A 451940-nucleotide genomic window follows, 5' to 3' on the forward strand; every position below is an offset into this window, starting at 1 on the left:
GTCATGTCGAGATCAGTGCCGAGAGGTTCGATCACGTCACCGGTGAGCTCAAGGCGACCTATCGCACGCTGGGGGAGAAGTCCGGTGGCGAGAGCCAGGAGCTGGTCGCCTTCATCGTGGGCTCGGCGCTGCGGTTCCGGCTCGGCGACGAGATGCGATCCCGGCCGCGGTTCGCACCGGTCTTCCTCGACGAGGGCTTCGTGAAGGCCGACTCCGAGTTCGCCGGCCGGGCCGTCCTGGCCTGGCGGGGCCTGGGCTTCCAGCTGATCGTCGGTGTGCCGCTGGACAAGGTGACCGGACTCGAGCCGCACATGGACGAGCTGCTCGCGATCACGAAGAACAGCCGTACCCACCAGTCCTGGATCACGCCGATCAGCAGTGCGCCTGTGGAGCCGAACGCAGACTAGCCAGGCGGTCGCGGATCAGCCGAGTGGCCGACGGGGGAGACGTGCCAGCTCAGCCCTGCTGAACCACGTTGAGCAACGGCAGGCCCGCGGCGAAGCGCGCCAGCTGTGCCTCGACGAGCCGATCGATCCGCGGCTGCATCGCAGAGCTGCCACCGGCTGCGTGCGGGGTGATCAGCACCGCGGGGCAACGCCACAACGGGTGGTCCGAGGGCAGGGGCTCAGGGTCGGTGACGTCGAGGGCGGCGTGGAGCCGGCCGGACTGCACCTCGGCCAGCAGTGCCTCGGTGTCCACGACCGCGCCGCGAGCGAGGTTGACCAGCAGTGCCGAGTCACGCATCGCGGCCAGGAAGGGCGCATCCACGAGGTGCCGCGTCTCGTCGGTCAGAGGCGTCAGGATCACCACCACGTCCGCGGTGGGCAACAGGGTCGGCAGCTCCGTGGTCGGTCGCGAGCCGTCCCGACCGCTGCGGGTCACCCCGATCACCTCGCACTCGAACCCCTCGAGGCGGCGAGCAAGGGCTTGGCCGATGCTGCCGAAGCCGACGATGACCACGGTCTTGTCCGCCAGGGACTCGGCGCTGTTGTTGGCTGCCCAGCGCTGTTCGGCCTGGGCGAGCACGAAGTCGGGCAGCTGTCGCAGCGAGGCCAGGATCAGGGTCATCCCCATCTCGGCGGTGGCCGCGTCGTGCACCCCGCGTGCGTTGCACAACGTGGCGCCGTCAGGCATCCACTCGGCCAGGTGGTCGACACCGGCGAACTGGGCCTGCACCACCTGCAGCCGGCTCAGGCCAGCAAGGATCGAGGGATAGTCGAGCTTCACGTCGTACGGCGGCACCCAGAAGTCCGTCTCCGCCAGCACCGCCGGGTCCTCGTCGCCGGCGAACAACCGGTAGTCCAGGCTCGCCGGAACCTGCTGCAACCTGCTGACAGGAAACGGCAGCGTCACCACGCGGGGTGCGGGTTGGGTGGCTGGCATGCGCTCTCCTTGCGGGCCGACGGCCGGTCGCTCCACGCTAACGCTGGGTGGGCACGCGATTCGCCACGGCCTCGATGGCGAGGTCGACGGTGAACGAGAACTCCTGCTCCCGGTCGAATCGGGCCAGGTCGGCAGCGGCCGCAGCGACGGACGGAAGGCCACTGGACCCCAACACTGCTTGACGATCCGCGACCACCGCTTCATCCGCGGAGCCGTACGTCGGGCCGGCCGAGACCTCGCGGAGCAGCGTGCCGACCACTGTCGCGAGCAGTGAGCGCAGCAGGTGTACCGACTCCGGTGCGGCGAAACCTGCCCGGTGCAGCACACCGAGCACCGCCTCCACCGGGGCGAGCGCCTCGAGCGAGCCGAGCGGTCGGGTCAGCACCAGGTAGGCCGCCTCGGGGTGGAGCAGCGCGCGTTCGCGGAAACCATGTGCGATGGCACGCAGGTCGGTGGCGAGGTCACCGGTTGCGGGCGGGAAGTCGAGCCCACCGAGGACGTGCTCGGCGATCGCGTCGAGCAGGTCCTCCTTGTCGTGGACGTGGTTGTAGAGGCTCTTCGGATCCACACCGAGCTCGCGCGCCACCGAGCGCATGCTGACTGCCGCGATCCCGTCGGCGTCGCTGACCCTCAACGTCGCCTCCACCACTGCGGTGCGGGACAGCGTGCTGGTGCCACGCGGTGGCCGCCCACGGCGTACGACGGGAGTGGGGGAGGCGTCCATGGCTCCATCATGCCGGAACTCGTGGTCAAAACCCACAGTGTGGGTATATTGTCATGGCATGTCTGAGACCGGTTCCCGTTTCGTCCTGCCCTCCGAAGAGGTCCTCCGTGCCCGCGAGAAGCTGGTGCTGGACCACTTCCATGACGAGGTCGCCCATGACTGGGACGCGACCCTGTCGACGTTCCCGCACCCGCACTACGAGCTGATCCCGTTGATGAAGGTGCACGACGGTGACAGTGCTGTGCGCGACTACTACCGCGACACCCGAGTCGCGTTCCCTGATCAGGACCACGAGATCATCGCGTTCCGGCACAGCGTCGACGCCGTGATCGTGGAGTTCTGGCTGCTCGGCACGCACCTGGGACCCCTCGGGAAGATCCCGCCGACCGGGTCGAAGCACCGCACCCGGATGAATGCCTACTTCGTCTTCGACGAGGAAGAGAACCTCGTCGCCGAGCGGATCTACTTCGACCAGCTCACCATCCTCAAGCAGCTGATCGCCGTTCTGGACAAGAAGAACCCCCGAGACTTGCTCACCCTCGGTCGCGCGGTCCTTGGCCTGCTGGCGATGGCCGGCGAGGAGCCGGACGCGCGCCTAATGGAAACCACCGAGCCGGAGTTCCTGCGCAGCTGAACGCTCCGCCGTTGAACCCTGCTCAGCGGAAACCTGCTCAGTTGAACCCTGCGCATTGCACAAGCGTCGACGTTGAGCGCCCTGCGAAACCAAGTCGCCCGCCCCTCACCGGCTCTGACATGCTCGGCCAATGCAGTTCACCGTGACCCGTGGCGGAGCCGACTCCGAGCTCGATGAGCGCCTCGATGCGGGGCTGACCAACTTCAACCGCGCGACCACGCCGGGGATCGCCGATGCCGAGGAGTTCACCGTCAAGGTGACCGACGCCGAGGGGGAGCTGGCTGCCGGCGTCAGCGGCTGGACCTGGGGGACCGCAGCCGGGATCGGGCTGACCTGGGTGCGCGACGACGTACGGCGTGACGGCTGGGGCGCCCGACTGTTGGATGCCGCCGAGGAGATCGCTCGCGAGCGTGGCTGTGTGCAGATGCTGGTTTCCTCGTTCACGTTCCAGGCGCCCGGGTTCTATGAGGTGCATGGGTACGTCGAGTTCGCGCGTACCGAGGGCATCCCCACCGAGGGCTCGGCAGACGTGCACTTCCGCAAGAGCCTGTAGCGCGCGTAGCGCTCGCCAGTCCCGTCGCTCACCCGCGGGATGGCGTCGATGAAGTGACCCGGTGTTGATCAGGTGCCGCGTTGATCAGGTGAGGCGACGGAACGTCACCGTGTTGTCCGGTTCGATGCTGTGCCGATAACCCTGATGGTGGATCAACCGATGATGGTGCGGACAGAGCAATCGGCCCCGGGCCAGATCTGTCGGCCCGCCATGGCTCCACGGATCGTCGTGGTGCGCGTGGCACACGCTGGGCGGCATGCCGCATCCCTTCGCGGTGCAGCCCTTGTCACGCAAGGCCAGCGCACGGAACTGAGCGGTGCTGAAGAGTCGTCGTTGCCGGCCGAAGTCGAGGATCTCGCTCCGTCCGTCGAGCACTGCGGGCAACAGGCCGCTGCGGCAGGCCAGTCGGCGGGCCTCGCCGGCACTGATCCGCTGGCCGTTGGCCAAGGTGGCGAAGCCGTGCTCCTTGAGGAGCTGGGAGATGTCGATGGTGATCATCAGGGCCACGCTGCTCGCGGCATGGCTCGGAAGCTTGTCGGCGGGGAACATCTCGATCAGCTCCATGAAGGCGTGACCCATCCGCTCGGGAGTGATCGAGGAGCCGTCGCGCGGCGCGGCGGAATCGTCTCCCGAGGGAGCGCCGGGGAGCGTGCGCCGCGGGTCGGCCAGGGCCAGGAGCTGGTTGCGGAGCAGCTCGCCCTGGACGGCGGGAAGGCTGAAGCGTCCGAGAACCCGGCCGTGCCCGTCGTTGGTCAGCGTGATCCGGGCCCTGGCGTTGGCCTCGTCCTCCTCACGCTTGAGCCGCTTGGCCTCGTCCGCCTCGAACCGCTCGGGGTCGATCGTCTCGAGGATGTGCTTGCCCAGGATGCGGAGCTCGTCGGCGTTGTGTCGCTGGGCCTCGTCGAGAAGGATGTCGCGAGCCTTGTCGACCAGGGCGGGCTCGAGATCGCTGGGCAGGTCGTCGACCACATCGACGATCACGCCTGCCTGGTCGACATGGAGCTCTCCACTGGCAAGGGCATCGGCCACCGGCTCGTGGACCGTCCGCGCGAGGGAGCGGGCCAATCTCAGGCGACGGTTGGCGTCCCGGGGTGTGAGCCGCGTCAGGCTGGCCCACCAGTTGGCCGCGTGTCGGGCGCCGACCTTGTCACTCAGCTCGCGCGTGGTGGCCTCGGTGGCAACCCTGCCGGTGGCGTGCGTGAGCCGGTTTCCGAAGGTGGTTGTCCGGGTGAGCAACGCCTCGAGGTCGTCGTCGGACAGGATCGGCAGTGACATCTCGCAGAAGTCAGCGAGCACCTCGTCCAGACGAGTCAGCAACTCGTCTGCGAAGGATGTGGTTGTCATGAGCCTGGGCTCCTCTCGACCAGCGACGCAAAAGCGCGCAGTGAATTGGATGCCCTCGAGTCCCCGTCACAGCTGACGTACCCCCGGAGGGTCGTGCGCGCCACCCGATCCAACTAGGTGGAGCCCGACACTTGCTCGCCCTCCACGACTCTCATCGCCTCAGGCAGCCCGTCGGAACGGACCGAGCTCGTCGTCCTCAGCGCCGGACTATTGACTCGAGCTCTGGCTCGATTTTACGCCGGTCAAGGACCACGTGCAAGTGTTTTTCAACAGGAATGGCGCTAGAATGCATGCATGGCCACTGTTCAGATTCGCAACCTCGACGACGACGCATATGCGGTGCTCAAACGACGGGCATCCGCCTCCGGACGCTCGCTGCAGGAGTACCTCCGGATCACCCTCGAGCGACAGGCCGCAGAGCCCACTGTCGAGGAGGCGATCACCCGCGCACGCGTCGACTTCGCCTGGTCCGACAAGCCCACCATGGGCGACATCGTCACCAGCCAGCAGACCGGCCGGGGCCGATGATCGTCCTCGACACCTCGGTGCTCGTTGCCGCCTTGCTCGGCCCCGCGCACCTCAGTGACGCGATCGCGCGTCGACTGGGCACCGAGCGCGTGGTGGCGCCCGAGCTGGTCGACATCGAGGCCACGGGGCTGCTCGACGTACTCGCGCGCGAGGGCACTGTGAGCCCCGAGGCGGCCGAGCATGCGCTCAGGGCGCTGGCCACCTTCCCGCTCGAGCGCGTCTCGCCTGCGCCGTTGGTGGCACGCGTCTGGGAGCTGCGAGCCGAGCTCACCGCCCACGACGCGACCTTCGTGGCGCTCGCGGAGTCGCTGGGCGCCACGCTGGTCACCGGGGACGAGAGCCTGGCCAAGACCGCCAAGACCGCCGCGGCGCGGTGCGCGGTCGAGGTGATCGGCTAGATCCCACCAGTTGGGTACCGGCTCCGGGACGTCGAGCGAAGGAGTCACCGTGGGTTCAGTGGCCGACCAACTGCTGGAACGCCTCCGCGAGTGGGGCGTGCGACAGGTCTTCGGATATCCCGGGGACGGCATCAACGGCATCCTCGGGGCGTTCTCCCGCGCCGAGGATGATCCGCGCTTCATCCAGTCACGCCACGAGGAGATGAGCGCCTTCCAGGCGGTCGGCTTCGCCAAGATGAGCGGCCAGGTGGGCGTCTGCCTGGCGACGTCCGGACCAGGCGGCATCCACCTGCTCAACGGGCTGTACGACGCGAAGCTCGACCACGTGCCCGTCGTTGCGATCGTGGGCCAGACGAACCGCTCGGCGATGGGCGGCTCCTATCAGCAAGAAGTCGACCTGCATGCACTCTTCAAGGATGTGGCCGGTGACTTCGTCCAGTCGGTCACGGTGCCCGAGCAGCTGCCCAACGTGCTGGACCGGGCCTTCCGTGCGGCGCTCACCAGGCGTGCACCGGCAGTGGTCATCGTCCCCAACGACGTGCAGGAGCTGGACTACTCCGCACCCACTCACGACTTCAAGATGGTGCCGTCGAGCCTCGACCTGAGCCCGACCTCGCGGGCGCTCCCGGACGAGCAGGCGTTGGCCCGGGCAGCCGATGTGCTCAATGCCGGAACGAAGGTCGCGCTCCTGATCGGGCAGGGTGCCCGGGGCGCGGTGCGAGAGGTCACCGAGGTCGCCGACCTGCTCGGCGCCGGCGTCGCCAAGGCGCTGCTGGGCAAAGACGTGCTGCCAGACGACCTCCCTTGGGTGACGGGCTCGATCGGCCTGCTCGGGACCCGGCCCAGCTATGAGCTGATGCGTGACTGCGACACTCTGCTCACCGTTGGCTCGAGCTTTCCCTACAGCCAGTTCCTGCCCGACTTCGATCAGGCCCGCGCGGTTCAGATCGACCTCGACGGATCGATGATCGGGATGCGCTATCCCTATGAGGTCAACCTGGTGGGAGATGCCGCGAGCACGCTGTCCGCGCTCGCCCCGCTGCTGACGCGCAAGGAGGATCGCAGCTGGCGCGAGGGCATCGAGCACGACGTACGACGCTGGTGGGACACGATGGACGCCGAGGCGATGGTCGAGGCCGATCCGGTCAACCCGATGCGCATCTTCAGCGAGTTCTCCGCGCGTGCTCCCGAGGACTCGATGATCTTCGCCGACAGCGGATCCGCCGCCGACTGGTATGCCCGCCACATCCGCATGCGCGGCTCCATGCGCGGAACCCTGTCCGGGACCTTGGCCAGCATGGGACCGGCGGTGCCCTATGCGATCGGGGCGAAGTTCGCGCATCCCGGACGCCCGGCGATCGCGTTCGAGGGCGACGGCGCGATGCAGATGAACGGGTTGATGGAGCTGATCACGATCAAGCGCTACTGGCCCGAGTGGGAGGACCCGAGGCTGGTCGTCGCCGTGCTGCACAACAACGACCTCAGCCAGGTGACCTGGGAGCTGCGCGCCCTCGGTGGCACGCCGGCATTCGTCGAGTCGCAGCGCCTGCCCGACATCTCCTATGCCGACGTCGCACACGGGCTCGGGCTGGGGGCGATCACCGTGACCGACCCCAACGCGCTCGGCGACGCCTGGGACCAGGCGCTCTGTGGTGACCGGCCCTACCTGATCGACGTGCACTGCGATGCCGACGTACCCCCGGTGCCGCCGCACGCCACCCTCGAGCAGATGACCGCGATGACCCAAGCACTGATCAAGGGGGACCCGAGTCGGTGGGGCGTGATGAAGGAGGGCCTCAAGGTGAAGGCCCAGGAACTCCTGCCGCACCGGGGCGACCAGTGACGAGCGGCGGTTACTGACCAGCGCGTGTCTGGGTACCGCAACGTCATGGCAACCAAGGAAGAACGCGAGATCGGAGACCTGCGGTTGGCGACGGTCGTCGTCAACGTGCGGGACATGGAGCGCGCAACCGAGTTCTGGAGGCGAGCGATCGGCTATCACCCGGCCGACGACCAGCAGGACGGCCACTTCAGGACGCTCGTCCATGCCAACCGGACGCCGATCGTCCTCCAGCTGACCGACCGCGCGCCGAGCGGACCCGTTCGGGTGCACCTCGACCTCTACACCCAGGAGCAGCAGCGCCACGTGGAGCGGCTCATCGAGCTGGGTGCCGAACGCGTGGATGACTGGCCTGATCGCGAGGAGTCGGAGGGGCCAGAGGTCGTCGTACTGCGGGATCCGGACGGCAACGAGTTCTGCGTTGTCGACACGGCCTCCGGCAGCTCGGAGAGCCAGGTGTCGGAGGTGACCAACATGCGCGGCGAGCCCGAGGAGATCTCGCCCGGCGACGCCACTGCGGGCTATCCGACCGGCGAGAGCGGGTCCGCGCAGGAGGGCACGGCCGGGCCGCTCGCTCCACCGCGACACAACCCTCCCGAGCCGGGCAACAAGTCGGCTCGTTAGCCTCCGCGAGCTGCTCGCCGGCTCCACCAGATCGCCACACCCCGCGCCGCCAGCACGATCGCATCGCCTGAGCAGGGCTGGCAGGAGGAGAGCACTCAGGGTTGGGCGTGGCGCAACGGACGTCCCGCGAACGCGAGCCACGCTGCCCCCACCCAGCCGAGTACGGCGATGCTCGCCCAGCCGGTCCTGAGGGTCGACGTCCAGGCCTCGAGGGGATAGGGCGAGCGCAGCTCGACCAGCATGGCGAGCACCAACGGCGTGAGTCCCGCCAGCACCAGTGCCGAGGCGATCCAGCTGCCCGGGCGGGCCACCTGGTGCCGTCCGAGGAACACGGCGACAACTGCCGTCCCGCCCCCCAGGGCCAGCGCCAACAGCGCCCAGTCCGACCGGTCCAGCACCGCTTCGTCGGCCGCAGCCACCGCGAGGCCGGCCCCGCCGAGGGCGAGGACCAGAGCCGCGAGCAAGCGGGCCAGCGGGGCCCAGCGGGTCCCGCGCACGGTCACCGAGGTCACCCGCACCGCGGCCTCGTCGAACGCGAAGCCTGCTGCCGCGCCGGTGAGCAGCACCATCGCCGGCAGTCCGGTCCCGACCAGCCGTGGCCACTCGGTGATGACCGCGATCAAGGCCAGTGCCACGGCCAGGCAGCTCAGCGATCCGGCCCACGGGACGGCACGGCGGAGGTACCAGATGGCGAGCACGGGTCAGGTCACCGGATCGGGCCGGAGATGATCATCTCGGTGATGCCGGTCGTCGCGGTGATCAGGAACAGCGCCACCGCGGTCACGATCAGCCCCCAGTTGATCATCCGCAGCCGAGGGGTCCGGGCCGACCGGTCGTGCCACACCGCACCACCCACGGCCAGTGCGCAGAGCGTCAGGACGTAGAGCAGGTAGGTGGCCGGGTTGCCGGTGAGGATCGCCTGCGCATGGCCGGGGACGCCGTTCCACTCGTTGCCGTCCGACATCGTGCCGGTGTGGAACATCGACCAGGGCACCCAGTTCCGGAAACCACCCGCGTCGCCGGTCGCATAGGAGAGCGAGCCCGCCATGTCGACGACGGTCACCACCACCACAGCGATCGCCGCGGCACCACGGAACCGCAGCCACCGCCCGACCAGCACGCCGAGCAGCCCTCCGCCCAGGCACGCGACCGGGCCGAGCGCGAGCAGGATGCTCCACACCCAGAGGTCGTTGACGTTGGTGAACCAGAGCTCGTCGGGGTGCGGCTCGATGATCCGCGTCAGCACCAGCATCATCACCAACCAGCCGAGACCAGCAGCGAACGGCACCACACAGGCGCCGGCGACGGCGAGGGTACGTCGGGACTCCGTTCCCGGCGCGGTGCCCATCGCCTCGGCCGCGGCCTCCGTGGACCGGGTCAGGTGAGCCGCCACGACCAGACTGGGCAACCCGATGAAGAACGCCGGGACAATCGGCTGGGAGAGCAGATCGTGGGAGTGGTTCACCCCGTCGACGCTCGACACGGCCGCGGTCGCCAGATAGACCCAGACGTGTACGGCGTACGCCACGACGACGCCGATCAGGAAGAGCGGATGCCGGGCGAAGCGGCGCGCCTCGATGCCGATCATCGACGTGAGGCCGGCAAGTCCGCTGTCCGGAAGGGTGGTGGCCATGGGTGTCTCCTCGGGGGAATGGTTCAGAACTGACGGATCAGTGGTCAGCGCCCTGGGATCGGGGCGCCGCCAGTGGACTGGCAGCCTGCGGCCCGAGCATCAGCAGGTAGGCGTCCTCAAGAGTTGGTTCGGCAGCATCCGCCTGCGGAGGGCGGCTCCCGCCGACGACGCGGTGCCGTCCGGTCCCGGTGCGCCAGGTGACGACCGCGTCGGGGACTTCGGTGTCGGTGAGCCAGACCTGGCCATTGGCGGTGCCGACCAGGTCGACCACCGTGCCGTCGAAGCGCACCTGCCCCTCGGCGAGCACGACCACGCGTTCGCAGAGGGCGGCGACGTCCTCGGTCTGATGCGTGGAGATGAGCACGGTTGCGTCGTGTGCGACGACGGAGAGGGTGCGCCGTAGCTGTGCCCGCTGGGCGGGGTCGAGTCCGGTGGTGGGTTCGTCGAGGACCAGGAGTCTCGGGTTGCCGATCAGGGCCTGGGCGAGGCCGACACGTCGTCGTTGGCCGCCGCTCAGCTTGGCCACGCGTTTGCCGGCCAGGGTGGCCAGGTCGACCAGTTCCAGGACCCGGCGCACTTCGCGGTGCCGGGCCCGTTTGTCGTTCCACTCCTTGAGCACCGCGACGTATTCGACGAATCCGAACGTGGTCATGTCGGTGGGATAGCCGAGCTCCTGGGGGAGGTAGCCCAACCCCCGACGTACCTCGGTGAGCGCGGCGTGACCGGAGTGGGGGTCGAGGCCCAGCAGGCGTACGTCGCCTCGGTCGGCGGCGATGCCCGTGGCCACGATCCGCAACAGGGTGGTCTTGCCTGCCCCGTTGGGACCGAGCAGGCCGGTCACACCGGTGCCGAAGGTGAGGTCCACGTCGCGGAGCGCAGGGGTGCCGCCATAGGACTTGCCGACACCGACCAGTGCGACGCTCACAGGACTGCTCCGATGCTTCGGGTCCGCATGGAGCGGACGGCCAGGACCACCAGGGCGACCAGGGCCAGGCCGAGGTAGACGAGTTGTTGACTGGCCGCCACCGGCCAGGTCTGGGGCAGCTCGCGCGAGGCGCCAAGGACGAGGCCGATCCAGAGCATGGCCACGATCGGGGCGGCCAGGCGTGGGCCGGTGAAGCTGGCCAGGGCGAGCAGGATCGGGATCATGGCGAGCGCCGGGCCGAGCCAGCTGGCAGCCAACCAGACGGGTCCGGGCAGGGTGAGGCCGAGCAGCCCGGCCACCGGAACCGTGACGGCCAACACCGCGAGCGTCCGCGCCAGGATCAGCCTGGTGCGACCGTAGGGCGTGGTGACCGCGAGTGCCTCGAAGGGCTCCTCGGATGAGCCGTACGACGCGGCGACACCGATCACGGGGATCAGCGGCGCCACCGCCAGGAACGGCCACAGCACGGCGTTGTGCGCGAACTGGGTGGCCAGGGCGGCGAACGCCAGGGCGATGACGCCACCGATCAGCCAGGTCCGCCGCAGGCTGGCGGTCGCGGCCAGCAGGATCGCGGTGGGTTCACCGAGCCCGAGTCGGCGGGCGAGCCGGAACGGGCGTGGGAGCGCTGGACTCTCCACGCCCGCTCGCACCCCGGCCCATGCCCTGTCGAGCATGCTTGGGTCGACCAGCGAGCTCAACGATTCCCGGCATTGCGCGCAGCGGTCCACATGGCGTTCCAGGGAGGCGCCCAGGACTGCGTCCAGTCGTCCCTCCACATAGGCCTGCAACAACTCCGGGCCGGCGTGCCAGGTGGTCGTGCTCATTGCCATCCCTCCAGCCTCATGTCGGCAAGCGATCCGCGCAGTTGGGCCTTGGCCCGGTGCAGGCGGGTCTTCACGGTGTTGACCCGGACGCCCAGCAATCGGCTGGCCTCCCGGGTGGTGAGGCCATCCAGGACACAGGCCTGGACGACCGCACGGAATTCGGGGGAGAGCCGGCGCAGGGCCGCGCCGAGGTCGCCGTACTCGATGTCGAGCAGCACCTCGTCCTCCGCGGCGGGCAGAAGCCCGTTGGTGCCGGTGTCCCAGTCGGGCAGCAGCACGTGCTGCTTGCGTTGCCGCAGTCGCGAGACCATCCGGCGAAACGCGATGCCCCACAGCCAGCCGGCAACGTCGCCGTCGTTGCGCCACTTCCGCGCGTCCTGCCACATGGCCAGGAAGGTGTCCTGGACGACGTCGAGGACCACCTCGCGGTCATTGCAGCGGCGCATCAGTCGCGCGGTGAGCCACGGGGCGTGCCGGTCGTAGAGCTCGCGGACCGCGCCGAGATCACCGTCGGCTGCCTGGTGCAGCAGGACGGCGTCTTCGAGGAACGCGCCGTTTGTCTCCACGATCTCACTGTCGCAGCGAGAGGCCGGAAAGGTTCCCCGAACGGGCAAGGAATCCTGGGCGTCCCTGGCGTCTCCTTCGGCCGGTCAGGCCCCGGGCGGGGCCGCGTCGAACACCGGATGGTGGGTGGACACCTTCCGCGCCGCGGCGAGGTGTCCACCCAGATAGCCACCTGCTCCGGCGACGGCTGCTCCGAGCAGGGCCAGTCGGGCGCCGGTGTCGTGGTGGCCGCGTCGTCGAGCAATCCACGATCCTGCGTAGGTTCCGATCGCCACGGCGTTCGTCACCGCGTGCACGAGTCCCACTCGTTTCTCTCGCGGGCCAGCAGTCGACCACTCGGCCCAGCCCGCCCAGGCGGTGGGTCCGACAGTCAGGAGGCCGGTGCCGACAAGGCTCTGCGCGGGTTCGGCCCACTTGCCCCGTCCGATGAGGTCGAGCACGGAGGCCGAGGTCCAGCTCCCCAGGACCACGGTCGCGAGCACCGGATGGACCGCATGACCGAGCCAGTCCCCGCGGAGCACGGAGCCACGGATCCCGGACCCGAAGAGCTTGAGGATGTGTGGCTCGATGGCCTGTACGGCGCCGTCGAGGGCGGTGGCTTCCTCGAGCTTCAGGGTCAGACGCACGAGCGGGGCCGGGGGTTCGAGGGCGTTCATCGATTCCTCCTCTTGTGGGCGTGCTGACCAGCCTCCTCCCGGGGCGGAGCGAGGTCAACGGCGTACACCCTCGGGGAGTAGACCCCGGCTGCAGCGACGACACAATTGCCTCCCGGGGGCGGACGCGCCAGGAGTTGTTCGCGGGTGAGGCTCAACGCATGAGATCACCAGTGCGCTCAGGGCTCGTCGAAGGCCGATGCAGCTGCTCACGAAAGACGATGAATCCCCCGACCGCTCCGACGCGGGGGACGTCAGTCCCTGGCCTGGCCAACCGCACCCTGCGCACAGTGACAACTTGGATGCGCACTCCAGACGAAGATCGTCACTCAAGGCGGGACCGATCCGGACGTGAGTCGTTGGGCAGGGCATGGTCACCCACCAGCCGTTCAGCAGGCGAAACCTCCTCGCCGCTGGCGCTGCCCTCACGCTCGGTACGGCCACCGCTGGAAGCGCCTCGGCGGACCCACGTCTTGGGGCCAGCACCATCGCTGCGCGACGGAAGTTCTTCGGTTCTGCGAACGTGCACGCGCGCACGGGACAGGTGCGCAGCGATCGGGTGATCCTGTCGTGGTTCGGCGTCACCAGCTTCGCGATGGCAATCGGCGGACAAGTCGTCCTCCTGGACGCCTGGGTTCCTCGAGGCCCCTATTCCGATGTGGTCCCGACAACCCCGGAGGAGCTCGTCGACCTCCGGCCGAGCCATGTCTTCATCGGGCACGGTCACTTCGATCACGCCGCGGACGCGGGGCTCATCGCTGCAGAGAGCGGTGCTGTCGTGGTCGGAACTGCGGTCCATTGCGCCCAGATCGCCAAGCAGACGGACACCTCGATCCGAACGAAGGTGCTGCCGATCACCGCCGTGGGTGGACAGGCCAACTTCAGGTTCGGACCACGCATCGCCGTCACGGCCATCGGTCATCCGCACTCGACGGCGAAGGCCCCCACCGGCGACTTCCCGCCACTGCTTCTCCCGCCGGACCTGACCCCGGTGCTGACCAACCCACCCCACCTTGAGGACCTTCTCGGGTTCGCCTCGCACGTGCCCGACAAGGAGGGCGGCAACCTGCTCTACCGGTTCCAGATCGGGAAGTTCTCGCTGCTCTGGAACGACAGTGCTGGGCCGATCCGGGAGTTCCCGGACGCAGTGGAACGCCTGCGACGGCTGGGCCGCCCCACCGTGCACCTGGGCGCCATCCAGGGTTTCGGTCAGTACACCAACGGGCTGCGCGACCCGATCGACTACATCCGTGCCGCTCGTCCGCACCTCTTCGTGCCGACCCATCACGACAACTGGGCACCCCCGATCAGCAGTCCCGCCGCTGGCTACGAACGTCCGTTGCGCAAGGCCCTGGCGACGCTCCCCGCGGGCTCCCGTCCGTCCCTGCGATTCATTGCAGATCCCGCGGACTACATCCGGCCCAGCCGGCTGACCTTCGTGATCTGACCCGTCCAACCACCAGCAATCAGAGGCACCCACCATGCGACGTACCGCTTCTCTGACCACTGCCGCCCTCCTCACCGTGGTGGTCACGCTCGGCCTGGGCGCCTCCACTCAGCAGGCCGCCCAGGGCGATGACGAGTCCATGCGCGAGGTGATGCTGGTGGGCAACAACTGGGCTGGCACGGCAACCATCGTGGACGCGACCACGCGGGAGGTGCTGAAGACAGGCATCGACTTCGTCCCGGACAAGGCTCAAGAGATCGCCGACATCAAGAAGAAGCCTGACCAGCTGGCGTTCTACTACCTGATCCAGCAGGGCCCGGGCGAGGGCCACGACCAGTACGTCGACGACATGTTCACCACCAAGGACGGGAAGTACGTCGCGGTGTCGCGACCGAGCTTCGCTGACGTGGTGTGGATCGACCTTGCGAAGGCTGCAGCCGGGAGTCCGGACAGCATCGTCCGCGAGCAGCAGATGGACGGATACCGCACCGACCACATGGGCCTCTCGCCGGACGGGCGACGACTGTTGGTCAGCGACTCGACCGAGGCGCAGGTGATCGAATACTCGATGGTGGACGAGGTCATCGACGGCGTACAGGTCAAGATGGGTGACCGGCTGCGTGCCTTCCCCACGGGAGAGACCCCGCACGAGAACAACTATTCGCCCGATGCTTCCCGGATCTACCACGCCTCGATCGGCAAGGTCTACCTCCCCGGTGACCAGCACTCGCTCGGCCCGATCAAGATCGGTCCGTTGCACGATGCGATCAAGGGCGACCGCTGGTTCCAGATCGTTGACAACGCGAACTTCGAAATCACTCATCGCTGGGACATGGGCAAGGAACTTGCCGAGGCAGGCCATGAGGGGATGAGCGCCGCGGTCCGACCGATGGCAGTGGCTCCGGACCAGCGTTGGATCTACTTCCAGGTGTCCTACTTCCACGGCATCGTCGAGTTCGACACCCAGGCGCCCGACATCAACGGCAAGGTGGACTACACCGCCGGCGGCATCGCCGAACCCCGGGAAGGACGGGTCACCCGACTGATCGAGCTGCCCAACCGGGTGCCGAACATGCCGTTGGAGGAATACGTCAACGACTCCGCGCACCACGGATTGGCGATGGACACTGCCGGGACGACGCTGTGCGCGGCCGGGACGATGGACGACTACGCCGCACTGGTGGATCGGGAGACGGGGGAACACCGGATCTACGACGAGCAGACCACCGGTCACGCCTACAAGAAGCCGTATTGGACCACTGAGGGCCACGGCAACACCTGCTGGATCTCGCTCAGCGACTCCGACGCTGTGGCGGTCATCGACTTCGCCACCGGCGAGGAACTCGCCTACCTCTCCGTGGGGGACCACCCACAGCGTGTGCGAAGCGCCCACGTCCCGGAGTCGGTGGTGGCCACCTGGACCGAGGTCGGGACCAACACCGGGCCGAGCCACTCCGGGAGCGGCGGGCTGATCCCGTTCATCTCGAGCCTCCTCGGGCGAGCGCTGTTCCTGCTCGATCCCGTGTTGCCGTTGCGCTGATTCCGTTGGCAGACGGCGGTCGGCGCACCATCGGCCCTACTGTGATCCCGTGAACGACGCCCAGAAGCCGAAGGTCCTGGCTGCCGACGCCGCTGCGCGCGGGTCGCGTCGCCGGGAGCGCACCCGCGGGCTCGTGCTCGATGCCGCCGAGCAGTTGCTGTCGCAGCATGCGCCGGAGGAGATCAGGGTCGAGGACGTGGCCGCGCGGGCGGGGATCTCGCCGGCCTCGGTCTACGTGCACTTCGGCACCAAGGACGGATTGCTGGCGGCGGTGACCGAGCGGGTGCTGGCCGTGGCGACCGAGACCCTGCGATCGGCGTACGCCGCCGAGACGACTCCTCTCGAGCGTTTCGCCGGCGTCGGGTCGGCCTACCTGCGACTGCTCCTCGACCACCCCACTGTCGTGAGATATCTGACGGTCACCGGTGAACGCGGTCCCCGGACGGCTGTCGAGGACGAGGTCGTGGAGCGGTTCAGCCAGCTGCGGGGGGAGTTCGAGCAGAGCATCCGCGATGCCGTGGACTCCGGCGCGATCCGGCAGGTGGATCCGGAGTTGCTGTCCTACTTCCTGTTCGGTGCGTGGAACGGTGTCGCCGCGCTGGCGCTGCGCCGCGACGCACTGGCGGTGGCGCCGGAGCGGGTCGAGCAGGCTGTGATCGAAGCGGGTCTGGCGCTGCTCGAGGGCCTGATCCCGGACTCACCTCCCGCCTGACGGAGCGTCGCCCTTGGCGCAACGCACCGAAAGCGAGTTAACTGGAGTCCAACTCCAGATAACCCCGCCCTGCGAAAGCGACCGTGATGACCCAGACTGCGACACCACCGACTCCGGCCAGCGAAGCCGACAACGGGACCTGGGACGTCGTGGTGGTGGGTGCCGGTCCCGGTGGTCTCACGTGTGGTGCCTACCTCGCGGCCAACGGCAAGCGGGTGCTGGTGCTGGAGGCCAACCAGGTGGTCGGTGGCAGCACTCAGGTCTTCCGTCGTGCCGGCAACAAGTTCGAGTTCGACGTCGGCACCCACTACGTCGGCGAGTGCGGCCCCGGCGGTCGGATGCAGACCGCGCTCTCCGGGCTCGCCCTGACCGAACGGATCAAGTGGCTGCGCCAGCGGCCCGAGGGTCACTGCCAGATCATGATCCCGGGCACCACCTTCCACACGCCGACCGGATGGGACACCTACCTCGACCGCTTGATCGCGGCCTTCCCCGAGGAGGAGGCCGGTCTGCGGCGCTGCGTCAGGATCATGCGCATCGTCGCCGCAGGCGAGAGCCCGCGCCTGCGTCCCTACATGCTGCTGCGGTGGGGCGTGCGACCGATCACGAAGCTGATGGACGCCTGCCGCCTCAGCGCCGACGCGCAGGCAGTGATCCTCGCGGAGAACGGTGACTACACCTGGCCGCCGCACCGCACGCCCACGGCCATGCACGCGGGCTTCCTGCACCACTACCTGCAGGCCGGCGCCTACTATCCGCGCGGTGGCGGCCAGGTCATCGGCGCCCACCTCACCGACGTGATCCAGACGCACGGCGGCCGGGTGCGCACCAAGGCCACGGTCGACCAGATCCTGATCGAGGACGGCCGCGCGGTCGGCGTACGCCTTCGTGACGGCGAGGAGATCCGCGCCGAGGTCGTCGTCTCCGCAGCCGACTTCAAGAAGACCTGGGCGGAGCTCGTCGGGGACGCGCACCTGACCCGGCGGCTGCGGCGGCGCCTGAAGGACCTGGAGATGACGCTGCCGATGTTTGCGGTCTATGTCGCGCTCGACGTCGACCTGCGCGAGCGGGGCACGCCGCCGCTCGCCTGGGTGTGGCCCAACAACGACATCGATGGCTACTACCGCGAGGTCGAGGCGGGCCGTTGCCCCGAGCAGATGCCCGTGGGGATCAGTTGCCCCACGGCCAAGGACCCGGAAGGAACGCACTCAGCGCCACCGGGATATTCCACGCTCGAACTGGTCAGCTGGGCGCCGAAGGACCACGAGTTCTGGAACGTCGCGAGTGATCCCACCGCCGGCGCCACCTATGGCCGCGACGAACGCTATCTCCAGCTCAAGGAAGAACTCACCCAACGCGTCCTGGACACTGCAGAGTTGATGATCCCGGACATCCGGGAGCGGATGGTCTTCTGTGAGGCGTCCACCCCGATCACCCAAGAGCGCTTCACCCTCAGCAGCGACGGCTCCTGCTATGGCATCGCGCCGCTGATCAAGAACCTCGGCCCGTTCCGCCCTCGGGTGACCACGCACATCCCGGGGCTGTTCCTTGCCGGCGGAAGCACCGAGCACATGTTCGGCATCAACGCCACGATCTGGGGCGGCATGGGCACCGCCGGTGCCGTGCTCGGCCGCGACCTCGTCGAGGAGGTGCGCGACGGTGCCGTCTTCGTGGACGAGGCAGACCTGACCCCGATCACCGACGACTTCGACCCGCTCCTGGCGTCCAAGCCCGGCTCGGTCATTCGGCGGGCTGTGCGTCGGCGTCCTGGTTCTACCCGGGTGGGCCAGCAGTAGTTTCTGTGGTGGCCCAGCGATCAGTGAGCGTCCAGCCATGCGATCACGTCGGCGGTCACCTCGTCGCGGTTCGTCTCGTTGAAGATCTCGTGCCTGGCCTGGTCATAGAGCTTGACCGTGACGTCGGTGAGCCCGGCCTCGCGGTAGCGCTGACCGAGCAGCTCGATGAGTTGACCGCCACCTGCCAGCGGGTCGGCGTTGCCTGAGGTGACCAGGACGGGCAGGTCGTTGCGGACGGTCGCCGGGTCGGCAACGCGTGCGGCGGGGCTGAAGATCGCGGGCACGGTGGCGTCGGGAAGCTCGAAGCCACACAGGGGATCGGCGACATAGACGTCGACCTCGGCCTCGTCGCGGGAGAGCCACTCATAGCCGGTGCGGTTCTCGAACCCGGCGTTGAAGGCCTCCAGGCCGGCGGGCTCCTCGGACTCGGCCATCCCGGCGGCGAGCACGTCCAGTGTGGTCGAGCCGGAGAGGACGACGCCGGCGTATTGCTCACTGTGCTCGAGCATGACGGCCTGGGCGGCGAAGGAGCCCATGGAGTGGGCGATCAGGAACAGCGGCAGCTCGGGAAGTTCGGCGCGCACGTGGGCGCCGTACGCCGCGACGTCGCTGATCAGCCCGTCGAAGCCGGCGGGGCCGAAGTCGCCGGGTACGTCGGTGATCGACTCACCGTGTCCGCGGTGGTCGGTGGCGCGGACCAGGTAGCCCGCGGCGTTGAGTGCGGTGGCGAGGCGGTCATAGCGTGCGGAGTGCTCGGCGAGACCGTGCGCAATCTGTACGACGCCGCGCGGCTCGGCGGCCCCGTTCCAGGCGTAGGTGGTGAGGGCGATGTCGTCGACGGGGGAGCGGAAGGAGGAGTTCTCGAAGGCCATGGTTGATCGTGGCACAGGCTGGCAGTGAAGTTGCGCCTTCGGCACGACCAGCGAATCGGATTCTGTGAATCCGACATCGGAGAGGCTCAGGGCCGCCTACGGTTCGGTTCATGAGCGATGGGTCCAGGCCGTCGGATGCGGCGGCTGAGAAGAGAATGAAGCTTCGGTACGCCGGTAGATGTCGCCTCTGCGAAGCCGAACTGCCGGCCCAGACCACTGCGGTCTATGAGAAGTCGACGAAGACGGTTCGCTGCGTGGAGTGCCAGGATCACTCGCCCAGCGAACAGTCGACGCACGTGGCGATTGCCCGGTCCGAGGAAGCACCGTCGCAGAGCCGGGCAGGTGCATCTGCGCGGCGTGAGTATGAGCGACGCAAGGAGAAGGACGAAGCGCGAACGCGCGCCAAATGGGGTCGCCTCGGGGGAGTAGCCGTTGCGTTGTCTGATGAGCGCCAGAGCACGCGGGCCTGGGAACGTGGCGCCATCGGCGAGGAACGGCTCGGCGCACGCCTCGATGCTTTGGCTCCTGATATCGCGGTGCTCCACGATCGTCGGATCCCCGGCACTCGAGCGAACATCGACCACATCGCCGTCACGTCGGCCGGCGTGTGGGTGATCGATGCCAAGCGCTACAAGGGGCGCCCGACGCTCCGCATCGACGGCGGCATCATCCGCCCCCGGACCGAGCGGCTGTTCGTCGGCGGCCGGGACTGCTCCAAGCTCGTCGATGGAGTCGAACGGCAAGTTTCGTTGGTCCGCGAGGTTGTGGGCGAAGTGCAGGTAACCGGCGCACTGTGCTTCGTTGAGGCGGACTGGCCGTTGATCGGCGGTGCCTTCTCCCTTCGGGATCTCCACGTGCTGTGGCCGAAGCGCTTGACCAAGGTGTTGGTCGAGCAGGAGGACGGCGGTGTTGACGTCGAGGCGATCAGCGAACTTCTTGCTACGTCATTTCCTCCAGCCTGAGATGCGGCGCTCACAGCACGGATACAGTGCCCGCATGAGTGCCAGCCGTGTCCAGGACACACTCCGCGACTTCGTGGCCGAACGAGAATGGGACCAGTTCCACTCACCCGAGAACCTCGCGAAGAGTGTCGTGATCGAGTCTGCCGAACTCCTGGAGTGCTTTCAGTGGAACGGCGACCACGAGATCGACCGAGTGCGCGACGAGCTCGCCGATGTGCTGACCTACTGCCATCTCCTGGCGGCCAAGCTCGACCTCGACGTCGATCAGATAGTCCTGGACAAACTCGGCAAGACGCGGGCGAAGTATCCAGTTGAAACAGCTCGGGGGAGCAGCGAGAAGTATGACCGCCTTCCGGATTGAGGAGTTCGCGTTCGACGCGACGTCCTTGGCGGTCCAGGCCGCGACGAACCCCAAGCTGAGCAACTGGCCAGTGGTCTACACCCTCGACACCGCGGGAAAGATCTATGTGGGGGAGTCGATCAACGCAGCGGGACGTCTGCGCAATCACCTCGACTCTCCGGCCAAGCGCGTGCACCGCTTGCAGGGCGCTCGCGTCGTGATCGGGGACCGGTTCAACAAGTCGGCGTGCCTCGACCTTGAGTCCTACCTCATCCGGCTGCTCGCCGGCGATGGAAAATATGAAGTGCTGAACCGTAATGAGGGAATCACCAGAGCCGACTACTACGACCGCGAGACCTACCAACAGACCTTCACGGAGATCTTCGAGGAGCTCCGAAGGAAGGGCGTCTTCACGCGCAGCATCGTGGAGATTGAGAACTCAGACCTCTTCAAGTTGTCGCCCTTCAAGGCGTTGTCGGTCGGTCAGTCGGCCGTGGTGGAGAGCATCCTTGACGGGCTCTTTGCTGATCTGGCGCAGGGCACTTCTAGTCGAACCGTGATCCAAGGTGATCCCGGCACGGGCAAGACCGTTGTAGCCATCTATCTGATGAAGCTCTTGAGCGACATTCAGGCGGCGGACTCCACCCTGATGCCCGAGGGTGACTCGGTGCTCTCGGAGTTCTTCGTCAAGGGCTACCCGGAGTTGCTCCAGGACTTCAAGATCGGGCTGGTCGTGCCACAGCAGTCTCTGCGGCGCTCCGTCGAGCGTGTGTTCCGCAAGACCCCGGGACTGAGCCCGAAGCAGGTGATCAGCCCGTTCCAGGTGGTGTCTGCAGGACAACAGTTCGATCTATTGATCGTGGATGAGTCGCACCGCCTGAACCAGCGGGCGGCGCAAGCAGCTGGGCCGCTGAACCGGATGTTCGCCGACCACAACAAGACGCTCTTCGGTGACGACGACCCGAAGTACACCCAGCTCGACTGGATCAACAAGGTGAGCGATCACCAGATCTATCTCGTTGACGGGGCTCAGGCCATCAGGCCAGCGGACCTCTCGCCTCGGACCCTCAAGGATCTGGTGTCGACGGCGAGGCACGAGAACAGGCACTACATGCTGCAGTCGCAGATGAGAGTGCAGGCCGGGCAGAACTACGTGCGATACGTCCGCGGAGTTCTGAATGGCAGCGTGGCTGAACGTGAAGGCTTCCCCGGCTATGACCTCCGGTTCTTTGATCACCTCGGCGACATGCGCCACGCGCTGGATCAACGTGAGGGCGAGACCGGCTTGGCGAGGCTTCTAGCCGGGTTCGCATGGCCGTGGCTGACAAAGAGAAACCCCGAGGCATACGACATCGAGATCGACGGCCAGAAACTTCGATGGAACTCCACTGACATCGACTGGGTCAGCTCACCCACCTCGGCGCAGGAAGTTGGGTCGATCCACACGATCCAGGGCTACGACCTCAACTATGCCGGCGTGATCATCGGTCCCGACCTGCGGTACGACGCAGCACGCGGGCGGGTCACGTTCGACCGCGCGAACTACAAGGACCCTCGCGGTACGACGAACAACCGTCTCCTCGGGGTTACGTACAGCGACGCAGACATCCTGCAGTTCGTGCGAAACATCTACGCGGTCCTGCTGACCCGCGGAATGTTGGGGACGTACGTGTATGTCTGTGATCCCGGTCTGCGGGAGCACCTGCGGAAGCTCTTCTGAGTCGGCTTCGACGAGCATGGGGCTGCGAGCGCGTACGTGAGCCGTTCCCTTTGCGAGCTTGTTGGATTCGCCCCGCAACGGCATTGCGTTCGCTACCGTGGCGAGAACGCCGGCCTTGTCGGCCGTGTGCAGCAAAGTCAACGCGGACACGGGGGAACCACCAATGGCTGAAGAAGTTTGGCACGAGGCACGTTTGATCCCTACCTCGGGAATCAACGGCGCCGAGGAGCAGGAGCGGCGTGCGACGTCCGCACTGCTAGCGGTGCTGTCGGCCGTGCGGGAGTTCGGACGCGGCTTCGTCAAACCCTTCGGCGGGCCCAGTGGCACCATCGAGTGCTTCATAGAGGTGCCGTTCATGCTGGGTGAGCGGCGGCTCTATCCAGACGGGCTCATCCGTGTCTCCCGGGGCGCGAGAACGTGGACTGCACTGGTGGAGGTGAAGACCGGTCCGAACCAGTTGGCTGCCGAGCAATTGGAGAACTACCTGGACATCGCCCGTGAGCACGGCTATGACGCCGTCATCACCATCTCCAACGAGATCCCGGCAGTGGCTGGCCAGCACCCGACCAAGGTCGACAAACGCAAACTCAAGAAGGTGAGCCTGCACCACATTTCTTGGTCCCAGGTCCTTGCCGAGGCTGTCATGCAGAAGGAGTTCCGAGGTGTCGCAGACCCGGACCAGGCATGGATCCTGGGTGAGCTGATCCGCTACCTCGAGCATCGCAAGTCCGGAGCGCTGGAGTTCGATGACATGGGAGAGGCCTGGGTCGGGATCCGCGACCAGGTCGCTGCCGGCACCCTGCGTGCTTCGGACAAGGGCATCGCCGAAGTCGTCGCTCGCTTCGATGCGCTGCTGCGGTTCGCTAGCCTGCAGCTGGGTCGTCAGCTCGGCACGGAAGTAGTGCCCGTCTTGTCCCGCAAAGAAGCTGCGGACCCTGTGGTTCGAGCCCAAGCCCTGGCGCAGACGTTGTGCGATTCCGGAGAACTGTCGGGTGCGATTCGGATCCCGGGCACCGTGGGACAGCTCGTCGTGACCGCAGACCTGCGCGCCGGGAGGGTCGTGTGCCACGTCGATGTCGACGCTCCGAAAGAAGGACGTGCCACGACGCGGGTGAACTGGCTGCTTCGGCAACTCAAGAGCGCTCCGGACACAACCCGGGTGGAGGCGTTCGTCGCGCACGCTCGCGGCTCACAAGCCGCCGAGCTCCTGAGCACAGTACGAGAGAACCCAGCCGCCCTTGTACTCGATCCCGCCAAAGAGATTCGGTCTTTTCGCCTGGCGGTGACAGCGACTCTGGGCACCAAGCGTGGACGAGGCCGCGGCTCGTTCATCGACTCAGTTCTGTCTGCGGTCGACGGCTTTTATGGCGAGGTCCTCGGAGCGCTGCGCGCCTGGGCGGCCGCACCACCGAAACTTCGCCCCGTGCACGTCGAACCGCCCGAGCTGGACGACAGTGTGCCTGCCGCTCTCAGTTCGACGGACTACTCATCCCAGGATGGAACAGAGGAGCGCCACGTGGATCCGGGTCAGTCGTCGCACCGCTCAGGCCTTGAAAAGGCCGCGGCTTCCGAGCCTCAGGTCGCGAGTGCTTTCCATGGCGACGCGTTGGCCGTGAGCACGACTCAGTCCGGGGGCGCGGAGGTTGAGACGGTCACGCCGGTAGGGCCTGCGCAGTAGTTCTCGATCCAAGTCAATCGCGGCGGAATGGGGCACGCGTCCAGCGCTCCGGGGCGCGCGCGGCTGGACCGAACTCGAGGTAGGACGACACGACAAGGCCGGGTGAGTGGAGCGAGAAGAACTAGTCCCAGCCTGACTCCAGAAGCCGCCTTGGCTCTCGCGATGGGATCGGTCGATAGGGATCCAATAGGTGCGAAGTGGGGCTCCACTCACGCCACCCATATGGTCCAGTTCGGTGCTTGAATGCACCGTTGGCGAGATTCGACCAACTGGACGACCGAGGGAGGTCGCACGTGCCTCACGTGCCATAGGACAAACCGGAGCGGATACACGCCGCCCTACGGGTTCACTTCAATCTCGATCCCGGCGAGGCTTTGGAGATTCAGTCCCAGGGGGACCCGTCTTTGCTGGTGGTTAAGTGGTCCGGCGGCGAAGGCACGCTCACTCAGAAGCAGTTCCAAGACCTGTTCGAGTAACGCCTCGGCTCTCGGACAACTTCGACGTCAAGCAAGCTCCTGCCGGCTGTGTGCTGGCGGTATGTTCCGGTGACCGGGAGCGCAGTGCTTCCGAGGCGGCTAGACGCAGTCGCTTCGGAAGCACTCCGTTTTGTACGGGCAGAGGGAACTCTGTCGCGCGTTGGGCAGGACCACTGAAACAGGGCTTGCCCATGTCCCGCTACTCGCGCGAATGCCGGCAGGTTCGCCAGCCACTACACATTGTGTTGATCGGCGAGGGGAGATCTGCGAGTGGCACGTCTTGCGTCGATGTCACCGACTGTGGGGCGTGTAACGCGGGGCCGTGTCCGTGGATCTAGGCAATGCCCGCTGCCTCGATAGCGGCATGTCGAACATCCAGCACCCGGTGGCATCGTCGTAGCTCGCGGTTTACCAAACTCGCGCCCGAGCCGACTGTAGATCCCGACGTCGGGGCGTTTAGGGTCACGGTGTGACGAGTGCTGACCCGATTCAGTGGACGCTGGTGCGCGGTGCATTGCTTGTCGTCGGCGAGCCACCAGAGTCGTTCAACCTCAGCCTGACGCTGGGCGATGTGACCGTCGATGTCCTTGGGCCGGTCCAAAAGAATGACAAACTGCTCGGGATGTTGGCGGTGGCGCACGTCGACCTGGAGGCGGGTCCAGTCGCCGGAAAGACGGTCATCCTCCCGCATGAGTTGCGCGAGAAGGCGGAGTTCGCGCTCGAGATTGTGACTCGGTTGGTCGGGTTGGATCGCGGTGTTGTGCATCGGACGGTGTCGACCATTCCGTGTCTGGGGTTTGTGCCGAGTGACCTGTCGATGCTCGAGGCGCTCGATGGGACAGATGTGGACCATTCGCGGCCGCCCGCGCCGATGGTTGGGCATGGTGCAAAGGGGATCCTGGACGAAGAGAAGGATGTTGCCCTGTTGCAAGACCGTTTGGACGGGGTGGTGTTGTTGAGCGAGGCATTCAACACCTCGGGCCCGGTGGGTCAGTTTACGCAGTTTTGGCGGTTCTTCGAGCGCGCGTTCAAACTCGGTCACACTGAGTTGACTCCGAAACTGAAGGAGTTCCTTGCAGGCTCGAAGCACGGGTTCGCCGACGCCGAAGTTCAGGAGTGGGTTGACGCCCGGAACCCCGCGGTTCACGCGAATCGCGGGACGACATTCACGCTGGACTCCGATGTTCTGCAGCACGTTCGCCGGATGACGGAGGCGGCGTACGACGTGCTGATGAACAAAGTGAATTGGTGGAGCAAGGACGCTGAGCGGCGGGACGCTTGGAGTGCTGCGTCGGGGTCTTCCGGTCCGAACTCGGACATGTTCCTGACAAAGGGCAAGGGCGCGGGCTTTCAGCTGCTTCTCACCGATGAGTTCGGATCATTCGTGTGCTCGATGGACGGGTCGTTTGAGCGCTACCTGCCGGAGGGCTTGTGGCTGCACTCGGAGGCAGATGGCGGCACCTTGAAGTGGAACGCCGTGCCGTTGGATGCGCTCACCGATGAGCCCCAGTAGCGCGACGCACATCATCCGGGCGTCGCCTCAGCAGGCCTTGAGACCGAACGACGGGAGCGATCTGTAGCCGTCGCGCCGAGTACTCGTGTTCAGACATGAGCAGAGAATAGGAGGCCGCAAAAGATTGTTCGATGCAGCGGGTGAGCAATCCGCTCTTCGGGCGATCCGGATGCCGTCCCGCGCCGACAGGCGGGGGATAGACGCACGTCCAGTGGCCGCCGTTGCTGAGGCGTAGGCGCTTGGTAAGGCAGCCACTCGGTTGGCAACCTGCGTCTTAGGCGATACTTCAGCGTGCACATTTCGGTCCCGCAGCGTCTCCGGGTGTCACCGAGGCTAGTCCCGGCGCTGACTCTGGTTTTCGCCGGCGTCATTGCCGTGAGTCTGATCTTCGCTACGACCGACGTGACATGGAGATCTGTTTGGATCGGTCTCGGCGCGACATGTCTATCTGCGGGCTTAGTCGACCTGAGTGCCGTTCTGGAGCGGCGACGTCAGATGCTTCCCGTTGAGCGTCTCGCAGCCAACCGCATCGGCAGGCTGGGCCAGCTCGTGTTTGCGCTGATCGACGTCATGTTTGAGGGCTACCGCAAGGAGGAGTCGGAGGGGCATATCGAGTCACTGCGAGCGCTTCCCGACGGGCCCGTGGATTGGACTACCGCGGCCGCGATACACCCCCCGAGGAGCAGGGCGCAGAGAGCCGTCGAGCTCACCGAGGAAATCCGGAATCTCCAATCGGAGTGCATAGCGTTCGCGGCCGCTGGAGTGCTCGGACGGGAGTTTGAGGCGTTGGACCAGGCAATCAATTCGTCAACGGCGTTCGGCATCGCCAAAGTCGCCAGGGTGGCGCCTCGGCAGCGGTCCAGCAAGGTGCTCAGCGACTCCGCCGCCGATCTGATCGCCGATCTGCAGCCTCATCTCATCCGCGCAAGCGAGATCGCTGGCCCGACCTGGAAGTTCGGCACGCCGAACTTCTAAGGCGGGCGGAGGACTGCTTGGGACTGCAGCACGAATGCTCGCGGTGGAATGACGTAGCCAACCGCAGTCGAGCGTGGACGGCGCGCAGGACAGGCACAGCAGCCCGCGACCGGGGAGCGCGGGCTCTGGTGAGTCAGTCGGCCACGGGAACGCCGTACTTGTCCGCCAGGCCAAGGACATGAGGGCACGGCTGAAGATTTCCGCACGACGCGGTCTGCGGCGGATTATCCGTAGCGAGGCCGGCTACACCGGGTGTGATGCGCCAGTGGGTCTTGAGCAATTCACGATCCGCACAAAGAGACTCCAAGGCCTCTTCGACCTCTGCAGTGCTCCAAGCGCTTCCATTGGGATGACGGAGCGGAGTGCCGCCCTCCAAGGTCGTGATCTGGGAGGTCAATTCGTCATAGATGCGTTCGTGTATGTCGGCCACATAGGGAGTCTGCCTTAGTCGCACGGTCCGACAACGTTGAGCCCGCGAAGTGCTCCACCCGGCACGTGGAATGCATTTTGGGATTCGTACCGATGGTGCGCACTGAAGTCGCCACCTGAGCGCAGATGCGCCAGACAATCACCACGTCACCTACGCCGACCTCGTCCGTGTGGGCGGAGGTCGCTACCGCCTCGCGTAGCGGACAAGCGGCGAAGTGACGCAGTCCTTGGCGACGTTCGCCTAGCCCGAACGCGACGGCGGATGGGTATGACAGAACTCGCGCACGGCCCGGTTCACCTGCTCGGGCCGTTCCAGATGGCTCAGGTGCCCTGCGTCGTTGATCACGACGAGCGTCGAGTTCGGGATCGCCTCGTGGAACTGGTGCGCGACGCTCAGGGGCGAGCGAACGTCCTGCCGTCCCCAGATCAGCAGGGTGGGGACGGCGATCTGAGGTAGCAGGTCGCTGAGATCGGTCTGGGCCATGATCGACAACGCGCTGCGAAGGGTGTCCGGCCGGACGTCGGCAGCGATGGCCGCGAGCAGGGGTAAGAACTCTTCCGGCGGGTCGTTGGCGAAGACCCCGGGAAGGGTGAGGTCGAAGACCTCGCCCTGGACGGAGAGCATTTCCGCGTGCTCGTAGCCCGCGCCTTTACCTCATCTGCGGGCAGTGACCCCTTCCACCCGGCGTAGGTGCCGATCAGGATCAGGGTCGCGACGTGCTCAGGATGACGGCGGTAGAACTCGAGCAGCACCGTGCCACCCCAGGAAATGCCTGCGATGTGCGCTGGCCCGAGATCGAGGGTCTCGAGCCATGCGGCGAGTCCATCCGCGATGTCCGCCAGGTCGAAGTCGTCGGGAAGGTCCGAAGAACTGCCAGCGCCCGGTTCATCCCAGGCGAGGACGGTGAACTCGTCGGTCAGGTCCGCGAACTGCGGTGCCCAGATGCGGCTGTCCTCGGCCGCGCCGTGGACGAACACCAAGGGCGGTCCCTCGCCGTCGCGTTGGTAGGCGATCGTGAGACCGCCCGTCTCGACAAGTTGCACCTCTCCAAAGTACTCGGGCCGAGCACGGTTGGGCTCCAGAGGCACAGGCGGTGGAAAGACGCACGTCGAGTGCGACTGCGTCTGCCCTCGCGGTGGCATGGGGCAGACGGACCTGACACTGCCTCGATGCACCACACCCCGGCTCCAAAGACGATTAGAGTTCGGACCCATGGACGTGTCCACCGCACTCGCTACGGCTGGCATTAGTGCGACAGTGAGCGCGCTTGTTTCCCTGGCAGCGGTCTCCTCAGTCACTATCCGACAGGAACGAGCCAAGCGCCGCGAGAACGCCCGTGAGACGCTTCGCGAAACGGTTCAGCCGCTCCAGCACACGCTGTCCCGGTACATCTTCGGGGCCGGTCGCGCGAAAGCCCCCCGCGATCTAGGTGGCGCGATGGCGCTGGACGACCTGGCAGACGCCATCCGCGTGACTCAGGCAGCCGAGCCTCTCCCCAGATGGCGGCGGGGTCTGGTCCGACGACGGCTGGGGCGCATCTACGGCAAAGGCGTCATGACTCTGATCCGCGACTACCCAATCAGCCCGGGAGCGGCCCCAGAGGGAGCGGTGACCATGTGGCTGACAGCCGCTCTGCTCCAGATTGACTTGCCGGACCACCCCAACCGGTCGCTCCTGCATCGCACATACTCCAACCTGACGTCGACTGACAGCGGAAGAACTCTGGCGCGGGAACTCCGGTTGCTACGCGAGGCTCGTTAGCCGCAGCGGAGCTGCGCGGGAGACCCATCCTGCAACCGAGTACAGAGACCTCGTAGCGGCCGCGAGAGACGGTCTAACCCGCATCAAGCAGCTACGGCCAACGGCGGATGTGTGCGCGCAATCATGGCGGACTGACGTACATTCGCTGGCCCTGATCGGCTTGTCTGAAACAATCAGCTGTGCCGCTGGGGCCCATAAGCAACTGAAGTCGAGTCGTCTGTCGGTCATAACGGGCACCATGACCACATGAGCAGACGATTGACAAACGAGATGACCGGGGAGACGACCCACCGAATCCGTGACGACGGCCGCATCACGGACGAGCAGACCGGCGAGACAACCCACCGGCTACGCCCAGATGGCCGCGTCACCGACGAGCGGACAGGCGAGACCACCCATCGGGTCCGTGACGAACGTCGTCTGACAGACCAAAGGGCCGGTCAGACGACTCATCGAATCCGCGACTGAACGAGTGCCAACTAGTTGGCCGGGTCGCACTGCCGGGCCGGGTTCGTATGCAGCGCATCGCGGCGGCCCAGCTCGCGGTGTTATGACGCACATTCGCAGGACTACGGCACAGGGGCCATCGCACCGGATACCGTCAGGGACTGTGACCTTCTCCGCGAACGTGCTCCGTGTCCTGATCGCTTCACCGTCCGACACCGCCGAGCTGCGCGACGCCGTCGAACACGCGCTTCATGGGTGGAACGGCGACAGGTCGGCCGCCTCGTCCGTGGTGCTGTTGCCGCGCAGGTGGGAGACCAACGCGGTTCCAGAACTGACCGGCGAAGACGGCCAGACTGTCATCAATCGGCAGTTGGTCGACGAGGCCGACGTTGTCATCGGGATCTTCCATTCGAAGCTCGGCCAAGAGACGCCACGGTACGCGTCAGGGACTGCGGAGGAACTCCATGAGGCGAAGGACGCCGGCAAGCGGGTCCACGTCTACTTCTCGTCGATGCCGATCGACCGTGCACACGTTAACCCGCAGGCGCTCGCGACGCTCGAAGCATTCAAGAACGAGATCGAGAAGCTAGGTCTATACGGGTCGTTCGACACCCCTGGGTCGTTGAAGGACCAGGTGAGGCGAGCGATCGAGGCTGACATCGTGGCGCTCAAGCTGGGTGCACCGATCGACACGCGAAACCCCGTCAGAGAAGGCGCCGCGCTCCAGGCTCGTGCGGTGAAGGCGGGAACCTCATATCAACTGAACCTTCGGAACACTGGAGACACTGACGCGGAGGACATCTCGTTCGAGCTCACGCCGACTGGAGATGACCCCGACTCCGAGGCGCCGATGATTCTGACCGATCCCGGCCCGTTTACTCTTCCACGGCACGGTGGGGAGATTTCGGTCCCGGTCATCTTGTCGTGGGGGACGGCTTCGCATGTGACGATCTCGTTCGAGTGGTCCGAAGCTGGCGTCGCGAAAGCGTCGTCCCACACGGTGTCGTTCTTCTGAGATCGGAGTCGCCCGCACGGCCCGATTTTCTCAAGCACAGCCGCAGCTCCGCCTGGGAGCGACTACGACCGGTACCTGCGCCAGAAGTACGGGTAAGGGACCGGCTCAGTGGCCCTGACGACCATGTGGCCACATGGGGTGACGTAGCAGTTGAGAGAATGATGGGGCCAGGGCTCGCCCATTTTCAGATTGCATTCCGGGCACGCGCCCCACGGTCCTGCTTCGTCCTCCCGCATGACGCATGCCTAACCAGCAAGCCCTCAGAGGGCTACAGCGGACATGGCCACCGTCGGCGCCAACTACCCTCGTGAGACGCAGTGCCTGCGTGCTGTGGTTCGACCCACAACTGCTCGTGGTCCGCAAGCGGTGGTATGACGCATTCCGGACCCGCCTGCCGGCTGTGCAACAACTGCGAGTGGAGTCCAGGGGTTGGGCGCGGCATGCTGTGCTGCCAAGCTGATGGGGGAGCACGACCGAGTCGCCGCATCAAGGTTCTCACCCCCGAGGCAGTCACGCATCATCACGGGTAGCCTGATTCCGCCTCGGACCAGGCTCATCTTCGATACCGTTAAACGTGCGCTTGAATCTTGCGCGGAGCCTTACTTCTCTAAGGATCATCTATTGGCCGCGCCGTATGTGTCTCACCCGAAGCTGATCGAGAATTCCTTCGCAGCGATGCTGTCGGCAATCGAGGTCTACAACAAGCCTCAGATGACATACCGTGACGAAGTCACCGTCATGCTGGTGGTCAACGCCTGGGAGCTGGCGCTGAAGGCTGCGCTTCGTAAGAAAGGTTTCTCCGTCTTCTACCGCAAGGAGCGAGGCGAGACGTATCGGTCACTCACGCTCGACGATGCCTTAGGGCGGGTGAATGCGAAAGGGCTTTGGCCAAAGACAGTCGCTGGCCCTGCGCTGGTCGCCAACATCAAGGCTCTGTCGGAGTACCGGAACCGGGCGACCCACCTCTACAACAACCCGGGCTTGAGCGCAGTGATTTACCGGTTTATGCAACAGAATGTACTCAATTACCGGGACTTCATGCTCGCCCAGTTTGATAAAGATTTCGCAGATTCCATCACCTGGCAACTTTTGCCTTTGGGTGCAACTGCTCCGGCAGACAGTGTGAAGTTTATGCGCAAAACTAATACGGCCGGCTCGTCCGCAGAGCTCCATGATTTTATCGACGAACTGCGTGCCTACATGAGTACGGCTGAGGCCGCAGGCGGTGACATGGCTCGCGTTGCGACCGTGTACGACATCAACCTGCAATCGGTACGCAACATGAAGGCTGCCGACCTAGTGGTTGCCGTCGACCCGAAAGGCGCGGAGACGGTGGTCGTGAAGAAGACTGACCCAAACACCACTCACCCGTACAGCTTGAAGGATCTGCTCAAACTCGTGAACAAGCGGAGGAGCGGGCGCGATCTTACGACTTACGATCACACGGCCCTGTGTTGGGACGAAAAGTTGAGGGAGAACCCGAAGTACTCGTGGAAGCACAGCAACGCGCCAGCTCCTATGTGGTCGAACGACGCAGCTACGCATCTCGCGGGCCTGACAGATGACTACGTGGACGACGTCAAGGCCCGCTACACGGAAAGTCGAAAGAAGTAGTCGCCGGTGCCCCGGAGCAGGCACAATGCATCGTCGGGTGTTGCCTCACGGCTTTGCTCTGGAAGGGTCGCCCAACCCCGGGGTGGCAACGTGTGCGTCATTCTGGGCGCAAAGGACGCATGACGTTCAGGCTCCCGCGACGTAGGCAGTGAGGAAATGGACGCCGTGACGGTCGAGGTTGCCGCGAGCACGGTCATAGTGCTCGGTTGTGCGGGGGTCCGCGTGGCGGGGCCAGGATCTGGGCGTCGCGTAGCGGGACTCCGGCATCGAGAGCGTTGGTGATGGCGGCGTGGCGCAGTGAGTGCGGGCTGATGTGTCGCGGGATGCCGGCAACCCTTGTGATCCTGGCAACCATGCGATAGGCGTCACGGCGGTCGATCGGACGACCTGTGGTGGGTCGCAGGACGAGTGGCCCACTTGTTCGCTGACCTCGCCATGCCTCCACGACGCGGAGGACAGGGACGGTGAATGGCATGGTGGCGGGCTTGTTCCCTTTGCTGACCAGGTGCAGTACCCGGTGCCCGCGCAGGATCTCGGCGTAATCCTCGATGCGTACTGCGACGGCCTCGGATGCGCGCAGGGTGTTGATGCCGAGGAGAAACGCCAGCGCCCCGTGGTGGACAGTCAGGGTCTGGGCGACCTGGAGGAAGCGGATCAGTTCGAGGCGGTCGAGCCCTTGGGTGCGGGACTCGTCGTGCTGGACCTTGGGAAGGCGCGCGTAGACCGCTGGGTCGGCCGCAATCAGCCCGTCGATGTGTGCGAACCGGAAGAATCCGCGGACCCCGTGCATCATTGTCACGATCGAGGAGTCCATCAGACCGGTGTCGCCGAGCTGATGGATGTACAGCTCGACGTGTGCCCGCTGGATTCCGAGGAGGGGATCCAATCCGTGGTCCTCGCCCCAAGTGAACCAGCGTCCGAGCTGGTAGGCGTACAGCTTGTGCGTGCGTCCCGAGTAGCGAGCGAGGTAGGAGACCGCAGCCTACTGCGCTGTGGTCATCGTGGTGGGCTGGAACGGGAAGACGGTCGACTCGGACATGGAACACTCCGTGCCGCGGCTGGCTTGGCCCAGCCCGCCCACCGCCAACGCACCGAGCACCTGAACTCGCGACGCTAGTCCGGCACCGGACTCAGCGCGTCCGCAGGCGGCGGCAAGACCTTCACACTATTGACGGCGCGCGGCATTGTCGGTGGTTCAGTGCACACTTTCGGTCGTGGACGATCTCTCTGCTCTTATCTCATCAATTACCGCTGTTTTGGCAACGGGCGTGTCTCTGTTTTTGCTGCGCCAGGGGCAGCTCGACCGCCGCGCGCTGCGGCAGGACAAGGACCGCGAGCAGGCCCGACAGATCACGTCGTGGTCGGATTGGCATTCTGATGAGGTCGCCACTTTCGCCAGGCCACGGCTACCGGCGGTGTTCGTGAGCAACTCTTCTGATGCGGCGGTGTACGACGTGTTTGTGGACTTTCGTTCGCCCGTGAGCGGCGACCTGTTCCGGGCATCCATCGGCCCGGTTCCCCCGGGAGAATCGCGCAAGAAGGTGATCGACTATGACGGGTCTTTGGGCGATGGCTGGGAGCCGGCGGCACTGCACGCCAAGGTGAACTTCCGGGACTCAGATGGGAAGCGATGGCTTCGTGATCCGCTCGGACAGCTCCGCCACGACCCGGGTGCTGGTCAGGACGGCTTCTTCGAAGATGGCGGGGTGCTTCTGCCTGACTGAGGTCACCAAACAACGCGAACTCGCGGTGGAATGACGCGCGACTACGGAAGCGCGATGCGATCATGGAGGTATGGCTGAGGTTAAGTTCCCGCCCGCGAGTGCGACCCCGCGGGCGTTCTTCGTCCCGGGTGCCGCTGACTCGGTCATGGCGGAGGATGCTTGGCAGGGGTTGCGCCGGACCGCAGGCTTTGCCTGCACGGACCGACGAGTGCAGCGTCTCCAATACAACAACCGTCGCGGCGTCTTCACGAGCGAGGTTGGATACCTCGAGAACGATGACGAGTACGACTGGGTAACTACTGCGATCTTTGAGCCTGCGGACTCTGCGGCTCCCTGGATGATCTCGATCATGAGGATTTCCAGTGGTCAGCTTGTCTGGCGCGACCCACCCATATTGGTCGGCCGACCCGACGTCCTTGAGGTGACTGACTTCCTCGCGGCAGATTGACGGTTGGTCCCGAGTGTCACAACCCAAGGTGGAGGAACAACTCATGGACCTGACGGGCGCGGCAAAGCCAGAGGATGGTGGAGACATGGGCGCCGAGCCCGCCAGCGAAGTGGAGCCTCAAGGCGCCAGCGACGAAACGACCGAGTGCACGCCCGTCGAGCAATGGGTGCGTAGCATCCTCGGTGCTTTGCTAGATGACCTAGTCATCGCCATGCGCGACCACATCGCTCCTCCTCTGACCCTGCCGCCCAGCGAACATGTGGCGACCCGAGCACCAGAGCTGGCAGCCGCGTACGACGCCTGCGCGAAGCTGCTCGACCAGCGGTTTGTTGAGAACCCGGCCGAAGCGGCCGAGGTACGAGGAATTCTCCCGTGGCACCTTACTGACCCCAAAGAAGAACACTTCATCGCCACTTTGCTGGAGGCAGCGACCTTCATGGAGTACTACGCGTTCGACGAAGCAGTCTTCGCCGCGAAGGATCCGACAGCTCGGCTATACGCAGCGCATCCAGAACTCCTAGACGACACAGATGACGACGGCCTGCTTCGAATTTCGGGGCGCGAAGTGACTCCACAAGTCCTGTTCCACCGCGGCTCAGCGATCCCGTACCACCGATTCCTGCGCCGCAACTTCGGCGGCCACGTCAACGACACCCTGACCCAGACCCTGCTGGAGGCGAGCGATGGCGCGGCGGCAGAACTGAGACTTGCATTGAATGAGCAGAACATCATGGCGAAGTCTGCGTTCACCCCGTACTTCGAGCACGACTACTGGTTTGGGCCACCGCTGTCGCCCAGCGTGCTCGACGATCCATACAAGGTCGGCACCACGGTTCATGCCGACCCGCGATCGGGGCTAATGCATGAGTATCCGCGCCTGTACGTGCACTGGGCGATGGATAAGGAGGGCCGAAAAGTCGTACAGATCGAGGAACTGTCCGACGACTCTGGCTCGAACCAAGGTGGCTACAGAATCTTGCGCTACCTGCACGCCATCCGTGACATCGAGCGCGGCACGTTCATTCACTGCGACGGGGCCGTCCGCGCGTATACGTCCGAACAGTACGCCCTTCGGTGCAGAAAAGAGTTCGTCACCGGGCGCGAATCGGCCTCCCGCTATCGCAAGGTATTCCGCCTTGACGGGAGTATCGCTACCGACGCTTGGAGCAACATCGCGGCAGGTTGGTTCCGCGGAAACAGACTGATGACCGAGTACCTCCAGAGCTTGAGTTCGGCATGAGATCGCGCTCAGCGAAAGTAGCGGCAAGTGGCGGCCGTCAATGGTTGGCGCGCAATCGCCACGTCGTCCGCGGTGGAGTGACGCAGGACCGGCATGCGAGACACTGAATGCCCTCCTCGAACCCGAAGACGAGTTGGCGGACAAGGACCGCCTGGTGACCACCGGCCGGTGTCCTGGTAGGTAACAGCGGCAGGCTGACCCGGCTGCCTCTACGCGACCGCTCCTGAGAGGGCCGCACGATCGGACCTGAGGTTCGATCCGGCTTCCGACCCTCGGGGGCCGTCGATAGGGACGCGCTGCTGCAGGCGCGGCCTGCCACAGGCCGGGATATAGAGCCAGTCCACGTCCACCCTGGTCAGGGTCTCAGCCGGACACTGACAGGACCGCGATGTCGCCACTTCATCAGTACTGAAATCAGTACCGATCTGGACTTGCACAGTAGGTATTCACGTGCTGTACTCAGTACATGCACACAAGGTGCTGGTGAATCTACAGGAGGACAGCATGACTAACTCCAACTACGGCAGCAGCGACCTCATCGCGAAGGCTTTGCGCGCCGGCGCTGAGGCGATTCTGGCCGTGCTGAACGGCACCGAAGGCGGCGCCGCCAAAACGGTCGCAGGCGTCGCGCCCGACAACGGCGGGCCGATCGAGTACGACCCTCTGCACGACGACCCGCCCTTCACCCCGGTTCCGAACGGCGGCACCGAGGCCGAGGGCTGGATGACATCGGTCACTTACCTCGGCGCCATCGCCCGGATCAACGCCGAGGAGAACCGCGGCGCCACCCGCGAGGAGATCCCTGTGCTCGCCAAACGCGCGGGCTACGTCGACGGGCGTGTCGTGAACGGGTGGAACTCGCGCCCCACCAGCGTGCGGTCAATCGAGAACAAGGACGGCGCTCGCTTCCTGAATCAGGCCGGGCTCGACTACGTCAAGAAGTGTGCGGATAAGCTGGGCATCACCCTCGTTGGGGAGATGTCGGCTGTGCCCACGCCCGAGGCATGAGCCGGTTAGGTGGGTCAAGCGTGCGCGCGTCTCGCCCCTCCTTACCGCGGCGGTGACGTGGCGACCGGTCCTTCGGTGGGTGCCAACCAAGGCCGCGTCTAACGAACTACAGCTGGGTTGTTGCCCGGACCTCCTCGACCTCACGAACATCGACGCAGTTGGTGCCTCGGAGGCGCGTCCTTCTGGGTGGAAGGACGCGCATGTCTCTAACGGTGACCTCACCTGCGGACGCGCTTGCAGATCCAGTGAGCTGGGCGGCGTTGCCAGCCGAGGGGATTGCAGGTTCCCGAGTCCCCAGCGCTACGACCGACGGCTGGCTCAGTCCAGTGGGGTGTCGACCCAGCCGACGAACCGGCTGCCGATGCCCACGATTTCCTCACGCTGTTCGCCGGGGAGTTGACGCGGCAGATCGTAGGGCTGGTGGGAGTCGCAACTGACGAAGGTGAACGTTGGCCACCACTTCTTCGGCCTGGCCTTCTCGGCAAACCCGCAGACATCGCACACCAGATCGACCCACACCGGCCGCTTGCCGGTCCGGTTGGCGCGGGACTGAGCCAGCCACGGTGGCGGGCTGTCCTCGATCTCGCCCAACTGGCCTTCAGTGAGCATCGCGGGTAGCCCGTGCCGGGTGGCCATCTCCAAGGGGATACCCAAGCGTTGGGCGGCGTCGCGGCGGGTGATCATCGCGTCAATGATAGTCAGTGCCGCTCTCGGGCACTTGCGCCCGGGCTTCTCTGCGGGCGCCGGTCGCGGAGTGCGAAAGTGTGCCCATGACCCGCATCTCGCTCTCGCGCCAGCCCGACGAGCGGGTGCTCGTGCTCGAGGGCGCAGATGAGCGAGTGATCGCGGCGGCCGACCTGACGGCGTACGTGCGCGAGCGTGAGGCCGACCGACCCCGCTGGGTGTGGGACGACACTGCCCGGTGGCTCCCGCCGCTGCTGGCCGCTGGAGTGCGGGTCGAGCGCTGCCACGACCTGAGGCTTGGCCACCACCTGCTCCGGCGTGCGCCCGCGATCGACGTCGCCCTGCTGGTCGGGCCGCAGTCGACGCACTGGGACCGGCTCGGTCCCAGCGTGGCGTCCGAGCCGACACTCTTCTCGTTCGACGGCGACGCCGAGCACCTGCGGGCCGACCTGGAGGACGCCCGTCAACTCGCAGCTGTCGCGTCATCCACCGAGCCCGCCCAGCTGGGTCTGCTGCTCGCGGCGGAGTCGGCCGGTGCGTTGGTCGCCGCGGAGATGACGTATGCCGGTGTGCCGTGGCGAACCGACCTCCACCAGCGCATGCTCACCGAGCTGCTCGGTCCGAGGCCGCCGATGGGCGTCCGTCCACAGGGGCTCGAGGCACTGGCCGACGACGTACGACGTCTGCTGAACGTTCCGGGACTCAACCCTGACTCACATTCCGAGCTGCTGGCCGCACTGCGGCGGGCCGATCTCGAGGTCCCCGACACCCGGGCCTCGACACTGCGTCAACTCGATCATCCGGTCGTCGAACCACTGCTGCGCTTCAAGCAGCTCGCGCATCTGTTCCAGACCAACGGCTGGGCCTGGAGCGATGAGTGGGTGAGTGAGGGCAGGTTCAGGCCGTCCTACCAGCCGGCGGGATCCGCCACGGGCCGGTGGTCCTCCAACGGCGGGGGAGCACTGTCCTTCCCTGCTCAGATCCGGCACGCCGTGGTGGCCGACGAGGGCTGGACCTTCGTGGTCGCCGACGTGGCACAGCTGGAGCCCCGGGTGCTGGCCGGCATGAGTGGTGACCGCGTTCTGGCCAAGTCGGCAAGGGGCGCCGACCTCTACCAGGGGATGGTCGATGACGGCGCTGTTGCCACCCGCAACGACGCCAAGCTCGGACTGCTCGGTGCGATGTACGGCGCCACCAGCGGCGAGAGCGGTCGCATGGTCGCCGGCCTCACCCGGCGCTACCCCGCCGCTTTCGGTCTGGTCGAGGAAGCGGCACGAGCCGGTGAGCGAGGCGAGGCCGTGCGCACGCTCCTGGGACGCGGGTCCCCGACACTGGGGGAGTCATGGGACCGGGACCCGAATGGGCCGCCGCTCGACCCAGAGGTGCAGTCCCGTCACCGCCGTACTTTCGGCCGCTTCACCCGCAACTTCGTGGTGCAGGGCACCGGCGCCGAGTGGGCGTTGTGCTGGATCGCGGACCTGCGCAACCGGCTCTGGAGCATGGGCGACGAGGGGCCATTCATGACCCGCCCGCACCTGGTCTTCTTCCTCCACGACGAGGTCGTCGTGCACACCCCGATCGCGCTTGCCGACGAGGTCGCAGCGCAGGCGACCGAGGCTGCCGCAACCGCCTCCGGCCTGCTGTTCCGCACCCTCGGCATCGACTTCCCGCTCACCATCTCGATCGTGCGGTCCTACGCCGACGCAGGCAAGCCCGGGGTCGCTGTCGTCCCCTGACGGGGAATGCCGGGGCACGGACATCGAGTTGAGTACGACGGCTCATGCGAGCCGCCGCCTGACGGGCGAGGATGGGGACAACGCCACCAGCCCTCCACCCGAGGATGCAGTCCACATGGAGCTCCCGCAGAACACGAACCGCGCAGAGGCCCCACGGCCGACCTGGATCCGCGCCCTGATCCTGATCATCGGTGTGGTGGTCAGCGCAGCCATTGGCTATGCGACGGCACTGGCCGTCGCCATCTTCGCCGTCCTTGTCGGCGCTGCCCCCTTGCTTGCCGGGGAGAGCACGCCGCAACAGCCTTGGGTCACTCCCGTCGCTGTCTGCGCCGGGCTGCTCGTGTTCGGCCTCGGCGTCTGGCTCACCGTGCGGGCGTTCCGTCGGCGTTGACGGAGCCCTGGCGCGCCAACGTCGTGCTCGCCAGAACAGGGGTGGACGGTGGCGACGTGCTCAGTCCGGGGCACGGGCGTGGACGCAGGGTCCACTCGTGGCGGAAGGTCGCACCGTCGGGGAGCCCCCATCGGGACGGACCCGCGTCCACGCGAACCCGGCCAGCCCGACCAGCACCGGCCACAGGGCAAGACGTTCGAGGGCACCCGATGCGGGGCCGTCACCGGAAAGCACGAACGACACGGCCGCGATGCTGGTCAGGACCCCCGCGCCGAGGAGCGCCCCCGCTAGACGTGGGTGGTCATTCCGCAACCGCGCGCCGAGAACGATCAGCGCGATCGGCTGCGCGGCGAACAAGGGTGTCGCCGCGATCGCATGCAGGGTGGCGTCCTGGTCGAGAGGCGCGAGGCCCGTGGCAACTGAGCTCAGACCGGAGACCACCAGCAATCCCGTGACCCACGGCCCCACGTGCCGCGAGAGCAGCACGGCACCGACGGCCAGCAAGGCACCGAAGCCGATGAACGAGCCGTTCATGAGCTCGTGCCGCGGCGAGCAGTATGCCGAGGAGCAACCGATCTCACCGAGTCGACTGACCGAATCGGAGACGAAGCTGTAGCCGCCGGTCGTCGCCGTCGCAACGACGAACTCGGTCGCGATGTAGGCCGGTCGCACCAGGAGTGCCAGTGCTCCCCAGCGCGCAGCCCGGACCCCGGTGATGTTCAGGAGGCGCCGTCCTCGGTCAGGGCCGCGGGCGACAGCCAGTCGGCGCCGAGGAGCTGGGCGAGGTCCGTGAGGCCGGTGGTGTCGCTTCCCACCGTGTCGGAGGCTGCGGCGATGCGCTCCACCATCACCCTTCCGACCTGCTCCTCGACGGTGCCCTCGGCATAGGCGATGTGCCATGGCGAGACCTGGTGGTCGCGGTGGGTGCGGCCGGTCACCTGTCGTGCGGCGATGCCGGAGAAGCGGGCCTGGTGGAAGACGCCGACCCGCGGTTCGGTGCTCGCCTGGTGCCCATCGGCGAGGGTCTCGCCGGCGTGCAGGCTGATCGAGGCGACCGTGGTGAAAACGCAGACCTTCGCCTGCCCTGTCTGGAACCTGAGCCGTTCGGCCTCGGGGTCGAACCGGTCACGGCCATAGATCGTGGCCACCTCGAGACCGGAGTCGCGCAGCCGGTCGGCGATCGGGTCCGCAGCCGTGGTGACGAACTCGACCGAGCACGCCACCTGTCGCTCGGCCTGGACCTGCTGGGCGATCCAGGCGACCGTCGAGTCGACGCGGATCAGCCCGGCCTTCTGTCGGAACCGCAACAACGCCGCCCTGCCCCGGGCGACGTTGCGCCCGCGCCTTGCGATGTCCATCTCCTGGCAGAACTCTCCCCACTCGGCCTCGTACGCCGTCCGCTCCTCGGGCGTGAGAGTCACCGGCATGCCAGAGATCGGCACGGGTCCCCACGGCGCAGCGCGGTGCAGCATCGCGGGAGGGTCCTGATCGGCCAGCCAACCGCGCACCAGCTCGAGATCCGTCGCGCGTCGTACCGGATCGGTGGTCCAGGTCGCGCCATGACGTCCCGGTTCCACGCCGAGGCCGTGGCGCTCGAGTGCGGTCGCGAAGGCGGCCCCGGGTTGTGTCGCCGAGGTCCAGTCCTGCATCGGCTCACCGAGCACCTGGGCGTAGGCCGGGGCGAGGTAGGGCAGTTCGAGGGGCGTGTGTCCGGGCGTTGCTGTGGTGGCGATGACGAACGGCGCCTTGTCGTGCGGCTTTCCGTGTCCCGAGATCCGTGCCCACAGCTTCCACCGTTTTGTCGTCGTACGACGCAGGGCGTGGGCCTCATCGGCAATGATCACCTCCCACGTGTGGTCCTTGACCTTGTCGAGGCGGTCCCACGTGATCACGACCCACTCGAGATCGCCGTGACCCAGCGCCATGATCGTGCGGCACCAGTGACCGATCGTGATCGCGGCAGGTCGGTCGGCGATGACGAGCACGCGTCGCGCGCCGCGGAGATCACTCACCGCGCTTGCTCCGAGGACCGCGGAGATTGTCTTGCCCACGCCGGGCTCGTCGGCCAGCAGGAACTGACGTCCGCCTGCTGCGGCACGCGCCGCGATCGCATCGGCCGCTTCGTATTGGATCATCCGGGGTTCGAGTGCCTCGGTCGCCTCGGGGTTGGGCGTCGGGTCGTCGGGGTTGAGGGTGTTCTCGATGAACCGACCGAGCGTGTAGGGGCCCGGAACGTAGGGCGCGAGGTGCTCGGGGACAGCCCGGCCGACGTACAGGTGGGTCTTGACGCTCGTGTGCCAAGTGGCGTCGTCGACCTGTGTGCCATAGGGGACGTCGAGCACCCACAGTCGCTCGCCCGGCCCGGCTGTCGGCAGTGGTCGCTGTGCCCGTCGATGTGATTGTCGCGCGCCGCTCCGCCGCGGGGACGCACTGCGCCGACGGGCGCTGGATCGGCGAGAACTGGCCACCCCCGGACACTATCGGGGGCGCCCTCGCGAACAGAGCCGGCTCGCAGGCTCAGCACTGCAAACCCGTGTCGTCATATGGCGACAAGTGCTAGTGTCGTCGTATGGCGACAATGATTGAGGTGACTCGACCTGACGACATCGGCCCCGCGCTACGCGAAGAGCGACTGGCTGACGGTCTGACGCAGGCTGCGTTGGCCGAACTCGCCAACGTGGGCCGCCAGTGGCTCAACTCCTTCGAGATGGGGGAGAAGGTTTCCGCTCCGCTCAACATGGTCATGCGTGTGATTGCGGCACTCGACGTTGCCGTCGTCCTCACGCGGCCGTCGCTGGCCGCGACCGGGGCGAAGCCGGAGGCCGCGGAAGTGTTCGACCTCGACGAGCACCTGAGGGAGTACGACCAGTGAACTCGGCCAGCCAGGTGTCCGACGAGCACACCCTGTATGTGGTGATGAACGGTCGCGTCGTCGGCGACATCGCCCTGCGCGATTTGCTTCGCGTCGAGGTTGACGTCGTGGCTGCCGATTCGCTGCGCGGAGAGTTCCGCGACCGGGTCCTGCGTGAAGCGGTGGCAGTGTGAGCGAGTCACCTTGCCGGGCAGTCCTTCGGGGCACCCCGCAGGTGCTCGAAGGAACCTAACTCGACTCGGGCAGCGACGAGATGCGCGCAAAGTGCGCCTGGTCGGACGGCACCCCACGCAGGCCGCGCCCTGGCGTACGCATCATGATCTGAGTGCGGTCCGAACGGAACAGGTCGTGGGAGAACTCGATCGGCACGCCGTCCTTGTCGTAGGTCGTGCGCGTGATGCCGAGCAGCGCGTCGCCGGCGGTGACAGAGAGGAGCGCTGCTTCCTCTTCGGTAGCGTTCACGACCTCGATGATCTCCTCGGCATCGGCAGGAACGACATCGAACTCGGACTCCAAGAGCTCGTATATCGAGCCGCCGAGCGACATCTCGAGCAGGCCCGGGAACCGTTCGGCGGGCATGCGCGCGTGGTCTAGCGAGAAGGGCTTTCCATCGGCAAGGCGCAGGCGGCGTACATCGAGCACCAGGCTGCCAGCCGGAAGTTGCAGGGCACGTTGGGTCATGGTGTCGGCAACTCCCATGCGGGTGGAGACCACACGGGTGCCGGCGGCGTAACCCTGTCGGGCGAGGTAGGCGGGGACTCCTACGACCTTGGTGAGGTCGTGCTCCACCTTGCCGTGAGTAATGAAGGTGCCGCCGGTGCGGCCAGCGACCCGTCGAACCAGGCCAGCCTCTTCGAGCTGCGACAGCACCTGACGCAACGTTCCGCGGCTCACCCCGTAGTGCTCAGCCAGCTCGCGTTCGCTGCCCAGCCGGGCACCCGGGGGCAGCGTGCCGGAACCGATGTCAGTCAGCATGCGCCGGCGCAGTTGCTCTGCGACGGCGTGCTCCGTTGCCATAGGTTTCCCTTCGGGTGTCAGTGTGCTGCGGGGGGGGGGGTGACTGGAAACCTATCCGACTTCACATCTCCTGCAGCGCCATCAGCGACTCGGGCAGCACCTGACCTCCGTCGACGATCAGACTCTGCCCCGTGATGTAGCCGGCTTCTTCAGTGGCGAAGAAGAGAGCCGCGTGCCCAATGTCGGCCACATTTCCAAGGCGGTTCTGTGGAACGGTCGCGGCCATCGAGTCGAGATACTCCTGGCCCAGACCGTCGAGCCCTTCGGTGGCGATGTTGCCGGGGAGCACCGCATTGATGGTGATCTTCTTCGGTGCAAGCTCCATCGCGGCGGTGCGCACAAAGCCGAGTTGGGCGGCCTTGCTGGCGCCGTAGTGCGACCAGCCCGGGAACCCTGTGTGCGGTCCGGTGATTGACGAGGTGACGACGATGCGGCCGCTGCCACTGGTGGTCAGTGCCGGCAGGCAGGCCTGCACCGCATAGACAGTTCCCTTGAAGTTGGTGGCCATCACCAGCTCGAGATCGTCGGGCGTCATCACGTCCAGTCGCGCCGACGGGAAGATCCCGGCGTTCGCGCAGAGCACGTCGATCCCGCCGTGGCGTTCAACCGCGACTGCGGCCAATTGCTCGCACTGGTCCCGGTCGGTGACGTCAGTGACGACGTACGACGCCCGTGCGCCCAGGCCTTCGGCGGCGGCGCGCAGGGATGCTTCGTCGCGCCCGGTGATGAGCACCTTTGCTCCTGCGTCGGCGAACACCTGGGCTATGCCGCGCCCGATGCCCTTGCTTCCGCCGGTGACGATCACAGAGCGGTCGGCAACTGAGGTGAACATGTGCATCTCATTCCACTAGTGAGGGTTCAGACGATTGAGGAGCCGCCGGAGGCGACGTAGCGTCGGGCGAGGTCGAGTGAGGAGGCCGTGTAGCCGGGTCCGACGTCCTGGCATTCGCGTGAGTGCGAGTGGGAGCCCATCCATGCGACCAGCAGGAGTCGCCGCAACATCACGAAGGTTGCCAGCATCTCCTCGTGTTCGGCGCTGAGTTCTTCGACGGATCGATAGCCACGCAGCCACGCTTCTTGCCACTCGGGCAGTCGCGGGTCGTGCTCGATGAACGAGACCGCAGTTCCGAAGTCATACATGAACCACGAGAACCCGCAGTCGTCGAAGTCGATGACATTGACCTGGTCGTCGTCCACGAGCAGGTTGGCCAGCCGAAGGTCTGCGTGCACCAACCCGAAACGGTCGCCTCCCTGGCCATACTCCGCAAGGCGTTGCTGCACGAGCGAGGCCGCGGCACCGAGCACGGCCGACTCCCCGGGCCCCACGCCGATGCCGTCGTGCCAGCGTCCCCAACGAGGCTGCTCACCCAGCGAGTGCTCCCAGTCCCAGCTGAAGCGCGCGAAGCCCGGCGGCCTCTTCCACGTGCGGGCATGTCGGTGCATGCGGGCAGTGATCGCACCGAGTGTCTCGAAGCTGGCCGTGTCGAGGGCGACTTCGTCGGGTTCGATTCCGGGCACCACCTCGAAGAGCACAGCGTGCCGGTCGTGGCCCTCCACCTCGAGGCTGACGACACGGTCGCCGTCCGTGGTGTGGATGACCCGTGGGGTGGACACCCCCGCCTCCTTGCCAAGGGCGGTCAACCAGTCGAGCTCGCTCTCGATGGACGCACGATCGTGGTAGTCCACCCGGTGCACCCGCAGGATGCCCTCACGGCCGGTGCCCGGATCGGCCATCAGGTAGGTCGCGTTCTCTGACAGGTTGATCATCCGCAGCGTGCGCTGTTCGGACAGGCCGTAGCGGTCCAGGGCCAGCCGGGCGACGTCGTCGTCGACGGGGCTGAAGAGTGACTCGCTCATCAGTGATCCCGGCCCTCGATCGCCTGAAGCACGACAGTGATCCGGTCTCGCGCGGTGCGCACATCATCGAGCGCGCCGCTGAGATAGATCCGGCCGGCAGCACCGATCATCTGTACGTCGACCACAGTGATGCCGGGTGCTGCGCGCTCCGCCTCGTTGGCGGCGACAGCCGCGAACAGGGCCGGCGTCATCTCATAGACGAGAAGCGACTCACCAGGCATCACCATCGATCCCTGCCTGTTCCGGTTGATGATCACCGCGTGCTGGTCGGTGATGTCCTCAATGATGTCGTGGTAAAGGACCCGGGGCCGCAGTTGATCACTGGCCGAACTGCCGGTGCCGGCGAGCACTGCCTCGCCGGCGGCGACCACGTCGTCGAGGGAACGCCCGTGCAGCTCGAGAACGCCGAACTGTCGTTCGACGAACAGGATGCCCGGCTCCACCGAGGGAACCTCGCGCAGGGCGAGGTCGATCACCCGCTCGATCGCCAGGGCCGGGGCCACCTCGATGATCAGGGCGTGGTCACCCACGAACGGCGGATAGCCGCGGGCGCGGGTGGGCGTGCCCAGATAGGCCGCGAACTGTTGCTGCAGGTCCTCCACCATCAGGTAGACCCGGAGCTCGGTGCGCGACATGGTGTCGTCGGCCATGAGGCCTCCTCGATGTCAGTGTTGCTCAGGCGGACAGCTTGATGGGCTACTTGGCGGCGAGGTCGAAGTGCTTGCCGAGCTCGTTGTGCGGGCGCGGGATGACGTGCACGCTGACGAGTTCGCCGACCAGGGACGCAGTCTCTGCTCCGGCTTCGGTGGCGGCCTTGACGGCGCCCACTTCACCACTGATGATCACGGCCACGAGGCCGTCGCCGACTTCCTGTCGGTCGGTGATGGTGACGTTGGCGGCCTTGACCATGGCGTCGGCCGCGGCGAGTGCTGCGACGAAGCCCTTCGTCTCGATCATGCCGATCGCGTTGGACATTTCTGCTCCTTGGTTGTGCTCCGCTCACACCTCTTGTGTGAGACGACTGGGTGGGACTACTCGGGGTTGGTCTTGGCCTTCGCCGTGGAGGGAGCGACCGACTTTGCCGCACGGGTCGGCTTGGCGGCCGGCGGCTGGTCGATCGATCCGATGACCAGGGCATCGACGGGTGGCGGTGTTCCGGGGAACCAGGCGGCGGCCACGGACCCTTGGGCGACGAGAACGTGCTCGCCGATGCCCGTGCCGAGGACGTCGAAGGCGACCAGGTGGGCGCCGCCGTTCTCGGTGACGAGCTCCAGGAAGGCGCCGTTGGGGAGGCCCTCGATCCGTTTGGTGGACCAGACGTTGCCGGTCACGACTGCTCTCAGCATCAGCGCTCCTTCTCGATGTGGACGTTCAGGGCGCGGGCCTTCTCGCGTCCCAGTGGGGTCAGGACGGCACGTCGTCCGAGAATGATGCGGTGCCCGCACTCGGCAGCGGTCTTGACCTGCCGTTCGGTGACCGCGCCGCGCTCGATGCGTGTGGCCGGTCCGGTCGGCGTTGCCGACGATGAAGCCTTGGCCAGTCGGAACGTCAGGCGTCCGGCCCGCAGGTCCTGGCGGTTCTTGGGGTTCTCGAAGAGGGCCAGCAACTGCCGGGCGAACTGGTCGAGCTCGGCGTCGTTGGTGATCCGCACTGCCTCCGTGCGCACACGGTGCTCACGCACAGTCACGGACTCGCCGCCGATGTTCGAGGGCGCGGTCGGAGTTGGAGGCGCAGCAGGCGCGCCCGGGCGCATCTGGTCGCGGACGGCGTCCTTGACCAGGTCACCGACCATCTCCTTGACCACGCTCGCGACCAGGTCGCGCAGGTCCGGGCCTGATGAGGTCACGTCAGGCTCCGCAGCGCTTCCTCGGCTGCCTCGGCCGCCTGCCGAACGTCGGCCTCCTTGCCGGCGAGGTAGACCCGGCCGGTGGCGCCGATCATGCGATAGTCGACGACCTTGATGTCGGCGGCCTTCTCGGCCTCGTTGGTGGCCACGATCGCGTACGACGCCGGCTGGACCTCCAGCACATAGAGGGATTCGCCGGGCAGGACCATCGACCCGATCTTGTTGCGGTTGATCAGGAAGGCGTGCTGCTGGTCGATGCTGGAGATGATCTTGCTGGCCAAGATCGTCGGGCGCACCGCGTCACTCGGACTGGCTCCCAGCGCATCGAGGACTCCGTCGGCGGCGGCCTGGACGGAGCCGGTCTCGCCGTGGAATTCGAGGTAGCCGAACTGACGCTCGACAACGAGCACGCCGGCAGCGACGTCGGCGTGCTTGAGGGCGACGTCGGTGATCGGCTCGATGTCGAGTCCGGGCGCGACCTCGATGATCTGGGCGGCCATGTGTGCCCGGGGGAGGGAGCCCTTGATCCAGGTGCCCAGATAGCACATCGTCTGCGGCTGCAGCCGGTCGATGAAGATGAAGGAACGCAGTTCAGCCATGGGTCAGCCCTTGATCAGTTGGGAGAGCTCTTCCACCACGAGGCGGCGGATCTCTTCACGGAAGGTGTCGTCGTTCCCGGAGCGGCCGGGAGCGCTCGAAGTGCCGGCGCGAGGGCCCAGTTGGTTGGCCACGCGGGTGGCCAAGGCATCGACGCTTGCGGACGGTGTGTTGCCACGGATCGACGTACGCACCGAGTCGTTGGAGGCGTGCGGATAGCTGGGCACGGGCCCGCTGTGGTCGACCCAGGGAGAGACGCCAGTGAAGTCGGGCATCACCTCGGCGGGGTCGTTGTTGTAGGCGATGCGCGCCCAGTTCACGAGGTGCTTGGGCTGCAGGTTCTCGCCGAGGGAACTGCGTCCCACGAATCCGGTGCCGATCGTCATGGTGGGGGCCAGGTTGGTGCCCAGCCCTGAGCTGCCGGTGCTGTTGCCGACGTTCACGGCCACGCGTAGCACTGGCACCTCCGCGGCGTACTGCATCACGGTTTCGGAGTTGGTCGAGTGGATGGCGGCGCTGTGCCCGGCGCCGGCGATGCGTACGACGGCCCGCGCGGTGGCGATGCCGGTGGCGACGCTGGGCACGCGGATCATTCCGAGCACGGGGGAAAGCTTCTCGTGGGTGAACGGTTCTTCGGGCACGGCCTCGGCGAAGGGCGCGATCAGCACCTGCGTCTTCGGTCCGACCCGGAACCCGGCCTGCTGGGCGATCCAGGAGGCGTCCTTGCCGACGACGTCGACGTTGAGCTTGCCGTAGGGGAACATATAGGTGCGCAACAGTTCAGCTGCGTCCTCGTCGAGGATGAAGGCGCCGACGCGTTCCAGCTCGCGAGTGAACTTGTCGGCAATGGAGTCCTCGACAATGAGCACTGACTCGTTGGTGCACAGCACTGAGTTGTCGAAGGCCTTGCTGTCGACGAGGCGCTTTGCGGCCAGTCGCAGGTCTGCAGTGGCATCCACGAGCACGGGCACGTTGCCGGGGCCGACACCGATCGCCGGGTTACCTGAGCTGTACGCCGAACGCACCACACCCGTCCCGCCGGTGGCCAGGATGACGTTGGTGCGCTCATCACCCATCAGGGCTTCGACGAGCGGAATCGTCGGCTCGGCGACGCACTGCACAATGCCGTCCGGGGCGCCGGCTTCGACCGCCGCGCGGGCGAGCAGCTCGGCAGCGTCGGTGCAGCATTCCTTGGCCATCGGATGTGGACTGATGACCACGGCGTTACGGGTCATCAGAGCAAGCAGCACCTTGAAGAACACGGAGGCGACCGGGTTGGTCGACGGGGTGATCGCAAGGATCACGCCGGCAGGGCGAGGGACCTCGACGATCTTGTCCTCGGCGTTGATGCGCGGGGTGACGAAGTCGTGACCGGCGTAGGTCTCGAGGATTCCGCGGGAGCAGGCGACGTTCTTGATCACCTTGTGCTCGACGACACCGAAGGTGGTCTCGCGCACGGCCCACTCGGCGTACTTCTCCGCGTTGGCCTGGGCGACGTCGGCAACGGCTCGGACGATGCGGTCCACGTCGGCGGCCGAGTAGGCGCCATAGGAGCGCGCGGCCCATCCAGCTCTCTCGAGCATGTGGCCTGCGGCCGCGATTGCGGTCTGTTGCCGTGCTTCGGTCATCAGCTGGCCCTCCGTCCGGTGGCTGCGGCTTTCCCGGCGGCGCGACCAATGGCGAGTGCGGTCCGGTCGAGCAGTTCTTCGGTGAGCGCCGGGGTCATGAGGATGCCCGGCTTGTACTGCAGAACCCTCGGGTCGAGTGTCGAGAAGATTGCCCACACGCCGAGTTGGTAGAGCTCACGCATGACATATTTGGCGCCCTCAGGATGGGCGAACTCGAGACCGAGGACCACGCCGTTCTGGCGGACGCCGGTGAACCAGTCGGGGTTGTCGGCTTGCACCGATCGCAGTCCCTGACTGATCACGTCGCTGATGTAGTGGACCATGGAGCGCACTTCGGGGCGTTGAGTGATCTCGAGTGTCTTCAGAGCGGCCACGCAACCGATCTCGGCCCCGCCAAAGGTGGACATGTGGGCGAAGCCGTCCTGACGAAGCCAGGCACCGGCCTTCTCGCTGAGGAGTGCGGCGGCGATCGGGTAGATGCCTCCGGACAGGCCCTTCCCGGTGACCATGATGTCCGGCTCGATGCCATGCTTGGTGATCGCCCAGAGCTCGCCGGTGCGCATGAGTCCGGTTTGGACCTCGTCGGCGATGTAGAGGGCGCCGTACTTCTGGGTGAGCGCCTTGACCTGCTCGAGGTAGCCCGGTTCCGGGAGGGGGAATCCGTACGTCGCGGGGATGGTCTCCATGATCACCGCGGCGACGTCGCGTCCCTTGAGGGCCTGCTCCATCGCGGCGATGTCGTTGAACGGCACCTGCGGGAAATCGTCGGGCTGATCGGAGAGGAACATCTTGGAGAACCGATCGTCACCGGTGGCGACCGCCAGGCCGGTGTGACCGTGGTAGGCCTTCACGATCGAGACGATCTTGCGCTTCTGGGTGGCATGGCGAGCGCTCTTGAGTGCGATGTCGATCGCCTCGCCACCTCCTGAGGCAAAGGCCACCTTGGTCAGCGTCGCGGGGGCGCTGGCGAGCAGGGCCTCGGCCAGCGCGGTGCGCCCCAGGGAGGGGAAGTGGTGGTTGCCCATGTCGAAGCGGTCCATCGCGCTCTTGACTGCGCCGACCACCTCTGGGTTGCGGTGGCCGAGGTTGTAAGTGCCGCCGTTGAGGTGCACGTCGATGAGGCGGCGACCGTTCATGTCCCAGAGGAAGTAGCCCTCGCGCCGGTCGATGACCAGGTCGACGCCGCTGTCGGACCAGAACTGTGTCTTGTCCGGATTCCAGAACTCTTTCGACTTCTCGAGCATCTCTGCCTTCGAGTCGAAGCTGAAGAGGTCGTAGTCGTGCATCGCCCATTCCCTGGTGGTGGAGGCTCGGCCGGCGGTCGAGCTCGGGTGCTGCTGACCCACATCATTATTGGTTCAACCGAAAGAGTCAATGGTTCACGAACCAAAAAAGAAAGGTGAACCAAAGTCTTGATTTGGTTCAGGTGGGCTGCCAAGATCACGGCGCATGGTGTGGTCCACGCCACATTCGATCGGCACCTCACGGAGTGCACCCCGAGCACTGGAGAGAATCCAAATGTCAGCTGACGAAAGAGTCACCAAGCCCGCCACTGAGCGCGGGAAACCGCGAGTCCAACGCCTCAAGCCCAACGCGGTCGGGCTGTGGGGCGTCATGTTCATGGCGGTTGCCACCGCCGCCCCCATCACGGCCATGGTCGGCAACGTGCCGATCGCAATCGGCTCCGGAAACGGAGCCAACGCGCCCGCGGGCTACCTGGTGGCGACCATTGTGCTGAGCCTCTTCGCGCTGGGCTATTCCGCGATGGCCAAGCACATCACCTCTACCGGTGCGTTCTACGGCTACATCTCCCACGGGCTCGGGCGTGTGGTGGGTATGGCCGCAGGGGCGCTGACCACCTTGGCGTACGTCGTCTTCGAGGCCGCCTTGGTCGGCATCTTCGCGTTCTTCGCAAGCACGTTCGTCTCCGCGCACCTGGGACCCGACGTCAACTGGATCTGGTTCGCCGTCCTCATGCTCGGTGTCAACGCGTTGCTGACCTACTTCGACATCAACATCACCGCGAAGATCCTCGGGATCTTCCTGATCACCGAGATCCTCATGCTCGCCCTCATGACCGGGTCGATCCTCTTCACCGGTGGTGGACCCGAGGGTTGGTCCCTGGGTTCACTGAACCCTCTGAACGCCTTCCAGAACCTTGACGAGACCGTGACCGACCCGTCCAACGCCGGGGCCACCCTGGCGGTCGCCGGCAGCGCGGGCATCGGTCTGTTCTTCGCCTTCTGGTCGTGGGTCGGGTTCGAGTCGACAGCGATGTATGGCGAAGAGTCGCGCGAGCCGAAGAAGATCATTCCTCGCGCCACGATGCTCTCAGTGGTCTGCATCGGCCTGTTCTATGTCTTGGTCTCGTGGTCGGCAATCGTCGGCACGGGGCCCAGCCAAGCCGTGGCCCTGGCTCAGGACGGTGGCACCGCGGGCCAGATCTTCTTCGGTCCTGTTGAGGAGCACCTCGGTCACTGGTCGGTCATCCTGTTCGAGTTCTTGTTGATGACCGGCTCCTACGCCTGCGGTATGGCCTTCCACAACTGCGCTTCTCGCTACATCTACGCGATCGGGCGCGAGGACCTCATCCCCGGTTTCGGTCGAACCTTGGGTGCCTCGCATGAGAAGCACGGGTCGCCGTACATCGCTGGCTTCGTGCAGACCGCCATCGCCACCCTGATCGTGTTCTGGTTCTTCTTCACCGACCGTGACCCCTACGGCCAGCTCTATGCACTGATGGCGATCATGGGCACGACCGCGATCATGATCGTGCAGGCGTTGGCAGCCTTCGCTTGCATCGCCTACTTCCACGTGCACAAGAAGCATCAGGAGACGGCGCACTGGTTCCGCACGTTCCTGGCTCCCCTGATCGGTGGGGTCGGCATGCTCTACGTGATCTGGCTGCTGATCGAGAACGCCAGCTTCGCGGCGGGTGCGGCGGCCAGCGACATCGTGTTCAAGTCCTCTCCATGGGTCGTGGCCGCAGTCGGACTGAGTGGTCTGTTGTTCGCGCTCTATGCGAAGAGGTTCTCCCCGGAGCGCTACGAAATCATCGGCCGGGTCGTGCTCGAGGACACCCAGGAACGCGACTGACGATGCTGCGTCCGTTGATGCTGCACGAGATCGACGAGGAGGCTCGGGCCTCCTCGTTGGTCTACACGTTCGGCGGTGTGGAGCCGGTTGCCACACTGCTGCGAGGCACCGATCTCCGTACGTCGACGTTGGACTGCTTCGCTGGTCTGGTGCGGCGGGCAGAGGACCTCCCCTCGGTCGTGTGTGACCCGCGTTATCTGAACCCGCAGACGGGGCCCTTCTATGTCGAGGGCGCTCGGCCGGGGGACACCCTTGCGGTTCACTTCGCCAGTATTGAACCGCGCCATGACTGGGGTGTCAGCTCCACGGTGCCGTTCTTCGGAGCGCTCACCGCGAGCCGTGACACCGCCCTGCTGCACGAGGCACTGCCTGAGCGCACCTGGATCTATGACCTCGACTCCGCGGAGGGGCAAGTGCACTTCAGGGCGCTTGACAGCGGGCTCACGGTTCCGCTGCCGCTGGATCCGATGCACGGCACCGTCGGGGTTGCCCCACCCCTGGGTGAAGTGCGTTCCTCGCTGACACCGGGCAGTTGGGGCGGCAACATGGACACCCCGGAGATGCGTGCCGGAGCCACGTGCTATCTCGGTGTGAATGTCGAGGGTGCGCTGCTGAGTTTCGGCGACGGACATGCCCGGCAGGGCGAGGGCGAATCGTGCGGTGTGGCGGTTGAATGCGCCATGGACACGACGCTGCGCGTGGATGTCGTGTCGGGTGTGGTGACACCTTGGCCGCGGATCGAGACTGACGACCACTGGATGACGACCGGCTCGGCCAAGCCGCTGGAGGACGCCTTCCGCATTGCCCACACCCAGATGGTGCGCTGGCTCGAAGACCTGCTGGACCTGAGCACGATGGATGCCTACCAGCTGGTGGCTCAGGTGGCTCTCACCCCGGTCGCCAACGTGTGCGACACCGTCTACACGGTCGTGTGCAAGGTGCCCAAGGCGTTCTTCCCAGGGGTCGTCGCCATGCACGGCGTCCACGACGCGCTTCGTCGTCCTTAGGCGAGGTGAATTCGGCCGTCGGGCCGCGAAGGTCACCTCTCCCCAGAGCGGCGAGCTGGGAGTAGGTTGAATTCGCGCAGTCGGTTGGGAGCTCGACTCGCACACGGGGCGAGGGAATCGAGCCGCTGTGACCTCATCCAACACACCTGGACCCGACACGGGCCGCATCCCGGCGCGGGAAGAGTCCCCGCCGGGCATGTCGCCCAGCGCACTGCGCAGGTGGAGCCGAGCGGGACTGGCGCGACCGGACATCGTCGGCGTGCTGGTGGCTGCATGGTTCTTCAGTCAGTCGCTGGCACCGTCCCTGTTGTTGAGGTCCTGGCTCTTCCAAGGCGTCCTCACCGGGGTGAGCACTGCCGTCGGCTATTGGCTGGGCACGGGCCTGGCCCGGATGTTTCGCTGGGTCCTCGCCAAGACGAGGTGGGCACAGGTCCGGCCACCGGGGCAGCCGGCCGCCTGGCGTCTGGGGGCCGGGGTGGTGGCGATGCTGATCGTCGTCTGGTCGGTGGTGAAAGCGGCGCCCGAGCACGAGTGGACCTGGCAGCGCCTCGGCCATGAGGCCAGCTCGTTCTGGTTCCTGTATGTCGGCACGGCCGCCGTCGCACTGCTCGGCGCCGCAGTCATGTTCGCGGTGGGTGCACTGCTTCGGTTCCTGTGGTCGCGTCTCACTGGTGTCGGCAACTGGCTGTTGCCCAGGTGGATTGCCGGGGGACTGGCCCTGGTGCTTCTCACGTGGGCACTGCTGGCCGCGCTGAACAACGTGGTTCTCCAGCGCACCCTGGACGGTTTCAACGCCACCTTCGCCGCCGGCGACAGGGACCTTGACGGTGCGCCCGAGCAGCCGGAGTCGATGTTTCGTTCCGGTGGTCCGCGATCGTCGCTGGACTGGGCGTCGACCGGCCGCGAAGGACGCCGCTTCCTCACCCGAGGACCCGGCACGGAGGAGCTGACCGACTTCACCGCGGGGGACGTGGTCGAGCCGGTGCGGGTCTTCGTGGGTCGTGCCGAGGCTTCGAGCATCGCTGAGCGCGTGGAGCTGGCCATCCAGGAGCTGGAGACCTTCGGCGCCTTTGAGCGGGCTGCATTGCTGGTGGTGATCCCCACCGGGACCGGCTGGATCAACGAGCAGATCGTGCAGCCGATGGAATATCTCCACAACGGCAACATCGCCACCGTGGCCGTGCAATATTCCCACCTGCCCAGCCCGTTGGCGTTCATGGCCGAGCTGGACGCGGCGGGTGACACCGGAACGAGACTGGTCGCCGAGGTCGAGAAGCGACTGGCGGAGCTGGATGACCCGCCTCACCTGTACGTCGCGGGGGAGAGCCTCGGATCCTTCGGTGGTGCACGGGCGTTTGACTCGTTGGCCGACAGCGCCCGGCGTACGGCTGGGGCGCTCTGGGTCGGGCCACCCGCAAGCATGCACCTGCGTCGAGAGGCCGAGCGCATCAGACGTTCCGGGTCGACGCAGGTGCGACCAGTGGTCGGTGACGGGGAGGACTTCCTCTTCGTCAACCGCACCAGTGACTTCGACCGGGTGGAGGCGGACAGTCGGCCCCACTCGGTGTTCCTGCAACAGGCCGACGACGGAGTCGTGTGGTGGGACTGGGACACCGCCTACTCCCGGCCGGACTGGCTGGAGGAACCACTCGACGCCGAGGTCAACCCCGACATGCGCTGGACGCCGCTCACCACGTTCCTCCAGCTGGCCGTCGACATGGCGGTGAGCAACGACTTCGACGAAGGGCAGGGCCACCTCTACGGCACAATGCCGCTGACCGCCTGGCACGCGATCCTGGCTCCGGCCGGCTGGGATGAGCAGAAGGTGGAGCGCCTGCGCGAACGCCTGGAGTCGGTGCAAAGGTGAGGCCGCTGCGTCTCAAGGGCAGGTTTGATCGGGAACGACGGGTCAGCGCTGCCCGAACGGAGCGGCGTACACCAGCCAGGTGAGCGCCGCACAGTTGGCGACGACGGTGACCCAGAAGACCTGGCGGAACGGCTGCTTCCTGGTCTTGTGCCGGAACAGGTGTCGTGCGACCAGGGCGCCGGGCCAGCCACCGATCAGGCCGACAAGGTGCAGGGCGTTCTCGGAGATGCGCTGCGCGCGTTGTCTCGAGGCGGCCTTGTCGAGGCCATACATCGCGAAGGCGACGAGGCTGAAGAGTCCATAGGGGACCAGGACCAGCGTCGGGATGTGGTCGAAAGCCCACAGACCGATCAGGAGTGCGAAGAGCGAGACCACCACGGTGATGGCCATCAGTGCGCGTGCGCCACTCCGGTTCATGCTCGCTCCTTTATCCAAGGTGAGCCCAACGTAGGTCGGAAAGGGTTCCGTGTCCGACGATTTCCAGCAATCGCATGGGTGGCAAGATCGAGCACATGCAGCGATTCGCCGACGACACCGCACCGCGCCGACCCGATGTCACTGACGTCGAGATCGTGGGCGGGATCGAGAAGCGTGCGCTGGTGATCGTCGATCCGGACCCGACCTGGCCCGGCCAGTTCCGCACCCACGAGAGGCGCATCCGCGCCGCTCTCGACGCCACGGCCAGGCAGGTCGAGCACATCGGGTCCACCTCCGTGCCGGGTCTGGCCGCCAAGCCGATCATTGACATCCTCATCTGCGTCGACGACATCACCGCCGAGGAGGACTACCTCGACCCACTCCTGGGCGCAGGCTATGAACTGCGGGTGCGCGAGCCCGGACACCGGATGGTGCGCACACCCGAGCGCGACGTACACGTCCACATCCTCACCAGTGGCGCACCTGAAGCCGACGACTATCTGTTGCTGCGCAACCACCTGCGCCAGGACGCCGGGGATCGCGACCTCTATGAGCAGACCAAGCGGTCGTTGGTGACGCAGGAGTGGTCGGACATGAACGCCTATGCCGACGCCAAGACCGAGGTGATCACTGCGATCAAGGACCGGGCCCGGAAGGCGCGTTGAGCGCGACTCGGAACCACCGCTCCACACCTCGGTCGGTATCTTCGACAGGGTGACGACGACCCCGGTGACGTTCCACCTTTCCCACCACTTCGCCTCGGAGCTGCCCGAGCTCTCGCTCCCGTGGCAGGGCGAGGAAACCCCCGATCCGCAACTGTTGGTGCTCAACGAGCCCCTGGCCGACGAGCTCGGCCTGGACGCGAGTGCGCTGCGTAGCTCGGATGGCATCGGCCTGCTCACCGGAACAGTCGTGCCACTCGACGCCAAGCCTGTCGCGCAGGCATACGCAGGCCACCAGTTCGGTGGCTATTCGCCGCGGCTCGGTGACGGCCGGGCCCTGCTGATGGGCGAGCTGACCGATCGGGAAGGACGCGTGCGCGATCTGCACCTGAAGGGATCAGGACGTACGTCGTTCTCGCGCGGCGCCGACGGCCGCGCCGCGGTCGGCCCGATGCTGCGCGAATACGTCATGAGCGAGGCCATGCATGCCCTCGGCGTGCCCACGACCCGGTCACTCGCAGTCATCGGCACTGGTCGGCAGGTGCAACGCGAAAGCGGCGCCCTGCCCGGGGCCGTCCTTGCCCGGGTCGCGAGCAGTCATCTCCGCGTCGGTTCGTTCCAGTTCGTGGCCGGGACCGGCGACCTGGAGCTGCTACGGCGCCTCGCCGATCACGCGATCATGCGGCACCACCCCGACGCGGCATCCGAGGAGAATCCGTATCGGGCACTGTTCGAGGCCGTCGTCGCGAGGCAAGCAGACCTCATCGCGCGGTGGATGCTCATCGGCTTCGTCCATGGCGTGATGAACACCGACAACATGACGATCTCCGGGGAGACCATCGACTACGGACCATGCGCGTTCATGGAGGCCTATGACCCCGCGGCCGTGTTCAGCTCGATCGACACCGACGGCCGCTATGCCTACGGCAACCAGGCCGCCATCGCGCAGTGGAATCTCGCCCGATTCGCCGAGGCACTGCTTCCCCTGTTCGGCGACGACCGCGACAGTGCGGTGACCGCCGCAACCGAGTCCCTGGACACCTTCCGGACGAAGTTCTTGTCAAGCTATTCCGCCGGGCTGCGCGCGAAGTTGGGGTTACCCGATGGAGTGGAAGACGCCGTCGCGGCTGAACTGAGTGAGAGCCTGCTTCAGCTGTTCCACACCAACCGAGTCGACTGGACCTCCGGCTTTCACGCCCTCGGTGCGGCAGCCCGCGGCGATGCCGAACCACTCCGGGGACAGTTCATCGACCTGCCAGGCATCGACAACTGGCTCAATCGCTGGCGTGCTCTCGACCCCGACTCGGCTGCCATGGACCGCGTCAATCCTGTCTACGTCCCGCGCAACCACTTGGTGGAGGAGGCGCTCGACGCGGCAACCACCGGTGACCTCGGGCCGGTCCACCAGCTTCTCGACGTCGTCCAGCATCCGTTCGACCAGCGTTCGGGTCTCGAGCGTTTTGAAGCGCCGGCGCCTGAGGAGTTCGGTCGCTACACCACGTATTGCGGCACCTGAGTTGATCTGCGAGGTCTCAGGCTCTGATGACCGGGACTCAGCCGTCCCGATGGAACCATCGGGCCCGCACTGACGTCGTACCCACCATGATCACTCGACGCGACCTGACCCGGCTCACCATCCTCAGCCTGGCGGCCCTCGGCGGAGCCGGGACACTGACAGGCTGCTCTGACGAGAAGAGCCCCAACGGAAAGGGCGGTGGAGGAGTCATGGACGACGGTGGCATCCAGCTGGTCTCCTCCGATGTGAAGCGCGCCGCGGGGGATCCGACGATCCTGCCGGACGTCGTCACCGGATTGCAGGCGCTCACCCACGGGCTCTATGACGGAGTCGCGGCAGGAACAGACAACGTCGTGATCTCGCCATACTCCGTGCTGATCGCACTCGGCATGACCCTGGTCGGCGCCGACGGCAAGACCGCTGACGAGATGCGCGAGGTGCTCGGCACCGGGAGTCTCGGCGACCGGTGGCACAAGGGCGTCAATGCGCTCACCGTCCACATCGACGGGTTGGCCGGCACCCAGAAGCGCGTCGACGGATCGAAGGCCGAGCTGGAGCTGGCCACGGCCAACCAACTCTTCGGACAGCGCGATGTCGGCTGGGAGCAGGACTTCGTGGATCTGCTCGCCAAGGAGTACGGCGCTTCGGTGCGCGCCGTCGACTTCGTGCAGGCCACCGAAGAGGCGCGCACCCTGATCAACGGCTGGGTCGAGGAGCAGACCAACGACCGCATCGTCGATCTTGTCCCCGAGGCAGTGCTCGACGCGCTCACCCGTCTGGTGCTGGTCAACGCGATCTATCTCAAGGCACCGTGGGAGCAGCCCTTCGAGAAGCCCCTCACCGCCGCCGGCGCATTCCACCGAGCCGACGGGTCGAGCATCGACGTCGACCTGATGCACAAGCCGGACCTGGCCGCCGCGATGGCAACGGGCGACGGATGGCAGGCAGTGGTCCTGCCGTATGCCGGCAAGAAGGTGGCGATGACCATCGTGCTGCCCGACGCCGATGCGTTCGACGAGGTCGAGCGCGCTGTGGCCAGCAAGGGATTCACCCATATTGCCCGACAGGCGACACCCACGTCCGTCGACCTCAAGCTGCCGAAGTGGAAGTTCCGCACCGAGGTGCTGCTCAATGAGGTGTTGGCGGCGCTCGGGATGCCGACGGCCTTCAGTGACGACGCGGACTTCACGCCGATGACCGACGAGGACCTGACGCTGAGAATCTCCGCCGTCCTGCACCAGGGCTTCATCGCCGTCGACGAGGAGGGCACTGAGGCGGCTGCCGCCACGGCGGTGGTCATGAAGACCCTCAGCGCACCAGCACCGGGAAAGACGCTCGTGATCGACCGCCCGTTCCTCTTCGCCATCCACGACGTCGAGCACCACGCCCCCCTCTTCGTCGGCCGGGTCTCCGACCCCACGGCCTGACGGAACGAGGGTCCAGCAGGTCAGGCCCGGTTCAACGCCACTGCCTCACGAATCAACTCGACGAAGGCCTCTTCGTCGAGCTCGTCATCGGCGAAGATGTCGAGGCCGCGCCGCGTGCCGGCGTCGAGACTCGCGTTGAAGAGACTGTCCGGGTCCTCGAGCGAAGCACCCTTGGCGAAGGTGAGCTTCACCTTGTCCTTGTAGGTCTCCACCGTGCAGATCAGACCGTCGCAGGAGAACGTCGGGACGCCATCAGGGTTGGAAGCCTTGCGCCACTTGGCCTCCTCGACGATGTCGGGATCCGCACCCAGGATCAGCTGACGCACTCGGTCGACAGTCTCGGAACGCCAGTCCTCAGCCATGCGGAAAGCCTAACGTCGGACGCGTTCGGTGTGGAAGACCGTGAGATGGTGCGAAGCATGAAGGCAATCGGAGCACATCGATATGGCGGTCCCGAGGTCCTCGAAGTTGTCGAGCTTCCCGACCCCGAACCGGGTGAGGGTGAGGTGCTGGTCCGGGTGAGGGCCGCAGCGGTCAACCCGACCGACACCTATGTCCGAAACGGCGACCGCGAACGCGCCCAGCGCAAGCAGTCCCCACCTCCCTATGTGCCGGGCATGGACGTGGCCGGCGTGCTCGAGGCGATCGGCCCCGGCGTCGACACCGCCCTGTCCGTCGGGGACCGGGTGATGGCGGTCGTGGTCCCCAACGGCCACCACGGTGCCTATTCGGAGATGCTCGCGCTGCCCGTCGGATCGGTGGCCGCCGCACCCGCGGGCACCAGCCACGTCGAGGCCTCCACCCTGCCGATGAACGGACTCACCGCCCGTCTCGCCCTTGATCTGCTGGCTCTCGAGCCCGGCCAGGTCCTGGGCGTGACCGGATCCGCCGGGGCGCTCGGCGGTTATGTGATCGAGCTGGCCAAGGCCGACGGCCTCACCGTCATCGCCGACGCCTCCGAGAAGGACGAGGCACTGGTCCGCAAGCTGGGTGCCGACATCGTCGTACGTCGTGGTGACGACGTCGCCGACGGGTTCCTCGCCGAGGTGCCCGACGGCGTACACGGCCTCGTGGACGGTTCGGTCCAGGACGAGGCACTGTTCCCCGCCATCCGCGACGGCGGAGGCTTTGCCGCCGTGCGCGGCTTCCGGGGCGAGGCGCCGCGCGGCATCCAGAACCACCAGGTCTGGATCACCGCCTACGCCGAGGAGCAGGCCAAACTCGACAGGCTGCGAGAGCAGGCCGAGGCCGGGCAGCTCACCCTCCGGGTCGCCGAGACCATCCCGGCGGCGCAGGCCGCTGAGGCACACCGACGCCTCGAGGCCGGCGGAACCCGGGGACGGTTCGTGCTCGAGTTCTGACCCGCAGCTCCCCGTCGGACCCTAGGCTGCGCGCATGGAGAACCCTGCAGCCCTGTCCAAGGGCGCCTCGCTGGTGCGCGTCGCGATCGCCTATCTCATTGCGATCGGGGCCGGAGCCGCGTGGCTGTTCCTGGGTCCCGACACCGACCACCTGTGGCTCGACGGTCTGATCGCCGACCTGATCGCGACGCTGGTGATCTTCGCGGCGAGCCGGCTGCACGGGAACTCGAGCTTCTACGACGCGTTCTGGAGTGTGCTGCCTCCGCTGCTCGCGTTCTACTGGTTCTGCGCCGGTCCCGGCACCGAGGACGTGCGCTGGTGGCTGATGGCGGCGGTGCTCCTGCTCTGGGCGATCCGCCTGACCGGCAACTGGATCCACGGTTTCCCGGGCCTGCACCACGAGGACTGGCGCTATTCGATGATCCGCGAGCGGGCCGGCCGCCTCGGGGTGCTGGCCGACCTGTTCGCGATCCACGTCATCCCCACCCTGCAGGTCTTCGCCGGCCTGATCCCGGTCTACCTCGTCGCCACCCGCGCCGGTGAGCCGCTCGGCTGGCTCGACGGCGTCGCCTTCGCGGTCGGCATCGGTGCCGTGGCCCTCGAGGGGGTGGCCGACCTGCAGATGCACCGTTTCGTGGCCAGCAAGCAGCCCGGAGAGGTGATGGACCGCGGGTTGTGGGGCTGGTCGAGACACCCGAACTACTTCGGCGAGTTCGCCTTCTGGTTCTCGCTGGCGCTCTTCGGCCTGGCCGCCGCACCCGGTTCCTGGTGGGTCTTCGCCGGCGCCGCCGTCATGCTCGCGATGTTCCATGGCGCCAGCATCCCGTGGATGGAGCAGCGCTCGCTTGAGCGCCGACCCGCATACGCAGACGTCGTACGCCGTGTCCCGCGGTTCGTGCCGCGCCCACCGCGCCGGTGATCCGGCAGTGGGTCCGAACATGGTGACGAACACCCGACCACGGGTTCTGGTCGTCGGGATGGGGGACACCGGCGTGCTCACCGCGATCCGGCTCGGCCCGCACGCCGACGTCGTGGGGATCAGCACCAAGGCGGAGTTCGTCAGCGGCCAGGAGCTCGGGTTGCGCCTGGCCCGCCCCGAGGCATGGATGCGCGACTACCGCGTCGGTTTCGACCGGTTCCGCGGCCTCGACGACGTACGCATCGTCCACGGCACCGCCAGCAGCCTCGACCCCGAGTCCCGCCGGGTCAGGGTCACCCTCGCCGACGGCACCACCGCCAGTGAGGAGTACGACGTCCTGGTCATCGCCACCGGTGTGACCAACGGCTTCTGGCGTGAGCCCTCATTGCAGACCTCCGAAGGAGTCTCCGACGCGCTGGCCCGCGCCCATGCCCGGTTGTCCGACGCCGCCAAGGTGGTGGTGATCGGGGGTGGGGCCGCAGCGATGAGCAGCGCCGCGCAGGTCGCCGAGTGCTGGCCCGACAAGCAGGTGCACCTCTACTTCCCCGGCGAGCGTGGGCTCCCGCAGCACGCCCCACGGACCTGGAACCGGGTCGCGCGTCGACTGACCGGGCTCGGGGTCGCCCTGCACCCGGGCCACCGCGCGGTGCTTCCTGCCGACGGCACGAACGACCTGAGCGCGGGGCCCGTCCGCTGGCAGACCGGACAACCGCCCACCGAGGCCGACGTGGTGCTCTGGGCGATCGGGCAGGTGCAACCCAACACCGGCTGGCTGCCTGATCACCTGCTCGACGACCGCGGCTTCGTCCTGGTCGAGCCCACTCTGGCCGTGTCCGGACAGGACCACATCTTCGCCGTCGGTGACATCGCCGCCGTCGACGCGTTGCGCACCTCGGCCCGCAACCAGGGGCACAAGCTGGTCGGCCGGAACGTGCGCGCGCACGTGGCCGGACGGTCACTGGGGACCTATCGCACTCCGGGGCGGCGGTGGGGCTCCGTGCTCGGTCCGCTGCGCGACGGTCTCGTGGTCTTTGCGCCGAACGGCAGGGGATTCCGGTTCCCGGCGTGGAGCATCGACGCATTGCTGCAGCGGTTCGTCGTACGACGGGGCATCTATGGGGGAGTGCGCAGGGACTGATCGACCCGCGGCCGTCGCAGGGCGCCGCGGGCAAACTCGCATCTTCCCGGTTGCACCTGTGTAGGAAGGCGACTCGCGGGTACGGGTGTGCAGGGTTCGTTGCGAGCCCTCCCCAACGTGAAGGTGGTGTGATCATGAAGGCAGTGACTTGGCAGGGCGTCCACAACATGCAGGTCACCGAGGTTCCCGATCCCCGCATCGAGGAGCCGACGGACATCGTCATCCGTGTCACCTCTACCGGACTCTGCGGGTCTGACCTGCACCTCTACGAGACGCTCGGCGCGTTCATGGAGCCGGGCGACATCGTCGGCCACGAAGCGATGGGCATCGTGGAAGAGGTCGGCTCCGAGGTGACGAAGGTGTCCGTCGGCGACCGGGTCGTCGTTCCCTTCAACGTCTCCTGCGGCTCCTGCTGGATGTGCGACCAGCACCTCTACAGCCAGTGCGAGACCACGCAGAACCCTGAGCACGGCACCGGTGCCAGCTTCTTCGGCTACTCCAAGCTCTACGGTCAGGTCCCCGGCGGCCAGGCCGAGCTGCTGCGCGTCCCCTTCGGCAACTTCCTGCCCGTCAAGGTGCCGCACGAACATGAGGACGACCGCTTCCTCTTCCTCTCCGACGTGCTCCCGACCGCCTGGCAGGGGCTCAAGTATGCGGACGTGCCCGACGGCGGCACGCTGCTGGTGATGGGCGCCGGCCCGATCGGTGACATGGCCGCACGCATGGGCGTGCGTGCCGGGCACCGCGTGATCAGCGTCGACCGCGTCCCCGAGCGCCTGGCCCGGGTCAACGCGTTCGGCGCCGAGACCATCAACCTCGACGAGGTCAAGGGCAACGGCGGCGTTGCCGAGATGGTCCGCGAGCTCACCAACGGCCGCGGAGCCGACTCCGTCATCGACGCGGTGGGCATGGAGGCGCACGGCTCGCCGGTGGCCCAGGGCGTACAGAAGTTCGTCGGTCTGCTGCCCGACGCGATCGCCGAGCCGATGATGAAGAAGGCCGGCATCGACCGTCTGGCGGCGTTGCACACGGCCCTCGACGCCGTACGTCGTGGGGGCACCGTCTCGCTCTCTGGTGTCTATGGCGGCGCGGTTGACCCGATGCCGCTGTTCCAGATGTTCGACAAGCAGATCCAGCTGCGGATGGGCCAGGCCAACGTGCGCGCCCACACCGACGAGCTGCTCGCGATGCTGATCGAGGACGACCCGTTCGGTGTCGACGCGTTCGCCACCCATCACCTGCCGCTCGACGAGGCCCCGCAGGCCTACAAGCACTTCCAGAAGAAGGAAGAGGGCATGGTGAAGGTGGTCTTCAAGCCCTGACGCAGGGATTGATCCGCTGACCGACTGATGGCGGTCGCAGGGGCCGATCAGGCCTCGGCGATCGCCTCGTCGGCGGTCTCACCGGTGACGTCGTGTGCCGACTCGTCGTCGAGGTCGTGACCGCCGAGCGGTTCGTGATGCCAGGTGGTGAGCTCCCACCCGTCGCTCGGGTCGCCCTCCAGGACGGCCATGCCGGTGTTCATGATGTGGAGGTCCTTCGCCTGCGCCGGGTCGAGCTCGCTCGCCAGTGCGGCAAAGGCCCGGATCGCGGCGCCGTGGCTGAACAGCGCCACGGTGTCGTTCGGTCCGTGTGCCTGGATGATCGACCGGACCGCCGTGTCGTAGCCGGCGAAGAACTCGTGGCCCGAGGTGCCTCCCGGCATCCGGTGATCGAGATCGCCGACCAGCCAGTTGCTGATGCACTTGACGTAGGTGCGCACCGCATCGCGGTCCGAGCGCATCTCGACGTGGCCGGCGGAGATCTCCTCCAGTCCGGGCTGTACGACGACCTCGAGGCCACGCGATTGGGCGAGGGGAGTGCCGGTGAGCTGCGTGCGGACGAGGCGAGAGGCATAGACGCCGGCGATCTCCTCACCGTCGAGCGCATTCGGCACTGCCCGGGCCTGGGCCTGCCCGAGCGCGGTGAGACCAGCACCGGGGAAGCCCGTGTCGAGGGCTCCCAGGACGTTGTTGGGGGTCTGGCCATGACGGATGAGAAGCAGGCGCACCACTCGATCGTATGTGGGCGCACCCGATACCAGCGCGTCCGCATGACGGGCGGAGCAGGTGCGGGGTTCGGCACGCGAGGGTGAATCGGGTCTATGGTGCTGCGCATGAACCTTCGCCCCGTCACCGCTGCACTGGCCATCGCTGCACTGGCCTTCACCGCCACGTCCTGCGCCAAGGACACCAGCACCTCGACCACGGAGTCGGGTGCCAAGGTCGTCGAGGAAGGCGTCCTGACCATCTGCACGCACCTTCCCTATGAGCCGTTCGAGTTCACCAAGGACGGCGAGGTTGTCGGCTTCGACATCGACGTCCTCAAGCTCGTCGCGAAGGCCGAGGGCCTGGACACCAAGATCCAGGACACCCCGTGGGAGACCATCGTCTCGGGCGAGTCCCTGAACAGTGGCGATTGCGACGTGGCCACCGGTGCGATGTCGATCAAGCCGGAGCGCGAGAAGGTGATGGACTTCAGTGACCCCTACTTCACCGCCACCCAGGCGCTGCTGGTGAAGAAGGGGTCCGGCTACAGCAGCCTCGAGGACCTCGCCGGCAAGCGGATCGCCGTGCAGGAGGGCACCACCGGCGAGACCTATGTCGAGGAGAACCTCCCCAAGGGTGCCGAGAAGGTCTCCTATGAGGACTCGGTCCTGATGATGGAGGCCGTCAACAACGGGAAGGCCCAGGCAGGCGTCAACGACAACGGCCTGGTCAACTACTACGTCGACCAGAACCCCGGGGTCGCGGTCAGCACCGAGTTCCAGACCGGTGAGGAATATGGCTTCTCGGTGAAGAAGGACGGCAACCCCAAGCTCCTCGACGCCATCAACGAGGCGATCGCCGACAAGGACGCGATGGACGAGCTGAAGGTCAAGTGGTTCGGCACGGCCAAGTGAGCCAGCCACACGTGTCGACCAGCACCCCGGTGCTGGACCCGACGTGTCGTGAGGAAGGTGCCGGATGGCGCTGAGCAAGCGCAAGCGCGCAGCCCTGCTGCGCTATGCGCAATATGCGCTGATCATCCTCATCGCGGCCGTCGTAGGCCTTGCGGCCGACTGGGGGTCGCTGCGCGACTCGTTCTTCAAGCCGGACCTGGTCAGGCAGCAGTTCCCGGACATCTTGACGACGGCCCTGAAGAACACCGTCCTCTACACCGCGTGCGGCTTCACCTTCGGCCTGTTGCTCGGGTTGCTGCTGGCGCTGATGCGGCTCTCGAGCATCGGCCCGTGGCGCTGGCTCTCGACCGGAGTCATCGAGCTGTTCCGCGGGTTGCCCGCCCTGGTGGTCTTCCTGGCACTGGGCCCCGGCTTCTCGCGGGCGTTCCCCGAATATGAGATCCCGTTCGGCAGCCTCGGCATCGCCACTCTCGCCCTGGGCCTGGTCGGCGGTGCCTACATGGCCGAGACCATCCGCGCCGGCATCCAGGCGGTGCCCAAGGGCCAGATGGAGGCGGCACGCTCCTTGGGTATGTCGCACACCCGCGCGATGATCTCGATCGTGGTTCCGCAGGCGTTCCGGATCATCCTGCCGCCGCTGACCAACGAGCTCATCCTGCTGACCAAGGACTCCTCGCTGATCTACATCCTCGGTCTCTCCCTCGCCGAATATGACCTCACCAAGTGGGGCCGCGAGGGGATGAACAGTGAAGCGAACCTGACCCCGATCATCGTGGTCGGTCTCTGCTACCTGATCATCACCGTGCCGCTGTCGATCGCTGTCCGCCGTCTTGAGGCCAAGGCTGAGAGGGCCCGCTGATGACCATCCAGAGCAACGGTCCGGGCAACGTCCCGGCCCCCGCATTCAGCGACCGCAGTGCGGCCGCGATCGACGTACAGCAGCTGCACAAATATTTCGGCAAGAACGAGGTCCTCAAGGGGATCGACTTCCACGTGCCCGTGGGCGAAGTGGTGTGCGTGATCGGCCCTTCGGGGTCGGGCAAGTCGACGCTGCTGCGTTGCGTCAACCTGTTGGAGACGCCGACCAGCGGCAAGATCTTCGTGGAGGGGGACGAGATCACCGATCCCGACGCCGACGTCGATGCCCTGCGGGCGCGGATCGGGATGGTCTTCCAGTCCTTCAACCTGTTCCCGCACATGACGGTGCTCAAGAACCTGTGCATCGCCCAGCAGCGGGTCAAGGGACGCTCCAAGTCCGAGGCCGTGGCGATCGCCCGGACCAACCTGGACAAGGTCGGTCTGTCCGGCAAGGAGAGCGCCTATCCGGCACACCTCTCCGGTGGCCAACAGCAGCGCGTGGCCATTGCCCGGGCCCTGTCGATGGAGCCCGACATGATGCTCTTCGACGAGCCCACCTCGGCCCTCGACCCGGAGCTGGTCGGTGACGTTCTGCAGGTGATGAAGGACCTCGCCTCGGAGGGCATGACGATGATGGTGGTCACCCACGAGATGGGCTTCGCCCGCGAGGTCGGCGACAAGCTGGTCTTCATGGACGACGGCGTGATCCTCGAGGAGGGCGACCCGACCGAGGTGCTCGCCGACCCGCAGCACGAGCGCACCCGAGGCTTCCTGTCCAAGGTGCTCTGAGGTCGGAGGGCAGCGTGCGCTGAGGGGCGCTGTTGGCTGCCTCGGGAACGTTCAGATGGATACCGTGGCGGCATGCAGCGTCTCGAGCCCGGAAGCGACGTCCCGGATGCCTTGATTCCCTATCTGGGCGTCGACAGGACGCGAGGACCCCACGAGTGCTGGGTCACCGCGCACATGGTGGCCGGACTGGATGGGACCGCGGCCGTCAACGGACGGGTTGGCGCCCTGTCGACCGCACCGGACCAGGAGCTCTTCCGCCGGATGCGCCAGATCGCGGATGTGGTGCTGGTCGGCGCCGAGACGGTACGTCGTGAGGGCTACGGCCCGGTCCGATTGACCGAGCAGGCACAGGCCGACCGCGTGGCCCAGCGGCGTACGCCGATCCCGCCGGTCGCCGTGGTGAGCAGGAGCCTGGACCTCGACTGGGGCACCAAGGTGTTCACCGAGCCGACCGCCGAGGCCCGCACGCTGGTGATCACGTGCGCGTCGGCAGACCCCGAGCGGCGCGCTGTCGCCGAGGCACACGCGACGGTGCTCGTCGCCGGCGAGGACAGGGTGGATCCCGTGCAGGCGTTGGCGGCGCTGGCCGACCTCGGCCACCGCGTCGTGCTCTGCGAGGGCGGACCCAGGTGGCTCGGCGAGCTGGTCGCAGCCGATCGGGTCGATGAGTTGTGCCTGTCGATCTCGCCGATGATGGGCGGGGATCCGTTGCCGGTCAGCGTCACTCCGCCCGGTTCACCGCCCGCGGCCTTCGAGTTGCGCGACACGATGATCGAGGCGAACACCCTGTTCCTGCGATATGAGAGGCCGGGAGGTCGCAGCAATGGCTGAGGACGCATTCGACGAGTTGATGGCGGCGATCGACCCGCCGCTGATCGTCGTCACCACCGCCGCGGACGACGTACGGGCAGGCTGCCTGGTCGGCTTCCACTCCCAGTCGAGCATCTCCCCGGGCAACTACTGCCTGTGGCTCTCCAAGGCCAACCACACCTATCGGGTGGGCCTGCGGGCGACGCACTTCGGGGTGCAATTCCTCGACCGCTCCGACATGGCGCTGGCCGAGAGGTTCGGGACGCTCAGCGGTGAGGACACCGACAAGTTCGACGGCCTGGACGTCGAGGTGGGGGAGCACGGCACCCCGCTGCTCCGGGCCTGCGCCAACCGGATGGTGCTCAAGCGGACCGCCCTCCTCGACGACGGTGGTGACCACGTCTGCATCACCACCAAGGTGCTCTCCGCGCAGGCGGGTGGCGACCTGGAGCCGCTTCGCGTCTCGTCGGCCGCGCATCTCGAGCCGGGCCACGCGAGCGAGGAACGGGCGATCAGCCCCTGACCGCGGCAGCGACGCCGGCCGACCGGTGTCGTCGGCGCGCTCGGTCTTCGCGACGGTGCGCTTGGCTGGCACGAACCGACCGGCGCAGGGTCAGCACCACACGCACTGAACGGCGTTGGTTTGTCCCACCAAGTAGTGGGTAGTAACCGCCCGACGGCGTGCATCGCATGACGCGCCCGGACCCCCAACAGAGGACACACCAGACATGAATGCACGCATTCCGGCCCTTCTTCTGGCCGTGACCATCGGATTCGCCGGACTGACGGCCTGCGGCAGCGACGACGGCGACAAGTCCGACGAGGGCACCAAGACCTCGCAGGCCCCCGAGACGACCGAGACCGAGACCGAGCCGGCCGAGACCGAGGCGGCAGAGCCCGAAGAGGCTGACGACGCTGCCGGCAAGCCCTCCCGCGAGGACGTCGTCGCCGGTTACTCCAAGATCGTGACCGAGGGCAGCGAGCAGTCGGGCGTCGACATGCCTGACGACATCGTCAACAAGGTCGTCACCTGCTTCATCGATGAGGTCTACGACGACGCGTCGGCGCAGACCCTGCAGGCGCTGGCCGACTCGAACGCCGCTGGCATCGACCCCAACGACGCCTCGCTGTTCACCGAAGCGCAGACCACCTGCACGAAGGCAGCAATGGGCTGATCCAGGCCTCGCACAACGTCCGGCGTGCCCCGCGTCATCAGTTCCACTGACGACGCGGGGCACGCCGCTTCGTTTCCGCGGCAATGCACTACCCTTCGAACATGTGTTCGGAGTCTGTGGGTCGCAGTGGGCAGGAGTGCCTGCCGTTCGACCCACCCCCGGGCACATCCCCGCGTACATCCCCGCCCTCCCCGGCAGCCCCGTCTGCAACCCCACTCCGCGGCAATGACGACGGCGCGATCCGGCACCGGATGGTCGATGACGCGCTCGCCTCGCTCGGCTGGCCGGCGGGCACCGAGCTGGTGCTGGAGCCGTGCCGTACGCCGCAACGCGGCCAGGTCGTCCTGGCCCGCGACGGGGCGCAGGAACGGATCGGGATCTTCGAGGTGCAGCTGGGCCGGGCCGCGTTGCGCACCGACCACGGGTCGGTGTGGATCGGTCGCGCCTCGCAGGTGATCGGGGCGGTGACGGTCGCGGGCGCGCCGTTGACCGGCATGCCGCAGCGTTGAGCGTCCCCGCAGCCGCAGCCGCAGCCGCAGCCGCAGCCGCAGCCGCAGCCGCAGCCATGGTCTCCGGCTCGACATGCATCTGGCCGGGTTCCTCTATAGATTCCTAGGGTGAGTGCTCAAGCCCCCTCTGCAGTCGTCCTGATCCGCGCCAAGCGGTTCACCCCCAACCCCGCCACCGCGGCCGACAACGCCTTCCAGGCCAATGCGCCACAGGGCCAGTCGCACCACGCCACCGCAGCCAAGGCGGTCGCGGAGATGGACGCGGTGGCCGAGGCATTGCGCGAGGCGGGTGTCCGCGTGCACGTCTTCGAGGACGAGGACCACACCCGGCCCGACAGTGTCTTTCCCAACAACTGGCTCTCCACGCATGCCGGCGGCACCGTCGCGATCTATCCGATGTACGCCTCCAACCGCCGCCACGAGCGTCGGGCCGACGTTCTCGAGATGCTCAAGTCGGAATATCGCGTGCAGACGATCGTGGACTACTCCGGGCTCGAGCCCGATGGCATCTTCCTCGAGGGCACAGGCGCGATGGTGCTCGACCACGTCTCGCGGGTCGCGTATGCAGCTCGCAGCCACCGCGCGGACACCCACGTCCTCGAGCGCTTCTGCACCGACTTCGGCTATGAACCGATGGCCTTCGACGCGGTCGACTCCGGCGGGGTGCCCGTCTACCACACCAACGTGATCGCCTGTGTGGGCACGGAGGTCGCGATGATCGCGCTCGAGATGATCCCCGACGAGGCCCGTCGCAAGCAGGTCCGCGAGCGGCTCTCGGTCAACGGCCGCACCGTCATCGAGCTCACCGAGGAGCAGGTCCGCGAGTTCGCCGGCAACGCGGTGGAGCTGTGCGGTCGTACGCCGCAGGGGAAGCGCCGCTACATCATGGCGATGTCGGCACGGGCTCGTCAGAGTCTCCGCCCGGACCAGATCGCGGCGATCGAGGAGTCCTGCGAGATCGTCGCTGTCAACATCCCGACCATCGAGCTGGCCGGCGGATCAGTGCGTTGCATGATCGCCGGCGTGCACCTGGACCGGCGCCCGGTCGATGGGCCCCGCGAGCTCTCCGATGCCGTCGAGGCAATCAACGAGGACCACCCGGTGACTCCCGACGGGCGATTCGTGGCGCTGGCTGATTGAGCGGGGCCGGGCGAACCCGGTCGACCGAGCAGCCCTTCGGCGACAAGTGATCCCCGTTCGTGACCCTTTGATTTCCCCAAAAGTGGGGGACCTGTCGTGCCCTGCACGCATGGTTGTCCGATTGGGGCTGGTCTGGTTGCAGGCCTCGGCCTAGCGTGGACCGGGCGTCGGTGCCACGACGCAGAACCAGCAAGGAAAGCCCGTGAAGATTCGGTCAACGATTAATTGCCGCAGGAGCCTGGCCGCGGCCGCGGCGAGTGTGCTGCTCCTTGTCCTGCTGCCAGCAAGCACGTTGGCCGACGCACGCCCTGCCTCGGTGCCTGCGGCCCTCCACGGTGAGATGCAGGTGGCGTGGCCCGATCCGCTGCCCGCCGTTGTGGTCGGCGACCAGACCGGGTCCCGAGTCGTCGTCCATGCGTTCAGCGCCACAGGCACAGAGATCCCCGCCCGGGCACGTGCTGCCTATCAGCGCGCGACACTGGTGATGGCGGATGCAAGCTCGACCTGCCGAATGAGTTGGCCGTTGCTGGCCGCTGTCGGCCGGGTTGAGTCCGACCATGGACGCCACGGCGAGAGCCGGTTCGACGCCGAGGGTGTAGCGAGTCCGGGTGTCTATGGCGGCGTCTTGGACGGCTCAGGGGGCACCCGCAGGATCGCCGACACCGACGCCGGTGCGCTCGATGACGACACGAGGTTCGACCGCGCGGTCGGCCCGATGCAGCTTCTGCCGGGCACATGGTCGGTGGTCGCGGTGGACGGTGACGGTGACGGCCAGCGCAACCCCCAGGACATCGACGATGCGGCTCTCGCGGCCGCTGTCTACTTGTGCCGTTCCGGGGACGACCTGTCCACTGCCGAGGGACAGCGCGCTGCACTGCTGCGCTACAACCGCTCCTCGAGCTATGCCGAAGCGGTGATGCAGGTGATGCGCAGCTATGCCACCGAGGGCTCCGGAACCACCCTGCGTACGTCGTCGCCCGAGGTCGACGCGAACCTCGCCGCTGGTCCCACCGCGGTTGTGCCGGCCAGGATTGCGCTCTCACCTGCCCCAGAACGCGGTCGGGTGCGCCAGGCGGGCATGGCCGAAATGGCCGAGATGGTCGAGCCTGCGCCGTGGATCCCGGCGAACGCAGATGGGGGGCACGTCGGCGATCATGCCGCCACCTTCCGCGCACCGTTCTTCGGTCCCTTGGAGAGCAACGATCCGGTCCGGCCGGACCAGGACGAGGTGCCCTCGGGGGCGACGGAGATCGACGAGTCGCAGCCTCTGGCGCCCGCGGACGGAGATCCGGGCGAGCAGCACGTGGGCGACTCCTCGGTCGAACCGCACGTGGGCGACTCGTCGGTCGAGCCGCTCCCCAGTGGGGTCGAGGATCCGGCCCCGGGTCAGGCGGGCGAGCAGACGGGCAACCAGTCCGAGACCAGCGATCTGGCGCCGGAGCAACCGAAGCCGAAGCCGGAGCCGGTCGAGGAAGTCGAGGCCTCACTGCGCGAACTGGGCATCGACCCCGCGGCCGCGCGACAGCTGATCGCCGATCCCAGCACGATGGAGCTGGCACTGCGGACCTGTCTCGGCCACGACCCGGATGTCCCGCAGGACGCAACCGATGCCGGACAGCTCGACGTACTCCGCCGCCTCATTGCCTGCTCGTCCTGAGGTGAATCCAGCAGGAACGAGCCCACGGTTCCGACCGCTGATGCGGTCGAGCCCTGGGTGTTCTGGGACCTCCAATCCTTCGTTCCACGCTGACCCGGTCCCGTTCGCGGGAGGGTGTGCCGGGGAGGAGTGGGTACCGCTCAGGTGAGAGATCGAGCGTGACTGCTCGACCGTGACCGCACCACCATTTGGGAGGACATGATGGGTGAAACCGACATGACCCACGTTGAACCGACCACCGCGCAGCTCCTGCACCAGCTCTCCGAGGACACCCGAAGACTGGTCAGGGACGAGCTGCAGCTGGCGCAGGTCGAGATGAAGTCGAAGGTGAAGCACACCGGCATCGGTGCCGGTCTCTTCGGTGGCGCGGGCATCTTCGCGCTGTTCGGTCTCGGCGCCCTGATCGCCACCGCGATCCTCGCGCTGGCCCTCGTCGTCGACGCTTGGTTGGCCGCGCTGATCGTTGCCGTGGTCCTCTTCGTCATCGCCGCTCTGACCGGCCTGTTCGGCAAGAAGCAGATCGATGAGGGTGTGCCGCCGGTGCCGGAACGCACGGTCGAGAACGTGAAGAAGGACGTCGAGCAAGTGAAGGGAGCCGGACATGGCCACGCCTGAGCACAAGTTGGACCAGGCCGGGTTGCAGAGGGACATCGAAGACACCCGGGAACGACTGGGTGACACCCTCGACCAGCTCAGCGACAAGCTCAACGCCAAGAAGCAGGCCCGCGCGCACGCAAAGACGCTCGCCTTGGCCGGCTCGGTGGTCGTGGTGCTGACCGCGCTCGTCGTGTGGCGGCGCCGGAGTCGGTGAGGACCAATGCCTCGCGCCCGTCGCTCAGCAGGCGGCACGGCCGGGTGGCCCCCTGCTGTGGGCGGGCGCTCAGGTGCTGCGCTGCTCCAAGGTGATGACGGGGTCCAGCCGGGTGACCTCCCGGGTTGCCAGATCGACCATCACCGCGGTGTCGGCCGGCACTGCCGTCCAGCCCGGCTGGTCGAGACCGCTCGAGACGACTTCGATGCTGTCGGGACCCACCCGGTAGTCCATCGCGAAATATTCCGTGGTGTGCCGGGCCGGGATCTCGTCCTCGTCGTCGAACATCGCCCGCAGGGCGCGCAGCGGGGAGTCGGCGCGCGCGTTGATGTGGATCGCGAACATCCGCTCGGGGGTGAGCATCAGGGCATTGAGGCTGGACTCGGGGAACTTCTTGATCAACGTGGCCAAGGCCTGGGTGACCCCTTCGGCCTCTTCGCCATGCTCCTCGATGCTCTGACGAACGAAGCGGAAGTAGCGCTCGCTGTCGGTGTCGCCCAGCAGCGCTGCGCAGCTTGCCGGCGACAACAGCTCCTCGAGCTCACCGATGGGGGAGACATGGCCGTTGTGGGCGAACGCGAAGTCGTCGGCGAAGAACGGATGGGTGTTCTCAGGACGCACGTCGAGGCCGCCGGTCGCCCAGCGCAGGTGGACCATGCCGGCGCACGAGAGCGGCTCTCGCACGAGGTCGGCATACTCCTTGTCCACGGCGGCCGAGCGCGGCGACGTCGTGGTGCGGGTCGCGCCGTCCGCGGTGTGCCAGGCCATTCCCCAACCGTCGGAGTGCACCGCGGTCAACGACGTGAACGCCTCGAGGCCCTCGTCACCGAGCAGGTCCGCGACAGAGCGCTCGGATTCGGTCACATAGCCGAACAGTCGACACATCGCAGTGGGTCACCTCTTTCCTCTGATCCCACGCCCGGAATGCAGCGCAACACCGGACGAAGGTGGATTGCATGAATCAGCATTCCTCGGGCAGTACCCCGAAGGCGGTGCGGACAGTCGGCGTCGAGGAGGAGCTCCTCCTGGTCGACAGTCAGAGCGGCGTGGCCCGATCGGTGGCCCACCAGGTCCTGCGTGTGGCAGAACGTCGCGGTGACACCGAGCCCGACAAGGGCCAACTGGGCGGTTCGTTGGGTCCCGAGCTGCAGGAGCAGCAGGTCGAGACCGACACCCCGCCGGAGCGTGACCTGGACGAGCTCGGTTTCGAGCTGGTCCGGTGGCGGGAGAAGGCCCGGGCCGCCGCGGAGGAGTCCGGCGCGCTGGTGCTGGCCAGCGGGACGACGCCGTTGCCGGTGCAACCGAGGGCCTTCGACGACCCCCGCTATGTCGAGATCACCGAGCGCTTCGGCCTCACCGCGAGCGAGCAGCTCTCCTGCGGATGCCATGTGCACGTCTCGGTGGAGTCCGAGGACGAGGCAGTCGGGGCGATGGACCGGATCCGCGCTTGGCTGCCGGTGCTGCTGGCGCTGAGCTCCAACTCGCCGTTCTGGCAGGGTCGCGACTCGGGCTACGCGAGCTATCGGTCCCAGGTGCTCACCCGCTGGCCGACCAGCGGTCCCACCCAGCTGCACGGGGACGCCCGCGGGTATGCCGATCACCTGCGCCAGCTGGTCGACACCGGCGTTCCTCTCGATGAGGGGATGGCCTACTTCGACGCGAGGCCCTCCCAGCACTACCCGACCTTGGAGATCCGGGTCGCGGACGTCTGCCTGGACCCGCAGGACGCTGTCCTGGTTGCTGCCCTGTGCCGAGCGCTGGTGGACACCGCGTCGCGCGAGTGGCGAAACGACGTACCGCCCGACCCGGCCTCGGTGGCGTTGCTCCGCCTGGCCACCTGGCAGGCAGGTCGCCACGGCCTCTCGGGGACCCTGCTCGACCCGGCGACGCATCGTCCGCGTCCGGCTCGCGAGGTGGTGGATGCCTTGGTGGCGCACGTTGCGCCGGCCCTGCAGCGCTCGGGTGACCTGGCTTGGGTCGAGCAGCGGGTGGGCCATCTCTTCACCGAGGGGACCGGGGCCGACACCCAGCGCGAGATCCTGGAGAAGCAGGGTCGGCTCGACCGTGCCGTCGTGGAGCTGGCCCGGATCTCGGCCGGACCCGCCGACTGATCACAAGGATCAACGGACGACTCCGACAGCCCGCTGAGGGTTTTTGGTCAGCTCGACTCGGGGATCGGTTCCAGTGAGGGATGAACCTCGGGGTTCGCGTCCGGATCGGGTTCCGGCACATCGGGGGACTGGGGCTCGATGCTCGGATCGGGGCTGGGTAGCGGGTCTGTGCCCGGGCTCTGGGTCATCCACTCCGATACCCGCTTGCCGCAACGGCATTCTGGCCGGACATGGATCGCGGAACCCCTCACGGCGTACGGAGGGGTTCCGCGGTCCCAGCGCCGGGACGGATCGGTCGGCCGCGAGTGCGCGGGTCGCTGCCGAATCCGTTCAGTTCCCGTTGCCCGGAGAGTGGTTCTGTTGTAGCTGCGGGGCCAGTGCCGCCGCGATTCGCAGTACCCAACTTCATTGCTGTCAACGCACATCCGGCGCAGACTCGTGGGATTCCTCGTCGGGGGTCAACGAGACCAGGACCTTGCGCAGGGTGTTGACCAACGCGCCGGCTGCGAAGGCGTCGACCTGCTCCTCGGCCCGTTGTCGGCGAATGGCTTCGGCGAATCCTTCGGCTGCCTGCATGGCCGCGTCCAGCGACGACTCGTCCACCTCGGAATCCTCCACCGAGCGCAGCGCCTCGGCCGCGCAGTGCAGGGCCCGAGCCGCCGATGGCCTCAGGGCCGGTCCGAGTGCCACCCGTTCGAGCTCGGCGTGCTCGTCGTGGGCCAGGACGGACTTCATCTCCTCGACGAGGATGGTCAGGTCACGCAGCGCCTGGCCCCGTTGACGCTGGTGCTCCGCGGGACCTTGCCAACGGCGGGCGCGCCAGTTGATCCGCGGGACGTCCACCAGCTGGCCGATCAGCTCCTGGGCACGCTCCGACTGTGACCGGAGGACCGCTTCACCCTCGCGCCACTCCTCGGGCGTCGGCAGGGGACTGCGCTCGAGCCCATCCGCCATGCCGTCCAGCTGGTCGGCAAGGACGTTGCGCAGCGAGTTCTGCACGTTGTCCGTGGCGATCAATGGCATCGGTGGCACCGCGAGGTTGACCAGGACGCCGACAACGGCCCCCAGAGCGGTCAGTCCCAGATAGGCCAGGACATAGCGGGTGGGGTCCGCGCCGCCGACGATCAGGATGAACAGCCCGGAGATGGGCACCCAGCTGGCCATCGAGCCGACCCGCTTCCAGGCCCCGAGCACTGTGCCGAGTCCGACCACGATCGCGATCGAGAGGACTTCTGGTGTGGGGGCTGCGCGCACGCCCATTGCAAGCAGGGCGCCCAGGCCGATGGCGAGGACCGCCTCGACGGTCAGGCGCATCGAGTGGGCCAGGCGCGAGGAGACTGCGACCACCGCACCCAGGGGTGCGTAGTAGGCGTAGTCATCGGCGGAACCCCGGAGCGGCTGGACGACCAGCCAGGCCAGTGCTGCGGCGACGGCGGCCTTGGCCGCCAGCGGAAGCAACGGATGGCGTCTGGGCGCCTCACGCAGCCTTCGTGCGACGGACTCTTCCTGCATGGACATGCCACCTCCCCAACCCGCCGGAGGGGTACCCAACGTCCGCCTTCGTCATGCCTTCACCACCGGGTGGACACCGCCTGATCCGGGCGGTTTCGCGAGTGGTGGCCGGGTGAACGGGCGGCCGGTGGGTACCGGTGCTCCGAACGCGGCACGAGTCAAGATCGTGTCGCCGGACATATGGAGGCTCACATGGCACTCATCCTGTGGATCATCGCCGTCGTGCTGGTGGTCAGTGGAATCGTTTCCCTTTTCCGTGGCGAGGTGCTCTGGGGAGCCGTGCTGATCATCGTCGGACTCCTCGTGGGTCCCGGTGGCGTCAGCCTCTTCACCTGAGGAAGGCTCGATGACTGAGACGAAGTCGAGCACGTCCGCGAAGTTGCTCTACCGGCCCTTCGGTCTGGTCACCTCGATGCTGGCCGGACTATTGGCGAGCACGATCTTCAAGGCGGTGTGGAAGCGCGCCGCGCACGGCGAGGACGCAGATCCGCCCCGTCCCTTGGAGAGCGAGTACGGACTCAAGGAGATCGTGGCCGCCGCCGTCGTGCAGGGCGCCATCTTCGCCGTGGTGCGAGCGCTCACCGATCGTGGTGGCGCACGCGCCTTCGAGAGAGTGACTGGGGACTGGCCCGGCAACTGAGAACTCAATGACGCCGACCCGTCGGGAAGTGCATTCTTGGGGAATGCACATTCACGACGGGTCGGCGTCGTTGTTGTCCGAGCCAGCGTTGCCCGAGTGAGTGTTGCCCGAGTGAGTGCTGCGCGGGGTCAGTACTTACGAGGTGGGGATGAACTTGTGGGTTCCGTCGCACCACGGCTGCCGCTGGGACTTGTCGCAGCGGCAGACCGCCACCACCGGGCGGGTGATCGGGTGCTCCACCCCGTCGTCGTCGGTCCAGGTCTCGGCCCCGCGAACCAGGAGCGGCCCGTCGGGGCACTCCTGGAGTCGCGGCTCGCCACTGCGCAGCGTCATGCGTTCGCCCCAATCCGCTGTTCCCGGACGACCCGCGGACGGGCCTGCTCGACGTCCCAGCGCTGCGTCAACGCGGCTCCGGCGATCTGGTCCATCTTCAGGCAGCTGGCGGCGCCGAGGAGTACGTCGTCCTCGAGCCGCGGGTCCTGCTCGACGAGGGTGGCGCAGATGTTGCGGATCGCGAGCTGCTCATGGACCGCGTCCGCCTCGACGTGCTCGTCAAAGTAGTGCGCGGCCGCGTGCGGCAGACCCAGTCGTTCGGCACCGCCGACGATGCGCCGGCACGGTGCCGAGCTGGTCGCCTCGAAGGCTGCCAGGTGGCCCAGTGACGCACCGCGCAGTCGACGGCGCAGCGCGAACATCGACATCACGTTGTTGACCGCGAGCGTGCTGGCGCTGGCCTCGTCGATGTAGGCGCCATAGGTGCTGTCGAGCCCCAACGAGTCGAGGGCGCGCGCGAAGAGACCGGCATGTAACCGGTCGGGATCACCCGCGCCATATTCGTCGTACTGCACCTCGGCCAGCGCGGCCTTGGCCGGACCGTCGATGCGTGCGAGCACGAAGCTCTGCGGGTCGGACTCCTTGAGGTGATAGATGCTCCGCTGCCGCATGAAGTCCGAGAACTGCTCCTTGCTCGCCCGGCGTTGCAGGAACGTGGCGAGCGAGCCGCGGTCGAGCTCGTCGATCAGGGTGATCAGGCGGGTCGCGAAGTCGCCACCGGTCTCCTTGGCACGACGTACGTCGTCCCTGGTGAGGTCGCGCAGCAACTCTTCGAGGCACGCCTCCAGGCGCCCCCTCGAATGGATCAGCAGCGGGTCCCACTCGAGGTCGGGATCGACACCGTCGAAGCCGCGGTAGTGCAGTTCGAAGAGCATCCACAACGCCAGCTGGAAGTCGTCATCGTCGATGAGCTGGTCGACCGGGCGGGGAAGCGACGCCACCGACGGCTGGTCGCTGCTCCGGCCCGCGAGGATCTCGCACACCTGTTGGCTCAGGGGACCGCGAGGAGCGGGAAGTTGCATGAATTGTCTCCTTGGACTCAGGGCCGGTGCGGTACCCCGCTGGGCGTGAATCAGTCGGGGCGGCGCAACAGGGCGAGCACGCCGCGCTCGCCGTGGGAGCGCACCTCGGCAACGACCAGGTCGACCCGACCTGCCATCCAGTCACCCAGGCCGTCGGCCTGGGCGAGGCTGCCGATCTGCAGCACCGCGGCACCCTGTGGGTGCAGGCAGTCGTCGATCGTCTGCACGCAGGCCCGGGCGAGCGCCAGGCCGTCGTCCCCGCCGTCGATCGCGAGCAGCGGGTCCTCGGGAAAACGACCGGTCCGTGCCGAGGGCACCCAGGGTGGGTCGGCGACCACCAGTGGGAACGTCTCGCCCGTCTCGAGGCAGTCGGCCACCGGACGACGGCGTACCTCAACACGTTCGGCGAGCCCGGCACTCGAGGCGTTGGCGAGGGCGAAGTCACAGGCGACCGGGTCGAGGTCGACCAGCACGCCGTCGCGACCGCAGTGCGCGATCGCGAGCAGACCGATGTGCCCGGCGCCGGTGCAGAGCTCGAGGATCGGACCGTCGGGAACCACCAGCGAGAGCTCGGTGACCCAGGCCGACTGGGCCGTGGTCCACGCACGCGGCGTGAGCACGCGCTCGTCGTAGGCGATGGTCAGGTCGCCGAAGACCGCCTGCTGGGTCATCGTCGGGGAGGGCTCAGGGGTGCGCATGGCGGAGCAGTACCCACCGCGACGGCTTCTATGGTGGACGTTGGGTACTGGTCGGGTCCCGCGAACAATTGGAGGTCAAGATGCCCACGATCAACGACGAGCTGCTGCACGGGCAGCTGCAGCACCACTGGGCCGGCGCCTCGGCAGGGGTGCACTTCTTCGAGCGGGCGGCCGACACGCACGGCGACCCCCGGGTGGCCGCGGAGATCGGCCGGTTGGCCACCGAGGTCCGCGAGGACCGCGAGTCCTTGCGCAACATCATGCTCTCGGTCGGGGCCACCCCGTCCCTGGTCGCCAGTGTCGGTGCCCGCGCGGGAGAGCTGGTGTCCCGACTCAAGCCGAACGGGCGGATCGTACGTCGCTCTCCGCTCACCGATGTTCTCGAGCTGGAGGCCCTGCGCACGGCGGTCAACGGCAAGCAGAGCGGCTGGGAGCTGCTCCGTGCCGTGGCGGACCACGACGGCCGGCTTGACCCGAACCATCTCGACGAGCTGCTCCGTCGCGGCAAGAGCCAGCTGTCCCGACTCCAGGAGCTGCACCTGGGTGTGGCGCTCGACCTCATCGCCGGCGACGGAAGCTCGACCCGCACGGAGATGTGAGAGTGCGGTGATCAGCCTGTGCTGGCCAGCCTGTGCTGACTAGTGCAGGCTGATCACTCTGTGCTGATCACTCCTGGTCGGGCAGGTCCTGGTCCCGTCCGCGAGTGACCCGCAGTCGGCGGCCCCGGGCGATGTCCTCGGCCTCCTTCTTGGAGGCCTTGTCGCTCTTGCGGGTGTCCCTGGGCGGGAGCTGGATGGTCTGCTCGGCAGGCATCCCGGCCTGCAACTCACGGCCACGCTCCAGCTCTGCGTCCAACTCGGCGCCGAAGAGCAGCGCCAGGTTGGTGATCCACAGCCAGAGCAGGAAGACGACCACACCGGCCAGCGAGCCATAGGTCTTGTTGTAGCTGGAGAAGTTCGCGACATAGAAGCCGAAGCCCGCCGAGGCGATGATCCAGACCAGGATCGCGACGACGGCTCCGGTGCTGATCCAGCGGAACTTCGGCTGCTTCACGTTCGGCGTGGAGTAGTAGAGAAGAGCCACGATGCCGATCACCACCGCCAGCATCACCGGCCACTTGGCGATGTTCCAGACGGTGACCGCCACGGAGCCGAGCCCGATCGCGTCACCGACCGCCTGCGCGGCCGGCCCGGTGAGCACCAGGCTGAGCGCGACAAGGGCGGTGAGCAGGACGGTGACCACGGTGACCAGCAGCATCGCGGGACGAAGCTTCCAGATCGGTCGACCTTCGTCGATCTCATAGATCCGGTTCATGCCGCGGGCGAAGGCACCGACATAGCCGGACGCGGTCCACAGCGCCGCGGCGAGACCGACGATCAGGCCGAGCCCCGCGTTGGGCGTCGCACTCAGCTCGACCAGGGTCGGTTCGATCGTCTCCGCCGCGCCTCCTGCACCGACGTCGCGCAGGATCTGAAGCAACGTGTCGACCGTGTCGCGTCCCTGCCCGACCAATCCGACCAGCGACAGAATCGCGATGGTGGCCGGGAACAGCGCGAGGACCGAGTAGTAGGTGAGCGCGGCGGCGAGGTCGGTGCACTCGTCGTCGATGAACTCGCGGGCGGTCTTGCGAGCGATGTAGAACCACGAGGGCTTGGTCAGGTCGGTGGGGGAGTCCGGCTTGTCCGCGGCGTCGTGGGTCGCCTCGTCCGAGTGACGGCCATGATCCCGGGGATCCGCGGTGTTCCCGCGGTGTCGTGTGCTGCTCGTCATCTGGATCTAGTCCGAGCTCTCCGAGGGCTGGTCCAAGGAGGTCTCGGCGTTCTCCTGCTGATATCCCTCGGGCAGGGGGTCGAGCGGAGGCTGCACCTCGGGATGGCCGTCCGGATCCAGCTCCGGGGTCTCCGGGTCGTCGGGCTCGATGACCGGCTCGGGCTCGGGCGCGGTCTGGGGAGGGGCAGCGTTATGTGTCATTTCCTGGGTCGTGTCTTGGGTCATGCCGTAGTGGTACCCGACACCTTGGGCGTCATACGGCCCAACCGGTGGTCGTACCCGTGTCGTGCCGGTCGTGCCCTGTCTCTCGCACCGTCGCGCTCTTGCGGAGCGGGACACAATGACCGGATGGATGCAGCACTCGATCGCCTCGAGGCCGAGCGGCAGGAAACGCTCGACCGGCTGGCCAACCTCGTCCACGACCATGACGAGGTGGTGGCCGCCTCGCGCGACACCAACGCCGACGACGAGCACGATCCCGAGGGCGCGACGATCGCCTTCGAGCGTTCCCAGGTGGCGTCGTTGATGCGCCAGGCCAGGCGACACCTCGACGAGATCGCCGCGGCCGTGCAACGGGTGCAGGCCGGGACCTATGGCACCTGCGAGGTGTGCGGGGAACCGATCGGCGAGGGCCGCCTCGAGGCCCGTCCGGTCGCCCGCACCTGCATCCGCTGCGCCTCCGTGCCTCGCTGATCGAGGAGGCCCAGCCAGCGCGTGTCGTGTGCGCGATCGGTCATCTGGGTACCTGCCGGGTCCGCAAGGATCATCTGTGAAGGGAAGGCCCTCGTGTCCGCTCGCGACCAGCACGCCGTACTCCACCTGGCCGGAGCCCGTCTGGTGATGGTCACCGGCCTGGCCCAACCCGGTTCCAGTCGCCTGCCCGCGCTGGGCACCATCGCCGTCGGCGCGGCCGCGAGGATCGGCGGCGCGGCCCTTGCCGGGGCGACCTCGGCGATCGCGCATCTGCGTCCGGCCGCCAAGCCACTGCACCCGCGCGGCCAGGTGTGGACCGCCAAGCTGACCCGCCACGGCCTGACCGAGCCGATGGGAGTGCCTTGGCTCGACGAGTCCGGTATCGACCAGGCGCTCGTCCGGCTCTCCGCCGCCGTCGGACTGCCCGACGGCTGGCCGGACTTCAAGGGCATCGCGATCCGGACCCGGGTCCCGGACGGGCAGGCCGACCTGCTGCTGGCCACCACCGGGGCGGGTGCGATGACGCGGTTCATGCTCGCCCCGGCCCGATCGGCGACCGGCCACGTGCACACCTGCCTGCTTCCCTACCGCGGGCCCGACGGCCCGGTGATGCTGGCCGCCGTGCCCGCCGACGAGGGTCGCTTCACGCTGCTCTGTGCCACGCTGACCGGCCCCTGGCAGACGTTCGGCGACCTGGAGCTCTTCGAGCCCCAGCCCGGGAATCCGTCGTTCGACCCGATCGAGCAGGCCTCGCTCCCCGGCCTGGACCACTACAACTGGGTGCGCAGGCTGCGTGCACCGGCCTATCGGACGGCTCGCGAGGAGCGTGACGCGCACGACCTACCCGGCGAGGCCGGGTATCGATGAGCCGATCACTTGCCGGGGGTGAGCCCGTCGATCAGCAGCGTCAGCCCAGCGCCGACGAGCCAGATGTCCTTGGCGATCGCGGTCCCGTCCTGGGTGGGACGAACACCGCTGTCATCGGTCATGCCGGGGGTGCTGAGATACATCTTCACCAGTCCACCGCCGAAGGCGGTCAGCGCGGCGCCGGCGACCGCCGAGGGCACGAACGGCGCGAGCAGTGCGACGCCGAGGGCGATCTCGCCGGTCGAGAGGGCCTTGCCAAACGCTTCGGGCTGCATGCCCTTGACCTGGGGCACGGCATTGGCGGCCATGCCCTGCATGCCTTCCGCAGCCTCGGGTGGCAGTCCACGCTTGGCCAATCCGCTGTTGAGGATGAATGCGCCGGTCGCGAGTCGCAACGGGACGTGACTGAGTTTCATCATGGGGTTCCTCTCGTCGGCTGGAACTGCAAAGTGACCGGTACCCAGCCATCGCCCCGGCACCACTTCAGCCCTGCCGCGCAGTTTGTCGGGGTGCCATGATGAACACCGTGAACGTTTCTTCTGTGAAGACCGTTGCCCACAGTGCGCTGGCCAGATATGACCAGGTTCGCGCCCACACCGAGCGCCTCGCCGCCCCGCTCACGCCCGAGGACCAGACGGTCCAGTCGATGCCGGACGTCTCGCCCACCAAATGGCACCGCGCTCACGTCACCTGGTTCTTCGAGACCTTCGTGCTCGCCGACCAGGAGCCCGACTTCGCGCCGTTCCAGGACAAGTACTGGTTCCTCTTCAACAGCTACTACGAGGCGATCGGGCCACGCTATTCACGACCCATGCGTGGTGTGATCAGCAGGCCCGGCGCCCACGACGTGGCCGACTATCGCAGCAACGTCGACGACCGCATGCGTGACCTGCTGGACCGCGTCGACGACGGCACGTTCACCAAGTTGGCGCCGATCGTCGAGCTGGGTTTCCACCATGAGCAGCAGCACCAAGAGCTCTTGTTGATGGACATCAAGCACGTGCTCTCGCTCAACCCGCTGCAGCCGGTCTATGCCGGCCGACCGGCGCCTCCAGGTGATCCCGGACCGATGGGTTGGGTGGACGTCGCCGGCGGCCTGGTCGAGATCGGGCACAGCGGCGACACCTCTGAGCCCGGCTTCTGCTTCGACAACGAGCTGCCGCGCCACCAGCAGTGGCTCGAGCCCTACCGGCTCGCCGACCGACTGGTCACCAACGGGGAATGGCTGGAGTTCATCGCGGACGGCGGCTACCAGCGCCCCGCGCTCTGGCTCTCGGACGGCTGGGGCAAGGTGCAGGCCGAGGAGTGGACGGCTCCGGCCTATTGGTCACAGGTCGACGGCCAGTGGTTCGAGCACACGCTGCACGGCACGTGGCCGGTCGACCCGTCGTTGCCGGCCTGCCACGTCAGCCACTACGAGGCCGACGCCTTCGCGACCTGGGCCGGCAAGCGCCTTCCCACCGAGGCCGAGTGGGAGCACGCGGCTCGCGACCACGAGGTCGAGGGCAACCTCGCCGACCTCGAGTCCTTCCACCCCAGGGTTGCCGGTGCACCAGACGGCCGACTGCGACAGCTCTTCGGCGACTGCTGGGAGTGGACCTCGTCGGCCTACCTGCCCTATCCCGGTTTCCAGGTCCCCGACGGTGCGATCGGCGAGTACAACGGGAAGTTCATGTCCGGCCAGATGGTGTTGCGCGGTGGCTGCGCACTCACGCCGCCCGGCCACGCGCGCTCGTCCTATCGCAACTTCTTCCCGGCCGGGGCCCGCTGGCCCGTGACCGGTGTCCGCCTGGCCGACGGAGGGGCCCCCGCATGAACGAAGAACACATCGACATCGACGTCCTCCTCCAGCCCGGAGACCTGCGCGAAGGCCTGGAGCACGACGCCCGGGTTGGTCTCACTTCGACGCCGAAGACGCTGCCACCGAAGTATTTCTATGACGCGACCGGCAGTGAGCTGTTCGAGCAGATCACCCGGCTCCCGGAGTACTACCAGACCCGCACCGAGCACGCCCTGCTCACCGAGCATGCCGGCGCAATCGCCAAGCGGGCCGGGGCTGACGTGCTGCTCGAGCTCGGCTCCGGCTCATCGGAGAAGACCCGGCTGCTGCTCGACGCGCTCCGCGACACCGGTGGCCTGGCCGGCTACGTCCCGGTGGACGTGAGCGCCTCGGCGCTGCGAGAGGCCGTCGAGGCCCTGCGCCGGGACTATCCCGGCCTGGCCGTGCACGGCGCGGTGGCCGACTACGACCACCACCTCGACCGGCTCCCGCACCTGGGCACCCGGCTGGTCGCCTTCCTCGGAGGCACCCTGGGCAACTTCCCTCCGCCGGCCCGGGCGACGTTCCTGGCCGACCTGGCCCGCGGGATGGAACCGGGGGAGAGCCTGCTGCTGGGAGTGGACCTGGTCAAGGACCCCGCGCGACTCGTGGCGGCGTACGACGACTCGGCCGGCGTCACCGCAGCCTTCAACCGCAACGTGCTCACCGTGCTCAACCGCGAGCTCGGCGCAGACTTCGACCCGGCGGCCTTCGGGCACGTCGCGGTGTGGGACGCCGAGAACGAATGGATCGAGATGCGGTTGCGCGCGACTCGCTCCATGCTCGTGCAGGTGCCGGCCCTGGATCTGCACGTGGCCTTCGCCGAGGGCGAGGAGATGCGCACCGAGATCTCCGCGAAGTTCCGCTCCGAGGGCATCGAGGCAGAGCTGGTCGAGGCCGGGTTCGAGCTGGAGGAGCTGTGGACCGACGCGTCGGGTGACTATGCGCTCGTGCTGGCGAGCACGAGCTCAACTGCCTGAGGCGATCCAGATCGTCAGCACCACGAACATCACGGTGGCGAAGATGCCGAGCCCGAGTGCCATCACGGCGACTCCGCGCATGCCGGACGTGTGGTCGACCTGCCCGGAGCGATAGGCCATCATCCGCCAGATCCCGATCGGCAGGAGCCAGCCGGCGGCGATCAGGCTCGCGGCCCAGAAGACGTGGATGGTTTCCATGTCCACTTGGTGCCCAATGAGGCGGCCGAGCATGCGTGCGTCATACGCCTCAGGACTCGTAGATCCCCGAGTGATCGCTGCGCAGCGTCTTCTTGTCGACCTTGCCCACCCCGGTGCGTGGCAGCTGCTCGACCACCAGGATCCGGTCCGGGAGCTGCCACTTGGCGAACCGCTCCGCCAGGTGTGCGCGCAGGTCCTCCTCGTCGACGCCCGCCGGGTCCGTGGCAACCACGAGCGCGACCGGGCGCTCCTGCCACTGCGGGTGCGGCGCGCTGATCACGGCTGCCTCCCGGACGGCGTCGTGCTCGACGAGCGCGTTCTCGAGGTCGATCGAGGAGATCCACTCACCACCGCTCTTGATCACGTCCTTGAGCCGGTCGGTGATCTTCAGATAACCCTCGGGGCTGATCACGCCGAGGTCTCCGCTGCGCCAGTAGCCGCGGTGGAACTTCTCGTCGTTGTCCTCGGCCCGCCAATAGCTCTCGGTCACCCACGGGCCGCGGACGCAGATCTCGCCGACCGAGGTGCCGTCGTGGGGAAGGAAGGTCGAATCGGGTCCGAGCAGACGGATGTCGACGCCAGCGACGGGCAGGCCCTGGGAGCGCTTGAGGTCCCACTGCTCGTCGGCACTGAGCACCTCATCGAGTGACGGCTTCACCCGGTTGCTGGTGATCAGCGGCGTGGTCTCGGTCGCGCCGTACCCGTGGATGATGCGTGCCCCGGTCAGCTCCTGGTAGCCGCGCATCAGGCTCAGCGGTGGCTCCGTGCTTCCGGAGATCATCCGCGCCCGGGACAGGTCGGGCGCCGGGTCGAGGGTGCGCAGGTGCTCCAGCATCGGGGTGAAGATGGCCGGGGCGCCGTTGGTGACGGTCACCTCGAAACGGACCATGGCGTCGGCCAGGATGTGGATCTGCTCGGCGCTGTAGCGCCCGGGCAGCACGACCCGGCTGCGTGCCTGGACGGCGACCTGGGGGAGTCCCCAGCACTGGGCGTGGAACATCGGCGTGGTCATCAGCACGCAGTCCCGATCGGTCACCGCCTGGTCGGCAGCCCACATCATCGTGTGCAGCACGATGCCCCGGTGCGAATAGAACACGCCCTTGGGACGACCCGTGGTGCCGGTCGTGTAGCAGGCACTGTAGGCCGACGTCTCGTCGATGACCGGCCAGTCGTACGTCGTGGCCTGGCGCTCCAGCAGCGTCTCGTGGTGGACCGGGTCGGGCAACGTCGTGCTGATCTCGTCGGGCCCCTTGTCACTCATCACCACCCACCGGCGCACGCCCGGGCAGCGACTGGCCAGCTCCTCGGCCTGGGGGAGAAGGCTCTCGTCCACGCAGACCACGGTGGCGCCGCTGTGCTCGACCACGTAGGCCAGGTCGTCGGGAGCCAGACGCAGGTTCATCTGCAGCATCACCGCTCCGGTGCCCGGGATCGCCCAGTAGAGCTCGAAGTGGCGCAGGTGGTTCCAGTCCAGGACACCCACCACGTCGCCGGGCCGCACCCCGAGGTCGTCGAGTGCGTGGGCGGTGCGTGCGATGCGTTCCCAGGTGGCGGCGTACGTCGTCGTGCGCCACTGTCCGTCGCCGTCGCGGTGGTGGATCTCCTGCTCAGGGTGCGTCACCACCGCTTGGCGGAACAGGTTCGTCGTGTTCAGCTGATAGCTGTCACCGTGGGTCGAGGGGTGACCCTTCAGGGGGCTGTTCATTGATCGTCCTTCGTCTGGCACTGGATCGGTGTGCTGGGTCGAGGCGGTTCAGCGCGACGACATCCGCATGGCGGCATCCAGCCGGATGGTCTCGCCGTTCAGCATCGGGTTCTCGATGATGTGCTGCACCAGTGCGGCGAACTCGTCGGGCTCCCCGGCGCGGGCCGGGTGCGGCACCTGGGAGATCAATGACTCCTGGACCTCGGCGGGCTGCAGGTCGACCAACGGGGTCCGGAAGAACCCGGGTGCGATCGTGTTCACCCGGATCCTGTGCGAGGCCAGGTCGCGAGCCAGGGGCAGCGTCATCCCGGCGACCCCGGCCTTGGAGGCGGAGTACGCCGCCTGGCCGATCTGTCCGTCGAAGGCCGCGGCGGAGGCGGTGTTGACCACCACGCCGCGCTCCTCGCCGTCCATCGGTTGGGCGACCATCGCCTCGGCCGCCAACCGCAGCACGTTGAACGAACCGACGAGGTTCACCTGCAGCACGTGGTCGAAGTCGTGCAGCGGGAAGGCCCCGTTGCGACCCACCACGCGTCGGGCGACGCCGATGCCGGCGCAGTTGACGACCATGGTCAGGGTGCCGGCTCCGGTTGCTGTGTTGACCGCGTCCTGCACCTGGTCGGCATCGGTGACGTCGGCGGCCACGAAGTGACCGCGCGCTCCCAGCTCGCGGGCGACGTCGGCGCCCGGAGAGGTGGGCAGGTCGAGGACGACGACGGTCGCTCCGGCGCCGCCAAGGCGCAGTGCGGTTGCCCGGCCGAGACCGGATCCGCCGCCCGCGACCAACGCGACATTGTCTGAGATCTGCACGTGGAGGCTCTTCTTCCGCAGGGTTGGGTCAGGGACGGGGACGCTCGTCGACGACGCGCCGGGCCTTGAAGACGGTCGCAGGCAGCGACCCGGGCTCGATCACCTCGATCGGCACCCGGATGCCGGTCATCCGCTTCAGCATCACCTCACCCTGCGCCTTGAGCTCGTCGTGCGAGCCGGCGGTGGCCGAAACCGCGGGGTCGTGTTCGGCGCGGACCAAGATCTCGTCGAGGGCGCCGCGCTTGGTCACCCGGATCTCGAACTCCGGGCCGAAGCCACCGACGCTGCGCAGTGCGGTCTCGATGGCACTGGGGAAGATGTTGGCGCCGCGGATCACCAGCATGTCGTCGAGCCGGCCCAGCACGCCCTCGGGGAGGCGGGGGTAGGTCCGGCCGCAGCCGCACGGCTCGTGGGAGATGTAGGACTCGTCGCCCGGGGCGAACCTGATCATCGGCTGCGACTCGCGCCACAGGTGGGTGTAGATGATCGCGCCACGCTCGCCGTCGTCCACCGCCACGTTGAGGTCGTCCTTGTCCACGATCTCGGTGAAGACCTCGTCCGTGATCAGGTGGGTGCCGGACTTGGACGGACAGCCGACGTTGGTCTGGAACGGGTACATCTCCGAGGTCGAGCCGGCGTCGATCAGGGTCGCGCCCCAGGCCTCCTCGAGGATCTGGCGGGTCCCGGGCAGGCTGCCACCGGGCTCACCACCGACCAGGAGGACCTCGACCGAGGAGTCGCGCAGGTTGATCCCCATCTTCTGTGCCACGGAGATCAGGTGCATGCAGTAGGAAGGCGTCCCGCTGAAGACCCGCGGCTGCAGGCGCTGGATGAACTCCAGGTGCTTCTCGGACTCGGCGACACCGAGCGGGAAGAGCGCTGCGCCGATCCGCTCCACGCCCTGGACGGTGCCCCAGCCGCCGAAGAACAGGCCGAACGGGAAGCCGACCTGGACCAGGTCGTCGGGTCGGATGCCGCCACACCACTGGGCCATGGCGTGCACGTCCGCAGCGCGGTCCCAGTCCTTCTGGCTGACGGCATAGAGAGTGGGCACGCCGGAGGTGCCGGACGAGCCGTGGATCCGGGCGATGTCGGCCATCGAGGTGGTCGCGGTGTAGCTGCCGAACGGCGGGTGCTCCAGCTGGTCGGCGACGAGCATCTTCTTGGTGATGACGGGAACCTTGTTGGTGAAGTCCGCCAGGCTCTTCACGTCGTCGGGGTGGAACCCGTGGGCGTCGTAGTGGCGACGGTAGAACGGCAGCTGCTCATAGACGTAGTGGAGCTGGTGCTGCATCCGGGCCAGGACCAGCTCGTCGCGTTGGTCACGCGGCATGGTCTCCCGCTCCTCGTCCCAGAAGCGGGGAAAGCCCCGGTCATCGAGAGCAGTTGACTGCGGACCCTGCTTGGTCGCCATGTGCGCGCCTCCTTCTCGGGTGGTCCGGCCACGCCGAGGTGTCGGACCGAATCTGATCGCGTAGCCGACCGATCGGCTGGTTATACTGTGCATCACTGTGACCGGCAGCACAAGAGCTGTCGGTGGAATCGGTCGTCGAAGGCTGGCGGGAAGGAGTGGCGTGATGAACGAGCTCGACAACGAGGTCCACGTCGACGTGGACACCAACGCCTGTGTGGGATCGGGGACCTGCGCGATGATCGATCCCGAGCACTTCAGCGTGGTCGACGGCAAGGCGCAGGTGGTCGCGGAGCGGGTCCCGGCCACCGAGGACCTGGAGGATGCGGTGGCCGACTGCCCGGTGCAGGCCCTGAGCGTGAAGCGCTGAGCGAGAAGGCGTGAGTGCGCAGGACTCCTGAGACGCTCAGGAGTCCATGATCGCCGCACCCGATTGCCGGGCTCGGCGGTATGAGCCCAGAACCGAGGGCCCAGTGGCTGGGTCAGCCCCGCCGGCGCGCGAGCAGCCCGCCGAGGAAGATGCCGGCGAGCTGTCCGGCCACAGCCCTTGCTTGGGCAGGGCCTCCGGGCTGGTACCAGCGGGTGGCCCAGTTCAGTGCACCGATCAGGGCGCGGGCCGACATCCGGGCGTCGGTGGACTCGGCGAAGTCACCCTCTTCGATGCCCTCGGCGATCACGTCGGCGACCAGGGTCAGATATTCGCGGTCCATCGCGGTCCACTCGGGGGAGAGGCCCTTGCCGGCGATCTCCTGGACATAGACGGTGACGTAGGGGAGCTGGCGATCGATGATCTCGAAGTGGATCTCTGCGATCTGGCGCAGCTTCTCCGAGGCCGGCAGGTCGGCCTCCTTGAGCTTGCGGGTCCGGTCGAGCAGCTCCTCCGCGTTGGGTCGCACGATCGCGAAGAGCAGGTCCTCCTTGCTCTTGATGTAGTTGTAGAGGCTGCCCTTGAGCATCCCGACCTCGTTCGCGACATCCTCGAGGGAAGCACCTCCGAACCCCTTCTCGCTGAACACGCGTGCGGCGGCTGAGACGACGTCGTCCCACCTGCTCGGTCGGGGCACTGGACACTCCTGTGGCTCTGGGATCGCCGACGGCGATTTGTCGAGGGACAAGGTAGCGCAAGAGGCATTTTATTCCTACCATTCGTTTGGTAACGTGTTTCGGCAACGACTTCCAAACCCGCTAGGAGCAGGTGTGCCCACCGTCAGCTACATGGACCCGCAGGGGACAGAGCACGTCATCGACGCGGAGGACGGGCGTTCTGTCATGGAGACCGCAGTGGCGCACGGCGTCCCGGGAGTGGTCGGCCAGTGCGGTGGCTCGCTGGCCTGCGCCAGCTGCCACGTCTATGTCCGGGAGCCGTGGATCGATCGCCTCGGCGAGGTCTCGGAGCTGGAGGACGACATGCTGGACGGTGCGATGGCCGAGCGGCGACCGGAGAGTCGCCTCTCCTGCCAGATCAAGATGTCTGCCGAGCTCGACGGCCTGTCGGTCGAAGTGGCACCGGAGCAGCTGTGAGCGCGCGGATCCTCATCGTCGGGGCCAGCCATGCCGGGGTGCAGCTGGCGGCCGCGCTCCGCGACGGTGGGCACGACGGTCCGATCACTGTGGTCGGTGCCGAGCCGCACCTGCCCTATCACCGCCCGCCCCTGTCCAAGGCCTATCTGGACGGTGCGGCCACGGTGGCCTCGCTGGCACTGCGTCCCGCCTCGTTCTATGAGGCCAAGGGGATCGAGCTCCTCCTCGGCACGCGGATCGAGAAGATCGACGCGTTCGCCGGGGTGGCGCTGACCGAGGACGGTGCCGAGCTGCACTTCGACAGGTTGGCACTCGCCACCGGCTCTCGGGTCCGGCGCCTGGCGGTCCCCGGCGCCGACCTGGCGGGCGTCGTCTACCTGCGTGATCTCGAGGACGCCGAGCAGCTCAAGCAGCGGCTCCCCGGCGTACGCCGTGCCGTGGTGGTCGGTGGCGGGTTCATCGGGCTCGAAGCGGCCGCCGTCCTGGCGCAGCGCGGTGTCGAGGTCAGTGTCGTGGAAGCGGGACCCCGCCTGATGGGTCGAGCCACCACGCCGACCCTCTCCGGCTGGTTCGCCGAGCTGCACCAACGCCGTGGGGTCTCGGTCCACCTCGGCGCCGGGGTGGTCGCGCTTCGCGGCGAAAGTGCTGTCGACTCGGTGGTCCTCGATGACGGCGCGGTCCTGCCCGCGGACCTGGTCGTGGTCGGCATCGGCGTCGAACCCCGGGTAGAGCTGGCCGAACAGCTCGGGCTGGCCGTCGACGGCGGGATCGTGGTCGATGAGCGCGCCCGTACCAGTGACCCCGAGATTGTCGCAGTCGGCGATGCGACCGTGATGCCGCACCCGCTGGACCGCACGTCGGGGGTGAGGTTGGAGTCGGTGCAGAACGCCACGGACCAGGCCGCCGTCGGCGCGGCCACGCTGTTGGGCACGGAACGTCTCCACCAGGCCGTGCCGTGGTTCTGGTCCGACCAGTTCGACGTCAAGCTGCAGATGGCGGGCGCACCGCGCGGCCACGACCAGGTCGTGCTGCGCGGTTCGCTCGAAGGTGATTCCTTCACCCTCCTGCTCTATCGGCAGGGTCAACTCGTTGGTTGCGAGTGCGTCAACGCGGCTGCCGACTTCGTCGCCGTACGCCGTGCGCTGGCCGCGGGTGTCACTCTCGACCCCGACCTGGCCCGAGACCCGGACGTGCGCCTGAAGACCCTGCTCTGAACGCTCGAACAGTCAGCGTGGCCGTGCGCGAGGCGGGACGCCCGTGCCCGGCCCCCACGTCCGGCGCCCGCGCTCGACGCGCACGTCCGGCACACATGGTGTGCCGCTCATTGGTAACCAAACAATCGACTGGCAACGTGTGCTGACAGCGACGCGGCGCTCCCGCGCCCACTGGGTGATCCGGTGACCGGAGGCTCCAGCGACTGCATGGATCAGGGCTCGACGACGTGCGCCCGGACCAGCTTGGTGTCTCCATCGGTGCGCACCCAGCCGGCGCCGTCCGCATAGGCGATCATCTTGTCGAACTGGCTGATCCACTTCGGGTCGCTCGGTCGTCCCATCCGACTGAGCGCCCCCACTGGGACCCAGACGTGCTCGCCGTCGCGAGTGGCGCCGAGCCCGTCGAGCCAGTCCTGGACGTCGGCTGGGGGAGTGGATCGGGGAATCCGGGCGTCGAGCTCGCGGAAGTTGTCGACGTCGGCGAGTGTGCCGCCGGTGGCGGAATGGTCGAGATGCACTTGTGGACCTTTCTCTCCTGTGTGACCCTTGACACACGGTAGTTAACCTACCTTATGGTTGCTTACGACATCAGTCCTCACGACATCGGAGTGAACATGGACGGAATGATCCAGATGCCCTCGGGTGAGGTCGGCCCCGCAGAGCTCCGGGCCGCCTTCGGTTGCTTTCCGAGTGGCATCACCGCGGTGTGCGCGCTGATCGACGGCGAGCCGGTCGGCATGGCAGCCAGCTCGTTCACGTGCGTGTCCCTGGACCCGCCACTGGTCTCGGTCTGCATCCAGAACCGCTCGAAGACCTGGCGGCAGCTCCGCTCCGTGCTCCGGATGGGCGTGAGCGTGATGGCCAGTGGCCAGGACCTCGAGTGCCGTCAGCTGGCCCGCCCGGAGGGAGACCGCTTCGAGGGCGTGGCGTGGGAGCACGACGAGAGCGGCTCGATCTTCCTCGACGGCGCCGCCGCGTGGCTGAACTGCGGCATCCACACCGTCGTGCCGGCGGGGGACCACGCCATCGTCCTGCTGCGCGTCCATGAGCTCGGCTTCGACGCGAACGTCGAGCCACTGGTCTTCCACGGGAGCCGCTTCCGCACCCTCGCCGGCGTCTAGCACTCGATCTTCACACCAAGGTTTTTCAGCCCGACCCCGACCCAGAAGAACGTAGAGAGGCACACCATGAAGTTCGGAATCTTCACCATGCCCGAGCACCCGCCGCGGGAGAACTGGACCCTGTCCTATGACCGCGACATCGCCGACATCGTCCTGGCCGAGTCCCTGGGCTTCGACGAGTACTGGATCGGTGAGCACCACACCGGGGGCTACGAGAACGTCCCGATGCCCGAGCTGATGATCGCCAAGGCCTCTGCGGTCACCAGCCGGATCCGGCTCGGGACCGGAGTGGTGAACCTGCCCTACCAGGACCCGTTCCTGGTCGCTGAGCGGATGGCCTTCCTCGACCACCTGACCCACGGCCGGCTGATCTATGGCTTCGGTGGCGGCGGGCTGCCCACCGACAAGGCGCTCTTCCAGATGGCGCCCGAGGAGGCAACGCCGCGCACCAACGAGTCCCTGGAGATCATCTGGCGCCTGCTCACCGAGACGGAGCCGGTCACCCACGAGGGCGTCTTCTGGCACTACGAGGAGCGGCAACTGCAGGTCGGGCCCTACCAGGTCGTTCCGCCGATGGCCGTCGCCGGCCTGACCGGCACGCACAACTTCGAGCGCTGCGGCAACCGAGGGTGGATCCCGCTCAGCGTCTACTTCGCGCCGCTGCTCGCCGAGAAGAACCCGATGCCGGACCTGGCGGACCACAAGAACGCCATCCTCAAGGGGGCCGCCGACGCCTCGCTCGATGCCGACCAGGCGATGGCGAACTGGCGGATCAGCCGCGAGGTCTACGTGGCAAGCGACAAGAACACCGCCATGAACGAGATCCGCGCGGGCGTGAAGATGTCGTATGACTACCTGCTCGGACTCGGCCTCGGTGCGCTGATGAAGCTGGATGCCGAGATGGCCGACCCGGAGCTGACCTTCGAGTGGATGGTGGAGAACGTCCCGTGGATCATCGGTAGCCCCGAGGACTGTGTCGAGCAGATCCACCACATCCGTGAGGACGTCGGCGACTTCGGGACGTTCCTGATCAACGGGCGCGACTGGGTGACCACCGACCGCTGGAACCGCTCGCTGGAGCTCTTCGCCCGCTATGTGATGCCGCAGTTCCAGGACCACCAGCACATGCCGCGCCGTGAACGCCTTGCCCGCAAGGCGCTCGGCCTGGACTGACCGGACTGGGACGACAACGGGTCCTTCGCCCATCATGGGCGAAGGACCCGCGTGTCATTTCTAGCCTGTGGTGCGTCCTGATCCGGTGGCGTTCGCCCCGTGACTGCACTGCCTCAGTGCAGGGTCCAGCCTCCGTCGACGGCCAGGGTGACTCCGGTGATGTAGGAGCCGGCGTCCGAGGCCAACAGCAACAGCGCGCCGGACAGCTCATCGGACTCGCCGAGGCGGCCCAGCGCCGTACGCCCGGTGATCTCTGCGGCCGCGTCGGGGTTGTCCAGCAACGGCCGGGTCAGCTCCGACTCGAAGTAGCCGGGAGCCAGGGCGTTGACCCGGATCTGCTTGCGCCCCGACCACTGCAGGGCCAGGTCACGGGTGAGGCCCAACAACCCGGCCTTCGAGGCCGAATAGCCGGCCTGCGGGGTCGTGGTGCCACTGATCGCGAGCACGGAGGAGATGTTGACGATGCTGCCGCCGTGGCCGGCAGCCATGCAGTGGCGGGCGAACGCCTGGGCCATGTAGTAGGCGCCGCTGAGGTTGACGTCGAGCACCGAGGTGAAGTCCTCGGGCGCCTCGTGGTGCGCCGGATTGGTCCGACTGATGCCCGCGTTGTTCACCAGGACGTGTACGTCGCCGAGCTCGTCGACCGCCTGCGACACCAGTGCTTCGCAGTCCCCGGGACGGGAGACGTCGGTGGCCACGGTCAGGCAACGGCGCCCGGTGCTGGTCTCGACAGCGGTCGCCACCTCGCGGAGCTTGTCGACACGTCGAGCAGCGAGGACGACGTCGGCGCCCGCGGCGGCCAGGGTGTGCGCGAACTGCACACCCAGGCCGGACGAGCCGCCGGTGACGATGGCGACTCGACCCTGCAGACCGAAGATCTCCGCCGGGGTGCGGCCCACGGGGTTATTCAGCATTGAGCCGGACCGGCAGGCTGGTGAGCCCGCGGGTCAGGATGACGGCATTCCATGACAGCTCCTCGTCGGCCAGCGCGATGTCTGGGAAGCGCTCGATGATCCGGGAGATGACGATACTCGCCTCGAGCCGGGCCAGGACGGCGCCGAGGCAGTAGTGCACGCCGGTGCCGAAGCTGAGGTGCGAGCCCCGTTCACGAAGGATGTTCAGCTGGTCCGGGTCGTCGAAGACCTCGGGGTCGTGGTTGGCCCCCGAGAGCATCAGGAAGACCCGGTCGCCGGCCTTGATGGTCTTGCCGCCCATCTCGATGTCCTCGGCCGCGATCCGGACGACCGCCTTGGCCGGGCCGTCATAGCGGAGCAGCTCCTCGATCGCCTGGTTGATCAGGTCGGGCTGCTCGCGCAGCAGTGCCGCCTGGTCCGGGTGCCGAGTCAGGGCCAGGACGCTGTTGCCGATCAGGTTGGTCGTCGTCTCGTGGCCACCGAAGAGCAGGTTGACGCAGATCGCAACCAGCTCGGCGTCGCTCAGCGCCTCGTCGCCGCTGCGTGCCTGGACCAGTGCGCTGGCCAGGTCGTCGCCGGGTTCGGCGCGGACTCGCTCGAGCAATGCCTCGATGTAGGAGACCAGCTCCTTCATCCCGGACTGGGCCCGGGCGTGGCGGTCCGGGTCCTCGAGGGCGCCGAAGACCAGCGCGGAGATGTCGTCCGACCAGTCCTTGAACCTGACCCGGTCCTCGGGCGGCACGCCGAGCATGCTCGCGATCACGATCGCGGGCAGGGGATAGGCGACCTCGTGGATCAGGTCGATCACGCCCTCCTGGCCGGCCTTGACCCGCGCCTCGTCCAGCAGCTCGTCGGCGATCTGCTCGACCTCCGAGCGCATTGCCGAGATGATTCGCGGAGAGAACGCCTTGTGCACCAGGCGTCGGAACCGGGTGTGCTCGGGCTGGTCGCGGAAGACCAGCCAGCCGTTGAGGAGCTCGAGTGTCTCGACGAGTCCGAGGTTGGGCCGCTCCTTGCGTCGCTCACGGGCAATGACGGGGGAGATCCGGTCGGAGGAGAACCGCTGGTCCGACATCGCCGCACCGACGTCGTCGTGCCGGGTCAGCACCCACGAGCGATAGCGGGCGTTCCAGTGGATCGGGTCGGTCTCGCGCAGCATGCCCAGGAACGCGTAGGGGTCGCTGACGGCCTCCGGTGCCAGGATCTCGTCCAGGAGTGCCTGGGTGGTCGGCTCGTTGGCCATGATCAGTTTCCCTTCGCGTTGTCGAACTTCATCAGCGCCACGACGCAGGCGTTGCCGTCCACTCCGGACACGCCGCCACCCATCGTCTCGACGAGGCCAACTCGGGCACCGTCGACCTGGCGTTGGCCGGCATCGCCGCGGAGCTGCCAGACGATCTCCACCACTTGGGCGACGCCGGTGGCGCCGAGCGGATGACCGCGGGAGAGCAGGCCGCCGGACGGGTTGATCGGAAGGTCTCCGCCGAGCGCGGTGGCTCCCGAGGCAGCCTTGGCGCCGGCCTGGCCCTGGGGGACCAACCCGAGTGCCTCGGTGGTGGTCAGCTCACCGATCGTGAACGCGTCGTGCACCTCGGCGACATCGACGTCCTCGGGTCCGAGCCCGGCAACGTCGTACGCCGCTCGGGCGGTGTCGTGGATCAGCCGGTAGCCCCACACGTCGGTGCTGCGGTGGTCCCACGGTCCGCCGGAGCGCTGCGCCGTGGCCAGCAGCTCCACGTCGCGTGCCGAGGTGCGCGTGCTGGAGAGGACCACTGCGGCCGCGCCGTCGGAGATGGGGCTGCACTGCAGCAGGGTGATCGGGTCGGAGATCATCGGCGAGGCAAGCACCTGCTCGATGGTGTACTCGCCTCGATATTGCGCTCGCGAGTTGTGCATGGCGTGGCGGTGGTTCTTCACCGAGACCGCCGCGAGCTGCTCGAGCGTGGTGCGTCCCTCGTGGAGCCACCTGCTGGCCTCCATCGCATACATGCTCGGCATGGCCAGTCCGGTGCGGCCCTCCGTGTCCGACTGCTGGGGGATGATCGGCCCCTTGAACAAGGGCGTCATCTGCTCCACGCCGAGCACGAGGACGCGTTGGTAGCGACCGCTCTGCAGGGCGACAGCAGCCTCGTGCAGGGCGGAGGTGCCGCTGGCGCAGGCATTCTCGACCGTCACGATGGGGACACCGGTGATCGCGAAGCCCTGCAACACGCGCATGGCCACGCCGGGCTCACCGAAGACGCTGCCCACGAAGACCGCGTCGAACGGATGCGTCGAGTCAGCGCCTTCATCATCGAGGGCCTCGCCGATCGCCTGCCACGCCAGCTCGGCCACGGACAGGTCTGGCTGCTTGCCGAAGTGCGAGGTGCCTGCACCAGTGATCCACACGCTCATGACTCGACCTCCACGACGACATCGCCTTCGACCGGTTCGACCAGGCGGATCCGACTGCCGACCGCTGGGGCCGTGTCCGAGCCGCGCACGTGGGCCAGCACTCGTGGGCCCTCGTCGAGGTCGACGTAGGCCAGGGCATAGGGAGGGGTTCGGTCACCGACGGCGATCCGGACCACGGTCGAGGACCAGACCACTCCGGCGGGCCCGAACCGGGCCTCGACGACCCGGCCGCCGCAATCGGCGCATCGTGGCCGGGGCGTGGGCATTGGGTGACCGCAGTCGGTGCAGGCCACACCGATCACCTGTGGCGGGTCGGTTCCTTCGACCCGTGGTCGTGGATCGCTCATCAATCTCACTCCTCAAGGTGCCCGAGAGCACTGCAACGGATAAACAAACAATAGGTTGGTTAACTGGGGCATGCAAGCACCATGCGCCCCCACCGGCTATCGGTCGCTGACCAGTGTGGGGTCGAAGGGGAAGGGCGCGATGCTCCGTGCGCGACCGGAGAACAGGGTGTCGAAGGTCTGGTCGAGATTCTCCTGGGTGAACCCACCGGGCTGCTGCACGGTGGACTGCGGCTGCCAACCCTGCATCAGTTGCACGGTGTCGCCGAAGACGGTGAACACCTGTCCGGTGACATCGCCCGCGCTCTCGCCAGCCAGCCACCCGACGACGGTGGAAACCTGCTCGGGTCGGTAGTTCCCGAAGGCCTGGGTCGACTCGTCGGTGCTCGTGCCCCAGGTGTGATCCACCATCCGGGTGCGGGCCCGCGGGGCCACGGCATTGACCGTCACGCCATACTGCTCCAGCTCCCGGGCTGCAGCCTGGGTCAGGGCCGCGATGCCGGCCTTCGCCGCGGAATAGTTCGTCTGACCGGCGTTTCCGTAGAGACCGGACTCGCTGACCGTGTTGATCACCCGTCCACCGGCCGGGCTCCCGGTCTCGGCGGAGGTACGACGCCAGTGGCGCGCGGCGGCTCGAAGGGGCGCGGCATGGCCGCGCAGGTGGGTCCGGACGACCTCGTCCCACTCGTCGGCGTCCATGTTGAAGATCATCCGGTCACGCAGGATCCCGGCGTTGTTCACCACGATGTCCAGGCTTCCGAACGTGGCCACGCTTTTGGCAACCATGCGTTCGGCTTCCTCGAAGCTTGCGCAGTCACCGCGGAACGCGATCGCTCGTCCGCCCGAGGCAAGGATCGTGGCGACCACCTCGTCGGCGGCATCACCGTCGATGGGCTCACCGGTGGTGCTCACCTCGCGGTCGTTGACCACCACCGAGGCGCCGAGGTCCGCCAGGTGCAGGGCATGGGCACGGCCCAGGCCACGGCCGGACCCGGTGACGAGCGCCGTCCGCCCTGCAAGGGGACCAGCACGAGGACCGGCAAGGGGACTGGACCGGGTCACGGCGTCGCGGGGTCGGCGGGATCGGCGGGGGAGACCGGCGTGCTGGTGTCGCCGAGATAGGCGCGCTGCACCGCGCTCGACTGCGCCACCTCGGTCGCCGTGCCGGACATGACCACGCGGCCGCGCTCGATGACATAGGCGCGATCGGCGAGCTCCAGCGCCCGGTCGACCATCTGCTCGACGAGCAGGATGCCCACCGGCAGGTTCTCCCTGATCTTGGCGATCGTCTCGAAGAGCTGGGTGGTCAGCGCCGGGCTCAGCCCGAGCGAGGGCTCGTCGAGCAGCAGGTAGCGGGGTCGACCTGCCAGGGCACGGGCCAGGGCGACCTGCTGCTGCTCGCCGCCGGAGAGCAACCCGGCCCGCTGGTTCTCACGCTCGGCGATGATCGGGAAGATCTCGCCCAGGACCTCCATCGGGTCCGGGTCGGAGCGCCTTCGCCCGAGCGCGGAACGACCGAGGTCGATGTTCTCGCGCACCGTGAGTCCCGCGAAGAGCTTGCGGCCCTCCGGGACCATGATCAGGCCCTGCTTCGCCCTCGAGTGCGCCGAGGCGGAGCCGATGGACGCGTCGTCGAGGGTGATCCGTCCGGCGCGGAGCGGGAGCAGTCCCGACAGGGTCCGCACCAGCGTGCTCTTCCCGGCCCCGTTGGCGCCGACGACGGCGACGACCTCCTCCTGGGCGAGACGCATGCTGACCTTGTGGAGCACGCTCACCGGGCCGTAGCCGCTCGCGATCTCGTGTGCCTCAAGCATTGCTGCTCCCCTTCGAGTCGATGGTGACGTGGCCCTCGCCGAGATAGGCGGTGAGCACGCGCTCGTCCTGTTGCAGCCCTGCTGCGTCACCGTGATAGATCCGAGCGCCTCGTTCCATGCAGGTCACCTCGTCCGCGACCCGGATGACCAGGCTCATGTCGTGCTCCACCAGGAGGATGGCCACGCCAGTGGCCGCGATCGCCTCGAGCGTCGTACCGAGCTGATAGGTCTCCGAGGGATTCAGGCCTGCTGCCGGCTCGTCCAGGATCAGGATCTTGGGGTCGCTGGCGAGGGCTCGGGCCAGCTCCACGGAGCGTTGGAGTCCGTAGGGGAGCTCTCCGGCCGGAGTGTTGGCGTGCTCCTCGATGCCCAGTCGACGAAGGAGCTCCATGGCGCGGTCCCTGCCCTCGGCCTCCTTGCGGCGGATGCCGGGGAGCCTGAGGAGGGTGGCCAGGAACGACTCGCCGAGCTTGGCGTCGAGCCCGGCCATCACGTTGACCAGTGCACTCTCGCCCTGGAAGAGCTGTGGTGTCTGGAACGTACGTGCCACGCCGACCTGATAGATCGCGTGCGGAGCCAGTCCCGTCGCGTCGGCGTCCAGGATCGTGCAGCTGGCGCCGGCCTGCAGCGGATAGACCCCGGTGGTCAGGTTGACCAGCGTGGTCTTGCCAGCGCCGTTCGGTCCGACCAGGGCGTGGATGGTGCCCTCGCGAAGGCTCAGCTGCATGTCGTCGACTGCCTTGAGGCCGGCGAAGCTGTGGGTCACGTCCTGCAGTCGCATCACTTCCGCGCGGGTGGCCAGGTCGACGTGGACCTGCTCCTGACGCACGGCCGACTTCACGATCGACTCGTCGACCTCGAACGCCGAGGCCTCGTCGAGCTCCGCGGAGGAGTTCTCGCGGCGTGCCCGCAGCCGGTGCGACAGCTGCTGGGCCCCGCCCACGATCCCCGACGGGAGGAAGACCAGGGTCAGGATGAGCAGCAGTCCGGTCAGTCCCTCGTCGGAGAGGAACCAGGTGTCGCTCAGGTTCTGCTGCTGGAACTCCACCAGGCTCGCCATGGCGTGGGAGTGCTCGAGCGTCATCAGCACGAGCACGCCGACGACCGGGCCGTAGAGGCGTCCCGCACCGCCAAGGATCACCATGATGATCAGGCTCAGGCTGAGCGTGAAGGTGAAGGACTCGGGCTGCAGGTGGGCCTGCAGCTGGGTCTGCATGGTGCCGGCCACGCCACCGAAGGCCGCGGCGACGGTGAAGACGGCCGTCTTGCGACGGCGCGGGTTGATGCCGATGTGCGAGGCGACGATCTCGTTGGTGGAGAGCGCGCGCAGGCTCCGGCCCCACGCCGACTGGGCGAGGTTGCGGTAGGCCAGGAACGACAGCACCGCGATGATGCCGACCAGCACCATCGCCAGCGGTGCGGTGCCGGCGAACAGTGGGGGCTCAAGGACGAAACCGCCCACCTCGATCGGTTCGAGCAACGAGGTCTCGTGGTTGGAGACGTTGGGGTAGCCCGCCAGGCGACCGAACGTCTCGAGCTCGACGAAGAGCCTGTGCAGCATCACGGCGAAGGCGAGCGTGATCATCGCGACCTGGGGCCCGGACAGACGGGCGGCGGCGAGGGACAGAACCGCGCCCGCGCCGGCCGAGACGACCACGGCACTGAGCATCGCCAGGGGCCAGGGGAGCCCGACGCCCAGCAGCATCCATGCGCTGACGTAGGCGCCGATGGCGACGAAGGCGCCTTGGCCCAGCGAGACCAGTCCGGAATATCCGGCCAACAGGTTGAGGCCGCAGGCGGCGACCAGGGCGACCGCGATCGACCCCATCGACTGGCTGCGGGAGATGGTCAGTGGATCCCCGCCCAGGCCGGGGACGATCGCGATGGCGGCGACGGCCACGACGACGATCAGGACGAACAGGTCCTTGCGGAACAGGTCCCTGCGAATGGTGGCGACTGCCTCGGACATCAGACCTTCTCCATGACGACACGGCCCATCAGGCCTTGGGGACGGACAGCGAGAACCACGACGGTGACGACGAGACCGATCACGCCGCCGATGGCGGTGCCGAGCAGGTCGGTGGCCACCACGGTGGTGATGCCATAGATGAGCCCACCGACCAGCGCGCCCGGGATGCTGTCGAGCCCACCGAGGATGGCGGTGGCGAAGCCCGCCACGAGCAGGGACTGACCGGTGCTGATCGAGAGCCCGACCTCGGCGCTGTACATGATGCCGGCCAGGGCAGCGATGCCCATCGCGATGGCATATGCACCGAGCGCCACGAGTCCGGGATTGAGACCCATCAGGGATGAGGTCTCACGATCCTCGGCCACTGCCCGGAAGATCGTTCCGAGACGAGTGCGTTGGGTGAACCAGGTGAGGGCGAGGGTGACCCCGATCGCCAGGACCAGGATCAGCAGGAACTGCGAGCTGACCCGGGTCCCGGCGACCGAGGTGAAGCCCTCGAAGCCGATCCCGTTGAGTGCCTTGGTCCCTGCTCCCTGCGAGTTGCGCAGGAGGTCGAGCATGATCAGGGAGAGTCCGGCAGTGGTGAGCAACCATCGGATGTCGTGCGGTCCGGAGTTGAACGGGCGTACGACGAAGCGCTCGACGAGCGTGCCCAGGATTCCGATCAACACGACACTGACTGCCACGGCCAACCAGGCCGGCAGGTCGAGGGCGACTATCGCGATGAACGCGAAGCCTCCCGCGGTGATGAATTCGCCGAGGGCGAAGTTCAGTGTTCGGGTGGTCTGGAAGGTCAGGACGAACGCGAGTGCGACCAGTCCGTAGAGTCCGCCGAGCGTGATGCCGACGAGGACGGAGTCCATGAATGCTCCTCGATTGGGATCGGGCTGAGAATGGGGCTGAGAGCGTCAGTCGGCCTTGACGACTTCTCCGGCCTTGTCGTAGCCGTAGGTGATCCAGTCCTCCGGGGTGAAGAGCTCGTGGTCCTTCTCGGAGAACGGCTTGTCGAACTTCTGCCCGAGCACCTCAACGGTGTCCAGGGTCTCCATCGCCTCGCGCACGGCGGGGTAGTCGCTGGAGTCACCGGACTCGGCCACGGCCGCGGCGTAGGTCAACGTCGCCGCATAGAGCGACCACACGGCGGTCAGGACGAGCGGCTCCTCGCCGTACTCCTTCTTGTAGCGCTCGGTGAGGTCCTTGAGCTCGGGCGACTCGAAGTCGATCGGGGCCGCGAAGGTGGTGTTGTCCCACTCGGCTGCCTTGGACAGCTCGGTGAAGGCCGGGTCCAGGATGGTCGCGGTCGCGACGATCTCGGGGTCATAGCTGACCTGGGCCATGCTGCGCATCATCGTGGCGTGGTCGGCGCCCGTGGTGAACCAGACGATGACGGTGTCCACGCCGGCGCTCTTGAGGGCGTTGACCTGGGAGGTCATCGACGTGGCGCCGGGGTCGACACCCTCGGCCTTGACCAGGTCGAGGCTGTTCTTCTTGGCATAGGAGCTGACCGCGTCATAACCGGCCTGGCCGAACCCGTCGGTGCCATAGATCATGCCGACGGTCTTGCCCTCACCGAAGGCCATGTTGGCGACCGCTTCGATGTTCTGGGCGTTGTTGTAGTTGGTGCGGAAGCCCCAGTTGGGCTGGGCGGAGTAGTCGATGATCTCGTCGGCGGTCGGGATGCCGGTCATCCACGGTCGTCCGGACCGCTGGATCACCGGTGCCACCTGGAGGGCCACGCCGGACAGGGACGGTCCGAAGACCACGTCGACCTGCTCCTGGTTGAGGAGCTCCTGGATCAATCGCGCACCGGTCTCGGGCTCACCCTTGTCGTCGCGCTTGACGAGGTCGAAGGTGACGCCGTACTTCTCCTTGGCCTCGTCCTGGGCCAGCTCGATGCCGCGTTCCAGTTCGATCCAGTACTGCGAGGCAGGGCTCGTCTTGGGGCCGATGACGCCGGCCTTCACGGTCAGGCCGCCTTCGCCGCCCTCGCTGGAACTACCGCACGCGGTCAGCCCACCAGCAAGCAACACAGCACTGGTGAGGGCCGCGAGCATCCTTTTGGTTGCCACGATGTTTCTCCCGTTCCGTCGGTTAACCAAACGATGGTTTGGATTGGGATACATCGAATAGCGGAAATCACGAAGTGTCAAGGGTCACAGTCGATGACCGGTTGATTTTCGTCGGTGACCGGTGCGTTCTGCGGTGCCCTCAGAGCGAGAGACCCCCGTCAACCATCAACGTCTGGCCCTGGACCATGGCCGCGCTCGGCGAGGTCAGCAGCTCCACGGCGGCGACCACGTCCGCGAATTCGAGGCCACGGCCGCTCGGGTTGGCCGCCGCTGCCGCGTCCAGTCGGCGCTCGGCGCGGTCCTTGAACATGGTGCGGAACGCCGGGGTGTCCAGTGGCCCCGCGGAGACGGTGTTGGCGCGCACCCCGAGTGGTGCCAGCTCGACGGCGAGATAGCGGATCAACGCCTCACCGAGGGACTTCGAGGGACCCAGTGCCACGTAGGACCGCACCACGCTCTGGGCGCCGCGGCTGCTCACATAGATCACGTTGCTGCCCGGGCGCAGCACCGGGAGAAGGCCCTGCGTCAGCGGGATCAGCGAGGTCGCGTTGACCGCGATCGCCTGGCCCAGCCTGGCCGGGTCGATGTCCAGCGCGCCACCTGTCACCGCGAGCGCAGCGCAGTGGACATAGAGGCTGAGCGAGTCGGTCTCGGCACGCGTCGCCGCGACCAGCGTGTCCACACCCTCCTGGATGCCGACGTCCGCCTTCACCAGGATCGCTCGTTGACCCGCTGCCTCGATCGCCTCACGCACCTCGTGGGCGGCCTGGTCGTTGGAGTGGTAGTTCACGATCACGTCGTGCCCGGACCTGGCCCAGTGCTCGGCGATCGCGCGCCCTATCCCGGACGAGCCGCCGGTGACGAGAACCGTCATCGCACACCCCGTTCCGAGGCGCAGGCGCGCCCGCTCGTCCTGCCGTGGGATCGGTCCGCGCCTTGCACATCTCGCCGACCCGGCACTTGTTGACGCCACACTTCGGTGTCCATAGGGGTGCTCCTCGTGGTTGGCGCATCGCCGAGTGCGAGCGCGATAACCAAACACTAGTCAGGATAAGACTGTGTGGGGAGTGCCTACCTTCACCGATCTGTGGAGACCCGCCGAAGTGTCGTCGTGACGCGGCACCGAACCGCTCTGACTCGCACCGGCAGCGACGGGTACTGCCTCGACATGGCCGACCTGTCCCCGCCGTTGCCCCCAACGTTGCCCGAGCCGTTGCCTGACGACGCGCTCGAGGCGCTGGTGCAACTGGACAATCAGGGCACCTGGGAGGTTTTCGGCCGCGAGCTGAAGGTCACCAACCTCGACAAGGTGCTCTTCCCGGCGACCGATGCGACGAGCGAACCGGTGACCAAGCGCGAGTTCCTGGCCTACGTGGCACGGATCGCGCCGGTCGCGCTGCCCTACGTCCAGGGCCGCGCACTCAACCTGCGCCGCCATCCCGATGGCGCCGACAAGAAGGGCTTCTGGCACAAGCAGCGTCCCGACCACGCGCCCGAGTGGCTGGGTGCCTGGGACAACCCGGACGCAGACCCGGGGGAGACAACGACGTACGTCGTGGCCGACGAACCGGCTGCCCTGGTGTGGGCTGCCAACTTCGGTGCCCTGGAGTGGAACCCCTGGACCTCGCGCACCGACGCCCCGCACGAGCCGACGTACGCCCTGATCGACCTGGACCCGGGGGAGAGCACCACCTGGGAGGAGCTGTTGGTGCTGGCCCGGTTGCACCGCACGGCCCTGGAGCACCTGGGCGTCACCTCACGGGCCAAGGTGACCGGCAAGCGGGGCATCCAGATCTGGGTGCCGATCGTGGCGGGCTACACCTTCGACGACACCCGCAACTGGGTGAAGGGCGTCGCGCGGACGGTGGGCAAGGTGGTGCCCGAGCTGGTGAGCTGGGAGTGGGAGGTCAAGAAACGCAAGGGTTTGGCGCGACTCGACTACACCCAGAACGCGATCAACAAGACCCTGGTCGCGCCGTGGTCGACCCGGCCCACTCCCGGGGCGACGGTGTCGGTGCCGATCACCTGGGACGAGCTCGACGACCCCGACCTGCGACCGGACCGCTGGACGATCCGGACGGCGCTGGATCGTCTCGAGGAGAAGGGTGATCCGTTCCGCGCGGCGCTGGGATCGGCGCAGGAGCTGCCCGCCTTCGAGTGATCCGAAGTCAGGCTGCGATGAGTGCCACACCCGGGAATGAATCGGTGCCGGGTGTGGGTTGACCTGTCGTGCACCTACTTCCGACGGCTCGGGTCGACACGACCCGGGGCAACACAGCCAGAGGCGACCTGCTCACGCGTCGCCTCGTCGTCGACCTCGTGCGCCTGCAGCTGCACTCCTGTCGCCGCTGACCTCGGCGCGTCCGGCCTGCCGGCTGGCGACGCGCCCTCAGCTCCCCTCCCCACATCCCGGAGGCGACGACGCGCGCGATCGCGCGACGCGCCAGCGAAAGGCACCCCATGAGCTCCACTGCCCAGAGCGCAGCGCCCACCAAGCGGCGCTGGCTTCCCTCCTTCGGCGTCCAGGTCCTGATCGGTCTGGTGCTCGGCGTCGTGGTCGGGCTGATCGCCCGCTCGATGGGCGCCGACGGCGTCGACTCCGCCACCGGCGAGGTCGACCCCAACTGGTTGACCGAGACCCTGACCATCGTCGGCAGCACCTTCGTGACCCTGCTGCGCGCGATCGTCCCGCCGCTGGTCTTCCTGGCCATCGTCGCCTCGATCGCCAACCTGCGTGAGGTCACCGGCGCGGCCCGCCTGGCCTGGAAGACGCTCGCCTGGTTCGCGATCACGGCTCTGATCGCCGTCGGCATCGGCATCGTGCTGGGCCTGGTCCTGCAGCCGGGCAACCACACGAGTGTCTCCTCGGATGCGGCCGCCGCACCCGGCAAGACCGGCTCGTGGCTGGACTTCCTCACCGGCCTCGTCCCGGAGAACGTGATGGGCCTCCAGGCCAGCGCCGGTGGCGACGGCTCGGTCGGCCTCTCCTTCAACGTGCTCCAGATCCTGGTCGTCGCCATCGCCATCGGCGTCGCGGCACTCAAGGTGGGCGAGGCGGCGGAGCCGTTCCTGGGCGTGGTCCGCTCGGCGCTCGCCGTCGTGCAGAAGGTGCTGTGGTGGATCATCCTGCTCGCCCCGATCGCCACCGTCGGCTTGCTGGGCAACGCGGTCGCCTCCTACGGCTGGGACGCCCTGGGCTCGCTCGGCACCTTCGCGATCGCCGTGTACGTCGGCCTGGCGCTGGTGCTGCTGGTCGTCTACCCGACCCTGCTGCGACTCAACGGCCTCTCGATCCGCCAGTTCTTCTCGGGCGCCTGGCCCGCGATCCAGCTGGCCTTCGTGTCGCGTTCCTCGATCGGCACAATGCCGGTGACCCAGTCGGTGACCGAGCGCAACCTCGGTGTCCCGCGCGCCTATGCCTCGTTCGCGGTTCCGCTGGGTGCGACCACCAAGATGGACGGCTGCGCCTCCATCTACCCGGCCATCTCGGCGATCTTCGTGGCGCAGTTCTTCGGCCTCGAGCTGTCGGTCTTCGACTATGTGCTGATCGCCTTCGTCTCCGTGATCGGCTCGGCCGCGACCGCCGGTGTCACCGGCGCCGTGGTGATGCTGACCCTGACCCTGTCCACGCTGGGTCTTCCGCTGGCCGGCGTCGGCCTGCTGCTGGCGATCGACCCGATCCTCGACATGGGTCGCACGGCGGTCAACGTGGCCGGCCAGGCGCTGGTGCCGACGATCGTGGCGAAGCGCGAAGGCATCCTGGACGAGACGGCGTACGACGCCCCACGTCGCGGCGCCGCCTGGCGCGAGGACGAGGAGCTCGTCACCGCCTGAGCCTCGGGGTCGAGTCCCCAACCAAAGGGTGGGTCCGCAGTCGCAACTGGACTGCGGACCCACCCGTTTCGCGTTCCGTTGCGCCAGGAGGGGCCAGTCGCGACACGCCGATTGGTCGCGCCGCCGCGCGGTCTGTGGTTGGTTTGTTTTCGGCCGAACGGACTATGACGGGGTGATCCGGACATGTGGGAGTTCATCAGGGACCGCTGGGATCTCATTGCCTACAACGCCCTGCAGCATGCGAACCTGGTCTTCCAGGCCGTGTTCGTCGCCACCCTGGTCGCGGTCGCGCTGGCCGTCGTGGTCAACCGCTTCCGGTTCCTGGACCCGATCGCCAACACGCTCTCGGCCATCGGACTGACCATCCCGTCCTTCGCGCTCGTCGGCCTGCTGTTGCCGCTGACCAAGATCGGTGCGGTCACCGCCTTCACCTGTGTCGCCTTCTATGCGGCGCTTCCGATCCTGCGCAACGCCGTCGTCGGGTTCGGCCAGGTCGACAAGGACCTGGTGGAGTCGGCCAAGGGGATGGGGATGACCGAAGCCGGCATCCTGCTCCGGGTCCGGTTGCCGCTGGCCTGGCCGGTCATCCACGCCGGAGTGCGGACCTCGGTGCAGATGTCGATGGGCATCGCCGCCATCGCTGCCTATGTCCTCGGTCCCGGGCTCGGTGGCTACATCTTCACCGGGCTCTCGCAGGCCGGGGGAGCCAACGCCATCAACTACGCCGTCGTCGGCACGGTCGGCATCGTGATCGTGGCGCTGATTGCCGACCTGCTGATGCTCCTGCTGGGGCGAGTCACCATCTCGAAGGGAATCCGCGCATGACCGAGACGAACGCATCCACCAGCGAGGTCGGGGACGACAGCGGGCGGAAGATCAGCGGTGCCGAGCTCCGGCTCGAGGCAGTGAGCAAGCGCTACCCGGGCCAGAAGGTCTCTGCGGTCGAGTCGCTCTCGTTGACCATCCCGGCAGGGGAGATCGTCGCGTTCGTCGGCCCCTCGGGCTGCGGCAAGACCACCTCGCTGAAGATGATCAACCGGCTGATCGAACCCACCTCGGGCACGATCCTGCTCGACGGCGAGGACATCCGGAAGGAGAGCGCGACCAGCCTGCGACGCAAGATCGGCTATGTGATCCAGGGCGGCAGCCTCTTCCCGCACATGAGCGTGGCCACCAACGTCGGCGTGGTGCCCAAGATGCTGGGCTGGAAGGCCGATCGGATCAGTGCTCGCGTCGACGAGTTGCTCGACCTGGTCGGCCTGGACCCGGACCGCTATCGCGACCGCTATCCCCGTGAGCTCTCCGGCGGACAGCAGCAGCGAGTCGGCGTCGCCCGCGGGCTCGCCGCCGATCCGCCAGTGATCCTGATGGACGAACCGTTCGGCGCGGTCGACCCGATCACCCGCCAGCGACTGCAGGACGAGCTGATCTCCATCCAGCGTGAGCTCGGCAAGACCATCGTGTGCGTCACCCATGACATCGACGAGGCGATCAAGCTGGGCGATCGGATCCTGATCCTCCAGGAGGGCGCGAAGATCGCGCAGTACGACACCCCCGAGAACATCCTCGCCGCCCCCGCCAACGACTTCGTCGCGGACTTCGTCGGTGCCGGCTCGACGCTCAAGCAGCTCTCGCTGACCCGGGTCCGGTCCCTCGAGCTGGGCAAGCCGACGATGGCGCACGTCGGCGACGACACCGGGCCGGTGCTGGCCCGGGCCGAGGAGGCCGGCGACGCGGCCATCGTGGTCCTCGACGACCGCGAGCGCCCGGTGGCCTGGCCGTGGCTGCGGCAGGTCCGCGGTCACGACAAGGTCAGGGGAATGCCCCGCGAGAACCTGGTCACCCTGGACGAGGCGGCGACGCTCAACGACGCCTTGGACACCATGCTGACCGCGACCCACTCCAAGGCGATCGTCACCGGCGACCGGGACCGATATCTCGGTGTCATCGACTTCGAGTCCGTCACCGAGCACATGCGGCAGACCGAGCGGGACGCGGCCGAGCGGGTCGAGCAGGCCGGCCACGAGCAGCCCGAGGACTCCGCAGCACCGGCTGGGGTGGAGAGCGATGGCTGAGCTCACCACCGCGCCGGTGGAGGACGTCCCCGGCGAGAAGCGCTCGGCCCGGGTGATCACCCGCGAGATGGTGCTGATGCTCACCGTCCCGCCGATCCTGGTGGCCGCGGTCTTCGGTGGCTTCGTGTGGTGGCGACAGACCGCAGAGCTGGACACCGTGGAGGCCAACCAGCTGCGCTGGTCCGAACTCCGCTCCCTGATGTGGGAGCACGTGCAGCTGACCGTCGTGGCCGCCATCATCGTGGTGCTGATCGCAGTGCCGTTGGGGATCATGCTCACCCGGCCCGCGTTCCGGCTCGCGGTCCCGTTCGTGATCGCGATCGCCAACGCCGGACAGGCCGCACCGTCGGTGGGCCTCATCGTGCTGCTCTTCCTGTGGCTCGACGGCGGCTTCTGGACCGCCATCTGGGCGCTCAGCCTCTATGGGCTGCTGCCGGTCCTGCGCAACACCATCGTCGGCATCGAGGGGATCGATCCGACCCTGGTCGAGGCCGGCAGGGGCATCGGGATGACCAACTCGATGACGCTGTTCAAGATCGAGCTGCCGCTCGCGGTGCCGGTGATCATGGCCGGGGTCCGGACCTCGCTGGTGCTGATCGCGGGCACGGCCTCCTTGGCCTGCTTCATCAACGCCGGTGGGCTCGGCGAGATCCTGCAGACCGGGATCAGCCTCTTCCGGTTCTCGTTGATGGTGACCGGAGCGGTGCTGATCGCCCTGCTGGCACTGCTGATCGAGTGGTTGGGCCGTGTTCTCGAGCTGGTCACCCGACCGAAGGGGATCTGAGTGATGTCACGACGTCGACACACGTCCGTCTCGGTGACCGCCGTCCTCGCCTGCCTGGGGTTGTTGCTCTCCGGCTGCGGCTTGGGCACGGCGGCCGGGCCGGTCCGCACAGGTGAGCTCGCGGGTCCGCTGTCGGACATCAAGTCATTGGACGGACTCAAGATCTCGATCGGCTCGAAGAACTTCTCCGAGAACATCATCCTCGGCAAGATGGCGGTCACCCTGTTGTCTTCGGCCGGTGCCGACGTGATCGACCTGACCAACATCCCCGGCAGCTCTGCCGCGCGACAGGCGCACCTCGAGGGCCAGGTCGACGCGATGTGGGAATACACCGGCACCGGGTGGATCACTTATCTCGGCCACGACAAGCCGATCCCGGACGAGAAGGAGCAATATCTCGCCGTACGCGACGAGGACCTGGCCAAGAACGGCCTGGCCTGGCTCCCCGCGGCGCCGATGAACAACACCTACGGGTTCGCGATGACGCAGTCCACGGCGAAGAAGTTCGGCATCACCAAGCTGTCCGAGATCAAGGACATCCCGGTCGCCGAGCGGACCTTCTGTGTCGAGTCGGAGTTCACCAACAGGCCCGACGGCCTGCCGGGGATGCTGAAGACCTACGGCATCGAGCAGGGCAAGGCCGACGGTGTGCCCGAGAAGAACCTGAAGACCTACCAGACCGGCGCCGTCTACAGCGCCACGGCCAAGGGCGAGTGCAACTTCGGCGAGGTCTTCACCACCGACGGCCGGATCGAGGCGCTGGACCTGGTGGTGCTCGAGGACGACAAGTCCTACTTCCCGAAGTACAACGTCTCGCTCGTGATCGCCGAGGACATCCTCGAGGACTATCCGCAGATCGCTGACCTGCTCGCCCCGGTGACCGAGAAGCTGACCGACGAGGCGCTGCTCAAGCTCAACGCGAAGGTCGATGTGGACGGTCAGGAGCCGGTGGACGTGGCCTACGAGTGGTTGACCGAAGAGGGCTTCATCTCCTGAGGGCCCGCGGGGCGCTCAGGACTCGTTCGGCTCGACGGCTGCGGCCGGGCTCTGGTCGTTGGCGACGTTGCGCGCACTCGTGGAGCGCCCGAGCGCGGCGACCTCGGCGTCCATCCGGGGGAGGATCTCCGGGACGAACTTCAGCACCGGCTTGTTGCCGGTCGCGGAGTTGACCAGGTTGCGGTTCAGTCCGATGCCGCGGACCCAGCCGGGGCAGTAGACGTGGCGTTGCCGCTTCTCGATGCCCTTGGCGAACGCCTTGACGCAGGCATCCACCGAGGTGGTCCGGTTCAGCGGGAAGGGCAGCCTGGAGAGCATCTCGCGGAACGAGGGCAGGTCCTTCTTGACGTCCTGGACCAGCGGGGTGTCGATCCACGACATGTGCGCGCTGCCGACGTCGACGCCCTGGTGGGCGAGCTCGAGGCGCAGCGCGTTCGCGAAGTGCTCGGCACCGGCCTTGCTCGCGTTGTAGGCCGCAAGCCCGGGCGCGGCGGTGAACGCGGCCAACGACGACACGACCAGGAAGTAGCCACCGGAGTCGACGAGTGCGGGGATCGTGGCGCGCGCGGTGTGGAAGACGCCGAGGACGTTGATGTCCATCACCCGCTTGAACGTGGCCGGGTCCACGCCCATCACCGAGCCATAGCTGGCGATCCCGGCGTTGGCGACGACGGTGTCGATGCGGCCGAACCGCTCGACCACCTGGTCTGCGGCGGCCTGCATCGCGCTCAGGTCGCAGACGTCGGCGACGAGGGGGAGCACGGCGTCGGAGCCGATCACCGCGGCGGTCTCGTGCAGAGCCGTCTCGTCGAGGTCGGTGATGGCGACCTTGTGGCCACGCCCGACGAGTTCCTTGGCGAGCTCGGCCCCGATCCCGCGAGCACCGCCAGTGATGAGGACGACCTGCTCCGACGAGTGACCCATGTGAACTCCCAAGTTGTGACGGTCAGCTGTGACGACCTGTGCACTGACACGCTAGGGGATCTGGGTCGACGTCGGTCAAGGTCTCAGGCGCGCACCCGCAGGCTGCCGAGTCCCTCGATGACCAGGTCGTACGTCGTGCCAGCGGCCATCGGCGTTGCGTCGGTGAGTGCACCGGCGAGCACGAGTGAGCCCGCAGGCAGCACCTCGCTCTGTGCGGCCACGTGTTCGGTGAGCAACGCGAGTGCCTGCAACGGCTGGCCGAGGACAGCGGCCCCGGTGGCCTCGTGGACCACCTCGCCGTCGACAGCTACGGTGCAACCGAGTGCGGCCAGGTCACCCACGTCGGCCAGCCGGTGACGCTCGGGAGCGAGCACTACACCGGCAGCGCTGGTGTTGTCGGCGAGCACGTCGGCCAGGCGGAACCGATAGCCGGTGAACCGGGAGTCGATGATCTCGGCGGCCAGCAGCACCGAGTCGACGTACTGGCCGATCTCGTCGATGCCGACCGGCTCGCTGATGTCACGCGAGGTGACGAAGGCGATCTCCGGCTCGATCCTGGGTTGGGCCCACTCGTCGAGGCGAGCGGCGACCTCGTCGGCCGAGACCACCATCGCGTCGGTGAGGAACCCGACGATCGGGCGCGCGACTCCCATCCGCTCCTGCTTGGCGTGGCTGGTCAGTCCGAGCTTGGCGCCGATCACCTTCTCTCCGCGGGCGATTCGCGCGGACCGGTCGTGCAGTTGGGCCGCATAGCCCCACAGCTCATCGAGGTCGGGGTGGGTGTCGGTGAACCGCTCGACGGGGGTGCGGGTCGAGCGTGCGGTGGCCAGGATGGTGTGGGCGTCCTCGGGGGCAAGGCTCATGACTCGACCGTAGCGTCCGATCCGATCAGCTGCCCGAGCCAGACGACCAGCTCGTCGAGTGCGGCTCGGGTGATGCCGTGCCCGCCGCCGTCGCGGTGCCCGGTGACGGTGGCACCGGAGACCTCGTGCAGGTGCTGCCAGGTGTTGTCGAGCAGCTCGCGGGGGATGACGTGGTCGGCGTCGCCCTGGGCGACGAAGACCGGCACTCCACTCAGCGCGCCCTGCTCCACCGGGACTCCGCCGTCGAAGGGGAGGGTTCCGTAGAGGATGGCCGCGCCGGCCAGGCGTTTCGGGTCGTCGAGCAGGAGGCCGCCGGCGAAGGCGGCGCCGCCGCTGAAGCCGACCAGCACGACCGGACGGCCGGCAGGTGCGACGTCGTCGAGCCAGCCACGGAACCACGCCATGGTCTCGGCGAGCGACTCGGGCACCGGGCGGCCGATGCCGCGGTTGGCGAACCACGCATAGCCGCCGCCCTCGGCGATCGGCGCACGCACGGCGGCGTACGACACCCCCTTCGGCAGGTGCGCGGCGAGCGAGATGATCTCCTGCTCGTGCGACCCCCGGCCGTGCAGCAGTACGACGAGTGGCTGGGTCGGGTCGTCGGCTTCGTGGAAGGCGGCGATGGGGGTGTCGAACGTGGTCATGGTTCAGGCCTCCAGGGGGATGAGCTCGGACGCGGTGCGGACGCCGGCCCAGCGGTCGACCTCGGAGCCGAGGTCGAGACGCTCGACGGGAGCAGCGTTCTCGTAGTCACCCCAGTGCTCCTTGGGGAGCATCCACATCACCTCGAACTCGTTGCCGTCGGGGTCCTTGGCATAGACGCTCTTGGTGGCGCCGTGGCTGGACTCGCCGGAATAGGCGCCCAGCTCGGCCAGGGTCATCCGGGCCTGCTCGAGGTCTTCGATGGTGTCGACCTGCCAGGCCAGGTGATAGAGGCCGATGGCGCCCGGTCGACGCGGCGCCTGGGCGCCGACGCCGAAGAGGCCGAGGTCGTGGTGGTTGCCCGAGCGGGGCATCCGGAGGAAGGCGGCGTTCGCGCGGGGCTCCCGGGCCACGATCTCGGCACCGAAGGCCGCTTGGTAGAAGGCGATGCTGCGCTCGACGTCGGCGACGAAGAGGACGGCGTGGTTGAGTCGGACGGCCTGGATGGTCATCTCGGGTTCCTTTCGCGAGTTGGGGTGGGCGGGTGCTGCGTCAGTTGATGACGCCGAAGCCCTCGCTCCAGCCGAACTGCTCGCGGGCGGCGAGGGTGATCTGCAGGAAGCCGATCGCCTCGAGTTCGCGGGCCCGAACCAGTGCGCCGGCGTCGATGACCTTGAGGCCACCGGCGGTGAGCACGTCGGTGAGGGACTGCTTGGCGTCGGCATCGTCGCCGGCGATCAGGGCGGTCGTCTGCAGCGGACCGACGGTGCCCTCGGCCAGGGTGCCGGCGAAGTTGGTGTTGAACGCCTTGAGGACCTTCGCGGTCGGGACGGCGGCGGCGATCTCGGCGGCCTTGGACGAGTCGGCGGGGATCACGAGCGAGTCCATGGTGGAGAAGTCGACGGGGTTGGTGAGGTCGACGATGACCTTGCCGGCGAGCTGGTCGGCGCGGGTCTCGATGATCTCGCCGACCGCGGTGTGGGGGACAGCCAGGACGACGATGTCGCCGGTGAGTGCGACGTCGCCGTCGCTGTGGCCGAGCACCTGGACCTCGGTGTTCGCGCGCTGCGCGACAGCCGTGATCGCCTGGCCCATGTTGCCGTTGCCGATGATGGAGAGGGTGGTCATGAGGGAATCCTGAATAGTTGTTGTTTTAACCTTTCGATGACCTAACACTCTCAGATGAATGGTTGTTCCGTCAACTAAATCGCTATCATGTGTTCCATGAGCACCCGACGTACGACCACGGGGGACGCGTCCTCCAGTGCAGCCGCGAGCCCAGCAGGGGAGCGCGGGCAGCCTCGATGGCTGACGGCCGACGAGCGCACCGCTTGGGTGCGGTTGCTCGCCGTCACCGAGCTGCTCCCTGGCGTTCTCGACTCCCAGCTCCGGCGTGATGCGCAGTTGACGCACTTCGAATATTTCGTGCTGGCGATGCTCTCCGAGGCGCCCGAGCGCACGCTGCGGATGAACTCGCTCGCCGGGTTGACCAGTGCCACCCTGCCGCGTCTCTCCCACGTCGTACGCCGCCTCGAGGAGAGGGGACTCGTCGAGCGGGTCCCGTGTCCTCAGGACAAGCGGGTCACCAACGCGGTGCTCACAGCGGCCGGCCTGTCGGCCGTGGAGCAGGCCGCGCCGGGCCACGTGACGACCGTGCGCGAGAAGGTGCTGGATGCGCTCACCTCCGAGCAGGTCGAGCAGCTGCGCGCGATCACCGACGCACTGTTGCCGCGGTTGGACCCGAATCGTCGACTCTCCAAGCTCTATGACCCCGGGCACGAGCGGCCTGCGGCGGGTCGAGACTCCTAGACTCGTTGGCATGAGGATCTTCCGCGCCCCCTTCGCCTCGGTGCATCCGCTCTATGTCGCCAAGGCGGAGCGAAAGGGCCGCACCCGTGCCGAGGTCGACGAGGTGATCCGGTGGCTGACCGGTTTCTCCCAGGCGGAGCTGGAGCAGCACCTCGCCGAGGAGACGACGTTCGAGGAGTTCTTCGGTGCTGCGCGCCTCAACCCTGCTGCCTCGCTGATCACCGGCTCGGTGTGCGGGGTCAGGGTTCAGGATGTCGAGGACCCGTTGATGCAGCAGATCCGCTGGCTGGACAAGCTGGTCGACGAACTGGCTCGAGGCAAGGCGATGGAGAAGGTGTTGAGACGCCCCGGGCCGACCGAGCCGGGGAGCGCCGCGGGTTCGACCTCGATCACGACCGACCGCGGACCCGACTTCGACGGCGTGCGGATCGGTCGCCCGGCGACCGGGGCGCTCATCGACGCGGGACATCGCACGCTCGCGGACCTGCCCGCCGACCTTGACGAGCTGCTCACCTTGCACGGTGTCGGACCGGCAGCGGTGAAACGGCTCGCCGCGGCCCGCTGAGTCGTCGAACCGCGAACCTTCTCATATGTGGGGGCGCGCTCGCCATCCGCTGTCCGACCCCGTGCGACCGACCCATCGGCAGAGACGACCTGGGTCTGGCCGGCGAAGCTCACCCGCACCTCGATGTCTTTGGGGTGGCCCTCGACTGCCACCCAGTAGTTGTCGTCCTCGTTCGGCTGGTTGGGGTCGAGGAGCGGCCTGTCAGATCCGGAGAGCGGGTAGTCCTTGCCGTCGGCACGGAGCACGACGTCGACCTTCGTGGACAAAGTCGCCGCGACGGCGGTGAGGGGGCGCGGGGTGTGAAACTTGGTCCCGACCTGCACAAAGCTGCCCCCTTCGGGGGCCTGCAGGTTGGCTTGCGCGTTCCAGAGACCGGGCAACTCCTCTTCCGGGGCACCGACAGCCACGTCGAGGTCAGACCAGGGCAGGAAGACCTGCCCGACATGAGCCGGAGCCTTCACGCTGTGCGGCTGGGTGTACACGTTGCCGACCTTCGCGTGCGGCCGGTCGTCCTCAGGGTGTTGCACGACGTACAGCGTCACTGCCAGCGCGAGGACGAGGACCGCCAGGGCCGCGGGGAGGAAACGGTTCAGGTGCTTCCCGACGGTGGCGAGCCTCGCTCGCGCTGCTGTGTTCACGGAGGGGATGTTCCCCCACGAACTGCTCGTGCAAACTGGGTGGCGGTCGTTCCTATGAGACGAGACGGGTGGTCGGGCATGACGAGGCGGACGAGCAGCGCGAGCAATGAGTTCGGTCGGTCGGGACGGGAGACCGATCGAGTCCGGGTCGGCCTGTTGGGCGTGGGCGTGCTGGCAGTGCTCTTCGTCGTCGGGCTGGCCTGGGCCAAGTGGCTGCCCTACGTCGACAAGTCCCTCGCTCTGTCCGACTCCGGTGCCTGGGACGGCTCCGCGATCTTCCTCTCCTCCGGGGATCCGGGAGCGACGCCGTCACTGGCGGGCGCGTGGCAGTTCACGAGTGACTACTTCCTCGCCGTCTGGAAGGCGGCGCTGGTTGCGTTGCTGATCGCGGCCGGCATCGACGCCTTGGTTCCGCGCGCATGGCTGCTGCGCCTGATGGATCGCCCCGGTCGACTCTCGCAGTCCTTGACCGGTGGGTCGCTGTCGCTGCCGAGCATGATGTGCACCTGCTGCACGGCGCCCGTCGCAGTGGGCCTGCGCCGCAGCGGTGTGCCGACCAGCGCCGGATTGGCCTACTGGATAGGCAACCCACTGCTCAACCCGGCGGTGCTGGTCTTCCTCTTCCTGGTGCTGCCGTGGCAGATCGGCACCGTACGGCTGCTGGTCGGGGTGCTGCTCGTCTTCGGGGCGACGGCCTTGGTCGCCCGGTGGCTGGACCCGGTGACCGAGCCGTCGTCATCTTCGCCCGACGTCCCGGAGACTCCCGCGCTGCGAGAGCTGCCCGGGCGTTATCTCCGCTCCTTGGTGCGGTTCGCAGTGGTGCTGATTCCCGAGTACGTCGTGATCGTCTTCCTCACCGGGCTGCTCTCCGGCTGGCTGTCCGACTTCGCCGGCCTGGACCAGTCACTGGGCGCAGCAGCGGTGCTGCTGGTCGCCCTGGTCGGCACGGCGCTGGTGATCCCCACCGGCGGCGAGATCCCGGTGCTGGCCGCCCTGCTCGCGGTCGGTGCGGCGATGGGCACGATCGGCGCGCTACTGATCACGCTTCCGGCGTTGAGCGTCCCGTCGATGGTGATGGTCGCGAAGGCGTTCAGCTGGCGGACGACGCTGGCGATGTCCGGCGCGGTCGTCGGCGGCGGCCTGGTCGCCGGAGGAGCGCTCGCTCTGATGCTCTGATCCGGGCTTGGCCACCGGTGCCAAGGACTCCGCCCGCGAACACGTCGTCGAGGTGCTTGCCCAGCAGCCGGAGAACCCTCTTGCGATCCGGGTCAACCAGATCGGCACGGCGTGCTGCCACCGCGACGTGCTCGACATCGTCCGCGCGGCCACCAACGAGGTGACGTTGGTGGTCCCCAAGGTCGAGTCCGCCGCCGACGTCGGGTTCATCGATCGGCTGATCCGCGGGGCAGGTGCCGAGCTCCCGAGCACCACGGACAACGTGCCCGCGGTGCGCATCGACGTACTCCTCGAGTCCGCGGCCGCGCTGCGTGACCTCGACGCCATCCTTGGTGCCAGCCCTCTCTTGCGCGCCGCAGTGATCGGGTATGCCGACCTCTCGGCCGACCTCGCCATGCCTTCGGTGGGGGAGACCTCGCTGTGGGACGCCGTACGCTCCCAGGTCGCCACCGCCGCCCGCGCCCACGGCCGCGCGCTGATCGATGGCCCCTGGCTCTCGACCGCAGCCGACGAGGCGTTCACTCACGACCGCTCCCGCGCGCGGTCGCTCGGCTTCGACGGGACCTGGGTGATCCACCCGGCCCAGCTGGACGAAGCCACCCGGATCTTCACGCCCTCAGCCGAGGAAGTGGCCTGGGCCTCCCGAATCGTCGAGACCCTCGCCGACGCCGTTGCCCAGGGAGCGGGAGCGGTGGCGCTGGACGGTCAGATGCTCGACGAGGCCGTCGCCGTGCGGGCGCGGTCCGTGCTGGTCCGCGCAGGCGTGGAGTGGGCCGAGGTCACCCGATGATCCTTAACGACACCGCGGGATCAGGCCTGGCCGCTCGTGGCCCCTACTTCGACGAGCTCGAGCACGGCATGGTCTTCGACGGCGCTCCGGGCGTCACGCTGACCGAGGGCGGTGCGGCCATGCACCAGGCCGTCGTCGGTGACCGACTCCCCGCCGCCACCGACCACGAGCTCGGCCGCCGCCTCACCGGTAGAGGGCCGCTGGCACACCCGGCATACGTCTGGGACGTGTCGATCGGCCAGTCCACCACGGCGACCCACTTCGTGAAGGCCAACCTCTTCTACCGCGGGATCAGAGCGCAGACCGCGATGACGCAGATGATGAAAACTTCCCTCACGCCGCCCCCTCGGTGTCTGCGCCAACGATATGACGCACCGAGCGTGGCCGCTCGGGAATGGCTGATGACGATGCGGACGCCACATTGTGCGAATAGGACGCTGTCCTGGGGAGCGGTGGGGCTCAGCCGAGTCGAGCTTGATCAGACGCCGTGTCGACCAGTGTCGCGGAGGGCAGCCAGTCGGCGCCGAGGAGTTGCGCGAGGTCGGTGAGCCCGGTGGTGTCGCCGCCCACCGTGTCGGAGGCCGCGGCGATGCGCTCCACCATCACCTTGCCGACCTGCTCCTCGACGGTGCCCTCGGCATAGGCGATGTGCCATGGCGAGACCTGGTGGTCGCGGTGGGTGCGGCCGGTCACCTGTCGTGCGGCGATGCCGGAGAAGCGGGCCTGGTGGAAGATGCCGACCCGCGGCTCGGTGCTCGCCTGGCGGCCGTCGGGGAGGGCTTCGCCGGCGTGCAGGCTGATTGAGGCGACCGTGGTGAAGACGCAGACTTTTGCCTGTCCGGTCTGGAACCTGAGCCGCTCGGCCTCGGGGTCGAAGCGGTCGCGGCCATAGATGGTGGCGACCTCGAGGCCGAAGTCCCGTAGCCGGTCGGCGATCGGGTCGGCGGCGGTCGTGACGAACTCGACCGAGCACGCCACCTGTCGCTCGGCCTGGACCTGCTGGGCGATCCAGGCGACCGTCGAGTCGACGCGGATCAGCCCGGCCTTCTGTCGGAACCGCAACAACGCCGCCCTGCCCCGGGCGACGTTGCGCCCGCGCCTTGCGATGTCCATCTCGCGGCAGAACTCTCCCCACTCGGCCTCGTACGCCGTCCGCTCCTCGGGCGTGAGAGTCACCGGCATGCCAGAGATCGGCACGGGTCCCCACGGCGCAGCGCGGTGCAGCATCGCGGGAGGGTCCTGATCGGCCAGCCAACCGCGCACCAGCTCGAGATCCGTAGCGCGTCGTACCGGATCGGTGGTTCAGGTCGCGCCATGACGTCCCGGTTCCACACCGAGGCCGTGGCGCTCGAGTGCGGTCGCGAAGGCGGCTCCGGGTTGTGTCGCCGAGGTCCAGTCCTGCATCGGCTCACCGAGCACCTGGGCGTAGGCCGGGGCGAGGTAGGGCAGTTCGAGGGGCGTGTGTCCGGGCGTTGCTGTGGTGGCGATGACGAACGGCGCCTTGTCGTGCGGCTTTCCGTGTCCCGAGATCCGTGCCCACAGCTTCCACCGTTTTGTCGTCGTACGACGCAGGGCGTGGGCCTCGTCGGCAATGATCACCTCCCACGTGTGGTCCTTGACCTTGTCGAGGCGGTCCCACGTGATCACGACCCATTCGAGATCGCCGTGACCCAGCGCCGTGATCGTGCGGCACCAGTGACCGATGGTGATGGCGGCAGGACGGTCGGCGATGACCAGCACACGGCGCGCGCCGCGCAGGTCGCCCACCGCCGTCGCTCCGAGGACTGCGGAGATCGTCTTGCCCACTCCGGGCTCATCAGCCAGCAGGAACTGTCGCCCGCCCGCCGCGGCACGGGCCGCGATCGCATCGGCGGCCTCGTACTGGATCATCCGGGGCTCGAGGGCCTCGCTCGGTTCCGGGTTGGGCATCGGGGTGTCGGGATTGAGCGTGTTCTCGATGAATCGACCGAGGGTGTAGGGACCCGGAATGAAGGGCTCGAGGTGTGCGGGCACGGTCCGGCCGACATACAGATGGGTCTTGACCGCCGGGTGCCAGGTGGCGTCGTCGACCTGTGTCCCATAGGGAACGTCGAGCACCCACACTCGCTCGCCAGGACCGGGGACCGGCAGGGCCGGGGGCGGTCGGCGCTTCGCGCCACGACGCGGGGACGGACTGCTGCGCCGACGGGCACTGGATCGGCGAGAAGTGGCCACCGACGAACATTATCGGCGTGACCGCCATGGCCGGCACCGGCTCGCCCGTCAGCGCACGCTTCGTCGATCGTCCTCATGTCGCACCGTCAGCCCGCGCCGATCCAGGTGGGCCAGCAGTGGCAGCACCACCCGGCGGCTCGTCCCCAAACGCACCCGCGCCTGGCTGGTGGTGAATGGTTGCGACAGCTCGCCGAGCCAACCCACAGCCAGAGCATCCGCACCGGGCAAGAGCACTATGCCCTCGCCCAGGTCGAGCAGACGATCGGCGCGGGAGGCCACCGCGATCGCCTTGCGGTGCAGGCCGAGCTCACGCATGCGGTCCGCGGTCGGGGCGACGAACGGCGCCTCGGCGAGATCGACCTCGACTGCGGCCAAGGCCCGTTCGATGTCGTCGGGCAACCCCACGCGGGCCGGCGCGGAGAGCACCTTGCCGCCTTCGAGCCGCAGCGGCGAGGACACCAAGGCGGGCACCAGGTCGGGTGAGGGCAGGCCCAGCGCGCGGGCCACAGCTGGCACGGGCATGCCGGGAGCCAGCGGATGTTGTTCGTCGTACGTGCGCACCACCGAGGCCATCCGCTCCTGCACCAACGCCGCCGCACGCTCACCGATCAGCCACGGTCCGGCATCCGGTGGCACGGGCACACCGAGACGGCGCAGCAGGTCGGTCGAGGCGATCCCGCGTCGGTCCAGCTCTTCGGCGAGCGTCGCCTCGCCGCTGGCCTTCGCCAGCTCCAGGCCGCGACGGGTTCCGGCGCCGCGTCGTCGAAGCCGCGGTGGGGAGGGATCCAGCACGGTGAGCCCCCACACCTGGCGACTGCCGGGATCGCGCAGCAGTGCGCGGTCGCCGATGCGCAGGGGCAGTGGTCGCTCCAGCGTCAGCCGGGCGTGGGTGGCGTCGAAGCTGCGCACCCGCACCGGCACCGCCAGCGCGCCGATGTGCAGCGCCGGCTTTTCCGGCGGCTCCTCATCACCGACCAGTCGCACGTCGACCGTGTCCGTGACGTGCCAGCGATCCGGGGTGAACAGCACGCTGTCGCGGGCCAGCTCGACACGGTCGTCGGCGGCGAGGTTGAGAGCCACCCGGGCCACGCCGGACACCGACTGCCGGTCCTGGTCCAAGGCCTGCACGCCGCGCACCCGCACGGTGCCACCAGTGGTGGCGAGCCGGTCGCCGACCGTGATCGTGCCGGCAGACAGGGTCCCGGTCAGCACCGTGCCCGACCCGCGAATGTGGAACATCCGATCGGCCCAGAGCCGCACGTCGGCATCGGGCGGGGGAGCCGGCAGCCCGGTGACCAGATCCTCGAGTGCCTGTCGCAGCTCATCGATCCCGAGCCCGGTCGCGCCGCTGACTGCGAGCACCGGGGCGCCGCGCAGCGACGTACGGTCGACTTCGGCGCGGGCTCGTGCCATCATCGGGGCCGGGTCGGCCAGGTCGGCGCGGGTCACCGCGACCACGCCGTGCGCCACGCCCAAGGCGTCCAGGGCCGCGAGGTGCTCGGCGGCCTGCGGCATCCACGGGTCATCGGCGGCGACCACGAAGAGCACTGCCGGCACCGGGCCGATGCCCGACAACATCGTGCGCAGGAACTTCTCGTGGCCGGGTACGTCGACGAACGCCACCTCCCCGACGCCGGGCAGCGAGGTCCACACATAGCCCAGCTCGATCGACAGCCCGCGCCGCCGTTCCTCGGCGAGCCGGTCCGGCTCGGCACCGGTGAGCGCCTTCACCAGTGTGGACTTGCCGTGGTCGACGTGACCGGCGGTGGCGATCACGTGCACGGGGACTCCAACACGCGTCGTACGGCCGCGGTCATGGCCTCGTCGTCGTCGGGGAAGACGGCGAGCAGGTCGAGCCGCAGGCGGCCGTCCTTGACGTGACCCACCACGGGCGGGGCCCCCAACCGCAACGGCTCGGCGAGCTCGGCGGGCAGCGAGACCGCTGCGCTGGGCAGTTCGACGCCGGGTGCGCCACCACCACCGACCGCGCCGGCGGAGGGTATGGCGTGCGCGTCGGTGACCTCGGCCAGCGACGCCGCGATCTTCTCGGCGCGCACCATCAGCTCGGGCTGCGTCGCCGCGAGCGAGACCGCGACCGGCGACGGCGGACCGGTCAGGGTCGCCTCGAGCGCAGCCAGGGTGAGCTTGTCGACGCGTACGGCGCGGGCGAACGGGTGCCGACGGAGCCGATCCACCAGTGCCTCGTCGCCGAGCAACAGCCCGGCCTGCGGACCACCCAGCAACTTGTCGCCGGAGGCGGTGACCAGGGTGGCACCGTCGCGCAGCGCGGTGGTGGCGTCGGGCTCGTGCGGTAGTCGTGGGTGTGCTCGCAGCAGGCCGGAGCCGATGTCGACCACGACCGGAACGGGCAACCCGGCCAGGTCGCGGACTGCCACCGAGGAGGTGAAGCCCGCGACCACGAAGTTGGACGGGTGCACCTTGAGCACGAACGCGGTGCGTTCGGTGATCGCTGCCGCATAGTCGGCCAGGCGCACGCGGTTGGTGGTGCCGACCTCGACCAGCCGGGCACCCACCGACTCCAACAGCTCGGGGATCCGGAACCCGTCGCCGATCTCGACCATCTCGCCGCGGGGGACCACGACTTCGCGACCCGCAGCCAGGGCGAGGGTGACCAGGCCCAGGGCGGCCGCGCCGTTGTTCACCACGTGCACGCCACCGGCCGCGGGGACGGCCGCGGCGAGCGCGGCGAGGGTGTCGCGACCACGGCGTTCGCGGCGCCCGGTCTGCAAGGAGAGCTCGACGTCGGTGGCGCCGGCGGCGACCACGAGCGCCTCGACGGCGGCGGACGACAGGGGAGCACGGCCCAGGTTGGTGTGCACCACCACCCCGGTCGCGTTGATCACCGGCCGCAGCGACGTCGCCGTCGAGGGCAGATTGGCGACGGCGTGGTTGGCGACCTCGCTGGGAGCCACCAGGCCCTCACGGCACAGGGCCAGGGTGGCGACCACGGACCTCTTCACCAGGCCGGTGCCGATCCGGGCCGCTGCCTGCACGAGTCGCGGATCGGCGAGCACGTCGTCGGTGCGGGGCACATTGCGTCGGGGATCCTCCACCCCAGTGATCGTAGGTGGTGGAGTCGAGTTTCGGGTCGAGGCAGGCGGATGGCGCCTGCCCCGACCGGTGATGAAGTTGGCGGAGGCGGACGGGAATCGAACCCGCCTGACCGAGATGCTCGGCCACAACGGTTTTGAGGACCGCGCCCATCACCAGACGAGGTACGCCTCCGAGATCACCATAGCGGTGCGTGCCGAGCGGAGCGGGCGCTCAATCGGTGCGTGCGATCGACAGCAGTTCGTGGCGCGGGATCGGGTTGTCCCGGCTGGCACGACAGGTCAGCTGGAGCAGGTCCTCGCCCGGTGACGTGCGCACCCGGACCGTCCACTGCGCACCGCCGACCTCGAACACCACCTCACTGATCGCGCCGTCGACCTGGCGCGACACCACTCGCAGCGCGTCGCCACGGGTCTCGGCAAGCTGGCGACGCAGTGCGATCTCCGCGAACTGCACCGGCATCGGGTGCGACGAGCGTCCACGCAGGTGGTCCAGGTCGAGCTGCCCGGCGAGGTGACCGTCGGCGATCGCGAGCGCCGAGACCGGCTCGACGCGGCCGTAGTACAGGCCCTCGGGCAGCACCAGCAGGTTGCCCGCGAACCGGTCACCGCCGATGTGCGAGACCTCCCAGGTGGCCTGCGGGTGGGCCGCGGCCAGTGCTGCGACCACCGGTCGACCGGCTTCGGCGCAGCAGGCGTCGTGACGACCATGGGTGCACACGCACAGCAACGTCTCCTCGCACGGGCTGAGCCCGGGGGAACGGCCGGCTCCCAGAGCCGCCAGGTCGAGGTCGAGCAACTGGTGCGGGTCGTCGAGCACGGTCGTCTCCAGCCACGATCTCGACGGGTGGGCGAACGCGGCAAAGACCCGAGTCCCCTCCGAACGCGCACCACGCTTCGTTCGTCTGATCAGCAGCGGCCGGACCTTGGCAGTCTTCGCCGCTCTGGTCACCGCCTCACCCAGTCCATCGGGCAGTCGGGCATCGCGCAGCGCGTCGACGCCCCACGGGCCGGAGTGCTCGATCAGCAGGAACGCCCGCACGGTCGATGCGGTGCCCGCCGCCGGCTCGTCGCGCAACCGACTGGCGGACGCGCAGCGGAAGGCGGGGTCGCGTGCGGTCACGGAGCGACCTCGAGCAGGCCCTCTCGGACGAGGCGGCGACAGAGCACGAGTCGGCTCTGCGGGTCGAGGTGCTCGGCCAGGTCGCCCGGGCAGAGCTCTGGGCGGGCGCGCACGTCGTCCATCGCGGGCCGCAGCCAGCCGGGCACGTCGATGCAGCGGTCCCCGAGGAGTACGTCGAGCCGCTCGCCGCGGGTGTGCAGCACGCACGGATGACCGGGGCGACGGCGCAGGCGGGTGCCGTCGTCGATCGCGTCAGCCGCGAGCACGTCATGCAGGCCGCCGGCCAGGCGAGGGCTTCGGGTGGTGAGGAACCGGCGTACCTCCGCCTCGACCGCGGCAGTGGTGTCGAGGCCACGGATCTGCTCGGCCAGGGAGCCCAGCCGGTCCGCGAGCTCCCCGGCGAGGCCACTCGGGTCCTCGAGATAGCCGGCGGGCAGGTGCTCGTCGGGCACCGCCTGGGCCACCTCGGCGAGCGTGCGCTGGACCAGGCCACGCCAAGTGAGCTGGTTGATGCCGAGGGTGACGTGCAGGGAGACGGTGTCCTGGGCGCGGGCGGCGTGCGGAGTGCCGGTGGGCAGATACATCGACAGTCCCGGCTCGAGTCGCACCTCGTCGGGGCCGTCGGGACCGTGCACCTCCCACAACTTGGAGCCGGCGGTCTGGAAGACGAACACGTCGTGGGAGTCCGAGTGCACCGCGAAGCCTTGCGAGCCGGGCGGGGTCAGATAGGCGTTGGCCTGGCACGGGTGGCCCAGCTCGAGCTCGAGCTCGGCGACCAACCGGGTGATCGGCGGCCAATACCGGTGCAGGCCCTGGAAGACGATCGTCGCGCCGTCGGCGAAGAGGGCAAGGGCCTTGCGGGAGTCGACCAGCCCGGTGAGCTGCTTGCCGGCGAGCGTGGCGCCGCGGGTGAAGGAGGACTCGGGAAGCACGCCGCCGTCCTTGGCGATCCGGATGGACGGCGTGCGGATCGCGGACGACGTGAGCAGGGTGTCGGCGTCGTCGAGGGACAGCAGGTCGACCAGCCGTTCGGGGTCGGCCTGGTGCAGGTGGACGCGTGACGCCCAGACCTTCGTGAGGAAGGCCTGGGCGTCACCGCTGAGCAGGTCGAGCGCGGAGCCGGGCACGCTCAGGACGCGTCGCCGTCGGTGGTGTCGGTGGCGTCCCCATCTGTCCCGTCGGAGTCAGTGCCATCCGAGTCGGTGCCGTCGGAGTCCGTGCCGTCCGAGTCGGTGGTGTCGCCGTCCGTGGTGTCGGTGGCGTCCCCGTCGGTGCCGTCGGCATCCCCGCCGAGTGCGGGACCGCCGGCCGGGACGGTGGCCATGTCGTCGTCGCTGAGCGGCTCTTCCGGAGTGCTGGTCATGAGTTCCTCCTGTGTGTGCGGTGGCCGCCGCCCCGAGTGGGCGAGGCTGGTGCTGGGCCCGCGGTACCCGTTGTCGCGGCTTCAACTCAGGCTCGTGCGGCGGGCGGATGGGTACCTTGGCCACATGACGACCAGCGAGCGGATCCGGTTGACCCAATTTGCCGCGGGCGGGGGGTGTGCCTGCAAGGTGCCGCCCGGTGAGCTCGAGGCGGTGCTGGCCGGACTGCCCAATGCGGTCGCCGACGGCGCGGCAGGGTCCCAGAATGCGGGCATGAACGCCGGCGAGCTGCTGGTCGGGCTCGAGCACGGCGACGACGCCGCAGCGGTGCGGATCTCCGGCAACCAGGCGATCATCGCCACCGCCGACTTCTTCACCCCCGTCGTGGACGACCCCTACGAGTGGGGCCGGATCGCCGCGGCCAACGCTCTCTCCGACGTCTATGCGATGGGCGGCACGCCGATCGTCGGGGTCAACCTGCTCGGCTGGCCCAGGGCCACGCTGCCGTTCGAGCTCGCCGCCGAGGTGCTGCGCGGCGGGGGAGAGGTGTGCCAACAGGCCGGTGCCTACCTCGCCGGCGGCCACAGCATCGACGACCCCGAGCCGAAGTATGGCGTTGCGGTCACCGGCCTCGCCGATCCCGAGCACCTGCTCCGCAATGACGCCGCCGTGCCGGGCACTCCACTGACCCTGACCAAGCCGATCGGCCTGGGCGTCCTCAACAACCGGCACAAGGCGACCGGCGAATGGTTCGAGGAGGCGGTCGCGGTGATGACGACGCTCAACCGCGACGCCAGCCAGGCGGCGCTGGCCGCGGGTGTTCGGGCGGCCACCGACGTCACCGGCTTCGGCCTGCTCGGCCACCTGATGAAGATGATGCGCGCCTCCGGCACCACCGCAGTGATCGACGCTGCCGCGGTGCCGTACGTCGACGGCGCCCGCACCTCGCTGGCCGAGGGATTCGTGCCCGGTGGGAGCCGCCGCAACCTCGACTGGGTCCGCCCGCACCTGGAGAGCGATCTCGGCGAGGACGAGCTGGTCCTGCTCGCCGATGCGCAGACCTCGGGCGGGTTGCTGATCGCCGGCGAGATCCCCGGCCACCCGGTCGTGGGTGAGGTCGTCGAGCGCCGCGAGCACCTGCTGGTGGTGCGCTGACGCATGGACTCCGAGCGACGGGGTACCGCGCTCGGCACGGCCCCGACTCGGTGAGGAGAACGGCATGGTTGGCGAGCAGAGGAAACCAAGCGGATTCCGGTGGCTGCTTGTCGCCGCCGCACTGTTGCTGCAGTTCTCGATCGGCGCGGTCTATGCGTGGTCCGTCTTCGGCGGCTCCTTGGAGAACGCCGAGGCGTGGAACCTGAGCAAGGTCAAGGCCTCGATGCCGTTCACGGTCACCATCGGGATGATCTTCATCGGCAGCTATCTCGGCGGCCGTCTCCAGGACCGGCACGGCCCGCGGATCGTGGCGCTGGGCGGCGGCATCATCTATGCAGTCGGGATCGTCCTCGCCTCGTTCACCAACGGCGCCGAGGACTACTGGCTGGTGATCGTCGGCTATGGCGTGATCAGCGGCTTCGGTCTTGGCTTCGCCTACATCGTGCCGATCGCGATGCTGCAGAAGTGGTTCCCCGACAAGACCGGGCTGATCACCGGTCTCGCGGTCGGCGGCTTCGGCTTCGGTGCGGTGCTCACCTCACCGGTCGCGCAGTGGTTGATCGACCGTGACCCCGAGGATCCCACCAGCGCCTTCCTGCCGCTGGGGATCGCCTATCTGGTGATGTCGCTGATCGGTGCCTCCTTCTTCCGCAACCCGCCCGAGGGCTACACCGTGCCCGGCTTCGAGCCGGCCCACGACGGTGGCGGCTCCGAGGTCGGCAAGGACTACACCCAGGGCGAGGCGCTGCGTACGCCGCAGTGGTACCTGCTGACCGCGATCCTCACCCTCAGCGTCAGCGCGGGCATCTCGCTGATCTCCCAGGCCAAGCTCACCGCGACCGACGTGGCCGGCTTCAGCCTCACCGGGGCGGCCACCCTGGTCGGCGTACTCGCTGTCTTCAACGGAGGCGGCCGGATCCTGTGGGCCGCGGTCTCGGACAAGATCGGCCGGATGCGCACCTTCGCCGCGATGCTCGTGCTGCAGGGCGTGTGCCTGATCGTGCTGCCGCACGCCAGCAACGTGGTGCTCTTCTTCGTCCTCGCCGCCGTGATCTACCTCTGCTACGGCGGCGCCTTCGGCACCATGCCGGCCACCGCCGGTGACTTCTTCGGCGTCCGCTATGCCGGTGCCATCTATGGCCTGATGCTGATCGGGTGGAGCCTCGGCGGCATCATCGGCCCGGTCGTGGCCTCGGCACTGATCGGCGAGGACAAGGCCTACACGCTGGCCTACACCGTCATCGGGATCATCGCGCTCGCGTCCGTGGCACTGACCTTCATCACCCGGGTGCCAGCCGGGCGAGAACCGGCTAGTGTCGGTTCCACCGAACCTGGAGGTGGTCGATGAACGGGCGCTCGTTCCTTCCGTGGCCGGCACTGCGCCAACTGACCGGCAAGGACATCCTCGGCCGCGGCCACGCCGCGCGTTCGGTGAAGACCGAGGAGATCGAGCCGCGCACCACCACCGCCGACCGGGTCGCTCGCAGCGTGTGCCCCTACTGCGCCGTGGGTTGTGCCCAGAAGGTCTTCGTCAAGGACGAGAAGGTCGTCCAGATCGAGGGCGACGAGGACAGCCCGGTCAACCGCGGGCGGCTGTGCCCCAAGGGATCGGCCAGCAAGAACCTCGTCACCAGCCCGCTGCGGCTCAACAAGGTGCGCTACCGCCCGGCCCACGGCACCGAGTGGCAGGAGCTCGAGCTCGGCACCGCGATGGAGATGATCGCCGACCGCGTCGTGAAGACCCGGCGTGACACCTGGCAGGAGCTCGACGAGAAGGGCCGTCGGGTACGTCGCACGATGGGCATTGCGAGTCTCGGCGGGGCGACGCTGGACAACGAAGAGAACTACCTGATCAAGAAGCTCTTCACCGCCATGGGCGCGATCCAGATCGAGAACCAGGCGCGCATATGACACTCCGCCACTGTCCCCGGTCTGGGGACCAGCTTCGGACGCGGCGGCGCCACCGGCTTCACGGCTGACCTGGCCAACGCGGACTGCGTGATCATCCAGGGTTCCAACATGGCTGAGGCGCATCCCGTGGGCTTCCAATGGGTTGTCGAGGCCAAGAAACGTGGTGCCCGGGTGATCCACGTCGACCCGCGGTTCACCCGCACCAGTGCGGTCGCGGACAAGCACGTCCCGATCCGGGTGGGCAGCGACATCGCCTTCCTCGGCGGGATCATCAACCACGTCCTGAGCAACGAACTCGACTTCCGTGACTACGTCGTCAACTACACCAACGCGGCGACGATCCTGAGCGAGGACTTCCAGGACACCGACGACCTGGACGGTCTGTTCTCCGGCTTCGACCCGGAGAAGCGCACCTACGATCCCTCGAGCTGGCAGTACGAGGAGGAGGACGACCCGAGCGAGCAGGACCAGGCCCAGGCGAACGACTCCGGGGACCACGCCAAGCACCGGGCGACCGCGGCAGGACTGCAGAACGAGTCGCACGGCATGCAGGTGGCCAGCCACCCGGCTCGCGACGAGACCCTGCAGCACCCGCGCTGCGTCTACCAGGTGCTCAAGCGGCACTTCTCGCGCTACACCCCCGAGGTGGTCGAGCAGGTGTGCGGCATCTCGGAGGCCGACTTCCTCGAGGTCTGCCGCGCATGGACGGAGAACTCCGGTCGTGAGCGCACCACCGCGCTGGTCTACAGCGTGGGCTGGACCCAGCACAGCGTGGGCGTGCAGTACATCCGCACCGGCGCGATCCTCCAGCTGCTGCTGGGCAACATGGGCCGCCCCGGCGGCGGGATCATGGCCCTGCGCGGGCACGCCAGCATCCAGGGATCGACCGACATCCCGACGCTGTTCAACATCCTGCCCGGCTATCTGCCGATGCCGAACCCGGAGCAGCACCCCACCCTCGACGACTGGGTGGACAGCGTCCGCAAGCCGGGCAGCAAGGGGTTCTGGTCCAAGGCCGACGCCTATGCGGTCAACCTGCTCAAGGCCTATTGGGGCGACACTGCGAACCAGGACAACGACTTCTGCTTCGACTACCTGCCCAAGATCACCGGTGACCACGGCACCTATCGCACGGTCCTGGACATGATCGACGGCAAGGTGAAGGGCTACTTCCTGCTCGGGCAGAATCCCGCCGTCGGCTCGGCCCACGGCCGTCTGCAGCGCCTCGGGATGGCGCAGCTCGACTGGCTGGTGGTGCGCGACCTGTTCGAGATCGAGAGCGCCTCGTTCTGGAAGAACTCACCCGAGATCGAGACCGGCGAGATCGTGCCCGAGGAGTGCGGCACCGAGGTGTTCCTGCTGCCCGCTGCCTCGCACGTGGAGAAGGAGGGCACCTTCACCCAGACCCAGCGGATGCTGCAGTGGCGCGAGAAGGCGGTCAACCCGTCCGGCGACGCGCGTTCGGAGCTGTGGTTCTTCTACCACCTGGGCCGGATGGTCAAGGAGCGGCTGGCCGACTCCGCGGACGAGCGCGACCGACCGGTACTGGACCTGGAGTGGGACTACCCGCTGCACACCGAGCGCAACGACGAGGCCGAGTGGGAGGAGCCCAGCGCCGACGCGGTGCTGCGCGAGATCAACGGTTATGAGGTCGACTCCGGTCGCCTGTTGTCCTCGTTCACCGAGATGAAGGCCGACGGCTCGACTCTCGGTGGTTGCTGGATCTACACCGGTGTCTATGCCGACGGCGTCAACCAGGCGGCTCGCAAGAAGTCGCGTCACGAGCAGTCGTTCGTGGCTCCCGAGTGGGGCTGGGCGTGGCCGATGAACCGGCGGATCCTCTACAACCGCGCCTCCGCAGATCCCGAGGGCAAGCCGTGGAGCAAGCGCAAGGCCTACGTCTGGTGGGACGAGGAGAAGGGCGAGTGGACCGGCGACGACGTACCGGACTTCGAGAAGACCAAGTCGCCCTCCTACCGCTCGCCCGAGGGCGCCGACGGCGTGGCCGCGATCGAGGGCATCGACCCGTTCATCATGCAGGGCGACGGGAAGGGCGCGCTCTACGTGGCGCAGGGTCTGGTCGACGGACCGATGCCGACCCACTATGAACCGGTCGAGTCCCCGTTCCGCAACCAGCTCTACGGGCAGCAGTCCAACCCGACCCGGCTGGAATATGTCCGCGACGACAACCCGATGAACCCGGCACCGCCGCAGCAGCACGCGGACGTGTTCCCGTTCGTGTTCACCACCAGCCGACTCACCGAGCACCACACCGCAGGTGGGATGAGCCGCTATCTCGAGCACCTCGCCGAGCTGCAGCCGGAGATGTTCGTCGAGGTCTCCCCGGCGCTGGCCGCCGAGCGCGGGCTCGACCACATGGGCTGGTGCCACGTGGTCACCGCACGCTCCGCGATCGAGGGCCGGGTGCTGGTCACCGAACGGCTGCGGCCGCTGAAGGTGGAGGGCCGCATCGTCCACCAGGTGTGGATGCCCTATCACTGGGGCAGCGGCGGCCTGGTCACCGGCGACTCGGCCAACGACCTGTTCGGCATCACCCTCGACCCCAACGTCCAGATCCAGGAGACCAAGGTGGGCACCTGCGACGTGCAGCCCGGCAAGCGTCCGCGCGGACCCGAGCTGCGTGCCCTGATCGACGGCTATCGGGAACGGTCCGGCACCGTCGGGTCCGAGCGTGGCCCGGTCGTCACCGTGCGCACCGAGAGGGAGGATGACGAATGAGTCTGCGTGACAGCCTCTTCAACTGGGACGGGATGGCGAACAGCCTCTTCGGACCTCTCGATCCCGCCCCGAACGCGGGGTACGACGATCCGCCCGCGCGCAAGGGCTTCTTCACCGACACCTCGATCTGCATCGGCTGCAAGGCCTGTGAGGTGGCCTGCAAGGAGTGGAACGACGTTCCGGAGAACGTCTTCGCCATGCTCGGCACCTCCTACGACAACAGCCATTCGCTCAACGCCAACCAGTGGCGGCACGTGGCCTTCATCGAGAAGCCGGCCAAGGCCACGCCACCGGTCGACCTCGGCATGCCCACCCTGGGCGCCGCGCCCAACGACGTACCCGAGGAGGAGAAGCCCGACTTCCAGTGGCTGATGTCCTCCGACGTCTGCAAGCACTGCACCCACGCCGCCTGCCTCGACGTGTGCCCGACCGGCTCGCTGTTCCGCTCGGAGTTCGGCACCGTCGTGGTCCAGGACGACATCTGCAACGGCTGCGGCTACTGCGTCGCGGCCTGCCCGTACGGCGTGATCGACCGGCGCCGCGGGCCCGACGGTGACCCGAGTGTGGGGATCGCCCAGAAGTGCACGCTCTGCTACGACCGGCTCACCGACGGCCAGCGGCCAGCGTGTGCCCAGGCCTGCCCGACCGAGTCGATCCTGTTCGGCGACGTCGAGGAGCTGCGCCGCACGGCCAACGACCGGGTCGCCCGCCTGCACGAGCAGGGCGTGATGGATGCCCGGCTCTATGGCAACGACCCCGACGACGGGGTCGGTGGCACCGGGGCGTTCTTCCTGCTGCTCGACGAGCCCGAGGTCTATGGCCTGCCGCCGGACCCGGTGGTCACCACCAAGGACCTGCCGACGATGTACCGCCGCGCAGGTGCGGCCGCGCTCGCCCTCCTTGCGGGGGCAGCCGTCTCGTTCGTGGGTCGGCGGCCATGACTGGCCCCGAGCAACGCACCGACACCGACCGGGCCACCGACGCACCGCAGCAGAGCGGAGCGCGGCATCGGGGATCGCCCGCGCGTGACTCGATCGTGCCGGAGGCCGACTTCGAGTCCTACTACGGCCGACCGATCGTCAAGCCGGCCCCGTGGGAGCACGACATCGCCTACTACATGTTCACCGGGGGAGTCGCCGCGGGCAGTGCCATCCTCGGCGCCGGGGCCGACCTGACCGAGCGCCCCGGCCTTCGGCGTACGTCGCGGCTCGGGTCCGCGGTCGCACTCGTGCTGAGCATGTTCTTCTTGATCAAGGACCTCGGCAAGCCGTCCCGGTTCCTCAACATGCTGCGGGTGGCCAAGCCGACCTCGCCGATGTCGGTCGGGACCTGGCTGCTCTCGCTGCACGGTCCGTTCTCCGCACTTGCCTCCGCCGCAGAGGTGGCCGGCCTGCTGCCTTCGCGGTGGCAGCGTGGGCCGATCGGACTGGCACTGCGCCTGGGCCGACCGGCCGGGATCGCGGCGGCGGTGACCGCCCCGCCGGTCGCGGCCTACACCGCTGTGCTGCTCTCCGACACCGCCACTCCTGCCTGGCACTCGGCCCACGAGGAGCTGCCGTTCGTCTTCTGCGGCTCCGCCGCGGCTGCCTCCGGTGGCCTCGGGTTGATCGGGGCACCGCTGGGGGAGTCCGGCCCGGCGCGAGCATTCGCGATCGGAGGAGCGGTCGTCGACCTGGTCGCCGAGCACCGGATGGAGCAGTCGATGGGGATCTCCGCGGAGACCTTGCACCAGGGCTCGGCCGGCCGGTGGATGCAGGCCAGCAAGGGATTGATGGTGCTCGGCGCGACCGGAGCGCTGCTGGGTCGCCGCTCCCGGGCCGTCTCGATCGCGTCGGGCGCGGCCCTGATGGCCGGATCACTGTGCACCCGGATCGGGGTCTTCGAGGCCGGGATCGCCTCAGCCAACGACCCGAAGTATGTCGTCGTCCCGCAGCGCGAGCGCGTCGCGCGGGGTGAAGCCGTCCGGCACTCGGGCTGACGCCCGGGCTGGGCCGCTCGCCCTATCCTCGGTCCATGAGCGACGAGGACGGTTCCGCGATCAGCCGCCTGCTTGCCGAGAGCCGCGCCGGACTGGACCGGGTCGAACCAGCCGAACTGGAGGCCGTGCGTGCCGCCGGAGCCTTGGTCGTCGACACCAGGCCGATCGAGCAGCGCCAGCGTGACGGCGAACTGCCCGGCGCAGTCGTGATCGACCGCAACGTGCTGGAGTGGCGCCTGGACCCGACCAGTCCGCACCGGCTTGAGATCGCCGATGATCCCAGTCGTCGGGTGGTGCTGGTCTGCAACGAGGGCTACAGCTCCAGCCTGGCCGCGCACACCCTGCAACGACTCGGTCTGGTCAACGCCACCGATCTGCGCGGTGGCTTCCAGGCATGGCGTGGCCTGGGGAACAGTCAGGGCTGACCGATCAGGGCTGACCGGTCAGGATCAGTCGCTGCTCGGGGGCTCGGTCCGCTCGCGCAGCCACGACGTACTGCCCGGTGCCATCCCGCGCGACTTCGGGGTGTGCGGCACCAGGGACACGATCAGGGCTGCGTCCTGGGGCAGGGCCCACTTCAGGGCGTGGTAGACGACCGAGAGCGACTCGGAGCTCTCCAGGAGCAACAGCCCCGGCGCGATCGGGCGCGCCTCCTGCCATGGACCTTCGAGATCCTCGGGAGGCTCGGAGGTCCAGGCAAGGAAGACGGTCACACGTTTTCGCCGTCGGGCTGCTCGACATCCTGCTCGCTGGCGGACAGGTCCTTGTCAGCGACCTTCGCGACGTCGGCCGGGGTCGCGCTGACCTGGCTGGTGTCAGCCGCCGCGTCGATCTTGGTGGCGGGCTTCTTCGCCGGCGCCTTCTTGCGCTTCGGCTTCGCGATCGGGGAGGGGTCGAGGCCCAGCTCCTCGGTGACGTTCACCGGCTCGTCCGGGTTGATCTCCAACTCGTCGGCGACAGAGTCACCCGAATCAGAGTTGGCCGCACCGGATTTGGTCGTCTTGTCCTCGGGCTCGCTCTTCCGCGCCGCGGAGGGTGCCGACGGTGCCTTGTCGGCCGGCGTCTGCGGCTCGACATCGGTGGGGCTCGGCTGCGCATCGTTGCCGGTGTCCTGCCGTGCACCCGGGGCGACTGCGCCCAGGGCCGTCCCGGTCACTGCCTTCAGGACGTGACCGCCTGCGGCCAGGCCGGCGGACGCGGCGTCCTTGGCCATGCCCACCGCGGATCCCGCCATTCCGACAGCGGACCCGGCCACACTCGCTGGGGCCTTGGCCGTGCCGACAACGAGGTTCTTGATCCGGTCGACGTGGCTCTTCTCGGGCTCTTCGTTCGTCTGGTTGCTCATGATTGTCCTGTACCCGCGCGTCGCGGTGGCAGTCGTCGCGCATTCAGAATGCGGGCGTGATGACCGCCACCCGACGGCGTACGGCGTCTCAGCGTGCGGTGTCGTTCGGGGTCACTGGAGCGGTGCCCAGCGCGCCGAGGTCCTCGGTGGTCTCCTTGTCGGTGCCGGGCATGCCGGCGCCGAGCCCGGTGGTGGGGGTGTCGCCGCCGCGCTTCTCCTGCACCTTCTCCTTCGCAGCGTCCACGGCTTCGCCTGCCTTCTCCGCGGCGGTGTCGCGAGCCCCGGCCGCCTTCTCGGCGGCGAAGTCCTTGGCCTGCCCGGCCTTGTCCTGGACGCGCGGGTCGTGCATGAACCGTTGGGCCTGGTTGGCGATCTGCTCATAGCGTCCACGTCCGGCGCGGGCGCCGAGGACATAGCCGACTCCGAGTCCGATCAGCATCTTCAACTTGCCAGTCATCTCAAGCCTCCTTGGTCGTGGCTGTCGTGCGGTGCCATCCGGTGCCCAGAAGGCGCCAGGTCATGCATCGTCGGCAGCGCGATCCCACACCAGCAGCCCGTCCGGCCGCCGCCTGACGCCCTCGCTGACCGGGTGCTCGAGGAGTCGACCGTCGTGCATCAGGTGCTCCACGGTGAGCCCGTGGGCCACCACCGCGACGTCGCTGACGACACGTCGATGGCAGCGCCACCACACGGCCTCCGAGCACATGATCGCCGTACGCCGCTCCCGGTCGTCTCCGATCAGCTCGGCAAGGCCCTCGCCGAACTCCTCTGTGCGCGTCCAGTCGGCATAGGCCCGGAACGCGGCCACGCGCCACCATGGGTCGAGGGTGGCCGCGTCCTCGTCCTTGTTGAGCCGGCGCCGTCCGCCGAGTCGGGGATCGTGGCGATAGCCGATGCCGTTCTCCTCGAGCAGCGCCTCCACCTGACCGGCCGCGGCTGCCGGGTTGTTGCGGCTGCCGGGGAAGCGGCGGATGTCGACCACCAGCTCCACGTCGGCATCACCCAGCAGCGCCGCGAGCTGGTCGCGGTCAAGGCGTCCGTGACCGAAGGTGAGCATCGCCTTCGATCATGCCGCATCGTCGTGAGGCGACCGAAGGACTCAGCGGATCCGGGTCAGCGTCACCGTGAGCGAGCCGCGGTTGTCGCCGTGCGTGTAGGGATCCCAGGTCCGCACCGTCGCGGTGCCGGAGACGGGTGCGGTGAAGGTGGCCTTGTAGGAGTGCCGGTTGCGTGTGGTGCAGGTCGCTCGCGAGTTGTGGCTGGCCCGCAGGTCGAGCTGGACGCCGGCGACGTACACGCCGAAGTGGTCGGCCGAGGGGGTCCGGGGGTTGACCGTGTGCCGCGCCTGCAGGGTGCCTCGGTGGCGATAGCAGGAGGCGTCGAACTCGTTGCCGGCGTCGGTTGCGTTGCCGGTGACCGTGACCCGATAGCGGGCGTTGCGCCACAGCTGGCGCTTGGTGCGCGTTCCCCAACGACTCCGGGTGTCGAGGACGACCGACTCCTTGGTCAGGGTTGCCGAGCGGGGGCCCGGCCGGGTGGCGCGAGCTGGCTGCGCCAGGGGAGAGGTGCGGAAGCGGGTGGCGAGTGAGGACGCGGTGATGTCCGCACGGGCGAAGTGGAGGGTGAGTGACTCGCCCGGGTTGCGCACGCCGTCGGCGTCACGCGCGCGCAGGGTGATCGAAGCAGTCCGGGTCGGGGTGTACGTCGCGGTGTAGGTGTGGCTGCTCGAGCACCGATCCGCGCGGTCCCACCGGACCCGGCCCGCGACGAGCAGTGCCGTCGTGGAGGAGAGGACAGTGGCTGACGGTGTGCTCTCACCGGGCTCGTCGCGCACCGTGCCGCGTGCGGCCGGAACCCACCCGTCGGCGGACCAGACGCAGTTCGGGTCCGCGATCCTGCTTCCGGCGCCGGTGCGTGCCAACCCGGTGCCGACGATCCGGTAGGTGACGCCCTGCTCGAGCTGGAAGGGAGTGCGGTAGGTGGCACCGCTGGCCGGGATCTTGATCGAGGTGACCGCGGTGCGCTCGGGGTCCAGGCTCTTCGTGCCGTGGAAGAACACCGGCAGGCTCCGGGTGTTGCGCGCCCTGAACCACGAGGTCTGCGCCGCTCCGCCAGCATGTGAGAGCGAGATGTGGACGTGGTCGAGGTGGCGCAGGGTGCGGCTGCACTTGGCGATCGAGGAGAGCTTGCGGCAGTCGGAGTGCACGTAGTCGACCGGAGCGAAGCCTCGGTAGGCCGAATAGATCTTGTCGTCGTAGATGACATACATGATGCCCATCCGGCGGGCCAGCGCATGGGTGACGCCCTTGCCGTCGGTGGCGAATGCGCGGGCCAGGAAGTCGTAGGCGGACTTCTTCTGGGCCTTGTTCTTCACGTCCGCTGTCCAGTCGAAGGCGCGCCCGTCCTTGTGCTCGCTCTGTCCACCGCTGGTGCACGCCCTGACGGTTCCCGAGGAACCCGTGCCGGGGTAGTTGCGTACGAGCCAGCTGGCGAGCTCGGCCGTTCCGGGTTGTGCCGTCGAGCGACACGGGCCTTGGGGCTCGTAGTCGGCGTAGTCGTCGGCGACCTGGTTGCCCAGTGCCTGCACCGGGGAGGGTGCGGCAGGGAGCAGCAGGGCTGCGATGAGCGAGACGAGAAGTGGGGCGGTGCGCACTGTCAGGTGGTCCTTCGATGCCGAGAACGGTGGCGGGCGGGCTCGCTCACCGTGGGTCTGTGTTGGGTGCAGGGGCTGCACACCCAAGGTGTTCATCGGCAGGACCGGGGGAGCACTGTAGGGAACGCGGGTGTGAGTTTCGGTCGCCGCGTTTGGGGCTTGGTGATCGGGGCGGCCGGTCCGGGCTGGCTGGTCGTGCCTGATCATGACTGGCTGATCATGACTGGATGGGGGCTGGGTACCAGTGATGATGAGCACTCAGACCTGCCTCGTCCTGAACTGCACCCTCAAGCCCTCTCCCGCGGAGTCGAGCTCGGAACTGCTCGGCTCCCAGGTGCTCTCCGCGCTCGAGGAGCACGGCGTGAGCGGGGAGATCGTGCGCGTGGTGGATCACGACGTACGGTTCGGGGTCTCCACCGACGAGGGCGACGGCGATGAGTGGCCGCAGTTGCGTGAGCGGATGCTGGCCGCCGACATCCTCGTCATCGTCACCCCGATCTGGCTCGGCCAACCCTCGGCGGTGTGCAAGATGGTGCTGGAGCGGCTCGATGCCGAGCTCTCCGAGACCGACGACGACGGCCGGATGCTCACCTACGACAAGGTGGCCGCCATCGGAGTGGTCGGCAACGAGGACGGTGCCCACCACGTGACCGCCGAGCTGGCCCAAGCGCTCAGCGACGTCGGCTTCACGCTGCCGGCCAACGCCTCCACCTACTGGGTGGGCGAGGCGATGCAGGGCGTCGACTACAAGGACAAGCAGCCGACGCCCGAGAAGACCGCTGGGACCACGAAGACCTTGGCTCGCAACGCCGCGCACCTTGCCGGTCTGCTGGCGGGATCGCCATACCCTGCCGGCGACTGAAGCTGACGCCCGCCGGGCGGTCGCTGAGTGAACTGGCGAGGGGTCAGCGCCCGTCGGGGCGTCAATTCACGACGGGTCATCGGGGGCCAGAGCGTGAACTCACGACGGCTCAGCGCCCGTCAGAGCGTCAATTCACGACGGGTCGTCGCGGGTCAGAACGTGAACTGACGACGGGTCGACGATCTGGTCGGTCGGCACCGCGGCGAAGCGGTACTCGTCCTCCAGCAACGCGAGCACGTCCTCGTGCAGCTCGGGGCGCTCGGTGAAGATCGCGTCCTTGGCCAGTACGACGTGCAGGTTCGCCGCATAGGCGTGCGTGGCCGTGGCCGCGATGCATGACTGCGTGGAGACGCCGACCATCACCAGGGTGCGGATCCCGTGCGCCCGGAGCAGGTCCTCCAACTGGGTGCCCAGGAAGGCGTCATCGCGGGTCTTCACCACCTCGGTGACGCCGTCGAGATCCAGCTCCGCCAGTGGCTGGGACTTGTGGTCGCCCTCCATGGCGAAGCCCTGGTCGTCCTCGAGCATGTTCAGCGTCCACGTGCTGCGATCGGCACGGTGCTCGGTGCGCACGTTCACCACCAGCAGGTGTCGCTCACGCGCCCACTCCAGGAGGGTGTGCGTCCTGGAGACCAAGTCCGAGCGGCGCTCGTGGAGCGGACCCGCCTCGAAGAAGGCGTTCTGCATGTCGATCAGCACGAGCGCTGTGTTTCGCAGGCCTGTGTCCTGCGGTCCTGCGTTCTGTGGGCCTGGATCCTGTGGGCCTGTGTCTGCTGGGGCGGGCACCGCCGTACCTCCTCGGTGTGGGTGCGAGGCAGTACCCCGAGCGTGCTGGGGTCATGCAGCGCGGCGGGAAGCCGGCGAGTGGGTGAGTCGCGACGATCGGGGTACTGGACGGCCGACGAATCTCCCGGAGCGAAGGAATGCTGATGTCACAAGATGTGATCGACCTGATCATGCGCGACCACCGTGAGATGGAGCGGATGTTCGAGCAGCTGAAGTCCGACCCGGACTCGCGCCCCGCACTGGTGCCGGTGCTGACCACCCTGCTCACGGCGCACAGTCGCGCCGAGGAGTCCGAGGTCTATCCGGCCGCGCGCGAGGAAGCCGGGGGTGCCGAGGACGTCGAGCACAGCCAGGAGGAACACCTGCTGGCCGACAAGCTCGCGCTCGAGCTCGGTGAGCTGGACCCGGGAACATCGGAGTTCGACTCGAAGCTCGCCGAGCTGATCGACGCCGTCTCGCACCACGTCGAGGAGGAGGAGGAGACCGTGCTGCCCACGATGCGTGAAGGGCTGAGCGCGGATCGCCGGGCCGAGCTCGGAGAGGCCTTCCTCTCCACCAGGCAGGAGCACCTGGGCGACCAGGCCGAGGACATCACCAAGGACCAGCTGCGTCAGCAGGCCGAGAACCTCGACATGCCCGTCGGTGACCGCACCAAGGACCAGTTGCAGGACGACCTCCTTGAGAAGGGCGACAAGTAGGAGGCCGCTGGCATGAACACGCTGCGAGGGCTGTTGATCATCCTCGTGCTCGCACTGTGTGCAACCGGCTGTCGACCCTCGGAGCCCTCGCCGGCCGACTGGCGGCAGAAGGCCGGCCAGTCGCTCGAGGACGTGGCCAGCGAGCTGGCGACGGCACAGCTGACCCTGGAAGCACAGGGCGACGCGAAGCTGCTCGCCAAGACGGGTGTGGTGCTCCTCGTCGATGCCGAGGAGTCGGCCGGCACGACGGTGGAGTCGTTCACCGCCCTGCAGCCACCCAAGGGCTTCGAGCGTCGTCATACCGAGGTGTCGGACGTCCTCGAGCACGCCTCCGGCCTGCTCGCGGACGTTCGCGCCGCGCGGGTCCGTGAGGACGAGGCCAGCTATGGAGCGCTCTCGCGGCGCCTGGCCCGCGAGCGGAGCACGCTGACCAAGCTCGAGGAGGAGGTCAGGTGAAGAAGTTCCTCGGCATCGCCTTGGGCATCCTGACCGCGATCGGCGGCTTCGTCGACATCGGTGACCTGGTCACCAACGCCCAGGTCGGCGCGCGGTTCGGCCTCTCCCTGGGCTGGGTCGTGATCGTGGGTGTGATCGGCATCTGTGTCTTCGCCGAGATGTCGGGGCGGGTGGCCGCGATCAGCGGCCGGGCCACCTTCGACCTGATCCGTGAGCGGCTCGGCCCGCGGATGGCGATGATGAACCTGATCGGCTCGCTCGGGGTCACCCTGCTCACCTTCATCGCCGAGGTCGGCGGTGTCGCGCTCGCGCTCGAGCTGGTCAGCTCGGTCAACGAGGTGCTGATCGTGCCGTTCATCGGCGCGCTCGTGTGGGCCGTTCTCTGGCGTGCCAAGTTCTCCCTCCTCGAGAACGTCCTCGGGCTGCTGGGCCTGTGCCTGATCGTCTTCGCCGTCGCGCTCTGGCAGCTCGGTCCCGACTGGGGATCCCTGGGGCACCAGCTGCTCACCGCCGACAAGCCCGGGGACGAGAAGTGGGTCACTGCCGCCTTCTATGCGGTGGCCCTCTTCGGCGCCGCGATGACGCCGTACGAGGTCTTCTTCTTCTCCTCCGGCGGCGTCGAGGACGGTTGGTCCGAGAAGGACCTCGGCACGATGCGGGCCAACGTGCTGATCGGATTCCCCCTAGGCGGCCTGCTGTCCCTCTCGATCGCCGGCGCGGCCTGGGTGGCCCTGGGGCCCCTCGAGGTCTCGGTCGGCACCCTCGGCCAGGTCGGGCTCCCGGTCGCCATCGCGCTGGGCAAGATCGGGCTGGCGATCGCGGTGATCGGCTTCGTCGCGGCAACCTTCGGTGCCGCGTGCGAGACGGGGTTGTCGGCGGCCTACTCGATCTCGCAGTACTTCGGCTGGCAGTGGGGCAAGTTCGTCAAGAACAAGGAGGCCGCACACTTCCACCTCGTGCTGGTGGTGGTCACGCTCCTGGCCGTCGGGGTGCTGGTCACCAGGGTGGACCCGATCATGGTCACCGAGGTCTCGGTGGTGTTCTCGGCCGTGGCCCTGCCGTTGACCTACTTCCCGATCCTGGTGGTGGCCAACGACCGCGACTACATGGGCGAGCACACCAACGGACGGCTCGCCAACGCCATGGGGCTCACCTACCTGGTGTTGGTGATCGTCGCCGCAGTGGCGGCCATCCCGCTGATGATCATCACCAAGATGGGCACGATCTGACCCGTCGCGGCCACAGACTCGCGGCCTCAGACTCGCGGCCTCAGGGTCACGGCATCGACGCTAGGCGTGGGTGAGCTCCTTGAGGTCGCTGCGGACCTCGAGCTGCCCGGCGGACCAGTCCCACCCGACGACGTCGTCGATGGCGACCTGGCCGGTGTGGCGGTGCATCCACCGGATCAGGTGGCTCACCACCGCTGGCCCCATGTGACGGCTGCGGTCGTAGCCCAGCATCGTGCCGGGCCGCCCTCGCCCCACGATCAGGTGGCGGCACTCCAGGTCGCCACCGCGGTTGCCGATGCGGACGTCCAGCACGCGCCCGAGGTCCTCTCCGTCACGGTGCACCCTCATCCCGAGGAGATGGTCCAGGCGTCGGTACGTCGTACCCGTCTCGTCGTCGGTGGGCTTGCGGAGCAGGCCGTCGCGCAGGACCGAGAGCCGCACCGCGTAGTCCACCTTGGCGACCAGGGCCATGTCGATGCGCCAAGGAGTCGTCCGGTCCGCCTGCTGGGTACCGAGCCTGCGCCACTGCTCGAGCAGGCTCCCACCGAGCCGGCCGGAGAAGCGTGGCAACAGCGCCGCCGGGCCGGCCAGGAGGCCGGTGACCCGCAGCGAGCCGATGTCGTCCTGGGCCAGCTCGAGATCGTCGACCTTGCAGACCATGTAGCCGTCGGCATCGATCACCTGGCGGTCGAGCAGGTTCAGTACGGCGTCGAACTCGCCGCCCTCCCTCAAGTGGTTCGGCATCGGGTCCTCCTGACTGCGGGTGTGCGTCTCGGTACCCCGGGCGTCGGCGGACATTCAGCCGCCTGTTCAGCACTGGCCAGCCGCCTGCTCAACCATCCGCGCAGCCATCTGCCCAGCCATCTGCCCAGCCATCTGCTGGCCCCCGTGTGGCGAGTTGGTGGGTGGGTACCGAGTCCGAACATCTGACCGAGAGACCGACGCAACGAAGAGGATGGCGATCGTCATGGCGAAGAAGGAAGATCCCGGCCCCAGCGTGAAGGACAAGGAGCTCTACGAGGAGATCCGCGACGACGGGGCGAGCAAGGAGAAGGCGGCACGGATCGCCAACGCAGCGGCCAACAGCTCGCGCTCCGAGGTGGGTCGCAAGGGCGGCAAGTCCGGCGACTACGAGGACTGGACCGTGGACGAGCTCCACGACAGGGCCGCGGAGATCGGCATCGAGGGCCGCTCGTCGATGAACAAGGACGAGCTGATCACCGCGCTGCGCAATCACTGAATGGGCAACCACTGAATCGGCAACCGCTGATTGGGCTGGCACTGAGAGGGCAACCACCGGGAGGCAGAGGATGACCGCGTTCGGCTACACCTTGATGACTGAGCAGGCAGGCCCGCGGGAGCTGGTCGAGCATGCGGTGGCAGCCGAGGAGGCGGGCTTCGACTTCCTCGTGATGAGTGACCACTACTCGCCCTGGCTGGTCGAGCAGGGCCACGCTCCCTATGCCTGGAGCGTGCTGGGCGCGGTTGCTCAGGCCACGTCCCGGATCCCGATGATGACCTATGTGACGTGTCCGACGATGCGCTATCACCCTGCCGTGGTGGCACAGAAGGCCGCCACGGTGCAGTTGTTGTCCGAGGGCAGATTCACTCTCGGCCTCGGCAGCGGCGAGAACCTCAACGAGCACGTGATCGGTCAGGGCTGGCCGATGGTGGACACCCGCCACGAGATGCTGGCCGAGGCGATGTCGATCATCTCGGCCCTCCTCGAGGGCGGTCTGGTCGACTTCCACGGCGACCACTTCGACGTGGACGCTGCCCGGCTGTGGGACGTGCCCGAGGAACCGGTTCGGCTCGCGCTGGCTTCGGGTGGGCCGAAGGCGGTCGCTCGCTGCGCGCCCCTGGCCGACGACCTGATCGCCACGGCCCCGGACGGCGACCTGCTGGACGTCTGGGACGCCACCGAGGGTGCGCCCAAGATCGGTACGGGCGGAGCCCGGGCGATCGGTCAGCTCCCGATCAGCTGGGACACCTCGGACGCCCAGGCCGCCACCGAGCGAGCGCACGCGCAGTTCCGCTGGTTCGCCGGTGGATGGCGAGTCAACAGCGACCTGCCGACCACGGCGGGATTCGCCGGCGCCTCCCAGTTCGTCCGGCCCGAGGATGTGGCCGAATCCATCCCGTGCGGGCCCGACCTGGGCCACATCGTCGACTCGGTGCGGCCCTGGTGGGAGGCGGGATTCAGCGACATCGCCCTGGTGCAGGTCGACGGCTCGACGAACCCGCAGTTCTTGGCCGAGGCGGCTCGGCCGCTGCTGGCCGAGTTGCGTGCTGCCTCGGCCTGACTCGTCCGTCACGACGCGCGCTGCTCCGGATGATCTGGTAGCGCCGCACCGGATGTTTTGCCGCATGTCTGGGCGCATGTCTGGGCGCATGTCCTGCGCGCGATTGGGCACCGAGGGTCCATGACTGAGATGAACAACCAGGACAGTGCCCGGCGCGAAGCGCTCCACCGTGTGGTCGAGCGGGTGAACGCCTGGCAGGAGACCGCCACCGAGGGAACCATTCACGACGAGCTCGACAAGGGTCTGCGCGAGGCAGGGGTGACCCTCACCCCCGAGCAGCGCGACCACGTCGTGGAGGAGATCTCCGAGGGCCGCGATGTCGACGTCGATGCCTTGGCCGCCGACGGCACCGGCGACGGTCCGGCCTGACTGGCCCCGCCGACCACTGGGTACAGGCCGCTCATGTCTGCCGTGGAAACAGGTCGCGTCACCACTGACATTCCCGCTCGCCTCGATCGTCTGCCGTGGGCGAGGTGGCACTGGCTGGTCGTGATCGGCCTGGGAACCGTCTGGATCCTGGACGGGCTCGAGGTGACCATCGTCGGCTCGATGTCCGCCGCGCTCAAACCGGAGGGGCCGGGCCTGGGCCTGAGCAACTTCGACGTGGGCCTGGCCGGCGCGATGTACGTCGCCGGCGCCTGTGTGGGCGCGCTCTTCTTCGGTCAACTCACCGACAGGTTCGGGCGCAAGAAGCTCTTCCTGCTCACCCTGGGCGTCTACACCGTCGCCACGGTGCTGACCGCGTTCTCGATGAGCCCCTGGTGGTACTTCGGCGCCCGGTTCCTCACCGGGGCCGGAATCGGCGGCGAATATGCGGCGATCAACTCGGCGATCGATGAGCTGATCCCGGCGAAATATCGCGGCCGTGTCGACGTGGCGATCAACGGCTCGTTCTGGATCGGCGCCGCTGGTGGTGCCCTGCTGACCATTCCGTTGCTCGACCCGACCGTCATCGACCCCGCGTGGGGTTGGCGTCTGGCGTTCGGGCTGGGCGCGATCCTGGCCGTCGGCATCCTCGTCGTACGCCGCAACGTGCCCGAGAGCCCGCGCTGGCTCTTCATCCACGGCCGTCAGGACGAGGCCGAGGAGATCGTCCGCGACATCGAGCGCCGCGTGCGCGAGGAGGACGGGCTGGAGCTCACCGACGTCTCCGACTCGATCACGATCCGTCAGCGCAGGAGCATCGGGATGGGCGAGATCGCGCACACGGTCTTCACCCTCTATCCGAAGCGGACCATCCTCTGCTTCTCGCTCTTCGTGGGGCAGGCATTCCTCTACAACGCCTTCTTCTTCACCTATGGCGACACCCTGACCACGTTCCTGGACGTCAAGCAGACCGGATGGTTCCTGGCCATCTTCGCGGCCAGCAACTTCATCGGTGCGCTCTCGCTGAGTCCGCTCTTCGACCGCATCGGCCGGGTCAAGATGATCGCGGGGACCTACATCCTCTCCGGGGTGCTCCTGGGCGCCACCGGCATGTTCCTCGGCTCGGTCACTGCGGTGACCCTGACCCTGATGGGCGCGATCATCTTCTTCTTCGCCTCTGCGGGAGCCAGCGCGGCCTACTTGACCGCCAGCGAGGTCTTCCCGATGGAGACACGAGCGATGTGCATCGCGTTCTTCTATGCCATCGGCACCGCGGCTGGCGGCATCAGCGGCCCGTTGCTCTTCGGGGCATTGATCGAGAACGCTGCCGACAGTGGCGACATCACGAAGATCGCGATCGGCTACTTCATCGGTGCGGCGCTGATGATCGCGGGCGGGATCGTCGAGATCTTCCTCGGGGTGCGTGCCGAGGGCCAGTCCTTGGAGAGCATCGCCCAGCCGCTGACGGCCGAGGACGTCGATGACACGGGTCGGCCGGGCCCGGGCCATTCCACACCTGCACCGGCCTGAGCTGAGGAGAGATCATGCCCATGCCACCGCCCAAGCCCAGCACCGAGGGCATCCGCGACCGGCAGGTCGCCAACGAGGAGCAACAACTTGTTCGCGCTGTGCAGGCCACCGGGCCACAGCTGCCGGAGGACCTGGCCGTCCTGGTCGGTGCGCCCTACTGGGAACAGGGACGTTTCGACCGGGCCCTGGCGTTCGCGATCGCGGACGGGCTGCTGCACCGCACGTCCTCCGGCACGCTGGCCACCGCCTGAACGCTCGAACCGTCTGAACGCTCTGGTCGCCGACCCGGCAGTTGTTGACGCCTCTGGTCGTCGAGCCGTCAGTTGTTGACGCCGCTCGGCCGCGCCATGGCTCAGCCCGCAGAGGTGCCGGTTGCCCCGTCGGGATCGCCCGGGTAGGGGAACTCCCACTCGCGCACCTCCGCCATGTCCTCACCGTGGGTGTGCACGTGGTTGCGGTGCTCCACGAGCTTGTCGAGCAGGCGCTCGCGAACGGCGCCGGCCCTCGAGCGCAACTGCGGCACCTTGTCGATGACGGCAATGGCGAGATGGAACCTGTCGATCCCGTTGAGCACGGTCATGTCGAACGGGGTCGTGGTGGTGCCTTCCTCCACATAGCCACGGACATGGAAGTTGCGGTGGTTCGTGCGGTTGTGGGTCAGTCGATGCACCAGCCACGGGTAGCCGTGATAGGCGAACACCACTGGTCGGTCGGTGGTGAACAGTGCGTCGAAGTCGGCATCGCTGAGGCCGTGCGGATGCTCCTGCTCGTGCTGCAGACGCATCAGGTCGACCACGTTCACGAACCTGATCCGGAGGTCGTCGAACTCGCGCCGCAAGATGTCGACGGCGGCCAGCGCCTCCATCGTCGGCACGTCCCCGGCACAACCGATCACCACGTCCGGCTCGGCACCCTGCTCCGGCTCGGTGCCGGCCCATTCCCAGATTCCGATGCCCTTGGCGGCATGGACCAGGGCCTGGTCCATCGAGAGATATTGCAGCGCTGGCTGCTTGCCGGCCACGATGACGTTGACGTACTGCCGCGACCGCAGGCAGTGATCGGCCACCGACAGCAGGGTGTTGGCGTCCGGTGGGAGATAGACCCGGATCACGTCGGCCTTCTTGTTCACCACATGGTCGATGAAGCCAGGGTCCTGGTGGGAGAAGCCGTTGTGGTCCTGACGCCACACGTGCGAAGTGAGCAGATAGTTCAGCGAGGGGATCGGTCGACGCCACTCGATCGCATTGCTGGTCTTGAGCCACTTGGCGTGCTGGTTGAACATCGAGTCGACGATGTGGACGAACGCCTCATAACAGGAGAACAGCCCGTGCCGCCCGGTGAGGAGATAACCCTCGAGCCAGCCCTGGCACATGTGCTCCGAGAGCGTCTCCATCACCCGGCCGTCGGTCGCGAGGTGGTCATCACCCGGCAGGGTTGTGGCGTTCCACGTCCGGTCGGTCACCTCGAGCACGTCCTGGAGCCGGTTGGAGTTGTGCTCGTCCGGCGACATCATCCTGAACGTCTCCGGGTTGCGGGCCATCACGTCGCGCAGGAAGCCACCGAGCACTCGCGTGGCCTCCACCTGACCGGACCCGGGGCGTGGCACTGGTACGGCGTACTCGCGGAAGTCGGGCAGCGAGAGCGGCCGGGTCAACAGACCGCCGTTGGTGTGCGGGTTGGCGCCCATCCGACGGGTGCCGAGCGGATGCAGGTCGGCGATCTGGGCCACCGGCGCCCCGTCGTCGCCGAAGAGCTCCTCGGGCCGATAACTGCGCAGCCACTCCTCGAGGACCTTACGGTGGTCGTCGTCGTCGCGTGCGTTGGAGAACGGCACCTGGTGGGAGCGCCACGAGCCCTCGACCTGCTGGCCGTCGACCTTCTCGGGCCCGGTCCACCCCTTCGGGCTGCGCAGCACGATCATCGGCCAAGCCCGGCGCTCGGCCGGGCGTCGGCCAGAGGCGCGCGCCTCCGCCTGGATCTCACGAATCTCGTCGAGGCAGTGGTCCAAGGTCGCTGCGAAGGCTTGGTGCATCGCGTCCGGGTCGTCGCCGGCGACGACATACGGAGTGTGGCCATAGCCGCGCAGCAGCGAGAGCAACTCCTCCTCCGGGATGCGGGCCAGGACGGTGGGGCTGGCGATCTTGTAGCCGTTGAGGTGGAGGATCGGGAGTACGGCGCCGTCGCGCCGGGGGTCGACGAACTTGGTCGAGTGCCAGCTCGCGGCCAGGGGACCGGACTCGGCCTCCCCGTCGCCTACGACCGCGGCCACCAGCAGGTCGGGGTTGTCGAAGGTAGCGCCATAGGCGTGCGCCAGCGAATAGCCGAGCTCGCCACCCTCATGGATCGAGCCGGGCGTCTCGGGTGCGACGTGGCTCGGGACTCCGCCCGGGAACGAGAACTGCTTGAACAGGCGGTGCATCCCGTCGACGTCCCGGCTGACCTCGGGATAGGTCTGCGTGTAGGTCCCGTCGAGCCAGGAGGTTGCCAGCGCAGCGGGGCCGCCATGACCCGGGCCGGTGACGGTGAACAGGTCGAGATCGCGAGCCATGATCGCCCGGTTCAGGTGCGCATGGATGAAGGTCAGTCCCGGGGTGGTGCCCCAGTGCCCGAGCAGTCGAGGCTTCACGTGGTGCGGCTCCAACGGGACGCGAAGCAGCGGGTTGTCCATCAGATAGATCTGGCCGACGCAGAGATAGTTCGCAGCACGCCACCACGCGTCGATCGCTCGCAGCTCCTTGCGCCCCAACGGTTTGCCGGGAACGGTGCTGCGGGCCTTGGTGCTCACGCTGATCGATGCCTCACTGGCCTGCGCTGGCGAGCGGGCTGCGCCGCAAGGAGGAAACCAGATCCCTGGGTCCGTCATAGACCCACTCGGCCCCGGCTTCGCTGAGCGTGTCGGCGCAGATGCCGCCGGTACGCAGGCCGATGCACGGGAACCCGGCAGCCTGCGCGGCCCGGGCGTCCCACACGGCGTCGCCGATGACGATGGGGCGTTCGGCACCCACGCGCTGTGCCGCGGCGAGCAGGAGGTCGGGGGAGGGCTTGCTGGCCTGCACGTCCGAACCGCTCACGATCTCGGACAGGTGGTGCGCGCCGGAGATGTGGGTGAGGAGCTCTTGGGTGACCTCCTCCTCCCCGGAGCTGGCCAGGACGAGCCGGTGGCTGGACGAGAGTCGCTCGAGGAGCTCGCTGGCACCGTCGATCTCGTCGAGCGTGGGCAGGAACGCGCGGAAGTGCTGGTCGTGTGCCTCCCGCACCTGGTCGCCGACCGCCCACTCGGCTGAGTCGCCCGCCACGTGCGCGACGAGCTTGTCCCCGCCCATCCCGATCGCTGCGTGCAGATCGACCGCGCGGACCCTCAGTCCCACGTCGCGAAAGGCCTGCTGCCAGGCCAGGACGTGCTGATAGACCGAGTCAACCAGCGTGCCGTCCAGGTCGAGGATGACCGTGTCGTGCTTCATTCCACCTCACTCTCGGGATCGACATCGTCAACGTGTGCAGGCGTCTCCGTGTCGAGGTCGTCGTCATGCGCCTCGGTCTCGACGTCGTCGGGATCGAGGGTCTCGGTCTCGTGCTCCATCGGCTCGTCATCGCGCGGAGTGGGGCCCAGGTCGTGCTCTGTGTCGCTCATGGTCAGTTGCCTTTCTGTGTTCGTCTCACCCTGCGGGGTACGCCGGGCAGGTGGCGTGCGGATCCGTGCCAGGGCCCGACCGGAGGATCAGCCGACGAGCGATCCGATCAGCAGCATCAGGCCGAGCACGACCAAGATCCCTACGACCACCATGAGCAGCACCATGGCGCGGCTCTTCTCGGCAGGTCGGGTTCCCTCGTCCTGTGGGCTGTGGTTCATCGGTGCCTCCATCTGTTTGGGATTGGTGTGCCAGGTCGCGCAGTGCCGGAAGGACCTCGCGACCGAACGCGTGGATCATGTCTGCGTAGTTCGGGCCCATGTTGGAGATGTAGAGCTCCTCGAAACCGGCTTCCACATAGGGGCGCAGGCTCTCGATGTGCTGATCGGTGTCGTTGCCACACGACACCGAGGAACGGGTCTGCTCCTTGGTCACCAGCTCGGCCGCCTGCTCGAAGTGACGGGGGGAGGGCAGGACCTGGGCGAGCTCGCCGGGGAGCCCCGAGGTGCCCCAGAGCCGGTGCGCGATCTCGACACCCTCGTCCTGCGTCGGAGCCCAGGCCACCTTGCTCCCGGCCTGGGCGGGCTTGCCACCCGAGGCGTCGCGGAAGCGGGAGAGGAGCTCGGTGTCGGGCGAGGTGGTGATGTAGCCGTCGCCGATCCGAGCCGCCAGGTCCGTGGCCTTGGGGCCGAACCCCGAGAGATAGATCGGGGGCGGAGTGTCGGGGATGGTGTAGATGCGTGCCGTGTCGACTGTGTAGAAACGCCCACGGTGGTTGACGAAGTCGCCCTGCCACAGTTCGCGGATCAGCCCGACGGCCTCTTCCAACATCTCCAGACGGACGTCCAGACTCGGCCACGCTTCACCGAGGATGTGTTCGTTGAGCGCCTCGCCCGTGCCCAGCCCGAGGGTGAAACCTCCCTTGAGCATGGTGGCGCTGGTGGCCGCTGCCTGCGCCACGACGACCGGGTTCACCCGCATGGTGGGGCAGGTGACGGCCGTGGTGACCGGCAGGGAGCAGGCTTGGGACAGAGCACCGATCACCGACCAGACGAAGGGGCTCTGACCCTGCTCGTCGTTCCACGGGTGGAAGTGATCGCTGATCCAGAGGCTCTCGAAGCCAGCCTGCTCGGCCATCACCGCCTGCTCGACCAACTGGGCGGGAGTGAACTCCTCGCAGGAGAGGAAGTAGCCCAGACGCATGGCGCTCCTTGGGTCGACATCGGTGTGCCCGCGCGGTACCCGGAGCAAGGAGTGTCATGCGCGGCGGCCGGCGCCCTCAACTGTCGAACGCTGCCCTGAGGGTCGACCCCACGTCCACGCCGAGCAGTTGGCCCCCGACGACGTCCCCGAAGTAGTGAGCGCCCTGGTGCACCCGGGCGTGGCCTGCTCCCACGGTCAACAGCGCGGTCAGCAAGCGGAGTCTCGGCGAGAGGTGCGGCCACAGCAGGGTGGCTGCGGTGGTTGCGATGGCAGCGTGCCCCGACGGATAGGAAGGGCCGTCGGGCGGGGCGTCGTCGAGCAGGCGTACGTCCGGATCGACCCGCGCCGGTCGGAGCCGGGGGAGGAGGCGCTTGATGGCCACCTCGGATGGCTTCTCGATCGGAAGCGCGAGCGCTGCGCTCATTGCGAGACGGGGGTGGTTGGTTCGCCATGCGACCACTGCCAGGAGCGGCGGGATCCCCGGTGTGCCGAGCTGCTGCACAGGCCACCACCACGCGTGGTGGACCCGATCCCGGTTGGTCGCACGCATCGCGGACAGCTCCCCGGGCCCCGGTCTGCCGGCCAGATGGCTGCCCAGCAGCACGCATCCGAGTGCCGCCAAGACCGCGAGCGCTGCCTGGTTGCGTCGCGTGGTTGCAGTCATGGCCGGTGGTACCCGTGGCCAGGGTTCGCATGCTGCGACACGTGTGTCCACGGACCCGACGATGCGCTCGATCCTGCCGCGGACCTTGGCCCTTGCTCTGTGCTTGGCCCTGGTCTGGCGAAACATTGGGCGCAGATGCCTTGGCGTGCCACTGAGCCCGCAGTCGTATCTCACTGGCAAGATCGGGTACCAGCCCGCATCCACACGCCATGCACCACACCATCGGGGGTGAACCGTGCCGTCCACTGCTACAGATGTCCAGATCCCAACTGGGTTGCCGGTGCTACCCGGCGCCTCACTCGGTGCGCGCTACGTGATGAGTGGCGTGGAGCCGTTGAACAAGGGAGACACGCTGGATGCGCTCCCCTTGTCAGGGGATCGGGTCGCGCTGTTGGTCGCCGATGTGGTCGGGAACGGATTCGCCGCGGCCATCGCGGTCTCGCAGATCAAGGCCGTGATCCGTGAGCGCCTGGCAGCAGGTGTCGACCTGCGCGAAGTGATGATGAGCGCCGACCGCTATGCCTTCGACCATCCCGAGGTCTGCGCCACCAGCGCGTGCGTGGCCATCCTGAGCTTGGCGGATGGTGAGCTCGAATGGTGCACGGCTGGGCATCCATCGCCTGTCCGGATGACACCGGGTGCTCCGGCAGAGCTGTTGTCCTCCCGTCCCAGCAGGCCGCTCGGCGCTGGCGGTAGCGCCACGGTTCATCGCAGCCGTCTGCAGATGGGCGAGACGCTCGGCCTCTACACCAATGGCCTCGTGCATTCCCCCGGCCACACGATTGCCGAGGGATATGACCGGCTCCTCGCCGCCTGCGCGACGGCGACCAGCGCACAGAGGCCGGCGGCAGGCCAGGGGATCGGCGAGTCCCTGTGTGACGACATCCTGCGCGAGACCCTCACCGTCGGCGGCAGTGACGACGCGACGCTGCTGATCGCGACCCGGACCACCGCACCCGAGTCCTTTCGACTGCACATGTCGGCGGTTCCGGAGAACCTCCCGCTCATCCGCCACCGGATCAACGGTTGGCTGGACAACCTCGGTGCCGGGTTGATGGACCACGTCGGCCTGGGGCACGCCGTCGTCGAGCTCGCCGCCAATGTGGTGGCCCACGCCTACGTCGATTCCGGTTCCGATGCCGAGCCGGTGGTGAACATCTCTGCCGGTCTGGGTGCGGACGGAGTCGTAGCGATCACCGTTTCGGATCGGGGCAGGTGGCGCACCAGGCCCTCGTCCGGACGCGGGTTGATGATGGCAGCCGGGCTCGCCGACAGCCTGAAGGTGGATCGGTCCCACGAGGGGACGACGGTCACCCTCACCCAGCGCCTGACACGTCCCGTTCCGCTCCTGCAGGAGGTCGCGCCCGAGTCGGAGAACACGCTCGACGTGCCGGAGGAGCTCGAGACGTATGCCGAGCCCGGCCTGATGGCAGCCATCGGCCCGGTCGACGAGCTGTCGGTGGACCTGTTCGACGCAGCGTTGACCCGGGCGACGCGTGCGGGCACTGCCGATGCGGTCATCGACCTCACCGGGATCACCCATCTGGCCAGCCCCGGGATCCAGACGCTGTTCGACTACATCGCGCGCAGCAAGCGGACCGGCACCACCCTGAGCCTGCGAGCTCCCGCGACCTCGCCGGCGGGACAGATCCTCAAGCTGGTCGACCTCTCGACCACCTCTGCGCTGAATTGAATCGAGCAGGTTCGGGTACCACCGCCACGTCCGATTGTTCCGTAATCACAGGAGGTGGCCCCATGGGTGCCGATGACAAGTTCGAGAACAAGACGCAGGATCTCGCTGGACGCGGCAAGGAAGCCGCTGGAGCAGCGATGGGTGATGACGACCTGAAGGCCGAGGGAAAGGCCGACCAGGGCAAGGCCAAGGCGAAGGACAAGCTCGAGCACGCCAAGGACAAGGTCGCCGGCAAGATCGACGACGTGCTCTGACTCCACGTCGACCGGCAAGCGACTACGAGTCGCCAGCAGACGACGTACGAGGAGGAACGCATCATGAGCGAGGACCAGCTTCAACCACAGGACTCCCTGGACGATCGGGGAGTCGATGACGTGCTCGACGAGGGGTTCTCGCCTCCTGAGCGTCCCCGCGGGGTCACTGCCAAGGGCGTGACCCCGCTGGAGGAGCTCGAGGGCGAGACGCTCGATGAGCGTCTGGCCCAAGAAGAGCCGGACGTCTTCGAGGAGGTGGACTCCGAGCGCGACGCCGAGGTGCTCGACGGGCCCGTGTCCGGAGAGGTCGGAGATGAACGCTCGGGCCGTCTGGTCGCCCCCGACCAAGGCTTGGGTGAGGACGTCACGTCCGAACTCATCGCCGAGGACGCAGGCATCGATGGCGCCGGCGCCTCCGCGGAGGAGGCGGCCATGCACGAGGTCGACGAGGCCGAGGGCGATCAGCCCTGAACGGCGCTGGCCAAGGACAACGGAACGGAGTTCATGACAGTGGAACAACAAGCATCGCCACGCAAGATCGCCTTTCTCGTCGCCGCTGAAGGCATCGAGCAGGTGGAGCTCACCCAACCGTGGGAGGCGTTGAAGGCCGCAGGCTGGCAGCCCGAACTGCTCTCCCCGGAGTCCGGTGAGGTCCAGGCCTACAACCACTTGGACAAGGGCGACACCTTCCCGGTCGACCAGACGGTCGGCCAAGCACGACCCGAGGACTACAGCGCCTTGGTGCTGCCCGGAGGGGTGGCCAACCCGGACGCCCTGCGCATGGACAAGGACGCGGTCGCCTTCGTGCGTGACTACATGGCGAGCGAGCGGCCGGTGGCTGCGATCTGCCACGCGATCTGGACCTTGGTGGAGGCCGAGTGCGTGAAGGGCCGGACACTCACGTCCTGGCCCAGTCTGGAGACCGACGTGAGGAACGCCGGCGGCGACTGGGTCGATCGTGAGGTCGCGATTGATGGCAACCTCATCACGAGCCGCAATCCGGACGACATTCCCGCGTTCAACAAAGCCCTGTTGGACGCCTTGGACCAGTGAGTCCCAGTGCGTGTCCTGAGCAGCACGCGCAGGAGGATAGGCTCCGACCCATGCAGACCGGAGCACCCGGCGGCGACACGGGTCCGTGGTTCGCCGCACTCAGCCAGGAACTGATGAAGCAGGCCGACGTGAAGGCCACGCTGGACAAGATCTGCCAGCGGTCGCTGGACGTCGTGCCGTCCGGAGATTTCGCCGGGATCACGGTGCGGCGCCGTCGTGCGCGGTTGGAGACCCTGGCGCACAGCCACGAGATGGCACTGCGCTGTGACGAGCTTCAGTACGACCTCGGCGAGGGGCCGTGCGCCGAGGCCGCGATCGAGGACGAGTCGTTCCTGGTCCGCTCCACCGCAGATGATCCGCGCTGGCCTCGCTGGGGCCCGGCAGTGGCGCGGCTCGGAGTGCACTCGCTGATCAGTGTCCAGCTGCCGGGCACGGCGATGGACGCGGACCGGGACCCCCTTGGCGCGATCAACATCTATGCCCGCAAGGTGGACGCCTTCACCACCTCCGACCTGGCTCGCGCGAAGCTCTTCGCGATCCATGCGGCCAACGCGCTGACGACGGCCCAGCAGGTGTCCACGCTCAGCGACGCCGTGGAGGCTCGTCACCAGATCGGGGTCGCGCAAGGCGTGTTGACCCAGCGCTACGGGATCGATGTGGAACGCGCCTTCGGGATCATGCAGCGCTATTCCAGCCACGCCAACATCAAGCTCCGCGATGTCGCGGTCAGCGTGGTGGAGCTGGGCGAGCTGCCCGCGGCGTACGACGACCTGTCTCGCCCGGAGAAGCCCACCGGCTGAGGCCACGGGGCCGAGTCCCTGACGGTCGGACCCATGTAGTCGAACCCCATGCGGTGGACCCCCTGAGCAGGCGGGTCCTGGAGAGAAAGAGGCATCGTCGTGGTGCGACTGCGTCAGGTGTCGCCAGAGGAGCCGGGGTGGACGCGACGGCGTGCAGGTCGAGGGTTCGTCCTGCTGGATGCTTCCGGGGAGCGGCTGTGTGACGAGGACGCAGAACGAGTGCGTGCGCTGGCGATCCCGCCGGCGTGGCAGGACGTGTGGATCTGTTCGCGCGCCAACGGTCACCTGCAGGCGGTGGGGACCGACGCGGCCGGGCGCAAGCAATACCTCTACCACCCGCAGTGGCGACTGCAGCGCGACGCCGAGAAGTTCGACCGTGTGCTGGAGCTGGGGAGGGTGATGCCTCGTGTGCGCAAACGGATCGATCGTGATCTCGCCGTTGACGGGATGCCCGCGTCGCGCGCCACTGCACTGGCAGTCCGGTTGCTGGACCGCGGATACTTCAGGATCGGCAGTGACGCCTATGCCGACGAGCACGGCAGCATCGGGCTGACAACGCTCGAGAGGGAGCACGTTCGTCGACAGGGCAAGGAGCTGGTCTTCGCCTTCATCGGCAAGTCCGGTGTTGAGCACGACGTCAGGCTCGACGATCCGAGCTGTCTGGAAGCGATCGCGGACCTGCGTCGACGTCGCGGGGGATTCGCGCAACTGCTTGCGGTCAAGGAAGGGCGCCGCTGGCGGCGCCTGACCCCGGAAGAGGTCAATGCCTACATCCGCGAGATCTCCGGACTGGAATCCACGGCCAAGGACTTCCGTACCTGGCACGCCACGGTCCTCGCCGCCGCAGCACTGGCCGACGGGGAGATTCCGAGCAGCCGCACCGCGCGCCGGCGACGTCGCAACGAGGCGATTGCCGAGGTGGCCGGATATCTGGGGAACACCCCGGCGATCGCACGCAAGTCCTACGTGGACCCACGGGTCCTGGACCTCTATGACGAGGGATGCACCATCGACGTCGCTGGGGCCTCGTTGCCCGAGGATCAAGGGGTCGTCGAGCGGGCCGTGCTCCGGCTCCTCGAGGGCTGACCTCCGAGGGGTCGACCCTCGAGGAGTCGTTGAGCGAGAATCGCGCTGAGTGGGAGTCCGGTCAGTCGGAGTCGTCGTGAGTGGCTGGTGCAGGCCCCATGGCGAGGGGGGCCACCAGAAGTGCCGTGGTCACCAGGGCCAGCATCACGCCACCCACTACCAGTGCCTCTGCCCGGGCCAGGACGACGTCGAAGATGAAGAACGTGGTCCCTGCCAGCAGGGCACCTGTGAGGCCGAGCACCACGCGGACCAGGCGATGTCCGAACTGGACCAGCCTCTCCTTGCGTCGCTGCCGGAAGATCCGCCGGTGCACCGAGATGGGGGCGAGCACGCAGGCCGTCGTGGTGGCGGCCAACAGGACCAGTGCCAGGTAGGTGTTCCGCTGGAATCCGTCCAAGTCGCCGAACGAGTTGTGGAAGGGGAGGGTGAGCAGGAACCCGCTGAGCAGCTGGACTCCCGTCTGCAGCACCCGGAACTCCTGGAGCAGGTCCGTCCAGTTGCGGTCCGCACGCTCATCCGGGGTTTCGTCCCGAGTGTCGTCGGCAATGTCGTGGCGAGGCTGTTCCATGGGCGTTTCCCTCTCTGGGGATCGTTGTCCGCTCGCTTTCCACCACCGGTCGCCGGGCGATGTGGCAGAGCTGCTCCGGACCAGCCTATGGTCCCGGTGCTGGTCGGCGGGGGGATACCTCGCTATGCTCAGACACGGCCCACCCTGCAGCTCGGGTCGCAAGGACCTCGAATCCAGCTGAAGACACCGGCTCGGATCAGCGCAATTCCTCTCGGGAGGCGCAATGGCAGACCTTGGCGTTAGTGCGAATCCATATGGAGACTTGCCTCGTGAGCGGCGGCAACGACTCACGCGTTCACTGCTGCAACGAGCCGCACAGGCATCCGGGGATGAGCGCAAGGAACTTCTTGACCAAGTGGTGATGGTCAACATGTGCGTGGCGAAGAGCATCGCCTCGCGCTACCGCAAGCGCGGCATCGCCCAGGACGACCTCGAGCAGGTAGCGTACGCCGCACTGGTGCGGGTCGTGCACAACTTCGACGTCGAGCGGAGGCAGGACCTGCTCTCCTACGCAGTGCCGAGCATCCGCGGCGAGCTGCGTCGTTACTTCCGTGACCACGGCTGGACCGTGCGACCCCCTCGACGCATCCAAGAGCTCCAGTCCCGGGTGATCGAGATGCGTGACCAGATGGCGGCCGAGGACGGAACCCCTTCGCCGCGTCGGATCGCCGAGGCGCTCGACGTACCCGAGGAGGACGTGAGCGAGGCGCTCGCCGCCGAAGGCTGCTTCTCGCCGACCTCGCTCGACGCCACTGTGGGCCCGGACGGCGGCTCCAGTCTCGGCGACCTGTTGCCTGATGGCGACGGGGAGGCGGCAGGCCAGGCAGCCGAGGCTCGAGTCATGCTGCAGCCGGTGTTGCGCAATCTGCCGGCTCGGGACCGGAAGCTGCTGCAGATGCGGTTCGTGGATGACCTGACCCAGCAGGAGATCGCCGAGCGCAACGGGGTCACCCAGACCCAGGTCTCGCGCCTGCTGAGCCGGATCCTCACGGACCTTCGCCGCGGGCTCGGCGAGACAGCCGGCATCGACGAACTGGCGCCGACGGAGGTCACGCACTCCACCACCGCGAGCTGACTCGCAGCGCCACGCGTGGCGCTGCGAGCTGGTTCGGGGCATCTGGGGAAGCGCGTGTCCGAGGTGGTCGTCTAGGCTGCAAAAATGGACTTCGAGTTCACGGGACAGGTCGTCGAGTGGCGCGGGCCCGCGCCGTACATCTTCATCGAGATCCCCGCGGACCAGAGCGAGGACATCAAGTTCGCCGCCAAGGGACTGGAATATTGGGGACAGGTTCCTGTGGCGGTGAACGTGGCCGATCGTGAGTTCACGACGGCGCTGTTCCCGAAGGACGGGCGCTACCTGCTGCCCCTGAAGCTCGCCGTTCGCACGCCTCTCGACCTGGAGGTCGGTCAGCTCGTGGACGTGGCGCTCGACGTCGGGCGACCCTGATCCGAGGCCAACGGTTCGCCACGCACGCCGCATGCGATCACCGTGTTCGGTGAGCGCATGCGGCATCGCTTCATCGGAACGCGCACCCGCTGCTGAGCCCGAACCGGCGGAAGACGACGGCCGCCGGGCAGAAGCCGGTGATGCTCGACTGGAGCAGGTTGAGCCCGACAAAGGCAGTCAGCAAGAGCCACCACGGTGACACCAGGGCCACGAGCAGGGCGCTCAGCAGTGTCATGGTGCCGGCGAGGAGGAGTACTGCGCGGCCGAGGTTCATGACTTGCCTCCGAAGAGACGGCTGAAGAACCCGGAGCCGGGCTCGTCGGGGTGACCGGCGCACCGATCGGCGCGCGGCACGCGGGCAAGGACCTGGTCGACGTGCTGGCCGCAGCCGGCCCAGGTGGTCTTCCCGCACTTCTTGCAGGTGACTGCTCGGCACATGGTGGAACTCCTTCGGTTCGAGGTGATGCTGGAGGTGAACAGGTGGTGAGGTGTGGTCCGAGGACCCTCAGCCGTGCGAGAAGGTGATGGCCGGCAGCACGCGTCGCAGCCAAGCCGGCGACCACCAGGCCGCCTTCCCGGTGAGGCGCAGCATCACGGGCAGCAGCACGAGTCGGATCAGGAAGGCGTCGAGGAGCACGGCGACTCCGAGCACGATGCCCATCTCCTTGGGAGGCAGCGGGCCGGAGAGCGCGAAGGTGAAGAACACCGCGACCATGACCGCGCCCGCGGCGAAGATGACCCGGCCGGAGTGGGCCAACGAGCCGACCATGGCGTCCTTCGGGTCGCCCGAGCGCTCGTAGTGTTCCTTGGCCGAGGCCAACAGGAAGACGGTGTAGTCCATCGCGATCGCGAAGATCATGGCGAAGAAGAACACCGGCGCCCATGCGTCGAGGAAGCCTTGGCTCTCGAAGCCGAGGAGGTCGGCGCCGATGCCTTCCTGGAAGACGAGGCGGGCCACGCCGAAGGCGGCTGCGGTCGAGAGCAGGCTGGCCAGGGTGCCGAGCAACGAGATCAGCGGTGCCTGCAGCGCGATGAGCAGCAGAAGGAAGCCGAGCACGAGTACGACCCCGATCACCAGGGGCGTGGAGTCGTCGAGCTGGGACTTGAGGTCGAGGTTCTCCACCGCCGCGCCACCGACCAGCGCACTGTCGGGCAGATCGGCGCGCAACCGGTCCACCGTGTCACTGAGGGCGGGATCGGACGGGTCGAGGGTCGGGACGGCTTGGATGAGGACCAACCCGGTGTCGTCAGCCGCCGGCATGGCGGGCATCACCTGGGCGATGCCTGAGTCGGAGTTGAGCACTGCACTCGCGGGGTCGGCCTCGGTGGCCTTCACCACGACCTGGAGGGTTCCGGGCGCACCATCACCGAAAGACTCCTGGACCAGGTCGTAGCCGACCCGGGCGCTGGCGTCTTCGGGCAGGACCTTGATCGAGGGCATGGCGGTCTTGAGACCGATGACGGGTGCGGCGAGCGCGAGCAGCACGATCAGCGCACCCAGGCCCCACACGACGGGACGCTTCCAGAGGCGCTCGCCCCAGGCGGCGAACTTGGGGGAGCGGTGCTCGCCGGTCTTCGCCCAGGGCAGCGACAGCTTGTTGATCTTGTGGTCGAGCTTGAACAGCACCAGCGGCAGCAGGGTCAGCGTGGCGGCCAGCACGAAGACGACCGAGAGCATGATCCCGCCGGCCATCGAGCGGAAGGAGGGCGAGGGCACGAGCATCACGGCCGACAGTGAGACCAGCACGGTCGCGCCGGAGAGGAGCACGGCCTTGCCGGCGGTGTCCATGGTCTCGGTGACGGCTTGGCGTGCGGAGTTGCCCGAGCCCATCCGGGAGGCGCGGTAGCGCACGACGAGGAAGAGTGCGTAGTCGATGCCGAGGGCCAGGGCGAACATCATCGCGAAGTTCATCGCCCAGATGGAGACCGGGACGAGCTCGTTGATCAGGACCAGCGAGCCGGCAGATGCGACCAGACCAGCGAGGGTCAGGATCAGCGGCAGGCCAGCGGCGACCAGGGCGCCGAAGGCGAGCACGAGGATCGCCAGGGTGACCGGCCAGGAGACCATCTCGGACTTCAGCATCGCCTCGAGGTTGGCCTCGTTGAAGTCCGACCAGAGCAGCGAGGCGCCGGTCGGGTTGACCTGCACGCCGTCGACCGAGAGGCCCTCGAGATCGCCCTTGAGATCGGTGGCGACACGGACCATCTCGTTGGTGTCGGCGCCCGCGCCGGCAAGGATGATCGCGGTGTCGCCATCCTGGCTGAGGCTCGCGCCCGGCATCGGTGCGATCACGTCGGCGATCCGCGGCTCGGCCTCGAGCATCCGAGTCACCTGGGCGATGACCTCGGCGCCGCGGCCCTCGGTGACCGGTCCGTCGGTGGAGTGCACGACGACCTGGATGGCCGAGGACGCGTTGCCACCGAAGCTGTTCTGGGCGAGCTCGCGTACGGCGACGGACTCCGAGCTGTCGGCCTGCCATCCGGCGCCGGACAGGTTCTGCTCGACCTGGGGAGCGAAGGCGCCCAGGCCGATGATGAGCAGCAGCCAGACGCCGATGACGAGCTTGGCGTGGTTGGTGACCCAGAGGCCGAGGCGGCCGAGAGGTCCGGGGCGGAACCCGGGAGTGAAGTCGGGGGAGGCGCCCTTCGATCGGGCGGTAGTCGAGCGCATGATGTTCCGTTCAGTGAGGGGTGAGCGATCGGTGATGGTCAGAGGAGGGCGGGGACAGCGTGGGCGGCGGTGTAGACGGCGACGCCGAGGACCAGGACGGCGAAGGCGGCCTGGAGGCGGTGGGTGTCGACACGGTCGGCGAGGCGGGCCCCTGCGACGGCTGCTGCCGCTGACGTGGCAGTGAGGACGGCGACGGACGTCCAGTCCGGTGGGTCGCCAGAACCCGCGCGGACGACGAGCGCTGCGGCGCTGGTGATGGTGATGACCACCAGGGACGTGCCGGCGGCGTACTCCATCGGCAGCGCGAGGGCGAGCAGGAGGGCGGGTACGACGAGGAAGCCGCCGCCGACGCCCAGGAAGCCGGTCAGCGCGCCGACGACGGTGGCGGTCAGCAGCACCTTGAGGGCCCGGGGGCACTGGCAGGCGAACGTCGGGCTGAACGTGATGATCGGGTCGTCAAGGGTGGGCCGCGCGACGTGCCGAGCGCCGTCTCCGCGATGGTGGCGTAGCTGGCGCCAGGCCAGCATCCCGCCGACCAGCAGCATCAGGACCGCGAAGGCGGCCAACAGGACCTCCTCGGAGACCCGATCGGACGCCTCCGCTCCCGCCACCGCCCCGCCGATCGCGACCAGGCCGAAGACCAGGCCGCGGCCGACCAGCACGTTGCCCGCGCGGTGTGCGGCGATCGCCCCGATCAGGGAGGTGACGCCGACGACCACCAGCGACCCGGTCGTCGCCTGGGAGGCGGACTGGTCGAGCAGGTACACCAGCACCGGCACGGCCATGATCGAGCCGCCGCCACCGAGTGCCCCCAGGGACAGGCCGATGAGCGCGCCGGCGGCGACGGCGAGGAGCAGTGTCATCTCAGACGTCGGGCCCGTCGGCACCGTCGGTGGGGTCAGTGGTGTCGCCCTCGGGGCGCACCAGGTGCAGGCCGACCTTCTCGGCGTTCTCGAAGGAGTCGTCGACTGCGACGGGGGTCCGGCCGGCAGCGGCGACGAACGAGGCAGCAACCGAGGCGCGGTAACCACTGGCGCAGTGCACCCACACCTCACCGGCGGGCACCTCGCCGACGCGGCGGGGCAGTTCGTGGATCGGGATGTTGACCGCTCCGGCGATCGCTGCGCCCTCGTACTCGTCGGCGCGGCGGACGTCGAGGACGACGACGTCGCGGTGGTGACGCACCTGTGCCAGGTCGGCGAAGGTGGCGGTGGGGAAGGTCCCGAGGTCGCCGTCGCTCCAGTTTTGTGGTCCGCCGGTGGCCTGGGCTGCAGGCCGGTCGATGCCGATCCGGACCAGTTCGCGCTGGGCGGTGGCCACGTCCTCTGGCGTCTCGCCGAGCAGGGTGACGGCGGTGCCCCACTCGATCAGCCAGCCCAGGTAGGTGGAGAAAGCACCGTCGAGGCCGAAGTTGAATGTTCCGGGGGCATGCCCGGAGGCGAAGGCCTTGCGGTTGCGCAGGTCGACCACCCACTCACCTGCCTCGATCCGACGTCGCAACTCGGTTGCGTCGGCCTCCTGCACCGGCGAGAGGTCGGGTGCGGAGGGACCGGCGGCGTTGGCGGGTCCCATGTGCACGTAGTACGCCGGCCAGGCACCGAGACCATCCAGCAGCTCGCGGACGTAGGTTTCCTCGTCCTGGGTCAGGACCGGGTTCGAGCGCTTCTCGTCACCGATGGTGGAGGCGGTGGCGTCGGACTGGGTGGCGGAGCAGAAGGACCCGAACCCGTGGGTCGGGTAGACCCCGGCCTCGTCGGGGAGCTGCTCGGCGAGCCTGTGCGCGGAGGCGTGCTGGTGGCGCACCAGGGCGTCGGTGTGCTCCTCGCCGAGCAGGTCGGGTCGGCCGGTGGCGCCGTAGAGCAGCGAGCCGCCGGTGAACACGGCGTACGGCTCCTCGCCGTCGGGCCCATCGACCGAGAGCGCGTAGGACAGGTGGGTGAAGGTGTGACCGGGGGTGGCGATCGCGCGAACCTGCATCCGGTCACCGACCTCGACGACCTCGCGGTCGGCGATCGGGGTGCGGTCGAAGGACACCTCGTCCTCGCCGTTGACCAGGTAGGCCGCTCCGGTCGCCTGCGCAAGGGCCAGACCGCCCGTGACGTAGTCGTTGTGGAGATGGGTTTCGAAGACGTGGGTCAGTCGGACCCCGTCGGCCTCGAGCACTTCCAGCACCCGGTCGATGTCGCGCTGAGGGTCGACCACTAGGGCGAACTCGCCGTCGTGGACCACGTAGGTGCGGTCTCCGAGCGAGGGGGTCTCGATGGTGCGGACGGTCAGCCCCTCGCACGGCTGCTGCTGAGCCTCCTCGGTAGCCGAGGCCGGTGCCGGGGTCTTGGTGGTGGTGTCGTCAGTCATGTTCGCCTCACTTCTCGATCGGTCGCCCGGAGCGGACCCAGGCGCTGGTGCCGCCGGCAACGTTGATCGCGTCGAAGCCGTTGGCGGTCAGGACGTCGGCCATCGCGCTGCTGCGGTTGCCTGAGGCGCACACCACGTGTACCGGTCGGTCGCGGTCGATCTCGCTCAGTCGGGCGCTCAACTGACCCATCGGGATGTTGGTAGCACCGGGCACGTGGCCCTCGCGGAACTCCGCGGGCTCGCGGACATCGACGACAGGCGAGCCCTGATCGAGCGCCGCAGCGAGCTGGTCGATGGTGGTCTCACGCATAGAGAGGACTCCTTTGCTGGCTTGTCGAGCTGCACAACACAACCCCCGGGGGGGTTATGCCCAAAACGGTAACACATCCCCCAGGGGGGTTGTATAGTTGTGGGCGCAGCCCGGCCACGGACCTCGTGATCGGTACCGAGAGGAAGAGACCCATGACGCAGTACACGCTCGAAACGACGGTGCGCCGCCCCTACGACGAGACCGTCGAGGCGGTGCGCGCTGAGCTCGCGACTGCGGGGTTCGGCATCCTCAGCGAGATCGACCTGAAGGCCACGCTGAAGGCCAAGCTCGATGTCGATGTCGGACCCCAGGTCATCCTGGGTGCCTGCCGCCCCCAGCTAGCGCACCAGGCATTACAGGCCGATCCCTCCATCGCCGCACTGCTGCCCTGCAACGTCGTGGTCCGCGCCCTCGACGACACCACCACGGTCGTCGAGGCCTTCGATCCCGACGCCATGATGTCCCTCGCCGGTCACGCCGGTCACGCCGGTCACGCCGGTCACGCCGGTCACGCCGGTGACGCCCTCCGCGCCGTTGCGACCGACGCACGACAGCGGCTGACCGCGGCCATGGCCGCACTGGAGAACAACTGATGGACCTCGAACCCACCGAGGTCAAAGCGATCATCACCCGCATGAAGCGCGCCAACGGCCACCTCGCCAGCGTGATCCGGATGATGGAAGAGGGATCGGACTGCGAATCCGTCCTCACCCAACTGGCTGCCGTCAACAAGGCGCTCTCCCGGGCCGGTTACGCCATCGTCGCCACCGGCCTGCAGCAGTGCCTCACCGAGTCCGACGAGGGTATCGACGGCGTGGACGTCAAGAAGATGGAGAAACTGTTTCTCGCACTGGCCTGAAAGACGGTGGCTCCGCGGGCAGCGAGGTCGACATCTTTGGTGGTCCGTGACCGTGGGGCTCGGGCCAGCACGCTCAGACCGCCTTTGAGCATCCACTCGGTGGACTCGCCCATCACCAGTGCTGCCACCTCGACCGTGGAAACGGTGGGGGCAGCCTCCTCGACGCGGCGTACCGTGGCGCGCAGGGCCGCAATCAGCTCGTTCATCGCGAAATGGCTGGTGACGTAGTCGTCGGCCCCGAGGTCGATGGCCTCGACCTTGTCCTCGCCGTGCTGACGCGCCGACAGCACCACTATCGGGACCCGCTGTCGCGCTTCGCGGACGTGGCAGCGGCGCTGCGGGGCTACCTTGCCGGCGTCTCGTGTGCGCTGATCGCCTCGGCCACGAACCTGGCGGCCCGCGCGAAGTTCTGGCGGAGGTCGTAGTCGGGCTGCTGGCGCCAGTACCGGATCGTCGAGACGTACACCGCTCCGATCATCTCGGCGAGGAAACGGAGGGGGAGGTCCTCGCGCACCTCGCCGCGCTCGGCACCCGGACCGAGGATGCGCAGCACCTGCGTGGTGAAGAGCGCGGTGTGTTCCGCCACGAGGTCCGGGGCCGAGAAGGTGCGCTCGAACTCCGCGGTCACGGCCCGCAGGTAAGGGTCTGTCTGGAATTTTGTGTAAGTGACATGGCGTGATGTCCCCGGCGTTGGTTCGGGGCGGATTGAGAATCACGCACATGAACGAGTACCAGGACGAGAGCGAGTCGGATCGGTCGGGGAATCTGCCGGCGGTCAACGGCCCCGATATGACGGATTTGGCTGAGCAACGAAGCGATTGACGATCTGCTCACTGACGAAGGCGCGCAGGGTGACTTGTTCGACGACATCGAAGGGTCCGAGCAGGGGAGCCGCGCCGACGTTGCAGAAGAGACCCAAAGATTGGAAGACGAGGAGTGAGAGCTCTCGCTGTGTAAGCCGCTACGGTCTTTCCAACGGACTCCGCCGACCTTGCTGGACCCGGCTGGGAGGTGTCGATTGCGGGCGTTGCACACCAATCAGCGGCGAGGTCGGTGCAACTCCGTTGTTCGATGCCAAACGCCTCGGCCGCACGGTCGTCGACAGCCGGTCGCGCTACGCAGTCGCGGGCGGCTGTCTGCCTGGAGCCCCATGTAGCCGGTGACGAGGTCAGCCCAGTGGGTCTGTCGGTCCGGAGCAGGTGATGGATGTCGGATCTGATGGTGTCGAGGCGTGCGGCGAACTCGTGGCCGTAGCGAGACATTCCCTCGCGGATGGCTCGCCACGCCAAGTCCTGGGCTCTTGGAGTGGTCGGGAGATCGATGTGGGCGGTAGGTGGTCCAGAGCGCATCGGGGCGAGGGCGACCGACTCCTTGGGCTTGAAGTCGAGCATGTTCGGGATGGCGTCGATCATCTCGTCGGGAACGTGGATGGAGAAGTTCGTGCCCGTTAGGTGCGCGGGTCCCTCGCTGGGTAGTTGAAACGGAAAACGGCGTCTGACGCTGGAAGACGTCGAGAGACGTTTCCGCAGGTCAGACGCCACTTTCGGCAACTACTGACAGAGGGTGAAAACCCTCGGATCAGATGTCGTAATAGTGACTAACTGACCCACGATGACCTGCGCAAACGTCGAGATTCCCCGGACATTTGTACCGGGCTTGTAACAGCGTAGCTCTTCTTGGCAGCGATCCCGGGAGCGAACAGACCGCCTAGATTGACCTAGAGAGCGACGGTCCTCTAGGTAGCCGGCTGCGATCCGGTGACGGGGGAGAGGGCACAGAAGCCGACGGGTCGAGTGTCCGCTGTTGCAGAAACCGGTGCCCGTGCACACGGACGTACCTAAGCTAAGTGGGTCGCCGGCCGGTTTCGCCCGCTCAGCGCTGGCGCAGCTTCTGGGTGAGGTCCGTCCGTGCTCGCCGAGGTGACCGCCATTGCCGCGAGGAATCGGCTTCGGCATGGTGCACATTCTTCCAGCGCCGACACGCATCGACGCAGATCAGACGTCACCGATCCGTGAAGCAGACCCCTGATCGAGTTCGCGCCGGCCGAGGCCGCTCGCGCTGCCCAGGACTACCAGGCTGCGCTGGCAGCTCTCGACCGTGGCGCCGTGCGGGACATTCGCATCGTGCCCGCTATGGAGAGATGGTCGGACGCCGACGCGCGGAAGCCGCTGTTCACCCCGCCCAGTGGGAGCGGCATACGACGCTCGGTCGGAACCGCACAACTGCGACGGCCAGTACTGTCAGGACGGTCGACAGTTGAATCAGGGGCACAACGACTGGAGCATGCCGGACCTGTAGGGCGCCGGCGGCCGCGCCTCAACCAGATGACCACCGTGGTGAGCGTGTCCGTGTTGTAGGTCGTCTTCTGCGCGGAGATCGACCGCGGCGATCACCGCTCTGCGGCGGGCGACCTCGAGGGCGAGCTCGCGGCCAAAGCCTCCGCGGCTCCGCGATGACGGCATCGCGATGGTGCAAGGTGCGCATGCAGGAATCCTTCGTTGGTCCGTTCATGAGCTGGTCCAGCGAGGCCGCACTCGGAGTCGTGCGCGCGTGAGGCGAAGTCGACTTCAGTCGATCTGGAGCACCTCGACGCATCGGGTGCGGTTGTCACCGATCTTGTCGGAGGTAGCGGCAGCCTTGGTCATGCAGAGGTTGCAGTGGCTACAGGATCCGCGGTTTGTCTCTCCGGTCTGCATCCGGTTGATCAGGTCGGGTTCGCGCAGGAGTGCGCGAGCCATGGCCACGAACTCGAACCCCTCGGCCATGGCGCGATCCATCGTGGCCTTGTCGTTGATGCCACCCAGCATGATCAGTGGCATCGAGATGGCCTCACGGAAGGCCAGGGCCTTGTCGCGGAGGAAGGCTTCCTCGAACGGGTAGGACTTGAAGAACCGCTTGCCGACCGGGGACTTTAGACCCACCCGCATGACGGGCGGCATCGTTGCCGCGAACTCCTTGAGTGGTACGTTCCCGCGGAACAGATACATCGGGTTCAGCAGCGAGCTACCGGCGCTGAGCTCGAGGGCGTCCAGGGTGCCGTCGGACTCGAGCATCTGCGCGAACTCGATGCTTTCGGGCATTGAGAACCCGAGCGGTGAGCCGTCGCTCATCCCGATCTTGGCGGTGACCGCGACTGTGTCGCCGACCTCTTCGCGGACCGCTCGGGCAACCTGGCGGGCGAACCGCGCTCGGTTCTGCAACGAGCCGTTCCACTGGTCCTTGCGTCGGTTCTGGCCCTTGGCGAGGAAAGACGACAGCAGGTAGCTGTGGGCCATGTGGATCTCGAGGACGTCGAACCCGGCGGCCGTCATGATCCGCGCGGTGCGGGTGTAGTCCTTCGTGATCCGCGTGATGTCGGCCTCGCTGCACGAACGGATCATCTGCATGCTCAGTGGGGACGGCATCCGCGAGGCGGCCAGGGCGTGTGCACCATTGGAGCGGCCGTTGGCGACGGGTCCGGCGTGGCCGAGCTGGCCGGAGATCTTCGCCCCGGTCTCGTGGATCGCTTCAGTCAGCCGTGCCAGGCCCGGAGCCGACTCGTCATTGACAAGGATGACCTCGCGGTGGGTTCGCCCCTCGGGCGCCACGGCCAGGTACGCCACGGTGACCAGACCGACGCCCCCGCGGGCGGGAGCCAGGTGATAGTCGATGAGCTCGTCGGTCACCAGGCCACGAGGGGTGCGACCCTCGAATGTTGCGGCCTTGATCGTACGGTTGCGAAGCTGCACGGGCCCGAGCGTCGCGGGAGCGAAGACGTCAGGAATCATGCGCAGACCTTAGCATTAAGCGAGACGGTCCGTCTCGTCTCGTCAGCGGTATTGTGCTTCCCGTGAACACAGCCGCAGCCTTTCCCGAGGACGCCCGTCCGCGCCGGCGAAGCGAGCGGGCCCGACTGGCCATCTTGCGGGCCGCCAACGAGCTGCTCCACGAGAAAGGGCTCGACCAGTTCAGCATCGAAGGCGTTGCCGCCCGCGCCGGCGTTGGTAAGCAGACGATCTACCGCTGGTGGCCCACCCGCGCGGTCCTGGTCGCTGATGCCCTGCTCGACCGAGATGACCTGATGCCGACGTCGCCGTCCCAAACGGGCGACGTCACCGCGGACGTCAGCGCATGGGCGGGCGACCTTGCTGCCGCGCTTGGCTCGGCCCGGGGTGCAGCCACCCTGCGCATGCTCACGGCCGCCGCAACGGACAATCCAGAGATCTCGCGCAAGCTGCACGAAAAGTTCAGCGGACCCATCCAGGACGCGGCGTTAGCTCGACTGGCCGATGCTCCCGGTCTGACGCTGGAGCCGGCCGAACGACGCATCACGATCGACGCAATCATAGGTTTCATCGTGTTCCGCGTCCTGGCCCACCAGGAGGTGCAAAGCTCTGACGCCGTTGCCTTGGCGCGCGGGCTCCTCACGGGTCTGTCCTTGGAAGGCCCTTTGCGCGCAAAACGTGGCTGAGCTGAGCCGCGCGAGTCGGCCTCGTCCGGGGCACCGGACGCGAACTAGTGGCGCGTGGCGTGAGTTCGTGAACAGTTGAGTGTCTGAAATTCTGAGGTCATGGCTAACCGTCCTGATGGGCGTGCTCCGGGTGATGTGCAAGCGCGAGCTGCCGGCGATGTCCGCCTCGACTTCGTGCTGGCGAGGGCGAGCAACTGAGACGCAGTCATCAGCCACGCTGAGATGCACACCCTCCCGAGACGAGGCGCGCTCGCCACGACAAAGTCGAGGGCGTCGAGTCCAACGACCGAGCGCATCCCCCATTACCCGGGCGCCGGAGCGGTTTGTCACGCACCGGTGCTGGGTAACCGAAATTGATCTCACTGTCGTGTGCCGCAGAAGCCGAAACACGAAGTCGTTGATCTGGTGCCCGGACGGCCTACGTCACGGCCCGGTCTCGACCACTAACTGGCCGTGCGGATCGAATCGCTCGCCAGGTGTGGTGCGTGAAGTCTCGGCGTGCGCGAACATTCCGCGGCGACGCGCCACGAGGTCGAACACCGCGGTCATGCACGGCGGTATCGAGGCGGCCAGTGCGAGCAGGGTGGTCCACACGATCGGCCAACGTTGGCGTCGTGCGACGAGCAGGGTCAGGATCACGTAGGCGATGAAGGCGGCGCCGTGGAGGCTGCCGAAGATGCGTACCCCGAGCTCGGTGGTCTGCGTGACGTACTTCAGGTACATCCCAAACAGGAGGGCCACCCACGTGCACGCCTCGATGATCGCTACCCACGAGAAGGCACGAAGCAGGGTGGGTGTCGCCATGCGCTTGGTCAGTGTCTGGTTCACGAAGACTTCCCTGAGGTAGCGGTCGAGGTCGAGCTCGAGGTGGTAGCGACTGGGAGGCCGGCCGCGGCGGCAGTCTCGGGGTGGGGCACCTTGGTCGGCCAGAGCGCGCGGTTGCCGAGGAGGCGGACGATGGCGGGCACGAGGAGCGGTCGGATCAAGAAGGTGTCGAGCAGGATTCCGAACGCCATGGCGAAGCCGAATTGGAACAGCTCACGGATCGGCTGGGTCATGAGCACCGAGAACGTCGCGGCGAGGATCAGGCCGGCAGAGGAGACCACTCCGCCGGTTCGAAGCAGCGCCGTGCGCAACGCGGTCGATGGCATGGCATCACGAACCTCGCGCCGGAACCTGCTCATGATGAAGATGTTGTAGTCGACCCCCAAGGCTACCAGGAAGATGAAGACATACGCCGTCACCCGGTTTCCGATGCCCTCATCGCCGAGCACCGTGACGGTGAAGAAGACGGTTGCTCCCATCGTGGCCAGGAAGGACAGCACCAGCGTCGCCACGAGGTAGAGCGGCGCCAGCAGTGAGCGCAGGAGCAGGATCAGGACGGCGGTAACGATGAGGAGGACCAGGAGAACGATGTAGATCGTGTCCCGGTTGAGTGCGTCGCGGATGTCGGCTGTCTCGGCTGTCTCCCCGCCTACCAGCACGGTTGCGTCCTTGATTCCCGCGTCGGCGGCTGCTGTGCGTGCGGTGTTCTCGAGGGGCTCCACAGCATCGAGAGCAGCGGCGCTATAAGGGTCCTTGTCGAGGACGACGTCGAATATCGCGGTCTGTCCGTCCTTGCTGAAGGTCGGGGGACCGGCGAGGTGATCTACGTCAGTCTCGTTGGCCAGTGCGCTTTGGATCTTTGTGGTTGCCGGTTCGTCGCGAAGGTCTTTGTCAGTCCGTACGACGACCGTTGCGGGGGCGAGTCGCCCGGGACCGAACTGGTCAGCGATCAACGCCTGACCTCGGGCCGACTCGGTGTCGGTGCGGAATCCGCTGAGGGAGTTGAACGTCTCCTGGTAGTTGAGCAGTCCGGCGCTCATCACCACCAGCAGGATGAGCAACCCGGCGGCGACCTTGGCCGGTGCCTGGTGGACCAGCGAGGCGACGCGTTGCCAGATCACACCACCTTGGCTGCGTTCGGCGACCTTACGCTCGCTGCTGGGCCAAAAGACCGCACGGCCGAAGATGAGGACCAGGGCCGGGATAAACGTGAAGGCGACCAGCGCCATCACTGCTACGCCGAGGGCCAGGTAGGGGCCGAAGCCGCGCAGCGAGGGCGACACCGCCACCAACAGCGCCATCATGGCGAGCACGACAGTGGAGGCGCTGGCCACGATCGTCTCGCCTACCTCGCGCAGTGCGGTCTGCATGGCGCGTGGCCGGTCAGGCTCCTCGCGGAGGGCTTCGCGGTAGCGGGCGGTGATGATCAGCGCGTAGTCGGTGCCCACCCCGAACAGCAGAACCGTCATGATCGACGCCGTTTGGGAGCTGACGGTGATCAGGCCCGCGTCGGCCAGCATGGCACCGAGTGCCTCTGCGACCCGCATGGCGATCCCCGCGGCCAGCAGGGGGACCAGCGCCATCAACGGCGAGCGGTAGATCAGCAGCAGCAGCACCAGGACGAGAAGCACGGTGGCCAGCAGCAGAGTCATGTCGCCGCTGCTGAACACCTTGACGGTATCGGTGGCGATGCCGGCAGGTCCGGTGACGGCGACCTTCGTCTGCCCGGCTTGGTCGGCCGCAAGCCGGCGCACGTCATCCACTGCGGCCCGGAAGCTCTTGTCCGACGGGCTTCCAGTGACGGGCACGATGATCAGCTGCGTGCTGCCATCGGACGAGACCAGCTGGTCCGCAGCCTGCGGCACGGTCGCTGTCGACACGATGCCCTCAGCGGACACCTGGGAGGGACGGTCAGGACCGGCGAGCGTCTCGGTGATGCGCGAGACCGCCGAGATGATCTCCGTCTGCGGAGTGTCATCCTGTCCGTGGACCACGACGATCGCCGGGAGGGCTCCCGGCGTGGGCGACGCCTGGCGGATCAGGTCGCGTGCCCGCATCGAGTCCGACGCCGCCGGTGGCAGGTTGGCCGACTCGTTGTCCTCCACCGACTCCAGCGTCGGCGCGAGCTGGGTCAGCACCCCCACGATCAGCAGCCACAGGACGACGATCCCGACGGCGCGTTTCTTCGACTGGAAAAGGAAGTGGATGATGCGAGTCGTCACGGAAGCCTCACTGGATAGCGACAGGGCTGTCTCCAACTGGGCCAGAAGGTAGCACCGGCACGTCCTGGGGTTCGCGTCGGGCTAGATTGACGGCCCTAGTCGCGCGGCTGTGGAGGCGGATCGATGCCCAAGATTGAGGCGGCCACCGTGCGCGCCCATCGCGCCAAACGCCTGGAAAGCTTGATAGACGCCGCGGAGTCGATCCTGGCCGAGCAGGGTGTGGAGTCACTGACCGCAGGCGCTGTCGCGGCCCGTGCCGGAATCGCGCGCAACAGCATCTACCGCTACTTCAGCTCCATCGACGACCTGTTGGAGCTGGTCGTCACCCGCGAGTTCCCCTCTTGGGTCGCTGGCGTGGAAGCCGCGATCGCCGCCGAGCCCGTCCCCGAGGAGCGGGTCGTCGCCTATGTCCGGGCCAACCTGGAGCAAGCGGCCTCGAGCACGCACGGGTGGCGGACGTCGCTGTCCCGCGGATCTCTGTCCGAGTCGGCCAGAGAACGTGTGCGCGCGCTGCACGTGTCTCTCAACGAGGCGCTCGTCCATGCGGTTGCCGATCTCGGGGTTGAACAGCCGGAGCTCACCGTCTCGGTGATCCAAGCGCTGGTGGACTCCTCGATCCGCCAGATCGACTCCGGGGCGTCGGCCGGGGAAGTGTCGAGGTTCGCTGTGAATGCCACCCGGCGCCTGGTGCACACCGAGACGACCTGAGCCCGGCTGGGCGACTCGCTACCCCGGAGAAACATCGGCCAAACGATTGATCTTTGCCAGCCTCAATCCCGATGATTCGAGGCGCCCCGCTTGGTGGAGTGGGTGACATGGCAGATCCTCTCGTTCACTCGCGCTTCTCAGACAAGTTGACCTCCCGCCGTGGAGCCTGGGTTGGCATCGGCGTGGCCTTGGTCGCCCTCGTCGGGCTGTTCGGCCTCTTCAGCGGTGCCGAGGCGCCACCGCGCACCGGCCAAGCGCCGGTCAGCTCGGAGTCGAACCAGGTCGACGAGCTGCTGGGCCAGTTCCCCAACGCCGACGTCCAATCGGTCGTGGTCGTCGCCTCGCGCGCAGACGGCGGGAGGCTCACCGAAGCAGACACCTCGTCGCTCAAGGGTCTGCTGCCGAGGCTGGACAGCGCGGCTACCTCGGCGACCACCGGACCGCTGGTGAGTGACGATGGTGGCGCAGCGGTCATCAACGTGCCGATCAAGATGGGGGAGGACGGCACTAAGACTGCGCAGACCGTGGAAGAGTTGCGCTCCGACATTGCTGCCGAGGCGCCGCAGGGCCTGGATGTGCACGTGACCGGTGGGCCGGCCTTCGGCGCCGACGTGGCTTCAGCCTTCGACGGAGCGGACTCCACCTTGCTGTTGGTCACGGTCGCGATCGTGGCGATCCTGCTGATCGTCACCTACCGCTCGCCGATCCTCTGGCTGCTGCCACTGATCGTGGTGGCCCTCGCCGACGGACTCGTCGGTCGGGTGACCGCAGCGGCTGGTGCCGCGTGGAACCTGGAGTTCGACGCCGGCATCATCAGCGTGCTGGTGTTGGGCGCGGGCACCAACTACGCCCTGCTGCTGATCTCCCGATACCGCGAGGAGCTGCAGTGGGCCGAGGACCATCGGCTGGCGCTGAGCCGGGCGTGGCGCAAGACCATGCCCGCGATCCTCGCCTCGAACGTCACGGTGGTGCTCGCGTTGCTGACGCTGCTGCTCGCGGCGATCCCGATGACCCGTGGACTCGGCGTCCCAGCTGCCATCGGACTGCTGATCGCCTTGGCCGCCGTACTGCTGGTGCTTCCGCCCGTGCTCGCCGTGTGTGGCCGGCGGATGTTCTGGCCGTTCGTTCCACGCCCCGGAATGATCCGTGGACAGGGCCGCGCCTGGCGGGCGGTGGCGTCCAGAGTGGTGAAGCGTCCGGTCACCAGCCTGGTCGGCGGGCTGGCGCTCCTCGCGATGATGGCGTCGGGCCTGTTCGGCACCTCGATCGGGCTCGACCAGGTCGAGAAATTCCGCGTCCAGTCTGAGTCGGCAACAGGTCTGGAGGTCCTCTCGGCGCACTTCCCGCCCGGTGAGGCACAGCCGATCTTCATCGTCACCGAAAGTGCTGCGACCGAGAGAGTGATGTCCGCGGCGAGCCACGTCGAGGGCGTGGTCCGCACACAACCGGTCGAGTCGACGTCCGATGACGCACTGACGAAGATCATGGTGACCAGCGCGTATGCGCCGAGCAGCGAACAGAGCCTGACCCAGGTCGAGCAGCTGCGAGCCGCGGTTCACTCGGTTCCCGGAGCTGATGCACTGGTCGGTGGGGCCGTGGCCACGGATCTGGATGCGCGGGCTGGCAATGCGCAGGACCTCTTGGTGGTCGCACCGCTGGTCCTGAGCGTCAGCTTCCTCGTCCTGCTGCTGCTCCTGCGCTCGGTCGTCGCGCCGGTGCTGCTGTTCCTGGTGAACCTCACCAGTGCGGTCGCCGCGATCGACGCGGGTGCCTGGCTGAGCCGGGTGCTGCTCGACCAGCCGGGGCTGGACCCGCAGGTGCCGCTCCTCGCCTTCGTGTTCCTGGTCGCGCTGGGGATCGACTACACCATCTTCTTGGTACACCGGGCCCGAGCCGAGAGCGAGAACCTGGGCACTCGCGCCGGGACGGTGGAAGCAGTGGCCCACACCGGCAGCGTCATCACCAGCGCGGGCATCGTCCTCGCGGCGGTGTTCGCCGCGTTGGGTGTGCTGCCCCTGGTCACCTTGGGACAGCTGGGTCTGATCGTCGGCATCGGTGTGCTCGTCGACACCCTGGTCGTCCGTACGGTAATCGTGCCGGCGATCTTCAGTCTTATCGGCGACCGGATCTGGTGGCCCGGCACGGTGAAGCCGCAGGAAGGAGAATCGACCCATGAGCCTCGTGAACACCCCGCTTACTCGCACTGACCTCCATGGGGAGTCACCGGTGGGCGCCACCGTGCGGGCCATGGAGATCGGGCGGCACCTGATCGCGGTGCTGCTGACCGTGATCGGCGTTGTCCGCGCGGTCGGCGACGGTTCGTCGCTGCCTGCGGTGATCATCTCGGGTCTGGCCATCCTCGGCTGGCACGCCGTCGGCACGCTCCTGCCATCGCGAGCTCTCCCGCAGCGGCTGGTTGTCGGGTGGCTGGTCGGGTTCGCGGTCATCTGGGGCGCGGCGGTGGCCGTGTCGGCCGAGTTCGTGTGGCTGGCGTTCCTGCTGTGGCTCCTGGCCGGACACCTGCTCCCGCTGAGGTGGGGGCTGGTGCTCTCCGCCGTCGTCCTCGCCGTCGTCGTCGTCGCTCCGATCCTCCACCAAAACACCACGACCTACGCGAACGTCTTCGGGCCGCTCATCGGCGGGATCTTCGCCTTCGGCATCTCCCGCGGCTACCTCCAGCTGCTGCGGGATGCCGTGGAACGGGAACTGCTCGTGGCCTCGCTCACCCGTGCCCAGCAGGAGATGGCCGAGCTGCAGGACGAGCTAGCCCTGGCCCAACGGCAATCCGGAGCGATCGCGGAGCGCACTCGCATCTCAAGGGACATCCACGACACCGTCGCGCAGTCGCTGTCTTCGATCCGGCTGCTCTCCCACGCCGAGGCCAGCCGCACCGACGACCCTTCCGCCATTCGGACCCTCAACCAAGTCGAGACGCTGGCCAGCGACAGCCTCGCCGACGTGCGCAGGATCGTGGCGGCTCTGGTGCCCGCGGAGCTGGAGAACGGCGCTCTGCCTGCCGCGCTGCAGCGCATGCTCGACCGCTCGCACGAGGAGACCGGGGTGCAGACCGATCTCCGGGTCGACGACTCCTTGCCCCTGCTGCCCACCGAGGTCGAGGTCGCCCTGCTGCGCACGGCACAGTCCGCGCTGGCGAACGTGCGCCTGCACGCCCGCGCGTCTCGGGTCGTGATGAGCCTCATCGACGCCGACGACTCCGTACGCCTGGACATCATCGACGACGGGAACGGGTTCGACGTCGCTGCCTGGGAACAGGCCGCCGGGTCCGAGACGTCCAGCTTCGGGCTGTTCTTCATGCGGGCACGGCTCCGCGAGCTTGGGGGCGGCCTGGACATCGAGAGCTCCCCTGGTGCGGGTGCAGCGATCTCGGCACACCTGCCCATTCACGTCGCTACCGAGGAGACCGCATGACGACTACGGTCCTGCTCGTCGACGACCACCCCGTCGTACGCAGCGGCCTGCGCGCGGTGATCGACGCCGGCGAGGCGGTGCAGGTCATCGGTGAGGCTGCGACGGGGGAGGAGGCGATCGCGCTCGCCGCACACCTCCAGCCCGACGTCGTGCTCTGCGACCTGCGGCTCGGGGCCGGGATCGACGGCATCGAGACCACCGCAGCGCTGCGCGCGCTCGACCCGGCGCCGGTGGTCCTCATCCTGACGACCTTCGACCGCGATGCCGAGATCCTCGGCACCATCGAAGCGGGCGCGGCCGGCTACCTCCTCAAGGACGTCGCGCCCGAGGTGATCATCGAGGGCATCAAGCGCGCTGCCGCCGGTGACATGGTCCTGGCGCCAGACCTGGCCTCACGAGTCCTGCGCGGCATCCGAAGTCCGCTGCCGAAACTCACCAACCGCGAGATCGAGGTGCTCCGGCTCCTAGCTACCGGATCCACGAACAAGGAGATCGCGCGCGTCCTGTTCGTCACCGAAGCCACCGTGAAGAGCCACCTGGCGGACATCTTCACCAAGCTCGACGTCGACAGCCGTTCTCGGGCCATCCACGTCGTGCAGGCGACCGGCCTGATCTGACCACGACCTACGCCGTACCACCCCCGAACCGAAAAGGAATCACCATGAAAGCCACGTCGTTGCGTTCCCTGTACTACGCCGCCTTCGCGACCTGACGAGCACTTGCTGCAGTCCGTCGTCCGAGAGTGCTGGAGTGGTTGTTGCTCAAGGCGCTCGCTGTCGCTCAGAGTTCCTGCCCCCTGCAGTCTTGCGTGCTTTTCTCAAGCGGCGAGAAGCGAGCAGAACGGACAGCATACAAATTGCAAGCAGCAGGAAGAGGCTGGCTGGGTTGTCCGCAGCGCCAACGACGAGAAGGGCCGCGACTACAAGAGTGGTGGCCCCGAAAACGACGAGGGAGATCCAGTCCATGCTGTGGGCTATCCGACGCGTCAGATCCGCAGCCGGATCAAGTTAGGGCGACATACCGAGAAGATGCCCGGGAGGTGTCACTTCGCAAACATCTCCAGGCTCACAGCGCTCGCGCTGAGCGGTCGTTCCACGTTGGCCTAGTGAAACGCACTCTTCTGCCGCGAGTAGTGCGCTGTCGTGCCGATGTGCGGGCGTTGTCAAGCTTCGAGTAGTAGCGGCAGTCGTGCAACGCCACGTTGACCGGTTCGGCACCTACGCCGTCCGCTGACTCTTGACGCCAGACCGCCGCTTGCATGCGCCCTACGCCGCGGACTGAGCACGCTGAGCTGGCGGCGGCCAGGGCCGCCGGGGCAAGAGCTGGGTGAGGGTCGTCAGCAGGAGCACAGCGTCTCTACGACATCGGCGTAGGTCACGTCCGAGCGGACCTCGACGGCGTAGAGCGGGCCACCGGCCCAGACCACGAGGAGCTGCACCACCAGCACCCAGGTGCGGCGCCGGAATAGCGACAACGCCCAGACACCGATCAGCAGGCCCGTAGCGACGGTCGCGATGCCGGCGATGCCAGCGAGGTCACCCGCCGCGGACGACCGGTCGCCCAGCCGACCGGGTCCCGGACGAGCGCGGTCGCCATCAACGCCACAACCGGTGCCGCGAGGAGGTAGATCCAGAGGCTCGGCCACCGGCCGCGCGGAGCCCTCGACGCGCGTGGCTCCGCCCACAACTCCGGAACCCCGGAGACCTCGGCTGGGTCACCGGCGGCGAGGACGTCGAGGCGGCGCTCGAGGCGGCGCTTTGACGTCAGGTGCAGGACCACCAGCACCGCGGCCAGCACGAGCAATATCCACCCGAACTGCGGGCGAGCGGCTGCCTGCCCGGCGGCGAGGACGGCGTAGCCGGCGAGGACGGCCGTGCGCCACCGCCAGTCGCGCTCGACCAGCCGGCGTGCGTGCACGACATGGCGCAGCGCGGCCTGCCTCACGGCCGGGTCATCGGGAGCAGGGCCGCGGCTGATGGCGCGGATGGCGTCGCCTTGCTGCGCCCGGGTCAGGCACGACAGGTCCGACCGGGCCGCGGTCATCTCCCCAGCCGCCATCAGGGCCATCGCCGCCGCGAAGAACAGCCCCGCGCTGACGCCGACGAGGAGCCCGCGCTCCCATCCGCCACGCGTACCCGGCCCCCAGGCCACAAACAGACCCATCAGAAAGCCGAAGAACACACCCGAGACCGCCGAGGTCACCCCGGTAGGCGCCGTCACCAACCAGACTCGGACGTGTCCCCCTCGCACCTAACGCCCCCGTGTGAGCGCTGACCCAACCAGACGCCGGCCACTCCCGCCGCTCGCGCCCCGAACGCCCTGCCCGAACCTGTCACCGGTTCGTGCAGCAGACACTAGCTGTCCCCACGGTCCCAGTCCGAAGGAACCGGGGACGATCTCGGATAGCCATTCCGCGTCCCACAGGCTCGCGTGTTGCGGCGGCGGCCTTCTCAGATTCGGCTGATCGAGACGGTGTCAACGATCCGTCAGGATCTGTGGCCCGGCCGTCAGGAAGTTGTCAGAAATTCGTCAGGACGGACCGCGCAGCGCGCCGCTTGTACCAGCATCGGTCCCGTGACCATCACGCCTGATTTCGACCGGGCCCTGTTCAGCACTGCCGACGCCTTCTGCGACACATTGCATGCCGTCTTGGACGAGGATCTCCATCGAGCGCGCGAGGTGCTCAAGGGGTCCGCTGTTCGGCGCCGCCTGGTCCGCGCGGCGGTGGATTCCGTCCGCGATCAAGCGTGGGTGCCTGCGCGACAGCTCAACGAGCGGCTGCAGTTCGTGGACGACGTTTCCCGCGCCAATGCGCTCATCGACCAGCTTGCGCGCCGCGTGGTGTCCAGAGACGACCCGGTCTCCCTGACCCCAGCGCGTCGCATGGAGGTCGCGGTTCTGTTGGACGCTGGCGGGCGGCGACTACGCCAGCTCGCCGACGGCCCAGTCGGCCCGGCCTTGGACCCGGCCTACCGTGGTTGCGGCGCGGCCCTCTTCGAGGTCGCCGACCACGGCGAACGCGACGCGTCCCTCACGATCGCTCTGTGCGGTGCCCTGGCGGTCGTGCTGCTCCAGGCATCACGTCACGCCACTCGCGCTGCGTGAGCCCAGTCGGTAGCGAGGCGATGGTCGGCATCGCGACGCAGTCATCCTCGAGAGGTCACCTCGTGACGATGAAGGTTCGTCCCTGGGGCCACCGCTGGGGCTCCCTGAAAGGCGGGCGGCTTCCCGGTGGAGGCACATGCATTACCGGCTCGTCGTATTCCCGCCGGGGACCAGCAGCCGGGAAGCGACCTGGCTACGTGCCTGGCTCGGCTGGCCCTTCGCCGGGACCATGCTGGCCGTGCTGTTCACCCTGGTCCTTCCTGGCATGGTCCCTGTGCTTGTCGCGGTTCCTATTGCGGTGGCTCTGCTCTTCTGTGGTCACTTGGGGCTGCTCCATGTGGTGCGGCGACAGCGGCGGGGCGTGTGCGTCGTGCGCGCCGAGTACGTTGCCGGCGCGGGCGTGCGCGATGAGCTCGAGAGGTGTCGGCACTTGGAAGCTGTCGGCGCGATTCTGCTGGGGGCCGAGCGTGCCGTTGAGTGCGGTGACCTGACGCCGGTGGACTTCGAGCTGCTGTGGGCCTCGCTGCATGCTCAGGTGGGCGCGCTGGCGGCCTCTGAACCGCCGACGAGCTCGGGGACCTGACCACGGCCGGCTTCCTCCGAACGGTCGTCCGACCTCAGAACTTCGGCCCGCATTGGACGTGCTCGACTCATCAGCACACCTGCACCCCGCGCCCTTGTCGTGGACGGCGACCCCGCCCTTGCCGGGTGCTCGCGGTCAATCTCTGCGCACGGCTGGAACGTCGTCGTCTTCCGCAACGGCCGCGGCGACCTGCACGCTGCCCGCTACCAACCACCCCGACGGAGTCGCACTCGGCCTAGGGGCCTGCCGGACATGAGACGTATCCAGGCGCACTGCGCTGCGCACCTCGCCGGAGCCGTCCCGAACGCAAGTCCGGCAACCGCTCGTTGCATTGGGAGTGCCGTACTGCGCTCGCAGTCCCAGCAAATAGCGGTCCTACGGACCTCGGCGTCCTGAGGCAGGGCGTCGTCGGTACAGACTCGAAGCGCCGATCCCTGCCACGACGGCAAGGATGATTGCCGTCATGAACGCGATCAGCACAGTATGCGTGCCCGCGGCGTGTTCCAGTCCTGATGCGCGCACACTGATGACGCCGCCGACGAAAACGACAAGGTAGACCGCCAGCCCCACGGCCGAGGAACGTCGCTGACGGTCAGGCACGTCTGGTGGGTGTTGCGGTTGTTGGTCGCGTGGCACAGCACCAGTGTGAGCGCCTACTGACCCATCTCGGCCCGTCGCGCAGCAATTGCGCGTCAATCCTGATTAAGACGACGTCAAGATCGCGGATGCACGGGCTACGTGGGTCTTTGCTTGGTCCATGAGTCTTGAGAGCGGACTGCTGATCGCCGCAGTCATTGGCATCGTCGTGTACCTATTGGCAGCCCTGATCCTTCCGGAGCGTTTCTAGTGTCTGACACCGTTTCCGGCCTGCTTTCGATCCTGGCCATGCTGCTGGTGCTGGTCCTGGCCTACCGCCCGCTGGGCGACTACATGGCGCGGACCTACGACAGCACCAAGCACCTACGGGTTGAGCGCCTTGTGTACCGCGTGACCGGGGTTCGCCCAGACGTCGAGCAGAGCCCGCGCTCGTATGCGATCAGCGTGGTCGGCTTCTCCGTCGTCAGCGTCGTGGCGTTGATGGCTATCCAGCTTGCGCAGGCGCACCTGCCGTTCAGCAGGGATCTGCCCGGTGTGCCGTTCTGGATGTCGTTCAATACCGCGGCCTCGTTCGTGGCCAACACCAACTGGCAGTCCTACGGCGGCGAGTCCACGCTCGGGTTCACCGTGCAGATGGCGGGCCTGGCGGTGCAGAACTTCATGTCGGCCGCGGTCGGGATGGCGGTCGCAGTTGCGTTGATCCGCGGCTTCGTGCGCACCCGCAACGGGACACTGGGCAACTTCTGGGTCGACCTGACCCGCGGCACGCTGCGGATCCTGCTCCCAATCGCCTTCGTCGGCGCCCTGCTGCTCATCGCCGGTGGCGTGATCCAGAACTTCGCCGATACCACTATGACCGCCCTCGCCGGGCACAGCCAGACCCTGACGGGCGGCCCGGTAGCCAGCCAGGAAGTCATCAAGCTTCTGGGCACCAACGGTGGGGGCTTCTTCAACGCCAACTCCGCCCACCCGTTCGAGAACCCCAACGGCTACACCAACCTCCTGGAGATCCTGCTCATCCTGCTCATCCCGGTGTGCCTGACCCGCACGCTTGGCACCATGCTCGGCAACCGCAAGCAGGGACTAGCGATTCTGGGCGCGATGGGCGTGCTCTACGCGTTCTCGCTGGCTGTGGTCACGGCCGCGGAGGTAGGAGCGCGCTCACAGGCCGCCCAGGCTGCCGGCGGGGCGATGGAAGGCAAGGAGACCCGGGTGGGGGAGTGGGCGACTGCCTTGTTCGCGGTGACCACCACCGGCACTTCGACGGGCGCGGTCAACGCCAGCCACGACTCGCTGACCCCGACCGGCGGCGGCATGGTGCTGGTCAACATGATGTTCGGCGAGGTCACACCCGGAGGTGTGGGCTCGGGCATCTACGGCATCTTGGTGCTGGCGATCGTGGCGGTCTTCATCGCTGGCCTCATGGTCGGGCGCACCCCGGAGTTCCTCGGCAAGAAGATCGGGTCGGGCCAGATGACCTATGTGGCGCTGTACATGCTCACCACCCCGGCCATCGTGCTCATCGGAACCGGCACGGCGATCGCGCTCGGCTCCACACCCGACGCCATGGGCAACCCCGGGGGGCACGGATTCAGCGAGGTGCTCTACGCCTACACCTCAGGCGCGAACAACAACGGCAGCGCCTTCGGCGGCATCACCGTCACCTCGGACTTCTTCCAGATCACCATCGCCCTGGCGATGCTGCTGGGTCGCCTGGTTCCGATCGTGCTGGTCCTACTCCTGGCCGGCTCGCTAGCGGAGCAGACGAAAGTCCCGACCACCGCGGGCACGCTGCCCACCCACAAACCGCTGTTCGTGACCCTGCTAGTGGGCGTAGTGATCATCTTCGCCGCCCTCACCTACTTCCCCGCCCTGTCACTCGGACCCATCGCTGAGGCACTCACATGAGCACCACCACTCCCACCACATCGCCCACTTCACCCGAACCGACCGAGCGGCCCGAGGACTCCTCGACGGGTCTGGTTCACAAGCCAGCCGCCAGCATGGGTCTGCGGATCATGGCCACCCAGGGCCTGCAGCAATTCCCGGAGGCCCTGCGCAAGCTCGACCCGCGTCACATGTGGCGCTCACCGGTGATGTTCCTGGTCGAGCTCGGCTCGCTCACCACCACCGTCATAGCTATCCTCGACCCCAGCACGTTCGCGGTGTCACTGGCCATCTGGCTCTGGCTGACGGTGATCTTCGGCAACCTCGCCGAGGCCGTCGCCGAGGGCCGCGGCAAGGCCCAAGCGGCCTCGCTTCGCGCCACGCGCAGCGACACCGTTGCCCGGCTGCTCGACGATTCCGGTGCTGAGACCGAGGTGCCCAGCACGCAGCTCAAGGTCGGTGACCGCGTCGTGGTCGAGGCCGGGCAAGTGATTCCCGGCGACGGCGACATCATCGAGGGCGTCGCGAGCGTGGACGAGTCCGCGATCACCGGCGAATCGGCTCCGGTGATTCGCGAGGCCGGCGGCGACCGCAGTGCAGTGACCGGTGGCACCAAGGTCCTCTCCGACCGCATCGTCGTCAAGATCACCGCAGCGGCGGGCGAGTCGTTCCTGGACAAAATGATCAGCTTGGTCGAGGGGACCTCGCGGCGCAAGACCCCCAACGAGATCGCGCTGTCGATCCTGCTGGTCAGCCTGACCCTGGTCTTCGTGGCCGCCGTCGCCACTTTGGCCCCGATGGCCAGCTACGCCGGTGCCCCTCAGGAGTTGGTGGTGCTGATCGCGCTGCTGGTCTGCCTGATCCCGACCACCATCGGCGCCCTGCTCTCAGCGATCGGCATCGCGGGCATGGACCGCCTGGTGCGGGTCAACGTGCTGGCCATGTCCGGCCGCGCGGTCGAGGCCGCCGGCGACGTCTCCACACTGCTACTGGACAAGACGGGCACCATCACCTACGGCAACCGGCAGGCCAGCGAGTTCCTCCCCGCACCGGGCACCAGCCCACAAGAGCTGCGAGACGCCGCCCGGCTCTCCAGTCTGGCCGACCAGACCCCCGAAGGCCGCTCGATCGTCGAGCTCGCCCTCACCCAGGGCGCCAACGACGGCGACCTCCCCCGCGGTGCGGCGTTCGTGAAGTTCACCGCCCAGACCCGCATGTCCGGGGTCGACCTCGCCGACGGCACCCAGATCCGCAAGGGCGCCGGCTCCGCCATAGCAGGCTGGCTGGGATCGAACCCCGACCCCGAGGTCAGCGACGCCATCGACGGCATCTCCCGCACGGGCGGCACTCCGCTGATCATCGGCCTCAAGGATGCGGCCGGCCGGACGACCGTGCTCGGCGTCGTACACCTCAAGGACGTGGTCAAACAGGGGATGACGGAACGGTTCGCCGAGCTGCGCTCGATGGGCATCCGCACGGTCATGATCACCGGCGACAACGCCCTGACCGCCCGGGCGATCGCCGAGGAGGCCGGCGTCGACGACTTCCTCGCCGAGGCCACCCCTGAGGACAAGATGGACTACATCCGCAAGGAACAGGCCGGCGGCCGGCTGGTCGCGATGACCGGCGACGGCACCAACGATGCCCCCGCCTTGGCGGCCGCCGACGTCGGGGTGGCGATGAACAGCGGCACGGCTGCCGCGAAAGAGGCCGGCAACATGGTCGACCTCGACTCCGACCCCACCAAGCTCATCGACATCGTCGAGATCGGCAAGCAACTGCTCATCACCCGCGGCGCTCTGACCACATTCTCGATCGCCAACGACATCGCGAAGTACTTCGCCATCATTCCGGCGATGTTCGTCGCGGCCTACCCCTCCCTCGAAGGGCTCAACGTCATGGGCCTGGCCACACCGCAGTCCGCGATCCTCTCCGCGGTCATCTTCAACGCCCTGATCATCGTGGCCCTGATCCCGCTCGCCTTACGCGGCGTCCGGTTCCGAGCTGCAGCAGCCACCGACGTGCTGCGTCGCAACATGCTGATCTTCGGCCTCGGCGGCGTCGTCGTCCCCTTCATCGGGATCAAGCTCATCGACCTGCTCGTCTCCACCATCCCAGGGATCGGCTGACCAATATGCTCAACGACATCGCACGCCAGTCACTGGCCGCACTGCGTATCCTGCTGACCTTCACCGTCATCCTCGGCGTTGCCTACCCGGTCACCGTGTGGGCTGCCGGGCAGGCCTTCGGAGACCGAGCCGACGGCCAGCCCATCACCATCGACGGACAAGTCGTCGGCTCGCGACTGCTCGGCCAGAACTTCCATGGCGAAGAGTGGTTCCACTCCCGACCCTCGGCCAACGACTACGACACCCTGGCGTCCGCACCCAGCAACCTCGGACCCTCCAACACCGACCTGCTCGCACTCATCAAGGAACGCCGCACCAGCATCGCCCAGACCGAGTCAGTCGAGGAGGACCAGGTGCCCCCTGACGCAGTCACTGCTTCTGGCTCGGGCCTGGACCCTCACATCTCGCCCGAGTACGCCGCCATCCAGGCTCCCCGCGTAGCCGAGGCCAACAGCCTCGACCTCGATCGGATCGAACAACTCATCGACGAGAACACCGACGGGCGCACCCTAGGGTTCCTGGGTGAGCCCGGTGTCAACGTGCTCGAGCTGAATCTCGCCGTCCAGGACGCCGCGCGGGACGCCTAGGGAGGATCGGAGGGGGCCGAGCAGCAGTGACCGGGCCATCCGTCATGGTGGAGACTGGCCGCCGGCGCGCACCCCAGGAGCCCAGGTCGAGCGTGAGAGTGCCTCCGTACCTCATTGGTCTTCGAGCGTTACCGTCACTGGTGACACCACGCTCCGTTCGCCCGTGAACCTACCGGCGGCGTCTCAGCGTCGTCCCGGCGAGAACGCGGGGTGTGCCTGTCCCGACTGGCCGACGTGCGGTGCTGCTCGGTCTAGTGATGAACAGAGACGAGGGATCATGGATCGAGGCAAACTGCGGGTCTACCTTGGCGCGGCGCCGGGTGTGGGCAAGACGTTCGCGATGCTGCAGGAGGGGCACCGCAGAGCAGATCGCGGCACCGACCTGGTGGTCGGATACGTCGAGAGCCACGCCCGCCCCACGACCACCCGAGCCGTCCAGGGCCTCGAGGTCATCCCGCGCCGCACCCTGGTCTACAAGGGGACCAGCCAGGAGGAGATGGACCTCGACGCGATCCTGCTGCGATCACCATCGGTCGTGCTGGTCGATGAGCTAGCGCACACCAATGTGCCCGGCAGTCGGCACGAGAAGCGGTGGCAGGACGTGCAGACGCTGCGTGAGGCCGGCATCGAGGTCATCTCGACCGTCAACATTCAGCACCTCGAATCGCTCAACGACGTCACCGAAGCCATCACCGGCATCCGACAGCGCGAAACGGTTCCCGACGACGTGGTCAGAGCGGCCGATCAAATCGAACTGGTCGACATGAGCCCCCAGGCCCTACGCCGGCGCATGGCCCACGGCAACATCTACACCGCGGACAAGGTCGATGCCGCCCTGTCGCAGTACTTCCGCGAGGGGAACCTGACCGCGCTACGGGAGCTAGCGCTCCTGTGGTTGGCTGACCGGGTCGAAGAAGGAATGGACCGCTACCGGGAGAAGCACCAGATCGACTCAACCTGGGCCACCAGGGAACGCATCATCGTCCCGGTCAGCGGGGGACCGGAGTCCAGCACCCTCATGCGGAGGGCCTCCAGGATCGCCTCACGCGCTGCCGCAGGGGAATGGTCCGCGCTTTATGTTGCCCGCCGCGACGGTCTCACCGGTGTCTCCCCAGACGTCCTCACCGGGCTGCGCCAGAAGGCCGAGCAGCTCGGCGGCACCTTCCACACCGTCGTCAGCGACGACCCCGCCGAGGGAATCCTCGACTTTGCTCGCGCCGAAAATGCCTCTCAGGTCGTGGTCGGGGCCAGTCGACGCGGTCGGATCTCCGCACTGCTCCGGCCAGGGGTCGGGGAACGTGTCGTCGCCGCGTCAGGCGATATCGACGTCCACATCGTCGCCCATGACTATTCTCGCGGGACGATGATCGGACCCCGTTCACCCGAGACGCTCAGTCGCCGGCGTCGCACGCTCGGCTACGTTTTCGGGGTCCTTACTCCCACCCTAGTCAGTCTCCTGCTGTGGCTGACCCACCAGTGGCACGGCCTGACCACCGAAGCTCTGATCCTCATGGTCGTCGTGGTCGCCACCGCGCTTGTCGGGGGACTGCTGCCTGCGGTAATCGCCGCGCTGGCCAGCGGGATACTGCTCAATCTGTTCTTCGTGCCACCCTTGTACGTCCTGACCATCAACGAGCCCGAGAACGCGCTAGCAATACTTCTGTTCGTCCTCGTCGGGGTCGCCGTCGCCACGGTCGTCGACAACGCCGCGCGGCGAACCAAACAGGCCATCAAGGCGCGCGCCGAGGCCGACGCGCTCACCGTTCTCTCACACAGCCTCCTCAACGCCACCGACGATCCCCAAGGGCTTCTCTCGTCTGCATGCGAGCTGTTCAATGCGCGCGGGGCTGCGATCATCCGCAGCAGCCGCACGGACACCGAGCCTGCCAGTGGCGGCAGCGGCGCCGACATGGGCAACGGGACCAACGGAGCCGAGACAGAGATCACAGCTCGCAGAGACGGCCCTGGTACTGGCGCCGAGCAGTCACACGGTGAGGGCGTCCCGCGGGTCGAGGTCCTCGCCAGCTGCGGAGAACCGCCGCTCACAATCGAGGCCGCCGACATGGTCGCCGACATCGACGACGTCACGGTCCTGGCGCTGGCAGGCACAAAACTGCCCGCCTCGCAGCGAGGTCTGCTCAACGCATACGCTGCCTACGCCAGGGTGATGACAGAGCGTCGTGCCGCGACCGCGGCCGAGGTCGAACGACTCCGGCTCACTGAGGTCGACCGGACCCGCACCGCTCTGCTGGCAGCGGTCTCCCACGACCTGCGCTCTCCACTCTCAGCGGTGAAGATGGCCGTCGACAGTCTGGGGGCACTCGACGTCACCTGGTCCGAGGAAGACAAGGCGGACTTCCTGGAGACCATCCGTGAAGCCACCGAGCGGCTCATCACCTTGGTCAACAACCTGCTGGACATGAGTCGCATCCACACCGGATCGATCCGCGCCGCCGTCAGCGAGATCTCGCTGGCCCGCGCGGTCCGCAACAGCCTGGTCCCACTCGATGGCGGCGTCAGGATCCAGGTCGACATCGACGAGGAGCTCGTAGTGCTGGCCGATCCAGGCCTGCTCGACCGGGTCTTGGCCAATATCGCGGAGAACGCCCTGAAGTACACACCCGACCAGGCGACGATCACCATCGACGCCGCCCCCGTCGGGTCGGATAGGGTCGCTCTGCGAATTGCCGACACCGGGCCCGGCGTGCGAGATCGTGACCACGACAGGCTGTTCGCCCCCTTCCAACGCCTCGGTGACGTGCCCGGCCAAGACGGGGTAGGACTGGGGCTCGCGGTGGCTCGAGGACTCCTCGAGGCCATCGGTGGCACCGTGACCACCGAGGACACACCCGGCGGCGGACTCACCTTTCTCCTGGAGCTACGCAGACCACCAGACCCACCACACGACCACCCATCAGAGATCGGCGAGGACCCTGCAGCAGCGCGTCTTAACCCAGAAGGTGGGGGATCGCAGGCGAACGTAGCGTTCCCGGACGCAGCAGACCCGGATGGAAGGGGGCCGGATGCGGAAGGGCTCAGCCAACACGCCTCTCATTCCAAGCAGCGGACCGAGTCAGACCGTGCTGCAGAAGAACGCGCCGGGGCAGGACCCGAACGAGACACTCTGTCGGGGCCAAAGAATCAGCAGACCCAGCATCCCGGGAAGAGCCAGGCTCAAAGGCATGTAGGACACGACAAGGCTGAGGGCAGAGCTTGCGACACGAGAAGCTCCCGGCCGCCGGAAGGAGAAACACCATGACCTTCGTGCTCGTTGTCGACGACGATCCGGCAATTCGCCGCACCCTGTCGGTCAACCTCCGGGCGCGAGGCTATGAGGTCGAGACCGCCGGTGATGGCCGCTCGGCGCTGCAAATAGTCGGCGAACGAATGCCCGACGCGATCCTGCTCGACCTCGGTCTCCCTGACGTCGACGGGGTCGCCGTGCTAGCCAAGCTGCGCACCTTCACCGCCGTCCCGGTCGTGGTTGTTTCGGCGCGTACCGAGTCCGACGACAAGGTCGAAGCTCTCGACCTCGGAGCGGACGACTACGTCAGCAAGCCGTTCTCACTCGAGGAGCTGCTCGCACGCGTGAGGGTGGCAACCCGCCGCAGCGCCGTCGCATCACCGTCACTGCGCCTCGAGATCGACGATCTGGTCCTAGACGTCACCGACTCTCGAGCTAGCCGCGACGGAGAGGTCATCCATCTGACCCCGACCGAGTGGAAGCTCGTGGAGTACCTCGCCCGCCGCCGCGGTCGGCTGGTCCGACAATCTGAGCTCCTCCAGGCGGTGTGGGGCCCAAGCTACGAGCGCCACAGCAACTACCTCCGCGTTCACCTGTCAGCGATACGACACAAGCTCGAACGCGACCCTGCCAACCCCACATTGTTCATCACCGAGCCTGGAATGGGCTACCGGTTCGCTCCCGAGACGAGCTAACCGCCGCACTGCAGCGCCTTTTGCATGCATACAGCCATCTCGGAAGTGGGGTCAGGCCGGCCGCTCTCGGCGCCGCGACAATACCGCGTCAACGGCCGCCAATCCTTCGTTAAGCCTGGCGCTCACGTCCGTTTCGGTGCCTACCGTGAAGCGGTGACGTACCACGGCCTCGACACCTCTCGCCACCGCTCCGAGCCGGTGACGGCGTTGAGGATTGACACTCGGCCGCGACCGTCGCAGGGCTCGCAGCACGCCCTGTCGTCCAGCGCAACCGGGGCATACGCTGCACCCGATCATCGCGCGCTGGACGACGGGCGAGAAGGCCTCTCTCTGGGCGCGGTTGCCCCTCCCAACACACGCGTCGGCCCAGCCCTTGCGCTGTGGGCGTCGCACAGCGACCTTGCCGTCTCAGTTGCCGCCGACCCGTGTCCCACCAGCCCGCGGAGCTTTAGGGCCGTAACCGCCCTGGACTCGCCCGCGCCTGACTTAGCGGGTGGGCTGGTCGACGCCGAAGCAATGTCGATACCGACCCGGGTCCCGGCGTGGGCTCGCCTCCTGCCGTTGCGCCGCGCAGCGGCGGACACCGAGGAGATTCGCCCCCACCTGCCCCAGACGCGCCGGTCCGAGCCAGCGCCAGTCGCGCTCGCGCTCCTCGCGCGAGTGGACGAGGATGCCTGCCACGCGGTCGACATAGCTGCGGGATTGGCGCCGACCGTGGTCGCGGTCCACGCCTGCAACTCGGCAACGCCTTCGGCGAGCGCTCGGTTCGTGCACGATTGGGAGGCTTCCGATCTGGATGTGCGGCTGGTGCTGATAGCCGCCGATCCCGGCTGCCTCGGCGTCGAGGTGGCCGACTACATCGCACGACAGTTCACGCATCGGCAAGTGCACGTCGTCCTCTGCGCCACTCCTTCCGCAGCCGAGTACCTTCCTGCCAGCGCGGATCTCGCCGCCCGGAAGACCGCTCAGCTCGAGCGGGTGAATCGCCCCGGGTCTGATGGAGGCTCTCAATCCATGGAGGATGAGAGTCATGGCAGCACCCAGGAAGTACCCCGACGAGTTGCGTGAGCGGGCCACCCGGATGGCGGTGGAGCTGCGGCAGGACCCGGCGACGAAGCAGGGCGCGATCGCTCGGGTGGCTGAGCAGCTCGGGATGCACCCGGAGACCCTGCGCAACTGGGTCCGCCAGGCCGAGATCGACGGTGGCGTCCGCCCGGGTACCACGACCAGTGACGCGCAGCGGCTGGCCGAACTCGAGCGCGAGAACCGCGAGCTGCGGCGGGCCAACCACATGGCGGAATCAACCGGTGAGCGCAACGGTCCTGTGACACTTCGTAGTCACGCGACCAAGGAGCGCTCTGATGGCAGGGATCCTCACGCACGAACAGAAGCAGCTGGCGTTCCGACTTCACGCGCGGGGGTGGCGCCTCGTGGACATCGCACGCGAGATCGGCTGCAGCGCACCGATGGTGGGCTTGATGGTCCGCGCCGGGCGGTTCACGACGGGCGTTGAGGACCCGTGGCAACCGCGGCTGGGTTGTCTCGGCATCGCCGAGCGTGAGGACATCCTGGTGGGCCTTCGTGCTGGGGCTTCGCTTGCCGAGATCGGCCGGAGACTCGGGCGAGCGACGTCGACGATCAGCCGAGAGGTGAACGCCAACGGCGGCCGCCCGGGCTACTCCGCGTGGCGTGCTCACCAGCGGGCGCGAAGCGAAGCGCGCCGCCCCAAGGACTGCAGGCTCCAACAGGGTCGGCTGCACGACGAGGTCGGCCGCCGGCTACAGGAGCTGTGGTCGCCCGATGAGATCGCTCGCCGCTTACCGTTGGACTTCCCCGACGATCCGGAGATGCGGGTGAGCCACGAGACCATCTATCAGTCGCTCTACGTCCAAGGCCGGGGCGAGTTGCGCCGTGAACTGGCCCGCTGCCTGCGCTCGGGACGCACCGCACGCAAGCAGCGCGGCACCCCCGACGGGCGCGGCAGGATCCCCGGCATGGTGATGATCTCCCAACGCCCGCCCGAGGTCGCTGATCGCGCCGTCGCAGGGCATTGGGAAGGTGACCTGATCCTGGGCGAGAACGGTCGCAGCGCCGTGGGCACCCTGGTCGAACGCACCACCCGGCTCGTCCTCCTGCTTCACCTCGAGGGAGGTCGCGCCGCAGTCAACGTCGAGGCCGCGATGCGTAAGGCGATCGCCACCCTGCCTGACGAGCTCAAGCGCTCGATCACCTGGGACCAGGGGGCGGAGATGTCGACGCACGTCAGCTTCACCATGGCCACTGGGATCCCGATCTATTTCTGTGACCCGCACTCGCCCTGGCAGCGAGGCTCGAACGAGAACACCAATGGGCTCCTGCGCCAGTACCTGCCCAAGGGCACCGACCTGTCCGTGCATACGGCTGCAGATCTGCAACGGATCCAGCGCAGCCTCAATGACCGACCTCGCAAGACCCTCGAGTACATGACACCATCAGAGGCCTACGCACAGGTCATTGCGGCCACCGGTTGATTCCGCCCATTCTGAAGACCTCGGCGGCTTTCTTCGCGGCGGAGCTCGACCGCCCCACGAACAAGTAGTCGCCTACATCGACGCCCACCGCCACGACGTGGTCGATGGGCGCGAGGTCGGGGTCGAGCCGATCTGCGCGGTGTTGAAGAACGCCGGCGTGCAGATCGCCCCGAGCAGCTACTACGCCGCCAAGACCAGGCCTGTCTCGGCACGCGCGATCCGCGACGCCGACCTCGTCGAGGACATCAAGACAGCCCACAAGGCCAACCTCGGCGTCTACGGCGCAAGGAAGATCCACGCCGAGCTCAACCGCGAGGGCATCCGCGTCGCCCGCTGCACCGTCGAGCGCCTGATGAGGGCCGAGGGCCTGCGCGGGATCCCGCGGGAGAAGTCCCGCAAGACCACCATCGGTGACGGTGCTGAGACCGAGCAACCCGAGGATCTGGTGAAGCGGAAGTTCGTCGCGAGCGCACCGAACCAGCTCTGGGTCGCGGACCTGACCTACGTCAGAACGCACGCGGGCTGGACCTACGTCGCGTTCGTCCTCGACGTCTTCAGCCGGATGATCGTGGGCTGGCAGGTGTCCACCTCACTGCGCACCGACCTCGCACTCGACGCCCTCGACATGGGCCTGTGGAACCGGCAACGAGCGGGTCGGGACGTCACCGGTCTGACGCATCATTCGGACCGTGGAGTCCAGTATCGAGCGATTCGATACACCGAGCGGCTCGCCGAAGCAGAGGCCGTCGCATCGGTCGGATCCAAGGGCGATTCCTATGACAACGCGATGGCCGAGGCACTCAACTCGCTGTTCAAGGCCGAGTGCATCCGGAACCCGGTGATGCGTCCGAAGGGCGGCTGGAAGAGCGTCGGTGATGTCGAGATCGCGGTCGCTGAATACGTCGACTGGTTCAACCACCGACGCCTTCACGGCGAGATCGGCCTCGTCCCGCCCGCCGAGTTCGAGGCCAGCCACTGGGCCAAGCACAACGTCACCGACTACGTTGAAACACCTGTCCCGACCGGGGCTCGTTCCAAGTAACCGAGCCTCCACGAAACCCGGGGCGATTCAAAGAGTCCCCTGAGGACCGTGTGGCAGGAGATGGCGCTACCCAAATTTGTACCGGATTTGTAACAGACGAGCGGCTACCAACAGCAAACGCCGCCGAACGACCAAAAGGTCGCTCGGCGGCGTTTGTGCAGGTCAGCGGCTGTTCTTTGCGGTCGTTCGGCGTTGCTAAATGACCGCAGCCGGAGGCCCGGTTAGATGTCGTAGTACAGCTCGAACTCGTGCGGGTGCGGACGCTGCTGCACCGGCGCGATCTCCTGCGTGCGCTTGTAGTCGATCCAGGTCTCGAGCAGGTCGGGGGTGAAGACATTCCCGACGGTGAGGAAGTCCTGGTCCTCCTCCAGTGCGAGCAGCACGGCGTCGAGTGTGGTCGGCACCTGGGCGATGTCGGCCATCTCGTCCGGCGGCAGCTCGTAGATGTCCTTGTCGATCGGGTCGGCCGGCTCGATCTTGTTCTTGATGCCGTCGAGCCCGGCCAGCAGGAGCGCGGAGAATGCGAGGTAGGGGTTCGCCGACGGGTCGGGGCACCGGAACTCGATGCGCTTGGCCTTCGGGTTCGAGCCCGTGATCGGGATCCGGACGCAGGCCGAGCGGTTGCGCTGGGAGTAGACCAGCGAGATCGGGGCCTCGAAACCCGGAACCAGGCGGTGGTAGGAGTTCACCGTCGGGTTGGTGAAGGCCAGCAGCGCCGGAGCGTGCTTCAGGATGCCGCCGATGTAGTAGCGCGCCATGTCGGACAGGCCGCCATAACCGGTCTCGTCATAGAACAGGGGCTCGCCCTCGTTCCAGATCGACTGGTGCACGTGCATGCCGGAGCCGTTGTCACCGAAGATCGGCTTGGGCATGAAGGTCGCGGTCTTGCCGTTGCGCCACGCGACGTTCTTGATGATGTACTTGAACTTCATCACGTCGTCGGCGGCCTTGAGCAGCTCGTCGAACTTGTAGTTGATCTCTGCCTGGCCGGCGGTGCCGACCTCGTGGTGGGCACGCTCGACCAGCAGGCCGGACTTCTCCAGCTCGATGACCATCTCGTCGCGGAGCTCACCGAAGTGGTCATAGGGGGCGACCGGGAAGTAGCCACCCTTGTACTTCACCTTGTAGCCGCGGTTCGGGCTCTCCTCGGTGCCGACCTTGCCCGAGTTCCAGGCACCGGCCTCGGAGTCGATGTGATAGAAGCCCTCGTTGGCGCCGGTCGCGAAGCGGACCTTGTCGAACACGTAGAACTCGGCCTCGGGGGCGAAGAATGCCTTGTCACCGATGCCGGTGCTGGCCATGTAGGCCATCGCCTTGCGGGCAATGTTGCGCGGGTCGCGTGAGTAGGCCTCGCCCGTGATCGGGTCGTGGATGAAGAAGTTCACGACCAGGGTCTTGGCGACCCGGAACGGGTCGAGGTAGGCCGTGGTCGGGTCCGGGTAGAGCTGCATGTCGGACTCGTGGATGGCCTGGAAGCCCCGGATCGAGGAACCGTCGAAGCCCAGGCCGTCATCGAAGACGGACTGGTCGAACGAGGAAACCGGGATGGTGAAGTGCTGCATGACCCCGGGAAGGTCACAGAACCGAACGTCGACCATCTCGACCTTCTCGTCCTTGAGGTACTTCAGCAACTCGTCGCTATTTGCGAACATTCGTCCTCCTTGGCCGCCGTCATCCGAGGCGACCGCAAATGGATGCGGATTTGTAGTTCTCGATGCGGCACTGCACCAGGAAGTTGTCCAGATCGTAGAACCTGGCAGTTTCCTGACCGTATCCGGTTTGTTTCGTCCATGTAACAGCGGTCCCTGAACAAACTACCCCGCGACCGGGGCCGGAAGCCTCTCGCAGGTAGGGTTCGGACGTGCAGCAAACCGCCTCCTGGCTCCAACGCGTGGCCGCCCTGTTCATCGACTGGATCGCCTGCACCCTCGTGGTGATGTTCATCCTCGGCGCCGACGGATTCAGCGAGAACCAGGCCTCCGGGTTCTATGTCTTGCTCGCCTTCGTCCTCGAGACTGCCTTCTTCACAGGCCTGATGGGCGGCTCCTTCGGCAAGCTCCTCGTGCGTCTGCGCACGGTCCGCGCCGATGGAAAGGGCTATCCGACGTTGCTGCGCGCCCTGGTGCGCCAGGTGATGGTCGCCCTGCTGATCCCTCCGCTGGTCTTCCGCCCCGATGGCCGCGGTCTGCATGACATGGCCGCCGGCACCGTCACGGTTCGACTGAAGAACATCGCCACCAACCTTGGCGCCCGCGGCTAGGTTGTTGGCCATGCGTCTCACCCGCCCCCTGGCCTCCGCGGCCGTGGCCTCCTCACTCGTGCTCGCCATGTCCGCCTGCGGGCCGGACGAATCCGATGAGACGTCGGGGCAGCCGGTCAACCGGCCGAGCGCGAGCAGCGACGTGGCGCCAGCCGGGCAGAAGGTCGACACCCGCGAGTTCGCCACCCTGATCGCGGACGCCTTCGGCAAGGATGACACGGCCGACATGTCGATGCAGTTGATCAGCAACGGCTATGTCACCGAGGCCGAGGGCCAGATCGACTACTCCGCCAAGACGCCCCGGATGGCGATGACCATGTCGGTCCCGGCTTCCGGCCAGGGCGACATGAGGACGGTCGTGGTCGACAACACGATGTACGTCGCCCTGCCCACCGGCGGCAAGGAGGCGAGCGAGGTCTACTACGAGCTGGATCTGCGCGACGAGGACAACCCGTTGGTCAAGCAGCTCGGCGGCCTCTCCTCCTTCGACCCGAAGTCATCGGTCGAGGTCTTCGCCCAGGGCCTGGAAGAGGTGCTCCTGGTCGGCAACGATTCCGTCGAGGGCGTCCCGACCAAGCACTACGTCGTGACCACCAGCACCGAGGGCCTCGGCGATCTCGGGGTGGAGGAGTCGGGCGGCGAGCTGCCGCCCAGCGTCACCTATGACGTCTGGCTCGACGACAAGGGTCGCCTGGCAAAGATGGAGTCAGAGTTCGAGGGACAGGGCTCGATGAAGCTGACCATGAGCAACTGGGGCGGCAAGGTGGACATCGCCGCTCCTCCGGCCGATCAGGTCCAGCCCTATCCCAGCGAGAGCGCCAGCCCGACGCCCTGAGCTCGACCGGGGCTCAGCGCCCGCGCAGGTTGCCGCGCTGGCCCTTCATGCTGGTCGGCATCGGACCCTTGGGGATCGGCGTGTTGCCGCGGGTTGCGTCCAGGGCGCGCAGTCGGCCGAGTACGTCGGTCATCTGGGCACCCTTGATGTTCTTGCCCAGCTTGGTGACGTGCTTGAGCAGCTTGTTCAGCGGGACCTGACCCTCGCCATCGCCGCAGACGACCTCGTGGATCGGGGTGTCGGGGCAGACACGGGAATGCTTGCGACGCTCGTTGATCAGCAGCTGCTTGACGCGAGTGGGGGAGCCCTCGCCGACCAGGACGATGCCGGGAGGACCCACGACGCGGTGGACGACGTCCTGCTGCTTGGTGAAGCCCACGGCCGGCTCGGTCTTCCATCCGCGGCGCAGCATGCCGAGAGCCGCAGCGGCGGCGCCGGGCTGGCCGTTCATCTGGTTGAACGCGGCGGCCTGGGCACGACGACCGAAGATGATCATCATCGCCAGGAAGCCGATCAGCAGACCACCGACCACGCTGAGGACGAGACCGAGCACACCTGAGCCGGGCAGGATCCAGAAGATGCCGAAGCCGACGGCGAAGCCCAGGAGGAAGGCCCCGAGCATCCACAGCCCGATCCTGGTGTCGCTCTTCCGAGCCATCTTGTAGGTCTGGACGAGCTGCTGGCGACGGCTCAACTTCTCGGGGGGAACAGGAGTCGACATGGGTGGTGAGGCCTTCTTGTCAGGATGCGGATGCGGTGGAGCGATTCTCCAGCGCCTGACGGTACAGCCGTCCGGCGCGGTAGGACGAACGGACCAGTGGTCCGGACAGGACGCCCGAGAACCCGATGTCCTCCGCCTCCTCCGAGAGCTCGACGAACTCCTGGGGCTTGACCCAGCGCTCGACGGGGTGGTGACGCACCGAGGGACGGAGATACTGGGTGATCGTGATCAGCTCACACCCGGCGTCGTGGAGGTCCTGCAGCGCCTGTGAGATCTCCTCGCGGGTCTCACCCATGCCCAGGATCAGGTTGGACTTGGTGACCAGGCCGAACGCTCGAGCCTGGGTGATCACGTCGAGGGAGCGGTCGTAGCGGAAAGCAGGACGGATCCGCTTGAAGATCCGGGGCACCGTCTCCACGTTGTGGGCCAGCACCTCGGGACGGCTCTCGAAGACCTCCTGGAGGAGGTCAGGCTTGCCGTTGAAGTCAGGGATCAGGTTCTCGACACCGGTGCCGGGGTTGAGCTCATGGATCTTCCGCACGGTCTCGGCATAGAGCCACGCTCCACCGTCGGGAAGATCGTCGCGAGCGACGCCGGTGATGGTGGCATACTTGAGCTCCATCTTCTGGACGCTCTCGGCCACACGTCGCGGCTCGTCGCGGTCCAGCGGCGACGGCTTCCCGGTGTCGATCTGGCAGAAGTCACAGCGACGGGTGCACTGCTCGCCGCCGATCAGGAAGGTTGCCTCGCGGTCTTCCCAGCACTCGAAGATGTTCGGGCAGCCGGCCTCTTGGCAGACCGTGTGCAGGCCCTCGCTCTTCACGAGCTTCATCAGCTCGTTGTATTCGGGGCCCATCTTGGCCTTGGTCTTGATCCACTCCGGCTTGCGCTCGATCGGGGTCTCCGCGTTGCGCACCTCGAGCCGCAGGAGCTTGCGACCGTTCGGAGCAGTGGGTGACTCGGGGCCCGCGGGTGTGGCCGAGTTCTGGGCGGCAGGAGCTTGCGTCACGCGGGCCACTCTACGCCGGTGACGAAGGCCACCCCAATCCGCTGTGGGCTCGCTGTCAGGGGACGTCGCGGCGCCGGAAGCTCAGCACGGAAGCGGCAAGGATCAGGGCCAGGATCACCGCGAAGTAGACGATGCCGTGCGTCATCGACACGTGCAGCATCGCCGCGTTGCAGCTCTCCAGTGAATCACACGAGTAGCCGTCCGGAGGGTAGTACTCATAGCCTCCTTGGAGCACCGCCAGACCGTTGGCGTGCACCATCCACGGCTCCGGGTCGTCGAGGAACGGGAAGACGAAGATCAGCACGGAGCTGCCGACGATGGCGGCCACCATCAACCCGAGTGTGGCGATGGTGTTGCGGAACAGCATGGTCAGCGCACAGCCGCCGACAGCCGCCATGCCCGCTGTCAGGGCGGCCCGGATCCAGCGTCCTCCTGCCGACTGCCAGTCAGAGGAGGTGACAGTGACGTCGCGCAGCGCAAAGAGCCCTGTGAACAGCACCCACAGGAACGCAAGGGCCAGGGCAGCGACGACAAAGGCGCCGATGAACGCGGCGGAGACCTTGGCCGACCAGACCCGTCCGCGGCGACTCTCGAAGAGCAACTGGTTGCTCATCGAGCCGCTCGACCAGTCCGCGCCGGCGAAGGTCGCTCCGGCCAACAGCATCATCACGACCACCAGGACTGCCGCAGCGATGGCCGTGTCGCTCGCCGTGCTGAACGTGATCGGCTGGCGCTCGAGATAGTTCACATAATCGGTGTCCGGGTTGGGCGGTGTGCCGATGAGCTCCTCACAGGTCGCATCCGGCGGTCCGCCCCACTCCTCGGCGTACGTCTCCGGGTCCTTCGCGCATCGGTCGAGTTCCTCGCTCTGGAACTTCGCGTTCTCGCTTGCCTGCGCCTTCGCGGTGGCGACCTCGGAGTCGCTCACCGGCCTGGTGCTCCAGGTGGTGCCCGCCCACATCAGGGTCGGCAACACGAAGGCAGCCAGCGACAACAGCAGAACGGCACGACGCCAACGCAGTCGGGTCAGCTCGACCCACAGCAACCTCATCGGGTACCCCCGTCGCCGCGGTGACTGCCCGGCAGGGCCTCGCCTGCCCCCACGTCGGGTCCGTGGCCGAGGGTCGAGTCCTCGGTCAGCTGGAGGAAGACCGACTCAAGATCTGCGTGTTGGGGCACCAGCTCGCCGAGATAGAGGCCGGCCTCGGCCAGGACCCGGGTGATGGCCGACGAGTCCTCCTCCGACTGGACCCACAGCAACCGGTCACGCTGCTCCACGACGTACCCCGCGTCGACCAGGACCGCTTCGGCGCGGTCTGGCTCGGCGACGGCGACCCGATAGGACGAGCTCGTACCGATCAGGTCCTCGACCTTGCCCGAGGCGAGCATCCGGCCGTGGCCGATGATGGTCGCCGAGTCACACACCTGCTGCACCTCGGCGAGGATGTGCGAGCTGAGCAGGACCGTGACGCCGCGGGCGCCGAGATCGCGGATCGTCTCCCGGATCTCGCGGATCCCAGCCGGGTCGAGCCCGTTCGTGGGCTCGTCGAGGATCAGCAGGTCCGGCTTCTTGATCAGTGTCGCGGCGATCGCCAGTCGCTGCTTCATCCCGAGTGAGTAGGACCGGAAACGGTCGTCGTCGCGACCGTCGAGGGACACCGTCTCGAGGGCCTCGTCAACGGCCGAGTCCGGCGCGCCGATCGAGCGAGCGAGCAGGAGGAGGTTCTGGCGCCCGGTGAAGGTGGGGGCGAACTTGGGGGACTCGACCACGGCCCCGATCCGGGGCAGCACCTGGGGCAGGTGCTTGGGGACCTCGCGCCCGAAGAGCAGCATCGACCCGGCACTGGCTCGGGACAGGCCGAGCAGCATCCGGATCGTCGTGGTCTTGCCGGAGCCGTTCGGGCCCAGGAAGCCATGCACCCCGCCAGCAGGGACTGCGAGGTCGAGGTCGCGCACGGCGACGCGTTTGCCCTTGCGGCTCGTGAAGGACTTCTGCAGCCCGCGGGTCTCGATGACCATTCCATCCATGGGGTGATCGTGACAGCGCGCTGGACGATCGGGCGGTATGGCGCGCCGGTGTGCCGCGCCGGAAGATCAGCCGCCGGGACGGATCAGGTTCAGCCGCGGCGGCTCGGGGCGGGCCTCGTAGTCGGGGGTCGGCACGTAGTCATTCCACGCCAGCAGGTCCGTGAGGTGCTTCTCCACGCTCGGGATCACGTCGGTGACCTTGACGTCGCGGCCGAGCTCTCGGGACAGGGAGGTGACCCCCGCGTCGTTGATGCCACACGGCACGAAGCGGTCATACCACGCCAGGTCGACGTCGCAGTTGAGCGAGAAGCCGTGCATCGTCACCCGCTGGGAGACCCGGAGCCCGATCGCGGCGATCTTGCGCTCGGGACCGCGAGCGTCGGCCTGCAACCACACTCCCGAGCGGCCGGGCACGCGAGCGGTCGTGACCCCGAAGTCGGTGCACACGTGGATGAGCGCCTCCTCCACCCGGCGTACGTAGTCGACGACCTTGACCCGCTCGGGCAGCTTCACGATCGGATAGCCGACGAGCTGCCCGGGGCCGTGGAAGGTGATCTTCCCGCCGCGGTTCACGTCGATCACCGGAGCGCCGCCGGAGTCGACGGGCCGCTCATGGTCGTCGGTGCGGGTGCCCGCGGTGTAGACCGGGGGGTGCTCGAGGAGGAGCACGGTGTCGTCGCCGCCGGCGGCAACGTCGGCATGGACCCGGCCCTGCATCTCCCAGGCAGCGAGATAGTCGACGGCGTTGTCGCCCAGGCCTGCTTCACGGAACTCGAGTGGCACGCCTTCGACCATACCCCTGGGCGTGGACCCGGTGGCCTGTGGATGAGCGGATGCGGAGTATGGCGATCCGGGTGATGGTTGTCGGGTGAAGTCCAGGTTGCTGATCATCGTCCTCGCTGTGGTGCTGGTGGTGCTCGCCGTGTCCACGGGTCTCTTCTCCAGGATGCGTGGGACCGAGAGCGCTGTTGCGGCCACCGGCACCGTGGCGGGAGTGGTGGCGGCCGCCCCCGTGGTCCGACAACAACAGCCGGGCGCCCCGCGCCGGGTGCTCGCCGGATGGGACGAGAGACGTGCCGCGGCATGGGCGATCGGCTCCGTCACGGACCTGCGTGCGCTCTATGTCGAGGGCTCTGCCGCGGGGCGCGTCGACGTCCGGATGCTCAAGGCGTGGCTGCGCAAGGGGGTGAGGGTGGAGGGCATGCAGACCCAGGTCCTCGACTTCACCGTGGTCAGTCACACGTCCGACGAGCTGGTCCTCGACGTGACGGACCGACTCAGCGGTGGTGTCGCGGTGGGCGCGGGGGACGAGATCGCCTTGCCCGTCGACCGGGCCGACCGGCGGCGGATCGCCCTGGTGCGCAGACAGGGGGAGTGGCTGGTCAGTTCTGTGCGCTGAGGGCAGTTGCGACGACGTCGCGCACATCGTGATCGGCGAAGTCGTAGCCGGTCTCGATCAGCGCTTCAGGCACCGCGCGCACCGACCCCAGGACCTCGGGCGACATCGGTCCCGCCGCCTTGTCGAGGACGAAGGCAGGCACTGCCAGGCGGGCCCGACGACCGACTGACTTGGCGACCACACAGGTGTAGTCCGCATTGGTAGGGGTCTCGGGGCAGCACAGGTTGAACGGACCGCTGGCGGTCTCGTGCTCGGCCAGATGGGTGACCGCGCCAACCCAGTCCCGCAGCGAGATGATCGGGAAGTGCTGGCTCCCGTCGCCCAGACGCGCACCGAGACCGAGTCGGAAGGGGAGCAGCATCGGCTTCAACGGCGGATGGCTCTTGTCGATCACCGGGGCAGTGCGGAGTACGACGACCCGGGCGCCGGACTCCTGCGCCGGGGCGGTCGCGTCCTCCCACAGCCGCGTCACTGCGGTGAGCAGCGCATCGCCACGTGACTCGGTGTCCTCAGTGACCGGTTGGTCACCGTGATCGCCATAGATCGAGATGCCGTTGCCCGCCAGATAGGCCGGCGTGCCACGACCACCGCGATGGGCCTCGGCGATCCGGTCCGCGAGCAGCCGGGTGGTGGTGACCCGGCTCTCGACGAGCTCTGAGGCCCACTTCTTCGAATGGGGATTCCCGATCAGGGGCGAACCGGCCAGGTTGATCACCACGTCCGCGCGGTCGATCAGGTCCTGGTCCACGTCTGCTGCATAGGGATCCCACTGCGCCTCGTCCGGGGCGCTCGGGGCACGCCGTACGAGCTGGGTCACCGCATGACCCTGCTGCCTCAGGTGAGGAACCAGGTGGCTGCCGAGGAATCCCGATGCTCCTGCGATGACGATGCGCATGGTGCCCACCCTGCCACGCAGGTCATGAAATGCGCCGAGCCGGCACGTGCTGTGTCAACACGTGCCGGCTCGGCGGGTGGGGGGTATCAGACCTCGAAGGCGCCCGACTCCACGCGCTGCTTGACGTCCTGCAGGAAGCGGGCGGCGTCGGCGCCGTCCACGATCCGGTGGTCGTAGGTCAGCGAGAGGTAGCACATGTGACGCACGGCGATCGTCTCGCCGAGGTTCGGGTCATCGATGACGACGGCGCGCTTCACGACGGTGCCGGTGCCGAGGATGGCCACCTGCGGCTGGTTGATGATCGGCGTGTCGAACAGGGCGCCCACGCTGCCGGTGTTGGTCAGCGTGAAGGTGCCACCGGACAGCTCGTCCGGCTTGACCTTGTTGTTGCGGGTGCGGTCGGCGAGGTCGGCGATCTTCCGGGCCAGGCCCGCCACGCTCAGGTCGCCCGCGTTGTGGATCACGGGGCTGAGCAGACCGCGCTCGGTGTCGACCGCGATGGCCAGGTGCTCGGCGTCGAAGTAGGTGACCTCGGACTTCTCCGCGTCAACCTGTGCGTTCAGGGCCGGGTGGGCCTTCAACGCGTCGATCGTGGCCTTGGCGAAGAACGGGAAGTAGGAGAGCTTCACGCCTTCACGGGCGTGGAAGTCAGCCTTCACCTGGTCACGCAGCCGGGCGACGTTGGTGACGTCCACCTCGACGACTTGGGTCAGCTGCGCGGAGATCTGCAGCGACTCGACCATCCGCTTGGCGATCACCTTGCGCAGACGGCTCATCGGCTCGGTCTTGCCACGCAGCGGCGAGGGGGAGCTCGCGGCGGGTGCCTTGGACTCCGCAGCGCTGGTGGCTGCTGCGACGGGTGCGGCGGCCTCGGCCGGAGCCTCCTTGGCCTTGGCGGCGTCGAGCACGTCCTGCTTGCGGATCCGGCCGCCGACACCGGAACCGGTGACGGAGCTCAGGTCGACACCGTGCTGGTTGGCGAGCTTGCGCACCAGCGGAGTGACGTAGCCGGCGTCCTCGTTGCCAGAGCTGGCCTGCTGCTTGGGGGCCTCCTGCTTGAGTGCTTCCTTCTCCGGGGCCGCGTGCTTGGGTGCCTCTTCCTTGGGAGCCTCCTGCTTCGGGGCCTCTTCCTTCGGAGCTTCCTCCTTGGGGGCCTCCTGCTTCGGGGCTTCCTCCTTGGGCGCTTCCTGCTTGGGAGCCTCTTCCTTGGGAGCGGCCTCCTCGGCAGGTGCGGCACTTCCGTCACCGATGATCGCGAGGACCGCGCCGACCTCGACGGTCTCGTCCTCGGAGACGGTCTGCTCCTGGAGCGTGCCCGCAACGGGCGAGGGGATCTCGGTGTCGACCTTGTCGGTGGAGACCTCGAGCAGGGGCTCGTCGACGGCGACCTCGTCACCGACCTGCTTGAGCCAGCGGGTGACGGTGCCCTCGGTGACGGACTCGCCGAGCTCGGGGAGCTTCACCTCGGTGCCGGAGCCTCCGGCACCACCGGTGTCGGCCTTGGGGGCCGGGGTGTCTTCCTTGCCTTCGGGCGCCTCGGCCGGAGCCTCGTCGGCCGGCTCCTCGTCGCTCGACTCTTCCTTCGGCTCCTCGGCAGGCTCTTCCTCGGAGGACTCGTCCTCCTGGGCGGAGGAGTCCTCGGAGGAGCCACCGCCCTCGCCCTCATCGCCGATCACGGCGAGCAGTCCACCGACCTCGACGGTGTCGTCCTCGGAGACCTTCTGCTCCAGCAAGGTCCCGGCAGCCGGGGAGGGGATCTCGGTGTCGACCTTGTCGGTCGAGACCTCGAGCAGTGGCTCGTCCATGGCCACCGAATCGCCGACCTGCTTCAGCCAGCGGGTGACGGTGCCTTCGGTGACGGATTCGCCCAGCTCCGGGAGAGTGACTTCGGTGGCCATGTTTGTCCTTCGCTCGAATCTTCTCTGTGTGTTCTCAGGCGTGTGCGTGCAGGGGCTTGCCGGCGAGGGCCAGGTGGGCCTCGCCGAGGGCTTCGTTCTGGGTCGGGTGGGCGTGCACCAGCGGCGCCACATCCTCGGCGTACCCCTCCCAGTTGTAGATCAACTGGGCCTCGCCGATCAGTTCGCCGACGCGCGCGCCGACCATGTGCACCCCGACCACGGGGCCGTCCTTGCGACGGACCAGCTTGACGAAGCCCTGGGTCTTGAGGATCTGGCTCTTGCCGTTGCCGCCGAGGTCGTAGGTCAGCGCCTCGACCTCGCCATACTTCTCGGCAGCCTGCTCCTCGGTGAGGCCGACGGAGGCGAGCTCGGGGTCGGAGTAGGTGACCCGCGGGATCCCCGACTCGTCGATGGTCGCCGGGTTGAGACCGGCGAGCTCCTCGGCGACGAAGATGCCCTGCTGGAACCCGCGGTGCGCCAGCTGCAGACCCGGGACGATGTCACCGACGGCATAGACGCCCTCGACGTTGGTGCGCAGTCGATCGTCGGTGGTGACGAAGCCGCGGTCCATCGCGACCCCGACCTCCTCATAGCCCAGGCCACTGGTGGTCGGGCCACGACCGACGGCGACGAGGAGGATCTCCGCCTCATATGTCTTGCCGCCCTCGACGGTCACCACGACGCCGTCGTCGGTGGTCTTGACCGACTCGAACCGGGTGCCGGTCGCGAAGTTGATCTTCCGCTTGCGGAAGGCGCGCTCGAGCACCTTCGAGGATGCGGCGTCCTCGGCAGCCACCAGTCGCGGCAGTGCTTCGATGATCGTGACGTCGGCGCCGAAGGACTTCCAGACCGAGGCGAACTCGCACCCGATCACACCGCCGCCGAGGACGATCGCGGAGCGGGGGACCCGGTCGAGGCTCAGCGCGTGCTCGGAGCTGAGCACTCGCTCGCCGTCGAGGTCGAGGCCGGGCAGCGTCCTGGAGTAGGAGCCGGTGGCCAGCACGACGTTCTTCCCGGTGTACGTCGTGCCTGCGACGTCCACGGTCGTCGGGGAGGTCAACCTGCCCTCACCCTCGACGACGGTGATGCCGCGAGACTTGATGAGTCCGGTCAGGCCCTTGAAGAGACGGGAGACCACACCGTCCTTGTAGGCGTTGACTCCGGCCATGTCGATGCCCTCGAGAGTCGCCTTGACGCCGAACTGGGCGGCGTCCTTCGCGTTCTCTGCGACCTCGGCTGCGTGCAGCAACGCCTTGGTCGGGATGCATCCGACATGGAGGCAAGTGCCTCCGAGGTTGCCCTTCTCCACGAGGGCCACGGTGAGGCCCAGTTGTGCTGCGCGCAGGGCACAGGCATAACCGCCCGAGCCAGCGCCGAGAATGACCACGTCGAAACTGTTGCCGGGTTGCGGTGTTGCCGCGTCCGTCACGCTGTCCTCCACTCCTGATGAAACGACGTCGCCCATCTTTGCACTACTTCGATGAGAGACGACACCACCCTTGCAACTCGTCGGTAGCGACCCGCAGCATGGGCCGATAGGTCACACTGTTCACATGGGCCTGTTCGACCGATTCCGCCGCAGCTCCCGTGTCAGTCGTCCCACCGGGGGCGCACGCACCGGGTCGACGAGCGTGCGCGCGGCCAACTCTGCCGATGAGCAGCACCTGCACGAATGGGTCGCGAGTCGCCGCGGCGTGGAGGGATTCGTCGAGCCTCGTACTGCCGTCAGCGACGTGACACTCCTGCTGGTCGCACACGACGGTGAGTGGACCCGTCGTCGAGTGTCGTCGGTGCAGTGGGCACACCAGTTCGCCAACAAGCATCAGGTGCCGTCCTATGACGCGGCCGTGGTCGGCATACCCCAGCGCATGCGGGACTGGAACCGCCGCCAGAAGGACAAGCCCCTCTGACCTCGACCCGGCAGTTGTTGACACATTCAGGCGTCAATAACTGCCGACTCGACGACGTTAGGGTCAACAACTGCCGGCTCGGCAACGTCAGGCGTCAGCAACTGCCGGGTCGGCGTGGGCGGCGACGAACTCCACCAGTGTCGCCACACCGAAACCGGTGCCACCGGACGGCGTGAAGCCGTGCGGACCGCCGGGGTTGAAGCCCGGGCCGGCGATGTCGAGGTGGCCCCAGGGCAGGCCGTCAGTGAACTCGCGCAGGAAGGCCGCGGCGAAGAGCCCGCCGCCCCAACGCACCCAGTCGTGCTGGGCGATGTCGGCGACCTTGCTGCTGCGCACGCGGGAGTGCATCTCCTCGGGGATTGGCATGTGCCACAGCGCCTCACCGGTGGTGCTCGCCGCGGACTTGAGCCCGGCGACCACGTCATCGGTGCCCAGCACGCCGGCAACCCTCTCGCCGAGCGCGACGACCATCGCACCGGTCAGCGTGGCGATGTCAACGATCGCGTCCGGCTTCTCCTCGGCGGCCATCACCAGTGCGTCGGCGAGGATCAGTCGACCCTCTGCGTCGGTGTTGGTCATCTCGACTGTGGTGCCGCCACGGATGGTGAGCACGTCACCGGGGCGCATGGCCGAGCCGGAGATCATGTTCTCCGCCATCGGGGCCCACGCGGTGACCTTCACCGGCAGCCCCAGCTTGGCGATCAGGAAGATGGACTGGATCACCGAAGCGGCACCGGCCATGTCCTCCTTCATCGAGATCATCGAGTTGGCCGGCTTGATCGTGTAGCCGCCGGAGTCATAGGTGACGCCCTTGCCGACCAGGGCGACGTGCTTGGTCGCACCCGCCGGCGACCAGGTCAGCTTGACCAGGCGCGGGGGAGCATCCGAACCGCCGCCGACGGCCAGGATGCCGCCGCAGCCCTCGTCCGCGAGCTGCTGCTCGTCCCAGACCTTGATGTCGAGCTTCGGGGCACCCTTGCCCTTGGTGAGCTTGGCGTGCGCGTCGACGACCGCGTCGGCGAAGACGGGAGGGTTGAGGTCGCTGGCGGGCAGGTTCACCCACTGGCGGGTCGCGTTGACGGCCTCGGCGACCAGCTGGGCGTGTTCGAATGCCTGCGTGGCCCCACCCTGGCGGGCGATCGGGGAGAGCACCACGATCTCGCTCGGTGCGGTGCTCGACGGCTTGCTGTCGCGCTTGTAGTCGGTGAACGCATAGGAGCCGAGCAGGAAGCCCTCGGCCACGGCAGCCACCAGCTCGGGGGAGTCCGCAGGCAGGGCCAACGACACGGACGCGGCGTTGGTCAGCGAGCGGGCGACCACACCGGCGGCACGGCGTACAGCGACTGCGTCGACGTCCTTGGCGGCGCCGAGCCCGACGACGACGAGCAGCGGCGAGTTGATCACGTCCGCGGTGGGAATCTTCGCGACCTCGCCGGCCTTGCCGGAGAAGCCGAGGCTCTGCAGCAGCGGGCGGAACTTGCGGCCCCAGGCCTCGCTGACGTCCTCACCTCCCGCCGCAGCGATCAACCCCTTGGGGGTCGAGGCGACACCGATGATCACGGCGTCGGCGCGGGTCTTGGCAGGGCTGGCGGAGCGGAGGGTGTACGTCGTCACACGAGCACTGTAGTTGGGATAGGTTCGGGCGCATGACGGACGCATCCTCGTTGCTCACCTCGCCCCTCCACGAGCGGCACGTCGCCCTCGGCGCCAAGTTCTCCGAGTTCGGCGGCTGGTCGATGCCGCTGGAATATGCGAACGGCACCGTCAAGGAGCACCACGCAGTGCGTGAGTCGGTCGGCATCTTCGACGTCAGCCACCTGGGCAAGGCGATGGTGATCGGGCCCGGCGCCGTCGACTTCGTCAACGCCACGCTCTCCAACGACCTGGGCAAGATCCGCCCGGGGATGGCGCAGTACACCCTCTGCATCGACGACCAGACCGGCGGCATCGTCGACGACCTGATCGCCTACTACCAGGACGACGAGCACGTGCTGCTGGTCCCCAACGCGGCCAACACCGCCGAGGTCGTACGCCGTCTCGAGGCCGCCGCCCCGCAGGGCGTGACTATCAAGAACCTCCACCAGGACTACGCGATCCTGGCCGTCCAGGGCACCAAGTCCGACGAGGTGCTCGCGGGCGTCGGGATGCCGGTCGGGCATGACTACATGACCTTCGAGGAAGCCCGGTTCGACGGCGGCGACGGCGAGCCCGTCGGGGTGGTCGTCTGCCGCACCGGCTACACCGGCGAGCGTGGCTATGAGCTGATCGTCGCCAACTCCGCCGCACCGGCACTGTGGGACGCGTTGATCGCGGCCGGGCAGCAGTTCGCGATCGCACCGTGCGGGCTGGGCTCGCGCGACACGCTGCGCACCGAGATGGGCTACCCGCTGCACGGCCAGGACATCTCGCTGGACGTGAACCCGATCGAGGGTCGCGTCGGCTGGGCGGTCGGCTGGAAGAAGGAGGCGTTCTGGGGTCGTGACGTGCTCCTGGCCGCGAAGGAGAAGGGCGCCGAGCGCCTGCTCCGCGGCCTGGTCGCCGTCCGTCGCGGGATCCCGCGACCCGGCATGTCGGTCTCGCTGACCAGTCACGTGCTCCTGTGCGAGGTCACCTCGGGCACCTTCTCGCCGACCCTGAAGAAGGGCATCGGCCTGGCCCTGGTCCCGAAGTTCGTCGAGGACGGCGCCGAGGTCGGCGTCGACATCCGAGGGCGTCGCGAGATCTTCACGGTGGTCAAGCCGCCGTTTGTGGACACCTCGGTCCGCGAGAGCTGACCGGCCCGCGGTCGACTACGCCGATGACACCGTGGCCGCACTGCAGCAGGCCGTCCCTTCCATCGTTGACGGGATAGGAACGCAGGGCGATCGGCAGGAGTTCTCCCGGGATGCTTCGAGGCGCACCGTAGGGATGAACAGCCTTGCCGACGGCACTGTCTTGGCCCAGGAAACCCACCACTAGACCGGCAACTCGGATACGCCCGTGTGGACGCAGACCAAGAAACGTCCCAGCGCCATCGACCCCTGGGTCACGGCCTGGACACGCAACATCGATGACCTCACCGGCGGACTCACCCTGGAGGATTTGTTGTTTTCTCGATCGCGTTCCGTATTGGGACTCATACACCTGGCGATACTGATAATCGGGTGGGGCCTCGCAGGCGGTTTTATCGCTCAGGTCCTAGGTATGGGCGACCTCAAGTATGCGGCTGCCCTTGGCGGTGCCCTGACGGCGGGGATGGTGCTTATCCGAGAAAGGAGCTCTCCGTAGTTGCATATGGTCATCCTGCGATTGATCAGAGCACGACGGCGGCGAACAGCAGCGTCGCGGTGAACGTGGTCTCCACGCCGGCGCCGTAGACGTCGCCGTTCACCCCACCGAAGCGGTTGCGGGCCCGCAGGGCCAGCAGCAGACCGGGCACCAGCGCGGCCACCGATGCCGCAGCCAGGCGGAGACAGGTCGGCGCGTCGAGGTCGCTGGACCCGAGCAACCAGACCAGACCGGCCGAGAGCACCACGGTCAACGCCGCGGAGGCCAGCAACCGGCTCGTGCCCACGCTGGTGGCGACCGTGGCACCGAGCCCGTCGGGTCGTGCGGCGGGGAACCACTGGGTGCACAGCAGGGGCAGCAGTCCGCGGCTCACCACGAGAGCCAGCACCAGTACGGCGGCACCCTCGCCGCTCGAGATCGCCTGCGCCAGTGCGGCTGCCTGCAACAGCAGGGCCAGCAGCAGCGTGACGACACCGAACGGGCCGATGTCGGAGCGCTTCATGATCGCCAGCCCGGCCTCGCCGCGTCGTCCGGACCCGAGTCCGTCGGCCACGTCGGCGAGCCCGTCCAGGTGCATGCCTCGGGTCAACAGGGCCAATGCGGCGAGCACCGCGGCGGCGAGCACCAGCGCGCTGGGACTCCACTGCTGCTCGGTGAGCAACCACAACGGCACGGCAGTGAGCACAGCCAGCACCGCTCCGCCGACCGGTGCCAGAATCATCGCCGTTCCGGCGACGCTGCGATCAACCCGCGTGGGGGCGGGAACCCGGAGCACGCTCAGCGTCCCCAGCATCAGGAACCAGGCGTTCACAGCAGGCTCACCCTGCCGGCGACGACCAGGCGGACCTCGTCGCTGGCCGCTGCGATAGCGGCGTTCAGGCGGCCCATCTCGTCACGGAACCGGCGCAAGGACGCCCGTTGCGGGACGAGTCCCTGCCCGATCTCGTTGGTGACTGCCACGACCCGTCGCGAGGTGGCGCGCCAGGCCTCGACGAGTGCGGTGACCTCGGCGAGGACTGCGGCTTCTCCGCCGTCGGCCCAGGCCTCGTCGGACCAGCCGTCGTGGCGGTCCATGATCCGGGTCAACCACAGGGTCAGGCAGTCGATCAGCAACGGTCCGCCGTCGTGGGCCAGGAGCCCGACCAGATCCAGCGACTCGACGGTCGTCCACTGCGCCGGTCGCTGCGACTGGTGCAGCCGCACCCGCTCGACCCATTCCGGATCGTCCGAGCGCGGATAGGAGGTGGCCACATAGGTCACGTCGGGCTCGGCGGCCAACAGCCGCTCGGCCTCGCGCGACTTCCCGCTGCGGGCCCCACCGATGCACAGCGTGCGGACCGGGCCGCGTCCCAGCGGGGTTCCGTCGTCGACCATCCGGGCTCCGATCGTGGCGAGCCTGCGCGCCAGCTCGGCCGCGGGCGGGTTGTGGTGCGAGAGGTGCACGGCGATCAGGTCGGTGGACGCAACGATCGCGCCGACGTCGCGCAGCCGGCGTACCTGCTCGGTGAACGTGGTCAGGTCCAGGTGCGCGGTGCCGTGTGAGGTGAAGTCACCGAAGGTCTGCTCGAGCAGTACGACGTCGTAGGCCGCGTCCGTCGTCGCGGCCATCGTTGCCTCGGGCAGCGGGCCGGTATCGGTCGCATAGAGGAGCCGGGTGTCCTCGGTGCTCAGGTCGTAGAGGACGGCGTCGCCGTCGTGGGCCGCCTCGAGCACCCGGACCGTGCCGTCTGTGAAGGTGAGCTCGTCCCCGGGTCGCGCCTCGTGGAAGACCACGTGGGTGTCGGGCGCCAGCCATTGCCGGGCCGAGGCGATCACCGACGGCGGACCGACCACGTCGAGCGGCGCGTCGCCGGCCACCCAGGAGCGATAGAGCAGGAACGCCGGCGCGGTGTGGTCGGGATGGTCGTGGGTCAGCAGCACATGCCGTACGCCGTGCAGCGCGACGCCGGCGCGCTCGGCCGTGCGCGCGGTCTCGGGCCCGCAGTCGAGCAGGAAGGTGCCGGCCAGCGCGCAGGTCTGGGCGCGGATCGTGCGCGCGGCCCGCGCGGACTCGCACGAGGCGCAGGCACAGAAGGGGTTCGGCCAGCCGTCGGCGGCGCCGGTCCCGAGCACCCGGATCATGGCTCGAACCTGACCGGAGCGTCGAAGGCGGCGCGTCGCGAGACCCGTCTCAGGGCGCGCAGCATCGGGGTGCCGACGAGCAGGAGGAGCAGGAACGTGAAGTTGGCGCGGGCCAGGTCCCAGATCACCGACGTGGTCACGTAGTAGCGGAGGTAGTTGGCCAGGTTCACGTGGACCGGCTCGCCGGCAAGGAAACTGATCGAGTCGCCGTACTCACCGAACGGCCAGAACCACAGGTTCATCAGGGCTCCGTAGAAGAGGCCCAGCACGAAGCCGAGGCAGGCGAGCATCAGCACCTCGGGTCGGCCCTTGGCTCGTGGGAGGCTGCCGGAGAGGAACCCGACCCAGCCGGCGGTCATCATCTGGAACGGCAGCCAGGGACCCACTCCTCCGGTGATCAAGGCGCCGACGAACAGCGACAGCGCGCCGAGGACGAAGCCGAAGCCACGCCCGAAGACCCGGCCACCGAGCATGATCACCGCGAAGCTCGGCTCCAGCCCGGCGACGCCGGGGGACAGGGCACGCAGGGCGCCCCCGACCGAGGCGAGCATGCCGAGCAGTGCGATCGCCTTGGCGTCGATGTTGCCGGCGTTGAGCTCGGCCAGCACGATCGCTGCCAGCAGTGGCAGAACCATCGCGAAGATCCAGGGGGCGTCCGTCCCGTGCGAGCTGGCGCTCAGGTGCCCACCCGGCTCGAGGAGGAACGGCCAGCCGAAGGCACCCAGGGTGACCAAGGTGGCCAGGAACAGCGCCACCGCCGCGGGGGCGTGGACGCGGATCGCGGTGACGTCACTGGCCATCGAGTGCCGCCCGGATGTCGGCAACCGTGAGCCATTCCTGGGGTGCCATCACCTTGGCCACCTGCGGCGCGAAGGCCGGGGAGGAGACCACGACCTCGGGGACCGGACCGTCGGCGACGATCTCGCCGTCGCCCAGGAGCACCACCCGGGTGGCCAGCTCCGCGACCAGCTCCACGTCGTGGGTGGCCAGCATGATCCCGTGACCGCGGGTCGACAGGTCCGCCAAAATCTCCACCAGTCGATGCTTGGCGATGTAGTCCAGGCCGCGGGTCGGCTCGTCGAGGAGCAGCAGCTTCGGCCGCGCGGCCAGCACGATGGCCAGGGTGAGACAGAGCTTCTGTCCCTCCGACAGGTCACGGGGGTGGCGGTCGTCGGGGATCTCCGGGGCGAGCTCGTCGACCAGGGCGCGGGTGGTGCCCGCGGGGGCGCCGGCGTCGCGGTCCGAGGTCGCGCACTCCTTCGCCACTGTCGCGGCATAGAGGAGATCGGCGGGGACCTGGGGGACCAGTCCGACCTGGACTGCCTGCACCTTGCCGTGGGTGGGCTTGTGCAGGCCGACCAGCGTCCGCATCAGCGTCGACTTGCCGGCTCCGTTGCGGCCCATCAGGGCGACGACCTCACCCGCGCGGATCATCAGGTCGATGCCGTTGAGCACCGGTTGGCGCGGGAACCCAGCTACCAGGTCGTGGGCCGTGCCGACCATGTCGCCCAGCTGCGGGGGCTGGTGGGCGGGTGGGGTGACGGTGGCCAGGCGTTCGCGCAGGGAGACCGACATCCGGCGGGCGTTGCGCACGGTGAGTGGCAACGGGGACCAGCCGGCGGCCCGGCCGAGGTCGACCACCGGGGGCGCGATCGGCGTACGCGCCATGATCTCTGCGGGCTCGCCGATCTCGACCGGACCGCCCTGGTCGGGCACGTGGATGATCCGGTCGACGTGCGGGACGACGCGCTCGAGGCGGTGCTCGGCCACGATGACGGTCATCCCGAGATCGTGGACCAGTCGCTGCAGGGTGGCCAGGACGTCCTCGGCGCTGAGCGGGTCGAGGGCCGAGGTCGGTTCGTCGAGGACCAGGACCCGGGGGTGCGCGGTGAGCACCGCGCCGATCGCGACCCGCTGCTGCTGTCCGCCGGAGAGGTGGGTGAGTGGTCGGCCGCGGAGGTCGGCCAGGCCGAGCAGGTCGAGGGTCTCCTCGACCCGGCGGCGCATCGTGGTCTGGGAGAGCCCGAGCGACTCCATGCCGTAGGCGAGCTCGTCCTCGACGTTGTCGGTGATGAAGCCGGCCAACGGGTCCTGCCCGACGAAGCCGACGACATCGGCCAGGTCCCGGGGTCGGTGGGTCTCGGTCGAGCGGCCGTCCACGGTGACCCGGCCACGCAGGGTGCCGCCGGAGAAGTGCGGGACCAGGCCGTTGATGGTGCGCAGCAGGGTGGACTTGCCGCTCCCGGTGCGGCCCATCACCAGCACCATCTCGCCCTCGTCGACGACGAAGTCGACGCCGTGCAGCGCGGGCTTCTCGGCGTCGGCATAGGTCACCGACACGTTCTCGAAGCGGATCATCGGCTCACCCCCGTGCTCGGAAGCGGCGGGGCCAGGAAGGCGGGGAGCGCTGCGACGATCACGCCAACGAGCGCGAGCAGCGGCACCGGGGGGACCTGGGTGGGCGAGGTCAGCACGAGCAGCCCCGGGTCGAGCGAGAGCTGGGTGAACATCAGCACCGCGGCCACGATTCCGCTCCCGGCGACCAGGAACTCCGGGACCGCCCACGGGTCGGGGCGATAGCGGGTGCGGCCGGTACGTCGTCCGCCGGCGACCAGCCCCAGGACGCCGAGCGCGACGCCGACGACCAGCATCGGCAGGCCCATCCAGGAGGTGGCCGTGCCGTTGAGGAGTCCGTAGAGGCCCAGGCAGAGTCCGACGGAGCCGAGGGTGACCAGGGCAACGGTCAGGCGGCGCGCCCGCGGGTCGGTGACCGTGGTGCGGCCGTAGCCGCGTGAGTCCATCGCCGCGGCCAGGTCGACCGAACGCTCGAGTGCTCCCTCGAGCATCGGCATGGCCAGGCGACCGAAACGACGGAACCGGCCCTTCTGCCCGCCGCGCAGCCGGGCCGCGTCGCGGACCCGGCGAGCATCCGTGGCCAGCTGCGGCGCGAAGGTCAGGGCGATGATGCAGGCGATGCCGATCTCATAGAGGGCACCGGGGACATAGCGCAGCAGCTGCCTGGCCGAGCCGAGGGCGTTGGCGGCGCCCACGCAGCAGAAGATGGCGGCGAGCTGCAGGGCGACGTACAACGAACCCAGCACCGTCTCCAGCGTGACGGCCCCACCGATCCGGAGACCGGTGCGGTCCGGGAGGGGGAGCTCGGGGAGGGTGAAGAGCACGGTGAGTCCTTGGGTGTTGCCCGCGAAGAGGGCCTGGAAGACCAGGTGGATGAGCACCACGAACATCGCGAGCTTGAAGAAGAGTGCGTAGGACGATGCCCACGGGGTGTCACCGCGGCGGGCCGAGACCACGAACCAGGTGACCGCGATGATCACCACGAGCGGGACGGGGTTGAGCGTGCGGCTGGCAGCGGCAGCGAGCCCGATCGCCCACAGCCACCACGCCACCGGGTGCAGGGCACGCGGGTGGGTGACGAGGTGGTGTGGGCGCATCGTGTGACGCTCCGGCTCAGGCGCCTGAGGAACGACGGCGGCTCATCAGCACGCCGCCCGCACCGAGCAGGACGATCACGACGCCGACTCCGATCAGGACCGGGGTGTTGCTGTCGTCGTCCTTGTCCGAGTCGCCGGCAGCAGTGTCCGAGCCGGTGTTGAAGTCGACCGGTTCGCCATCGACCGGAGTGCCCTTGTCGGCCTTCTCGTCGGCGCAGCCGGTGGCCGGATAGCCGCCGATGCCGCACAGCATCGGACCGAAGGAACCGGTCTCGACGCGCACGTCGGGTGCCACCTTCTGGAGCACCTGGAGGCCGTTGGCCTTCTCCTCGACGACTGAGCACAGGGCCTCGGGTGCCGGGGGAGCCTCGTCGCCGGAGGCGTCCTGCTCGACGCCGTAGTCGATCAGGACGGCGACGCGCTTCTCGCCGGCCTTCGCCTCGGTGTCGCCGCACACGGACTCGAAGGTGACCTTCGCCAGGTCCGCACGCGGGAGGTTGGGCTTGGTGAAGTCGGCCGGCGCGGCGAAGCGGTAGCCCTCGATCGAGCCGTCTGCCGGCGTGGCCTGGGAGGGGCCGGTGCTGGCGGCCACGAACTTGTCGTCGGTGACGTTGAAGTAGGCCCAGTAGCGATAGATGTCTGCTGCGTGGGCAGTGCCCGGCGTGAGCCCGATCGCGATCGTGGCCAAGGCCATCGCGAACATGGAGATGAAGACGGAACGGATGGTGCGCATGGGGCTGGTTGCCCTTCCTTCTGATGCGGCACACGGAGTGAAAGCCGGACCAGGTCCGGCCCCGACCGTAGACCTCGACGGTGTTGGAGTGGAGCCTGATCCCGCCCGGTATTCCGGCTTTACGGCTGCGGGTCAGCGCCGGACTCTCACCGACTTCCCCGGAGCGGGACACGGATCCCCTTCGCAGGGGACCTGTGCGCAATCTGCCACCGGGCGTGCGTTCCGTCAAAGGGACCCGGACTGCCCGTAGGCTTGCGGCATGGCACTCCCACCCGAGCCCCCGACGTTCAAGTCCGCCTCACCGCAGCCCAAGTCGTGGACCTGGCGACTCGAGGACGCCGACGGCGGCGTGGTTGAGATCACAGGTGACCTGGCCGGCGAGTCGTTCACCAGCCAGGCCGATGCGGAGTCCTGGGTGGGTGAGTTCTATGCCGACCTGGCGGAGCAGGGTGTGCACGCCGTGTCGCTCTTCGAGGCAGATCGGTTCGTCTACGGGCCGATGTCGCTGCACCCGTGAACGATGCCGCGCGAGCGGCGACTGTCGGTCGGACCGAGCGCCTGCCGGCCGAGGTGCTGCTCCTGTGCTGTGACTGGCTGGAGCAGGTGCATCGGTTGGCGCCGGGCCTGGTCACTGGGCTGCACCTACGCGGTGGCATCGGCTTCGGCGAATATGTCCGCGGCAAGAGCGACGTGGACTTCGTGGCGCTGCTCGCGCATCGCCCCTCGTCGACTGAGCTCGACGCGCTGGAGGACGCCCACCTGGCTGTGGCCGAGCTCCATCACGAGCTCTTCTTCGACGGCGCGCACCTGCTGGCCAGTGACCTGGCGGCCGACCCGCAGCTGTGTCCGGACGTGCCGTGCACCCTGCACCGGATCTTCGAGCCCGAGGCCCGGCGCGACATCAGCCCGGTGACGTGGCACGAGCTGGCCCACCACGGCGTCACCGTGCACGGGACCGACCTCTCAGCGCTGCAGGTCTGGACCTCGCAGCAAGCCCTGCTCGACTTCACCCGGGACAACCTCGACACCTATTGGCGCGAGCATGCCGAGGCGCTTCCCAGGTTCCCCGGTGAGGCGGCCACCGAGGCCAACTGTGAATGGTGCGTCCCCGGAGTGGCCCGCCTGCACCACCTGCTGGTGACGGGGGAGCAGACCTCGAAGTCGGCTGCGCTTCGGTGGGGGCTGGAGTTCTATCCCTCGCGGTTCCACCCGGTCCTGGCCGAGGCGCTGCGGATCCGTGAGGACCCGGGCGCGCCCTCGGGTTATCCGGATCCACTCCAACGGGGACGCGACGTGGCCGCGTTCACGGCGTACGTCGTCACCACCGGGACGGCCTGATCAGCACCGCCGGCACGGCCTGATCGATACCGCCGGCACGGCCTGATCGATACCGCCGGCACGGCCTGATCGATACCGCCGGGACGGCGCATTAGGCTGGGCTCGTGCAGGCCTACCTCGATCTCGTCCAACGCATTCTCGATGAAGGTGTCGAGAAGGGCGACCGCACCGGGACCGGGACGCTGAGCGTCTTCGGGCACCAGATGCGCTTCGATCTGTCCGCGGGCTTCCCGCTGGTCACCACCAAGAAGGTGCACACCCGCTCCGTGTTCGGTGAGCTGTTGTGGTTCCTTCGCGGCGACACCAATGTGAAGTGGCTCCAGGACCGCGGCATCTCGATCTGGGACGAGTGGGCCGACGACAACGGTGACCTCGGGCCGGTCTACGGCTACCAGTGGCGCTCCTGGCCCACCCCGGCCGGCACCCACGTGGACCAGATCGCGCGGCTGGTCGAGGGCATCCGCACCAACCCGGACTCGCGCCGGCACATCGTGTCGGCCTGGAACGTCGCCGACGTGGACGACATGGCGCTGCCGCCGTGCCACACCATGTTCCAGTTCTACGTCGAGCCGGCGGACGACGGGCCGGCACGGCTGAGCTGCCAGCTCTACCAGCGCTCGGCCGACGTGTTCCTCGGCGTGCCGTTCAACATCGCCTCCTATGCGCTCCTCACGCACATGGTCGCCCAGGTGACCGGGCTGCGGGTCGGCGACTTCGTGCACACGTTGGGCGATGCACACCTCTACGTGAACCACCTCGACCAGGCGCGGCTGCAGCTCACCCGCGAGCCGCGGCCGCTGCCACGGCTCGTGCTGGACCCGTCGATCACCGAGATCGACGGCTTCGACCTCGAGCACATCAGTGTCGAGGGCTATGACCCGCACCCGGGGATCAAGGCACCGATTGCCGTATGAGCGCTGGCCGACGCATCGTGATGGTCGCCGCGTTCGCCCGGAACAGGGTGATCGGCAACAAGGGTGAGATCCCGTGGCACATCCCCGAGGACTTCGCGCACTTCAAACGGACCACGCTGGGCCACACCCTGGTGATGGGGCGGGCGACGTGGGACTCGATCGGGCGGCCGTTGCCCGGGCGTACGACGATCGTGGTCACCCGGGATCGTTCCTGGTCGACTCCGTGGACGCCCGGGACCTCGACCGAATCCGGCCTCTCTCGCAGCGAGGAGCGGGCGAACGACCGGCTGGACGATGGGGCCCAGCCGCACGTGTACATCGCGCACTCGGTGCAGGCCGCCATCGACCTGGCCGCCACGCTGCCCGGCGACACCATGATCGCCGGGGGGACCCAGGTCTATGAGCAGGCGATGGCCCTGGCCACGCACCAGGTGCTGACCGAGGTCGACCTCGAGCCCGAGGGCGATGCGCACTATCCGTACCTGCCCGACCAGGAGTGGGCCGAGATCTCGCGTGAGGTCCACGACGGCTACGCTTTCGTCGAGTGGGAGCGGGTTGCTCCCGCGCCGACCATCGACGTCTCGGCGGTGGCCCTGGTCCGCGACGGCAGCGTGCTGACCGTGCGCAAGCGCGGCACGGACCGGTTCATGCTGGTCGGCGGCAAGCCCGATCCGGGGGAGTCCGCCGCCGCTGCGGGACGACGCGAGTTCGCCGAAGAGGTGTCCCTCTCACTGACATCGCACGAGCCCCTGGGCTCGTTCACCGCGCTGGCCGCCAACGAGCCCGGTCACCTGGTCCGCTCCGAGGTCTTCCTCGGTCATGCCACCGGTGAGCCGGAGGTCGCTGCGGAGATCGAGGAGCTGCGCTGGACCTCGCTGGATGAGGGCGCGGTGTACGACGACCTTGCGCCGTTGCTCGAGCATCTCCTTCCCCTCCTGCGCCGACCCGGCACTTGTTGACGCCGTAATTCGTCGACCCGTCAGTTGTTGACGTGCTGATTCGTCGACCCGGCAGTTGTTGACCGGGGACCAGATGTCAACAACTGCCGGGTCGACGAGGTGGAGTGTCAACAACTGCCGGGTCGACGGGGTGGGGCGGGTGGTCAGGCGCCGAGGTCCCGGTTGGCCATGATCGCCGCGACCGGGGGGATGAACATCGCCACCACGGACATCACCACGGCAGCACCGGTCGACCAGAACCGGACCACGTTCCAGGCGAGCAGGATCAGCACCAGGCAGACGCCCATCATGATCAGATATCGACGCCGCCGGATCCTCAGCCGCTCGCTCATCGCGAGCGGAACATCGGTGACTCGGTGCGGGCGCTCCACCGGATGCCTGTCCTCGCGCTCCATCCCTCCACGGTAGTCCGCGTGCGCCAGGGTCCGGCGTCGCTCGATGTGGCCCGGGCTGGCAGGCTGGAACCATGAGCATCGAACTGCGGATCTTCACCGAACCCCAGCAGGGAGCGACATACGACGACCTCCTGCGCGTGGCACTGGCCGCCGAGGAACTCGGCTTCGGAGCGTTCTTCCGCTCCGACCACTACTTGGGGATGGGCACCGAGGGCCTGCCCGGCTCGACGGATGCGTGGACCACCCTGGCCGGCCTGGCCAGGGACACCACGACGATTCGGCTCGGGACGATGATGACCTCGGCGACCTTCCGGCACCCCGGTGTCCTCGCGATCCAGGTCGCGCAGGTCGACCAGATGAGCGGTGGGCGCGTAGAGCTCGGCATCGGTGCCGGGTGGTTCGAGGAGGAGCACCGCCAGTACGGCATCCCGTTTCCCTCGACCGGCGAGCGCTTCGACCGGTTCGAGGAGCAGCTCGAGATCATCACTGGCCTGTGGAACACCCCGCTCGGCGAACGGTTCACCCACGAGGGCGCGACCTGGCCGATCACCGAGTCCCGGGCCCTGCCCAAGCCGGTCCAGAGTCCGGCCCCGCCGGTGCTGATCGGAGGCCTCGGGAAGCGACGTACGCCCGAGCTGACCGCGCGCTTCGCCAACGAGTTCAACCTGCCGTTCTGCTCGCTCGAGACCACCCGCGACCAGTTCGCCCGGGTCCGCGCCGCGTGCGAGGCGATCGGTCGCGATCCCGAGGACCTGGTCTGGTCGAACGCCCTGGTGCTGTGCGTCGGCCGGGACGAGGCCGAGATCAAGCGCCGTGCCGACGCCATCGGCCGCGACGTCGACGAGCTGCGGGAGAACGGACTGGCCGGGACACCCGAGGAAGTCGTGACCAGGATGCAGGAGTACGGCGCAGCCGGGGCGCAGCGCCTCTATCTGCAGACACTGGACCTGACCGACCTGGACCACCTGACCCTGGTGGCCGAACAGGTGATGCCGCACGTGTGAGCCGGGTTTGCCCAAAACCCGCACACGGTCATCGATCCGGTGGCACGATTTGCCCAGGACCAAGGTGGTCCGACGCAGGCGAGGAGTGTCAGATGTTCACCTTGGTCATGATTGGCGCGTTGATGGGCATCGCCGCGATCAACGAGCGGCGCTCGTCGAAGCACTGAAGCCTCGGCCTGACCCGAGCGCGGAGACCCGGAGTCAGATCCAGGCGTCCCCGGCGAGAGCCGCGACAGCCTCCCGATAGGGGACCAGGTCGGAAGTGGTCGAGCGGCAGCGAGAGGCCACCAGGTGAAGGGCGTCACCGCCGTTGCTCGTAGCTTCGAGCAGGATGACTGCCTGCCCGGACTCGAACAGCAGTCGCAGGGCAACCCTGCCGGGACCCGACGCACGGTTCAGCTCCACGAAGTCAGCGGTGATGGCCTCGCACGAGCAGCCCCGGAGCCTGCCCTTGAGCCGCTCGACGACGATGCCGTCCTCGAACACGTGGAGCAGCAACCGACCGGGGCGGTTCCGGCGAGCCGAGAAGAGGCCGGCCCGTTGGCGCCCGTTGCCCTCCTCGTGGTGGGACAGCACGTGGGCGCTGCACTCCCAGGTGCCCAGCCCCTGCCCCAGGGCGAACTCATAGGCGCGGTGCGTCAGGTCAGCACCTGCATAAGCCATGTCCACCTCCGATCCGAGAGCGAAGTCAGGCTAGTTGGGTTCTCACCATGTGTCGAGGGTCACAAAAGATCGCCGTAGTCGACAAAGCCGCGAGCCCTTCTGCATTGAAGTGGCCGGCGAGGGATAACCTCATGTCATGACCTCCGCTTCTCCCGCCGCGCCCTTCGGCCGCGTGCTCACTGCGATGGCCACGGCATTCGGGGAGGACGGCGCGGTCGACCTCGAGGCGACGGCCCGGATCGCGACCCACCTCGTCGACAACGGTCACGACGGACTCGTCGTCTCCGGGACCACCGGGGAGTCACCGACCACCTCCGTGGAGGAGGACGGCAGGATCCTGGCAGCAGTCATCGAGGCCGTCGGCGAGCGCGCAACGATCGTTGCCGGCGTCGGGACCAACACCACCGAGCACTCGGTCGAGCTGGCCCACCAGGCCGCGAAGCTCGGTGCCGACGGACTGCTACTGGTCACGCCCTACTACAACAAGCCCTCCCAGAAGGGCGTGCTGCACCACTTCAGCCAGGTCGTGGCCGCCACCGACGTGCCGGTGATGCTCTACGACGTGCCGGGTCGCACCGGCACCACGATCTCGCTGGAGACGTTCGCCGAGGCGATCAAGCTCGAGCCCGTGGTCGCGGTCAAGGACGCCGTGGGCGACTTCGCGCGCGGAGTCCGACTGCGCGAGATGGGCTACGCCGTCTATTCTGGCGACGACATCGCCAACCTGGGTTGGTTGGCACACGGCGCGGCCGGTGTGGTCTCGGTCGTCGGGCACGTGGCCGGCAACGAGATCAAGGCGATGACCGACGCGTTCCACGCCGGCGACCACGCCGAGGCCCTCACCATCTTCACGCGGATGCTCCCCGCGATCGACGCCGTCATGGGCGTCGCCAACTATGGAGCAACCACCGCCAAGGCAGCGCTCCAGCTGCTCGGCGTCATCGACAACCGGCACGTCCGCAGCCCCCTCGTCGAACTCGACGATGACGAAGTCGCAGCACTTCGCACCGGGCTCGAGGCCGCCGGTCTCATCTGAGGAGAACAACTTGAGTCATCCGCACCCCGAACTCTCCGCGCCGCGCGAGCTGCCGAAGGGTGGACTGCGGATCATCCCGCTGGGCGGCCTCGGCGAGGTCGGCCGCAACATGACGGTCTTCGAGTACGACGATCGCCTGTTGCTGGTGGACTGTGGCGTCCTCTTCCCCGAGGACCACCACCCCGGTGTCGATCTGATCCTGCCCGACTTCGACGCGATCCGGGACCGGCTCGACAAGATCGAGGCACTGGTCCTGACCCACGGCCACGAGGACCACATCGGCGCCACGCCGTACCTCCTGCGCGAGCGCGGCAACATCCCGCTGGTCGGCTCCGAGCTGACCTTGGCGCTGCTCGGCTCCAAGCTGCGCGAGCACCGGCTGCGCGAGACCGTGCACCACGTGGTCAAGGCCGGGGACAAGATCTCCTTCGGGCCCTTCGACCTCGAGTTCGTGGCGGTCAACCACTCGATCCCGGACGCGCTCGCCGTCGCGATCCGTACCGGTGCCGGCCTCGTGCTGCACACCGGCGACTTCAAGATGGACCAGCTTCCGCTCGACGGCCGGATCACCGACCTCAACGCCTTCGCCCGACTCGGTGACGAGGGCGTGGACCTGTTCATGACCGACTCCACCAACGCCGAGGTTCCCGGGTTCACCACCACGGAGAAGTCGATCGGGCCGGTGCTCGACGGCGTCTTCCACAAGGCCAAGGACCAGCGGATCATCGTGGCCTGCTTCGCCTCGCACATCCACCGCGTGCAGCAGGTCCTCGATGCCGCTGTCGAGCACGGTCGCAAGGTGGCCTACGTCGGTCGCTCGATGGTGCGCAACATGGCGATCGCCAAGGACCTCGGCTATCTCAACGTCCCGCCCGGCGTGATCGTCGACGCCAAGCAGCTGGCCGAGCTGGCCCCGCACAAGCAGGTGCTGATCTCGACCGGCTCGCAGGGCGAGCCGCTCTCGGCGCTCTCGCGGATCGCCCAGCGCAGCCACAACTTCGTGCACATCGAGGAGGGCGACACCGTCGTCCTGGCCTCCTCCTTGATCCCCGGCAACGAGAACGCCGTCTACCGGGTGATCAACGGGCTGTCCCGCTGGGGTGCCAACGTCGTGCACAAGGGCAACGCCCTGGTGCACGTCTCTGGGCACGCCTCGGCCGGTGAGCTGCTCTATTGCTACAACATCGTCAAGCCGAAGAACGTGCTCCCGATCCACGGCGAGATCCGGCACATGCGTGCCAACGCCGACCTGGCCCGCGCCACCGGCGTCGAGAACGTCGTGATCGCTGAGGACGGCGTGGTGGTCGACCTGATCGACGGCAAGGCGGAGATCGCCGGAAAGGTCCCGTGCGGCTACGTCTTCGTGGACGGCACCTCGGTCGGTGACATCACCGAGTCCTCGTTGAAGGACCGCCGGATCCTGGGCGAGGAGGGCTTCATCTCGGTGATCGTCGTCGTCGACACCCAGTCCGGGCGAGTGATGAGCGGGCCGGAGATCCACGCCCGCGGCTTCGCCGAGTCCGACGCCACCTTCGACGCGATCAAGCAGCCGATCATCGAGGCCCTCGACCGGGCGATGGCAGAGGGCGTCTCGGACTCCCACCAGCTGCAGCAGCAGATCCGTCGCGTGATCGGTCGCTGGGTCTCCAACAAGCACCGTCGCCGGCCGATGATCATCCCGGTGGTCATCGAGGCCTGAGGCCTCTTCGTGACCGAGACCTGCCCGGGCTTGCGCAGCCGGGCAGGTCGAAGCGTCGACCTCAGCCGACGAGTTCCAGCGTGCCGAGCTCCCTGATCGCAGCACAGGACCGCTCGGCCATCGCGGCGAACATCTGGTCGCCGCGCTCGGTACGGGTGCCGTAGGCGCAGCCGAACACGGTCACCAGCGGACCCTGCACCATCGCGAACCGGTAGTCGTCCCAGGCCTCGGCGAGCGTGTAGCCGTCCACCCCGAGCCGGACCAGGGCGGCGTGCCAGGCCTCGACGATCCCTCGCTCATGGGTACGTCGATCCGCGGGCGCAAGGCCGGTGCCGAGCAGATAGGCCAGGTCGCGGGCGGGCAACCCGATGCTCAAGGTCTGCCAGTCGACGGCCACCACCTCCTCGTCGACGGTGGAGAACATCAGGTTGTCCAGTCGGTAGTCACCGTGGACCAGCGCGAACCTCTCGGTGCGGGCCTTCAACCAGGGCCCGAACAGCGAGGGCAACTCGGTGAGCGTGCTCCGGGCCTCCGCGCTCAGCAGGTGGCCGACCTGGTCCAGGAATGCAGACACGGTCGGGCCGGCCAGCTCGGTGAGTAGGGCGGTGTCGTCCTCGCCTGCCGGGTTGATCCACCCCAGCTCGAGCAGCGCCGGGTCGCACCAGCGCGGCGCGTGCAGCCCGGCGAGATTGACCGCAGCTGCGCGGGCCTGCCCCGGCGTGCACCCCGCGACCTGATCGCCCTGCTCGGCCCGAACGGCCTCCTCGAGCAGGATCACCACGTGGCCGTCGTCGTCGACCTCGGTGGCCAGGCGGCAGTCGGGGATCCGGATCGACAGGCCCTCGGCGAGCTCGGCGTAGAAGCGGCTCTCGGTGCGGTAGGCGCCGGCGAGCATGGCCCGGGCGGTGGCATCGGCTGCGCCGAGCTTGGCGATCATCCGCTCCGTGCCTGCCTCGCCGTGGAGAGTCAGCCGGTGGCAGCTGCCGATCTGCCCGGAGCCGACCTGTGCGGCCACGACCCGGTCGATGCGGCGGCCCAGTGCGGTGCTGAGCCACTCGGCGGTGAGCTCCTCAACAGAGGCGACTGGGTCAGCGCTGACAGGAACCGTGGTGACAGCAGCAGGGGAGGGGCGCATCAGTTCATCCATCAGTTCATCCATCCGGGGTTCGCTGGGAGCTCATCGAGGTCTGTCGGCCTGGCCGCCGCCCACGAGGTGAGCACGTCGGCGACCTCATCAGGCTGGACGCCATGCAGGATCACGCTGTCGGCACCAGCCGTGAACTGGTCCGCGATCCGCCCGGCGCATTGATCCGCGCCACCGGTTGCCGAGGCGGCCAACCACGCGGCCGGAAGGAGGCGCTCGCGCAGTTCGAGGAGCTGCTCGGTGGTGCCCACCGCATCGATCGCCCCGGTGATGCCCTGGACCAGCGGGTCCTCGCGAAAGCGCTGCAGCACCGCGGGGTCCCAGCCGTTGGCCCGAACCAGCACGTCGCCGTATCCCTGCAGATAGGTGGCCAGTCGGCCGACCAGCTTGACCAGTCGCGCGTCCTCGCTGATCTGGTCGGGAACCGTGGCGAGAACGGACCAGATCCGCACCGAGCCTGGGTCCCGACCGGCCTGCTCGGCAGCACGGCGTACGACGGCGACCGCGCGGGCGAGGGTCTCGTCGGTGAAGAAGGTGTGCAGTACGACGCCGTCCGCGATCCGCCCGGCCAGCTCGAGGGAGCGGTCCCCGATCGCCATCATCAGGATCGGGATGCGCTCGTTCTGGGTGGAGTCCTGCTGCAGCCACGGGAACTGGCCGGCGGGACCGTCGTGGCCGGCCACTGCCTCGCCCTGCCAGAGGCGGCGATAGATGCCCATCACGTCCTCGAGCTGGGCACCGGTGACGCGGGGGAGTCCCATCACGTCGAAGAGCATGTCGAAGCCGCGGCCCAGACCGAGGGCATAGCGCCCGTGCGAGAGCCGGTGCATCGTGGTCGCCATCGTCGCGGTCACCAGCGGATGCCGGGTGTTGTGGTTGGTGGCGGCGGTGCCGATCCCGATCGAGGTGGTGGATGCAGCGACCGCACCGGCGAGCACCCCGGCGTCCTTGGTGGTGAACCGCTCGGAGAGGAACATCGCCCCGAACCCCAGCTCCTCGGCGCGCCGCGCCTCGTCCAGGACCAGGTCGGGCGCCGCGGCGTGACCGGCGAGGCCGTAACAGCCGAGCTCGGGGAAGCGGACGGTCACTGCGGTGCCTGCGTGCGCTCGGGAGCGAGGTGCCGGGACAGGAAGGTGACTGCGTGCCGCACGGCGGACTCGTGCCAGGGCTTGCCGGGGAAGAGGTCGAAGTGCTCGCCGGGGTAGTGCCGGACCTCGGCTCCCGCCTTGAACGCCGCCTTGGCTGCGGCGTGGGGTGGGGCGGAGCTGTCGAAGTCGGCGATCTGGACCAGGGTCGGGCAGCGCACCTCCGCAGCAGCCTTGGCCGCTCTGCGAGACCCCAGCTCTAGGGTTACGTCGGCGGCGATCTCATTGCGCCAGGTCGGCCCGGCGATCGAGTGGTAGTCCTCCCACGCGCCGGGCAGGGTGAGGGCGCCGGGCTCACCGGGACGACCGACCAGCGGCATCATCATCGGCGCCCGCCCGAGGCGGGTGCTGGCCCGTCCGCGGATGCCACGTCCGGTGGCGCGGAGCAGGTCGGTCGGTCGGTGCGAGCCCCACGCGTGACGCGCGGCGGCCAGTCCGTCGACCATCGGCACGACCGCCACGACGGCGGCCACATCGTCCCGGCCGGCTGCGGCGGTGAGCACGTGGCCACCGGCCAGCGACACGCCCCACAGCACCAGCCGCGTGGGGTCGACTCCCGGCAGCTGTGCTGCCGCGGCCATCGCTGCGAGATAGTCGTCGACCTGCCCGGCCAGCGAGACCACCTGTCGCGGTGATCCTCCACTGGTGCCGAAGCCGCGGTAGTCGAAGACGAAGGCGTCCGCGCCGGCCGCGGCGAAGGCCTCGGCGAACGGGAGCAGCCCGGAGTCGCGAGTGCCTCCCAAGCCGTGCGCCAGGACGACGACCGGCCGGCCGCGTGGCCCGGTGAGCGCATCACTTGTCGCGGGCAGGTGCCATGCCTCGCACCGGGTGCCCCGGGCGTCGAACGACACCGTGGCCGGAGTCGGGTGGTCGACGGCAGGGCCAGCGCCAGAGTCGGGGCCAGAGTCAGGGCCGGTCCCGATCGAGTTGGCGTTGTCGGAGGTCTGGGTGCTCAACGTGTGCTCCTCGAGGAAGGGGTGGGGTCGGTGCCGTAGACGCTGCGGAGCCAGATGGAGGCCAGGGCAGCCACTTGGTGTTTTCGGGGTCGGGTGCTGCCCAGCGCATAGCGCTCGACCGCGCGGTCGTTGAGCTCGAGCAGCATGCTCGCCAGGGCCCGGGCGTCCGCTCCGGCTGGGGCGTTGCCGGCGCGGCGTTCCGCGGTGATCATCCGGGCGACTTGGCGGGCGTAGTCGTCGCGGCCCTCCTCCCAGACCGTGCGCAGGTCCGGGTCGGCGGCACGCGCCTCGAGGGCGGCCCGGAAGGCATAACCGTGTCGGTCGATGGAGTCGAACAGGACGGTGATCATCGAGGTGATCCGCTGTGAGGGAGGGGTCTGGGCGTCGAGCAGCAGCTCGGTCGCGCTGGACGCGTCGTCGTACAATGGCTCGACCAGGGCGGCGACCGCCATCGGCAGGTTGGGGAAGTAGAAGTAGAACGCCGAGCGGGTTACGCCCGCCCGGCGGGCGACGTCGGCGATGGTGATCGAGGCGAGTCCCTCCCCGGCGAGCAGGAGCCCGTCGAGTGCGGCCAGGAGCGCGGCTCGACGCTCGTCACCCCGGTTGGGGGTACGCCGGTCGAACCCGGTGCTCACGAGGCCCGGACCCGTCCCGCCGGCAGCTCGCGAGTGCGGAGGTCGTGCTCGTAGAGGAAGTAGTCGACCTGTTGCGTGTGCCGGGCGCTGTTCTGCATGTGACCGATGTATTTCTGCTCGTCCGCGGTGATGGTCTGTTCCATCTCGGCGGGATCGGGCAGCTCGTAGGCACCGACGAGGTGTGCGGCCAGGAGGCGGGTCTGCGCCTCGACGAAGGGAAACAGGGTCGGGGTCGACTGGGCGAAGCCGATGAAGGCGAGGTCCGGGATCCCGGGGCGGAACATCCGCTTGTAGAGCCGGAGCTGGTTGTCCGGGGCGCTGAGGAAGTCGGGGTCGAAGAACGGGAAGGTGATGTTGTAGCCGGTCGCATAGATGATCACATCGATCTCTCGCGTCGTGCCGTCGACGAAGTGGACGGTGTGACCGTCGAAGCGAGCGATGTCGGGCTTGGGCACCACGTCCCCGGAGCCCAGGCGCAGCGGCAGCTCGACCGACTGGGTGGGGTGGGCCTCGAAGAACTTGTGGTTGGGCGTGGGCAGCCCGTAGTCCTCGGGTCGTCCCGCGGTCATCGGCTGCATCACCTGGACGAACTTGCGTTGCCAGGCCACTGGGATGTGCGGCGAGGTCCGATAGAACTTGTCGGCTGGCTTGCCGGCGAAATATTTCGGCACGATCCAGGCGCCCGACCTGGTGGAGAGGGTGACCTCGTTCTCCAGGGCCCGACTGGAGAGCTCGACGGTGATGTCGGCCGCGCTGTTGCCCAAGCCGACGACCAGGATCCGTTTGCCGGTGAGCTCGAGTGGCGTGCGCGGATCGACGTAGTGGTGGGAGTGGAAGCTCTCGCCGGCGAACTCCCCGGGGAAGTCGGGGAGGCGAGGGTCCCAGTGGTGCCCGTTGGCCACCACCAGGAAGTCCACGTGCCGGGTGCTGCCGTCCTGCAGGTTCAGCTCCCAGCCGGCGCCGTCGAGGTGGCGGGCCTGCTCGACCCCGTTGCGGAACTCGATCGACTCCTCGAGGTCGAAGGCGGCCGCATAGGAGTCCAGGTAGGCCTTGATTTCGGAGTGGTGCGGGAAGTCCGGATAGCTGTCCGGCATCGGGAAGTCGCGGAAGGACAACTGGTGCTTGGAGGTGTCGATGTGCAGCGAGCGATAGGCGCTGCTGTGCCCGTTCGGGTTGCCGAAGGCCCAGTTGCCGCCGATCCGGTCCGAGGACTCGAAACAGGTGTAGGGCACCCCGTAGTCGCCGAGCATCTTGGAGGCGGTGAGACCGCTGATGCCGGCACCGATGATCGCTGTGCTCGGACGGTCGTGAGTGCGCGGCATCGGGAACCTCGGAATCGCAGATGGGGTGACAGGCGTCACACTATGGGCGTAATTTGACGCGCGTCAACAATTTTCGACGAGTGTCAGGAGTCCGGATGGACCAGCAGGTCACCCGACAGGTCACTGTGGTCATCGGCGCCGCATCGGGCATCGGTCGCGCCACCGCGACAACACTGGCCGCAAGCGGTCACACCGTCGTGGCGGTGGACCGCGACCGAGAGGCAGTCGACGAGGCCGCCGGTGCGCTCGATGTGATGAGCCAGGTCGCAGACGTCACCGACGAGGCGTCGGTGGCCGCGATGTTCGACGCCGTGGTGCAACGCTTCGGTGCCCCGACCGGGGTGGTGAACTGCGCCGGCGTGAGCACCCTGGCACCGCTCGTGGAGCACGACGTCGCCGAGTTCCGTCGGGTCGTCGATGTCTGCCTCAGTGGCGCGATGGTCGTGCTCAAGCACGCCGGCAGGTCGGTCGAGGACGGGGCCTCCCTGGTCAACGTGGCCTCGCTGAACGCCAGGCGGCCCGGCACCGGGATGGCTGCCTACTGCGCAGCCAAGGCGGGACTGCTGATGCTGACCCAGGTGGCGGCGCTCGAGCTGGCACCTCGCCGGATCAGGGTCAATGCGGTGTCGCCAGGCCTGGTCGTCACGCCCCTGACCGCACCGGCGATGGACCTTCCGGGGATCCCCGAGGCCTACCTCGAGAACACTCCGCTTGGCCGAAACGGCACGCCGGGCGAGGTCGCGGCCACGATCCGGTTCCTGCTGTCCGGCGACTCCGCCTGGATCACCGGTGAGGACATCCAGCTCGACGGGGGCTCGCACCTGATGCGCTATCCGGACCTGCACGGCCTCGTGATGGCGGCGTTGGCGTGAGCGGCCGCGCCGGGGGTACGTCGTACCCCGAGCGTTCTGCCGGGAAATCCGTCGGGCGCTCCGCTGGTCACCTCGCCGATCGATTCACTGGCCGCAGCGCGCTCGTCACCGGAGCCGGCTCCGGCATCGGGGCCGCACTGGCCCGCGCGCTGGCGGCCGCGGGAGCGGAGGTCACCTGCGCAGACATCGACCTGGCCGCTGCCGTCGCGGTCGCGGAGCCGCTGGGGGCGCACGCGGTGCACCTCGACGTCACCGACGCCGCCGCCGTCCAGGCCGCAGTTGACGAGATCGTCGAGCGGCACGGACGGCTCGACCTGCTCTTCAACAACGCCGGGATCACCCTCGGCGGTGAGACCGAACAGCTGACGCTCCAGCAGTGGAACGACATCATCGACGTCAACCTGCGGGGCGTCGTACACGGTGTGGTCGCGGCCTATCCGCAGATGATTGCCCAGGGCTCGGGCCACATCATCAACACCGCGTCGATGGGAGGCCTGATGGCGGCCGGGTTGCTGACCAGCTATGTCACGACCAAGCACGCGGTGGTGGGGCTGTCGCTCGCGTTGCGCACCGAGGCCGCGGCCAAGGGAGTCGGCGTCACCGTGGTCTGCCCCTCGGCCGTCGACACCCCGATCCTCGACAAGGGCGAGGTCGGCCGGTTCAACGGCCGCGACTACTACCTCAAGGGGCAAGGCATTCGACAGCCACTGCCGCCCGAGGTGCTGGCCGGGGAGGTGCTGGAGGCGGTCGCCGCCAACCGGGCGATGCTGGTGACGCCACGGGTGTCTCGGATTGCCTGGCGGATCGGCCGACTCGCGCCACGCTTCGTCCAATGGTCGGCGATCAGGTTCGTGGCCAAGCAACGTCGCCTCCAGGCCCGACGCGCCGCCACCGGCGGTGCCTGATGGCGCGGACCCACTTCGTGGTGCGCTACGACTTCCGGATGACCGGCACCGACCGGTCCCAGCGCCAGGAGCTCTACGCCCGCGCCCTCGAGCAGGCGGCATACGCAGACCAGCGCGGCCACGACGCACTGGTCCTCTCCGAGCACCACGGTGCCGAGGACGGCTACCTGCCGAGCCCGGTGCCGGTCGCTGCGGCGATGGCGGCAGTGACCAGCCGGATCCGGATCAGCATCGCGGCACTTCTGGTCAACCTCCATGAACCGCTCCGGCTGGCCGAGGACCTGGCCGTGCTCGACCACCTCAGCGGCGGACGGGTCAGCCACACCATCGGCCTGGGCTACCGGCGTGAGGAATATGCCCTGTTCGGTCGGCCGTGGAGCACCCGTGGCGCCGACCTCGAAGCACGGATCCGGGTGCTCCTGGACGCGTGGAGCGGTGAGGAGTTCAGCCACGAGGGACGCCGGGTGCGGGTGAGCCCCACGCCGTTCACGCAACCCCACCCGATCCTGTTCCTCGGCGGAGGCAGCCTTGCCGCGGCACACCGTGCGGCGCGACTGGGCCTGCACTTCCAACCGCAGCGTCATGACCGCGACCTGCGCGCGGCCTACCAGGACGAGTGCCGGGCCCAGGGCCGGGAGCCGGGGCTGGTGGTGATGCCGGGCCGTGGGCCGGCCACGATCTTCTGCGCCGAGGACCCGGACGAGTTCTGGGCACGGCACGGCGAGCACTTGCTGGCAGACGCCGCGGCCTACCGAGCGTGGCAGGGCGCTGTTCCGTCGGCAGTGGCGGACGGCTCCACGACCGTTGACGAGATGCGGGCTGCCGGCGTCTATGCGGTGTTCACGCCGGACGACCTGGAGGCCCGCTGCCGTAGTGGCGAGATCGCCGTGGTGACCAGTCATCCGGGCTGTGGCGGGCTTCCGGCCGAACCGTCCTGGGAGAGCCTGCGGTTGGTCAGCGACGTGCTGGAGCGACTGCGGAGCTGAGCACCTTCGGCCGTGCGGGGTCCAGGTCGAGCACCTCGTCCATCGCCTCGAGACCGACGTGGTCATGGGTGATCCAGACAACGGTGCGACCCGAGCTCGCGGCCAGCAGGTCGCGGGCGACCCCGCGCGCGGTGGCGGTGTCGAGATGGGCGGTGGGCTCGTCGAGCACGAGCACCTCGCGGGCGGCCAGGATGGCACGGGCCAGACCGATCCTGGCCCGCTCACCGCCCGAGACGTCGACGCCGCCGTCACCGATCCGGGTGTCGGCGCCGTGGGGCAACGCGTCGATCCAGTCACCCAGGTGTGCCCCGCGCAGGGCCAGCTCGACGGCGAGATCATCGGCCTCGGGCGCGGCCAACCGCACGTTCTCGGTCACCGTCGATCCGAAGAGATGCGGGTCGTCGGTGAGCAGCCCGACCACACGACGTACGTCGTCCGCGGCGAGCTCGCCGACCGGTGTGCCGTTGACGGTGTGGGTGCCCTCGGTGAGGTCGAGGAAGCGCGTGATCGTCAGTGCCAGGCTCGACTTCCCGGACCCGGAGGGGCCGGTGATACCGATGTGGCGCCCGGGCGTCAGGTCCAGGTCGATGCCGTGGAATGCGGGCTCGCCGGGAGTCCACTCGGCACCCGCTCCGGTGAGCTGGATCGTGTGCGGAGCCCGGGGGAGCGGTGCCGGATGGCTCGGGTCGGTGACCGCGGGCTCGGTGCCCAACAGGTCGGCCAGCCTGCGCTCGGCGGCACGAGTCCGCACCCGCAGTGCGCCCGCGTCGGCCAGCGGCGCGGTCACCTCGGCGAGGGCGAGGGGGAGCAGCATCAGCAGCGCGAGCATCGGGCCGGAGACGCTGCCCTCGTCGAGGCCAGGGGCGCCCAGGGCGGCGATCGCCAGGACGCCGAGTCCCGCGAGCAGGGTGGCGAGACCACGACCGATCGCGGTGGCCGTGCCCGACGCGGTGCTGGCGCGGGCCAGGTTGCTTCCGGACGCGTCCACGTCGTCGAGGGCACGGCCATCCGCCTGCCACAGGACGAGCTGGCGGGCGTCGGTGACCAGCGAGGTCGTACGCCGTCCCAGCTCGCCGCGGGCGGCCACGAACCGGGCCTCGTTGCGGCGCGCGCCGAGCCAGCCGGTGAAGCCGGCGAGCAGGCCTCCAGCCAGGCAGACCACGAGCACCACCGGAGCGGTCGTTGGCAGGACCAGCCATGCGGTGAGCACGGCGAGGACGGTGACGCCGAGCCAGGTGGCGACCGGGAGCCGCACCCGCAGCCGGTCGTCGAGCTCGGCGTCGACGTCGTCGACGATCCCGGTCAGCAGGTCGCCGTGGCGGCCGAGTCGGGCGGGGACGAGCGGGATCAGGCGGGCGAAGACGTCCGCGCGCCGCTCGGCCAGGACGCTCAGTGCGACGTCGTGACCGAGCAGCCGCTCGACGTAGTGCAGGGCCGGGCGGGCCAGTCCGAAGGTCCGGACCCCGACGATCGCGACGGTCAGCATCAGCACCGGAGGCTGCTCGGCCGCGCGGGCGATCAGCCAGCCGGCGGTCGCGGTCAGCGCGACGCCGGAGATCGAGGCGAGCGAGCCCAGGACGACGGCAAGAGCCCACCGCCAGCGAGGCGGTCGCGCAGGTGATGTCGGTGCGACCTCGCCGCGAACACTCGCCGAGTCGGCAGTTGTTGACGCGAGCTCCCGCACCGAGTCGGCAGTTGTTGACGCCAGCACATGCGCCGAGTCGGCAGTTGTTGACGCCGGCACTCGCCGACCCGGCAGTTGTTGACGCCCCTGGGCGTCAACAACTGCCGACTCGGCGGAGGCGGAGAGGTCGATGACGGTGTCGGCGGCGTCGACGACGGCCTGTCGGTGCGCCACCACGATCACGGTGCTGGTCTCGGCGAGCAGGCGCATCACGTCGATCATGATCCGCTCGGAGTCGGCATCGAGGTGCGCTGTCGGCTCGTCGAGCAGCACGTAGGGGCGCTCGGCCAGGACCACGCGAGCGAGGGCGAGGCGGGCCCGCTGACCCGCAGAGAGTCCGAGGCCATCCTCGCCGAGCGGCGTCTCGATCCCGTGGGGGAGGTCCGCGACGTGGCTGGCCAGGTCGACTGCGGCGAGCGCGGCCCACACCTCGGCATCGTCGGCTCCGGGTCGACCGATCCGCACGTTGGCCGCGATCGTGTCGGGGACCAACCACGGGCGCTGGGGCAGGTGCGCGACCGCCTTGCGCCACGACGTACGGTCGATGTCTGCGTGATCGCGATTGCCGACGGCGACCAGGCCCGAGGCCCGCGGGAGCTCGCCCAGAAGCACCTGCAGCAGCGTGCTCTTGCCGCACCCGGACGGGCCGACGATCGCCGTGATGCCACCCGCAGGAATGCGTGCGGACAGGGCCTCGACGACTGGATCGCGGTCTGGCCAGGCCACGGAGAGGTCGATCAGGTTGATCGGCCGGGCGACATTCTCGGGACCACAAGAAGTGCCGGTTCGACCATCCAGAACTGCAGGTTCGCGACGCAAGAACTGCTGGTTCGTCAGCTCGTGGATGGCTTCGAAGGTGGCGGTGCCCTCGGCGGCGGAGTGGAACTCGGCGCCGACCCGGCGCAGCGGCCAGTAGGCCTCGGGAGCCAGCAGCAGCACGGTCAACGCCACCTGGAACTCGATGCCGCCGGAGGCGAGTCGCAGCCCGACCACGACGGCGACCAACGCCACCGAGATCGTGGCGATCAGCTCGAGTGCGGCAGAGGAGGCGAAGGCCAGCTTGAGGGTCTCGCCGGTGCGCTTGCGATAGGTCTCGGTGACGGTGCGGATCTTCGGCACCTGGGCCTCGGCCCGGCGGTGGGCCACCAGTGTCGGCAGGCCGCGCACCACGTCGAGGAAGTGGCCGGCCAGGTCGCCCAACGCGCGCCACTGCCGATCGGCGGACTCCTTGGTGGTCAACCCGATCAAGATCGCGAAGACCGGGACCAGGGGGATCGTGGCCACGACGATCATCGCGCTCCAGCCGTCCTGGGTCGCGATGGCGCCAATCGTCAACAGGGGCAGGGCTCCGGCGAGTACCAGCGCCGGCAGGTAGCGGGTCAGGTAGGGCTCGACGGCACCCACACCACGGGTCGCCAGGGTGGAGAGCTGGCCGGTTTGCCGCGAGCCCAGCGCGCCGGCGTCCTGGTCGAGCACCGCGCGGAGCACGATCCGGCGCAGGCGTACGCCGACCTGCCCCGCCGCGCGTGCCGCTGCCGAGTCGACCAACCAGCCGATGAGTGCGCGCAGCACGGTGATGCCGGCCAGCCACCCGGCCGCCGCATGCCACGACGTACCGGCCGGGTCCTCGAGCAGGCGCACGACCAGGGCCGCGACGGCGAAGGCCTGCCCGACCACGAGTCCGCCCGCGACCAGGTTGCCGGCGACGACGACCGCCAGCGGGCCGCGGGCAACGGCCAGGTGGGGCAGGACCCGTGGGTCGAGTGGCTTCACGGTTGCTCAGTCCTTCAGTGGGTGGCCGGGATGTGGTGGGTGCCGATCCGTTTGCGGAACACCCAATAGCTCCACGCCTGGTACATCAGCACGATCGGCGTGAACGCGATCGCCACCCACGACATCACCTTCAACGTGTACGCCGTGGCCGCGGCGTTGGTGGTGGTCAGCGAGTTGGCCACGTCCGTCGAGGACGGCATCACGTCGGGGAACAGGGCCAGGAAGAGGCCCGAGACGGCGAGGGCGATCGTCCCGAAGGTGCCGGTGAAGGCCCAGCCCTCGCGGCCCTTGGCAGCAGCGAAGAGACCCGCGAGCAACACCACCGCGGCCAGGACGAACGCGATCGCCGAGCGGGCGTTCCCGGTGTCGGCCTGGGTCCAGACCATGAACACCACGGCCAGCACAGCAGCGACGAGGCCCAGCTTGATCGCCAGCGCCCGGGCCCGGTGCCGGATGTCACCGACCGTCTTCAGCGCGATGAACATCGCTCCGTGGGTCAGGAACAGGCTCAGGGTGACCATGCCGCCGAGCAGCCCATAGGGGTTCAGCAGCGTGAAGACGGTGCCGGTGAACTCGAAGTCGGCGTCGATCGGCACGCCGCGCACGATGTTCGCGAAGGCGACGCCCCACAGGAACGCCGGGATCACGGAGCCGAAGATGATCGCCCGGTCCCAGTTCGCCTGCCACTTGGCCTCGGGCCGCTTGTGCCGATACTCGAAGGCGAGGCCGCGCAGGATCAGTGCGACCAGGATCAGCAGCAGTGGCAGGTAGAACCCGCTGAAGAGCGTGGCGTACCACTCCGGGAACGCCGCGAAGGTGGCACCGCCGGCGACCAGCACCCAGACCTCGTTGCCGTCCCAGACCGGGCCGATGGTGTTGATCATCACCCGGCGCTCGGTGTCGTTGCGGGCCAGGAACGGGAGCAGCGTGCCGACGCCGAAGTCGAAGCCCTCGAGTGCGAAGTAGCCGACCCAGAGGAAGGCGATGATGATGAACCAGAGTGTCGTCAGTTCCATGTCGTCCTCCTCAGTAGGCGAAGTTCATCGGGGCGTCGTCGTCGGCGTCGTCGCCGCGCAGCGTCGGGTCCGGTGGCTCCACGAAGTCGTCGGCGCCCTTCTTGATGTAGTGGGTGAGCAGCCCGAACTCGATCACCGCGAGCACGGCGTACAGCCCGGTCAGGGTGAGCAGTGAGATCCAGGCCTCGGTGGTGCTCACGCCGGGGGAGACGGCGTTGTCGACTGTCATCAGCCCGTAGACCACCCACGGTTGGCGGCCCATCTCGGTGAAGATCCAGCCGAACGAGTTGCCGAACACGGCCAGGAACGGGATGGCCAGGGCCATCACCGACCACCACTTCGCGGTCGGGCGGCGGCCCTTGCGGGTGCCCCACAGGAGCAGTGCCGCGCCGGCGGCAGCGGCCATCCCGAGTCCGATCATGAAGCGGAAGGACCAATAGGTCACCGGGATGATCGGGACGTAGTCCTCGGGGTGGTAGTAGGTCGCGCCCGGGTCGGTGCCGTAGGTCTCGGCGTACTTCTCACGCAGCGGGTTGATCCCCTCGACCTTGCCGTCGAAGGTGCCGGTGCCCAGGAAGGAGAGCAGGCACGGCACGGTCACCGCGAACTTCTCCTCCTTGCCGTCGGGAGTGCCCAGGGTGAACACCGAGAACGGCGCGCAGGAGTCGGAGGTCTCGTAGAGCCCCTCGGCCGCGGCCATCTTCATCGGCTGCACCTCGGTCATGACCTTGCCCTGCAGGTCTCCGGTGATCGCGACACCGAGGCCGCCGATCAGGGTCACCCAGGCAGCGACGCGGACGGCGGTGAGATACATCGGCCGGTCCTCGTCACGAGTCCTCCGGCGCAGGTAGAGCCAGGCCGCGATGCCCAGCACGAAGGCGCCTCCGGTCAGGTAGCACGCGGTGACCACGTGCGGGAAGGCGACCAGCTGCACCTTGTTGAACATCACCGCCCAGAAGTCGGTCAGCTCGGCACGGCCGGTGACCTCGTTGTAGGTGTGGCCGACCGGGTGCTGCATCCAGGAGTTGGCAGCGAGGATGAAGTAGGAGGAGAGCAGGGTGCCGATGTGGACCAGCCACATGCAGCTCGCGTGCAGCATCCGGGGCAGCTTGTCCCACCCGAAGATCCACAGGCCAAGGAACGTGGACTCGAGGAAGAACGCGAGCAGTCCCTCGATGGCCAGCGGGGCGCCGAAGACGTCGCCGACGAAGCGCGAGTAGTCCGACCAGTTCATCCCGAACTGGAATTCCTGGACGATGCCGGTCACCAGGCCGATCGCGAAGTTGATCAGGAAGAGCTTGCCGAAGAACTTCGTCAGCCGCAGCCAGTGCTCGTTCTGGGTGCGCACCCAGCAGGTCTCGAAGAGGGCGATGATGAAGGAGAGCCCGATCGTGATCGGGACGAAGAGGAAGTGGTAGACGGTGATGATCCCGAACTGCCACCGAGCGATGTCGACAACTTCCATGCAGGACTCCGATCCTCGTACCCGGGGGCAACTACGACGCACTGTAGTAATTACGACAGACTGTAGTACGACGAAATCCGTAGGTACAATCGGACCCATGCCTCGGATTCCGCGCCCCTCGCCCCGCTTGGGGGACCTCGAACGTGCCGTCATGGACGTGCTCTGGACCGCTCCTGAAGGAGAAGAACAGTGGTGGACGGTGCGCGACGTGCACGCGAACCTGGCCGAGGACCGCGACATCGCCTACACGACGGTGATGACGGTGCTGGATCGGCTGGCCAAGAAGTCGGTGGTCCTGCAGCACAAGGAGGGCCGGGCCTACCGCTATCGCGCCGCCGCCTCCCAGGGGGCGATGACCGCCGAGCTGATCCGCGACAGTCTCTCCGAGCTCAAGCAGGGCACCCGCGAGTCGGCACTCGTCGCCTTCGTCGAGGAGGCCAGTGAGGACGACATCGCAGCCCTCAAACAGGCCCTGGCAGACCTGACCGACCGATGACACCCCTCGTCCTGGGCTGCCTCGCCGTACTGCTGGCCGGGCCGGTCCCGAGCCTGATGAGCCGCTGGCCCGCCCTGCGCCGTACGCCGGTGGCAGCCATGCTGCTGTGGCAGAGCGTGGCGATGGCAGCAGTGCTCTCGGCGATTGGCGCCGGCCTTTCGCTGACCACCGCCAAGGCGTGGCGCAACAACGGCACGATCCTCGAGTACGCCGTCGCCACGATCGCCCTGGGCCTGACCCTGCTGGTCGTGGGTCGGCTGTTGCTCAGCGGGCACCGGGTGGGAACGAACCTGCGCGCGCTGCGTCGTCGCCACCGGGCCCAGCTCGACCTGCTCGCACGCACCGAGCGCGGGGCCCGGGTCGTCGAGCACGACGTCCCCGTCGCCTACTGCCTGCCCGGTGTGGCCGGGTCGCGGGTCGTCGTCTCCGCGGGTGCGCTGGAGCGGTTGCGCAGTGATGAGGTGGACGCGGTCCTGGCCCACGAACGGGCGCACCTCAAGGCACGCCACGACCTAGTCCTGGAGGGATTCAGCGTGCTGCACCGGGCGTTTCCGCACTGGGTCTCCAGCGAGGCGGCGCTTATCGAGGTGCAGTTGCTGGCGGAGGTCCTGGCCGACCGAGCCGCCGTACGCCGTACCGGTCGGCTCCCACTGGCCCGGGCCCTGGTGGCGCTGGCCGAGGGCCGGGCGCCGCTGGCGGCGATGGGTGCCGCCGGACCGGCCCTGGCCGATCGGGTCCGCCTCCTCGGCGACGTCGAACCGCACCGGGGCCAGTCGGCACTCGTCGTACTCCTCGCTCTTGGCGTGCTCGCCGTGCCGACCACGTTCGTGGTCGTGCCCTGGCTCCAGTCACTCACCTGACCTGGCCGCCCAACGTCGCCGCCCAGGCGTCGCCGCCCAGGCGTCGCCGCCCAGGCGTCGCCGCCCGGACGTCGACGCCCGAAAGCCGGCACCACGAAATGCCCGAACGCCCACTCCCAGGAGATCCAGGGAGTGGGCGTTCGAGATTCAATCAATGAGCTTTCGCGTCAGCGGACGACCTTCACATAGAAGGTCTTGCCCGTGCTGGGCGCGAAGTTGGCCGAGCCGTTGAAGCGCGGCCGGATCTTGTTGGTGCCGATCCTGAGCGACGTGCCCTTGATGTTGATCCGCACCTTGCCGCCGCGGAGCCACGCCGTGCCGACGGACTTGCCGTTGGCGACCAGGGTGACCGTTCCGGTGGGCTTGCCACCAGTGCTCGCCCGGACCGTGACAGTGGCATTCGTCGAGCCGGAGCGCCTGATCTTGGTGGGCCAGGCCTTCGCGCTGGTGCTGGTGCGCGCCCGGCTCACGGTGATCGGGAGTTCCTCGGTGACGGCCTCGAAAGTGTCGTCACCCGAATACCTCACGGTCAGCGTGTAGCTGCCGGCCTTGAGGTTGGTCGGGACCTTCACGCTCGCCTTGCCCTCACTGTCCACCGTGTCGGTGCCCAGGGTCTTCCAGCTGTGCTTGACGGTGACCTTGCCGGTCGGGACGGTGCCGTCACCGGAGGTGAGGCTGACCTTGACGTCGGAGGCCTGGCCGTAGCGCGACGGCTCGGGGTCGTGGACCGCGGACATCGTGGCGACTGCCTCGCAGACCTCGAGCTCGACGTTGTCGACGTACCAGCCGTCGAAGCCGTTGCAGCCGTCACGGCCTGCCACGAACGCGACCTGCACGCTGTCACCGGCCTTGACGCCGATCTTCGACAGGTCGATGCGCGAGGTGCCCCACGAGCCGTGCAGCTCGCCACCGTCCGTGCCCGAGAAGCCTTCCTCACCGGCGAGCGGGCTGGTGTTGCCCGCGTCCGCGGTCTCCATGGTCATGTTCGGACCGTTGACCAAGTAGGCGTCGGACGGAACGGTCTCGAACTGGCCGTTGTTGACCTTGACCCGGACCAGACCACCGTCCCAGCCGCTCTCGGTGGCCACGTAGTGGTCGAACGAGACGACGGCCGAGACGCCGTTGGGAACCTCGATCTCGGGGCTGATCAGCGAGTTGGCACTGGAGATGTCATCGCTGCCCGGAACACAGTCACCCTCGATGGGGTCGGGGCCGAAGGCCACGCCACCCTCGTGGTCGGGTGCCTGGTTCGAGGTCTCCCAGGCGAAGCCGCGCTGGGCGCCCTCGGCCAGTTCCTCGGCCTGGGTCCAGTCGCCGAAGCCCTCGTCGAAGGTCTCCTCGAAGACGCTGGTGGTCTTGAAGCCCTCGCCACATGCGCTGCCGGCCTCGTCGGGGAGCAGCGGTTCGAACTCGCACTGCACCGGCTCGGTGCGGAGCTCGACGGCCTTGATCATCGCGGCGACCTGCGCGCAGTCGTCGGTGCTGATCTTCTCGGTGGCGCTCTGGGCGTCGTCCTCGCTGGTGCTGAGCTTGGTCAACCGCTTGTCGGTCAGGTCGACGCACGAGGCCTCGAGCGAGTCAGCGTGGTCCACGAAGTTGCTGACCGGCGTCTGGTACTCGTTCATCGCCTTGAAGTAGATGTGCGCAGCCTTGGTGAGACCGATCCCCTTCACGGCGGTGCCGTTGTAGGTGCCACCGTCGACGAGCAGTGCATAGCCGTGGTTCGGCACACCGGAGTTGCTGTGCACACCGCCGTTGTCGTCGGTGGCGCACTTGTACTCGGCGTCGGTGACCTTGCCCGGGTCGCCGTAGCAGGTCGGGTTCCACATGTCGCGGATCGCGCCACCGAAGGCGTCGGACTTCTCGCCCATCAGCCAGCGGTACGACGGGGCACGATCGCCGCCGGCGTCCTTCATGGTGATGTTGACCGTGTCGCCACCGGCGATCGCGGTGCGGATCAGTTCGCGGTCGGTCAGGCCGATCGAGACCGTGGCCGGCAGCGTCTCGTCCGTGCCGGACATGCCCAGCGCGGCGTCATCGTTGTTGCCGATGATCAGCGCAGCAGCGCCCTCGGCCTTGGCAACCTCGGCCTTCTGGGTGAAGGCGCACATGCCGCGGTCGACCAGGACCACCTTGCCGGTGACGTCCTCGTTGTACGGCGAGCAACCGTCGGTGGCCGTGCCGCCCTCCTCCACAGCATCGGTCGGAGCCGCGACGTCACCGGTGATCCCGGTCGCGTCGAGCTGGGCACCGAACGAGGCGCCACCGGTGAGGCAGTCGCGAGCGATCGAGCTCGGGCTGTTGATGGTCAACAGCGGCTTCGCGGGGGAGTAGGACGAGCAGGCGTTGACCGTGCGCGGGGTGCTCAGGTCGCCCTCACCCTCGTCGAGCCGCCCGTTGATCAGGTCGATGGTCTCGCCCCAGATGTCGGAGTAGGACTCGTTGAGGGCACCGGCCTGCCACTGGTAGATCAGACCGTGGGTGAACTCGGTGTAGGCGTGACCCCACTCGTGCGCGACCACGTCGTCGGAGCTGACGCCGTCGCAGTAGTTGGTGGTCTGCCCGTTCCAGTTGGCGTTCGGGCACGAGATGGCCGGGTCGTTGTTGATGGTGTACATCGTGGCGCCCTTGCCGTCGAACGAGTCACGTCCGAAGGCGTTCTGGAAGAACCAGTAGGACTCGCCGGTGGAGCGGACCATGCTCTCCTGGTCCTCGTTCAGGGTGCCGGGCAGCGCATCGCCCTCCTCCCAGACCTGGGTCAGGTTCCGGTCGGCGTCTGCCTCGAAGAGAACCCGGTCGAGTGCGTCGTGGATCATCGAGTAGCGGTTCACCGGCTTGCCGTAGTCGGCGGAGATGAACACGATGTCGCGAACGTTCTTCTCGTTGGTGACCTCGACGCGATAGACCAAGGTGTTCTCGCCCTCGGAGCCGTTGACCAGGCCCGTGCGATAGACCATCAGCTCGGTGCTGGCCGCCTTGATGCCCTTGGTGTCGCCCTTGGCGCCGTCGTGGCCCGGCGGGTTCGCCCGCACCGCACGGATCGCGTTCGCTGCCGCTTGCTTCTTCGTGATCTTCGGGGTGACCGAGAGCTTGAGGTCCGGGACGGTCTCACCGTTGACGCTGGTCAGGTCGCCGTCGGCGTCGACGTGTGCGCGGACCAGGCTGCCGAAGACCGGGACACCCTTGTACTCCTGGACGTAGTTGACCGTCGAGCCGCTGACGCCCTTGGTCACGCTGTCGCGCACCAGCTGCCCGCGAGGAGCGCCGAAGGCGGGAGCGAAGTCATCGAGATAGGCGTCAGCCTTGGCGGTGGCCCCGCCGGAGTTGCCCGGCATCAGGTCGCCGCCACGGCCGGCGCGGATGAAGCCCACCTTGCCGGTCGCCTTCTCCTTGCGGATGGTCGTTGACCCGTCGGCCTGGCTGCGCATGGCCTGGATCTTCGTCGATGTGTCGTCCTTTGCCGCTGCCGGCGCAGACGCGAGTGTGGGTATGGCTGCGAGGCCAGCTCCCACAACGGTCAGGGCGATGCCCTGCCTGAGGAACTTCACGATGGTGCCCTCCAGAATCTTTCCGAGATGTCATGGCGGGGGTGTGCACATGACTTGGGTCACATTAGGGAGAACGCCCGCGATGGTCCAGACCTGACGCAAGGCTTTCGGATAACGGGTTGATCACCGAAAGATCTCCGACGCCCTGCGACACGCATCCTGTTATCCCTGTGACTGGTGTGACGATCGCCTAGAGTCCTGAGCATGGCGACCCGTACGTCTTCCCCGCCGGGTTCGCGGAGCAAGAGCACGTCCAGGAGCAGTTCTGCAAAGAATCGTTCCGGGGCATCCTCGAGCACCCGACCCCGGAGTACAGGCAGCCAGGCCAAGCGAAAGCCGACGACGAAGCGCAAGCCCACTGGGGGCTCGCGCCCAGCGCCTCGAGCTGTTCGTTCTGGACCTGGACCGATTCTGCGCGTCTTCGTGGCCCTTGGCAGCGCGATCGCAGCCCTCTGGCTGGGCATCGCCCACGCCGTCGGCGCGACCGCGCGGTCGATCGGTCGCAGCGCGCGAGACATCAACCCGGAGCAGCGCCGCGACGGGATCGGACTGGCCCTGTTCGGCCTGGCCCTGGTCGTCGCCGCCGCCGTGTGGTGGCAGCTGCCGGGTGGCGTGATGGACGCCTTCCGCACGATGATCGCCGGCTCGGTCGGCAAGCTGGCCTGGTTCGTACCGCTGGTGCTGGTCTACGTCGGCTGGCGCAACCTGCGCGACCCCGAGCGCAACGGGCCGGTGGGTCGCCAGATCATCGGCTGGGCCGCTCTCTGCTTCGGTGTGCTCGGCATCGTGCACATCGCCAACGGCAGCCCGCGCCCCGTGATGGGCGACACCGAGCGTCTCCAGCAGGCCGGGGGAGCGATCGGCTACGTCGTTTCCAGCCTGCTGCTGGACCTGCTGCGCTCGGCGTACGTCGTGGTGCCGCTGCTGGCGCTGCTCGCCGTGTTCGGCGTGCTGATCGTCTCGGCGACGCCCGTCTACCAGATCCCCGCCCGGATGGCCCAGACACGCGACTGGCTGCTCGGACGCTCCGTCCCCGAGACCGATGAGGAGAGCACCGAGCCGATCCGCGCCCGCCGCTCCCGCAAGAGTGCCGGCGACGAGGAGATCGACCCGGACCTCGGCGACCCCGCCTACGACACCCCGGTGCTCGAGGACCGCGAGGTGAAGAAGCGTCGCCGCAAGAAGGACGCACTCGACGTCGCCCAGGAGCTGGACGGCGACGTGAGCGTTCCCGAGCCGCCGACCCCGGTCGTGCCCGACCCGATCCAGGCCGACGAGGTCAAGCCCGGCCTCGAGCCGCCGTCGCACGCACAGCTCCCGCAGCGGGTCGAGCAGCTCGCCCTCTCCGGCGACATCACCTACTCCCTGCCCCAGAGCGACGCGCTCAAGCCGGGCTCGGTGCACAAGGCGAAGTCCAAGGCCTCCGATGCCGTGGTCGACCGCCTGACCCAGGTGCTCGACGAATTCGGCATCGACGCCCACGTGACCGGCTACACCCGCGGTCCCACGGTGACCCGCTACGAGGTCGAGCTGGGCCCCGGCATCAAGGTCGAGAAGGTCACGGCGCTGTCCAAGAACATCGCCTACGCCGTCGCCTCGGCCGACGTCCGGATCCTCAGCCCGATCCCGGGGAAGTCGGCGATCGGTGTCGAGATCCCCAACGTGGACAAGGAGATCGTCACCCTCGGCGACGTCCTGCGCTCCAACACCGCACGCTCCGACCACCACCCGATGGTGGTCGGGCTCGGCAAGGACGTCGAGGGTGGATTCGTCGTCGCCAACCTGGCGAAGATGCCGCACCTCCTGGTCGCCGGTGCGACCGGGTCCGGAAAGTCCAGCTTCATCAACTCGATGATCACCTCGCTGCTGATGCGCTCGACCCCGGACGAGGTCCGGATGATCATGGTCGACCCCAAGCGGGTCGAGCTGAACGCCTACGAGGGCATCCCGCACCTGATCACGCCGATCATCACGAACCCCAAGAAGGCCGCCGAGGCCCTCCAGTGGGTCGTGCGCGAGATGGACCAGCGCTATGACGACCTGGCCAACTTCGGCTTCCGTCACGTCGACGACTTCAACAAGGCGGTGCGTGCGGGCAAGGTCGAGCTTCCCGCTGGCAGCGAGCGCGAGCTCGCTCCCTACCCCTACCTGTGCGTCGTGGTCGACGAGCTCGCGGACCTGATGATGGTCGCTCCGCGCGACGTCGAGGACGCGGTCGTCCGGATCACCCAGCTGGCCCGCGCTGCCGGGATCCACCTGATCCTGGCAACGCAACGCCCCAGCGTCGACGTCGTCACCGGCCTGATCAAGGCCAACGTCCCGTCCCGGCTCGCCTTCGCGACCTCGTCGCTGGCCGACAGTCGGGTCATCCTCGACCAGCCCGGCGCCGAGAAGCTGGTCGGACAGGGTGACGGGCTGTTCCTTCCGATGGGCGCCAGCAAGGCCGTGCGCGTGCAGGGCTCCTGGGTGAGTGAGGCCGAGATCGCCGCGGTCGTCAAGCACGTCAAGGAGCAGCTGGAGCCGACCTACCGCGAGGACGTCACGGCCCCGGCCCAGAGCAAGCGCGACCTGGACGACGACATCGGCGACGACCTCGACCTGGTGGTCCAGGCCGTCGAGCTCGTGGTGTCGACGCAGTTCGGGTCGACCTCGATGCTTCAGCGCAAGCTGCGCGTCGGCTTCGCCAAGGCCGGACGCCTGATGGACATCATGGAGAGCAGGGGAGTGGTGGGCCCAAGTGAGGGATCCAAGGCCCGCGACGTCCTGATCAAGCCCGACGAACTCGATTCAGTCATTGCGACCCTGCAGGGGGAGATGTGAGCGCACAGGAGTCCTACGACCTGGTCGGCGACCCTCGGGAGGAGACCACGGGCAACGTGCTCGGCACCGCCCCCGAGATCATCGAGATCCGTCGCAACTCGGGGCTGGCCGGCCTGGTCGGCGTGGTGTCGTCCGCGGTGGCCATCGCCTGGCTCGGCCGTGCCGTGCAGACCGGCGCAGTCCTGGACTGGACGTTGTTCGCCATCACCGGCGTGCTCGGCGCTGTCTGGCTGCACGCCCTGGTCGACGCCCGTACGCCGCTGCTCGTTGCGGACAGCCAGGGCGTCCGCCTGCGACTCGGTCGCGTGTGGCGGGGACTCCCGTGGGGAGCGCTGGAGTCGATCGAGCACACCCCGCGTCGTGGACTCTTCCGCGACGGCCTGATCGTGCTGCACCCGCACAACGTGGACCGTGTCCTGACCGAGCTCGACTCGTCGGGCCGACGCCAGAGCACGTGGAGCCAGCGACTGCACGGTGCGCCCCTGGCGGTGCCGCTCGGGCTCTCCACCCGGGTCGGCGACCTGTCCGAGGACCTGACCACCTCGCTGCGGATGCTGGCCGGTGCCACCACCCACGTGGTGGAGGTTGCGCCGTCAGCCCCCGAATCCGCAGACGCAGCTGACTTCGGCGCCCCGGTCGACGACCACCGGGTCTCGCATGACTCCGAGACCGACGGTCAGTACGTCGAGACCAGGTCGAGCGATGGGACCGGGATCCGTGACGCCGGTCCGTTCCGTGATCCAGAGTCGATCCACGAGAGCGGGTCGAGCGATGCGGAGACGAGCGACGACCGTACGCACGACACCGCGGAGCCCCGCCCCGCCCGTTTCGTGACGGCTCTCACCACGCTCCGCACCCGTGTCGCCGAGCGCCTGGTCCGAGCGGACCGAACCGCGGACGACGCCGACCTCGAACCTGGCGAGACCCCCGTCGGGGCCGGCTCTGGCGCCACCGGCGAGAGCACCGCACCGATCGTCGCCAGTCCCACCCCGCAGCCGCTGCGCGAGGCCACCTCGGTGGCCCGCATCGAGATCCGCAGCAACTTGGTCCTGGAGGGCACGGCCGCGCGCAAACTGGACGAGTCCACCTCGGACCGCACTCTGCCCGAGGGGCGCGAGCTGCGCCGCGACGGCAGCGTGAGCCTGGTCGAGGACACCGTCATGTGGGGCGACCGGGTGCGCCCGATCGCGACCGCGGGCGACGTGGTCGAGCCACTGGTGATCGACGACTTCGCCGTGGAGCCGGCCAGCGAGCCGGTGATCGGTCCCGACATCGCCGCGGCCCGCACCCGGATCGGGCTGAGCATCGACGCTCTCGCCGACCGGACCCGGATCCGTCCGCACGTGCTTGAGTCGATCGAGGTCGACGACTTCCACGCATGCGGTGGCGACTTCTATGCCCGCGGTCACCTGCGGACGTTGGCACGGGTCCTCGGTCTTGACGCGGCGCCGCTGCTGACGGCGTACGACGAGAAGTATGCGGACGCCCCGATCAACGCGCGCCGGGTGTTCGAGGCCGAGCTCGGCACAGGTGCCGGGGGAGGGCTGCGCGCGACCAAGGGTGGCCCCAACTGGTCGCTGATGATCGCCGTGGTGATGACCCTGGTCCTGGCCTGGTCGATCGCCCGTCTGGCGATGGACTCGCCCGTCGAGATCCAGAACCCTGCCCCGATCCTCAACGGATCCGACGGCCCCAACCAGACCGCGCCGATGAGCGAGAACGTCACCCTCAAGGTGAGCTCGACCAGCTCGACCCAGCTCGAGGTGCGAGACGGCAACAAGAAGGTCGTCTTCGACGACAGCGTCGACTACGGCGAGGTGCACCGCATCGACGTGCTCCCGCCGGTCCGGGTCACTGCCGAGGACGCCGGCGCGATCGAGGTCGAGATCGACGGAGAACCGCGCGGCAGCCTGGGCCAGGACGGCAAGGAAGCCAGCAAGTCCTATCGCGCAGCCACCGACAAGGACTGACCGGGAAGACTGACCGGGAAGACTGACCCAGAAGGACTGAACAGCCAGGCAGCACCCGACGCCGGCGCCGACATCCGCAAGGAGATCGACGCCGGCGTCGATGCATTTCTCACCGGGTGTGGGGCCTCTCACCGGGTCGTCGTTGTGCCGAAAGGCCTCGTCGCAAGGCATACTCAGGACCAACCATGACGACTTCAGACACACGCCCCACGGACGGACTGATCTCCGTCTCCATGGTGACCCTCGGTTGTGCCCGCAACGAGGTCGACTCCGAGGAACTCGCGGGCCGGCTCGAGGCCGACGGCTTCCGGCTCGTCGATGACCCCGAGGACGCAGACACCGTCGTGGTCAACACGTGTGGCTTCGTGGAGGCGGCCAAGAAGGACTCCGTCGACACCCTGCTCGCGGCATCCGACCTCAAGGCCGATGGCCGCGCCCGCGCCGTCGTCGCCGTCGGCTGCCTCGCCGAGCGCTACGGCAAGGACCTCGCGGCCTCGTTGCCCGAGGCTGATGCCGTCCTGGGCTTCGACGACTACCCCGACATCGCGGACCGGTTGCGCTCGATCCTGGCGGGGGAGACCCACCACCCGCACACGCCCGCGGACCGTCGCCTGCTGCTGCCGATCTCTCCGGTCGACCGCGACGCCAGCACGCTCAGCGTCCCCGGCCACGGCGCACCCGCGGTGGACGCACCGGACCTGTCCGCCGACCAGGCCCCGGCCTCCGGCCCTCGCGCCGTACGCCGTCGTCTCGACGGTGGCCCGATGGCTCCGCTCAAGCTGGCCTCCGGATGCGACCGACGCTGCTCGTTCTGCGCCATCCCGAGCTTCCGTGGCTCGTTCGTCAGCCGACGCCCCAGTGACGTGCTCGCCGAGGGCCAGTGGCTTGCCGAGCAGGGCGTCAAGGAGCTGTTCCTGGTCAGCGAGAACTCCACGTCCTACGGCAAGGACCTGGGAGATCTGCGACTGCTCGAGACGATGCTCCCCGAGCTCGCCGCCATCGACGGCCTCGAGCGGGTGCGGGTCTCCTACCTGCAGCCGGCCGAGACCCGGGACGGTCTGATCGAGACGATCGCAAACACCCCCGGCGTCGTTCCCTACTTCGACCTCTCCTTCCAGCACGCCTCCGCGCCTGTGTTGCGCCGGATGCGTCGCTTCGGTGACCCGGAGAGCTTCCTGGGCCTGCTCGACAAGGTCCGCCGCTTGGCTCCCACGGCCGGCGTCCGCTCCAACGTGATCGTCGGGTTCCCCGGCGAGACCGAGGACGACCTGCAGACCCTGTGTGACTTCCTGGTCGCCGCCCGGATGGATGTGACCGGCGTGTTCGGCTATTCCGACGAGGACGGCACCGAGGCCGAGGGCTTCGACTCCAAGCTCGACGAGGACGAGGTGCGCGAGCGCACCGAGCACGTCACGGCACTCGTGGAGGAGCTCAACGCGCAGCGCGCCGAGGAGCGGATCGGCGAGCACGTCGACGTACTGCTCGAGAGCATCGTCGACGGCGTGGGTGAGGGACGCGGCGCCCACCAGGGCCCCGAGGTCGACGGCACCACTACGATCGAGGACCTCCCTGAGGGTGCAGTGATCGGTGACATGGTCGCGGCCACCGTCGTCGGCACCGACGGCGTCGACCTGATCGCGCAGGCGGCTCGATGAGCGGCGAGATCGAGGCAAGGCCCAGCAACTGGAACCTGCCCAACGCGCTGACCACGCTGCGGATCGTGCTCGTCCCGTTCTTTGCATGGGCACTGCTCATGGACGGCGGCGACTCGATCACCTGGCGCCTGGTCGCGTTCACGATCTTCGTGGTCGCGATGATCACCGACAAGGTCGACGGCGACATCGCCCGCGCCCGCAACCTGGTCACCGACTTCGGCAAGATCGCCGACCCGATCGCGGACAAGGCGATCACCGGGATGGCCTTCATCGGCCTCTCGATCGTCGGCGACATCTGGTGGTGGGTGACCATCCTGGTGCTGCTGCGCGAGTGGAGCGTGACGCTCCTGCGGCTCTCGATCATGAAGAACGTGGTCATCGCCGCCGCCCGGAGCGGCAAGATCAAGACCATGCTCCAGGCCGTGGCGTTGGCCGGCCTGTGCCTGCCCCTGCGCCAGGTGGAGGGCAGCCTCGAGCTGCTCGGCGAGATCCTCTTCTACGCCAGCCAGGTGCTCCTTGCCGGTGCTGTCGTGATGACCCTCTGGTCGGGCTACGAGTTCTTCCGCGACGCCTGGAAGCAGCGGTCCGGAGCCACTGCCTAACGAGTCGATCACGACTCTTGCCGTCGCTGTCCGGCAGTGCTTGACTGCGGGTTCGCACACTGACTCGGGCCAGTGTCCTGATCCACGCTTCCGGCAACCCGAACGTCACCGGAAGTTTCCCCGTGGCACCAGACGCGTTGCCCAGGCTCAGACAACATGACGCGAGGCTGGGCCGGTCGAATCGGGTCGCTCTCCTGGCCCCGTCCGTCCGGAACTGCCTTGGGAGTCACATTGTCCAGCCCCTCCTGGCGATCGATGGTGAGGGCTGCCGCAGCCGTCTCCGTCGGCGCCCTCGTCGTGTCGCCACTTGCGATCGCGACCACCGCCACCGCCGCAGTCGACGGCTCCGGCCTCGTCATCAGCGAGGTCTATGGCGGTGGTGGCAACAGCGGAGCGATATACACCCACGACTTCATTGAGCTCCACAACCCCACCGACACTGCGATCGACCTGTCGAACCTGACCCTGCAATATCGCTCCGCGACCAACACCAACGCCGCGGGCAGCGTGGCGCCGCTGTCCGGGAGCGTGCCGCCCGGGGACCACTTCGTGATCCAGCTGGCCTCCCAGGCCGACGTGGGTACGCCGGTCCCGAACGTGGACCTCGTCGGCAGCTCCACCCTGAACCTGTCCGGCAGCAACGGCCAGGTCTTCCTGGCCGACAGCGCGACCGGCATCGACCCCGACGGCGCCGGCAACACCACGATCACCGACGAGCGAGTCGTCGACTTCGTCGGCTTCGGCAGCGCAGCGATCCACGAGGGTGCGAACCCCGCACCGGCCCCCGGCTCCAGCGCGGCCAGCATCAGCCGCGACCCGGCGGGCGCGGACAGCGACGACAACGGCGCGGACTTCACGATCAGCAACCCGCCCACGCCGGGCACCCAGCCAACCGAACCCGAGCCCGACCCCGACCCGATCGCCGCGACGATCTCCGAGATCCAGGGCAACGGCGCAATCACCCCGCTGGACGGCGTACCGGTGACCACCACCGGAGTCGTCACCGCCGCCTATCCTGCCGGCGGCTTCTACGGCTTCTACATCCAGGAGCCGGGCAGCGGCGCCGCCGACCTCGACCTCTCCAGCGCACCGGCCGCGCGCGGCGTCTTCGTGCGCCAGGAGCAGAGCGCCGGCGCAGTCACCGTCCAGCCCGGCGACCACGTCCAGGTCTCGGGCACGCCCGGCGAGTTCGCCGGGGCAACCCAGGTCAACGTCGCCGAGGCGACTGACATCGTCACCCTGGACACGCCCGCCGAGGCCCCGGTCGCCACCTCCACCTGGCCGACCAGCCCCGAGCAGCGCGAGTCGCTCGAGGGGATGCTCTACCGCCCCGCAGGGGCGTTCACCGTCACCGAGACCTACGCCACGATGAACTACGGCGAGGTCGGCCTCGCCCAGGGCGACACGCCCCTGATCCAGTGGACCGACGCCGCCCGTCCCGGTTCCGCCGAGGCAGAGGCCGTGAAGGCGGACAACGCCCGGCGCGGCATCGTCCTCGACGACGGCTCCTCGACCGGATTCGCCGGCAAGCCCGACCTGACCCCGGCCTACCTCTCCAACGACGAGCCGGTCCGCGTCGGCGCGAAGGCGACGTTCGACAACGACGTCATCTTCACCGAGGGCGGATCGCCGTCGTCGCCGAGCTATCGGTTCCAGCCGTTGAGCCCCGTGGTCGGACCCGAGAACGCCACCTCGCCCGCGACCTTCGAGAACACCCGGACCGACGCACCCGACGAGGCACTGATCAACAAGGCGGGCACCGCCGAGATCAAGGTGGCCTCGTTCAACGTCCTGAACTACTTCACCACCCTGGGCGACGCGAACGATGACAACGTCGGTGACGCCGGCTGCCTGGCCTACAACGACAACGACGGCGACGGCAACAACGTCAGGGGTGGTTGTGACCAGCGCGGCGCCTGGGATCCCGAGGACCTCGAGCGCCAGCAGGCCAAGATCGTCTCGGCCATCAACGCGCTCGACGCCGACGTCGTCGGGCTGATGGAGATCGAGAACTCCGCCGCACTCGGCGAGGAGGCCGACGAGGCGACCCGCACCCTGGTCGACGCGCTCAACGCCGCCGCAGGCTCCGAGGTCTGGGCGGCCAACCCGTCCTCGGCCGACCTGCCCCCCGTCTCCGAGCAGGACGTGATCACCAACGCGATCATCTACAAGATCGCCTCGGTGGAACGGACCGGCGAGGCGCACGCGCTGGGCGACTTGAGCGCCGAGGGCGAGGCCTTCGGGAACGCTCGCGAGCCGATCGCCCAGGCGTTCACCGACAAGGACGGTGGCGAGCCGTTCCTGTTCGTGGTCAACCACTTCAAGTCCAAGGGATCGGCCGGCCCGAACCCGGGCGACGAGGACACCGGCGACGGCCAGGGTGCCTCCAACGGCTCCCGGGTCCTGCAGGCCGAGGCGCTGCGCGACTGGCTGCCCGGCGTCGAGGCCGAGACCGGCACCGAGGCCGTGCTGCTCGCAGGCGACTTCAACTCCTACGGCCAGGAGGACCCGCTGCAGGTCCTCTATGACGCCGGCTATGCCGACGTGGAGCAGGAGTTCGAGATCGGCAAGTGGTCCTACAGCTACCAGGGCCTCTCCGGGTCGCTCGACCACATCCTCGCCAACGACGCCGCGGTCGCCCGCTCCACCGGCGCCGACATTTGGAACATCAACGCTGGTGAGTCCGTGGCGTTGGAATACAGCCGCTGGAACTACTGGGCCACCGACTTCCACCAGGATGGCCCGTTCCGGTCCTCGGACCACGACCCCGTCGTCCTCGGCCTCAAGGCCGGGGCGGTGGAGTCCGACGAGGTGAAGCTGAACCTGCTCGGGATCAACGACTTCCACGGGCGGATCAACTCCAACACGGTGAAGTGGGCCGGCACCATCGAGCAGCTCACCGAGGCTGCCGGTGACTCACGGACCATCCTGGTCGGGGCCGGCGACCTGATCGGTGCCTCGGAGTTCGCTTCGGCGATCGATGAGGACCAGCCGACGATCGATGTCCTGAACGCACTCGGCCTGGACGCCTCGGCGGTGGGCAACCACGAGTTCGACAAGGGCTGGGGTGACCTGCGCGACCGGGTGATCGGCAGCGAGGGCGCACGCAACGCTCAGTGGGACTACCTGGGTGCCAACGTCTATGCCAAGGGCACCACCGACCCGGTGCTCCCCGAATATGCCAGCTTCGAGGTCGACGGGGTCACCGTGGCTGTCGTCGGTGCGGTCACCGAGACCACGTCGTCGCTGGTCTCGCCCGACGGCATCACCGAGATCGAGTTCGGCAACGCCGCCTCGGCGGTGAACCGGGTCGCCAACGAGCTCTCCGACGGCAACGTCGAGAACGGCGAGGCCGACGTGATCGTCGCGTCGTTCCACGCCGGTGCCTCCAAGGGCGCGGGCTCGGACTATGACGCCGAGGTCGCCAAGGGTGGCGAGTTCGCAGAGATCGCGAACCTCGACGCCGATGTCGACGTGATCTTCAACGGGCACACCCACCAGGTCTATGCCTGGGACGCGCCCGTGCCCGGCGTACAGGGCAGGACCCGTCCACTCGTGCAGACCGGTGAATATGGCGCCAACGTCGGCCAGGTCGAGGTCACCGTGGACAGGTCGACCGGAGCGGTCTCGGCCTACACCGCGAAGAACGTCGCACGGACGTCGGTCGCCGATGACGAGCTGGTCGCGAAGTATCCCCGGGTGGCCCAGGTCAAGGGCATCGTCGACGACGCGATCACCCATGCCGGAGAGGTCGGCAACGAGCCGGTCGGCGAGATCACCGCGGACATCACCACGGCCTACAACGGCACCACCCGCGACCAGCGTGGCGAGGAGTCCACGCTGGGCGAGCTCGTCGGCAACGCACTTCGTGACGGCCTGCCCGAGGGGATGACGGCCGACATCGGCATCGTCAACGCGGGCGGCGGCCTGCGCGCCGAGCTGCTGTTTGCGGGTGACACCACGAAGAATCCGGCCAACACCGACGGCGTCGTCACCTATGCCGAGGCCAACGCGGTGCTGCCGTTCGTCAACAACGTGTCGTTGGTGAAGCTGAAGGGGGCCGACCTCAAGGAGGCACTCGAACAGCAGTGGCAGCCGGCGACGAACTCGCGTCCGGTGCTCAACCTCGGCCTCTCGGACAACGTCCGGGTGACCACGGACGCATCCATGCCGCGAGGCGAGCGGATCACCTCGGTCATCGTCGACGGGGAGCCGCTGGACCTGGAACGGGTCTACACGATCTCGACCATCTCGTTCCTTGCCTCGGGTGGTGACAACTTCAGCGCCTTCGCCAAGGGTGAGGCCTCCGACACCGGCCTGGTCGACCGTGACCTGTGGATCAACTACCTGAAGACCCACAAGCCGATCTCGCCGGACTTCGCCCGTCAGCAGGTCAATGCTCCCGGCATGCCTGCCGAGGTCGTCGCCGGCGACTCGGTCTCGTTCGAGTTCACCGGCCTCGACCTGAACTCGCTGGGTTCGCCCACGAACGAGGCGGTCGAGGTGTTCCTCACCGGAGCCAACGGTTCCACCTCTGTCGGGACGTTCCCGGTCAGCGAGGGGACGGCCGCCGTCTCGTTCACGGCTCCGTCCGAGCTGGTGGGCAGCTACACGATCTCGGCGCGGGTGGCTCCGTCCGGGACCGAGGTGGGTCTGCCCGTCGCTGAGGGGCCGCCCGCACCGGTGACACTCTCCGCGACCGCCGAGCCGGTCGCCTATGGCAATAACGGCACCGTCGAGGTGAGTGTCACTCCGGCCGAGACGACCGGCACGGTGGACCTCCTCGACGGCGACACCGTCCTGGCCTCCGGCACCCTCGCGGACGGCTCGAGTTGGATCGAGTTCGATTCGACCGAGCTGGAGGTGGGCGGCAACGCACTGACCGTGCGCCACACGGACGGCGATGTGGTGAGCAGTGCACCGGTCGTGGTCACGGTCGAGAAGGCGACCGCGACGCTTGCGGCCACGGTGAACAACACCCGGCCAGCGGTCGGGGCCAACCGGGTGGTGGCGACTGCGACCGTCACCGCCGACGGCTTCGTCCCGACCGGATTCGTGGTCGCGTACGTCGACGGGAAGCTCGCCGGTGCCGGTGAGCTCGAGGACGGCAGCACCAGGATCAACCTGGGCACCTTCGGGACCCTGGGCGTCAAGGAGATCGAGTTGCTCTACGTCGGCAACGACACCACCGAGCAGGCCAGTGACGTCACCCGGGTCACGGTCGTCAAGGCGAGGACCACGACGAGCGTGAAGATCACGCCCTCGAAGGTCCGTGCCTCCAAGACCACCCCGACCGCGACGGTCCGGGTGACCAGCTGGAGGCAGAAGGTCAACGGCAAGGTGACTGTCCGGATCAGTGGCTTCTCCAAGACCGTGTGGCTCAAGAACGGCCGGGCCACCGTCAAGCTGCCGAAGATCGCCAAGGCGGGCAGGAAGCTCGTCGTCGCCGACTACCTGGGTGCGGCGAAGTTCGAGCCGTCCCGGGACTCGACGCAGTTCACCGTCCGCAAGTAGCAACCCGGTAGGACAGCAGCACCACCCGGCGCCCGGAGGGTCATCCCTCCGGGCGTCGGCGTGCGCCAGGAGATCAGTCAGCAGCAGCGAGGCGGAAGGCGGCCTGCACCAGGGTCAGGTGGCTGAACGCCTGCGGGAAGTTCCCGGCCATCCTTCGGTTGATCGGGTCATATTCCTCGGCCAGCAACCCCACGTCGTTGACGAGCGCGACGAGTCGGTCGAACAGCCGGTGTGCGTCGTCGAGTCGACCAGCAGCGACGAGCGCGGAGACCAACCAGAACGAGCAGGCGAGGAAGGGATGCTCGTCGCCGGCCAGCCCGTCGACACCCGACTCGGTGCGATAGCGCAGCAGGAATCCGTCGCGCAGCAGGTCGTTCTCCACGGCAGCGATGGTGCCCAGCATCCGCGGGTCATCTCCTTCGATGAAGCCGACCAGGGGCAGGACCAGCAGCGAGGCGTCGACCTCGGTGGTGTCGTAGTGCTGGGTGAAGGTGTTCCGCTCGGCGTTGAAGCCGCGCTCGAGCACCTCGGCACGCACCGCGTCCCGGATCTCGATCCACCGATCGAGGGAACACTCGAAACCGTGGTCCTGCGCGGCCCTGATCCCTCGGTCGAACGCAGCCCACACCATCACCCGGGAATGCGTGAAGTGGCGCAAGGGCCCCCGGATCTCCCACAGGCCGTTGTCGGGCTCCTGCCAGTGGGTGGCGAGGTCGTCGACCAGGGCGCGCTGCAGGTGCCAGGCGTCCTGGCTGGTCTCGAGCCCGGCCCGTCGGGCCACGTCCAAGGCGATCATCACCTCACCGAGGACGTCGCTCTGCTTCTGGTCCACGGCTCCGTTCCCGATCCGCACCGGTCGCGAGTCGGCGTAGCCCGGCAAGTGGTCCAGGGTGCGCTCGGGCAGCTCGCGGGATCCGTCGACGGTGTACATGATCTGCAGGTCCTCCGGGTCACCGGCGACCGCGCGCAGCAGCCAGTCACGCCAGAGCCCGGCCTCCTCGGTGAACCCGCCCGCCACCAGCGCCTCGAGGGTGAGGGAGGCGTCGCGGAGCCAGCAGAACCGGTAGTCCCAGTTGCGCTCGCCGCCGAAGTCCTCCGGCAGGGACGTGGTGGGCGCTGCGACGATTCCGCCGGTCGCCGAATGGGTCAGGTGCCGCAGGGTGACCAGGGACCGCACCACCACGTCGCGATGTGGCACGTCCTGGCGACAACGACTGGTCCAGGTCTCCGACTCCCGGATCGTCTCCTCGATCAGGGGTCGGTCCGCGATCGAGGCGGGAAGTTCGACCCAGGAGGGCACCCAGGTCAGAGAGAAGGTGAGCTCGTCGCCGGCAGAGACCTCGAACTCGTCACGGTGGGCGTGGTCCACGGCGTGGGGGAGTCGCGGGCCGCGCAGTGCCAGCTGGTCCGGCCCGGCGACGGCAACGATGACCTCGAGCTCGTCCACGTGGCGCCGGTGAACCCATGGCCGAACCTTGCCGTAGGCGGCCCGGACCACCCACTCGTGGCGCATCAGCACCGTGCCGGTCACTCCGGTGATGTGTCTGACCACGTCGGCGCGCCCGTCACCGATCGGCATGACGTCCAGGATCGTGACCGACCCGGTGGATGTGGTGAAGGTGGTCTCCAGCGCGGCCGAGTTGCCGACGTACCGCCTGGTGGTCTCGAACTCCTCGACCGGGCAGAACTGCCAGTGCCCGTGCTCCTCGGTGCCGAGCAGGGCGGCGAAGCAGGCCGGGGAGTCGAAGCGGGGCAGACAGAGCCAGTCGATGGAGCCGTTGCGACCGACCAGGGCCGCGGTGTTCCGATCGCCGAGCAGGGCATAGTCCTCGATGGGTTGTTGGGCCATGCCTGCCAAGGTATCCACATCGCTGTCGATGTGGTCGGCACGCGGTGATCTGTGTTCCCTGATGCACCCGCGGCGGGGCCGACTGGCCGGTCCTTGGGGAGCGGATGAATTTTGAGCCGTCGGCGTAGTGCTGCACGGGAAGAATTGGGGAACAGGTAGCGTTGCGTCATCAACACAAGGAGGACAGGCTCATGGTGCTGTTTCGTCGACTGCTCGGTGAGGTGCTTCGCACTCAGCGGATGCGTCGTGGCCTGACCCTGCGCGAAGTCTCTGCGGAGGCGCGGGTGAGCCTGGGCTACATCTCCGAGATTGAACGTGGTCAGAAGGAGGCTTCCTCCGAGCTCCTTGCCTCCCTGTGCAACGCCCTCGAGGTCCCGCTCTCCGAAGTGCTGCGCGACGTGAGCCACGCGGTGGCCGTCGAGGAACGCGCGCTCAAGATCGCCGCCACCCCGATTCCGGTGCGTGCGCGCGGCCGCGACGTGGTGGCTTCCGCGGCCTGACCGCAATATGTGGAGCGGCCTGACCGCAATGTGTGGAGCGGTCTGACCGCAGTTGGTAGAGCGGCCTGAGGTCAGTCAGCCGATCAGGTCGGGCTGGCACGACGGGCACCAGTACGCCGCCCGCTCGCGGCCGGGCTCGCCGATCATCGTCGTCCGGATCACCGTGCCGCACCGGTGACAGGGCAGGTCCGAGCGGCGGTAGACCCAGTTCTGCATGCCGTGCCGGGTGTTCCCGGTGGTCGTCTGCGTGCGCCGCTCCTTGTTGGCATCCAGCAGCGACTTGGCTCGAGCGACCAGGCGCGGCAGGCCGGTGACGGTGCCCATCGGGGCATCGGGACGGACACCGCTGAGGAAGCACAGCTCGTTGGCATAGAGGTTGCCGATCCCGGCCAGGTTCCGCTGGTCGAGCAGCGCTTCGATGACGGTTCGTTCCGGTGGCGAGGTGGAGAGTCGGCGTACGGCCTCATCGGGCTCCCACTCGCCGAGCAGGTCCGGACCGAGGTGTCCCACGACGGAGTCCTCGGCGTCGGTGGCCACGATCTCGAGGATGCCGAGCGAGAAACCGACGGCTATCCAGCGCGGGGTCCGCAGGATCACGCGGGCCTGCTCGACGGGTCGCTGCCACCGGGTTTCGGCACGATAGAGGTGCCAGGCGCCCTCCATCTTCAGGTGGGTGTGGATCGTGGTGTTCTCGCCGACGCGGGTGAGCAGGTGCTTTCCGCGCGAGACGGTGCCGTGGATCATCTCGCCGCGCAGGTCGAGCTCGGCCAGGGCGGGGACCCGGAAGTTGCTGAGGGTGACGCGGGCGCCGCTGAGCGCCTTGTCGAGGGCGCGTGCCGTGCGCCAGACGGTGTCGCCTTCAGGCACGGATCCGGAGTCCTCTCGGTGTGGCCACGAACCCGGCGTCCTGCAGGGCCTGGCGCAGCGGGGTGCTGGCGTCACCCAGGAGGGCGGTGCCGTCGGCCTTCTCGACCGTGAGCCTGCCCAGTGCACCACGTCGCACTGCTTCGGCGAGCGCTGTGCAGGCAGGTCCGAGCCGGTCGAGCGAATCGGTGAACGTGAGCAGGGTGCGTCCGCCCCGTTCGACATAGAGGGCCAGCGCCCCATCGACGAGTACCACCATCGCTCCGGCCTTGCGCCCGGGTCGGTGGCCGGCTTCCTCGGTGGTGCGCTCGGGCCAGGCGAGCGCGGCACCGAACGGATTGGCCGGGTCGGTGGCGGCCAGAGCCACGGCGAACGGCTTGTTGCCGTCGGGCAGGTCGACATACGTCCTGAGCCGGTCGACCGCACCGGCACTGCCGAACTGCGCGGCGCCGAGCCCCGCCACGAAGTAGCCCCGCCGGCAGCGGCCGGTCTCCTCGAAGGCGGAGAGCACCTTGTAGACGCCCGCGAAGCCGCCGGGGACGCGCTCGGCCGCGACCGCGCCACGGGTCACGATGCCGTGCCGTTCGAGGAGCGACTCGGCCTTGGCGTGCACGCGCCGGGTCGGGTCGAGGTCGAGCTCGGGCAGGAGCGCCCACCGGCCGGCGGTCGCCGGCGGACCGGATCGGCTCGGCATCGCAGCGCGGCCCCGGACCGGTCGGCCCCGGCTGGTGCTGACCCGCGGGGCGGCGCGTCGTGAACGATGAGCCGGCGTACCGGTCGAGGTGAGCGCGCGCAGCGGGGCGAGGGTGTCGTTGGTGACGCGCCCTGCCCAGACCAGGTCCCACAGGGCACTGGCCAGCGCTGCGTCGTTGGTGGAGCCGACCACCTGGCCGAGCTGCCGGAAGAACCAGGCACCCCCGGGCGCGAGAGCATCGAGGACGGCTTGGTGGTCGTCGCCGAGCTCGAGGTCGGTGGGCTCCGGCAAGGTCAGCGGCGCCTGGTCGGCCAGGTGCAGCGACACCCAGCCATCTGAACCCGGCAGGACGCCGTGTCCGGACCAGACGACCTCGCCGGTGGCGGTGAGCTCGTCGAGCATGGACGGCTCGTAGTCACTCACCCGCGTCGACAGCACGAGCGGCTCCAGCGCGGAGGCCGGCACCGGACAGCCGGCGAGCTGCTCGATCGCGGACAGCACGCCGTCGATGCCGCGCAGGTTGCCCCGAGTCTGCGCCGTGGACAGGTGCTGCCACTGGGGCAGGAACCTGCCCAGCACCTCGGGCTCGACGGGCTCGGCCTCCTTGCGGAGCCTGGCCAGGGAGCGGCGCCGCAGCTTGCGCAGCACCTCGGCCTCGCACCACTCGTCGCCGGAACCGTGGGGCCGGAACTCACCCTCGAGAACGCGGCCCGACCCGGCCAGTCGGAGCAGCGTCTGGCGGGCCACCGCGACACCTACGCCGAGGTGCGCAGCGGCGTCGGCGGTGGTGAACGGACCGTGGGTGCGGGCATAGCGTGCGACCAGGTCGCCGAGCGGATCCTCGACCGGCTCGGTGAAGACATCAGGGGTGCCCGGGGGGACCGGCACACCGAGTCCGTCGCGCAAGCGGGCGACATCCTCGATCGCGGTCCACCGGAGCTCGCCGGCCATCCGAACCTCGACGACACGGCGTACGTCGGAGAGCGACTCGAGCCAGCTGGTGACGTCAGCTCCGTCGACACTGCGCTCGGCGACTTGGCCGACCGTCAGCGGGCCGAGCAGCCGGAGCAGGTCGGCCACGCCCTCGGCGTCGCGTGCCCGACGGTCCGGGGCGAGGCGCTGCAGCTCGGCCTCGACCTCGGTGAGGACGTCGGGGTCGAGCAGCTCGCGCAGCTCGGCGCGGCCCAGCAGCTCGGCCAGCAGGCCCTGATCGAGGGTGAGCGCGGCAGCGCGGCGCTCGGCGATGGGGGAGTCGCCCTCATAGACGAACTGGGCGACGTAGCCGAACAGGAGGCTCTGCGCATAGGGAGAGGGGCGCTGGGTGGCCACGTCGATCACCCGGATCTCCCGGCGGTCGATCCGGCCCAGCAGGGTGACCAGGCTGGGCAGGTCGTAGACGTCCTGGAGCACCTCGCGCACGGCCTCGAGGACGATCGGGAACGACGGATATTTCACGGCGACCTCGAGCAGCTGTGCCGAACGCTGTCGTTGCTGCCACAGCGGGGAGCGACGACCGGGATCGCGGCGGGGCAGCAGCAGGGCACGCGCGGCGCACTCGCGGAAGCGGCTGGCGAACAGCGCCGAGCCGCCCACCTCGGTGGTGACCAGGTCCTCGATCTCGTCGGTCGCGAAGACCACGATGTCCCCGCTCGGGGGCTCGGCGTCGGTGTCGGGGATGCGCAGCACGATGCCGTCGTCGGAGGCCACCGCGGACGCCTCGACGCCGTAGCGCTCGCGCAGGCGTGCATTGATGGCCAGCGCCCAGGGGGCATGGACCGGCGTGCCGTAGGGGGAGTGCACCACCAGGCGCCAGTCACCGAGCTCGTCACGGAACCGCTCCACCAGCACCGTGGTGTCGCTGGGCAGCACGGAGGTGGCCTCGCGCTGCTCGGTGAGGTAGCCGACCAGGTTTCCGGCCGCCCAATCGTCCAGTCCCTGTTCCCGGGCCAGGGAGACGGCCTTGGCCGGAGTGAGTGCACCCAGATCGCGGGTGAACCGTCCGATCGCCTCGCCGAGCTCGGCCGGGCGGCCCAGGGTGTCGCCCTTCCAGAACGGCAACCGGCCCGGGATGCCGGGCGCGGGTGTGACCAGGACGCGGTCGTGGGTGATGTCCTCGATCCGCCAGCTGGTCGCGCCGAGGGCGAAGATGTCACCGACCCGTGACTCGTAGACCATCTCCTCGTCGAGCTCGCCGACGCGGTTCACCTTCTCGCCGACCAGGAAGACCCCGAACATGCCACGGTCGGGGATCGTCCCGCCGCTGGTGACCGCGAGGCGCTGCGCCCCCGGGCGCCCGGTGATCCGACCGGTGACCCGGTCCCACACGATCCGCGGGCGGAGCTCGGCGAACTCGTCGCTCGGATATCTGCCGCTGAGCAGGTCGAGGGTCGCGTCGAAGGCGGAGCGGGGCAGCGCCGCGAAGGAGGCGGTACGCCGAGCCAGCGCGAAGAACTCATCAACGTCCCACTCGTCCAGGGCGGTGGCGGCGACGACCTGCTGGGCCAGGACGTCGAGGGGGTTGGTCGGCACCCGCAGCGACTCGATCGCCCCGGACCGCATCCGCTCGACGGCGACCGCGGTCTGGGCCAGGTCGCCCCGGTGCTTGGGGAACAGGACTCCACGCGAGGTCTCGCCGACCTGGTGCCCGGCCCGACCCACGCGCTGCAGTGCGCTGGCCACACTGGGTGGGGACTCGATCTGGATGACCAGGTCGACCGCGCCCATGTCGATGCCGAGCTCCAGCGAGCTGGTCGCCACGACTGCGGGGATCCGGCCCCGCTTGAGGTCGTCCTCGATCGCGGCGCGCTGCTCCTTGGAGACCGAACCGTGGTGTGCCTTGGCGATGATCGTCGCGGCGCCTGTGCTGGTGCCCGACTGCGCCTCCACCGCGGACGGCCTGCCCGTCGTGAAGGAGCTGTGTGCGGTCGAGGTCTCGGTGTCGTCGGCCGCGTGCTCGGACTCGTCTGGGTCGGGTGGGGCGAGCTCCTCGCCGGAGGCGGCGTGGTCACGGGCCTGGTCGCGGACAAGGTCGCGGGCGTGGTCGCGGGCCTCGGCGCGCTCCGTGGCGATCTCGTTGAGTCGGGCAGTCAGCCGCTCGGCGAGGCGGCGGGAGTTGGCGAAGACGATGGTGGAGCGATGCTGCTCGATGAGGTCGACCACGCGCTCCTCGACATGGGGCCAGATCGAGGAGCGGCTGGGGGCGCTGGAGGCCGGGCCCTCGAGGTCGTCCTCGATCACCTGGCCGATCTGGGCCATGTCCTCGACCGGGACCACCACCTTGAGGTCCCAGGTCTTCTCCGAGGCGGGCGCCACGATCTCGACCGGGCGGGAGCCACCCAGGTAGCGCGCCACCTCGTCCAGGGGACGCACGGTCGCAGAGAGGCCGATCCGCTGGGCGGGCTTGTCGAGAAGCTCGTCCAGGCGTTCCAGGGACAGGGCCAGGTGGGCGCCGCGCTTGCTCCCGGCCACGGCGTGCACCTCGTCGAGGATCACCGTCTCGACCCCGCGCAGAGCCTCGCGGGCCTGAGAGGTGAGCATCAGGAAGAGGGACTCGGGAGTCGTGATCATGATGTCCGGCGGAGTGGTGACCAACCGGCGCCGGTCGGCCGCCGAGGTGTCGCCGGAGCGTAGGCCGATGGTGACCTCGCGGGTCGTCGTACCGAGCCGGTCCGCGGTGTGTCGGATGCCCGTCAGTGGGGCGCGAAGGTTGCGCTCGACGTCGACGGCCAGTGCCTTGAGCGGCGACACGTAGAGCACCCGGCAGCGGTGCTTCTTGTCGATCGGCTCCGAGGTGAGCAGCCGGTCGATCGACCACAGGAACGCCGACAGCGTCTTGCCGGACCCGGTCGGGGCGACGACCAGGGAGTGGTGGCCGGCACCGATCGATGTCCAGGCCCCGTCCTGGGCTGGCGTCGGCTCGGCGAAAGCCGCAGAGAACCACGCACGCGTGGGTTCGCTGAACTGCTCGAGGGCGGCCATTGGTCCATCATTCCTCATCGCACCCACAACGAGGTCGCTTCGCGGTGCCGGAGACCGGTCAGAGGCGGGCCGGTCGGGAGCGGGCCAGTCCCTGGGTCAGTCGCTGGGCCAGTTCTTGGGCCAGCCCCTGGGTCAGTCCCACAGAGGTGCGATCAGCCGTCCGGCGACATACGTCGCAGCCACCGGCATGGCACGCAGGTAGGCGCTGGTCGCGGCCGAGTCGCCCACGGCGAGCAGGGGGTCGTTGTCGAGCAGGACCAGGTCGCCCGGATGGCCCACGGCGACTGTGCCCCAACCGTCGGTGGAGGCCGCGAGGGCCTCGCGAACGGTGAGGGACTCCGCGGCGTTCCACGGTTCGCGCTCGTCGCCACTGCGATGCACGGCCGCTGCCATCGCCAACCACGGATCCAACGGCGCGACCGGTGCGTCCGAGCCCAGGCGCAGGTCGACACCCTGGTCGTGCATCGATCGGAGGCTGAAGCAACGGTCCATCCGGTCGGGCCAGCAGTGTTCGGTCACGTCACGGTCGTCGAGCAGGTGCGCCGGCTGTACCGAGGCCCGCAGCCTCGAGGCGGCCAGACGCGGGATGTCCTGGGTCCGGATCAGCTGAGCGTGCTCGATCGACCCGTTGGCTCCGGTGACCGCGAACGAGTCCAGCGCCTCGTGCACCGCGGCGTCGCCGATCGCGTGCACAGCGATCTCGAGCCCGTTCTGGTGCGCGCGCAGCATCAGCATCCGCAGGTCGTGGCTGGTCTGGTTCGGATAGCCCTGGGGGAACAGCAGGTCGCCGGAGTCGGCGTAGGGATCGCAGCACCACGCCGTACGGGTGTTCAGGGAACCGTCCGAGATGATCTTCAGCTGGCCCATCGTGGCCAGCTCGCAGCCCGGCAGCGGGTCCCCGGTGCGCAGGCCCCGGTTGATCACCGAGTCGAGGCCCTCGGCATAGGTGGCCATCCTGACCCTGAGCAGGTCGGCTCCTTGAGCCCAGCGCTGGGCCCACTCGTCGGCGCCGCCGCTGAACTCGAAGTCGACCACACCGACGATGCCCTTGGTGGCGGCCTCGGCCTGCGCCCGGCGGTAGGCCTCCGGGGTGGCCTCCTGCCCCACGACGGCCTCCAGATCCGCATAGGCGGCGAACCACTCGGCCTCGCGGACCACGTCGTCGCGTTCGGCCAGGCCGAGCGAGCGCAGGGCCACGGAGTTCATCCAGGCGTGGTGGGCGTCGCCGGAGATCAGCACGATCGGGACCGAGGTCGAGATCTCGTCCAGCTCGGCGACCGTGGGCTCGCGCTCCCACGTCGCCGACCTGTGGCCGAAGGCGACCAGGGGGGTGTCGGGCCGCATCGCCAACCGCTCACGCACGAAGTACGTCGCCTCCTCCGGCGACCGTGTCGTGGAGAGGTCGAGGCGGGTCGAGGTCATCGCCACCTGGCCGAGGTGGACGTGCTGGTCCCACAGGCCCGGGATGATCCAGCGTCCGTCGGCGTCGAAGACCCGGGGCGGCTCACCCTCGAGGCCCGCCACGTCGGCCCCGCTGACATCGGGGCCGAGCGCGGAGACGGTGCCGTCGGCCACGAGCACATCGACAGGGCTCCCGGCCGGGACCTCGTCCTTGCCGAGGGGGACCGGGAAGACGTTGCGGATCAGCAGCGGTTCCATGGCGCCGAGGTTAGACGACGCCCCCGACTGCCGCAGCGAGGGCACTAGTGTCGGATCCGTGACGGAATCCATGGTCCATGCGTCGAGCCTGCGCAAGTCCTTCGGCGACCTCGAGGCGGTGCGCGGCATCGACGTCGACATCCGCAAGGGGGAGGCCTTCGGGTTCCTCGGTCCCAACGGAGCGGGCAAGTCCTCCACGATGCGGATGATCGCGGCGGTCTCGCCGGTCACCGGCGGCACCCTGCGGATCCTGGGCATGGACCCGGCCACCCACGGGCCGGCGATCCGGGCCCGGATCGGGGTCTGTCCGCAGGAGGACACGCTGGACAACGAGCTCAACGTCCGCGACAACCTCTACATCTACGGTCGCTACTTCGGGATCCCGAAGAAGGTCGTCAACGAGCGGGTCGACGAGCTCCTCGAGTTCGCCATGCTCACCGAGAAGGCCCGGGCCACCGTCGAGGAGCTGTCCGGCGGGATGAAGCGCCGGTTGACCATCGCCCGCTCGCTGATCAACAAGCCCGAGCTGTTGCTGCTCGACGAGCCGACCACCGGGCTGGACCCGCAGGCGCGCCACGTGCTCTGGGACCAGCTCTACCGCCTCAAGCACGCCGGGGTGACCCTGGTGATCACGACGCACTACATGGACGAGGCCGAGCAGCTGTGCGACCGGCTCGTGGTGATGGACAAGGGCGTGGTCGCCGCCGAGGGATCACCGTTGCAGCTGATCCGTGAGCACTCCACGCGGGAAGTGGCCGAGCTCCGGTTCGGGGTCGCCTCGGGCGAGGACACCCATGCGGACCTCGCCGAGCGCGTGCAGGACCTGGGCGATCGGGTCGAGGTGCTGCCCGATCGGTTATTGGTCTACACCGACGACGGCGAGGAAGTGCTGACCAAGGTGCACGATCGTGGCCTGGAGCCGGTGGCCACGCTGGTCCGGCGCTCCAGCCTCGAGGACGTGTTCCTCCGCCTCACCGGACGATCCTTGGTGGACTGATGGCCAACCAGCTCCCGATCTCGGTCGGCATCGGCCGGCAGATGGACTATTGGTGGACGGTCTTCAAGCGCACCTGGCGCGGCGGGATCATCTCCAGCTTCGGCGCGCCGCTGTTCTACGTCCTCGGCATGGGTGTGCTGCTGGGCGGTTTCATCGAGGGCGACCCCGACCAGCTCGAAGGTGCGACGAGCTATCTGGCCTTCATCGTCCCCGGACTGGTCGCGGCCCACGCGATGCAGCTCGCGGTGGAGGAGACCACCTATCCGGTGATGGGCGGGATCAAGTGGCACAAGACCTACCACGCACAGCTGGCCACACCCCTGAGTGCGCGTGACGTCGTCAACGCCCACCTGGTCTTCGTGCTGTCCCGGGTCGCGTCGGCCTGTGCCGTCTTCATGCTCGTCCTCGCACCGTTCGGTGTCTTCGAGTCGTGGTGGGGTCCGATCCTGGCGTTCTTCGTTCAGGTCCTGGTCGGGATGGCCTTCGGCACCGTGATCTTCGGGATCAGCGCACGGATGACCTCGGAGCAGGGCTTCGGGCTGATCTTCCGGATCGGCGTGGTGCCGTTGATGCTCTTCTCGGGCGCCTTCTTCCCGATCTCCAACCTCGGCGTGGTCTTGGAGTGGCTGGCCCGAGTCACCCCGCTGTGGCACGGGGTCAACCTGTCGCGGATGCTCTGCCTGGACACGATGGACTGGTCCCTGGCCGGGATCCACCTGCTGGTGCTGGTCGCCGTCACCGCGTTCGGCTGGTGGTTCGCCATCCGCGGGCTCGAGAAGCGGATGGTGGACTGATGGCCGACCACGCGCAGGACCGACCCGATCCGCTCGTGCCGCTCTCGCCCGGCGCAGCAATGGCGGTGATCACCTACCGCAACTACACGACGTACAAGCGCTTCTGGAAGCTCTTCGTGACCGGGTTCCTCGAGCCGGTCTTCTACCTGTTCTCCATCGGGATCGGTGTCGGCCAGCTGATCGACAGCTTCCAGTTCAACGGCCAGACCATTCCCTACGCGGACTTCGTGGCGCCGGGGATGCTCGCGGCCAGTGCGTTCAACGGTGCGCTGATGGACTCGACGTACAACGTCTTCTTCAAGCTGAAGTACGACAAGCTCTACGACCAGATGCTCGCCACGCCGCTGACCACCGCCGACGTGGCTCGCGGGGAGATCCTGTGGGGTCAGCTGCGCGGCGCCTCCTACTCGGCGGCGTTCCTGCTGGTGATGCTGGCGATGGGGATGATCCACTCGTGGTGGGCGATCCTGGCGTTGCCGGCGGCGCTGCTGATCGGGTTCGCGTTCAGTGCCGTGTGCATGGGGCTGACCACCTACATGAAGTCGTTCCAGGACTTCGACAAGATCACCCTGCTGCAGCTGCCGATGTTCCTGTTCTCCGCGACTTTCTTCCCGATCACCGCCTTCGACGGCGTGACCCGCTGGATCGTCGAGGCGACGCCGCTCTATCGGGGTGTGGTGCTCTGCCGTGAGCTGACCACGGGGGCGCTGTCCTGGGCGAGTGCGGTGTCGGTGATCTACCTCGTGGTGATGGGCGTGCTCGGGCTGATCCTGGTACGCCGCCGCCTGGACAAGCTCCTGCTGACCTGAGGGCCGGGCCTACGGCAGGGTGACCAGCATCCGCTGGTACCAGGCCACGTCGATCCACTGCCCGAACTTCCAGCCGACCTCCCGGAGCTGCCCGGTCTTCTCGAAGCCGCAGGCCAGATGGAGCCGTTCACTGGCCGGGTTGGGCAGCGCCACCAGTGCGACCGCGGTGTGCACCCCGGAGACCGCCATCGTCTCCAGGAGTGCGGGATAGAGGAGCTTGCCGACGCCCTTGCCCCGCACCGACTCGTCGAGATAGATCGAGGTCTCACGGGTGGTGTCATAGGCCGGGCGGGGCCGATAGGACCACGAGTAGGCATAGCCGACCACATTGTCGTCGTCGTCGACGCCGACGAGGAGATGATCACCCGGGTGGTCGCCGTCGAGTCGGGCGCGCCAGTAGTCCAGGTCCGGTGCGTCGAGGTCGAAAGTGGCCAGCGACGTGTCCACCGCGTGGGAGTAGATCGCTGCGATGTCCTCGAGATCTTGCTCGGTCGCAGAACGGGTGGCGTAGTCAGGCATAACCTCCATGTTCGCAGGTCGGGACTCGTGCCCTTCGACCCGTCGGTCACAATGTGGGCGTGAGCGCAGCAGAGGGCATCGTGCCGGACACCAAGGACTGGACCTGGGTCATCGACTCCCGGTGCCCCGAATGCGGCTTCGACGCGGGCGCCACACCTCCCACGTCCGTCGCCGCACTGATCCGGGAGAACGCCGAGCTGTGGCCCGAGGTGCTGGGTCGCCCCGACGTCGCGCAACGGCCCACGCCCAGCGTGTGGTCGCCGCTCGAATATGCCTGCCACGTGCGCGACGTGCACCGGGTGTTCCTCGAGCGGGTGCAGTCCATGCTCGATCAGGATGCGCCGGAGTTCGCCAACTGGGACCAGGACGTCGCCGCCCTCGAGGGTGACTACGCGGGCCGATCCCCGGCAGTGGTCGCGGGTGAGCTGAGCGCGTTCGCCGACGCGGTGGCCACGGCGTACGACGAGGTGCCCGACCACTCGGACGGGGACGCTGCCTGGCAGCGGAGCGGCCTGCGGAGCAACGGTTCCGCCTTCACCCTCGCCACGATCGCGGTCTACCACCTGCACGACGTGGTCCACCATGCGTGGGACGTGTCGGCCACCTTGTCGGCCACCGTGGCGTCGCCGGGAACGTCAATGCCGGGGACGCAGGACCCGCAGGCATGAGGCACACCGAGTTCTGGGACCGGATGGAGGCTGCGCTCGGCTCCGGTTATGCGCGCTCCTGGGCGGAGACGCATGCGGTCAGTGAGCTCGGCTCACGCACCGTGAACGAAGCGCTGGCGGCGGGGGACACTCCCAAGGAGGTCTGGCTCGCGGTGTGGAAGGCGCTGGACCTGCCGCTCGTGGATCGCTGAATCGTCCCGCGTGTCGCGGAGTTGATCGAACAGGTGTTCGGTCTATTCTGGGGGCGTCGACCGGGGTTGTCCACAGCCCTGAAGGTGGTCGACACCCATTGTCGGTGGTCCGGTCTAACGTCCGTGGCATCACATCGACCTCATCTGACAAGGACGTGAACCCCATGGCTGGAGACCGCGGCAAGGCCCTCGACGTAGCCCTCGCCAACATCGAGAAGCAGTTCGGCAAGGGCTCGGTGATGCGCCTCGGCGACGAGACCCGCGCACCGCTCGAGATCATCCCGACCGGCTCGATCGCACTCGATGTCGCCCTCGGCCTGGGCGGTCTCCCGCGCGGCCGTGTGGTCGAGATCTATGGCCCCGAGTCCTCCGGTAAGACCACCGTCGCCCTCCACGCCGTCGCCAACGCGCAGGCAGCCGGCGGCATCGTGGCCTTCATCGACGCCGAGCACGCGCTCGACCCCGAATATGCCAAGAACCTCGGCGTCGACACCGACGCCCTGCTGGTCTCCCAGCCCGACTCGGGTGAGCAGGCGCTGGAGATCGCAGACATGCTGATCCGTTCCGGTGCCCTCGACCTGATCGTCATCGACTCCGTGGCCGCGCTCGTTCCCCGGGCCGAGATCGAGGGCGAGATGGGTGACAGCCACGTCGGCCTACAGGCTCGACTGATGAGCCAGGCGCTGCGAAAGATGACCGGTGCCCTGAACAACTCCGGCACCACCGCGATCTTCATCAACCAGTTGCGCGAGAAGATCGGCGTGATGTTCGGTTCGCCGGAGACCACCACGGGTGGTCGGGCGCTGAAGTTCTACTCCTCGGTCCGTCTCGACGTGCGTCGCATCGAGACCCTGAAGGACGGCACCGACATGGTCGGCAACCGGACCCGGGTCAAGGTCGTCAAGAACAAGGTCGCGCCGCCGTTCAAGCAGGCAGAGTTCGACATCATGTACGGCAAGGGCATTTCCCGCGAGGGTGGCCTGATCGACGTCGGCGTCGAGGCGGGCCTGGTCCGCAAGGCCGGCGCTTGGTACACCTACGAGGGTGACCAGCTCGGGCAGGGCAAGGAGAACGCGCGCACGTTCCTCAAGGACAACCCGGACCTGGCCAACGAGCTGGAGAAGAAGATCCTGGAGAAGCTCGGCGTCGGTCCGTCCGTTGCCGACCCGGCCGACGCGCTTGCCGAAGAGCCGACGAACATCGACTTCTGACGATGTCCTCCTCCACTCCCGAGTGGCAAGGTGACGTCAGTGCTGGGGTGGACGCCTGGGTGGCGTCCGCCCCGGACTGGGTGGTCGACGCCGTGCGCGAGTCGACCGGCGGCGATGTCGGTTCGAGCGCTGAGCTCGATCACCAGGCAGCCGGCGCGCAAACATTCGGCGCGCAGACATCCGGCAACCGAACATTCGGCACCCAGGCTCCGGACGACGCCGGTGCCGAGGATTCGTCCTCGCGCAGCGGCAGACGCTCCGCACGGGGCACCCGAAGCGCTCGAGGTGCTCGGGGTGCTCGGGGCAGTGGGGGCGCTTGGGGCGAGGGTGGCCGCAGTGGCAACCGTCGCCGTGGTTCCGGCCGGACACAGGAGCCTCCCGAGGACCGTGACCTCGGCCCCGAGCCCGATCACGAGGCCGTGGCGCGCAAGATCCTGCTGGACCAGCTGACCGGCCAGGCGCGTTCGCGTGCCGAACTGGCCACCAAGCTGGCCAAAAAGGACGTTCCCGAGGACATCGCGACGACGCTGCTCGACCGGTTCGAGGAAGTCGGACTGATCGATGACGAGGCCTTCGCCCGTGCCTGGATCGCCTCGCGGCAGCCCGGCAAGGGACTGGCTCGACGCGCCCTTGCCCAGGAGCTGCGCCGCAAGGGGATCGACGACGAGGTGGCGCGCGACGCGCTCGACGAGATCGATCCCGATGACGAGGAGTCCGCTGCCCGGCTGCTGGTGCGCAAGAAGCTGCGCACGATGCGCGCTCTCGAGCCCAACGTGGCCACCCGACGTCTGGTCGGGATGCTCGCCCGGAAGGGTTATCCACCCGGTCTCGCGTTCCGGGTGGTCCGCGAAGAGCTCAACGCCGACCCTGATGACCCGGACACGGGTGGGGTCGACCAGGTCGCGGGCGACTGGTGAGTTGCCACTGGTGACTGGGTGACCAGTGGGTGGGCGACGCCGGCCGGAGGTTCCCGGATCCCCGTTGCCGCTCACGACTTCCACCCCCGACGGCCTGAGTGGAAACGCACTAGGCTCCACCCATGTCCGAGCACATCTGCGTTCGACACGGTGGGCGTGAGCTGAGCGGTGTGGCCCGTGCGGACGAGTCCTGGGCCAAGGCAGCGCGGCGCATCGCGGCGAGTGTCACCGGAGACCCGGTGGCCCTGGACCTGTCGGGTGAGGTGAAGCTGTTCTGCGTGGAGCCCGACGTGCGGGTGGCCCTGCGACCGATGACTCGCGGTGACCTGCCCGACGTCTCCCGCTGGCGATCCACCGGGCACGTGCACCGGTGGTGGGCCACCGACGGCTCCCCGGACCTGGAGACGGTGACCGCGGCCTACGGGCCCGACATCGACGGTCAGACCCCCACCCGGAGGTGGGTGGTGGAGGTGAACGGGCGCTCGATCGGGTTCATCCAGGACTACCGCATCGCCGACTATCCCGACTTCGCGCTGCTTGCCGGCGCCCCGGACGCGATCGGGCTCGACTATGCGATCGGGGAGGAAGCCTGGCTCGGGCGCGGCATCGGCGTACGCATGCTGTGGGCGTGGATCGAGCGCACCCGGCACCGGTTCCCGCAGGCCACCACCTACTTCGCGGCACCCGACCACCGCAACGCAGCGTCGCTACGGATCCTGGCCAAGGCCGGGTTCGTCGAAGGAGTGTGGTTCGACGAACCCCAGAGCGATGGCAGCACGGCGACCGTGGTCGGCAACAGTCTCGATGTCCTCCGGATCGCCGGGTGAGATCGACGCGGAGCGGGGTTCTCGGAATGGCGGCGACCGGACGCTGTCCGCTCGCCATAGGGTGAGTCCATGACCGACGCGCTCTTCTCAGGCCTCCTGCGCCTGCCGACCGGTCCGGTCGACCTTTCTGCGATCGACACCCACGCCAAGCCCGGCTTCGACGGCAACAAGGACGACGGTGAGCGGGCGCTCGCCGACCTCGGGCCCGAGCTCGCCGACATGCAGGAACAGCTCTTCGCCGAGCGCACCACCGGCTCGACTCGTCGCGTGCTGCTCGTGCTGCAAGGCATGGACACCTCCGGCAAGGGTGGGGTGATCCGCCACGCCATCGGGCTGGTGGATCCCCAAGGGGTACGGATCACCTCCTTCAAGGCGCCCACCGAGGAGGAGCTCTCCCACGACTTCCTGTGGCGCATCGAGCGGGCAGTGCCAGGGCCCGGATATGTTGGGGTCTTCGACCGCTCGCACTACGAGGACGTCCTGATCGGCCGGGTCCGCGACATTGCCGATGAAGCAGAGATCGAACGCCGATATGACGCGATCAACGCGTTCGAGCAGGGCCTCGTCGACGACGGGGTGATCATCATCAAGGTGATGCTGCACATCTCTGCGGACGAGCAGAGGGAGCGCCTGCTCGCGCGGCTCGACGACCCGACCAAGCACTGGAAGTTCAACCCCGGCGACATCGACGAGCGGATGCTGTGGAGCGACTACCAGGAGGCCTATCGGATCGCCCTGGAGCGGACGAACACACCCGCTGCGCCCTGGTACGTCGTACCGTCCGACCGCAAGTGGTATCGCAACCTGGCGGTCGCCCAGCTCCTGCGTGAGGCCCTGCTCGGGCTGGACCTGGCCTGGCCCGAGGCCGACTTCGATGTCGAGGAGCAGAGGCGTCGGCTGACCGACGAGACGCCGATCGACGCTGGAACCGACAGTGGAACCGACAAGGCGACTGACAGGACAGGACCAGCATGATCGAGCAGATCGCGGTCACCCGTTACGTCACGCCCCTGCGCGAGGGCGGCTCGCTGCCCGGCATCGTCGAGGCGAGTGACTTGGGCACCTACGTGTGCAAGTTCCGCGGCGCCGGACAGGGACTGCGCGTCCTGGTGGCTGAGGTGATCGTCGGCGAGCTCGCCCGGCGTATCGGACTGTTGACGCCCAGGCTGGTGGCGCTCGAGCTGGACCCGGAGATCGCGCGCTACGAGGCTGACGAGGAGGTCCAGGACCTGCTGCGTGCCAGTGTGGGCCTCAACCTCGGTGTCGACTTCCTACCCGGCTCCTTCGGCTTCGACCAGGACACCCAGACCGCGATCGGGGTGGCCGCCAAGATCCTGTGGATGGACGCCTTCATCGCCAACGTCGACCGCAGCTGGCGCAATCCGAACCTGCTGGTCTGGCACGGTGACCTGTGGGTGATCGACCACGGCGCCTCGCTCTACTTCCACCACGCCTGGAGCGGTGGCATCACCGACCACGAGCGCTTCGCCCGTCAGCCGTGGGACCCGGACGACCATGTCCTGCTTGCGCATCGTGAGGGCCTCGGCTCCGCGGACGAGGAGATCTCCGGCCTGCTCGACGAGCAGGTCTTCGCCGAGATCCTCGGCGAGGTCCCCGACTCGTGGCTTGAACCCGTCCCGGGAGCCGAGGACGCCGAGGCGGTGCGGGCGGCGTACGTCCGCTTCCTCACCGCTCGTCTGGCCACCCGTCAGTGGCTGCCACTGGAGGACGGCGCATGAGCGAGCTGTCCTACCAGTACGTCGTCCTGCGCTGCGTGCCCCGGGTCGAGCGCGAGGAGTTCGTCAACGTGGGCGTGGTGCTGCACTGCCAGGCCACCGAGTTCCTCGGGGTCGCGTGGCACGTCGACCGTGAGCGACTGAGCGCATTCGCGCCGGGACTGGACCTGGATCGGGTGTGCAGTGCGCTGGACTATGTCGAGGGTGTCTGCCGCGGTGACGCACGCGGGGGAGCGGCGGCGACCAAGCCGATCGGCACCCGCTTCGGCTTCCTCAAGGCTCCGCGCTCGACCGTGCTCCAGCCGGGCCCGGTGCATGGTGGCATCACCAGCGACCCGGAGCGTCAGCTCGAGCGGTTGGTCTCCCAGCTCGTCAGCTGACGAACCGGCAGTTGTTGCGCGTCCAGCCTGCAGTTGTTGCGCGCCGAACCAGCACTTGTTGCTGCTCGAGCCGGCAACTCTGGGCAGGACCACCAGAATTGCCGGCTCAAGGCACAAGAGATGCAGGTTCGACTCAGACGGGAACGAGCTCCACGGCACCGACGGCATATCGGGCCAGGATGGTCCGGGCCAGCTCGGGGTGGGCACCCATCGGATCCGCCACGGCCACGGCACCGGCCTCGAGCGCCAGCTCGGTGGCCCGGTCGGGCAGGAACCCGGGAGCCAGGAAGAACGAGGCGACCGCGATGTGACGCCGACCCTCCCCGCGGAAGGCGCGCACGGCCTCACCGGTGGCGGGCGGCGTCGCGGTGGCGAACGCGGCCTTGACCGGCAGCTTGTGGTGGGTGCCCCACAGCCGGGCCAGACGAGCCACGGCCTGGTTGGCCAGCGGGTCGGTGGAACCAGCTGCGGCCAGCACCAGGGCGTCGAGCTCGCGGACCCGAGCCGTCTTGAGTGCCTCGCGCAGTCGCAGGTCGAGGATCTCCAGGAAGGCCGGCTCGAGGCCGAGGATGTCCGTCGCGCGGATCTGCAGGCCCTCGTGCTTCGAGGTCTGCTCGGCGATGGCGGTGGGCACGTCCACCTTCGCGTGGTAGGCGTCGCTGAGCAACAGCGGTACGACGACGATCTCGTCGTAGCCGGCCTTGACCAGCTTGGTCACCACGGAGCCGAAGGACGGCTTCGACAGCTCGAGGAAGGCCGTCTCGATGCGGAGGTCTGGTCGCATCTTGCGGACTTCGGCAACGAGGGCGGTGATCGTCTCGGCGGACCGAGGGTCACGGCTTCCGTGTGCGAGGGCAATCAGAGCAGGAGCAGTCATGGTTACTGCCTCCCTTCACGATCGGATGTGAACGACGCCGTTGTCGCTGATGGTTCAATCCCGAGACTGAATGTTGTGGTGCTGGCCGATGCGATCACGTGTGGATCCCGCATTCGGTCTTGTTCTGTCCGGCCCAGCGGCCGGAGCGTGGGTCCTCACCGGGTGCGACCCGCGCAGTGCAGGGCCAGCAGCCGATCGAGGGATAGCCGTCGTAGACCAACGGATTGACCAGGACGCCGTTCTCGGAGATGTAGCGCTCGACGTCCTCGTCGCTCCACCGGGCGATCGGCGAGACCTTGACCTTGCCCTTCTTGGCGTCCCAGCCGATGACCGGTGCGATCACCCGGTTGTGGGTCTCGGCGCGACGCAGCCCCGTGGCCCAGGCGTCATAGCCGGCCAGTGAGTCCGCGAGCGGCTTCACCTTGCGGATCGCGCAGCACGCGTCGGGGTCGGTCTTCCAGAGGTCCTTGCCGTGTATGGCGTCCTGCTCGGCGACGGTGATGTCGGGAGCGATCGTGACCAGGTTGACGTCCATCGTCGCCTCGACGGCGTCGCGGGTACCGATGGTCTCCGCGAAGTGATAGCCGGTGTCGAGGAAGACGACGTCCAGACCGGGCGCGACCTTGGCCGCGAGGTGGGCCAGCACGGCGTCACCCATCGACGAGGTCACGCAGAACTTCTCACCGAACGTGGCCGCGGCCCACTCGATGATGTCCTCGGCAGGCGCGAGCTCGAGCTCGGCGCCCGCGTGCGACACGATCTCGCGCAGCTCCTCGGGCGAACGGTCTGCGGTGTGGCTGCCCCGGAAGGCACGGGCGGCAGCGGTCGGGGCACTCATGCTCCGCTCCCTTCCCGGTTGATCATTCCGTGCATGTCCAGGGTGAAGATCCGCTGGCAGGAGTGGCACTCCCAGGACCCGGGCCGGGCGTCATGGGGACGCAGCTCCGCATCCCCGCAGTAGGGGCAGTAGTTGGCCTGTGAACGCGTCGACACTCAAACCACCTCGAGAGTCTTCTCGCCGCGAAGGTCCACGTCCTCGGCCCGGGCGACCCAGGCCGCGAAGCTCTCGTCCTGGTTGCGCTGGGCGAGATAGACGTTGACGACGTTGGTGACGTAGTCGTCGAGACCCTTGCTGGTGACCTTGTGGGCACGCAGCTTGCGACCCAGCGCAGTGGTCAGGCCGATGCCGCCACCGAGGTGGACCTGGAAGCCCTCGACCTGGTTGCCGTCGTCATCAAGCACGAGCTGACCCTTGAGGCCGATGTCAGCCACCTGGGTACGGGCGCAGGAGTTCGGGCAGCCGTTCACGTTGACGGTGATCGGGGTGTCCAGCTCGGGGAATCGCTGCTCGAGCGAGGCGATCAGGTCGTGGGCCCGCTGCTTGGTGTCCACGATGGCCAGCTTGCAGAACTCGATGCCGGTGCAGGCCATCGTCGAGCGGCGCCAGTTGGACGGGTTCGCCTGCAGACCGATCCGGTCCAAGCCCTCGACCACGGCGTTGACCTTGTCCGGCGCGACGCCGATGAGGACCAGCTTCTGGTAGGCCGTGAAGCGGACACCGGCCACGCCGTGCTCCTCGATCAGGTCGCCCAGGGAGGTGAGCAGCTCGCCGTTGATACGTCCGACGACGGGAGCGGCTCCGATGTAGAAGTTGCCGTCCTTCTGCTCGTGTACACCGATGTGGTCACCGTTGCGGGTGGCCTTCTCGGGCGACGCGTTGCGGATCAGCGGACGCTTGAGATATTCGGTCTCGAGCACCTCGCGGAACTTGTCGCCGCCCCAGTCCTTGACCAGGAACTTCAGGCGGGCACGCGAGCGGAGTCGGCGATAGCCGTAGTCGCGGAAGATCGAGATGACGCCTTCCCAGACGTCGGCGACTTCGTCGAGCGGGATCCACACGCCCAGGCGCTCGGACAGGAACGGGTTGGTGGACAGCGCGCCGCCGACCCACAGGTCGAAGCCGGGGCCGTGCTCGGGGTGTACGACGCCCACGAAGGAGACGTCATTGATCTCGGGGGCGCCGTCGAGGCTGGGGTGGCCGCTGACGGAGGTCTTGAACTTGCGCGGCAGGTTGGAATATTCGGGGTTCCCGGCACGGCGCTTGTTGATCTCGGCGATCGCGGGGGTGCCGTCGATGATCTCGTCCTTGGCCACACCGGCCACGGGGGAGCCGAGCATGCCGCGGGGCGAGTCACCGCAGGCCTCCTCGGTGCTCAGGCCGACGGCCTCGAGGCGCTCCCAGATGGTGGGCACGTCCTCGATCTCGATCCAGTGGTACTGGATGTTCGAGCGATCGGTGATGTCGGCGGTGCTGCGGGCGAAGTCGGTGGAGATGGCACCGAGGACGCGCAGCTGCTCGGGGTTGAGCAGGCGACCGTCGCTGCGGACTCGCATCATGAAGTAGCGGTCGTCGAGCTGCTCTTCTTCCAGGGCGCCGGTCTTGCCGCCGTCGAGCCCCGGTGCGCGCTGGGTGTAGATGCCGTACCAGCGGAAGCGTCCACGCAGGTCGGCCGGGTCGATCGAGTCGAACCCGCGCTTGGAGTAGATGTTCTCGATCCGCGTCCGAACGTTGAGCGGGTTGTCGTCCTTCTTGGACTGCTCGTTCTTGTTCAGGGGCTCGGTGTAGCCCAGGGCCCACTGGCCCTCGCCCTTGCGGGGACGGGTGGTGGTACGTGCTGCGGGAGCGTCGTTCATCTTCGGTTCCTTCGGCGCTGCTCATGACGCGCGATACGAGGCTCCGACGCTGCAACGTTGAAACGTCGGGTTGGCCTGCGACCGGCGCCCGGGGACTGTTCGGTCTGGGCGCCCGCGTTCCTGGGCGCTCAGGTTCGAGTGCCGTGGGCTGCGGGAGGTCAGGAAGGCCAACACATCATGCTGCGGACACGGCCGTAGTCCACGTGGCGTCGGGCCACGAGGAACGGCTGATTCGCAACAGTGATCATGGAGGGAGTCTCACGGAGCGGACGCTCCGTCCACAACCGTCAATCTCATGACGTGGACTCGGATATCAAATAATGAGACAGCCGCGACGGACTCAGGCGGGATCCTCGGTCACTACGTGGCCCAGGTCACTCCGCTACCTCCGGCCAGGTCCTTGCTCAGGCTCCGACCCAGTCAGCGAACAGCGCCCCGATCGCGGCCCGACGTACGCCGAGGAGCGCATCCCGAGGCCACCCCTTGGGCAGTGCGCGTGTTGGCCGTCCCGTTCACTAGTCTGGTCGCCATGAGCGACCTGACTGCCACGACCAGTTCCGCCTACAAGCAGGCTCTCGAGGTCATCGCCTCGGTCGAGCCGCGGATCGCGGACGCCACGCGACAGGAGCTCGCCGACCAGCGCTCCTCCCTGAAGCTGATCGCGAGCGAGAACTACGCCTCGCCCGCCGTGCTGCTCACCATGGGCACCTGGTTCTCCGACAAGTACGCCGAGGGCACCGTCGGGCACCGCTTCTATGCCGGTTGCCAGAACGTCGACACCGTCGAGTCGCTGGCTGCCGAGCACGCACGCGAGCTGTTCGGCGCCGAATATGCCTATGTCCAGCCCCACTCGGGCATCGACGCCAACCTGACTGCCTACTGGGCGATCCTGGCGCACCGCGTCGAGGGCCCGTGGCTCAAGGACGCCGGCGTGAAGAACATGAATGAGCTCACCGACGCCGACTGGGAGAAGCTGCGCCACGAGCTCGGCAACCAGCGCCTGCTCGGGATGAGCCTCGACTCGGGTGGTCACCTCACCCACGGCTTCCGGCCGAACATCAGCGGCAAGATGTTCCACCAGCAGCAGTACGGCACCGACCCCGAGACCGGCCTGCTCGACTACGACGCCCTGCGCGCCAAGGCGAAGGAGTTCAAGCCGCTGATCCTGGTCGCGGGCTACTCCGCCTACCCGCGCCGGGTGAACTTCGCCAAGATGCGTGAGATCGCCGACGAGGTCGGCGCGACCCTGATGGTCGACATGGCGCACTTCGCCGGCCTGGTGGCCGGAAAGGTCTTCACCGGCGACGAGGACCCGGTGCCGCACGCCCACGTCGTCACCAGCACCTCGCACAAGTCGCTGCGAGGCCCGCGCGGTGGCTTCATCCTGGCCACCGAGGAATATGCCCCCAGCGTCGACCGCGGGTGCCCGATGGTCCTCGGCGGACCGCTCTCCCACGTGATGGCGGCAAAGGCCGTCGCGTTCGCGGAGGCGCGTCGTCCCGAGTTCGCGACCTATGCCCAGGCCGTGGCCGACAACGCCAAGTCGCTCGCCGCGGGGTTCATGTCGCGCGGGGCCAAGCTGGTCACCGACGGCACCGACAACCACATCGTGCTCCTGGACGTCAGCTCCTTCGGCCTCACCGGCCGTCAGGCCGAGTCGGCCCTGCTCGATGCTGGTGTGGTCACCAACCGCAACTCGGTTCCCGCCGACCCGAACGGCGCCTGGTACACCTCCGGCATCCGGTTCGGCACCCCGGCGCTGACCACCCGCGGGTTCGGGCACGACGAGTTCGACAAGGTCGCCGAGCTGGTCGTCGACGTACTGAAGAACACCGAGGCGGGCACCAACAAGGCCGGGGCACCGTCGAAGGCGACCTACAGGCTGGCCGACGGTGTCGCCGACAAGACCCGCGCAGCATCGGCGGAGATGCTCGACAAGCACCCGCTCTACCCGGGACTCGACCTGTCCTGACCCGACACCTCCGCGCGGCGACGCGCCAGGTGGGCACGCTCGGTGTCGTTGCGGCACAGGGCGATGGCTTCGTCGTACGCCGCACACGCGGCGTCGACGTCGCCCGTCCGCACGAGCAGCTCGGCCTGCACCGAGGCAAGACGGTGCGCCCCGGCCGACCTCATCGCGCTCTGGTCGATGCCTTCCAGGGCCGCAAGGCCGGCGACGGGACTCTCTGACTCTGCGACGGCCACCGCACGGGCGAGATGGGTCGCCGGTGAAGGCTGCAGCGCCAGGAGCTGGTCGTAGGTCGTCACGATGCGAGCCCAGTCGGTGTCGGCGGGGCTGGGGGAGAGTGCGTGCTCGGCGGCGATCCGGGCCTGCAGCACATAGCTCGCAGCCACCGGGGTGAGTGGTCGGCGCAGGGCCGGACGCGTGAGCAACGCGCGTGCTTCCTCGATCTCGTCGCGGTGCCACAACGCGCGGTCCTGCTCGGCCAGCAGGACGAGGTCGTTGTCTGCGCCCACGCGGGCGTCGCGTCGTGAGTGCTGGAACAGCATCAACGCCAGCAGCGCCACCAGGACGGGCTCGTCCGGGCGCAAAGAGAGCGCCACCCGCGTCAACGAGATGGCCGACCCGGCCAGCTCCGCTCGGAGCAGGTCCGGCCCGCTGCCGGGGGCGTAGCCGGCGGTGAACGCGAGGTAGGCGGTCTGGGCGACGATGTCCAAGCGCTGCGCGACGTCGACGGATGCAGGCACTGAGAACGGGATGCCCGCAGTGACGATCTTCTTCTTCGCTCGGGTCAGCCTCGCTGCCATGGTGGCCTCGGGAACCAGGAAGAGCCGCGCGATGTCGTGGGTGCTCACACCCACGACCAGCCTCAGCGCCAGAGCGCTCGCCGATTCCGGCGAGAGCGAGGGGTGGGCACACATCATCACCAGCCGGAGCAGGTCGTCCTCGATCACGCCGCCCGGGTCCGCCATCACCCGAGTCGACTGCTCACGCTGCTCGGCGTCAGAGACCAGCAACGGTGCACGACGACGCGCCGTGGCCTCCGCGCGGATATGGTCCAGCACCCGCCGTCGCGCCGCGGTGAGCAGCCACGCCGCCGGGTTGTCGGGCACGCCTCTGCTCGGCCAGTGCCGGGCGGCGGCCTCGACGGCGTCGGCCAACGCTTCCTCGGCCAGGTCAAGGCGGCGGAACTGGGCGAGCAACAGGGACATCAGGCGTCCCCATTGCTCGCGGACCGTCCTGTCGAGGACGGCGTGCTCATCGGCGCGTCGGTCCGCGGTCACGGTGGTCCGCTCATCGGGGGCCTACTCATCGGGCCCACTCATTGGTGGCCCAGTCACGGGTGGCTCGCTCGCCGGTGACCCCGCTTGCCGTCGACCCACTTGCCGGCGACCAGGTCACCGGTGATCCACTCGCCCCTGACCGGGTCACTGCCCGATGGCCACTGTCGGCCGGATCTCCACCGAATAGCAGACCGGCAGTAGGGCAGCAGCCGCCGTCGCGTGGTCCAGGTCGGGCAGCTCGGCGTCGTAGTAACCACCGATCATCTCGACGGTCTCTGCGAACGGGCCGTCACTCACGGCCAGCTCCCCCGACTCGTGGCGCACCGTGGTGGCGGTGTCGGCCCCGGCGAGCGCGGCCGCACTGATCTCCCGGCCGTGTTGAGCCAAGTAGTCGGAGAATGCCTGGTGCTGGTCGACGAAGACCTGCTGTTCCTCGACGGAGGCCTGGTCCCACCCGCCGGGCTCGTAGGCGATCAGGAACAGGTAGCGCTTCATGGCGGGCTCCTTGCTCATCGGCGGGATCACTCGGGGTGGCGGCGTCACTCGGGGGAGTCACTCGGGGAGGCGGCGGAACTCGATGAGCTCACCGCGCGATGCGAACCGGGTGCAGAGCTCACGCAGCTCGTCCTCGTTGTCGGACTCGATGAGGTAGAAGCCGACGATCTGCTCGACGGACTCCGTGAACGGGCCGTCGGTGACGGTTGCCCCACCGTTGCCGTCGGGGCGCATCGACGTGGCCAGGGCCGAGGGTTCGAGCGGGCTGACCGCGATGATCCGGTGTCCACCTGCGGCGAGGTCCTCGTGGAACTGGCCGTGCGATGCCATCCCCTTCTGGTGCTCCTCGGGCGGCAGCTTCGCCCACTCCGCCTCCGGTGCAGGCAGCAGGATCAGGTAGCGACGCATGTCATTCTCCTCTTGATCGGGCGGCCGCAGGTGCGACCTCACCACCATGACGGACGCGAACCCACGAAATCGACAACCGGGAGAAAGATTTCCCCGGTGGTCAGATCGTCGGCGTGGTGCGCTCGACGATCGAGCGGAAGTCCGCGCCCTGCAGCGTGCCGAACGTCCCGTTGTACGACGTACCCAGGCGCGAGGCGCAGAACGCGTCCGCGATCTCCGCAGGTGCGAAGCGGACCAGCAACGAGCCCTGCAGGCAGGCAGCCATCAGGCCGGCCAACCGGCGCGCGCCGACCTCGAGCGATGCGGTGTCCCCGAGCATCTCCAGGGCGTGCTGGACCGCAGCATCGAGCCGCGGGTCGGCGCCGTGCGCCTTGCCGACCTCGGTGATCCACGCATTGAGGGCCTCGGGCTCGCGGGTCAGTGCGCGGAGCACGTCGAGGGCGTTGACGTTGCCCGAGCCCTCCCAGACCGAGTTGAGGGGCGACTCGCGGAAGAGCAGCGGGAGACCCGACTCCTCGACATACCCGTTGCCACCCAGGCACTCCAGCGCCTCGGCGACCATGAACGGAGTCCGCTTGCAGACCCAGAACTTCGCCAGCGGAAGCGCGATCCTGCGGAACGCTGCCTCGTGGGGGTCATTCGGGTTGTCCACGGCGGCCGCCAGGCGGATCGCCAGCGCGGTGGCGGCCTCCGACTCGACGGCGAGGTCGGCGATCACGTTCTGCATCAACGGCTTGTCGGCCAAGAGCCCACCGAACGCCGAGCGGTGCGCGACGTGCCACGAGGCCTCGGCCAAGGAGCGTCGCATCAACGATGCCGAGCCGAGCACGCAGTCGAGCCGGGTCGCGGCAACCATCTCGATGATGGTGCGCACACCACGACCCTCGTCGCCCAGACGATGCGCCCAAGTGCCGTTGAACTCCAGCTCGGAGGAGGCGTTGGAGCGGTTGCCGAGCTTGTCCTTGAGGCGTACGACGTCGAGCTGGTTGCGGGTCCCGTCCTCGAGGACCCGCGGTACGACGAAGCAGGTGACTCCCTGCTCGGCCTGGGCCAGGACCAGGAACATGTCGTTCATCGGTGCCGAGGTGAACCACTTGTGCCCGTGCAACGTGTAGTTGCCGTCGGACGAGGTCGGCCGTGCCTCGGTGACATTTGCGCGGACGTCCGAGCCGCCCTGCTTCTCGGTCATCCCCATCCCGGCCAGCGCGCCCTTCTTGTCCGCCGGGTTCCGCAGGCCGGGGTCATAGCTGGTCGAGGCGAGCAGGGGAGTCCACTGCTTGGCGACGGCCTCGTCGGCACGCAGGGCCGGGACCGCGGCATAGGTCATCGAGATCGGGCAACCATGACCGGGCTCGGTCTGCGACCAGGCGAAGAACCCCGCGGCACGACGTACGTGCGCGTGCGGGTGGTCCGATTCCCACGGGGCTGCGGCGAGGGCGTGCCCGACGGCCCGCTCCATCAACCAGTGCCAGGAGGGGTGGAACTCCACCTCGTCGACCCGGTTGCCGAACCGGTCGTAGTTGACCAGTTCGGGATGGAACTTGTTGGCCAGCATGCCGTGCTCGCGCGCCTCCTCGGTGCCGGCCTCGGCGCCGAGGTCGATCAGCTCGCCGACCACGTCGGCGCCGGCGTGACGACTGATCGCGTCGGTGAGCGCGTGGTCGGAGGTGACCACGTTGTGACCTATCAGTGGGGGTGCCTGATTGTTGCTTGCACGAATGTCGGAGCCCATGTGGATACCGTAGGCCCATGCCCTCGTCGACCGCCAAGAACCAACGCGGTCTGCTGGCGAAGGCGATGCATCTGTTGTGGCGGTTGGTGGTCACCACCGTCGCCTCCTGCATGCGCTATCGGGTCACCGGGCTGGCCGCCGAGGCCGCCTTCTTCGCGATCCTGTCGATGCCGCCGCTGATCTTCGCGCTGACCGGCGCCATCGGCTACGTGGGGGAGACGTTCACCTCTGCGCAGGTCGAGGACATGCGCCAGGCCGTGATCACCCTGTCCAGCCGGGCGCTGACCGAGAGCGCGGTCGACAACATCATCGTGCCGACCTTCGATGACGTGATCGAGGGCGGACGTTTCGACGTCATCTCGATCGGCTTCGTGCTGGCCTTGTGGTCCGGGTCCCGGGCGCTCAACGTCTTCGTGGACACGATCACGATCATGCACGGGCTGGGCGGGCAGCGCGGGATCATTCGGACCCGGGCGCTGTCGTTCAGCCTCTATGTCCTCGGGCTGATCACCGGGATGGTCGCGATCCCGTTGATCATCGCCGGCCCGAAGCTCGTGGGCAGCTGGCTGCCGAGCCAGTTCGACCCGCTCTACAAGCTCTACTGGCCGACCATAGTCGTGCTGTGCATCTGCTTCCTCACCACGCTCTACCACGTGTCGGTGCCCGTACGGACGGCTTGGCGCTACAACCTGCCCGGCGCTGTGTTCAGCCTGACCACCTGGATCGTCGGCTCCTTCTTCCTGCGCTGGGTGCTGACCACCACCGCGGCGGACTCCCGCTCGATCTTCGGCCCGCTCGCCGCGCCGATCGCTGTGCTGCTGTGGCTCTACATCGTCTCGATCGCAGTCCTGATCGGTGCCGCGCTCAATGCCGCCTGCGATGCGGTCTTCCCGCAGAACTCGACGTCGAAGGCGCGCACCGAGCTGTTGAAGAAGCTCAACCAGGTGCTTCCCTCACGGATCACCGACCGGATCGGGCGAACCGAGCCCGTGGCACACGACGTACCCGAGGATCGTGGGCCGCGTCCCACCCCCGACAAGCCGTCCGTGCCAGACTGACGCCTGTGTCCAGCCCGATGTCCTGCTGCCCCGAACGAGCCGGGTAATGGAGGAGAAGACAACCTCGCGCACCACCCCGGCCGGGGTCGCCCTTCCCGCCCGCGCGCGCTCTCCCTGGTGGGAGCTGAGCCGTCGGCTGCTGCTCGCGCTCGGGATCCTGTTCGGGACCGTGCTGCTGGTGTGGCTGGACCGCGAGGGCTATCGCGACGCGAATGACCCCACCGGGGCGGTCGACCTGATCGACGCGATCTACTACACGACCGTCACCCTGAGCACGACCGGGTACGGCGACATCACGCCCGTCTCCTCGCAGGCCAGGATGATCAACGCGCTCGTCATCACCCCGGCCCGGATCGGGTTCCTGGTCCTGCTGATCGGCACGACCATCGAGGTCCTGGCCAACCAAGGCCGGGAGATGTTCCGGATCGCCCGCTGGAGGAAGAACATGGACAACCACGTCGTCGTGATCGGCTATGGCACCAAGGGCCGCAGTGCTGCCGACACCTTGATCCAGAACGGCCTCGACCCGGAGTCGATCGTCGTGGTCGACCCGCGACCCAGTGCCCGCGAGGAGGCCAACTCCGACGGCCTCGCGGTGATCGCAGGTGACGCCACCCGCCGTGAGGTGCTGCGCCGGGCCCGGGCCGAGAAGGCGAGCCAGGTGATCATCACGACCGATCACGACGCCAACACGATGATGGCCACCCTGACCGTCCGCCAGATCAATCCGGGGGCCTACATCGTCGCCGCCGTCCGCGAGCAGGACAACGTGCCCCTGGTGCGTCAGTCCGGCGCGGACGCCGTCGTGACCTCCAGCGAAGCAGTCGGGCGGCTGCTCGGTCTCTCCTCCCTCTCGCCGACTCTCGGTGAGGTGATGGAGGACCTGATGACCTATGGCGCAGGACTGGAGGTCGCCGAGCGGGACCTCCTGGTCAGCGAGGTCGGCAAGCAGCCCCAGCGTCTTCCCGACCAGGTGATCGCCGTGGTGCGTGACGAACAGGTCTACCGCTACTTCGACCCGGTGGTCACCCAGCTCGCGCGCGGTGACCGGCTGATCGTCGTACGCCCCTCCAAGGAGCAGCCCTGGGCGCCGCGACCGGGGACCAACTTCGAGGACACTGCCGAGGACGACTGATCCTCCACGCCGTGGCGACCTGGCCCGGTTGGGCCATCTCGGCCGGCGGATCGGACATTTCCGGTGCCGGAACCCGGCGAACCTGTCCGTTTCGTTCCCAGGGAGCCGACCGCGGGCTAGGTTGAGCGCACGGGCCGACAGGGGTCCCTGAACGAGGGGGAGTGCGTCCGATGCCACCAGCCGATGCGGTCTGTTCGGTGCACCGGGAGTTCACCGCGTCCCCACGCAGGCTGCTGGCAGCCGTGCTCGCCACGAACCCGCACCGGTTCCGGATGGTCAGCGCACGCGGCGCGGAGATCTTCTTCGTCTTCCGTGTGCTCGCCAGGGACGGCTATCGCACCGGCGAGGAGGTGCTCGCCCTGATCACCGCCGGCCCGCAGGGGTCCCAGCTCCTCGTCGTGCACGAGGGCAGCACGATGGCCGTTCCCGACACCCACGTCGCCATGGCGATGGAGACCTTCATCGGGCGAGTCCAGTTCGCCTACGACCACCCGAGTGCGGGTGAGCTGCGCAAGCGGGCCGTCGAGATCCGCAGCTGATTCGCCAGCATCCGTACCAATGACAAGAGGCCCGCTCGATGAGCGGGCCTCTTGTGCTGGTGGACGATACTGGGTTTGAACCAGTGACCTCTTCCGTGTCAAGGAAGCGCGCTACCGCTGCGCCAATCGTCCGAGATCTTGAATTATAGGGGAACTGGTGGAGGTGGGTACGGGATTTGAACCCGTGTACACGGATTTGCAGTCCGTTGCCTCGCCTCTCGGCCAACCCACCGCAGGAGGACCAACGATCCACCCCCAGGTGGTGTGGGGGAGAGGATCTCTCCGAGCGGACGACGAGGCTCGAACTCGCGACCTCAACCTTGGCAAGGTTGCGCTCTACCAACTGAGCTACGTCCGCTTGGCGCCCGGTTCATCACCGGGCGACGTGAGAACATTAGCCGAACGCCTTCGGAGTGCAAAATCGGGGTCCAGCGCGGCGTGTTCAGGCGCAACTCTGCCTGTCTGAGCTGGGTTCCCGGCGATCGTGGCGGGTCTAGATTGGTCCCATGCGAGCTTGGGTGAACGGACGGATCCTCGACAATCCCGCTGATCCTGCGATCACGGTCTCCGACCATGGCTTCACGGTGGGCGACGGCGTCTTCGAGGCGGTGAAGGTGGTCGACGGCCAGCCGTTCGCGTTGACCCGCCACCTGGACCGGCTCGCCGTCTCGGCGCGCGGGCTCGGTCTCCCGGCCGTCGACGACGCGTTGGTGCGACGAGCAGTCGCCGAGTCCCTCGAAGGCCAGGATCTGACGCTGGGCCGGCTGCGGATCACCTACACGGGAGGCGTCGCGCCCCTGGGCAGCGGCCGTGGCGATGCCCCGCCGACCCTGACGTGCGTTGCCGCCGCGATGGACCCCTACCCGCCCAGCACTTCTCTGGTCACGGTGCCTTGGCCCCGCAACGAGCGGGGAGCGCTCGCCGGCCTGAAGACCACGTCGTACGCAGAGAACGTGGTCGCGCTGGCCCATGCCGCCGAGCAGGGCGCGACCGAGGCGCTGTTCGTCAACCTCGCCGGGCACATCTGCGAGGGCACCGGGAGCAACATCTTCTACGTCGTCGACGGCGAACTGCGTACGCCGACCCTGGCCAGCGGCTGTCTCGCCGGGGTGACCCGCAAGCTGGTGCTGGAGTGGTTCGGGGGAGTCGAGGTCGACGAGCCGAGCGCCGTGCTCGAGCGCGCCAGTGAGATCTTCCTGGTCTCGACCACTCGAGACGTCCAAGCAGTGCACACCCTCGACGGGCGCAGCTATCCCGACCCCGGACCTGTCACTGCCGAGGCTGCGAAGGTGTGGGCGCTGAAGGAGGCCGAGCACGCCGATCCGTGAGGCGTTGCCTCAGATCGCCAGCAGCTGGTCGATCAGGTCGTCGACGTCGATGTGTGCGGACTCGGTTCCGTTCGGAACCAGAGCGTGTGTACGACCGAGGAAGGCGGACACGTCGCGCGCCGGCGCCTGCACCAACAGCTCGCCGTCGGGTGAGGCCAGCTCGATGATCACGATCGCGCGGCCCTCAGCGTCCAGGCACGGCCAGATGTGTACGTCGCCGTCGCCGGCGGGTTCGTTCTGTCCTTGTGAGAGCAGCTCGCGAGCGAAGGTCCACACGACCTCGCGCCACGCGGTCCGGAAGGTCGCGGTCACTGCGAAGGGGTCGCTGGGCGCATAGCCGAACGTCGTGGTGAGGGCCATCGTCCGGCCATCGGCATCGACGCAACGCAGGACGATGTCCTGGCTGATCTGATGGTCGATCTGCTGGCTGGTGGACCGAGACTCGCCGTCGTTCAGCATCGCGGTGTTCCTTCCTCTCCCCAGCAGGCCCGCAATTCGCGGTCCTGCACGGGAGTAACGAGGCAACGGCCGACTAATGACGCCAGGACGCGAGAAATGTGCGTCACATCCGAGGCGGCGGGGCCAGAGCTGCGTTCCTGCGAAGGCTCGTGGACCTCGATTGAGTGACCGGGCAGGGCATGCGTTAGAGTTCCCCAGCACCTGCGGGCGATTGGCGCAGTGGTAGCGCGCTTCGTTCACACCGAAGAGGTCACTGGTTCGAACCCAGTATCGCCCACCGCATAAGTGCAGGTAAGAGCCCCTTTCGAGGGGCTCTTCCTGTTTTCGGGGGACACATCGGAACGGCCGCACCGCTTCTCTGGCCGTCGAGACTGCCTGGCGCCGCCGATGCGTCATGCTTGCAGTCAGGCGCCTCTCGCTAGGCTCGCCACAGTCCACGCCCCGGTTCGGTGGGCGTCTGTGAGGAGGCACCGTGTTCTTCGACAACAAGCCGTGCACCGTGTGTGGATCAGAGGTGGAGCTGCGTGCTCGCGACGTCGCGACCGAGGAGCCCTCGGGTGCACCGGTCGGACCGACTGACGGGGTGGTCGGCGCCGGCGACGAGACGACGGACGAACGCGTCTGCACCAACAGCGCGTGTCCCAGCAACATGGGCAACAGTCATACGAGCACTGACAGCGTCTGAGTGACGGAGCGGAGCGGATCGCATGCCTGACTCCCCGGACGTCGAACGCACTCCCGACGGGCACTACCTGGTCATCGACGGGCGACGCTGGCGCGCCAGCGACCCCGGGATCCCCGATGCCTTGCGCCAGGAGCTGGTCGATGAGCTGATGGCAGCCCGTCGCGCCGTACGCACCCAAGGTGACGAGGCACGCCCCCGCGTCAACGACGCCAAGGTGGCGCTCGGCGAGCGGGGACGAGCGTGGTGGGAGCAGCCCACGGAGGACGAGTCGGCCGAACGGATAGCTGCCACGATCAGGGCTCTTCTGCGAAAGCGCGACGGCAGCTCCATCTGTCCCAGTGACGCCGCTCGTGTGGTCGGTGGTGAGTCCTGGCGCGAGCGGTTGGATCAGGTACGTGCGGTGGCAGGCGAGATGGCGGCACGCGGGGTGGTCGTGGTGACCAAGGGGGAGGAGCAGGTCACCGTGAAGGCCCCGGGGCCGATCAGGTTGCGCCGTGGTCCTGGGTTCGACGCTCGGTCCGATCAGGGATCCCCTCACCCCTAGGGTGGCCTCGTGACCAAGAAGGAAAGCCTCCTGCGGGTTCGTGGGCTGCGGATGGCCTACGGCGAGTACGACGTGTTGCGCGGGCTGGACTTCGACGTCGCCGCCGGCAGCGCCACCGTGCTGGTGGGCCGCAACGGCGTCGGCAAGTCGACGGTGCTGCGCCTGGTCACCGGCGTCGAGGAACCCTCCGCGGGCACGATCGAGCTGTCGGGAGCTCCGCTCGACGAGCGCTCGGCCCTGGTCCGGGCCCAGCTGGCCGTGGTGATGGACGACATGGACTTCTTCCCCGACCTCAGCGTGGTCGAGCACCTGGACCTGATTGCGCGTGCGCATCGGGTCGAGTCCCCGGACGAGGTCGTTGACGATGTTCTCAGTGATGTGGGCCTGGTCCCGCAGGCTGGGCAGTTGCCCGGTTCCCTCTCCTCGGGGCAGAGGCGTCGGCTCGGACTCGCCAGTGCGTTCGTCCGGCCCCGCCGGTTCCTGATCCTCGACGAACCCGAGCAGCGTCTGGACGCGCAAGGCCTCGAGTGGCTCGTCGGTCGACTCGTCGCCGAGAAGAAGGCCGGGCTCGGCATCCTCTTCGCCAGCCATTCCCCGGTGCTGGTCGATGCGGTCGCGGACCGGGTGGTCAACCTGGACGAGGTCATGCCGCGCGACGGGGACGCGGGCGTCGCCAAGGATCAGACGTCCGACGTCGAGGAGGCGGACTCCTGAGCGCCGCATCGGCGGAGGTCCGTGAGCTGCGCAGTTGGATGCGGCACTGGCGCCGGGCACACGTCACCAGGCCGTTGAGTGACATCGTCAGCGACGGCTATGTCGCGATCTTCTCGGTCCTCATGCTCGGCTCCATGCTGGTAAGCGTGCTCCTGGGCGTTGCAGCGCTCTCCGACGAGCTGTGCACATCGACTGCGTGCAGGCAGGGGAGATCCCTGCTGCCACATCTGACCACCACCGGTGCGCTGGTCGCCGTACTCGCTCTCGCCCGCATGTTCGGCCCGGTCTTCGCCACCCCCGCGACCTCCTCGTGGCTGCTCACCACTACCGCGGATCGGGGTGCGTTGCTGCGCCCACGGTTGTGGGGATGGGCCGTGCTCGCGGCGATCGCGGCCGGACTGCTTGCTGCAGCCGCGACGCTCCTGGGTGGGTTCGGCACCCCGGCAATGCTCGGCTATTCGGTGTTCGCGGCGGTGCTTGCCACTGCGGTGGTCGCTCTGGCCGGCCTCTCCCAAGCCAGTCCACGTTGGCCGGCACGATCCCTGACCTGGGCTCTTGCTGGCCTGGTGTGGCTGGTCTTGTTGTTGCTGGCGCTCGAGCGCGCTCCGTTGCTCGCGACGCCTGCATCGGTGGCGACCCCAGCCATGGCCGCCGGGGCTGTGACAGGTGTGCTCACCGTTGCGCTGCTCGTGCTGGCGTTGCGGCGGGTGGCCCGATTGCGACGCCGCGACGTCGCGGCGGGCGGTAGCCTCGCGCCCGGTCTGTCCGGTGCAATGGCGACCCTCGACCTGGCGCTGATGTATGACGTCCTGCTCGGCCACCGCTGGCGGGCCAAGGGTTCAGTGACGCCTCGGCGAGGTGGACCGAGCGGCGTGGGTGCGTTGGTCTGGGCCGACGTCCTGCGACTGCGCCGTAGCCCGCGGTGGGTCGTGCTGATCGCCGCCTCCGTGGTCGTTCCCTATGCCGTTGGCGTCACCGGAGCCGAGCGGATCGTCTTCCTCGTCGGCGCACTGGTCGGGTTCGTGACCTGCCTTCCCCTGCTGGCATCCCTGCGGGTGCTGAGCCGCTCGTCCAGCGTCCTGCGCAACTTTCCCTTCCCCGTACCCCGCACCCGGGCGGCTGCTCTCGTGGTCCCCCTGGTGCTCCTCGCGCTGCACGGCCTGGCCACCATCCCGGTGCTCCACTCCGCGCTGGGACTGCGTTGGGACGAGGCCGCGGCCTGCGGGATCGCCTCGGGACTCTGCGCCCTGGCGGCCGCGACCCGCTGGGTGACCGGACGCCCGCCCGACTTCGGGCGACCGCTCGTGTCGAGTCCTGCCGGCGGTGTGCCCACGAACCTCTATGGCAGCATCCTGCGCGGTTTCGACATCCTGTTGCTCACGGCGGCACCGGTCCTGTTGGCGCCCGGAACGACGGCGGCGATGGTCTCGGTGACGCTGTCGGTGATTGTCCTGGCGGTGCTCACTGGCCGGGAATGAGCGGGCCTGAGCAAACCGGCGAGCGAGATGGTCAACCGGGCCGATACGATCGGCGGAGCCAGCCGGGAATCCCAGTCAGCATTCCCGACCAGCACCCCAAGCCAGCACTTGCTGCCGGCCGTCCAGCACTCCCAAGTCCTCTCAAGGAGAACCTGTGTCCGACATCCACGTCGTCCTCATCCACGCCAATGCGCGTGAGGAGCAGACAACGACGGCGGGCACCAAGGCCTGGGAGCTGTTCAAGGAGACCCCGGACGTCATCGCGGCCCGTGTCGGCTCCGGCAACGGCGAGGCCGTCCTCAAGGACCTGGCCTACGAGCTGCTGGACGGTGACGTCATCGAGGGCGTCGCGATCGACTCCGCGGACGGACGCGACATCCTGCGCCACTCCACCGCGCACGTGATGGCCCAAGCCGTCCAGGAGCTCTTCCCCCAGGCGAAGCTCGGTATCGGTCCGCCGATCACCGACGGCTTCTACTACGACTTCGACGTCGAGACCCCGTTCGTGCCTGAGGACCTCGACAAGATCGAGACCCGGATGCGGAAGATCATCAAGGAGAACCAGCGCTTCGAGCGCCGGGTCACCAACGACGACGATGCCCGGGTGGAGCTCGCCGAGGAGCCGTACAAGCTCGAGCTGATCGGCCTCAAGGGCAACGCCGGCGAGGCAGCCGAGGGTGCGAGCGCCGAGGTCGGGGCCGGCGAGCTCACCATCTACGACAACATCAACCGCAAGGGCGAGGTCGCGTGGAAGGACCTGTGCCGCGGCCCGCACCTGCCCACCACCAAGCGGATCCCGGCCTTCAAGCTGATGCGCAGCGCGGCCGCCTATTGGCGCGGCGACGAGAAGAACAAGCAGCTCCAGCGCATCTACGGCACCGCCTGGGAGACCAAGGAAGCGCTCGACGAGCACCTGCACCGGATCGAGGAGGCCGAGCGCCGCGACCACCGCAAGCTCGGCCGCGAGCTCGACCTGTTCAGCTTCCCTGACGAGATCGGCTCCGGGCTGCCCGTCTTCCACCCCAAGGGTGGCGTGATCAAGCGCGCGATGGAGGACTACGTCCGCGAGCGGCACATCGCCGAGGGCTTCGACTACGTCGGCACGCCGCACATCGCCAAGGAGGGGTTGTTCCACACCTCGGGCCACCTGCCCTACTACGGCGAGGGCATGTTCCCGGCGATCGACGTGGACGGCATGGACTATCGCCTCAAGGCGATGAACTGCCCGATGCACAACCTGATCTTCCGTTCGCGCCAGCGCTCCTATCGCGAGTTGCCGCTGCGCCTCTTCGAGTTCGGTCACGTCTATCGCCACGAGAAGTCGGGTGTGATCCACGGCTTGACCCGCGTGCGTGGGTTCGCCCAGGACGACTCGCACTCCTACGTCACCCCCGAGCAGGCTCCGGCCGAGGTGGAGCACCTGCTCAACTTCAAGCTCTCGCTGCTGCGTGACTTCGGCATCGACGACTTCTATCTCGAGCTCTCCACCCGGGATGCCTCGAAGGACAAGTTCATCGGCTCCGACGACGACTGGGCCGCGGCAACCAAGGTGCTCGAGGACGTTGCGATCGCCACCGGTCTCGAGCTCGTCCCGGACCCGGGTGGGGCGGCGTACTACGGCCCCAAGATCTCGGTCCAGGCCCGCGACGCGATCGGCCGGACCTGGCAGATGGGCACCGTGCAGTACGACTTCAACCAGCCCTCGCCGGACCGCTTCAACCTCGAGTACGTCGCCGCCGACGGCTCCCGCCAGCAGCCGGTGATGATCCACTCGGCCAAGTTCGGCTCCATCGAGCGGTTCATGGGCGTCCTCGTCGAGCACTATGCCGGCGCTTTCCCGCCCTGGCTCGCGCCGGTCCAGGTGCAGGGCATCCCGATCGCGGAGCGTCACAACGACTATCTCTTCGACGTGGCCGAGAAGCTGAAGGCTGCTGGTGTGCGAGTCGAGGTCGACATCTCCGACGACCGGATGCAGAAGAAGATCCGCAACGCGCAGCTGCAGAAGGTGCCGTTCATGGTGATCGCCGGAGACAACGACGTCGAGGCCGGGGCCGTGTCCTTCCGCTATCGCGATGGCCGGCAGGACAACGGCGTACCTATCGACGAGGCGATCCGTCGGGTTGTCGAGGCCGTCGAGTCCCGCCAGCAGGTCTGATCCATGAGTGCCGACGAGATGCACCAGTCCGGCGCCGGGGTCGAGGACAGCCTGGAGCGGATCTGGACACCTCACCGGATGGCCTATGTCCGCTCGGCCGTGACCAGCGAGGGATGCCCGTTCTGCTTCATCCCGGGCAAGCCGGACGCCGACTCGCTCGTCGTGGCCCGCGGTGAGAATGCGTACGTCGTGCTCAACCTGCACCCTTACAACCCCGGCCATCTGATGGTGGTGCCCTATCGCCACGTGGCCGGGCTGGAGGCCCTCACCCCGGACGAGTCGGCCGAGCTGATGACGCTGACCCAGCGCGCCATCGTGGTGATCCGGAGCATCTCCGACCCGCACGCCTTCAACGTCGGGCTGAACCTTGGCGGGGCTGCCGGGGGATCGCTGGCCGACCACCTGCACCAGCACGTCGTACCCCGTTGGTCGGGAGACGCGAACTTCATCACCATCGTCGGCGGCACAAAGACCTTGCCGCAGCTGCTCCAGGACACCAGGGACCTGTTGGCTGGCGCATGGTCGGCCACGTGAGCGAACCTGTGCCCGGCTCAGGCACTGGGTCTGTCAGCGGTCCAGCGGTTTCAGCCGACCTCGAGCTGGCCGCCAGGCTGGTCCGCGAGGCCGGCCTGTTGGCGGCCCGGATGAGAGCCGAGGGCCTGGCATCCCAGCAGAAGTCGAACGTCGCCGACATCGTCACCGCGGCCGACCACGCCGCCGAGGAGATGATCGTCGCCATGCTGCGAAGCGAGCGTCCCGACGATGCGATCGTGGGGGAGGAGGGCGCCAACCACTCCGGTTCTTCCGGACGGACCTGGGTCATCGATCCGGTCGACGGCACCTACAACTTCTTCCGGGGCATGGACTGGTGGTGCTCGGCGTTGGCCCTGACCTCCGCTGACGACGTGCTGCTCGGGGCGGTGCACCATCCGGCCAGCGACAGCGTGTACGTCGGAGGGCCGCGGGTGCCGGGGACCCGGAACGGGGAGGCCCTGGCCACGCTGGGCGACGTACCCGTGGAACAGGCATGCGCCACCACCTATCTGCATCCGCCTTTCTATGGGGGTGAGATCGGTGCCGCGTTCGGTCGTGCGGTGTCCCGGGTGGCGACGCTGAGGATGCGCGGTTCCGGGACGATGGACTGCGTCTCGGTGCTGCTGGGTCAGAGCGACGTGGTCTTCCAGCACACCGTTCCCGAGTGGGACCGATTGCCCGGTGCGGCGCTGATCCGCAGCCTGGGCGGCGAAGCGCGTCTCGTCGCCGCCGCCGGCGTGGAGTGGCATGTGGCCGGTGTGCCGACCGCGGTGGCCGCCGTCGCAGCTGCGCTGGTCGGCGACACCGTCCCTCTCAGCTGACGAGCACTCCATCAGGGTCGCGGCCCTGGAAGAGGTTGATCGCCTGGTTGCGGATCCGGCCGTCCTGGATCTCGATCGCCGCGTCGATGGTCTCGTCGAGCGCCCATGCCTCCGGTCCGCTCAGCACGGTCTCGACGAAGGACAACAGCGCCTCGCTGTTCTCCCAGGTCGCCGAGCCCCAGAGGTAGGAGGGGCTGTGGTCGACCGCGTAGTAGCCGATGTGGTCGCCCACCTCGAACATAGGGTCGTCGAAGGTCGTCGGGCGGGCCCAGCTGAACCCCATCGCCTCGTCGCAGGAGACGTCCACGATCAGACTTCCAGGACGGAAGGCCGTCAGATCCTCTGTGCGCAGATAGGTCAACGGCGCGTTCGGGTCCTGCAGCGTGCAATTGACGACGATGTCGCTCTCGGCCAGGAACGGCGCCAGGGGCACCTTCCCGGCGTCGGTGAAGACCTGGCTCAACGCAGGCGCATCGGGGTTGTGCTCGAAGCGGTGGATTCTGACCGAGTGGATCGGCGAAGCCACGGCCGCGACGTCGCGGATGGTCAGGACCCGGACGTCATGGATGCCGCTGGCGCTCAGGGCCGTGACGGCGCCACGAGCCGTGGCGCCGAATCCGATGACGACAGCGTTGAGCTTGCGGCCATAACTTCCGGTGATGCCGCCCAGGGTCAGTGCGTGCAGGACCGAGGAATAGCCGGCCAGCTCATTGTTCTTGTGGAAGACGTGCAGCCCCACCGAACCGTCGCGGGCCCAGTGGTTCATCGCCTCGAATGCGATGAGGGTCAGCTTGCGGTCGATCGCTGCCTGGGTGAGCGCCGTGTCCTGCACGCAGTGCGGCCAGCCCCACAGGACCTGGCCCTCGTGCAGGGCCTCGACGTCGGCCAGTTGGGGCTTGGGCAGGAGTACGACGTCGGACGTGGCCAGCAGTTCGTCCCGCGACGCGAAACCGGCGACGTGGGGTGACAGCGACTCGTCGGTGCGGCCGAAGTGCTCGCCGTACCCGTGCTCGAGGGTGATGCGCGACTGCAGGTGCTGGGGCAGGCGGTGGAAGTGCTCCGGGTGAATCGGCAGACGTCGCTCGTTCTCCATCGAGGAAGTGGCAATCACGCCCAGGCTCAGGGCCTGCTGCCAGATCACCGCTTCTTTTCGGGGAGCTTGCCGATGTCGGAGTTGCCGGCTGCCTTGGCCTGCTTGTCGGCCCGCTTCTCCTTGATCGACTTGGATTTCTTGGTCATCGCTTGTCGTGGTGACTTGTCGGCCATCGTCGCTCCCTTGTTGGAAGCCTGAATGGCTCCATTCTGTTGACAGTACGCGGGGTTGTGCAGAACCGATCTTCCTCGAGTCCTCGAGAGGCGTCGGCCGGTGGCGCTGTGGGTCCGGTGGTCGCGGGGGGCGGAGGCAATGGACATCCCCGGTCCAGCGGCAGGTAGTCTGCAGCCGCCATGTTGGATCGATTCAAAGCCTTCTGGGTCGGGCTCCTGAACCCCATTGCGCAGCTCTTCATCAAGCTGGGCATCACTGCCGATGCCGTGACGCTGATCGGGACGATCGGTGTCTGTACCGGTGCGCTCGTGTTCTTCCCCCGCGGAGAGCTGCTGTTCGGCGTCCTGTTCATCACCGCCTTCGTCTTCTCGGACCTGCTCGACGGGCACATGTCGCGGTTGACCGGGAAGAAGAATCGCTTCGGGGCGTTCCTCGACTCCACACTCGATCGCATCGGCGACGGCGCGATCTTCGGTGGCCTGGCGATGTATTTCGCCGGTCCCGGCGACTCGAGGCTCTACCTCTGGTTGGCGATGATCTGCCTGGTGATGGGTTCGGTGACGTCCTATGCGCGGGCCAAGGCTGAGGGCATGGGCTATGACGCCAAGGTCGGGATCGCTGAGCGAGCGGATCGCCTGGTCGCGATCCTCGTGATGACCGGTCTGGGCGCCATCTTCGACCTCCCCATCCTCATGGAGGTCACGTTGTGGGCCCTCGCGATCGCAAGCACCGTGACGGTGCTGCAGCGGATCTGGGTCGTGCGGAAGCAGGCGTACGCCGAGGCCGCTGCTACCGCTGCTACCGGTGCTACCGGTGGGCAGGCTGGCGCCGAGTCCTGAGACAGGCTCGGCGCTTGCAGTTGTGGCCCTCGGGTCGAGGCGGGGACAACTCGCTCACCTCACGTCCGCCTGGCGAACCGGACGTCACCGTTCGGTAGGTATTCCACGTAGCTCCGTGCGTCGTGAACCCGATGGTGATGCCAGGGACACAGGAGGATCAGGTCCCTCAGGTCGGTCCGGCCACCTTGTGACCATGGGTTGCGATGGTGCGCCTCGCACCAGGTGGAGGGGACCGTGCATCCCTCGGCCTGACACGTGGGGTGGTTGTGTGCGGCGGCCATTCGCTGTGGTGACTTGAACAGTCGACTTGCCCGGCCCCAATCTAGGATCTCGGAGTCCGAGCCGAGCACGGCGGGCAGGAGTTGGCTCTGGCAGGCGAGGCGTCGGGCTTCTGCGGCCGTGATGCGGGTGCCGTCCCCGAGGGTCGCCACCCCGAGACCGGTGCGAAGCTTCTCGATGTCGATGGTCACCACAACCGTCGTGGTGGAGCCGCCGTGGAGCGGCAGAACATCCGAGGGGAGGGCCTCGAGAAGCGCGCAGAATGCCTCGCCGCGAACCCGGTCATAGGGGAGGCGCTGACCCGTGGCGGGGTCGAGGAATCGACTCTCGCTCGGGGTATTGGCGTCGTGCCGGGGCGAGGTGAAGGACTCAAGGATCGACTTCAGTCGTGCCGCAGAGCCATCCGGGATGCGGGCACGCAAATCGCAGGTGCCGTCGCCGTTGTCGGTGAGGTGGAGCCTAGTCGCCGCACGCGCCTTGGCGTGTTCGCGCTCGACCTGCTTGCGCTCCTCATCGTCGTACGTCGCTGGGTCAATGACCTCCAGGATCTTGTCGCCCAGGACGCGCAATTGTTCGGGGTTGAAGTGCTCACAGGCCTCCACGAGGCGTTCTTCGGCTTCGGTGCGGATATGGAGGGGTACGTCGTCGCTGAGCATGTCGAGTGCCCGGATGACCACCTGTGCCTGGAGCAGATTGGCCGCGCCACGTCGTACGGCGCTGCGGAGCCGCGGATAGGAGTGCTTGAGGGCCGTGGCCATGTTCTCGGCCCGTGCCTGAGGGGCGGAGCCGGTCAGTGCTCGTGGGGTCAGCCAATGGGAGATGCGGCGCGCGGAATCAGCCTCTGCGACATCAACGGACTCGACGATCACGTCGAGCCGAAGGGCCTCGACCCGGTCGGCCAGGTTCGTCAGGAGGTGGAGTGCGTCACGCTTCTGAGCGGTGCTTGCCATGGCGAGGTCGACGTCCAGGACGCCGTCGAGTGCGCAGGCGATCGAGTCCGCACACGCGAGCACCGGATGGGGTGCTGTGGGGAGTGGAGTGATCGCCATGTGCCAACGCTAGAGGGCAGCACTGACATTCGCTTGAGAGTGCATCCGGCCTGTGGAGAAGTGGGTCTGCGCCCTTGCCTGTGGACGAAAAGCGGGCCGGATGGGGCAGCTGTCCTCGTCCTTTCGGGCTGGACGTGCTCTTCTGTCAGTCGCCCGAGGTCAGGACCGGGATGGCTTCTCGGACACGGAGCGGAGCGCCGGGGCCAGTGGTCGTGACGGTGCCGTTCACCGGCTGCCAGGGTCGTCCTTCGACGCTGTACTGGGCCCTCCAGACCACGTTGACGCTGGGGGTGAGTCTCTTGGCTGGTTGGAGATACTTGTAGGAGACGTAGTCGGACATCGGCCGGCCCTTCTCATAGGGAATGCCCGGGGTCGTCGTGGTGAACGATCCTCCGTCACCCGTGTTCCAGACGAACTGCGTGGGAGTGATCCGGAGAGTGACGTTGCGACCGAGGAGCGTCAGCGACTGGTCATATTGCTCGGCCCGCGTGCTGAACAGCGTGTCCATGTTGACCAAGGTGGTCCCGTCCGGCGGTTGGATTACGATCTGGGAGCTCGGGATGGTGAGATTCTTGAAGGCCCTTGCCACGAGAACCGACGTTGCAGGACCCGAGGGGGTCGGCGCCGCGCAGGCGTCGTAGGTGCTTATCCGGGTGGGGTCGGAGATGTTGCGTGACATCCCCTGACACGGGAGATTGGAACCGAGCAGGCCGAGTTCGAGTTCGTCTGCTCTTTCGAATGCTGTCATCGTCCGCCACTGTGAGGGCGCACCCCCGGTGGAACAGTTGCTCCGATCTGTTCCCTTGACGACGATGCCGTTGAGGGTCATCGCTGTCGAGACCGAGCTCCCGCATCCATCTGCGGAAGAGTTGTGACTCAGCGGACCTGCAAGCGCCGCAATGACGAGAAGTGCGCAAGCCACACCTCGGTGCAGATTCGACATGTCAGATCCCTATGTCGGTGACTTGCCAGCGCCCCGATACGACCGCGAGGTAGAAGTCCCACTCGTAGTCCGCGGCGGCGAAGACCTCTGCTTGACTGCTTGAATCCTGCTTGGTCGTGCCCTTTGTGAATGCCAACTGGGCCGTCACCATCCGCTTCTTCTTGTTCGGTCCAGGACGCACGGTGGTTGTCTGTACCTGCGTTGCTCCACCAGATTGCTTAATCCAGCCGCCCGACGAGTAGACCTTCTCTATGCTCATGGCTACGTTGTCGCAGGTCGTGCAACTCTTGGCGCTCAACGTCCGAAGTCTGTTGGTGTCGCCGCTGGTGGTCGCCTCGTCGTAGGCCTCGACCCAAGCCTCCACGATCTCCTCCGGATCCACCTCGTCCGCAGGCAAGTCCTCCGGCAGCGTGGACGCGCTCTCACTCGGGGAGGGGAAGGTCGACGGGGAAGCGAGCTGGGACGAGGAGGGAGAGGGCGTACTCGGCTCATCCGCGTCGGAGTCGCCATCCCCACAGGCAGAGAACAACACCAGGGGGAGACAGACAAGACTCACGAGCCTGCGTCGTACATGGATCATTTGAACCGTCCTCTTCCCGAGACGGCGCCGGAACGGCGGCACCGGGATACAGGTTAGGACGACTCAGGCCGCCTCGGGAAGGCATGCGTCCGCCCCTGTGGACAACTTCAAAGTCGGCAAGTTCAGTCGACAAATGGACCGATGAATTGGGACATTCCACCTCGCACTAGTCTTGGCTGCATGGCAACTGATTCCCCTGAAACCACCGGTGCCGCCACCGGAACCTCGCGCGTCAAGCGCGGCATGGCCGAGATGCTCAAGGGCGGTGTGATCATGGACGTGGTCACCGCCGAGCAGGCAAAGATCGCCGAGGACGCGGGCGCGGTGGCCGTCATGGCCCTCGAGCGCGTCCCCGCCGACATCCGGGCTCAGGGGGGCGTCTCCCGGATGAGTGACCCCGACATGATCGACTCGATCATTGAGGCCGTCTCCATCCCGGTGATGGCCAAGGCTCGTATCGGTCATTTCGCAGAGGCACAGATCCTGCAGAGCCTGGGTGTCGACTACATCGATGAGTCGGAGGTTCTCACCCCTGCCGACTACGCCAACCACATCGACAAGTGGAACTTCACCGTGCCGTTCGTGTGTGGCGCCACGAACCTCGGCGAGGCTCTGCGCCGCATCACCGAGGGCGCGGCAATGATCCGCTCCAAGGGCGAGGCCGGCACCGGCGATGTCTCAAACGCCGTCACCCACATGCGCACCATCGGCGGGGAGATCCGCCGACTGGGCGCGTTGAGCACCGACGAGCTGTACGTCGCGGCGAAGGAGCTGCAGGCCCCCTATGACCTGGTCAAGGAGGTGGCCGAGAACGGCAAGCTCCCCGTCGTCCTGTTCACCGCCGGCGGCATCGCCACCCCCGCCGACGCGGCGATGATGATGCAGCTCGGCGCCGAGGGTGTCTTCGTGGGCTCGGGCATCTTCAAGTCCGGCAACCCGGCGCAGCGTGCCGAGGCGATCGTCAAGGCCACCACGTTCTTCGACGACCCGGACGTCGTTGCCAAGGTCTCCCGCGGCCTGGGCGAGGCCATGGTCGGCATCAACGTCGAGGACATCCCGCAGCCCCACCGTCTGGCCGAGCGCGGCTGGTAACCAGCTTTGCCCAGCAACAACGACAAGGCCCGCACGCGCGAGAAGCACGTGCGGGCCTTCGCGCGCGACAACATCCGCGCAGGCCTGCTGCAACCGCAGGAGCTCCTCGGCGAGCTCAGGCGCGCAGTCCGCGATGAGCTCCCGTGGCTGCCGATGGACGAAACGGTCACATTCTGGTTGCGCGAGGAGACCGAGGCCTGGGCGCACGAGGCCGCGGACTGGCCACTGGTCACCGACTACGACAGGCTCCAGAGCGCGTTCGCGTCCCTCGAGGCCGGGGGAGTCGTCGTACTCCAGGGGTGCGACGACCACTGGGCGGCCCGTGACGTGCTCAAGTCGGGTACGCCGTGTCGCGGCGTCGCCTGGTTCATGCCGCAGGACGTCTGGCACGCGATCGACGAAGGCATGCTCGAGGTGAACGTGTGGCACACGTCCGGCGCGAACGCCGCACCCGGCGACGCGCTTCTCCAGTTCGTCCTTCAGGTCTTCGCCGACCACGGGCTCGAAGCACACTTCGACGAGGGGCGCGTCGAGGTCAGTGCCTTCTGGCAGCGGCGACCCTGATGGCCTTTTCGGGTTACAACCCCTAGTCATCGGCACCCGATCGGGCATCTTCATGGCCCAAATGGGTCATTTGGCTGATGAGTGCGTCACGAACGGAACATTTCGGCGTCTCATGGATGATGTAAGGACGCGTGGTCTGCCGATCGGCACGCCACACAGGACAATCAGGGGAGCAAGACATGAAGAAGAGCACCAAGGGCGCAATTGCGGCAGGGGGAGCCGCAGTGCTCCTGCTCGGCGGTGTGGGGTCGCTCGCCTATTGGAGCGACAACGACGCCCTCGACGGGGGTTCGGTGACGGCCGGAACCTTGGCCCTGAACGACGTGACGTGTGACCCGACATGGACCGAGGGCGCAGACACCGATGTTCTCCTCATCGTGCCGGGCGACACCATCACCAAGGAGTGCACGGGGACCATCACCATGACGGGTGACCACATCTCCGCAGACGTCGAGTTGGACGCCACCTCGGTGGCCGAAGCCGAATCTGCATTCAACCTCGCGACGACCGCCGGCGATGCAGTGGACATCAGCGCAGTCCTCACCGGGGGCGGCACCCTGACGCAGTCTGGGCCCGTCTCCGTCACAATCACCGTCGCCTGGCCGTTCGGAACGGTCGCCGACAACGACGCGCAGGGTGTCTCGACCGATGCACTCAACGATCTCGTCATCAATGCCGTGCAGGTCAACCCGCACCCGTGATCTGACGCCGATCCGTGGGTTCCGTTCGGCGGGTCTGGGGGTGGCTCGGTCAGGTCCTTGCCTGGCTGGTCATCCTCGGCGTCTCGGCGATCCTTGGGGCGGCGGTCGTCGTCCCCAGGATCGCTGGGGCAACGCCGTACACCATCCTCACCGGATCGATGCAACCGAGCTATCCGCCCGGAACGCTGGTCGTGGTGAGGCCGTCGGATCACATCTCCACGGGCTCGGTGATCACCTATCAACTCGAGTCCGGCAAACCGGCTGTCGTGACTCATCGGGTCATGACGCTCGGCTTCACCGCAACGGGTGAACGACGCTATGTGACCAAAGGCGATGCCAACGACACGCCTGACGCGAAAGCCGTCAGGGACGTACAGATCAAAGGTGAAGTCTGGTATTCGATTCCCTATCTCGGCTATCTGAACAACTGGCTCACTGGAAAGGAGCGACAGATGATGATCTACATCGTCGCCGCGCTCCTTCTCGGCTATGCAGCATTGATGCTGGTGGGTGCCGCACGCGAGTGGTTGAGCAAGCGCGGGGGTGACCGTGTTGAGCAAGCACGTCGCTGAACGCCGCAGGCGAGTCGACGGAGCGCTCTCACTGAAGATCCGCGCAGTGCTCTGCTTGGGGATCCTGGCCGCTCCCGCGACTGTCACCACGATGGCCTTCTGGACGGACACCGCGACCATCCACTCCGGGACCCTCGCCTCGGGAAGCCTCGACCTCACCGTGGGGGGAACGGTCGCCGACAGTGGCCATCTCCCTGGGCAGGGCGGGACGCATGAATATTCGCAGCTGACCATCGCCAACATGATTCCGGGCGAGAGCATCGCCCGCCCGTTCGTGGTGCGCAACGTCGGTTCGACGGCATTCACCTACAACGCTGCCATCACCACCGAGGACAACAACCTCGTCGAGGCCAGTGCGGGTCTGGAAGTCCAGGTCTTCGTGGGCGGGACACCGACCAACGTGGGAACTGAGCAGGCCGGGACCCGCGTCGGGACCTGTCCGACCGGCAGTTCGGTGATGAGTCGACAGCCGGTCAGCACCACGCCGGTGCCGGTTCACGCTGCCCGCCAGACCTTGGCAAAGGCCGGCGCGACCGACGACCACAGGGTCTACTGTGCCGTCATCGCGCTGAGCGCCACCTCCAGCAATGCCTTGCAGAACAAGGGCACTTCGCTGGTGATCGCCCTCGACGCCGCCCAGGCAGCAACGCCATGACGCGCAGAGTGCTGGACCTGTTCCTGTGGGTGGGCGCCGGGCTCGGTGTCCTGAGCCTGCTGGCCGCCGCCGCGGTCGCCATCCTCGGCATCGTGCCGCTGGTGTTCACGTCGGGGTCGATGGCGCCCGAGATGCCCACAGGTTCGTTGGGGATCGCGCGGTCGGTGTCGGCCGACGAGCTGAAGATCGGCGACGTGGTCAGTGTCGACCGTTCGGACGGCGCTCGGGTGACGCATCGAATCGTTGCCATCCACCCGGTCCAGGACGACAAGGTTGCGCTGACCCTCAAGGGTGACGCCAACGAAAGCGTCGACAAGGAGCGCTACACGGTCGACTCCGCGGACCGGGTGCTTTTCGCGATCCCGTGGGCCGGTCATGTGCTTTCCGCACTGGCGTCCCCGGTCACCGTGTTCCTCGGCGGAATGCTCGTGGCCGGTGTGCTGGTGTACGTCGTTCTCGGACGGCGCTCGGGGACATCCCGAGGCCGTCGACGGGCATCCACGGGCACCGCCTCGCTGGTCGCGGCAACGGCTGTCGCATCGATCCTCGTGCAGCCGAGTCTCGCCGCGTTCAGCGACCAGGCCACCGTCACGACCTCAGGCTTCGTGACGCATCGGGTCGCCCAGCCGACTGGCGTGCAATGCAGCTCGAACCTGCTCCAGATCACGCTCACGACTCCCGCGAGTGACCCCAGGTACACCTACTGGGCGCAGGCCTACAACTCAAGCAACACGGCGATCAGCATCGAGAAGCACCTGATTGGCACCGGCACAAGCCGTAGCGTCACCTTCAATGGTGGAAGCGCCGACTTCCCGGGGGTCGCGCTGCTGCTCAATGTGCAATATCAGTTCCGAATCCACTCTCGACTCCGGGACACGACGTGGAGGTCGGACACCTATCAAGTCCAGCCGTTCAGCATGACCAAGATCGTGACCGTCGACGCCTTCAACTGTGGAGCCGCCAACCCGCCGCCCACCATCGGCTTCACCATGCCGATCAACGGGATGACGGGGACCACGGCCGGCAGCCCTTCCATGCAGGACCAGGTGAACTCGATTTGCGAGAACGGCGCCTATGGCGGCGGCTATTCCGCGGCGTGCGGAACGGTCGCCGACGGCGGCTCGATCACTGACGTCAAGTACATCTTGCAGCGCGCGGGTGGCACCCTCGGCACGCGATGCTGGAACGGTGGTTCCTTGTGGGTCACCAACTGCTCCTTCCGCACGGCGGACACCACCACGGACAAGAAGCGATGGTCGGTGCCTCGCCTGACCGCCATCACCTATCCATACCTCTCCGACGGTGTGTTCACGCTGACCATCCGGGCCACCGACAACTCGGGCAACGTCACCGAGTCCTCCATCAAGTACACCGTCACCTACTGACCCAGCCCGCCGAACACGGCCTCCACGCTCGTGGCGCCGCGCGGCCGTGCAGCACCAGCCCACAACGCCAGGCCCTCCACATCCCCGGCATCAGCGGCCGCGGCTCTGAGCGGCTTCGTCAGGTGGTGCACGTTCGGGTACGCCGACGGCGCGAGGCCGTCGTACTCCCGGACGAAGTCGTTGACCAGTGCCCGCGCCCATCGTCCGCTGAACGCCCGCGTCACCGTGGCTTCGGGGAACCTTCCCGAGGTCAACGCGGCCTTGTGCAGGGTAGAGGCCTTCGATTCCTCGCAGGCCAGGAAGAGGGTCCCGACCGCGACCGACAGCGCGCCCGCAGCGAGCAGGTCGCTGACATCTTCCGCACTTCCGACTCCGCCGGCAGCGATGACCGGGAGCCCGGTCGCGGTGGCCGTCGCAGTCACGACCTCGGCGGTGACCAGCTCATTGGGGACGTCGGCGACGTTCCAGGTGCCGCGGTGCCCACCCGCCCCGCACCCCTGGGCGACGAGGAAGTCCGCGCCCAGACCGGCGGCGCGTTGTGCTTCGTCGGCAGAGGTGACGGTGAACCCCACCTTCGTGCCCACCTGTTGCAGTGCCACGACGCTCTCGACCGGCACCGGGCCGAAGGTCAGTGAGACCGCGTCAACGGGGTGCGCGACGAGCCACGCGACCTTCTCCTCGAACGCATCCGTGTCGTACGTCGGCTGCCCCGGCGTCGCCCCGAGCCGCGCGGCCACGGGTTCCAGTGCGGCGCGATAGCCAGCGAGCGAAGGGGCGAACTCGAGAGTGCGATCGACCTGCGGCGTGAACAGGTTGATCGCCACGGGTGCGGTGGTCAGGGTCCGGTAGGCCGCGACCTCCGACGCCATCGCGGACACCGACAGATAGCCGGCGGCGAGGAACCCCAACCCGCCGTGCGAGGACACCGCTGCGGCCAGCTCGGGAGTGGAGGCGCCGGCCATCGGCGCGCAGACGACAGGGGAGGGGCGGTCGAGGAACGACATGCTTCGAGAGTAGGGGAGGCGCGATGGGATGATCCGACCATGTCTTCCCCGACCATCGGCGTCTTCGCTCTCCAGGGCGATGTCCGCGAGCACCTGCACACGTTGACGAATCTCGGCACGATCGCGATCCCGGTCCGTCGCGAGACGGAGCTCGCGCGCTGCGACGGCTTCATCATCCCGGGTGGGGAGTCCACCACGATGTACAAGCTGGCCCGCACCTTCGAGCTCTTCGAGCCGTTGCGCCAACGTATCCGCGAGGGCATGCCGACGTTCGGGACCTGCGCCGGGATGATCATGCTCGCCGACCACGTCATCGACGGCACCAAGGACCAGGAGACGCTCGGCGGGCTGGACATCACCGTTCGTCGCAACGCCTTCGGAAGGCAGGTCGACTCGTTCGAGGGTGACCTCGACTTCGCCGACTTTCCCGACAAGGTGCACGCGATCTTCATCCGCGCCCCCTGGGTCGAGCAGGTCGGACCGGGAGTGGAGGTCCTTGCCCAGATCGATGACGGGCCCGCAACAGGTAGGATCGTCGCCGTCCGAGAAGGCCACGTGATGGCCACGTCGTTCCACCCGGAAGTCGGTGGAGACGACCGGATCCATCGTCAGTTCGTGGATCTCGTCAGCACCAAGAGTTAGGGAGCGCATGTCCGGTCACTCCAAGTGGGCAACCACCAAGCACAAGAAGGCAGCGATCGATGCCAAGCGCGGCAAGCTCTTCGCCAAGCTGATCAAGAACATCGAGATCGCGGCCAAGATGGGTGGCCCTGACCTGAGCGGAAACCCGACGCTCTTCGACGCCGTGCAGAAGGCCAAGAAGCAGTCGGTGCCCAACAAGAACATCGACTCCGCGGTCAAGCGCGGCGGCGGGCTGGAGGACGGCGGAGTCGACTACGAGACGATCATGTATGAGGTCTACGGCTCGGCCGGCGTCGCGCTCCTCGTCGAGTGTCTGACCGACAACCGCAACCGGGCCGCGATGGAGGTCCGCACCGCGGTCACCCGCAACGGGGGCACGTTGGCAGACCCCGGCTCGGTCTCGCGACTGTTCACCCGCAAGGGCGTCGTGCTGGTGCCCAAGAGCCAGGAGGACAAGACTGTCGAGGAGGACGACGTCCTCGAGGCCACTCTGGACGCCGGCGCGGAGGACGTGAACGACCACGGCGACTCGTGGCGGGTGCTCAGCGAGTCCGGCGACGTGGTCGCCGTTCGCACCGCGCTCCAGGACGCCGGCCTCGACTATGACTCGGCCGAGGTGGAGTTCGTTGCCAGCCTCGACATCCCGGTCGACGCCGAGGCCGCCACGAAGATCTTCAAGCTCGTCGACGCGCTCGAGGACCTCGACGACGTGCAGAACGTGTTCAGCAACATCGACGTCCCCGAGGACGTGATGGCCGAGCTCGAGGCCGCCGAGGACTGAGCTCCTGGTCGGGCCGCCCAGCCCGTGAACAGCAGGACGGGGACGCCGTACACACGGCGTCCCCGTCTGCGTTGCAGCGTGTCGCGACCGGCCGGTCGACGCCCGCTTGTTAGCGTGTGTCCGAACAGGTGTTCGGACGAGAGTGGGACCAAGAATGCGCGTGCTCGGGATCGACCCCGGCCTGACCCGCTGCGGCATGGGCGTGGTCGACGGTGACGTCGGTCGTCCCCTGACGATGGTGGACGTCAACGTCCTGCGGACCTCCGCGAGCGAGCCGGTCCCGATCCGACTGGTGACGATCGAGAAGGGTGTCGACGCATGGATCGAGGAGTTCCAGCCCGACGCCGTTGCGATCGAACGCGTCTTTGCCCGCTCGGACGTCAGCACCGTGATGGGCACTGCCCAGGCCAGCGGCATCGCGATGGTCTGCGCGGCGCGCCGCGGCATCCCGGTCGCGCTGCACACGCCGAGCGAGGTCAAGGCGGCGGTCTCCGGGAGCGGTCGCGCCGACAAGGCGCAGGTCACCGCGATGGTCACCCGCATCCTCCGGCTGAGCGCGCCACCCAAGCCGGCCGACGCCGCTGACGCACTCGCCCTGGCCATCACCCACATCTGGCGCGGTGGCGCACAGTCGCGCATCGAAGCCGCCCTGCTCAAGGCAGGCAAGCGTTGAGTCACATCGTGAAGGGATCTGCTCAGTGATCGCATTCGTCCGTGGCAAGGTCGCCGGGGTCACCCTCTCCAGCGCCGTCCTCGAGGTCGGGGGAGTCGGGCTGGAGCTGATGTGTACGCCGGGCACGCTCGCCACCCTGCGCACCGGCGACGAGGCGATCCTGCCCACCAGCATGGTGGTGCGCGAGGACTCGCTGACCCTGTTCGGGTTCCTCGACGACGACGAGAAGTCCTGCTTCGAGCTGCTGCAGACCGCCAGCGGCGTCGGACCGAAGCTGGCCCAGGCCGCACTGGCCGTGCTCAGCCCCGACGACCTGCGGATGGCGATCAGCGGCGAGGACGTCAAGACGCTGACCAAGGTCCCGGGCATCGGGCAGAAGGGCGCGCAGCGGATCATCCTCGAGCTCAAGGACCGGATCGGAGCACCGGTCGGCGCCGGCCAGAGCACCCGTACCGGTGTGCCGGCCCCGGCCATCGGCTGGCGGGACCAGGTCCACCAGGGCCTGGTCGGTCTCGGCTGGTCGACCAAGGAGGCCGAGAAGGCCGTCGACGCCGTCGCTCCCACCGCCGCGGACTCACCTGATGTCGGTGCCCTGCTGCGTGCTGCGCTCCAGTCCCTGCGGAAGGCCTGAGCGTGGACTACGACGCGACCGACCGGTTCAGCGAGGCCGAGGAGGCCGAGATCCAGCGGATCGTCGCCGCCGACGCGACCGGCGACGAGCGAGCCATCGAAGCTGCGCTGCGCCCCAAGTCACTCGACGAGGTCATCGGCCAGCAGCGGGTCCGCGAACAGCTCGGACTCGTCCTCGAGGCCGCCCGGGCCCGAGGCCGCGCCCCCGACCACGTCCTGCTCTCCGGTCCGCCGGGCCTGGGCAAGACCACCTTGGCGATGATCATCGCCGCCGAGATGGGCTCACCCCTACGGCTCACCAGCGGGCCGGCGATCACCCATGCCGGTGACCTGGCCGCGATCATCTCCGGGCTCAACGAGGGCGACGTGCTCTTCGTCGACGAGATCCACCGGATGTCGCGCGCCGCCGAAGAGATGCTCTACATGGCGATGGAGGACTTCCGGGTCGACGTCATCATCGGCAAGGGGCCGGGTGCGACGGCGATCCCGCTCGAGATCCCGCCGTTCACCCTGGTCGGAGCGACCACGCGCGCGGGGCTCCTGCCCGGGCCGCTGCGCGACCGGTTCGGCTTCACCGCACACCTCGAGTTCTATGAGCCCGAGGACCTCGACCAGATCGTGCACCGCAGCGCCGGGCTCCTCGACGTACACCTCACCGCAGAAGGTTCCGCCGAGATCGCCGGGCGGTCCCGGGGTACGCCGCGGATCGCCAACCGGCTCCTGCGCCGGGTGCGTGACTATGCCCAGGTCCGGGCCGACGGGACGGTCACCCGCGACGTGGCGATGTCCGCCCTCGAGCTCTACGAGGTCGACACACTGGGCCTTGACCGGCTCGACCGCGGTGTGATCGACGTGCTCTGCCGGCGATTCGGCGGGGGACCGGTGGGGCTCTCCACGCTGGCTGTCGCGGTGGGTGAGGAGCGCGAGACCGTCGAGGAGGTGGCCGAGCCCTTCCTGGTGCGCAACGGCTTCCTCGCCCGCACCCCGCGAGGCCGGATCGCCACCCCCGCGGCCTGGGCGCACCTCGGTCTGGTGCCTCCGGCGCCGGGAGTGACGGATGCGACTCTCTTCGAGGACTGAAACCCGGCTAGACTGCCTGCGGCCCGGATCGTCCCGGTGCCGCTGCACCGAGTCACTCCGCCATGTCTGAGAGGTTTCTCTTGAAGGACCTGCTGTCCTTGCTGCCCATCGTCGGGATCTTCCTGATCTTCTGGCTCTTCGTGATCCGACCGGCGTCGCGACGCCAGAAGGAGCTCCGTGAGGTCCAGCAGGCGCTGGTCGTCGGCGACGAGGTGATCACCAACAGCGGCTTCTTCGGCGTGATCGACTCCTTCGACGGTGACCGCATCGGCCTGCGCATCGCCCCCGACGTGGTGGTGACCATCGCCCGTCAGGCCATCGTCGGCAAGCCCCGCGAGGAGGGCGAGCCCGGCTCGGACTCCGCCGGCGACCGTGCGGTTGACCAGCCCGGCGACGACCGCAACGCCCCCGGGGAGGGCTGAGGATTGTCCGCTGCCGCCGAGGACGCGCTGAAGCGCCTCGTTGTCGACGTGAGCGACTATCCGAAGCCGGGAGTCGTCTTCAAGGACATCACCCCACTCCTGGCCGACCATGACGGCTTCACCGCTGTGGTCCAGGCACTGGCCGCCGCAGGTCGCGACGCCGCCGGCAACGTCGTCATCGACAAGGTCGTCGGCATGGAGGCCAGAGGCTTCATGTTCGCGGCCCCCGTCGCCCTGGCCCTCGGCGCCGGCTTCGTGCCGGTCCGCAAGGCCGGCAAGCTGCCCCGCGACACCTTCTCCGAGTCCTATGCCTTGGAATACGGCGACGCGACCATCGAGATCCACAAGGACGGTGTCGCCCCCGGCGAGCGCGTGCTGGTGGTCGATGACGTGCTCGCCACCGGCGGCACCGTGGCCGCGACCCGCACCCTCATCGAGCGTTGCGGTGGCGTCGTCCACTCCGTCGCGGTGCTGCTCGAACTGACCTTCCTGCCCGGACGCGAGGCGGTGGCGGACGTGCCGCTGCTCGCACTCGAGCAGGTCTGAACCGAAACCCACGAAAGACCGAGGAATCGACAGTGACGTCTGACCACTTCGCCACCTGGAAGAGCCGCGAGGCCCTGGCCGAAGCGATGATCCCGATCATCGGCCAGCTCTACCGTGAGCGTGACGTGACCATCCTGGTGCACAGCCGTTCGTTGGTGAACAAGTCCGTCATCAGCATCCTCAAGACCCACCGCGCGGTGCGTCAGATCGAGGGTCGCGAGCTCGGCATCGAGGACACCATGCCGATCCTCAAGGCGCTGAGCACGCTCGACCTGGGCCCGGCCCGGATCGACATCGGCCAGATCGCGGTCGCCTTCGCGGAGGACTCCGAGGGCCTCACCATCGAGGAGTTCACCGCTCGTGAGGTTGCCGGTGCCACCGGCGAGAACAAGATCAGCCAGCAGGGCCCGCGCGACGTCGTACTCTATGGATTCGGCCGGATCGGGCGACTGGTCGCCCGTCTCCTCGTCGAGAAGGCCGGCTCCGGCAACGGCCTGCGCCTGCGCGCCGTGGTGGTCCGCAAGGGCGGCGAGGGTGACCTGAAGAAGCGCGCCTCGCTGCTGCGTCGCGACTCGGTCCACGGTGCCTTCAACGGCTCGATCCACATCGACGCCGACAACAACACCATCTGCGCCAACGGCGTGACGATCAAGGTCATCTACGCCAACGACCCGACCGAGGTCGACTACACCGAGTACGGCATCGACAACGCCGTCCTGATCGACAACACCGGCAAGTGGCGTGACCGGGAAGGCCTCGCCCAGCACCTGCGTCCGGGCATCTCCAAGGTCGTCCTGACCGCCCCGGGCAAGGGCGACGTCAAGAACATCGTGCACGGCGTCAACCACGAGACCCTGCGCGAGGACGACAACATCCTCTCGTGTGCCTCGTGCACCACCAACGCCATCGTTCCTGCGCTCAAGGCGATCAACGACGAGTACGGCGTCGAGCACGGTCACGTCGAGACGGTTCACTCGTTCACCAACGACCAGAACCTTCTCGACAACTTCCACAAGGGCGACCGTCGTGGCCGCTCCGCGCCGCTCAACATGGTGCTCACCGAGACCGGTGCCGCTTCGGCCGTCTCCAAGGCGCTGCCCGAGCTGACCGGCCACATCACCGGCTCCTCGATCCGGGTCCCCACGCCCGACGTGTCGATGGCGATCCTCAACCTGACGCTCGACAAGGAGACCACGCGCGAGGAGCTCACCGAGTACCTCCGCACCATCTCCCTGCACTCGCCGATGAAGCGCCAGATCGACTTCATCGCCTCGCCCGACCTGGTCTCCACCGACCTCGTCGGCTCGCGCGCGGCGTGCATCATCGATGCCAACGCGACGATCGTGCACGGCAAGCACGCGGTCGTCTATGCGTGGTACGACAACGAGTTCGGCTACAGCTGCCAGGTGGTCCGCGTCGTACAGCACGTGACCGGCGTGGAATACCCGCTGTTCCCGAAGGCCTGAGCCGGACCACGGACCTCACGTCCTAGACTGGTCGAATGACCGAGGAGAAGCCCGCCGCCGCTGAGGCGGAGGCGCGCGCTCCGGAGCCGATCGGCTCCCAGACCGGACGCCGGATGCGGGCCAGACTGGCCCGCATCGGCTCCCGTTCCCAGGTCGGCAACCCGGTTCTCGAACCGCTCTTCCGAGCGGTGCGTGCCAACCACCCCAAGGCCGACCTAGCGTTGCTCGAACGCGCCTACCTGCGGGCCGAGGAGCTCCACGGCCCGCAGATGCGCAAGAGCGGCGACCCCTACATCACCCACCCGCTGGCGGTCACCACGATCCTGGCCGACATCGGGATGACCGAGCCGACGCTGGTCGCCGCGCTCCTGCACGACACGGTCGAGGACACCGACTACTCCCTGGAGCAGCTGAAGTCGGAGTTCGGTGACGAGGTCGCCCGGCTCGTCGACGGTGTGACCAAGCTGGACAAGGTCCAGTACGGCGACTCAGCGCAGGCCGAGACGATCCGCAAGATGATCGTCGCGATGTCGCGCGACATCCGGGTGCTGGTGATCAAGCTGGCCGACCGCCTCCACAACATGCGGACCCTGCGCTACGTCAAGCAGGAGACCCAGGAGCGCAAGGCACGCGAGACCCTCGACATCTATGCCCCGCTGGCCCACCGGCTCGGCATGAACACCATCAAGTGGGAGCTCGAGGACCTCGCCTTCGCGACCCTGCACCCCAAGATCTATGACGAGATCGTGCGGATGGTCGCCGAGCGGGCGCCCTCTCGCGACCAGTTCCTGGCCGAGGTGATCAAGCAGGTCGAGGCCGATCTGAAGACCTCGAGGCTGACCGCCCGCGTCACCGGGCGCCCGAAGCACTACTACTCGATCTACCAGAAGATGATCGTCGGGGGACGCGAGTTCTCCGACATCTATGACCTGGTCGGCATCCGGATCCTCGTCGAGGAGGACCGCGAGTGCTATTCCGCACTCGGCATCGTCCACTCGCGGTGGAACCCCGTCCTCGGACGGTTCAAGGACTACATCGCGATGCCGAAGTTCAACATGTACCAATCCCTGCACACCACGGTGATCGGGCCGCAGGGCAAGCCCGTGGAGATGCAGATCCGCACCTTCGCGATGCACCGCCGTGCCGAATACGGTGTCGCGGCCCACTGGAAGTACAAGGAAGACACCCGCAACGGCGTCGACACCGATCGTCGCGGTGACGAGACCACTGGCGACATGACCTGGGTCCGGCAGCTGCTTGAGTGGCAGCACGACGTCGAGGACCCGGGGGAGTTCCTGGAGTCGTTGCGTTTCGAGATCAACCGGGCCGAGGTCTATGTCTTCACCCCGCGCGGGGACGTGATCGCCCTCCCGGTCGGCGCGACCCCGATCGATTTTGCGTACGCCGTGCACACCGAGGTGGGTCACCACACCATCGGAGCCCGGGTCAACGGTCGCCTGATCCCGCTCGAGTCGACGCTCGACAACGGCGACGTGATCGAGGTCTTCACCACCAAGGCGCCCAATGCCGGTCCCTCGCGTGACTGGCTGACCTTCGTCCGGTCACCGCGGGCCCGCTCCAAGATCCGGCACTGGTTCACCAAGGAGCGTCGCGAGGAAGCGATCGATCACGGCAAGGAACAGATCGCCAAGCTGATGCGCAAGGAGGGTCTGCCGCTCAAGCGGCTGCTCTCGCACGAGTCCCTGACCGTGGTCGCGGAGCAGTTGAAGCTCGCCGACGTCAGTGCGCTGTATGCCGCAGTCGGCGAGGGCAACCTGGGCGCGCAGACCGTCGTACGCAAAGTGATCGACCTGCACGGCGGCGACCAGGGTGCCCAGGAGGACCTGGCCGAGGGCGTCACCATCACCGGCCGCCGGGCTCGGCGTCGTCTCGGTGGAGCCGAGGACGCCGGAGTCGTGGTCAAGGGCGCCGACGGGTTGTGGGTCAAGCTGGCCAAGTGCTGTACGCCGGTGCCACCGGACGAGATCCTCGGCTTCGTGACCAAGGGCGGGGGAGTCTCGGTGCACCGCGCCGACTGCACCAACGCCGAGAGCCTGCGCTCCCAGCCGGAGCGACTGATCGACGTCCAGTGGCAACCGACGACCAAGTCGACGTTCCTGGTCAACATCCAGGTCGAGGCGCTGGACCGGGCCCGGCTGCTCTCCGACATCACGATGGCGCTCTCGGACGTCCACGTGAACATCCTCAGCGCCTCCCTGACCACGACTCGCGACCGGGTCGCCAAGAGCAAGTTCTCCTTCGAGATGGCCGATGCCCTGCACCTGGACAGCGTGCTGCGAGCCGTCCGCTCGGTGCCCGGGGTGTTCGACGCCTACCGCATCACCCAATGAGGCACGAGCGCACCGTCCGGCTCCTCGCGGCGTCGACACTCGCTGCTGTCGTGGCGTTCCTCGTCCTGGATGTGATCGCCTCGGCCGTCGCTGCTGACGGCTATTCAATGAAGCGGGACTACGTCTCCAGCCTGGCGGCCGACGGCTCGTCGGTCGCCGCGTTGGGCAGCCTCTGCCTGGCCGCCTTCGCGCTTGCCCACCTGCTCGCAGGCATCCTGATGCTGGCCGCCTGGCGGACGAAGATTGCCGGTGCCTTCCTGGTGCTGGCCGGCGTCCTGTTCGGCCTGGTGGTGCTCTTCCGCGCCGACTGCCACCACGGCGAGGCCGGGTGTGGCACCGGCCAGCGCAGCGGGCTGATCAGCCTCGAGGCCGGCATGCATGGCGTCGTCGCCGGGACGTTGGCCGCGGTCATGTTCTTCACCATGCTGGTCGCCGTGGTCAGCGCGTTCTTCGAACGTGGTCCGGACCGGGTGGCCGGGTTCTTGGCCCTGCCGTTCTTCTGGGCTTCGTTCACCGGCATCGGGATGATGAACAAGTCCGAGGCCATCGGAGCCTGGGAGCGGCTCTGGCTCGGTGCGTCGGTCGGCTGGCTGGTCGTGCTCGCCATGGCTGCGCTCCTCGCGCAGCGTCGCCGCAGGCGCCCCGCACCACGCTGAGCTGCGTCGCGCCCGTCACATCGCGGACGCACGCGGTCAACAACTGACGGGTCGGCGTACGGTCGCAAGCCCACACCGTCAACAACTGCCGGGTCGGCGTGGGTCAGGCGGAGAAGTCCTGGGCCGCCCGGCGGGCCATGTCGAGGAAGGCCTTGCGGGACTCGAGGTTCTCCTCGAGCTCCTTGACCTTCTTCTGGTTGCCGGCCGCGCGCTGCTTGTCCAGGTCGGTCTGGATGTCGGCGATGGCCTGCTCGAGCTTGCCGATCATGTCATCGGCGCGCGCCGACTTCTCCGGGTCGGACTTCTTCCACTTCTCGTCCTCGACACCACGGATCGCCTGCTCGACCTTGCGCATCCGGGCCTCGAACGGCTTGATCTTGTCGCGGGGGACCTTGCCGGCCTCGTCCCAGCGGTCGGCGATGTCGCGGAACGCCTTCTTGGCCGCCTCCACGTCGGTGACCGGCAGCAGGGCCTCGGCCTCGACCAGCAGGCCTTCCTTGACGACCGCGTTGGCCTCGAACTCCTTGTCGAGCTCGGCGTTGGCGGCGTCGCGGGCCCCGAAGAACGCGTCCTGGGCACCCCGGAACCGCTTCCACAACGCCTCGTCGACGTCGCGGGGAGCCGGGCCGGCGGCCTTCCAGTCGCGCATCAGGTCGCGGAACCTGCCGGCGGTCGGGCCCCAGTCGGTGGAGGTGGCCAGACCCTCGGCCTCGACGGCGAGCTTCTCCTTGACGACTCGGGCGCCGTCGCGCTTCTCGTGCTGCTCGGCGAAGTGCGCCTTGCGGTGTCGGGTGTAGGTCGTGCGTGCCGACGAGAACCGGCGCCACAGGGTGTCGTCGGCGGACTTGTCGAGACGGGGCAGGCCCTTCCACTCCTCGAGCAGGTCCCGAAGTCGGTTTGCGCCGTTGCGCCAGTCGCTGGACCCGGCCAGCTTCTCGGCCTCGGCGACGATGGCCTCCTTGCGGGTGCGTGACTCGGCGACCTTCGCGGCACGCTCGGCCTTGCGGGCCTCACGCTGGACCGCGATCACCTCGGACGTGGCGTCGAGTCGCGTGAGGAGGGACTCCAGGTCGCCGACCGCGTTGGCGCTGGTGACCTGCTCCCGCACGGTCTTGACCGACTGTGCGGCTTCGTCGGGGGAGAGGGCGCCGCCCTTGATGCGCTGCTCGAGCAGTCCCACCTCGAAGGTCAGCGCGTCGAACCGATCGGTGAAGAACTTGAGCGCCTCCTCTGGGGTGCCCTCGGGGTATTGCCCCACGGACCTCTCGCCCTCGGACGTACGTACGAAAACGGTGCCGTCATCGGCCACCCGGCCCCACGGGGACTCCTGCTGCGCGCTCATGGTTGCCCATCGTAGTCAAACAACTCGCACACCTCGGTAGGCTGACCCTCAGTGTCGGTGTTCACCGGCTGCGAATGCAGCCCACGGGCCGGCACTTCCTGTTCTCAGCAACGAAGGGTTTCCCCGTGTTCATTGCCGGCTTTCCCGCTGGCCAGTTGGCTGCAAACTGCTACTTCGTCGGTGCAGAGGCGGGTGGCGAGTGCGTGATCATCGACCCCGGGCAGGACTCGGCCGAGGGCGTGGACCGACTCGTTGCCGAGCACTCACTGAAGCCGGCGGCGGTCCTGGTCACCCACGGCCACTTCGACCACATGTGGCAGGCGCAGGTCGTTGCCGACAAGTACGACGCCCCGTTGTGGATCGGTGCCGATGACCGGCACCTGCTCAAGGACCCGATGGCGGCGATCTCGAACCAGTCCGCAGCGATGCTTCGCGCGCAGTTCGGGATGGACCAGACCCCTGACTTCCGTGAACCGGGCAAGGTGCACGAGGCGGTCGAGGGCTCGGTCATCGAGATCGAGGGCCTCACCGTCGTCGTCGACCACGCCCCCGGGCACACACCCGGCACCGTGCTCTACCGGATGCAGTACGACGGACCCGAGGACGTCGCACAGGTGATGTTCTCCGGCGACTTCCTGTTCCAGGGATCCATCGGTCGCACCGACCTGGTCGGTGGCGACCACTCCGAGATGCTCGAGAGCCTGCGCAGCAAGGTGCTCCCGTTGGCCGACAACATCGTGGTCTTTCCCGGGCACGGCGAGCAGACCTCGATCGGTCGCGAGCGGGCGACCAACCCGTTCCTGCAGGACCTCGTGGCCACTCCGGCAGACGGTGACGCATGAGCCGGGGCACCCCGAAGCCGCTCAGTGGCTTCCCCGAGTTCCTGCCCGCTCAGCGTGAGGTCGAGCGCCAGGTGATCGAGGCGCTCTCGCGCACCTTCGAGCTGCACGGCTTCGCCAACATCGAGACCCGAGCCGTCGAGCCGTTGGACCAGCTGCTGCGCAAGGGCGAAACCTCCAAGGAGGTCTACCTGCTGCGCCGACTGCACGAGGAGTCCGAAGAGGGCCATGCCGGAATGGGCCTGCACTTCGACCTCACCGTGCCGTTCGCCCGCTATGTGCTGGAGAACGCCGGGAAGCTCGAGTTCCCCTTCCGCCGCTACCAGATCCAGAAGGTGTGGCGCGGCGAACGGCCCCAGGACGGCCGGTTCCGGGAGTTCGTCCAGGCCGACATCGACATCGTCGGACAGGGTGAGCTGCCCTTCCACCACGACGTCGAGGTCACCCGGGTGATGCTCCACGCCCTGGGCACGCTGACCAGCCCGGACTCGATCGGCCTTCCCGGCTTCACGCTCCAGGTCAACAATCGCAAGCTGATCCAGGGGTTCTACCTGGGTCTGGGCATCAGCGAGGACGACGGCGGCGTGGAGAACACCATGCGGGTGATCGACAAGCTGGACAAGATGCCCGAGGCGAAGATCCGCGAGCTGCTGCGCGACGAGGCCGGGCTGAGCGACGAGCAGGTCGACCAGTGCCTTGCCCTGGCCGCGATCAGCGCCGAGGACGACTCCTTCGCAGACCAGGTGCGCGAGCTGGGCGTCACCCACGAGCTGCTCGACGAGGGCCTCGACGAGCTGTCCGCGCTGGTGCGCGCCTGTGCGCCGCTGGGCAACGACCGGGTCCGGATCCGGGCCGAGCTCAAGATCGCGCGTGGGTTGGACTACTACACCGGAACGGTCTTCGAGACCCGCCTGGACGGTCATGACAACCTCGGTTCGATCTGCTCCGGTGGACGCTATGACGCGTTGGCCGACGACGGGCGTACGACGTACCCCGGTGTCGGTATCTCGCTGGGCCTGAGCCGGGTGCTGGTGCCGTTGGTCAACAAGGGCCTCCTGGTCGCCGACCGCACCGTGCCGAGCGTGGTGCTGGTGGCCCTGCCGGACGAGGAGTCGCGCGTCGCCAGTGACGCGATCGCCGATTCTTTGCGGGCCAACGGGGTGCCGTGCGAGGTCGCGGCGAGCGCCCAGAAGTTCGGCAAGCAGATCCGCTACGCCGAGCGGCGGGGGATCCCGTTCGTCTGGTTCACCGACCGTGACGGCAATCACCAGGTCAAGGACATCCGCAGTGGCGAGCAGGTCGACGCCGACCCGCAGGCCTGGCTTCCGCCGACAAACGATTTGAAGCCGACGATCGTGCGCACCGACAATCAATGAGCAACACCCGATCCACACCAACAATCAAGGAGCATCACCCGTGATCCGCACCCATGACGCCGGCGCCCTGCGCGTCGAGCACGTCGGCCAGACCGTCACCCTTGCAGGTTGGGTGGCCCGTCGGCGCGATCACGGTGGGGTCGCCTTCATCGATCTCCGCGAGGCCAGTGGCGTGGTCCAGGTGGTGATCCGCGACGAGGCCGTGGCACACAGCCTGCGCAGCGAGTTCTGCCTGAAGATCACCGGTGAGGTCGTCGTCCGCAAGGAGGGCAACGAGAACCCGAACCTTGCCACCGGTGAGATCGAGGTGATCGCCAGCGACGTCGAGGTGCTCTCTGCATCCGCACCGCTGCCGTTCCCGATCGACGACGCCAGCCAGGGCGGGGGAGAGGTCGGCGAGGAGGCCCGCCTCAAGCACCGCTACCTCGACCTGCGACGCAGCGGTCCGGCAGCCGCGATGCGCCTGCGCAGCAAGGTGAACAAGGCCGCTCGCGACGTGTTGGACAACCACGACTTCGTGGAGATCGAGACTCCCACGCTGACCCGTTCGACGCCGGAGGGCGCTCGTGACTTCCTCGTGCCCGCGCGGCTGCGACCCGGCAGCTGGTATGCCCTCCCGCAGAGCCCGCAGCTGTTCAAGCAGCTGCTCATGGTCGCGGGGATGGAGCGCTACTACCAGATCGCGCGCTGCTATCGCGACGAGGACTTCCGCGCCGACCGCCAGCCGGAGTTCACCCAGCTGGACATCGAGATGAGCTTCGTCGACCAGGATGACGTCATCGCCCTGATGGAGGACATCCTGGCGGGGATGTGGGGCCTGATCGGTGAGGAGATCCCGCGCCCGATCCCGCGGATGACCTATGCCGAGGCGATGTCGAAGTACGGTTCCGACAAGCCCGACCTGCGGATGGGTCTCGAGCTCGTCGAGTGCACGGAGTTCTTCGCCGAAACGCCGTTTCGGGTCTTCCAGGCCGACTACGTGGGTGCCGTCGTGATGCCCGGCGGTGCCAGCCAGCCCCGCAAGCAGCTCGACGCCTGGCAGGAATGGGCCAAGCAGCGCGGTGCCAAGGGCCTGGCCTACCTCCTGCTCAAGGAGAACGAGGACGGCACCACCGAGATCACCGGTCCGGTGGCCAAGAACATCTCCGACGCCGAACGCGAGGGCATCGCCGCACACGTCGGCGCGAAGCCGGGCGACTGTGTCTTCTTCGCTGCCGGCGCAGCCAAGCCCAGTCGTGGGCTGCTGGGTGCCGCTCGGCTCGAGATCGGCCACCGCCAGGGCCTGATCGACGAGGACGCGTTCGCCTTCACCTGGGTGGTCGACGCCCCCTTGTTCGAGCCCAGCTCGGATGCGGTGGCCAGCGGTGACGTCGCCGTGGGTGCCGGGGCATGGACGGCTGTCCACCACGCCTTCACCAGCCCCAAGGAGGAGTTCATGGACTCCTTCGACACCGACCCGGGCCCGGCACTCGCCTACGCCTACGACATCGTCTGCAACGGCAACGAGCTCGGTGGAGGCTCGATCCGGATCCACAACGAGGACGTGCAGAAGCGGGTCTTCAAGGTGATGGGGATCGAGGAGGACGAGGCGAGCGAGAAGTTCGGCTTCCTGCTCGAGGCCTTCAAGTTCGGTGCGCCTCCGCACGGCGGCATCGCCGTGGGCATGGACCGGATCGTCGCGCTGCTGGCGAAGACCGACTCCATCCGCGACGTGATCGCCTTCCCGAAGTCCGGAGGCGGGTTCGACCCGCTGACCGAGGCACCGGCCCCGATCACTGCGCAGCAGCGCAAGGAGGCGGGCGTGGACGCGAAGCCGGCCGACGAGGTCGCCGCCGACTGACCCCCTGACATCGCAATGACGAATCTCCGCCACGGACGCCGATCCGGGGCGGAGATTGGTCATTGAGGGACACATCGCCTGGTTGGCGATCGTCGGTATCAAACCGTTACCTCGGCTTGGCCAAACCGAGTTCACCGGTCGCTTAGAGTCAACTCCGCTCGGGAGTGGGCTGGGTCACGGCTGTGACGAGGCTGCGTGCACATTGCTCTCCGGGTGATTCTGACTAGATCCGGAAAGGTCTTGGATGGCTGGCTTGACGCAGGAACCGTTGCCTTCGGCTTCGGAGACGCCCCCGGAGTCTCCGGCCGCGGGAGAACCAGAGGTTCCCCAGGAGATCGCTGGCAGGTCGCCGCTGCGGATCGCCTTCGATCGACTCCGCAAGGATCCAGTGGCGATCGTCTGCTTCGGCATCGTCGTCCTCTTCGGCCTGATCGCGATCTTCGCCGGCACCCTGTCCGACCTCTTCGGAGTCTCGACCGACACTGTGCGGGCAAGTGATCGCATCGACCTGGCCACAGGCTTCGGGCTCAAGGGTCCGCCGTACCACGGGTTCGATCCTGAGCACCCGTTCGGCGTCGCCCCCGGCTCCGGGGACGACCTGCTCGCCAACTGGCTCTACGGCGCCCGCACCTCGCTGCTGATCGCCACCCTGGCAGTCGTCTTCTCCACGGTCGTGGGTGTCGTCCTCGGCCTGATCGCCGGTTACATGGGCGGAATGGTGGACCGGGTCATCCAGTTCATCACCGACATCTTCCTGACCATCCCGTTCCTCCTGGCTGCGTTGGCCGTCGCGCCGATCCTGGCCGAGCGGTTCGCCGGGAACCCGGCGGTCTTCGAGCAGGTCACCTTCTACTCGGTGATCGGCATCCTGTCGGTCTTCGGTTGGATGCAGATGGCTCGGATCATCCGCGGTGAGGTGCTCTCGCTGCGCGAGCGGGAGTTCGTCCAGGCCGCAAAGGTGATGGGCGTGCCGACCCACCGGATCCTGTTCAAGGAGATCCTCCCCAACCTGGTCGCCCCGATCGTCGTGGCCGTCTCCCTGGGCCTGCCGGCACTGGTGGCCGCCGAGGCGGGCCTGGCCTTCCTCGGCATCGGCGTCTACGGCCGGCCGTCATGGGGCCAGACGATCAACTCGGCAGTCCAATACTTCGACACCTACGCGCTCTACCTCTGGGAGCCCGTGATCGGGATCATGCTCCTGGTCGTCGCCCTCAACCTGCTCGGCGACGCGATCCGCGACGCCCTCGACCCGAAGACCCGGCGCTAGGCGCCACAAGACGTTGGCCCCGGTGCTCCGAGGTCACGACCACACCGAAAGAAAGGCTGGAAAACATGAGGCTCAACAAGCCTTTGGCTCTTGCCGCGAGCGCATCGCTGCTCGTGCTTGCAGCGTGCGGCGGCGGCGGAGGTGACGAGGCCAAGAAGGCAGAAGCCTTCAAGGTCAGTGCCAAGCCCGTCGAGAAGAACGCGGAAGCGCAGGGCCCCGCCCCCGAGATCGAGGGTGCGCAGCAGGGTGGCACGGTCACCTTGATCCACCCCGACCCCGATGACGGCGCGGCCAGCCTGGACCCGACCTCGGGCTGGTCGGTGACCGATAACGGGATCATGCAGGACCTGATCTTCCGTTCGCTGACGACCTACCGTCAGAACCAGGAAACTGGTGCGATGGAGCTGGTCCCGGACCTCGCCACCGACCTCGGCACTCCCAACGCGGACAACACCGAGTGGAAGTTCACGATCAAGGACGGCGTGAAGTGGGAGAACGGCAAGCCCGTCACCGCTGAGGATGTCGCCTTCGGCATCAAGCGCTCGCTCGACACCGAGTCGGTCGAGGGCCCGGGTGCCCAGTACTCCGCCGAGTACTTCCTCGGCGGCGACAAGTACAAGGGTCCGTACGTCGACGGTGAGGACTTCGAGGCCGTCTCGGTCGAGGGCAACACCATCACGATCAAGATGTCCAAGCCGTTCCCGGACATGGACTACTGGGGCGCCTTCGCTGCCATCGGTCCGGTGCCCTCCGGCAAGGCGGGACAGCCCCCGGCCTACGGCCTGAAGCCGCTCTCCACGGGTCCCTACAAGGTCCAGAAGTTCACGCCGAACAAGGAGATCATCCTTGTCCGCAACGAGCAGTGGGACCCCAAGACCGACCCGGCCCGTCACCAGTACGTCGACGGCTGGAACATCAAGTTCGACGAGGACACCAAGGCCTCCGACAAGCTGATGATCAGCAACAACGACGCATCCAAGACCACCATCCTCACCCAGCTCCAGGGCTCGAGCTACACCGAGGCGGTCAAGAAGCTCGGCAAGCGCGTTGTCGTTGCTCCGCAGACCTGCACCAGCTTCCTCTACCCGGACTACAAGAAGATCGACAACGTCGACCTTCGTCGTGCGATCGCCTTCGCCTACGACTACGAGAACGTCTGGTCCGCGGGTGGCGAGATCCCCGGCACGACGCGCGTCATGGGCAACTCCATCCTTCCCCCCGGCATGGCCGGTTATGACAAGGACATGGAGCCGATCCCGGGCGAGAAGGTTGAGTTCAACCCCGAGAAGGCCAAGGAGTACATGAAGAAGGCCGGCGTCGAGGAAGGCACCTTCGAGCTCTCGTGGGCCTACGACGCGTCCTCCCCCGAGGGCAAGGACGCCATGGAGCAGATCAAGCGTGGTTACGAGGAGGCCGGCTTCAAGACCAAGGCCTACCCGTGGACCGACGGCTCGCTCTACGACGTCTGGACCGACCCGAACAACGAGGTCAACAAGAAGATCAACATCAAGGGTGTCGCCTGGTGCCAGGACTGGCCCTCGCCGTTGACCTTCATCCCGGCGCTGTTCCAGACCGGTCAGCTCTACAACACCGGCGGTTTCTCGGAGAAGTCGATCGACGCCGAGATGAAGAAGATCCCGTCGCTGCCGATCGAGGAGCAGGCTGACGCGTGGGGTGCCCTGGACAAGAAGATCAACCAGGAGTTCTACCCGGCCGTCAACATCGGCTACCTCAACAACCTCTTCGTCTACGGAGAGAAGATCGGCAACTTCCAGAACGATGACGCTCAGGGATACCCGAACCTGAAGGACATCTACATCAAGAAGTGATGATGTCCCGGTCCGGGGCCGGGTCAGCCATGGCTGACCCGGCTCGGACCGGGTCTGCACGACAGCGGTCGGGGTGGGCAGGACTACCTGCCTCACCCCGACACCGCCCCTGCTCGACGCTGCACTCCACCAAGAAAGTGCCCGATGCTTGCTTATGTCCTGAAGCGGTTGATCGCCGGCTTCATGGTCGTGGTCATCATCTCGATGATGGTCTACGCCCTGTTCTGGTATGGCCCGAAGAGCCCCGCGAAGCCCCTGTGCGACTCGGAGCGCAGTCGTGGCTGTGACCCGGCGACCATCGAGCGCTATGAAGCAAAGCTCGGGTTCAACAACCCGATCCACGAGGAATACGGCAAGTGGGCCAAGGGCCTCGTGGCGGGTCGCACGATCACCGTGGGCTCCACGGACATCCAGTGCGACGCACCGTGCCTGGGCCTGTCGAACCGGAACCGTCAGCCGGTCTTCGAGCAGCTGATGACGAAGATCCCGGCCACCGTGAGCCTGGCGGTGGGTGCCGCGTTCCTTTATCTGGCAGTCGGCGTCACGGTCGGGGTGATGGCTGCCCGCAGACGGGGCAGCTTCACCGACAAGGCGCTGGTCAGCACGTCGCTGTTCATGACGTCGATCCCCTATTACCTGGTCGCGCTGATCGTCATGCTCTACACGACGCTGACGCTCGACATCGTCGACAAGGGCTATGTGTCGCTCGCCGACGGCGGCATCGGCGGATGGTTCTCGCACCTACTTGTGCCCTGGCTGGTGCTGGGGATCTACGGATCGACGCAATACACCCGATTCTCGCGCGGGGCGATGGTTGAGTCCCTCAGCGAGGACTACATCCGCACCGCCAAGGCAAAGGGCCTCCCGGGCCGCACCGTCGTCTACAAGCACGCGCTGCGCTCGGCCCTCGTGCCCGTCGTGACGATCTTCGGGATCGACTTCGCCTTCCTGCTCGCCGGGACGGTGTTCACCGAGAAGATCTTCGACATCCAGGGCATGGGCCTGTGGGCGCTGGATGCGACGTACATCAAGGACCTGCCAGTGGTCCAGGCCACTGTCCTGGTCGGCGCGGTGATCATCGTGCTGGCCAACATCGTCGTCGACCTGCTCTACAGCGTGCTCGACCCCCGAGTGAGGCTTTCGTGACACATCCGAACAACGACCGACTGACGGACGAGCCGTTCCTCGTCGTCGAGGACCTGACCGTCAAGTTCCCCACCGCGGACGGCCTCGTGAACGCCGTGAGTGGCCTGTCCTACTCCGTCGAGCTCGGCAAGACGCTCGGCATCGTGGGGGAGTCCGGTTCGGGCAAGTCCGTCTCCAGCATGGCGATCCTCGGGCTGCACGACGCCAAGCGTTCGCAGATCACCGGCTCCATCCGCGTCGGCGGCAAGGAGCTGCTCGGGCTGTCCGAGGACAAGATGCGCCCGATCCGCGGCAACCAGGTCGCGATGATCTTCCAGGACGCGCTCGCGGCGCTGCACCCGTTCTTCCGGGTCGGCGCGCAGCTCTCCGAGGCCTACATGGTGCACAACCCCAAGGCCTCCAAGCGGGACGCCCGCAAGGTGGCGATCGAGATGCTCGACCGGGTCGGCATCCCGCAGCCGGACCGTCGCTACAGCGACTTCCCGCACCAGTTCTCCGGTGGGATGCGGCAACGAGCGATGATCGCGATGGGGCTGATCAACAACCCCCAGCTGCTGATCGCCGATGAGCCGACCACCGCACTCGACGTGACCGTGCAGGCGCAGATCCTCGACCTGCTCGGTGACCTGCAGCGCGAGTACAACTCTGCCGTCGTGATCATCACCCACGACCTCGGTGTGATCGCCGAGATGGCCGACGACGTGCTGGTGATGTACGCCGGCCGCGCGGTCGAGTACGGCGCCGCCAAGGAACTGCTGACCCACCCCGAGATGCCCTACACCTGGGGCCTGCTCTCGAGCGTCCCGGACGTCAGCGCGGACACCGACGCCCGCCTGATCCCGATCCCGGGCAACCCGCCCAGCCTGCTCCGCCCGCCGAGCGGCTGCGCCTTCCACCCCAGGTGCGTGCACACCTCCAAGGTGCCCGGTGACCTGTGCTTCACCGAACTGCCGGAGCTCGTGCCGGGACAGCGCGGCGGAATGCACGTCAAGCGCTGCCACCTGGTCAACCCCGATGAGATCTACCGCGCCGAGGTGCTGCCGGAGATCGCCCCCGACCTTGCCGAGGAGAACCAGTGAGCGACAAGGCCACCAGCCAAGGCGCGCCAGAGCCCGTGGACGGCCAGAACCCGACCCGCGGCAACGCCGGGCAGGACGCCGACGCCAAGGAGCTGGGACACCCGGTCTCCTTCGAGTCGAGCGTGGCCATGGGACACACAGCCGCCAGCGTCGACCGGTCCCGCGGCTCGGTGCTGTCGGTGGACAACTTGCGGATGTACTTCCCGGTGAAGTCCTCGGGCCTGCGTCGCACCGTGGGTCACGTGCAGGCAGTCGATGGCGTCTCCTTCGAGGTTCCGCGCGGCAGCTCCCTGGGACTCGTCGGTGAGTCCGGCTGCGGCAAGTCCACCACCGGTCGCCTGATCACCCGGCTCTACGAGCCGACCGGTGGATCGATGATGTTCGAGGGTCACGACCTGGCGAAGATCTCCAATCGCGCGATGAAGCCGTTGCGCAAGGACATCCAGATGATCTTCCAGGACCCCTACACCTCGCTGAACCCCCGGCACACGGTCGGCGCCATCATCGGCACGCCGCTCTCTGTGCACAACGTGGTGCCCAAGAAGAAGATCCTGTCGCGGGTCCAGGAGCTCCTCGAGGTCGTGGGGCTCAACCCCGAGCACTACAACCGCTATCCGAACGAGTTCTCCGGCGGCCAGCGCCAGCGCATCGGCATCGCCCGCGCACTGGCACTGCAGCCGAAGCTGATGGTCGCCGATGAGCCGGTCTCCGCGCTCGACGTCTCGATCCAGGCGCAGGTGATCAACCTGCTGCAGGACCTGCAGAAGGAGTTCGACATCTCCTTCCTGTTCATCGCTCACGACCTGGCCGTGGTCCGGCACTTCTGTCCCGAGGTCGCAGTGATGTACCTCGGCAAGATCGTCGAGATCGCCGACCGGGAGACCCTCTACAAGCGTTCGCACCACCCCTACACCCAGGCACTGCTCTCGGCCGTGCCCGACGTGAAGCAGGCGGCCATCGGCGGCCGTCGCGAGCGGATCATGCTGCAGGGCGACGTGCCCTCGCCGATCAACCCGCCCTCGGGCTGCCGGTTCCGCACCCGCTGTCCCTTGGCGCGCGAGATCTGCGCGAAGGTCGAGCCCCCGATGCTCCAGGTCGGTCCGCGGCACAAGGTTGCCTGTCACTTCGCCGGCGAGCTGGGCCACCACCCGCACGACCCGGTGACCGCGCGCATGCTCGGCGTCGACAACGACGGGAACCCGGACCCGGGGGCCAGCCCGTCGGACATCGGCAACTCGCCGGGCTTCTCCGACGTGTGGTTCGACCTCAAGGAGCGCCGGACGGTCAAGCCCTGAGCCACGTGCCAGGCACGCGTCAGCTCGGGTCAGATGATCACAGAGGCCCGCACGGGCGGGCTTGCCGACCGAGCGGCGGCGCGCTCACGTGCGGCACATAGGGTGGCACGGTGACTGAGGGACTCTTCGAGGTTGACGGCGGCGCGGGCGCGAAACCGCGCAGCGGCAGCGGTTCGCTGGCGGGCAACACGCACTCGTCCGCACCGCTGGCGGTGCGGATGCGTCCCCGCACGCTCGACGAGCTCGTCGGCCAACAACAGCTGCGCGCGACCGGATCGCCGCTGCGCCAGCTGATCGAGGGCGATCAGTCGATGTCCCTGCTGCTGTGGGGCCCGCCGGGGACCGGGAAGACGACGATCGCCTCGATCCTGTCCGGACAGACGAACCGGAAGTTCGTCGAGGTCTCGGCAGTGGCGGCCGGTGTGAAGGAGGTCCGCGCAGCGATAGACGCTGCCCGTGCCAACCTGGTCAACACCGGCAACGAGACGGTCCTGTTCGTCGACGAGGTGCACCGCTTCACCAAGGCGCAGCAGGACGCCCTGCTGCCCGGTGTCGAGAATCGCTGGGTCACCCTGGTTGCGGCGACCACCGAGAACCCGTTCTTCTCCGTCATCTCGCCGTTGCTCTCGCGCTCCCTGCTGCTCCGCCTCGAGTCGCTCACCGACGACGACATCCGCGCGGTGATGCAGCAGGCGTTGACCGATGAGCGCGGCCTCGCCGGGACCTTCACGCTCGACGAGGACGCCCTTGAGCACCTCGTGCGCCTGGCCGGGGGAGACGCCCGCCGGTCGCTGACCTACCTCGAGGCTGCTGCCGGCGCTGCCCAGAGCAGCGGGTCGACGACCATCGACCTGGCCACCGCGGAGACCGCGGTCGACCAGGCTGCCGTGCGCTACGACCGCCAGGGCGACCAGCACTACGACGTGATCTCCGCCTTCATCAAATCGATCCGCGGCTCGGACGTGGACGCTGCCCTGCACTACCTGGCCAGGATGATGGCGGCCGGTGAGGATCCGCGCTTCATCGCCCGTCGGCTGGTGATCTCGGCCAGCGAGGACATCGGCCTGGCCGACCCCACGGCGCTGACCACCGCCGTGGCGGCTGCCCAAGCGGTGCAGCTGATCGGCATGCCCGAGGCCCGCCTCAACCTGGCCCAGGCCACGATCGCCTTGGCCGTCGCGCCCAAGTCCAACGCCGTGATCCGGGCGATCGACGCCGCGAGCAGCGACGTACGCGCCGGAAAGATCGGGCAGGTCCCGCCGCACCTGCGCGACGCGCACTATGCCGGCGCCAAGAAGGTGGGGCACGGACCCGGCGCCGCCAAGCCCTATATCTACTCCCACGACGAGCCCTTCGGCATCGCCGAGCAGCAATATGCCCCCGACGAGATCGGCGACGCCCGCTACTACCAGCCGACGAGCCTCGGCGCCGAGGCCACGATCAAGGATCGTTGGGAACGGGTCCGCCGGATGATCCGCGGCTCGGACCCACGATAGGCTCGCGCATCATGATCACTGAGGACCTCCTTGTGCCTGCCGCACTGGGCTTGGTGGCGTTTGTGCTTGCCATCGGCCTCCTGGTCGTCGTCGTCCTGCTGCGCCGCGACCGGGCCCGTGCGCGTGAGCAGCTGGCCGCGAGTGCCGCCGAGTCGGCAGCGCTGCATGCGCGCATCGACGAGCTGGCCCAGCGCGTCACCCCCGGTGACTCACCGCCCGGTCGCTCCAGCCAGCAGGAGTTCGTGATCACCCAGATGGGGGATCCCGACAGGGCGGACGACGAGGCCTCGAGGCCGATCCCGCAGCGGCACATCGACGGGCGCCTCTTCGCCGACATCGTGCTGCGTGAGTCGTTCGTCAAGGCCGCCTCACTGACCCACGGCGTACGCCGGGCCCTCTCGCCCGAGACCCGCAACCGGATCCGCTTCGAGATGAAGCGCGAGGTCAAGAGAGCCCGCAAGGAGCGCAAGGTGCAGATGCGCGACGTACGCCGAGAGCTCGCCGAGCGTCAGCGTGAGGCACGCCAGCGCGCGAACCGGCCATCGCCATCCGCGTCGACCGAGGAGGGTGCCGCATGAGCCGCGCCCTCTGGTTCGCCGCCGGGGCAGGTGCCTCGGTCTATGCCATGAACAAGGCCCGCCGATTGCGGGAGTCGGTCACCATCGACGGGCTCCGCGACCGCGCCAGCGGACTCGCCCTCGGGGCGCGGATGCTGCGCCAGGAGGTCGCCCAGGGCCAGGTGGAGAAGGAGAGCGAGCTGCGCGAGCGGCTCGGACTCGTCCCGTCCGGCACTCGGGAGCTGGAGTCAGGATCCGGACAAGGACGCCATCGCGCCGAGCCGCCACCCGGACTCCCCACCGCCACGAACTCGAACCCCTCACAGCACAACCAGGAAGGCACCCACTGATGGACACCGCTGAGATCCGGCGGCGGTTCGTCGCGCACTTCGAGCGCGCCGGACACACCGCCGTGCCGTCGGCCTCACTCCTCGTCGACGACCCGAACCTGATGTTCGTCAACGCCGGCATGGTGCCGTTCAAGCCCTACTTCCTGGGCCAGGAGACACCGCCCTTCGCCACGGCGACGAGCGTCCAGAAGTGCGTGCGCACCCCGGACATCGAGGACGTCGGGAAGACCACCCGCCACGGCACGTTCTTCGAGATGTGCGGCAACTTCTCCTTCGGCGACTACTTCAAGGAACGGGCCATCGAGCTCGCCTGGGAGCTGGTCACCAAGCCGCAGTCCGAGGGCGGCTGGGGCTTCGACGAGGCCAAGCTCTATCCCAGCGTCTACGTCGACGACCCCGAGGCCGTCGCCCTGTGGCGCAAGATCACCGGCCTGCCTGACGACCGGATCGCTCGCCTGGGCAAGTCAGAGAACTACTGGTCGATGGGCGTTCCCGGCCCGGGCGGACCGTGCTCGGAGATCCTGATCGACCGTGGTCCCGCCTACGGCGCAGACGGGGACTTCTCGGCCGAGGACCGCTACCTCGAGTTCTGGAACCTGGTCTTCATGCAGGACGAGCTCAGCGCCGTCCGCAGCAAGGAGGACTTCGACATCTCGGGCTCGCTGCCCAAGAAGAACATCGACACCGGGATGGGCCTCGAGCGTGTCGCGTTCATGACCCAGGGCGTCGAGAACATGTACGAGATCGACGTGATGTTCCCGGTCATCGAGCGCGCCATGGAGCTGACCGGCAAGAAGTACGGCGCCAATCCGGAGGACGACGTCCGCTTCCGCGTGATCGCCGACCACGTCCGTTCCTCGATGATGCTGATCGGCGACGGAGTCACCCCCGGCAACGAGGCCCGCGGCTATGTGCTGCGACGCCTGCTGCGCCGCGCGGTCCGCTCCGTGCGCCTGCTCGGCTATGAGGACCCGGCCCTGCCCGAGCTGATGCCGATCAGTCGCGACCGGATGGGCGAGACCTACTCCGAGCTGCACACCGACTGGGAGCGCATCTCCCGGGTCGCCTTCGCCGAGGAGGAGGCCTTCCGCAAGACCCTGCAGGCGGGCACCCAGATCTTCGACCTGGCCGCGCAGGAGGTGAAGAAGTCCGGTGCCACGAAGCTCGCCGGTGACCAGGCGTTCGCCCTGCACGACACCTACGGCTTCCCGATCGACCTGACCCTGGAGATGGCTTCCGAGGCCGGCCTCACCGTCGACCACGAGGGCTTCCGCCAGCTGATGGCCGAGCAGCGCGAGCGGGCCAAGGCCGACGCCAAGTCGAAGAAGGGCCAGCACGCCGACACCGGTGTCTACCGGGGGATCCTCGACGCGAACGGTCCCACCGAGTGGCTGGCCTACGAGACGTTGTCCACCGAGTCCTCGCCGCTGGCGCTGGTCAGCGGGGGAGCAGTGGTGCGATCGCTCGGCAACGGGGAGGTCGGCGAGCTGATCCTGGACCGTACGCCGTTCTATGCCGAGTCGGGCGGACAGGTCGCCGACGCCGGAATCATCGAGTTCGACGGCGGACGCCTGGAGGTGCTCGACGTTCAGCGTCCGGTGCGCGGCCTGGTCGTGCACCAGGTGCGGGTCGTCGATGGTGAGTTCGCCCTCGACGCCGTACAGCGTGGCACCGGCCAGCTGCACGCCCAGGTCGATCCCGAGTGGCGCACGGGCGCCCGCCAGGCCCACTCCGGCACCCACGTCGTGCACGCTGCGCTGCGTGACGTGCTCGGCCCGACGGCCCTGCAGTCCGGCTCCTACAACCGTCCCGGCTACCTGCGTCTCGACTTCGGGTGGACCCAGTCCCTGAGTCCGGAGCAGGTCAAGGACATCGAGGAGGTCTCCAACCAGGCACTCCGCGCAGACCTGCCCGTGGGCTGGCAGTACATGACCCTGCCCGAGGCCAAGGAGTGGGGCGCGATCGCGCTCTTCGGGGAGACCTATGACGTCGGCCAGGTCCGCGTCGTCGAGATCGGCGGCCCGTGGTCGCGTGAGCTCTGCGGAGGCACCCACGTCGACCACTCCTCCCAGATCGGCACCATCGTGGTCACCGGCGAGTCCTCGGTCGGGTCGGGAAACCGTCGCATCGAGGCATTCACCGGGGTCGAGGGATTCGCCTACCTGGCCCGCGAGCGCGACGTGGTGGCGCAACTGACCGGCCTGCTCAAGACGCAGCCCGGTGACCTCGTGGGCCGCGTGGAGGACATGGTCGAGCGCCTGCGGGCGGCGGAGAAGGAGATCGAGAAGAACCGCGTCGCCCAGGTTCTCGCCGCGGCCGGGTCGCTCGCTGAGCAGGCCGAGGTCGTCAACGGCATCCACCTGGTGGCGCACCGCGCCGACGGTGCCGGCGGAGGCGACGTACGCACGCTGGCCCTGGACATCCGTGGCCGGCTCCCGCAGGGCCAGCCCGGGGTGGCCGTGGTGATCGGTGTCGTCGACGGCAAGGTCGCGGCCGTGGCCGCGGTCAACGACCTCGCCCGCGAGCGCGGGGTCAGTGCGAACGCGCTCATCCGCGCCGTGGGACCGCTGCTCGGTGGCAAGGGTGGCGGCAGGGACGACGTCGCGCAGGGTGGTGGCACCGATGCCTCACGGGTCGACGAGGCACTCTCGCTCGTCGTGACCGAGGTGGCCTCGGCCGCCGGTGCCTGAGCGCCGCTGATGCGACACGGCACACGCCTCGGCCTCGACCCGGGCGATGCCCGGATCGGGGTGGCGCGCAGCGACCCCTCTGGATTCCTGGCCACACCGGTTGAGACGATCAAGCGTGGCAAGGGTGATCTCGCGCGGCTCGTCGCGATCGTGGCCGAGGAGGACGCGATGGAGGTCATCGTCGGCCTGCCCCGCTCGCTCTCGGGTGCCGAAGGCGCCGCGGCTGCCAAGTCGCGGGAATTCGCCCAGCGACTGGCGCGCCTGGTTGCCCCGATCCCGGTGAGGCTGTGGGATGAGCGCTTGACGACGGTGACCGCGGAGTCGATGCTTCGACAGGTCGGCAAGAAGGGCCAGAAGCGTCGAGCCGTGGTCGACCAGGCTGCAGCAGTGGTGATCCTCCAGCATGCGCTGGACGCGGAGCGCACTCGGGAGAGCGCTCCGGGGGAGCTGGTCGCGGTGGACAACAACGAGGAGTCGGATCAGTGAGCCAGCACGAACCCACGCCGGGACATGAGCCCGTGCCCGAGCACGAGCCGGTTCCCGAGGACCGGCACGAGCACGGCCACGAGGAGCTCGACCTGGGCCTGCGCGAGGATCGCTCGCCCGGACGCCGCCGCAACCGCAGGAAGCGTCGCGGACCGTGGGGCTGCCTGGTCATCCTGGTGATCGTGATCGCGCTGATCGGCGGAGTCGCCTATGCCGGCGTCAAGGGCCTGGACTGGGTCCGTGGTCAGTTCTCCAGCGAGGCCGAGGACTACCCGGGGCCCGGTCAGGGTGAGGTCGTCGTCGAGGTGAGCCAGGGCGACGGCACAGCGGCCATCGGCCGCAGCCTCAAGGCAGCAGACGTGGTCAAGTCGGTGACGGCCTTCACCGACGCCGCCTCCCAGCGCGCCGACGAGGTCGCAAAGATCCAACCCGGCTTCTACTCGATGAAGAAGCAGATGAAGGCGACTGACGCTGTCGCCCTGCTGGTCGATCCGGCCAATGCAGATGCCAACGCGGTGGTGATCCCCGAAGGGTTCCGGACCGACCAGGTGGTGGCCCGGTTGGCGAAGACGACCGGGATCAAGAAGGCAGAGTTCGAGAAGGCGCTCGAGGACGCGGACGGCCTCGGCCTGCCCGCCTATGCCGAAGGCGAGGCGGAGGGCTACCTGTTCCCCGCCAAGTACAGCTTCGCGCCCGACGACACGGCCCTGGACATGCTGGCGGCGATGGTCAAGCGCTACAAGACGGTTGCCGAAGAGGTGCCGGTCTCGGGCGCCTCGGAGGCCGGGCTGGACGAGCACGACTTCATCACCATGGCGAGCATCATCGAGAAGGAGGTCAACCGGCCCGAGGACATGCCCGCAGTGGCCGAGGTGATCTTCAACCGTCTCGACGGCACGTGTGTCGAGCAGGGCATCCCCAAGGGGCTGCTGCAGATGGACTCCACGGTGCACTTCCTCGAGGGCGGTGGCGCCGGCTCGGTCTACACCTCGGCCGAGGCACGGGAGTCCGACTCGCCGTACAACACCTACCGGCAGGCTGGTCTGCCTCCGGGCCCGATCGCCTCTCCCGGCCAGGCAGCGATGGAGGCCATCCTCGAGCCTACCGACAAGGGCTACTGCTTCTTCGTGGCAGTCGACCTGGACACCGGTGAGACCCGGTTCGCGCGCACCGGCGCCGAGCACACCGCCAACACCCAGCTGCTGCAGGAGTGGTGCCGCGAGAACTCCGGGCGCTGTGGCTGATCCTCGTCGCTGCGCGGTGCTCGGTGACCCCATCGACCACTCGCTCTCCCCGACGTTGCACAGTGCGGGCTTCGCCGCGCTCGGGCTGGACTGGACCTATGCGGCCCATCGGGTCGACGAGGCGAGCCTGGCCGGCTTCGTGTCCGGCCTGGATCGCACCTGGCGGGGCCTGTCGTTGACGATGCCGCTGAAGAGGGTGGCGGTCGGCCTGGCCGACACTGTCACCGAGCGGGCCCAGCTGGCCGGTGCGGTCAACACCCTGGTTCTCGATGGCGCGACGCGAGCCGGCGACAACACCGACATCCCGGGTGCAGTGGCCGCGATCCGGGAGCGGTACGACGGCCCCGTGCGCTCGGCGTCGATCCTCGGCGGCGGTGCGACCGCGACGTCGACCGGCATCGCCCTCGTCGAGCTGGGTGCCCGTGAGCTGACGCTGCTGGTGCGCTCACCGGATCGTGCCGCCGAGACCGCCGCCGTCCTGACGCGCCATCCGGCTGCGCCCACGATCGACGTACGCCTCCTGGACGAGGTGGGTGACCTGACTGCCGACCTGACCGGCGAGGTGGTGGTCTCCACCATCCCCGCTGCCGCCCAGACGCCGGAGCTGGTGCAGCGCTGCGCCCAGGTCCCGGTGGTCTTCGAGGTGATCTATCACCCCTGGCCGACGCCCCTGGCGAGCTCGGTCGCCGGCGACCGGACCTTGGTCTCGGGCCTGGACCTGCTGGTCCACCAGGCGGCGATCCAGTTCGAGGAGTTCACCGGTAAGCCCGCGCCCCTGGCCGCGATGCGCTCGGCTGGGGAGAACGCGCTCGCCGAACGCTGAGCCCGACTAGGGTTCCATCCATGGACTGGGGCGCACATCTGGACACTGCCGCGCTCACCGCGATCCTCGGCGCCGGGTGTGGCTGGTTCGTCCCCGCCGTCGTTGGACGCCTGCCGGAACCAGAGAGTGCCGCCGAGACCAAGGTGAGCTACGCCGAGCTGGCAGCCTCGCCGCGCATCGGCTGGTGGACCGCGCTGTGGAGCGCCGGCATCGCCGCACTGATCGGCGCCGCGCTGGGCTGGGACTGGTCGCTGCTGTTCCTGCTGCCACTGGTGCCGATCGGGGTCGGGCTCGGCTGGGTGGACATGCGCACCCGCCTGCTGCCCAAGCTCATCGTCGGGCCGAGCTATCTGCTGGTGATCGTCCTGATCCTCGTCGCCACAGCAATCACCGGCGACGCCGATGACCTGGTGCGTGCCGGACTCGGCTGGTTGATCGCCGGCGGGCTCTACTGGCTGCTGTGGCGGTTCACACCCGGGATGGGCTACGGCGACGTGCGACTCTCCGGAGTCCTCGGCCTCGTTCTGGGCCACCTGGGCTGGGCGGAGTTCGCGATCGGCACCTATTCGGGGTTCCTGCTCGGTGCCCTCGGTTGGATCCCGCTGCGGTTGCTCCGGCTGACCCGAGACCGGACCTTCCCGTTCGGTCCGTTCATGCTCGTGGGAGCAGTGATCGGCATCGTGTGGGGCGCCGACCTCGGTGGGCATCTCGCAGTCGGGCGCGGGTGAGTCGGGCGACTGCGTCCCGTGACAGACTGCGCGCATGCTTCGTTGGCTCACCGCGGGCGAGTCCCATGGACCGTCCCTAGTCGCAATCCTCGAAGGGCTGCCCGCCCATGTCGAGGTGACCTCAGATGACATCTCCGACGCCCTCGCGCGCCGGCGCCTCGGCTATGGCCGCGGCGCCCGGATGAAGTTCGAGCAGGACCAGGTCACCCTCGTCGGCGGCGTACGCCACGGCGAGACCCAGGGCGGACCGGTGGCGATCCAGGTCGGCAACACCGAGTGGCCCAAGTGGGAGCAGGTGATGTCTGCGGACCCGGTCGACCAGGAGATCCTGGACGGCCTGGCCCGCAACGCGAAGCTCACCCGGCCCCGCCCGGGCCATGCCGACCTGGTCGGCATGCAGAAGTATGACTTCGACGAGGCCCGGCCGATCCTTGAGCGTGCCTCCGCCCGGGAGACCGCTGCCCGCGTGGCACTGGGCCGTGTGGCCAGCAACTTCCTCGAGCAGGCCGTCGGCGCGCGGATCGTCTCGCACGTCGTCGAGCTCGGTGGTGTCCCGGCACCGGCCGGTCTGGTCCCGGCACCGGGCGACGTCGAGCGACTCGACGCCGACCCGGTCCGCTGCCTCGACCCCGAGGCGAGCGCGGCCATGGTCGAGCGGATCGATCAGGCCCACAAGGACGGCGACACCCTCGGCGGTGTGGTCGAGGTGGTCGTGCACGGGCTCCCGCCGGGCCTGGGCTCGCACGTCCACTGGGACCGCCGACTCGACTCCCGCCTGGCCGGCGCCTTGATGGGCATCCAGGCGATCAAGGGCGTCGAGGTCGGCGACGGCTTCGACCTGGCCGCCACTCCGGGCTCGTTGGCCCACGACGAGATCGTGGCGACCCCCGACGGGATCCGCCGCACGTCTGGACGCTCCGGCGGCACCGAGGGCGGGATGAGCACCGGCGAGGTGCTCCGCGTCCGGGCCGCGATGAAGCCGATCGCCACCGTCCCCCGGGCGCTGAAGACCATCGACGTCGCCACCGGCGAGGAAGCGGCGGCGCACCACCAGCGCTCCGACGTCTGCGCGGTCCCGGCCGCCGGCATCGTGGCCGAGGCCATGGTGGCGCTGATCCTGGCCGACGCGGTGACCGAGAAGTTCGGCGGCGACTCGGTGGCCGAGGTGGCGCGCAACCACGCGTCATACCTCCAGGCGATCACCTACAAGTGAGTCCCGAAGCCGTGCGTCCCACAGTGGTGCTCATCGGACCGATGGGGTCGGGCAAGACCACCGTCGGCCGAGTGCTCGCGCAGGCCTGGAACGTGACGGCCCGCGACACCGACCACGACGTCGAGGCGAGCCAGGGTCGGAGCATCTCCGACATCTTCGTCGAGTCCGGTGAGGAGCACTTCCGTCGTCTCGAGCGCGATGCCGTACGCCGGGCCCTGGCCGAGCACGGCGGCGTGCTGGCCCTGGGGGGCGGCGCCGTCCTCGACGAGGAGACCCGCGCGCTGTTGGCCGGACACCAGGTGGTCTTCCTCCGCGTCGGCCTCTCCGACGCGGTCAAGCGCGTCGGTCTGGCCACGTCCCGCCCGCTGCTGCTGGGCAACATCCGCAGCCGGGTCAAGGCCCTGCTCGACGAGCGCACACCCATCTATGAGGCAGTCGCCACGTTCAGCGTGGACACCGACGGCCGCAACCCGGACGAAGTCGCCGACGAGATCCGACGACACATCGAGGAGAACCGATGAGCGAGCCCACCACCCTGCACGTCGGCGGCGCCTCGCCCTACGACGTCGTGATCGGCCACGGACTGGCCGACCGTCTCCCCGGACTCCTGGGTGAGGGCGTCGAGCGGGTCGCGCTGCTCTTTGCCGGTGACCTCAACGAGCTAGCCCGTCCGGTCCTCGACGCCCTCGTCGCCGAATATGACGTGCTGGCCCTCGGACTGCCCGACGGCGAGAACGCCAAGACCTCCTCGGTGGCCAACGACTGCTGGGAGGCGCTCGGCGAGGCCGGCTTCACCCGGTCCGATGCCGTGGTCACCTTCGGTGGCGGAGCCACCACGGACCTCGGCGGTTTCGTCGCGGCCAGCTGGCTGCGCGGCGTCAAGGTCGTGCACGTCCCGACCACCGTGCTGGCCATGGTCGACGCGGCCGTCGGCGGGAAGACCGGCATCAACACCGGTGCGGGCAAGAACCTGGTCGGTGCGTTCCACGAGCCGTCCGGGGTGCTCTGCGACCTGGCCCTGCTCGACGGGCTCCCGGTCGAAGAGGTCCGTGCAGGCCTGGGCGAGATCATCAAGTGCGGCTTCATCGCCGACCCTGCGATCCTCACTCTCGTCGAGAACGATCCGGCCGCCGCGCAGGAGACCGGGTCGGCGGTGCTGCGCGAGCTGGTCACCCGCGCCATCCAAGTCAAGATCGACGTCGTCGTGGACGACCTCAAGGAGACCGGCGGCCGTGACGGCCACCCGGGTCGCGAGGTGCTCAACTATGGCCACACCCTGGCTCACGCCATCGAGCGTGCCACCGATTATCGGATCCGCCACGGCGAGGCGGTCGCGATCGGCTGCGTCTTCGTCGCAGAGGTGGCGCGTCGCTCAGGGCTGATCGCCGACGAGCTCGCCGATCGCCACGCCCGGCTGTTCGGCGCGGTCGGCCTCCCGGTCGGGTTCGACGGCGACTGGGACGAACTGCTCGAGACGATGAAGGTCGACAAGAAGTCACGCGGCTCCCAGCTCCGCCTCGTCGTCCTGCACGACCTGGCCGACCCCAGGATCCTCGCCGGACCCGCCGAAGACCTGCTGCGGGCGTCGTACGCCGCGCTCTCGGGCGGTGCGTGATGCGCAAGGTCCTCGTCCTCAACGGTCCCAACCTGGGCCGACTGGGTCGGCGACAGCCCGAGATCTATGGGCACACCACCCACGAGCAGCTGGCCGAGCTGTGCCGCACCTGGGGAACCGGCTTCGACCTCGACGTCGAGCTGAGGCAGACCAACCACGAGGGCGAGCTCCTCGACTGGCTCAACGCAGCAGCCGATGACGAGACCCCGGTGGTGCTCAACGCGGCGGCCTGGACGCACTACTCGTGGGCGATCTTCGATGCCTGCGCGCAGCTCACCGCGCCGCTGGTCGAGGTGCACATCTCGGACCCCTCGCAACGACCGGAGACCTTCCGGCACACCTCGGTCGTCACCGAGCACGCCGTCGCAGTGGTGGCCGGCATGGGCATCGACGGCTATCGCCGAGCGCTCGAGATCATCGCGGGCACGCCCGGATCCTGACCCGGGAACCGCATCGCCGGGCCGAGCGTCCAACCGGGACAGGAACATCCCTGCCCGAAGGAGCTCGTCGTGGACACGTCCCTCAGCATCAGCCCCAAGAGCATTCTGCTCGCCGTCGCCGTCCTGCTCGCCCTGGTCGCGGCCTGGTTGCTCGGCACTGGCGAGGGCCAGCCGGCCACCGCCGTGATGGCCGGTGACGAGAAGCCCCGCAGCATCGTGATGGTGGGGGAGGGCAAGACCAGCGTCGTCCCCGACCAGGTCAGCTTCCGGGTGACCGTCAAGCGCCAGGCACGCAACCTGGACGACGCCTTGGCCTCGTCAGCCAGGCGTCTCGATCGCGTCGTCGGGGCGCTCGCCAAGCATGGTGTGCAGGAGAAGCACGTCACCTCGACCGGCCTCGACATGGCGCCGCACTACCAGCGGATCAAGGGCGAACGGCCCAAGCTCGACGGCTACGTGGTCACCCAGCAGGCCCAGGTCACCGTCCCGGAGCTGGCGAAGGCGGGCGGTGCGATCACCGCCGCCGTCGAGGCAGGGGGAACCAGCGTGCGCGTGAACGGCATCGCCCTCGAGATCGGGGACCCGGAGGCGGCGATGGCGGCTGCCCGCGACGACGCCGTCAAGCAGGCCACGGCGAAGGCCAAGCGCTACAGCCAGGCAGCCGGCAACACGCTCGGGCCGGTGCTGAGCATGGCCGAGGTCGAGCGCAGGGGCTTCGACCTGCAGAGCTTCCCGGTCTACGGCACCGCGGCGCTCTCGGGCGCCACTGATGAGGTCTCGATCCACGCCGGGGAGTCCGAGGTCGCGGTGCGCCTGAAGGTGACCTGGGAGCTCGAATGACCGCGTGGTGGGTACGCCGTGGCCGCCTGCCGGTGCCGCTGGGGCGACGTACGTTCGGAGCATCGGACCCTGCGCGTATAGAATCCCCAGTCGGCCCGCAACGGCCGCTCCCGGCCGGCCAGTCCGGCCGCCCACGTCAATCGAACCGAAGAGGCACACACGCGCATGGCAACCACGAACGACCTGAAGAACGGCATGGTCCTCAAGATCGAAGGTCAGCTCTGGACCGTCGTCGAGTTCCAGCACGTCAAGCCCGGCAAGGGCCCGGCGTTCGTGCGCACCAAGCTGCGCAACGTGGAGTCCGGCAAGAACGTCGACAAGACGTTCAACGCGGGCACCAAGGTCGAGACCGCCAACGTAGACAAGCGCACCATGCAGTACCTATACAACGACGGCACCTCCTACGTCTTCATGGACACCTCCACCTTCGACCAGCTCGAGGTGCCGCCGGAGACCGTCGGCGACGCCAAGAACTTCATGCTGGAGAACCAGGAGGCGATCGTCGCCACCAACGAGGGTCGGGTGCTCTTCGTAGAGCTGCCTGCCTCGGTCGAGCTGGAGATCACCCACACCGACCCCGGTCTGCAGGGCGATCGCTCCACGGGCGGCACCAAGCCGGCCACCCTCGAGACCGGCCACGAGATCCAGGTCCCGCTCTTCCTGACCACCGGTGAGAAGGTCAAGGTCGACACTCGCGACTCGTCCTACCTGGGCCGGGTCAAGTCCTGATGCTGCTTGTCTCGCACGCTGCTTCCTCCCGCACCACCGGTTCGCGCTGATGTCGGCGCGGAGCAAGGCGCGCAAGCGCGCCCTCGACATCCTCTTCGCCAGCGAGCTGCGTCGCGAAGGAGCCGGGGTGGCCCTCGACCGTGCCATCGCCGACGGTGAGGGCCCGACCAACGACTACACCACCGTCCTGGTGCGCGGGGTCGTCGAGCACCAGAGCGAGATCGACAAGTTGATCTCGGACGCCTCGGTGGACTGGACCCTGGAGCGGATGCCCGCGGTCGATCGAAACGTGCTGCGCATCGGCGTCTTCGAGGTGCTGCACATGGACGACGTCCCGAACGCGGTCGCGGTCTCGGAGGCGGTCCACCTGGTGCAGGACCTCTCCACCGACGAGTCGCCCGCGTTCGTCAACGGCCTGCTCGGAGCCATCGTCCGCAAGCTGGGCTGAACCCGGAAGCACGGATTCGGCACGGGCTGCCCGGGACCTGCGATCAGGATCCGGGGCAGCCCGCACCGGTAGGTCAGAGGATCTCGGGCACCCCGAGCGAGAACCGGATGTCCTCGAGCGTCGCACCCTGGTGACGACCCGGAACCAGCCAGTCGGGCAGGGTCGAGGCAGACTCGACCTCGACCTGGGTGCGGGTCATCCGAGCCCAGCCGCGAGCCTTGAGCCGGCAGCCCCGCAACGTCCCGTCGGGGAACTCCTGGACCACTCGCGCGCGGCTGAAGACCGGGATCTTGGGAGTCGTACGACCACTGGTCGCCGAGATCCGCCAGCCGAGGTCGTTCTCACCGGCCACGGTGAACGTGTCGCCCGGGCGGGGGGAACCCTCGAACTCGGCCAGGGCCTTGGGCATCGCCCAGTTGGCGCGCCCACCCACCACCGAGGTGGGGGAGTCGACAGCCATGAACGCGACCGTCGCCGAGACCTTGCGCCCGATCCGATAGCCGACGACGCCGAACGTCTCGTCGTACGCACCGACCGGCGTCTCCTCATATCGGACGAAGCCACCGATCACGAAGGCGGCGCGAGCACCTTGAGCGCGCAGTGCCTCGGGCAGGGCATCGGTCGCGGCATCGGGGGCCTTGGTGAACCAGACGGTGCCTGAGGAACGGACGCTCCACGGGGCCGGCGCCAGGTTCTCGGGGAGGGCGGCAGCCACGGAATCGCTCAGGGCGGTCTCGGGAACACCGGGGACTCGCAACAAGTCAGTCAGGATCATGCGCCGATCCTGCCATTGATCCGAGCTGCCCGGGAAGGATGATGTGCTGGTGGTCACTGCCCACGCAGTGAGTCCGGATGATCAGGGCACCCGCACGGCTGTTAGTCTTCAACGCGTTCGACATCCTTTAACTAGCCGTCCTGTGAGGCGGAGAAGGAGGTCCGGCAGTCACCATGCCTGCCCCCACCCAGACCGGTCCCGCCGATCCCGGCTCAGGACACACCGTCCTGGATGCCCGAGACATCTCCCGGGCGTTGACTCGCATCTCGCACGAGCTGCTCGAGCGGAACAAGGGTCCCGAGGACCTGATCCTGCTCGGACTGCACACTCGTGGCGTACCACTGGCCCGGCGCATCGGCGATCGGATCGCCGCTGTCGAGGGCACCCCGGTCGCCGTCGGCTCGCTCGACGTGACGATGTATCGCGACGACCTGCGCTCGCACCCGACCCGAGGACCGCAGAAGACAGTAGTCCCGCCCTCGGGCATAGACGGCAAGGTCGTCGTCCTGGTCGACGACGTCCTCTTCTCCGGGCGCACCATCCGGGCCGCCCTGGACGCGCTCAACGACCTCGGCCGTCCCGCTGCTGTCCGACTGGCCGTGCTGGTCGATCGCGGCCACCGCGAGCTGCCGATCCGCGCCGACCACGTCGGCAAGAACCTGCCCAGCGCCCGCTCCGAGCGGGTCAGCGTGCGGCTCGAGGAGATCGACGGCCACGACGAGGTCCGGATCTCCCAGCCCTCGGGATCGGAGACCGGCCAGTGAACCGGCACCTGCTCTCCATCGACGACCTCGCAGTCGACGACGTACGCACTATCTTCGACACCGCGGTCGAGATGCACGACGTCCAGAAGCGCCAGGTCAAGAAGCTCCCCGCCCTGCGCGGCCGCACGGTGATCAACCTGTTCTTCGAGGACTCGACCCGCACCCGGTCCAGCTTCGAGATCGCCGGCAAGTGGCTCTCCGCCGACACGATCAACATCACCGGCAAGGGCTCCTCCACCTCCAAGGGCGAGTCCCTGCGCGACACCGTGCTCACCGTGTGCGCCATGGGGGTGGACGCCCTGGTGATGCGGCACAGCGCCAGCGGCTCGGCCAAGCAGGTCAGCGAATGGGTCGACGCGGTCGTGATCAACGCCGGCGACGGCACCCACGAGCACCCGACCCAGGCCCTGCTCGACGCCTACACCCTCGAGCGTCGCCTCGGCAGCCTCGAGGGCCGACGGATCAGCGTGATCGGCGACCTGACCCACAGCCGCGTGTTCCGCAGTAACGTGCTGCTGCTGACCAAGCTCGGCGCCGAGGTCACGGTGGTGGCACCGCCGACCCTGATGCCCAGCGGCATCGACGCCTGGTCCAAGGACGCCGGCTTCGCCACCTCGTACGACATCGACGAGGTCCTGCCCACCTCGGACGCCGTGATGATGCTTCGGGTCCAGCGGGAGCGGATGAACGGGGCGTTCTTCCCGAGCGCCCGCGAATACACCGTCGGCTACGGCCTGACCCGCGACCGGCTGGCCAGCCTGGCCGAGGGCACCCCGATCCTGCACCCGGGTCCGATGAACCGCGGGCTCGAGATCGCCGCCGATGCCGCCGATGCGGCCCACTCGTTGATCCTCGACCAGGTCTCGGCCGGCGTCGCGGTCCGGATGTCCGTGCTCTACCACCTGCTCGCCGGAGAGGAAGCCACCGCATGAGCGCCCCCGAGAACGACTCCAGCCGGGTGATCGTCAAGGGAGCCTCGCTCCTCGGCGACAAGTCGGCCGACCTGCTCATCGTGGGGGGAGTGATCCGTGAGATCGGCTCGATCGACGCCAGGGACACCGCCCACGGCTCGGCCACGGTCATTGACGCCGACGGACTGGTCGCCCTGCCCGGCCTCGTCGACCTGCACACCCACCTGCGCGAGCCCGGCCGGGAGGACGCCGAGACGATCAGGACCGGTTCCATGGCCGCCGCAGTCGGCGGCTACACCGCGGTGCTGGCGATGGCCAACACCTCCCCGGTGACCGACACCGCCGAGAACGCCGAGCGGGTCTTCGACCTCGGCCGCGCCGCCGGCCTGGTCGACGTGCACCCGGTGGGCGCCGTCACCCGCGGGCTGGCCGGCGAAGAGCTTGCCGAGCTCGGCCTGATGAACCGCTCACGGGCCCGGGTGAAGGTGTTCTCCGACGACGGCAAGTGCGTCGGAGACCCGCGGGTGATGCGCCGGGCCCTGGAATACGTCAAGGCGTTCGGTGGCGTGATCAGCCAGCACTCCCAGGACGCCTCGCTCGCCGGTGCCTCCGCGTGCTGTCACGAGGGTGAGCTCTCCGGCCAGCTCGGTCTGCCCGGCTGGCCCGGCGTCGCCGAGGAGATCATCGTCGCCCGCGACGTGATGCTGGCCCGGCACACCGGATCGCGGGTGCACGTCGCCCACGTCAGCACCGCCGGCAGTGTCGAGGTCCTTCGCTGGGCCAAGGCCCAGGCCGCGAAGGATGGGCACTGGAGCGTCACCGCCGAGGTGACGCCGCACCACCTGCTGCTGACCACCGACCTGCTCTCGGGCTACGACCCGACCTACAAGGTCAACCCGCCGCTGCGACCCGTCGAGGACGTTGAGGCCCTGCGCGCCGCACTGGCCGACGGGACCATCGATGCGGTGGCCACCGACCACGCCCCGCACGCCCGTCACGACAAGGAACATGCCTTCGTCGACGCGGCCTTCGGCATGCTCGGCCTCGAGACCGCCCTGGCCGTGGTCAACACGGTGATGCGCGGCAACGACCTGCTCGACTGGGCCGGCATCGCCTCGGTGATGTCGGCCAACCCAGCCCGGATCGCCGGGCTGGACGACCAGGGCCAGGGGATCGCCGTCGGCGCTCCCGCCAACCTGACCCTGATCGACCCCGATGCCTCGGTCACCGTCGACCGGGACGCATCGGTCTCCCTCTCCCGCAACAATCCCTGGCACGGACGCACCCTGACCGGTGCCGTGCACGCGACGCTGCTGCGCGGCGTCGCCACCGTCGTGGAAGGACAACTGGCATGAGTGGTTTCGAGACAACCGAGGCGCTGCTCGTCCTCGAGGACGGACGCGTCTTCCGTGGCGAGTCCTATGGAGCACCGGGGGAGACCTTCGGTGAGGCGGTCTTCTCCACCGGTATGACCGGCTACCAGGAGACCCTCACCGATCCCTCCTACCACCGCCAGGTCGTGGTGATGACCGCGCCGCACATCGGCAACACCGGGGTGAACGACGAGGACCAGGAGTCCAGCCGGATCTGGGTGGCCGGGTACGTCGTACGCGACCCTGCCCGTGTCTCCTCCAACTGGCGCGCCCAGCGCACGCTCGACGAGGAGCTGCGCGACCAGGGCATCGTCGGCATCAGCGGCATCGACACCCGCGCACTGACCCGCCACCTGCGCGAGCGCGGCGCGATGCGGGTCGGGATCTCCAGCACCGAGACCGACCCCGAGGCGCTGCTTGCCCGGGTCCGTGAGTCCGGCGAGATGAAGGGCTCCGAGCTCTCCAGCGAGGTGTCCACCCGCGAGACCTACGTGGTGCCCGCCCAGAACCTGGCCGGCGGCGCCAAGCCGTTCGTCGTGGCAGCCCTCGACCTCGGCATCAAGGCCAACACCCCGCGGATGCTGAGCGAGCGTGGGGTGGAGGTGCACGTGCTGCCCGCCGACGCCACGCTCGAGCAGGTCAACGCGGTCAACCCCGACGGCCTGTTCTTCTCCAACGGCCCCGGCGACCCGGCAGCCACCACGGCCCAGGTCGAGCTCCTCAAGGGCGCCCTGGCCCAGGGCCTGCCCTACTTCGGGATCTGCTTCGGCAACCAGCTCTTCGGTCGCGCGCTCGGCTTCGGCACCTACAAGCTGAAGTACGGCCACCGGGGCATCAACCAGCCGGTGATGGACCGCACCACCGGCAAGGTCGAGGTCACCGCCCACAACCACGGCTTCGCCGTGGACGCGCCCCTGCAGGGCAGCACCACCACCGAGTTCGGTGAGGCGACCGTCTCGCACGTGTGCCTCAACGACGACGTGGTCGAGGGCCTGGAGCTCCGCGACGCCGCGGGCCAGCTGACGAGCTTCTCGGTCCAGTACCACCCCGAGGCCGCCGCCGGTCCGCACGACGCGGCATACCTCTTCGACCGCTTCCGCGGATTGATGGACTCACGGCGAGCAACGCACGCCGACGACAACGCAGTGCTGACGGAAGGGCAGGCCTGAGATGCCGAAGCGCGAAGACATCAAGTCGGTCCTGGTCATCGGCTCCGGGCCGATCATCATCGGCCAGGCCTGCGAGTTCGACTACTCGGGCACCCAGGCGTGCCGGGTGCTCAAGGAGGAGGGCCTGCGGGTCATCCTGGTCAACTCCAACCCGGCCACGATCATGACCGACCCCGAGTTCGCCGACGCAACGTACGTCGAGCCGATCACCGCCGAGTTCGTCGAGAAGGTGATCGCCAAGGAGCGTCCCGACGCCCTGCTCGCGACCCTGGGCGGACAGACCGCGCTGAACTGCGCCGTCGCGCTCGACAAGGCCGGCGTGCTGGAGAAGTACAACGTCGAGCTGATCGGAGCCTCGATCGAGGCCATCGATCGGGGCGAGAACCGGCAGGAGTTCAAGAAGATCGTCGCCGAGCTCGGTGGCGAGTCGGCCCGCTCGGTGATCTGCCACTCGATCGACGACCTGCTCGAGGCCGCCGACGACCTGGGCTACCCGATGGTGGTCCGCCCCTCCTTCACGATGGGCGGCACCGGCTCGGGGATGGCCTACAACGAGGCCGACCTGCGGCGCATCGGCGGCTCCGGCCTCGCCGCATCGCCCACCACCGAGGTGCTCCTGGAGGAGTCCATCCTCGGCTGGAAGGAGTACGAGCTCGAGGTGATGCGCGACAGCGCCGACAACTCGGTGATCGTCTGCTCCATCGAGAACCTCGACCCGATGGGCACGCACACCGGTGACTCGATCACCGTCGCCCCGGCGATGACCCTGACCGACCGCGAGTACCAGAAGATGCGCGACCTCGCGATCGGCATCATCCGGGCCGTGGGCGTCGACACCGGTGGCTGCAACATCCAGTACGCCGTGAACCCCGCCGACGGGCGCCTGATCGTCATCGAGATGAACCCCCGGGTGTCCCGGTCCAGTGCCCTGGCGTCGAAGGCGACCGGCTTCCCGATCGCCAAGATCGCCGCGAAGGTGGCCATCGGCTACACCCTCGACGAGATCCCGAACGACATCACCACCCGCGCCGACGGCGGCAGCACCCCCGCTGCCTTCGAGCCGACCCTCGACTACGTCGTGGTCAAGGTGCCCCGGTTCGCGTTCGAGAAGTTCCCCGGCGCCGACCCGGTGCTGACCACCCACATGAAGTCGGTCGGCGAGGCGATGGCGATCGGCCGCAACTTCACCGAGGCACTGCAGAAGGCGCTGCGCTCCTTGGAGAGCAAGGACGCGGTCTTCGACTGGAGCCACACCTGGGTCGACCTGGACAAGGAAGCGATCCTCGCCGAGGCAGCCGTTCCGCACGACGGCCGGCTGCGCAAGGTGATGGACGCGATCCGTGCGGGAGCCACGCTCGAGGAGCTCTTCGAGTCGACGAAGATCGACCCCTGGTTCCTCGACCAGCTGGTGCTGATCAACGAGATCGCCGGCGAGATCGCGGGCGCCGACGGGCTGAGCCCGGCGCTGCTGCGCAGGGCGAAGCGGCACGGGTTCTCCGATGCCCAGATCGGCAAGATCCGCAACATGTCCGCAGCCGTGGTGCGCGGTGTGCGCCACGCCCTCGGTGTCCGCCCGGTGTTCAAGACGGTCGACACCTGCGCGGCCGAGTTCGCCGCGGCCACGCCCTACTACTACTCCTCCTACGACGAGGAGAGCGAGGTCCTCCCGCGCCCCGAGGGCAAGGAAGCTGTGATCATCCTTGGCTCCGGTCCCAACCGGATCGGCCAGGGCATCGAGTTCGACTACTCGTGCGTGCACGCCAGCATGGCGCTCAGCGCCGCCGGCTACGAGACGATCATGGTCAACTGCAACCCGGAGACGGTCTCCACCGACTACGACACCTCGGACCGGCTCTACTTCGAGCCGCTGACCCTCGAGGACGTCCTCGAGATCGTCGACGCGGAGCGCGCCGCAGGACCGATCGCCGGTGTGATCTGCCAGCTCGGTGGACAGACCCCGCTCGGCCTGGCCCGCGGCCTGGAGGAGGCCGGCGTCAAGATCGTCGGCACCTCTCCGACAGCGATCGACCTGGCCGAGGAACGCGGCGCCTTCGGCCGGGTCCTGGCCGAGGCCAACCTGCCGGCTCCCAAGCACGGGACCGCGACCACGTTCGGCCAGGCCCAGGAGATCGCCAACGAGATCGGCTACCCGGTCCTCGTCCGGCCCTCCTACGTGCTCGGTGGGCGTGGCATGGAGATCGTCTACGACGACAGCGCGCTCGAGGCCTACCTCGAGAAGTACGTCGCCAACGGGCTGATCAGCGAGGCGCAGCCGGTCCTGGTCGACCGCTTCCTCGACGACGCGGTCGAGATCGACGTCGATGCGATCTATGACGGGAACGAGCTCTTCCTGGGCGGAGTGATGGAGCACATCGAGGAGGCCGGCATCCACTCCGGCGACTCCTCCTGTGCGCTGCCGCCGATCACTCTGGGCAGCTCGGAGGTCGAGCGGATCCGCCAGTCCACCAAGGCGATCGCCGATGGTGTCGGCGTGCGCGGGCTGCTCAACATCCAGTACGCCATGGCATCGGACGTGCTCTACGTCCTCGAGGCCAACCCGCGCGCCTCGCGCACCGTGCCATTCGTCTCCAAGGCCACCGCCACGCCGCTGGCCAAGGCTGCGGCCCGGGTGATGCTCGGTGCCTCGATCCAGGACCTCCGCGACGAGGGTCTCCTGCCCGCACACGGCGACGGCGGGCACCTGCCCGACGGGTCGCCGATCGCGGTCAAGGAAGCGGTCATGCCGTTCAACCGGTTCCGCACGCCCGACGGCACCATGGTCGACGCGGTCCTCGGCCCGGAGATGCGCTCGACCGGCGAGGTGATGGGCTTCGACGCCAACTTCGGCTCGGCGTTCGCCAAGGCCGAGGCCGGTGCCTATGGCTCGCTGCCGCTCAGCGGCAAGGTCTTCGTGTCGGTCGCCAACCGCGACAAGCGACACATGATCTTCCCGATCAAGCAGCTCGCGGAGATGGGCTTCGAGATCCTGGCCACCGCCGGCACCGCCGAGGTGCTGCGCCGCAACGGGGTGACCGCCTCACTGGTCCGCAAGCACTACGAGGGCGAGGGGTCCGACGGCGAGCGGACCGTCGTGGGACGCATCCACGACGGCGAGGTCGCACTGGTGGTCAACACGCCTCACGGCACCACCAGCGGCGGATCACCGCGCCTGGACGGCTACGAGATCCGGGCAGCCGCGATCATGACCGACATCCCGTGCATCACGACGATCCAGGGACTCGGCGCCGCCGTGCAGGGCATCCAGGCCATGCGGGCCGGCGAGATCGGTGTCCGATCGCTGCAGGACTGGGCCACGGTGATCGGCCGGGCGAAGACCGAGGCCGGCAGCAAGGAGCGCGGGTGAGGCCCTACTCCCTGCTCTTCGACCACCTGCTCACCCGCACTGATCCCGAGCAGGCGCACCACGCTGCGTTCGCCGCGATCCGTGCGGCTGCGCCTCTCACCGGGAAGGGTTATCGACGACTCGTGCCCGACTGCTCGGTGAAGGCACTGGGACTCGACTTCGCCAACGTCCTGGGACTGGCCGCCGGCTTCGACAAGAACGCAGTCGGGATCGACGCCCTGGCCGCGCTCGGATTCGGTCACGTCGAGATCGGGACGGTCACCGGCGAGGCACAGCCCGGCAACCCCAAGCCGCGCCTGTTCCGGCTCACCGACGACCGCGCGATCGTCAACAGGATGGGCTTCAACAACGACGGTGCCGAAGTGGTGGCTCGACGTCTTGCCGAGAGGCGACGCGAGCGGGACCGCCGCCACCAGGGACACGGACCGATCCTGGGCGTCAACATCGGCAAGACCAAGGTGGTGCCGGAAGAGGACGCGGTCGCGGACTACGAGAAGTCCACCCGGTTGCTCGCACCCGAGGCCGACTACCTCGTGGTCAACGTCAGCTCGCCGAACACCCCGGGGCTGCGCAACCTCCAGGCCGTCGAGAAGCTGGAGCCGCTGCTCACCGCCGTACGCCGCCAGGCCGACGCGGTTGCCCCGAAGCGGGTGCCCCTGCTGGTCAAGATCGCCCCGGACCTGGACGATGACGACGTGCTCGCCGTCGTAGACCTGGCCAGTGCGACCGGTCTCGATGGGATCATCGCGACCAACACCACGATCTCGCGCGATGGGTTGGCCAGCCCGGCGGGTCGGGTCGAGGCGGTCGGTGCCGGCGGACTCTCCGGGCGACCCCTGACGCAACGCTCGCTGGAGGTGCTCCGGTTGCTCAACCAGCGCACCGACGAGCTGACCCTGGTCTCGGTCGGTGGCATCACCACCCTCGAGGATGCCCTCGCCCGGCTCGACGCCGGTGCCACCCTGCTGCAGGGCTACACGGCCTTCGTCTACGAGGGCCCGATGTGGCCGCGCACGATCCTGCGGGGGCTGGCCGGCCGATGAGCAGCGCTCGTGATCCTCTCCACGTCACCGGTGAAGTGCTGTCGGTGAAGAGGATCGGTGCCTATCGTCACCTCACCCTGGTCGCGCCCGGTGTCGCCGAGCGCAGCCGCCCCGGCAACTTCGTCGCGGTCTCGGTCGGGGATCTCCGGCCGCGCAGTCACCAGACCCGCCTCAGCTATTGGATCCACCGGGTCCGCAACACCGGCAGCCACGGCGCCACCATCGAGATCATCGTGGAACCGCGCGGCGCTGGTTCGCAGTGGCTCACCGGGCTCGGCCAGGGCAGCCGCGTCGACCTGACCGGGCCCCTGGGCCGCCCGTTCGCCCAGCCCAAGGAGCCGGTGAGCTGCCTGCTGGTCGGGGAGGGGCACTCCGCGGCCCCGCTGTTCCCCCTGGCCGAACGGCTGCGGGAACGCGGTTGCGTGGTGTCGATGCTGCTGGCCGCCTCCGATGAGCAACACCTCCTGGCTGCCCTGGAGGCCAGACGCTCCGCCCGGTCGGTCACGGTCGTCACCCGCGACGGCTCGGTCGGACGTAGCGGCCGAGTCGCCGACGTACTCCCCGAGCTCCTGGCCCAGGTGGACGCCGACGTCGCCTATGCCGCGGGATCGGTGGAAACCCTGCACGCGGTGGCCGCCGCGGCGGAGGCACACGGTGCCTGGAGCCAGGTCGCGCTCGAGCTCCCGCAACCCTGCGGCACCGGCCTCTGCAACGGCTGTCCGCTGCCCGTGGTGGGGGAGGACGGCGTCGCACGCATCGTCCGCGCCTGCCACGAGGGCCCCGTGGTCCGTGGCGACCGGGTGCGCTGGACCGCCCTGCTCGAGGGCGCCTGATGGACCTGGGCGCACTCACCCTCAACCCACCCGTCCTGGTCGCCTCCGGCTGCGGCGGCACCGGCCGCGAGCTCGACGCGCTCGGCGGGCTGGCCGGCCTCGGCGCCTTCGTCACCCGCTCGATCACGCTCGACGCACGCGAGGGCGGCCCGGCGCCGCGCATCGTCGGCACCCCGTCGGGCCTGGTCAACGCGGTCGGCCTGCAGAACCCCGGCATCGACCAGTTCCTCGCCCGGGAGCTGCCCTGGCTCGCCGCCCACGACGTGCCCGCGATCGTCTCGGTCGCCGGTTCCAGCATCGGTGAGTACGCCGATCTCGGCCGTCGGCTCGGCCGGTCCCCGGGGGTGGCCGGCATCGAGGTCAACCTGTCCGTCCCGGACGCGGCGGGCCTGAACATCTTCGACGCCCGCGAGCCGTTCTCGGCAGCGCGCGTCATCGCCGCAGTCCGGCGAGACCTCCCGCGTGGAATGCCGGTGCTGGCCAAGCTCGGCCCGCAGTCGAACCGGATCGGCGAGAGCGCCCGAGCCGTGGCCGAGGCCGGTGCCGACGCGGTGGTGGTGACCAACGCCGTGCCCGCACTGATGCCCGACGGTCGACCCGGGGGACTGAGCGGACCCGCGATCGGGCCGCTGGCCCTGCGCTGTGTGTACGAGGTCCGTGTGGCCCTGCCCGACCTGCCCGTCATCGGGGTCGGCGGCATAGCGTGTGCGGCCGACGCCCGCGCCTTCCTGGCAGCCGGTGCCTCAGCCGTCCAGATCGGCACCGCCCTGCTCCACGACCCCACCACCGCCGTGCGCATCGCGGCCGAACTCGGAGGAGACCCTTCATGACCAGCACCACGTTCGGAGCCCGCTTCCGCGAGGCGCTCGAGACCCGCGGTCCGCTCTGTGTAGGCATCGACCCGCACCCCGGTCTGTTGGGGGACTGGGGCCTCGACGACACGGTCGAGGGCCTGGAGAAGTTCGCGCTCACGGCCGTCGAGGCGGTCGCCGGGGAGGTGTCGCTGCTCAAGCCCCAGTCCGCCTTCTACGAGCGGTTCGGAAGCCGCGGGATCGCGGTGCTGGAGCGAGTCATCTCCGATGCCCGCGCCGCGGGGGCGCTGGTCCTGCTCGACGTGAAGCGTGGCGACATCGGTTCGACCTCGCAGGCCTATGCCGACGCCTACCTCGACCAGTCCTCGCCGCTCGCCGTGGACGCGATCACTGCCAGCCCCTATCTGGGCTTCGGATCGGTGAGCCCGATGATCGAGACCGCCCTGCGCAACGATGCCGGCGTCTTCGTCCTCGCGCTGACCTCCAACAAGGAGGCTCCCGAGGTCCAGCACGCCCTCGTCGAGGGTGGGCGCAGCGTGGCCGGCACCGTGCTGGACCACCTGGCTGCCCTCAACCAGGGCGCTGAACCCCTGGGGTCGATCGGTGCGGTCGTCGGCGCCACCATCGGCGAGACGGGGGAGTCCTTCGACTTCAACGGCCCGATCCTCGTGCCCGGGGTGGGCGCGCAGGGCGGCACGGTCGACGACGTACGCCGGATCTTCGGCGCTGCGGCCCGCAACGTGACCCCGAGCAGCTCACGCGGCCTGCTCGCCGCAGGACCGTCGGTGAGCGCCTTCCGGGATGCCTGCCGCCGCGCCAACGACGAGTTCCGCGTGCTCGCAGGCGCCTGATGCGCAGCCTCGCCCTCGCCCTGGTCCTCGTCCTCGTGACGGGGGTCGCGTCAGCCTGCTCCGAGTCGGAGGACGACCGGCGAGAGGCCTACTGCGAGCAGGTGAAGAAGGACAGTGCCGAGCTCACCCGGATCACCGACGAGGGTGGACAGTCAGCCTTCGTGACGGCACTGCCGATCCTGGACGGTCTAGCGGAGAAGAGCCCGAGTGACCTCAAGGACGAGTGGCAGGCACTGACCAACGCCCTGCACGGACTCGACGACGCCTTGAAGGAGACCGGCCTCGAGCCCGCAGACGTCGACGGGGAGCTCCCGGACGGGTTGAGTGCCGCGGAGCGTCGTACGGTCATCGGCGCGGCGTCGGTGCTGGCTTCTGACGAGGTCCTTGCGGCCACGGAGGGCATCGAGCAGCATGCGCTCGACATCTGCGGCACGGCCCTGCTCTGATCGTGACTGAGGGGGAGCCCGCGCACATCGGGACCAGTGCCCCCTGCGTTGCCGAATCCGTGACGCTGTGACTAGATTGACCACAGTCCGACCCCCTGAATGAATGACGAGGACCTGTTCCCGTGGCCCTGCCCCAGCTCACCCCCGAACAACGTCAGGCCGCACTGGACAAGGCGGCCGCGTCGCGTCGGGAACGTGCCGAGGTGAAGAACCGGTTGAAGAACTCCGGTGCCTCGATCGTCGACGTTCTCCGAGAGGGCCAGACCAACGAGGTCGTCGGCAAGATGAAGGTGATCGACCTGCTGCAGTCGATGCCGGGCCTGGGCAAGGTGCGGGCCCGCCAGCTGATGGAGCGGTTGAGCATCGCTGAGAGCCGCCGCGTCCGCGGCCTCGGCATCAAGCAGGTCGCGGCCCTCGAGGCCGAGTTCAGCTCGCGGGGCTGACGCCGTGAGTGAGCCCACCGCGACGGGCACGCGTGCCCCCGCGCGCCTCGTCGTACTCGCCGGTCCCACGGCCGTCGGCAAGGGAACCGTCGCGGCCACCATCCGCGAGGACCACCCGGGCGTGTGGATCTCGGTCTCTGCGACGACTCGCCCGGCCCGACCCGGCGAGGTCGACGGCGTGCACTACCACTTCGTGTCCGACGCCGAGTTCGACGCGATGATCGCCGAGAACCAGCTGCTGGAGTGGGCGGTGGTCCACAAGGCCGCGCGCTACGGCACCCCTCGGCGCCCGGTCGAGGAGGCCCTGGCCGCTGCACGGCCCGCCCTGCTGGAGATCGATCTCCAGGGTGCGCGGCAGGTCAAGGCCAACATGCCCGAGGCACTCTTCGTCTTCCTGGCCCCGCCGTCGTGGTCCGAGCTGGTGCGACGCCTGGTCGGTCGCGGCACCGAGGACGAGCGCGAACGGGAGCGCCGACTCGAGACCGCGCGCATCGAGTTGGCCGCCGAGGCGGAGTTCGACGTCACCATCGTGAACCATGAAGTTCACGATGCGGCGCAGGAGTTGGTAGCCTTGATGAAGGCCCAGTGACTTCCAGCCTGCCCATCGGCTGCTGAGTGGCCGAATTCTGTTCCATCCATCGACTTTCTGTGAGGCGTGTGCACGTGTCTGTCCCCACCGGCGAGGGTGTCACCAACCCCTCGATCGACGATCTGCTCACCAAGACGGACTCCAAGTACAAGCTGGTCCTCTACAGCGCCAAGCGCGCTCGGCAGATCAACGCCTACTACTCCCAGCTCGGTGAGGGTCTCCTCGAGTACGTCGGCCCCCTGGTCGACACGCACATCCAGGAGAAGCCGCTCTCGATCGCGCTGCGCGAGATCAACGAGGACCTGCTGACCTGCGAGGACGTCGACCCCGCCGAGCTCGCCGCTGAGGAAGCCGCCGCCAAGGCCGCTGCCGCAGAGCCCGACTTCAGCGTCTCCGAGTAGTCCCACGCAGGTGCCCCCCGAAGCCGATGACATGACGGATTCCATCCACGGATCTGGTTCGGGAACCTCCCACGACATGGCCGCCTCCCCGACGGGGACGCGGCCACGCGTGGTTCTGGGTGTCAGTGGCGGGATCGCGGCCTACAAGGCCTGCGAGCTGCTGCGCCGGTTCACCGAGTCCGGTCACGACGTCACCGTGGTGCCTACCGCCGCCGCCCTCGAGTTCGTCGGCGCGCCCACCTGGGCAGCACTCTCCGGCAAGCCGGTCAGCAGCGAGGTGTGGGACGACGTACACGCTGTCCCGCACGTCAAGATCGGTCAGCAGGCAGACCTCGTCGTCGTCGCTCCGGCCACCGCGGACCTGCTCGCCAAGGCCGCGACCGGTCAGGCCCCGGACCTGCTCACCAACACCCTGCTCACCGCACGCTGCCCGGTGGTGTTCGCGCCAGCCATGCACACCGAGATGTGGGAGCACCCGGCCACCGCCGCCAATGTCGCCACGCTGCGCCAGCGCGGGAACATCGTGATCGAGCCCGCCGAGGGCCGGCTCACCGGCAAGGACACCGGCAAGGGCCGCCTGCCGGACCCCGCCGAGATCTTCGAGCTGAGCCTCGACGTCCTCTCCCGCGGAATCGGTGAGCCTGACCTCGCCGGGCGTCACGTCGTGGTCTCCGCGGGCGGCACCCGTGAATACCTCGACCCCGTGCGGTTCCTGGGCAACCGGTCCTCGGGCCTCCAGGGCATCGCCCTGGCCCGCACCGCAGCCGCCCGTGGTGCCGAGGTCACGCTGATCGCCGCGAACGTGACCCTGCCCGCGCCCGCCGGGGTCAAGGTCGTGGAGGTCTCCACCACCGCCGAGCTGCGCGAGGCCGTCGTCTCGGCCGCCATCGCTGCGGACGTGGTCGTGATGGCCGCCGCCCCGGCGGACTTCCGGCCCACCTCGGTGAGCGACGCCAAGATCAAGAAGTCCTCGGACGGGTCCGCCCCGAGCATCGAGCTCGCGCAGAACCCGGACATCCTCAAGGAGATCTCCCAGCATCGCTCTCGCGACGGCCAGGTCATCGTCGGGTTCGCAGCCGAGACCGGCGACGACACCGGCACCGTGCAGGAGCTGGCCGTGGCCAAGCTCGCCCGCAAGGGATGCGACCTGCTGGTCGTCAACGACGTCAGCGGCGGGGCAGTCTTCGGCAGCCTCGAGAACGAGGCAGTCATCCTGTCCGCCGACGGAGCCAGCACCCCCGTTCCCCGCGGGACCAAGGCTGCGGTGGCCCATGCGATCTGGGACCGGGCGGTTCGACTTCTCGACGGCGCCTGAGCGCCTTCGGCACACCGGTGGACATCGGAAACGTAACCAAGCCGATGGACTATCGTTCTAGGACCACACCAACGATCGGGAGTGAGTAGCACAGTGGCTGGACGTCTTTTCACGTCGGAATCAGTGACCGAGGGTCACCCCGACAAGATCGCTGACCAGATCAGCGACACAGTTCTCGATTTCCTCATGGCGAACGACTCCGACCCGGAGAACCTCCGCGTCGCCGTCGAGACGCTGCTGACCACCGGCCTCGTCGTCGTGGCCGGCGAGGTGCGCACCGACGCCTATGCGCCGGTGGCCGAGCTGGTCCGCAAGAAGATCCTCGAGATCGGCTACGACCACTCCGACAAGGGCTTCGACGGCACCACCTGTGGTGTCCAGGTCGCGATCGGCGGCCAGTCCGTCGACATCGCCGCCGGCGTCGACCAGGGCCACGAGTCACGTGTCGGCGACTCCGAGGACGACCTCGACAAGCGCGGTGCCGGCGACCAGGGCCTGATGTTCGGCTATGCCTGCGACGACACTCCCGAGCTCTTCCCGCTGCCGATCAAGATCGCGCAGACGCTCTCGGAGAAGCTCTCCGAGGTGCGCAAGAACGGCACGCTCGACTACCTGCGTCCGGACGGCAAGACCCAGGTCACCATCGAGTACGACGAAGAGAACACCCCGGTGCGGGTCGACACGGTGGTCCTCTCGACGCAGCACGCCGAGGGCATCGAGCACGCCACCCTCGAGGCTGACATCAAGAAGCACGTCATCGACGCCGTCCTGGCGACCTTCGACATCCCCTCCGACGACTACCGACTGCTGGTCAACCCGACCGGCAAGTTCGTCGTCGGAGGCCCGATGGGTGACGCCGGCCTGACCGGCCGCAAGATCATCGTCGACACCTACGGCGGCATGGCCCGCCACGGTGGCGGCGCGTTCTCCGGCAAGGACCCGTCGAAGGTCGACCGCTCGGCTGCCTATGCCATGCGGTGGGTCGCCAAGAACGTCGTCGCGGCTGGGCTGGCCCGTCGGTGCGAGGCGCAGGTCGCCTATGCCATCGGCAAGGCGCACCCGGTCGGTGTCTTCATCGAGACGTTCGGCACCGGCACCGTCCCGGACGAGCAGATCCAGGAAGCCGTGCTCAAGGTCTTCGACCTCCGCCCGGCTGCGATCATCCGCGACCTCGACCTGCTCCGCCCGATCTATGCCCAGACCGCTGCCTACGGGCACTTCGGTCGCGAGCTGGACGACTTCACCTGGGAGAAGACCGACCGGGCCGACGAGCTCAAGGCTGCAATCGGCGCCTGATCCCACACCAGAACAGATCACCGGTCCTTCGGTGAGACGGGCGCTCCCCGGTCGGAACTCCGGCCGGGGAGATCTCATTTGCCCGCGCGCACGGACCACGGCCGTACGCCGTCAACGCGCTGTCGGCGTCCACTGGTAGGAATACCCGGGTGAGCAGGCCACCTGAGAACGCCCCGGACGAGCAGCCCGAGCTGCTCGCGGGCATGGCGCGAGCGAGTGTGCGCGCCCAGAAGGGGCCTGCGAAGAAGTCGGTGGTGATCACCGAGGTGGATCCGGTTGCCCGGGTCCTGGTCGACCTGCCGCTCGCCCACCTGGACCGGCCCTTCGACTATGCCGTGCCACAGACGATGGCCGAGACGGCCGTGCCCGGTGCCCGGGTCAAGGTCCGCTTCGCCGGCCAGGACGTCGATGCATTCATCGTGGAACGCTGCCCGGTGAGTGAGCACGCCGGGCGCCTGCAGCCGTTGCGCCGAGTGGTCAGCCCCGAACCGGTGCTGGCCCGCCAGGTCGCCGAGCTCGCCGGTCAGGTGGCCCAGCGCTACGCCGGCACCCGGGCAGACGTGCTCCGGCTCGCGGTGCCTCCGCGCCACGCCACCACCGAGAAGGAGCCCTCGGTCCCCGCCGCCCCGGGACCGGTCACGGGACCTCGCCCCTCCGCAGGACTCAGTGAGTCCGAGGGACCCGGCCCGTCCGCCGGACCCGGCCCCTCCGCAGTGCCTGGGCCGGAAGGCTGGACAGAGCTCAGCCACGGTCCCGAGTTCCTCGGCGCCCTGGCAGCCGGCAAGTCGCCACGGGCGGTCTGGGCGCCGCCACCGGGCGCCCGGTGGCCACACCTGCTGGCGCACGCGACGGCGGCCTGCCTGGCGTCCGGGCGGGGAGCCCTGATCTGTGTGCCTGACGGCAAGGACGTGGCCCGCGTCTCGGCCGCCCTCGATGAGGTCCTCGGCCCGGATCAACACGTCAGCCTGATGGCGGACAGCGGCCCGGCAGCCCGCTACCGGGACTTCCTGCGGGTCTCGCGAGGAGCGGTCCGCGTGGTCGTCGGCACCCGCGCGGCCGCCTATGCACCGGTGCACGACCTCGGACTGGTCGCGATCTGGGACGACGGGGACGACCTCCACGCCGAGCCCAGGGCGCCCTATCCGCACACCCGCGAGATCCTGCTGACCAGAGCCGAGCTCGAGGGGACCGCAGCCCTGATCGGCGGTCACGCCCGCACCGTCGAGGCGCACTACTTGGTCACCACCGGTTGGGCAGTGGAGCTCAGCCCCGCGCGTGAGGTCATACGCCGAGCACTGCGGGTGAACGTGGCCGGCTCCAGCGACCACGACCTCGAACGCGATGCCCACGCACGGACCTCGAGGATCCCGCGACAGGTCTTCGAGGGCATCCGCGCGGCCCTCGAGACCGGCCCGGTCCTGGTGCAAACACCGCGCGCGGGATATGCAGCCACCCTGGCCTGTGAGCGCTGCCGGACCCCCGCGCGGTGCGCGGCGTGCCAAGGCCCGTTGCGCCAACCCCGTGCGGAGTCGGTCCCCGAGTGCGGGTGGTGCGGGACGGCCGCGGGGGACTTCCGGTGCCTCGAATGCGGACACCGCGGGCTGCGGGCACCGGTGCGCGGTGACGCGCGCACCGCGGAGGAGCTGGGCCGGATGTTCCCGCGCACCCTGATTCGGACCTCCAGCGGCGACCGGGTCCTGGACACGGTGGGCTCCGCGCCGGCCATCGTCGTGGCCACCCCGGGTGCCGAACCAGTCGCCACGCAGGGCTACTCCGCCGTGGTGCTCCTCGACACCTGGCTCGCGCTGGCCAGGGTGGACCTGCGCACGCCTGAGGAGGCCGTACGACGCTGGATGAACGCGGCCGCGCTGACCCGTCGCGGCGGCACCGTCCTGGTGGTCGGCGACCCGGCCCATCCGACGATCCAGGCGTTGGTGCGCTGGGATCCGGCGGGCTTCGCGGAGCGCGAGCTCGAGGAACGTCGTTCGGCCCACCTGCCCCCGGCCAGCAGGCTGGCCACCCTCACCGGCCCTGCGGGTGCCGTGGACGACGCCGTGACAGTGCTCACCCTTCCGGACGGGGCCGAGCTGCTCGGTCCGCTCGCCCTGGAGGACACCGACCTGGTCCGGGCTGTCATCCGCGCGCCTCGCCGGGCGGCCAATGCGCTCAGTGAGTCGCTCCTGGAGCTGCAACGGGTCCGGTCCTCACGCAAGCTCGACCCGGTCCGGGTGCAGGTCGATCCCTACGCACTGTGACCAGGACCGGCGCCGGTGCGACGTACACTGATCGGCGCACTCAACAGCAAGGAGCACCGTGGCAGTCCAGCCCATCCGCCTTTTCGGCGACCCGATCCTGCGCAGCCGCGCGGTGGAGGTCTCCACGTTCGACAAGGAGCTCCGCACCCTTGTCTCCGACCTGACCGACACGATGCTCGAGGCGCCCGGCGCCGGGCTCGCGGCGCCGCAGATCGGGGTCGGCCTCCGGGTCTTCACCTGGAACATCGACGGTGAGGTCGGCCACCTGGTCAACCCCACGCTGGAGCTCTCCGAGGAGCAACAGTTCGGAGCCGAAGGGTGCCTCTCGCTCCCCGAGCTGACCTATGACTGCCGTCGGGCGCTCTCGGTCGTCGCCAACGGATTCTCGATGCACGGTGAGCCGATCACCATCTCCGGATCCGAGCTGCTGGCGCGGGCGATCCAGCACGAGACGGACCACCTCGACGGGATCCTGTTCATCGACAAGCTCGACACCGAGGCCCGCAAGCACGCGATGAAGACAATTCGCGAGTCCGACTGGTTCGGCCTCGAGAAGCCCACGATCAAGGTCTCGCCCCACGCCACGAACGGATTCGGATTCTGATGCGCCTCGTCTTCGCCGGCACCCCTGAGGTCGCCGTGCCGTCCCTGGACGCGATTGCCGCCTCCGACCACGAGCTGGTCGGTGTGGTCACCCGCCCCGACGCCCCGTCCGGTCGAGGCCGCAAGCTCGTCGCGTCCCCGGTGGCGCAGCGCGCCGAGGAGCTCGGCATCCCGGTGCTCAAGCCCGAGCACCCGAAGGACCCTGCCTTCCAGGAGCAGCTGAGGGCGCTGGCACCGGACTGCTGCCCCGTCGTCGCCTATGGCGCACTGCTTCCGCAGTCGGCGCTGGACATCCCCGAGCACGGCTGGATCAATCTGCACTTCTCGCTGCTTCCCGCCTGGCGTGGTGCCGCACCCGTGCAGCACTCGATCTGGGCGGGCGACGAGGTCACCGGCGCCAGCACCTTCCGGATCGTCAAGGCTCTCGACGCCGGCGCGGTCTTCGGCCTGATGACCGAGACGATCCGTCCCACCGACACCGCGGGCGACCTCCTGGGCCGTCTGGCCGAGGGCGGGGCCCACCTCCTGGTGAGCACCCTGGACGGCATCGAGACCGGCACGTTGGAGCCCCGCGAGCAGTCCACCGACGGGATCAGCATCGCCCCCAAGATCCTGGTGGAAGACGCCCGGATCGACTGGACCCAGCCGGCGATGAGCATCGACCGCCAGGTGCGGGCCTGCACGCCGGGCCCGGGAGCCTGGTCGCTGCACGAGGGCGAACGGATCAAGATCGGTCCGGTCACCATCGACGAGACCCACGAACCCCTGGAGCCCGGGCTGGTATCGGTCGGCAAGAAGGCCGTTCACGTCGGCACGGGCACGGCTGCGGTGCGGCTCGGTGAGGTCAAGGCGTTCGGCAAGAAGCAGATGAACGCTGCCGACTGGGCCCGCGGCGTCCGCCTCGAGCCGGGCACCCGGTTCGGTGACCAGTGAAGTCGTCACAGTGAAGTTGCCCGGTGAAGTCGGCCCCGGTGAAGTCGGCCCAGTGAGGCCCGCCCATGGCTGACCCACGTGGCAGGCGTCGTCGCCCGGGCGGTCGCCCCGCGCCGGCTCGCGCCAAGGTCGACGCACCCCGCGCCGCCGCCTACGACGTACTCAAGGCGGTGCGCGTCGACGACGCCTATGCCAACCTCGTCCTTCCGCACGTCCTGCGGACCGCCGGGCTGACCGGGCGTGACGCCGCGTTCGTTACCGAGCTGGCCAGCGGCACGATCCGCCGCCAGGGCACCTACGACGCCATCCTGCGTGCCTGTGTCGATCGCCCGCTGGCCAAGGTCGAGGCCAAGGTGCTCGACGCCCTGAGGCTCGGCACGCACCAGCTGCTCGCGATGCGCGTCCCACCACATGCCGCGATCTCCAGCACGGTCGACCTGGTCCGCGCCAAGGCAGGGCAGGGACCTGCGGGCTTCACCAATGCCGTGCTCCGCAAGGTCGCCGAGCACGACCACGACCAGTGGGTACGCCGGATCGCCCCCACCGACCCGGTCGGGTTCGCCGCCATCGCCCATGCCCATCCGGTGTGGGTCGTGGAGGAACTGCGTCGCTCGCTCCGTTCCGTCGGCGCCGCAGATGAGCTCGAGACGTTGCTGGCGGCGGACAACGCGGCCCCCAAGGTCACCCTGGTGTCCCGACCGGGCACGTCCACGGTGGAGGAGCTGCAGGCCGCTGGCGCCGAACCAACCGGTCGCTCGCCGCATGCTCTGGTTCTCGACTCGGGTGACCCCGGTGCCATCGCCGCGGTGGCCGAGGGACGTGCCGGTGTCCAGGACGAGGGCTCACAGCTCGTGGCCCTGGCGCTGGCCCATGTCGGCCTCGAGGGCCGCGACGAGCGCTGGCTGGACACCTGCGCCGGTCCGGGCGGGAAGTCAGCCCTGCTCGGGGCCCTGGCCGGGCAACGTGGCGCCCACCTGCTCGCCTCCGAGCGCCAGGAACACCGCGCCGGCCTGGTGCGGCGCGCGACCCGAACCAGCACGGCCGGACTTCTCGGCGTCGTGGTTGCCGACGGCACCCGCCCGGCCTGGGCGCCGGGATCCTTCGACCGGGTCATCGTCGACGCCCCGTGCTCCGGGCTCGGGGCACTGCGCCGCCGGCCGGAGTCGCGCTGGCGGCGTTCCCCCAAGGACATCGCCGAGCTGGTCCCACTCCAGACGGAGCTGCTGGTCAACGCCCTCGACTCCGTTCGTCCCGGGGGAGTGGTCGCCTACGTGACCTGCTCACCGGTCCTGGCCGAGACCTCCGGAGTTGTCGAGTCAGTGCTCGCTCGACGTGACGACACCCGTCTCATCGACGCCGAGCAGGCACTGCTCTCGGTGCCCGGGGTCGCCCTCGAGAAGGTGACCGGGCCATTGCCCGGCACTGTCCAGCTGTGGCCGCACCGCCACGGCACCGACGCGATGTTCCTGGCGCTGCTCACGCGCAGCTGAGCGGTACCTTGACTCGCATGGCCACCTCGAAATCACCGTCCGTCGAGTTGGAGGTCGATGACCGCGTGGTGCGGGTCAGCAACCCCGACCGGCAGTACTTCCCGCCGAGCAGCACCTCGGACACCGGTGCCACCAAGCTCGACCTGGTCGACTACTACCGTGCCGTCGGGCCCGGGATCGTCAACGCGCTGTTCGAACGGCCCTGCATGCTGCACCGCTTCCCGAAGGGGCTGGCAGGGGACAAGGTGCACCAGAAGCGGCTGCCGAAGGGTGCACCGGACTGGGTCGAGACGGTGCAGCTGCACTTCCCGCGCTGGAACCGCACCGCTGACGAGCTCTGCGTCACCGAGCTCGCCAGCGTGATCTGGGCGGTCCAGATGTCCACGGTGGAGTTCCACCCGTGGAACAGTCGCCGACCCGACACCGAGCAACCGGACGAGTGGCGCATCGACCTCGATCCGGGCCCGGAGTCGGACTGGGCACAGGTACGCCGGGTGGCCGCCGTTGCCCACGAGGTCCTCGACGAGCTCGGCGCGACCGGGTTCCCCAAGACGAGCGGCGGATCCGGGCTGCACATCTATGTGCGGATCAAGCCCGACCACGGGTTCACCGACGTACGCCGGGCCGCGCTCGCGTTCGCCCGCGAGGTCGAACGCCGAGCGCCTGACGATGTCACCACGCAGTGGTGGCGCAAGGACCGCGACCCCGGGCACCTCTTCGTGGACTACAACCAGAACGCCCGGGACCACACGATCGCCTCGGCCTACTCAGTGCGCGGGGTGCCGGAGGCCCGGGTCTCCGCGCCGGTGCACTGGCAGGAGATCGACGACATCGAGCCGAACGACTTCACCCTCTACTCGATGCCCCGACGGTTCGAGGAGGTGGGCGACCTCCATGCCGGGATCGATGACGCGGTCTTCGACATCGCTCCACTTCTCGACTGGGCCGAGCGGGAAGAGGCAGAGGGCGAAGAACCACCGGCAGAGCCCGAGTGAGGACGGCCGGAAAGGACTCGCAGATAAGACGGGCGGAGTCTGGCAGGGTGGGGGCATGGGAACACTTGCCGAATCTGTCAATGTCGTTGAGCTGGCCACCGAGCTGATCGCCGACCTCCCCAATCACGGAGCCGGTCGAGCCGCGAAGTCGGTCCTGCACGGGGACCTGCTGCGCGCCGTGGTGATGGTGCTGGCGGCCGGTCGGGAGATGTCCGACCACGAGGCTCCGGGACCCTCGATGATCCAGGTCCTCGCGGGCGAGGTGGAGTTCATCGCGGGCGAGGAGACCTCCGTGCTCTCTGCTGGCGACATGCTGCCGATCCCGGCTGTGGTGCACTCCGTGCGTGCTCGGAGTGACGCGGCCTTCATGCTCACCATCTGCCTGACCTAGGCTTCGCACCGTGGGAATCCAGATCACGCCGTCAGTGCTGAACGCAGACCTCGCCGACCTCACCAACGAGGTGAACCGGATCAAGGGCGCCGACTGGGTCCACATCGATGTGATGGACAACCACTTCGTGCCGAACCTGACCCTGGGCCTGCCCGTGGTGGAGTCGCTGGCCAAGTCGACACCGCTGCCGATGGACGCGCACCTGATGATCCAGGACCCGGATCGCTGGGCGCCGGCCTATGCCGAGGCAGGTTGCGGATCGGTCACCTTCCACGTCGAGGCGGCGGCCGCTCCGGTCCGGCTCGCCCGCGAGATCCGTGCCCAGGGGGCCCGGGCCAGCATGGCCCTCAAGCCGGCGACCCCGATCGAGCCCTACGAGGACCTCCTCGCCGAGCTCGACATGATCCTGATCATGACCGTCGAGCCGGGCTTCGGCGGCCAGAAGTTCCTCGACCTGTGCCTGCCCAAGATCCGCAGGGCCCGTGCCCTGATGGAGCGTCACGGCCTGGAGACCTGGTTGCAGGTCGACGGGGGCGTCTCGCTCGAGACGATCGAGCGCTGCGCAGAGGCCGGCGCCGACGTGTTCGTCGCCGGCTCGGCCGTCTACTCGGCCGAGGACCCGGACGCCATGGTCGCCGAGCTGCGTGCCCGGGCCGAGGGCGTTGCCCACCCCACGGCAGGTTGAGCTCACCCCCCCCCGCGCACGCACGCGTCCCGTCCAGTGGGTGACCTCGGATCCGGTCCCCGAACGGCTGTGGCAGGATTGACGATGACGAGTTTTCAACTCGCGTGCTCTGGGGTCGGTGAAAATCCGAGCCGGCGGTGACTGTGCAAACTGTGCAGAAGTCCGCGACCCGTTCACAGCCAGTGAGCGGTTGACCAGGTGAAAATCCTGGACCGACGGTCATAGTCCGGATGGGAAGGTGCACGCAGTGGTTGTCCTACGGTGCGGCCGGATTCCGGTCCGCACGGTGCCAGCCACCATCACGCCCCGGAGTCCGTGAACGGACAGGAGGGGCCCCGATGGCACAGGCAGCAACTGCCACGCCTGCCGAGGATCGCGCGATGCTGCGGGCCCTCGAGATCGCAGCCACCGGCGGCGTACCCCTCGGTCCCAACCCACGTGTCGGCTGCGTCCTTCTGGCCGACGACGGCACCGAGGTCGCCGAAGGATTCCACCGCGGCGCCGGTACGCCGCACGCCGAGGCTGCCGCGCTGGCCCAGGCCGGCGACGCGGCCCGGGGGGCCACCGCAGTGGTCACCCTGGAGCCGTGCAACCACACCGGACGAACCGGACCCTGCGCCGAGGCGCTGATCCGGGCCGGCGTACGCCGCGTCGTCTTCGCGCAGACCGATCCCAACCCGGTGGCACGCGGGGGAGCCGGGACGTTGCTCGCCGCCGGCATCGAGGTCGTCGACGGACTCCGTGAGGCCGAGTCCCGCGCGCTGAATCGGGCGTGGACCTTTGCGCTCGAGTACGGTCGGCCCTACGTGACCTGGAAGTTCGCCACCTCGCTGGACGGACGCAGCGCAGCCGCGGACGGCACGAGTCGCTGGGTCTCCTCGATCCCTTCGCGCCAGGACACCCACCGGCTCCGCGGCGAGTGCGACGTGATGCTGGTGGGCACCAACACCGTCGAGGTGGATGACCCCGAGCTCACCGTCCGCGACGCGGTCGACGAACCGGCAGCGCACCAACCGCTTCGGGTGGTGATGGGCGCTCGCGACCTGGACCCGGGTCGGCGGATCTTCAACGACCGCGCCGAGACCCTGCACCTGCGCACCCGCGACCCCCACCAGGCACTGGCCGAGCTGCACGGGCTCGGCCGCCGCCATGTCTTCCTCGAGGGCGGGCCGACGCTCGCCGCCGCGTTCCTGCAGGCAGGCCTGGTCGACGAGGTCGTCACCTATGTCGCGCCCCTCCTGCTCGGCGCCGGCCGCAGCGCGGTGGGAGACCTCGGAATCGACACGATCACCGACGCGTTGCACCTCGCAGTCAGCGACGTCACCGTCCTCGGCACGGGTGCCGAGACCAATGTCCGCCTCACGATGACCCCTGCCACACCGGTCGTCGACCAGCCATGGGCGCGCGAGCAGCCCCGCCCAGACAAGGAGCAGTGATGTTCACCGGAATCGTCGAGGAGCTCGGCACCGTCGAACGGATCGTGGAGCAGGGTGATGCCATCCGGCTCACCATCCGCGCAGACGTGGTGCTCGAGGGCACCGGCCTGGGTGACTCCATCGCCGTGAACGGCTGCTGCCTGACCGTCGCCGACCAGGCCGACGGGATCTGGACGGCGGACGTCATGCAGGAGACCTTGGACAAGACCTCGCTGCACGGCGTGGCGCCGGGGGACAAGGTGAACCTCGAGCGCGCCGTCACCGTCGAGAAGCGGCTGGGCGGGCACATCGTCCAAGGTCATGTGGACGGCGTGGGCACGGTCCTGGCGCGCACCGCCAGCGAGCACTGGGAGCTCGTCGAGATCGCGCTGCCCGAGGGTCTGGGCCGCTACCTGGTCGACAAGGGCTCGATCACCGTGGACGGCATCTCGTTGACCGTCGTCGAGGCCAAGGACCGTTCTTTCACCATCAGCCTGATCCCCGAGACCCTGGCCCGCACCACCCTCGGCTTCCGTGCCGTCGGTGACCGGGTCAACCTCGAGGCCGATGTGATCGCCAAGCACGTGGAGAAGTTGCTGGTCAGTGGCTATGCCACCGCCGCCGGCACCCAGCAGGAAGTCATCAGCCATGAAGGAGACAGGGCATGAGTGAGAGGGTCCGCCTGGACACCGTCGAGGATGCGATCGCCGATATCGCAGCAGGCAAGGCCGTGGTCGTCGTCGATGACGAGGACCGGGAGAACGAGGGCGACATCATCTTCGCCGCCAGCAAGGCGACCCCGGAGCTGATGGCGTTCACGATCCGGCACTCGAGTGGCGTCATCTGCGTGCCGATGCCGGCCGACATGCTCGACCGTCTCGAGATCCCGCTGATGACCCCGCACAACAAGGACAAGCTCCGTACGGCGTACACCATCTCGGTCGACGCCCGCGACGGTGTCTCCACCGGGATCTCGGCAGCCGACCGGGCACACACGGCGCGCGTCCTGGCCGACTCGGCCACCGAGCCGTGGGAGATCACCCGTCCCGGACACGTCTTTCCCCTCCGCTACCGCGAGGGCGGCGTCCTGGTGCGCCGCGGGCACACCGAGGCCGCAGTCGACCTGGCCAAGCTGGCCGGCCTGACCCCGGCCGGCGTGCTGGTGGAGGTCGTCAACGATGACGGCACCATGAAGCGGGCGCCCGAGCTGCGGGCCTTCGCCGACGAGCACGGCCTGAAGATGATCTCGATCGAGGACCTGGTCCGTCACCGTCGCCGGGTGGAGGTGCTGGTCGACCGCGTCGCCGAGACCAAGCTGCCGACCCGCTTCGGCGAGTTCACCGCCTACGGCTACCGGGTGTCCGTCGACCAGAGCGAGCACATCGCCCTGGTCCACGGCGACCTGAGCCAGGCGATCGCGGACGACGAGCCGGTGGTCGTCCGGGTCCACTCCGAGTGCCTGACCGGCGACGTCTTCGGCAGCCAGCGCTGCGACTGCGGACCCCAGCTGGACGAGGCGCTCGAGCGGATCGTCGAAGCCGGCCGCGGTGTCGTGGTCTACCTGCGGGGCCACGAGGGCCGGGGGATCGGCCTGGTCGCCAAGCTGCAGGCATATGCCCTCCAGGACGGCGGCCGCGACACGATCGACGCGAACCTGGACCTCGGTCTCCCCGCCGACGCGCGCCACTACGGCACGGCCACGCAGATCCTGCGCAACCTCGGCGTCACGAACGTCCGGCTGCTGACCAACAACCCCGACAAGGAGACCGGCCTGGAGGACTTCGGGATCCGCGTCGCCGAGCGGCTGGGTCTCACCCCGCACCCGAACGACCACAACCTCGCCTACCTGATGACCAAGCGGGATCGGATGGGTCACCACCTGCCCGACCTCGGCAACACGGACCTGGGCGACGCAGACCTCGAAGGAGTCGACCGATGAGCGGAGCCGGAGCACCCGTCCAGGAGCCGGTCGACTGCAGCGACCTCCGGGTCGCCGTGGTGGCGTCCAGCTGGCACGTGCAGGTGATGGACGGCCTGCTGGCCGGTGCCGCACGCGCGCTCGAGGCCCACGGCGTCACCTCGCCCACCATCGTCCGAGCGCCGGGCGCCTTCGAGCTGCCCGTCGTCGCTGCCGAGCTGGCCAAGGGCCACGACGCCGTGATCGCCCTCGGCGTCGTGATCCGGGGCGGCACGCCGCACTTCGACTACGTGTGCAACGCGGCAACCGACGGGTTGACCCGAGTCGCGCTCGACACCGGCGTCCCGGTGGGCTTCGGCCTGCTGACCACCGACAACGACGAGCAGGCCCTCGACCGGGCCGGCATCGAGGGCTCGAGCGAGGACAAGGGCTGGGAAGCCACCTCGGCCGCGTTGCAGACCGCCCGGTTGCTCCGTGGGCTCCGTGGCTGAGACCGGCGCACGGCTCGAGCGGCGTACGCCGTAGGCTTGCTCGTCGTGAAGACGTTCGAGGAGCTCTGGGCCGAGCTCAACCAGAAGGCCCAGACGAGACCTGAGGGATCCGGCACGGTCAAGGAGCTCGACGCCGGGGTCCATGCGATCGGCAAGAAGCTGGTCGAGGAGGCCGCGGAGTCCTGGATGGCCGCCGAGCACGAGGGCAAGGACGCCGCAGCCGAGGAGATCAGCCAGCTGCTCTACCACGCCCAGGTGTTGATGATCGCCACCGGACTGTCACTCGAAGACGTCTACGCCCACCTCTGAGGAACCCCATGTCTGTCACCGCCACCGGCGAGAAGCTCCTGCGGATCGCCGTGCCCAACAAGGGTGCCCTGTCCGTGGCCGCCTCCGAGATCCTCCGCGAGGCCGGCTACCGGCAGCGCTCGGACTCCAAGGAGCTGGCCCTGATCGACGTCGAGAACGGCGTCGAGTTCTTCTACCTCCGCCCCCGCGACATCGCGCTCTACGTGGGTGAGGGCACGCTCGACATCGGGATCACCGGTCGCGACCTGCTGCTCGACTCCGGCGCCACCGCCCGCGAGGTCACCCAACTCGGCTTCGGTCAGTCGAACTTCTACTTCGCAGGTCGTGGGGGCGAGTTCACCGACCTGGCCCAGCTCGAGGGCAAGCGGATCGCGACCTCCTACGTGGGTGTGGTCCAGCGGTTCCTGGACGAACGCGGGATCAACGCGACCGTCACCCGTCTCGACGGCGCGGTGGAGACCTCGATCAAGCTCGGCGTCGCCGACGTGATCGCCGACGTCGTCGAGACCGGCAGCACGCTTCGCGCCGCCGGGCTGGAGACGTTCGGCGAGGTCGTGCTCAAGTCCGAGGGGGTCCTGATCGCCCGCGACATCGACGAGGTCCCTGCCGGCTTCGACATCTTCCTGCGCCGCCTCCAGGGCGTCCTGGTCGCCCGCTCCTACGTGATGATGGACTACGACATCCGCAGCGAGCACGTGGCCAAGGCCGTCGACCTGACCCCCGGCATCGAGAGCCCGACGGTCTCGCCCCTTCATCGCGAAGGCTGGGTCGCCGTGCGCGCCATGGTCCCGCGCAAGGGCAGCCAGCGGCTGATGGACGAGCTCTTCGACATCGGAGCGCGCGGCATCCTGCTGACGGAGATCAATGCCTGCCGACTCTGAGCCCACACTCCCGCAGACCTGGCGCCCGCTCGGCACCAGGATGGCCGGGATCGCTGCCGGCGCCCTGCTCTTCTTCTTCTGCGGTGCCGTGTGGGTGCTGCTCTCACCGGAGATCCGCGACGGCTTCTCGCTCTACCAGCGGGCGACCCTGCTCCTGATGGGTCTCGGCATCGCGGTGGCGATCCATGCCTTGGTCCGTGCTCGGGCCACGGCGACCGAGACCGGCCTGACGGTCGTGAACGGATACAAGCGCCGCGACTTCGAGTGGGCTCAGATCGTTGCCGTGCACATGCCGCCCGGCGCCCCGTGGGCCAAGCTCGACCTGGCCGACGGCGAGACCTGTTCGGTGATGGCGATCCAGGCCACCGACGGGGCACGCGCGAAGGCAGCGGTGCGCACGCTGCGGCGCCTCCTCAGCTGATCGTCCGGGTTCCGTCGACCATCAGGTCGGCAGCCGCCGGGAGACCGCTCGCCACGAAGTGGCGAGCCTCGTCGACAACGAACCTGTCCCAGTGCCGACGTTGTTCCTCGACGTCCCACTCCACGTCGTCGCGTTCGTGGAGCGCACGGTCGCGGGCCATGCCGCGCGAGAGCCGCAGGTCGTCGGGCGCGCTCACCCAGATCAGCGCCGTGCGATGTGGGGCGATGGCACGCGCTCCGGAACCGACCCCCTCCAGCACGAGCAGGTCGACCGGCGATACGTCGTGCTGCTCGGCAAGCTCGTTGCGCTCCCAGTCGAAGCGTCGATAACTGCCGGGTCGGCCTGCCGCGAACGGCTCCGTGATCTGCTCCGCGACCCGGGGCCCGAGGGCCGCGTCCACGCCGCTCCAGCCCAGGTAGAGGTCGTCCATGCGGATCACCAGCGACGAGCCCGCGAATGCGTCAGTGACTCCGTCAGCCAGGGTCGTCTTTCCCGACCCCGCGGGACCGTCGATGCAGAGCAGCCGCCCACCCCCGGGCAGCGTCGGCCTGGACCGGAGCAGGTCGAGCACCTGTGGCACGACCGGGTCACCCATCAGAAGCTGTTGCCCGTGCCGCGATAGCTGGGGACGGACTCGGCGATCCTCGACCCCGAGACCAGGTGCACGGTGTTGCAGTGCTCGAAGAGCTCGCCGGACTTCGCGTGCCGGAACCAGACCGTGTCGCCGATGTTGAGGATCGTGGCGGGGGAGCCGACCAGCGGCGTCTGCACCTCGCCGGCCCCCTCGAGCCCGGTCAGCTCGAGGCCGGGAGGGGCCCAGGGGATCGGGACTCGGTCGGCGCCGGGCGGTCCGGAGGCGACGAACCCGCCTCCGGCGACGGTGACCATCGTCGGTGAGGGACGGCGCAGGACCGGGACTCCGTAGAAGGCAGCGGGTCGGGGCTCGAAGGACTGGTAGTGGTCGAAGAGGCCCGGCACCAGCAGGCCGGATCCCGCTGCCACCTCGGTGACGACCGGATCGGCGGCCGAGGTCTCGACGGAGCCCGAACCCCCTGCGTTCCAGAACTCGAGGGGGGCGATCTGACGTAGCGCCTGGTCGATCTCGCGGCGTCGCTGCCGCAGCTGGTCGACGGAGGCCGACTTGATCCGGCGTACCACCAGCGACTTGGCGCGCTGGGAGGGTACGTCGTCGGGAACCCCGGCCACCTGGCCCTCGTAGGTCATCACGCCGACCAACGAGAACCCCGGCCGGTCGACGATGTGGCGAGCCAGGTCGGCGACCGCGCGGGTCGCGTGCAGCGGGGAGCGCTTCGGGCCGACGTGCTGCCCGCCCATCCGCAGTCCGGCGTCGATGTCGATCGCCACCCGGACCGAGACTGCCTTGGACGACCGGATCGAGTCGACGACGTCGAGGTGGGCGGTCGAGTCGATCATCAGCGTGATCGTGCTTGCCGCGGAGGGGGAGTGGACCAGCTCGGCGAGCGCACCTCGGTCCACGCTCGGATAACCCATCACGATGTCGTCGCTGATCGCTTGGCCGTGGAGCCACAGCGCCTCACGCAACGAATAGGCGAGGACCCCGGAGAACGCATCGTGTGCCAGGGCGCGGGTGAGCAGGGCCGGGACTCGCAGCGACTTGGAGGCGACCCGCAGCGGGGTGCCGCCAGCGCGACGCGCCAAGTCGTCGGCGTTGGCGTCGAAGGCGTCGAGGTCGACGACCATCGCCGGGGTCTGCACCGGCTCGGGTGCGTTGGCGAGCGCAGCGTCGAGGCGAGTGCGCAGCCGGTTGCGCGCGATCAGGTCGTCCCTCACGAAATGCCCCTGCTGCGCAGGATCGCCTCGATGTCGGCGAGGTCGTCGTCGATCGCCGGGGCGCCCTTGCCTGCGGACGGCGACACGGCTCGCTTCCTCTTAGGTGCCGACACGGGGGAGTCAGCCGAGTCCGGGGAACCCGCCTCGCCCTTGCGTCCGGGCAGGCGCGTGGAGATGCCGAAGAGCAGGACCGACAGCACGAACAGGCCGATGCCGAGCCACACGCCGGGGCTGAAGACGAAGCCGATCGCCCAGTCGGACACCGAGGCCGCGATCTCCCCGAACATCTCGAGCGTGCCGGTCAGCCAGGCTGCGATGGGCAGCAGGGTGAGCGCGGCGCCCCGGACGGCCGGACCGGTGCCCCGGTTGCGCCAGGCATACCAGGTCCACAGCGCGCCACACACGCTCAGCGCCAGGGCAAGGGCCATCCAACTCACGTCCGCCATGGCTCCAGCATAGGCTGGGGCATCATGACCGACCCCGACCGCTTCGCAGGTGCCCGCATCCTCGAGTCGTCCTTCCCGAACGACACCGGCGAGCAGTCGCCCGAGGTGGCTGCCGCGCTCGCTGAGCACTCGGCGGATGCGACCACCTATCCGAGGCTGGTGGCGACACTGCAGGCCTCGCGGCTGATGGTGCCGGTGGTCGCGCTGCTCGGCGAGGTCGAGTTCGACGAGCAGGGCCTGGCACACGACAAGTCCAGCGACATGGCGGCGGTGCTGATGAAGGGTGCCGACGGTCGCCTCGCCCTCCTGGCCTTCACCGGGACGGCCCAGCTGACGGCGTGGAACGCCGAGGCGCGACCGGTCGCGGTCCCGGCCGCGGCGGCCGCACTGTCGGCCGTCCAGGAGGGGGCGGACGCACTGGTCATCGACATCGCCAGCGAGCACAGCGTGGTGATCGAGGGTCAGGACCTCACCGCGGTCGCGGCCGGCTGGCAGCTGGTCGAGGTCGACGGCGAGTTCGGATGGCTGCGTCCCCAGGAATGAGCCCGGAGAAGTGAGTCCGGAGGCGTGAGCCGCCCCGATTTGAGCGATCCGGACCTCAGCGCGTAGTGTGTGCCACTGACCGATTCGCATGCGCTGGCAACAGTGAAGGCGGATCAGACAAAGCGGAGGCTCCGGCTTCCCACCCGCATCGACCGCCACAGGTCGTCGGGTCCGGTCCTGACAGGGCCGCGGAGGGCACGGCGTACGCCGAAGTGCCCGACGTGACCTGCTGGGGATGGGTTCGTGGCTCGCCACGGGAACATCTGGAGACTGGCTTCCGCTTATACGAGCGGAAGCCTTTTCTGTTTCCAGAACAGTCCCATCAAATCGTCCCCAGGAGGACCCATCAGCACAGAGCTGCGCATCAACGACCGGATCCGAGTTTCGGAGGTCCGCCTCGTTGGACCGAACGGCGAGACCGTGGGCATCGTCCCCACGGCCGACGCGCTGCGCCTTGCCCAAGAGGCCGACCTCGACCTGGTCGAGATCGCCCCCCAGGGCAAGCCGCCCGTCTGCAAGCTCATGGACTACGGGAAGTTCAAGTACGAGAACGCCCAGAAGGCCCGTGAAGCCCGGCGGAACCAGACGAACGTTATCATCAAGGAGATGAAGCTTCGTCCCAAGATCGACGCGCACGACTACGAGACGAAGAAGGGCCACGTCGTCCGCTTCCTCAAGGCCGGCGACAAGGTCAAGATCACGATCATGTTCCGCGGTCGTGAGCAGCACCGTCCCGAACTCGGCTTCCGGCTGCTCCAGCGCCTCGCCGAGGACGTCGAGGAGCTGGGCTTCGTCGAGAGCTCGCCGAAGCAGGACGGCCGCAACATGATCATGGTGCTCGGTCCGCACCGCAAGAAGGCCGACGCGAAGGTCGAGATGCAGGCCGAGAAGGACTCCAAGGTCGCCGAGCGCAACGCCGCCGAGGCCGAGGACGCGAACTTCCGCAAGGCATCCGCCGGGACGAAGCCCGTGGCCCAGAAGAAGGAGCGCAAGCGCTCCGAGAACCTGGACCCCGAGATCGACGCCTGATCCCCACCCATCGTTCACAGCAAGCAGAGATAGAGAGCAGAGAGATGCCGAAGAACAAGACGCACTCCGGTGCCAAGAAGCGCTTCCGCGTGACCGGCTCGGGAAAGATCCTTCGCGAGAAGGCTGGCAAGCGCCACAACCTCGAGAAGAAGCCGTCCAAGGTGACCCGTCGACTGACCGGCACCGTTGAGCTCGCCAAGGCTGACGTGAAGTCGGCCAAGAAGATGCTCGGTCTCTGAGACCCCCCCTTTCCGGAACCAACTTCCCCGGGCCTGAGCTCGGGATCCAGCACCAAGGAGTCATAACGTGGCACGCGTCAAGCGGGCGGTAAACGCCCACAAGAAGCGCCGGGTAATCCTCGACCGCGCATCCGGCTACCGCGGACAGCGCTCGCGCCTGTACCGCAAGGCCAAGGAGCAGGTCACCCACTCGCTGGTCTACAGCTACCGCGACCGCAAGGCCAAGAAGGGCGAGTTCCGCAAGCTCTGGATCCAGCGCATCAACGCGGCTGCCCGTGCGAACGGCGTCACCTACAACCGCTTCATCCAGGGCCTCAAGGCCGCCGAGGTCCAGGTCGACCGCAAGATCCTCGCCGACCTGGCCGTCAACGACGCGCCGGCCTTCGCGGCTCTCGTCGAGCTGGCCAAGGCCAACCTCCCCGAGGACGTCAACGCTCCTCGCGCCGAGGCGTCTGCCTGATCCTCACGGATCGGCTGCAACGACACTGACGTGGCGAGCTTCCACACGGACCCGTTGTCCACGAACAACGACCGGGTCAAGAACGTGCGGAAGCTCGCCCGTCGCTCATTTCGCGCCGAGCACCGACAGTTCGTCGCCGACGGCCCCAAGGCGGTCGAAGGCGCACTCACGGTCGCCGGCTGCGTGGTCGAGGTCTTCGCCACCGCGAGCGCGAGCGTCGAGTACGCCGACCTGCGCGCCCGAGCCGCGGACCTCGAGGTCGCCTGGACCCTGGTCGACGACCGGGCGATGGGTTCGCTCTCGGACTCGGTCAGCCCGCAGGGCGTGGTCGCGGTCTGCCGGTTCCTGGACAGGCCGCTCGAGCACGTCCTGACCGGCACCCCCGGCCTGGTCGCCATCTGCGCCGACGTCAGGGACCCGGGGAACGCCGGCACGGTGATCCGCACCGCGGATGCGGCCGGCGCCGACGCGGTCGTGCTGGCCGGGAGCTCCGTCGACGCCTACAACCCCAAGACCGTGCGGGCCACCGTGGGCAGTCTCTTCCACCTGCCCCTCGCGACCCAGTCCGAGCCCGCGGACGCCGTACGCCGTGCCCAGGAGGCCGGCCTGATCGTGCTCGCCGCCGATGGCGCCGGCGAGATCGACCTGGACGACGCGGCCGACGACGGCCTGCTCGCCCGGCCGACGGCGTGGCTGTTCGGCAACGAGGCCTGGGGACTGCCTGCCGAGCTGGCCGCACTCGCCGACCACCGGGTCGCGATCCCGATCCATGGGAAGGCCGAGAGCCTCAACCTCTCCACCGCGGCCGCAGTCTGCCTCTATGCCTCGGCTCGCGCGCGCCGTCACACCTGATCCGGTATGAATGAGGCATGACTCCTGTTCGCCTCATCGCCCGCCCGCTGCTCGCATCGGTGTTCTTCGTCGGCGCCGCCAACGCGCTCAAGAACGCCGAGCTGATCGCCCCGAAGGCGGCCCGGATGACCGATCGGGTCGCACCCCTGGCCGACCGGGTCGTGCCCGGCGCAGGCCAGCTCGACGCCAAGGCATACGTCCGTCTCAACGCTGGCGTGCAGCTGGTCGCCGCATCGGCACTGGCCACCGGCCGGATGCCTCGGGTCGCGGCCCTGGCCCTCGCCGGGAGCCTGGTGCCCACCACGCTGGCCGGGCACGCCTTCTGGGAGGAGAGCGACCCCGCCGCCAAGAAGCAGCACAAGCTGGCGTTCTTCACCAACACCTCGGTCCTCGGCGGACTGCTCCTTGCCGGTGCCGACACCGAGGGCAAGCCCGGCCTCGCCTGGCGCGCCGGTAACGCCACCCGGGTCGCCCGCAAGGACGCCAAGCGACTCGCCCGTGACGTGCGCCGCGAGGCGAAGCTCGCCAAGGCACAGCTCACCTGACGTCTGTGGAACCCCAATCGGCGCTCCCGGCGTCTCCGACCCACGAGAGCGTCCAGCTCGGCCTTGACGCGCTCCCCGACGCCATCGTCATCGCCGACGGCAGCGGTGTGGTCACCCATGCCAACTCCAAGGCCCGGGAACAGCTCGGTGCCGAGGTGGGCCAGCAGCTGGGCACGGCAATGCGGCTCCAGGACCAGGAGGGCCGCGACTGGTACGACGTGAACCTGCCCTACGACGGGATCAACATCCGCCGCGGCATCCCGGAGCAGTCCTGGGTGCTGACCGACGGCAGCGAGGTCCTGGTGGCGACCGGCATCCACCGGTCCGAGGCGTCGGGCGAGATCGATCGCGTGGCGGTCAGCATCCGCTCGGGCCGGGGCCGCGCCCGACTGGACCGCGAGCGCTCGGACCTGGTGGCCACCGTCGCCCATGAGCTGCGCTCACCGCTGACCGGGGTCAGGGGGTTCGTGCAGGTCCTGCTGAACAAGTGGGACAAGCTCAACGACGAGCAGAAGAAGCTGATGCTCACCACCGTCAGTGCCGACTCCGAGCGGCTCTCGCGACTGATCGCCGAGCTGCTGGACGTGGCTCGCATCGACACCGGGCGACTCTCGATGTATCCGCGTCCCAGCGATGCCGTGGTGCTGGTTGGCCGGGTGGTCGACTCGGTCGCGGCCGGCACCTCGCGACCGATCGAGCTCGACGCGGAAGAGGGCCTGCCCGAGATCCATGTCGATCCCGACAAGTTCACCCAGGTGATCACCAACCTGGTCGAGAACGGCGTACGCCACGGCGAAGGGACCGTCCGGATCACCATGTGTGCCCTCGACGGTGAGGCCGGCTTCGCGGGTGTGCGGATGACCGTGGACGACCAGGGCACCGGGATCCCACCGGAGATGCGGCTCCGGGCGGTGACCAAGTTCTGGACCCACGGTGACCGCGGCGGATCGGGGTTGGGCATGTACCTGGTCAACGGGCTGGTCCGCGCCCACGGGGGCGTCCTGAGGATCACCGATGCACCCGGTGGCGGTGCCCGGATCACGATCGATTGGCCGAGCGAGGACCTGCGTCACGCCTGAGACGACGTACGTCGTGGCGCTCAAGGCAAACCCGCTCGCAGAGCACCGGTGGCGGTTCCTAGACTCTATCCATCCCATCTCTCTCCCGGAAGGCAGTCATGTCGGGACCGAACACCGAATACGACCCTGTCGAGGTCACGCCCCTGCGTGCCGACGAGGTCGAGGCCATGCGCGAAGCAGCGCTCGAGGCGATCGCTGCGGCGAGTGACCTCGAGGAGCTGAAGCAGGTGCGCCTCGACCACGCCGGGGACAGGTCCCCGCTGGCGCTGGCCAACCGCGAGATCGGCGCGCTGCCGCCACAGGCCCGCAAGGACGCCGGAGCGCGGCTCGGCAAGGCCCGCGGGATGGTCAACAAGGCACTCGGTGAGCGCACCGTCGTGCTCGAGGCCGAGCACGAGGAGCGGATGCTGGTCGAGGAGACCGTCGACGTCACGCTGCCGACCGACCGCGCCGTCAAGGGCGCCCGCCACCCGATCACGATGATGTCCGAGCGGATCGCCGACGTCTTCGTCTCGATGGGCTGGGAGGTCGCCGAAGGACCGCAGGTCGAGGCCGAGTGGCTCAACTTCGACGCCCTGAACATGGGCGCGGACCACCCGGCGCGCACCATGCAGGACACGTTCTGGCTGGAGCCGGCAGAGGCCGCACTGGTGCTGCGCACCCACACCTCACCGGTGCAGGCGCGGACGATGCTGACCCGCAAGCCCCCGATCTACGTGGTCTGCCCGGGTCGGGTCTATCGCACCGACGAGATCGACGCGACGCACTCACCGGTCTTCCACCAGGTCGAGGGCCTGGTGATCGACGAGGGCATCTCGATGGCCCACCTGAAGGGCTCGCTGGACCACTTCGCCACCGCCATGTTCGGCGAGGGCATCACCACCCGCTTCCGGCCTTCCTACTTCCCGTTCACCGAGCCGTCCGCCGAGGTCGACCTGGTCTGCTTCGTTTGCCGTGGCGCCGGCGAGGAGGACGGTCACACCTGTCGGACGTGCCGGGGCGAGGGCTGGATCGAGTGGGGCGGCTGCGGAGTCGTGAACCCCCGCGTCCTGATTGCCTGCGGCGTCGACCCGGAGACCTACACCGGCTTCGCGTTCGGCATGGGCATCGACCGCACCCTGATGTTCCGCCACGGCGTCGAGGACCTTCGCGACGTGTTCGAGGGCGACATCCGTTTCGCCCAGCCCTTCGGCATCGAGATCTGAGAGGTCCGAGAACTGCCATGAAAGCCCCTGTTTCCTGGATCCGTGACCATGTCGAGCTGCCCGAGGCACTGACGGTCGACGAGCTCACCGCCAAGCTGACCATGCTCGGCCTCAAGCTCGAGGCTCTGGTCACCCCCGCCGACGCGATCACCGGACCCCTGGTGGTCGGCAAGGTGTTGAGCATCGAGAAGGAGCCGCAGAAGAACGGCAAGGTGATCAACTGGTGCGCCGTCGACGTCGGCGCACAGCTGAACGCCGTCCACGGCACCGAGGCCGACGGCGTCGGCATCGTCTGCGGCGCCCACAACTTCGCCGAGGGCGACCTGGTCGTGGTCTGCCTGCCCGGCGCAGTGCTCCCCGGCAACTTCGAGATCTCCGCGCGCAAGACCTATGGCCACCTCTCGACCGGGATGATCTGCTCCTCGCGCGAGCTCGGCCTGGGCGAGGACCACGACGGCATCATCGTGCTGCCGCGTGACGCCGGCGAACCCGGTGACGACGCCTTCGAGGTGCTCGACATGAACGACACCGTGATCGAGTTCGAGATCAACCCGGACCGCGCCTACGCCCTGTCCCTTCGTGGCATCGCCCGGGAGGCCGGGATCGGCTTCGGCGTCGCGTTCCACGACCCGGCACAGCGTGACGTTCCCGCCGGCAACGACCAGGGCTATCCGGTCGTCGTCGACGACACCACCGGTTGCCCGGTGTTCGTGGCCCGCTCGGTCTCCGGCTTCGACCCGAGCGCCCCCACGCCGGACTGGATGGTCAAGCGACTCACCGGTGCCGGCATGCGCCCGATCTCCCTGGGCGTCGACATCACCAACTACGTGATGCTCGAGCTGGGCCAGCCGATCCACGGCTATGACCGCGCCACGCTGCAGGGCCCGATCCGGGTACGTCGCGCCAGCGAGGGCGAGCAGATCACCACCCTCGACGGCAACAAGCGCACGCTCAGCGGAGAAGACCTGCTGATCACCGACGACTCCGGACCGATCGGCATCGCCGGGACCATGGGCGGCGAGACCACCGAGCTCTCGGAGACCACCACCGACGTGGTCATCGAGGCGGCCCACTTCGACGCCGTCTCGATCTTCCGCACCGAGCGTCGCCACAAGCTGCCCTCCGAGGCGTCCAAGCGTTTCGAACGGGGTGTCGACCCCGAGCTTCCGGCCGCGGCCGCCGACCGCGTCGTCGAGCTGATGGTCGAGCTGGGCGGTGCCACCGCTGACCCCGGCGTCACCGTGGTCGGCCAGGCGCCGGGTCGTCGTACCGTCACGGCGGACACCGACCTCGCGGCACGCGTGACCGGCATGGAGATCAGCGCCGAGACCGCAGTGAAGAACCTGGAGCTCGTCGGCTGTGACGTCACCGTCGACGGCAACCGGCTCACCGCCACCGTTCCCTCGTGGCGCCCCGACATGAGCGACCCCTTCGACCTGGTCGAGGAGATCGCGCGGATCGTGGGCTATGACAACGTCCCCTCGGTGCTGCCGCCGGCCCCGGCTGGCCGCGGGCTGCCACTGGCCCAGAAGCTCCGCCGACGGGTGGGCCTGGTGCTCGCCGGTGCGGGTTGGACCGAGACGATCAGCTATCCCTTCCTCGGCGACGCGGACTGGAACGACCTCGGCCTGCCCACCGACGACGAGCGCCGCCGTACGATCACGATGGCCAACCCGCTCAACGCCGAGGCACCCCAGCTGGCCACCACCCTGCTGCCCGGCGTGCTGCGCTCACTGGGCCTCAACGTGGGTCGCGGCAACGCGGACGCCGCGCTGTTCGAGACCGGCCTGGTCTTCCTCCCGACCGGCCGCGAGAAGGCGCCCATCCTGGGCGTCGACCGCCGTCCCACCGAGGAGGAGTGGTCGGCGATCGAGAAGGCCGTTCCGCACCAGCCGCAGCACCTCGCGCTGGCCCTCACCGGGCAGCGGGAGCGCTCGGGCTGGTGGGGCGAGGGACGACAGGGTTCGTGGGCCGACGCGATCGGCGCAGTCCGTGAGGTGGCCGATGCCCTCGGTGTCGACATCGAGGTCTCCGCCGCGGCCCTGGCCCCGTGGCACCCGGGCCGCTGCGCCGAGATCTGCTCCGGCGACGTCGTGCTCGGCCACGCCGGCGAGCTGCACCCCAAGGTCTGCAAGGCTTTCGGCGTGCCCGCACGCTCCGCAGCCGCGGAGATCGACCTGGACCTGCTGCTCTCCCTGGCGCGGGCCACCACGCCGAGTCCGAGCTTCGGCTCCTATCCGGTGGCCAAGGAGGATGTCGCCCTGGTGGTCGACGCCTCCGTGCCGTCCGCTGCCGTCGAGGCGGCACTTCGCGAAGGCGCGGGTGAGCTCCTGGAGTCCGTGCGGCTCTTCGACGTCTTCACCGGCGAACAGGTCGGCGAGGGCAAGAAGTCGCTGGCCTTCGCGCTGCGATTCCGGGCCGGTGACCGCACCCTCAAGGAGGGCGAGTCCACCGCAGCTCGCGAAGCCGCAGTCGCCCGCGCGGCCGAGCAGTTCGGGGCGGTGCAGCGCTGATGCCGCTCTTCGAGTTCGAGGGCAAGCGACCCCAGGTCCACCCGGAGGCGTTCATCGCGGCCACCGCGACGCTGGTCGGCGACGTGGTCGTGGAGAAGGGCGCGAGCGTCTGGTACGGCGTGGTCCTGCGCGCAGACGACTGCCGCATCATCGTCCGCGAGGGCGCCAACATCCAGGACAACTCGGTGGTGCACGGCACCCCGGACTCCGTCGTGGAGGTGGGCGCGGGCGCCACGGTCGCGCACAGCTGCATCGTCCACGGCGCGACGTTGGGGGAGAAGGCCCTGCTGGGCAACGGCTCCACGACGCTCGACGGCACCGCACTCGGCGCCGGGTCGATGGTCGCGGCGGGGTCGCTGCTCACCCCGGGCACCCAGATTCCCGAGGGAGTGCTCGCGGCCGGTGTCCCGGCGCAGGTGAAGAAGCCGCTCGCCGGGACGTCCGCCGAGTTCTGGGTGGAGGCCAACCCGCCCTACTACGCGGAGCTGGCCCAGCGGCACCTCAAGGGTGTGTCACCAGTCGACTGATCGTCGCCCTCACTCCTCGCGGGCGGCGAGGAGCTGCTCGACGAGGATGTCCATGTGACCGGCGTGCCGCGCGATCTCGCGGACCATGTGGAGCAGGATCCACCGCAGGCTGAGCGTTCCGTGGTGGTCGTGCTCGATGGTGAAGTCCAGGTCGAGCGGGGCGGTGATGGTGGCGCCGCGTGCTGCGGCGCTCCTGAGCTCGCGGATCGCTGAGGCGATGGTGTCCTCGTCGGTGACGGCGAAGCTGGCGTCATCGCCGTAGGCATGTCCGTCCCACTCGTCCTCGGGCAGCGCGGCGACTCGTCGCTGGAACCAGCTGCGCTCGGCCGCGGCGACGTGCTTGACCAGCCCCAGCGGGGTGGTCAGTGAGGGGACGAGACGCTGACGGGCCTCGGCTTCGGTCAACTTCTCGACGGACTCGATCAGCGACTCACGGTTGAGCGTGACCATGTTCTCCAGCATCGCCCTCTCGGGGCCGGTGGTGATGACGTCCACGGGTCTTCTCCGCCTCAGTCGATCGGGTGGCTGATGCAGGCCAGGAAGGCGTCGTACGTCGTCCGATCGCCCAGCACCGTGATCGCCGCGTCGTCGCGCCGCTTCCACAGCCACGCGTCGAGGTCGCCCGCTGTGCCGGAGACGATCACGTCGGGCTCGCTGCCGGGGTCGGCCACGACCTGGATGTCCGGCTCGTCGAGGACCCGGCCGTCGGGATCGGTGCCGGTGAAGCGGCCCAGCTGCACCCACATCTGGTGGCCGGTGTCGATCGAGTCGACCCGGACGTGGGCCTCCGCACCGGTGAATCGACCCCAGGCCGGGGTGCCGCCGAACATCACGTCGAGGGCCTCGTGTGCGCCGTCCGCGGCGAGCAACGGGTCGAGGTCGGTGACCGATCCGGCCGCCAGCTCGGCGTCAAGGCGATGGATCAGGGCTTCGTGTGCCTGTCGCCGGACGGTGAAGCCGACACTCTGGTCGCTCGACCACGACCATGCCGGCTCCGCGGGATCGGCGGAGACGAGGGCACGCTGCAGGCTGGCGGAGGCCTCGTCGAACGAGGCAAGCAGTTCCGGGTGGGTGTCGGGCCGGACCGGCTCGAGGTAGTCCTGGGGTGCCTGCGGTCGATGGGTGATCACATGGCTCCAGAAGTCCTGCACGCCGCTCAGGTGCCAGAGCAGGTCTGCAGCGGTCCACTCGGGACAGCTCGGCACCGGTGTGGCAGGGTCGACATCGGCCAGGACATCGCGGAAGCGGCTCGATTCGCGCCGGAGGTGCTCGAGATAGGTCTCGGGGGAGAGTTGGGTCATGGCCCCAACGGTAGGTCTGCCGGATCCGGCCGGAAACCCAATATGCAGGTTCATGCATACTCATGTATAGTCATGCACATGACGAGGATCAACGTCGCTGTTGCCGGTGCGAGTGGTTATGCAGGAGGTGAAGTCCTCCGGCTGCTGCTCGGGCACCCCGACGTGACGATCGGAGCGTTGACCGGCGGCTCGAACGCCGGTGAGAACTTCGGCCGCCTGCAACCCCATCTGGTGCCTCTTGCCGACCGTACCCTCGAGGCCACCACCCCAGAGGTGCTCGCGGGCCACGACGTGGTCTTCCTCGGCCTGCCGCACGGCGCCTCGGCAGAGGTCGCTGCCGCCCTGGGTGACGACGTCGTGGTGATCGACTGTGGTGCCGACTTCCGGCTCACCGACCCTGCTGCCTGGGAGCGGTTCTACGGCTCGCCGCACGCCGGCTCCTGGCCCTACGGCATGCCGGAGCTGGCCGCGCAGCGCGGACAGCTGCGTGGCGCCAAGCGGATCGCCGTACCCGGCTGCTACCCGACCGTCTCGACGCTCACCGCCGCGCCCGCCGTGGCTGCGGGCCTGGTCGAGCCGAACCTCGTCGTCGTTGCCGCCTCGGGGACCAGTGGCGCCGGCAAGGCTGCCAAGACCAACCTGCTCGGCAGCGAGGTGATGGGCAACGCCAGCGCCTACGGCGTGGGCGGAGTGCACCGGCACACCCCCGAGATCATCCAGAACCTCAACCTGCTCACCGAGGAGAAGGTGCGGGTCAGCTTCACCCCGCTGCTCGTGCCGATGCCGCGAGGCATCCTGGCCACGGTGACCGGAAAGCTGACCGGACCGCTCAGCACGGACGAGGCCTACGAGGTCTACTCCCAGGCCTACGCGGACGAACCGTTCGTCACCGTGCTGCCGCAAGGCATGTGGCCGCAGACCAAATCGGTGCTCGGCTCCAACTCGGTGCACCTGCAGGTGGCCGTCGACGAGGAGGCCGGACAGCTGATTGCCGTCGGCGCGGTCGACAACCTCGCCAAAGGCACGGGCGGCGCCGCCGTCCAGTGCATGAACCTCGCCCTGGGGCTCGATGAGTCCGCAGGCCTGACCACGATCGGACTGGCACCATGAGCGAGACCACCCCAACGACGACCGACACAGAGATGACCAGCACAGAGACGACTGGCACAGAAGCAACCGGCCCCAGCTTCACCCTGCAGCAGTTCCCGGAGAAGCTGGCCGTGGTGCGGCTCGCGCCGGGTGCCGAGGTGCCCACCTGGGCCGAGTCCTCCTCGCTGTTCTCGATCACGGCCACCGCGACCGAGACGTCGCTGATCTGCGCCACGCGCAGCGTGCCGACCAAGGTGCCGTGCCAGAAGCCGTTCACGGCGTTCGCGGTCAAGGGCCCGATCGACCCCGAGGAGTACGGCGTACTCGCGGCACTGCTGGCTCCGCTCGCCGAGGAGAAGATCAGCGTCTTCTCGCTCTCCACCTTCGACACCGACTGGATCCTGGTCCCGATGCAGCGCGTGGACGATGCGACGCAGGCGTGGCGACGACGAGGGCACACCGTTGCCGCCGCCGTTCCCGTCAAGCCTCCGAGGCAGCCCAGCAAGGCTCCCAAGCCCAAGAAGGACCACAAGAAATGACCGTCACCGCCCCCGCCGGCTTCGCAGCAGCCGGCGTCCCGGCCGGACTCAAGTCCACCGGTGCCAAGGATCTCGCCCTGGTCGTCAACCAGGGACCCAACTTCGACTCCGCCAGCGTCTTCACCGCCAACCGTTGCAAGGCCAACCCGATCCTGTGGAGCCAGGAGGTGGTCAAGGACGGCGTCGTGCGCGCCGTCGTGCTCAACTCCGGCGGCGCCAACTGCTACACCGGCGCCGAGGGCTTCCAGACCACCCACGCCGTGGCCGAGCAGGTCGCCGGCAAGCTCGGCATCGGCGCCATCGACGTGATCGTGTGCTCGACGGGCCTGATCGGACTGTCCAACCCGCGCCAGAACCTCCTCGACGGCGTTGACGCCGCACATGCCGCGCTCAGCGAGGACGGGGGAGCGGAGGCTGCCGAGGCGATCATGACCACTGACTCGGTGAGCAAGAACGTCGTGGTCGAAGGAGCCGGCTGGAGCATCGGCGGGATGGCCAAGGGCGCCGGCATGCTGGCCCCCCAGCTCGCCACGATGCTGGTCGTGCTGACCACCGACGCAGTGGTCCCCGCCGCTGACCTGGACCGGGCACTGCGCGCCGCGACCAGGGTCAGCTTCGACCGGCTCGACTCGGACGGCTGCATGAGCACCAACGACACGGTCACGGTGATGGCCAGCGGTGCCAGCGGGATCACCCCGAGCCTCGATGACTTCACCCAGGCCCTGACCCAGGCGTGCACGGACCTGGCGATGCAACTGCTCAAGGACGCCGAGGGCGCCGACCACGAGATCGCGATCACCGTGCTCAACGCCGCCACCGAGGACGAGGCCGTCGAGGCCGCACGGAGCGTGGCGCGCAGCAACCTGTTCAAGGCCGCGGTCTTCGGCAACGACCCCAACTGGGGCCGGGTGCTGGCCAGCCTCGGCACCACCCAGGCTCTGTTCGACCCTGCCGACCTCGACGTCGCCATGAACGGGGTGTGGGTGTGCCGCAAGTCCACCCCGGCCGAGGACCCCGCCGGCGTCGACCTGACCGGCCGCGACGTCACCGTCACGATCGACCTCAAGTCCGGCACCGAGCGGGCCACCGTCTGGACCAACGACCTCACCCACGCATACGTCCACGAGAACAGCGCGTATTCCTCATGAGCGAAGACACGACCCCCCTCACCCCGGCCCTCAAGGCAGCGACCCTGGCGGGTGCGCTGCCCTGGCTGAAGGCGTACAACAACAAGATCGTCGTGATCAAGTACGGCGGCAACGCCATGACGGACGACACCTTGAAGAAGGCGTTCGCCGAGGACATCGCGTTCCTCAGGTTCGCCGGCTTCAAGCCGGTGGTCGTCCACGGCGGCGGTCCGCAGATCTCGCAGATGCTCGACCGCCTCGACATCGAGTCCGAGTTCAAGGGTGGCCTGCGGGTCACCACCCCGGAGGCGATGGACGTCGTACGGATGGTCCTGGTCGGCAAGGTTCAGCGTGAGCTGGTCGGCCTGGTCAACCAGCACGGCCCGGTTGCCGTCGGCCTCTCCGGCGAGGACGCCGGCCTGTTCACCGCGGAGGCGACCAACACGATCGTCGACGGCGAGGAGGTCGACCTCGGCCTGGTCGGCGAGGTCGCCAAGGTGCGGCCCGAGTCGGTCCTGGACCTGGTCGAGGCCGGTCGGGTGCCGGTCATCTCCAGCGTCGCTCCCGACGTGCACGGCCTGGTCCACAACGTCAACGCCGACACCGCGGCAGCCGCTCTGGCCGCGGCGCTCGGAGCCGAGAAGCTGCTGGTGCTCACCGACGTCGAGGGCCTCTACCGCGACTGGCCGAACAGCTCCGACGTGATCGGGCAGATCAGCCCCGAAGGACTCGAGGAGCTGATGCCCTCGCTGGCCTCCGGCATGGTCCCGAAGATGAAGGCCTGCCTGCAGGCCGTGCGGGACGGGGTGAAGCGCGCGACCGTCGTCGACGGCCGCGAGCCGCACGCTGTACTTCTCGAGCTGTTCACCGACGAGGGCATCGGCACCCAGGTGCTGCCCGGCGTCGACACCGTCATCCGGCAGGCCAAGAACCCGCCGGTCGCCAAGGAGTCCTGATGAGCACCAACGCCGGATCCGCCCAGGCCTGGCAGGAGCGGTACGCCGCCTCCCTGATGAACACGTTCGGTGCGCCCAAGCTTGTGCTCGCCCGCGGCGAGGGCTCGCGGGTGTGGGACGTGGAGGGCAACGAATACCTCGACTTCCTCGGTGGCATCGCCGTGAACTCCCTGGGCCACGCCCACCCGGCGCTCGTCGAGGCGGTGACCGCCCAACTGAGCACGCTCGGACACACGTCGAACTTCTTCGCGACGGCTCCGCAGATCGAGCTGGCCGAGAAGCTGCTGGCGTTGCTCGGCGCCCAGGGGTCGGGGAAGGTCTTCTTCTCCAACTCAGGCACAGAGGCCAACGAGGCAGCTTTCAAGCTGACCCGGCGCACCGGGCGCACGCACGTCGTCGCGATGGAGCAGGCGTTCCACGGGCGGACCATGGGTGCCCTCGCGCTCACCGCCAAGGAGGCCTATCGGACGCCGTTCGCCCCGCTCCCGGGTGAGGTCACGTTCGTGCCCTTCGGTGACGTCGACGCGCTCCGCGCCGCGGTGACCGACAAGACCGCGGCCGTCGTCCTCGAACCCGTCCAGGGCGAGGCCGGGGTCAACCCCGCGCCGGCGGGCTTCCTCGAAGCCGCCCGGGAGATCACCACGGCCTCGGGGGCCCTGTTGTGGATCGACGAGATCCAGACCGGAGTGGGTCGCACCGGCGCCTGGTTCGCGCACGCGTCGTCCGGTGTCGTCCCCGACATCGTCACACTCGCCAAGGGACTCGGCGGGGGCATCCCGATCGGAGCCACGCTGGCACTCGGTGCCGCGGCGGACCTGCTGCAGCCGGGCAACCACGGGACCACCTTCGGTGGCAACCCCGTCGCCTCGGCCGCTGCGCTCGCCGTGCTGGCCACCATCGAGACCGACGGCCTCCTGGACCACGCCCGCACCGTCGGAACCCAGCTGCGCAAGGGTCTGCTCGCCGACGACCGGGTGGTCGAGACGCGCGGCGACGGCCTCCTGATCGGGCTCGACCTGTGCGAGGACAAGTCCGCCGAGGTGGTCGCGGCAGGGTTCGCCGCCGGCTTCATCCTGAACAACCCGACACCGAACCGGATCAGGCTGGCCCCGCCGCTGGTGCTCACCAGTGACGAGGCCGCCGCGCTGATCGACGCCTGGCCGGGCATCCTCGACGCAGCGGGTGTGGTCGCGCCATGACCAGGCACCTGTTGCGAGACGACGACCTGTCTCCGGCCGAGCAGGCCGAGGTGCTCGCGCTGGCTGCACGGATGAAGGCCGATCCCTTCGGCGAGGTCGTCGGCAAGCCGCTGGCCGGTCCGCGCACCGTCGCGATGATCTTCGACAAGCCGACGCTGCGCACGCAGTCCTCCTTTGCTGCCGGGATCGCGGAGCTGGGCGGCAACCCGCTCCCGATCAACGGCGACCTGGCCCAGATCGGCGTACGCGAGTCGGTCGAGGACGTCGCGCGAGTGCTGGGACGACAGGCCGCGCAGATCGTCTGGCGCACCAACGACCAGTCGAAGCTCGACGCGATGGCGCAGTGGTCCGGGGTGCCGGTGATCAACGCGCTCAGCGACGACTTCCACCCCTGCCAGCTGCTGGCCGACCTGCTCACCATCACCGAGCGCAAGGGTCGCCTGGCCGGCCTCACCGCGACCTTCGTCGGCGACGGTGCGTGCAACATGGGCAACTCGTGGCTGATCGCCGGCGCCACGGCCGGCATGCACGTGGTGGTCAGCTCGCCGCAGGGCTATGAGCCGGCGGCCGAGATGGTCGCCCGCGCCCAGCAGATCGGTGAGCAGACCGGTGGCTCGGCCCGCCTCGAGCGTGAGGTCGGAGCCGCGGTCGACGGTGCGGACGTGGTGATCACCGACACCTGGGTGTCGATGGGCAAGGAGGGCGAGTCACAGGCACGACTGCAGGCGTTGGCCCCCTATGCACTGACCAGTGACCTGATGGGCAAGGCGGGTGCTGACGCCATCGCGATGCACTGTCTGCCGGCCTATCGCGGCAAGGAGATCGACGCCGAGCTGATCGACGGCCCCGACAGTGTCGTGTGGGACGAGGCAGAGAACCGTCGCCATGCCCAGAAGGCAGTGATGGCATGGCTCCAGGAACAGGACGGACGGAGCGCCTCGTGACCGAGTTCGGCACCACGCCGCTGACCAAGAACGCGCGCCAGCAGCTGATCGTGGACCTGCTCTCCACCAAGGAGATCAAGTCACAGGTCGAGCTGGCCGAGCACCTCGCCGAGCGCGGCGTGCACGCCACGCAGGCGACGTTGTCCCGTGACCTGGTCGAGCTCGACGCGGTCAAGGTGCGCGCCCGCCAGGGCGGGTTGGTCTATGCGGTCCCCGCCGAAGGTGGTGATCGCACCCCGGCGACGGTGGGCGAGAGCGTCGCAGCCAACGCACGACTCTCGCGACTGTGCACGGAGCTGCTGGTGAGCGCGGAGGGGAGCGCCAACATGGCCGTCCTACGCACTCCTCCCGGTGGGGCGCAATATCTCGCCAGTGCCTTCGACAAGGCGGAGATCGGCGACGTGCTCGGCACCATCGCAGGCGACGACACCGTGCTGGTGATCAGCCGCGACCCGGCCGGCGGTGCCGAGCTCGCCCGGCGGTTCCTGGCGCTGGCCAGCGACGCCCGCACATCTTGACAGGCTTGACCATCCACGGAATGCCATCAGGCTTCCGCCAACAGCAGGAGACGAGCACGTGACTGAGGGCCACCCCACCGGTGAGAGCGCCGAGGGCCAGACCAGCGGCGCCACGAACCAGGGAAAGCTCTGGGGAGGTCGCTTCGCCGGCGGCCCGAGCCCCGAGCTGGACGCGCTGTCTCGCTCGACCCACTTCGACTGGCGGCTCACGCCCTATGACCTGGCCGGCTCGCGCGCCCACGCCAACGTGCTGCGCACCGCTGGCCTGCTGACCGATGCAGATCATGCAGAGCTGCTCCGCGGGCTCGAGGTGCTGGGGGAGAGGTTCGCTTCCGGTGAGCTGCAGCCCGACCCCTCGGACGAGGACGTGCACGGCGCACTGGAGCGCCTCCTGCTCGAGGAGGTCGGCCCGGACGTCGGTGGCCGCCTGCGCGCCGGCCGGTCCCGCAACGACCAGATCGCGACCCTGTTCAAGGTGTTCCTCCGCGACCACGCCCGCGTGATCGCGGGCCAGGTGCTCGACCTGGTGGGCGCCCTGCAGGTCCAGGCCGAGGAACACCTCGGAGCGATCATGCCCGGCCGCACGCACCTGCAGCACGCCCAGCCGGTGCTGCTCTCCCACCACCTCCTGGCCCATGCCTGGCCGCTGCTGCGTGACGTGGCGAGACTGGCCGACTGGGACGCTCGGGTGGCGGCGGACTCGCCCTACGGATCGGGCGCACTGGCGGGTCAGAGCCTCGGCCTGGACCCCGAGGCCGTGGCTGCCGAGCTCGGGTTCACCGGTTCCTCGGCCAACTCGATCGACGGTACGGCGGCCCGCGACTTCGTGGCTGAGTTCGGCTTCGTCACGGCGATGATCGGCGTCGACGTGAGCCGATTCGCCGAGGAGGTCATCCTCTGGTCGACCCGCGAGTTCGAGTTCGTGACGCTCCATGACTCCTGGTCCACCGGGTCGAGCATCATGCCGCAGAAGAAGAACCCTGACATCGCCGAGCTCGCACGAGGCAAGGCAGGGCGTCTGATCGGCAACCTGTCCGGCCTGCTCGCCACGCTCAAGGCACTGCCGTTGGCCTACAACCGGGATCTCCAGGAGGACAAGGAGCCGGTCTTTGACAGCGTCGACACGCTCGAGGTGCTGCTGCCCGCGTTCACTGGCATGGTGGCGACCCTGCGGTTCAACACCGACCGGATGGCCGAGCTGGCCCCCCAGGGCTTCTCGCTCGCCACCGACATCGCGGAGTGGCTGGTGCGGGAGGGCACGCCGTTCCGGATCGCCCACGAGGTCGCCGGCGCCTGCGTGCGCGAGTGCGAGTCCCAGGGCATCGAGCTCCACGAGCTCACCGACGAGCAGTTCGCCGCGATCCACCCGGCACTGAACCCGGGTGTGCGTGACGTGCTGACGGCCGAGGGCTCGGTCTCCTCGCGTGATGGGCGCGGCGGCACTGCGCCCGCTCGGGTGCGCGAGCAGGTGCAGGAGGTCTCCGGCGTGGTGGCTGATCTTCGTGGACGGTTCTGACCTCGACTTCCTGGCGGGTCCACCGGCCGAGGTGGCTCCGCAGCTGCTCGGTGCCACGCTGAGCAAGGGTGGCGTCAGCGTGCGGATCACAGAGGTCGAGGCCTACGACGGTGCCGACGACCCGGGCTCGCACGCACACCGCGGGCGTACGCCGCGCAACGACGTGATGTTCGGGCCTCCCGGACATCTCTACACCTACTTCATCTACGGGATGCACGTCTGCGCCAACGTCGTGTGCCGCGACGAGGGCACCGCCGGCGCGGTGCTGATCCGCGCAGGCGAGGTGGTCTCGGGACTCGACGAGGCTCGCAGCCGCCGACCGGCCGGCCCCGACCACCGGCTCGCGCAGGGACCCGGGCGATTGTGCAGCGCCCTGGGGGTCGAGCTGGCCGACTACGGAGCGGACCTGCTCGCTGACCAGGTGCGGTTGGAGGCCAACGCACGGCAGGTCGACGTACACCCGGAGCAGCGTGCGGACCCGGGCCAGGTGGCGAGTGGTCCTCGCGTCGGCCTTCGCCTGGCGGCGGATCGCCCGTGGCGGTTCTGGATCAAGGGAGACCCGACCGTCTCCACCTATCGCCCCGCTGTTGTGCGTCGGAAGAGGATCGCGGAGTGAAACCGGTTGTCCTGCCACAAGCGGCGTAGGGCAGGCTAGGGCGCGAGCACCATCGACACATCCTTGAGAGGCAACGAGTTGTCCACCGAACAGAACATCCTCGACGAGCTCGAGTGGCGCGGCCTGATCGCCGACTCGACCGACCGGGAGGCGCTGCGTGAGGCGTTCTCCTCGGGGAGCGTCAAGTTCTATGTGGGTTTCGACCCGACGGCACCGAGCCTGCACATGGGACACCTCGTCCAGATCCTCACCGCGAAGCGGCTCCAGGCTGCCGGGCACACGCCCTACGCCCTGGTCGGCGGCGCCACCGGCACCATCGGCGACCCCAAGGAGACCGGCGAGCGGGTGATGAACTCGCTCGACGTGGTCAAGGAGTGGGTGGACCGCGTCCGTTCGCAGATCGAGCCGTTCCTCTCGTTCGAGGGCGACAACGGCGCGACGATGGTCAACAACTACGACTGGACCGCGTCGATGTCGGTGATCGACTTCCTGCGCGACATCGGCAAGCACTTCCCGGTCAACCGGATGCTGGCGCGCGACGTGGTGCGGACCCGGCTCGAGTCCGGGATCAGCTTCACCGAGTTCTCCTACGTGCTGCTGCAGTCGATGGACTTCTTGAACCTCTTCCGCGATCACGGCGTCACCCTGCAGTTCGGGGGCTCGGACCAGTGGGGGAACCTCACTGCCGGTGTCGAGCTGATCCGGCGTACGACGGGTGGCAAGGCGCACGCGATCGCCACGCCGTTGATGACCAAGGCGGACGGCACGAAGTACGGCAAGACCGAGGGCGGGGCGTTGTGGCTCGATCCGCAGATGATGTCGCCCTACGCCTTCCACCAGTTCTGGCTCAACGTGGAGGACGAGAAGGTGGGCGAGCTCCTTCGGGTCTTCACCTTCCTGGCCCGCGAGCAGATCGAAGAGCTCGAGGCACAGACCGCTGAGAAGCCGTTCCTGCGAGCCGGTCAGAAGGCCCTCGCCGACGCGGTGACGACGCTGGTGCACGGGGAGCAGGAGACCGAGCAGGCGAAGGCTGCCGCCGGTGCGCTGTTCGGCCGCGGTGACCTGCACGCGCTGTCCGGCTCGACGCTCGCCGCTGCCTTGCGCGAGGCCGGTGCCACGTCGTTCCCGCGTGCCCAGGGGACGCCCGACATCGTGACCCTCCTGGTCGACAGTGGTCTCGCCAAGAGCAACGGCGACGCCCGGCGCACCATCAAGGAGGGCGGCGCCTACCTCAACAACGTTCGCATCGAGGACCCTGAGCTGGTGCCCGGTGACGATGACTTCATCGACGGGACCTGGCTGGTCCTTCGTCGCGGCAAGAAGACCATGGCCGGAGTCGAGGCGCTCGGGTGACCCACGGGGTCGGCACGTCCTGGCTTGCCGGCCTCGAGTCGGTTGCCCGTGACGTGCTGCCCACGTCGGTCTTCGACTACATCCGACAGGGTGCCGGCCAGAGCCTGTCCGCGGACGAGGCCAACGCCGCGTGGTCCCGGTCCCGCTTCATCCCTCGTGTCCTGCGCGACGTGAGTGACATCGAGCTGGCGACCACGGTCCTGGGCGCGCCACTCGCGTCGCCGGTGGCGGTTGCCCCCACCACGCTGCAGAGACTCGTCCACCCCGAGGGCGAGCTCGCCATGGCGCGGGCCTGTGCATCGGCGGGTTCGTTGATGGTGGTCTCGAGCAATGCAGGTACGCCGTTCCGCGAGATCGGTGCGACCGGGGTGCAGTGGTGGTTGCAGGCCTACCTCACCCGGGACCGGTCACTGAGTGAGCCGGTCGTGGACGCCGCGGTCGACGCTGGTGCCCGCGCCATCGTGCTGACCCTCGACACCCCGACAGTCGGCACCAAGAACGGGATCGGACCGGACTTCTGGGAGGCGGTTCCCCCGGGAACGCTGCGGGTGAACTTCGCCGATCAGCGCCCTGGGATCACCGGGGCGGAGAAGGCGACTGACCTGGGTCCCGACGACATCGCCCGACTGGGAGAGCGCACCGGTCTGCCGATCGTGGTGAAGGGAGTGCTCCATCCCGCGGACGCAGTGCGTTGCGTCGAGGCCGGCGCTGCAGCGGTCTGGGTGTCGAACCACGGTGGTCGCCAGCTCGACCGAGTGGTCTCCACCGCTGATGCGGTGAGTGGAGTCGTCGAAGCGGTGGGCGAGACCGCGGAGGTCTACGTCGACGGTGGGATCCGCTCGGGCCTCGACGTCTTCGCCGCACTGGCGACAGGTGTGCGCTGTGTGTTCGTGGGTCGTCTGGGGCTGTGGGCGCTGGTGGCGGGGGAGTCCTCGGTGGCCCGGATGCACGAAGAACTGCGCACCGAGCTGGGGGAGTCCATGCGCCTGGCCGGGGCCCGTACGCCGACTGAGGCCGTCTCGATGCTGGTTCGAAACGGCGAAAAGGGCCTCTGACCTGCGACGATGGCGATTGTGCTCCGGGTCACGCCCTTTCGATTTGACGGTGCACAGCCGCTCGCATAATGTTCCGTTCGTCGCCAGGGAGCGGCGGGCAGCAAGACCGTCTGGTCGGGCTTCCGGCCCCGGTGACCATCCCAAGCTTTCACCCTTTGAATCACTTGAAGATGTGTGCGCACAAGCGGCCATCGACGAACTGATCTGAGGTGAGCTGCGCCCGGATGGCCTGAGAATCCGCCGAATTGACTCGGTTGATCCACTCCGGTAAGTTTTTGCAGGTTGCCCCGCAGCGATGCCCGGTTCGGGTTGGTGGTGGGTGTGTGTGATTCTTGAGAACTCAACAGTGTGTCAAAAGTCGACGAATTAATATTGTTGTACCCGTCGGGCTTTCTGGATGGTCTTCTGCCTTTGGGTGGTTGGTTGTTTGGTTGGTTTGATGGTTCCTTTGGTAAGAGACAATAATTCTGACAATTTTTTGTCGGGGTTTGTTTTTTGCTGGGGTTTGGATTCTTCAATGGAGAGTTTGATCCTGGCTCAGGACGAACGCTGGCGGCGTGCTTAACACATGCAAGTCGAGCGGTAAGGCCCTTTCGGGGGTACACGAGCGGCGAACGGGTGAGTAACACGTGAGCAATCTGCCCTTCACTTTGGGATAACCTCCGGAAACGGTGGCTAATACCGAATGCGACCATTCCCTGCATGGGGTGATGGTGGAAAGTTTTGGCGGTGGAGGATGAGCTCGCGGCCTATCAGCTTGTTGGTGAGGTAATGGCTCACCAAGGCTTCGACGGGTAGCCGGCCTGAGAGGGTGACCGGCCACACTGGGACTGAGACACGGCCCAGACTCCTACGGGAGGCAGCAGTGGGGAATATTGGACAATGGGCGAAAGCCTGATCCAGCAACGCCGCGTGAGGGATGACGGCCTTCGGGTTGTAAACCTCTTTCAGCGGGGACGAAGCGCAAGTGACGGTACCCGCAGAAGAAGCACCGGCCAACTACGTGCCAGCAGCCGCGGTAATACGTAGGGTGCGAGCGTTGTCCGGAATTATTGGGCGTAAAGGGCTCGTAGGCGGTTTGTCGCGTCGGGAGTGAAAACCAGGTGCTTAACACCTGGCCTGCTTCCGATACGGGCAGACTAGAGGTATGCAGGGGAGAACGGAATTCCTGGTGTAGCGGTGAAATGCGCAGATATCAGGAGGAACACCGGTGGCGAAGGCGGTTCTCTGGGCATTACCTGACGCTGAGGAGCGAAAGTGTGGGGAGCGAACAGGATTAGATACCCTGGTAGTCCACACCGTAAACGTTGGGCGCTAGGTGTGGGGCTCATTCCACGAGTTCCGTGCCGCAGCTAACGCATTAAGCGCCCCGCCTGGGGAGTACGGCCGCAAGGCTAAAACTCAAAGGAATTGACGGGGGCCCGCACAAGCGGCGGAGCATGCGGATTAATTCGATGCAACGCGAAGAACCTTACCTGGGTTTGACATATGCCGGAAAGCATCAGAGATGGTGCCCCTTTTTGTCGGTATACAGGTGGTGCATGGCTGTCGTCAGCTCGTGTCGTGAGATGTTGGGTTAAGTCCCGCAACGAGCGCAACCCTCGTCTTATGTTGCCAGCACGTAATGGTGGGGACTCATAAGAGACTGCCGGGGTCAACTCGGAGGAAGGTGGGGATGACGTCAAGTCATCATGCCCCTTATGTCCAGGGCTTCACGCATGCTACAATGGCCGGTACAAAGGGCTGCGATACCGTAAGGTGGAGCGAATCCCAAAAAGCCGGTCTCAGTTCGGATTGGGGTCTGCAACTCGACCCCATGAAGTCGGAGTCGCTAGTAATCGCAGATCAGCAACGCTGCGGTGAATACGTTCCCGGGCCTTGTACACACCGCCCGTCACGTCACGAAAGTCGGCAACACCCGAAGCCGGTGGCCCAACCCCTTGTGGGAGGGAGCCGTCGAAGGTGGGGCTGGCGATTGGGACGAAGTCGTAACAAGGTAGCCGTACCGGAAGGTGCGGCTGGATCACCTCCTTTCTAAGGAGCTCGTAGCAACCTCGACACTTTGTGTGTTGGTGGTTGTTCATGGTGTCTGTTTCGTGGCCGTGTGTGTCGCGGCAGGCATTGCTCATTAGTGGAACGTCGATTAGTTGGTGGAACGTCTCATCAGCGTCTTTCAGTACTACCCCTGGTCCTTTGGATCGGTGTGGTGTGGAACGTGGGTGTTGGTGGTGGGTTTTGCTTGGCACACTGTTGGGTCCTGAGGGATCAGACCGTATGGTTTGGTTGCTTGGTGGGCTGCTCCTTCCATATACCGCTCCTTGTTGGGGGTGGGTGTGGGGTGTGGGGTGGTGCCGATTGTTGTTTGAGAACTACACAGTGGACGCGAGCATCTTTGTAGCAAGACAAGCTACTAAGGGCACATGGTGGATGCCTTGGCACCAAGAGCCGATGAAGGACGTTGGAGCCTGCGATAAGCCACGGGGAGTTGGCAACCGAGCGTTGATCCGTGGATTTCCGAATGGGGAAACCCAGCTGGAGTCATGTCCAGTTACCGCTGTCTGAACACATAGGACAGTTGGAGGGAACGTGGGGAAGTGAAACATCTCAGTACCCACAGGAAGAGAAAACAAAAGTGATTCCGAGAGTAGTGGCGAGCGAAATCGGAAGAGGCCAAACCCAGGTCGTGTGATAGCCGGCAGGCGTTGCGATGTGGGGGTTGTGGGGCCGTCTTGTTCTGACTGCCGTTGGAACGCAGAGTAAGAAACCATCGTTGAAGTTGAAGTGGATTGGAAAGTCCCGGCATAGAGGGTGATACCCCCGTATATGTAAGGCGATGGCTCTGTGACGTTACCCCAAGTAACACGGAACCCCTGAAATTCCGTGTGAATCTGGCGGGACCACCCGTTAAGCCTAAATACTCCTTGGTGACCGATAGCGGACAAGTACCGTGAGGGAAAGGTGAAAAGTACCCCTGGCGGGGAGTGAAATAGTACCTGAAACCATGTGCCTACAAACCGTTGGAGCGAGACCTTGTGTCTTGTGACAGCGTGCCTTTTGAAGAATGAGCCTGCGAGTTTGCGGTGTGTTGCGAGGTTAACCCGTGTGGGGTAGCCGTAGCGAAAGCGAGTCCGAATAGGGCGTTTGAGTAGCACGCTCAAGACCCGAAGCGAAGTGATCTATCCATGGGCAGGTTGAAGCGCGGGTAAGACCGCGTGGAGGACCGAACCCACTTAGGTTGAAAACTGAGGGGATGACCTGTGGATAGGGGTGAAAGGCCAATCAAACTTCGTGATAGCTGGTTCTCCCCGAAATGCATTTAGGTGCAGCGTCGCGTGTTTCTTGCTGGAGGTAGAGCACTGGATAGCCGATGGGCCCGACAAGGTTACTGACGTTAACCAAACTCCGAATGCCAGTAAGTGAGAGCGCGGCAGTGAGACAGTGGGGGATAAGCTCCATTGTCGAGAGGGAAACAGCCCAGACCATCAGCTAAGGTCCCTAAGCGATAACTAAGTGGAAAAGGATGTGGAGTCGCATAGACAACCAGGAGGTTGGCTTGGAAGCAGCCACCCTTGAAAGAGTGCGTAATAGCTCACTGGTCAAGTGATTCCGCGCCGACAATGTAGCGGGGCTCAAGTTATCCACCGAAGCTATGGCATTCATACGTTAGCTAAGCCGCCCTTGAGGTTGGTTCAGGTGTATGGATGGGTAGGGGAGCGTCGTGTGGGCAGTGAAGCGGCGGAGTGATCCAGTCGTGGAGGCCACACGAGTGAGAATGCAGGCATGAGTAGCGAATCACGTGTGAGAAACACGTGCGCCGAATGATCAAGGGTTCCAGGGTCAAGCTAATCTGCCCTGGGTAAGTCGGGACCTAAGGCGAGGCCGACAGGCGTAGTCGATGGACAACGGGTTGATATTCCCGTACCGGCAAAATAGCGCCCATGACGAGGCTAGTGATGCTAAGTGCCCGAAACTGCCTGTGATCCCTTCGGGGACGATGGCAGCAGAGCGCACGACCCGATCTAGTAGTAGTCAAGCGATGGGGTGACGCAGGAAGGTAGTCCAACCACGCCGATGGTTGTTGCGTGGCTAAGGGTGTAGGGCGAACGGTAGGCAAATCCGCCGTTCATGTGCCTGAGACCTGATGGGGAGTCCGTAGGGACGAAGTAGATGATCCTATGCTGTCGAGAAAAACCTCTAGCGAGCTATGCGCCGCCCGTACCCCAAACCGACTCAGGTGATCAGGTAGAGAATACCAAGGCGATCGAGTGAACCATGGTTAAGGAACTCGGCAAAATACCCCCGTAACTTCGGGAGAAGGGGGGCCTGATGCGTGAACCCACTTGCTGGGGGAAGCGTTGATGGCCGCAGAGACCAGGCCCAAGCGACTGTTTACTAAAAACACAGGTCCGTGCGAAGTTGTAAGACGATGTATACGGACTGACTCCTGCCCGGTGCTGGAAGGTTAAGGGGACCTGTTAGATCCTTCGGGGTCGAAGCGGAGAACTTAAGCCCCAGTAAACGGCGGTGGTAACTATAACCATCCTAAGGTAGCGAAATTCCTTGTCGGGTAAGTTCCGACCTGCACGAATGGAGTAACGACTTGGGCGCTGTCTCAACCATGGACTCGGCGAAATTGCAGTACGAGTAAAGATGCTCGTTACGCGCGGCAGGACGGAAAGACCCCGGGACCTTTACTATAGTTTGGTATTGGTGTTTGGTTCGGCTTGTGTAGGATAGGTGGGAGACTGTGAAACTCAGACGCCAGTTTGGGTGGAGTCAACGTTGAAATACCACTCTGGTCGTACTAGATATCTAACCTAGGTCCGTTATCCGGATCAGGGACAGTGCCTGATGGGTAGTTTAACTGGGGCGGTTGCCTCCTAAAATGTAACGGAGGCGCTCAAAGGTTCCCTCAGCCTGGTTGGCAATCAGGTTTCGAGTGTAAGTGCACAAGGGAGCTTGACTGTGAGAGTGACAACTCGAGCAGGGACGAAAGTCGGAACTAGTGATCCGGCGCTGGCATGTGGAAGCGGCGTCGCTCAACGGATAAAAGGTACCCCGGGGATAACAGGCTGATCTTCCCCAAGAGTCCATATCGACGGGATGGTTTGGCACCTCGATGTCGGCTCGTCGCATCCTGGGGCCGGAGTAGGTCCCAAGGGTTGGGCTGTTCGCCCATTAAAGCGGCACGCGAGCTGGGTTTAGAACGTCGTGAGACAGTTCGGTCCCTATCCGCCGCGCGCGCAGGAAACTTGAGAAAGGCTGCCCCTAGTACGAGAGGACCGGGGTGGACGAACCTCTGGTGTGCCAGTTGTTCCGCCAGGAGCACGGCTGGTTAGCTACGTTCGGAAGTGATAACCGCTGAATGCATCTAAGCGGGAAGCACGTTTCAAGATGAGGTTTCCCACCGGGTTAACCGGGTAAGGTCCCCAGTAGACTACTGGGTTGATAGGCCGGAAGTGTACAGCAGTAATGCCTAGCTGACCGGTACTAATAGACCGAGGGCTTGTCCCTCAAAGATGTTGCGCGTCCACTGTGTGGCTCCCGAGTAATGATCGGGAACACAAACCCATACACCCCCCAACACTGTTGGGCCTGGTGTGTGGTGCTTGACTGATCAAAACTCCATAGAGTTTCGGCGGCCATAGCGAGAGGGAAACACCCGGTCCCATTCCGAACCCGGAAGTTAAGCCTCTCAGCGCCGATGGTACTGCAACCGGGAGGTTGTGGGAGAGTAGGACGTCGCCGGACAACACTTCAGTAAAGGCCACCCCCTCGGGGGTGGCCTTTACTACTTTGTCCACCAGTATGCTGCCCAAGTTGGGCACAGTCGCCGAAAGGATTCGTCATGGCAGAGAGCTCTCGTCCCCGTCGCACCAACTCATCCGGGCAGGGTGGTTCCTCGCGCTCTGGCGGAGCACCGCGGCGTACCTCTGGAAAGTCGAGCGAGCGCCGCGATGACCGCGGCTTCTCCGACCGCAAGCCAGGGGACCGCAAGCCCACCGACCGACGTGGTGGCGGCCGTGGCCGCCCCGACGAGAAGCCGGGCGAACGCAAGTGGTCCCGCGACCGCCGTGACGATCGTCGTGATGACCGCCGCGACGAGCGCCCGCGCAGCGTCGACCAGGCCGAGTATGACGGTCCCGAGATCCCCGAGCACATCACCGGCAAGGAGCTCGACCGCTCCGTGCAGGCGCAGCTGCGTGGACTGCCCGAAAAGCTTGCCGCACGCGTTGCCCGTCACCTGGCCGCTGCCGGCGAGCTGATCGACTCGGACCCCAAGACTGCTTATCGGCACACTCTTGCGGCACGCGCCCGTGCATCGCGCCTGGCCGTCGTGCGGGAAGCATGTGGCGAGGCCGCGTACGCCGCAGGCTCTTATGCCGAGGCACTCTCCGAGCTCCGGGCCGCGAAGCGGATGAACGGCGCCATGGACTACCTGCCGATCATGGCTGACTGCGAGCGCGCCCTCGGCCGGCCCGAGCGCGCGCTGGAACTTGCCAAGAGCCCGGCGGTGAAGAACTTCACCGCAGAGGCCAAGGCCGAGATGACCATCGTCGAGGCTGGCGCGCGCCGCGACCTGGGCGAGTTCGACGCGGCACTGCGCACTCTCGAGTTCGCACCCCTGAACTCGAAGAACCGTCAGCCCTGGGTCGTTCGGCTGCGCTATGCCTATGCCGACACCCTGCTTGCTGCCGGTCGTGACGAGGACGCCCTCGAGTGGTTCCACCGGACCGAGGCGATCGACGGTGATGAGATCACCGACGCCGGAGCCCGGGCCGCCGAGGTCGAGAAGCGGATCGGCTGACTCGAGGCTCAGGCTGGGGCGATCATTCGTCGTCCAGCTCCCTCATGATCACTCCGAAGTGTGGCTTCGGCTGGAAGGACGTCGCCTTCTCCGGGAGCAGGTGACCCGAGAGAGCCGAGGCGTCCACCTGCTCGAACGACGGTGCGGGCAGCAGCACGCTCACCCCGTGGGCCGCGCGGGCAAGTGCGTCCGTGGCGGAGTGGTGGAAGCCGACCCGCGCTGGATCGACCTGCCACAGCGGCAGCAAGGTCTCGTGCAGCCAGCACACCAACAATTGTTCGGGGTCATTCGGGCGGAGGGTCGCCCAGGTCTGACCGTCATGCAGGACCAGCGCTTGGCCGAGCTTGGCCAGTGCGGCATGGCTGCTGTCATATCGGCGCACCTCGGCACCGATCAGGTTGGCGGCCTCCTCGGCGACCTCGAGGCTCAACCGGGGCAGCGTCCTGTGGATGGCACACAGCTGGAGCGGTGTGTCGTTCTGGTCGACGAGCATCACCAGCGTCTGTTCCCACCCGGTCCCCGGGTGGTCGGCGCGCAGCTGTCGTGCCGCCGCATAGCGGTGGTGACCATCGGCGATCACCACCTGCGCGCTCGCCAAGGAACTGGTCAGCAGCGTCAACATGGAAGGGTCGGTGATCCGCCACACCCGCTGGAGCTGGTCGGCGCGATCGGTGTAGACGAGGTTGGGTTCCTCCGCAGTGATCTGGTGGAGCACCTTGCGGACCACGGCTGGCCCCCGGTGCATCAAGAGGATGGGCGCCGGGTTCAGTGACATCTCCGCCATCCGGCCCGCCAGCTGGTTGACCTGAACCTGATCGGTGCCCTCGTGAGGAAAGACACTGGTGGCACTGGACAAGAGGTCCAGGTTGGCAACCAAGCCTCGGACGGTGACTCCGTGAGAGGTGTACTCATGGACGTAGAGAGCCGGATCCGGGTCGAGCTCGAGGTGCCGCTTGCGGCGCCACTCACGCAGTCGGCCGGGAACGGATCGATAGGGTCGCGCAAAGACCCGGTTCGCGACCGGGTCCCCGACATAGCTGTTCGCCAGACGCAGCGCGCGGAACGGCTCCAGTGCAAAGCGTGGTGCATCAGCCTCTGGCACCAAGGACACTGTCTCCATTCATTCGATCCTAGGCGCACCGGCAAACTGACCCTGCACGCAGCGGGGGACTGGAGGTAGATCTTGTCCACGACGTCCGCAACACGACTGGTCGACGGATATGACCTGGTCATGCTCGACCTCGACGGTGTGGTCTATGTGGGTCCGGATGCGGTGCCGGGCGCAGCGGTGGCAATCCGCCGGCTCAAGAGCTCCGACACGAGGCTGGCCTTCGTGACCAACAACGCCTCCCGAACACCCGACCGGGTGGCCGCCCACCTGACCGAGCTCGACATCCCCGCCGAATCCAGCGACGTGGTGACCTCGGGACAGGCGGCCGCACGACTTCTCACCACGCTGGTTGCTCCGGGTAGGCCGGTCTTCCTGCTCGGCAGTCCTGCTCTTGCCCAGGCGCTCGAGGAGGTCGGCCTGGTGCCCGTGCAGGATCGGGCCGCGGACCCGGTGGCCGTGGTGAGCGGTTATGCGCCGGACATCGCCTGGCGCCTGATCATGGAGGGCGCGGTCCTGGTCCGGGACGGATTGCCCTGGGTGGCCAGCAATACGGATCTGTCCGTGCCGACCGCCCACGGTCTGGCGCCCGGTCACGGCGTACTGGTGAAGATGATCAGCGAGTACGCCGACCGCGAGCCGCTCGTGGCGGGCAAGCCGCGTCCGCCGCTGCTGCAGGAGACGATGCGCAGGTTGGGCGGCACCACGCCGCTGATGGTCGGCGACCGCCTCGACACCGACATCGAGGGAGCCAGCGCCATCGGCGTCGACTCCCTGCTGGTGCTCACCGGCGTCACGGGACTCGCCGAGCTCGTCGCTGCTCCGCCCAGTCTCCGACCGACCTGGATCACACGCGACCTCGGCGGCCTCTTCGAGACTCCGCAGAAGCCCGTTGCCCTTCCCGGATCGGCCGATCACCGTCATCGCCTCGGCGAGTGGCAGGGATGGGTCACCGACGGTGCCCTCTTGGCCGAGGGTCCCGGCGAGCGTGACGACGCCTGGTGGCAGCTGGTGGCCGCGGTCGCCTGGTCATATCTTGACGCCACCGGTGCTCCGGTGGACACCAGCCGACTGGAGGATCCCGGGTCCGCGGGTCCGAGTGGAGCGCGCGATACGGTGGCGCCATGAACGAGGCCACCACTCCGCTGGAAACGGAGTCGACCCAGGAGCCGACCATGGTTCGCCCGGCATCCGTGCCCGAGACCGGGAACACCGTGGTCGACGGTGTCCTTGCCCGCCTCGAGGGCCTCGACCAGATGCCGATCGATGAGCACGTCGCAGTCTTCGAGCACGCCCACGAGCAGCTGCGCGGGGCCCTCGACGGGCCACGCCTGCCCCGTCCCTGACGACATGCCTCCACGTCGTCTGCGGCTGGACGCCGAGCTCGTCCGCCGAAACCTCGCCCGCTCACGAGAGCACGCCAGTGAGCTGATCGCCGCTCGCCGGGTCAAGGTCAACGGCGCCCTCGCCGCGAAGTCTGCCACTGGTGTCACCACCGACGTGGCCATCGTCGTGATCGAGGACCCCGATCGCCCCGACTACGTCTCCCGCGGCGGGCACAAGCTGGCAGGTGCCCTGGCCGCGTTCATGCCGCTCGGACTCACGGTCTCGGGCCGTCGGGTGCTGGACGCCGGCGCCTCGACCGGTGGCTTCACCGATGTCCTGCTCCGCAACGACGCCGCCCAGGTCGTCGCCGTCGACGTGGGCTACGGACAGCTCGCCTGGCGGCTGCGCCAGGACCCCCGCGTGGTCGTCCACGACCGGACCAACATCAGGGACCTCTCCCTCGAGGTCATCGGCGCGCCGGTGGATCTCGTCGTGGGTGACCTCTCCTTCATCTCGCTCGAGCTGGTCCTGGACGCCTTGCTGGGCGTGATGGCACCGGACGGTGATCTTGCGCTGATGGTGAAGCCACAGTTCGAGGTCGGCAAGGACCGAGTCGGCAAGGGGGGAGTGGTGCGTGACCTGGCACTGCGGGCCGAGGCGGTGGCCTCGGTGGCCGCGGCAGCCGCCCGCCGAGGTTGGGGCGCTCGCGCGGTGACCACCAGCCCCCTGCCCGGCCCGTCCGGCAACGTCGAGTTCTTCCTCTGGCTGGTCGCGGGCGAGCCGACCATCGGCGAGGCCGAGATCACTGCCGAGGTGGAACGTTCCGCAGGCCTGGGGGTGGCGGGTGAGAGGGTGGACCCGTGACCGATCCTCGACGAGTCCTGCTGCTCGCGCACACCGGCAGGGAAGACGCCCGTGAGGTGGCGCGCGCCTTCGCAAAGGCGCTGACCGCCCACGGGATCATCGTCAGGTTGATCGCCTCCGAGGCCGAGGAGCTGGGCCTGGACGCAACCGGCCCCGAGATCGAGATCGTCGCCGTCGACGACGAGACCGCCGCAGGCTGCGAGATCGCCGTGGTGCTCGGTGGCGATGGCACGATCCTGCGGGCCGCCGAGATCACCCACGGTCAACCGACCCCACTCCTGGGCGTCAACCTCGGCCACGTCGGGTTCCTGGCCGAAGCCGAATACGAACACGTCGGACCCACGATCCAGGCGATCATCGAGCGCGACTACACGACCGAGGAGCGCCTCACCGTCGACGTCGCGGTCTATCGCGACAAGGAGCTGGTCGCCACCACGTTCGCCCTCAACGAGGCGAGCGTGGAGAAGGCAGCTCGCGAGCGGATGCTCGAGGTCGTCGTCGAGATCGACGGTCGCCCGCTCTCGCGGTGGGGCTGCGACGGTGTCGTGTGTGCGACCCCCACCGGTTCCACCGCCTACAACTTCTCCGCAGGTGGCCCCGTCGTCTGGCCGGGCGTCGAAGCCCTGCTGATGGTGCCGATCTCTGCGCACGCACTCTTCGCACGCCCGATGGTGGTGGCTCCCGACTCCGTGATGGCCGTCGAGGTGCTGGCCCAGACCGAGGGCGCCGGCGTGCTGTGGTGCGACGGCCGTCGCACCTTCGACCTGCCGCCCGGCGCACGCATCGAGGTCCGCCGGGGAGTGTCGCCGGTGCACCTTGTCCGGCTGCACCGGGCACCGTTCACCGACCGCCTGGTCGCCAAGTTCGGCCTGCCCGTCGAAGGATGGCGCGGAGCCAGCGAACGACGACGACGTACGACGGCCCCGACCAGCTCGGTCGAGGTGGTCACCCCGGCCGGACCCCACGATCGAACCACGGTGGGGGAGGAGATCCAGTGATCGAGGAGATCCGGATCTCGTCCCTGGGCGTCATTGACTCCTCCACCCTCGAGCTCGGTCCCGGGCTGACCGTGATCACCGGCGAGACCGGCGCGGGCAAGACGATGGTGGTCACCGCGCTCGGGCTGCTGCTCGGCGGCCGGGCCGACACCGGCGCGGTCCGCAAGGGTGCCCGTGCTGCCCGCGTCGAAGGCGTCGTCGACTCCTCAGGGCTGTCCGCCTTCGTCCGAAGCGTCGAGGAGTGCGGTGGCGAGGCCGAGGACGATCGCGTCCTGCTCGCTCGCAACATCTCGGCAGAGGGACGATCACGGGCCTTCGTCGGTGGGGCCTCGGTCCCGGTCGCACAGCTCTCGGACGTCACCGACGGACTCGTCGCGGTCCATGGGCAGTCCGATCAGCACCGGCTCCTGCGACCCAGCGCCCAACGCAACGCACTCGACCTCTTCGGCGGCAAGAAGGTGGCCCAGCCGGCACAGGCCTGGACGCGGCTGCACCGCGAGCTCGGCGAGGTGGAGACAGAGCTCGCCGACGTCGTCGCCAGCGCGCGCGAACGTGCCCGGGAGGCGGACCTGCTCCGCTTCGGGCTCGAGGAGATCGCCGCGGTCGACCCGGCTTCCGGCGAGGACGTCGAGCTCGCCGCGGAGGAGTCACGCCTGGGCTTCGCCGACACCCTGCGCACCGCGGCCGAGCAGGCCAGGGAGGCACTCTCCTCCGACACCGGCTCGCCCGACGCCCTGGCCACCACCGGTGCAGCCAAGCGACTCCTGGAGAGCGTGCGTGAGCACGATCCGGCCGCCGCCGAGCTCGCTGACCGGTTGACCGAGGTCACCCATCTGCTCAATGACGTGGCGGCGGACGTGGCCTCCTATGCCGCCGGGCTGGACATCGACCCCAACCGGCTCGCCGCGGTCAGCGAGAGGCGGGCGACGCTGACCGCGCTCACCCGGAAGTATGGCGAGAGCATCGACGAGGTGCTGGCCTGGGCGGGCGAAGCCTCGCGCAAGCTCGTGGGTCTGGACGGCACCGACGACCGGATCGCCGAGCTCCGCAGCCGCCGGGGCGAGCTCCGCGCCGAGCTGGCAAAAGCCGGTCGGGCGCTGTCCGTGGCGCGCGCCGCCGCGGCAATGCGGCTGGGCAAGGTGGTCAGCGACGAGCTCACCCTCCTGGCGATGCCGCATGCGGTGGTCACCGTCGACGTACGCCGCCAGGTGGTCGAGGCACCCGCTGACAACCCCGAGCAGTCCGACCAGCCGGGCGCTCCGGTGCTCATCGACGAGCAGTGGGTGCGCTGCTCCCCGCACGGCATCGATGACGTCGAGATCCTGCTCGCCGCGAACACCGGCGCCGACCCACGTCCGCTGCACAAGGGTGCTTCCGGCGGTGAGCTCTCGCGAGTGATGCTCGCGATCGAGGTCGCCCTGGCCGAGACCAGCCCGGTGCCCACCTTCGTCTTCGACGAGGTCGATGCGGGAGTGGGGGGAAAGGCAGCGGTCGAGGTCGGACGCCGACTCGCCCAGCTGGCACGCAACTCCCAGGTCCTGGTGGTCACCCACCTGCCGCAGGTCGCGGCGTACGCCGACCACCACGTCGTGGTCGCCAAGTCCAGCGACGGCACGGTCACCACGTCCGGACTCACCCGACTGGGGGAGGACGACCGGGTCCGCGAGCTGTCGCGCATGCTCGCGGGCATGGAGGAGTCGGAGTCCGCTCTGGCGCACGCCGAGGAGCTGCTGGCCACGGCGCGAGCAGCGCGCGTCGCGACCTGACCCAGATCACGTCGCCAACCCGCCGCGCCCCGCGTGGGCTACCCGAACACGCCTGGTGGGCGTGCAACCATCGAGCGGTCATGAAGTTGCCCACGCGTCGTCCCCCCGAAATCGGCCTGCCCGGTCTGACAGGTGTCGCCCGTGTCGACCGGCACACCCGCACCCTGATCGGCCGCTTGCGGCCCGGGGACATCGCGATCGTCGAGCACCTCGACATGGATCGCGCCACGGCCCAGCAGCTCGTCGACGCCGAGGTGTCCGCGGTGCTCAACGCAGTGCCCTTCATCTCCGGGCGCTACCCGACCCAGGGCCCCAGCGTCCTGGTCGAGGCCGGCATCCCGCTGGTGGACAGCGTCGGCGTGGACGTCTTCGCCGCCGTCAAGGACGGCCGCGAGGTGCGCCTGCACGAGGGAGAGCTGTTCGTCGGTGACTCCCTCGCGGCGACCGGCGAGATCCTCGACGGCACGCGACTCAAGCAGGAGCTCGGCGCGGCCCGTGGCGGGATGACCACGCAGCTCGAGAACTTCACCCACAACAGCACCGAGTTCCTCCGGCGCGAGGAGCAGCTCCTCCTGCACGGCAGGGGCGCGCCCAGGGTCGGCACCAAGATGGCCGACCGCTCCGTGGCCGTGTGCGTCGCCGGGCCCGAGCTGACCGACGAGCTGCGCACGATCAAGCGCTACCTCAACGAGCAGCACCCGGTCCTGATCGCCGTCGACTCCGCCGCGGACGTGCTGCGCGAGCGGGGACTGCGCGCCGATGTCCTCGTGCTGAGCGGGCCCGACACCGCCCAAGCCGCCGAGACCCGCGTGTCGGCGAAGGCCCTGAAGTCTGCCAAGGACGTAGTGGTGCTCGTCGAGCGGGGTTCGGGGAAGACGCCGATGGAGTCCCTCGAGCGCCTCGGCATCCACCCGCAGCAGTTCGAGACCTCGGCCAGCGCCGAGGACGCAGCGCTGATGCTGGCGGCACTCGGGCACGCCTCCCTGGTGATCGGGGTCGGCGTACACGCCACCCTGGCCGACTTCCTGGACCGGCAGCGCGGCGGACTGGCCTCCACCTTCTTGGCCAGGCTCCAGCTCGGCCCCCGCCTGGTCGACGCCAAGGCGCTGCCCGAGCTCTACTCGGGACGAGTGCGCCCGTGGCACATGCTGCTGCTGGTGCTCGCCTGTCTCATCGCGTTGGCTGCGGCCATCGCGGTCACGCCGGTCGGCCAGGAATGGTTCGACGACCTGGGTGACCTGATCCCCGACCTCTACGACCGCGTCAAAGGATTCTTCTCGTGATCTCGTTCCGCTACCACGTCGTCACCATCGTCGCGGTCTTCCTCGCACTGGCCGTGGGCGTCGCCCTGGGGGGTGGCCCGCTCTCCGAGCTCGGACGCAGCTCCGACGAGGCCAACGCCCGGGTGAGCGAGGAGAACGACAAGCTCACCGACGACCTTAAGCAGGCAGAGCAGGTCTCCGGGTTCCAGGACAAGTTCCTCAACACCGCACTTCCGGCCAATCTGGGCAGCGTGCTCGAGGGCACCGCCGTGGCCATGGTGACCCTGCCCGGAGCGAGCTCGGGCACGGTCAAGGGCCTGACCGAGCAGATCGGCAGGGCACAGGGCACGTTGGTGGGGACCTATGCGGTGCAGCCCGGACTCGTCGCGTCCGACAACAAGTCACTGGCCGACACACTGGGTGCCCAGCTGGCCGAGAGCGTGGGTGACTCCGATGTCCCCGAGGGCGCCGGGACCTACGAGCGTCTCGGAGCGCTGATCAGCCAAGCCATCGCGACAACGTCGCCGGCAGGTGGCCCGGTCGACGAGGACGCCAAGAGCATCCTCAGCAGCCTCAAGGGCGCCGACATGTTCGAGCTCAGCTCCCAGGGCTCCAAGCGCGCCGGCGTGATCCTGGTGGTGCTGGGCAGTGAGCCCGCCACCGACGACGGCTCCGACAAGCTGCTCTCGGCACTGCTCGACGGACTGTCCGGCGGCGCCGAGACGGTCGTCGTTGCTGGCAGCACCGCGTCTGCGGACACGGGGATCCTCAAGACCCTGCGTGACGACCCCGACTTCGTGGATTCGGTCTCCTCCGTCGACTCCGTGCAGTCACGGGTCGGTCAGGTCAGCGCGGTCTATGCACTGGGTCGCACGGGCAGTGGCGAGACCGGCCACTTCGGGGCCAAGGGATCCGATGGGCCTCTCCCGCGTGGCTGATTGTCCGCAAACGGGAATCCGTTGGTAGACTGGAACCCCGTAGCAGACATGCCTTTTTCTTGTTCAGTCTGACAGCGGGAGTTCTCCTTGGCCTCATCGGCGCCGACCAAGCACGTCTTCGTCACCGGAGGTGTTGCGTCCTCCCTCGGCAAGGGGCTGACCGCCTCCAGCTTGGGCAGTCTGCTCAAGTCTCGTGGCCTTCGGGTCACCATGCAGAAGCTCGACCCCTATCTCAACGTCGACCCCGGCACGATGAACCCGTTCCAGCACGGTGAGGTCTTCGTCACCGAGGACGGCGCCGAGACGGATCTCGACATCGGGCACTACGAGCGCTTCCTCGACACCGAGCTGAATGCGATCGCGAACGTCACCACCGGGCAGGTCTACTCGTCGGTGATCGCCAAGGAGCGCCGTGGCGACTACCTCGGCGACACCGTCCAGGTGATCCCGCACATCACCAACGAGATCAAGGACCGGATCCGCGCCATGGGCGGAGACGACGTCGACGTCGTGATCACCGAGATCGGTGGCACCGTCGGCGACATCGAGTCGTTGCCGTTCCTCGAGGCGGCCCGGCAGGTCCGTCACGACATCGGTCGTGACAACTGCTTCTTCCTGCACGTCTCGCTGGTGCCCTACCTGGGTCCCTCGGGCGAGCTGAAGACCAAGCCGACCCAGCACTCGGTCGCGGCCCTGCGCTCGATCGGCATCCAGCCCGACGCGGTCGTGCTGCGCTCGGACCGCGTGGTCCCGCAGTCGATCAAGAACAAGATCTCGCTGATGTGCGACGTCGAGCCCGAGGCCGTCATCAACTGTGCCGACGCCCCGTCGATCTATGACATCCCCAAGGTGATCCACTCCGAAGGACTCGACGCCTATGTCGTGCGGCGGCTCAACCTGCCGTTCCGCGACGTCGAATGGATCGTGTGGGACGACCTGCTGCGCCGCGTCCACCACCCCGCCGAAGAGGTCACGATCGCGCTGGTCGGCAAGTACATCGACCTGCCCGACGCCTACCTCTCCGTGGGTGAGGCGTTGCGTGCCGGTGGATTCGCGCACGAGGCCAAGGTCAACATCCAGTGGATCGCCTCGGACGAGTGCGCGACCCCGCAGGGCGCCGCGAAGCAGCTGGCAGATGTCGACGCGATCTGCGTTCCCGGTGGGTTCGGCATCCGTGGACTCGAGGGCAAGCTCGGCGCGCTGACCTACGCTCGTACGCATGGCATCCCCACCCTGGGCCTGTGCCTGGGCCTGCAGTGCATGGTGATCGAATATGCCCGCAACGTCGCCGGCCTGGAGAAGGCTGCCTCCACCGAGTTCGACCCGGACGCGACCGAGCCGGTGATCGCCACCATGGAGGAGCAGAAGTTGTTCGTCGAAGGGGCTGGCGACCTCGGCGGCACCATGCGACTGGGCACCTACCCGGCGAACCTGCTCGAGGGCAGCGTGGTCCGCGCGGCGTACGACGATGCCGCGCGCATCGACGAGCGTCACCGCCACCGCTACGAGGTCAACAACGCCTACCGGGACCAGCTCGAGGGGGCCGGCCTGGTCTTCTCCGGTCTCTCGCCGGACAACACCTTGGTCGAGTTCGTGGAGCTGCCCCGCGAGGTGCACCCCTACTACGTCTCCACCCAGGCGCACCCGGAGCTGAAGTCGAGGCCGACCAAGGCGCACCCGCTCTTCAAGGGTCTGATCGGTGCCGCGATCGAGCGCCAGCGCGAGCTGCGTTTCCCGATCGACGAGTCCGAGCTGCGTCGGCGCAACGATGAGAAGGACGAGGCCGCGGAAGCCTGAGCCACGGGCATGTGCTGCGGGCGATAGCCTGCAGCCATGTCCCAGCTTGCAGACCGCAGCGAGTCCTGGCCCGTCGTGGCCTCCACCGACCTGCACCGTGATGGCTGGGTGGTCGCGTTCCGTAGCGACCAGGTGACCACCCCGCAGGACCCGGAGGGTCAGTCCTTCCGGCGCCTGGTGATGGAGCACCCCGGAGCGGCCATGGTGTTGGCGATTGACGAGGACGAGCGGGTCTTCTGCCTCAAGCAGTATCGCCACCCGGCACAGACCCGCTTCGTGGAGCTGCCGGCGGGGATCTGTGACCACCCGGGCGAGGACCCCCTCGACGTCGCGATCCGTGAGTTGCGTGAGGAAGCGGAGCTCGAGGCGACCGAGTGGCACCACCTGCTGTCGGTCTGGGCCTCACCGGGCGTCTCCGAGGAGCGGCACCACTTCTACCTGGCGCGGGGCCTGACCAGGACCGACCGGGGTGACTTCCTGCTCGAGCACGAGGAAGCAGACATGGAGACCCTGTGGGTCCCACTCGACGAGCTGCGCGAGGCCATTCTCGACGGCCGGGTCACCGACGGTCCGGTGGCGCTGGCGGTGCTGGCCCATGACGCCCGTTTCGGCACACGATGAAAGGGCACTGAACGCGTGCACCAGAGCCACGACGAGATCGCGGTGGCCATCCGCACCTATCTCGACCACCTGGCCGTGGAGCGCGGACTGGCGGCGAACACGCTGGTCTCCTACCGGCGCGACCTGCGTCGATATCACGAGCACCTCGACGCCGTCGGCCTGTCCCGACTCAACGAGGTGACCGAGGCCGCGGTCTCGGGCTTCCTGATGAAGCTTCGTGAGGGCGACGACCAGCACAAGCCACTGGGCGCGACGTCTGCCGCCCGCACGGTCGTCGCCGTGCGCGGCTTCCACAAGTTCGCCGTCATGGACGGGCTCAGCGACGTGGACCCGGCGGCCGCCGTGAAGCCGCCGACGCCCACCAAGCGTCTGCCCAAGGCGCTGCCGCTCAGTGACGTGGAGGCGATCCTCGACGCGGCAGGCTCCGCCGGAACCGCCCTGGCCAGTCGCGACAAGGCACTGCTTGAGATCCTCTATGGCACCGGCGCCCGGATCTCCGAGGCGGTCGGCCTCGACGTCGACGACCTCGACCTGGTCGACTCGGTCGTGCGGCTGCGCGGCAAGGGCAGCAAGGAACGCGTCGTACCCGTCGGCTCGTTCGCCCGCGACGCAGTCACGACGTACGTCGAGGGCGGTCGCCGTGACCTGGTCAACGACGGCCGCGGGGGAGCAGCGCTCTTCCTGAACTCGCGCGGCGGCCGGCTCTCGCGCCAGAGTGCCTGGGCCGTCCTGGTCCGCACCGCCGAGCGGGCCGGGGTGACCCGTGACGTCTCCCCGCACACCCTGCGGCACTCGTTCGCCACCCACCTGCTCGATGGCGGCGCCGACGTACGTGTGGTCCAGGAGCTCCTGGGGCACGCCTCGGTGACGACCACGCAGGTCTACACGCTGGTCACGGTCGACAATCTGCGCGAGGTCTTCGCCACGGCCCACCCGAGGGCGCGAGCATGACCCACGACCTCGGGAAGTACGCCGGCCCGGCCGACGCCGACTCGCTCTATGACGCGTTCTCCGAATGGGCCGAGCAGAAGGGCCGCCCGCTCTATCCCCACCAGGACGAGGCGGTCATCGAGCTGCTCTCTGGCCACAACGTCATCCTCGCCACGCCCACCGGCTCCGGGAAGTCGATGGTCGCGCTCGGTGCCCACTTCGCCGCGCTGTGCCAGGACAAGGTGAGCTTCTACACCGCGCCGATCAAGGCGTTGGTCAGCGAGAAGTTCTTCGACCTGTGCCAGGTCTTCGGGGCCGAGAACGTCGGGATGCTGACCGGCGACGCGTCGGTGAACCCGGACGCCCCGATCATCGCCTGCACCGCGGAGGTCCTCGCCAACATCGCGCTGCGCGAGGGGGAGAGCGCCGATGTCGGCACGGTGATCATGGACGAGTTCCACTTCTATTCCGAGCCGGACCGGGGATGGGCCTGGCAGGTCCCGATCCTGGCGTTGCCGCAGGCACAGTTCCTGCTGATGTCCGCGACGCTGGGTGACGTCACTGCTTTCGTCGACGACCTGACCCGACGCACCGGCAACGACACCGTCCTGGTCGACGACGCGGAACGGCCGGTCCCGCTCACCTTCACCTGGGCGATGACTCCGCTGGGCGAGACGCTCGAGGAGCTGGTCACCACCCGCCAGGTGCCCGCCTACGTCGTCCACTTCACGCAGAAGGACGCGGTCGAGCACGCCAACACCCTGTTGTTGCCGTCCTCGAGCCTGTCCAAGCTGTTGGTGAGCCGCGAGGAGAAGGAAGCGATCGCGGAGCGGGTCGGGGCGTTCCGCTTCGGTGCCGGGTTCGGTCGCACGCTCTCGAAGCTGGTGCGCAACGGGATCGGCGTGCACCACGCCGGCATGTTGCCGAAATATCGTCGGCTGGTCGAGCAGCTGGCCCAGGACGGGTTGCTGAAGGTCATCTGCGGCACCGACACCCTCGGCGTCGGGATCAACGTGCCCATCCGCACGGTGCTGTTCACCGGCCTGTCGAAGTTCGACGGCACCCGGCAACGGATCCTGCGGGTCCGGGAGTTCCAGCAGATCGCGGGTCGTGCCGGCCGGGCGGGCTATGACACGGCGGGGTACGTCGTCGTACAAGCGCCCGAGCACACCATCGAGAACGAGCGGGCCAAGGCGAAGGCTGCCGCCAAGAACGACGCGATGAGCGCAGCCAAGTTGGCCAAGAAGAAGAGCAAGGCGCAGCTCCGCAAGCCGCCGCCGGGCACGGTGGTGTGGACCGAGGAGACGTTCGACCGACTGGTCGCCGGCACGCCGGAGCAGCTGGTGTCCCGGATGCGGGTCGACAACTCGATGCTGCTCAACGTGGTGGCCCGCGAGGAGGACGCCTTCGGCGTGATGCGCGACCTGCTGCGTGACAACCACGAGGACCCGCGCAACCGGGTCAAGTTGATCCGTCGGGCGCTGAGACTCGCCCGGTCGCTGCTGCACTCGGGCGTGCTGACCCGGCTCGACGAGCCCGACGAGCTCGGTCGCCGATTCGTCCTCACCGCCGACCTGTCCGACGACTTCGCGCTCAACCAACCACTGGCGCACTTCGCGCTGGCTGCCCTGGACGTCCTCGACCCGGAAGACCCCGAGCACACCCTCGAGATCGTCTCGGTGATCGAGGCGGTCCTCGAAGCTCCACGACAGATCCTGTTCGCCCAGCAGAACGCGGCCCGCGGTGAGGCCGTGGCCGAGATGAAGGCCGACGGCATCGAGTACGACGAGCGGATGGCGCTGCTCGAGGAGATCAGCTGGCCGCAGCCCCTGGCCGAGCTGCTCGGGGCGACGTACGAGATCTATCGCGAGACCCATCCCTGGTTGCCCGAGGACGGGCTGGGGCCGAAGTCGATCGTGCGGGAGATGTATTCCCAGGGGATGAGCTTCACCGACTTCGTCGGGCGCTATCAGCTGGGACGCTCGGAGGGCCTGGTCCTGCGCTATCTGACCGATGCCTACCGGACCCTGCGGCACACGGTCCCCGAGTCGCACCGGACCCCCGAGCTGGAGGACCTGGTCGAATGGCTGGGGGAGACCGTGCGGCAGACGGACTCGTCGTTGCTGGACGAGTGGGAGGCGCTGACGGACCCCGACCGGATCGCCGAGGTGATCCAGGGAGCCCCGGCGCCGTCACGACCGTTGAGTCGTCAGGAGCGCCCGTTCCGGGTGATGATCCGCAACGCGATGTTCAACCGCGTCCTGCTCGCAGCCCGCGACGACCTCGACGGCTTGATGCGGGCCGAGCGGGAGCTGGCTGATCTCTTCGATCCTCCGCGTGACGTCGGGATGACCCGGTCCGAGTGGGACCGGGCGCTCGAGGACTACTACCAGGAGCACGACTCGATCGGCACCGCCGGCGACGCCCGTGGCCCGGCGCTGCTCCAGATCAAGGAGACCGGTCGCACCTGGGAGGTCAGGCAGGTGATCGACGACCCCGAGGGTCACCACGACTGGATCATCGAGGCCGTGGTGGACCTGGATGCCTCGGACAGCCTGGGCCAGGCGATCGTCACCTCGGTGGGCATGCGGAGACTGTGAGAACGGGCTCGGTTCACAGGATTGTGCACAGGCGGGCTTCATCCTGTGCAACTGAGCGGGGACTGGTGCACAGGTCATGCACAGATTCCTCAATCAGGACAGGGATCCCGGACCTCGTCTTGTTCAGCAGGACCCCCGGCCCTAGAGTCGCGGGAACGACGCGGGACACTTGTCGTCGAGTCGACAAAATCTTCATGGAGCATCAAGGAGCGGCAGATGAGTGGTGGCGGAGATTTCCCCGGTCTGAGCGGCACTGGCGCTCCGGAGATGCCGCCCTTGGTCCGAACTCCCCCTTCCCCTGGAGACAACCACGTGACTGACCCCCTGCCCTTCCGTCCGCGCACCGAGGACGCCCCGCTGATCGAGCCGAAGGCCGAGGCCGTGCTCGGCCCCACCGGCCGGCCGATGCCGTTCCTGCCCGAGCCCGGGCCGGTGAGCGAGCACGGCAAGGCCCGGATCATCTCGATGTGCAACCAGAAGGGTGGCGTGGGCAAGACCACCACCACCATCAACCTCGGCGCCTCGCTGGCCGAGTACGGCCGCAAGGTCCTGCTCGTCGACTTCGACCCGCAGGGCTCCCTCTCGGTGGGGCTGGGACTCAACCCGCACGAGATGGACCTGAGCATCTACAACCTGCTCATGGAACGCGACGTCACCTTCGAGGACGTCGTGGTCCCCAGTGGGGTGCCCGGCATGGACCTGTTGCCCTCCAACATCGACCTGTCCGCAGCCGAGGTGCAGCTGGTCCACGAGGTGGCCCGTGAGCAGACGCTGCAGCGGGTGCTCGCGCCGGCCATCGACAAGTACGACGTGATCCTGATCGACTGCCAGCCCTCGCTCGGACTGCTCACCGTGAACGCCCTCACTGCCTCCGACGGCGTCATCGTCCCGCTCGAGTGCGAATACTTCGCGCTCCGTGGAGTCGCGCTGCTCAAGACCACCATCGACAAGGTGCAGGAGCGGCTCAACCCGAAGCTGGAGATCGACGGCGTGCTTGGCACGATGTTCGACGGCCGCACCCTGCACAGCCGCGAGGTGATGGAACGACTCGTGCACGCCTGGGGCGACAAGGTCTTCCACACCGTGATCCGCCGGACGATCAAGTTCTCCGACTCCACGGTGGCCGGCGAGCCGATCACCAGCTATGCCTCGTCCTCGGCCGGAGCAGAGTCCTACCGCCAGCTGGCGAGGGAGGTGCTGGCGCGTGTCTCGACGAGTGAGTCTGCCCGCGGCTGACGACCTCTTCCGACCCACCTCCACCAAGACCGGGAACAGCGACCCAGCACCCAAGCTCGCGGCCGCCCCGGAGCCCGTGGAGGACGAGGCGGAGGAGCCGACCCCCCGACGGAAGTCGAGTGGCCGGATCCGGCACGACGAGAAGATGACCGTCTATGTCACCAGTGACGAGCTGCTCGAGATCGAGCATGCCCGGCTCACGCTGCGTCGCTCGACGGGCAAGGCGGTCGACCGCGGTCGCCTGGTGCGCGCGGCCATCGCGATGGCCCTTGCCGAGTTCGAGGAGCGCGGCGAGGAGTCCGACCTGGCGGCGCGGCTGAGGGACTCGTGAGCGAGGCCCCTGTCCTGTCGGAGGCGTCCGACCAGGGCCAGGCCGGCCCGGCGGCGTTCGCCGTACGCCTCACGAACTTCGAGGGGCCCTTCGACCTGCTCCTCAGCTTGATCGCCAAGCACAAGCTCGACGTGACCGAGGTTGCCCTCTCGGTGGTCACCGACGAGTTCATCGCGCACGTCAAGGCCGGTGGGGCCGTCTGGGACCTCGAGCAGACCACGTCGTTCCTGCTGGTGGCCTCCACCCTGCTCGACCTGAAGGCCGCTCGTCTGCTCCCTCAGGGAGACGTCGAGGACGAGGAGGACCTCGCGCTGCTGGAGGCCAGGGACCTGCTCTTCGCGCGGCTCATGCAGTACAAGGCGTTCAAGCAGGTGGCCGGAGTCCTCGAGTCGCGGTTGGCTGTCGAAGGGCGACGGTTCCCGCGTGCTGTCGGGCTCGAGGAGCGCTTCGCCACCCTGCTTCCCGAGGTGTTGATCGGCATCGGACTCGACCAGTTCGCCCGGCTCGCCGCGCGGGCGATGGAGCCGAAGCCGATCCAGGAGGTCTCGCTGCAGCACATCCACGCTGCCAAGGTCTCGGTGCGCGAGCAGGCCTCGATCGTCGTCGAACGCCTCCGCAGGCAGGGAACGATGACCTTCCGCGCGCTGTGCGGGGACTCACCCGACACCTTGACGACGGTGGCCCGGTTCCTGTCCCTGCTCGAGCTCTTCCGCGAGGGCGCGGTGGGCTTCGACCAGGTCACGCCACTCGGCGAGCTGACGGTGCGCTGGACCGGTGACGAGCAGGGCGACATCGAGATCCAGGATGAGTTCGACGGCACCCCGCCCGAGTCTGGCCCTGTTGATTCCGCCCCCGCAGCTGAGATGCCCGGTGCCGAGACGCCCGGTGCCGAGGCTGTGGACGCAGCGACAGCGGGGACTGAGACTACGGGAACCGGGGCAGACCCGCACGACGAGACGACCGACGAGGAGCGCGATGACTGAGCAGCAGGTGGCAGGGACCGCGGATCACGAGGGCCCTGAGGCCCCGGAGAGTCCCGAGACCCCTGAGGTGCCGCGTGCCGAGCTCCGTGGGTCGCTGGAAGCGATCCTGATGGTCGCCGACCAGCCGCTCGACCAGATGACGCTCGCCACCGCAGTGGGCCATCCGGTGGAGACTGTCGTGGCGGCCCTGCACTCGCTCGCGGCCGACTACACCAGCGAGGCCCGGGGATTCGAGCTCCGCAACGTTGCCGGTGGCTGGCGCTACTACACCCGCGAGGAGTACGCCGCGGTGGTCGAGGCGTTCGTCCTCGACGGTCAGCAGGCCCGGCTCACCCAGGCTGCTCTCGAGACGCTCGCCGTCGTCGCCTACAAGCAGCCCGTCTCGCGGGCCAGGGTCTCGGCGATCCGTGGTGTCAACGTGGACGGTGTCATGCGCACCCTGCTCGCCCGGGGACTCGTCGAGGAGGCGGGCCAGGACGGCGAGACCGGTGCGAACCTCTATCGCACCACGAACTACTTCCTGGAGCGGATCGGTATCACTGCCCTCACCGACCTGCCCGAGCTCGCGCCGTTCCTGCCCGACATGGAGGACATGGAGGATGACCTGGCCGAGCTCGCCGGAGCCGGTCAGGCGCAACCGGCTGTTCCGGAGGAACCGAACCCCGAACAGAACGCCGAACCGAACACAGGGCCGGCCGACGAGCCCGCACACGATCCAATTCACGAGCCGGCCGATCAGTCAGCACAGGCCGCCGGCACCGACCCGGCGGCAGGGGAGCGCGAATGATCACCGACGACGACGGCCTGGTCCGTCTGCAGAAGCACCTCGCCCAGTCGGGAGTGGCCTCGCGCCGCAAGTGCGAGGAGATCATGCTCGACGGGTTGGTCGAGGTGGACGGTGAGATCGTCACCCGCCTCGGCACCAAGATCGACCCCAGCACCGCCGTGATCAGGGTGAGCGGGAAGCGACTGCCCCCGATCAGCCCCCACGTCTATCTCGTGCTCAACAAGCCCCGTGGCGTGGTCTCGACGATGTCGGATCCCGAGGGCCGCAAGACCCTCCAGGACTTCGTGGACGACCGCCCCGAGAGGCTCTTCCACGTGGGGCGTCTCGACACCGACACGTCCGGGCTGATCCTGCTCACCAACGACGGTGAGTTCGCCCAGCGCGTGGCCCACCCGTCGTACGAGCTGACCAAGACCTATGTCGCCGAGGTCGACGGCGAGGTCAGTCGTGAGACCCTGCAGCGCCTCCAGGTCGGCGTCACCCTCGAGGACGGTCCTGTCGAGGTGACCGAGTGCCGACTGGTCTCTGCGGGCCAGGGCGGCGCGAAGGGCAGGAGCATCGTCGAGCTCGTCATCCACGAGGGTCGCAACCGGATCGTGCGCCGGTTGCTCGCCGAGGTCGGGCACCCGGTTCGTCAGCTCACCCGGACTGCGATCGGCCCGATCATCCTCCAGGGCCTCAAGCCCGGCTCGCTGCGTGCACTCACCCCCGACGAGCTCGGCACCCTGCTCGACTCCGCGAAACTCTGATCACAGTGCCGAGGTCGCCGCTTCGCAGAGCAGGCACCGATCTGTTGCGGGCCAACAGCTGCGTTGAGACCCCGCGGGGCGCAGGCTGGGCGGCGTACTAGCCTGTGCGGGCAAGGTTCCGCTGTGGAGAGGACGTCATCGTGGCCGTACGAGCCGTGCGTGGAGCAACGCAGCTCGAGGAGGACACCCGCGAGCACATGCTCGAGCGCGTCGCGGAGATGGTCACCGACGTGATGACCTCGAACAGCCTTGAGGTGGACGACTTCATCTCGATCATCTTCACTGCGACCGATGACCTGAACTCGGAGTTCCCTGCCTACGCCGCCCGACGCCTCGGCTTCGACGACGTTCCGCTGATCTGCGCCCGCGAGCTGGAGATCGGTGGTTCCATGCCGCGCGTGGTCAGGATGATGGCGCACGTGGAGACGCCGCTCGGTCGAAAAGACATCACCCACGTCTACCTGCACGGAGCCGCCAACCTGCGTCGCGACCTGACCAAGGTCCGCGAGGTCCCGGACGCCGATGCCTGAGCTGTCCGGACCGATCCTCGTGGTCGGAACGGGACTGCTGGGCACGTCCGTGGGGCTGGCCGCCCGCCGGGCTGGGATCGAGGTCTACCTCAGCGACGTCAACCGCGAGCACATCCGCACGGCGAGCGGCCTGGGTGCTGGCGTCGAGCACCACGGTGAGCCGGTCCAGCTGGTCGTGGTCGCTGTCCCGCCCGATCACCTGGGTGAGGCGATCATCGAGGCGCTCCGGTCGACCGAGGGAGTCGTGACCGACGTCGGATCGATCAAGTCTCAGCCCCTCGGTGAGGTGAGGGCGGCTGCGCCGGAGCTGGTGAGCCGCTACGTCGGTAGCCACCCGATGGCCGGCAGCGAACGCTCCGGCCCGCTGGCCGCGTCGGCGTCGCTGTTCGAGGGGCGGCCGTGGGCGGTCACCGCGCGCCCGGACACCTCGCCCGAGGACCGCTCCCTGGTGATGGCGTTGGTGGAGATGTGCGGAGCGGTGGCGATCGAGCTCGGTCCCGAGGAGCACGACGAGGCCGTGGCCCGTACGTCGCACCTGCCGCACCTGATGGCCTCCCTGGTCGCCGGTCGCCTGGCCGGTGCACCCGGTGATCACCTCGCCCTGTCCGGTCAGGGCGTCCGTGACGTCACCCGGATCGCGGCAGGTGACCCGGCCCTGTGGCAGCAGATCATCTCGGCCAATCGTGCCGCGGTGCTGTCCCTGCTCGACGAGGTCGCCGGGCGACTCTCCGACCTCCGCGGTGCCGTCGCGGACCCGTCACGCACTGCCCTGGGTGAGCTCCTGGCCGAGGGAGTCGCCGGCACCCGCGCGATTCCCGGCAAGCACGGTGGCCCGACCCGGCCGACGCAGTCGATCTTCGTCGCCGTCCCGGACCACCCGGGCGAGCTGGCCCGGCTGTTCGCAGATGCCGGGGAGATCGGTGTCAACATCGAGGACGTCCACATCGACCACGACCCCGGTCGCCCAGTGGGCCAGGTGGAGCTGGTCGTCGAGCAGGCGCGAGCCGGTCATCTGGCGGACTCGCTGAGCGATCGGGACTGGGCCGTCCGCGAATAGCAATGGCGCCGCCGCAGGCTCTGGGCGGTAGGCTTCGTTCGGCAAAACAGTCGTCAGCGAAGGCAGGAACCAGTGGTCAGCAAGGTCGTCGTGGCTGTCGACGGAACGTCCGGATCGGGCAAGTCGAGCACGTCGCGGGGTGCCGCGTCGCGCCTCGGCCTGCGCTACCTCGACACAGGAGCCCAGTTCCGGGCGATGACCTGGTGGATGCTGCAGCACGGAGTCAACATCCACGACCCGCAGGCCGTGGCCGACTCGGCCGGCAAGCCGGACATCGAGTCGGGCACCGATCCGCTCGACCCCACCATCACCGTGGATGGCGACGACGCCTCCATCGCGATCCGTACCGAGCAGGTCACCAACTCGGTGAGCCCGGTCAGCGCCGTACCCGAGGTGCGGGCGCGGTTGCTGGAGCTTCAGCGGGAGATCATCGGCGACGGTGGGATCGTCGTCGAGGGACGCGACATCGGGTCGGTCGTCTGGCCGCGAGCACAGGTGAAGCTCTACATCACCGCGGATCCGGCCGCGCGTGCCGCCCGCCGCGCTGCTGAGGAGGGTGGTTCGGACCTCGGCGCGACCCAGGAGTCGCTCCTGGCCCGCGACAAGATCGACTCGGGTCGCGCGGCGGCCCCCCTGGTGATGGCCGAGGGAGCCCAGCACATCGACACCACGCCGTACTCCCTCGAAGAGGTGATCAGTCAGGTGGTCGCGCTCGTCGAGGCCGCCGGGGTCGATGTCTCGTGACCGACCGTGACTGCCTGCCCGACACCAGCAGTGTCGAATTGCCGCCGACCTTCATGCTCCACAAGCTTCGCCCTCCGGCGCGCCTCCTGATCCGCAGCCGGTTCAAGGTCGCCACCCACGGCATCCACCACGTCCCGGCGAGTGGACCGGTGATCCTGGCCAGCAACCACATCGGACTCGTGGACGGCCCATTGCTGGCGATCTTCAGCCCGCGACCGGTGCACGCCTTGACCAAGCAGGAGATGTTCGAGGGCCGGATGGGCACGTTCCTGCACAAGTCGGGACAGATCAAGCTGAACCGCTTCGGCGCGGACCCGAGCGCGATGAAGACCTGCATCAAGGTGCTCCGTGAGGGTCGCGTCGCCGGGATCTTCCCCGAGGGCACCCGGGGTGCCGGCGACCTGGGACGCTTCCACGGCGGGGCGGCATACCTCGCTCTGGTCAGTGGTGCGCCAGTGGTGCCGGTCACGGTGCTGGGCAGTCGTGAGCCGGGCGGGAGCAGCGGATCGATTCCACGACGTGGAGCGTCGATCGAGATGGTCTACGGTGAACCTTTCCGCACCGAGTCAGTGGCGTGGCCGAGGACACGGGAACAAGTCGTGGAGTCCACGTTGTTGTTGCGGGAGCACATGCTTGCTCAACTGGAGCAGGCCTTGGCCCTGACCGGGCGCCAACTTCCCGGCCCGTTGCCGACAGGGCAGACGAACATCGACAACGACCCACACACCGGTGTGGTCGAACAAGGAGCATGATGAGCGAGTACGACGCACCCTCCGTGGGTGCAGACGCCGGCGACGGTGCCGACCAGGCATTCCTGGGGCCCGTGCCGGTTCTTGCCGTCGTGGGACGCCCCAACGTCGGGAAGTCCACCCTGGTCAACCGCATCATCGGTCGCCGCGAGGCCGTCGTCGAGGACCGGCCGGGCGTGACCCGCGACCGCGTCTCCTATGACGCGTCGTGGAACGGCCGCGCCTTCACCGTCGTCGACACCGGCGGCTGGGACCCCGACGCGCGCGGCTTGGCCGAGCGCATCGCGGCGCAGGCCGAGATCGCGGTCTCGCTGGCCGACGCCGTGCTGTTCGTGGTCGATGCAACGGTGGGCATCACCGACGCCGATGAGGCTGTCGTGAAGATCCTGCGAGCGTCCAAGAAGCCTGTGGTGCTGGCAGCCAACAAGGTCGACGACCAGCGCACCGAGGCAGAGGCCTTCGGCCTCTGGAACCTCGGACTGGGGGAGCCTTACCCGGTTTCAGCCATCCACGGCCGTGGTTCGGGTGACCTGCTCGATGCCTGTCTCAAGGCGCTGCCCGAGACCCCGGAGCAGTCCTACACAGAGGTCGGCGGGCCGCGACGCATCGCCTTGGTCGGCAAGCCCAACGTGGGCAAGTCGTCGCTCCTCAACAAGCTGGCCGGCGAGGACCGTGTCGTCGTGGACAACGTCGCGGGCACCACGGTCGACCCGGTGGACGAGCTGATCACCCTCGGCGGCAAGCCGTGGCGGTTCATCGACACGGCCGGCATCCGCAAGCGGGTCAAGTCGGCGTCTGGCCACGAATACTATGCGTCGCTGCGCACCGCTGGTGCGATCGAGCGTGCCGAGGTCGCGGTACTGGTGGTCGACGGATCACAGAGCCTCTCCGAGCAGGACATCCGGATCATCCAGACGGTTCGTGACTCCGGGCGTGCCCTGGTCATCGCCTTCAACAAGTGGGACCTGGTCGACGAGGAGCGGCGCTACTACCTGGACCGCGAGATCGAGCGTGAGCTCGTCCAGGTGCAGTGGGCGCCCCGGATCAACATCACTGCCCGGACGGGCTGGCACGTGGACCGACTGGTTCCGGCCCTGGATCGCGCCCTCGAGGGCTGGGAGACCCGGGTCTCCACGGGCCAGCTCAACGCTTTCCTCGGTCGCCTGGTGGCAGAGCACCCGCACCCCGTGCGTGGCGGCAAGCAGCCCAAAATTCTCTTCGGCACCCAGGCGCAGACGTCGCCCCCGACCTTCATCCTGTTCACCAGCGGCAAGCTCGATGCCGGCTATGAGCGCTTCATCGAGCGTCGGTTGCGTGAGGAATTCGGGTTCGTGGGCACGCCGATCGAGTTGCAGGTGCGCCCGCGCGAGAAGCGCAAACGCTGATCAGACGCAGCGGGGGGACCCTGATTCCCGGTTTCACCAACCGCTGCGATAGTGTTCACTCGCCTTCGCCGGTGACTTCGGTTACCGAGCCGGAGGCGGCGGGCTGTAGCGCAGCTTGGTAGCGCACTTGACTGGGGGTCAAGGGGTCGCAGGTTCAAATCCTGTCAGCCCGACCGAAGAAGTTGCCCCTGACCTGCGGAAACGCAGGTCAGGGGCAACTTCGTATTTTGAGTCATTTCTGCTTGTGCCGCGGTTTGTGACCCGAAAACCCTCGCGGGGGTGACGCCCTGGGTCACCATGCGCTGAGTGGGAAGGCATTTTTCTTCTGTCCTGCCCCCCGTTTTTCGGTCCATCTTGTGTGTGAGGGCTCGGAACTATGAGAGTCCTTGTGGAGGTGTTTGATGGCGGCAGCGAAGCGGTTCACTACTGAGCAGATCGTGGCGAAGTTGCGCGAGGCGGAGAAGCTTCAGGCGCAGGGGTCGACGATCCCGCAGGTGGTCAAGCGGTTACAGGTCAGTGAGCAGACGTTCTATCGGTGGCGGTCCAAGTACGGGGCGTTGAAGGAGGACGAGGCGCACCGGTTGAAGGCGCTCGAGGCCGAGAACGCCCGTCTGAAGCGGATTGTGGCCGAGCAGGCCTTGGACATCTCGATGTTGAAGGACCTGCAAAAGGGAAACTGGTGAGCCCGGCTCGGCGCCGGGCTGCCACCACGCACTTGGTCCGTAAGTTCAAGGTCTCCGAGCGTCGCGCCTGCAAAGTCACTGGTCAGCATCGCTCGTCCAACCGGTACGTCCCGGTCCCGTCCGACTTCGAGCAGCGGTTGGTTGCGGCGATGAACAAGATCGCTGATCGGTACCCGCGGTTCGGGTATCGCCGGGTCCACGCACTGCTCGTCGCGGACGGCTGGGAGGTCAACGTCAAACGCGTGGAGCGGTTGTGGCGCCGAGAGGGGCTTCGGGTCCCGCCGCCGCGGTCCAAGGCGTCAGGGCAGAAGGCACTGTGAATCGCCCCGGGTCTGATGGAGGCTCTCAATCCTGGGAAGGATGATGAGAGTCATGGCAGCACCGAGGAAGTACAGCGTCGAGCTCCAGCAGCGAGCCACGCGGATGGCGATGGACGCGAGGAAGGACCCGGAGTCGGCGCGTGGGGCGATCAAGCGGGTCGCTGACCAGCTCGGGGTTCACCCCGAGGCGTTGAGAAACTGGGTACGTCAGGGCGAGATCGACGGCGGTGTGCGGCCCGGCACGACCACCGACGATGCGACCAGGCTGGCCGAGCTCGAGCGCGAGGTCCGCGAGCTGCGTCGGGCGAACGAGATCCTGAAGACGAGCGCAGCTTTTTTCGCGGCTGCGGAGCTCGACCGCAGGATCAAGTAGAGGTGCCCACCGCGGTGGTGGTCGACTACATCGACCAGCACCGCGAGGAGTTCGGGGTCGAGCCGATCTGCGCCGTCCTGAAGGACGCCGGCGTCCAGATCGCCCCGAGCACCTACTACGCCGCCAAGACCAGGCCACCGTCCGCACGCGCGGTCCGCGATGCCGAGTTGGTCGTCGACATCAAGACCGCTCACAGGGCGAATCTGGGTGTCTACGGCGTCCGGAAGGTCCACGCCGAGCTCAACCGTGAGGGCGTCAAGGTCGCCCGCTGCACCGTGGAGCGGTTGATGCGAGCCGAGGGCCTGCGCGGGATCCCGCGGGAGAAGACCCGCAAGACCACCATCGGCGACGGAGCGGAGACCGAGCGCCCCGAAGACAAGGTCAACCGGAAGTTCGTCGCCACGGCGCCGAACCAACTGTGGGTGGCCGACCTGACCTACGTCCGCACGCACGCGGGCTGGACCTACGTCGCGTTCGTCCTCGACGTCTTCAGCAGGATGATCGTGGGCTGGCAGGTGTCCACCAGCCTGCGGACCGACTTGGCGTTGGACGCCCTCGACATGGGCCTGTGGGCCCGGCAGCGCGCCGGCCAGGACGTCACCGGCCTGATCCACCACAGCGACAGAGGAGTCCAATATCGAGCGATTCGCTACACCGAGCGGCTCGCAGAAGCCGAGGCCGTCGCATCCGTCGGATCCAAGGGCGACAGCTACGACAACGCGATGGCCGAGGCGCTGAACTCGCTGTTCAAGGCCGAATGCATCCGCAACCCGGTAATGAGGCCCAAGGGCGGCTGGAAGAACGTCGGCGACGTCGAGATCGCCGTTGCCGAATACGTCGACTGGTTCAACCACAGGCGCCTTCACGGCGAGATCGGGCTCGTCCCGCCCGCCGAGTTCGAGGCCAACCACTGGGCGTCACAGCCCGCGAAGCACTACCGTCAGAACCCGGTCCTCACCGAGGTCGGATCCAACTAACCGAGCCTCTACGAAACCCGGGGCGATTCAGGTTCTCTGCCGCCCCTATGCGGGTTGCGGCTCTCGGTTGAGGGCTGCGTAGTGGTGTTGCTCGAACTCCACGGGGCTGATCATGCCAAGGCTTCCGTGGAGCCGTCGCTGGTTGTACCAATCGACCCAGCCGGCGGTGGCGAACTCGACGTCCGCGATCGTCTTGTAGGGGCCGTCGTGGAAGACAGTGGTGCGGATGCACTCGGCTTTGTAGAGCCCGTTGATGGTCTCCATCAGGGCATTGTCGTAGGCGTCGCCAACGGACCCGATCGAGGGCTGGATGCCCTCGAGCTCGAGGTGCTCAGTGAACCGAATTGACGTGTACTGGCTGCCCGCATCCGAGTGATGGATCAGGTCTTCGGGGACCACGGGGTTGCCCTCGTGATCGCGCTGCCAGATCGCCATCCGCAGCGGCGTCATGACCAGGTCGGTGGCCTTCGACGTCGAGGCGTGCCAGGCCACGATCCGCTGGGAGAACACGTCGACGATGAACGCCACGTACCCCCAGGCCGGCGACCAAGTCCTGACGTAGGTGAAGTCGGTGACCCAGACCCGGTTCGGTGCCGGGGCGGTGAAGTCGCGATCGAGCAGGTCACCGGCACGTTTGCCGTCCTTGGCCGGGATGGTGGTCCGGACCCCCTTGTCGCGCCGCACACCGGACAGGCCGAGGGTGCGCATGGCCCGGTCCACGCTGCCCGCAGAGGCCTCGGGCAACCGACGCCGCCGCACGAGCGCGGTCATCTTGCGGCGGCCGTAGAGCCCTTCTGGGGTCAGCTTGGGACGGCCGGTCTTCGGACACGGCGACCAGACCAGATCCCGCACCACGTCGACTACCTCGGCATCGGTCAGGGTGCGTGCCGCGACGCGGCGTTGTGGGCTCTTCCAGGACCGGTAGGTCCGTGCGGCGCTCTGACAGCCCTGCTCGCGCAGCACCCGACAGATCGACTCGACCGCATGTCCCTCGGCACGCATCGTGTCGAGGAAGCCCATCATCAACGGTTGCGGGGGTCGAGCTCCCCCACGAAGAAAGACGTCGCTGCCTTCAAGATCGCGACGTCCTCGCGCAGCCGCCGGTTCTCGGCCTTGAGCCGCTTGATCTCTTCGGACTCCTCGGTCGTGGTGCCCTCACGACGACCAGCATCAACGTCGGCCTGCAAGACCCACCGGCGCACGGACTCCTTGCCCACGCCGAGCTGCTTGGCCACCGCCACCGAGGCGGCCGTCAGATTCGGGTACTCGCCACGATGCTCCAGCACCAGACGAACCGCCCTGGCCTTCAGCTCCTCATCGATCTTCTTCGGCATGCTGCACATCCTCCTGGACTCAAACAGGAGCGGCATCAAACCTGGGGCGCTTCAGTTCGCCGGGGAAACCGAAATCCACACCACCCAGGACACCGGCGACCTCACCGCCCAACGCCACTACTCCCTACCCGGGGGAGTCAGCGGTCTGCGCACCAGCGACACCACACTGGACTTCCTCCTCACCAACCCCGCCGGCACTGACCTGTAACCGGTTCTCCGGACGGTTTCGGTGTGTTGATCATGCCGCCGGGTTAGCGGTCTTGTGAAGGCGTTCGAACTCGACGGGTGATCGGTAGCCGAGCCCTGAGTGCCGTCGGACGGGGTTGTAGAAAGCTTCGATCCACTCGTACATTGCGTTGGCCAGTTCGGCGCGGGTGGCCCAGTAGCGGCGGTCCAGTAGTTCGATCTGCATCGAGCCCCAGAACGATTCCATGAGCGCGTTGTCGTAGGCGCAGGCGACTTTGCCCATCGAGCCCATCAGGCCGGCCTCGCGCAGCCGGTGACCGAAGAGCCACGACGTGTACTGGGCTCCGCGGTCCGAGTGCAGAATCGTTCCGACGGGCTTGCGACGCATCCGGGCCATCTCCAGAGCATCGACAACGAGCTCGGTGCGCAGGTGGTCTGCGATGGACCAGCCCACGACCCGACGGCTGAAGACGTCGAGCACTACTGCGCAGTAGACCCACCCCTCTGTGGTGCGGTGCTGAGTGATGTCCGTGACCCACAGCCGATCCGGTGAATCGGCCGTGAAGTCCCGTTGGACGTGATCGGGCCAGGTCGCCTCAGACCGCTGGGAGTGGCGCCACCTGCGGCGGTGGATACCGGCCAGGCGGTGGCAGGCCATCAGCCGGGCGACCTTCCTTCGACCGACGTGATGGGATCGGCCCAGAACAAGCTCGGCATGAACGCGCCGGACTCCATAGGTCGACCGGGCCGCGGCGTGGACCTCGATGATGACGTCGAGCAGATAGGCATCGGCGACGTCACGGTTCGAAGGTGGCCGCTTGATCCACTCGTAGTAACCCGACGTCGAAACTCCCAGGACCCGGCACGCCACCGCGACGGGGAACCCGTCAGCGGCAAGCTCACGAACGAGCCGGAACCCTATTGTGGGAGCACGTTCTCCCGAGCGAAGTAGGCACTGGCCCGCTTCAGGATCTCGATCTCCATCGCTTGGGTGCGGTTCTCGCGACGAAGGCGGACCAGCTCGGCCCTCTCATCACTCGAGAGGCCCTCGCGTTTGCCCTCGTCGACGTCGGCCTGGGCCATCCAGCGACGAAGGCCTGACTCTGCGATCCCGAGATCTTTCGCGATCTGAGCGATCGGCTTCTCCCGCAACCGTGCGAGCTCGACAGCTCGTCGACGGAACTCCGGGTCCTTGGGTGCCGGCATAGCGGACTCCTCTCCGAGACGATTCTCGCCTCAGTATCGGTGTCCGGGAAACCGGTTACAGGTCAGACCTGGTCCGCGGAGAGGCGGCGCGCTTTCGCGAACGATCCCCGGAACCTTCTCGCGGTCAGCAGCCGGGCGAACTCGAGCTAAGGTGATCGCGGACCGGGGGAGTGGCTTCCCCTCAACGCCAGCTACCGCTGCACATACGGGGCTCGCTACCTCGAGGTCGCCCGCCTCTATGGACTTCCGATCACCTCCGACGATCGTGCGGCGATAGTGATGCTCGCTCGGAGCTGCCCTCTGGCGCTGGACTAGCAACGGGGCGGGAAATGCGCGAGGCCCAGCCTGGGGCTCTGGGGGAAGGGCTGCCAAGATTTGTGAGCAGCAATGACTACGGACCCGGCGCTATTGAGGCGCCGGGTCCGTCCGCCCGTAAGGGCTGAGCGTCAGCTTGTCGTCCAGACCTTGTAGCCGAAGTCGATGAAGGTGTGTACGGGAGAAAAGGCTGCGTTGCCCTCACCGTCGGTGCCGTGGTGCACGCCGTAGGCGTGGTAGCCCCAGTACCAGGGTCCACCGCTGTCTCCGGGGGCGTGGGCGGCGTCGGACACCACCTGGTTTGCTGCCGTGGGCGCGTCATCATTGGTCTCGGTGACGATCCCGCATGCACGTCCGCTGGTGCGCCCGTAGTGGCAGACGCTGGTGTTCAGGCTCGGCCGGCCTGCCGCAGCGGTATGGGCCTGGCGCTTGTTGCCGCCGTCGAAGTAGAACGACGCAGACGGGGTGAATGTCCCGGAGCTGGCTAGAGCGATGTCGGGGTCGGCGAAGCTCCAGCGCGAGAAGGTGTACGACACCGCAGTGGAATCGAGGCCGTCCGATCCGTGCAATCGGTAGTAGGTTGTCGTTTTTCCATCCGCGCAGTGTCCTGCGGTTGAAATTCGCTTCAGGCCGTCGCTGATTTTCCGCATTACGAACGCGTTGGTGCAGTATGGAGAACCGTTCGGCGAGTTCACCATGTAGGCGCCGCCTCGCAGGGTGCTGTCCTCGATGTCATCTTCCACGAATGGAACGCGCTCTACGCGAATGCTGGTGTTCGGGGCCGCCCGCTCCGCGGTGGATCGCAGCTGGTCATCAGGGGCTGGGTTGTTCGGCTGGACCTGGATGGCGATGGTTTGGCTTACCGAGTCGAAAGACAGCAAGGCTTTGTGTTTTTCAGTTGAGACGGCGGCTCGTACTTTGTCCAGGGTGGGGTCGATGAGTGCCTCGGGAAGCAGGTCGCCGGCCTCGACCGTGACGTCGCCCGGGAGGGTCCGGATGAGAGCGAGCGCGCTGTCAGGGATGCTGTCATTGAAGCCCATCCAGGCGGTCTCGCCCTTGTCGCGGTACCTCATGCCAGCGTAGGACTCGGGGTACTTCTCGAGCAGCGTCCACGACGCGAGCTGGAAGTCGTATTGACTGCCGTACCGCAAGACGGCGTCTTCGACGGGAATCGGGTCTGCTGCACGAACTGGTGACAGTGGTTAGTCACGCAGCCTGAGTGGCTGGCGTGGTCATGATCGTCTCGAACTCGATCGGGGTCAATCGGCCGAGGCCGTCTTGTCTGCGACGTCGGTGGTAGGTGCGTTCGATCCAGGTGACGATGGCGATCCGCAGGTCTTCGCGCGTGGCCCAGGCGCGGCGGTCGAGGACGTTCTTCTGGAGCAGTGAGAAGAAGCTCTCCATGGCTGCGTTGTCCCCGGCAGCACCGACGCGGCCCATCGATCCGACCATCTCGTGACGGCCCAGAGCGCGGACGAACTTCCTGCTTCGAAATTGAGATCCACGATCCGTGTGGACCACACAGCCGGCGACGTCGCCGCGCCTGGCCGCGGCGTTGTTGAGTGCCGCGACCGCGAGTCGGGACTTCATCCGTGAGTCGATGGAGTAGCCCACGATCCGGTTGGAGAAGACGTCCTTGAACGCGCAGACGTAGAGCTTTCCTTCACCGGTCCAGTGCTCCGTGATGTCGCCAATCCAGAGCTCGTTGGCGGCGTCGGCTTTGAACTCGTGCCGGGTCCGGCCCTTCTCGTCGGTGACGGCGCAGAGGTCGTCGTGGACCGGCGGGCCGGGCTTCTTGCCGTTCTTGTCGCGCTTCTTCCCGAACGCGCTCCACCAGCCGTTGGTCGAGCAGATCCGCCATGCAGTCCGCGCTGCCATCGGCTCGCCGGCGTCGCGGGCCTCGTCGAGCAGGTATCGGTAGCCGAACTCGGGGTCGTCCTTGTGGGCGTCGAACAGCGCGTTGGCGCGGTAGGCCTCGTCGAGTTCGGTGTCGGTGACCGGGTTGGCGAGCCAGCGGTAGTAGGGCTGGCGAGCGATCTTGAGCACCCGGCACGTCACCGTGACGGGGATTCCGTCAGCGGCGAGGTCACGGACGAGCGGGTAGCTCATTTTCCCGGCAGATGAGCCTGCGAGAAGTAGGCCGCGGCCCGCCGTAGGACCTCGACTTCTTGTTCGAGGGTCTTGATCCGACGCTTGGCTTCACGGAGCTCGGCTGACTGCACCGCGGTCGTGCCGGGCCGCTCGCCGTCTTCGATATCGGCCTTCTTCATCCACGAGTACAGGGTCGTGAAGTGGATCCCGAAGTCCTTCGCGATCTGGGAGAGCTCGACACCTGGCTCACGGTTCCTAGCGACGCGCACGACGTCGTCACGAAACTCCTTGGGGTATGGCTTGGACACAGTGAACATCCTTCCAGTCCAACCACTTGGGTTAGACAGATCGGTTGTCACCTATTCGTGCAGCAGACCCATCTTCAGGTCTTCCGCTACTCCGAGGAGGTCAGTCAACGTCGCCACGTCGAGATCGTCGAGGACGGGCTCGCTGCTGCTCTGCACAGTAGGCCCCTCGCTCTGGCTATCCAGCCAGTTCTGGACAGCCCCCAGGTCAGTGAGCCCTGCGGTCTTGCCGCGCTCCAGAAGCTTCTCCAGCTCCGGGCGCTGCTTCTCTTTGCCATCGATGTGGATCACTGGAGCTTCGGGGTCCGCCGAAGACGTGGGGGTGGACGAGGTCGCAGATGTTTGATTGAGACAGACTGCTGCAACCGCAGCAGCCGTGACGAAGGCGCGGAGTTTGTTCCGAGTCGCTCGTGTCATGGTGTCACTGAACACCATCTCGGCCTGGCCCGGGCTGATTTGGAATAACGAATGGAACCGGTTGTGCCTCTGAGACGTGTACCTCTTGTGACAGTGGATGAGGATGACACCTTCGCGGCCTTCTACGCGGCGACCTACGCCAGGTCGGTGGGCCGGTTGACGCTTGTCGCTGGCAGCCGTGGTGTCGCAGAGGATGCCGTTCAAGAGGCCTTCGTTCGCTTGCTACCAAAATGGTCGCGTGTCAGCAGATACGAAGACCCCTCAGCCTGGGTTAGACGGGTGGCGTACAACATCCTGATTGATCGCCAACGCGCCCGCGGACGAGCGAGTCGCCTTTTAGAGAGAATTTCGAGCCGCGAAGCAACTCAGTACCACGACGATTATCCGTCCCTCGATGGGTTTGACGATGCGCTAGCGCAGCTATCGATCACGCATCGTCAGGTGCTGATCTTGTATTTCGTCGAAGATTTGAGTGTCGATCAGATTGCGACCGAATTGATGGTCCCTTCCGGAACAGTGAAATCACGGCTTAGCCGTGCCCGCGCAGCAATTGAAGAGTTCCTAGTGCGAAATGAGAAGTCATGAGTGAGATCAGCGACCTGCTCCGCGGCCGGGTAGCGCGCGACACCGCGTCCGTGCCTGTTGCCCCGAGCGTCTCTACCCTCCGGGGGAGAGCTTCACGTCGTCGCGCACGCCGCGTCGTACTGACATCGAGCCTGGTGGTCGGCGTCGTAGCCGTTGCTGCCGTCGCTGGGAGTACCTTCCTGCCGTCGAACGAGGAGCTCAGCCCTGCCGAGGGATCCGCCGCGGAAGGGTTTGATCTGCCGTCGACCGATGATGGCGGCGATCTGGAGGCCCTCGCCACCGGAGTTCTGTCCTTCACCGTCAGCGATTGTCCGTATTTGGTGACCGAGCAGGGGACGAAGACCGCGCTCAACGTCTTTGCGCGCGCCGCGCATGGAATGCGCGATGAGTCGGGACGTCGGTACATAGTCGGAGCCGACGGTGTTACCTGGGGCGTCGAGGGCGACATCGTGCAACTCGGCGGAGGGCCGCCCGCTCCGGGCGAGAGCGGATTTGTCAACTGCGGAGTCGACGCACCCACTCAGTTTGTAGCTACGAACGTGGGCTAGGCGACTCGGGACGGCATCCCCCCCTTCGCTTTAGGGAAACCTCTCGTTAGCGCTAGTTTTTCCTAAAGGTGGTGAGTATGGATATCGCAGTCAAGGAAGCAGCGCAACGTCTTGGGGTGAGTGAGTCGCGCATTCGGCAACTGCTGGTTGCCGGTGACCTGCACGGGCGCCGCATGGGTCGCGCCTGGCTGATTGACAGCGATGACGTTGCCCGACTCCAAGGCCAGCAGCGGCGACCTGGCCGACCTGTGGGACCAAGCGTGCGTGGGCAATTGTTGATCTCCTGAGCGGTGGCCGTGGCCCCTTGGCTGTCGTACTCCGAACGCAGCCAGGTCCGCTCCTACGCGGCCCGACTGGACGAGCCGAGGGGACTGCTGCACGGATAGGTGACAACCTGACGTGCCCCACTGGCGTGCCCCACCGTTTGGGTTCCAGAGTCGGTGGGTTATTGGTATTAGTGACCTACTGGGGCTGCGAATGAGATTCGAGCCGTGCCGCGTTTATGGCCCGAAAACGTGGGCGCGCGGGCGCTAGCAAGGTCAAAAGAGATCAAGGTGAGCGGGGGCTGGAGCGACCGTTGGGTGGCGTTTGCGCAGGTCAGGACCCTATTGGTCAAAACTCAGCAAAGCGGTGACGCGGGACGGTTGTCACAGCACTGGGGGCAAGGGGTCGCAGGTTCAAATCCTGTCAGCCCGACCGAAAAGAATGCCCCTGACCTGCGGAAACGCAGGTCAGGGGCATTTTGTGATTTTGAGTCATTTCGGCTTGTGCCGCGGTTTGTGACCCAAAAACCCTTGCGCGGGTGACGCACAGTGGGGCACTGGCTGGGCGGCGAGATGTGGGCACGTGGATGCCGCGTTGGGCTCGAGGCAGCGCGGTGACGTCAGCTTTGGTGAGCATTGTTCAGCCCCTGCAGATCTCAGGCGCAAACAGTGGCGTCCACACCGGCGAGGTCCGGGTGGTCTATGACCGGGTATGCGCAGAGGTCCCCCTGACCGCGACCAACATCAACGCGGTGGTCTCTGGCGACTCGGATGCCACGGTCGCGCAGCCGAACGTCTCTTGTCCCGAGAGCGGCGACTACGTGGCGCTCGGAGTGCACTCGCGTTCGCCTCCCGGCGCGAACACGCGGTTCTCGCGGGCGGCGATCATCGCCAACGAACTCGGTGGATACCCCGCCCCGTGGTTCGAATGACCAGGACGGGTTCGTTTTTGGAGGAAGTCGGTTGTCTTGTTGATCGGATATCAGCGGGCGTCGGGGGGCAGGACACCCCCATATCTGTCGGACCGTCAGATACTTCTGGGCCAGCTCCTGAAGCCTTGCGGTGCGGGCCAGCGCTGGGGCCGGAGGCCTCGGCTCGACGGTGAACCAGCTCGCCAAACACCTAGGAGCCCACCTTTCCACCACGGCCAGTACCAAGGACCTCGACCGCGTCATGGAGTTGGGCGCCGACGAGGCCGTGGATTACACCCAACAGGACTTCTCTGACGCGCTGAGCGGCTTCGACGTCGTCGTCGACTACCTCGGCGGGAAGAATCTAGACAAGTCGCTCGCCGTCCTCACGCCGGGCGGTTTGGCGATCAGCATGGTGGGCCCGCCCGATCCAAGCTTCGCCGCCCAGCTCGGCAAGCCCGTGCTCAAGCCAGTGATGGCCTTGGTGAGCCGCAAGGTACGCGCCAAGGCCAAGAAACACGGTGTCCGCTACGCGTTCTTATTCGTGCAGGGCAACGGCGACCAAGGACTGAGTCAGGGCCGATTCTGCATTTGATCCCGGAACGCGCCTTGCGTCGGATCCTCCTGACAGGTTGCGCTCGTCGGCACATGACTGGCTGCGCGCACTTCGACAGTGCTGTTGAAGTCCCCGAGGCACATTCACTCTCGCGACGTCCTCAGGTGTCGCCGTCGTTGAGTTCTGCTTGCGTCGGTGGTTCGTCAGGTGTCTGCGTCGACTCACGTCGTGTGCTCTCCGGATCGGCGGTGCGCTCCTCGGACTCCTCGAGGATCGTTTCGGCCTGGGCACGGGGATCCTCCGACCCAGCGGCCTTCTCCTCCGGCAGCAACTCGGCGCGGGTGTCGACTCGGTCGTCCTCGGATGGCTTGATCATCCGTCAAACCTAACAAGAGCTCGCGATCTACTCACGCGTTCCGAAGCGGACCCGCGCTGGCCTCGGACGCCTCGGATACGCGTCGACGAAGATCTCGCACCTCTTGCTCGAGCTCCAGCACCCGCTCGATGCCGGCGAGGTTGAGGCCCTCTTCGAGCAACTCGCGGATTCGCACCAGGCACTCGACGTCTGCGGAGCTGTAGCGGCGTGTGCCGCCTGATGTCCTGGCTGGCTCGATGAGGCCTCGACGTTCGTAGACGCGCAGGTTCTGAATCTGCATGCCGGCCAGGTCGGCCGCCACCGAGATGGTGAACACTGCGAGGTGAGATTGGGGCATTGCCATTGGACCTCCTTGCCCAAACATAAGCCACGTGCTATATAAAACCTATCACCGCCATTACAGGTATGGCGGTGAACAAGAGACAGAGGAGGACCCCATGATGTTGATTCGAAACACTGACCCATTCCGCGAATTCGACCGTCTCACCCAGCAGCTCATGGGCAGCACGAACCGTCCTGCCGTGATGCCGTTGGATGCCTGGCGTGAAGGAGAGACGTTCGTCCTCGAGTTCGACCTTCCCGGAGTGAACATCGACTCCATCGACCTGGACGTCGAGCGCAACGTGCTCACCGTCCGCGCCGAGCGGCCGGCGCGCAACGGCGACTGGGAGATGCTCGCCTCCGAACGCAGCAAGGGCGCCTTCAGTCGCCAGCTGGTGTTGGGTGACAACCTGGACCTCGACCGAATCGAGGCGTCCTATGACGCCGGCGTGCTCCGCCTCACCATCCCGGTGGCTGAGAAGGCGCGTCCCCGCAAGATCCAGATCTCATCGGTCAGCCAAGGCGAGGAGCGCACTGCCATCGAGGCCTGACGGCCGATCTGCCGGGCGCATCGTGGGGTCGCGGCCCTCGGGCTGCGACCCCACGTCGTCCCCGCACATTTGCCAGGGGACCACGCGACGAGGTCCCCACTGCTGTTTCCGAGTTCCGGGACCTCCCAACCGGGCCGGAGGCCTGAAGGCTAGTGTGCCAACGTGCCACTGCTCCGGACTCTGTTGAGCCCCACCTTCCACGGCGTACGTCGTGCGCTTGAGTGGGTTGGTGAGATCACCCCCGGAACCCGGGCCGCGGGCCGCTTCGGATCCTTCGGTGAAGCCAGTCTGATCGGTTTCCCCCAGGCTACGATCATGGGTGAGCGGTCGATCCACATCGGCCGCGAGACCCTGATCGGCCGCCAGTGCACACTGACGGTGGGATATGGACCCGACGCTCCCGTCCTCCCCGAGTACGGCCTGATCATCGGTGACAGGTGCGTTGTCGGCGCGTTCAGCACCCTCACCGCCCACGAGGGCATAGAGGTGGGCGACGACGTCTGGTTCGGACAAGGGGTCTTCGTCTCCGACGCGAGCCACGGCTACCAGGATCCTGACGAGCCGATCGGGCAGCAGATGGGCGCCCACCAACCCGTCTCCATCGGCTCCGGATCATGGATCGGTCATCGCGCGATGATCCTTCCCGGAAGTCGGATCGGTCGCAACGTCGTGGTCGGAGCCGGATCCGTCGTCCGCGGCGAGATCCCTGACCACGCGGTGGTGGCCGGGATACCTGCGCGTGTGCTGCGCACGTTCGAACCCGGGGTCGGATGGGTCAATGGCTCCGGAGACATCCGCCCGATCCTCACCACCGAGGAACTGCTGCGACGACTGACTGCCGGAACCCCATGAGCCCTTCAGCGGAAGCGAGCGAACCCGCCGCATCCCGGACCGGGGTCGTCATCCTGACCCTGTCCCTGGCCGGCATGCTTGCGGCCCTGCAACAGACGCTGGTCGTGCCAATGCTGCCGGAGGTCCCGGGCATCTTCGGGGTCAGCACCGACTCGGGCACCTGGATGGTGACCGTCACCCTGCTCACCGGCGCGGTGGCGACGCCGATCGTGTCGCGGATGGCCGACATGTATGGCAAGCGTCGGATGATCATCTGGACGATGGTCACGATGATCCTCGGCTCCTTGTTGCTGGCCCTGTCGACCTCGTTCGCGCTGGCCGTCACCGGTCGAGCCCTGCAAGGGGTGGCCTCCGCGTTGATCCCAGTCGGGATCTCGATCATGCGCGACGAGCTGCCGAGTGAGCGTGTCGGGTTCGGCGTCGCACTGATGAGCGCGACCCTCGGCATCGGTAGCGCGATGGGACTGCCGCTGTCAGGAGTCCTCTACAAGCACTTCGGATGGCACTCCCTGTTCTGGGTCTCTGCTGCAGTCGGCGCTGCCGTCCTGGTCTGCGTCGTGCTGCTGGTGGGAGAGTCCAAGGTGAAGACACCCGGACGGTTCGACCTGCTCGGCGCCTTGATCCTCTCCGCGGCCCTGACCTCCTTCCTGCTCGCCGTCTCCAAGGGCAGCACATGGGGCTGGATCAGCCTGCCGGTCCTGCTGCTGTTCGTGGCCAGCGTGGTGCTGATGATGATCTGGTTCCCCTACGAGCTCCGGGTCAGCGACGCGATGGTCGATCTGCGTACGACGGCCCGCCGACCGGTCCTGCTGACCAACGTGGCCTCTGTCCTGATCGCCCTCGCGATGTATGTGAACATGCTGCTCACGGTGACGCTGCTGGAACTGCCTCGCGGCACGGGGCACGGTCTCGGGCTCGAAGTCAGCGCTGCTGGACTGGCCATGGTGCCGACCGGGTTGATCATGGTCGTGCTCTCCCCGTTCTCCGGGATGATCCTCAACAAGTGGGGTGGCCGCCTGACCATGGCTGCAGGCGCCGCGATCATGAGCGTCAGCTATCTGCTGCGGATCCCGTTCTCCCACGACGTCACCCAAGTGATCATCGGGTCGTCGCTGGTCGGTCTGGGGACCGCACTGTGCTTCGCCGCGATGCCGATGCTGATCATGGCCTCCGTGCCGATCACCGAGACCGCGGCAGCCAATGGCATCAACTCCCTGATGCGCGCGATCGGGGGAGCAACCTCGAGCGCCGTCTTTGCCGCGGTGCTCGCCTCAATGACGGTGTCGTTCGGCGGCGAGAACGTGCCCACCCGCGGCGCCTTCGACCTGATGTTCGTGCTCTGCTCAGTTGCCACCGCCGTGGCCGTCGGAGTCACCTGGCTGATCCCGGTACGAGTGCGCGAGGGACAGCGCATCTCCGACAAGGTCGTGCCGCCGGGCCGCACGAGTGCCGAGACCGTCGTTCGGGGGATCCTGCGAATCGGGGGCGAGGCACCTCGCCAGACCGCTGCCATCGTGACCGTGACCCAGGTCGACGGCACCCCCGTCGATTGGGCACGCTGCGATCAGGAGGGTGGGTATTCGGTCGCGCTGCCCGGTCCCGGTCGCTATGTCATCGTCGGCAACGCCCGCGGCTGGGCGCCACACGCACAGTGCGCGGACCTCGGCGACGGCACTGCTCTTGAGCACGTGTCCCTGACCCAGGAACTGACGATCGCCGGCACGGTCACCAATGGGGGTGTGCCGGTCAGTGAGGCGATGGTGGCGCTGCATCACGGTGCCGGTGACTTCGTCGGCTCGGTGAAGACGGACTGGCAGGGGCGCTATCGTTTCCCGCTGCCGCCTGCCGGGCCGTACGTCGTGACAGCTGCGGACCCCAACACATCGCTGGCCGTGTCGCGCAAGGTCACCGCGACGGCCGAGCGCATGGTCACGGACCTCGATCTGACGACAGGAAGGGTGAACCGCCCGGCTAGGGTGGTGAAGTGACTCAGGACTGGTTCTCGCGGCGCACGCATCGCTGGCAGGACTGGACACTTGAGTCCCTGGTCGAGGCCCGACGGGTGTCCGGCACCTCGGTCAGCCTGGTGGTTCCGGCCCGCAACGAGGCCGCCACCGTGGGCGACGTGGTGGCACGCGTGCGGGAGCAACTGATGGACACCGCCCACCTCCTCGACGAGATCGTGGTGATCGACTCCGACTCCACGGACGCGACCGCCGCCGTGGCCCACGACGCCGGAGCGGTCGTGCACCGAGCCAAGGACATCCGCCCCGATCTCGGCTCGGTGCCGGGCAAGGGCGAGGCGATGTGGAAGTCCCTGTTCGTCACCCGCGGCGACCTGGTCGTCTTCATCGACGCCGACCTGGTCGACTGGGACACCCACTTCGTGCCGGGACTGCTCGGCCCGTTGCTGAGTGACCCGTCGGTGTCGTTGGTCAAGGGGTTCTATGAGCGGCCGATGCTCGACGAGTCGGACCCGGCGCGCACCTTCGAGGGCGGGCGCGTCACCGAGCTGGTGGCGCGACCGCTGATCGCGCTGCTCTTCCCCGAGCTGGGCGGTCTGGTCCAGCCGTTGGCCGGCGAGTGGGCGATTCGCCGATCCCTGTTCGAGTCGCTCTCGGTGCCGACCGGATATGCGGTGGAGCTGGCCGCACTGGTCGACACCGCCCGCTCGGAGGGCGTCGACGCGATCGCCCAGGTCGACCTCGGCCGTCGGGCGCACCGCCACCAGTCCCTGCACGACCTCGGCGCGATGGCGACCCAGATCGTTGCTGCGGCCCACCGCAGGACCGGTGCCGCCCCGGACGATTCGATCACCCTGCGCCAGTACGCCGGGTCCGCTGGGCGGATCACGCCCGCGCCACGCGTCGTACCCACCCTGGAACGTCCCCCCGCCCGATCCATCGGAGAGCCTGCATGACCCTGAAGTTGGGCCGCCACAGTTTCGACGACAGCGCCACCCTGATGATGGCGATCGTGAATCGCACCCCCGACTCGTTCTATGACAAGGGCGCCACCTGGGCGGAGGACAAGGCCTTCGACCGAGTCGCGCAGGTCGTCGACCAGGGTGCCGAGATCGTCGACATCGGTGGCATCAAGGCAGCCCCGGGTGCCGAGATTGACGCAGAGGAAGAACGGCGTAGGGTGGTCGACTTCGTGGCCCGCGTGCGCGCGGCATACCCCCGCCTGGTGATCAGTGTCGACACCTGGCGGGCCTCTGTTGGTCGTGCCGTGTGTGAAGCAGGCGCCGACGTGCTCAACGACGCCTGGGGTGGACATGACCCCGAGCTCGCACAGGTGGCGGCCGACTTCGACGCGGCCTTGGTCTGCACGCACACCGGCGGCGTGACTCCGCGGACCCGCCCGCACCGCGTCGAGTACGTCGATGTGGTCGCGGACGCCATCCGACACACCGTCGGCGAAGCCGAACGCGCCATCGGTCTGGGCGTCGACCGGGACAGCGTGATCATCGATCCTGCCCACGACTTCGGCAAGAACACCTTCCACTCGCTCGAGGTGACCCGTCGGCTCGGTGAGATGGTCGCGACCGGCCACCCGGTCCTGGTTTCCCTGTCCAACAAGGATTTCGTCGGCGAGACCCTTGACCTCCCAGTGGGGGAGCGCCTCACCGGAACCCTCGCCGCCACGGCTGTCTGTGCGCTGGCAGGCGCCCGCATCTATCGGGTCCATGAGGTGGTCGAGACCCGACAGGTGGTCGACATGGTCGCGACCATCGCCGGGCGTCGCCCTCCGACGCGCGCGATCAGGGGGCTCGCATGACCGACGTCGTCATCGTCCCGCCCGTCCCGGCCCTGCTGCCCGAACATGCCGGTCTCGTCGACCCGGTCGCGGAACTTCGCACGGCGTGCCTCTCGGCGCTGGGAAGCCTGGCCGGTCGATCACCGTCCAGGATCGAGGTGCTGGCGGACTCCGACCTCGGCCAGCGGGTGGCCGCCTCGCTGCTCGACGCAGTCGGCTTCGCGGGAACCATCGTGGCGGTGGACCCGCAGGTCGCCACCGACGCGAGCGCGGTGGTGGTCGTCGCGAACGGCAGTGCCCGCCGGGGCGAGAAGGCACCGGGCCACCTCGATGAGCGCTCCTTCGACTTCGACGCCGGGATCGACAAGGCGTTGCGCGATGGGGACGGGACCGCGCTGACTGCTGTGGACGCTGCCCTGGCAGTCGACCTTCTTGCCGATGGCATCTCGGCTCTCACCGCCTTGGGACGACTCGTCCCCGCGGCGAACGACGTGGACGTGCTGTATGCGGACGACCCCTTCGGAGTGAGCTATTGGGTGGTGAGCTGGCGGTGAGGATCCTGGTGGACAAGGTCGCCGGGTTGGCGCCGGTCGCGGACGCCACCGATGATCAGCTGCGATCCGTATATGCAGTGCCGCGCCTGCCGTGGCTGCGGGTGAACTTCGTGGAGACCATCGACGGCGCGGCGACCGGCGAGTCGGGCAAGTCCGGGTCCATCAACAACGCCGCCGATAAACGGATCTTCGACCAGCTTCGAGCACAGGCCGACGTGATCGTCATTGGTGCCGGCACCGCGCGGGTCGAGGGCTACAAACCAGCTGACAAGCCAATTGTGGTCGTCACCTCCAGTGGCCGAGTGCCTGAGTCACTCGTCGGCGCACCTGCGGGCAGCGTTCTGGTCGCCACCCATGCGCAATCGTCGGGTCTTGCCGCGTTGCGGAGCGAACTGGGCGAGGACAACGTCCTGGTGTTGGGGGAGAGCGCTGTCGACCTCGGCGCGCTGAAGACCGCGCTGGCCGATCGGGGTTTTGCGAACCTGCTCAGCGAAGGCGGGCCCACGCTGTTCAGCGACATGCTTGCGGCCGGCGTGGTCGACGAGGTGTGCACCACGACAGTTCCGCGTCTTGTGGGTGGGGAGTACATCCGGATCGCGCACGGCCCGGTGCTCGATGTGGACCTGTCTCTGGCGACCCTGCTTGAGGAGGACGGGACTCTGATCGGGCGTTGGTTCGTCGGGCGCTGAAGATTCTCCACAGATCGTTTCGGGGGTCTGGACCCTGACGGTCGAAAGAGATAGACTCGAACGCATGTTCGAAGTGGTCGAGACTCCAGGGACGAGGCAGCCCACGCCGGGCGCTGACGTGCCCGTGGACGCCTCGATGATCGCGCGATGGACCAATGCCCTGTGTCAGGCTGCCGGGGCCGCGGACGGCGATTTCGCGAGGATCGATGCATTGCGCGCGCTCGAAGAACTGAAGTGCGCCGCCGAAGCAGCGCAGGCTGATCTTGCTGTGGATCTCGACACCTCGATGCGTGCCCGGGCGGCAGATCAGGGCATCCCGGCCGAGCGTCAGGGTCGCGGCATCGCACATCAGATCGCGTTGGCGCGACGGGTCTCGCCGCATCGTGGTCAGCGGCAACTCGGGTTGGCGAAGGTGCTTCGGGCTGAGTTGCCGCACACGATGGCCGCTTTCCGCGCCGGCAAGATCGGTGAGTGGAAGGCGACCCTGCTGGCCCGCGAGACCGCCTGCCTGGACCGCGCGGACCGGGCCCTGATTGACCGGGAGTTGGCCGCGGATGTGGCCACGCTCGAGAAGATGTCGGACCGTCAGGTGGCCGCAGAAGCCGCAAAGCGAGCGGCGAAGCTCGACCCAGCTTCGGTGGTCCGACGCCGCGCCAAGGCCGAAGCGGATCGGCGGGTCACCATCCGACCAGCACCCGACACGATGACCTACCTGACCGGCTTGTTGCCGATGGCCAAGGGAGTTTCGGTCTATGCGGCCCTGACCCAAGCGGCCGATGCCTTGAAGTCTGGTGGTGATCCTCGTTCTCGTGGGCAGATCATGGCCGACATCTTGGTTGCGCGGATCACCGGCCAGGATGACGCATCTGGTCAGGCGCCGGTGCACATCAACTTGGTGGTTTCCGACCAGACCCTGCTGGGTGGCGGCAACGATCCCGCGCACGTGGACGGGTTAGGACCGATCCCTGCGGACCTGGCCCGCGAACTTGTCGAGCGCAGCCTCTCGGCTGAGTGCGAGACCTGGTTGAAGACGGTGTACGCAGGCCCGCACGGTGGCTTGGTCGCGATGTCGTCACTGGCCAGGTTGGTGCCGAAGGGACTCGGTGACCTACTGAATGTTCGGGATGGTGGGATCTGTCGCACTCCCTGGTGTGACGCTCTGATCCGTCACCATGACCACGCCACAGGAGTCGCGAACGGAGGGGAGACGATCGAGGAAGACCTCCAAGGGCTGTGCGAGTCCTGCAACTACGCCAAACAAGCCCCGGGATGGTCAGCAGCGGGCAAACATCCACCCGGCAAGCGACATCAGGTCGAGACAACCACACCGACCGGACACACCTACACCTCAACGGCACCGCCCCTACCCGGCCAGCGCGAGCGTCGATCCAACCTAGTGGTGGTGGAGATCCATCACCGCCATGACCTGCAACTGGACTACGCCCCTGCAGCCTGAACGGTTCACGATGTCATGAGAGCGCGTGTTCCTCGGCCCTCAGCCGAGGAGAGCGCGCATCGTCGAGATCGTGTCCGCTTCCGCAGCAAGCTTGTCGTCGCGGTAGCGCAGCACCCGCGCGAAACGTAGGGCTACGCCCCCGGGATAACGAGTCGATCGCTGGACTCCGTCGAACGCGATCTCGACCACCTGCTCGGGACGTACGAAGACCACGTGATCCTCGCGAGAGGTCTCGAGTGCGAGGAACCGCTCGGTCTGCCACGCCAGCATCTCGTCCGTCATCCCCTTGAACGTCTTGCCCAACATCACGAATCCGTCCCCGTCACGCGCACCGAGGTGGATGTTGGAGAGCTTGCCTCGGCGTCGGCCGCTGCCCCATTCGACAGCGAGTACGACCAGGTCGAGGGTGTGACGCGGCTTCACCTTCACCCAGCCGGCGCCTCGACGACCGGCGGCGTACGGCGCCTGAGGATCCTTGACCACCACGCCCTCGTGTCCGGCCGTGATCCGCTCGTCAAAGAAGGCCTGGGCCTTTGCCGCGTCGGAGGTGACAATCCGCGGTACGACGTGGGCGGGCGCCACCTCAGAGAGCAGCTGCCAACGCGCGGCTGCGGGCTCGTCGACCAGATCTCGCCCGTCCAAGTGGAGCAGATCGAAGAAGTACGTCGTCAAGGGCACCGTCTCGCGCATCGCTGCGGGATCAGAACTGCTCATCGTTCGCGATCCGGTGACCTGGAAGGGCTCCGGTCGCCCGGATCGCTCGGCGATCACCTCGCCATCGAGTACGACCTCGGAGAGGTCGAGGGCCAGGACAGCATCGACGACCTCCGGCAACCGGGCGGTGACATCATCGAGGGTGCGAGTGAACAGTCGCACCGATGAGCCAGAGCGATGGGCCTGGATGCGGATGCCGTCCAACTTGCTGTCCAGCGCGAGGTCGCCGCTCGAACTGGCCATGGCCGCAGCAATGTCCGGGGCACTGCCGGCCAGCATCGGTCGCAGGGGGCGGCCGACCTCGAGCCGGATCTCCGAGAGTCCGGCTTCGCCTGACTCCAGCGCCACCCGAGCCACCGGGCCCGCGAACCCAGCCAACATGACGGCACGACGTACAGCCGTCTCCGGCACTGCGCCCGCTTCGGCGATCGCCTTCAGAAGTACGCCGTCGCTGGCCCCCTGGCGCAGCTCGCCGGTGATCAGGCCGCGCAGCCATTCCTGTTCCTCGACGGTCGCCCGCGCGAAGAGTTCAGCCACGGCAGTCGAACGCCGCGCCGCCGAACCACTGCCGACAAGGGCACCGAGCTCCGTCAATGCGGCATCGACCTCCTCCACAGCGAGCGAACTCACCGATGCAGAATCCGGCAACGAGGACAACCCCCGCCAACTGACCCCGACCCTGCGTTGCGGGAGTGTTCCAGCCAGATAGTCGGCGACCAGCGCGACCGGAGCTCCGGCCTCGGCCGCTTCGCGCAACAAGGTAGCCACCGCAGCCACCTTGGCGTTGCGTGAGGGCGTGGCAGCGAGGGTTGCGGACGTCGCGATCACCCGGGAAAGTTGCACGACTACAGCATGCCGGTCGCGGCGGTTCAAGCCCAGAGCGGCGGCCCGGCCACGCAACATAGGGTCGCGTCCATGGACCCCCTCTTCGATGATCTGGGCGAGCAGGTTGATCTGAGTGCGCCTCCGCGCCGGATCGTTTGCCTCGTCCCTTCCTTGACCGAAGCGTTGGCCGACACCGGCCTCCTGATCGGTGCGACCGACTGGTGCACGCATCCAGCCGACCTCGACGTGGCTCGGGTGCGCGGCACGAAGAACCCCGATCTCAACGCGATCGCCGCCCTGGAGCCCGATCTGGTCATCGCGAACCAGGAGGAGAACCGTGAGCTGGACGTCCGCCGGCTCAGGGAACGGGGGATCACGGTCTGGGTGACGGTGACCGAATCGGTGCCCCAGGCCATCGGGGCGATGACCCGGCTCTTCGTCGACGTGCTGGGTCGTGAGCAGCCCGGGTGGCTCGTGGAGGCGGCTCGATTGTGGTCAGGAGAGCTTCCCGACCCGCACACCACGGCCGCGGTGGCGATCTGGCGCGATCCCTGGATGGTGGTCGGCCGCGACACCTTCACCGGTGACTTGTTGGCCCGGGTCGGGGTGGCGAACGCATTTGCGGACTCGCCGGACCGCTATCCGACAACGACTGTGGAGGAGATCTCGGCTCGTACGCCCGATGTCGTCGTGCTGCCCGACGAGCCCTACGTGTTCAGTCGCGACGACGGCCCCGAGGCCTTCCCGGAGCGGAAGACCCTTCTGCTCGAAGGCCGCCTGATCACGTGGTACGGCCCCTCGCTGGTCGAGGCGCACTCCACTTTGCACGAACTCCTAGGACGTCCTACTATTTAACTAGGACGTCCAACTATCTCGTCGCCAGGAGTCTCCGTGTCATCGTTGCCGACCCAGCCCAGCGAACTGCACAAGCCGGTCAACCCGGTCCGGTTCGTCACCGCCTCCAGCCTCTTCGACGGCCACGACGCATCGATCAACATCATGCGCCGGATCCTTCAGAGCCAGGGCGCCGAGGTGATCCACCTCGGTCACAACCGCGCCGTGACCGAAGTGGTCGAGGCAGCGATCGAGGAGGACGTGCAGGGCATCGCCGTCTCCTCCTACCAGGGCGGCCACGTCGAATACTTCGAATACCTCGTCGAGCTCCTCCGTGAGCGCGGTGCCGGGCACATCAAGGTGTACGGCGGCGGTGGCGGCGTCATCGTTCCCGAGGAGATCGCCCGGCTGGCGAAGTCCGGCGTGAAGATCTTCTCGCCCGAGGACGGCCAGTCGATGGGCCTGGTCGGGATGATCAACTCGATGATCCGCGACTGCGACATCGACCTGTGGCAGGAGCAGGCCGTCACTGCTGATGCGGTGCTCTCGGGTGACCGGTTCGCGGTCGCCCGCGCCATCACGGGTGCCGAGCTCGGCGAGCTCGGCGAGGACGTCCTGGTCCGCCTCCGCGAGGCGGCCGCCGCACGCACCACCCCGGTCCTCGGCATCACCGGCACCGGAGGCTCGGGCAAGTCCAGCCTCACCGACGAGCTGGTGCGCCGATTCCGCGTCGACCAGCAGGACAAGCTCCGGATCGCCGTGATCGCGGTCGACCCGACACGTCGCCGTGGCGGCGGAGCCCTGCTCGGCGACCGGATCCGGATGAACTCGGTCCACAACGGCGGCGCCGAGTCGCCGATCCTCTTCCGGTCGCTGGCAACGCGCGGCAGCCACGAGCTGCCCGACGGGCTCGAGGACGTGCTCACGGTCGTCAAGGCCGCCGGCCACGACCTGATCGTCCTCGAGACGCCCGGCATCGGTCAGGGTGACGCCGGTGTCCTGCCCTTTGTCGACACCTCGATGTATGTCATGACGCCGGAGTTCGGCGCAGCCTCGCAGCTCGAGAAGATCGACATGCTCGACTTCGCCGACACGGTTGCGATCAACAAGTTCGAGCGCCGCGGCGCGATGGACGCGCTGCGTGACGTCGGTCGCCAGCTGGTCCGCAACCGCGAGGCGTTCGGCAAGAAGCCCGAGGAGATGCCGGTCTTCGGCACCTCGGCCGCGACCTTCAACGACGACGGTGTCACCGCGCTTTACCAGCACCTTCTCGCCACCCTCGGTGAGCACGGCCTGCCCGTCGCCGAGGGAGTCCTGCCCCGGGTCGACGTACGCCACTCGTCCGGGATCGCCCAGGTCGTCCCGACCGGCCGGGTCCGCTACCTCTCGGAGATCACCGAGACCGTGCGCGCCTACCACGCCGAGACCGAGCGGCTGGTGGCTGCGGCCCGCAAGGCCCAGCAGGTCCAGGCAGTCGCCGACGAGCTCGAGAGCAACGCAGACGTCGCCGCCCTCCTGGAGAAGACCCGCAAGGAGCTTCCGCACGAGGTCGCCGACCAGATCACCAACTGGCCCGCAGTCGTGGAGTCCTACTCCGGCGACGAGCAGGTGGTCAGGATCCGCGACAAGGAACTGCACACCAAGCTCACCCGCGAATCCCTCTCCGGCAACAAGATCCGCCGCGTCGCCCTGCCGCGCTACGAGGACCACGGCGAGCTGGTCCGCTTCTGGCGCGAGGAGAACCTCCCGGGGTTCTTCCCCTATGCCGCAGGTGTCTTCCCGTTCAAGCGCGACGGCGAGGACCCGGCCCGGATGTTCGCCGGCGAGGGCGACCCGGCCCGGACCAACCGCCGGTTCAAGATCCTCTCCGAGGACGGCGACGCCACCAGGCTCTCCACCGCCTTCGACTCGGTCACGCTCTACGGCCGTGACCCCGACCCGCGACCCGACGTCTACGGCAAGGTCGGCACCTCGGGTGTCTCGGTGGCCACGCTGGACGACATGAAGGTGCTCTACGGCGGCTTCGACCTGGTCTCGCCCTCGACGAGCGTGAGCATGACCATCAACGGCCCGGCCCCGACGGTCCTGGCGTTCTTCCTCAACACGGTCATCGACCAGCAGGTCGACGCGTTCCGCGAGGAGAAGGGCCGCGAGCCCAACGAGGAGGAGCGCGCGACGCTGGCGGCGTACGCCCTGGCCAACGTCCGCGGAACCGTGCAGGCAGACATCCTCAAGGAGGACCAGGGCCAGAACACCTGCCTGTTCTCCACCGAGTTCAGCCTGCGGATGATGGCCGACATCCAGGAGTGGTTCATCGAGAACCAGGTCCGGAACTTCTACTCCGTCTCGATCTCGGGCTATCACATCGCCGAGGCCGGGGCGAACCCGATCAGCCAGCTCGCCTTCACCCTGGCCAACGGCTTCACCTACGTCGAGGCCTACCTCGCCCGCGGGATGGACATCGACGACTTCGCGCCGAACCTGTCCTTCTTCTTCTCCAACGGCATGGACCCCGAGTACAGCGTCATCGGTCGCGTCGCCCGTCGGATCTGGGCGGTGGCGATGAAGGAGAAGTACGGCGCCAACGACCGGTCCCAGAAGCTGAAGTACCACGTCCAGACCTCGGGTCGTTCCCTGCACGCGCAGGAGATGGACTTCAACGACATCCGCACCACGCTGCAGGCCCTGATCGCGATCTATGACAACGCCAACAGCCTGCACACCAACGCCTACGACGAGGCGGTCACCACCCCGACCGAGGAGTCCGTACGCCGTGCCCTCGCGATCCAGCTGATCATCAACCGCGAGTGGGGCCTGGCGATGAACGAGAACCCGCTCCAGGGTTCCTTCATCATCGACGAGCTGACCGACCTCGTGGAGAAGGCCGTGCTCGACGAGTTCGACCGGATCAACGAGCGCGGGGGAGTGCTTGGTGCGATGGAGACCGGCTACCAGCGCGGCCGGATCCAGGACGAGTCGATGCTCTACGAGCACCGCAAGCACGACGGATCGCTGCCGATCATCGGCGTCAACACCTTCCGTCGCCCGGCATCCGAGGGCGAGGAGGAGCACACCGTCGAGCTGGCTCGCGCCACCGAGTCGGAGAAGAAGTCCCAGCTCGAGCGGGTGCACTCCTTCCAGGCCGAGCACCGCACCGAGGCCGAGGAGGCGATCGCCAAGCTCAAGGAGGCGGCCATCAACGGCGACAACGTCTTCGCGGTGCTGATGGACGCCGCCCGGGTCTGCTCGCTGCAGCAGGTCACCGAGGCGTTCTTCGAGGTCGGTGGCCAGTACCGGCGCAACGTCTGAGTCATCTCGCGCGCTCACGTGGCGCACGTCGGTCAACAGTCGACGTGCGCTACGTGATCGCCGAGGATTTCTGTACTCTGTTCTCGGCAATGCACCCCACCGAAGGCAGTTGACGCACCATCCATGGACTCTCAAAGTCCCAGGCCCTCTGATCCCATCCACGATGGTGGAGGGCCACGATGACCGAATGGCTCCTGCTCGCGGCGGCACTGCTGCTGATCCTCGCCTGCGGAGTGTTCGTTGCCGCTGAGTTCGCCTTCGTCACCGTCGACCGCAACCTGGTCGACCGGGCGGCGAAGTCGGGCGACTCCGGAGCGATCGCTGTGCAGGTGGCGCTCAAGTCGCTCTCGACCCAGCTCTCGGGTGCCCAGGTCGGCATCACCGTCACCAACCTGGCGATCGGATTCCTGGCCGAGCCGGCCATCGCCGTCCTGATCCGCGATCCACTCGCCGCGACGGGACTGCCCTCGTCGGCGGTGCACCCGACCGCCCTCGGAATCGCCCTGGTGCTGAGCACGGTGCTGACCATGCTCTTCGGGGAGCTGGTGCCGAAGAACCTGGCCATCGCGATGCCGTTGCAGACCGCGAAGGCGACCGCGCGTGCGCAGCGCCTGTTCACTGCCAGCATCAAGGGACCGATCGCCTTTCTCAACGGGTCCGCGAACTTCCTGGTCAGGCGCCTCGGGATCGAGCCCCAGGAGGAGCTGCGCTCGGCGCGGTCGTCGACCGAGCTCGCCTCACTCATCTCCCGGTCCGCCGACCAGGGAACACTGGATGCCGACACCGCCGAGCTGATGGAGCGCTCGGTCGAGTTCGGCACCCGGACCGCCGGCGAGATCATGACCCCACGGGTGCGGACCAGCAGCGTCGAGGCCACCGACCGCGCCATCAGCGTGATCGAGCTGGCCCGCCAGACCGGCCACTCGCGCTTCCCCGTCCTCGACGACGGGGACAACGTGGTGGGCACCGTGCACGTCAAGCACGCCGTGACCCTTCCGGTCCACGAACGCACCACCACTCGGATCAAGCACATCATGGTCAAGCCGATCGTGGTCCCGGACTCGCTCAAGCTCGACCCGCTGCTGGGGCTGCTGCGCCGCGACGGCTTCCAGATGGCAGTCGTCCTCGACGAGTACGGCGGCCAGGCGGGCATCGTCACTCTCGAGGACGTCGTCGAGGAGATCGTCGGTGACATTGCCGACGAGCACGACCGGCTCGGTGCCCGGGTCCGGCAGCGTCGCGACGGTGCCTGGTCGCTCTCGGGCCTGCTCCGACCCGACGAGGTCGAGGACGTCACCGAGATCGACCTCCCGGTCAGCGACGACTACGACACGATCGCGGGCCTCGTGCTGCGTGAGCTCGGCCGGATCCCGGTGGCAGGGGATCAGGTGGAGGTGCCGCTCCCGGTCGGGCTCGACGATGACGACGAACCGCTGCCGCAGGTGATCGCGGTCCTGAAGGTCGAGCACATGGACGGACTGAGGGTGGATCGGATCCGACTCTGGACCCGGACGGAGGGCGAAGGATGAGTGACTGGACCGCAGTGATCATCGCCCTGCTCCTGCTCGGCTTCAACGCCTTCTTCGTCGGCGCAGAGTTCGCGCTCGTGTCGGCGCGACGTACGCAGATCGAGCCCAGGGCTCAAGCGGGATCGTCGATGGCGCGCACGACCCTGCGCGCGATGGAGAACGTCTCCCTGGTGATGGCCGGAGCACAGCTGGGCATCACGATCTGCTCACTGGGCCTCGGTGCCGTCGGCGAGCCCGCCGTCGCACACATGATGGAGCCCGGATTCCACGCGCTCGGTGTCCCGGACGACCTGGTCCACCCGATCTCGTTCGTGATCGCGATGACGATCGTGGTCTACCTGCACGTGGTGCTGGGGGAGATGGTCCCCAAGAACATCGCCATCGCCGGACCCGAGAAGGCCGCCATCCTGCTGGGTCCGCCGATGATGGGCATCGTGACCCTGCTCCGCCCGATCATCGTCGGGCTGAACGCGGTCGCCAACCTGACCCTGCGCCTTCTCCGCGTCGAGCCCAAGGGCGAGGTGTCGTCGACCTACACCCGCGAAGAGGTCGCTGCCCTGGTCGAGGAGTCCCGCGGCGAGGGTCTGATCGAGGCCGGCGAATATGACCGGCTGGCCGGCGCCCTCGGGTTCACCGAGCGCACGCTGGAGTCGGTGCTGCTCCCGCTCGACTCGCTGAGCACACTGCCCCGCGGCTGCACGGTGATCGAGGTCGAGGACCGCTGCGCCCACACCGGCTACTCACGCTTCCCGGTCCGTGGCAACGACGACGAGCTGGTCGGATACCTCCACATCAAGGACGTCCTGGAGACGGATCCCGAGCGACGTGAGCGGATCATCGACGACAAGTGGATCCGTCCCTTCGCGACGGTCCGACCCGATGACGTGCTCCACGACGCCCTGGAGAACCTGCAGCGCAAGGGCGCCCACATGGCACGCGTGGTCGACGCCGAGGGCAGGACCCTGGGACTCGCGACCATGGAGGATGTCCTGGAGGAGCTCGTCGGCGAGATCCGCGACGCAGCCCACAACGAGGACGCAGGTGAGGCATCCGCGCAGGCCTTCGCGAGGCGGCTAGGGTAGCCCTCGGCAAACCCCCAGTGAGAGATGGTCACACCCCGTGCAGGATGAGATGGAACGCGCCAGCAAGGTCTGGACGGTGCCCAATCTCCTGAGCATGGTGCGCCTGGCCGGGGTGCCCCTGTTCCTGTGGCTCGTGCTCGGTCCCGAGGAGGATGCCTGGGCACTGGGCCTGCTGATGGTCTCGGGCGTCACCGACTGGGCCGACGGCTACCTCGCGCGCAAGCTGGACCAGCGCTCGACGCTGGGCGAGATCCTGGATCCGGTGGCCGATCGGCTCTACATCCTTGCCGTGGTCGTCGGGCTGGCGCTGCGCGACATCATCCCGTGGTGGGTGGCTCTCCTGCTGCCGTTGCGCGACCTGTTCCTGTGGGGACTGGTCCCGTTCCTGAGGATGCGCGGCTACAGCGCGCTGCCGGTCCACTTCCTCGGCAAGGCAGCGACCTTCAACCTGCTCTACGCCTTCCCGCTCCTCCTTCTCGGTGACGGGGACGGGGACCTGGCGCGGCTCGCCGAGGTCTTCGGATGGGCCTTCGCGTTCTGGGGGATCGGCCTCTACTGGTGGGCGGGCATCCTCTATGCCTGGCAGGTGCGCAAGCTCCTGCGTGACAGCGATGCGCGGGCTCCGGTTCCAGATGCCTGATCGACCACGGCTCCCGGAGCACGTCACCCTCCCGCTGCTCACGCTCGTCACGGCCCAGAGTCTCGACGGCGACTACCAGCACGTCGCGGACCGGAAGCGCGCGAGTGGTGAGGCCGTGTCCGAACCCCGCACGTTGCGCAACGCAGCGATCATCGTGGGGATCTTCGGCCTGATGACTGCGATCGCCTTCGTGCAGACCGAGCGCAACGCTGCGGCCAGCGAGGCCGGTCGGGAGCAGCTGATCGCCTCGATCAGCCAGGAGCGCACAGCT

At 67.9% G+C, this 451940-nt stretch carries 448 protein-coding genes, 6 tRNA genes, 3 rRNA genes, 2 pseudogenes, 2 riboswitches and 3 other annotated features (1 of these 464 running past the window's edge); of the genes and pseudogenes, 300 read left to right on the forward strand and 159 right to left on the reverse strand.

Annotated features, from left to right (window positions below; translation table 11 throughout):
* The coding region (locus BJ980_RS00005) for an SbcC/MukB-like Walker B domain-containing protein (RefSeq protein ID WP_281363709.1) at nucleotides 1-407 on the forward strand (407 nt) is incomplete at its 5' end.
* A gap of 49 nt (nucleotides 408-456) precedes the next feature.
* Here BJ980_RS00005 and BJ980_RS00010 read toward each other — a convergent pair.
* Nucleotides 457-1383, reverse strand: coding sequence for a 2-hydroxyacid dehydrogenase (locus BJ980_RS00010; protein WP_179500401.1), 927 nt, complete (start codon nucleotides 1381-1383; stop codon nucleotides 457-459).
* 37 nt (nucleotides 1384-1420) lie between these two features.
* Nucleotides 1421-2107 (reverse strand): TetR/AcrR family transcriptional regulator, encoded by a 687-nt coding sequence (locus BJ980_RS00015; protein WP_179500402.1) that lies wholly within the window; start codon nucleotides 2105-2107, stop codon nucleotides 1421-1423.
* Nucleotides 2108-2165: 58 nt separating this feature from the next.
* On the opposite strand from BJ980_RS00015, the gene BJ980_RS00020 reads away from it, so the two are divergent.
* Nucleotides 2166-2741, forward strand: coding sequence for an ester cyclase (locus BJ980_RS00020; protein ID WP_179500403.1), 576 nt, complete (start codon nucleotides 2166-2168; stop codon nucleotides 2739-2741).
* A gap of 130 nt (nucleotides 2742-2871) precedes the next feature.
* Nucleotides 2872-3294: a GNAT family N-acetyltransferase gene (locus BJ980_RS00025; protein WP_179500404.1), complete on the forward strand. Its 423-nt coding sequence runs from the start codon at nucleotides 2872-2874 to the stop codon at nucleotides 3292-3294.
* A gap of 84 nt (nucleotides 3295-3378) precedes the next feature.
* Here BJ980_RS00025 and BJ980_RS00030 read toward each other — a convergent pair whose 3' ends face one another.
* Entirely contained in the window at nucleotides 3379-4638 is a 1260-nt protein-coding gene (locus BJ980_RS00030; protein ID WP_179500405.1) for an HNH endonuclease signature motif containing protein, read from the reverse strand.
* Nucleotides 4639-4932: 294 nt separating this feature from the next.
* Here BJ980_RS00030 and BJ980_RS00035 point away from each other — a divergent pair, with 294 nt between their 5' ends.
* The 4 genes from BJ980_RS00035 to BJ980_RS00050 are packed head-to-tail and all read left to right on the forward strand — an operon-like array spanning nucleotide 4933 to nucleotide 8028.
* Entirely contained in the window at nucleotides 4933-5166 is a 234-nt protein-coding gene (locus tag BJ980_RS00035; RefSeq protein ID WP_179500406.1) for a FitA-like ribbon-helix-helix domain-containing protein, read from the forward strand.
* Nucleotides 5163-5564, forward strand: coding sequence for a type II toxin-antitoxin system VapC family toxin (locus BJ980_RS00040; protein WP_179500407.1), 402 nt, complete (start codon nucleotides 5163-5165; stop codon nucleotides 5562-5564). The genes BJ980_RS00035 and BJ980_RS00040 overlap by 4 nt, the downstream gene beginning before the upstream one ends.
* A gap of 49 nt (nucleotides 5565-5613) precedes the next feature.
* Nucleotides 5614-7407 (forward strand): thiamine pyrophosphate-requiring protein, encoded by a 1794-nt coding sequence (locus tag BJ980_RS00045; RefSeq protein WP_343047606.1) that lies wholly within the window; start codon nucleotides 5614-5616, stop codon nucleotides 7405-7407.
* Between the two features lie 45 nt (nucleotides 7408-7452).
* Nucleotides 7453-8028 (forward strand): VOC family protein, encoded by a 576-nt coding sequence (locus BJ980_RS00050; protein WP_179500409.1) that lies wholly within the window; start codon nucleotides 7453-7455, stop codon nucleotides 8026-8028.
* 95 nt (nucleotides 8029-8123) lie between these two features.
* On the opposite strand, the gene BJ980_RS00055 is transcribed toward BJ980_RS00050, so the two are convergent.
* The 6 genes from BJ980_RS00055 to BJ980_RS00080 all read right to left on the reverse strand — a co-directional run bounded on the left by BJ980_RS00055 (nucleotide 8124) and on the right by BJ980_RS00080 (nucleotide 12630).
* Complete coding sequence (locus BJ980_RS00055) at nucleotides 8124-8726, reverse strand: hypothetical protein (RefSeq protein WP_179500410.1); 603 nt, start codon at nucleotides 8724-8726, stop codon at nucleotides 8124-8126.
* Between the two features lie 8 nt (nucleotides 8727-8734).
* Nucleotides 8735-9661, reverse strand: coding sequence for a hypothetical protein (locus BJ980_RS00060; protein ID WP_179500411.1), 927 nt, complete (start codon nucleotides 9659-9661; stop codon nucleotides 8735-8737).
* 37 nt (nucleotides 9662-9698) lie between these two features.
* Complete coding sequence (locus BJ980_RS00065; protein ID WP_179500412.1) at nucleotides 9699-10586, reverse strand: ATP-binding cassette domain-containing protein; 888 nt, start codon at nucleotides 10584-10586, stop codon at nucleotides 9699-9701.
* Nucleotides 10583-11410, reverse strand: coding sequence for a zf-HC2 domain-containing protein (locus tag BJ980_RS00070; protein ID WP_179500413.1), 828 nt, complete (start codon nucleotides 11408-11410; stop codon nucleotides 10583-10585). The genes BJ980_RS00065 and BJ980_RS00070 overlap by 4 nt, the downstream gene beginning before the upstream one ends.
* Nucleotides 11407-11976: a sigma-70 family RNA polymerase sigma factor gene (locus tag BJ980_RS00075; protein ID WP_179500414.1), complete on the reverse strand. Its 570-nt coding sequence runs from the start codon at nucleotides 11974-11976 to the stop codon at nucleotides 11407-11409. The genes BJ980_RS00070 and BJ980_RS00075 overlap by 4 nt, the downstream gene beginning before the upstream one ends.
* 84 nt (nucleotides 11977-12060) lie before the next feature.
* Nucleotides 12061-12630, reverse strand: a complete 570-nt coding sequence (locus BJ980_RS00080) for a DUF2231 domain-containing protein (protein WP_179500415.1) — start codon at nucleotides 12628-12630, stop codon at nucleotides 12061-12063.
* 367 nt (nucleotides 12631-12997) lie between these two features.
* Here BJ980_RS00080 and BJ980_RS00085 point away from each other — a divergent pair, with 367 nt between their 5' ends.
* The 4 genes from BJ980_RS00085 to BJ980_RS00100 all read left to right on the forward strand — a co-directional run bounded on the left by BJ980_RS00085 (nucleotide 12998) and on the right by BJ980_RS00100 (nucleotide 18122).
* Nucleotides 12998-14074 (forward strand): MBL fold metallo-hydrolase, encoded by a 1077-nt coding sequence (locus tag BJ980_RS00085; RefSeq protein WP_179500416.1) that lies wholly within the window; start codon nucleotides 12998-13000, stop codon nucleotides 14072-14074.
* 34 nt (nucleotides 14075-14108) lie between these two features.
* Nucleotides 14109-15614, forward strand: coding sequence for a YncE family protein (locus BJ980_RS00090; RefSeq protein WP_179500417.1), 1506 nt, complete (start codon nucleotides 14109-14111; stop codon nucleotides 15612-15614).
* 49 nt (nucleotides 15615-15663) lie between these two features.
* A complete protein-coding gene (locus BJ980_RS00095) occupies nucleotides 15664-16326 on the forward strand; it encodes a TetR family transcriptional regulator (RefSeq protein ID WP_179500418.1) in 663 nt (220 codons plus the stop codon).
* Between the two features lie 86 nt (nucleotides 16327-16412).
* Nucleotides 16413-18122, forward strand: coding sequence for a phytoene desaturase family protein (locus BJ980_RS00100; RefSeq protein ID WP_179500419.1), 1710 nt, complete (start codon nucleotides 16413-16415; stop codon nucleotides 18120-18122).
* A gap of 20 nt (nucleotides 18123-18142) precedes the next feature.
* Here BJ980_RS00100 and BJ980_RS00105 read toward each other — a convergent pair whose 3' ends face one another.
* Entirely contained in the window at nucleotides 18143-18994 is an 852-nt protein-coding gene (locus tag BJ980_RS00105) for an alpha/beta fold hydrolase (RefSeq protein WP_179500420.1), read from the reverse strand.
* A 110-nt stretch (nucleotides 18995-19104) separates the two neighbouring features.
* On the opposite strand from BJ980_RS00105, the gene BJ980_RS00110 reads away from it, so the two are divergent.
* The 6 genes from BJ980_RS00110 (at nucleotide 19105) to BJ980_RS00135 (ending at nucleotide 26658) form a co-directional block, all read left to right on the forward strand.
* The gene (locus tag BJ980_RS00110) at nucleotides 19105-19956 is read left to right on the forward strand and encodes a nuclease-related domain-containing protein (RefSeq protein ID WP_218855355.1); all 852 of its coding nucleotides are present in this window, start codon (nucleotides 19105-19107) and stop codon (nucleotides 19954-19956) included.
* A 34-nt stretch (nucleotides 19957-19990) separates the two neighbouring features.
* Nucleotides 19991-20317 (forward strand): nucleotide pyrophosphohydrolase, encoded by a 327-nt coding sequence (locus BJ980_RS00115; protein WP_179500421.1) that lies wholly within the window; start codon nucleotides 19991-19993, stop codon nucleotides 20315-20317.
* A 70-nt stretch (nucleotides 20318-20387) separates the two neighbouring features.
* Nucleotides 20388-22016 carry a DNA/RNA helicase domain-containing protein gene (locus BJ980_RS19150; RefSeq protein ID WP_218855356.1) on the forward strand — a complete coding sequence of 543 codons (1629 nt, stop codon included), beginning with the start codon at nucleotides 20388-20390 and terminating at the stop codon, nucleotides 22014-22016.
* 163 nt (nucleotides 22017-22179) lie between these two features.
* On the forward strand, nucleotides 22180-23694 hold the full coding sequence (locus BJ980_RS00125; RefSeq protein ID WP_218855357.1) for a hypothetical protein: 1515 nt from the start codon (nucleotides 22180-22182) through the stop codon (nucleotides 23692-23694).
* 945 nt (nucleotides 23695-24639) lie between these two features.
* Entirely contained in the window at nucleotides 24640-25683 is a 1044-nt protein-coding gene (locus BJ980_RS00130) for a hypothetical protein (protein ID WP_179500423.1), read from the forward strand.
* 375 nt (nucleotides 25684-26058) lie between these two features.
* On the forward strand, nucleotides 26059-26658 hold the full coding sequence (locus tag BJ980_RS00135) for a hypothetical protein (RefSeq protein ID WP_179500424.1): 600 nt from the start codon (nucleotides 26059-26061) through the stop codon (nucleotides 26656-26658).
* A 133-nt stretch (nucleotides 26659-26791) separates the two neighbouring features.
* Here the strand turns inward: BJ980_RS00135 and BJ980_RS00140 are convergent, their stop codons facing one another.
* The 3 genes from BJ980_RS00140 to BJ980_RS19540 form a co-directional block, all read right to left on the reverse strand.
* Complete coding sequence (locus tag BJ980_RS00140) at nucleotides 26792-27088, reverse strand: hypothetical protein (protein ID WP_179500425.1); 297 nt, start codon at nucleotides 27086-27088, stop codon at nucleotides 26792-26794.
* Between the two features lie 240 nt (nucleotides 27089-27328).
* Nucleotides 27329-27571, reverse strand: a complete 243-nt coding sequence (locus tag BJ980_RS19535; RefSeq protein ID WP_425490261.1) for an alpha/beta fold hydrolase — start codon at nucleotides 27569-27571, stop codon at nucleotides 27329-27331.
* Complete coding sequence (locus BJ980_RS19540; protein ID WP_425490348.1) at nucleotides 27514-28335, reverse strand: alpha/beta fold hydrolase; 822 nt, start codon at nucleotides 28333-28335, stop codon at nucleotides 27514-27516. The genes BJ980_RS19535 and BJ980_RS19540 overlap by 58 nt, the downstream gene beginning before the upstream one ends.
* A gap of 1124 nt (nucleotides 28336-29459) precedes the next feature.
* Here BJ980_RS19540 and BJ980_RS00150 point away from each other — a divergent pair.
* On the forward strand, nucleotides 29460-30311 hold the full coding sequence (locus BJ980_RS00150; protein WP_179500426.1) for a DUF4062 domain-containing protein: 852 nt from the start codon (nucleotides 29460-29462) through the stop codon (nucleotides 30309-30311).
* Nucleotides 30312-30932: 621 nt separating this feature from the next.
* The gene (locus BJ980_RS00155) at nucleotides 30933-31925 is read left to right on the forward strand and encodes a DUF3644 domain-containing protein (RefSeq protein ID WP_179500427.1); all 993 of its coding nucleotides are present in this window, start codon (nucleotides 30933-30935) and stop codon (nucleotides 31923-31925) included.
* Nucleotides 31926-32118: 193 nt separating this feature from the next.
* Here the strand turns inward: BJ980_RS00155 and BJ980_RS00160 are convergent, their stop codons facing one another.
* Complete coding sequence (locus tag BJ980_RS00160; protein WP_343047891.1) at nucleotides 32119-32718, reverse strand: tyrosine-type recombinase/integrase; 600 nt, start codon at nucleotides 32716-32718, stop codon at nucleotides 32119-32121.
* Nucleotides 32695-32874, reverse strand: a pseudogene (locus BJ980_RS19155) (hypothetical protein); the annotation flags it as partial. The pseudogene BJ980_RS19155 and the gene BJ980_RS00160, both read right to left, overlap by 24 nt.
* 265 nt (nucleotides 32875-33139) lie before the next feature.
* Here BJ980_RS19155 and BJ980_RS00165 point away from each other — a divergent pair.
* From BJ980_RS00165 to BJ980_RS00180, 4 genes are all read left to right on the forward strand, one after another.
* Nucleotides 33140-33649: a hypothetical protein gene (locus BJ980_RS00165; protein ID WP_179500429.1), complete on the forward strand. Its 510-nt coding sequence runs from the start codon at nucleotides 33140-33142 to the stop codon at nucleotides 33647-33649.
* 70 nt (nucleotides 33650-33719) lie between these two features.
* Entirely contained in the window at nucleotides 33720-34097 is a 378-nt protein-coding gene (locus tag BJ980_RS00170; protein ID WP_179500430.1) for a hypothetical protein, read from the forward strand.
* Between the two features lie 43 nt (nucleotides 34098-34140).
* Nucleotides 34141-35337, forward strand: a complete 1197-nt coding sequence (locus tag BJ980_RS00175; RefSeq protein WP_179500431.1) for a hypothetical protein — start codon at nucleotides 34141-34143, stop codon at nucleotides 35335-35337.
* A 504-nt stretch (nucleotides 35338-35841) separates the two neighbouring features.
* Nucleotides 35842-36345 carry a hypothetical protein gene (locus tag BJ980_RS00180; protein ID WP_179500432.1) on the forward strand — a complete coding sequence of 168 codons (504 nt, stop codon included), beginning with the start codon at nucleotides 35842-35844 and terminating at the stop codon, nucleotides 36343-36345.
* Between the two features lie 318 nt (nucleotides 36346-36663).
* Here BJ980_RS00180 and BJ980_RS00185 read toward each other — a convergent pair whose 3' ends face one another.
* A complete protein-coding gene (locus tag BJ980_RS00185) occupies nucleotides 36664-37029 on the reverse strand; it encodes a hypothetical protein (protein WP_179500433.1) in 366 nt (121 codons plus the stop codon).
* A gap of 86 nt (nucleotides 37030-37115) precedes the next feature.
* On the opposite strand from BJ980_RS00185, the gene BJ980_RS00190 reads away from it, so the two are divergent.
* Together BJ980_RS00190 and BJ980_RS00195 are read left to right on the forward strand one after the other, a co-directional pair.
* A complete protein-coding gene (locus tag BJ980_RS00190) occupies nucleotides 37116-38765 on the forward strand; it encodes a bifunctional 3'-5' exonuclease/DNA polymerase (protein WP_179500434.1) in 1650 nt (549 codons plus the stop codon).
* Nucleotides 38766-38880: 115 nt separating this feature from the next.
* Nucleotides 38881-39156 (forward strand): hypothetical protein, encoded by a 276-nt coding sequence (locus tag BJ980_RS00195; protein ID WP_179500435.1) that lies wholly within the window; start codon nucleotides 38881-38883, stop codon nucleotides 39154-39156.
* A 60-nt stretch (nucleotides 39157-39216) separates the two neighbouring features.
* On the opposite strand, the gene BJ980_RS00200 is transcribed toward BJ980_RS00195, so the two are convergent.
* Together BJ980_RS00200 and BJ980_RS19370 are read right to left on the reverse strand one after the other, a co-directional pair.
* Entirely contained in the window at nucleotides 39217-39828 is a 612-nt protein-coding gene (locus BJ980_RS00200) for a DUF998 domain-containing protein (RefSeq protein ID WP_179500436.1), read from the reverse strand.
* A 47-nt stretch (nucleotides 39829-39875) separates the two neighbouring features.
* A complete protein-coding gene (locus BJ980_RS19370; RefSeq protein ID WP_343047607.1) occupies nucleotides 39876-41498 on the reverse strand; it encodes a DEAD/DEAH box helicase in 1623 nt (540 codons plus the stop codon).
* A gap of 245 nt (nucleotides 41499-41743) precedes the next feature.
* Here BJ980_RS19370 and BJ980_RS00210 point away from each other — a divergent pair, with 245 nt between their 5' ends.
* The gene (locus BJ980_RS00210; protein ID WP_179500438.1) at nucleotides 41744-42028 is read left to right on the forward strand and encodes a helix-turn-helix domain-containing protein; all 285 of its coding nucleotides are present in this window, start codon (nucleotides 41744-41746) and stop codon (nucleotides 42026-42028) included.
* A 14-nt stretch (nucleotides 42029-42042) separates the two neighbouring features.
* The gene (locus tag BJ980_RS00215) at nucleotides 42043-42201 is read left to right on the forward strand and encodes a hypothetical protein (RefSeq protein ID WP_218855359.1); all 159 of its coding nucleotides are present in this window, start codon (nucleotides 42043-42045) and stop codon (nucleotides 42199-42201) included.
* 55 nt (nucleotides 42202-42256) lie between these two features.
* On the opposite strand, the gene BJ980_RS00220 is transcribed toward BJ980_RS00215, so the two are convergent.
* The 10 genes from BJ980_RS00220 to BJ980_RS00265 all read right to left on the reverse strand — a co-directional run bounded on the left by BJ980_RS00220 (nucleotide 42257) and on the right by BJ980_RS00265 (nucleotide 50259).
* The gene (locus BJ980_RS00220; protein ID WP_179500439.1) at nucleotides 42257-43045 is read right to left on the reverse strand and encodes a GntR family transcriptional regulator; all 789 of its coding nucleotides are present in this window, start codon (nucleotides 43043-43045) and stop codon (nucleotides 42257-42259) included.
* Between the two features lie 61 nt (nucleotides 43046-43106).
* Entirely contained in the window at nucleotides 43107-43877 is a 771-nt protein-coding gene (fabG, locus tag BJ980_RS00225) for a 3-oxoacyl-ACP reductase FabG (protein WP_179500440.1), read from the reverse strand.
* A gap of 26 nt (nucleotides 43878-43903) precedes the next feature.
* A complete protein-coding gene (locus BJ980_RS00230) occupies nucleotides 43904-44902 on the reverse strand; it encodes a phosphotransferase enzyme family protein (protein WP_179500441.1) in 999 nt (332 codons plus the stop codon).
* Nucleotides 44902-45552 carry a microcompartment protein gene (locus BJ980_RS00235; RefSeq protein WP_179500442.1) on the reverse strand — a complete coding sequence of 217 codons (651 nt, stop codon included), beginning with the start codon at nucleotides 45550-45552 and terminating at the stop codon, nucleotides 44902-44904. Before BJ980_RS00235 ends, BJ980_RS00230 begins: the two co-directional genes overlap by 1 nt.
* 46 nt (nucleotides 45553-45598) lie before the next feature.
* Nucleotides 45599-45877: a BMC domain-containing protein gene (locus tag BJ980_RS00240; protein WP_179500443.1), complete on the reverse strand. Its 279-nt coding sequence runs from the start codon at nucleotides 45875-45877 to the stop codon at nucleotides 45599-45601.
* Nucleotides 45878-45933: 56 nt separating this feature from the next.
* On the reverse strand, nucleotides 45934-46248 hold the full coding sequence (locus tag BJ980_RS00245) for a EutN/CcmL family microcompartment protein (RefSeq protein WP_179500444.1): 315 nt from the start codon (nucleotides 46246-46248) through the stop codon (nucleotides 45934-45936).
* Nucleotides 46248-46748, reverse strand: a complete 501-nt coding sequence (locus BJ980_RS00250; RefSeq protein ID WP_218855361.1) for a hypothetical protein — start codon at nucleotides 46746-46748, stop codon at nucleotides 46248-46250. Before BJ980_RS00250 ends, BJ980_RS00245 begins: the two co-directional genes overlap by 1 nt.
* Nucleotides 46745-47347 (reverse strand): BMC domain-containing protein, encoded by a 603-nt coding sequence (locus tag BJ980_RS00255; protein WP_179500445.1) that lies wholly within the window; start codon nucleotides 47345-47347, stop codon nucleotides 46745-46747. The genes BJ980_RS00250 and BJ980_RS00255 overlap by 4 nt, the downstream gene beginning before the upstream one ends.
* Nucleotides 47348-47350: 3 nt before the next feature.
* Nucleotides 47351-48973, reverse strand: a complete 1623-nt coding sequence (locus BJ980_RS00260; protein WP_179500446.1) for an aldehyde dehydrogenase family protein — start codon at nucleotides 48971-48973, stop codon at nucleotides 47351-47353.
* Complete coding sequence (locus BJ980_RS00265; protein WP_179500447.1) at nucleotides 48973-50259, reverse strand: class-III pyridoxal-phosphate-dependent aminotransferase; 1287 nt, start codon at nucleotides 50257-50259, stop codon at nucleotides 48973-48975. The genes BJ980_RS00260 and BJ980_RS00265 overlap by 1 nt, the downstream gene beginning before the upstream one ends.
* A 232-nt stretch (nucleotides 50260-50491) precedes the next feature.
* Between BJ980_RS00265 and BJ980_RS00270 the strand changes: the two genes are divergently transcribed.
* The 3 genes from BJ980_RS00270 to BJ980_RS00280 all read left to right on the forward strand — a co-directional run bounded on the left by BJ980_RS00270 (nucleotide 50492) and on the right by BJ980_RS00280 (nucleotide 54943).
* Nucleotides 50492-52069, forward strand: coding sequence for an APC family permease (locus BJ980_RS00270; RefSeq protein ID WP_179500448.1), 1578 nt, complete (start codon nucleotides 50492-50494; stop codon nucleotides 52067-52069).
* Nucleotides 52070-52071: 2 nt separating this feature from the next.
* Nucleotides 52072-53076: an acetamidase/formamidase family protein gene (locus tag BJ980_RS00275; RefSeq protein ID WP_246279894.1), complete on the forward strand. Its 1005-nt coding sequence runs from the start codon at nucleotides 52072-52074 to the stop codon at nucleotides 53074-53076.
* A gap of 196 nt (nucleotides 53077-53272) precedes the next feature.
* Nucleotides 53273-54943: an alpha/beta-hydrolase family protein gene (locus BJ980_RS00280; protein ID WP_179500449.1), complete on the forward strand. Its 1671-nt coding sequence runs from the start codon at nucleotides 53273-53275 to the stop codon at nucleotides 54941-54943.
* 42 nt (nucleotides 54944-54985) lie between these two features.
* On the opposite strand, the gene BJ980_RS00285 is transcribed toward BJ980_RS00280, so the two are convergent.
* Entirely contained in the window at nucleotides 54986-55360 is a 375-nt protein-coding gene (locus BJ980_RS00285) for a DUF1294 domain-containing protein (RefSeq protein ID WP_179500450.1), read from the reverse strand.
* A 95-nt stretch (nucleotides 55361-55455) separates the two neighbouring features.
* Between BJ980_RS00285 and BJ980_RS00290 the strand changes: the two genes are divergently transcribed.
* The 3 genes from BJ980_RS00290 to BJ980_RS00300 all read left to right on the forward strand — a co-directional run bounded on the left by BJ980_RS00290 (nucleotide 55456) and on the right by BJ980_RS00300 (nucleotide 58965).
* Nucleotides 55456-56025 carry a GrpB family protein gene (locus tag BJ980_RS00290; RefSeq protein ID WP_179500451.1) on the forward strand — a complete coding sequence of 190 codons (570 nt, stop codon included), beginning with the start codon at nucleotides 55456-55458 and terminating at the stop codon, nucleotides 56023-56025.
* 49 nt (nucleotides 56026-56074) lie between these two features.
* Nucleotides 56075-57538 (forward strand): protein adenylyltransferase SelO family protein, encoded by a 1464-nt coding sequence (locus BJ980_RS00295; RefSeq protein ID WP_179500452.1) that lies wholly within the window; start codon nucleotides 56075-56077, stop codon nucleotides 57536-57538.
* 86 nt (nucleotides 57539-57624) lie between these two features.
* Nucleotides 57625-58965: a serpin family protein gene (locus tag BJ980_RS00300; protein ID WP_179500453.1), complete on the forward strand. Its 1341-nt coding sequence runs from the start codon at nucleotides 57625-57627 to the stop codon at nucleotides 58963-58965.
* 20 nt (nucleotides 58966-58985) lie between these two features.
* On the opposite strand, the gene BJ980_RS00305 is transcribed toward BJ980_RS00300, so the two are convergent.
* A complete protein-coding gene (locus BJ980_RS00305; RefSeq protein ID WP_179500454.1) occupies nucleotides 58986-59327 on the reverse strand; it encodes a DUF1801 domain-containing protein in 342 nt (113 codons plus the stop codon).
* 57 nt (nucleotides 59328-59384) lie between these two features.
* On the opposite strand from BJ980_RS00305, the gene BJ980_RS00310 reads away from it, so the two are divergent.
* From BJ980_RS00310 to BJ980_RS00325, 4 genes are all read left to right on the forward strand, one after another.
* A complete protein-coding gene (locus tag BJ980_RS00310) occupies nucleotides 59385-60326 on the forward strand; it encodes an NADP-dependent oxidoreductase (protein WP_179500455.1) in 942 nt (313 codons plus the stop codon).
* Between the two features lie 34 nt (nucleotides 60327-60360).
* Nucleotides 60361-61245: a DUF1295 domain-containing protein gene (locus tag BJ980_RS00315; RefSeq protein ID WP_179500456.1), complete on the forward strand. Its 885-nt coding sequence runs from the start codon at nucleotides 60361-60363 to the stop codon at nucleotides 61243-61245.
* Between the two features lie 19 nt (nucleotides 61246-61264).
* A complete protein-coding gene (locus BJ980_RS00320; protein ID WP_179500457.1) occupies nucleotides 61265-62383 on the forward strand; it encodes an FAD-dependent oxidoreductase in 1119 nt (372 codons plus the stop codon).
* A gap of 134 nt (nucleotides 62384-62517) precedes the next feature.
* Nucleotides 62518-63705, forward strand: a complete 1188-nt coding sequence (locus BJ980_RS00325; protein ID WP_179500458.1) for an alcohol dehydrogenase catalytic domain-containing protein — start codon at nucleotides 62518-62520, stop codon at nucleotides 63703-63705.
* Nucleotides 63706-63752: 47 nt separating this feature from the next.
* Here BJ980_RS00325 and BJ980_RS00330 read toward each other — a convergent pair whose 3' ends face one another.
* Entirely contained in the window at nucleotides 63753-64433 is a 681-nt protein-coding gene (locus BJ980_RS00330) for a histidine phosphatase family protein (protein ID WP_179500459.1), read from the reverse strand.
* 105 nt (nucleotides 64434-64538) lie between these two features.
* On the opposite strand from BJ980_RS00330, the gene BJ980_RS00335 reads away from it, so the two are divergent.
* The 11 genes from BJ980_RS00335 (at nucleotide 64539) to BJ980_RS00385 (ending at nucleotide 73073) form a co-directional block, all read left to right on the forward strand.
* Nucleotides 64539-65324, forward strand: coding sequence for an ABC transporter substrate-binding protein (locus BJ980_RS00335; RefSeq protein WP_179500460.1), 786 nt, complete (start codon nucleotides 64539-64541; stop codon nucleotides 65322-65324).
* Nucleotides 65325-65388: 64 nt separating this feature from the next.
* A complete protein-coding gene (locus BJ980_RS00340; RefSeq protein WP_179500461.1) occupies nucleotides 65389-66183 on the forward strand; it encodes an amino acid ABC transporter permease in 795 nt (264 codons plus the stop codon).
* Nucleotides 66183-66971: an amino acid ABC transporter ATP-binding protein gene (locus tag BJ980_RS00345; protein WP_179500462.1), complete on the forward strand. Its 789-nt coding sequence runs from the start codon at nucleotides 66183-66185 to the stop codon at nucleotides 66969-66971. The genes BJ980_RS00340 and BJ980_RS00345 overlap by 1 nt, the downstream gene beginning before the upstream one ends.
* Before the next feature lie 72 nt (nucleotides 66972-67043).
* The gene (locus BJ980_RS00350; RefSeq protein ID WP_179500463.1) at nucleotides 67044-67802 is read left to right on the forward strand and encodes a pyrimidine reductase family protein; all 759 of its coding nucleotides are present in this window, start codon (nucleotides 67044-67046) and stop codon (nucleotides 67800-67802) included.
* Nucleotides 67795-68304: a flavin reductase family protein gene (locus tag BJ980_RS00355; protein ID WP_179500464.1), complete on the forward strand. Its 510-nt coding sequence runs from the start codon at nucleotides 67795-67797 to the stop codon at nucleotides 68302-68304. Before BJ980_RS00350 ends, BJ980_RS00355 begins: the two co-directional genes overlap by 8 nt.
* A gap of 205 nt (nucleotides 68305-68509) precedes the next feature.
* Nucleotides 68510-68956 (forward strand): hypothetical protein, encoded by a 447-nt coding sequence (locus tag BJ980_RS00360; protein ID WP_179500465.1) that lies wholly within the window; start codon nucleotides 68510-68512, stop codon nucleotides 68954-68956.
* Nucleotides 68957-69207: 251 nt separating this feature from the next.
* Nucleotides 69208-69465, forward strand: coding sequence for a hypothetical protein (locus tag BJ980_RS00365; RefSeq protein ID WP_179500466.1), 258 nt, complete (start codon nucleotides 69208-69210; stop codon nucleotides 69463-69465).
* Nucleotides 69466-69573: 108 nt separating this feature from the next.
* Complete coding sequence (gene ctlX, locus BJ980_RS00370; RefSeq protein WP_179500467.1) at nucleotides 69574-70605, forward strand: citrulline utilization hydrolase CtlX; 1032 nt, start codon at nucleotides 69574-69576, stop codon at nucleotides 70603-70605.
* A gap of 202 nt (nucleotides 70606-70807) precedes the next feature.
* Complete coding sequence (locus BJ980_RS00375) at nucleotides 70808-72262, forward strand: lytic murein transglycosylase (RefSeq protein ID WP_343047609.1); 1455 nt, start codon at nucleotides 70808-70810, stop codon at nucleotides 72260-72262.
* Between the two features lie 216 nt (nucleotides 72263-72478).
* Nucleotides 72479-72877, forward strand: a complete 399-nt coding sequence (locus BJ980_RS00380) for a phage holin family protein (protein ID WP_246279895.1) — start codon at nucleotides 72479-72481, stop codon at nucleotides 72875-72877.
* Entirely contained in the window at nucleotides 72864-73073 is a 210-nt protein-coding gene (locus tag BJ980_RS00385; protein ID WP_179500469.1) for a DUF3618 domain-containing protein, read from the forward strand. Before BJ980_RS00380 ends, BJ980_RS00385 begins: the two co-directional genes overlap by 14 nt.
* 69 nt (nucleotides 73074-73142) lie before the next feature.
* On the opposite strand, the gene BJ980_RS00390 is transcribed toward BJ980_RS00385, so the two are convergent.
* Nucleotides 73143-73958, reverse strand: a complete 816-nt coding sequence (locus tag BJ980_RS00390) for a class II glutamine amidotransferase (protein WP_246279896.1) — start codon at nucleotides 73956-73958, stop codon at nucleotides 73143-73145.
* 71 nt (nucleotides 73959-74029) lie between these two features.
* Here BJ980_RS00390 and BJ980_RS00395 point away from each other — a divergent pair, with 71 nt between their 5' ends.
* Complete coding sequence (locus BJ980_RS00395) at nucleotides 74030-75184, forward strand: carboxylate-amine ligase (RefSeq protein ID WP_179500471.1); 1155 nt, start codon at nucleotides 74030-74032, stop codon at nucleotides 75182-75184.
* 414 nt (nucleotides 75185-75598) lie between these two features.
* On the opposite strand, the gene BJ980_RS00400 is transcribed toward BJ980_RS00395, so the two are convergent.
* Nucleotides 75599-76702, reverse strand: a complete 1104-nt coding sequence (locus BJ980_RS00400) for an FUSC family protein (RefSeq protein ID WP_179500472.1) — start codon at nucleotides 76700-76702, stop codon at nucleotides 75599-75601.
* 186 nt (nucleotides 76703-76888) lie between these two features.
* Here BJ980_RS00400 and BJ980_RS00405 point away from each other — a divergent pair, with 186 nt between their 5' ends.
* Nucleotides 76889-77032, forward strand: coding sequence for a GPGG-motif small membrane protein (locus BJ980_RS00405; protein WP_179500473.1), 144 nt, complete (start codon nucleotides 76889-76891; stop codon nucleotides 77030-77032).
* 10 nt (nucleotides 77033-77042) lie between these two features.
* The gene (locus tag BJ980_RS00410; RefSeq protein WP_179500474.1) at nucleotides 77043-77336 is read left to right on the forward strand and encodes a DUF4235 domain-containing protein; all 294 of its coding nucleotides are present in this window, start codon (nucleotides 77043-77045) and stop codon (nucleotides 77334-77336) included.
* A 135-nt stretch (nucleotides 77337-77471) separates the two neighbouring features.
* Here BJ980_RS00410 and BJ980_RS00415 read toward each other — a convergent pair whose 3' ends face one another.
* From BJ980_RS00415 to BJ980_RS00425, 3 genes are read right to left on the reverse strand one after another with little or no spacing between them, the layout of a single operon-like run.
* Entirely contained in the window at nucleotides 77472-77669 is a 198-nt protein-coding gene (locus tag BJ980_RS00415) for a CDGSH iron-sulfur domain-containing protein (RefSeq protein ID WP_179500475.1), read from the reverse strand.
* Nucleotides 77666-78691: an iron-containing redox enzyme family protein gene (locus BJ980_RS00420; RefSeq protein WP_179500476.1), complete on the reverse strand. Its 1026-nt coding sequence runs from the start codon at nucleotides 78689-78691 to the stop codon at nucleotides 77666-77668. Before BJ980_RS00420 ends, BJ980_RS00415 begins: the two co-directional genes overlap by 4 nt.
* A gap of 50 nt (nucleotides 78692-78741) precedes the next feature.
* Nucleotides 78742-79389 (reverse strand): class I SAM-dependent methyltransferase, encoded by a 648-nt coding sequence (locus BJ980_RS00425; RefSeq protein ID WP_179500477.1) that lies wholly within the window; start codon nucleotides 79387-79389, stop codon nucleotides 78742-78744.
* A gap of 80 nt (nucleotides 79390-79469) precedes the next feature.
* On the opposite strand from BJ980_RS00425, the gene BJ980_RS00430 reads away from it, so the two are divergent.
* Nucleotides 79470-79988 carry a hypothetical protein gene (locus tag BJ980_RS00430; protein ID WP_179500478.1) on the forward strand — a complete coding sequence of 173 codons (519 nt, stop codon included), beginning with the start codon at nucleotides 79470-79472 and terminating at the stop codon, nucleotides 79986-79988.
* A gap of 67 nt (nucleotides 79989-80055) precedes the next feature.
* Here BJ980_RS00430 and BJ980_RS00435 read toward each other — a convergent pair whose 3' ends face one another.
* Both BJ980_RS00435 and BJ980_RS00440 read right to left on the reverse strand, forming a co-directional pair.
* Nucleotides 80056-81159: a YihY/virulence factor BrkB family protein gene (locus BJ980_RS00435; RefSeq protein WP_218855363.1), complete on the reverse strand. Its 1104-nt coding sequence runs from the start codon at nucleotides 81157-81159 to the stop codon at nucleotides 80056-80058.
* Between the two features lie 6 nt (nucleotides 81160-81165).
* Nucleotides 81166-81384 (reverse strand): hypothetical protein, encoded by a 219-nt coding sequence (locus BJ980_RS00440; RefSeq protein ID WP_179500479.1) that lies wholly within the window; start codon nucleotides 81382-81384, stop codon nucleotides 81166-81168.
* Nucleotides 81385-81507: 123 nt separating this feature from the next.
* On the opposite strand from BJ980_RS00440, the gene BJ980_RS00445 reads away from it, so the two are divergent.
* On the forward strand, nucleotides 81508-81852 hold the full coding sequence (locus BJ980_RS00445; protein ID WP_179500480.1) for a TraR/DksA family transcriptional regulator: 345 nt from the start codon (nucleotides 81508-81510) through the stop codon (nucleotides 81850-81852).
* Between the two features lie 93 nt (nucleotides 81853-81945).
* Entirely contained in the window at nucleotides 81946-82719 is a 774-nt protein-coding gene (locus BJ980_RS00450) for a hypothetical protein (protein WP_179500481.1), read from the forward strand.
* Nucleotides 82720-82724: 5 nt separating this feature from the next.
* On the opposite strand, the gene BJ980_RS00455 is transcribed toward BJ980_RS00450, so the two are convergent.
* Nucleotides 82725-83138: a hypothetical protein gene (locus BJ980_RS00455; RefSeq protein WP_246279897.1), complete on the reverse strand. Its 414-nt coding sequence runs from the start codon at nucleotides 83136-83138 to the stop codon at nucleotides 82725-82727.
* A 107-nt stretch (nucleotides 83139-83245) separates the two neighbouring features.
* Between BJ980_RS00455 and egtB the strand changes: the two genes are divergently transcribed.
* Both egtB and egtD read left to right on the forward strand, forming a co-directional pair.
* On the forward strand, nucleotides 83246-84535 hold the full coding sequence (egtB, locus tag BJ980_RS00460; RefSeq protein ID WP_343047610.1) for an ergothioneine biosynthesis protein EgtB: 1290 nt from the start codon (nucleotides 83246-83248) through the stop codon (nucleotides 84533-84535).
* The gene (egtD, locus tag BJ980_RS00465) at nucleotides 84532-85518 is read left to right on the forward strand and encodes an L-histidine N(alpha)-methyltransferase (RefSeq protein WP_179500483.1); all 987 of its coding nucleotides are present in this window, start codon (nucleotides 84532-84534) and stop codon (nucleotides 85516-85518) included. Before egtB ends, egtD begins: the two co-directional genes overlap by 4 nt.
* Here egtD and BJ980_RS00470 read toward each other — a convergent pair.
* From BJ980_RS00470 to BJ980_RS00485, 4 genes are read right to left on the reverse strand one after another with little or no spacing between them, the layout of a single operon-like run.
* Nucleotides 85507-85716: a hypothetical protein gene (locus BJ980_RS00470; protein ID WP_179500484.1), complete on the reverse strand. Its 210-nt coding sequence runs from the start codon at nucleotides 85714-85716 to the stop codon at nucleotides 85507-85509. The genes egtD and BJ980_RS00470 overlap by 12 nt on opposite strands.
* 49 nt (nucleotides 85717-85765) lie before the next feature.
* Complete coding sequence (locus BJ980_RS00475) at nucleotides 85766-87421, reverse strand: long-chain-fatty-acid--CoA ligase (RefSeq protein ID WP_179500485.1); 1656 nt, start codon at nucleotides 87419-87421, stop codon at nucleotides 85766-85768.
* 48 nt (nucleotides 87422-87469) lie between these two features.
* A complete protein-coding gene (locus BJ980_RS00480) occupies nucleotides 87470-88231 on the reverse strand; it encodes an SDR family NAD(P)-dependent oxidoreductase (protein ID WP_179500486.1) in 762 nt (253 codons plus the stop codon).
* A 28-nt stretch (nucleotides 88232-88259) separates the two neighbouring features.
* The gene (locus BJ980_RS00485; protein ID WP_179500487.1) at nucleotides 88260-89645 is read right to left on the reverse strand and encodes a phenylacetate--CoA ligase family protein; all 1386 of its coding nucleotides are present in this window, start codon (nucleotides 89643-89645) and stop codon (nucleotides 88260-88262) included.
* Between the two features lie 163 nt (nucleotides 89646-89808).
* Here BJ980_RS00485 and BJ980_RS00490 point away from each other — a divergent pair, with 163 nt between their 5' ends.
* Nucleotides 89809-90012, forward strand: a complete 204-nt coding sequence (locus BJ980_RS00490; RefSeq protein WP_179500488.1) for a ferredoxin — start codon at nucleotides 89809-89811, stop codon at nucleotides 90010-90012.
* A 112-nt stretch (nucleotides 90013-90124) separates the two neighbouring features.
* Here BJ980_RS00490 and BJ980_RS00495 read toward each other — a convergent pair whose 3' ends face one another.
* A complete protein-coding gene (locus tag BJ980_RS00495) occupies nucleotides 90125-90706 on the reverse strand; it encodes a TetR/AcrR family transcriptional regulator (RefSeq protein ID WP_179500489.1) in 582 nt (193 codons plus the stop codon).
* A 133-nt stretch (nucleotides 90707-90839) separates the two neighbouring features.
* On the opposite strand from BJ980_RS00495, the gene BJ980_RS00500 reads away from it, so the two are divergent.
* A complete protein-coding gene (locus tag BJ980_RS00500) occupies nucleotides 90840-91163 on the forward strand; it encodes a 2Fe-2S iron-sulfur cluster-binding protein (RefSeq protein WP_179500490.1) in 324 nt (107 codons plus the stop codon).
* Complete coding sequence (locus BJ980_RS00505; protein ID WP_179500491.1) at nucleotides 91160-92377, forward strand: FAD-dependent oxidoreductase; 1218 nt, start codon at nucleotides 91160-91162, stop codon at nucleotides 92375-92377. The genes BJ980_RS00500 and BJ980_RS00505 overlap by 4 nt, the downstream gene beginning before the upstream one ends.
* Before the next feature lie 212 nt (nucleotides 92378-92589).
* Here BJ980_RS00505 and BJ980_RS00510 read toward each other — a convergent pair whose 3' ends face one another.
* Complete coding sequence (locus BJ980_RS00510) at nucleotides 92590-92895, reverse strand: hypothetical protein (protein ID WP_179500492.1); 306 nt, start codon at nucleotides 92893-92895, stop codon at nucleotides 92590-92592.
* Between the two features lie 96 nt (nucleotides 92896-92991).
* Between BJ980_RS00510 and BJ980_RS00515 the strand changes: the two genes are divergently transcribed.
* Nucleotides 92992-93498, forward strand: a complete 507-nt coding sequence (locus tag BJ980_RS00515) for a flavin reductase family protein (RefSeq protein WP_218855364.1) — start codon at nucleotides 92992-92994, stop codon at nucleotides 93496-93498.
* A gap of 66 nt (nucleotides 93499-93564) precedes the next feature.
* Complete coding sequence (locus BJ980_RS00520; RefSeq protein WP_179500493.1) at nucleotides 93565-94671, forward strand: LLM class flavin-dependent oxidoreductase; 1107 nt, start codon at nucleotides 93565-93567, stop codon at nucleotides 94669-94671.
* A 113-nt stretch (nucleotides 94672-94784) separates the two neighbouring features.
* On the opposite strand, the gene BJ980_RS00525 is transcribed toward BJ980_RS00520, so the two are convergent.
* From BJ980_RS00525 to BJ980_RS00570, 10 genes are all read right to left on the reverse strand, one after another.
* Complete coding sequence (locus tag BJ980_RS00525; protein WP_218855365.1) at nucleotides 94785-95570, reverse strand: glucose 1-dehydrogenase; 786 nt, start codon at nucleotides 95568-95570, stop codon at nucleotides 94785-94787.
* A gap of 4 nt (nucleotides 95571-95574) precedes the next feature.
* The gene (locus tag BJ980_RS00530; protein WP_179500495.1) at nucleotides 95575-96828 is read right to left on the reverse strand and encodes a cytochrome P450; all 1254 of its coding nucleotides are present in this window, start codon (nucleotides 96826-96828) and stop codon (nucleotides 95575-95577) included.
* 2 nt (nucleotides 96829-96830) lie between these two features.
* Nucleotides 96831-97979: a thiolase family protein gene (locus BJ980_RS00535; RefSeq protein ID WP_179500496.1), complete on the reverse strand. Its 1149-nt coding sequence runs from the start codon at nucleotides 97977-97979 to the stop codon at nucleotides 96831-96833.
* On the reverse strand, nucleotides 97976-98326 hold the full coding sequence (locus BJ980_RS00540; protein WP_179500497.1) for a Zn-ribbon domain-containing OB-fold protein: 351 nt from the start codon (nucleotides 98324-98326) through the stop codon (nucleotides 97976-97978). Before BJ980_RS00540 ends, BJ980_RS00535 begins: the two co-directional genes overlap by 4 nt.
* A gap of 96 nt (nucleotides 98327-98422) precedes the next feature.
* Nucleotides 98423-99385, reverse strand: coding sequence for an SDR family NAD(P)-dependent oxidoreductase (locus BJ980_RS00545; RefSeq protein ID WP_179500498.1), 963 nt, complete (start codon nucleotides 99383-99385; stop codon nucleotides 98423-98425).
* Entirely contained in the window at nucleotides 99382-100137 is a 756-nt protein-coding gene (locus BJ980_RS00550; protein WP_179500499.1) for an ABC transporter ATP-binding protein, read from the reverse strand. The genes BJ980_RS00545 and BJ980_RS00550 overlap by 4 nt, the downstream gene beginning before the upstream one ends.
* On the reverse strand, nucleotides 100130-102106 hold the full coding sequence (locus BJ980_RS00555; RefSeq protein WP_179500500.1) for a branched-chain amino acid ABC transporter ATP-binding protein/permease: 1977 nt from the start codon (nucleotides 102104-102106) through the stop codon (nucleotides 100130-100132). The genes BJ980_RS00550 and BJ980_RS00555 overlap by 8 nt, the downstream gene beginning before the upstream one ends.
* The gene (locus tag BJ980_RS00560; RefSeq protein WP_179500501.1) at nucleotides 102106-102969 is read right to left on the reverse strand and encodes a branched-chain amino acid ABC transporter permease; all 864 of its coding nucleotides are present in this window, start codon (nucleotides 102967-102969) and stop codon (nucleotides 102106-102108) included. The genes BJ980_RS00555 and BJ980_RS00560 overlap by 1 nt, the downstream gene beginning before the upstream one ends.
* Before the next feature lie 45 nt (nucleotides 102970-103014).
* Complete coding sequence (locus tag BJ980_RS00565; protein ID WP_179500502.1) at nucleotides 103015-104175, reverse strand: ABC transporter substrate-binding protein; 1161 nt, start codon at nucleotides 104173-104175, stop codon at nucleotides 103015-103017.
* Nucleotides 104176-104314: 139 nt separating this feature from the next.
* Entirely contained in the window at nucleotides 104315-105049 is a 735-nt protein-coding gene (locus BJ980_RS00570; protein WP_179500503.1) for an SDR family oxidoreductase, read from the reverse strand.
* 294 nt (nucleotides 105050-105343) lie between these two features.
* Here BJ980_RS00570 and BJ980_RS00575 point away from each other — a divergent pair, with 294 nt between their 5' ends.
* From BJ980_RS00575 to BJ980_RS00600, 6 genes are all read left to right on the forward strand, one after another.
* The gene (locus BJ980_RS00575) at nucleotides 105344-106336 is read left to right on the forward strand and encodes a DNA polymerase domain-containing protein (RefSeq protein ID WP_179500504.1); all 993 of its coding nucleotides are present in this window, start codon (nucleotides 105344-105346) and stop codon (nucleotides 106334-106336) included.
* A gap of 299 nt (nucleotides 106337-106635) precedes the next feature.
* Complete coding sequence (locus tag BJ980_RS00580; protein ID WP_179500505.1) at nucleotides 106636-108009, forward strand: dicarboxylate/amino acid:cation symporter; 1374 nt, start codon at nucleotides 106636-106638, stop codon at nucleotides 108007-108009.
* A 183-nt stretch (nucleotides 108010-108192) separates the two neighbouring features.
* A complete protein-coding gene (locus tag BJ980_RS00585; RefSeq protein ID WP_179500506.1) occupies nucleotides 108193-108834 on the forward strand; it encodes an ABC transporter permease in 642 nt (213 codons plus the stop codon).
* Complete coding sequence (locus BJ980_RS19160; RefSeq protein ID WP_179500507.1) at nucleotides 108831-110084, forward strand: ATP-binding cassette domain-containing protein; 1254 nt, start codon at nucleotides 108831-108833, stop codon at nucleotides 110082-110084. The genes BJ980_RS00585 and BJ980_RS19160 overlap by 4 nt, the downstream gene beginning before the upstream one ends.
* Complete coding sequence (locus tag BJ980_RS00595; RefSeq protein WP_179500508.1) at nucleotides 110077-110868, forward strand: ABC transporter permease; 792 nt, start codon at nucleotides 110077-110079, stop codon at nucleotides 110866-110868. Before BJ980_RS19160 ends, BJ980_RS00595 begins: the two co-directional genes overlap by 8 nt.
* A 3-nt stretch (nucleotides 110869-110871) precedes the next feature.
* The gene (locus tag BJ980_RS00600; RefSeq protein ID WP_179500509.1) at nucleotides 110872-111864 is read left to right on the forward strand and encodes a glycine betaine ABC transporter substrate-binding protein; all 993 of its coding nucleotides are present in this window, start codon (nucleotides 110872-110874) and stop codon (nucleotides 111862-111864) included.
* A 15-nt stretch (nucleotides 111865-111879) separates the two neighbouring features.
* Here the strand turns inward: BJ980_RS00600 and BJ980_RS00605 are convergent, their stop codons facing one another.
* The 5 genes from BJ980_RS00605 to BJ980_RS00625 form a co-directional block, all read right to left on the reverse strand.
* Entirely contained in the window at nucleotides 111880-112788 is a 909-nt protein-coding gene (locus tag BJ980_RS00605; protein ID WP_179500510.1) for an SDR family oxidoreductase, read from the reverse strand.
* Between the two features lie 83 nt (nucleotides 112789-112871).
* Entirely contained in the window at nucleotides 112872-113651 is a 780-nt protein-coding gene (locus BJ980_RS00610; protein ID WP_179500511.1) for a 2-keto-4-pentenoate hydratase, read from the reverse strand.
* The gene (locus tag BJ980_RS00615) at nucleotides 113648-114295 is read right to left on the reverse strand and encodes an alpha/beta hydrolase (protein WP_179500512.1); all 648 of its coding nucleotides are present in this window, start codon (nucleotides 114293-114295) and stop codon (nucleotides 113648-113650) included. The genes BJ980_RS00610 and BJ980_RS00615 overlap by 4 nt, the downstream gene beginning before the upstream one ends.
* Nucleotides 114296-114298: 3 nt before the next feature.
* A complete protein-coding gene (locus BJ980_RS00620) occupies nucleotides 114299-114805 on the reverse strand; it encodes a VOC family protein (protein WP_179500513.1) in 507 nt (168 codons plus the stop codon).
* 40 nt (nucleotides 114806-114845) lie between these two features.
* Nucleotides 114846-115421, reverse strand: a complete 576-nt coding sequence (locus tag BJ980_RS00625; RefSeq protein WP_179500514.1) for an NADPH-dependent F420 reductase — start codon at nucleotides 115419-115421, stop codon at nucleotides 114846-114848.
* Nucleotides 115422-115517: 96 nt separating this feature from the next.
* Here BJ980_RS00625 and BJ980_RS00630 point away from each other — a divergent pair, with 96 nt between their 5' ends.
* From BJ980_RS00630 to BJ980_RS00645, 4 genes are all read left to right on the forward strand, one after another.
* Nucleotides 115518-116102 (forward strand): MarR family winged helix-turn-helix transcriptional regulator, encoded by a 585-nt coding sequence (locus BJ980_RS00630; RefSeq protein ID WP_179500515.1) that lies wholly within the window; start codon nucleotides 115518-115520, stop codon nucleotides 116100-116102.
* Nucleotides 116103-116112: 10 nt separating this feature from the next.
* A complete protein-coding gene (locus BJ980_RS18765) occupies nucleotides 116113-116667 on the forward strand; it encodes a DUF2200 domain-containing protein (protein ID WP_246279899.1) in 555 nt (184 codons plus the stop codon).
* Between the two features lie 716 nt (nucleotides 116668-117383).
* A complete protein-coding gene (locus tag BJ980_RS00640; protein ID WP_179500517.1) occupies nucleotides 117384-118481 on the forward strand; it encodes a permease in 1098 nt (365 codons plus the stop codon).
* A gap of 7 nt (nucleotides 118482-118488) precedes the next feature.
* Entirely contained in the window at nucleotides 118489-119271 is a 783-nt protein-coding gene (locus BJ980_RS00645; protein WP_179500518.1) for an HpcH/HpaI aldolase/citrate lyase family protein, read from the forward strand.
* 20 nt (nucleotides 119272-119291) lie between these two features.
* On the opposite strand, the gene BJ980_RS00650 is transcribed toward BJ980_RS00645, so the two are convergent.
* The 9 genes from BJ980_RS00650 to BJ980_RS00685 form a co-directional block, all read right to left on the reverse strand.
* Nucleotides 119292-119480, reverse strand: coding sequence for a hypothetical protein (locus BJ980_RS00650; RefSeq protein WP_179500519.1), 189 nt, complete (start codon nucleotides 119478-119480; stop codon nucleotides 119292-119294).
* Nucleotides 119481-119730: 250 nt separating this feature from the next.
* Entirely contained in the window at nucleotides 119731-120498 is a 768-nt protein-coding gene (locus BJ980_RS18640) for a hypothetical protein (protein ID WP_218855366.1), read from the reverse strand.
* A gap of 75 nt (nucleotides 120499-120573) precedes the next feature.
* Nucleotides 120574-121485, reverse strand: a complete 912-nt coding sequence (locus BJ980_RS18645) for a hypothetical protein (RefSeq protein ID WP_218855367.1) — start codon at nucleotides 121483-121485, stop codon at nucleotides 120574-120576.
* Nucleotides 121486-121533: 48 nt separating this feature from the next.
* Nucleotides 121534-123261, reverse strand: a complete 1728-nt coding sequence (locus BJ980_RS00660; RefSeq protein ID WP_218855368.1) for a SelB domain-containing protein — start codon at nucleotides 123259-123261, stop codon at nucleotides 121534-121536.
* Nucleotides 123258-124559 (reverse strand): L-seryl-tRNA(Sec) selenium transferase, encoded by a 1302-nt coding sequence (selA, locus tag BJ980_RS00665; RefSeq protein ID WP_179500521.1) that lies wholly within the window; start codon nucleotides 124557-124559, stop codon nucleotides 123258-123260. Before selA ends, BJ980_RS00660 begins: the two co-directional genes overlap by 4 nt.
* Before the next feature lie 77 nt (nucleotides 124560-124636).
* A tRNA-Sec gene (locus BJ980_RS00670) sits at nucleotides 124637-124731 on the reverse strand.
* Between the two features lie 39 nt (nucleotides 124732-124770).
* Entirely contained in the window at nucleotides 124771-125679 is a 909-nt protein-coding gene (locus BJ980_RS00675; protein ID WP_179500522.1) for a sucrase ferredoxin, read from the reverse strand.
* Complete coding sequence (locus BJ980_RS00680; RefSeq protein ID WP_343047612.1) at nucleotides 125676-126806, reverse strand: cupin domain-containing protein; 1131 nt, start codon at nucleotides 126804-126806, stop codon at nucleotides 125676-125678. The genes BJ980_RS00675 and BJ980_RS00680 overlap by 4 nt, the downstream gene beginning before the upstream one ends.
* A gap of 2 nt (nucleotides 126807-126808) precedes the next feature.
* The gene (locus BJ980_RS00685; protein WP_179500523.1) at nucleotides 126809-127042 is read right to left on the reverse strand and encodes a hypothetical protein; all 234 of its coding nucleotides are present in this window, start codon (nucleotides 127040-127042) and stop codon (nucleotides 126809-126811) included.
* 124 nt (nucleotides 127043-127166) lie between these two features.
* Here BJ980_RS00685 and selD point away from each other — a divergent pair, with 124 nt between their 5' ends.
* The 7 genes and pseudogenes from selD to BJ980_RS00720 all read left to right on the forward strand — a co-directional run bounded on the left by selD (nucleotide 127167) and on the right by BJ980_RS00720 (nucleotide 135248).
* A complete protein-coding gene (gene selD, locus BJ980_RS00690; protein WP_179500524.1) occupies nucleotides 127167-128195 on the forward strand; it encodes a selenide, water dikinase SelD in 1029 nt (342 codons plus the stop codon).
* A gap of 64 nt (nucleotides 128196-128259) precedes the next feature.
* The gene (locus BJ980_RS00695) at nucleotides 128260-129543 is read left to right on the forward strand and encodes an L-lactate MFS transporter (RefSeq protein WP_179500525.1); all 1284 of its coding nucleotides are present in this window, start codon (nucleotides 128260-128262) and stop codon (nucleotides 129541-129543) included.
* The gene (locus BJ980_RS19630; protein ID WP_179500526.1) at nucleotides 129540-130106 is read left to right on the forward strand and encodes a dehydrogenase; all 567 of its coding nucleotides are present in this window, start codon (nucleotides 129540-129542) and stop codon (nucleotides 130104-130106) included. The genes BJ980_RS00695 and BJ980_RS19630 overlap by 4 nt, the downstream gene beginning before the upstream one ends.
* A 12-nt stretch (nucleotides 130107-130118) precedes the next feature.
* Nucleotides 130119-132845 (forward strand): annotated as a pseudogene (gene fdh / locus BJ980_RS00705) (formate dehydrogenase); the annotation flags it as partial.
* Entirely contained in the window at nucleotides 132842-133786 is a 945-nt protein-coding gene (locus tag BJ980_RS00710; RefSeq protein WP_246279901.1) for a 4Fe-4S dicluster domain-containing protein, read from the forward strand. The pseudogene fdh and the gene BJ980_RS00710, both read left to right, overlap by 4 nt.
* Nucleotides 133783-134823 (forward strand): NrfD/PsrC family molybdoenzyme membrane anchor subunit, encoded by a 1041-nt coding sequence (gene nrfD, locus BJ980_RS00715; protein ID WP_179500527.1) that lies wholly within the window; start codon nucleotides 133783-133785, stop codon nucleotides 134821-134823. Before BJ980_RS00710 ends, nrfD begins: the two co-directional genes overlap by 4 nt.
* A gap of 35 nt (nucleotides 134824-134858) precedes the next feature.
* The gene (locus BJ980_RS00720) at nucleotides 134859-135248 is read left to right on the forward strand and encodes a rhodanese-like domain-containing protein (protein WP_179500528.1); all 390 of its coding nucleotides are present in this window, start codon (nucleotides 134859-134861) and stop codon (nucleotides 135246-135248) included.
* A 24-nt stretch (nucleotides 135249-135272) separates the two neighbouring features.
* Here the strand turns inward: BJ980_RS00720 and BJ980_RS00725 are convergent, their stop codons facing one another.
* From BJ980_RS00725 to BJ980_RS00745, 5 genes are all read right to left on the reverse strand, one after another.
* Complete coding sequence (locus BJ980_RS00725; RefSeq protein ID WP_179500529.1) at nucleotides 135273-135536, reverse strand: hypothetical protein; 264 nt, start codon at nucleotides 135534-135536, stop codon at nucleotides 135273-135275.
* Nucleotides 135533-136168 carry a hypothetical protein gene (locus tag BJ980_RS00730; RefSeq protein ID WP_179500530.1) on the reverse strand — a complete coding sequence of 212 codons (636 nt, stop codon included), beginning with the start codon at nucleotides 136166-136168 and terminating at the stop codon, nucleotides 135533-135535. Before BJ980_RS00730 ends, BJ980_RS00725 begins: the two co-directional genes overlap by 4 nt.
* 88 nt (nucleotides 136169-136256) lie before the next feature.
* Nucleotides 136257-136625, reverse strand: a complete 369-nt coding sequence (locus BJ980_RS00735) for a YtxH domain-containing protein (protein WP_179500531.1) — start codon at nucleotides 136623-136625, stop codon at nucleotides 136257-136259.
* A 60-nt stretch (nucleotides 136626-136685) separates the two neighbouring features.
* Nucleotides 136686-137225 (reverse strand): DUF488 domain-containing protein, encoded by a 540-nt coding sequence (locus BJ980_RS00740; protein WP_179500532.1) that lies wholly within the window; start codon nucleotides 137223-137225, stop codon nucleotides 136686-136688.
* Nucleotides 137226-137267: 42 nt separating this feature from the next.
* Nucleotides 137268-138821, reverse strand: coding sequence for a VldE C-terminal domain-containing protein (locus tag BJ980_RS00745; RefSeq protein ID WP_179500533.1), 1554 nt, complete (start codon nucleotides 138819-138821; stop codon nucleotides 137268-137270).
* Nucleotides 138822-139071: 250 nt separating this feature from the next.
* Here BJ980_RS00745 and BJ980_RS00750 point away from each other — a divergent pair, with 250 nt between their 5' ends.
* On the forward strand, nucleotides 139072-139683 hold the full coding sequence (locus BJ980_RS00750; protein ID WP_179500534.1) for a flavodoxin family protein: 612 nt from the start codon (nucleotides 139072-139074) through the stop codon (nucleotides 139681-139683).
* Between the two features lie 132 nt (nucleotides 139684-139815).
* Here the strand turns inward: BJ980_RS00750 and BJ980_RS00755 are convergent, their stop codons facing one another.
* The gene (locus BJ980_RS00755; protein WP_179500535.1) at nucleotides 139816-140382 is read right to left on the reverse strand and encodes an isochorismatase family protein; all 567 of its coding nucleotides are present in this window, start codon (nucleotides 140380-140382) and stop codon (nucleotides 139816-139818) included.
* 230 nt (nucleotides 140383-140612) lie between these two features.
* Between BJ980_RS00755 and BJ980_RS00760 the strand changes: the two genes are divergently transcribed.
* From BJ980_RS00760 to BJ980_RS00770, 3 genes are read left to right on the forward strand one after another with little or no spacing between them, the layout of a single operon-like run.
* Nucleotides 140613-141167, forward strand: a complete 555-nt coding sequence (locus BJ980_RS00760) for a hemerythrin domain-containing protein (RefSeq protein WP_179500536.1) — start codon at nucleotides 140613-140615, stop codon at nucleotides 141165-141167.
* A 12-nt stretch (nucleotides 141168-141179) separates the two neighbouring features.
* A complete protein-coding gene (locus BJ980_RS00765; RefSeq protein WP_179500537.1) occupies nucleotides 141180-141623 on the forward strand; it encodes a hypothetical protein in 444 nt (147 codons plus the stop codon).
* A complete protein-coding gene (locus BJ980_RS00770) occupies nucleotides 141620-142852 on the forward strand; it encodes a divalent metal cation transporter (RefSeq protein ID WP_179500538.1) in 1233 nt (410 codons plus the stop codon). Before BJ980_RS00765 ends, BJ980_RS00770 begins: the two co-directional genes overlap by 4 nt.
* Before the next feature lie 60 nt (nucleotides 142853-142912).
* Here BJ980_RS00770 and BJ980_RS00775 read toward each other — a convergent pair whose 3' ends face one another.
* Nucleotides 142913-143596, reverse strand: a complete 684-nt coding sequence (locus tag BJ980_RS00775) for a hypothetical protein (RefSeq protein WP_179500539.1) — start codon at nucleotides 143594-143596, stop codon at nucleotides 142913-142915.
* A gap of 223 nt (nucleotides 143597-143819) precedes the next feature.
* Between BJ980_RS00775 and BJ980_RS00785 the strand changes: the two genes are divergently transcribed.
* The 5 genes from BJ980_RS00785 to BJ980_RS00805 all read left to right on the forward strand — a co-directional run bounded on the left by BJ980_RS00785 (nucleotide 143820) and on the right by BJ980_RS00805 (nucleotide 147302).
* Nucleotides 143820-144092 (forward strand): DUF7218 family protein, encoded by a 273-nt coding sequence (locus BJ980_RS00785; RefSeq protein ID WP_179500540.1) that lies wholly within the window; start codon nucleotides 143820-143822, stop codon nucleotides 144090-144092.
* A gap of 70 nt (nucleotides 144093-144162) precedes the next feature.
* Nucleotides 144163-145155, forward strand: coding sequence for a TIGR03557 family F420-dependent LLM class oxidoreductase (locus tag BJ980_RS00790; RefSeq protein WP_179500541.1), 993 nt, complete (start codon nucleotides 144163-144165; stop codon nucleotides 145153-145155).
* A 120-nt stretch (nucleotides 145156-145275) separates the two neighbouring features.
* Nucleotides 145276-145524 (forward strand): hypothetical protein, encoded by a 249-nt coding sequence (locus tag BJ980_RS00795; protein ID WP_179500542.1) that lies wholly within the window; start codon nucleotides 145276-145278, stop codon nucleotides 145522-145524.
* Nucleotides 145525-145557: 33 nt separating this feature from the next.
* Nucleotides 145558-147051, forward strand: a complete 1494-nt coding sequence (locus BJ980_RS00800) for an MFS transporter (protein ID WP_179500543.1) — start codon at nucleotides 145558-145560, stop codon at nucleotides 147049-147051.
* Between the two features lie 14 nt (nucleotides 147052-147065).
* Nucleotides 147066-147302, forward strand: a complete 237-nt coding sequence (locus tag BJ980_RS00805; protein ID WP_179500544.1) for a hypothetical protein — start codon at nucleotides 147066-147068, stop codon at nucleotides 147300-147302.
* 101 nt (nucleotides 147303-147403) lie between these two features.
* On the opposite strand, the gene BJ980_RS00810 is transcribed toward BJ980_RS00805, so the two are convergent.
* The 5 genes from BJ980_RS00810 to BJ980_RS00830 all read right to left on the reverse strand — a co-directional run bounded on the left by BJ980_RS00810 (nucleotide 147404) and on the right by BJ980_RS00830 (nucleotide 152547).
* The gene (locus BJ980_RS00810; protein WP_343047613.1) at nucleotides 147404-149836 is read right to left on the reverse strand and encodes a phosphoketolase family protein; all 2433 of its coding nucleotides are present in this window, start codon (nucleotides 149834-149836) and stop codon (nucleotides 147404-147406) included.
* A gap of 13 nt (nucleotides 149837-149849) precedes the next feature.
* Entirely contained in the window at nucleotides 149850-150512 is a 663-nt protein-coding gene (locus BJ980_RS00815; protein WP_179500546.1) for an HAD family hydrolase, read from the reverse strand.
* On the reverse strand, nucleotides 150509-150682 hold the full coding sequence (locus tag BJ980_RS00820) for a hypothetical protein (RefSeq protein WP_179500547.1): 174 nt from the start codon (nucleotides 150680-150682) through the stop codon (nucleotides 150509-150511). Before BJ980_RS00820 ends, BJ980_RS00815 begins: the two co-directional genes overlap by 4 nt.
* Nucleotides 150683-150707: 25 nt before the next feature.
* Nucleotides 150708-151883 carry a TIGR03557 family F420-dependent LLM class oxidoreductase gene (locus BJ980_RS00825; protein ID WP_179500548.1) on the reverse strand — a complete coding sequence of 392 codons (1176 nt, stop codon included), beginning with the start codon at nucleotides 151881-151883 and terminating at the stop codon, nucleotides 150708-150710.
* A 76-nt stretch (nucleotides 151884-151959) separates the two neighbouring features.
* Nucleotides 151960-152547 (reverse strand): phosphatase PAP2 family protein, encoded by a 588-nt coding sequence (locus BJ980_RS00830; RefSeq protein ID WP_179500549.1) that lies wholly within the window; start codon nucleotides 152545-152547, stop codon nucleotides 151960-151962.
* A gap of 325 nt (nucleotides 152548-152872) precedes the next feature.
* Here BJ980_RS00830 and BJ980_RS00835 point away from each other — a divergent pair, with 325 nt between their 5' ends.
* The 6 genes from BJ980_RS00835 (at nucleotide 152873) to BJ980_RS00860 (ending at nucleotide 157433) form a co-directional block, all read left to right on the forward strand.
* Complete coding sequence (locus BJ980_RS00835) at nucleotides 152873-154240, forward strand: SpoIIE family protein phosphatase (protein ID WP_179500550.1); 1368 nt, start codon at nucleotides 152873-152875, stop codon at nucleotides 154238-154240.
* Nucleotides 154241-154302: 62 nt separating this feature from the next.
* The gene (locus BJ980_RS00840) at nucleotides 154303-154494 is read left to right on the forward strand and encodes a CsbD family protein (RefSeq protein WP_179500551.1); all 192 of its coding nucleotides are present in this window, start codon (nucleotides 154303-154305) and stop codon (nucleotides 154492-154494) included.
* A 63-nt stretch (nucleotides 154495-154557) separates the two neighbouring features.
* A complete protein-coding gene (locus BJ980_RS00845; protein ID WP_179500552.1) occupies nucleotides 154558-154965 on the forward strand; it encodes a DUF5709 domain-containing protein in 408 nt (135 codons plus the stop codon).
* A 39-nt stretch (nucleotides 154966-155004) separates the two neighbouring features.
* A complete protein-coding gene (locus BJ980_RS00850) occupies nucleotides 155005-155547 on the forward strand; it encodes a type 1 glutamine amidotransferase domain-containing protein (RefSeq protein WP_343047614.1) in 543 nt (180 codons plus the stop codon).
* Between the two features lie 50 nt (nucleotides 155548-155597).
* Nucleotides 155598-156347, forward strand: a complete 750-nt coding sequence (locus tag BJ980_RS00855; RefSeq protein ID WP_179500554.1) for a GAF and ANTAR domain-containing protein — start codon at nucleotides 155598-155600, stop codon at nucleotides 156345-156347.
* A gap of 117 nt (nucleotides 156348-156464) precedes the next feature.
* Entirely contained in the window at nucleotides 156465-157433 is a 969-nt protein-coding gene (locus BJ980_RS00860; protein ID WP_343047892.1) for a DNA topoisomerase IB, read from the forward strand.
* A 61-nt stretch (nucleotides 157434-157494) separates the two neighbouring features.
* Here the strand turns inward: BJ980_RS00860 and BJ980_RS00865 are convergent, their stop codons facing one another.
* Nucleotides 157495-158001: a DUF6328 family protein gene (locus BJ980_RS00865; RefSeq protein WP_179500556.1), complete on the reverse strand. Its 507-nt coding sequence runs from the start codon at nucleotides 157999-158001 to the stop codon at nucleotides 157495-157497.
* Between the two features lie 223 nt (nucleotides 158002-158224).
* Here BJ980_RS00865 and BJ980_RS00870 point away from each other — a divergent pair, with 223 nt between their 5' ends.
* On the forward strand, nucleotides 158225-159076 hold the full coding sequence (locus tag BJ980_RS00870) for a sigma-70 family RNA polymerase sigma factor (protein ID WP_179500557.1): 852 nt from the start codon (nucleotides 158225-158227) through the stop codon (nucleotides 159074-159076).
* Nucleotides 159077-159160: 84 nt separating this feature from the next.
* Nucleotides 159161-159448: a DUF1905 domain-containing protein gene (locus BJ980_RS00875; protein WP_179500558.1), complete on the forward strand. Its 288-nt coding sequence runs from the start codon at nucleotides 159161-159163 to the stop codon at nucleotides 159446-159448.
* Nucleotides 159449-159518: 70 nt separating this feature from the next.
* Here the strand turns inward: BJ980_RS00875 and BJ980_RS00880 are convergent, their stop codons facing one another.
* The 6 genes from BJ980_RS00880 to BJ980_RS00905 all read right to left on the reverse strand — a co-directional run bounded on the left by BJ980_RS00880 (nucleotide 159519) and on the right by BJ980_RS00905 (nucleotide 164784).
* Complete coding sequence (locus BJ980_RS00880) at nucleotides 159519-159722, reverse strand: YgaP family membrane protein (protein ID WP_179500559.1); 204 nt, start codon at nucleotides 159720-159722, stop codon at nucleotides 159519-159521.
* Complete coding sequence (locus BJ980_RS00885) at nucleotides 159719-159886, reverse strand: hypothetical protein (protein ID WP_179500560.1); 168 nt, start codon at nucleotides 159884-159886, stop codon at nucleotides 159719-159721. The genes BJ980_RS00880 and BJ980_RS00885 overlap by 4 nt, the downstream gene beginning before the upstream one ends.
* Before the next feature lie 67 nt (nucleotides 159887-159953).
* Nucleotides 159954-162119 (reverse strand): MMPL family transporter, encoded by a 2166-nt coding sequence (locus BJ980_RS00890; RefSeq protein ID WP_179500561.1) that lies wholly within the window; start codon nucleotides 162117-162119, stop codon nucleotides 159954-159956.
* Between the two features lie 38 nt (nucleotides 162120-162157).
* Nucleotides 162158-162982 (reverse strand): sulfite exporter TauE/SafE family protein, encoded by an 825-nt coding sequence (locus BJ980_RS00895; protein WP_179500562.1) that lies wholly within the window; start codon nucleotides 162980-162982, stop codon nucleotides 162158-162160.
* A 1-nt stretch (nucleotide 162983) separates the two neighbouring features.
* Nucleotides 162984-164474, reverse strand: coding sequence for an MBL fold metallo-hydrolase (locus tag BJ980_RS00900; RefSeq protein WP_179500563.1), 1491 nt, complete (start codon nucleotides 164472-164474; stop codon nucleotides 162984-162986).
* A 7-nt stretch (nucleotides 164475-164481) separates the two neighbouring features.
* Nucleotides 164482-164784 (reverse strand): rhodanese-like domain-containing protein, encoded by a 303-nt coding sequence (locus BJ980_RS00905; RefSeq protein WP_179500564.1) that lies wholly within the window; start codon nucleotides 164782-164784, stop codon nucleotides 164482-164484.
* A gap of 152 nt (nucleotides 164785-164936) precedes the next feature.
* On the opposite strand from BJ980_RS00905, the gene BJ980_RS19165 reads away from it, so the two are divergent.
* Nucleotides 164937-165377, forward strand: a complete 441-nt coding sequence (locus BJ980_RS19165; protein WP_179500565.1) for a DUF302 domain-containing protein — start codon at nucleotides 164937-164939, stop codon at nucleotides 165375-165377.
* On the forward strand, nucleotides 165377-165643 hold the full coding sequence (locus tag BJ980_RS00915) for a metal-sensitive transcriptional regulator (protein WP_179500566.1): 267 nt from the start codon (nucleotides 165377-165379) through the stop codon (nucleotides 165641-165643). Before BJ980_RS19165 ends, BJ980_RS00915 begins: the two co-directional genes overlap by 1 nt.
* Nucleotides 165644-165986: 343 nt before the next feature.
* On the opposite strand, the gene BJ980_RS00920 is transcribed toward BJ980_RS00915, so the two are convergent.
* Nucleotides 165987-166271 (reverse strand): hypothetical protein, encoded by a 285-nt coding sequence (locus BJ980_RS00920; protein ID WP_179500567.1) that lies wholly within the window; start codon nucleotides 166269-166271, stop codon nucleotides 165987-165989.
* A gap of 1939 nt (nucleotides 166272-168210) precedes the next feature.
* The gene (locus BJ980_RS00925) at nucleotides 168211-169410 is read right to left on the reverse strand and encodes an NADH:flavin oxidoreductase (RefSeq protein ID WP_179500568.1); all 1200 of its coding nucleotides are present in this window, start codon (nucleotides 169408-169410) and stop codon (nucleotides 168211-168213) included.
* Nucleotides 169411-169472: 62 nt separating this feature from the next.
* Here BJ980_RS00925 and BJ980_RS00930 point away from each other — a divergent pair, with 62 nt between their 5' ends.
* Nucleotides 169473-170093 (forward strand): TetR/AcrR family transcriptional regulator C-terminal ligand-binding domain-containing protein, encoded by a 621-nt coding sequence (locus BJ980_RS00930; protein WP_179500569.1) that lies wholly within the window; start codon nucleotides 169473-169475, stop codon nucleotides 170091-170093.
* 423 nt (nucleotides 170094-170516) lie between these two features.
* On the opposite strand, the gene BJ980_RS18650 is transcribed toward BJ980_RS00930, so the two are convergent.
* Both BJ980_RS18650 and BJ980_RS00935 read right to left on the reverse strand, forming a co-directional pair.
* On the reverse strand, nucleotides 170517-170921 hold the full coding sequence (locus BJ980_RS18650) for a DUF3817 domain-containing protein (RefSeq protein WP_343047615.1): 405 nt from the start codon (nucleotides 170919-170921) through the stop codon (nucleotides 170517-170519).
* Complete coding sequence (locus tag BJ980_RS00935) at nucleotides 170918-173140, reverse strand: MMPL family transporter (protein ID WP_218855371.1); 2223 nt, start codon at nucleotides 173138-173140, stop codon at nucleotides 170918-170920. The genes BJ980_RS18650 and BJ980_RS00935 overlap by 4 nt, the downstream gene beginning before the upstream one ends.
* A 123-nt stretch (nucleotides 173141-173263) precedes the next feature.
* On the opposite strand from BJ980_RS00935, the gene BJ980_RS00940 reads away from it, so the two are divergent.
* From BJ980_RS00940 to BJ980_RS00955, 4 genes are all read left to right on the forward strand, one after another.
* Nucleotides 173264-173848, forward strand: a complete 585-nt coding sequence (locus BJ980_RS00940; RefSeq protein WP_179500570.1) for a TetR/AcrR family transcriptional regulator — start codon at nucleotides 173264-173266, stop codon at nucleotides 173846-173848.
* 107 nt (nucleotides 173849-173955) lie between these two features.
* On the forward strand, nucleotides 173956-176055 hold the full coding sequence (locus BJ980_RS00945) for an MMPL family transporter (protein ID WP_179500571.1): 2100 nt from the start codon (nucleotides 173956-173958) through the stop codon (nucleotides 176053-176055).
* Nucleotides 176021-177277: a sensor histidine kinase gene (locus BJ980_RS00950; RefSeq protein WP_179500572.1), complete on the forward strand. Its 1257-nt coding sequence runs from the start codon at nucleotides 176021-176023 to the stop codon at nucleotides 177275-177277. Before BJ980_RS00945 ends, BJ980_RS00950 begins: the two co-directional genes overlap by 35 nt.
* Nucleotides 177274-177894: a response regulator gene (locus tag BJ980_RS00955; protein ID WP_179500573.1), complete on the forward strand. Its 621-nt coding sequence runs from the start codon at nucleotides 177274-177276 to the stop codon at nucleotides 177892-177894. The genes BJ980_RS00950 and BJ980_RS00955 overlap by 4 nt, the downstream gene beginning before the upstream one ends.
* Nucleotides 177895-178765: 871 nt before the next feature.
* Here BJ980_RS00955 and BJ980_RS00960 read toward each other — a convergent pair.
* Nucleotides 178766-179440 carry a hypothetical protein gene (locus BJ980_RS00960; protein WP_179500574.1) on the reverse strand — a complete coding sequence of 225 codons (675 nt, stop codon included), beginning with the start codon at nucleotides 179438-179440 and terminating at the stop codon, nucleotides 178766-178768.
* 411 nt (nucleotides 179441-179851) lie between these two features.
* Here BJ980_RS00960 and BJ980_RS00965 point away from each other — a divergent pair, with 411 nt between their 5' ends.
* From BJ980_RS00965 to BJ980_RS01010, 12 genes are all read left to right on the forward strand, one after another.
* Nucleotides 179852-180382, forward strand: coding sequence for a hypothetical protein (locus tag BJ980_RS00965; protein WP_179500575.1), 531 nt, complete (start codon nucleotides 179852-179854; stop codon nucleotides 180380-180382).
* 94 nt (nucleotides 180383-180476) lie between these two features.
* Entirely contained in the window at nucleotides 180477-180965 is a 489-nt protein-coding gene (locus tag BJ980_RS00970) for a DUF6611 family protein (protein WP_343047893.1), read from the forward strand.
* Nucleotides 180966-181722: 757 nt separating this feature from the next.
* The gene (locus BJ980_RS19545) at nucleotides 181723-181812 is read left to right on the forward strand and encodes a potassium-transporting ATPase subunit F (RefSeq protein WP_425490265.1); all 90 of its coding nucleotides are present in this window, start codon (nucleotides 181723-181725) and stop codon (nucleotides 181810-181812) included.
* Nucleotides 181812-183470, forward strand: coding sequence for a potassium-transporting ATPase subunit KdpA (kdpA, locus tag BJ980_RS00975; protein WP_179500577.1), 1659 nt, complete (start codon nucleotides 181812-181814; stop codon nucleotides 183468-183470). Before BJ980_RS19545 ends, kdpA begins: the two co-directional genes overlap by 1 nt.
* A 71-nt stretch (nucleotides 183471-183541) precedes the next feature.
* Complete coding sequence (gene kdpB / locus BJ980_RS00980) at nucleotides 183542-185578, forward strand: potassium-transporting ATPase subunit KdpB (RefSeq protein ID WP_425490349.1); 2037 nt, start codon at nucleotides 183542-183544, stop codon at nucleotides 185576-185578.
* 5 nt (nucleotides 185579-185583) lie between these two features.
* Nucleotides 185584-186165 carry a potassium-transporting ATPase subunit KdpC gene (gene kdpC / locus BJ980_RS00985; RefSeq protein ID WP_179500579.1) on the forward strand — a complete coding sequence of 194 codons (582 nt, stop codon included), beginning with the start codon at nucleotides 185584-185586 and terminating at the stop codon, nucleotides 186163-186165.
* Between the two features lie 277 nt (nucleotides 186166-186442).
* Nucleotides 186443-189424, forward strand: a complete 2982-nt coding sequence (locus BJ980_RS00990) for a DUF4118 domain-containing protein (RefSeq protein ID WP_179500580.1) — start codon at nucleotides 186443-186445, stop codon at nucleotides 189422-189424.
* Nucleotides 189379-190104: a response regulator gene (locus BJ980_RS00995; RefSeq protein WP_343047616.1), complete on the forward strand. Its 726-nt coding sequence runs from the start codon at nucleotides 189379-189381 to the stop codon at nucleotides 190102-190104. Before BJ980_RS00990 ends, BJ980_RS00995 begins: the two co-directional genes overlap by 46 nt.
* A gap of 660 nt (nucleotides 190105-190764) precedes the next feature.
* Nucleotides 190765-191172 carry a hypothetical protein gene (locus BJ980_RS01000; RefSeq protein ID WP_179500581.1) on the forward strand — a complete coding sequence of 136 codons (408 nt, stop codon included), beginning with the start codon at nucleotides 190765-190767 and terminating at the stop codon, nucleotides 191170-191172.
* Between the two features lie 13 nt (nucleotides 191173-191185).
* Nucleotides 191186-191617 carry a transposase gene (locus BJ980_RS19550; protein ID WP_425490350.1) on the forward strand — a complete coding sequence of 144 codons (432 nt, stop codon included), beginning with the start codon at nucleotides 191186-191188 and terminating at the stop codon, nucleotides 191615-191617.
* Nucleotides 191535-192614 carry an IS30 family transposase gene (locus tag BJ980_RS01005; protein WP_425490266.1) on the forward strand — a complete coding sequence of 360 codons (1080 nt, stop codon included), beginning with the start codon at nucleotides 191535-191537 and terminating at the stop codon, nucleotides 192612-192614. The genes BJ980_RS19550 and BJ980_RS01005 overlap by 83 nt, the downstream gene beginning before the upstream one ends.
* Nucleotides 192598-193656: an IS3 family transposase gene (locus tag BJ980_RS01010; RefSeq protein WP_179500583.1), complete on the forward strand. Its 1059-nt coding sequence runs from the start codon at nucleotides 192598-192600 to the stop codon at nucleotides 193654-193656. Before BJ980_RS01005 ends, BJ980_RS01010 begins: the two co-directional genes overlap by 17 nt.
* Nucleotides 192640-192786, forward strand: a sequence feature (AL1L pseudoknot). Its footprint overlaps the gene before it by 147 nt.
* 221 nt (nucleotides 193657-193877) lie before the next feature.
* Here the strand turns inward: BJ980_RS01010 and glnA are convergent.
* Nucleotides 193878-195308 carry a type I glutamate--ammonia ligase gene (gene glnA, locus BJ980_RS01015; RefSeq protein WP_179500584.1) on the reverse strand — a complete coding sequence of 477 codons (1431 nt, stop codon included), beginning with the start codon at nucleotides 195306-195308 and terminating at the stop codon, nucleotides 193878-193880.
* Between the two features lie 209 nt (nucleotides 195309-195517).
* Here glnA and BJ980_RS01020 point away from each other — a divergent pair, with 209 nt between their 5' ends.
* Together BJ980_RS01020 and BJ980_RS01025 are read left to right on the forward strand one after the other, a co-directional pair.
* Nucleotides 195518-195916, forward strand: a complete 399-nt coding sequence (locus BJ980_RS01020) for an RDD family protein (RefSeq protein ID WP_179500585.1) — start codon at nucleotides 195518-195520, stop codon at nucleotides 195914-195916.
* A gap of 10 nt (nucleotides 195917-195926) precedes the next feature.
* Nucleotides 195927-196751 carry an SCO4651 family lipoprotein gene (locus tag BJ980_RS01025; protein WP_179500586.1) on the forward strand — a complete coding sequence of 275 codons (825 nt, stop codon included), beginning with the start codon at nucleotides 195927-195929 and terminating at the stop codon, nucleotides 196749-196751.
* 13 nt (nucleotides 196752-196764) lie between these two features.
* Here BJ980_RS01025 and BJ980_RS01030 read toward each other — a convergent pair whose 3' ends face one another.
* From BJ980_RS01030 to lipB, 5 genes are all read right to left on the reverse strand, one after another.
* Nucleotides 196765-197472 carry a DUF4191 domain-containing protein gene (locus BJ980_RS01030; protein ID WP_179500587.1) on the reverse strand — a complete coding sequence of 236 codons (708 nt, stop codon included), beginning with the start codon at nucleotides 197470-197472 and terminating at the stop codon, nucleotides 196765-196767.
* 19 nt (nucleotides 197473-197491) lie between these two features.
* A complete protein-coding gene (lipA, locus tag BJ980_RS01035; RefSeq protein ID WP_218855593.1) occupies nucleotides 197492-198400 on the reverse strand; it encodes a lipoyl synthase in 909 nt (302 codons plus the stop codon).
* Nucleotides 198401-198536: 136 nt separating this feature from the next.
* The gene (locus BJ980_RS01040) at nucleotides 198537-199532 is read right to left on the reverse strand and encodes a hypothetical protein (RefSeq protein WP_179500589.1); all 996 of its coding nucleotides are present in this window, start codon (nucleotides 199530-199532) and stop codon (nucleotides 198537-198539) included.
* Entirely contained in the window at nucleotides 199529-200509 is a 981-nt protein-coding gene (locus BJ980_RS01045) for an ABC transporter ATP-binding protein (RefSeq protein ID WP_179500590.1), read from the reverse strand. Before BJ980_RS01045 ends, BJ980_RS01040 begins: the two co-directional genes overlap by 4 nt.
* 66 nt (nucleotides 200510-200575) lie before the next feature.
* Nucleotides 200576-201304, reverse strand: a complete 729-nt coding sequence (gene lipB, locus BJ980_RS01050) for a lipoyl(octanoyl) transferase LipB (protein WP_179500591.1) — start codon at nucleotides 201302-201304, stop codon at nucleotides 200576-200578.
* A 73-nt stretch (nucleotides 201305-201377) separates the two neighbouring features.
* Between lipB and BJ980_RS01055 the strand changes: the two genes are divergently transcribed.
* Entirely contained in the window at nucleotides 201378-201908 is a 531-nt protein-coding gene (locus BJ980_RS01055) for a hypothetical protein (protein WP_179500592.1), read from the forward strand.
* On the opposite strand, the gene BJ980_RS01060 is transcribed toward BJ980_RS01055, so the two are convergent.
* From BJ980_RS01060 to lpdA, 3 genes are all read right to left on the reverse strand, one after another.
* Nucleotides 201892-202803, reverse strand: a complete 912-nt coding sequence (locus tag BJ980_RS01060) for a TIGR01777 family oxidoreductase (protein ID WP_179500593.1) — start codon at nucleotides 202801-202803, stop codon at nucleotides 201892-201894. The two genes, BJ980_RS01055 and BJ980_RS01060, sit on opposite strands and share 17 nt — an antisense overlap.
* Before the next feature lie 86 nt (nucleotides 202804-202889).
* A complete protein-coding gene (gene sucB, locus BJ980_RS01065; RefSeq protein ID WP_179500594.1) occupies nucleotides 202890-204701 on the reverse strand; it encodes a 2-oxoglutarate dehydrogenase, E2 component, dihydrolipoamide succinyltransferase in 1812 nt (603 codons plus the stop codon).
* Between the two features lie 34 nt (nucleotides 204702-204735).
* Nucleotides 204736-206130: a dihydrolipoyl dehydrogenase gene (gene lpdA / locus BJ980_RS01070; protein WP_343047618.1), complete on the reverse strand. Its 1395-nt coding sequence runs from the start codon at nucleotides 206128-206130 to the stop codon at nucleotides 204736-204738.
* Nucleotides 206131-206254: 124 nt separating this feature from the next.
* Between lpdA and BJ980_RS01075 the strand changes: the two genes are divergently transcribed.
* Nucleotides 206255-206611: a hypothetical protein gene (locus BJ980_RS01075; RefSeq protein ID WP_218855372.1), complete on the forward strand. Its 357-nt coding sequence runs from the start codon at nucleotides 206255-206257 to the stop codon at nucleotides 206609-206611.
* A gap of 87 nt (nucleotides 206612-206698) precedes the next feature.
* Here BJ980_RS01075 and BJ980_RS01080 read toward each other — a convergent pair whose 3' ends face one another.
* Nucleotides 206699-208225: a leucyl aminopeptidase gene (locus tag BJ980_RS01080; RefSeq protein ID WP_179500596.1), complete on the reverse strand. Its 1527-nt coding sequence runs from the start codon at nucleotides 208223-208225 to the stop codon at nucleotides 206699-206701.
* A 32-nt stretch (nucleotides 208226-208257) separates the two neighbouring features.
* Here BJ980_RS01080 and gcvT point away from each other — a divergent pair, with 32 nt between their 5' ends.
* On the forward strand, nucleotides 208258-209385 hold the full coding sequence (gcvT, locus tag BJ980_RS01085; RefSeq protein WP_179500597.1) for a glycine cleavage system aminomethyltransferase GcvT: 1128 nt from the start codon (nucleotides 208258-208260) through the stop codon (nucleotides 209383-209385).
* 518 nt (nucleotides 209386-209903) lie between these two features.
* Here gcvT and BJ980_RS01090 read toward each other — a convergent pair.
* The 6 genes from BJ980_RS01090 to BJ980_RS01115 are packed head-to-tail and all read right to left on the reverse strand — an operon-like array spanning nucleotide 209904 to nucleotide 216184.
* Complete coding sequence (locus tag BJ980_RS01090) at nucleotides 209904-210689, reverse strand: adenosylcobinamide-GDP ribazoletransferase (protein ID WP_218855374.1); 786 nt, start codon at nucleotides 210687-210689, stop codon at nucleotides 209904-209906.
* Nucleotides 210686-211999, reverse strand: coding sequence for a bifunctional adenosylcobinamide kinase/adenosylcobinamide-phosphate guanylyltransferase (locus BJ980_RS18775; protein ID WP_179500598.1), 1314 nt, complete (start codon nucleotides 211997-211999; stop codon nucleotides 210686-210688). The genes BJ980_RS01090 and BJ980_RS18775 overlap by 4 nt, the downstream gene beginning before the upstream one ends.
* Nucleotides 211996-212799: an ECF transporter S component gene (locus BJ980_RS01100; RefSeq protein WP_179500599.1), complete on the reverse strand. Its 804-nt coding sequence runs from the start codon at nucleotides 212797-212799 to the stop codon at nucleotides 211996-211998. The genes BJ980_RS18775 and BJ980_RS01100 overlap by 4 nt, the downstream gene beginning before the upstream one ends.
* Nucleotides 212789-214357, reverse strand: a complete 1569-nt coding sequence (locus tag BJ980_RS01105) for an ABC transporter ATP-binding protein (protein WP_179500600.1) — start codon at nucleotides 214355-214357, stop codon at nucleotides 212789-212791. Before BJ980_RS01105 ends, BJ980_RS01100 begins: the two co-directional genes overlap by 11 nt.
* Entirely contained in the window at nucleotides 214354-215451 is a 1098-nt protein-coding gene (locus tag BJ980_RS01110) for an energy-coupling factor transporter transmembrane component T (protein ID WP_179500601.1), read from the reverse strand. The genes BJ980_RS01105 and BJ980_RS01110 overlap by 4 nt, the downstream gene beginning before the upstream one ends.
* Before the next feature lie 16 nt (nucleotides 215452-215467).
* Nucleotides 215468-216184, reverse strand: a complete 717-nt coding sequence (locus BJ980_RS01115) for an SCO2322 family protein (RefSeq protein ID WP_179500602.1) — start codon at nucleotides 216182-216184, stop codon at nucleotides 215468-215470.
* Nucleotides 216185-216270: 86 nt separating this feature from the next.
* A riboswitch (cobalamin riboswitch) is annotated at nucleotides 216271-216367 on the reverse strand.
* Between the two features lie 76 nt (nucleotides 216368-216443).
* On the opposite strand from BJ980_RS01115, the gene BJ980_RS01120 reads away from it, so the two are divergent.
* The 4 genes from BJ980_RS01120 to BJ980_RS19375 all read left to right on the forward strand — a co-directional run bounded on the left by BJ980_RS01120 (nucleotide 216444) and on the right by BJ980_RS19375 (nucleotide 219395).
* Nucleotides 216444-216701, forward strand: coding sequence for a hypothetical protein (locus BJ980_RS01120; protein ID WP_179500603.1), 258 nt, complete (start codon nucleotides 216444-216446; stop codon nucleotides 216699-216701).
* Entirely contained in the window at nucleotides 216698-217522 is an 825-nt protein-coding gene (locus tag BJ980_RS01125) for an aminoglycoside adenylyltransferase domain-containing protein (RefSeq protein WP_179500604.1), read from the forward strand. Before BJ980_RS01120 ends, BJ980_RS01125 begins: the two co-directional genes overlap by 4 nt.
* 104 nt (nucleotides 217523-217626) lie before the next feature.
* A complete protein-coding gene (locus tag BJ980_RS01130) occupies nucleotides 217627-218436 on the forward strand; it encodes a thymidylate synthase (RefSeq protein WP_179500605.1) in 810 nt (269 codons plus the stop codon).
* On the forward strand, nucleotides 218433-219395 hold the full coding sequence (locus BJ980_RS19375; protein WP_179500606.1) for a dihydrofolate reductase: 963 nt from the start codon (nucleotides 218433-218435) through the stop codon (nucleotides 219393-219395). Before BJ980_RS01130 ends, BJ980_RS19375 begins: the two co-directional genes overlap by 4 nt.
* A gap of 143 nt (nucleotides 219396-219538) precedes the next feature.
* Here the strand turns inward: BJ980_RS19375 and BJ980_RS01140 are convergent, their stop codons facing one another.
* Complete coding sequence (locus BJ980_RS01140) at nucleotides 219539-219790, reverse strand: DUF3099 domain-containing protein (RefSeq protein ID WP_179500607.1); 252 nt, start codon at nucleotides 219788-219790, stop codon at nucleotides 219539-219541.
* Between the two features lie 71 nt (nucleotides 219791-219861).
* On the opposite strand from BJ980_RS01140, the gene BJ980_RS01145 reads away from it, so the two are divergent.
* Nucleotides 219862-220794, forward strand: coding sequence for an LLM class F420-dependent oxidoreductase (locus BJ980_RS01145; protein ID WP_218855375.1), 933 nt, complete (start codon nucleotides 219862-219864; stop codon nucleotides 220792-220794).
* 201 nt (nucleotides 220795-220995) lie between these two features.
* Here BJ980_RS01145 and BJ980_RS01150 read toward each other — a convergent pair whose 3' ends face one another.
* Nucleotides 220996-221457: a hypothetical protein gene (locus tag BJ980_RS01150; RefSeq protein WP_179500608.1), complete on the reverse strand. Its 462-nt coding sequence runs from the start codon at nucleotides 221455-221457 to the stop codon at nucleotides 220996-220998.
* 136 nt (nucleotides 221458-221593) lie between these two features.
* Between BJ980_RS01150 and dapA the strand changes: the two genes are divergently transcribed.
* Both dapA and BJ980_RS01160 read left to right on the forward strand, forming a co-directional pair.
* Nucleotides 221594-222493: a 4-hydroxy-tetrahydrodipicolinate synthase gene (gene dapA, locus BJ980_RS01155; protein ID WP_179500609.1), complete on the forward strand. Its 900-nt coding sequence runs from the start codon at nucleotides 221594-221596 to the stop codon at nucleotides 222491-222493.
* A 10-nt stretch (nucleotides 222494-222503) separates the two neighbouring features.
* The gene (locus BJ980_RS01160) at nucleotides 222504-224192 is read left to right on the forward strand and encodes a ribonuclease J (protein ID WP_246279902.1); all 1689 of its coding nucleotides are present in this window, start codon (nucleotides 222504-222506) and stop codon (nucleotides 224190-224192) included.
* Between the two features lie 61 nt (nucleotides 224193-224253).
* Here BJ980_RS01160 and BJ980_RS01165 read toward each other — a convergent pair whose 3' ends face one another.
* Genes BJ980_RS01165 through BJ980_RS01185 form a run of 5 tightly spaced genes read right to left on the reverse strand, consistent with a single transcriptional unit; the run spans nucleotide 224254 to nucleotide 229394 of the window.
* Complete coding sequence (locus BJ980_RS01165; RefSeq protein ID WP_218855376.1) at nucleotides 224254-225339, reverse strand: phosphotransferase family protein; 1086 nt, start codon at nucleotides 225337-225339, stop codon at nucleotides 224254-224256.
* A complete protein-coding gene (locus BJ980_RS01170; protein ID WP_179500611.1) occupies nucleotides 225339-226424 on the reverse strand; it encodes a TIGR03857 family LLM class F420-dependent oxidoreductase in 1086 nt (361 codons plus the stop codon). The genes BJ980_RS01165 and BJ980_RS01170 overlap by 1 nt, the downstream gene beginning before the upstream one ends.
* Nucleotides 226421-227437 carry an alpha/beta hydrolase gene (locus BJ980_RS01175; RefSeq protein ID WP_218855377.1) on the reverse strand — a complete coding sequence of 339 codons (1017 nt, stop codon included), beginning with the start codon at nucleotides 227435-227437 and terminating at the stop codon, nucleotides 226421-226423. Before BJ980_RS01175 ends, BJ980_RS01170 begins: the two co-directional genes overlap by 4 nt.
* Nucleotides 227434-228072, reverse strand: coding sequence for a TetR family transcriptional regulator (locus BJ980_RS01180; protein ID WP_218855378.1), 639 nt, complete (start codon nucleotides 228070-228072; stop codon nucleotides 227434-227436). The genes BJ980_RS01175 and BJ980_RS01180 overlap by 4 nt, the downstream gene beginning before the upstream one ends.
* Entirely contained in the window at nucleotides 228069-229394 is a 1326-nt protein-coding gene (locus BJ980_RS01185; RefSeq protein ID WP_179500612.1) for a flavin-containing monooxygenase, read from the reverse strand. The genes BJ980_RS01180 and BJ980_RS01185 overlap by 4 nt, the downstream gene beginning before the upstream one ends.
* Before the next feature lie 95 nt (nucleotides 229395-229489).
* On the opposite strand from BJ980_RS01185, the gene BJ980_RS01190 reads away from it, so the two are divergent.
* The 3 genes from BJ980_RS01190 to BJ980_RS01200 are packed head-to-tail and all read left to right on the forward strand — an operon-like array spanning nucleotide 229490 to nucleotide 232157.
* Nucleotides 229490-230266: an SDR family NAD(P)-dependent oxidoreductase gene (locus BJ980_RS01190; RefSeq protein WP_179500613.1), complete on the forward strand. Its 777-nt coding sequence runs from the start codon at nucleotides 229490-229492 to the stop codon at nucleotides 230264-230266.
* Nucleotides 230263-231171, forward strand: a complete 909-nt coding sequence (locus tag BJ980_RS01195; RefSeq protein ID WP_179500614.1) for an SDR family NAD(P)-dependent oxidoreductase — start codon at nucleotides 230263-230265, stop codon at nucleotides 231169-231171. Before BJ980_RS01190 ends, BJ980_RS01195 begins: the two co-directional genes overlap by 4 nt.
* On the forward strand, nucleotides 231171-232157 hold the full coding sequence (locus BJ980_RS01200; RefSeq protein ID WP_179500615.1) for an LLM class flavin-dependent oxidoreductase: 987 nt from the start codon (nucleotides 231171-231173) through the stop codon (nucleotides 232155-232157). Before BJ980_RS01195 ends, BJ980_RS01200 begins: the two co-directional genes overlap by 1 nt.
* Here the strand turns inward: BJ980_RS01200 and cydD are convergent.
* Genes cydD through BJ980_RS01215 form a run of 3 tightly spaced genes read right to left on the reverse strand, consistent with a single transcriptional unit; the run spans nucleotide 232126 to nucleotide 238095 of the window.
* A complete protein-coding gene (gene cydD, locus BJ980_RS01205; protein WP_179500616.1) occupies nucleotides 232126-235614 on the reverse strand; it encodes a thiol reductant ABC exporter subunit CydD in 3489 nt (1162 codons plus the stop codon). The genes BJ980_RS01200 and cydD overlap by 32 nt on opposite strands.
* Before the next feature lie 14 nt (nucleotides 235615-235628).
* Nucleotides 235629-236630 carry a cytochrome d ubiquinol oxidase subunit II gene (cydB, locus tag BJ980_RS01210; protein WP_179500617.1) on the reverse strand — a complete coding sequence of 334 codons (1002 nt, stop codon included), beginning with the start codon at nucleotides 236628-236630 and terminating at the stop codon, nucleotides 235629-235631.
* A 10-nt stretch (nucleotides 236631-236640) separates the two neighbouring features.
* Nucleotides 236641-238095, reverse strand: coding sequence for a cytochrome ubiquinol oxidase subunit I (locus BJ980_RS01215; protein ID WP_179500618.1), 1455 nt, complete (start codon nucleotides 238093-238095; stop codon nucleotides 236641-236643).
* A gap of 97 nt (nucleotides 238096-238192) precedes the next feature.
* Between BJ980_RS01215 and BJ980_RS01220 the strand changes: the two genes are divergently transcribed.
* Both BJ980_RS01220 and BJ980_RS01225 read left to right on the forward strand, forming a co-directional pair.
* The gene (locus tag BJ980_RS01220; protein WP_179500619.1) at nucleotides 238193-238591 is read left to right on the forward strand and encodes a BlaI/MecI/CopY family transcriptional regulator; all 399 of its coding nucleotides are present in this window, start codon (nucleotides 238193-238195) and stop codon (nucleotides 238589-238591) included.
* Nucleotides 238588-239451 (forward strand): M56 family metallopeptidase, encoded by an 864-nt coding sequence (locus BJ980_RS01225; RefSeq protein ID WP_179500620.1) that lies wholly within the window; start codon nucleotides 238588-238590, stop codon nucleotides 239449-239451. The genes BJ980_RS01220 and BJ980_RS01225 overlap by 4 nt, the downstream gene beginning before the upstream one ends.
* Nucleotides 239452-239618: 167 nt before the next feature.
* On the opposite strand, the gene BJ980_RS01230 is transcribed toward BJ980_RS01225, so the two are convergent.
* Complete coding sequence (locus BJ980_RS01230) at nucleotides 239619-242879, reverse strand: M4 family metallopeptidase (protein WP_179500621.1); 3261 nt, start codon at nucleotides 242877-242879, stop codon at nucleotides 239619-239621.
* Nucleotides 242880-243203: 324 nt separating this feature from the next.
* On the opposite strand from BJ980_RS01230, the gene BJ980_RS01235 reads away from it, so the two are divergent.
* The 5 genes from BJ980_RS01235 to BJ980_RS01255 all read left to right on the forward strand — a co-directional run bounded on the left by BJ980_RS01235 (nucleotide 243204) and on the right by BJ980_RS01255 (nucleotide 255560).
* Entirely contained in the window at nucleotides 243204-245819 is a 2616-nt protein-coding gene (locus BJ980_RS01235; RefSeq protein ID WP_179500622.1) for an FtsK/SpoIIIE family DNA translocase, read from the forward strand.
* Nucleotides 245816-247789, forward strand: coding sequence for a RodZ domain-containing protein (locus BJ980_RS19380; protein ID WP_179500623.1), 1974 nt, complete (start codon nucleotides 245816-245818; stop codon nucleotides 247787-247789). Before BJ980_RS01235 ends, BJ980_RS19380 begins: the two co-directional genes overlap by 4 nt.
* A 221-nt stretch (nucleotides 247790-248010) precedes the next feature.
* On the forward strand, nucleotides 248011-249444 hold the full coding sequence (gene rimO, locus BJ980_RS01245) for a 30S ribosomal protein S12 methylthiotransferase RimO (RefSeq protein WP_343047894.1): 1434 nt from the start codon (nucleotides 248011-248013) through the stop codon (nucleotides 249442-249444).
* Entirely contained in the window at nucleotides 249441-250046 is a 606-nt protein-coding gene (pgsA, locus tag BJ980_RS01250; protein WP_179500625.1) for a CDP-diacylglycerol--glycerol-3-phosphate 3-phosphatidyltransferase, read from the forward strand. Before rimO ends, pgsA (BJ980_RS01250) begins: the two co-directional genes overlap by 4 nt.
* A 231-nt stretch (nucleotides 250047-250277) precedes the next feature.
* On the forward strand, nucleotides 250278-255560 hold the full coding sequence (locus tag BJ980_RS01255) for an ExeM/NucH family extracellular endonuclease (RefSeq protein WP_179500626.1): 5283 nt from the start codon (nucleotides 250278-250280) through the stop codon (nucleotides 255558-255560).
* Nucleotides 255561-255633: 73 nt separating this feature from the next.
* Here BJ980_RS01255 and BJ980_RS01260 read toward each other — a convergent pair whose 3' ends face one another.
* Nucleotides 255634-257409, reverse strand: coding sequence for a glycoside hydrolase family 15 protein (locus BJ980_RS01260; protein WP_179500627.1), 1776 nt, complete (start codon nucleotides 257407-257409; stop codon nucleotides 255634-255636).
* Nucleotides 257410-257600: 191 nt separating this feature from the next.
* On the opposite strand from BJ980_RS01260, the gene BJ980_RS01265 reads away from it, so the two are divergent.
* Entirely contained in the window at nucleotides 257601-257909 is a 309-nt protein-coding gene (locus BJ980_RS01265; protein ID WP_179500628.1) for a helix-turn-helix domain-containing protein, read from the forward strand.
* Between the two features lie 75 nt (nucleotides 257910-257984).
* Here the strand turns inward: BJ980_RS01265 and BJ980_RS01270 are convergent, their stop codons facing one another.
* The 3 genes from BJ980_RS01270 to BJ980_RS01280 form a co-directional block, all read right to left on the reverse strand.
* Nucleotides 257985-258776, reverse strand: a complete 792-nt coding sequence (locus BJ980_RS01270; protein ID WP_179500629.1) for an Fpg/Nei family DNA glycosylase — start codon at nucleotides 258774-258776, stop codon at nucleotides 257985-257987.
* Nucleotides 258769-263445, reverse strand: coding sequence for an Lhr family helicase (locus BJ980_RS01275; RefSeq protein ID WP_179500630.1), 4677 nt, complete (start codon nucleotides 263443-263445; stop codon nucleotides 258769-258771). Before BJ980_RS01275 ends, BJ980_RS01270 begins: the two co-directional genes overlap by 8 nt.
* A gap of 132 nt (nucleotides 263446-263577) precedes the next feature.
* On the reverse strand, nucleotides 263578-265104 hold the full coding sequence (locus BJ980_RS01280) for an amidohydrolase (protein ID WP_179500631.1): 1527 nt from the start codon (nucleotides 265102-265104) through the stop codon (nucleotides 263578-263580).
* Nucleotides 265105-265162: 58 nt separating this feature from the next.
* Here BJ980_RS01280 and BJ980_RS01285 point away from each other — a divergent pair, with 58 nt between their 5' ends.
* Genes BJ980_RS01285 through BJ980_RS01295 form a run of 3 tightly spaced genes read left to right on the forward strand, consistent with a single transcriptional unit; the run spans nucleotide 265163 to nucleotide 267704 of the window.
* Nucleotides 265163-266101, forward strand: coding sequence for an ABC transporter ATP-binding protein (locus tag BJ980_RS01285; RefSeq protein WP_425490267.1), 939 nt, complete (start codon nucleotides 265163-265165; stop codon nucleotides 266099-266101).
* Nucleotides 266101-266895 carry an ABC transporter permease gene (locus tag BJ980_RS01290; RefSeq protein WP_179500632.1) on the forward strand — a complete coding sequence of 265 codons (795 nt, stop codon included), beginning with the start codon at nucleotides 266101-266103 and terminating at the stop codon, nucleotides 266893-266895. The genes BJ980_RS01285 and BJ980_RS01290 overlap by 1 nt, the downstream gene beginning before the upstream one ends.
* Nucleotides 266895-267704, forward strand: a complete 810-nt coding sequence (locus BJ980_RS01295) for an ABC transporter permease (protein WP_218855380.1) — start codon at nucleotides 266895-266897, stop codon at nucleotides 267702-267704. Before BJ980_RS01290 ends, BJ980_RS01295 begins: the two co-directional genes overlap by 1 nt.
* 9 nt (nucleotides 267705-267713) lie before the next feature.
* Here the strand turns inward: BJ980_RS01295 and BJ980_RS01300 are convergent, their stop codons facing one another.
* Entirely contained in the window at nucleotides 267714-268223 is a 510-nt protein-coding gene (locus BJ980_RS01300; RefSeq protein WP_179500633.1) for a GNAT family N-acetyltransferase, read from the reverse strand.
* A 59-nt stretch (nucleotides 268224-268282) separates the two neighbouring features.
* Here BJ980_RS01300 and BJ980_RS01305 point away from each other — a divergent pair, with 59 nt between their 5' ends.
* The 8 genes from BJ980_RS01305 to BJ980_RS01340 all read left to right on the forward strand — a co-directional run bounded on the left by BJ980_RS01305 (nucleotide 268283) and on the right by BJ980_RS01340 (nucleotide 274153).
* Nucleotides 268283-268891 (forward strand): DinB family protein, encoded by a 609-nt coding sequence (locus BJ980_RS01305; protein ID WP_179500634.1) that lies wholly within the window; start codon nucleotides 268283-268285, stop codon nucleotides 268889-268891.
* On the forward strand, nucleotides 268888-269082 hold the full coding sequence (locus tag BJ980_RS01310; RefSeq protein WP_179500635.1) for a DUF3046 domain-containing protein: 195 nt from the start codon (nucleotides 268888-268890) through the stop codon (nucleotides 269080-269082). Before BJ980_RS01305 ends, BJ980_RS01310 begins: the two co-directional genes overlap by 4 nt.
* Before the next feature lie 164 nt (nucleotides 269083-269246).
* Nucleotides 269247-270293, forward strand: a complete 1047-nt coding sequence (recA, locus tag BJ980_RS01315; RefSeq protein WP_179500636.1) for a recombinase RecA — start codon at nucleotides 269247-269249, stop codon at nucleotides 270291-270293.
* A 2-nt stretch (nucleotides 270294-270295) separates the two neighbouring features.
* Nucleotides 270296-271210 (forward strand): regulatory protein RecX, encoded by a 915-nt coding sequence (locus tag BJ980_RS01320; protein WP_179500637.1) that lies wholly within the window; start codon nucleotides 270296-270298, stop codon nucleotides 271208-271210.
* Nucleotides 271211-271332: 122 nt separating this feature from the next.
* On the forward strand, nucleotides 271333-272037 hold the full coding sequence (locus BJ980_RS01325; protein ID WP_179500638.1) for a GNAT family N-acetyltransferase: 705 nt from the start codon (nucleotides 271333-271335) through the stop codon (nucleotides 272035-272037).
* A 69-nt stretch (nucleotides 272038-272106) separates the two neighbouring features.
* Nucleotides 272107-273012 carry a polyphosphate kinase 2 family protein gene (locus BJ980_RS01330; protein WP_179500639.1) on the forward strand — a complete coding sequence of 302 codons (906 nt, stop codon included), beginning with the start codon at nucleotides 272107-272109 and terminating at the stop codon, nucleotides 273010-273012.
* Nucleotides 273009-273776, forward strand: coding sequence for a HipA family kinase (locus BJ980_RS01335; RefSeq protein WP_179500640.1), 768 nt, complete (start codon nucleotides 273009-273011; stop codon nucleotides 273774-273776). Before BJ980_RS01330 ends, BJ980_RS01335 begins: the two co-directional genes overlap by 4 nt.
* Nucleotides 273773-274153, forward strand: coding sequence for a DUF3037 domain-containing protein (locus BJ980_RS01340; protein WP_179500641.1), 381 nt, complete (start codon nucleotides 273773-273775; stop codon nucleotides 274151-274153). Before BJ980_RS01335 ends, BJ980_RS01340 begins: the two co-directional genes overlap by 4 nt.
* 133 nt (nucleotides 274154-274286) lie before the next feature.
* Here BJ980_RS01340 and BJ980_RS01345 read toward each other — a convergent pair whose 3' ends face one another.
* From BJ980_RS01345 to BJ980_RS01360, 4 genes are all read right to left on the reverse strand, one after another.
* Nucleotides 274287-275030: a sirohydrochlorin chelatase gene (locus BJ980_RS01345; protein WP_179500642.1), complete on the reverse strand. Its 744-nt coding sequence runs from the start codon at nucleotides 275028-275030 to the stop codon at nucleotides 274287-274289.
* Between the two features lie 94 nt (nucleotides 275031-275124).
* Nucleotides 275125-275868, reverse strand: coding sequence for a phosphoadenylyl-sulfate reductase (locus tag BJ980_RS01350; RefSeq protein ID WP_179500643.1), 744 nt, complete (start codon nucleotides 275866-275868; stop codon nucleotides 275125-275127).
* Nucleotides 275865-276023: a hypothetical protein gene (locus BJ980_RS01355; protein ID WP_179500644.1), complete on the reverse strand. Its 159-nt coding sequence runs from the start codon at nucleotides 276021-276023 to the stop codon at nucleotides 275865-275867. Before BJ980_RS01355 ends, BJ980_RS01350 begins: the two co-directional genes overlap by 4 nt.
* The gene (locus BJ980_RS01360; protein ID WP_179500645.1) at nucleotides 276024-277724 is read right to left on the reverse strand and encodes a nitrite/sulfite reductase; all 1701 of its coding nucleotides are present in this window, start codon (nucleotides 277722-277724) and stop codon (nucleotides 276024-276026) included.
* A gap of 529 nt (nucleotides 277725-278253) precedes the next feature.
* On the opposite strand from BJ980_RS01360, the gene BJ980_RS01365 reads away from it, so the two are divergent.
* The gene (locus tag BJ980_RS01365; RefSeq protein WP_179500646.1) at nucleotides 278254-279696 is read left to right on the forward strand and encodes a glycine hydroxymethyltransferase; all 1443 of its coding nucleotides are present in this window, start codon (nucleotides 278254-278256) and stop codon (nucleotides 279694-279696) included.
* On the opposite strand, the gene BJ980_RS01370 is transcribed toward BJ980_RS01365, so the two are convergent.
* The 4 genes from BJ980_RS01370 to BJ980_RS01385 form a co-directional block, all read right to left on the reverse strand.
* Nucleotides 279672-280970, reverse strand: a complete 1299-nt coding sequence (locus BJ980_RS01370; RefSeq protein ID WP_343047620.1) for an RNA polymerase sigma factor — start codon at nucleotides 280968-280970, stop codon at nucleotides 279672-279674. The genes BJ980_RS01365 and BJ980_RS01370 overlap by 25 nt on opposite strands.
* Before the next feature lie 144 nt (nucleotides 280971-281114).
* A complete protein-coding gene (locus BJ980_RS01375; RefSeq protein ID WP_179500647.1) occupies nucleotides 281115-281465 on the reverse strand; it encodes a YciI family protein in 351 nt (116 codons plus the stop codon).
* 57 nt (nucleotides 281466-281522) lie between these two features.
* Nucleotides 281523-281873, reverse strand: coding sequence for a YciI family protein (locus tag BJ980_RS01380; protein WP_179500648.1), 351 nt, complete (start codon nucleotides 281871-281873; stop codon nucleotides 281523-281525).
* Nucleotides 281874-281973: 100 nt separating this feature from the next.
* Entirely contained in the window at nucleotides 281974-283605 is a 1632-nt protein-coding gene (locus BJ980_RS01385) for an acyl-CoA dehydrogenase family protein (RefSeq protein ID WP_179500649.1), read from the reverse strand.
* Nucleotides 283606-283622: 17 nt separating this feature from the next.
* On the opposite strand from BJ980_RS01385, the gene BJ980_RS01390 reads away from it, so the two are divergent.
* From BJ980_RS01390 to BJ980_RS01400, 3 genes are all read left to right on the forward strand, one after another.
* Entirely contained in the window at nucleotides 283623-284663 is a 1041-nt protein-coding gene (locus BJ980_RS01390) for a YihY/virulence factor BrkB family protein (RefSeq protein WP_246279903.1), read from the forward strand.
* 46 nt (nucleotides 284664-284709) lie between these two features.
* Complete coding sequence (locus BJ980_RS01395; protein ID WP_179500650.1) at nucleotides 284710-285798, forward strand: potassium channel family protein; 1089 nt, start codon at nucleotides 284710-284712, stop codon at nucleotides 285796-285798.
* Nucleotides 285799-285968: 170 nt separating this feature from the next.
* A complete protein-coding gene (locus BJ980_RS01400) occupies nucleotides 285969-286337 on the forward strand; it encodes a hypothetical protein (protein WP_179500651.1) in 369 nt (122 codons plus the stop codon).
* A 57-nt stretch (nucleotides 286338-286394) separates the two neighbouring features.
* On the opposite strand, the gene BJ980_RS01405 is transcribed toward BJ980_RS01400, so the two are convergent.
* The 3 genes from BJ980_RS01405 to BJ980_RS01415 form a co-directional block, all read right to left on the reverse strand.
* Nucleotides 286395-286469: transfer RNA gene (locus tag BJ980_RS01405), tRNA-Val, on the reverse strand.
* A 26-nt stretch (nucleotides 286470-286495) separates the two neighbouring features.
* Nucleotides 286496-286569, reverse strand: a tRNA-Cys gene (locus BJ980_RS01410).
* A gap of 53 nt (nucleotides 286570-286622) precedes the next feature.
* Nucleotides 286623-286695: transfer RNA gene (locus BJ980_RS01415), tRNA-Gly, on the reverse strand.
* A 148-nt stretch (nucleotides 286696-286843) separates the two neighbouring features.
* On the opposite strand from BJ980_RS01415, the gene BJ980_RS01420 reads away from it, so the two are divergent.
* A complete protein-coding gene (locus BJ980_RS01420) occupies nucleotides 286844-287665 on the forward strand; it encodes an aminotransferase class IV (protein WP_179500652.1) in 822 nt (273 codons plus the stop codon).
* 9 nt (nucleotides 287666-287674) lie between these two features.
* Here BJ980_RS01420 and BJ980_RS01425 read toward each other — a convergent pair whose 3' ends face one another.
* Complete coding sequence (locus tag BJ980_RS01425) at nucleotides 287675-288124, reverse strand: SsgA family sporulation/cell division regulator (RefSeq protein WP_246279904.1); 450 nt, start codon at nucleotides 288122-288124, stop codon at nucleotides 287675-287677.
* A 205-nt stretch (nucleotides 288125-288329) separates the two neighbouring features.
* Between BJ980_RS01425 and BJ980_RS01430 the strand changes: the two genes are divergently transcribed.
* The 8 genes from BJ980_RS01430 to BJ980_RS01465 all read left to right on the forward strand — a co-directional run bounded on the left by BJ980_RS01430 (nucleotide 288330) and on the right by BJ980_RS01465 (nucleotide 295055).
* Nucleotides 288330-288401 (forward strand) — tRNA-Val (locus BJ980_RS01430).
* A 195-nt stretch (nucleotides 288402-288596) separates the two neighbouring features.
* A complete protein-coding gene (locus BJ980_RS01435; RefSeq protein ID WP_179500653.1) occupies nucleotides 288597-288809 on the forward strand; it encodes a hypothetical protein in 213 nt (70 codons plus the stop codon).
* A 22-nt stretch (nucleotides 288810-288831) separates the two neighbouring features.
* The gene (locus tag BJ980_RS01440) at nucleotides 288832-289353 is read left to right on the forward strand and encodes a DUF3253 domain-containing protein (protein ID WP_179500654.1); all 522 of its coding nucleotides are present in this window, start codon (nucleotides 288832-288834) and stop codon (nucleotides 289351-289353) included.
* A 9-nt stretch (nucleotides 289354-289362) separates the two neighbouring features.
* On the forward strand, nucleotides 289363-290067 hold the full coding sequence (locus BJ980_RS01445; RefSeq protein ID WP_343047621.1) for an ABC transporter ATP-binding protein: 705 nt from the start codon (nucleotides 289363-289365) through the stop codon (nucleotides 290065-290067).
* Between the two features lie 38 nt (nucleotides 290068-290105).
* Nucleotides 290106-291545: a DUF6297 family protein gene (locus BJ980_RS01450; RefSeq protein WP_179500655.1), complete on the forward strand. Its 1440-nt coding sequence runs from the start codon at nucleotides 290106-290108 to the stop codon at nucleotides 291543-291545.
* Between the two features lie 154 nt (nucleotides 291546-291699).
* Nucleotides 291700-293700, forward strand: coding sequence for a threonine--tRNA ligase (gene thrS, locus BJ980_RS01455; RefSeq protein ID WP_179500656.1), 2001 nt, complete (start codon nucleotides 291700-291702; stop codon nucleotides 293698-293700).
* 3 nt (nucleotides 293701-293703) lie between these two features.
* Nucleotides 293704-294234 carry an HIT family protein gene (locus BJ980_RS01460; RefSeq protein WP_179500657.1) on the forward strand — a complete coding sequence of 177 codons (531 nt, stop codon included), beginning with the start codon at nucleotides 293704-293706 and terminating at the stop codon, nucleotides 294232-294234.
* Nucleotides 294231-295055 carry an inositol monophosphatase family protein gene (locus tag BJ980_RS01465; protein ID WP_343047622.1) on the forward strand — a complete coding sequence of 275 codons (825 nt, stop codon included), beginning with the start codon at nucleotides 294231-294233 and terminating at the stop codon, nucleotides 295053-295055. The genes BJ980_RS01460 and BJ980_RS01465 overlap by 4 nt, the downstream gene beginning before the upstream one ends.
* On the opposite strand, the gene BJ980_RS01470 is transcribed toward BJ980_RS01465, so the two are convergent.
* Entirely contained in the window at nucleotides 295048-296196 is a 1149-nt protein-coding gene (locus BJ980_RS01470; RefSeq protein ID WP_343047624.1) for a N(5)-(carboxyethyl)ornithine synthase, read from the reverse strand. The two genes, BJ980_RS01465 and BJ980_RS01470, sit on opposite strands and share 8 nt — an antisense overlap.
* Nucleotides 296197-296501: 305 nt before the next feature.
* Here BJ980_RS01470 and pgsA (BJ980_RS01475) point away from each other — a divergent pair, with 305 nt between their 5' ends.
* Nucleotides 296502-297161: a phosphatidylinositol phosphate synthase gene (gene pgsA / locus BJ980_RS01475; protein WP_179500659.1), complete on the forward strand. Its 660-nt coding sequence runs from the start codon at nucleotides 296502-296504 to the stop codon at nucleotides 297159-297161.
* Nucleotides 297162-297220: 59 nt separating this feature from the next.
* On the opposite strand, the gene BJ980_RS01480 is transcribed toward pgsA (BJ980_RS01475), so the two are convergent.
* The 3 genes from BJ980_RS01480 to BJ980_RS01490 form a co-directional block, all read right to left on the reverse strand.
* The gene (locus BJ980_RS01480; RefSeq protein ID WP_179500660.1) at nucleotides 297221-298489 is read right to left on the reverse strand and encodes an HNH endonuclease signature motif containing protein; all 1269 of its coding nucleotides are present in this window, start codon (nucleotides 298487-298489) and stop codon (nucleotides 297221-297223) included.
* 145 nt (nucleotides 298490-298634) lie between these two features.
* Nucleotides 298635-298997 carry a hypothetical protein gene (locus BJ980_RS01485; RefSeq protein ID WP_179500661.1) on the reverse strand — a complete coding sequence of 121 codons (363 nt, stop codon included), beginning with the start codon at nucleotides 298995-298997 and terminating at the stop codon, nucleotides 298635-298637.
* A gap of 436 nt (nucleotides 298998-299433) precedes the next feature.
* A complete protein-coding gene (locus BJ980_RS01490) occupies nucleotides 299434-300012 on the reverse strand; it encodes a DUF6318 family protein (protein WP_179500662.1) in 579 nt (192 codons plus the stop codon).
* Nucleotides 300013-300192: 180 nt separating this feature from the next.
* Between BJ980_RS01490 and pdxS the strand changes: the two genes are divergently transcribed.
* The 6 genes from pdxS to BJ980_RS01520 all read left to right on the forward strand — a co-directional run bounded on the left by pdxS (nucleotide 300193) and on the right by BJ980_RS01520 (nucleotide 304981).
* On the forward strand, nucleotides 300193-301104 hold the full coding sequence (pdxS, locus tag BJ980_RS01495; RefSeq protein WP_179500663.1) for a pyridoxal 5'-phosphate synthase lyase subunit PdxS: 912 nt from the start codon (nucleotides 300193-300195) through the stop codon (nucleotides 301102-301104).
* A gap of 6 nt (nucleotides 301105-301110) precedes the next feature.
* Complete coding sequence (locus BJ980_RS01500) at nucleotides 301111-301668, forward strand: DUF6891 domain-containing protein (RefSeq protein WP_179500664.1); 558 nt, start codon at nucleotides 301111-301113, stop codon at nucleotides 301666-301668.
* A 179-nt stretch (nucleotides 301669-301847) separates the two neighbouring features.
* Complete coding sequence (locus BJ980_RS01505) at nucleotides 301848-302369, forward strand: alternate-type signal peptide domain-containing protein (protein ID WP_179500665.1); 522 nt, start codon at nucleotides 301848-301850, stop codon at nucleotides 302367-302369.
* A gap of 14 nt (nucleotides 302370-302383) precedes the next feature.
* Complete coding sequence (locus BJ980_RS01510; protein ID WP_179500666.1) at nucleotides 302384-302941, forward strand: signal peptidase I; 558 nt, start codon at nucleotides 302384-302386, stop codon at nucleotides 302939-302941.
* Nucleotides 302922-303596: a hypothetical protein gene (locus BJ980_RS01515; protein WP_179500667.1), complete on the forward strand. Its 675-nt coding sequence runs from the start codon at nucleotides 302922-302924 to the stop codon at nucleotides 303594-303596. Before BJ980_RS01510 ends, BJ980_RS01515 begins: the two co-directional genes overlap by 20 nt.
* Entirely contained in the window at nucleotides 303593-304981 is a 1389-nt protein-coding gene (locus BJ980_RS01520; RefSeq protein ID WP_179500668.1) for a signal peptidase I, read from the forward strand. The genes BJ980_RS01515 and BJ980_RS01520 overlap by 4 nt, the downstream gene beginning before the upstream one ends.
* On the opposite strand, the gene BJ980_RS01525 is transcribed toward BJ980_RS01520, so the two are convergent.
* Complete coding sequence (locus BJ980_RS01525; protein ID WP_179500669.1) at nucleotides 304975-305985, reverse strand: nitronate monooxygenase; 1011 nt, start codon at nucleotides 305983-305985, stop codon at nucleotides 304975-304977. The genes BJ980_RS01520 and BJ980_RS01525 overlap by 7 nt on opposite strands.
* A 39-nt stretch (nucleotides 305986-306024) precedes the next feature.
* Between BJ980_RS01525 and pdxT the strand changes: the two genes are divergently transcribed.
* The 10 genes from pdxT (at nucleotide 306025) to BJ980_RS01575 (ending at nucleotide 315232) form a co-directional block, all read left to right on the forward strand.
* Nucleotides 306025-306627, forward strand: a complete 603-nt coding sequence (gene pdxT / locus BJ980_RS01530) for a pyridoxal 5'-phosphate synthase glutaminase subunit PdxT (protein ID WP_179500670.1) — start codon at nucleotides 306025-306027, stop codon at nucleotides 306625-306627.
* A gap of 7 nt (nucleotides 306628-306634) precedes the next feature.
* Complete coding sequence (locus BJ980_RS01535) at nucleotides 306635-307408, forward strand: YebC/PmpR family DNA-binding transcriptional regulator (RefSeq protein ID WP_179500671.1); 774 nt, start codon at nucleotides 306635-306637, stop codon at nucleotides 307406-307408.
* 154 nt (nucleotides 307409-307562) lie between these two features.
* On the forward strand, nucleotides 307563-308081 hold the full coding sequence (gene ruvC / locus BJ980_RS01540; protein ID WP_179500672.1) for a crossover junction endodeoxyribonuclease RuvC: 519 nt from the start codon (nucleotides 307563-307565) through the stop codon (nucleotides 308079-308081).
* A 25-nt stretch (nucleotides 308082-308106) separates the two neighbouring features.
* Nucleotides 308107-308712 carry a Holliday junction branch migration protein RuvA gene (ruvA, locus tag BJ980_RS01545; protein ID WP_179500673.1) on the forward strand — a complete coding sequence of 202 codons (606 nt, stop codon included), beginning with the start codon at nucleotides 308107-308109 and terminating at the stop codon, nucleotides 308710-308712.
* A gap of 2 nt (nucleotides 308713-308714) precedes the next feature.
* Entirely contained in the window at nucleotides 308715-309791 is a 1077-nt protein-coding gene (gene ruvB, locus BJ980_RS01550; RefSeq protein WP_343047626.1) for a Holliday junction branch migration DNA helicase RuvB, read from the forward strand.
* 62 nt (nucleotides 309792-309853) lie between these two features.
* Nucleotides 309854-310213, forward strand: coding sequence for a preprotein translocase subunit YajC (gene yajC / locus BJ980_RS01555; protein ID WP_246279905.1), 360 nt, complete (start codon nucleotides 309854-309856; stop codon nucleotides 310211-310213).
* A gap of 3 nt (nucleotides 310214-310216) precedes the next feature.
* Nucleotides 310217-310759 (forward strand): adenine phosphoribosyltransferase, encoded by a 543-nt coding sequence (locus BJ980_RS01560; RefSeq protein WP_179500674.1) that lies wholly within the window; start codon nucleotides 310217-310219, stop codon nucleotides 310757-310759.
* Nucleotides 310760-310791: 32 nt separating this feature from the next.
* Nucleotides 310792-312225: a glyceraldehyde-3-phosphate dehydrogenase gene (locus BJ980_RS01565; protein ID WP_179500675.1), complete on the forward strand. Its 1434-nt coding sequence runs from the start codon at nucleotides 310792-310794 to the stop codon at nucleotides 312223-312225.
* A gap of 35 nt (nucleotides 312226-312260) precedes the next feature.
* Nucleotides 312261-314576, forward strand: a complete 2316-nt coding sequence (locus BJ980_RS01570) for a RelA/SpoT family protein (RefSeq protein ID WP_425490269.1) — start codon at nucleotides 312261-312263, stop codon at nucleotides 314574-314576.
* Nucleotides 314573-315232, forward strand: a complete 660-nt coding sequence (locus tag BJ980_RS01575) for a DUF998 domain-containing protein (RefSeq protein WP_179500676.1) — start codon at nucleotides 314573-314575, stop codon at nucleotides 315230-315232. The genes BJ980_RS01570 and BJ980_RS01575 overlap by 4 nt, the downstream gene beginning before the upstream one ends.
* Nucleotides 315233-315335: 103 nt before the next feature.
* Here BJ980_RS01575 and BJ980_RS01580 read toward each other — a convergent pair whose 3' ends face one another.
* Entirely contained in the window at nucleotides 315336-316574 is a 1239-nt protein-coding gene (locus BJ980_RS01580; protein WP_179500677.1) for a DUF349 domain-containing protein, read from the reverse strand.
* A 125-nt stretch (nucleotides 316575-316699) separates the two neighbouring features.
* Here BJ980_RS01580 and BJ980_RS01585 point away from each other — a divergent pair, with 125 nt between their 5' ends.
* The 23 genes from BJ980_RS01585 to nusB all read left to right on the forward strand — a co-directional run bounded on the left by BJ980_RS01585 (nucleotide 316700) and on the right by nusB (nucleotide 340904).
* Complete coding sequence (locus BJ980_RS01585; RefSeq protein ID WP_179500678.1) at nucleotides 316700-317416, forward strand: MBL fold metallo-hydrolase; 717 nt, start codon at nucleotides 316700-316702, stop codon at nucleotides 317414-317416.
* A complete protein-coding gene (gene hisS / locus BJ980_RS01590; protein WP_179500679.1) occupies nucleotides 317413-318789 on the forward strand; it encodes a histidine--tRNA ligase in 1377 nt (458 codons plus the stop codon). The genes BJ980_RS01585 and hisS overlap by 4 nt, the downstream gene beginning before the upstream one ends.
* 40 nt (nucleotides 318790-318829) lie before the next feature.
* Nucleotides 318830-320629, forward strand: coding sequence for an aspartate--tRNA ligase (gene aspS / locus BJ980_RS01595; RefSeq protein ID WP_179500680.1), 1800 nt, complete (start codon nucleotides 318830-318832; stop codon nucleotides 320627-320629).
* Nucleotides 320630-320882: 253 nt separating this feature from the next.
* Nucleotides 320883-321896, forward strand: coding sequence for an ABC transporter permease (locus tag BJ980_RS01600; RefSeq protein ID WP_246279906.1), 1014 nt, complete (start codon nucleotides 320883-320885; stop codon nucleotides 321894-321896).
* A gap of 65 nt (nucleotides 321897-321961) precedes the next feature.
* Nucleotides 321962-323725, forward strand: coding sequence for an ABC transporter substrate-binding protein (locus BJ980_RS01605; RefSeq protein ID WP_179500682.1), 1764 nt, complete (start codon nucleotides 321962-321964; stop codon nucleotides 323723-323725).
* A gap of 144 nt (nucleotides 323726-323869) precedes the next feature.
* Complete coding sequence (locus BJ980_RS01610; RefSeq protein WP_179500683.1) at nucleotides 323870-324871, forward strand: ABC transporter permease; 1002 nt, start codon at nucleotides 323870-323872, stop codon at nucleotides 324869-324871.
* Nucleotides 324868-325950 carry an oligopeptide/dipeptide ABC transporter ATP-binding protein gene (locus BJ980_RS01615; RefSeq protein WP_179500684.1) on the forward strand — a complete coding sequence of 361 codons (1083 nt, stop codon included), beginning with the start codon at nucleotides 324868-324870 and terminating at the stop codon, nucleotides 325948-325950. The genes BJ980_RS01610 and BJ980_RS01615 overlap by 4 nt, the downstream gene beginning before the upstream one ends.
* A 128-nt stretch (nucleotides 325951-326078) precedes the next feature.
* Complete coding sequence (locus BJ980_RS01620) at nucleotides 326079-327245, forward strand: ABC transporter ATP-binding protein (protein WP_179503695.1); 1167 nt, start codon at nucleotides 326079-326081, stop codon at nucleotides 327243-327245.
* A 110-nt stretch (nucleotides 327246-327355) separates the two neighbouring features.
* A complete protein-coding gene (locus BJ980_RS01625; protein ID WP_179500685.1) occupies nucleotides 327356-328741 on the forward strand; it encodes an AAA family ATPase in 1386 nt (461 codons plus the stop codon).
* Between the two features lie 11 nt (nucleotides 328742-328752).
* A complete protein-coding gene (locus BJ980_RS01630; RefSeq protein WP_179500686.1) occupies nucleotides 328753-329319 on the forward strand; it encodes a hypothetical protein in 567 nt (188 codons plus the stop codon).
* Nucleotides 329316-329648, forward strand: coding sequence for a DUF6167 family protein (locus BJ980_RS01635; RefSeq protein ID WP_179500687.1), 333 nt, complete (start codon nucleotides 329316-329318; stop codon nucleotides 329646-329648). The genes BJ980_RS01630 and BJ980_RS01635 overlap by 4 nt, the downstream gene beginning before the upstream one ends.
* Nucleotides 329648-332338: an alanine--tRNA ligase gene (gene alaS, locus BJ980_RS01640; protein WP_179500688.1), complete on the forward strand. Its 2691-nt coding sequence runs from the start codon at nucleotides 329648-329650 to the stop codon at nucleotides 332336-332338. The genes BJ980_RS01635 and alaS overlap by 1 nt, the downstream gene beginning before the upstream one ends.
* Nucleotides 332339-332347: 9 nt before the next feature.
* Complete coding sequence (gene ruvX, locus BJ980_RS01645; protein ID WP_179500689.1) at nucleotides 332348-332824, forward strand: Holliday junction resolvase RuvX; 477 nt, start codon at nucleotides 332348-332350, stop codon at nucleotides 332822-332824.
* On the forward strand, nucleotides 332821-334068 hold the full coding sequence (gene mltG, locus BJ980_RS01650) for an endolytic transglycosylase MltG (protein WP_179500690.1): 1248 nt from the start codon (nucleotides 332821-332823) through the stop codon (nucleotides 334066-334068). Before ruvX ends, mltG begins: the two co-directional genes overlap by 4 nt.
* Entirely contained in the window at nucleotides 334061-334891 is an 831-nt protein-coding gene (locus BJ980_RS01655) for a shikimate dehydrogenase (protein WP_179500691.1), read from the forward strand. Before mltG ends, BJ980_RS01655 begins: the two co-directional genes overlap by 8 nt.
* Before the next feature lie 20 nt (nucleotides 334892-334911).
* Nucleotides 334912-335619, forward strand: coding sequence for a prepilin peptidase (locus BJ980_RS01660; protein ID WP_179500692.1), 708 nt, complete (start codon nucleotides 334912-334914; stop codon nucleotides 335617-335619).
* Between the two features lie 34 nt (nucleotides 335620-335653).
* Nucleotides 335654-336832 (forward strand): chorismate synthase, encoded by a 1179-nt coding sequence (gene aroC / locus BJ980_RS01665; protein ID WP_179500693.1) that lies wholly within the window; start codon nucleotides 335654-335656, stop codon nucleotides 336830-336832.
* An 11-nt stretch (nucleotides 336833-336843) separates the two neighbouring features.
* Nucleotides 336844-337353: a shikimate kinase gene (locus BJ980_RS01670; protein ID WP_343047628.1), complete on the forward strand. Its 510-nt coding sequence runs from the start codon at nucleotides 336844-336846 to the stop codon at nucleotides 337351-337353.
* Nucleotides 337350-338447, forward strand: a complete 1098-nt coding sequence (aroB, locus tag BJ980_RS01675) for a 3-dehydroquinate synthase (RefSeq protein ID WP_179500694.1) — start codon at nucleotides 337350-337352, stop codon at nucleotides 338445-338447. Before BJ980_RS01670 ends, aroB begins: the two co-directional genes overlap by 4 nt.
* The gene (locus BJ980_RS01680; protein ID WP_343047630.1) at nucleotides 338444-338887 is read left to right on the forward strand and encodes a type II 3-dehydroquinate dehydratase; all 444 of its coding nucleotides are present in this window, start codon (nucleotides 338444-338446) and stop codon (nucleotides 338885-338887) included. The genes aroB and BJ980_RS01680 overlap by 4 nt, the downstream gene beginning before the upstream one ends.
* 69 nt (nucleotides 338888-338956) lie before the next feature.
* Entirely contained in the window at nucleotides 338957-339727 is a 771-nt protein-coding gene (locus BJ980_RS01685) for an SIMPL domain-containing protein (RefSeq protein ID WP_179500696.1), read from the forward strand.
* Between the two features lie 165 nt (nucleotides 339728-339892).
* Nucleotides 339893-340456, forward strand: coding sequence for an elongation factor P (gene efp, locus BJ980_RS01690; protein WP_179500697.1), 564 nt, complete (start codon nucleotides 339893-339895; stop codon nucleotides 340454-340456).
* Between the two features lie 49 nt (nucleotides 340457-340505).
* Nucleotides 340506-340904, forward strand: a complete 399-nt coding sequence (gene nusB, locus BJ980_RS01695) for a transcription antitermination factor NusB (protein ID WP_179500698.1) — start codon at nucleotides 340506-340508, stop codon at nucleotides 340902-340904.
* A 73-nt stretch (nucleotides 340905-340977) separates the two neighbouring features.
* Here nusB and BJ980_RS01700 read toward each other — a convergent pair whose 3' ends face one another.
* Nucleotides 340978-341679, reverse strand: coding sequence for an acetoacetate decarboxylase family protein (locus tag BJ980_RS01700; RefSeq protein ID WP_179500699.1), 702 nt, complete (start codon nucleotides 341677-341679; stop codon nucleotides 340978-340980).
* Nucleotides 341680-341852: 173 nt separating this feature from the next.
* On the opposite strand from BJ980_RS01700, the gene pyrR reads away from it, so the two are divergent.
* From pyrR to BJ980_RS01845, 29 genes are all read left to right on the forward strand, one after another.
* Nucleotides 341853-342443, forward strand: a complete 591-nt coding sequence (pyrR, locus tag BJ980_RS01705) for a bifunctional pyr operon transcriptional regulator/uracil phosphoribosyltransferase PyrR (RefSeq protein WP_179500700.1) — start codon at nucleotides 341853-341855, stop codon at nucleotides 342441-342443.
* Nucleotides 342440-343375, forward strand: a complete 936-nt coding sequence (locus tag BJ980_RS01710) for an aspartate carbamoyltransferase catalytic subunit (RefSeq protein ID WP_179500701.1) — start codon at nucleotides 342440-342442, stop codon at nucleotides 343373-343375. Before pyrR ends, BJ980_RS01710 begins: the two co-directional genes overlap by 4 nt.
* Nucleotides 343372-344709: a dihydroorotase gene (locus tag BJ980_RS01715; RefSeq protein WP_179500702.1), complete on the forward strand. Its 1338-nt coding sequence runs from the start codon at nucleotides 343372-343374 to the stop codon at nucleotides 344707-344709. The genes BJ980_RS01710 and BJ980_RS01715 overlap by 4 nt, the downstream gene beginning before the upstream one ends.
* On the forward strand, nucleotides 344706-345896 hold the full coding sequence (carA, locus tag BJ980_RS01720) for a glutamine-hydrolyzing carbamoyl-phosphate synthase small subunit (protein ID WP_179500703.1): 1191 nt from the start codon (nucleotides 344706-344708) through the stop codon (nucleotides 345894-345896). Before BJ980_RS01715 ends, carA begins: the two co-directional genes overlap by 4 nt.
* Nucleotide 345897: 1 nt before the next feature.
* Entirely contained in the window at nucleotides 345898-349260 is a 3363-nt protein-coding gene (gene carB / locus BJ980_RS01725; RefSeq protein WP_179500704.1) for a carbamoyl-phosphate synthase large subunit, read from the forward strand.
* A complete protein-coding gene (locus BJ980_RS01730) occupies nucleotides 349257-350303 on the forward strand; it encodes a quinone-dependent dihydroorotate dehydrogenase (protein ID WP_179500705.1) in 1047 nt (348 codons plus the stop codon). The genes carB and BJ980_RS01730 overlap by 4 nt, the downstream gene beginning before the upstream one ends.
* The gene (locus tag BJ980_RS01735; RefSeq protein ID WP_179500706.1) at nucleotides 350300-351136 is read left to right on the forward strand and encodes an iron-sulfur cluster-binding protein; all 837 of its coding nucleotides are present in this window, start codon (nucleotides 350300-350302) and stop codon (nucleotides 351134-351136) included. The genes BJ980_RS01730 and BJ980_RS01735 overlap by 4 nt, the downstream gene beginning before the upstream one ends.
* Nucleotides 351136-351966: a nitronate monooxygenase gene (locus BJ980_RS01740; protein WP_179500707.1), complete on the forward strand. Its 831-nt coding sequence runs from the start codon at nucleotides 351136-351138 to the stop codon at nucleotides 351964-351966. The genes BJ980_RS01735 and BJ980_RS01740 overlap by 1 nt, the downstream gene beginning before the upstream one ends.
* Nucleotides 351963-352799: an orotidine-5'-phosphate decarboxylase gene (gene pyrF, locus BJ980_RS01745; protein WP_179500708.1), complete on the forward strand. Its 837-nt coding sequence runs from the start codon at nucleotides 351963-351965 to the stop codon at nucleotides 352797-352799. The genes BJ980_RS01740 and pyrF overlap by 4 nt, the downstream gene beginning before the upstream one ends.
* The gene (locus BJ980_RS01750) at nucleotides 352799-353245 is read left to right on the forward strand and encodes a hypothetical protein (RefSeq protein WP_179500709.1); all 447 of its coding nucleotides are present in this window, start codon (nucleotides 352799-352801) and stop codon (nucleotides 353243-353245) included. Before pyrF ends, BJ980_RS01750 begins: the two co-directional genes overlap by 1 nt.
* 122 nt (nucleotides 353246-353367) lie before the next feature.
* Nucleotides 353368-353688, forward strand: coding sequence for an integration host factor, actinobacterial type (gene mihF, locus BJ980_RS01755; protein WP_179500710.1), 321 nt, complete (start codon nucleotides 353368-353370; stop codon nucleotides 353686-353688).
* A gap of 4 nt (nucleotides 353689-353692) precedes the next feature.
* Nucleotides 353693-354277 (forward strand): guanylate kinase, encoded by a 585-nt coding sequence (gene gmk, locus BJ980_RS01760; protein WP_179500711.1) that lies wholly within the window; start codon nucleotides 353693-353695, stop codon nucleotides 354275-354277.
* 74 nt (nucleotides 354278-354351) lie between these two features.
* The gene (gene rpoZ / locus BJ980_RS01765) at nucleotides 354352-354678 is read left to right on the forward strand and encodes a DNA-directed RNA polymerase subunit omega (protein WP_179500712.1); all 327 of its coding nucleotides are present in this window, start codon (nucleotides 354352-354354) and stop codon (nucleotides 354676-354678) included.
* Between the two features lie 76 nt (nucleotides 354679-354754).
* The gene (gene coaBC, locus BJ980_RS01770; RefSeq protein ID WP_179503697.1) at nucleotides 354755-355993 is read left to right on the forward strand and encodes a bifunctional phosphopantothenoylcysteine decarboxylase/phosphopantothenate--cysteine ligase CoaBC; all 1239 of its coding nucleotides are present in this window, start codon (nucleotides 354755-354757) and stop codon (nucleotides 355991-355993) included.
* A 93-nt stretch (nucleotides 355994-356086) separates the two neighbouring features.
* Nucleotides 356087-357289: a methionine adenosyltransferase gene (gene metK / locus BJ980_RS01775; RefSeq protein WP_179500713.1), complete on the forward strand. Its 1203-nt coding sequence runs from the start codon at nucleotides 356087-356089 to the stop codon at nucleotides 357287-357289.
* A 149-nt stretch (nucleotides 357290-357438) separates the two neighbouring features.
* Nucleotides 357439-359544 (forward strand): primosomal protein N', encoded by a 2106-nt coding sequence (locus tag BJ980_RS01780; RefSeq protein ID WP_343047632.1) that lies wholly within the window; start codon nucleotides 357439-357441, stop codon nucleotides 359542-359544.
* 58 nt (nucleotides 359545-359602) lie between these two features.
* Nucleotides 359603-360148: a peptide deformylase gene (gene def, locus BJ980_RS01785; RefSeq protein WP_179500714.1), complete on the forward strand. Its 546-nt coding sequence runs from the start codon at nucleotides 359603-359605 to the stop codon at nucleotides 360146-360148.
* The gene (gene fmt / locus BJ980_RS01790; RefSeq protein ID WP_179500715.1) at nucleotides 360148-361080 is read left to right on the forward strand and encodes a methionyl-tRNA formyltransferase; all 933 of its coding nucleotides are present in this window, start codon (nucleotides 360148-360150) and stop codon (nucleotides 361078-361080) included. Before def ends, fmt begins: the two co-directional genes overlap by 1 nt.
* Before the next feature lie 65 nt (nucleotides 361081-361145).
* On the forward strand, nucleotides 361146-362570 hold the full coding sequence (locus BJ980_RS01795) for an RsmB/NOP family class I SAM-dependent RNA methyltransferase (protein WP_179500716.1): 1425 nt from the start codon (nucleotides 361146-361148) through the stop codon (nucleotides 362568-362570).
* A gap of 17 nt (nucleotides 362571-362587) precedes the next feature.
* Nucleotides 362588-363565 (forward strand): non-homologous end-joining DNA ligase, encoded by a 978-nt coding sequence (gene ligD, locus BJ980_RS01800; RefSeq protein ID WP_179500717.1) that lies wholly within the window; start codon nucleotides 362588-362590, stop codon nucleotides 363563-363565.
* 55 nt (nucleotides 363566-363620) lie between these two features.
* Nucleotides 363621-363956 (forward strand): cupin domain-containing protein, encoded by a 336-nt coding sequence (locus BJ980_RS01805; RefSeq protein WP_179500718.1) that lies wholly within the window; start codon nucleotides 363621-363623, stop codon nucleotides 363954-363956.
* 10 nt (nucleotides 363957-363966) lie between these two features.
* Nucleotides 363967-364641: a ribulose-phosphate 3-epimerase gene (gene rpe / locus BJ980_RS01810; protein ID WP_179500719.1), complete on the forward strand. Its 675-nt coding sequence runs from the start codon at nucleotides 363967-363969 to the stop codon at nucleotides 364639-364641.
* Between the two features lie 100 nt (nucleotides 364642-364741).
* Nucleotides 364742-364889: riboswitch (FMN riboswitch) on the forward strand.
* Nucleotides 364890-364979: 90 nt separating this feature from the next.
* The gene (gene ribD / locus BJ980_RS01815; RefSeq protein WP_246279907.1) at nucleotides 364980-366077 is read left to right on the forward strand and encodes a bifunctional diaminohydroxyphosphoribosylaminopyrimidine deaminase/5-amino-6-(5-phosphoribosylamino)uracil reductase RibD; all 1098 of its coding nucleotides are present in this window, start codon (nucleotides 364980-364982) and stop codon (nucleotides 366075-366077) included.
* Nucleotides 366077-366724: a riboflavin synthase gene (locus BJ980_RS01820; RefSeq protein WP_179500720.1), complete on the forward strand. Its 648-nt coding sequence runs from the start codon at nucleotides 366077-366079 to the stop codon at nucleotides 366722-366724. Before ribD ends, BJ980_RS01820 begins: the two co-directional genes overlap by 1 nt.
* Complete coding sequence (locus tag BJ980_RS01825; protein WP_179500721.1) at nucleotides 366721-367995, forward strand: bifunctional 3,4-dihydroxy-2-butanone-4-phosphate synthase/GTP cyclohydrolase II; 1275 nt, start codon at nucleotides 366721-366723, stop codon at nucleotides 367993-367995. The genes BJ980_RS01820 and BJ980_RS01825 overlap by 4 nt, the downstream gene beginning before the upstream one ends.
* A complete protein-coding gene (ribH, locus tag BJ980_RS01830; RefSeq protein WP_179500722.1) occupies nucleotides 367992-368465 on the forward strand; it encodes a 6,7-dimethyl-8-ribityllumazine synthase in 474 nt (157 codons plus the stop codon). Before BJ980_RS01825 ends, ribH begins: the two co-directional genes overlap by 4 nt.
* Before the next feature lie 45 nt (nucleotides 368466-368510).
* Nucleotides 368511-368774 carry a phosphoribosyl-ATP diphosphatase gene (locus BJ980_RS01835; RefSeq protein ID WP_179500723.1) on the forward strand — a complete coding sequence of 88 codons (264 nt, stop codon included), beginning with the start codon at nucleotides 368511-368513 and terminating at the stop codon, nucleotides 368772-368774.
* An 8-nt stretch (nucleotides 368775-368782) separates the two neighbouring features.
* Nucleotides 368783-369655: an ATP phosphoribosyltransferase gene (gene hisG / locus BJ980_RS01840; RefSeq protein WP_179500724.1), complete on the forward strand. Its 873-nt coding sequence runs from the start codon at nucleotides 368783-368785 to the stop codon at nucleotides 369653-369655.
* On the forward strand, nucleotides 369639-370076 hold the full coding sequence (locus BJ980_RS01845) for a PH domain-containing protein (RefSeq protein WP_179500725.1): 438 nt from the start codon (nucleotides 369639-369641) through the stop codon (nucleotides 370074-370076). The genes hisG and BJ980_RS01845 overlap by 17 nt, the downstream gene beginning before the upstream one ends.
* On the opposite strand, the gene BJ980_RS01850 is transcribed toward BJ980_RS01845, so the two are convergent.
* Genes BJ980_RS01850 through BJ980_RS01860 form a run of 3 tightly spaced genes read right to left on the reverse strand, consistent with a single transcriptional unit; the run spans nucleotide 370069 to nucleotide 372334 of the window.
* The gene (locus tag BJ980_RS01850; protein WP_179500726.1) at nucleotides 370069-370671 is read right to left on the reverse strand and encodes a uridine kinase family protein; all 603 of its coding nucleotides are present in this window, start codon (nucleotides 370669-370671) and stop codon (nucleotides 370069-370071) included. The two genes, BJ980_RS01845 and BJ980_RS01850, sit on opposite strands and share 8 nt — an antisense overlap.
* Nucleotides 370671-371888 (reverse strand): amino acid deaminase/aldolase, encoded by a 1218-nt coding sequence (locus tag BJ980_RS01855; RefSeq protein WP_343047634.1) that lies wholly within the window; start codon nucleotides 371886-371888, stop codon nucleotides 370671-370673. The genes BJ980_RS01850 and BJ980_RS01855 overlap by 1 nt, the downstream gene beginning before the upstream one ends.
* Nucleotides 371885-372334, reverse strand: coding sequence for a hypothetical protein (locus BJ980_RS01860; protein WP_179500727.1), 450 nt, complete (start codon nucleotides 372332-372334; stop codon nucleotides 371885-371887). The genes BJ980_RS01855 and BJ980_RS01860 overlap by 4 nt, the downstream gene beginning before the upstream one ends.
* Before the next feature lie 24 nt (nucleotides 372335-372358).
* On the opposite strand from BJ980_RS01860, the gene BJ980_RS01865 reads away from it, so the two are divergent.
* From BJ980_RS01865 to BJ980_RS01910, 10 genes are all read left to right on the forward strand, one after another.
* Nucleotides 372359-372877, forward strand: a complete 519-nt coding sequence (locus tag BJ980_RS01865) for an SseB family protein (protein ID WP_179500728.1) — start codon at nucleotides 372359-372361, stop codon at nucleotides 372875-372877.
* A 375-nt stretch (nucleotides 372878-373252) separates the two neighbouring features.
* Nucleotides 373253-373906 (forward strand): translation initiation factor IF-3, encoded by a 654-nt coding sequence (gene infC / locus BJ980_RS01870; RefSeq protein ID WP_425490351.1) that lies wholly within the window; start codon nucleotides 373253-373255, stop codon nucleotides 373904-373906.
* Between the two features lie 44 nt (nucleotides 373907-373950).
* Nucleotides 373951-374145, forward strand: coding sequence for a 50S ribosomal protein L35 (gene rpmI / locus BJ980_RS01875; protein WP_179500729.1), 195 nt, complete (start codon nucleotides 373951-373953; stop codon nucleotides 374143-374145).
* A gap of 67 nt (nucleotides 374146-374212) precedes the next feature.
* Nucleotides 374213-374605, forward strand: coding sequence for a 50S ribosomal protein L20 (rplT, locus tag BJ980_RS01880; protein ID WP_179500730.1), 393 nt, complete (start codon nucleotides 374213-374215; stop codon nucleotides 374603-374605).
* A 30-nt stretch (nucleotides 374606-374635) separates the two neighbouring features.
* Entirely contained in the window at nucleotides 374636-375457 is an 822-nt protein-coding gene (locus tag BJ980_RS01885; protein ID WP_343047635.1) for a TrmH family RNA methyltransferase, read from the forward strand.
* Between the two features lie 17 nt (nucleotides 375458-375474).
* Entirely contained in the window at nucleotides 375475-376002 is a 528-nt protein-coding gene (locus BJ980_RS01890; RefSeq protein ID WP_179500731.1) for a DoxX family protein, read from the forward strand.
* Between the two features lie 5 nt (nucleotides 376003-376007).
* On the forward strand, nucleotides 376008-377081 hold the full coding sequence (locus BJ980_RS01895) for an ATP-binding protein (RefSeq protein WP_179500732.1): 1074 nt from the start codon (nucleotides 376008-376010) through the stop codon (nucleotides 377079-377081).
* 98 nt (nucleotides 377082-377179) lie between these two features.
* Entirely contained in the window at nucleotides 377180-378286 is a 1107-nt protein-coding gene (gene pheS / locus BJ980_RS01900) for a phenylalanine--tRNA ligase subunit alpha (protein ID WP_179500733.1), read from the forward strand.
* Between the two features lie 17 nt (nucleotides 378287-378303).
* The gene (pheT, locus tag BJ980_RS01905) at nucleotides 378304-380799 is read left to right on the forward strand and encodes a phenylalanine--tRNA ligase subunit beta (RefSeq protein ID WP_179500734.1); all 2496 of its coding nucleotides are present in this window, start codon (nucleotides 378304-378306) and stop codon (nucleotides 380797-380799) included.
* Nucleotides 380799-381326 (forward strand): gamma carbonic anhydrase family protein, encoded by a 528-nt coding sequence (locus BJ980_RS01910; protein ID WP_179500735.1) that lies wholly within the window; start codon nucleotides 380799-380801, stop codon nucleotides 381324-381326. Before pheT ends, BJ980_RS01910 begins: the two co-directional genes overlap by 1 nt.
* Nucleotides 381327-381335: 9 nt before the next feature.
* On the opposite strand, the gene BJ980_RS01915 is transcribed toward BJ980_RS01910, so the two are convergent.
* On the reverse strand, nucleotides 381336-381821 hold the full coding sequence (locus BJ980_RS01915) for a DinB family protein (RefSeq protein WP_343047636.1): 486 nt from the start codon (nucleotides 381819-381821) through the stop codon (nucleotides 381336-381338).
* A gap of 14 nt (nucleotides 381822-381835) precedes the next feature.
* Entirely contained in the window at nucleotides 381836-382627 is a 792-nt protein-coding gene (locus BJ980_RS01920) for a maleylpyruvate isomerase family mycothiol-dependent enzyme (protein WP_179500736.1), read from the reverse strand.
* A 72-nt stretch (nucleotides 382628-382699) separates the two neighbouring features.
* Here BJ980_RS01920 and argC point away from each other — a divergent pair, with 72 nt between their 5' ends.
* The 15 genes from argC (at nucleotide 382700) to BJ980_RS01995 (ending at nucleotide 400347) form a co-directional block, all read left to right on the forward strand.
* Nucleotides 382700-383737, forward strand: a complete 1038-nt coding sequence (gene argC, locus BJ980_RS01925) for an N-acetyl-gamma-glutamyl-phosphate reductase (protein WP_179500737.1) — start codon at nucleotides 382700-382702, stop codon at nucleotides 383735-383737.
* Between the two features lie 32 nt (nucleotides 383738-383769).
* Nucleotides 383770-384255 (forward strand): ACT domain-containing protein, encoded by a 486-nt coding sequence (locus BJ980_RS01930; RefSeq protein ID WP_179500738.1) that lies wholly within the window; start codon nucleotides 383770-383772, stop codon nucleotides 384253-384255.
* A complete protein-coding gene (gene argJ / locus BJ980_RS01935) occupies nucleotides 384252-385403 on the forward strand; it encodes a bifunctional glutamate N-acetyltransferase/amino-acid acetyltransferase ArgJ (protein ID WP_179500739.1) in 1152 nt (383 codons plus the stop codon). Before BJ980_RS01930 ends, argJ begins: the two co-directional genes overlap by 4 nt.
* Nucleotides 385400-386338 carry an acetylglutamate kinase gene (argB, locus tag BJ980_RS01940; RefSeq protein ID WP_179500740.1) on the forward strand — a complete coding sequence of 313 codons (939 nt, stop codon included), beginning with the start codon at nucleotides 385400-385402 and terminating at the stop codon, nucleotides 386336-386338. Before argJ ends, argB begins: the two co-directional genes overlap by 4 nt.
* Nucleotides 386338-387537: an acetylornithine transaminase gene (locus BJ980_RS01945; RefSeq protein WP_179500741.1), complete on the forward strand. Its 1200-nt coding sequence runs from the start codon at nucleotides 386338-386340 to the stop codon at nucleotides 387535-387537. The genes argB and BJ980_RS01945 overlap by 1 nt, the downstream gene beginning before the upstream one ends.
* A complete protein-coding gene (argF, locus tag BJ980_RS01950; protein WP_179500742.1) occupies nucleotides 387534-388481 on the forward strand; it encodes an ornithine carbamoyltransferase in 948 nt (315 codons plus the stop codon). Before BJ980_RS01945 ends, argF begins: the two co-directional genes overlap by 4 nt.
* On the forward strand, nucleotides 388478-388999 hold the full coding sequence (locus BJ980_RS01955; protein ID WP_343047638.1) for an arginine repressor: 522 nt from the start codon (nucleotides 388478-388480) through the stop codon (nucleotides 388997-388999). The genes argF and BJ980_RS01955 overlap by 4 nt, the downstream gene beginning before the upstream one ends.
* Before the next feature lie 58 nt (nucleotides 389000-389057).
* Nucleotides 389058-390515 (forward strand): argininosuccinate lyase, encoded by a 1458-nt coding sequence (gene argH / locus BJ980_RS01960; RefSeq protein WP_179500744.1) that lies wholly within the window; start codon nucleotides 389058-389060, stop codon nucleotides 390513-390515.
* The gene (locus tag BJ980_RS01965) at nucleotides 390502-391131 is read left to right on the forward strand and encodes a DNA-3-methyladenine glycosylase (RefSeq protein WP_343047639.1); all 630 of its coding nucleotides are present in this window, start codon (nucleotides 390502-390504) and stop codon (nucleotides 391129-391131) included. The genes argH and BJ980_RS01965 overlap by 14 nt, the downstream gene beginning before the upstream one ends.
* Before the next feature lie 78 nt (nucleotides 391132-391209).
* On the forward strand, nucleotides 391210-392484 hold the full coding sequence (gene tyrS, locus BJ980_RS01970) for a tyrosine--tRNA ligase (RefSeq protein ID WP_179500746.1): 1275 nt from the start codon (nucleotides 391210-391212) through the stop codon (nucleotides 392482-392484).
* A complete protein-coding gene (locus BJ980_RS01975; protein WP_179500747.1) occupies nucleotides 392481-393539 on the forward strand; it encodes an alpha-hydroxy-acid oxidizing protein in 1059 nt (352 codons plus the stop codon). Before tyrS ends, BJ980_RS01975 begins: the two co-directional genes overlap by 4 nt.
* Nucleotides 393540-394053: 514 nt before the next feature.
* Nucleotides 394054-395573, forward strand: a 16S ribosomal RNA gene (locus tag BJ980_RS01980).
* A 366-nt stretch (nucleotides 395574-395939) separates the two neighbouring features.
* Nucleotides 395940-399053 (forward strand): 23S ribosomal RNA (locus tag BJ980_RS01985).
* Nucleotides 399054-399173: 120 nt separating this feature from the next.
* Nucleotides 399174-399290, forward strand: a 5S ribosomal RNA gene (gene rrf, locus BJ980_RS01990).
* Together the 16S, 23S and 5S rRNA genes form the textbook arrangement of a ribosomal RNA operon.
* 97 nt (nucleotides 399291-399387) lie before the next feature.
* Complete coding sequence (locus tag BJ980_RS01995; protein ID WP_179500748.1) at nucleotides 399388-400347, forward strand: tetratricopeptide repeat protein; 960 nt, start codon at nucleotides 399388-399390, stop codon at nucleotides 400345-400347.
* A 22-nt stretch (nucleotides 400348-400369) separates the two neighbouring features.
* On the opposite strand, the gene BJ980_RS02000 is transcribed toward BJ980_RS01995, so the two are convergent.
* The gene (locus BJ980_RS02000) at nucleotides 400370-401467 is read right to left on the reverse strand and encodes a DUF1015 family protein (protein WP_179500749.1); all 1098 of its coding nucleotides are present in this window, start codon (nucleotides 401465-401467) and stop codon (nucleotides 400370-400372) included.
* A 63-nt stretch (nucleotides 401468-401530) separates the two neighbouring features.
* On the opposite strand from BJ980_RS02000, the gene BJ980_RS02005 reads away from it, so the two are divergent.
* The 25 genes from BJ980_RS02005 to BJ980_RS02125 all read left to right on the forward strand — a co-directional run bounded on the left by BJ980_RS02005 (nucleotide 401531) and on the right by BJ980_RS02125 (nucleotide 425461).
* On the forward strand, nucleotides 401531-402583 hold the full coding sequence (locus BJ980_RS02005) for an HAD-IIA family hydrolase (protein WP_246279908.1): 1053 nt from the start codon (nucleotides 401531-401533) through the stop codon (nucleotides 402581-402583).
* A complete protein-coding gene (locus tag BJ980_RS02010) occupies nucleotides 402580-402801 on the forward strand; it encodes a hypothetical protein (RefSeq protein ID WP_179500395.1) in 222 nt (73 codons plus the stop codon). The genes BJ980_RS02005 and BJ980_RS02010 overlap by 4 nt, the downstream gene beginning before the upstream one ends.
* A 4-nt stretch (nucleotides 402802-402805) precedes the next feature.
* Entirely contained in the window at nucleotides 402806-403645 is an 840-nt protein-coding gene (locus BJ980_RS02015; protein ID WP_179500750.1) for a TlyA family RNA methyltransferase, read from the forward strand.
* The gene (locus tag BJ980_RS02020; protein WP_179500751.1) at nucleotides 403642-404643 is read left to right on the forward strand and encodes an NAD kinase; all 1002 of its coding nucleotides are present in this window, start codon (nucleotides 403642-403644) and stop codon (nucleotides 404641-404643) included. Before BJ980_RS02015 ends, BJ980_RS02020 begins: the two co-directional genes overlap by 4 nt.
* Complete coding sequence (recN, locus tag BJ980_RS02025; protein WP_343047641.1) at nucleotides 404640-406409, forward strand: DNA repair protein RecN; 1770 nt, start codon at nucleotides 404640-404642, stop codon at nucleotides 406407-406409. The genes BJ980_RS02020 and recN overlap by 4 nt, the downstream gene beginning before the upstream one ends.
* Before the next feature lie 80 nt (nucleotides 406410-406489).
* Nucleotides 406490-407692, forward strand: coding sequence for a putative cytokinetic ring protein SteA (gene steA / locus BJ980_RS02030; protein ID WP_179500753.1), 1203 nt, complete (start codon nucleotides 406490-406492; stop codon nucleotides 407690-407692).
* A complete protein-coding gene (locus tag BJ980_RS02035) occupies nucleotides 407689-408609 on the forward strand; it encodes a copper transporter (RefSeq protein WP_179500754.1) in 921 nt (306 codons plus the stop codon). Before steA ends, BJ980_RS02035 begins: the two co-directional genes overlap by 4 nt.
* 87 nt (nucleotides 408610-408696) lie before the next feature.
* Nucleotides 408697-410406: a CTP synthase gene (gene pyrG / locus BJ980_RS02040; RefSeq protein WP_179500755.1), complete on the forward strand. Its 1710-nt coding sequence runs from the start codon at nucleotides 408697-408699 to the stop codon at nucleotides 410404-410406.
* Nucleotides 410407-410442: 36 nt separating this feature from the next.
* Entirely contained in the window at nucleotides 410443-411027 is a 585-nt protein-coding gene (locus BJ980_RS02045) for an NUDIX domain-containing protein (protein ID WP_179500756.1), read from the forward strand.
* A 15-nt stretch (nucleotides 411028-411042) separates the two neighbouring features.
* Nucleotides 411043-411978: a site-specific tyrosine recombinase XerD gene (gene xerD, locus BJ980_RS02050; protein WP_343047642.1), complete on the forward strand. Its 936-nt coding sequence runs from the start codon at nucleotides 411043-411045 to the stop codon at nucleotides 411976-411978.
* A complete protein-coding gene (locus BJ980_RS02055) occupies nucleotides 411975-414557 on the forward strand; it encodes a DEAD/DEAH box helicase (protein ID WP_179500757.1) in 2583 nt (860 codons plus the stop codon). Before xerD ends, BJ980_RS02055 begins: the two co-directional genes overlap by 4 nt.
* Before the next feature lie 267 nt (nucleotides 414558-414824).
* Nucleotides 414825-415793 carry a ParA family protein gene (locus BJ980_RS02060; protein WP_218855617.1) on the forward strand — a complete coding sequence of 323 codons (969 nt, stop codon included), beginning with the start codon at nucleotides 414825-414827 and terminating at the stop codon, nucleotides 415791-415793.
* Complete coding sequence (locus BJ980_RS02065; protein WP_179500759.1) at nucleotides 415762-416124, forward strand: hypothetical protein; 363 nt, start codon at nucleotides 415762-415764, stop codon at nucleotides 416122-416124. The genes BJ980_RS02060 and BJ980_RS02065 overlap by 32 nt, the downstream gene beginning before the upstream one ends.
* Nucleotides 416121-417107 (forward strand): segregation/condensation protein A, encoded by a 987-nt coding sequence (locus BJ980_RS02070; RefSeq protein WP_179500760.1) that lies wholly within the window; start codon nucleotides 416121-416123, stop codon nucleotides 417105-417107. The genes BJ980_RS02065 and BJ980_RS02070 overlap by 4 nt, the downstream gene beginning before the upstream one ends.
* Nucleotides 417100-417894 carry an SMC-Scp complex subunit ScpB gene (gene scpB, locus BJ980_RS02075; RefSeq protein ID WP_179500761.1) on the forward strand — a complete coding sequence of 265 codons (795 nt, stop codon included), beginning with the start codon at nucleotides 417100-417102 and terminating at the stop codon, nucleotides 417892-417894. Before BJ980_RS02070 ends, scpB begins: the two co-directional genes overlap by 8 nt.
* On the forward strand, nucleotides 417891-418643 hold the full coding sequence (locus BJ980_RS02080) for a pseudouridine synthase (protein ID WP_179500762.1): 753 nt from the start codon (nucleotides 417891-417893) through the stop codon (nucleotides 418641-418643). Before scpB ends, BJ980_RS02080 begins: the two co-directional genes overlap by 4 nt.
* 140 nt (nucleotides 418644-418783) lie before the next feature.
* The gene (aroH, locus tag BJ980_RS02085) at nucleotides 418784-419173 is read left to right on the forward strand and encodes a chorismate mutase (RefSeq protein WP_179500763.1); all 390 of its coding nucleotides are present in this window, start codon (nucleotides 418784-418786) and stop codon (nucleotides 419171-419173) included.
* A complete protein-coding gene (locus BJ980_RS02090) occupies nucleotides 419166-420230 on the forward strand; it encodes a prephenate dehydrogenase (RefSeq protein WP_179500764.1) in 1065 nt (354 codons plus the stop codon). The genes aroH and BJ980_RS02090 overlap by 8 nt, the downstream gene beginning before the upstream one ends.
* Nucleotides 420231-420302: 72 nt before the next feature.
* Complete coding sequence (cmk, locus tag BJ980_RS02095) at nucleotides 420303-420974, forward strand: (d)CMP kinase (protein WP_179500765.1); 672 nt, start codon at nucleotides 420303-420305, stop codon at nucleotides 420972-420974.
* A complete protein-coding gene (locus BJ980_RS02100; RefSeq protein ID WP_343047644.1) occupies nucleotides 420971-421726 on the forward strand; it encodes a lysophospholipid acyltransferase family protein in 756 nt (251 codons plus the stop codon). Before cmk ends, BJ980_RS02100 begins: the two co-directional genes overlap by 4 nt.
* The gene (gene der / locus BJ980_RS02105; RefSeq protein WP_218855384.1) at nucleotides 421726-423108 is read left to right on the forward strand and encodes a ribosome biogenesis GTPase Der; all 1383 of its coding nucleotides are present in this window, start codon (nucleotides 421726-421728) and stop codon (nucleotides 423106-423108) included. Before BJ980_RS02100 ends, der begins: the two co-directional genes overlap by 1 nt.
* Before the next feature lie 99 nt (nucleotides 423109-423207).
* Nucleotides 423208-423281 (forward strand) — tRNA-Pro (locus tag BJ980_RS02110).
* 228 nt (nucleotides 423282-423509) lie between these two features.
* Complete coding sequence (locus tag BJ980_RS02115) at nucleotides 423510-423791, forward strand: transposase (protein WP_179500766.1); 282 nt, start codon at nucleotides 423510-423512, stop codon at nucleotides 423789-423791.
* Nucleotides 423788-424111, forward strand: a complete 324-nt coding sequence (locus BJ980_RS19385; RefSeq protein WP_179500767.1) for an IS3 family transposase — start codon at nucleotides 423788-423790, stop codon at nucleotides 424109-424111. Before BJ980_RS02115 ends, BJ980_RS19385 begins: the two co-directional genes overlap by 4 nt.
* A 52-nt stretch (nucleotides 424112-424163) precedes the next feature.
* Nucleotides 424164-425461, forward strand: a protein-coding gene (locus BJ980_RS02125) for an IS3 family transposase (protein WP_246279909.1) whose coding sequence is annotated in 2 segments (ribosomal slippage) — nucleotides 424164-424458 and nucleotides 424458-425461 — 1299 coding nt in all. Because the reading frame shifts where the segments join, the coding sequence is not laid out codon by codon here.
* Nucleotides 424442-424591 (forward strand) — a sequence feature (AL1L pseudoknot). (Overlaps the previous gene by 150 nt.)
* Before the next feature lie 45 nt (nucleotides 425462-425506).
* On the opposite strand, the gene BJ980_RS02130 is transcribed toward BJ980_RS02125, so the two are convergent.
* A protein-coding gene (locus BJ980_RS02130; protein ID WP_179500768.1) for an IS3 family transposase occupies nucleotides 425507-426795 on the reverse strand; the annotation gives its coding sequence in 2 pieces (ribosomal slippage) (nucleotides 425507-426522 and nucleotides 426522-426795; 1290 coding nt in all).
* Nucleotides 426392-426526: a sequence feature (AL1L pseudoknot), on the reverse strand. (Overlaps the previous gene by 135 nt.)
* On the opposite strand from BJ980_RS02130, the gene BJ980_RS02135 reads away from it, so the two are divergent.
* Nucleotides 426794-427003 carry a hypothetical protein gene (locus BJ980_RS02135; RefSeq protein ID WP_179500769.1) on the forward strand — a complete coding sequence of 70 codons (210 nt, stop codon included), beginning with the start codon at nucleotides 426794-426796 and terminating at the stop codon, nucleotides 427001-427003. The two genes, BJ980_RS02130 and BJ980_RS02135, sit on opposite strands and share 2 nt — an antisense overlap.
* A 30-nt stretch (nucleotides 427004-427033) precedes the next feature.
* On the opposite strand, the gene BJ980_RS02140 is transcribed toward BJ980_RS02135, so the two are convergent.
* The 5 genes from BJ980_RS02140 to BJ980_RS02160 form a co-directional block, all read right to left on the reverse strand.
* On the reverse strand, nucleotides 427034-427903 hold the full coding sequence (locus BJ980_RS02140; protein WP_179503708.1) for an IS3 family transposase: 870 nt from the start codon (nucleotides 427901-427903) through the stop codon (nucleotides 427034-427036).
* Entirely contained in the window at nucleotides 427900-428187 is a 288-nt protein-coding gene (locus BJ980_RS02145; RefSeq protein WP_179500770.1) for a transposase, read from the reverse strand. The genes BJ980_RS02140 and BJ980_RS02145 overlap by 4 nt, the downstream gene beginning before the upstream one ends.
* A gap of 446 nt (nucleotides 428188-428633) precedes the next feature.
* Nucleotides 428634-429653: a S1 family peptidase gene (locus tag BJ980_RS02150; RefSeq protein ID WP_179500771.1), complete on the reverse strand. Its 1020-nt coding sequence runs from the start codon at nucleotides 429651-429653 to the stop codon at nucleotides 428634-428636.
* A 55-nt stretch (nucleotides 429654-429708) separates the two neighbouring features.
* Nucleotides 429709-430901, reverse strand: a protein-coding gene (locus tag BJ980_RS02155) for an IS3 family transposase (RefSeq protein WP_425490271.1) whose coding sequence is annotated in 2 segments (ribosomal slippage) — nucleotides 429709-430614 and nucleotides 430617-430901 — 1191 coding nt in all. Because the reading frame shifts where the segments join, the coding sequence is not laid out codon by codon here.
* Nucleotides 430902-430952: 51 nt separating this feature from the next.
* Entirely contained in the window at nucleotides 430953-431519 is a 567-nt protein-coding gene (locus BJ980_RS02160; RefSeq protein ID WP_179500396.1) for a hypothetical protein, read from the reverse strand.
* On the opposite strand from BJ980_RS02160, the gene BJ980_RS02165 reads away from it, so the two are divergent.
* The 5 genes from BJ980_RS02165 (at nucleotide 431463) to BJ980_RS02185 (ending at nucleotide 434217) form a co-directional block, all read left to right on the forward strand.
* Nucleotides 431463-431900 (forward strand): RNA polymerase sigma factor, encoded by a 438-nt coding sequence (locus tag BJ980_RS02165; RefSeq protein WP_343047896.1) that lies wholly within the window; start codon nucleotides 431463-431465, stop codon nucleotides 431898-431900. The two genes, BJ980_RS02160 and BJ980_RS02165, sit on opposite strands and share 57 nt — an antisense overlap.
* Complete coding sequence (locus BJ980_RS02170; RefSeq protein ID WP_179500774.1) at nucleotides 431897-432448, forward strand: hypothetical protein; 552 nt, start codon at nucleotides 431897-431899, stop codon at nucleotides 432446-432448. Before BJ980_RS02165 ends, BJ980_RS02170 begins: the two co-directional genes overlap by 4 nt.
* A 77-nt stretch (nucleotides 432449-432525) precedes the next feature.
* Nucleotides 432526-432735, forward strand: coding sequence for a helix-turn-helix domain-containing protein (locus BJ980_RS19555; RefSeq protein ID WP_179500775.1), 210 nt, complete (start codon nucleotides 432526-432528; stop codon nucleotides 432733-432735).
* Between the two features lie 605 nt (nucleotides 432736-433340).
* Nucleotides 433341-433643, forward strand: a complete 303-nt coding sequence (locus BJ980_RS02180) for a hypothetical protein (protein ID WP_179500776.1) — start codon at nucleotides 433341-433343, stop codon at nucleotides 433641-433643.
* 169 nt (nucleotides 433644-433812) lie between these two features.
* A complete protein-coding gene (locus BJ980_RS02185; protein ID WP_425490272.1) occupies nucleotides 433813-434217 on the forward strand; it encodes a zinc-binding dehydrogenase in 405 nt (134 codons plus the stop codon).
* A gap of 121 nt (nucleotides 434218-434338) precedes the next feature.
* Here BJ980_RS02185 and BJ980_RS02190 read toward each other — a convergent pair whose 3' ends face one another.
* Nucleotides 434339-434554: a hypothetical protein gene (locus tag BJ980_RS02190; protein WP_179500778.1), complete on the reverse strand. Its 216-nt coding sequence runs from the start codon at nucleotides 434552-434554 to the stop codon at nucleotides 434339-434341.
* 31 nt (nucleotides 434555-434585) lie between these two features.
* Nucleotides 434586-434897, reverse strand: coding sequence for a heat shock protein transcriptional repressor HspR (locus BJ980_RS02195; RefSeq protein WP_179500779.1), 312 nt, complete (start codon nucleotides 434895-434897; stop codon nucleotides 434586-434588).
* Between the two features lie 97 nt (nucleotides 434898-434994).
* Here BJ980_RS02195 and BJ980_RS02200 point away from each other — a divergent pair, with 97 nt between their 5' ends.
* The 8 genes from BJ980_RS02200 (at nucleotide 434995) to BJ980_RS02235 (ending at nucleotide 442736) form a co-directional block, all read left to right on the forward strand.
* Entirely contained in the window at nucleotides 434995-435426 is a 432-nt protein-coding gene (locus BJ980_RS02200; RefSeq protein ID WP_179503709.1) for an Hsp20/alpha crystallin family protein, read from the forward strand.
* A 315-nt stretch (nucleotides 435427-435741) separates the two neighbouring features.
* Entirely contained in the window at nucleotides 435742-436278 is a 537-nt protein-coding gene (locus BJ980_RS02205; RefSeq protein ID WP_246279910.1) for an acyltransferase, read from the forward strand.
* Nucleotides 436275-438266 (forward strand): MFS transporter, encoded by a 1992-nt coding sequence (locus tag BJ980_RS02210; RefSeq protein ID WP_218855385.1) that lies wholly within the window; start codon nucleotides 436275-436277, stop codon nucleotides 438264-438266. The genes BJ980_RS02205 and BJ980_RS02210 overlap by 4 nt, the downstream gene beginning before the upstream one ends.
* The gene (locus tag BJ980_RS02215; RefSeq protein ID WP_179500780.1) at nucleotides 438263-439198 is read left to right on the forward strand and encodes a glucosyl-3-phosphoglycerate synthase; all 936 of its coding nucleotides are present in this window, start codon (nucleotides 438263-438265) and stop codon (nucleotides 439196-439198) included. Before BJ980_RS02210 ends, BJ980_RS02215 begins: the two co-directional genes overlap by 4 nt.
* Entirely contained in the window at nucleotides 439195-440058 is an 864-nt protein-coding gene (gene folP / locus BJ980_RS02220) for a dihydropteroate synthase (protein WP_179500781.1), read from the forward strand. The genes BJ980_RS02215 and folP overlap by 4 nt, the downstream gene beginning before the upstream one ends.
* Nucleotides 440055-440591, forward strand: coding sequence for a class III extradiol ring-cleavage dioxygenase family protein (locus tag BJ980_RS02225; protein WP_179500782.1), 537 nt, complete (start codon nucleotides 440055-440057; stop codon nucleotides 440589-440591). Before folP ends, BJ980_RS02225 begins: the two co-directional genes overlap by 4 nt.
* An 8-nt stretch (nucleotides 440592-440599) precedes the next feature.
* Entirely contained in the window at nucleotides 440600-441280 is a 681-nt protein-coding gene (locus BJ980_RS02230; protein WP_179500783.1) for a dihydrofolate reductase family protein, read from the forward strand.
* Nucleotides 441281-441344: 64 nt separating this feature from the next.
* Entirely contained in the window at nucleotides 441345-442736 is a 1392-nt protein-coding gene (locus tag BJ980_RS02235; RefSeq protein ID WP_179500784.1) for an HNH endonuclease, read from the forward strand.
* Between the two features lie 39 nt (nucleotides 442737-442775).
* Here the strand turns inward: BJ980_RS02235 and BJ980_RS02240 are convergent, their stop codons facing one another.
* Nucleotides 442776-444353 carry an ATP-dependent DNA ligase gene (locus tag BJ980_RS02240; protein ID WP_218855386.1) on the reverse strand — a complete coding sequence of 526 codons (1578 nt, stop codon included), beginning with the start codon at nucleotides 444351-444353 and terminating at the stop codon, nucleotides 442776-442778.
* 12 nt (nucleotides 444354-444365) lie between these two features.
* Between BJ980_RS02240 and BJ980_RS02245 the strand changes: the two genes are divergently transcribed.
* The 6 genes from BJ980_RS02245 to BJ980_RS02270 form a co-directional block, all read left to right on the forward strand.
* Complete coding sequence (locus tag BJ980_RS02245) at nucleotides 444366-445130, forward strand: helical backbone metal receptor (RefSeq protein WP_179500786.1); 765 nt, start codon at nucleotides 444366-444368, stop codon at nucleotides 445128-445130.
* A gap of 36 nt (nucleotides 445131-445166) precedes the next feature.
* Nucleotides 445167-448418 carry a fused isobutyryl-CoA mutase/GTPase IcmF gene (icmF, locus tag BJ980_RS02250; RefSeq protein WP_343047645.1) on the forward strand — a complete coding sequence of 1084 codons (3252 nt, stop codon included), beginning with the start codon at nucleotides 445167-445169 and terminating at the stop codon, nucleotides 448416-448418.
* A 179-nt stretch (nucleotides 448419-448597) separates the two neighbouring features.
* Nucleotides 448598-449947, forward strand: coding sequence for a hemolysin family protein (locus BJ980_RS02255; protein ID WP_179500787.1), 1350 nt, complete (start codon nucleotides 448598-448600; stop codon nucleotides 449945-449947).
* Complete coding sequence (locus tag BJ980_RS02260) at nucleotides 449944-451029, forward strand: hemolysin family protein (protein WP_179500788.1); 1086 nt, start codon at nucleotides 449944-449946, stop codon at nucleotides 451027-451029. Before BJ980_RS02255 ends, BJ980_RS02260 begins: the two co-directional genes overlap by 4 nt.
* A 49-nt stretch (nucleotides 451030-451078) precedes the next feature.
* Nucleotides 451079-451669 carry a cardiolipin synthase ClsA gene (gene clsA, locus BJ980_RS02265; protein ID WP_179500789.1) on the forward strand — a complete coding sequence of 197 codons (591 nt, stop codon included), beginning with the start codon at nucleotides 451079-451081 and terminating at the stop codon, nucleotides 451667-451669.
* Nucleotides 451662-451940, forward strand: partial view of a DUF881 domain-containing protein gene (locus tag BJ980_RS02270; RefSeq protein ID WP_179500790.1) — the 5' end (the start) only. Its footprint extends 579 nt past the window's final position; 279 of the gene's 858 nt are visible here — the first part of the coding sequence; the start codon lies at nucleotides 451662-451664; its stop codon lies beyond the right edge, outside the window. Before clsA ends, BJ980_RS02270 begins: the two co-directional genes overlap by 8 nt.

Source organism: Nocardioides daedukensis (assembly GCF_013408415.1).
Lineage (GTDB): Bacteria > Actinomycetota > Actinomycetes > Propionibacteriales > Nocardioidaceae > Nocardioides > Nocardioides daedukensis.

Bases quoted from the DNA above. Each gene is read 5' to 3' on its own strand.
- BJ980_RS01200 (WP_179500615.1), top strand. From the start codon at position 231,171: ATGGCGCGGACCCACTTCGTGGTGCGCTACGACTTCCGGATGACCGGC.
- BJ980_RS01620 (WP_179503695.1), top strand. From the start codon at position 326,079: ATGGGACACACAGCCGCCAGCGTCGACCGGTCCCGCGGCTCGGTGCTG.
- BJ980_RS00050 (WP_179500409.1), top strand. From the start codon at position 7,453: ATGGCAACCAAGGAAGAACGCGAGATCGGAGACCTGCGGTTGGCGACG.
- BJ980_RS01215 (WP_179500618.1), bottom strand. From the start codon at position 238,095: ATGGAAGTTGTCGACATCGCTCGGTGGCAGTTCGGGATCATCACCGTC.
- BJ980_RS00230 (WP_179500441.1), bottom strand. From the start codon at position 44,902: ATGAGCGAGTCACTCTTCAGCCCCGTCGACGACGACGTCGCCCGGCTG.
- BJ980_RS01450 (WP_179500655.1), top strand. From the start codon at position 290,106: ATGCGGCACTGGCGCCGGGCACACGTCACCAGGCCGTTGAGTGACATC.
- BJ980_RS01505 (WP_179500665.1), top strand. From the start codon at position 301,848: ATGAAGAAGAGCACCAAGGGCGCAATTGCGGCAGGGGGAGCCGCAGTG.
- BJ980_RS00570 (WP_179500503.1), bottom strand. From the start codon at position 105,049: ATGACGGTTCTCGTCACCGGCGGCTCGTCCGGGATAGGGCGCGCGATC.
- BJ980_RS01535 (WP_179500671.1), top strand. From the start codon at position 306,635: ATGTCCGGTCACTCCAAGTGGGCAACCACCAAGCACAAGAAGGCAGCG.
- BJ980_RS01995 (WP_179500748.1), top strand. From the start codon at position 399,388: ATGGCAGAGAGCTCTCGTCCCCGTCGCACCAACTCATCCGGGCAGGGT.
- BJ980_RS00805 (WP_179500544.1), top strand. From the start codon at position 147,066: ATGCCCATGCCACCGCCCAAGCCCAGCACCGAGGGCATCCGCGACCGG.
- nusB (WP_179500698.1), top strand. From the start codon at position 340,506: ATGTCGGCGCGGAGCAAGGCGCGCAAGCGCGCCCTCGACATCCTCTTC.
- BJ980_RS00430 (WP_179500478.1), top strand. From the start codon at position 79,470: ATGCCCACGATCAACGACGAGCTGCTGCACGGGCAGCTGCAGCACCAC.
- steA (WP_179500753.1), top strand. From the start codon at position 406,490: ATGAAGTTGCCCACGCGTCGTCCCCCCGAAATCGGCCTGCCCGGTCTG.
- BJ980_RS00900 (WP_179500563.1), bottom strand. From the start codon at position 164,474: ATGACTGACGACACCACCACCAAGACCCCGGCACCGGCCTCGGCTACC.
- BJ980_RS00360 (WP_179500465.1), top strand. From the start codon at position 68,510: ATGAATGCACGCATTCCGGCCCTTCTTCTGGCCGTGACCATCGGATTC.
- BJ980_RS00350 (WP_179500463.1), top strand. From the start codon at position 67,044: ATGCAGCGTCTCGAGCCCGGAAGCGACGTCCCGGATGCCTTGATTCCC.
- BJ980_RS00485 (WP_179500487.1), bottom strand. From the start codon at position 89,645: ATGGCGACCAAGCAGGGTCCGCAGTCAACTGCTCTCGATGACCGGGGC.
- carB (WP_179500704.1), top strand. From the start codon at position 345,898: ATGCCGAAGCGCGAAGACATCAAGTCGGTCCTGGTCATCGGCTCCGGG.
- ruvC (WP_179500672.1), top strand. From the start codon at position 307,563: ATGCGCGTGCTCGGGATCGACCCCGGCCTGACCCGCTGCGGCATGGGC.
- ribH (WP_179500722.1), top strand. From the start codon at position 367,992: ATGAGCGGAGCCGGAGCACCCGTCCAGGAGCCGGTCGACTGCAGCGAC.
- BJ980_RS00170 (WP_179500430.1), top strand. From the start codon at position 33,720: ATGGCTGAGGTTAAGTTCCCGCCCGCGAGTGCGACCCCGCGGGCGTTC.
- BJ980_RS01490 (WP_179500662.1), bottom strand. From the start codon at position 300,012: ATGATCCATGTACGACGCAGGCTCGTGAGTCTTGTCTGTCTCCCCCTG.
- BJ980_RS00885 (WP_179500560.1), bottom strand. From the start codon at position 159,886: ATGTGCCGAGCAGTCACCTGCAAGAAGTGCGGGAAGACCACCTGGGCC.
- BJ980_RS00925 (WP_179500568.1), bottom strand. From the start codon at position 169,410: ATGATTCCTGACGTCTTCGCTCCCGCGACGCTCGGGCCCGTGCAGCTT.
- BJ980_RS00610 (WP_179500511.1), bottom strand. From the start codon at position 113,651: ATGAGCCTTGCCCCCGAGGACGCCCACACCATCCTGGCCACCGCACGC.
- BJ980_RS00730 (WP_179500530.1), bottom strand. From the start codon at position 136,168: ATGAGCAACCAGACGAACGAAGAGCCCGAGAAGAGCCACGTCGACCGG.
- BJ980_RS00345 (WP_179500462.1), top strand. From the start codon at position 66,183: ATGACCATCCAGAGCAACGGTCCGGGCAACGTCCCGGCCCCCGCATTC.
- BJ980_RS00600 (WP_179500509.1), top strand. From the start codon at position 110,872: ATGTCACGACGTCGACACACGTCCGTCTCGGTGACCGCCGTCCTCGCC.
- BJ980_RS01340 (WP_179500641.1), top strand. From the start codon at position 273,773: ATGAGCGAGCTGTCCTACCAGTACGTCGTCCTGCGCTGCGTGCCCCGG.
- BJ980_RS19555 (WP_179500775.1), top strand. From the start codon at position 432,526: ATGGATATCGCAGTCAAGGAAGCAGCGCAACGTCTTGGGGTGAGTGAG.
- BJ980_RS00185 (WP_179500433.1), bottom strand. From the start codon at position 37,029: ATGATCACCCGCCGCGACGCCGCCCAACGCTTGGGTATCCCCTTGGAG.
- BJ980_RS01345 (WP_179500642.1), bottom strand. From the start codon at position 275,030: ATGACTGCTCCTGCTCTGATTGCCCTCGCACACGGAAGCCGTGACCCT.
- aroC (WP_179500693.1), top strand. From the start codon at position 335,654: ATGCTTCGTTGGCTCACCGCGGGCGAGTCCCATGGACCGTCCCTAGTC.
- BJ980_RS00825 (WP_179500548.1), bottom strand. From the start codon at position 151,883: ATGCGTCTGGGCTACTTCCTCTCCTGCGAGGAGTTCACTCCCGCCCAG.
- BJ980_RS00540 (WP_179500497.1), bottom strand. From the start codon at position 98,326: ATGAGCGATCCACGACCACGGGTCGAAGGAACCGACCCGCCACAGGTG.
- BJ980_RS02045 (WP_179500756.1), top strand. From the start codon at position 410,443: ATGTCCCAGCTTGCAGACCGCAGCGAGTCCTGGCCCGTCGTGGCCTCC.
- clsA (WP_179500789.1), top strand. From the start codon at position 451,079: ATGGAACGCGCCAGCAAGGTCTGGACGGTGCCCAATCTCCTGAGCATG.
- BJ980_RS00030 (WP_179500405.1), bottom strand. From the start codon at position 4,638: ATGACAACCACATCCTTCGCAGACGAGTTGCTGACTCGTCTGGACGAG.
- BJ980_RS02240 (WP_218855386.1), bottom strand. From the start codon at position 444,353: ATGTTGCGTGGCCGGGCCGCCGCTCTGGGCTTGAACCGCCGCGACCGG.
- BJ980_RS01100 (WP_179500599.1), bottom strand. From the start codon at position 212,799: ATGGCCAGTGACGTCACCGCGATCCGCGTCCACGCCCCCGCGGCGGTG.
- BJ980_RS00320 (WP_179500457.1), top strand. From the start codon at position 61,265: ATGGTGACGAACACCCGACCACGGGTTCTGGTCGTCGGGATGGGGGAC.
- carA (WP_179500703.1), top strand. From the start codon at position 344,706: ATGAGTGGTTTCGAGACAACCGAGGCGCTGCTCGTCCTCGAGGACGGA.
- BJ980_RS00380 (WP_246279895.1), top strand. From the start codon at position 72,479: ATGACCCACGTTGAACCGACCACCGCGCAGCTCCTGCACCAGCTCTCC.
- BJ980_RS01225 (WP_179500620.1), top strand. From the start codon at position 238,588: ATGACACCCCTCGTCCTGGGCTGCCTCGCCGTACTGCTGGCCGGGCCG.
- BJ980_RS01145 (WP_218855375.1), top strand. From the start codon at position 219,862: ATGAGCATCGAACTGCGGATCTTCACCGAACCCCAGCAGGGAGCGACA.
- BJ980_RS00365 (WP_179500466.1), top strand. From the start codon at position 69,208: ATGGTCGATGACGCGCTCGCCTCGCTCGGCTGGCCGGCGGGCACCGAG.
- BJ980_RS00315 (WP_179500456.1), top strand. From the start codon at position 60,361: ATGGAGAACCCTGCAGCCCTGTCCAAGGGCGCCTCGCTGGTGCGCGTC.
- BJ980_RS01105 (WP_179500600.1), bottom strand. From the start codon at position 214,357: ATGATCCGCTTCGAGAACGTGTCGGTGACCTATGCCGACGCCGAGAAG.
- BJ980_RS00865 (WP_179500556.1), bottom strand. From the start codon at position 158,001: ATGGAACAGCCTCGCCACGACATTGCCGACGACACTCGGGACGAAACC.
- BJ980_RS01300 (WP_179500633.1), bottom strand. From the start codon at position 268,223: ATGCCTGACTACGCCACCCGTTCTGCGACCGAGCAAGATCTCGAGGAC.
- BJ980_RS01310 (WP_179500635.1), top strand. From the start codon at position 268,888: ATGAGGCACACCGAGTTCTGGGACCGGATGGAGGCTGCGCTCGGCTCC.
- BJ980_RS00585 (WP_179500506.1), top strand. From the start codon at position 108,193: ATGTGGGAGTTCATCAGGGACCGCTGGGATCTCATTGCCTACAACGCC.
- BJ980_RS00335 (WP_179500460.1), top strand. From the start codon at position 64,539: ATGAACCTTCGCCCCGTCACCGCTGCACTGGCCATCGCTGCACTGGCC.
- BJ980_RS01075 (WP_218855372.1), top strand. From the start codon at position 206,255: ATGGGCCTGTTCGACCGATTCCGCCGCAGCTCCCGTGTCAGTCGTCCC.
- BJ980_RS01360 (WP_179500645.1), bottom strand. From the start codon at position 277,724: ATGAACGACGCTCCCGCAGCACGTACCACCACCCGTCCCCGCAAGGGC.
- BJ980_RS00300 (WP_179500453.1), top strand. From the start codon at position 57,625: ATGATCACTCGACGCGACCTGACCCGGCTCACCATCCTCAGCCTGGCG.
- BJ980_RS00070 (WP_179500413.1), bottom strand. From the start codon at position 11,410: ATGAGCACGACCACCTGGCACGCCGGCCCGGAGTTGTTGCAGGCCTAT.
- BJ980_RS00265 (WP_179500447.1), bottom strand. From the start codon at position 50,259: ATGCACGACTACGACCTCTTCAGCTTCGACTCGAAGGCAGAGATGCTC.
- BJ980_RS01610 (WP_179500683.1), top strand. From the start codon at position 323,870: ATGCTTGCTTATGTCCTGAAGCGGTTGATCGCCGGCTTCATGGTCGTG.
- BJ980_RS00625 (WP_179500514.1), bottom strand. From the start codon at position 115,421: ATGACCACCCTCTCCATCATCGGCAACGGCAACATGGGCCAGGCGATC.
- BJ980_RS00530 (WP_179500495.1), bottom strand. From the start codon at position 96,828: ATGGCCAACGAGCCGACCACCCAGGCACTCCTGGACGAGATCCTGGCA.
- alaS (WP_179500688.1), top strand. From the start codon at position 329,648: ATGGACACCGCTGAGATCCGGCGGCGGTTCGTCGCGCACTTCGAGCGC.
- BJ980_RS00630 (WP_179500515.1), top strand. From the start codon at position 115,518: ATGAGCACCCGACGTACGACCACGGGGGACGCGTCCTCCAGTGCAGCC.
- BJ980_RS00340 (WP_179500461.1), top strand. From the start codon at position 65,389: ATGGCGCTGAGCAAGCGCAAGCGCGCAGCCCTGCTGCGCTATGCGCAA.
- lipB (WP_179500591.1), bottom strand. From the start codon at position 201,304: ATGGTCGAAGGCGTGCCACTCGAGTTCCGTGAAGCAGGCCTGGGCGAC.
- BJ980_RS00475 (WP_179500485.1), bottom strand. From the start codon at position 87,421: ATGAACAGCCCCCTGAAGGGTCACCCCTCGACCCACGGTGACAGCTAT.
- BJ980_RS19165 (WP_179500565.1), top strand. From the start codon at position 164,937: ATGACGCAGTACACGCTCGAAACGACGGTGCGCCGCCCCTACGACGAG.
- argJ (WP_179500739.1), top strand. From the start codon at position 384,252: ATGACCGTCACCGCCCCCGCCGGCTTCGCAGCAGCCGGCGTCCCGGCC.
- BJ980_RS00410 (WP_179500474.1), top strand. From the start codon at position 77,043: ATGACTGAGACGAAGTCGAGCACGTCCGCGAAGTTGCTCTACCGGCCC.
- BJ980_RS00875 (WP_179500558.1), top strand. From the start codon at position 159,161: ATGGACTTCGAGTTCACGGGACAGGTCGTCGAGTGGCGCGGGCCCGCG.
- BJ980_RS02200 (WP_179503709.1), top strand. From the start codon at position 434,995: ATGTTGATTCGAAACACTGACCCATTCCGCGAATTCGACCGTCTCACC.
- BJ980_RS00290 (WP_179500451.1), top strand. From the start codon at position 55,456: ATGCAGCGATTCGCCGACGACACCGCACCGCGCCGACCCGATGTCACT.
- BJ980_RS00580 (WP_179500505.1), top strand. From the start codon at position 106,636: ATGAGCTCCACTGCCCAGAGCGCAGCGCCCACCAAGCGGCGCTGGCTT.
- BJ980_RS00945 (WP_179500571.1), top strand. From the start codon at position 173,956: ATGGCAGATCCTCTCGTTCACTCGCGCTTCTCAGACAAGTTGACCTCC.
- BJ980_RS02000 (WP_179500749.1), bottom strand. From the start codon at position 401,467: ATGGAGACAGTGTCCTTGGTGCCAGAGGCTGATGCACCACGCTTTGCA.
- BJ980_RS02135 (WP_179500769.1), top strand. From the start codon at position 426,794: ATGCTGCACATCCTCCTGGACTCAAACAGGAGCGGCATCAAACCTGGG.
- pyrR (WP_179500700.1), top strand. From the start codon at position 341,853: ATGCCTGCCCCCACCCAGACCGGTCCCGCCGATCCCGGCTCAGGACAC.
- BJ980_RS01520 (WP_179500668.1), top strand. From the start codon at position 303,593: ATGACGCGCAGAGTGCTGGACCTGTTCCTGTGGGTGGGCGCCGGGCTC.
- BJ980_RS00175 (WP_179500431.1), top strand. From the start codon at position 34,141: ATGGACCTGACGGGCGCGGCAAAGCCAGAGGATGGTGGAGACATGGGC.
- pdxS (WP_179500663.1), top strand. From the start codon at position 300,193: ATGGCAACTGATTCCCCTGAAACCACCGGTGCCGCCACCGGAACCTCG.
- BJ980_RS00235 (WP_179500442.1), bottom strand. From the start codon at position 45,552: ATGGCCGACGACACCATGTCGCGCACCGAGCTCCGGGTCTACCTGATG.
- BJ980_RS02210 (WP_218855385.1), top strand. From the start codon at position 436,275: ATGAGCCCTTCAGCGGAAGCGAGCGAACCCGCCGCATCCCGGACCGGG.
- BJ980_RS00960 (WP_179500574.1), bottom strand. From the start codon at position 179,440: ATGGGTCTGTTTGTGGCCTGGGGGCCGGGTACGCGTGGCGGATGGGAG.
- BJ980_RS00760 (WP_179500536.1), top strand. From the start codon at position 140,613: ATGTCACAAGATGTGATCGACCTGATCATGCGCGACCACCGTGAGATG.
- BJ980_RS00555 (WP_179500500.1), bottom strand. From the start codon at position 102,106: ATGTCCGAGGCAGTCGCCACCATTCGCAGGGACCTGTTCCGCAAGGAC.
- BJ980_RS18765 (WP_246279899.1), top strand. From the start codon at position 116,113: ATGAGGATCTTCCGCGCCCCCTTCGCCTCGGTGCATCCGCTCTATGTC.
- BJ980_RS18640 (WP_218855366.1), bottom strand. From the start codon at position 120,498: ATGCTGCACCGCGCTGCGCCGTGGGGACCCGTGCCGATCTCTGGCATG.
- BJ980_RS18775 (WP_179500598.1), bottom strand. From the start codon at position 211,999: ATGATCCGGGTGCTCGGGACCGGCGCCGCCGACGGCTGGCCGAACCCC.
- BJ980_RS02115 (WP_179500766.1), top strand. From the start codon at position 423,510: ATGGCGGCAGCGAAGCGGTTCACTACTGAGCAGATCGTGGCGAAGTTG.
- BJ980_RS00310 (WP_179500455.1), top strand. From the start codon at position 59,385: ATGAAGGCAATCGGAGCACATCGATATGGCGGTCCCGAGGTCCTCGAA.
- BJ980_RS01525 (WP_179500669.1), bottom strand. From the start codon at position 305,985: ATGTCGTTCCTCGACCGCCCCTCCCCTGTCGTCTGCGCGCCGATGGCC.
- BJ980_RS00815 (WP_179500546.1), bottom strand. From the start codon at position 150,512: ATGAAGCACGACACGGTCATCCTCGACCTGGACGGCACGCTGGTTGAC.
- BJ980_RS00470 (WP_179500484.1), bottom strand. From the start codon at position 85,716: ATGGAAACCATCCACGTCTTCTGGGCCGCGAGCCTGATCGCCGCCGGC.
- BJ980_RS01485 (WP_179500661.1), bottom strand. From the start codon at position 298,997: ATGGACACGCTGTTCAGCACGCGGGCCGAGCAATATGACCAGTCGCTG.
- BJ980_RS01295 (WP_218855380.1), top strand. From the start codon at position 266,895: ATGGCCGACCACGCGCAGGACCGACCCGATCCGCTCGTGCCGCTCTCG.
- BJ980_RS00905 (WP_179500564.1), bottom strand. From the start codon at position 164,784: ATGCGTGAGACCACCATCGACCAGCTCGCTGCGGCGCTCGATCAGGGC.
- BJ980_RS00190 (WP_179500434.1), top strand. From the start codon at position 37,116: ATGACCCGCATCTCGCTCTCGCGCCAGCCCGACGAGCGGGTGCTCGTG.
- BJ980_RS02255 (WP_179500787.1), top strand. From the start codon at position 448,598: ATGACCGAATGGCTCCTGCTCGCGGCGGCACTGCTGCTGATCCTCGCC.
- BJ980_RS01395 (WP_179500650.1), top strand. From the start codon at position 284,710: ATGGAGGAGAAGACAACCTCGCGCACCACCCCGGCCGGGGTCGCCCTT.
- BJ980_RS01700 (WP_179500699.1), bottom strand. From the start codon at position 341,679: ATGATCCTGACTGACTTGTTGCGAGTCCCCGGTGTTCCCGAGACCGCC.
- BJ980_RS00455 (WP_246279897.1), bottom strand. From the start codon at position 83,138: ATGATGAAACTCAGTCACGTCCCGTTGCGACTCGCGACCGGCGCATTC.
- BJ980_RS00105 (WP_179500420.1), bottom strand. From the start codon at position 18,994: ATGGCCTTCGAGAACTCCTCCTTCCGCTCCCCCGTCGACGACATCGCC.
- BJ980_RS01635 (WP_179500687.1), top strand. From the start codon at position 329,316: ATGAGCCGCGCCCTCTGGTTCGCCGCCGGGGCAGGTGCCTCGGTCTAT.
- BJ980_RS00775 (WP_179500539.1), bottom strand. From the start codon at position 143,596: ATGCCGAACCACTTGAGGGAGGGCGGCGAGTTCGACGCCGTACTGAAC.
- BJ980_RS01715 (WP_179500702.1), top strand. From the start codon at position 343,372: ATGAGCGCCCCCGAGAACGACTCCAGCCGGGTGATCGTCAAGGGAGCC.
- BJ980_RS01845 (WP_179500725.1), top strand. From the start codon at position 369,639: ATGCCTGCCGACTCTGAGCCCACACTCCCGCAGACCTGGCGCCCGCTC.
- fmt (WP_179500715.1), top strand. From the start codon at position 360,148: ATGCGCCTCGTCTTCGCCGGCACCCCTGAGGTCGCCGTGCCGTCCCTG.
- BJ980_RS00440 (WP_179500479.1), bottom strand. From the start codon at position 81,384: ATGACCCAAGACACGACCCAGGAAATGACACATAACGCTGCCCCTCCC.
- BJ980_RS00640 (WP_179500517.1), top strand. From the start codon at position 117,384: ATGACGAGGCGGACGAGCAGCGCGAGCAATGAGTTCGGTCGGTCGGGA.
- BJ980_RS00245 (WP_179500444.1), bottom strand. From the start codon at position 46,248: ATGCTGAGAGCAGTCGTGACCGGCAACGTCTGGTCCACCAAACGGATC.
- BJ980_RS02225 (WP_179500782.1), top strand. From the start codon at position 440,055: ATGACCGACGTCGTCATCGTCCCGCCCGTCCCGGCCCTGCTGCCCGAA.
- BJ980_RS01060 (WP_179500593.1), bottom strand. From the start codon at position 202,803: ATGCGCATCGTCATCGCAGGAGCATCGGGATTCCTCGGCAGCCACCTG.
- pgsA (WP_179500659.1), top strand. From the start codon at position 296,502: ATGTTGGATCGATTCAAAGCCTTCTGGGTCGGGCTCCTGAACCCCATT.
- BJ980_RS00895 (WP_179500562.1), bottom strand. From the start codon at position 162,982: ATGACACTGCTCCTCGCCGTCGCCGCCGGCGCGCTCATCGGCCTGTCC.
- BJ980_RS00990 (WP_179500580.1), top strand. From the start codon at position 186,443: ATGGATCGAGGCAAACTGCGGGTCTACCTTGGCGCGGCGCCGGGTGTG.
- BJ980_RS00785 (WP_179500540.1), top strand. From the start codon at position 143,820: ATGGCGAAGAAGGAAGATCCCGGCCCCAGCGTGAAGGACAAGGAGCTC.
- cydB (WP_179500617.1), bottom strand. From the start codon at position 236,630: ATGGAACTGACGACACTCTGGTTCATCATCATCGCCTTCCTCTGGGTC.
- BJ980_RS01865 (WP_179500728.1), top strand. From the start codon at position 372,359: ATGACCGACCCCGACCGCTTCGCAGGTGCCCGCATCCTCGAGTCGTCC.
- argC (WP_179500737.1), top strand. From the start codon at position 382,700: ATGCACATGACGAGGATCAACGTCGCTGTTGCCGGTGCGAGTGGTTAT.
- BJ980_RS00010 (WP_179500401.1), bottom strand. From the start codon at position 1,383: ATGCCAGCCACCCAACCCGCACCCCGCGTGGTGACGCTGCCGTTTCCT.
- BJ980_RS01660 (WP_179500692.1), top strand. From the start codon at position 334,912: ATGGACTGGGGCGCACATCTGGACACTGCCGCGCTCACCGCGATCCTC.
- BJ980_RS00110 (WP_218855355.1), top strand. From the start codon at position 19,105: ATGAGCGATGGGTCCAGGCCGTCGGATGCGGCGGCTGAGAAGAGAATG.
- hisG (WP_179500724.1), top strand. From the start codon at position 368,783: ATGTCTGTCACCGCCACCGGCGAGAAGCTCCTGCGGATCGCCGTGCCC.
- BJ980_RS00535 (WP_179500496.1), bottom strand. From the start codon at position 97,979: ATGAGCGTGTGGATCACTGGTGCAGGCACCTCGCACTTCGGCAAGCAG.
- BJ980_RS00255 (WP_179500445.1), bottom strand. From the start codon at position 47,347: ATGGCTGAACTGCGTTCCTTCATCTTCATCGACCGGCTGCAGCCGCAG.
- BJ980_RS01630 (WP_179500686.1), top strand. From the start codon at position 328,753: ATGATCACTGAGGACCTCCTTGTGCCTGCCGCACTGGGCTTGGTGGCG.
- BJ980_RS01860 (WP_179500727.1), bottom strand. From the start codon at position 372,334: ATGGCGGACGTGAGTTGGATGGCCCTTGCCCTGGCGCTGAGCGTGTGT.
- BJ980_RS00260 (WP_179500446.1), bottom strand. From the start codon at position 48,973: ATGACCGAAGCACGGCAACAGACCGCAATCGCGGCCGCAGGCCACATG.
- pheT (WP_179500734.1), top strand. From the start codon at position 378,304: ATGAAAGCCCCTGTTTCCTGGATCCGTGACCATGTCGAGCTGCCCGAG.
- BJ980_RS01325 (WP_179500638.1), top strand. From the start codon at position 271,333: ATGTCCGAGCACATCTGCGTTCGACACGGTGGGCGTGAGCTGAGCGGT.
- BJ980_RS00950 (WP_179500572.1), top strand. From the start codon at position 176,021: ATGAGCCTCGTGAACACCCCGCTTACTCGCACTGACCTCCATGGGGAG.
- BJ980_RS02260 (WP_179500788.1), top strand. From the start codon at position 449,944: ATGAGTGACTGGACCGCAGTGATCATCGCCCTGCTCCTGCTCGGCTTC.
- BJ980_RS00080 (WP_179500415.1), bottom strand. From the start codon at position 12,630: ATGAACGCCCTCGAACCCCCGGCCCCGCTCGTGCGTCTGACCCTGAAG.
- sucB (WP_179500594.1), bottom strand. From the start codon at position 204,701: ATGGCCACCGAAGTCACTCTCCCGGAGCTGGGCGAATCCGTCACCGAA.
- BJ980_RS01850 (WP_179500726.1), bottom strand. From the start codon at position 370,671: ATGGGTGACCCGGTCGTGCCACAGGTGCTCGACCTGCTCCGGTCCAGG.
- BJ980_RS00220 (WP_179500439.1), bottom strand. From the start codon at position 43,045: ATGGCAACGGAGCACGCCGTCGCAGAGCAACTGCGCCGGCGCATGCTG.
- selD (WP_179500524.1), top strand. From the start codon at position 127,167: ATGACGACCAGCGAGCGGATCCGGTTGACCCAATTTGCCGCGGGCGGG.
- BJ980_RS00385 (WP_179500469.1), top strand. From the start codon at position 72,864: ATGGCCACGCCTGAGCACAAGTTGGACCAGGCCGGGTTGCAGAGGGAC.
- BJ980_RS00695 (WP_179500525.1), top strand. From the start codon at position 128,260: ATGGTTGGCGAGCAGAGGAAACCAAGCGGATTCCGGTGGCTGCTTGTC.
- BJ980_RS00685 (WP_179500523.1), bottom strand. From the start codon at position 127,042: ATGACCAGCACTCCGGAAGAGCCGCTCAGCGACGACGACATGGCCACC.
- BJ980_RS00735 (WP_179500531.1), bottom strand. From the start codon at position 136,625: ATGACTGGCAAGTTGAAGATGCTGATCGGACTCGGAGTCGGCTATGTC.
- BJ980_RS00445 (WP_179500480.1), top strand. From the start codon at position 81,508: ATGGATGCAGCACTCGATCGCCTCGAGGCCGAGCGGCAGGAAACGCTC.
- BJ980_RS00710 (WP_246279901.1), top strand. From the start codon at position 132,842: ATGAGTCTGCGTGACAGCCTCTTCAACTGGGACGGGATGGCGAACAGC.
- BJ980_RS01825 (WP_179500721.1), top strand. From the start codon at position 366,721: ATGAGTGAGAGGGTCCGCCTGGACACCGTCGAGGATGCGATCGCCGAT.
- BJ980_RS00090 (WP_179500417.1), top strand. From the start codon at position 14,109: ATGCGACGTACCGCTTCTCTGACCACTGCCGCCCTCCTCACCGTGGTG.
- ligD (WP_179500717.1), top strand. From the start codon at position 362,588: ATGGCCACCTCGAAATCACCGTCCGTCGAGTTGGAGGTCGATGACCGC.
- glnA (WP_179500584.1), bottom strand. From the start codon at position 195,308: ATGTTCGCAAATAGCGACGAGTTGCTGAAGTACCTCAAGGACGAGAAG.
- BJ980_RS01110 (WP_179500601.1), bottom strand. From the start codon at position 215,451: ATGCGCCCACACCACCTCGTCACCCACCCGCGTGCCCTGCACCCGGTG.
- BJ980_RS00765 (WP_179500537.1), top strand. From the start codon at position 141,180: ATGAACACGCTGCGAGGGCTGTTGATCATCCTCGTGCTCGCACTGTGT.
- BJ980_RS02015 (WP_179500750.1), top strand. From the start codon at position 402,806: ATGCCTCCACGTCGTCTGCGGCTGGACGCCGAGCTCGTCCGCCGAAAC.
- efp (WP_179500697.1), top strand. From the start codon at position 339,893: ATGGCAACCACGAACGACCTGAAGAACGGCATGGTCCTCAAGATCGAA.
- BJ980_RS02055 (WP_179500757.1), top strand. From the start codon at position 411,975: ATGACCCACGACCTCGGGAAGTACGCCGGCCCGGCCGACGCCGACTCG.
- BJ980_RS00160 (WP_343047891.1), bottom strand. From the start codon at position 32,718: ATGATGCACGGGGTCCGCGGATTCTTCCGGTTCGCACACATCGACGGG.
- BJ980_RS01795 (WP_179500716.1), top strand. From the start codon at position 361,146: ATGGCTGACCCACGTGGCAGGCGTCGTCGCCCGGGCGGTCGCCCCGCG.
- BJ980_RS00240 (WP_179500443.1), bottom strand. From the start codon at position 45,877: ATGTCCAACGCGATCGGCATGATCGAGACGAAGGGCTTCGTCGCAGCA.
- BJ980_RS01420 (WP_179500652.1), top strand. From the start codon at position 286,844: ATGCGAGCTTGGGTGAACGGACGGATCCTCGACAATCCCGCTGATCCT.
- BJ980_RS00060 (WP_179500411.1), bottom strand. From the start codon at position 9,661: ATGGCCACCACCCTTCCGGACAGCGGACTTGCCGGCCTCACGTCGATG.
- BJ980_RS19550 (WP_425490350.1), top strand. From the start codon at position 191,186: ATGGCGGTGGAGCTGCGGCAGGACCCGGCGACGAAGCAGGGCGCGATC.
- BJ980_RS00940 (WP_179500570.1), top strand. From the start codon at position 173,264: ATGCCCAAGATTGAGGCGGCCACCGTGCGCGCCCATCGCGCCAAACGC.
- BJ980_RS00355 (WP_179500464.1), top strand. From the start codon at position 67,795: ATGGCTGAGGACGCATTCGACGAGTTGATGGCGGCGATCGACCCGCCG.
- BJ980_RS00790 (WP_179500541.1), top strand. From the start codon at position 144,163: ATGACCGCGTTCGGCTACACCTTGATGACTGAGCAGGCAGGCCCGCGG.
- BJ980_RS02060 (WP_218855617.1), top strand. From the start codon at position 414,825: ATGCCGCCCTTGGTCCGAACTCCCCCTTCCCCTGGAGACAACCACGTG.
- pdxT (WP_179500670.1), top strand. From the start codon at position 306,025: ATGTCTTCCCCGACCATCGGCGTCTTCGCTCTCCAGGGCGATGTCCGC.
- BJ980_RS00840 (WP_179500551.1), top strand. From the start codon at position 154,303: ATGGGTGCCGATGACAAGTTCGAGAACAAGACGCAGGATCTCGCTGGA.
- coaBC (WP_179503697.1), top strand. From the start codon at position 354,755: ATGGCCGCCTCCCCGACGGGGACGCGGCCACGCGTGGTTCTGGGTGTC.
- BJ980_RS01945 (WP_179500741.1), top strand. From the start codon at position 386,338: ATGAGCACCAACGCCGGATCCGCCCAGGCCTGGCAGGAGCGGTACGCC.
- ruvX (WP_179500689.1), top strand. From the start codon at position 332,348: ATGCGACACGGCACACGCCTCGGCCTCGACCCGGGCGATGCCCGGATC.
- BJ980_RS02190 (WP_179500778.1), bottom strand. From the start codon at position 434,554: ATGATCAAGCCATCCGAGGACGACCGAGTCGACACCCGCGCCGAGTTG.
- BJ980_RS00040 (WP_179500407.1), top strand. From the start codon at position 5,163: ATGATCGTCCTCGACACCTCGGTGCTCGTTGCCGCCTTGCTCGGCCCC.
- BJ980_RS00025 (WP_179500404.1), top strand. From the start codon at position 2,872: ATGCAGTTCACCGTGACCCGTGGCGGAGCCGACTCCGAGCTCGATGAG.
- pgsA (WP_179500625.1), top strand. From the start codon at position 249,441: ATGAGCGGCGAGATCGAGGCAAGGCCCAGCAACTGGAACCTGCCCAAC.
- BJ980_RS01025 (WP_179500586.1), top strand. From the start codon at position 195,927: ATGCGTCTCACCCGCCCCCTGGCCTCCGCGGCCGTGGCCTCCTCACTC.
- hisS (WP_179500679.1), top strand. From the start codon at position 317,413: ATGAGCCGGGGCACCCCGAAGCCGCTCAGTGGCTTCCCCGAGTTCCTG.
- BJ980_RS02195 (WP_179500779.1), bottom strand. From the start codon at position 434,897: ATGGCAATGCCCCAATCTCACCTCGCAGTGTTCACCATCTCGGTGGCG.
- BJ980_RS00750 (WP_179500534.1), top strand. From the start codon at position 139,072: ATGAGCACTCAGACCTGCCTCGTCCTGAACTGCACCCTCAAGCCCTCT.
- BJ980_RS00180 (WP_179500432.1), top strand. From the start codon at position 35,842: ATGACTAACTCCAACTACGGCAGCAGCGACCTCATCGCGAAGGCTTTG.
- BJ980_RS00420 (WP_179500476.1), bottom strand. From the start codon at position 78,691: ATGCAACTTCCCGCTCCTCGCGGTCCCCTGAGCCAACAGGTGTGCGAG.
- BJ980_RS00115 (WP_179500421.1), top strand. From the start codon at position 19,991: ATGAGTGCCAGCCGTGTCCAGGACACACTCCGCGACTTCGTGGCCGAA.
- BJ980_RS01805 (WP_179500718.1), top strand. From the start codon at position 363,621: ATGGGAACACTTGCCGAATCTGTCAATGTCGTTGAGCTGGCCACCGAG.
- gcvT (WP_179500597.1), top strand. From the start codon at position 208,258: ATGACGGACGCATCCTCGTTGCTCACCTCGCCCCTCCACGAGCGGCAC.
- BJ980_RS00325 (WP_179500458.1), top strand. From the start codon at position 62,518: ATGAAGGCAGTGACTTGGCAGGGCGTCCACAACATGCAGGTCACCGAG.
- argB (WP_179500740.1), top strand. From the start codon at position 385,400: ATGAGCGAAGACACGACCCCCCTCACCCCGGCCCTCAAGGCAGCGACC.
- argF (WP_179500742.1), top strand. From the start codon at position 387,534: ATGACCAGGCACCTGTTGCGAGACGACGACCTGTCTCCGGCCGAGCAG.
- BJ980_RS01045 (WP_179500590.1), bottom strand. From the start codon at position 200,509: ATGGATGGAATGGTCATCGAGACCCGCGGGCTGCAGAAGTCCTTCACG.
- kdpC (WP_179500579.1), top strand. From the start codon at position 185,584: ATGCTCAACGACATCGCACGCCAGTCACTGGCCGCACTGCGTATCCTG.
- BJ980_RS01605 (WP_179500682.1), top strand. From the start codon at position 321,962: ATGAGGCTCAACAAGCCTTTGGCTCTTGCCGCGAGCGCATCGCTGCTC.
- BJ980_RS00855 (WP_179500554.1), top strand. From the start codon at position 155,598: ATGCAGACCGGAGCACCCGGCGGCGACACGGGTCCGTGGTTCGCCGCA.
- BJ980_RS01265 (WP_179500628.1), top strand. From the start codon at position 257,601: ATGGTGCTGTTTCGTCGACTGCTCGGTGAGGTGCTTCGCACTCAGCGG.
- BJ980_RS01920 (WP_179500736.1), bottom strand. From the start codon at position 382,627: ATGACCCAACTCTCCCCCGAGACCTATCTCGAGCACCTCCGGCGCGAA.
- BJ980_RS00955 (WP_179500573.1), top strand. From the start codon at position 177,274: ATGACGACTACGGTCCTGCTCGTCGACGACCACCCCGTCGTACGCAGC.
- BJ980_RS01910 (WP_179500735.1), top strand. From the start codon at position 380,799: ATGCCGCTCTTCGAGTTCGAGGGCAAGCGACCCCAGGTCCACCCGGAG.
- BJ980_RS00605 (WP_179500510.1), bottom strand. From the start codon at position 112,788: ATGGGTCACTCGTCGGAGCAGGTCGTCCTCATCACTGGCGGTGCTCGC.
- BJ980_RS00575 (WP_179500504.1), top strand. From the start codon at position 105,344: ATGGCCGACCTGTCCCCGCCGTTGCCCCCAACGTTGCCCGAGCCGTTG.
- BJ980_RS00820 (WP_179500547.1), bottom strand. From the start codon at position 150,682: ATGAGCGACACAGAGCACGACCTGGGCCCCACTCCGCGCGATGACGAG.
- BJ980_RS00275 (WP_246279894.1), top strand. From the start codon at position 52,072: ATGCTGCGTCCGTTGATGCTGCACGAGATCGACGAGGAGGCTCGGGCC.
- BJ980_RS01115 (WP_179500602.1), bottom strand. From the start codon at position 216,184: ATGCGCACCATCCGTTCCGTCTTCATCTCCATGTTCGCGATGGCCTTG.
- BJ980_RS00740 (WP_179500532.1), bottom strand. From the start codon at position 137,225: ATGCTCACCTTCGGTCACGGACGCCTTGACCGCGACCAGCTCGCGGCG.
- BJ980_RS00085 (WP_179500416.1), top strand. From the start codon at position 12,998: ATGGTCACCCACCAGCCGTTCAGCAGGCGAAACCTCCTCGCCGCTGGC.
- BJ980_RS01165 (WP_218855376.1), bottom strand. From the start codon at position 225,339: ATGGATGAACTGATGCGCCCCTCCCCTGCTGCTGTCACCACGGTTCCT.
- BJ980_RS01260 (WP_179500627.1), bottom strand. From the start codon at position 257,409: ATGGCCCAACAACCCATCGAGGACTATGCCCTGCTCGGCGATCGGAAC.
- BJ980_RS00020 (WP_179500403.1), top strand. From the start codon at position 2,166: ATGTCTGAGACCGGTTCCCGTTTCGTCCTGCCCTCCGAAGAGGTCCTC.
- BJ980_RS01740 (WP_179500707.1), top strand. From the start codon at position 351,136: ATGGACCTGGGCGCACTCACCCTCAACCCACCCGTCCTGGTCGCCTCC.
- BJ980_RS01220 (WP_179500619.1), top strand. From the start codon at position 238,193: ATGCCTCGGATTCCGCGCCCCTCGCCCCGCTTGGGGGACCTCGAACGT.
- nrfD (WP_179500527.1), top strand. From the start codon at position 133,783: ATGACTGGCCCCGAGCAACGCACCGACACCGACCGGGCCACCGACGCA.
- BJ980_RS02245 (WP_179500786.1), top strand. From the start codon at position 444,366: ATGGACCCCCTCTTCGATGATCTGGGCGAGCAGGTTGATCTGAGTGCG.
- BJ980_RS01380 (WP_179500648.1), bottom strand. From the start codon at position 281,873: ATGCGTCGCTACCTGATCCTGCTGCCTGCACCGGAGGCGGAGTGGGCG.
- recA (WP_179500636.1), top strand. From the start codon at position 269,247: ATGGCTGGAGACCGCGGCAAGGCCCTCGACGTAGCCCTCGCCAACATC.
- BJ980_RS01330 (WP_179500639.1), top strand. From the start codon at position 272,107: ATGACCGACGCGCTCTTCTCAGGCCTCCTGCGCCTGCCGACCGGTCCG.
- BJ980_RS00550 (WP_179500499.1), bottom strand. From the start codon at position 100,137: ATGCTTGAGGCACACGAGATCGCGAGCGGCTACGGCCCGGTGAGCGTG.
- BJ980_RS00435 (WP_218855363.1), bottom strand. From the start codon at position 81,159: ATGACGAGCAGCACACGACACCGCGGGAACACCGCGGATCCCCGGGAT.
- BJ980_RS00915 (WP_179500566.1), top strand. From the start codon at position 165,377: ATGGACCTCGAACCCACCGAGGTCAAAGCGATCATCACCCGCATGAAG.
- BJ980_RS00615 (WP_179500512.1), bottom strand. From the start codon at position 114,295: ATGACCACGTTCGACACCCCCATCGCCGCCTTCCACGAAGCCGACGAC.
- BJ980_RS00035 (WP_179500406.1), top strand. From the start codon at position 4,933: ATGGCCACTGTTCAGATTCGCAACCTCGACGACGACGCATATGCGGTG.
- BJ980_RS00125 (WP_218855357.1), top strand. From the start codon at position 22,180: ATGGCTGAAGAAGTTTGGCACGAGGCACGTTTGATCCCTACCTCGGGA.
- BJ980_RS00100 (WP_179500419.1), top strand. From the start codon at position 16,413: ATGACCCAGACTGCGACACCACCGACTCCGGCCAGCGAAGCCGACAAC.
- scpB (WP_179500761.1), top strand. From the start codon at position 417,100: ATGACTGAGCAGCAGGTGGCAGGGACCGCGGATCACGAGGGCCCTGAG.
- BJ980_RS01190 (WP_179500613.1), top strand. From the start codon at position 229,490: ATGGACCAGCAGGTCACCCGACAGGTCACTGTGGTCATCGGCGCCGCA.
- ribD (WP_246279907.1), top strand. From the start codon at position 364,980: ATGGCACAGGCAGCAACTGCCACGCCTGCCGAGGATCGCGCGATGCTG.
- BJ980_RS01275 (WP_179500630.1), bottom strand. From the start codon at position 263,445: ATGGCCGCCCTCGAGCAGTTCAGCGAACCCACGCGTGCGTGGTTCTCT.
- fabG (WP_179500440.1), bottom strand. From the start codon at position 43,877: ATGTTCACCTCAGTTGCCGACCGCTCTGTGATCGTCACCGGCGGAAGC.
- BJ980_RS01400 (WP_179500651.1), top strand. From the start codon at position 285,969: ATGCCACCAGCCGATGCGGTCTGTTCGGTGCACCGGGAGTTCACCGCG.
- BJ980_RS01385 (WP_179500649.1), bottom strand. From the start codon at position 283,605: ATGGGCTCCGACATTCGTGCAAGCAACAATCAGGCACCCCCACTGATA.
- rpmI (WP_179500729.1), top strand. From the start codon at position 373,951: ATGCCGAAGAACAAGACGCACTCCGGTGCCAAGAAGCGCTTCCGCGTG.
- BJ980_RS00800 (WP_179500543.1), top strand. From the start codon at position 145,558: ATGTCTGCCGTGGAAACAGGTCGCGTCACCACTGACATTCCCGCTCGC.
- BJ980_RS00270 (WP_179500448.1), top strand. From the start codon at position 50,492: ATGTCAGCTGACGAAAGAGTCACCAAGCCCGCCACTGAGCGCGGGAAA.
- BJ980_RS01460 (WP_179500657.1), top strand. From the start codon at position 293,704: ATGAGTGCCGACGAGATGCACCAGTCCGGCGCCGGGGTCGAGGACAGC.
- BJ980_RS00405 (WP_179500473.1), top strand. From the start codon at position 76,889: ATGGCACTCATCCTGTGGATCATCGCCGTCGTGCTGGTGGTCAGTGGA.
- BJ980_RS02205 (WP_246279910.1), top strand. From the start codon at position 435,742: ATGGGTGAGCGGTCGATCCACATCGGCCGCGAGACCCTGATCGGCCGC.
- BJ980_RS00595 (WP_179500508.1), top strand. From the start codon at position 110,077: ATGGCTGAGCTCACCACCGCGCCGGTGGAGGACGTCCCCGGCGAGAAG.
- BJ980_RS00845 (WP_179500552.1), top strand. From the start codon at position 154,558: ATGAGCGAGGACCAGCTTCAACCACAGGACTCCCTGGACGATCGGGGA.
- BJ980_RS00890 (WP_179500561.1), bottom strand. From the start codon at position 162,119: ATGCGCTCGACTACCGCCCGATCGAAGGGCGCCTCCCCCGACTTCACT.
- BJ980_RS01735 (WP_179500706.1), top strand. From the start codon at position 350,300: ATGAGCAGCGCTCGTGATCCTCTCCACGTCACCGGTGAAGTGCTGTCG.
- BJ980_RS01480 (WP_179500660.1), bottom strand. From the start codon at position 298,489: ATGGCGATCACTCCACTCCCCACAGCACCCCATCCGGTGCTCGCGTGT.
- BJ980_RS00195 (WP_179500435.1), top strand. From the start codon at position 38,881: ATGGAGCTCCCGCAGAACACGAACCGCGCAGAGGCCCCACGGCCGACC.
- folP (WP_179500781.1), top strand. From the start codon at position 439,195: ATGACCCTGAAGTTGGGCCGCCACAGTTTCGACGACAGCGCCACCCTG.
- aroB (WP_179500694.1), top strand. From the start codon at position 337,350: ATGAGCGAGCCCACCACCCTGCACGTCGGCGGCGCCTCGCCCTACGAC.
- egtD (WP_179500483.1), top strand. From the start codon at position 84,532: ATGAACGAAGAACACATCGACATCGACGTCCTCCTCCAGCCCGGAGAC.
- BJ980_RS00280 (WP_179500449.1), top strand. From the start codon at position 53,273: ATGTCGCCCAGCGCACTGCGCAGGTGGAGCCGAGCGGGACTGGCGCGA.
- BJ980_RS19160 (WP_179500507.1), top strand. From the start codon at position 108,831: ATGACCGAGACGAACGCATCCACCAGCGAGGTCGGGGACGACAGCGGG.
- BJ980_RS01890 (WP_179500731.1), top strand. From the start codon at position 375,475: ATGACTCCTGTTCGCCTCATCGCCCGCCCGCTGCTCGCATCGGTGTTC.
- BJ980_RS01350 (WP_179500643.1), bottom strand. From the start codon at position 275,868: ATGAGTGCCCCGACCGCTGCCGCCCGTGCCTTCCGGGGCAGCCACACC.
- BJ980_RS01575 (WP_179500676.1), top strand. From the start codon at position 314,573: ATGAGGCACGAGCGCACCGTCCGGCTCCTCGCGGCGTCGACACTCGCT.
- BJ980_RS01820 (WP_179500720.1), top strand. From the start codon at position 366,077: ATGTTCACCGGAATCGTCGAGGAGCTCGGCACCGTCGAACGGATCGTG.
- BJ980_RS02235 (WP_179500784.1), top strand. From the start codon at position 441,345: ATGTTCGAAGTGGTCGAGACTCCAGGGACGAGGCAGCCCACGCCGGGC.
- BJ980_RS01570 (WP_425490269.1), top strand. From the start codon at position 312,261: ATGACCGAGGAGAAGCCCGCCGCCGCTGAGGCGGAGGCGCGCGCTCCG.
- BJ980_RS01280 (WP_179500631.1), bottom strand. From the start codon at position 265,104: ATGGAACCGCTGCTGATCCGCAACGTCTTCCCGGTCCCCCTCGGCAAG.
- BJ980_RS19630 (WP_179500526.1), top strand. From the start codon at position 129,540: ATGAACGGGCGCTCGTTCCTTCCGTGGCCGGCACTGCGCCAACTGACC.
- BJ980_RS01375 (WP_179500647.1), bottom strand. From the start codon at position 281,465: ATGAAGCGCTACCTGTTCCTGATCGCCTACGAGCCCGGCGGGTGGGAC.
- BJ980_RS00395 (WP_179500471.1), top strand. From the start codon at position 74,030: ATGAATCAGCATTCCTCGGGCAGTACCCCGAAGGCGGTGCGGACAGTC.
- BJ980_RS01425 (WP_246279904.1), bottom strand. From the start codon at position 288,124: ATGCTGAACGACGGCGAGTCTCGGTCCACCAGCCAGCAGATCGACCAT.
- BJ980_RS01140 (WP_179500607.1), bottom strand. From the start codon at position 219,790: ATGGAGCGCGAGGACAGGCATCCGGTGGAGCGCCCGCACCGAGTCACC.
- BJ980_RS00490 (WP_179500488.1), top strand. From the start codon at position 89,809: ATGAACGAGCTCGACAACGAGGTCCACGTCGACGTGGACACCAACGCC.
- BJ980_RS00015 (WP_179500402.1), bottom strand. From the start codon at position 2,107: ATGGACGCCTCCCCCACTCCCGTCGTACGCCGTGGGCGGCCACCGCGT.
- BJ980_RS01930 (WP_179500738.1), top strand. From the start codon at position 383,770: ATGACCAGCACAGAGACGACTGGCACAGAAGCAACCGGCCCCAGCTTC.
- BJ980_RS00305 (WP_179500454.1), bottom strand. From the start codon at position 59,327: ATGGCTGAGGACTGGCGTTCCGAGACTGTCGACCGAGTGCGTCAGCTG.
- BJ980_RS00390 (WP_246279896.1), bottom strand. From the start codon at position 73,958: ATGTGTCGACTGTTCGGCTATGTGACCGAATCCGAGCGCTCTGTCGCG.
- der (WP_218855384.1), top strand. From the start codon at position 421,726: ATGAGCGAGTACGACGCACCCTCCGTGGGTGCAGACGCCGGCGACGGT.
- BJ980_RS02145 (WP_179500770.1), bottom strand. From the start codon at position 428,187: ATGCCGGCACCCAAGGACCCGGAGTTCCGTCGACGAGCTGTCGAGCTC.
- BJ980_RS01320 (WP_179500637.1), top strand. From the start codon at position 270,296: ATGTCCTCCTCCACTCCCGAGTGGCAAGGTGACGTCAGTGCTGGGGTG.
- BJ980_RS01030 (WP_179500587.1), bottom strand. From the start codon at position 197,472: ATGTCGACTCCTGTTCCCCCCGAGAAGTTGAGCCGTCGCCAGCAGCTC.
- BJ980_RS01150 (WP_179500608.1), bottom strand. From the start codon at position 221,457: ATGGCTTATGCAGGTGCTGACCTGACGCACCGCGCCTATGAGTTCGCC.
- BJ980_RS19375 (WP_179500606.1), top strand. From the start codon at position 218,433: ATGAGCGCTGGCCGACGCATCGTGATGGTCGCCGCGTTCGCCCGGAAC.
- BJ980_RS01120 (WP_179500603.1), top strand. From the start codon at position 216,444: ATGGCACTCCCACCCGAGCCCCCGACGTTCAAGTCCGCCTCACCGCAG.
- BJ980_RS01040 (WP_179500589.1), bottom strand. From the start codon at position 199,532: ATGAGGTTGCTGTGGGTCGAGCTGACCCGACTGCGTTGGCGTCGTGCC.
- BJ980_RS01230 (WP_179500621.1), bottom strand. From the start codon at position 242,879: ATGCGCAGCCAGGCCGACGGGTCAACGACCATCCGCAAGGAGAAGGCG.
- pheS (WP_179500733.1), top strand. From the start codon at position 377,180: ATGTCGGGACCGAACACCGAATACGACCCTGTCGAGGTCACGCCCCTG.
- BJ980_RS00720 (WP_179500528.1), top strand. From the start codon at position 134,859: ATGAGCGACGAGGACGGTTCCGCGATCAGCCGCCTGCTTGCCGAGAGC.
- BJ980_RS19540 (WP_425490348.1), bottom strand. From the start codon at position 28,335: ATGCCAGCCGTAGCGAGTGCGGTGGACACGTCCATGGGTCCGAACTCT.
- BJ980_RS02090 (WP_179500764.1), top strand. From the start codon at position 419,166: ATGCCTGAGCTGTCCGGACCGATCCTCGTGGTCGGAACGGGACTGCTG.
- BJ980_RS00830 (WP_179500549.1), bottom strand. From the start codon at position 152,547: ATGACTGCAACCACGCGACGCAACCAGGCAGCGCTCGCGGTCTTGGCG.
- BJ980_RS00795 (WP_179500542.1), top strand. From the start codon at position 145,276: ATGACTGAGATGAACAACCAGGACAGTGCCCGGCGCGAAGCGCTCCAC.
- BJ980_RS00520 (WP_179500493.1), top strand. From the start codon at position 93,565: ATGAAGTTCGGAATCTTCACCATGCCCGAGCACCCGCCGCGGGAGAAC.
- BJ980_RS01580 (WP_179500677.1), bottom strand. From the start codon at position 316,574: ATGAGCGCGCAGCAGGAGTCCCCGTGGGGCCGGGTGGCCGATGACGGC.
- BJ980_RS01290 (WP_179500632.1), top strand. From the start codon at position 266,101: ATGGCCAACCAGCTCCCGATCTCGGTCGGCATCGGCCGGCAGATGGAC.
- yajC (WP_246279905.1), top strand. From the start codon at position 309,854: ATGTCTGAGAGGTTTCTCTTGAAGGACCTGCTGTCCTTGCTGCCCATC.
- BJ980_RS02170 (WP_179500774.1), top strand. From the start codon at position 431,897: ATGAGTGAGATCAGCGACCTGCTCCGCGGCCGGGTAGCGCGCGACACC.
- BJ980_RS00870 (WP_179500557.1), top strand. From the start codon at position 158,225: ATGGCAGACCTTGGCGTTAGTGCGAATCCATATGGAGACTTGCCTCGT.
- BJ980_RS01365 (WP_179500646.1), top strand. From the start codon at position 278,254: ATGAGCGACCTGACTGCCACGACCAGTTCCGCCTACAAGCAGGCTCTC.
- BJ980_RS00560 (WP_179500501.1), bottom strand. From the start codon at position 102,969: ATGGACTCCGTCCTCGTCGGCATCACGCTCGGCGGACTCTACGGACTG.
- BJ980_RS02080 (WP_179500762.1), top strand. From the start codon at position 417,891: ATGATCACCGACGACGACGGCCTGGTCCGTCTGCAGAAGCACCTCGCC.
- dapA (WP_179500609.1), top strand. From the start codon at position 221,594: ATGACCTCCGCTTCTCCCGCCGCGCCCTTCGGCCGCGTGCTCACTGCG.
- BJ980_RS19545 (WP_425490265.1), top strand. From the start codon at position 181,723: ATGAGTCTTGAGAGCGGACTGCTGATCGCCGCAGTCATTGGCATCGTC.
- BJ980_RS00620 (WP_179500513.1), bottom strand. From the start codon at position 114,805: ATGACCATCCAGGCCGTCCGACTCAACCACGCCGTCCTCTTCGTCGCC.
- BJ980_RS01750 (WP_179500709.1), top strand. From the start codon at position 352,799: ATGCGCAGCCTCGCCCTCGCCCTGGTCCTCGTCCTCGTGACGGGGGTC.
- BJ980_RS02010 (WP_179500395.1), top strand. From the start codon at position 402,580: ATGAACGAGGCCACCACTCCGCTGGAAACGGAGTCGACCCAGGAGCCG.
- BJ980_RS19535 (WP_425490261.1), bottom strand. From the start codon at position 27,571: ATGGCCCAGACCGATCTCAGCGACCTGCTACCTCAGATCGCCGTCCCC.
- BJ980_RS01440 (WP_179500654.1), top strand. From the start codon at position 288,832: ATGCCTGACTCCCCGGACGTCGAACGCACTCCCGACGGGCACTACCTG.
- BJ980_RS01335 (WP_179500640.1), top strand. From the start codon at position 273,009: ATGATCGAGCAGATCGCGGTCACCCGTTACGTCACGCCCCTGCGCGAG.
- pyrF (WP_179500708.1), top strand. From the start codon at position 351,963: ATGACCAGCACCACGTTCGGAGCCCGCTTCCGCGAGGCGCTCGAGACC.
- BJ980_RS00285 (WP_179500450.1), bottom strand. From the start codon at position 55,360: ATGAACCGGAGTGGCGCACGCGCACTGATGGCCATCACCGTGGTGGTC.
- BJ980_RS00425 (WP_179500477.1), bottom strand. From the start codon at position 79,389: ATGCGCACCCCTGAGCCCTCCCCGACGATGACCCAGCAGGCGGTCTTC.
- BJ980_RS00415 (WP_179500475.1), bottom strand. From the start codon at position 77,669: ATGACGCTGCGCAGTGGCGAGCCGCGACTCCAGGAGTGCCCCGACGGG.
- BJ980_RS00880 (WP_179500559.1), bottom strand. From the start codon at position 159,722: ATGAACCTCGGCCGCGCAGTACTCCTCCTCGCCGGCACCATGACACTG.
- BJ980_RS01235 (WP_179500622.1), top strand. From the start codon at position 243,204: ATGGCGACCCGTACGTCTTCCCCGCCGGGTTCGCGGAGCAAGAGCACG.
- BJ980_RS00400 (WP_179500472.1), bottom strand. From the start codon at position 76,702: ATGTCCATGCAGGAAGAGTCCGTCGCACGAAGGCTGCGTGAGGCGCCC.
- BJ980_RS00515 (WP_218855364.1), top strand. From the start codon at position 92,992: ATGGACGGAATGATCCAGATGCCCTCGGGTGAGGTCGGCCCCGCAGAG.
- BJ980_RS01185 (WP_179500612.1), bottom strand. From the start codon at position 229,394: ATGCCGCGCACTCACGACCGTCCGAGCACAGCGATCATCGGTGCCGGC.
- BJ980_RS01390 (WP_246279903.1), top strand. From the start codon at position 283,623: ATGCCCTCGTCGACCGCCAAGAACCAACGCGGTCTGCTGGCGAAGGCG.